At 35.5% G+C, this 461,373-nt stretch carries 326 protein-coding genes, 1 CRISPR repeat array and 3 riboswitches (2 of these 330 only partly in view); of the genes, 158 read left to right on the top strand and 168 right to left on the bottom strand.

The genetic code is table 11. The features are described from left to right. Both K5X82_03025 and K5X82_03020 read right to left on the bottom strand, forming a co-directional pair. Nucleotides 1-562, bottom strand: the 5' portion of a protein-coding gene (locus K5X82_03025) for an ISL3 family transposase (protein ID QZT37881.1). Its footprint begins 494 nt before the window's first position; only the first 562 of its 1,056 coding nucleotides appear in the window; it begins with the start codon at nucleotides 560-562; the stop codon falls past the left edge of the window. A 514-nt stretch (nucleotides 563-1,076) separates the two neighbouring features. Further along, a complete protein-coding gene (locus tag K5X82_03020; protein ID QZT37880.1) occupies nucleotides 1,077-2,594 on the bottom strand; it encodes a glycoside hydrolase family 97 protein in 1,518 nt (505 codons plus the stop codon). Between the two features lie 288 nt (nucleotides 2,595-2,882). Here K5X82_03020 and K5X82_03015 point away from each other — a divergent pair, with 288 nt between their 5' ends. Continuing rightward, nucleotides 2,883-4,310 (top strand): IS66 family transposase, encoded by a 1,428-nt coding sequence (locus K5X82_03015; protein ID QZT37879.1) that lies wholly within the window; start codon nucleotides 2,883-2,885, stop codon nucleotides 4,308-4,310. Nucleotides 4,311-4,360: 50 nt separating this feature from the next. Here K5X82_03015 and K5X82_03010 read toward each other — a convergent pair whose 3' ends face one another. Together K5X82_03010 and K5X82_03005 are read right to left on the bottom strand one after the other, a co-directional pair. Further along, entirely contained in the window at nucleotides 4,361-4,867 is a 507-nt protein-coding gene (locus K5X82_03010; protein QZT37878.1) for a glycoside hydrolase family 97 N-terminal domain-containing protein, read from the bottom strand. 71 nt (nucleotides 4,868-4,938) lie between these two features. Then, a complete protein-coding gene (locus K5X82_03005) occupies nucleotides 4,939-6,540 on the bottom strand; it encodes a sulfatase (protein ID QZT37877.1) in 1,602 nt (533 codons plus the stop codon). Between the two features lie 426 nt (nucleotides 6,541-6,966). Here K5X82_03005 and K5X82_03000 point away from each other — a divergent pair, with 426 nt between their 5' ends. The 4 genes from K5X82_03000 to K5X82_02985 all read left to right on the top strand — a co-directional run bounded on the left by K5X82_03000 (nucleotide 6,967) and on the right by K5X82_02985 (nucleotide 13,524). Further along, a complete protein-coding gene (locus tag K5X82_03000; GenBank protein QZT37876.1) occupies nucleotides 6,967-7,854 on the top strand; it encodes an AraC family transcriptional regulator in 888 nt (295 codons plus the stop codon). Between the two features lie 261 nt (nucleotides 7,855-8,115). Beyond that, nucleotides 8,116-10,821: a glycoside hydrolase family 78 protein gene (locus tag K5X82_02995; protein QZT37875.1), complete on the top strand. Its 2,706-nt coding sequence runs from the start codon at nucleotides 8,116-8,118 to the stop codon at nucleotides 10,819-10,821. 7 nt (nucleotides 10,822-10,828) lie between these two features. After that, entirely contained in the window at nucleotides 10,829-12,235 is a 1,407-nt protein-coding gene (locus K5X82_02990) for a sulfatase (protein QZT37874.1), read from the top strand. A gap of 398 nt (nucleotides 12,236-12,633) precedes the next feature. Continuing rightward, nucleotides 12,634-13,524, top strand: coding sequence for a DNA/RNA non-specific endonuclease (locus tag K5X82_02985; GenBank protein QZT37873.1), 891 nt, complete (start codon nucleotides 12,634-12,636; stop codon nucleotides 13,522-13,524). Nucleotides 13,525-14,992: 1,468 nt separating this feature from the next. On the opposite strand, the gene prfH is transcribed toward K5X82_02985, so the two are convergent. The 6 genes from prfH to K5X82_02955 form a co-directional block, all read right to left on the bottom strand. Further along, on the bottom strand, nucleotides 14,993-15,691 hold the full coding sequence (gene prfH / locus K5X82_02980) for a peptide chain release factor H (protein QZT37872.1): 699 nt from the start codon (nucleotides 15,689-15,691) through the stop codon (nucleotides 14,993-14,995). A 78-nt stretch (nucleotides 15,692-15,769) separates the two neighbouring features. After that, nucleotides 15,770-15,982 carry an RtcB family protein gene (locus tag K5X82_02975; protein ID QZT37871.1) on the bottom strand — a complete coding sequence of 71 codons (213 nt, stop codon included), beginning with the start codon at nucleotides 15,980-15,982 and terminating at the stop codon, nucleotides 15,770-15,772. Nucleotides 15,983-16,955: 973 nt separating this feature from the next. After that, nucleotides 16,956-17,822 (bottom strand): formylglycine-generating enzyme family protein, encoded by an 867-nt coding sequence (locus K5X82_02970; GenBank protein QZT37870.1) that lies wholly within the window; start codon nucleotides 17,820-17,822, stop codon nucleotides 16,956-16,958. 752 nt (nucleotides 17,823-18,574) lie between these two features. Then, nucleotides 18,575-19,201 carry a DUF6266 family protein gene (locus tag K5X82_02965; protein QZT37869.1) on the bottom strand — a complete coding sequence of 209 codons (627 nt, stop codon included), beginning with the start codon at nucleotides 19,199-19,201 and terminating at the stop codon, nucleotides 18,575-18,577. 1,214 nt (nucleotides 19,202-20,415) lie between these two features. After that, nucleotides 20,416-21,621 carry an McrC family protein gene (locus tag K5X82_02960; protein ID QZT37868.1) on the bottom strand — a complete coding sequence of 402 codons (1,206 nt, stop codon included), beginning with the start codon at nucleotides 21,619-21,621 and terminating at the stop codon, nucleotides 20,416-20,418. Next, a complete protein-coding gene (locus tag K5X82_02955) occupies nucleotides 21,622-23,223 on the bottom strand; it encodes an AAA family ATPase (protein ID QZT37867.1) in 1,602 nt (533 codons plus the stop codon). A gap of 464 nt (nucleotides 23,224-23,687) precedes the next feature. On the opposite strand from K5X82_02955, the gene ltrA reads away from it, so the two are divergent. After that, on the top strand, nucleotides 23,688-24,878 hold the full coding sequence (gene ltrA, locus K5X82_02950) for a group II intron reverse transcriptase/maturase (GenBank protein ID QZT37866.1): 1,191 nt from the start codon (nucleotides 23,688-23,690) through the stop codon (nucleotides 24,876-24,878). 153 nt (nucleotides 24,879-25,031) lie between these two features. On the opposite strand, the gene K5X82_02945 is transcribed toward ltrA, so the two are convergent. From K5X82_02945 to mnmE, 6 genes are all read right to left on the bottom strand, one after another. Then, entirely contained in the window at nucleotides 25,032-25,718 is a 687-nt protein-coding gene (locus K5X82_02945) for an HNH endonuclease (GenBank protein QZT37865.1), read from the bottom strand. Nucleotides 25,719-25,721: 3 nt separating this feature from the next. Further along, on the bottom strand, nucleotides 25,722-25,919 hold the full coding sequence (locus K5X82_02940) for a hypothetical protein (GenBank protein QZT37864.1): 198 nt from the start codon (nucleotides 25,917-25,919) through the stop codon (nucleotides 25,722-25,724). A 50-nt stretch (nucleotides 25,920-25,969) separates the two neighbouring features. Next, nucleotides 25,970-26,215 carry an AAA family ATPase gene (locus K5X82_02935; GenBank protein QZT37863.1) on the bottom strand — a complete coding sequence of 82 codons (246 nt, stop codon included), beginning with the start codon at nucleotides 26,213-26,215 and terminating at the stop codon, nucleotides 25,970-25,972. Beyond that, nucleotides 26,208-26,999, bottom strand: a complete 792-nt coding sequence (locus K5X82_02930) for an AAA family ATPase (GenBank protein ID QZT37862.1) — start codon at nucleotides 26,997-26,999, stop codon at nucleotides 26,208-26,210. The genes K5X82_02935 and K5X82_02930 overlap by 8 nt, the downstream gene beginning before the upstream one ends. A gap of 4 nt (nucleotides 27,000-27,003) precedes the next feature. Next, entirely contained in the window at nucleotides 27,004-27,294 is a 291-nt protein-coding gene (locus K5X82_02925) for a helix-turn-helix domain-containing protein (GenBank protein ID QZT37861.1), read from the bottom strand. Between the two features lie 540 nt (nucleotides 27,295-27,834). After that, a complete protein-coding gene (gene mnmE / locus K5X82_02920; protein QZT37860.1) occupies nucleotides 27,835-29,235 on the bottom strand; it encodes a tRNA uridine-5-carboxymethylaminomethyl(34) synthesis GTPase MnmE in 1,401 nt (466 codons plus the stop codon). Nucleotides 29,236-30,324: 1,089 nt separating this feature from the next. Here mnmE and K5X82_02915 point away from each other — a divergent pair. From K5X82_02915 to K5X82_02895, 5 genes are all read left to right on the top strand, one after another. After that, nucleotides 30,325-31,929, top strand: coding sequence for a beta-N-acetylhexosaminidase (locus tag K5X82_02915; GenBank protein QZT37859.1), 1,605 nt, complete (start codon nucleotides 30,325-30,327; stop codon nucleotides 31,927-31,929). A 208-nt stretch (nucleotides 31,930-32,137) separates the two neighbouring features. Then, on the top strand, nucleotides 32,138-33,688 hold the full coding sequence (locus K5X82_02910) for a sulfatase (protein ID QZT37858.1): 1,551 nt from the start codon (nucleotides 32,138-32,140) through the stop codon (nucleotides 33,686-33,688). A gap of 90 nt (nucleotides 33,689-33,778) precedes the next feature. Next, nucleotides 33,779-35,128 carry a sulfatase gene (locus K5X82_02905; GenBank protein ID QZT37857.1) on the top strand — a complete coding sequence of 450 codons (1,350 nt, stop codon included), beginning with the start codon at nucleotides 33,779-33,781 and terminating at the stop codon, nucleotides 35,126-35,128. Nucleotides 35,129-35,958: 830 nt separating this feature from the next. After that, nucleotides 35,959-36,206, top strand: a riboswitch (cobalamin riboswitch). A gap of 141 nt (nucleotides 36,207-36,347) precedes the next feature. Beyond that, nucleotides 36,348-38,477 (top strand): ribonucleoside triphosphate reductase, encoded by a 2,130-nt coding sequence (locus K5X82_02900; GenBank protein ID QZT37856.1) that lies wholly within the window; start codon nucleotides 36,348-36,350, stop codon nucleotides 38,475-38,477. Beyond that, nucleotides 38,477-39,169: an anaerobic ribonucleoside-triphosphate reductase activating protein gene (locus tag K5X82_02895; GenBank protein QZT37855.1), complete on the top strand. Its 693-nt coding sequence runs from the start codon at nucleotides 38,477-38,479 to the stop codon at nucleotides 39,167-39,169. The genes K5X82_02900 and K5X82_02895 overlap by 1 nt, the downstream gene beginning before the upstream one ends. Nucleotides 39,170-39,355: 186 nt before the next feature. Here the strand turns inward: K5X82_02895 and K5X82_02890 are convergent, their stop codons facing one another. The 6 genes from K5X82_02890 to K5X82_02865 form a co-directional block, all read right to left on the bottom strand. Further along, nucleotides 39,356-40,780 (bottom strand): sulfatase-like hydrolase/transferase, encoded by a 1,425-nt coding sequence (locus K5X82_02890; protein ID QZT37854.1) that lies wholly within the window; start codon nucleotides 40,778-40,780, stop codon nucleotides 39,356-39,358. Nucleotides 40,781-41,114: 334 nt separating this feature from the next. Further along, the gene (locus K5X82_02885; protein ID QZT37853.1) at nucleotides 41,115-42,113 is read right to left on the bottom strand and encodes a DoxX family membrane protein; all 999 of its coding nucleotides are present in this window, start codon (nucleotides 42,111-42,113) and stop codon (nucleotides 41,115-41,117) included. Nucleotides 42,114-42,216: 103 nt separating this feature from the next. Further along, on the bottom strand, nucleotides 42,217-42,570 hold the full coding sequence (locus K5X82_02880) for a hypothetical protein (protein QZT37852.1): 354 nt from the start codon (nucleotides 42,568-42,570) through the stop codon (nucleotides 42,217-42,219). A 236-nt stretch (nucleotides 42,571-42,806) separates the two neighbouring features. Then, on the bottom strand, nucleotides 42,807-43,715 hold the full coding sequence (gene metA, locus K5X82_02875) for a homoserine O-succinyltransferase (protein QZT37851.1): 909 nt from the start codon (nucleotides 43,713-43,715) through the stop codon (nucleotides 42,807-42,809). A gap of 119 nt (nucleotides 43,716-43,834) precedes the next feature. After that, nucleotides 43,835-45,133 (bottom strand): O-acetylhomoserine aminocarboxypropyltransferase/cysteine synthase, encoded by a 1,299-nt coding sequence (locus tag K5X82_02870; protein QZT37850.1) that lies wholly within the window; start codon nucleotides 45,131-45,133, stop codon nucleotides 43,835-43,837. A gap of 40 nt (nucleotides 45,134-45,173) precedes the next feature. Then, on the bottom strand, nucleotides 45,174-46,544 hold the full coding sequence (locus K5X82_02865) for an aspartate kinase (GenBank protein ID QZT37849.1): 1,371 nt from the start codon (nucleotides 46,542-46,544) through the stop codon (nucleotides 45,174-45,176). 163 nt (nucleotides 46,545-46,707) lie between these two features. Then, a riboswitch (SAM riboswitch) is annotated at nucleotides 46,708-46,824 on the bottom strand. Between the two features lie 244 nt (nucleotides 46,825-47,068). Here K5X82_02865 and K5X82_02860 point away from each other — a divergent pair. The 4 genes from K5X82_02860 to K5X82_02845 all read left to right on the top strand — a co-directional run bounded on the left by K5X82_02860 (nucleotide 47,069) and on the right by K5X82_02845 (nucleotide 50,772). Further along, nucleotides 47,069-47,464 carry a hypothetical protein gene (locus tag K5X82_02860; protein ID QZT37848.1) on the top strand — a complete coding sequence of 132 codons (396 nt, stop codon included), beginning with the start codon at nucleotides 47,069-47,071 and terminating at the stop codon, nucleotides 47,462-47,464. A 35-nt stretch (nucleotides 47,465-47,499) separates the two neighbouring features. Next, nucleotides 47,500-48,114 carry a trimeric intracellular cation channel family protein gene (locus K5X82_02855; GenBank protein ID QZT37847.1) on the top strand — a complete coding sequence of 205 codons (615 nt, stop codon included), beginning with the start codon at nucleotides 47,500-47,502 and terminating at the stop codon, nucleotides 48,112-48,114. 336 nt (nucleotides 48,115-48,450) lie between these two features. Further along, nucleotides 48,451-49,185: a hypothetical protein gene (locus tag K5X82_02850; protein ID QZT37846.1), complete on the top strand. Its 735-nt coding sequence runs from the start codon at nucleotides 48,451-48,453 to the stop codon at nucleotides 49,183-49,185. A gap of 231 nt (nucleotides 49,186-49,416) precedes the next feature. Beyond that, entirely contained in the window at nucleotides 49,417-50,772 is a 1,356-nt protein-coding gene (locus tag K5X82_02845; protein ID QZT37845.1) for a cation:dicarboxylase symporter family transporter, read from the top strand. A 490-nt stretch (nucleotides 50,773-51,262) separates the two neighbouring features. Here K5X82_02845 and K5X82_02840 read toward each other — a convergent pair whose 3' ends face one another. After that, nucleotides 51,263-52,255 (bottom strand): DUF2807 domain-containing protein, encoded by a 993-nt coding sequence (locus tag K5X82_02840; protein ID QZT37844.1) that lies wholly within the window; start codon nucleotides 52,253-52,255, stop codon nucleotides 51,263-51,265. 971 nt (nucleotides 52,256-53,226) lie between these two features. Here K5X82_02840 and K5X82_02835 point away from each other — a divergent pair. The 4 genes from K5X82_02835 to K5X82_02820 all read left to right on the top strand — a co-directional run bounded on the left by K5X82_02835 (nucleotide 53,227) and on the right by K5X82_02820 (nucleotide 56,270). Further along, on the top strand, nucleotides 53,227-53,637 hold the full coding sequence (locus K5X82_02835; protein ID QZT37843.1) for a DoxX family protein: 411 nt from the start codon (nucleotides 53,227-53,229) through the stop codon (nucleotides 53,635-53,637). 360 nt (nucleotides 53,638-53,997) lie between these two features. Beyond that, nucleotides 53,998-54,681: an arylamine N-acetyltransferase gene (locus tag K5X82_02830; GenBank protein QZT37842.1), complete on the top strand. Its 684-nt coding sequence runs from the start codon at nucleotides 53,998-54,000 to the stop codon at nucleotides 54,679-54,681. 450 nt (nucleotides 54,682-55,131) lie between these two features. Next, a complete protein-coding gene (locus K5X82_02825) occupies nucleotides 55,132-55,440 on the top strand; it encodes an HAD hydrolase-like protein (GenBank protein QZT37841.1) in 309 nt (102 codons plus the stop codon). 263 nt (nucleotides 55,441-55,703) lie between these two features. Then, the gene (locus K5X82_02820) at nucleotides 55,704-56,270 is read left to right on the top strand and encodes an NAD(P)H-dependent oxidoreductase (GenBank protein QZT37840.1); all 567 of its coding nucleotides are present in this window, start codon (nucleotides 55,704-55,706) and stop codon (nucleotides 56,268-56,270) included. Nucleotides 56,271-56,492: 222 nt separating this feature from the next. On the opposite strand, the gene K5X82_02815 is transcribed toward K5X82_02820, so the two are convergent. After that, nucleotides 56,493-57,176 (bottom strand): haloacid dehalogenase type II, encoded by a 684-nt coding sequence (locus K5X82_02815; GenBank protein ID QZT37839.1) that lies wholly within the window; start codon nucleotides 57,174-57,176, stop codon nucleotides 56,493-56,495. Nucleotides 57,177-57,550: 374 nt separating this feature from the next. On the opposite strand from K5X82_02815, the gene K5X82_02810 reads away from it, so the two are divergent. Together K5X82_02810 and K5X82_02805 are read left to right on the top strand one after the other, a co-directional pair. Then, nucleotides 57,551-58,147 (top strand): ABC transporter ATP-binding protein, encoded by a 597-nt coding sequence (locus K5X82_02810; protein QZT37838.1) that lies wholly within the window; start codon nucleotides 57,551-57,553, stop codon nucleotides 58,145-58,147. Next, nucleotides 58,144-58,914 (top strand): ABC transporter permease, encoded by a 771-nt coding sequence (locus K5X82_02805; GenBank protein ID QZT37837.1) that lies wholly within the window; start codon nucleotides 58,144-58,146, stop codon nucleotides 58,912-58,914. Before K5X82_02810 ends, K5X82_02805 begins: the two co-directional genes overlap by 4 nt. Before the next feature lie 118 nt (nucleotides 58,915-59,032). On the opposite strand, the gene K5X82_02800 is transcribed toward K5X82_02805, so the two are convergent. Beyond that, complete coding sequence (locus K5X82_02800; protein ID QZT37836.1) at nucleotides 59,033-61,942, bottom strand: hypothetical protein; 2,910 nt, start codon at nucleotides 61,940-61,942, stop codon at nucleotides 59,033-59,035. 198 nt (nucleotides 61,943-62,140) lie between these two features. Between K5X82_02800 and K5X82_02795 the strand changes: the two genes are divergently transcribed. The 3 genes from K5X82_02795 (at nucleotide 62,141) to argS (ending at nucleotide 66,410) form a co-directional block, all read left to right on the top strand. Further along, nucleotides 62,141-63,820 (top strand): arylsulfatase, encoded by a 1,680-nt coding sequence (locus K5X82_02795; GenBank protein QZT37835.1) that lies wholly within the window; start codon nucleotides 62,141-62,143, stop codon nucleotides 63,818-63,820. 135 nt (nucleotides 63,821-63,955) lie between these two features. Further along, entirely contained in the window at nucleotides 63,956-64,447 is a 492-nt protein-coding gene (locus K5X82_02790; GenBank protein ID QZT37834.1) for a hypothetical protein, read from the top strand. 172 nt (nucleotides 64,448-64,619) lie between these two features. Then, nucleotides 64,620-66,410, top strand: a complete 1,791-nt coding sequence (gene argS, locus K5X82_02785) for an arginine--tRNA ligase (protein QZT37833.1) — start codon at nucleotides 64,620-64,622, stop codon at nucleotides 66,408-66,410. Nucleotides 66,411-66,633: 223 nt separating this feature from the next. Here the strand turns inward: argS and K5X82_02780 are convergent, their stop codons facing one another. Next, on the bottom strand, nucleotides 66,634-69,711 hold the full coding sequence (locus tag K5X82_02780; GenBank protein ID QZT37832.1) for a T9SS type A sorting domain-containing protein: 3,078 nt from the start codon (nucleotides 69,709-69,711) through the stop codon (nucleotides 66,634-66,636). A 343-nt stretch (nucleotides 69,712-70,054) separates the two neighbouring features. On the opposite strand from K5X82_02780, the gene K5X82_02775 reads away from it, so the two are divergent. After that, a complete protein-coding gene (locus tag K5X82_02775; protein QZT37831.1) occupies nucleotides 70,055-71,890 on the top strand; it encodes an alpha-L-fucosidase in 1,836 nt (611 codons plus the stop codon). A gap of 66 nt (nucleotides 71,891-71,956) precedes the next feature. Here K5X82_02775 and K5X82_02770 read toward each other — a convergent pair whose 3' ends face one another. The 3 genes from K5X82_02770 to K5X82_02760 all read right to left on the bottom strand — a co-directional run bounded on the left by K5X82_02770 (nucleotide 71,957) and on the right by K5X82_02760 (nucleotide 76,362). Further along, nucleotides 71,957-72,865 carry an EamA family transporter gene (locus K5X82_02770; GenBank protein QZT37830.1) on the bottom strand — a complete coding sequence of 303 codons (909 nt, stop codon included), beginning with the start codon at nucleotides 72,863-72,865 and terminating at the stop codon, nucleotides 71,957-71,959. A gap of 88 nt (nucleotides 72,866-72,953) precedes the next feature. After that, complete coding sequence (locus K5X82_02765; GenBank protein ID QZT37829.1) at nucleotides 72,954-73,994, bottom strand: GMP reductase; 1,041 nt, start codon at nucleotides 73,992-73,994, stop codon at nucleotides 72,954-72,956. Between the two features lie 247 nt (nucleotides 73,995-74,241). Beyond that, complete coding sequence (locus K5X82_02760; protein ID QZT37828.1) at nucleotides 74,242-76,362, bottom strand: M3 family metallopeptidase; 2,121 nt, start codon at nucleotides 76,360-76,362, stop codon at nucleotides 74,242-74,244. 125 nt (nucleotides 76,363-76,487) lie between these two features. On the opposite strand from K5X82_02760, the gene truA reads away from it, so the two are divergent. The 4 genes from truA (at nucleotide 76,488) to K5X82_02740 (ending at nucleotide 81,484) form a co-directional block, all read left to right on the top strand. Continuing rightward, nucleotides 76,488-77,300: a tRNA pseudouridine(38-40) synthase TruA gene (gene truA / locus K5X82_02755; GenBank protein QZT37827.1), complete on the top strand. Its 813-nt coding sequence runs from the start codon at nucleotides 76,488-76,490 to the stop codon at nucleotides 77,298-77,300. 64 nt (nucleotides 77,301-77,364) lie between these two features. After that, the gene (locus tag K5X82_02750) at nucleotides 77,365-79,128 is read left to right on the top strand and encodes a DNA2/NAM7 family helicase (protein QZT37826.1); all 1,764 of its coding nucleotides are present in this window, start codon (nucleotides 77,365-77,367) and stop codon (nucleotides 79,126-79,128) included. A 163-nt stretch (nucleotides 79,129-79,291) separates the two neighbouring features. Further along, entirely contained in the window at nucleotides 79,292-80,845 is a 1,554-nt protein-coding gene (locus K5X82_02745) for a beta-N-acetylhexosaminidase (protein ID QZT37825.1), read from the top strand. 492 nt (nucleotides 80,846-81,337) lie between these two features. Beyond that, nucleotides 81,338-81,484 carry a hypothetical protein gene (locus K5X82_02740; protein QZT37824.1) on the top strand — a complete coding sequence of 49 codons (147 nt, stop codon included), beginning with the start codon at nucleotides 81,338-81,340 and terminating at the stop codon, nucleotides 81,482-81,484. A gap of 742 nt (nucleotides 81,485-82,226) precedes the next feature. Here the strand turns inward: K5X82_02740 and K5X82_02735 are convergent. Then, nucleotides 82,227-82,400: a hypothetical protein gene (locus tag K5X82_02735; protein QZT37823.1), complete on the bottom strand. Its 174-nt coding sequence runs from the start codon at nucleotides 82,398-82,400 to the stop codon at nucleotides 82,227-82,229. Between the two features lie 446 nt (nucleotides 82,401-82,846). Here K5X82_02735 and K5X82_02730 point away from each other — a divergent pair, with 446 nt between their 5' ends. The 8 genes from K5X82_02730 to K5X82_02695 all read left to right on the top strand — a co-directional run bounded on the left by K5X82_02730 (nucleotide 82,847) and on the right by K5X82_02695 (nucleotide 97,171). After that, nucleotides 82,847-86,035, top strand: coding sequence for a TonB-dependent receptor (locus K5X82_02730; protein ID QZT37822.1), 3,189 nt, complete (start codon nucleotides 82,847-82,849; stop codon nucleotides 86,033-86,035). A 13-nt stretch (nucleotides 86,036-86,048) separates the two neighbouring features. Further along, nucleotides 86,049-87,791, top strand: coding sequence for a RagB/SusD family nutrient uptake outer membrane protein (locus K5X82_02725; protein QZT37821.1), 1,743 nt, complete (start codon nucleotides 86,049-86,051; stop codon nucleotides 87,789-87,791). Nucleotides 87,792-88,161: 370 nt separating this feature from the next. Further along, nucleotides 88,162-88,419 (top strand): T9SS type A sorting domain-containing protein, encoded by a 258-nt coding sequence (locus K5X82_02720; protein ID QZT37820.1) that lies wholly within the window; start codon nucleotides 88,162-88,164, stop codon nucleotides 88,417-88,419. Nucleotides 88,420-88,899: 480 nt separating this feature from the next. Then, complete coding sequence (locus K5X82_02715) at nucleotides 88,900-91,122, top strand: right-handed parallel beta-helix repeat-containing protein (protein ID QZT37819.1); 2,223 nt, start codon at nucleotides 88,900-88,902, stop codon at nucleotides 91,120-91,122. 5 nt (nucleotides 91,123-91,127) lie between these two features. Further along, nucleotides 91,128-92,708 carry an arylsulfatase gene (locus K5X82_02710; protein QZT37818.1) on the top strand — a complete coding sequence of 527 codons (1,581 nt, stop codon included), beginning with the start codon at nucleotides 91,128-91,130 and terminating at the stop codon, nucleotides 92,706-92,708. A 62-nt stretch (nucleotides 92,709-92,770) separates the two neighbouring features. Then, on the top strand, nucleotides 92,771-94,210 hold the full coding sequence (locus tag K5X82_02705) for a sulfatase-like hydrolase/transferase (protein ID QZT37817.1): 1,440 nt from the start codon (nucleotides 92,771-92,773) through the stop codon (nucleotides 94,208-94,210). A 6-nt stretch (nucleotides 94,211-94,216) separates the two neighbouring features. Then, complete coding sequence (locus tag K5X82_02700) at nucleotides 94,217-95,815, top strand: alpha-L-fucosidase (GenBank protein ID QZT37816.1); 1,599 nt, start codon at nucleotides 94,217-94,219, stop codon at nucleotides 95,813-95,815. 660 nt (nucleotides 95,816-96,475) lie between these two features. Then, the gene (locus K5X82_02695) at nucleotides 96,476-97,171 is read left to right on the top strand and encodes a hypothetical protein (protein QZT37815.1); all 696 of its coding nucleotides are present in this window, start codon (nucleotides 96,476-96,478) and stop codon (nucleotides 97,169-97,171) included. Between the two features lie 14 nt (nucleotides 97,172-97,185). Here K5X82_02695 and K5X82_02690 read toward each other — a convergent pair whose 3' ends face one another. Beyond that, nucleotides 97,186-98,634 carry a transposase gene (locus K5X82_02690; protein ID QZT37814.1) on the bottom strand — a complete coding sequence of 483 codons (1,449 nt, stop codon included), beginning with the start codon at nucleotides 98,632-98,634 and terminating at the stop codon, nucleotides 97,186-97,188. Between the two features lie 189 nt (nucleotides 98,635-98,823). Here K5X82_02690 and K5X82_02685 point away from each other — a divergent pair, with 189 nt between their 5' ends. Then, nucleotides 98,824-99,726, top strand: a complete 903-nt coding sequence (locus K5X82_02685) for a hypothetical protein (GenBank protein QZT37813.1) — start codon at nucleotides 98,824-98,826, stop codon at nucleotides 99,724-99,726. 93 nt (nucleotides 99,727-99,819) lie between these two features. Here the strand turns inward: K5X82_02685 and K5X82_02680 are convergent, their stop codons facing one another. Continuing rightward, nucleotides 99,820-100,473: a PorT family protein gene (locus K5X82_02680; GenBank protein QZT37812.1), complete on the bottom strand. Its 654-nt coding sequence runs from the start codon at nucleotides 100,471-100,473 to the stop codon at nucleotides 99,820-99,822. A 233-nt stretch (nucleotides 100,474-100,706) separates the two neighbouring features. Here K5X82_02680 and K5X82_02675 point away from each other — a divergent pair, with 233 nt between their 5' ends. Further along, a complete protein-coding gene (locus K5X82_02675) occupies nucleotides 100,707-102,155 on the top strand; it encodes an aminoacyl-histidine dipeptidase (GenBank protein ID QZT37811.1) in 1,449 nt (482 codons plus the stop codon). 755 nt (nucleotides 102,156-102,910) lie between these two features. Here K5X82_02675 and K5X82_02670 read toward each other — a convergent pair. After that, the gene (locus tag K5X82_02670; GenBank protein ID QZT37810.1) at nucleotides 102,911-103,231 is read right to left on the bottom strand and encodes a hypothetical protein; all 321 of its coding nucleotides are present in this window, start codon (nucleotides 103,229-103,231) and stop codon (nucleotides 102,911-102,913) included. Nucleotides 103,232-103,762: 531 nt separating this feature from the next. Between K5X82_02670 and K5X82_02665 the strand changes: the two genes are divergently transcribed. Further along, nucleotides 103,763-105,211: a transposase gene (locus tag K5X82_02665; protein QZT37809.1), complete on the top strand. Its 1,449-nt coding sequence runs from the start codon at nucleotides 103,763-103,765 to the stop codon at nucleotides 105,209-105,211. 14 nt (nucleotides 105,212-105,225) lie between these two features. On the opposite strand, the gene K5X82_02660 is transcribed toward K5X82_02665, so the two are convergent. Next, a complete protein-coding gene (locus tag K5X82_02660) occupies nucleotides 105,226-107,016 on the bottom strand; it encodes a KAP family NTPase (GenBank protein ID QZT37808.1) in 1,791 nt (596 codons plus the stop codon). 492 nt (nucleotides 107,017-107,508) lie between these two features. Here K5X82_02660 and K5X82_02655 point away from each other — a divergent pair, with 492 nt between their 5' ends. Next, on the top strand, nucleotides 107,509-108,018 hold the full coding sequence (locus tag K5X82_02655) for a hypothetical protein (protein ID QZT37807.1): 510 nt from the start codon (nucleotides 107,509-107,511) through the stop codon (nucleotides 108,016-108,018). 177 nt (nucleotides 108,019-108,195) lie between these two features. Here the strand turns inward: K5X82_02655 and K5X82_02650 are convergent, their stop codons facing one another. From K5X82_02650 to K5X82_02640, 3 genes are all read right to left on the bottom strand, one after another. Further along, nucleotides 108,196-109,653, bottom strand: a complete 1,458-nt coding sequence (locus tag K5X82_02650; GenBank protein QZT37806.1) for a RagB/SusD family nutrient uptake outer membrane protein — start codon at nucleotides 109,651-109,653, stop codon at nucleotides 108,196-108,198. A gap of 11 nt (nucleotides 109,654-109,664) precedes the next feature. Continuing rightward, nucleotides 109,665-112,637, bottom strand: a complete 2,973-nt coding sequence (locus tag K5X82_02645) for a TonB-dependent receptor (GenBank protein ID QZT37805.1) — start codon at nucleotides 112,635-112,637, stop codon at nucleotides 109,665-109,667. Between the two features lie 90 nt (nucleotides 112,638-112,727). Then, complete coding sequence (locus tag K5X82_02640; GenBank protein QZT37804.1) at nucleotides 112,728-115,448, bottom strand: hypothetical protein; 2,721 nt, start codon at nucleotides 115,446-115,448, stop codon at nucleotides 112,728-112,730. 1,332 nt (nucleotides 115,449-116,780) lie between these two features. Between K5X82_02640 and K5X82_02635 the strand changes: the two genes are divergently transcribed. Then, nucleotides 116,781-117,794: a WYL domain-containing protein gene (locus K5X82_02635; GenBank protein ID QZT37803.1), complete on the top strand. Its 1,014-nt coding sequence runs from the start codon at nucleotides 116,781-116,783 to the stop codon at nucleotides 117,792-117,794. A 240-nt stretch (nucleotides 117,795-118,034) separates the two neighbouring features. Here the strand turns inward: K5X82_02635 and K5X82_02630 are convergent, their stop codons facing one another. After that, on the bottom strand, nucleotides 118,035-118,874 hold the full coding sequence (locus tag K5X82_02630; GenBank protein QZT37802.1) for a mechanosensitive ion channel family protein: 840 nt from the start codon (nucleotides 118,872-118,874) through the stop codon (nucleotides 118,035-118,037). A 213-nt stretch (nucleotides 118,875-119,087) separates the two neighbouring features. Here K5X82_02630 and K5X82_02625 point away from each other — a divergent pair, with 213 nt between their 5' ends. Then, entirely contained in the window at nucleotides 119,088-120,623 is a 1,536-nt protein-coding gene (locus tag K5X82_02625; GenBank protein ID QZT37801.1) for a PepSY domain-containing protein, read from the top strand. Between the two features lie 516 nt (nucleotides 120,624-121,139). Continuing rightward, the gene (locus tag K5X82_02620) at nucleotides 121,140-122,045 is read left to right on the top strand and encodes a helix-turn-helix transcriptional regulator (GenBank protein ID QZT37800.1); all 906 of its coding nucleotides are present in this window, start codon (nucleotides 121,140-121,142) and stop codon (nucleotides 122,043-122,045) included. Between the two features lie 33 nt (nucleotides 122,046-122,078). On the opposite strand, the gene K5X82_02615 is transcribed toward K5X82_02620, so the two are convergent. After that, nucleotides 122,079-122,273: a hypothetical protein gene (locus K5X82_02615; protein QZT37799.1), complete on the bottom strand. Its 195-nt coding sequence runs from the start codon at nucleotides 122,271-122,273 to the stop codon at nucleotides 122,079-122,081. A 230-nt stretch (nucleotides 122,274-122,503) separates the two neighbouring features. Between K5X82_02615 and K5X82_02610 the strand changes: the two genes are divergently transcribed. The 5 genes from K5X82_02610 to yaaA all read left to right on the top strand — a co-directional run bounded on the left by K5X82_02610 (nucleotide 122,504) and on the right by yaaA (nucleotide 128,829). After that, on the top strand, nucleotides 122,504-123,127 hold the full coding sequence (locus K5X82_02610; protein ID QZT37798.1) for a PorT family protein: 624 nt from the start codon (nucleotides 122,504-122,506) through the stop codon (nucleotides 123,125-123,127). Between the two features lie 142 nt (nucleotides 123,128-123,269). Then, nucleotides 123,270-125,048, top strand: coding sequence for an SLC13 family permease (locus K5X82_02605; protein ID QZT37797.1), 1,779 nt, complete (start codon nucleotides 123,270-123,272; stop codon nucleotides 125,046-125,048). A gap of 36 nt (nucleotides 125,049-125,084) precedes the next feature. Beyond that, on the top strand, nucleotides 125,085-125,663 hold the full coding sequence (locus K5X82_02600; GenBank protein ID QZT37796.1) for a DUF308 domain-containing protein: 579 nt from the start codon (nucleotides 125,085-125,087) through the stop codon (nucleotides 125,661-125,663). 21 nt (nucleotides 125,664-125,684) lie between these two features. Beyond that, the gene (locus K5X82_02595) at nucleotides 125,685-128,042 is read left to right on the top strand and encodes a DNA topoisomerase 3 (protein QZT37795.1); all 2,358 of its coding nucleotides are present in this window, start codon (nucleotides 125,685-125,687) and stop codon (nucleotides 128,040-128,042) included. A gap of 13 nt (nucleotides 128,043-128,055) precedes the next feature. Beyond that, a complete protein-coding gene (yaaA, locus tag K5X82_02590) occupies nucleotides 128,056-128,829 on the top strand; it encodes a peroxide stress protein YaaA (GenBank protein ID QZT37794.1) in 774 nt (257 codons plus the stop codon). 52 nt (nucleotides 128,830-128,881) lie between these two features. On the opposite strand, the gene K5X82_02585 is transcribed toward yaaA, so the two are convergent. Genes K5X82_02585 through K5X82_02575 form a run of 3 tightly spaced genes read right to left on the bottom strand, consistent with a single transcriptional unit; the run spans nucleotide 128,882 to nucleotide 131,300 of the window. Beyond that, nucleotides 128,882-129,490 carry a short chain dehydrogenase gene (locus K5X82_02585; protein ID QZT37793.1) on the bottom strand — a complete coding sequence of 203 codons (609 nt, stop codon included), beginning with the start codon at nucleotides 129,488-129,490 and terminating at the stop codon, nucleotides 128,882-128,884. 49 nt (nucleotides 129,491-129,539) lie between these two features. Next, entirely contained in the window at nucleotides 129,540-130,250 is a 711-nt protein-coding gene (locus tag K5X82_02580) for a LytTR family DNA-binding domain-containing protein (GenBank protein QZT37792.1), read from the bottom strand. A 6-nt stretch (nucleotides 130,251-130,256) separates the two neighbouring features. Continuing rightward, nucleotides 130,257-131,300: a histidine kinase gene (locus tag K5X82_02575; protein QZT37791.1), complete on the bottom strand. Its 1,044-nt coding sequence runs from the start codon at nucleotides 131,298-131,300 to the stop codon at nucleotides 130,257-130,259. Between the two features lie 320 nt (nucleotides 131,301-131,620). Here K5X82_02575 and K5X82_02570 point away from each other — a divergent pair, with 320 nt between their 5' ends. From K5X82_02570 to K5X82_02535, 8 genes are all read left to right on the top strand, one after another. Further along, a complete protein-coding gene (locus tag K5X82_02570; protein ID QZT37790.1) occupies nucleotides 131,621-132,733 on the top strand; it encodes an HlyD family efflux transporter periplasmic adaptor subunit in 1,113 nt (370 codons plus the stop codon). Nucleotides 132,734-132,755: 22 nt separating this feature from the next. Beyond that, nucleotides 132,756-135,983 (top strand): efflux RND transporter permease subunit, encoded by a 3,228-nt coding sequence (locus K5X82_02565; protein QZT37789.1) that lies wholly within the window; start codon nucleotides 132,756-132,758, stop codon nucleotides 135,981-135,983. A 12-nt stretch (nucleotides 135,984-135,995) separates the two neighbouring features. Continuing rightward, nucleotides 135,996-137,312, top strand: a complete 1,317-nt coding sequence (locus K5X82_02560; GenBank protein ID QZT37788.1) for a TolC family protein — start codon at nucleotides 135,996-135,998, stop codon at nucleotides 137,310-137,312. 251 nt (nucleotides 137,313-137,563) lie between these two features. Continuing rightward, entirely contained in the window at nucleotides 137,564-138,478 is a 915-nt protein-coding gene (locus tag K5X82_02555; GenBank protein QZT37787.1) for a hypothetical protein, read from the top strand. A 314-nt stretch (nucleotides 138,479-138,792) separates the two neighbouring features. Then, nucleotides 138,793-139,155 carry a PUR family DNA/RNA-binding protein gene (locus K5X82_02550; protein QZT37786.1) on the top strand — a complete coding sequence of 121 codons (363 nt, stop codon included), beginning with the start codon at nucleotides 138,793-138,795 and terminating at the stop codon, nucleotides 139,153-139,155. Nucleotides 139,156-139,311: 156 nt separating this feature from the next. Beyond that, nucleotides 139,312-139,584, top strand: a complete 273-nt coding sequence (locus tag K5X82_02545; GenBank protein ID QZT37785.1) for a hypothetical protein — start codon at nucleotides 139,312-139,314, stop codon at nucleotides 139,582-139,584. Nucleotides 139,585-139,590: 6 nt separating this feature from the next. Then, on the top strand, nucleotides 139,591-139,983 hold the full coding sequence (locus K5X82_02540; protein ID QZT37784.1) for a transposase: 393 nt from the start codon (nucleotides 139,591-139,593) through the stop codon (nucleotides 139,981-139,983). 674 nt (nucleotides 139,984-140,657) lie between these two features. Further along, complete coding sequence (locus K5X82_02535; GenBank protein QZT39074.1) at nucleotides 140,658-140,984, top strand: transposase; 327 nt, start codon at nucleotides 140,658-140,660, stop codon at nucleotides 140,982-140,984. A gap of 285 nt (nucleotides 140,985-141,269) precedes the next feature. Here the strand turns inward: K5X82_02535 and K5X82_02530 are convergent, their stop codons facing one another. The 7 genes from K5X82_02530 to K5X82_02500 all read right to left on the bottom strand — a co-directional run bounded on the left by K5X82_02530 (nucleotide 141,270) and on the right by K5X82_02500 (nucleotide 146,932). Next, complete coding sequence (locus K5X82_02530; protein ID QZT37783.1) at nucleotides 141,270-141,986, bottom strand: TerB family tellurite resistance protein; 717 nt, start codon at nucleotides 141,984-141,986, stop codon at nucleotides 141,270-141,272. Beyond that, nucleotides 141,983-142,555 (bottom strand): dephospho-CoA kinase, encoded by a 573-nt coding sequence (gene coaE, locus K5X82_02525; protein QZT37782.1) that lies wholly within the window; start codon nucleotides 142,553-142,555, stop codon nucleotides 141,983-141,985. The genes K5X82_02530 and coaE overlap by 4 nt, the downstream gene beginning before the upstream one ends. After that, nucleotides 142,552-143,553, bottom strand: coding sequence for a hypothetical protein (locus tag K5X82_02520; protein QZT37781.1), 1,002 nt, complete (start codon nucleotides 143,551-143,553; stop codon nucleotides 142,552-142,554). Before K5X82_02520 ends, coaE begins: the two co-directional genes overlap by 4 nt. A gap of 81 nt (nucleotides 143,554-143,634) precedes the next feature. After that, on the bottom strand, nucleotides 143,635-143,940 hold the full coding sequence (gene yajC, locus K5X82_02515) for a preprotein translocase subunit YajC (GenBank protein ID QZT37780.1): 306 nt from the start codon (nucleotides 143,938-143,940) through the stop codon (nucleotides 143,635-143,637). Nucleotides 143,941-143,946: 6 nt separating this feature from the next. Continuing rightward, the gene (locus tag K5X82_02510; GenBank protein ID QZT37779.1) at nucleotides 143,947-144,441 is read right to left on the bottom strand and encodes a DUF1573 domain-containing protein; all 495 of its coding nucleotides are present in this window, start codon (nucleotides 144,439-144,441) and stop codon (nucleotides 143,947-143,949) included. After that, nucleotides 144,401-145,345, bottom strand: coding sequence for a transcription antitermination factor NusB (gene nusB / locus K5X82_02505; GenBank protein ID QZT37778.1), 945 nt, complete (start codon nucleotides 145,343-145,345; stop codon nucleotides 144,401-144,403). Before nusB ends, K5X82_02510 begins: the two co-directional genes overlap by 41 nt. 537 nt (nucleotides 145,346-145,882) lie before the next feature. After that, nucleotides 145,883-146,932: an aminotransferase class V-fold PLP-dependent enzyme gene (locus K5X82_02500; GenBank protein QZT37777.1), complete on the bottom strand. Its 1,050-nt coding sequence runs from the start codon at nucleotides 146,930-146,932 to the stop codon at nucleotides 145,883-145,885. A gap of 193 nt (nucleotides 146,933-147,125) precedes the next feature. Between K5X82_02500 and K5X82_02495 the strand changes: the two genes are divergently transcribed. The 3 genes from K5X82_02495 to K5X82_02485 all read left to right on the top strand — a co-directional run bounded on the left by K5X82_02495 (nucleotide 147,126) and on the right by K5X82_02485 (nucleotide 150,322). Further along, nucleotides 147,126-148,025 (top strand): nucleotidyltransferase, encoded by a 900-nt coding sequence (locus K5X82_02495; protein QZT37776.1) that lies wholly within the window; start codon nucleotides 147,126-147,128, stop codon nucleotides 148,023-148,025. Between the two features lie 102 nt (nucleotides 148,026-148,127). Further along, nucleotides 148,128-149,222: an aminoglycoside phosphotransferase family protein gene (locus K5X82_02490; protein ID QZT37775.1), complete on the top strand. Its 1,095-nt coding sequence runs from the start codon at nucleotides 148,128-148,130 to the stop codon at nucleotides 149,220-149,222. Between the two features lie 158 nt (nucleotides 149,223-149,380). Next, a complete protein-coding gene (locus tag K5X82_02485; GenBank protein QZT37774.1) occupies nucleotides 149,381-150,322 on the top strand; it encodes a hypothetical protein in 942 nt (313 codons plus the stop codon). A 182-nt stretch (nucleotides 150,323-150,504) separates the two neighbouring features. On the opposite strand, the gene K5X82_02480 is transcribed toward K5X82_02485, so the two are convergent. Beyond that, nucleotides 150,505-151,914, bottom strand: a complete 1,410-nt coding sequence (locus tag K5X82_02480; GenBank protein QZT37773.1) for a sialate O-acetylesterase — start codon at nucleotides 151,912-151,914, stop codon at nucleotides 150,505-150,507. A gap of 232 nt (nucleotides 151,915-152,146) precedes the next feature. Here K5X82_02480 and K5X82_02475 point away from each other — a divergent pair, with 232 nt between their 5' ends. From K5X82_02475 to K5X82_02445, 7 genes are all read left to right on the top strand, one after another. Further along, nucleotides 152,147-152,740: a hypothetical protein gene (locus tag K5X82_02475; GenBank protein ID QZT37772.1), complete on the top strand. Its 594-nt coding sequence runs from the start codon at nucleotides 152,147-152,149 to the stop codon at nucleotides 152,738-152,740. 453 nt (nucleotides 152,741-153,193) lie between these two features. Beyond that, a complete protein-coding gene (locus tag K5X82_02470; GenBank protein ID QZT37771.1) occupies nucleotides 153,194-153,676 on the top strand; it encodes a hypothetical protein in 483 nt (160 codons plus the stop codon). A gap of 210 nt (nucleotides 153,677-153,886) precedes the next feature. Continuing rightward, nucleotides 153,887-155,935, top strand: a complete 2,049-nt coding sequence (locus K5X82_02465) for a M13 family metallopeptidase (protein ID QZT37770.1) — start codon at nucleotides 153,887-153,889, stop codon at nucleotides 155,933-155,935. A 153-nt stretch (nucleotides 155,936-156,088) separates the two neighbouring features. Beyond that, nucleotides 156,089-158,452: a TonB-dependent receptor gene (locus tag K5X82_02460; GenBank protein QZT37769.1), complete on the top strand. Its 2,364-nt coding sequence runs from the start codon at nucleotides 156,089-156,091 to the stop codon at nucleotides 158,450-158,452. 273 nt (nucleotides 158,453-158,725) lie between these two features. Further along, nucleotides 158,726-160,741, top strand: coding sequence for a glycoside hydrolase family 97 protein (locus K5X82_02455; GenBank protein ID QZT37768.1), 2,016 nt, complete (start codon nucleotides 158,726-158,728; stop codon nucleotides 160,739-160,741). Between the two features lie 148 nt (nucleotides 160,742-160,889). Beyond that, nucleotides 160,890-162,209 (top strand): Na+/H+ antiporter NhaA, encoded by a 1,320-nt coding sequence (gene nhaA / locus K5X82_02450; protein ID QZT37767.1) that lies wholly within the window; start codon nucleotides 160,890-160,892, stop codon nucleotides 162,207-162,209. A 241-nt stretch (nucleotides 162,210-162,450) separates the two neighbouring features. Then, entirely contained in the window at nucleotides 162,451-163,353 is a 903-nt protein-coding gene (locus K5X82_02445) for a DMT family transporter (protein ID QZT37766.1), read from the top strand. A gap of 98 nt (nucleotides 163,354-163,451) precedes the next feature. On the opposite strand, the gene K5X82_02440 is transcribed toward K5X82_02445, so the two are convergent. The 4 genes from K5X82_02440 to K5X82_02425 form a co-directional block, all read right to left on the bottom strand. After that, nucleotides 163,452-164,828, bottom strand: a complete 1,377-nt coding sequence (locus K5X82_02440; GenBank protein ID QZT37765.1) for an MATE family efflux transporter — start codon at nucleotides 164,826-164,828, stop codon at nucleotides 163,452-163,454. Nucleotides 164,829-165,002: 174 nt separating this feature from the next. Then, complete coding sequence (locus K5X82_02435; protein QZT37764.1) at nucleotides 165,003-167,072, bottom strand: S9 family peptidase; 2,070 nt, start codon at nucleotides 167,070-167,072, stop codon at nucleotides 165,003-165,005. Between the two features lie 132 nt (nucleotides 167,073-167,204). Further along, nucleotides 167,205-168,365, bottom strand: coding sequence for a hypothetical protein (locus K5X82_02430; protein ID QZT37763.1), 1,161 nt, complete (start codon nucleotides 168,363-168,365; stop codon nucleotides 167,205-167,207). 124 nt (nucleotides 168,366-168,489) lie between these two features. Next, nucleotides 168,490-168,948 carry a DUF4494 domain-containing protein gene (locus K5X82_02425; GenBank protein ID QZT37762.1) on the bottom strand — a complete coding sequence of 153 codons (459 nt, stop codon included), beginning with the start codon at nucleotides 168,946-168,948 and terminating at the stop codon, nucleotides 168,490-168,492. A gap of 318 nt (nucleotides 168,949-169,266) precedes the next feature. On the opposite strand from K5X82_02425, the gene K5X82_02420 reads away from it, so the two are divergent. Next, entirely contained in the window at nucleotides 169,267-170,067 is an 801-nt protein-coding gene (locus tag K5X82_02420; GenBank protein QZT37761.1) for a 5'-nucleotidase C-terminal domain-containing protein, read from the top strand. After that, the gene (locus K5X82_02415; GenBank protein QZT37760.1) at nucleotides 170,057-170,971 is read left to right on the top strand and encodes a metallophosphatase; all 915 of its coding nucleotides are present in this window, start codon (nucleotides 170,057-170,059) and stop codon (nucleotides 170,969-170,971) included. Before K5X82_02420 ends, K5X82_02415 begins: the two co-directional genes overlap by 11 nt. Nucleotides 170,972-171,186: 215 nt before the next feature. Here the strand turns inward: K5X82_02415 and K5X82_02410 are convergent, their stop codons facing one another. The 3 genes from K5X82_02410 to K5X82_02400 form a co-directional block, all read right to left on the bottom strand. Further along, a complete protein-coding gene (locus K5X82_02410; protein QZT37759.1) occupies nucleotides 171,187-172,341 on the bottom strand; it encodes a hypothetical protein in 1,155 nt (384 codons plus the stop codon). A gap of 791 nt (nucleotides 172,342-173,132) precedes the next feature. Then, complete coding sequence (locus tag K5X82_02405; protein QZT37758.1) at nucleotides 173,133-174,308, bottom strand: hypothetical protein; 1,176 nt, start codon at nucleotides 174,306-174,308, stop codon at nucleotides 173,133-173,135. Between the two features lie 16 nt (nucleotides 174,309-174,324). Then, a complete protein-coding gene (locus K5X82_02400) occupies nucleotides 174,325-174,513 on the bottom strand; it encodes a cysteine-rich CWC family protein (GenBank protein ID QZT37757.1) in 189 nt (62 codons plus the stop codon). A 456-nt stretch (nucleotides 174,514-174,969) separates the two neighbouring features. Here K5X82_02400 and K5X82_02395 point away from each other — a divergent pair, with 456 nt between their 5' ends. Further along, nucleotides 174,970-175,908: a 6-bladed beta-propeller gene (locus tag K5X82_02395; protein QZT39073.1), complete on the top strand. Its 939-nt coding sequence runs from the start codon at nucleotides 174,970-174,972 to the stop codon at nucleotides 175,906-175,908. A 79-nt stretch (nucleotides 175,909-175,987) separates the two neighbouring features. On the opposite strand, the gene ndk is transcribed toward K5X82_02395, so the two are convergent. Continuing rightward, nucleotides 175,988-176,410 carry a nucleoside-diphosphate kinase gene (gene ndk, locus K5X82_02390; protein QZT37756.1) on the bottom strand — a complete coding sequence of 141 codons (423 nt, stop codon included), beginning with the start codon at nucleotides 176,408-176,410 and terminating at the stop codon, nucleotides 175,988-175,990. 114 nt (nucleotides 176,411-176,524) lie between these two features. Here ndk and K5X82_02385 point away from each other — a divergent pair, with 114 nt between their 5' ends. The 9 genes from K5X82_02385 (at nucleotide 176,525) to K5X82_02345 (ending at nucleotide 186,173) form a co-directional block, all read left to right on the top strand. Next, nucleotides 176,525-177,565, top strand: a complete 1,041-nt coding sequence (locus K5X82_02385) for a bifunctional oligoribonuclease/PAP phosphatase NrnA (protein QZT37755.1) — start codon at nucleotides 176,525-176,527, stop codon at nucleotides 177,563-177,565. After that, nucleotides 177,566-178,165: an FKBP-type peptidyl-prolyl cis-trans isomerase gene (locus K5X82_02380; GenBank protein ID QZT37754.1), complete on the top strand. Its 600-nt coding sequence runs from the start codon at nucleotides 177,566-177,568 to the stop codon at nucleotides 178,163-178,165. Nucleotides 178,166-178,286: 121 nt separating this feature from the next. Continuing rightward, nucleotides 178,287-178,868, top strand: a complete 582-nt coding sequence (locus tag K5X82_02375; protein ID QZT37753.1) for an FKBP-type peptidyl-prolyl cis-trans isomerase — start codon at nucleotides 178,287-178,289, stop codon at nucleotides 178,866-178,868. Nucleotides 178,869-178,936: 68 nt separating this feature from the next. After that, nucleotides 178,937-179,917: a septation protein IspZ gene (locus tag K5X82_02370; protein ID QZT37752.1), complete on the top strand. Its 981-nt coding sequence runs from the start codon at nucleotides 178,937-178,939 to the stop codon at nucleotides 179,915-179,917. 971 nt (nucleotides 179,918-180,888) lie between these two features. After that, nucleotides 180,889-181,254, top strand: a complete 366-nt coding sequence (locus K5X82_02365; GenBank protein ID QZT37751.1) for a helix-turn-helix domain-containing protein — start codon at nucleotides 180,889-180,891, stop codon at nucleotides 181,252-181,254. 89 nt (nucleotides 181,255-181,343) lie between these two features. Beyond that, a complete protein-coding gene (locus tag K5X82_02360) occupies nucleotides 181,344-182,117 on the top strand; it encodes a dihydroorotate dehydrogenase electron transfer subunit (GenBank protein ID QZT37750.1) in 774 nt (257 codons plus the stop codon). After that, nucleotides 182,111-183,025, top strand: coding sequence for a dihydroorotate dehydrogenase (locus tag K5X82_02355; protein QZT37749.1), 915 nt, complete (start codon nucleotides 182,111-182,113; stop codon nucleotides 183,023-183,025). Before K5X82_02360 ends, K5X82_02355 begins: the two co-directional genes overlap by 7 nt. A 61-nt stretch (nucleotides 183,026-183,086) precedes the next feature. Beyond that, nucleotides 183,087-184,433, top strand: coding sequence for a beta-lactamase family protein (locus K5X82_02350; protein ID QZT37748.1), 1,347 nt, complete (start codon nucleotides 183,087-183,089; stop codon nucleotides 184,431-184,433). A 513-nt stretch (nucleotides 184,434-184,946) separates the two neighbouring features. Next, nucleotides 184,947-186,173: a dicarboxylate/amino acid:cation symporter gene (locus tag K5X82_02345; protein ID QZT37747.1), complete on the top strand. Its 1,227-nt coding sequence runs from the start codon at nucleotides 184,947-184,949 to the stop codon at nucleotides 186,171-186,173. Between the two features lie 52 nt (nucleotides 186,174-186,225). On the opposite strand, the gene K5X82_02340 is transcribed toward K5X82_02345, so the two are convergent. After that, nucleotides 186,226-187,185: a VirK/YbjX family protein gene (locus K5X82_02340; GenBank protein ID QZT37746.1), complete on the bottom strand. Its 960-nt coding sequence runs from the start codon at nucleotides 187,183-187,185 to the stop codon at nucleotides 186,226-186,228. A 289-nt stretch (nucleotides 187,186-187,474) separates the two neighbouring features. On the opposite strand from K5X82_02340, the gene K5X82_02335 reads away from it, so the two are divergent. The 9 genes from K5X82_02335 (at nucleotide 187,475) to K5X82_02295 (ending at nucleotide 199,462) form a co-directional block, all read left to right on the top strand. Then, nucleotides 187,475-188,089, top strand: a complete 615-nt coding sequence (locus tag K5X82_02335) for a TetR/AcrR family transcriptional regulator (GenBank protein ID QZT37745.1) — start codon at nucleotides 187,475-187,477, stop codon at nucleotides 188,087-188,089. Nucleotides 188,090-188,098: 9 nt separating this feature from the next. Next, nucleotides 188,099-189,364, top strand: coding sequence for a TolC family protein (locus K5X82_02330; protein ID QZT37744.1), 1,266 nt, complete (start codon nucleotides 188,099-188,101; stop codon nucleotides 189,362-189,364). A gap of 3 nt (nucleotides 189,365-189,367) precedes the next feature. Then, the gene (locus tag K5X82_02325; protein ID QZT37743.1) at nucleotides 189,368-190,249 is read left to right on the top strand and encodes an HlyD family efflux transporter periplasmic adaptor subunit; all 882 of its coding nucleotides are present in this window, start codon (nucleotides 189,368-189,370) and stop codon (nucleotides 190,247-190,249) included. Continuing rightward, nucleotides 190,230-191,180 (top strand): ABC transporter ATP-binding protein, encoded by a 951-nt coding sequence (locus tag K5X82_02320; protein ID QZT37742.1) that lies wholly within the window; start codon nucleotides 190,230-190,232, stop codon nucleotides 191,178-191,180. The genes K5X82_02325 and K5X82_02320 overlap by 20 nt, the downstream gene beginning before the upstream one ends. After that, nucleotides 191,158-191,904, top strand: coding sequence for an ABC transporter ATP-binding protein (locus K5X82_02315; GenBank protein ID QZT37741.1), 747 nt, complete (start codon nucleotides 191,158-191,160; stop codon nucleotides 191,902-191,904). The genes K5X82_02320 and K5X82_02315 overlap by 23 nt, the downstream gene beginning before the upstream one ends. Nucleotides 191,905-191,936: 32 nt before the next feature. Then, nucleotides 191,937-193,034 carry an ABC transporter permease gene (locus K5X82_02310; protein ID QZT37740.1) on the top strand — a complete coding sequence of 366 codons (1,098 nt, stop codon included), beginning with the start codon at nucleotides 191,937-191,939 and terminating at the stop codon, nucleotides 193,032-193,034. 4 nt (nucleotides 193,035-193,038) lie between these two features. Then, entirely contained in the window at nucleotides 193,039-194,136 is a 1,098-nt protein-coding gene (locus K5X82_02305) for an ABC transporter permease (GenBank protein QZT37739.1), read from the top strand. A gap of 219 nt (nucleotides 194,137-194,355) precedes the next feature. Further along, the gene (locus tag K5X82_02300) at nucleotides 194,356-194,916 is read left to right on the top strand and encodes an outer membrane beta-barrel protein (protein QZT37738.1); all 561 of its coding nucleotides are present in this window, start codon (nucleotides 194,356-194,358) and stop codon (nucleotides 194,914-194,916) included. Between the two features lie 421 nt (nucleotides 194,917-195,337). Beyond that, complete coding sequence (locus tag K5X82_02295; protein QZT37737.1) at nucleotides 195,338-199,462, top strand: hypothetical protein; 4,125 nt, start codon at nucleotides 195,338-195,340, stop codon at nucleotides 199,460-199,462. 95 nt (nucleotides 199,463-199,557) lie between these two features. Here the strand turns inward: K5X82_02295 and K5X82_02290 are convergent, their stop codons facing one another. Together K5X82_02290 and asnA are read right to left on the bottom strand one after the other, a co-directional pair. Then, nucleotides 199,558-200,604 (bottom strand): hypothetical protein, encoded by a 1,047-nt coding sequence (locus tag K5X82_02290; protein QZT37736.1) that lies wholly within the window; start codon nucleotides 200,602-200,604, stop codon nucleotides 199,558-199,560. A 461-nt stretch (nucleotides 200,605-201,065) separates the two neighbouring features. Next, entirely contained in the window at nucleotides 201,066-202,103 is a 1,038-nt protein-coding gene (asnA, locus tag K5X82_02285) for an aspartate--ammonia ligase (GenBank protein QZT37735.1), read from the bottom strand. A 387-nt stretch (nucleotides 202,104-202,490) separates the two neighbouring features. Between asnA and K5X82_02280 the strand changes: the two genes are divergently transcribed. Continuing rightward, on the top strand, nucleotides 202,491-203,714 hold the full coding sequence (locus tag K5X82_02280; GenBank protein ID QZT37734.1) for a hypothetical protein: 1,224 nt from the start codon (nucleotides 202,491-202,493) through the stop codon (nucleotides 203,712-203,714). Between the two features lie 73 nt (nucleotides 203,715-203,787). Here K5X82_02280 and K5X82_02275 read toward each other — a convergent pair whose 3' ends face one another. After that, nucleotides 203,788-204,177 (bottom strand): hypothetical protein, encoded by a 390-nt coding sequence (locus K5X82_02275; protein QZT37733.1) that lies wholly within the window; start codon nucleotides 204,175-204,177, stop codon nucleotides 203,788-203,790. 390 nt (nucleotides 204,178-204,567) lie between these two features. On the opposite strand from K5X82_02275, the gene K5X82_02270 reads away from it, so the two are divergent. Together K5X82_02270 and K5X82_02265 are read left to right on the top strand one after the other, a co-directional pair. Further along, entirely contained in the window at nucleotides 204,568-204,861 is a 294-nt protein-coding gene (locus tag K5X82_02270; GenBank protein ID QZT37732.1) for a hypothetical protein, read from the top strand. 488 nt (nucleotides 204,862-205,349) lie between these two features. Continuing rightward, on the top strand, nucleotides 205,350-206,054 hold the full coding sequence (locus K5X82_02265) for a DUF2461 domain-containing protein (protein ID QZT37731.1): 705 nt from the start codon (nucleotides 205,350-205,352) through the stop codon (nucleotides 206,052-206,054). A gap of 170 nt (nucleotides 206,055-206,224) precedes the next feature. Here K5X82_02265 and K5X82_02260 read toward each other — a convergent pair whose 3' ends face one another. The 4 genes from K5X82_02260 to K5X82_02245 form a co-directional block, all read right to left on the bottom strand. Next, complete coding sequence (locus K5X82_02260; GenBank protein QZT37730.1) at nucleotides 206,225-207,751, bottom strand: efflux RND transporter periplasmic adaptor subunit; 1,527 nt, start codon at nucleotides 207,749-207,751, stop codon at nucleotides 206,225-206,227. Between the two features lie 7 nt (nucleotides 207,752-207,758). Continuing rightward, a complete protein-coding gene (locus K5X82_02255; GenBank protein QZT37729.1) occupies nucleotides 207,759-208,970 on the bottom strand; it encodes a TolC family protein in 1,212 nt (403 codons plus the stop codon). Nucleotides 208,971-208,973: 3 nt separating this feature from the next. Next, entirely contained in the window at nucleotides 208,974-212,768 is a 3,795-nt protein-coding gene (locus K5X82_02250; GenBank protein QZT37728.1) for an efflux RND transporter permease subunit, read from the bottom strand. Nucleotides 212,769-213,122: 354 nt separating this feature from the next. Beyond that, the gene (locus K5X82_02245; GenBank protein ID QZT37727.1) at nucleotides 213,123-213,548 is read right to left on the bottom strand and encodes a hypothetical protein; all 426 of its coding nucleotides are present in this window, start codon (nucleotides 213,546-213,548) and stop codon (nucleotides 213,123-213,125) included. A 306-nt stretch (nucleotides 213,549-213,854) separates the two neighbouring features. Here K5X82_02245 and K5X82_02240 point away from each other — a divergent pair, with 306 nt between their 5' ends. From K5X82_02240 to K5X82_02220, 5 genes are all read left to right on the top strand, one after another. After that, nucleotides 213,855-214,379 (top strand): hypothetical protein, encoded by a 525-nt coding sequence (locus tag K5X82_02240; protein ID QZT37726.1) that lies wholly within the window; start codon nucleotides 213,855-213,857, stop codon nucleotides 214,377-214,379. Nucleotides 214,380-214,386: 7 nt separating this feature from the next. Next, nucleotides 214,387-214,962: a DJ-1/PfpI family protein gene (locus tag K5X82_02235; GenBank protein QZT37725.1), complete on the top strand. Its 576-nt coding sequence runs from the start codon at nucleotides 214,387-214,389 to the stop codon at nucleotides 214,960-214,962. A gap of 19 nt (nucleotides 214,963-214,981) precedes the next feature. Next, complete coding sequence (locus K5X82_02230; GenBank protein QZT37724.1) at nucleotides 214,982-216,217, top strand: competence/damage-inducible protein A; 1,236 nt, start codon at nucleotides 214,982-214,984, stop codon at nucleotides 216,215-216,217. 4 nt (nucleotides 216,218-216,221) lie between these two features. Next, nucleotides 216,222-218,732, top strand: coding sequence for a hypothetical protein (locus K5X82_02225; GenBank protein QZT37723.1), 2,511 nt, complete (start codon nucleotides 216,222-216,224; stop codon nucleotides 218,730-218,732). A gap of 630 nt (nucleotides 218,733-219,362) precedes the next feature. Beyond that, nucleotides 219,363-220,448 carry a ketoacyl-ACP synthase III gene (locus K5X82_02220; protein QZT37722.1) on the top strand — a complete coding sequence of 362 codons (1,086 nt, stop codon included), beginning with the start codon at nucleotides 219,363-219,365 and terminating at the stop codon, nucleotides 220,446-220,448. Nucleotides 220,449-220,511: 63 nt separating this feature from the next. Here K5X82_02220 and K5X82_02215 read toward each other — a convergent pair whose 3' ends face one another. Further along, nucleotides 220,512-221,714, bottom strand: coding sequence for a cation:proton antiporter (locus K5X82_02215; GenBank protein QZT37721.1), 1,203 nt, complete (start codon nucleotides 221,712-221,714; stop codon nucleotides 220,512-220,514). A gap of 111 nt (nucleotides 221,715-221,825) precedes the next feature. Here K5X82_02215 and K5X82_02210 point away from each other — a divergent pair, with 111 nt between their 5' ends. From K5X82_02210 to K5X82_02195, 4 genes are all read left to right on the top strand, one after another. Then, nucleotides 221,826-223,106: a 2-oxo acid dehydrogenase subunit E2 gene (locus tag K5X82_02210; protein ID QZT37720.1), complete on the top strand. Its 1,281-nt coding sequence runs from the start codon at nucleotides 221,826-221,828 to the stop codon at nucleotides 223,104-223,106. 2 nt (nucleotides 223,107-223,108) lie between these two features. Then, entirely contained in the window at nucleotides 223,109-225,178 is a 2,070-nt protein-coding gene (locus K5X82_02205; protein QZT37719.1) for a 2-oxoisovalerate dehydrogenase, read from the top strand. Nucleotides 225,179-225,182: 4 nt separating this feature from the next. Beyond that, nucleotides 225,183-225,698, top strand: coding sequence for a flavodoxin domain-containing protein (locus tag K5X82_02200; GenBank protein QZT37718.1), 516 nt, complete (start codon nucleotides 225,183-225,185; stop codon nucleotides 225,696-225,698). Between the two features lie 68 nt (nucleotides 225,699-225,766). After that, nucleotides 225,767-226,243, top strand: a complete 477-nt coding sequence (locus K5X82_02195) for a methylglyoxal synthase (GenBank protein QZT37717.1) — start codon at nucleotides 225,767-225,769, stop codon at nucleotides 226,241-226,243. 311 nt (nucleotides 226,244-226,554) lie between these two features. Here the strand turns inward: K5X82_02195 and K5X82_02190 are convergent, their stop codons facing one another. Both K5X82_02190 and gyrA read right to left on the bottom strand, forming a co-directional pair. Continuing rightward, complete coding sequence (locus K5X82_02190; protein ID QZT37716.1) at nucleotides 226,555-227,745, bottom strand: tetratricopeptide repeat protein; 1,191 nt, start codon at nucleotides 227,743-227,745, stop codon at nucleotides 226,555-226,557. A gap of 42 nt (nucleotides 227,746-227,787) precedes the next feature. Further along, nucleotides 227,788-230,487, bottom strand: coding sequence for a DNA gyrase subunit A (gyrA, locus tag K5X82_02185; GenBank protein ID QZT37715.1), 2,700 nt, complete (start codon nucleotides 230,485-230,487; stop codon nucleotides 227,788-227,790). A 415-nt stretch (nucleotides 230,488-230,902) separates the two neighbouring features. On the opposite strand from gyrA, the gene K5X82_02180 reads away from it, so the two are divergent. Further along, complete coding sequence (locus K5X82_02180) at nucleotides 230,903-233,449, top strand: ATP-dependent Clp protease ATP-binding subunit (GenBank protein QZT37714.1); 2,547 nt, start codon at nucleotides 230,903-230,905, stop codon at nucleotides 233,447-233,449. 223 nt (nucleotides 233,450-233,672) lie between these two features. Here the strand turns inward: K5X82_02180 and mazG are convergent, their stop codons facing one another. Then, nucleotides 233,673-234,452, bottom strand: a complete 780-nt coding sequence (gene mazG, locus K5X82_02175; GenBank protein ID QZT37713.1) for a nucleoside triphosphate pyrophosphohydrolase — start codon at nucleotides 234,450-234,452, stop codon at nucleotides 233,673-233,675. Between the two features lie 113 nt (nucleotides 234,453-234,565). Here mazG and K5X82_02170 point away from each other — a divergent pair, with 113 nt between their 5' ends. The 10 genes from K5X82_02170 (at nucleotide 234,566) to thiD (ending at nucleotide 243,461) form a co-directional block, all read left to right on the top strand. Then, nucleotides 234,566-235,516: a PhoH family protein gene (locus tag K5X82_02170; GenBank protein ID QZT37712.1), complete on the top strand. Its 951-nt coding sequence runs from the start codon at nucleotides 234,566-234,568 to the stop codon at nucleotides 235,514-235,516. 20 nt (nucleotides 235,517-235,536) lie between these two features. Beyond that, nucleotides 235,537-236,487 carry a phosphoribosylaminoimidazolesuccinocarboxamide synthase gene (locus K5X82_02165; protein QZT37711.1) on the top strand — a complete coding sequence of 317 codons (951 nt, stop codon included), beginning with the start codon at nucleotides 235,537-235,539 and terminating at the stop codon, nucleotides 236,485-236,487. 86 nt (nucleotides 236,488-236,573) lie between these two features. Then, nucleotides 236,574-236,668: riboswitch (TPP riboswitch) on the top strand. A gap of 45 nt (nucleotides 236,669-236,713) precedes the next feature. Next, the gene (gene thiS, locus K5X82_02160) at nucleotides 236,714-236,914 is read left to right on the top strand and encodes a sulfur carrier protein ThiS (GenBank protein QZT37710.1); all 201 of its coding nucleotides are present in this window, start codon (nucleotides 236,714-236,716) and stop codon (nucleotides 236,912-236,914) included. Nucleotides 236,915-237,009: 95 nt separating this feature from the next. Next, complete coding sequence (thiC, locus tag K5X82_02155; GenBank protein ID QZT37709.1) at nucleotides 237,010-238,782, top strand: phosphomethylpyrimidine synthase ThiC; 1,773 nt, start codon at nucleotides 237,010-237,012, stop codon at nucleotides 238,780-238,782. 18 nt (nucleotides 238,783-238,800) lie between these two features. Next, nucleotides 238,801-239,403, top strand: a complete 603-nt coding sequence (locus K5X82_02150) for a thiamine phosphate synthase (protein ID QZT37708.1) — start codon at nucleotides 238,801-238,803, stop codon at nucleotides 239,401-239,403. After that, on the top strand, nucleotides 239,393-240,046 hold the full coding sequence (gene thiE, locus K5X82_02145; GenBank protein ID QZT37707.1) for a thiamine phosphate synthase: 654 nt from the start codon (nucleotides 239,393-239,395) through the stop codon (nucleotides 240,044-240,046). Before K5X82_02150 ends, thiE begins: the two co-directional genes overlap by 11 nt. After that, on the top strand, nucleotides 240,031-240,810 hold the full coding sequence (locus tag K5X82_02140) for a thiazole synthase (protein QZT37706.1): 780 nt from the start codon (nucleotides 240,031-240,033) through the stop codon (nucleotides 240,808-240,810). Before thiE ends, K5X82_02140 begins: the two co-directional genes overlap by 16 nt. 2 nt (nucleotides 240,811-240,812) lie before the next feature. Beyond that, nucleotides 240,813-241,931 carry a 2-iminoacetate synthase ThiH gene (gene thiH / locus K5X82_02135; GenBank protein QZT37705.1) on the top strand — a complete coding sequence of 373 codons (1,119 nt, stop codon included), beginning with the start codon at nucleotides 240,813-240,815 and terminating at the stop codon, nucleotides 241,929-241,931. Between the two features lie 46 nt (nucleotides 241,932-241,977). Next, nucleotides 241,978-242,655, top strand: coding sequence for a ThiF family adenylyltransferase (locus tag K5X82_02130; protein QZT37704.1), 678 nt, complete (start codon nucleotides 241,978-241,980; stop codon nucleotides 242,653-242,655). Further along, nucleotides 242,652-243,461 (top strand): bifunctional hydroxymethylpyrimidine kinase/phosphomethylpyrimidine kinase, encoded by an 810-nt coding sequence (gene thiD, locus K5X82_02125; protein QZT37703.1) that lies wholly within the window; start codon nucleotides 242,652-242,654, stop codon nucleotides 243,459-243,461. Before K5X82_02130 ends, thiD begins: the two co-directional genes overlap by 4 nt. Before the next feature lie 646 nt (nucleotides 243,462-244,107). Here thiD and K5X82_02120 read toward each other — a convergent pair. From K5X82_02120 to pta, 9 genes are all read right to left on the bottom strand, one after another. Beyond that, nucleotides 244,108-245,202: a glycoside hydrolase family 18 protein gene (locus K5X82_02120; protein ID QZT37702.1), complete on the bottom strand. Its 1,095-nt coding sequence runs from the start codon at nucleotides 245,200-245,202 to the stop codon at nucleotides 244,108-244,110. Nucleotides 245,203-245,797: 595 nt separating this feature from the next. Beyond that, entirely contained in the window at nucleotides 245,798-247,003 is a 1,206-nt protein-coding gene (locus K5X82_02115) for a hypothetical protein (GenBank protein QZT37701.1), read from the bottom strand. Nucleotides 247,004-247,624: 621 nt separating this feature from the next. Continuing rightward, nucleotides 247,625-249,256, bottom strand: coding sequence for an ATP-binding cassette domain-containing protein (locus K5X82_02110; protein QZT37700.1), 1,632 nt, complete (start codon nucleotides 249,254-249,256; stop codon nucleotides 247,625-247,627). A 940-nt stretch (nucleotides 249,257-250,196) separates the two neighbouring features. Beyond that, nucleotides 250,197-251,582 carry an IS1380 family transposase gene (locus K5X82_02105; protein QZT37699.1) on the bottom strand — a complete coding sequence of 462 codons (1,386 nt, stop codon included), beginning with the start codon at nucleotides 251,580-251,582 and terminating at the stop codon, nucleotides 250,197-250,199. Between the two features lie 583 nt (nucleotides 251,583-252,165). Beyond that, entirely contained in the window at nucleotides 252,166-253,242 is a 1,077-nt protein-coding gene (buk, locus tag K5X82_02100; GenBank protein QZT37698.1) for a butyrate kinase, read from the bottom strand. Between the two features lie 13 nt (nucleotides 253,243-253,255). Beyond that, a complete protein-coding gene (locus K5X82_02095) occupies nucleotides 253,256-254,155 on the bottom strand; it encodes a hypothetical protein (GenBank protein ID QZT37697.1) in 900 nt (299 codons plus the stop codon). Between the two features lie 371 nt (nucleotides 254,156-254,526). Continuing rightward, a complete protein-coding gene (locus K5X82_02090) occupies nucleotides 254,527-255,726 on the bottom strand; it encodes an acetate kinase (protein QZT37696.1) in 1,200 nt (399 codons plus the stop codon). A gap of 35 nt (nucleotides 255,727-255,761) precedes the next feature. Next, nucleotides 255,762-256,727 (bottom strand): 3-hydroxyacyl-CoA dehydrogenase family protein, encoded by a 966-nt coding sequence (locus tag K5X82_02085; GenBank protein ID QZT37695.1) that lies wholly within the window; start codon nucleotides 256,725-256,727, stop codon nucleotides 255,762-255,764. Nucleotides 256,728-256,800: 73 nt separating this feature from the next. Further along, nucleotides 256,801-257,799 (bottom strand): phosphate acetyltransferase, encoded by a 999-nt coding sequence (gene pta, locus K5X82_02080; protein QZT37694.1) that lies wholly within the window; start codon nucleotides 257,797-257,799, stop codon nucleotides 256,801-256,803. A 302-nt stretch (nucleotides 257,800-258,101) separates the two neighbouring features. On the opposite strand from pta, the gene K5X82_02075 reads away from it, so the two are divergent. Beyond that, the gene (locus K5X82_02075; GenBank protein QZT37693.1) at nucleotides 258,102-260,996 is read left to right on the top strand and encodes an FAD-binding protein; all 2,895 of its coding nucleotides are present in this window, start codon (nucleotides 258,102-258,104) and stop codon (nucleotides 260,994-260,996) included. A gap of 93 nt (nucleotides 260,997-261,089) precedes the next feature. On the opposite strand, the gene K5X82_02070 is transcribed toward K5X82_02075, so the two are convergent. The 3 genes from K5X82_02070 to K5X82_02060 form a co-directional block, all read right to left on the bottom strand. Further along, complete coding sequence (locus tag K5X82_02070) at nucleotides 261,090-261,716, bottom strand: LysE family translocator (GenBank protein ID QZT37692.1); 627 nt, start codon at nucleotides 261,714-261,716, stop codon at nucleotides 261,090-261,092. A 188-nt stretch (nucleotides 261,717-261,904) separates the two neighbouring features. Next, on the bottom strand, nucleotides 261,905-262,327 hold the full coding sequence (locus K5X82_02065; GenBank protein QZT37691.1) for an acyl-CoA thioesterase: 423 nt from the start codon (nucleotides 262,325-262,327) through the stop codon (nucleotides 261,905-261,907). Between the two features lie 21 nt (nucleotides 262,328-262,348). Next, complete coding sequence (locus K5X82_02060) at nucleotides 262,349-263,152, bottom strand: SDR family oxidoreductase (protein ID QZT37690.1); 804 nt, start codon at nucleotides 263,150-263,152, stop codon at nucleotides 262,349-262,351. Between the two features lie 375 nt (nucleotides 263,153-263,527). On the opposite strand from K5X82_02060, the gene K5X82_02055 reads away from it, so the two are divergent. The 3 genes from K5X82_02055 to K5X82_02045 all read left to right on the top strand — a co-directional run bounded on the left by K5X82_02055 (nucleotide 263,528) and on the right by K5X82_02045 (nucleotide 265,733). Next, a complete protein-coding gene (locus tag K5X82_02055; protein ID QZT37689.1) occupies nucleotides 263,528-264,025 on the top strand; it encodes a sigma-70 family RNA polymerase sigma factor in 498 nt (165 codons plus the stop codon). A 644-nt stretch (nucleotides 264,026-264,669) separates the two neighbouring features. Further along, a complete protein-coding gene (locus K5X82_02050) occupies nucleotides 264,670-265,176 on the top strand; it encodes an RNA polymerase sigma factor (GenBank protein ID QZT37688.1) in 507 nt (168 codons plus the stop codon). Between the two features lie 47 nt (nucleotides 265,177-265,223). Beyond that, entirely contained in the window at nucleotides 265,224-265,733 is a 510-nt protein-coding gene (locus tag K5X82_02045; protein ID QZT37687.1) for a sigma-70 family RNA polymerase sigma factor, read from the top strand. Here K5X82_02045 and K5X82_02040 read toward each other — a convergent pair. Then, nucleotides 265,730-267,475 (bottom strand): aminopeptidase P family protein, encoded by a 1,746-nt coding sequence (locus K5X82_02040; GenBank protein QZT37686.1) that lies wholly within the window; start codon nucleotides 267,473-267,475, stop codon nucleotides 265,730-265,732. The genes K5X82_02045 and K5X82_02040 overlap by 4 nt on opposite strands. Nucleotides 267,476-267,766: 291 nt before the next feature. On the opposite strand from K5X82_02040, the gene K5X82_02035 reads away from it, so the two are divergent. Next, nucleotides 267,767-270,286 (top strand): prolyl oligopeptidase family serine peptidase, encoded by a 2,520-nt coding sequence (locus tag K5X82_02035; protein QZT37685.1) that lies wholly within the window; start codon nucleotides 267,767-267,769, stop codon nucleotides 270,284-270,286. 105 nt (nucleotides 270,287-270,391) lie between these two features. On the opposite strand, the gene K5X82_02030 is transcribed toward K5X82_02035, so the two are convergent. Genes K5X82_02030 through K5X82_02015 form a run of 4 tightly spaced genes read right to left on the bottom strand, consistent with a single transcriptional unit; the run spans nucleotide 270,392 to nucleotide 274,081 of the window. Further along, complete coding sequence (locus tag K5X82_02030; GenBank protein QZT37684.1) at nucleotides 270,392-271,072, bottom strand: hypothetical protein; 681 nt, start codon at nucleotides 271,070-271,072, stop codon at nucleotides 270,392-270,394. Further along, nucleotides 271,030-271,875 (bottom strand): deoxyribonuclease IV, encoded by an 846-nt coding sequence (gene nfo / locus K5X82_02025; protein ID QZT37683.1) that lies wholly within the window; start codon nucleotides 271,873-271,875, stop codon nucleotides 271,030-271,032. The genes K5X82_02030 and nfo overlap by 43 nt, the downstream gene beginning before the upstream one ends. A 5-nt stretch (nucleotides 271,876-271,880) precedes the next feature. Then, nucleotides 271,881-273,203 (bottom strand): DEAD/DEAH box helicase, encoded by a 1,323-nt coding sequence (locus tag K5X82_02020; GenBank protein QZT37682.1) that lies wholly within the window; start codon nucleotides 273,201-273,203, stop codon nucleotides 271,881-271,883. 14 nt (nucleotides 273,204-273,217) lie between these two features. Next, a complete protein-coding gene (locus K5X82_02015) occupies nucleotides 273,218-274,081 on the bottom strand; it encodes a hypothetical protein (GenBank protein ID QZT37681.1) in 864 nt (287 codons plus the stop codon). A 274-nt stretch (nucleotides 274,082-274,355) separates the two neighbouring features. On the opposite strand from K5X82_02015, the gene K5X82_02010 reads away from it, so the two are divergent. Next, the gene (locus tag K5X82_02010) at nucleotides 274,356-274,694 is read left to right on the top strand and encodes a hypothetical protein (GenBank protein QZT37680.1); all 339 of its coding nucleotides are present in this window, start codon (nucleotides 274,356-274,358) and stop codon (nucleotides 274,692-274,694) included. 555 nt (nucleotides 274,695-275,249) lie between these two features. Beyond that, nucleotides 275,250-279,982: direct repeats of the CRISPR family, unit length 30 nt; unit sequence GTTTCAATTCCAATAAGGTACGATTAAAAG. Between the two features lie 230 nt (nucleotides 279,983-280,212). Here the strand turns inward: K5X82_02010 and cas2 are convergent. The 8 genes from cas2 to cas6 form a co-directional block, all read right to left on the bottom strand. Next, complete coding sequence (gene cas2 / locus K5X82_02005; GenBank protein ID QZT37679.1) at nucleotides 280,213-280,473, bottom strand: CRISPR-associated endonuclease Cas2; 261 nt, start codon at nucleotides 280,471-280,473, stop codon at nucleotides 280,213-280,215. 36 nt (nucleotides 280,474-280,509) lie between these two features. After that, nucleotides 280,510-281,514: a type I-B CRISPR-associated endonuclease Cas1b gene (gene cas1b / locus K5X82_02000; GenBank protein ID QZT37678.1), complete on the bottom strand. Its 1,005-nt coding sequence runs from the start codon at nucleotides 281,512-281,514 to the stop codon at nucleotides 280,510-280,512. A 27-nt stretch (nucleotides 281,515-281,541) separates the two neighbouring features. Beyond that, the gene (gene cas4, locus K5X82_01995) at nucleotides 281,542-282,042 is read right to left on the bottom strand and encodes a CRISPR-associated protein Cas4 (GenBank protein ID QZT37677.1); all 501 of its coding nucleotides are present in this window, start codon (nucleotides 282,040-282,042) and stop codon (nucleotides 281,542-281,544) included. A 658-nt stretch (nucleotides 282,043-282,700) separates the two neighbouring features. Continuing rightward, nucleotides 282,701-283,756, bottom strand: coding sequence for a hypothetical protein (locus tag K5X82_01990; protein QZT37676.1), 1,056 nt, complete (start codon nucleotides 283,754-283,756; stop codon nucleotides 282,701-282,703). 33 nt (nucleotides 283,757-283,789) lie between these two features. Beyond that, entirely contained in the window at nucleotides 283,790-285,175 is a 1,386-nt protein-coding gene (locus K5X82_01985) for a hypothetical protein (GenBank protein ID QZT37675.1), read from the bottom strand. Next, nucleotides 285,172-287,334: a CRISPR-associated helicase Cas3' gene (gene cas3 / locus K5X82_01980; GenBank protein ID QZT37674.1), complete on the bottom strand. Its 2,163-nt coding sequence runs from the start codon at nucleotides 287,332-287,334 to the stop codon at nucleotides 285,172-285,174. Before cas3 ends, K5X82_01985 begins: the two co-directional genes overlap by 4 nt. Further along, entirely contained in the window at nucleotides 287,324-287,932 is a 609-nt protein-coding gene (locus K5X82_01975; protein QZT37673.1) for a hypothetical protein, read from the bottom strand. Before K5X82_01975 ends, cas3 begins: the two co-directional genes overlap by 11 nt. A 10-nt stretch (nucleotides 287,933-287,942) precedes the next feature. Next, complete coding sequence (gene cas6, locus K5X82_01970; protein QZT37672.1) at nucleotides 287,943-288,602, bottom strand: CRISPR-associated endoribonuclease Cas6; 660 nt, start codon at nucleotides 288,600-288,602, stop codon at nucleotides 287,943-287,945. Between the two features lie 843 nt (nucleotides 288,603-289,445). On the opposite strand from cas6, the gene K5X82_01965 reads away from it, so the two are divergent. The 3 genes from K5X82_01965 (at nucleotide 289,446) to K5X82_01955 (ending at nucleotide 293,107) form a co-directional block, all read left to right on the top strand. Beyond that, entirely contained in the window at nucleotides 289,446-290,078 is a 633-nt protein-coding gene (locus K5X82_01965; protein QZT37671.1) for a phosphohydrolase, read from the top strand. 13 nt (nucleotides 290,079-290,091) lie between these two features. Then, nucleotides 290,092-291,360: a M48 family metallopeptidase gene (locus tag K5X82_01960; protein ID QZT37670.1), complete on the top strand. Its 1,269-nt coding sequence runs from the start codon at nucleotides 290,092-290,094 to the stop codon at nucleotides 291,358-291,360. Between the two features lie 388 nt (nucleotides 291,361-291,748). Beyond that, a complete protein-coding gene (locus tag K5X82_01955; protein QZT37669.1) occupies nucleotides 291,749-293,107 on the top strand; it encodes a YjiH family protein in 1,359 nt (452 codons plus the stop codon). A gap of 54 nt (nucleotides 293,108-293,161) precedes the next feature. Here the strand turns inward: K5X82_01955 and K5X82_01950 are convergent, their stop codons facing one another. Then, entirely contained in the window at nucleotides 293,162-293,989 is an 828-nt protein-coding gene (locus K5X82_01950; protein ID QZT37668.1) for a hypothetical protein, read from the bottom strand. 405 nt (nucleotides 293,990-294,394) lie between these two features. On the opposite strand from K5X82_01950, the gene K5X82_01945 reads away from it, so the two are divergent. Together K5X82_01945 and K5X82_01940 are read left to right on the top strand one after the other, a co-directional pair. After that, nucleotides 294,395-296,692: a family 20 glycosylhydrolase gene (locus K5X82_01945; protein ID QZT37667.1), complete on the top strand. Its 2,298-nt coding sequence runs from the start codon at nucleotides 294,395-294,397 to the stop codon at nucleotides 296,690-296,692. Nucleotides 296,693-296,931: 239 nt separating this feature from the next. Then, on the top strand, nucleotides 296,932-297,921 hold the full coding sequence (locus K5X82_01940) for a leucine-rich repeat domain-containing protein (GenBank protein ID QZT37666.1): 990 nt from the start codon (nucleotides 296,932-296,934) through the stop codon (nucleotides 297,919-297,921). Between the two features lie 67 nt (nucleotides 297,922-297,988). Here K5X82_01940 and K5X82_01935 read toward each other — a convergent pair whose 3' ends face one another. Beyond that, nucleotides 297,989-299,161 (bottom strand): DUF418 domain-containing protein, encoded by a 1,173-nt coding sequence (locus tag K5X82_01935; GenBank protein QZT37665.1) that lies wholly within the window; start codon nucleotides 299,159-299,161, stop codon nucleotides 297,989-297,991. A gap of 630 nt (nucleotides 299,162-299,791) precedes the next feature. On the opposite strand from K5X82_01935, the gene K5X82_01930 reads away from it, so the two are divergent. The 4 genes from K5X82_01930 to K5X82_01915 all read left to right on the top strand — a co-directional run bounded on the left by K5X82_01930 (nucleotide 299,792) and on the right by K5X82_01915 (nucleotide 302,897). Next, nucleotides 299,792-300,088, top strand: coding sequence for a metalloregulator ArsR/SmtB family transcription factor (locus tag K5X82_01930; protein QZT37664.1), 297 nt, complete (start codon nucleotides 299,792-299,794; stop codon nucleotides 300,086-300,088). Nucleotides 300,089-300,130: 42 nt separating this feature from the next. Beyond that, nucleotides 300,131-300,526, top strand: a complete 396-nt coding sequence (locus tag K5X82_01925) for a nitrophenyl compound nitroreductase subunit ArsF family protein (GenBank protein ID QZT37663.1) — start codon at nucleotides 300,131-300,133, stop codon at nucleotides 300,524-300,526. Nucleotides 300,527-301,130: 604 nt separating this feature from the next. Then, a complete protein-coding gene (locus K5X82_01920) occupies nucleotides 301,131-301,487 on the top strand; it encodes a P-II family nitrogen regulator (protein QZT37662.1) in 357 nt (118 codons plus the stop codon). A gap of 174 nt (nucleotides 301,488-301,661) precedes the next feature. Then, a complete protein-coding gene (locus K5X82_01915; protein QZT37661.1) occupies nucleotides 301,662-302,897 on the top strand; it encodes an ammonium transporter in 1,236 nt (411 codons plus the stop codon). A gap of 157 nt (nucleotides 302,898-303,054) precedes the next feature. Here K5X82_01915 and K5X82_01910 read toward each other — a convergent pair whose 3' ends face one another. Then, the gene (locus K5X82_01910) at nucleotides 303,055-303,579 is read right to left on the bottom strand and encodes a gamma carbonic anhydrase family protein (protein QZT37660.1); all 525 of its coding nucleotides are present in this window, start codon (nucleotides 303,577-303,579) and stop codon (nucleotides 303,055-303,057) included. Nucleotides 303,580-303,799: 220 nt separating this feature from the next. On the opposite strand from K5X82_01910, the gene K5X82_01905 reads away from it, so the two are divergent. Together K5X82_01905 and K5X82_01900 are read left to right on the top strand one after the other, a co-directional pair. Then, a complete protein-coding gene (locus tag K5X82_01905) occupies nucleotides 303,800-305,656 on the top strand; it encodes a 2-oxoacid:acceptor oxidoreductase subunit alpha (GenBank protein ID QZT37659.1) in 1,857 nt (618 codons plus the stop codon). After that, nucleotides 305,650-306,672 carry a 2-oxoacid:ferredoxin oxidoreductase subunit beta gene (locus K5X82_01900; protein ID QZT37658.1) on the top strand — a complete coding sequence of 341 codons (1,023 nt, stop codon included), beginning with the start codon at nucleotides 305,650-305,652 and terminating at the stop codon, nucleotides 306,670-306,672. The genes K5X82_01905 and K5X82_01900 overlap by 7 nt, the downstream gene beginning before the upstream one ends. A 57-nt stretch (nucleotides 306,673-306,729) precedes the next feature. Here K5X82_01900 and cydB read toward each other — a convergent pair whose 3' ends face one another. Together cydB and K5X82_01890 are read right to left on the bottom strand one after the other, a co-directional pair. After that, complete coding sequence (gene cydB / locus K5X82_01895) at nucleotides 306,730-307,764, bottom strand: cytochrome d ubiquinol oxidase subunit II (GenBank protein QZT37657.1); 1,035 nt, start codon at nucleotides 307,762-307,764, stop codon at nucleotides 306,730-306,732. An 8-nt stretch (nucleotides 307,765-307,772) separates the two neighbouring features. Next, nucleotides 307,773-309,098 carry a cytochrome ubiquinol oxidase subunit I gene (locus K5X82_01890; protein ID QZT37656.1) on the bottom strand — a complete coding sequence of 442 codons (1,326 nt, stop codon included), beginning with the start codon at nucleotides 309,096-309,098 and terminating at the stop codon, nucleotides 307,773-307,775. A gap of 99 nt (nucleotides 309,099-309,197) precedes the next feature. Here K5X82_01890 and K5X82_01885 point away from each other — a divergent pair, with 99 nt between their 5' ends. After that, a complete protein-coding gene (locus K5X82_01885; GenBank protein QZT37655.1) occupies nucleotides 309,198-309,620 on the top strand; it encodes a DUF2147 domain-containing protein in 423 nt (140 codons plus the stop codon). Nucleotides 309,621-309,802: 182 nt separating this feature from the next. Further along, nucleotides 309,803-311,173 (top strand): protoporphyrinogen oxidase, encoded by a 1,371-nt coding sequence (hemG, locus tag K5X82_01880; GenBank protein ID QZT37654.1) that lies wholly within the window; start codon nucleotides 309,803-309,805, stop codon nucleotides 311,171-311,173. A gap of 86 nt (nucleotides 311,174-311,259) precedes the next feature. Here hemG and zupT read toward each other — a convergent pair whose 3' ends face one another. Further along, nucleotides 311,260-312,084, bottom strand: a complete 825-nt coding sequence (gene zupT / locus K5X82_01875; GenBank protein QZT37653.1) for a zinc transporter ZupT — start codon at nucleotides 312,082-312,084, stop codon at nucleotides 311,260-311,262. Nucleotides 312,085-312,660: 576 nt separating this feature from the next. Between zupT and K5X82_01870 the strand changes: the two genes are divergently transcribed. Both K5X82_01870 and K5X82_01865 read left to right on the top strand, forming a co-directional pair. Then, nucleotides 312,661-313,323 carry a SatD family protein gene (locus tag K5X82_01870; protein ID QZT37652.1) on the top strand — a complete coding sequence of 221 codons (663 nt, stop codon included), beginning with the start codon at nucleotides 312,661-312,663 and terminating at the stop codon, nucleotides 313,321-313,323. Between the two features lie 3 nt (nucleotides 313,324-313,326). Then, nucleotides 313,327-314,058, top strand: a complete 732-nt coding sequence (locus K5X82_01865; GenBank protein QZT37651.1) for a DUF3307 domain-containing protein — start codon at nucleotides 313,327-313,329, stop codon at nucleotides 314,056-314,058. Nucleotides 314,059-314,110: 52 nt separating this feature from the next. Here K5X82_01865 and K5X82_01860 read toward each other — a convergent pair whose 3' ends face one another. From K5X82_01860 to K5X82_01850, 3 genes are read right to left on the bottom strand one after another with little or no spacing between them, the layout of a single operon-like run. After that, nucleotides 314,111-315,124 carry an HAD family hydrolase gene (locus K5X82_01860; GenBank protein QZT37650.1) on the bottom strand — a complete coding sequence of 338 codons (1,014 nt, stop codon included), beginning with the start codon at nucleotides 315,122-315,124 and terminating at the stop codon, nucleotides 314,111-314,113. A gap of 11 nt (nucleotides 315,125-315,135) precedes the next feature. Beyond that, nucleotides 315,136-317,823, bottom strand: coding sequence for a pyruvate formate lyase family protein (locus K5X82_01855; protein QZT37649.1), 2,688 nt, complete (start codon nucleotides 317,821-317,823; stop codon nucleotides 315,136-315,138). Beyond that, nucleotides 317,813-318,763, bottom strand: a complete 951-nt coding sequence (locus K5X82_01850) for a glycyl-radical enzyme activating protein (protein QZT37648.1) — start codon at nucleotides 318,761-318,763, stop codon at nucleotides 317,813-317,815. Before K5X82_01850 ends, K5X82_01855 begins: the two co-directional genes overlap by 11 nt. Nucleotides 318,764-319,047: 284 nt before the next feature. On the opposite strand from K5X82_01850, the gene K5X82_01845 reads away from it, so the two are divergent. Continuing rightward, nucleotides 319,048-319,689 (top strand): class I SAM-dependent methyltransferase, encoded by a 642-nt coding sequence (locus K5X82_01845; GenBank protein ID QZT37647.1) that lies wholly within the window; start codon nucleotides 319,048-319,050, stop codon nucleotides 319,687-319,689. A 222-nt stretch (nucleotides 319,690-319,911) separates the two neighbouring features. On the opposite strand, the gene K5X82_01840 is transcribed toward K5X82_01845, so the two are convergent. The 3 genes from K5X82_01840 to K5X82_01830 form a co-directional block, all read right to left on the bottom strand. Beyond that, the gene (locus tag K5X82_01840) at nucleotides 319,912-322,740 is read right to left on the bottom strand and encodes an FAD-binding oxidoreductase (protein ID QZT37646.1); all 2,829 of its coding nucleotides are present in this window, start codon (nucleotides 322,738-322,740) and stop codon (nucleotides 319,912-319,914) included. 366 nt (nucleotides 322,741-323,106) lie between these two features. Further along, nucleotides 323,107-325,440, bottom strand: coding sequence for an arylsulfatase (locus K5X82_01835; protein ID QZT37645.1), 2,334 nt, complete (start codon nucleotides 325,438-325,440; stop codon nucleotides 323,107-323,109). Between the two features lie 400 nt (nucleotides 325,441-325,840). Then, a complete protein-coding gene (locus K5X82_01830; GenBank protein ID QZT37644.1) occupies nucleotides 325,841-326,563 on the bottom strand; it encodes a type 1 glutamine amidotransferase in 723 nt (240 codons plus the stop codon). Nucleotides 326,564-326,690: 127 nt separating this feature from the next. Between K5X82_01830 and K5X82_01825 the strand changes: the two genes are divergently transcribed. From K5X82_01825 to K5X82_01810, 4 genes are all read left to right on the top strand, one after another. Then, entirely contained in the window at nucleotides 326,691-328,076 is a 1,386-nt protein-coding gene (locus K5X82_01825) for a PLP-dependent aminotransferase family protein (protein QZT37643.1), read from the top strand. 206 nt (nucleotides 328,077-328,282) lie between these two features. Beyond that, nucleotides 328,283-328,531, top strand: a complete 249-nt coding sequence (locus K5X82_01820) for a hypothetical protein (GenBank protein QZT37642.1) — start codon at nucleotides 328,283-328,285, stop codon at nucleotides 328,529-328,531. Between the two features lie 367 nt (nucleotides 328,532-328,898). Further along, nucleotides 328,899-329,558 carry a hypothetical protein gene (locus K5X82_01815; protein QZT37641.1) on the top strand — a complete coding sequence of 220 codons (660 nt, stop codon included), beginning with the start codon at nucleotides 328,899-328,901 and terminating at the stop codon, nucleotides 329,556-329,558. 68 nt (nucleotides 329,559-329,626) lie between these two features. Further along, nucleotides 329,627-330,916 carry a hypothetical protein gene (locus K5X82_01810; GenBank protein QZT37640.1) on the top strand — a complete coding sequence of 430 codons (1,290 nt, stop codon included), beginning with the start codon at nucleotides 329,627-329,629 and terminating at the stop codon, nucleotides 330,914-330,916. 485 nt (nucleotides 330,917-331,401) lie between these two features. Here K5X82_01810 and K5X82_01805 read toward each other — a convergent pair whose 3' ends face one another. Then, complete coding sequence (locus K5X82_01805) at nucleotides 331,402-333,348, bottom strand: hypothetical protein (protein QZT37639.1); 1,947 nt, start codon at nucleotides 333,346-333,348, stop codon at nucleotides 331,402-331,404. Between the two features lie 752 nt (nucleotides 333,349-334,100). Here K5X82_01805 and K5X82_01800 point away from each other — a divergent pair. Both K5X82_01800 and K5X82_01795 read left to right on the top strand, forming a co-directional pair. Further along, nucleotides 334,101-334,979: a hypothetical protein gene (locus tag K5X82_01800; GenBank protein ID QZT37638.1), complete on the top strand. Its 879-nt coding sequence runs from the start codon at nucleotides 334,101-334,103 to the stop codon at nucleotides 334,977-334,979. A gap of 1,577 nt (nucleotides 334,980-336,556) precedes the next feature. Beyond that, entirely contained in the window at nucleotides 336,557-340,090 is a 3,534-nt protein-coding gene (locus tag K5X82_01795) for a DEAD/DEAH box helicase (protein QZT37637.1), read from the top strand. Between the two features lie 77 nt (nucleotides 340,091-340,167). Here the strand turns inward: K5X82_01795 and K5X82_01790 are convergent, their stop codons facing one another. The 9 genes from K5X82_01790 to K5X82_01750 form a co-directional block, all read right to left on the bottom strand. Beyond that, complete coding sequence (locus K5X82_01790) at nucleotides 340,168-341,346, bottom strand: hypothetical protein (protein QZT37636.1); 1,179 nt, start codon at nucleotides 341,344-341,346, stop codon at nucleotides 340,168-340,170. Next, entirely contained in the window at nucleotides 341,339-343,564 is a 2,226-nt protein-coding gene (locus K5X82_01785) for a hypothetical protein (GenBank protein ID QZT37635.1), read from the bottom strand. Before K5X82_01785 ends, K5X82_01790 begins: the two co-directional genes overlap by 8 nt. Nucleotides 343,565-344,458: 894 nt before the next feature. Continuing rightward, complete coding sequence (locus K5X82_01780; GenBank protein QZT37634.1) at nucleotides 344,459-345,250, bottom strand: Mrp/NBP35 family ATP-binding protein; 792 nt, start codon at nucleotides 345,248-345,250, stop codon at nucleotides 344,459-344,461. A gap of 6 nt (nucleotides 345,251-345,256) precedes the next feature. Beyond that, nucleotides 345,257-346,120, bottom strand: coding sequence for an ATP-binding protein (locus K5X82_01775; GenBank protein ID QZT37633.1), 864 nt, complete (start codon nucleotides 346,118-346,120; stop codon nucleotides 345,257-345,259). After that, the gene (locus tag K5X82_01770; protein QZT37632.1) at nucleotides 346,117-346,989 is read right to left on the bottom strand and encodes an ATP-binding protein; all 873 of its coding nucleotides are present in this window, start codon (nucleotides 346,987-346,989) and stop codon (nucleotides 346,117-346,119) included. The genes K5X82_01775 and K5X82_01770 overlap by 4 nt, the downstream gene beginning before the upstream one ends. Continuing rightward, on the bottom strand, nucleotides 346,976-347,833 hold the full coding sequence (locus K5X82_01765; GenBank protein ID QZT37631.1) for an ARMT1-like domain-containing protein: 858 nt from the start codon (nucleotides 347,831-347,833) through the stop codon (nucleotides 346,976-346,978). Before K5X82_01765 ends, K5X82_01770 begins: the two co-directional genes overlap by 14 nt. 139 nt (nucleotides 347,834-347,972) lie before the next feature. Then, a complete protein-coding gene (locus tag K5X82_01760; protein QZT37630.1) occupies nucleotides 347,973-348,341 on the bottom strand; it encodes a hypothetical protein in 369 nt (122 codons plus the stop codon). Between the two features lie 278 nt (nucleotides 348,342-348,619). Further along, on the bottom strand, nucleotides 348,620-348,940 hold the full coding sequence (locus K5X82_01755) for a dinitrogenase iron-molybdenum cofactor biosynthesis protein (GenBank protein ID QZT37629.1): 321 nt from the start codon (nucleotides 348,938-348,940) through the stop codon (nucleotides 348,620-348,622). 12 nt (nucleotides 348,941-348,952) lie between these two features. Continuing rightward, nucleotides 348,953-349,360 carry a DUF134 domain-containing protein gene (locus K5X82_01750; protein QZT37628.1) on the bottom strand — a complete coding sequence of 136 codons (408 nt, stop codon included), beginning with the start codon at nucleotides 349,358-349,360 and terminating at the stop codon, nucleotides 348,953-348,955. Between the two features lie 372 nt (nucleotides 349,361-349,732). On the opposite strand from K5X82_01750, the gene K5X82_01745 reads away from it, so the two are divergent. Then, a complete protein-coding gene (locus tag K5X82_01745; protein QZT37627.1) occupies nucleotides 349,733-351,172 on the top strand; it encodes a sulfatase-like hydrolase/transferase in 1,440 nt (479 codons plus the stop codon). 311 nt (nucleotides 351,173-351,483) lie between these two features. Here K5X82_01745 and K5X82_01740 read toward each other — a convergent pair whose 3' ends face one another. The 4 genes from K5X82_01740 to K5X82_01725 form a co-directional block, all read right to left on the bottom strand. Next, nucleotides 351,484-352,665 (bottom strand): DUF285 domain-containing protein, encoded by a 1,182-nt coding sequence (locus tag K5X82_01740; GenBank protein QZT37626.1) that lies wholly within the window; start codon nucleotides 352,663-352,665, stop codon nucleotides 351,484-351,486. A gap of 224 nt (nucleotides 352,666-352,889) precedes the next feature. After that, nucleotides 352,890-354,410, bottom strand: a complete 1,521-nt coding sequence (locus tag K5X82_01735) for an IS66 family transposase (GenBank protein QZT37625.1) — start codon at nucleotides 354,408-354,410, stop codon at nucleotides 352,890-352,892. Between the two features lie 23 nt (nucleotides 354,411-354,433). Beyond that, a complete protein-coding gene (gene tnpB, locus K5X82_01730) occupies nucleotides 354,434-354,778 on the bottom strand; it encodes an IS66 family insertion sequence element accessory protein TnpB (GenBank protein ID QZT37624.1) in 345 nt (114 codons plus the stop codon). Then, nucleotides 354,778-355,077: a hypothetical protein gene (locus tag K5X82_01725; protein QZT37623.1), complete on the bottom strand. Its 300-nt coding sequence runs from the start codon at nucleotides 355,075-355,077 to the stop codon at nucleotides 354,778-354,780. The genes tnpB and K5X82_01725 overlap by 1 nt, the downstream gene beginning before the upstream one ends. 330 nt (nucleotides 355,078-355,407) lie before the next feature. Here K5X82_01725 and K5X82_01720 point away from each other — a divergent pair, with 330 nt between their 5' ends. After that, complete coding sequence (locus tag K5X82_01720) at nucleotides 355,408-356,418, top strand: WYL domain-containing protein (protein ID QZT37622.1); 1,011 nt, start codon at nucleotides 355,408-355,410, stop codon at nucleotides 356,416-356,418. Nucleotides 356,419-356,497: 79 nt separating this feature from the next. Here K5X82_01720 and K5X82_01715 read toward each other — a convergent pair whose 3' ends face one another. Beyond that, a complete protein-coding gene (locus K5X82_01715) occupies nucleotides 356,498-358,348 on the bottom strand; it encodes a glycoside hydrolase family 13 protein (GenBank protein ID QZT37621.1) in 1,851 nt (616 codons plus the stop codon). A gap of 366 nt (nucleotides 358,349-358,714) precedes the next feature. Between K5X82_01715 and K5X82_01710 the strand changes: the two genes are divergently transcribed. Both K5X82_01710 and K5X82_01705 read left to right on the top strand, forming a co-directional pair. Further along, complete coding sequence (locus tag K5X82_01710; GenBank protein ID QZT37620.1) at nucleotides 358,715-359,776, top strand: histidine kinase; 1,062 nt, start codon at nucleotides 358,715-358,717, stop codon at nucleotides 359,774-359,776. Continuing rightward, nucleotides 359,773-360,501 carry a LytTR family DNA-binding domain-containing protein gene (locus K5X82_01705; protein QZT37619.1) on the top strand — a complete coding sequence of 243 codons (729 nt, stop codon included), beginning with the start codon at nucleotides 359,773-359,775 and terminating at the stop codon, nucleotides 360,499-360,501. Before K5X82_01710 ends, K5X82_01705 begins: the two co-directional genes overlap by 4 nt. Before the next feature lie 257 nt (nucleotides 360,502-360,758). On the opposite strand, the gene K5X82_01700 is transcribed toward K5X82_01705, so the two are convergent. From K5X82_01700 to K5X82_01685, 4 genes are all read right to left on the bottom strand, one after another. Then, nucleotides 360,759-361,670: a hypothetical protein gene (locus K5X82_01700; protein QZT37618.1), complete on the bottom strand. Its 912-nt coding sequence runs from the start codon at nucleotides 361,668-361,670 to the stop codon at nucleotides 360,759-360,761. 528 nt (nucleotides 361,671-362,198) lie between these two features. Further along, nucleotides 362,199-363,647, bottom strand: a complete 1,449-nt coding sequence (locus K5X82_01695) for a transposase (protein ID QZT37617.1) — start codon at nucleotides 363,645-363,647, stop codon at nucleotides 362,199-362,201. 378 nt (nucleotides 363,648-364,025) lie between these two features. After that, the gene (locus tag K5X82_01690) at nucleotides 364,026-364,649 is read right to left on the bottom strand and encodes a hypothetical protein (protein ID QZT37616.1); all 624 of its coding nucleotides are present in this window, start codon (nucleotides 364,647-364,649) and stop codon (nucleotides 364,026-364,028) included. A 232-nt stretch (nucleotides 364,650-364,881) separates the two neighbouring features. Then, on the bottom strand, nucleotides 364,882-365,487 hold the full coding sequence (locus tag K5X82_01685; protein ID QZT37615.1) for a hypothetical protein: 606 nt from the start codon (nucleotides 365,485-365,487) through the stop codon (nucleotides 364,882-364,884). A gap of 553 nt (nucleotides 365,488-366,040) precedes the next feature. Here K5X82_01685 and K5X82_01680 point away from each other — a divergent pair. The 4 genes from K5X82_01680 to K5X82_01665 all read left to right on the top strand — a co-directional run bounded on the left by K5X82_01680 (nucleotide 366,041) and on the right by K5X82_01665 (nucleotide 376,368). Further along, the gene (locus K5X82_01680; protein ID QZT37614.1) at nucleotides 366,041-369,826 is read left to right on the top strand and encodes a zinc-dependent metalloprotease; all 3,786 of its coding nucleotides are present in this window, start codon (nucleotides 366,041-366,043) and stop codon (nucleotides 369,824-369,826) included. A 1,247-nt stretch (nucleotides 369,827-371,073) separates the two neighbouring features. Beyond that, nucleotides 371,074-372,975 (top strand): DUF3857 and transglutaminase domain-containing protein, encoded by a 1,902-nt coding sequence (locus K5X82_01675; GenBank protein ID QZT37613.1) that lies wholly within the window; start codon nucleotides 371,074-371,076, stop codon nucleotides 372,973-372,975. 52 nt (nucleotides 372,976-373,027) lie between these two features. Continuing rightward, on the top strand, nucleotides 373,028-375,019 hold the full coding sequence (locus K5X82_01670; protein QZT37612.1) for a DUF3857 and transglutaminase domain-containing protein: 1,992 nt from the start codon (nucleotides 373,028-373,030) through the stop codon (nucleotides 375,017-375,019). 266 nt (nucleotides 375,020-375,285) lie between these two features. Next, nucleotides 375,286-376,368 (top strand): polysaccharide lyase, encoded by a 1,083-nt coding sequence (locus K5X82_01665; GenBank protein QZT37611.1) that lies wholly within the window; start codon nucleotides 375,286-375,288, stop codon nucleotides 376,366-376,368. A gap of 158 nt (nucleotides 376,369-376,526) precedes the next feature. On the opposite strand, the gene K5X82_01660 is transcribed toward K5X82_01665, so the two are convergent. The 4 genes from K5X82_01660 to K5X82_01645 form a co-directional block, all read right to left on the bottom strand. Beyond that, nucleotides 376,527-378,176: a RagB/SusD family nutrient uptake outer membrane protein gene (locus tag K5X82_01660; GenBank protein ID QZT37610.1), complete on the bottom strand. Its 1,650-nt coding sequence runs from the start codon at nucleotides 378,174-378,176 to the stop codon at nucleotides 376,527-376,529. 25 nt (nucleotides 378,177-378,201) lie between these two features. Beyond that, nucleotides 378,202-381,360: a TonB-dependent receptor gene (locus K5X82_01655; protein ID QZT37609.1), complete on the bottom strand. Its 3,159-nt coding sequence runs from the start codon at nucleotides 381,358-381,360 to the stop codon at nucleotides 378,202-378,204. Between the two features lie 643 nt (nucleotides 381,361-382,003). Further along, nucleotides 382,004-383,134 (bottom strand): YibE/F family protein, encoded by a 1,131-nt coding sequence (locus K5X82_01650; GenBank protein QZT37608.1) that lies wholly within the window; start codon nucleotides 383,132-383,134, stop codon nucleotides 382,004-382,006. A 63-nt stretch (nucleotides 383,135-383,197) separates the two neighbouring features. Next, nucleotides 383,198-384,712, bottom strand: coding sequence for an alkaline phosphatase (locus K5X82_01645; GenBank protein QZT37607.1), 1,515 nt, complete (start codon nucleotides 384,710-384,712; stop codon nucleotides 383,198-383,200). A gap of 729 nt (nucleotides 384,713-385,441) precedes the next feature. Here K5X82_01645 and K5X82_01640 point away from each other — a divergent pair. Together K5X82_01640 and K5X82_01635 are read left to right on the top strand one after the other, a co-directional pair. Continuing rightward, nucleotides 385,442-386,137 (top strand): hypothetical protein, encoded by a 696-nt coding sequence (locus tag K5X82_01640; protein QZT37606.1) that lies wholly within the window; start codon nucleotides 385,442-385,444, stop codon nucleotides 386,135-386,137. Between the two features lie 735 nt (nucleotides 386,138-386,872). Then, a complete protein-coding gene (locus K5X82_01635; protein QZT37605.1) occupies nucleotides 386,873-387,070 on the top strand; it encodes a hypothetical protein in 198 nt (65 codons plus the stop codon). A 405-nt stretch (nucleotides 387,071-387,475) separates the two neighbouring features. On the opposite strand, the gene K5X82_01630 is transcribed toward K5X82_01635, so the two are convergent. Beyond that, nucleotides 387,476-388,477, bottom strand: a complete 1,002-nt coding sequence (locus K5X82_01630; GenBank protein ID QZT37604.1) for a hypothetical protein — start codon at nucleotides 388,475-388,477, stop codon at nucleotides 387,476-387,478. A gap of 343 nt (nucleotides 388,478-388,820) precedes the next feature. Here K5X82_01630 and serB point away from each other — a divergent pair, with 343 nt between their 5' ends. Beyond that, entirely contained in the window at nucleotides 388,821-390,050 is a 1,230-nt protein-coding gene (gene serB, locus K5X82_01625) for a phosphoserine phosphatase SerB (GenBank protein QZT37603.1), read from the top strand. A 66-nt stretch (nucleotides 390,051-390,116) separates the two neighbouring features. Here serB and K5X82_01620 read toward each other — a convergent pair whose 3' ends face one another. The 6 genes from K5X82_01620 to K5X82_01595 all read right to left on the bottom strand — a co-directional run bounded on the left by K5X82_01620 (nucleotide 390,117) and on the right by K5X82_01595 (nucleotide 400,976). Continuing rightward, nucleotides 390,117-391,523 (bottom strand): sulfatase-like hydrolase/transferase, encoded by a 1,407-nt coding sequence (locus tag K5X82_01620; protein ID QZT37602.1) that lies wholly within the window; start codon nucleotides 391,521-391,523, stop codon nucleotides 390,117-390,119. After that, complete coding sequence (locus K5X82_01615) at nucleotides 391,516-394,512, bottom strand: hypothetical protein (GenBank protein QZT37601.1); 2,997 nt, start codon at nucleotides 394,510-394,512, stop codon at nucleotides 391,516-391,518. Before K5X82_01615 ends, K5X82_01620 begins: the two co-directional genes overlap by 8 nt. A 14-nt stretch (nucleotides 394,513-394,526) precedes the next feature. Further along, nucleotides 394,527-397,145, bottom strand: coding sequence for a DUF4962 domain-containing protein (locus K5X82_01610; GenBank protein ID QZT37600.1), 2,619 nt, complete (start codon nucleotides 397,143-397,145; stop codon nucleotides 394,527-394,529). An 88-nt stretch (nucleotides 397,146-397,233) separates the two neighbouring features. Further along, a complete protein-coding gene (locus tag K5X82_01605) occupies nucleotides 397,234-398,763 on the bottom strand; it encodes a sulfatase (protein QZT37599.1) in 1,530 nt (509 codons plus the stop codon). A gap of 23 nt (nucleotides 398,764-398,786) precedes the next feature. Continuing rightward, nucleotides 398,787-400,034 (bottom strand): MFS transporter, encoded by a 1,248-nt coding sequence (locus K5X82_01600; GenBank protein ID QZT37598.1) that lies wholly within the window; start codon nucleotides 400,032-400,034, stop codon nucleotides 398,787-398,789. A gap of 6 nt (nucleotides 400,035-400,040) precedes the next feature. After that, nucleotides 400,041-400,976 (bottom strand): ROK family protein, encoded by a 936-nt coding sequence (locus K5X82_01595; protein QZT37597.1) that lies wholly within the window; start codon nucleotides 400,974-400,976, stop codon nucleotides 400,041-400,043. Nucleotides 400,977-401,468: 492 nt separating this feature from the next. Here K5X82_01595 and K5X82_01590 point away from each other — a divergent pair, with 492 nt between their 5' ends. Beyond that, the gene (locus K5X82_01590) at nucleotides 401,469-403,802 is read left to right on the top strand and encodes a family 20 glycosylhydrolase (GenBank protein QZT37596.1); all 2,334 of its coding nucleotides are present in this window, start codon (nucleotides 401,469-401,471) and stop codon (nucleotides 403,800-403,802) included. Nucleotides 403,803-403,947: 145 nt separating this feature from the next. On the opposite strand, the gene K5X82_01585 is transcribed toward K5X82_01590, so the two are convergent. The 3 genes from K5X82_01585 to K5X82_01575 form a co-directional block, all read right to left on the bottom strand. Further along, nucleotides 403,948-406,728, bottom strand: a complete 2,781-nt coding sequence (locus K5X82_01585) for a prolyl oligopeptidase family serine peptidase (protein QZT37595.1) — start codon at nucleotides 406,726-406,728, stop codon at nucleotides 403,948-403,950. 321 nt (nucleotides 406,729-407,049) lie between these two features. Then, nucleotides 407,050-408,684: an arylsulfatase gene (locus K5X82_01580; protein ID QZT37594.1), complete on the bottom strand. Its 1,635-nt coding sequence runs from the start codon at nucleotides 408,682-408,684 to the stop codon at nucleotides 407,050-407,052. Between the two features lie 130 nt (nucleotides 408,685-408,814). Further along, nucleotides 408,815-409,522 (bottom strand): pirin family protein, encoded by a 708-nt coding sequence (locus K5X82_01575; GenBank protein ID QZT37593.1) that lies wholly within the window; start codon nucleotides 409,520-409,522, stop codon nucleotides 408,815-408,817. A 517-nt stretch (nucleotides 409,523-410,039) separates the two neighbouring features. Between K5X82_01575 and K5X82_01570 the strand changes: the two genes are divergently transcribed. After that, on the top strand, nucleotides 410,040-411,794 hold the full coding sequence (locus K5X82_01570; protein ID QZT37592.1) for a tetratricopeptide repeat protein: 1,755 nt from the start codon (nucleotides 410,040-410,042) through the stop codon (nucleotides 411,792-411,794). 52 nt (nucleotides 411,795-411,846) lie between these two features. Further along, nucleotides 411,847-412,350, top strand: coding sequence for a metallophosphatase family protein (locus tag K5X82_01565; protein ID QZT37591.1), 504 nt, complete (start codon nucleotides 411,847-411,849; stop codon nucleotides 412,348-412,350). Nucleotides 412,351-412,441: 91 nt separating this feature from the next. On the opposite strand, the gene K5X82_01560 is transcribed toward K5X82_01565, so the two are convergent. The 3 genes from K5X82_01560 to mltG all read right to left on the bottom strand — a co-directional run bounded on the left by K5X82_01560 (nucleotide 412,442) and on the right by mltG (nucleotide 415,152). Next, the gene (locus K5X82_01560; GenBank protein QZT37590.1) at nucleotides 412,442-413,065 is read right to left on the bottom strand and encodes a hypothetical protein; all 624 of its coding nucleotides are present in this window, start codon (nucleotides 413,063-413,065) and stop codon (nucleotides 412,442-412,444) included. Nucleotides 413,066-413,220: 155 nt separating this feature from the next. Next, nucleotides 413,221-414,066 (bottom strand): 50S ribosomal protein L11 methyltransferase, encoded by an 846-nt coding sequence (gene prmA, locus K5X82_01555; GenBank protein QZT37589.1) that lies wholly within the window; start codon nucleotides 414,064-414,066, stop codon nucleotides 413,221-413,223. A 9-nt stretch (nucleotides 414,067-414,075) separates the two neighbouring features. Beyond that, the gene (mltG, locus tag K5X82_01550; protein QZT37588.1) at nucleotides 414,076-415,152 is read right to left on the bottom strand and encodes an endolytic transglycosylase MltG; all 1,077 of its coding nucleotides are present in this window, start codon (nucleotides 415,150-415,152) and stop codon (nucleotides 414,076-414,078) included. 212 nt (nucleotides 415,153-415,364) lie between these two features. Between mltG and K5X82_01545 the strand changes: the two genes are divergently transcribed. Beyond that, a complete protein-coding gene (locus tag K5X82_01545) occupies nucleotides 415,365-416,552 on the top strand; it encodes an FprA family A-type flavoprotein (protein ID QZT37587.1) in 1,188 nt (395 codons plus the stop codon). Between the two features lie 160 nt (nucleotides 416,553-416,712). On the opposite strand, the gene K5X82_01540 is transcribed toward K5X82_01545, so the two are convergent. The 3 genes from K5X82_01540 to K5X82_01530 all read right to left on the bottom strand — a co-directional run bounded on the left by K5X82_01540 (nucleotide 416,713) and on the right by K5X82_01530 (nucleotide 422,057). Beyond that, a complete protein-coding gene (locus K5X82_01540) occupies nucleotides 416,713-420,243 on the bottom strand; it encodes a zinc-dependent metalloprotease (GenBank protein ID QZT37586.1) in 3,531 nt (1,176 codons plus the stop codon). Between the two features lie 127 nt (nucleotides 420,244-420,370). After that, nucleotides 420,371-421,396, bottom strand: a complete 1,026-nt coding sequence (locus K5X82_01535) for a hypothetical protein (protein ID QZT37585.1) — start codon at nucleotides 421,394-421,396, stop codon at nucleotides 420,371-420,373. A gap of 523 nt (nucleotides 421,397-421,919) precedes the next feature. After that, nucleotides 421,920-422,057: an IS3 family transposase gene (locus tag K5X82_01530; GenBank protein ID QZT37584.1), complete on the bottom strand. Its 138-nt coding sequence runs from the start codon at nucleotides 422,055-422,057 to the stop codon at nucleotides 421,920-421,922. A 120-nt stretch (nucleotides 422,058-422,177) separates the two neighbouring features. Here K5X82_01530 and K5X82_01525 point away from each other — a divergent pair, with 120 nt between their 5' ends. Beyond that, on the top strand, nucleotides 422,178-423,461 hold the full coding sequence (locus tag K5X82_01525; protein ID QZT37583.1) for an IS1380 family transposase: 1,284 nt from the start codon (nucleotides 422,178-422,180) through the stop codon (nucleotides 423,459-423,461). A gap of 187 nt (nucleotides 423,462-423,648) precedes the next feature. Here K5X82_01525 and K5X82_01520 read toward each other — a convergent pair whose 3' ends face one another. From K5X82_01520 to K5X82_01500, 5 genes are all read right to left on the bottom strand, one after another. Further along, nucleotides 423,649-424,398, bottom strand: coding sequence for an IS3 family transposase (locus tag K5X82_01520; GenBank protein ID QZT39072.1), 750 nt, complete (start codon nucleotides 424,396-424,398; stop codon nucleotides 423,649-423,651). After that, nucleotides 424,395-424,664, bottom strand: a complete 270-nt coding sequence (locus K5X82_01515; protein QZT37582.1) for a transposase — start codon at nucleotides 424,662-424,664, stop codon at nucleotides 424,395-424,397. Before K5X82_01515 ends, K5X82_01520 begins: the two co-directional genes overlap by 4 nt. A 285-nt stretch (nucleotides 424,665-424,949) precedes the next feature. Then, nucleotides 424,950-427,424, bottom strand: coding sequence for an AMP-binding protein (locus tag K5X82_01510; GenBank protein QZT37581.1), 2,475 nt, complete (start codon nucleotides 427,422-427,424; stop codon nucleotides 424,950-424,952). A 108-nt stretch (nucleotides 427,425-427,532) separates the two neighbouring features. Continuing rightward, a complete protein-coding gene (locus K5X82_01505; GenBank protein QZT37580.1) occupies nucleotides 427,533-428,177 on the bottom strand; it encodes a lysine exporter LysO family protein in 645 nt (214 codons plus the stop codon). A gap of 112 nt (nucleotides 428,178-428,289) precedes the next feature. Next, entirely contained in the window at nucleotides 428,290-428,556 is a 267-nt protein-coding gene (locus tag K5X82_01500) for a lysine exporter LysO family protein (protein QZT37579.1), read from the bottom strand. 204 nt (nucleotides 428,557-428,760) lie between these two features. Here K5X82_01500 and K5X82_01495 point away from each other — a divergent pair, with 204 nt between their 5' ends. From K5X82_01495 to eno, 3 genes are all read left to right on the top strand, one after another. Next, nucleotides 428,761-429,885, top strand: a complete 1,125-nt coding sequence (locus tag K5X82_01495; GenBank protein ID QZT37578.1) for a DNA polymerase III subunit gamma/tau — start codon at nucleotides 428,761-428,763, stop codon at nucleotides 429,883-429,885. A 29-nt stretch (nucleotides 429,886-429,914) separates the two neighbouring features. Beyond that, nucleotides 429,915-430,424, top strand: coding sequence for a hypothetical protein (locus K5X82_01490; protein ID QZT37577.1), 510 nt, complete (start codon nucleotides 429,915-429,917; stop codon nucleotides 430,422-430,424). Nucleotides 430,425-431,132: 708 nt separating this feature from the next. Then, nucleotides 431,133-432,437 (top strand): phosphopyruvate hydratase, encoded by a 1,305-nt coding sequence (eno, locus tag K5X82_01485; GenBank protein QZT37576.1) that lies wholly within the window; start codon nucleotides 431,133-431,135, stop codon nucleotides 432,435-432,437. A gap of 386 nt (nucleotides 432,438-432,823) precedes the next feature. On the opposite strand, the gene K5X82_01480 is transcribed toward eno, so the two are convergent. The 17 genes from K5X82_01480 to K5X82_01400 all read right to left on the bottom strand — a co-directional run. Beyond that, entirely contained in the window at nucleotides 432,824-434,356 is a 1,533-nt protein-coding gene (locus K5X82_01480; protein ID QZT37575.1) for an arylsulfatase, read from the bottom strand. Nucleotides 434,357-434,392: 36 nt separating this feature from the next. Next, nucleotides 434,393-435,931: an arylsulfatase gene (locus tag K5X82_01475; protein QZT37574.1), complete on the bottom strand. Its 1,539-nt coding sequence runs from the start codon at nucleotides 435,929-435,931 to the stop codon at nucleotides 434,393-434,395. A gap of 46 nt (nucleotides 435,932-435,977) precedes the next feature. Continuing rightward, on the bottom strand, nucleotides 435,978-437,417 hold the full coding sequence (locus K5X82_01470; GenBank protein ID QZT37573.1) for a sulfatase: 1,440 nt from the start codon (nucleotides 437,415-437,417) through the stop codon (nucleotides 435,978-435,980). A gap of 2 nt (nucleotides 437,418-437,419) precedes the next feature. Beyond that, a complete protein-coding gene (locus K5X82_01465; protein QZT37572.1) occupies nucleotides 437,420-439,012 on the bottom strand; it encodes a beta-N-acetylhexosaminidase in 1,593 nt (530 codons plus the stop codon). Continuing rightward, complete coding sequence (locus K5X82_01460) at nucleotides 439,009-441,039, bottom strand: alpha/beta hydrolase fold domain-containing protein (GenBank protein QZT37571.1); 2,031 nt, start codon at nucleotides 441,037-441,039, stop codon at nucleotides 439,009-439,011. The genes K5X82_01465 and K5X82_01460 overlap by 4 nt, the downstream gene beginning before the upstream one ends. A 131-nt stretch (nucleotides 441,040-441,170) precedes the next feature. After that, nucleotides 441,171-442,061, bottom strand: coding sequence for an alpha/beta hydrolase (locus K5X82_01455; protein QZT37570.1), 891 nt, complete (start codon nucleotides 442,059-442,061; stop codon nucleotides 441,171-441,173). Further along, nucleotides 442,058-443,446: a sialate O-acetylesterase gene (locus K5X82_01450; protein ID QZT37569.1), complete on the bottom strand. Its 1,389-nt coding sequence runs from the start codon at nucleotides 443,444-443,446 to the stop codon at nucleotides 442,058-442,060. Before K5X82_01450 ends, K5X82_01455 begins: the two co-directional genes overlap by 4 nt. Before the next feature lie 56 nt (nucleotides 443,447-443,502). Further along, nucleotides 443,503-444,858, bottom strand: a complete 1,356-nt coding sequence (locus tag K5X82_01445; protein QZT37568.1) for a sialate O-acetylesterase — start codon at nucleotides 444,856-444,858, stop codon at nucleotides 443,503-443,505. Between the two features lie 10 nt (nucleotides 444,859-444,868). Then, on the bottom strand, nucleotides 444,869-447,418 hold the full coding sequence (locus K5X82_01440; GenBank protein ID QZT37567.1) for a PDZ domain-containing protein: 2,550 nt from the start codon (nucleotides 447,416-447,418) through the stop codon (nucleotides 444,869-444,871). A 14-nt stretch (nucleotides 447,419-447,432) separates the two neighbouring features. Further along, nucleotides 447,433-448,725 (bottom strand): sulfatase, encoded by a 1,293-nt coding sequence (locus K5X82_01435; GenBank protein ID QZT37566.1) that lies wholly within the window; start codon nucleotides 448,723-448,725, stop codon nucleotides 447,433-447,435. Then, on the bottom strand, nucleotides 448,722-450,491 hold the full coding sequence (locus K5X82_01430) for an arylsulfatase (protein ID QZT37565.1): 1,770 nt from the start codon (nucleotides 450,489-450,491) through the stop codon (nucleotides 448,722-448,724). The genes K5X82_01435 and K5X82_01430 overlap by 4 nt, the downstream gene beginning before the upstream one ends. Next, nucleotides 450,488-452,056 (bottom strand): alpha-L-fucosidase, encoded by a 1,569-nt coding sequence (locus tag K5X82_01425; protein ID QZT37564.1) that lies wholly within the window; start codon nucleotides 452,054-452,056, stop codon nucleotides 450,488-450,490. Before K5X82_01425 ends, K5X82_01430 begins: the two co-directional genes overlap by 4 nt. A 142-nt stretch (nucleotides 452,057-452,198) precedes the next feature. After that, entirely contained in the window at nucleotides 452,199-453,860 is a 1,662-nt protein-coding gene (locus tag K5X82_01420) for a sulfatase (GenBank protein QZT37563.1), read from the bottom strand. After that, the gene (locus K5X82_01415; GenBank protein QZT37562.1) at nucleotides 453,857-456,376 is read right to left on the bottom strand and encodes a glycoside hydrolase family 3 C-terminal domain-containing protein; all 2,520 of its coding nucleotides are present in this window, start codon (nucleotides 456,374-456,376) and stop codon (nucleotides 453,857-453,859) included. Before K5X82_01415 ends, K5X82_01420 begins: the two co-directional genes overlap by 4 nt. Continuing rightward, a complete protein-coding gene (locus tag K5X82_01410) occupies nucleotides 456,363-457,865 on the bottom strand; it encodes an arylsulfatase (GenBank protein QZT37561.1) in 1,503 nt (500 codons plus the stop codon). The genes K5X82_01415 and K5X82_01410 overlap by 14 nt, the downstream gene beginning before the upstream one ends. Before the next feature lie 9 nt (nucleotides 457,866-457,874). Beyond that, the gene (locus tag K5X82_01405; protein ID QZT37560.1) at nucleotides 457,875-459,953 is read right to left on the bottom strand and encodes an alpha-L-fucosidase; all 2,079 of its coding nucleotides are present in this window, start codon (nucleotides 459,951-459,953) and stop codon (nucleotides 457,875-457,877) included. 84 nt (nucleotides 459,954-460,037) lie between these two features. Further along, nucleotides 460,038-461,373, bottom strand: partial view of a sulfatase gene (locus tag K5X82_01400; protein ID QZT37559.1) — the 3' portion only. 293 nt of this gene lie beyond the right edge of the window; only the last 1,336 of its 1,629 coding nucleotides appear in the window; the start codon falls outside the window, past its right edge; its stop codon occupies nucleotides 460,038-460,040.

Raw genomic sequence — 461,373 nt, 5'->3', positions numbered from 1 at the left:
CATTGACCTTTTTTACCACATGGAAGTGGTCAAATACTATTGTGGCTTTAGGTGCATTAGTACTCACAGAAAGGATATAAGCTGCCGACATATCTATAGCAACAGACTCTATCTTAACTCCATTTATTTTTATTCTTTTCCAAAATGAATCTAATGAATCGGAACCCTTACCATGTCCAACATGTAGCACTCGACCGCTATCTAGGTCATATACACATGTCATGTATACGTGACCCTTTGGAACGGCAAATTCATCAATAGCAATATGCTTTACACCCTTAAGTTTAGGGAATTGATACTTAATTTTTAAATGAGACTTTATGATATCTTTGACAATGTTCCAGTTAATGTCAAGATAATGACTAATTGATTGAATAGTCAGGCCATCAGATAAAAACAACACTAATTGTTCCAACGATCGGATGTAAGACTTCTGTTCTCTAGCAAAAGTGAGATGCTCCTGTCTTATTATATCACATTTCTTGCAATAAAGACGCTGGACATCCATTTTAATTACACACTTCTTCTTTCCTATTCTAGGGGCTTTAAAGCTACGAGTCACAACTCCACAACATGTAATCTTTTACAAAGACAACATCGCAACTTATCTTTTTTTGTTTTAACTTTAAGGTAAACAGTATCTCCAATATAAGAAGACGATAATAATTTCTGGTCTCGTAAGCCTAAACAATAAAATATACTACTGGTATTCATAATCTATAGATTTAAGATGTGAACTTATTTTTCTTATAGAATATGTTTCCAGTGTTTTTGTCCATATACGCAATTCATGGATGAACCAATTTCCAATTTAGTCCCTAAAACATGGAATACAGAAATTGATGTTTACATTATGCTATTTATATGCAGTGGGTTAATGAAAATAAATGAAGAAAAGAACTTGTCTATAGTCCAGAGAAAATAAACAAGTTCTTTGCCACCTGAATTTTATGAACGGCCCTGTATATGGATCCAACATCACCAATAGTTGTATTTATACCAAATTGATCTCTATTAACAGATGGATGTTCTCCTCTATATGTGTATTTGTTGTATCTGTTTATTTCCGAATTCGACTAAAGGATTGCTTTAAATTCGATGACTTGACCTCCCCCTGCTGCAAGAAATAGTTCTAAACTTCCATTGTTGTTTACCTTCACCTCTTTAATTATGAAAGTGGATGGGTTATCTCTCCAATGGGTCTTTGGAGTATCAGAATATACCTTTGCATTATATTCAATACCATTCTTAAGAAATGATAGATCAATTGAGAAAGAACGAGGATTTTCGTCAGTAATGCTTCCTAGGTACCAATTTTCAGTGTCTCTCTCACGACGAACAACGGTGTAGTAATCTCCAATCTTTGCATTTAGTACTTTGGTTTCAGCCCAATTAGTTGGAACGGACTTTATGAAATCAAATGCTCTATTTCCTATATAGTTATCGGGTAAGTCAGCAGCCATCTGAACTGGACTATACATTGTGAGGTAATAGGCTAATTGTTTACATAGAGTGGATCTAACTCTTCGTTTATTAGAATCTCTTTTAGGATATGTCATCTTAAAGATACCTGGGGTATAATCAATCGGTCCTGAGAGAATTCTAGTAAATGGTAATACTGTTCCATGTTCAGGGCTATTCCCTTTGCTCCATGCATTGTACTCTTGACCACGAGCTCCCTCTCTCGCCATAATGTTTGGATAGGTTCTTTGTTCCCCAGTGTATTTTATGGGTTCATGATGAATGATCATTAGTTTGTGTCTTGCCGCAGTTTGAATCATCTTTCGATAGTGACGAACCATATATTGCCCATGGTGATGTTGTTCGTATGAATTTCTTTTTTTATTCCAATTGACATCTCCAGTATATCCTACTTTAACACTTTTAATACCAAGGTTATGGCACATCTGATAGAGACTATCCATTGCAGGTTCATAGTGGTCAATATCAGAAATGGTTTCGTGGTACATCATCATGCGAACTCCTTTCTCCTTCGCATATTGGCACACCTCTCCAATATTGAAGTCTCCTGCAGATGTCTTCCAATCAAAAATACCATATCCCGTCCATGTACCAGACATATCATCCCACCCTTTATCCCATCCTTCAATAAGAACTTCTGGAAATTGATGTTCTGCCGCAAAATCAATATATCTTTTCGAATTTTCAGTGGTAGCTCCATGTGGTTTCTTTATGGGTTTTCCATGCTGATTTTTTTCTGCCCAAGCTGAATTTCCAATATGCATTTCCCACCAAATACCGATATATTTAAATGGTTTGATCCAATTAGTCTCTTTAATTTCACAAGGAGGATTCAAATTTAATATCAGAGAGGATTCGACAAGATCTCCGGCATTCTCGCCTATTTGGATAGTTCTCCATGGAGATGTAAAAGGTGTTGATGTTCTAACTAGATCTCCATTTTTCCATGGTGTTAGGTGGGCTTTTAATACATCGTCTAGGCGAGTGTTTTTCAAACTCATATCAGCATAGTCAACAAGATTTGCTTCATGAATACTTACCATTAAATTATCATGAACCTTAAATGTTGCAGGAGTGGCACACATAAATGGCAACTCTTCTTTGTTTTTCATCCGAGCAAATTGTGTGGTATCCCCTATTTGATGGATAGGAGATTGGTAGTACTTTTTTTCATAATTATCGTAATCTGCAAAACACCACCATGAATCACAATTATTAATAAAATTAAACTCGGTTAACTCATCTGTAGTAACTACTCAGGTTCTTCAGATAGGTTTTAACCGACAAAAACTTCAAACACGTTGATTTGGTGTACAATGTTGATAAATAACAATGTATTTGTTGATTACTTTTAGTTGTTATCTTTTCTATTTTGACCATAAGAATAGATCTTTGCAGGCATGAATAAAGTTGATCGTTTAGAAAAAGAAAACAAGGCATTAAAAGAGCAAGTACAATCTTTACTGGCAAAATTAGACATTGTTATGTCGGAGGTAAGAGCTTTGTCAGAAGAAAATGCGATGCTTCATGCTAAGATTAAGACTCTTGAAGATCAACTATCACGTAGCAAGAAAAATAGTGGTAATAGCAGTTTTCCTCCATCTAGAGATTTATCAACAGTAAAGAAGAACCAATCTCTTCGCAAGAAATCTAATAAAAAATCAGGAGGTCAACTTGGTCATAAAGGCATGACTTTATTTCAAGATGCCACACCGACCGATATCGAATCTCATCATCCTTTAGCTAAGTGTAGTTGTGGAAATAGACTGAATCCTGAGGATGCTAGGTTGCTATGCAAGCGTCAAGTTTTTGATATCCCCCCTGTTATTGAACCTATATGTATTGAGCATCGTCTTTATGAGAATAGATGCAGTTGTGGACAAATCCATAAAGGAGCTATGCCATCCAATGTTAATGCACCAGTTCAATATGGTCCCAACATACGTTCGCTAATTCTTAGTCTGCATATAGAGCACTATATCCCTTTAAATCGGATTAGTTCGCTAGTAGAAGAGCTGACTTCCTATAAAATAGGAGATGGAACTATTGACAATATTTTAAAACATGCAGAAAAGGTATTCACTCCCCTATATGAATCTCTACGTCAATCTATTGAAGATGCCAATATAGTTGGATCTGATGAAACAGGTTGTAAAATAGATGGCAGTAAAGGATGGATGTGGGTTTGGCAAAATTATGAACTAACTTTTATCACAGCACATAGATCTAGAGGGTATAAAGTTGTGGAAGAAAATTTCAAAGATGGATTTACTAATGCTACTTTAGTAAGTGACTGCTATGCTTCTCAACTAAAGACCCCTGCCAAACATTATCAACTATGTCTAGCTCATTTACAACGCGAATTAATCTACATAAAGCAACAGACCAATAATAGATGGGCACAAGATATATTAGATCTCTTTTCAGAAGCCATGAAATTAAAACGGGAAGCTGAAGAAAAAGATTTCCCACTAGATAAGGAAGCATCATTTAAGACCAAATTATTAGAACTTCTGAATATCGACATAAATGACGATCAGCTCGATGAAATCAGAACATTACGACAACGATTAATAAAGAAAATCGATAGTGTGTTTACTTTCTTAAATCATTATGAAGTACCGTTTGATAATAATGCTTCGGAAAGAGCAATGCGTAACATCAAGGTAAAACAGAATGTGTCTAAGGGATATCGCACAGAAGAAGGGGCGCAGAGGTATGCCATGTTGCGATCTATAACCGACACATTAAAGAAACAAGGAAAGAGTGTTCTGAACATGATCGCATATTGGCTATCATGCAATAATGTTAACTTAAGCTGGGAATAGATAATTTTGAAAGTTATCTTCTTGAAGCTCTATTTAAAATCTAATAGAGGCTAAACTATAATACTACCTGAGTAGTTACCATCTGTAATTATAAAATCCTTTATATTAGCCTGAGTAGGAATCACATATTTAAAAGCAACCCCATCATTATATGCCCTGAAAATCATATCAAGCTTAATATTGCTCTGTTTGTGGATTAATTCCACTTTAAGCATATTGTATTTATTTTGAATAATCTCTTGTTGACCCCATACAGTCTTCCATTGATGATTTTCATGAAGTGAATCGATACTGTTGATCACAAAATTATCTTTCAGATCCATGCATTTGAACTTGAACCCTAATTTTGATGCTTCAATAAATCCTACATTATTATGGTATACCCGGTAATAAATAGCTCCCTCTTTAGTTATATTAAAGCTTATTTTATTTTTTCCATTTGGGGAGATTAATGCGATACTATCATGTTGGCAAGATGTTAAGAAGAGTGTATATCCCAATACAATAAATATCATTACATTAAAGAATCGTTTTGTTTTAAATAGCTGTCTATCCATTTTACTCTTTTTAGTATCCTAAAAATACATTGCTTAAAATATTAACTTCTCTATAATGGTTTCAAGCTACCTTAGTTCCAGTTTTCTTCTATTATCTTATCTATCTTAGGGTAGTTTTCATCTGTTTCATTTAAATCAACTCTTAGTTGGTGTAATCGCGATTTTAGATCTTTTACTACCTTCGAATATCGAGGATCATTGTAACAGTTATTCATCTCTTGAGGGTCTTTTTTAAGATCATAAAGTTCCCATCCAGGTGTCGTTTGCCAGACCCTTTTAGACTTCATTGCTGCGTCTTTGAAATGTAGCCCATAGAAGAAAATGAGTTTGTATTCTTTGGTTCTGATGCCAAAATGTCCTGGGTTCTGATGGTGCATCATATGAGCCCAATAACGATAGTAAGTTTCTTGTTTCCAGTTTTTAGGCTCTTTCCCTTTAGTGATAATCTCTGCAAAACTCTCTCCTTGCATCTGTTTCGGTTTCTTTCCGCCTGCAAGTTCTATAATGGTAGGAGCAAAGTCCGTATTGTTAATGATAGCATCGCTACGTGAACCAGCTCTGATTGTCTTTGGATATCGGACCAAGAAAGGCATACGCATTGACTCTTCATACATCCATCGTTTATCTATATAATCATGTTCTCCTAGCCAAAATCCCTGATCTCCAGTGTATATGATGATAGTGTTATCCATCAGGTTATTTTGTTCTAGATAGTCAAAGAGGCGCTTTACATTATCATCTACTCCTTTGACACAGCGCAAATATCTTTTGAGATACTCCTGATAGGCAGCATGTTTGTACTCCATATCACTTAGGTTGGGATCAATTTTCATATGCTTACCCATATTACGGATGGAGTTACGTTTGCCGACACTCGAACCAATAGAGTCTTTCATCTGATCGTTCAACCCTCGTGTTGCAATGGAGCCATGATTGCCATCATAATACATACTGGCCGGTTCTGGAATATAGGTGTCCTCCAGGTAGTTTTCATACTTCCGATTAAAAACAAACATATCATGAGGAGCCTTGAAGTGGTGCATTAAGAAAAAAGGTTTGCTCTTATCTCTTTTATTCTTCAACCAATCTAATGTAATATCAGTTACTACATCCGAAGAGTGCCCTTTATATCGTTTACCCGGAACCTCTTTGCCTTTTTCCTTATGTGCCCCTGCTGCTTTTCTTGGAACCATTGATGTCATTCCTTTCTCCACAAGAATAGGGTCATAGTACTTCCCTTGCCCGTAAAACACATTGTAATAATCGAAAGTCTCAGGTCTTTTGTGTAGGTGCCATTTACCTACGATAGCTGTTTGATATCCTAATGTTTTCATCTCCGTTGCAAGGTAAAGTTTTTCAGGAGCGAGAGGTTGAGATAGGTCGAGGACACCATTGGTTTGACTATATTGCCCTGTCATAATACATGCCCTTGAAGGGGTACATATTGAATTGGTGCAAAAAGCATTTTCGAAAATAACACCTTCATTCCCAATTCGATCAATAGTAGGGGTCGGGTTTAGAGGTGCCAAACGACTATTATATGCTCCAATCGCTTGAGAAGTATGGTCGTCCGACATGATGAATATTATGTTGGGACGCTTACTCTTTTTTTTAGCATATAGAATGCTCTGTGGTAGCATACAGCTTAATAATAAAATGGTTATTTTTCTCATAGATTTTATATTTTGTATGTTTCAGTTTTATGCAATTTTAGTTGTACGTTTCAGAAGTAACATCAAAATAGGAATGAATATCAGATGTCCGTTATATAAAGTTGTGTATTTGGGCTAATTAGTATGTCCTTAATTGTCCATGAAATGTAATTAAACATCTATAATGCCATCTGCTTAGTCTAAAATTGTCTCATTTGTTAGATAGAGTCCAAGAGTATTGTTCTATTTAATAGAAGATTATGGAGGAGTTATGTGATATTGTCATATGTGTGACCTCTATAGGTCGATCGATCTTTGATCTTTAATATTAAAATTAAGATTTTCATCTTTGGGATTAAATACTCATATTAGACGTTTCTCAGAGGTCGTTTCAAGAGAGTTTGACCTTATTGGAGTATTACCATATTTTAAATTTATAGCTAATTGATGGACCAAACATTTAAGTATTTAACCCAGAATGATAAAGATATAGCATGGGGTATCTATGCTAATGTCTCGGGATATGCTGTGATTAAAAGCGATGAACTATACCCTCCAATAGGTCATCCTGATGATTATAGTTTTGGATGGGAGCAGGGACGAGTTTTGAATGAATATCAATTGCTGTATATAACCAAAGGAGCAGGTGTTTATGAAACTCCCCACACCACCTTTCGTGTAAATGAGGGAGATGTTATTTTGGTCTTTCCTTATGAATGGCATCGATATCGACCAGAAAAGAGTAGAGGATGGACAGAGTATTATGTGGGATTTAATGGAGATATTGCCGATCGCATAATCTCTTTTTTTGATTCGAAGAATCCTGTATTATATATCGGATTTAATGACGATATATATGGCGCATTTAAAACTATAATTCAACTGTCTATAGAAGAGAAAGTCGGATATCAGTATGCTGTGGGAGGGCAAATTATTTATCTACTTGGCCTATTAAAACATATACTACTAAACAAAAACTATGGCAATACAGAGATTGAAAAAGTGATCAACCAATCTCGTATCTATATGCGGACACATTTGACAGATGATTTTCGTATGGAAGACTTAGCGAAGGATTTACATGTTGGTTATTCTCTTTTTAGAATTGAGTTTAAGAAGTATACAGGGGTCTCTCCGCGACAATATCTGTTGCAATTAAAGATTCAAAGAGCCAAAAATCTTCTTGCCAATGCCATCTTCCCTATTAAAGAGGTCGCATATAGGTCTGGATTCGAATCTTCTTACTACTTCTCTAGAGCTTTTCGCAAATATGTGGGGCAATCCCCATCGGACTATCGCAAAGGAATAACGTTGAAAGCAACAATAGGTTTGTGATATATCATTTTGTGCAAAAGAATGATCATTTTATCTATTTATATAGACGTGAGAATGGGGCATATTTGCACTATCGAAATGTTAAATCATGATCCTCGATATTTGATAATTGTAAACAAATGAAACGAAATTGTTTCTGCTTATGCAGGTGGGCGTGTGTGTTTAAATGAATGAGTAAAGTATCGTTTATTGATATGTTTGTTTGTGATAGATTCGAGGATATGATTTTTGCAAATGTGAAACTAACTAAAGGTACGATATATGAATGTAGGTATAATAAAGAGATATACTCTCTTTTTCTTGCTGATTCCATTGTTGTCATTTTCGACATGCTTTGCTAAAGGGCTTAAGATATATGATGCAAAAACGAATGGACAGTACTCGCCATTGGGCATGGGTACTACAAACCCTATCTTTTCGTGGAAACTGAAGTCTAAGCATCGCAATAAGAGTCAGCAGAGTTATCAGATAGTAGTCCTCTCGGATTGTGGAGATCTATTGTGGGATAGTAACCGAGTGAAATCCGATAATAATATACTTGTTAAATATGATGGGAAAAGATTAAGTTCAAATCAAGATTGTAAGTGGAAAGTTAAAGTTTGGGATAATCATGGTGTCGAGAGTGCATGGAGTACATATTCTCATTTTCACACCGGATTGATGAATGAAAAGGAGTGGAAGGCAAAGTGGATTACGACAACAAAGCCTATTTACTCTCCTCTCTACTTGAATGAGTTTGAAATCTCTTCAACTCTTAAGTCTGCCTACTGCTATGTGAACTGCCAAGGATTCTTTGAACTGTATGTCAATGGACAAAAGGTTGGTAAAGATATTTTGTCCCCTGCAGTGAGTGATTATCGTTATGAAAACTATTATTTGACTTATGATATACGTAAATATCTAAAGAAAGGAAAGAATAGAATTGGAATATGGACAGGTAAGGGGTGGTACTCAAAAGGGTTACCTGGTGTAGACCAACCCTCTGCTGTCTTTCGACTACAAGCCCATTTAAGTTACTCCAATAATGAACAGTTGGTTGTTAGTGACACTCATTGGAAGAGTGCCGAGAGTAACCTACAACGTGTTGGTCGATGGAGATGGAATCGAATGGGGGGAGAGCTCTTTGATGACCGTATATCTATGAAACAATGGACTGAGAATAGAGCGGCTTTTCGATGGACTGACGTCTCTGTTGTAGACTCATGTCCAGCTACCACTTCAGCCCAAATCTGTCCTGTAAATATCTTGAGTGAGAGAATTAAAGTAAAAGAGATTACGGCATTGAACAAAGGGGAGTGGCTTATCGATTTTGGTAAAAATTTTACGGGATGGATGAAGATGAGAGTGCAAAATCGCTTTGCTCATGATACAATTAATTTTATATATTCCGATTTTTGTGACCAAACTCCAGAGCAGATTTCAAAATATGAATGGAACTTCGGAACACGAATCATTAGACAGTGGGATGCGTATATTCCTTCAGATCGTAAAGAGGGAGTATTCTGTCCCAAATTTAACTACCATGCGTTTAGATATGTAATCGTACAAGGGGTTAATTATAAGCCAAAGCCTGAAGATTTTGAAGGGATAATGATTGAGTCTGATTTGGAGACCGTCGGTGGATTTACTAGTTCTGATAGTGATTTAAATGCAATATATACATTGAACCGTTTTACATATCGTTGTTTGGATAATGGTGGTTATTTTGTAGACTGTCCTCATCGAGAACGATTAGGATATGGAGCAGATGGCCAAGTTGCGATAGAAACAGGAATCTACAGTTTTAATACCTATAACTTCTATAAGAAGTGGGCTAGAAACTGGATGGTGAATCAAGAACAAGACGGTAATTTTAAACATACAGCTCCTTCTCCATATGGCGCTGGTGGTGGTCCTGCATGGGGCGCGATGGGAGTTATTCTTCCTTGGAAACTATACAAGTACTATGGAGATATTGATTTCCTTCGAAAGTCGTTCCAACACATGAAACGATATGTCGCATTCTTAGATTCGAAATTTGTTGATGGTGTATTAAAACCATACGGTAAAAATACGAAGTGGGGATTTATTGGAGATTGGCTTCCTCCAGGGAGGGGAATGAACTCAAAGAATCGCCTGAACAATGAAGAACGTGAATTATTCAACAACTGTTATATGGTGTATCTATATGAGATGTTGTCAAAATCGGCTCAAGTACTCGAATATAAAGAGGATCAGCAGAAATATAAGAATCTGGCCACCTCGCTGAAAGGTCGTATCAATGAGTGTTACTACCATAGTAAGGATACCATCTATGCTGATGGAGGACAAACGTATCTATCTTTTCCTCTATTAATGAAGGTGCCTGAGAGTGATGATTACCAAAAAGTACTTGAAAAACTCGAACATGAGATTAAAGTTGCAAAGAATGGACACCTAGATACAGGTATGCTTGGTACCTATTTTATGCTTCAACTATTAACCGATATTGGAAGGTCTGATCTAACGTACCTGATGATGAAACAGACCACTTATCCTGGTTGGGGATATATGGTGGCTCAAGGAGCAAACACTTGTTGGGAGCAATGGGACGGCTTTTGGTCGAATATTCATGCCTGTTTTACTTCAGGTGGCGGATGGTTCTACCGTGGCGTGGGAGGGATTCTGCAGAAAGAAAACTCCTCCGCGTTTAAGAGTATATTAATCAAACCTCAGTTGATTGATTCAATCCAAAGTCAAAGTACATATTTTAATTCTCCTTATGGTCGCATTGAAGTCGCGTGGAAAAGAGATAAGAAGGGTAACCTTCAATATGATATTGAGATCCCTGTAAACACAAAAGCGGAGATCCACCTACCTGTGGCGATGAATAAGAAAGTGTACGAATCAGGGAAGATTATTGGTAGAGATATTACCATCGTAGATCGAAATAAGCATACTACGACATTAGAAGTCTCTTCAGGGAAATATGTGTTCACAATCAAATAAGATAGCGGTGTTGAAAAGTAATATTATTCTAAGTTGTTTATTGTTGGGACTATCTAGCGTTACTCCAGCTAAAACTATTGCAAAGGGGAAAAGGCGACCTAATATCCTATTCATTCTTGCAGACGACCAAAGAAATGATCTGTTATCGTGTGCTGGACATCCTGTGGTGAAGACACCTACAATTGATAGGTTGGCTAAAAAAGGTGTTCGATTTACAAACGCTTTTGTGACCACTTCGATCTGTGCCGCAAGTAGAGCTACGATACTTACGGGGCTTTATGAGTATAAACATGGGTATACCTTTGGTAAAGAGCCAATAAAGCAAGAGGATATGAAGATCAGCTACCCATATATGTTGAAGAGGTCGGGCTATAAAACAGGTTTTGTTGGTAAATTGGGGATTCGTTTTAAAGATCAACAGACACTTATAGACTCATTGTTCGATTACAATAAAGTGACTGATAAGAATGCTCCCTATTTCGAGTACGCCAAAGATGGTACAAGAAGGCATAGTGCCGAGGTTAAGGGCGATCAGGCAATCGAATTTATTAATCAACAGCATGCAGAACAACCATTTTGTTTGTCCGTTAGTTTTAATGCGGTACATGCAGTGGATTCAAACAGAAAGCCAGGTAATGAAGGGCATTATCCTTATCCTGAATCTACCAAAGATATGTATCGAAATGTGGTGATGCCTACACCTAAATTATTAAGCCAAGAAATAATTAATAGTCATCCGAATTTCTTAAAGACATCAATAAATAGAGAGAGATATTTTTGGCGATGGGATACTCCAGAAAAGTATCAGGTAAATATGCGAGCATACTTTAGAATGATCACGGGTTATGACCAGGTGATATCTAAAATGATAAAGGCATTAAAAAGAAAAGGACTGGCAAAGAATACAGTTATTATTTACATGTCAGATAACGGCTATTATATGGGCGAGAGAGGTTTTGCGGGCAAGTGGAGCCATTATGAAGAATCGCTTCGTATACCAATGATAATTTACGATCCTAGGATGCGTAAAAAGGATGTGGGTAGGACTGTCGATCATATGGCACTCAACTTGGATATTGCAGCTACTATCATGGATTATGCTGGAGTTCCAAATCCTACCCGAAACCAAGGGATTAGCCTTATGGATGCAGTGGAACAGAAGGATTTTATTTCCAAACGAAGTTGCTTCTTTATAGAGCATCGGATGGATCATCGTAAGATACCGAAATATTATGGGGTAAGAAGCTCAAGATATGTCTATGTTAACTATTATGACCAAAATCCAAATTACGAGTTCTTACATGATCTAGATGTGGATCCTAGCCAGCGGATCAACTATGCAAAAGATCCCGCATATAAAGAAATTATTAGGAAATTAAGTGTAGAATGTCGATCAATAAATGGTACAAGGTGAAAGATGTACACATAATTACGTTATAAAAATCAGATCGATGTTTTACCTTAATTCCATCTTCATAATAATTTGATTAAGTGCCTCTAATTTAACTATCCCCACAGTACATGAAGTTTTGTATTGTGGGGTTTGTGTTATCTGTCGCGTTGTAGATTGTCAATAGGGTGAGATGTAAAATATAAGTAAGTTGATATAACCGTGATATCCACAAGAAACAGGTGTTTGGGTTTATGCAACCATTTGATTATTAGTTGTATGTGTTTTTGGTGCAGTGAACTAAAATGATGTGAGATTGTTGCAATGAATGTAATATGCTCATCCATTGTATGATATGAATGGGTTAAAATCACATACGTTCGTATAACAGAAATAAATATTTATCTCTAATTGATATCACGATGAAAAAACGAATCACATTACTTTTGATTACACTGATGTCTGTATCTGTGTTGGCCCAGTCTCCGGTAGGAAAAAGATACAAGCCTATTGTTTTAGATAATGGTCACAACCATACCAAATACACCACCGAACCTACCGACATTATCTTTAAGTTTGCGGCTTATACCACTTCGTTTGATTCCGATGACAACGGGATTGCATGGGGTATTCCTGAATGGGTCTCATACGAGGTGAAGAAGAAAACAAAAGAGATAGAGAAATATACTCGTCCAAAATGGATGACGGATGACAACTTACATAAAGAAGGTATTGCACCCAATGATGCGACCTATGCTGTTTCTGGAACAAAACTGCTCAAGGAGGTGAAAGGCGACTATCGTTTTGTTCGTGGGCATATGTGTAATAAAGATGCTGCCGATAGAATATCGATGGAAGCGGGATATAATACCCACACCGTACTTAACGCCGTCCCTCAGCTTCAATGGCAGAATAACGGGATATGGAAAAGTCTAGAAGAAGAGGTGAACCATTGGGCTGATAAATATGAACGTGTATGGGTGGTCTGTGGTCCCGTATTTTTTAATCAATCTCCATCCATGAGACTAGGACAGGAGAGTGAGGTAAAGGCTGCCATACCTGATGCATTATATAAAATCGTTATCAAGGAAACGGATTCTGGAATTGAAACTTTAACATTCCTATTTCCCAATATTATTCCTAAGAAAGAGAAAGATTTTAGACTCTATTTGACAAGTATGGGACGCATAGAGGAGCTAACAGGTTTAACATTCTTAACCAACCTTAGTGATAGCCAACAAAAGGAGATCAAGGCCGAATATCGCGATCTAACGGATGGGGCAAAAAAATCGGTTGTAAATAAATGGAAATAATTAACAAATACACTCTTTTCCGAAGGAAAGATAAGACCCCCTAGATCTTATCTCCATTGCAGCTCTTATTCATTAAACATGCAATAGATCTCAGTGATAATAATTCGTTGAAAGTGCAAAGCGTCCAATCTTAAAGGGATGGGGGTGTTACATGTGGCTGGATATCGGGTTAAAACTCTCGGATATCATACGATACGCTCTTCAAGAGATATGGCGCAATCATGTGTTCTATTTTAAAATACTATTATAACAGCTTAAATAGACCAACGTGCAAAGAACTTCTTTACTATCTTAGTATCACAAACAAGTTCTTTGTACCTTTATTTCTATGAACAAATCCAGTTCTATTTGGAGTCGGTGAAATTCAACGAAATAAGTTGATTGTTAGCTGTGTATATTGGTTGTTTTCCGATGTTTACCTCTGTCATGATCAATGAAGAGCTATTTATGATACCATTATCAGATCTTACTCCTTCAATACCATTTGCCCCTGACAAACAAGCTACTGTCTCCTGAGATAGTTCGAAGTTGCGTCAATGTTCATTCGAAGTTCATTCATCGATTTTCCATTTTGGGTGAGGGTAATTCGAATGTACTTGCAATGATATTCAAAAGAAAGCATGGGATCGTCACATGCTAATCAGGGGATAGAGGCTTTAGATCGTTATTATCTTTGGTATGCTGATATTTTATGATCATCTCCTGCATACCATAGGTCTTTTGATGTTAATCCTATTTATATCTTCAATACTTTCTCTCCTTATCCTTCGCACCTTTCAATTAGCATATCTATCTTATGGAGGCCATTAGTTTACCATCTCTTCACAGAGGGATCACTACTATCAAACCCTGTTTTAATACGGTTCGGAAACGGTTCGAATACGGTGATTTTTCGAATATACTCCAGAGTTCTTTTGAAGTTCGTTCAATAAAAAGGGTAGAACTATGACCCAACTATGAACGAAGTATGACGCAACTATGAACAAGCACCGTATTCGAACCGTATTGAAACCGTTTTCGAACTGTATGCAAGTCGGGTAGATTTAGAGTTGAGGTGTCGTTTACTTGGGGAGATACTTTCTGATAGATGGGGTAGTTATACTCCTGGTAATTTGGGAAATTCGAAGTGAATGGGATCGTTGTTTGGATTAAGGTCGTGTAAATGAAAGCTGTCTGACGATGTAAAATTAACTCTGTCTAAACCTACTTGAATTAGTAGATGCGTAAGGAGTTAGCTTAAAGTGGATAGTGGAGTGGTCGATTGTAAGGTGTTGTGTGTTGATTTTTGTGCCATCTATATCTTTTATGTGGATGACAGAAAGTCTAAAGTGCCTTTCTTTCCTTTGACCTTCTGTCATAGTCATATTTATATTCCCAACTTCGTTCATCGTTCGCCTCTACTTGTGTTTCGTATGGTCGTTCAATGTGCATTGAATGGATATAAGATAGACTCTTGCCTGAGATTAAATTATTCGAGTAACTCTTTTCTGAGGCTTTGTTTTAGTGAACATCTTTTCTGCTTGTATTTGGTCTCCACATGGCGAGCTTTAAAATCACCTCCATGAAAAGTCTTAATAGGACTACCTTTCTGTATCTCTGCTTGGTTTTTCCCCTCGGCTTGAATTGCTCTTTTTTGTTTGTTTACCTGTTCAAACTTAATCAATGCAATAAGTCTCTGCTTTGCCAGCTTCTTATTTTGGAGTTGTGAACGACTCTCAGAAACCATCACTTGTAGACCCGAAGGATGATGTTTTGCTCGTATTGCCGTACTAACCTTGTTGACATGCTGTCCACCAGGGCCTCCAGCTCGTATGGCCTGATAACTGATATCGTGATCATGTACGACAAATGAACTGTTGGATAGATTGATTTTGTTAATGGCAACAAACCAATTCTTTTGTTTATGGTCTTTTCGAAATTGACTATGCCCAATCCATAAGATCGTTCCAATCCATTGCTTTGAGAAGCTTTCGACATTTTTTCCTTCTAGCTGAATGGTCGCAGAGAGTAGCGTCCCATTCTCTACCCCTTTTTCTCTGTGCAATATATGGTGTTGACAATTTGCCTTTTGTGCATCTTCAATAAGAAATTTTAGTATTTGTGCTACAACCCAGCAACACTCTGCAGGGCCTCTTCCTGATGTTATTTGTAATATAATAGTTTCCATTTTTCTACTGTTTGTTCATTCTTACAATTTGAGGATAAAACTCACCCTCGATGTTAATTAAACCTTGTTGTGAATTCATCATCTCTTCACGCATTTTGTATGCCATTGGTGCCTCTTCTGTTTCGCCTCAATAAGTGTAACATGTTGTTGGTTAAAGAGTTCTTTTAGATCGCTATGGGTAAAGATCTCTTTGGCTTGTTTTCTACTGAAAGCCTTATCTGCTCCATAAGAGGCGGAGTGGAGTGACTCTGCATTTTCTTTTTCTGAAACCATATAACCGTGATCCAGCATATTTATAGCCAAACTTTTCGCCCTACACGCTGTGTAGTTTATCTTCTTAAGGTCTTTGCTTTTTATTTAGTACTTGCTCATCTGTCAAAATATTACCGACTGTTTGAAAAATAGCAGAGCTACACCACAGATGTTATCTGTAGGTCGCACAAGCGTAGAGAATGTCGTTAAAATGACAGAGATGTCAAAGCATAACCTCTCACTTCTGTATTATTCGACAGTCAAATAAAAAAATAATGAAAATTGAGAATAAGATAAATGTCTTATTCCAGCGACCAAAAACAAGAAGTACGATTAGTTCTCAACTAATCCCTCTGATCTATTTGCGGATATATAATCTAAACTTTAACATAATAAATACCCTCTCTTTAAGTGTAAAACATGAGATGAAGTGTGATGCAAAAGTATAATATAATATGTCAATATCCTAAATCAAGATGAAATAAATATCCGTTCCCATGCAACACGATAGATACATTGACCGATCTCTACTATGCTCATCATAAAAAAGCTATGTATAAATTTTTACTATATATTTTAGTGTCTTTGCACCCTTGTGGTTCTATTTTTAACCATATCATCCCTATTTTCTATATCTCCGCGTTCCCCTTGATCCATATAGATCATCGTCTATTCCAATTTATAGGCATGCCTTTTACCTACGGATATAAATTTCGTCTTCCTGAATCAAATGTAGAGGTCGTAAATATATTTGTGACAATACAGTGTGTATTGGTGTGAATCGAGATAGTGGTCTTTCCGAATATGTTTCTGTCCCTGTTGAAAATGTAATGAAAATTGACGTACGTATTCCTGACGAAATCGTTATCACTTTGTGATACTGTAGAAAAATAAAATATTAAAATACCTTTGAATTAGATCTTGTATATATTCATAAAAAGTCAAAAATAGTGGACTTCTAGAGATAGAGTGACATCGAATATGTCACTCTACTTTATTAGCTATCCATCGCTTACTTTTTATTCAAAACTCTTACAATGCGAAAACCAAGGTCATAATCCTTTGCATTGGTATGGTCATAGTCTCTATTGGTCACTTTGCTATATATAGATGGGCTTTCCCATCCTCCACCTCTTGTAACATTCACAATAGCAGTATTTTGTATTTTAACCTGTAGCTCAGTCGAACCAGCACCTTCTTTCTTAGGGTTCTTTAATGGACTCTTTTTATAAAAATCTTTATCATAAGAGTCATAACACCACTCCCATACATTTCCACTCATATCATATATGCCAAGCTCGTTCGACTTTTTCGATCCAACTACCTGGGATTTCATATACTTTAGACTATCCTCGTGGTTGTAATTATCATGGTAAACCCAGGCCACTTCGTCTACACGTTCTGAACCAGAATAGGTTCTTCCTTTGCTCTTTTTACCTCCAGAGGCAGCATACTCCCATTCTGCCTCTGTGGGAAGTCGGTACGTTTCTCCTGTAATAGAGGAGAGCCATGTACAGAAATCGTTGGCATCATACCAACTGACTAAAACGACAGGACGACTCTTTCTACTTGATTCAAGGTCATACACCTTTTCTCTTTCAGTAGCCAAACAAAATTTATCGTATTGATCAAAGGTGACTTCAAATCGAGAAATATGGAAATCATCTAATATAATTTCATGTCTAGGAAACTCATCTTTGTACCCCTCGTCATCTTGGCATCCCATCATAAATTTATCTCCTTTAACTTTGACCATCTTAATGTTCAGATGTTTTGCTCTCTCGGTATAATTGCGATCCTGACGAGAAAGAAGTGCACACGATGAACTTATGAGTGCCAAAGAAAGGGGTAGAAGAACTGCTCGAATATATGCTTTCATTTCATAAAAGTTTTAGTTGTCTCAAATCAATATCTGATAGGAGAGAAATCTATAGTTTTGGTTATTTTCTTTGAATAAAATAATCTTTTGGAAGTCATTTTATTCTAAAGAAGTGGTTAAGATTAACGCTAATCTAATTTATGAAAATATTCCCATTCCCCAAAGTGTTAAATCCACTAACTCCCTGTTATCTAACTTACATTCTTACGCTTCAACCTTTATACCTTGTATCACAACAAAAAATTGTATAAACTGGTGCGTCACGAGGTGTGCGTCTAATATAAATTAATAAAAACCAAGTAGAATGAAAGAGTCTACCAACCCAATTTGCCGTTCAGGTTGAAGATCTTATGATATGGTAATTTGTAAACAAATATTATGAAGCTCATATGAATCGGACTTGTAGTCTGCATCAGTCAGGCTTCGTTAAACGAATTTAGCAATTCCATACCTGTACCCAGCGCTTCGCAATGGGATAGAAAATTCAGCACCTTGAGTGCAAATTGATTTAAAAACAAAATCTGCGTTCATCTGTGTAATCTGCAGATATATTTCCCCGTGTGCCACAACTCTTAGTGTCTTTGCGCCTTCGGGGTTCCCATCCCTTGTGTGCCACTTACAATAAAATATATGTGTTACATTTAGTCTCATCAGATCCATATTTACCGAAGTCGATCTCCTGTATCCAATCCAAATGTATGACATTTTTATCCGTTAGCTTTTGTCTCAGCTGAAGATTCTTCAAAGACAATCTATTTTACCTCACACTTAAAATAGTGACTGCCATAGAAATGAGTACCCAAAGGTTGAAATAGCATGGCCCAACAATGATAAGATCTATTCTCTTTTTCTAGACTATCCCATGAGATATCTATGCTTTCTGGATTGGAGCAAGTGTGAGGACCCAAGATATGATGTTGATTTTTATCTTCATTATAACACACGACATAAAGAGTGGCACCATGTTTAGGCCAGAAGTCCTTCCATGTAATATCTAAATGTATCTGCTCAGTGGTAGCAAGTGCATCAATATGCTGTATACCACTTTCTGGATCAATACTCATCTTGACTTTACTAAAATCGATTTTTAAGTCAGGGTATTCACCGTCAATAGCATGCAATAGCATGTCTGACCGAGCCGCATTATATCCTGATACTTTAGGATTCTCTGTTTTGAATGATATTCGAATCACTTCTAACCATTTCTTCAGAAAAGGACTCACTAAAGACATCTTCATCTGTTGGACTTTTTGCTTCAACGTGCTCTTTCGTCTGGATCCTCTTTTGGGCTTTGAACGAACATAATTCTCTCCCCACATCTCATAATAAACAGTATTTCCAACTGTTCCTAACAGATTACCTCTTTTTTGTTTTCCCATGATTAATTTGTTTTTATTATTATACAAATGATTATTTATTTAAAAAGCTTTCATTCATAGTGGCTTGTCGTTTAAAGTCTTATTCATTATAAGCCATTTTTTCATGAATGCATGTTGGAAAGACAATCGTTAAAACTGCTCGATTTCAATGTCAGGGGCAAGATTCATTGATGAATCTCAGAATATAAGATTCATTGATGAATCTCAGAATATAAGATTCCTTCTTATAAAGGAATCTATTTCTTTCGACTAATATAAACAATTATTTTCTTTTAATCAAAATAGGCTAAATGGTTGTAGTGGATAGATCTCAAACTATGTAAATATTTACAGATTATTTCTATACTTGATTCAAATAGACCATGATAAACCGATCAATACGGTCAATCGAAATATATCTTATCCTGAAAGAAAATTGGTTGTGAATAGTTTTATATTCAAAAAAGGTTAGCGAATTGTATTCAGATAGTTCATTCATCTATTTAACAATTTTGATGAATGAACTATCAACAAAGTATCCTTGAAGTATCAATAAACTACGGAGAAAACCTATAGGAGATAACTGTTTTTAATAAAGAAGAGAAGAGTTAATAAAATTGGATGTGTAATATCTACAGCCAACTAGTTTCAATTTGCTTTTGAGATAATCAGTACGAGTTCATTTACTTTGCACTTCTGACTTACTTTTTAAGCATATTAACAATTAATAATGAGCAAACGTATATTGGGACAGAGTTGAATTAGTGCATCAATATCAGAAGGTATATAATTTAACCCATAAATTGAGAATGATCTTCTCTCATACAGAAGTAAAATAAGCTGCCTCTACGAAACTTGAAAGGTGGTTTAACGAAGTTGAAGTATCATGTTTAGATCCTTTTAGTAAAATATCAAACATCATCCTCAGCCACTACTCAGATATCTTAAACCTCTTTGAAAATAGAAGTAGTGAATTAAAAAAATGAAGATGATTTTAAGTCCCTAAATCATAGAATACAAAAATAGGTATCTGCCGTTACACTGTTTATATGTAGTGGCTTAATGAAAATAAATAAAGAAGATAACTTTAATAAATTAAGAGAAGAACTTGTCTATAATCCAGAGAAAATAAACAAGTTCTTTGCCTCTTAAATTTTATGAAATGGCCCTGTTTATAATTGTATTATTGATATATCTAAAGGAATACAAAGTTTATTTATCGATAGAGAATACTTCTAATGTATTGGGAGTTGAATACCTATTTTCCAAAACTTCTCAAATTGACCAATCTTTTCTTCTAACAGAGGTCTATCAATGAAGTTCTCTTGCCTATCGAAATTTGGATAGATGATGCAGCAATTCAGCAATTCATCTGATTCCGCATCTAGCTTCTTACGAATATTTATATCTCTTGCATAGGCTGATATTTGTCGAATGTTATCGATATCATACTTGCTTTTATTATATATCATTTTGTATTTGGTGTCTATCACGATTTTTTCATCCTTTTTTGTAAAATCGACCGATCCATATTTACCACTTACTTGATATTGGATTTGATTACCAAATGCCTCTTTTAATTTTCCTAATACATATAATTCGAATAGCAAAGACATATCAATCCAAAATGGTGGCGTTTTTTTCTTCGCATGTTTGTTTGTTTCCGATATTGAATAGGCAAATCTTTTTAAAATGAGCTTTGCCAATTTCAAAGCTTCAGCATATTCCTTGTAAACAGGGTTGATTCTAATGCGTTTGATCATGATGGCATCTATATCATCAGAAACACCATCGAAAGCCGACATACAGAAATTATATATAGTTTGAGTTTTGTAATTCAGCTTGCATTTGTTGATATAAGAACCTGTAAACAAAAGTGTTTTTTTTAGTATTTGATTTTCGAGACAGTCTACTGAATACTCCTGATAATTGCAATAATTATTATCAAAGCGCCCGTTTGAGATATTGCTTTTAAAATGATTTGAGAATTTAATTTTACCCTTTACTTTTGATTGAAGATTCTCCTCCACTCTTATATAATCTCTCTTTAATCCTTTTCTTGCTAAATTTCTAACTGAGCCCAAAAAGTGAACAATCAACATAGGTGTTATATCAAGAGGTGCAGAATCTGTTTCGATTTGCGGATTATCAACATCGATGTAATATATTTTATCCAAATATTTATTTAAATGTGGCCCATTTAAACAGTCCATAAACATGGATAAAAAATCCAAATTCTCAATCTTAGGATTCACTTGAATTGCTGCCTCATTCACATCTAACCAATCAATACCTACAAAATAAGACGTATTCATGTTGGGATTTAAACCAAGAAATTTTACTTGGTCCTCAGAGTATGAGAAATCAAGTTTTAGGCCTTTTATTTGCTCGATTTCTTTCTGTGAAAAAGAGTGATGCTCTTTTGTGTTAAAAACAATCATTTACAGAGATAAAGTGTCTATTTCAGTTTTGATATCATTCAAGGAAAGTACTAGCAATCCATCTTTTATATATTCACATAACAATGGCTTTATTTCGTAATCCAGCTTCAATAGCAATTCATCATCATTTTTAGCCATAAAGTAAGAGTGCCCTACCATAATATCTTTGGGCTGAAACTCAGGAGATGTGTTTTGTTCAACAAGTTTCCAAACTTTATCAAATAAAGTAACCGCTTTGGCTTTTAGAATTTCATTGCTTGAATAATATCCTTCTATTTTCTGCTTATTTGATTCCAAAGTAACAAAACCAAAACGCCTGCGAACCGCATAATCAACATGCCCCAAGCTGCGATCTGTTGTATTCATTGTCCCAATAATGTATAGATTATCGGGAACTCCAAATTCGTTGCCAGAATAAGGTAATCGGCAAGTAATCTGATTCATTTGCCCCAACCGTTTATCAGCTTCTAAAAGGGTGATTAATTCGCCAAATATTTTAGAAATATTACCTCTGTTTATTTCATCGATTATGAGTACATAATTTTTACCTGCATCATCATCTTCTTTATAGCCATCAATACTATTCTCGTCTTTAGGATGATTATGGGAATCTTTTTGAATCGCTTTTTCACACATTCTCTTAAAAATACCTGAGGCTATTTCATAAGATATTTTACCATTCTCGTTACTAGGTTTAATACCTTCGATAAATTCCTCATAGTCTAAGGATTGATGAAAAGTTGTAAAGACAATTTGATCATTATTAACAGCATCCTGATAGGCATTCATCACTATTTTTCGATTAGAAAAATCAATATCAGTTTTACCGATAACCCTTAAAGCAATTTCAGCAGTAGTATAGGTTTTACCAGTTCCTGGTGCTCCCTGGAGTATTATTTGTTTTTTTGCATTAAGTAGCTTTACCGATTCCAAAACTTTTTTTTTCTTATCAATTTCCATAAAAGCTTCTCTAAGGTTCTCTTTAAGTTTAGTAATAATCGAACGATTACAGCGATATGCCTGATCAGTCAAGGTTGATCTTTCTCTTTCTGTGTTCTTATCTCCATCCCATTTAAATACCAAACGAGAAAAATATTTCTTGTCAACATCTTCACCTCTCTTAGCAATAAACGCTTTTACTAATAGTACTAGATCATGCCAATGATTATTGTTCTCTAAATTATGATGGTATTGATTAGATCTTCCTTCCTCAGTTATTCTCTGAATAGCCCCTGTTTTGTCATTATTGGCAAGAGATATTAGAATATCTCTAAACGAATCATCAGATTTTTCAATTATATCCTCAATTACTAGATTATTTAAATCACTTTCATCACTCTCTTTGGGCCATGAATGTCTTTCAATATCAAGCCAGTATAGTGGAGATTTAAAATATTCCAATAATTGATCTCTATTTCTAACTCCATTTATGTTTCTTACATCTCTATAATAAAGTTTATTGGTAGTATACTCACGGCCTTGAAACTTATATTTAACTATTAATACGAGTTGACCATTATCTCGTTCCTCTTCAGTAGTAACATCATTTTCAATGATATCTATTGAATTAAACAATTCAATTAAATCTATAAATATTTGCATACTAAATCTTCTACCAATTAGCTAATCCCCCTGTTTATGATTGCTAACAGGGCTTGTTCCTAAAATTCAGACATAATTAAAAGGTCGATAATTCATATTATATTTGGATTACTAAAAACATATATAAACATCGACCATTCAAACAACAAAATTAGACTATTTTATAATGACCTGCAAATTAAACTTAATAATAGAAGTGCTTTTGGGGAAAGGGCGTTGGGAGAGATGCATGAGTGAAAAATCGTGTTGATCTATTGAATGGATTGGTTATTTGAATTGAGAATTGTCGCATCAAACCTTCAGTTAAGCTAAGTTTTTTACCGTTGGGTTATGTTCGAATTTCCTTTCAGGGAATGTTGCAATATAGAAGAAAAATCAGTGATTACTTTACAACGGAATCTATATCGAAGAGCCAAACAAAGTCGAAAGAATAAGTTTTACGTACTATACGACAAAGTTTTCTATTGTATATCCTGCGAGAATCATGGGTTCGAGTACGAAGGAATAATGGTAGTGTAGGCATTGATGGGATGCGTATAGAAGATGTTGAGCTTTACGGTGTCGACCGATACTTAGAAGAACTAAGAGAAGATTTACGCCAACAAACCTATCGACCAGAAGAGGTAAAGCGCAAGCTGATCGAAAAGGCAAATGGCAAGACACGTCCTTTAGGTATTCCTACAGTCCGAGATAGAATTGCACAGACCGCGTGTCTTTTGGTTCTTGAACCGATTTTCGAGGCGGACTTTGATGAAAGCTCTTATGGGTTTCGCCCAGAACGGAGCACCAAAGGAGCGATCAGAGAGATAAAGGAACAATTACAAAAAGGAAACACCACAACCTATGATGCAGATTTAAGCCAATACTTTGATACTATCCCACATTCAAAATTGATGATTGCTTTAAAGGAGCGGATCACGGATCCAAGGATTTTACGACTAATCAAGAAATGGCTAAAAGCCCCCGTAAAAGACGGCAACAAAATGACAGGCGGTAAAAGTAATCATTTAGGCACCCCACAAGGTGGCGTAATATCCCCATTGTTGGCCAATATCTATATGAATTTACTTGATCGCATAGTCAACAATACACAAAGTCTTTTTGGAGTTTCAGGCGTAAAAATGATAAGGTATGCGGATGACTTTGTTCTGATGGGCAAGATCATAACAACAGATGTTAAGGATCAACTTCATCATCTTTTGACAAGAATGGACTTGGTCTTAAATATTGAAAAGACCGAGCATATTGATGCGAAAGAGGCTAGTTTTACGTTTTTAGGTTTTACGTTTCGTAATGATAAAGATCTTTATGGGCGAGATCTACGGTATATAAATATTGTACCGAACTCGGATTCAGAAAAAAAGCTACGATGGAAAATATCAGATTATTTAAAAAGGCGTGGACATAAAAACCCCACGGATTTAGTACGAGGACTTAATAGCTTAGTAAGAGGCTGGATTAACTACTATGAAATAAGAGGAGTTACGAATACCTCGGTAAGTAAGCGCAAGTTGCGATACTACTTAAGTCACAAACTGTTTCGTTATTATCGACGCAAAAGCCAGCGAAGATGTAGGCATTATGGACCCAATACCTTTGAGACATTAGTTCGTTATTACGGATTAATCGATCCTACCCAATACCATCCTTGTTGACCTTATTTGTGAATGCTTTAGACAAAATATACAGGAAAGCCGTATGCGGGAAAACAGCACGTACGGATTGATGAGGGGGCTGGAGTGCATCTATTATTGCACTCACAGCTCTACTCTACTGGCTAGATTTTCCTTGCCTATCTAGTTATTCTACTATCTTAAATTGGCACCTCCATATCGGATGATTCTGTTTCCTTGTCGATTGAGCTGTTTGTATAAAGCAATCTGCTTGTATTGATTATCGATTTCAGTTATTACCATTGCTTCGTTTTTGAATACTTCTATCCAGATGGAGTAGTGACCAGTACTTTTTGCATTTGAAGCAATTTGTTCCGCCATTACCTGGATTTTTGCCTGATTCCATCTATTAAGGGCATCTGATGCTTGATTCCAAGCAACTTGTCTTGATATCCATCTCGTATCAGCTTCTGTGGGTTCATTCACACCGCCAGGAATTCTGTCTAATCCCATTAGATCAATTGTAGAATTTGCCAAGGATTGAATATTTGCAGGTAAATTGCTTTTCGCTTGAATTACATTTGCTTGTGAGTATTCAAAAGCCAGATCTGTATTGTCAATATCTGGCCATAGATAACCAGTACGATTGGCATTGCGATTGCTTTTAACTGTATTGCAATATTTACATGATAGTAGAAAATTACTCCAGCTTAACGGAGCACCTCCATTTTTTCTTGGAATAATATGTTCCACTTCAATCATATTCCAAGTTGGCATTTCACAATATGAACAATAATAACCAACTACCTTCGCAAGATCGTGACGAGCTTGTCCGTGATCTGTATATGTTTTTGGGGCATTTCCTTTATCAACAGGTCTCATGAATTATTTTTTGAGATTATTAATAATTCGTTCTTGTTCAATGATGGCATAATAAGCTGAATCTTGAGCAAAAGGTTTCATTGCATCATCAAACTCCTGTTTTAATTCAGGCGTTTCATTACCATCTTTAACTGCCTGATAGTATTTTTTAGCCACTTCGAACATGAGCAGTCTTTTTTTACTCCATTGTGGGTTGACCATATCTTGATATTCTTCAGCAATATCTTCGATACTAAGGTTATTGGCTGAGCCTATTTTTCAATCTTGCTATTTTTTAACTTGATTAATTGATTCACTTCTGTTTCTTGTATGAGGAAAGGAGAGTGGGTTGTGCAAACAAACTGAACTTTAGGAAATGTAGATTTCAGTCCTATAATAATTTGTTTTTGCCAATCAGGATGCAGGTGTAGATCTAATTCATCGATTAACACAATCCCTGTCGTTTGAATTAATGCGTCTTCTTTTATCTGTGGATTTAAGGTGACACATTTATGCAATATCGGCAATAAGAGCTAAGAAGTTACGAGTACCGTCGCTTAGGTATGAAAATGGAAGTGTACGACCATCTTGTAGTATAACTTTAAGACCTTGTGGTTTGTCGGGGTCAAACTCGTAATAGATATTCTTACAATCAGGTATATTACTGATAATTGCTTCTTTTACGATTTTATAATTGGTGTCAGTAACTCCTTTTTGAATTTTGGACAACTCTTTCCCTTTGTACCATTTTATGAATTGTTTAAATGTAGATTTGGCTTTTAAACATTGCTTATAAGCTCTTAGTCGTGATGCAATTTCAGGAGTTTTACTTTCTTTGTCTTTGGTTTGTCTAGCCTCATCAAAAAGTCGTCCTGTCGCATAATAAGCTAAGATTGGAAGGGTTATATCTTCTCCAGATCTAATCATTTTATCGTAATCAACACCTGTTTCTTTTATTCTTTTTGCGCCGACAATTAGAGTGCGTCCATTTAATTTGTTTAATTGTCGTGTCCAATTAATTTCTTTATGATTAATAGTGCCATTTGCCGTAACAATAACTGGAAAACCAAACTCTTCGGAATCCTCAAATGTTTTAATCATCACATCTTGTGATAAGATATGTCTTGAATCCGTATTGCGAATTCCTAGAAATAATGAGCCCATTGAAATAGTTAATGCTTCAAGAATTGAAGTCTTTCCACTACCGTTATCGCCAATAATTAGGTTAAAACCAGAGTGCAAGGGGATTTCAATTTCCTCATAACCTCTGAAATTTTTTATGTGAAGTTTATTAATTATCATGACTTTAATTGTTTTTCTTGTTTAGGTTCATCGTAACTAACTCAATAGCTCTTGCTGCTTGTGATTCATTTTCAATAATCTGGAACACTTGACTTGCAAGCCAAAGAGCTATAAACTCGTTTTGATCCGCTCCTAGTAGGTGAGCTAATTTTATCACCTGCTCTCTCTTTGGTCGTCGTTCGCCACGTTCAATTTTACTGTACATTGGCGTGTCGATTTCTAATTCGGCAGCTAATTGTCGTTGCAACAATTTCTTCTCGTCTCTTAATTCTTTTATGCGTTTCCCAAAAAACATGACTGTTTTTGTTTAGACTTGTCAAATATTGGCTAATGTAATAAAGAAAAGTCAAACAAAAGAAAGGTCGAGGGAAATATTTTAGGATAGGTTATCCTTCTATGATTTGTCTAATCCATTGAATCTGCGACCATACTGCTTCGTGTCTTCTTTTCCAAGACTCCAGCCGATATCCAGACCTTCCGTTCAAGCTATGTTTATTACCTTTGGACTAGGTTCGAATTCCCTTTCATGGAATGTTGCAGCATAGAATCGCGATCTGTGACAATCCACTTCATGTCTTAGTAGTGAATTTAAAGAACCCGTGTTAATCCGTCTAATCCGTGGCTCTTCCTCTTTAGTTATATGCATTTTATGACAAAAGTGTGCCGATTTTAGGAACTTTTGGTTGGATGACCGAGGTATTGTATTTTCTAAGGAATGATAAGCTTAGGATTGTCCTTTGACATGGGGGAAATGGGGGAGGCGGATGGGGGTGTGGGAATAAAAAAAGGGACTACGCTTGTTGCAGTCCCTTGGTATATGTTTTTTTGTGTCGTATTATTTTCCGATACAGAAGTTCTTGAAGATGTTTCCTAGTACTTCGTCGGTGTTGATGGCACCAGTGATTTCGCCAAGGTAGTGCATACATTCGCGTATGTCTTGGGATACGAAGTCGTTAGAGATACCTGATTCGATACCTTGGATAACACGGTCGATGGCTTCGCCTGCTTTGGTTAGTGCTTCGAAGTGTCTTGCGTTAGAAACAATGACATCTTGTGTGTTAAAGTTTGCAACTTCGGATACTTCTAGTAGCAGAGAACGGAGTTGCCCGATATTTTTCTGCTCTTTGGCAGAGATAAAACATAGCTCTTCGTTGTGTGCCAAAGGTAGTTCAGAGAGAAGGGTGTCGATGGCTTGCTTTCCAGCCACATCGGCTTTGTTTCCTACAATGATGACTTGTTGTTCGTCAGAGATTTTTTCACGAACTTCATCTAATCGTTCTATATTCTCTTTGATCGGGCGAGATAGGTCCATCATATAAAGAACAACTTGTGCTTGTTGTAGCTTCTGGAAGGTGCGCTCGATACCAAGACTTTCAATCTTATCTTTGGTGGTTCGTATACCTGCAGTGTCAATAAAACGGAAGGCTACCCCTTCAATGTTAATGACATCTTCGATGACATCGCGAGTGGTCCCTTCGATCTCAGAAACGATTGCTTTCTCTTCGTTAAGAAGGGCATTTAATAGTGTTGACTTTCCAACATTAGTTTCTCCTACAATGGCTACAGGAACTCCATTTTTGATGGCATTACCTAATGAGAAAGAGTCTGCTAGACTATGAATCATTTCAGAGATGTTGTTTGCTAGATTCGTCAGTTGTGTACGATCTGCAAATTCTACTTCTTCTTCACTGAAGTCCAGCTCCAGCTCAATTAATGATACGATTTGTAGAAGTTCGTTGCGAAGAGACATTAACTCTTTAGAGAACCCTCCCTTCATCTGATTCATTGCCATTTTGTGTGATGCTGCTGAGTTGGATGCAATCAAATCGGCTACTGCTTCTGCTTGACTTAGATCCATCTTTCCATTGAGAAATGCTCTTTGGGTGAATTCACCTGGATTAGCTAATCGTGCACCGCTTTTCATTAACAGTTGAAGTAGTTGCTGTTGGATATATTGTGATCCATGACAAGAGATCTCTACTACGTCTTCTCCTGTAAAAGAGTGAGGTGACTTAAAAATAGAGGTGACTACTTCATCAATTACTTTTTCCCCCTCTTGTATTGTTCCAAAGTGAAGCGTATTGGCTTTTTGATCCACCAGTCGTTTCCCCTCTTTTGGTGAGACAAAAACTTTATCGGCAATGGTTATTGCTTCATTACCAGATAGACGAAGGACTGCTATTCCTCCTACTCCAGGAGCCGTACTAATAGCACATATGGTAGATTGATCAATCATATTTTTTGTAATTACATTCAACTGTTATCGTGTTCCTGCCAAATATTTTTTGCTGTTTATTGGACAGAATGGCAAAGGTAGTGATTTATCTGTTTATAATGATGAGTTATGCTATACTTTGAATGGTGGATGTGTTGTGACGAATGAATGGAATAAGTATGACACAGATTAAATTCATCACGAAGATACGAAGAGTTTTGGTCGTGTTGCAAGGGGAAACAATAGCACACAGATTGAAACTGATCGGACAGATAGACACAGGATTTTTATTCCATACAGCAACATTCTCTGAAAGGGAAACCAAATTTAGCCCAATGGTGGAGACCATAGTTTGACCGTAAGGTCAAGGTGTCGGTTGGAGCCTTGGGAAATCATGTAATCATCAACTGAAGGCTGTAAGTCTGCCCCAAGACGATCTTGGGTTGTGGTATTCTTCTTGGTATGTCATGTCGAAGAGTTGATTTGGGCCAGGCTTTCAGCCCTTGATTTTTGATGGATGGTGTACCCAATGCTCATTTCTATGTTGCGCTTGGGTGCAATATATTTATTTCACCATTGGGCTATGTTCGGCCACCCTTTTCGGGGCTTGGTTGAAATTGTTTGGATGTACAAAATCTGTGACTGCCGCTGCGAGTGCAGCGCTTTAGCTCGACATCATGTGTCAAGAGATTGAAAACTTAGTATTGCTATTGGGTGGTGTTGTGGTACGATGCCGAGCAGGAGCTCGGCGTTCCCAGTAGTTGTTACGTACGGAATGGCACACAGATGAAACTTAGCGTGTTCTTTTCAAATCGGTAACATAGGGCGGTAGTCTTATGTTTGTTTATGTCCAACAGAAATGAACAGGATTAGTTGTTTTGATAAGTATTAAGGTTTTAAAGGCCTTTTTGATTATAAAACAGGTGTTTGAGCTTGATTTCTCTACTATAATTTGACTATATTTAATGGGTGATAATTAAACATGGTGGTTTATTGACTTTTGATATTAAGATGGAGTGAAAGAAGTGGTTAAATCGTAACTCTTTGCTTTAATATTCTTGTTTGATTATCTCACAAAACTGATTATAAACTTACAAAATTTAAACACGTATGAAGAGATTCATTATTCTTCTTGCTCTAGTCCTAGGGTATGGTTCATTATTTGCAATTGATATTATTCCTGAGCCAACTAAAGTGGTGGAAAAGCAAGGTTCATTCCGTTTTCTTCCTAGTATGAAAGTCTATGCCCCAAAAGTGTTTGGTGCAGAAGCGGAAATGCTTTCTTCTATCATGGAGACCAGTCACGGTTATACACTAGATGTGATTTCTAAAGCGAAAAAGGCTTCGATTGTTTTTGAAAAGGTTAAGTCTTGGCCAGAAAAACTTGGGGATGAGGGGTATCGTTTAACAATTACTCCTGATCAAATTACAATCCAAGCGAAAGATGCCAAAGGGGCTTTCTATGCGGTGCAAAGTATTCGTCAGTTACTTCCTGTTGTAGTGGATGGCTATTATTCGACTCCTTCTGTTTCGTTGGATATTCCATGTTGTGAGGTAGAGGATAGTCCGATGTTGTCATGGAGAGGTTATATGTTAGATTGTTCTCGATACTTTGTTTCGGTAGATCGAATTAAGAAGCATTTGGATCTGATGGCATTGTATAAGATGAATGTTTTTCAATGGCATTTGACAGATTACCAAGGGTGGCGTTTGCAAATTATGAAGTATCCAGAACTTACTAAAGTAGGATCTACTCGTAATAATACAATCGATCAAGTAAGAGGAGAAACATTTTACAATAACCAAACACCTGATAATGGATTCTATTCACAAGAGCAAGTGAAAGAGTTGGTGAAATATGCAGAGAAGCTACATATTACCATTGTTCCCGAGATTGATGTTCCTGCACACTCTATTGCTGCAATTGCTGCTTATCCAGAGATCTCTTGTTCAGGTAATCCTGCCGAGGTTCGTTCTTTAAAAATTGGTGGGATGAGCAATGTGCTTTGTCCAGGTAAGGAGGTGTCCTTCCAATTTGTTGAAGATGTGTTGGATGAGGTCTTTGCGCTATTCCCATCTAAGATTGTGCATATTGGAGGCGACGAGGTGAAGAAAGACGGTTGGAAAAAGTGTCCTCATTGTCGTGCACGAATGGAGAAAGAGGGTTTGAAAGATTATGATGAGCTTCAGTGTTATTTCATCTCTCGTGTGGCCCAATATGCAAAGAAGAGAGGGCATGTCGCTATCGGCTGGGACGAAATCTTAGAGGGTGGTATTGATCCAAATGCTATGGTGATGAGTTGGCGAGGTGAAAAAGGTGGTATTAAAGCTGCGAAGATGCACCACAAAGTGGTGATGAGCCCTAATAGCTATTTGTATTTTGATTACTTACAATCTACAGATAAGGAGAATGAGCCCTACGTACGATTTAAAAAAGTATTAACGCTTGAAACAGTGTATGGTTACAATCCTATCCCAGCTTCATTGAATGCGGAAGAACGTAAATTCATCGTAGGGGCACAAGCAAATATGTGGGGTAATTTTACTACAACCCCTGCTCATTATGAATATATGACATATCCTCGTTTATGTGCACTAGCTGAAGCAACATGGACTCCTAAGAAAAACTATAAGCATTTTGAGTCTAAGTTAGAGAAGCAGTATAAGCGTTTTGATGAGATGCATGTGGCTTATCGCCGTCATGATAAACAGTAGGGAGTAGGTTGTACTGATTATATCTATAAATGAGCTATATCCTTGCGTTCTATTTTGTTTGTTCTTCACTCTGTAGGGTAAGGTTATGCTTCTATTTTTAACCTTGTCTATGCAAAATGTTTTCACAAGTCTTTATAGCTCATCTATTAATCCAATTGGTATGAGATGAGATTCAATTGGTTGGCAAAAATCTAAACTTAATCATGTTATGAATAAAAATCTAAAATCATTGTGTGTGATCGCTTCAACAATATTGTTGGGCGCATGCCATCATCAGGAGTCTAAACGTCCGAATATTCTTTTTGTTATGGCGGATGATCACACGTCGCAAGCTTGGGGAATTTATGGTGGTGTATTGAAAGATTACGTTCATAATCCCAATATAGAACGGTTGGCAAATCAAGGTATGGTATTTGATAACTGTATGTGTACCAACTCTATTTGTGTGCCGAGTAGGGCTTCTATTATGACAGGAACCTATAGTCATGTAAACCAGGTTTATATGTTAAGAGATCGCCTCGATCCTGAAAGACAGAATGTTGCTAAGTTATTGCGAGCCAATGGATATCAAACAGCTTTAATTGGTAAGTGGCACTTAAAATCTAAACCTTCAGGGTTTGATTATTTTAATGTATTGCATGATCAAGGAAGGTATTGGGATCCGATCCTTAAAACAACATCTAATTGGGAAGAAGGAGCTAAGGGTGGTGCAGTATACTCTGGCTTCTCCACCGATGTTATCACAGATTTGACCATTAATTGGTTGAAGCATAGGGATCAAACGAAACCTTTTATGATGATGTGCCATTTTAAGGCTACGCATGAACCGTTTGACTATCCTGAACGGTTTAAAGATTTGTACAAGGATCAAGAGATACCTTATCCATCGACTTTATTAGATTTTGATAAAGACAAGAGTGGTCGAACTTATGATGGCCAGCAGTTGGAGAATCTTGCATGGAGGTGGGAAAAGGCAAGTGAAGCTCCAGATAAATGGTGGTGTAAATATCCCGGTTTGCCATTTACAACTGAAGGCTTGGATTCCATCGAGGCTAGAAAGAAAGTCTATCAGAAGTTGGTGAAAGATTTTATGCGTTGTGGTGCTGCTATTGATGACAATATTGGACGACTGCTCGATTATCTAGAGGATGCAGGGTTGGCTGAGAATACTATTGTGGTTTATACTGCCGATCAAGGTTACTTCCTCGGGGAGCATGGTTTCTTTGATAAGAGAATGATTGCTGAAGAGTCGCTTCATATGCCTATGGTCGTGCGCTATCCAAAAGAGATTAAGGGAGGGACGCGAAATAAAGAATTGGTTTTGAATATCGATTTCCCTGCAATGTTTGCTGATTATGCAGGTGTGGTTAAGCCAGATTGGATGCAAGGGAATAGTTTTAGACCCTTGCTACGTGGAGAACATCCTAAGAGTTGGCGTACATCGATGTATTATAGATATTGGGAACATGCTCCCATACGACCAGGGCATTTCGGTGTGCGTAATGATCGTTATAAGTTGGCGTTTTATTACGGAGTGCCGATGGATGCAGATTCAGACGTTGCAAGAAGTGCTCCTCAATGGGAGTTTTATGATTTAGAAAAAGATCCTAAGGAACTTCACAACGTTTATCATACCCCTGCTTATCAAACACAAATATCCATAATGAAAAAGGAGTTGATTAGATTGAGAAAAGAGGTTGGTGATACAGATCATTCGCGTCCATGGATCAAAGAGGTAGTACAAGAAGCAGCGATATAGATCATATATTAATGGAATTGGTATTATTGATTTTTAGATATTCTCAGTAAGTTTAAGAGGTGTATTGCAAAATACTAAAGTGTCATAAATATGGAACTGATTAAAAATAGTCGAACTTGGTTGGGAGTGGTCTGTGCTCTTACTCTTGGCTTTACCTCGTGTAATGAGCACGAGACAAGAAAACCTAATATTGTTGTTATTTTTGCAGATGATATGGGGTATGGAGATTTAAGTTGTTACGGAAGTCCCAATAATAGAACTCGACATATTGATAAAATGGCTGAAGAGGGCGTTCGTATGAGATCGTTTTATGCAGCAGCTTCACTGTGTACTCCTTCGAGAGCATCTCTACTTACAGGTAGAAGTTCAGTGAGAAATTGTCCGATGAACTTTGATCCCCAATCAAAGGGTGGTTTGCCTGTCTCTGAAGTGACTTTTGCAAATTTGCTCCAAGAGCAAGGGTATCATACGATGGCTATTGGAAAATGGCATCTTGGACATCAGCCCCAGTATCTTCCAACACGAAGAGGATTTGATCATTTTTATGGATTGCCATATAGTAATGATATGCTGTTGCCATGGTGTCCATGGTTGAATGAAGAAGAGAGTCGCCTGTATATTTATGAAGATGAGACGAAAGCAAAAGAGATCAATCGGGATCAAGATAATTTAACTGTTGATTATACAAACAGGGCCATCTCTTTTATCAAAAAAAATAGGTCAGAACCATTTATGCTTTATCTTGCTCACAGTATGCCACATGTCCCAATTAGTACTACTGATGAGTTTAGAGGAAAATCGAAGGGTGGACTATATGGAGATGTTATTGAGACCATTGATTGGAGTGTAGGCCAGATTCTGAAGACTTTAAAAGATCAAGGCCTCGAAGATAATACATTGGTGGTCTTTACTAGTGATAATGGTCCGTGGCAAGACCTTCCTTCAAGAATTACAAAGAATGGTATTCGTATTACGGATGTAGGTAGTACTGGAGGATTGAGAGGTTGCAAAGCATCGACTTATGAAGGTGGATTTCGAGTTCCAGCCATCATTCGTTGGCCTGAAGTGGTTCAGAAGGGAGTTGTGGTTGATGATGTGACTTCGACATTAGATATTTATCCAACTGTACTACATCTTGCAGGGATCTCTGTTCCCAAAGGCCTCACTATTGATGGTCATAATATTTGGGAACGGCTGACCGGAGAGAAGTCGGATGTCTCGAAACCATTCTTTTATGTAAAAGCAGACTCATTACAGGCTGTACGTCATGGTATGTGGAAATGCCGTATTACTGATGTTGATGGAGTGCAGCTGTTCAATCTAAATGATGATCCTGCAGAAAAGTTTAATGTTGCCGCTCATTATCCACAACAAGTGGATCGATTGAGAATATTGATGAAATATTTTGCAAAGGATAGTGGTTCTAAGACTGCATTTTAAAGTTGAGATCTGATAGGAATTAGGTTGATGTGCAAGAGAAATTGTAGCACACAGATCAAACAGATGGAGACTGATTTTTATTCTATACAGCAACATTCCCTGAAAGGGAAACCAAATTTAGCCCAATGGTGGAGACCATAGTTTGACCGTAAGGTCAAGGTGTCGGTTGGAGCCTTGGGAAATTATGTAATCACCAACTGAAGGCTGGAAGTCTGCCCCAAGACGATCTTGGGTTGTGGTATCCTTCTTGGTATGTCATGTCGAAGAGTTGATTTGGGCCAGGTTTTCAGCCTTTGATTTTTGATGGGTGGTTTACCCAAGGCTTATTCCTATGTTGCGCATAGGCACAACATAGGAATAAGCCTTGGGCTATGTACGGTCACCCCTTTTGGGGCTTGGTTGAAATTGTTTGGATGTACAAAATCTGTGACTGCTGCTGAGAACGCAGCACTCTATCTCGGTATTATGTGTCAGGAGAGTGAAAGATTAGTATTGCTATTTGGTGGTGTTCTGGTACGATGCCAAGTTGAACTCAGCGTTCCAAGGGGTTGTAGTATCTCTCTCGTGCCAGGCATTGGCATAAACATGGTCGTATGGAATGTAGAATGTGTGGAGCAAGTGAACCCCTAATGTCGCAAAGGGGTGAAGTGGGTTTTCACGGACTTTTTTCTCTACTATTTGCACTGAAAGGATATAAGGGAGTGGGATGGTTGTTTAAGGAATGGTTCTTAATTTTTTTAATGCTCTAAAGTGTTGAGATCAGATAAGTTACTTTGAAATTAGTAGATCTACAAGTGAAAAAATCTTTTTAATATTAAAAAGTGTATCTATATTTGTGTTGACTTTATGGTACATGATGCTATGATTGGATAGTATATGTTTAAAAGGGAATCCTGTGATAGTCTTTCGTTTGACTCGATTCAGGAGCTGTTCCCGCAGCTGTAATCTCTTGACTCCTCTCTAAAATGAGAAGGAGTACATTATGAATGTTTGCCCACTGTCTTTAATATTAAAGATGGGAAGGGGTTTGTAATGATAAGAGTGAGCCAGAAGACCTGCCATATTGATCGTATCTGTAGCTTTCGGGAGAAAAGCAAAGGTGCAAAGGGCAAAATATGATTGTTCCCTCATGATATGGAACAGTATATTCGAACTTCTGTATTCCCTCTCCGAGAGCTGTGTTTTTATTTTTTATTAAAATGAATAAATACAGCAAATCATGACATTAGAGATTATTAAGCGTGATGGTAGTCGGACTACTTTTCATTCAGACAAAATTGTAAAAGCAATCTATTCGTGTTTTCACTCTTCTCTTCACGACCATAATGCAAAGACTAAGTCTCAAGCCTATGGTATGCCAGTTGTCGATCATTTTTTAGATAGGGATGAGGTGACTGTGGAAGAGGTCCAAGATATTGTCGAGAAGACTTTAATGGAAAATCAAGAGTATGATGCCGTGAAATCATTTATGATTTATCGTTACCAGCATCAGAGATCCGTAAAAGATCTGTTTTCTAATATTGAAATGGTTGATAGTTATCTTGAGGTCAAGGATTGGCGAGTAAAAGAGAGTGCGAACTCATCTTATTCACTCCAAGGGTTAAATCAACATATCTCTACATTGATTAGTTCTCAATATTGGTTGAATGAGCTTTATCCAAAAGAGATAGCTCAAGCTCATGAGCAGGGTGCATTACATATTCATGATCTCGGTTTTCTAAGTGTTTATTGTGTTGGCTGGGATTTAGAGGATCTTATTTTAACAGGGTTTAAGGGGGTAGAGGGAAAGATCGAAAGTGATCCTGCAAAGCACCTCAGAACCATGTTGGGGCAAATAGTAAATTTCTTTTATACCATGCAAGGGGAAGCTGCTGGAGCTCAGGCATTCTCTAATTTTGACACTTTGATGGCTCCATTTATCCACTATGATCAGTTGACATTTGAAGAGGTTAAACAAGCAATACAAGAGTTTCTTTTTAATGTGAATGTACCTACCAGGGTCGGTTTTCAGACCCCTTTTACTAATATAACAATGGACTTAGTTATTCCTGAGAATTTTAGAGACCGTCATGTGGTTATAGGAGGTGTCGTACAAGAGGATTGCTATGGTGCATTTCAAGACGAGGTCGACCTATTTAATAGAGCTTTTGCCGAAGTTATGGTTGAAGGGGATGCTAATGGAAGTGTGTTCTCTTTTCCTATTCCAACTTATAATATTACAAAAGATTTTGACTGGAACAACACCAATTATGATGCGATTTGGGAGATGACATATAAATATGGGATACCATATTTTTCTAATTTCGTGAATTCTGATTTAAACCCTGATGATGTACGGAGTATGTGTTGTCGTCTACGTTTAGATAAGCGTGAGTTGCAACGAAGAGGTGGAGGTCTCTTTGGTGCTAATCCTTTGACTGGATCCATCGGTGTTGTGACAGTCAATCTTCCACAGTTGGGATATTTGTATAAGAGTAAAGAAGACTTTTTTGCTGCTTTGTTCAAGAATATGGTTTTGGCTAAAGAGAGTCTAGAGATTAAAAGAAAAGTGATTGAACGATTTACGGAGCAGGGATTGTACCCATATTCTAAATTCTATTTAAGGCATCTACATAAAAGAGATAAAGCCTTTTGGAATAATCACTTTTCTACTATCGGTATTATTGGCATGAATGAATGTTTGATGAATATGATCGGTGAACCGTTGGTCTCTCGTAATGGACATGCATTAGCTGTTGAAATTATGGATTTTATGAGAGAATGTTTGTCAGTATTTCAAGAGGAGACAGGACATATTTATAACTTAGAAGCCACCCCTGGTGAAGGCACGTGTTATCGTTTGGCCAAGATCGATACAGAGCAATTTGATGGGGTGTATGTCTCAAATCATCGAGCATTTAAAGAAGATGGAGCTGCTCCATATTATACGAATTCAACACATGTTCCAGTGGATTATAGTAATGATTTACTAGAAGTGCTTTCACTTCAGGAACCTCTACAGACACGTTATACCGGTGGAACTGTTTTTCATACGTTTGTTGGTGAAAGACAGCTCAATGGAGAAGCTGTCAAGAGGTGGCTACAAAAGGTGACCTCTAATTATAAACTCCCATATATTACGTTGTCTCCAACTTTCTCTATTTGTCCTGAACATGGGTACTTATACGGTGAACATTATTATTGTCCTAAATGTGAGAAACGAAATAGAAAGAGGGTTTGTACAGTCTATTCACGTATTGTTGGATATCTTCGCCCTGTTAACCAATGGAATAGTGGAAAACAGTCTGAGTTTAGAGATCGAGCTCTTTTTGACAAGAGCTCTAAAACATTCCTTGTTTCTGAAGTATAATGAATGATCCCGATTTAAATATTCCTATGGGAGGTTTTATCCCTTGTAGTATGACTGATTATCCTTCTCATATTTCATGTATTGTTTTTACTACAGGATGTAATATGCGTTGTCATTATTGCCATAATACTAATTTGTTGAGAGAACGAAATTGTGATAGTAATGATGTCTTTTATATGAATCAAGTGAAAGATCATGTTAAGAAACATCGTATGATGTTGGATGGAGTTGTGATTATTGGAGGAGAGCCTACTATACATGAAGATTTGATTTCTTTGATCTCGTGGATTAAAACCATTGGGCTTAACGTGAAACTAGATACTAATGGGACCAATTTTAATATGGTTAATACATTGGTGACGGATGGTTTAGTGGATTATGTTGCCATGGACCTAAAAGCATCTTTGTCTTATGAGTCTTACTGCTTGGTAGTTGGAAGAACATTTCGAAAAGAGCTGTTTGATAACGTGCTTAGGACGAAAGGGTTGCTCGAGAAAGGGGCTGTTGATTATGAGTTTAGAACAACATTATCTGACCGGTTACATAAAGATGACCTATTGAGGCTGGCAGGACAAAAAGAAGGACGTTGGTTTTTGCAACAAGTTGAGGGGCAGAGTTCCTGTTGGTCATTCACTCAAGAAGAGTTAAATGTGTTGAATGAAAAGTATAAAGGTTATATTTCCTATCGTTAGGGGATTGTTATGTGTATGAGGGTCTAAAGACCTAATTTTTTTCGAAAGATTGAAGGGGTGTTCAAGTCGTGAACACTCCTTCTTTGGCCTATTATTTAAACAAAAAAGGTAGCTTACTTTTGAAACAGAAGTAAGCTGCCTTTATGTAAGAATATTAAATATTTCGATTCATGTGCATCGAAATAATTATATTGAAAGCTCTGGGAAAATGGTTGCAATATCCTCAGGGTCATCTAAATTCTTCTGTTGAACCAATAACTCTTTAAATAGTGATTTTACTTTCGATTGGTATTTCTCTTGTAATGAAAGATCGTATAGCTCTTTTGGATCTTCTTTCAGGTTGTAAAGTAGAACCTTCTTTGCTGCAGGATATACAATTAGTTTATAGTCTCCTACACGCACCATTCTTTGTGCATTAAGATAAGAACCATAGATTGCATCATAGTTATTTGGCGCCTCTTTATCTTTACATATAGATAATAAGCTATTAAATTCTACATATGCTGGTTTCTTAACCTTTGCTAAATCCAAAGTGGTTGCCATTACATCTTGAAGGTATACAAGCTGCTCTCTTTTTTCGTTTTGAGGAATAGATGGACCAATAACGATTAATGGTGGTTTCATGCTATGCTCATACATACTTTGTTTTCCTACCAAACCATGTTTTCCTACAGCTAAACCGTGGTCTGCACTGTATATGATATAGGTGTTTTTATCCTGACCTGTACGTTTTAACTCTTTGATGATACGTCCGATTTGAGCATCTAAATGGGTAATTAATGCATAGTACTCAAGACGGTTTACTTTTATTGAGTAACGTGTACGTGGAAATGGAGCTAGTTTCTCATCTCTTAATTTCTTTCCACATTTCATAGCATCTTTCCATGGATATTCAGGTAAAAAGCTTGTCGGGATCTTGATCTTTTCTACATCATACATGTCGATATACTCTTTGGGAGCTTGACGAGGATCATGAGGTGCATTAAATGCAATATACATGAAAAATGGCTTTTTACTTTTCTTGCTTTGATCTAGGAAACCGATTGCATCATCTGCAACAACTTCTGACCAGTGTTTACCACCTTTCCAGTAACCACCATTCTTAGTGTCCCAAGGTTTCCAGTTGTCATCATCCTTGCTAAGAGGTCTGTTGTAGCCAGCAGGAGTTTGGTTTGGCATTCCTGGACGCTCGTGTGCAGTCGTTTTAAAGATATTTTCGACTGGGGCTTTGACATGCCATTTACCAGTCATATACGTATCATAACCTTTAGACTCTAGTAATTGTGCCCACATCATCTTCTGTTCGGCTCTCTGAGGAAAGCTCTTTTCATTGTTCTTTGCATGCCATACAGTCATTCCTGAGTTCATCATAGCTCTACTTGCTACACACACAGCTCCGTTCCAAGCCCCCATATTATAGGTGTTTGTGAAAGTTACACCTTGGCTTGCTAATTGGTCTAAATTCGGCGTGATGATCTGATCATTTCCAAAAGCATGAACCTCTTCGTTACAATGATCATCTGCAAATAGAAATAGAATGTTTGGGCGCTTTTTTGCATAGCTACTTAATGTGATTAGTAGCATTACCCCTAATGTGATTAGTTGTTTCATGTTAATTTTTAAAGATTTTAGTCGATTAAGAAATCTCATATAAAAATAGTGAAAAAGTAAGGGGATTGAAAAGACCACACGGTAAATGGGATAATTTTGTTATGATTTGATCTATCTGTAATGATTATTAGAACAATTTATGTCTTTAATGAAACATAATGGGACATTTTTATGTCCTTATTATTTATAGCTAAGATCAGGATAAGTATTTAATGTCGATTATTTATGTTGATGTCAACCTTGTTTTGTATCCTTGACTATGGGCATTTATTGGAAGAAGAGTCTTATGGCAAGATCCGTTATGAATAACTTGCCATAAGAGTATAACTAAAGTTTAATTATGGAAGTTTAGTATCCATGTTTTTCCATTGATATCCTCGATTATTATTTGATCGAAATCATCTTCAATGTTTTCAATACCAATGGTTGCTTTAGCTCCGAGAGGTAAGATTAATCCATGTGGTCCCGTTTTAATTTTTGCAATATAGTGGTTTTTAATTTTCACTGCATTTGCGAGCTTTTTATCTTCCCATGTTCTAATTTTTTTACCCTCTTTGTAAAGTGTTATACTAAAGATATAGCTGCCATAAGTGTCAATACCTTGATCTCTCATGATATCAAAACTTATCTCATTATTGTTTCGAGAGGCATTTTGAATAATATAATTCGGGTTTTTACTTAAATTATGCAAGTCACCCCACACACCACCATGGAAATGTTGGTTGGTCCCAAGCATAACTATACCCATAAAAACTGCAGACCATAGTATTATCCTTTTTGAAAGTTTTGTAGACATAGAAGAGGGAAAATCATAGCCCATAATAAAAGGAGCCAAAGGTAATTTGCATAGTGGAGAATTCGTCTTTGATAGATAATGATCTAAAGAGTAGTTTCCTGCTCCGGTGAACAAAAGAACAAATCCCGTAGTCATACACAAAACGCCAATTTGCCATTCGTCAAGACATGTTGTTCCTATCCATCCTGATCCTAATAATATTCCTGCTGCCAAACCGATAGATCCGAGGGCTGCAAGTCTAGTAAAAATTCCTAAGAAGAAAGCAATCCCTATTAAAGCTTCAGTAATCGTAAAGATAATCATCGCGAGGTAAAGCATATCTGGATTTTCGACCATCCATTGTATTATCGGTTTTATGAAAAGAGCATTAGGTAAAAAAGCATTGAATTTCTCTCCTACATATCCTGGTAGATCAGGATTTAATTTGTTCATAAGAATGACTCTTCTCCAGAATGCAGAGAAGTAGATCCAACCCATAACAACTCTTAATATTAGAGGAATGGATTGATATATTGATGTATTACGATTGTTCTCCATGATAATCGAAGATTGTTTTTTAGTGAATTTTAAAAAGTATGTGATGATATACAATGAGAATATTTATCCTCTTGTTAAATCAACAACATCATTAGATAATAGTTTAAACAATCTTCTTTGGAGGAGGAGGGCATATCCCAATAAAAACTTCTTTTATGAATCTATTTTTTAAGATATTATATTGGAACACACCTGTATATATTATGTTAGGTTTTTCAGTGATATCTACAATGTCAATGATAATATTTGTTGATTGACAGAATGCATGACTTGTTGATGTGGGTGCATCTTTGTCTGCCTTCTTTCCAATAATCCAAGAAGCTCTTTTTTTGCAGAAAAAGCTCTTTTCAACAGGAGTTGTGTATGGTTTAGATGCAAACACAATCAGTCCAATGATAACAGAGAGTATCATTGTTGTCAGCCTATTAGATATCTTATGTGTTGATCTGATTTCCATCCTTACAATGATATCTAAACCAGCTATTAGTTGCAAATGATTAAATACAAAATAGCTTTATTCTTGTTAAGCATCGTGAAATATCTAATCAACTAGAACGATATATTGATCAATATATAGCCTTCATCACCCAAAATAACTCGGGTTATAAGTGTGTATTCAATTTATGGCAAAACTAAATGATCTAATTATAAACATCTAAATCAATATGTTAATCCATTACAGTCGCTCTTTTATTAGCTCCATATATATGGTGTGAGCTGATAAACATGATAGTTTAGCCAATTCGAGAAGAGAAGATGTGCATGAGAGGCCCATATCTTTTGAGGTGTTTCTGAAGGGTCGTTGTTTGGAAAATAGTTGGCTGGAATCTTCGGTTCAAGACCTTTCAATTGATCTCTATCGAACTCTTGTTTTAATGTCTTTCGAGCATATTCGGCATGTCCCGATACAAAGAGTTGACGGCTATCTCTAGACATCACCATATAGACACCAGCCTCAGGGGACGTCGAGATTATCTCTAGCTCTGAACATGCCTTAATGTCTTCTGCTTTCACCTCACTGTTTCTCGAATGGGGGATATAGAATAGGTCGTCAAAACCTCTTAAAATAGGATGAGTTGGACATGTTAATGTATGTGGGTATACTCCAGATAGCTTTTTTCTAAGAGGGTGTTTCTCTAGTCCATAAAAATGATAAAGTGCAGCCTGTGAAGCCCAACAAATAAACATACTACTTGTAACATGGTCTTTTGACCAATCTAAAACCTCTTTCATCTCTTCCCAATAACTTACCGACTCAAAAGGAAGGTGTTCTATCGGTGCACCTGTGACAATAAGTCCATCATATTTCTGATCTTTAACAGAACTAAATGGTCGATAGAAATTGTCTAAATGGTTAATATTCGTGTTCTTAGAATGGTGGGTTTCGAGGCGAATGAAATCGATCTCTACCTGTAATGGTGTATTTGAGAGAAGTCGCAATAGGTCCGTTTCTGTCGTTTCTTTTACTGGCATAAGGTTGACTACAGCGATTCGCATCGTTCGAATATCCTGACTTTCAGCTCTCTGGGCATTCATCACGAAAATGTTCTCATGTTCAAGCTGTGATATTGCAGGTAGTCCGTTGGGTATTTTAATTGGCATCTCTATTTGATTTTTAGTGGTATGACGTGGATTGAATCTAAGGCCAAGAATGAGTCTGTTTTAGAAACCAAAGATACGATTGGTCTCGAAAGGGAGACCAATCGTATTATAATAAGTGACTAAGCATTTAATGCTTGTTCAAAATCAGCAATAATATCTTCAATATGTTCTAGACCTACTGAAATACGTAGCATTGCAGGATGTACCCCTGCCTTTAATTGTGCAGCTTCATCCATTTGGTGATGGGTTGTTGTTGCAGGTTGTATAATTAGAGTTTTAGTATCTCCGACATTGGCTAAATGTTGAGCCAACTCTACATTTTCGACTACTCTCTTTGCAGCATCACGACCTCCTCTAACATTAACAGTGAGAACACCACCTGCACCGTTTGGTAAATATTTCTTTGCTAAATCATAGTCAGGACTACTTTTTAGTCCAGGATAATTTACTGATTCGATCGCAGGGTGCTTATCAAACCATTCTGCTAGAGCAAGAGTGTTACCTACATGACGTTCCATTCTTAGTGATAATGTTTCAAGACCTTGTGCTAGTAAGAAACTATTAAAAGGTGAAATTGATGTTCCATAATCACGAAGACCTTCTACTCGTGCTTTGATGATATATGCGATATTACCAAAATTACTTCCTACACCAAATGTCTCTGCAAAATTCATTGCATGATCATCATTAGGATCTCCTTGGAAATCTGGGAATTTCCCATTTCCCCAATTGTAGTTTCCTCCATCAATAATCACACCACCAATAGAGGTTCCATGTCCGCCAATCCATTTTGTTGCAGATTCAACGACTACATTTGCACCCCATTCAATAGGGCGACATAAATAGCCTCCTCCTGCAAAAGTATTATCAACAATTACAGGTAAGTCATGTTTCTTCGCAAGGGCTACCAAGGCCTCGAAATCTGGAATTTTAAATCCAGGATTGCCGATTGTCTCAAAATAAATTGCTTTGGTGTTTTCATCAATTAGTTTCTCAAACTGATCAGGTTCTAAGGAGTCTGCAAAGCGACAATCGATACCAATTCTTTTAAATGTTGTGTTGAATTGGTTATACGAACCTCCATATAGGTAAGGAGAGGAGATGAAATTATCACCTACTGATAGAATATTGGTCAATGCAATGAACTGAGCCGCATGCCCTGAAGAGACAGCCAACGCTGCAACACCACCTTCTAACGCAGCAATACGTTGTTCGAACACATCAGATGTTGGGTTCATAATACGGGTGTATATGTTGCCAAATTCCTTCAGTTCAAAAAGATTCACAGCATGTTGGTCGCTATCAAAACCATAGGCTGCCGTTTGATAGATTGGTGTTGCACAGGCTTTTGTGGTTGGGTCAGTCTGTCTTCCTGCATGTATCTGCAGCGTCTCAAAGTTTTTCTGTTGTTTTGTCATAACTAAACGTGGTTTTGGTTTTTATTTTTAATGGGGTCTTCTATTCAAAAAGTGATTTATGCATGGCTTGAATTGCTTTAGATTTGTCGCGTTCATCCACAATATAATAGCTCACTACGGGTGATGCGCATGAGCAGCTCATGCGAACGTTGATTTTTTGATCTGCTAATGCTGTAAATATTCGTGCTGCGATACCATAATTGTCGACAAGACCTTCGCCGATAGCGGCAATAGTTGCAACATTATCAATGTCTTCAACATCCATTACACTTGGGAGACGAGAAAGATCAATTAAACTTTTAGCTCTTGAAAGGTCTCTCTTATTCAATAAGAAATTGATCGAAATTTGTGATGTGATCACTGAATTGATATTTATACCTGCATCACTAAATGCCGTTGTGACAACTGAGAGAATCCCTGGTTTACTCCCTACACCTGGACCTTTTAACTTCAAAATGCCAAATTCATTGGTATGGGTGATGCTTTTTACAACAGTCTCACTAACAGTTGATTCTCCGCCAATAACCGTTAGTGGGTTTGAATCATTACATGCTCCATGAATATGAAATAGTCTTAATGGAATTGATGGCTCAATTAGAGGTTCAACACATCTTGGGTGAAGAATTTTTGCTCCAAAATATGCCAGTTCAGCTGCTTCAACATAAGTTAAGCTCTGAATGTTCTGTGTTTGATTAACTACCCTTGGGTCTGATGTTAAGAATCCTTCTACATCTTTCCATACATCCAATGATTTGGCTTCAACACACTTCGCAATAGCTGCTGCCGAATAGTCGCTACCTCCACGACCTAATAAGGTTATTTTCCCTTTTGTGCTTACTCCAAAGAAGCCTGGAACAACATATATCTTGGCTTCACTAAAATAGCTCATTAAGGCCTCTTTGCTTTTTGAAAAATCAACCGATGCATTGGAGTAAACGCCATCGGTAATCAATCCAAATTTCTCTGGATAAGCGATGTCTGCATTTAATTTGTTCTGTTTCAATACATGGGCTAAGAATATCGCTGATAGCCTCTCTCCATAAGACAAAACGAAATCGCATAGTGCCAATGATGCATCTGCCGTAAGAAAAATACCTTTTAAAAGATTAGTAAGTTCTTCAAGACAGACATCAATCTCTTCCCAGCATTTCTCTCGCAAGGCCTCGTCCGTAATATGGTAGTCAACTGCATCTTTTTTTAACGTTTGAAGATACAGATATACTGCACTGGACACATCTTCTCCTTTCTTTAAAGTTGCTAATGAAGATTCAAGGTAGTTGGTTACACCATAAAATGCGGATACAACAATGATAAGACGTTCGCCGTAATTCTCAACCACTTTAATGATTCGAGACACGTCTTCTTTGTCTTTCAAATTAGATCCGCCGAACTTTACTACGATATTCGGCATAATAAATAAAAATGAAATTGTAAAAATGAAATTATTCTATCGAATGGGGGAATGTATTGCCTTCGAACCTGTTCCTTGAGAGGAGGGCTGAAGGCTATAGCATGGAGGTATTCGTTCGTATTGTATTATTATTCGTGATCATAAAGTTGGGTATTTGTTACATTAATTATGATCTAGGTATTGGCACCTTATTTTGTCATTGATTTTCATCATGTGATAAGAACAAAATAGGTTGTCAGAGATTCATTGAGCCTAGTCTCTCCTCTCTTCTACATAATCATCTGATCTACCTTAGATCTCCGATTTATGTTTCAAACATATTATTTTCGTGTTATTATTCCAAATAATCGATGCAAATAAAAGTAAAAGTCTATTTCTGTTAACAATTTGATAACATCATTTTTTAAAGACAATAAACTCTATTTTTATTCTAAGATAAAGAAAAAAAAGTAACTTTGGTCCCTGGAAAAGCAAGAAGAATGAATCAAGAGTTAGGATCTTAATGTTCTTATTTAAAGAGTTTTATGGAAAGAAAAGAAACGACATCTGTCATTAAGCAAATTGCTGGAAAATGGAGCTTTAATGAGGATTTTGGTATAGGAAATGATACCGGATTTGCTGTGTTTAAAGTAATCGAAGACAAAATCTATGGGAAAATTAAAGTGACAGAACAAATTGAAGGAGATGCCGCATTTGTAGTTGAACATCAAATTGAAGGTCATGTTGAGGAGAACCAATTCTCCTTTTGTAGTGTTCGTTCTGAAGTGCTTTATTCTATTGAGCATATCGATTATGAATTAGATGAATGGGAAGGAACTTTGACCCAAGAAGGAAGAATTGTGGGATCCAGTATGGATGACCAAGGGACTTGTGGCGTCTTTGTAATGGAAAAGATTAGTGACGATATCTCTGAACTTTAGAGTGGCGTTAAACTGATTTAGATGTATCTGCTAGAATGGATTTGATTTATATCTTAGATTTAATAGGAACCATGGCCTTTGCCATATCAGGAACCTTATCTGCAATGGAAAAGCGGTTTGACTTGTTTGGCGCTCTTTTTATTGCATTTCTTACTGCCGTAGGAGGAGGAACCGTGAGAGATTGTCTCATCGGAAGTACTCCTGTCACATGGATGCAAACACCAAATTATATACTAGCGATTGTGCTAGGGGTTTTGGTTACGATTATTTTTAAACGTGATGTGTTGCGGTTAAAGAAAACCTTGTTCTTATTTGATACTATTGGTATCGCTATATTTACTGTGATTGGTATTGAGAAAGGTCTAGATTTTGGTCTTCCTGCCTATAGTGCTATTATGATGGGAGTTTCAACCGCAGTCGTTGGTGGCGCATTACGTGATGTGTTTTGTAATGATATACCTTTAATATTTCATCGTGAAGTATATGCTACCGCATGTCTTATTGGAGGTATCCTTTATGCCGTACTACACTACTGGGGTTGTAATGAGAATCTAATAATCCCTCTTACAACAGCAACCATTATTATAATTCGTTTATTGAGTGTTAAATATAATTGGTCTCTTCCTAAAACCACCCTCAATGATGATTAAATTTTTCGACATTTAATATGAATACTTTTTAGTTTATAATTTATTTTTATATCATTACACTCATATTGTCCCATCCGTAAGGGGACAATGATAATCGATGATATAGTAAACCTCCTCATACCTTAACATTTAAGGTGCTTAGTGGAGTCGTTGAGGACAATAGTAACGTTGGTTTACTACTGCTTTCTGTCTTATCGATCAACTCTCGACCAGAAAGTAGATACTTATAATAATTATAGTTTATGGTGTTATCATTAACATATAATTGTTGCCTAGGTCGGGAGTTTTTATTTATTTTACATTCAGTCTATATAAACAGAGTAATCTCATTATCGTATGAAAAATTCTCAAATGCATATCTTTTCGGCAACAGGCAATACCCAGCGTATTGCTCAATTTGTGATGTCGAAAATAGATGATGCAGGAGGAGATGTTTTAAATGATCTTGTGCTTATTGGCTGTCCTATTTATAAAGGGAGAGTGCCTGTGGATTATATGCAATGGCTTGAAGAACATCCTTTTTCAAATAGAAAAGTGATCCTTGTTTTGAGTTATGGTAATGGACATATTGATGATGCTGTACTTGAACTTTACGATTGGGCAAGGTTACATCAAAACCATGTGATTGGTGCTGTTGCGATGGTATCACCTCACTCTTATTCGACAGTCAGTCACCCTATTGCTGAAGAACGTCCTACAAAAGATGAATGGAACCAATTGGAGAAGTTTGCGGCTGTGATGATCGATAAACTTCAAAAAGGAGATTTGAACGATATTAAGGTTGATGGAAATCATCCCTATAAAGAGTTGATATCTCATGCGGCAATACAACCCCAGAAAGACACCACCCGATGTTGTGAATGTGGTCAATGTGAAGAAGTCTGTGCAATGATCCATCCTGAAAAATTAGGGTTAAAAGATATTCAGGTCTCACAGTGTTTAATGTGTGGTGCATGTATTAAATGTTGTCCCACGGAAGCGATTAGCTTTGAAGGGACAGACATGATGCTAGTATTAGAGAGGGTTAGAGGGTTCTGTGCAACGCCTAAACCATCCCTGTTTATACAATAGCCACATATTATTTCATTTTTGAAGGCCTTCTGTAGGCTTTTATCCTTGTACATTTAATTCCAAACAAAACATTTCATTGATATTAGATGTTACTCTGATGTTTAAAACGATACTATCGTATTAACATTAGTATACATCTGTTAGCAAAAGAACATCTGCTATACCATATGGTTTTTGTACTTTCAGCACATTCCGAAACGAGTATTTTCATCTATTTAAACTGAAGAATATATGACATCAATTCTTATTTGCCTTGTAATTTTTATTGGTCTACTAGGACTTCTTAAATACCTATCTCATCGAAGAGTGAAATTCCATTTTCGTAATCTCATTGCCATATCCTTAGGAGTACTCTTTGGTTGGGCTATATTTAAATGGGTACCAGAAAACAGTTATCGTGAGTTGGTATACTATTTCAAAACTATCTCAAACCTCTATATTAGAGGTTTAAAGTTGATGATTGTTCCTATTGTCTTTATATCTATAAGCTATACTTTGGTTAGAATCAAGGGAGAAGAGAATATTGGCAAACGGTTTCGTCAGATTATTACATACTTTGTTTTGTCTGTACTTGGAGCGGGGGCTATTGCATTAATTATGGCCAAAAGCTTTCATTTCGAGAAGCTAATTACTATTGATCCTTCTATTACCTCGAATATAGCGAAAGGGTATAGTCAACGAATTGATGCCCTTAGTGATGCATCTATAGGAAAAGTTGTGTACGGATTAACACAAAAAATTCCGACATCTATCTTTGAAGGGTTTTCTGATAATAATATTGTTGGAACTCTTGTCATTGCTCTGCTTGTTGGTTTGGCTATTCGTAAGATGCGAAAAAGAAAGCCAGAAGAGATGACTCGGGCTATTAATGGTCTAAGTTCTTTACAGGTTATTATCAATAGCATGACAACTTATATCATAAAATGGACCCCATATGGTGTGTTGGCTTTAATGACAATGGCAGTAGCTGAAAATGGACCTACTCTATTTGGATATCTATTACAATTTGTTGGTATTGCTTACTTGACTATGATGTTGATATTTGTAATGCATTTGGTTATACTCTCTTTTCGAGGTGTAAAACCTTGGGAACAACTGAAAGGAATGTTTCCTGCTTTGATTACTGGCTTCTCTACGCAATCTAGCGGTGCGACACTACCTGTAACTATTAAATCTCTAGAAGAGAATTGTGATGTAGATGCGGAAACTGCTAGTTTAACCTCTTCTCTAGGGACTACTATGGGAATGAATGCCTGTGGTGCAATGTGGCCAGTATTTATGATTGTTCTGGCTGTAGGTGTAAATAATCAGATGGGACTAGTATCTATTGATCTAACTTCTGCTGCAACGATTATATCAATGTTGCTAGCTGTTGTGATCTCATCGTTTGGTATTGCTGGTTTGCCTGGAACAGCTTCTTTTGCTGCAATTACTGCCATGACAATTATGGGTGTATCCCCACAGGTAATGGGTGTCGTACTCACTTTTGTATTGTCTATTGACTCTTTGATTGATATGGGGCGTACTGCAACAAATATATTTGGTGTTTCCAGTGCTGCTACATTTATTTCGAGATCGAAGAAGTAGTGTCCATATCATTGGTTACTTGTATTATGATGTAATATAGCTACACCTAAAAACAAACTCTCTCCAGCCTCACTATTTGGAGGTGGAGAGAAAAAGGTTACTTCATTCCTGTTAAGAATTGATATTGACATGAAGTAGACCTATCAATTTTTAGTGTTTTATCTCTTTTTTATCTATCGTAGCAAAACGATATGAAAAAGATAAAATACAAGGTTGTTTACTTGGACTTATACTAATTGAAAGAGAGTAGTTGTATCAATTTACTCATTAAGAGTAGGAAATAGTTATGAATACATCTTGTATATACAAGGCGAAAAATGAAAATATAGCCTCTAATACATTGATATCATTGAACGAATTATATCCTTCATTATCTATTGTATGGTATAAGTGATTGATTCCTAAACAACTCTTTGTGTCATCCGTAATTATATAAGCCAATATATTGTGTTACGTTTCTATTTCATATTTGTGTCTTTATTCTAATGTTTTAGAGCCTTTTTATCATGCCTTTACTTGAGCAAACATGCTCTATTATAGGATCTCCAAGATAGTATAATGAACCATATGAAGAGAGAATAGCATTTAATTTAATGGATGCATTTACATACACATCTCCAGTACCAGTAACTTTAACAAAACTTACGTCAGAGGTTAGCTCTTTGGCCTTTACATTTCCCATTGAAGATGTGATATAACTCTTTTTTGTCTTTCCTGTAAGATGAGCATCACATGTGCCAGACTGTTTTAATTCAAATTTATCAGATGTAATGTTTAAACTTAGATTTCCTGTACCACTGTTTTTGCAGAACAGATCTTTTACATCCATTACACCATCTACATCACCCGTACCATTGTTTTTAATGCTACCCTTAACAGCTTCTTCAATTTTTAAAACGTGGTCACCTGTCCCATTAAATTGAAAATCATATGTAGAACATTTTAACTTCATATCAACATCTCCCGTCCCATTCTGTTTTAATTGAAGGTCACCACAAAAAATTGCCATGTCACAATCACCAGTACCTGAGATGGATGCGGTGAAGTTGTTTGCTTTAACATTCCCTTGAATATCACCCGTGCCATTCGACTTTATGGTAAAATTATCTCCAAAATCAAATGGCCCTGGAATGTTTACATTGCCGATGCCATCAGTCTTAATACTTTTAAATGATGGAGTATAGATGATGACCAAGCTTTTTCCATAGCTCTCATTACGACGTAATTTTTTCTTTGTTGTCGACAATATTAATCGATCACCTGATTGATCTACTTTAAGATACTCTTTGAATAGATCACTTCCCACTACTTCAATTTTCAACTCTTGAGATTCACGAATCTCTACATTCACATAGTCTCTTGCTTCTAAGTATTTAAAAGAAGTAATTGTCCAATTCTTTACCGCTAACGTTTGAAAAGAGGATAAACATAACCCCAAAAAGATAAGCGATATACACCATATTTTCTTTGTATTGGTCAACATAGATTATTCAATTTTAATTAATGTTCTTCACTTAGTAGACGAATGATGTTATAGAATGTTACAGTAAGTATTGAAAAAAATAATAAAAACGAACTGTTTACAAACTTTTTATTCGGGTTTAACCATAGCTAAAGAGTTGTTTTTTTCTGTGTTAATACCGTATTGTTATCCTGTTTTGTGGTTTTTATGTGATTGATTAGTAGTTGATTGATGGTTTGGGGTGAGTGGTTTTTTTTATGATTGATAATCTCGATAGAAAGGATTGAATTAACTCGTTATATTTTGACTCATTTTCTGTATTTGTGATTCATCTTTTATCTACTGTTAGAAGCGTATCAAAGTATTGTTTGTTATAAGAAATGAATTTCAATGCCTAGTTTGACGAAATAGAACTGTAAGCATGAACATTCTTTTCTTGGGGCTTGGTAGACTGTTTAAGTATATTTGATTGATAATTGAGATATAAGAGTTAATATTCAATCAATATATAATGACTGTCCTTCCCCAATGATAGCTTTTATAAAGTACATCTAGAAGCACTTTGTTTTCATTAATTAGGTTTGCTTACAAATAGGTGGGGTTTTTCGATCATCCTTAATTTTGAGATATTGTATATATAATGTTATCGCACATCCTTCAAGGTTGAAAAGAGCCTAAAAGTTTGGTCATTTTTGTAGAAAGAATAGATCAGAAGTGACGATTGTCACAATATCAGTTTAATCAGTTTTTACTTATATCAATATTTATTGACTCCATTAAAGGTTTTTAGTAATTATTATTCATTGAAAAATATATTTTATTTTAACTAATGATGAGATATGATTTGTTGTAGTAATAGATTGATTTTAAGAGTTATTGTTGGTTGTGATGAGAGGGTAATATACTTTGGGATGAATAGATCTTTAGATGTTAATAAAAACAAATATGAAATAATGTTGTTGATAAACTAAAACCCATTAACACGAATGTATATGATTAAAACAATCTTATTCTCAAGTGAAAAAGGAGGAAGTAACTTAGCACTACTTATCTTGCGTCTCACTTTCGGTCTGTTAATGCTATCACATGGCTGGGCTAAGTGGGAAGCATTCGATACACTTGTTGCCAAAGAGGAATTTCCAAGTATAATTATCTCTGTGAAAGTTTCCCTAATATTGGCAATTCTCGCCGAACTTTGCTGTTCATTGTTAGTTGTGGTTGGAGCTTTTACACGAATTGCGACTATCCCAATTATCTTCACCATGTTGGTGGCAATTTTTGTTATACATCTAGGAGATCCTTTAGCTCAAAAAGAGTTAGCATTACTTTATCTCGCAGGTTATACGACTATTCTTATCATGGGACCTGGAAAAATATCCATTGATGCTATGATAAAAAAATAAGATAAAGATCCTATCCTCATAAGGCTCCCATTATAGGAGCCTTTTTTATAATAGACACAGACTGTCTGTTTGCTGAAAAGTATAACGATGAGTATTGGGTTTTATCGATCAATCGATTAATAGGTTGACCAATAAAATCCCTATCAGTTGTTTACTCTCCCCCCCCTTAAATTATACTTCTCTCAATTGTCTCAGTCTTTGCTTTTTTATTTTTATGTGATGTAAATCTATTTTTCTTTTATGAGCTTTCTTAATTTGATCTTGTGTTGTAATCGAAGAGTATTGTATTATCTTGAGCTTTAGTTTCGAGTAATGAAGAGATTATCTAGCTTGAAGTCAATTTGGAAAAGAATAAATCGTATGATGAATAAAGAGCAGGTTGAGCAGTTGATATTAAATGAGTTTATGGCGGTGCCATTTCATAGTTTATATTTTTATTTGAGACGTAGGCCTGTTTCATTGGCATATGGAGGAACATGTTCTGATAAGGTGTTGCATTTGTATTCTAAGTTGTTAGAATTGGGAGTGAAGGTGCAACTTCAGACCTCATATATGAACGATGTTGAGAGTCATCGGTTGCTGTTGATAAAAATTGGTGGCATCGATTATATTGCTGATATCGGAAATGGATGGCCGTCGATAAAGATGTTTCCTACAAATGAAGATTATACATATTGTGCTTTTGGTGTAGGATTCCATTCTAGGATCTTTGATGATCATGTGAAAATATATAGAGAGATAGATGGATTTAAGAAGCTTGTTGTAGATGTGCCAACAGTAGTGAAGGATGAAGCATTAATAATGAGAGATATTGAGTGTCGTTTTAATAAGGATAATAATGGTCCTTTTTTGGATACCGTACGTTTTGGACAGGTTGTAGGAGATCGATATCTATATTTAAAAGATAAGACTTTGTTTGTCTATGCTGAAGAACAAGGTTTAGAGGTGATCTCGATGGATGGACTCTCTTTGTTTGAGATCATTGATCAATATTTTTACTTCGACACAAAAGGGTTTATGGAAAAATCGATCGCTTTACTATAATCTTTTTTTGTTTTAAGTGTTAGATACATAGATTTGTATTCGATACAACTGAGAATCCTAAAAAGTGAAAACTTCTATTTTAATAGGCTTCGTTATCAATGACTTCATATGGTGGTCGAAGGTCGTTATTTCTGATGTATCTAAGTGTTCCTCCTACTTGCTCCAATGTTTGCTTTAGAAATGAGATTTGTGTTTTGGTAGGTGTTTTGATCTGAGTACAAAAATAGAAAAATATTAAGTAATGATTAACAAAGTGAGAGCAGTTATTTTTGAAATGGTTGGTGTGTTGATTCCGAACTATATTGGCAAATTGCAGAGAAAGAGGTCTTTTCTTCTTTAGGTGTTCAAGTAACATCATAATTATGTGAGAAGACTAAATCTATGACTACAACTGAAGTGACTAAATTCTAGTTTTGCCAGTATCCATGGAGAGGTAAAACATTGTTGGAAGTGGAGCATGCGGAGGTAGAGAATGTGAAATTTTTGATTGAGAGAAATGGTCATGAAAGTGAAGGTATAGAGGATCTACTGATGCATTTAAAGTCTCGGGGTTTGAAGATAGGTCTTGCTACTAACTCTCTGTATGAATTAATCCCTATAATATTAAAAAAAATATACATTTCTGATTATTTCGACTTTTGTACGTCTGCTGAATATGAGCAAGAAGGTAAACCTAACCTTGCGGTATATCTGACTGTTGCAACACAATTTAATGTTGACCCTTCAATTTGTGTTGTATTTGAGTATTCTTATTCTTGAATATTGGCTGCTAAAAGAGTAGGAATGAGAGCTGTAGCATATTTGCCAGATAATAAGAGGTTCGAATTGAAAGAAAATATTGATGATTTTAGAATTAAATCATTTAGAGACATGCAGTCGATTAATGAAATTTTGAATTAAATATAGTGTTAAGGTACTACTTTTTTGTTCAGGGTGAAATATAGATAGGTTTGTGGGGATTCATCGAACTAAGTTGCTTTTTCTCTGTTTAAGTAAGTATGTTGAATTAAACGAGTTTAAAGATGAAAATTCTGTTGATTGTTGGTCATCCAAAATTTAAAGATTCCATCGCGAATAAAAGAATTGTAGAGAGGTTAAGAGCTAGTGATTTCGAAATTGACGTGAGGGTATTGGTTGATCTTTATCCTGATTTTAAAATTGATGTGGAGGCTGAACAGATCGCTTTGACCAAAGTTGATACTGTGATTTTTCAATATCCATTTTGGTGGTATAATATGCCCGGATTAATGAAGATTTGGTTTGATGAAGTGTTTGCACACGATTTTGCTTATGGTTCAAAGGGGAATAAGTTGAAAGGGAAGAATTTTCTATTGAGTTTTACTGTTGGAGGGCCACCATCTGCATATCAACCAATAGGACAGAATCATTTTCGAATTGGGGATTTTGTTAAACCAATGGAACAAACAGCATACTTGTCTCAGATGCATTTTATTGATCCAATTTATGAACATGAAATGATCTATATTCCTGGGGTTTATCATACAAGAGAAGAGGTTGAAGCACGAGCAGATCGACAAGCAGAACGTATTTTGTTGGCTTTAGATAAGATGATTAGGAATTCATTTTGATTTTGTGTTGAATAGAGAGATAAATCGTTGTTGATATCATTTGTTTGGATAGAATAATCTTTTATATTTTAATGCTCTTTACTCGATATAAACTAAATAGAAGTATTTCGCTCTTCTAATTGTAGATTGATTTAACTCAAAAAGAATCAGCCTCTTCTCATATATGGTTAGATGTCCAAGTTGAGGGGGAGGCTGACGGTGGATTCGGTACGATATTTTTACTTAGAGTTTGTTGGCGATGTCTATGAGCGTTTTTTCGTTGTAATTAGGTTTGGGACTAAGTGGGAATAATTCTTTGCCTTCTCGAGCAATAAATGCTGTCTTTAAACCTGCTTTTTGAGCTCCAGCAATATCCCACCCATGCGCTGCGATAAGTATTGCCTCTTGTGGTTTTATTCCAGCTTGCTTGATGGCCCATTGATAACTTTTTAGTGAAGGTTTGAATTTTTGAACTGAATCAACACTGTACATTTCATCAATATATGGAGATAATTGTGCATTATTCATCTGTAATTTAACGCCTTCATAGGAAGAGTTTGTAAGCGTAATAATTCGATAGCCTTTATTTTTTAATATTTGAAGTCCCTTTATTACATCATCATGTGCTGGCAGTGAACGCAAAGGGGTTACAATTGCAGTCTTTGCTTCTTGCTGAGTTAAAGGTATTTCTTTGGATTTTGCCACCATTAGAAGAGTTGCTATTCCTATATCACTGAACTTTTCATATTGATTTATCTCATTTGAAACAAGAGAGTAGTGGAGCATCTTTGAGAACCACAGTTCTGTAAGTTGTGGGTTGTTTCCTAGGGCTTTACCTACTGATGACCTCATTGAAGTTAAGTCTAGTAAAGTTTCGTTAACATCAAGAAAAATAACTTTAATATCATTGGATGTATTATTTGCCATACCAAATGAGTCGTTTGTGAATTGTACCATTATAAGGAGTAAAAAAAGTTTTAGATATCTCATGTTTTTGAGGTTTATGTACATCTACAAGATTTGCTGATAGACGTAGGTGAATTTTAATGTAGCTTGTTTGGTTGTCTACTTTGGTATTAACCGAATAATGACATCTTTGTTTTTTGAGTTAGTATTTTTAAACTATTTTGTTCATTCGATAAGAAATCATGATTTTAAAGGAGTCTTTCAAATTTCATTGTTAAGGGAGTTTTAACGAAACTTTAGTTGAATGTTATTCTGGTTTGGAAGGCTGATTTTTGGTAAAGAAAAGGTTTGAGGGTAGAGGTGGATAGTGTATCTTGTCGATCAAAAATGTTGAAATGGATATATTAGGGCATAATATTTCTTTGTCTTTTGGTGATAAATTGGTTTTAGATCGCTTTTCGTTTCATGTACCCTCTTCGGCACGTGCTGTTTTGAAGGCGCCATCAGGAAAGGGAAAGTCATCTTTACTTCGTATAATTGCAGGCTTACAGTTAATGGATGAAGGTGATTTGTACTTTAATGGAGAGTTGTCTCTTCATGCCAACCGTAAAGTTTTGCAGAAGTCAATGCTTTGGGTTCCTCAAAATTGTATAATGCCTTTGGAGAGAGGTATTGACCTTGTAACACTAATGGGATATGATCGGAATATAGATACCATTCATCGTTATCTTGACTATTTAGGGTTAAATTCAAGTATTTTGAGTTTGCATTTGTCTGAATTAAGTGGAGGTGAAAAGCAACGATTATTGTTGTCTATCTCTTTGTCTGAATATAAACCACTATTGTTATTAGATGAACCTACAACGGGTTTGGACATGGAGAGTGCCCAGCGTTTAATTTCATTAGTCGACTCGTTAGATCAATCTACGGTTATCTCCACTTCACATGATCCTGTTTGGATTGAATCCTGTTCTCAAACTATTATGTTATGAAGCCAATTGTTGAAATAGATCTACTAACCTTAGGGGTGTCTTTGCTATTGCTGCTGTTTCCACTTTATATATTTTATCGATATAAAATATCACTTATCAAAGAGATGGGAGTTAGTGTGGTTCGAATGTTTGTTCAGTTGTTGTTGGTTGGCTTTTACCTCCAGTGGATTTTTGATCTGAATAATCCACTAGTTAATATTGTATGGATTACGATGATGTTATTGGTCGGAGCAGGTACAACTGTGCAGAGAACTGGGCTCTCTTTTGGTCGTTTTTTTCTTCCATTATTTGTTGCAAATACATTAACTGTAATTGTAATATTTGTTTTTTTGCGTCTGTTTGTTTTTGATCGACAGACTGCGTGGGATGCTCGTTATATGATTCCTATTATTGGGATGTTATTAGGTAATGCTTTAAATAGTAGTATTATTGGTATTGAGAAGTATCTTAAAGCACGAAAAGCTTATCGGGATTTCTTTGATTTTGTTCGTATACAGACGGGACGTCCTAATTTGGCCAGCCGACCATTTATCCGTGAAGCTATTCAACAGACCATCTCTCCATTATTGGCAGGGATCTCTGTCACAGGGTTAATTTCGTTACCAGGTATGATGACTGGGCAAATATTAGGGGGATCTGCTCCTACAGTGGCTATTCGATATCAGATCTTGATTTTGGTCACTATTTTTGCAGGAACCACATTGATTCTCTATTTGTCACTTTTGGCTATTCAATACACCCTAAACCGAAGACTATATAAAGAGTGAAGAAGATTAAATTAGTAATGTTATAAATGGCATCAGTTCATAAAAAAGCATCATACAGTCTTAAGTATGATGCTTTTTTATGAACATAATATTGCATTCAACCATTTTTTCGTTACATCTAAAGGTTGAGTAACTTATAACTGATCATTATAGGTGAATCATCTCCATTATATGCACTATAAATAGGATTGGATAAAAATCCTTTTGAGATACCGATATGAACTGGATAGTCATTGAATATCTTTAAGTCAAAATTTAGGCCAAAACCATATGAGTATAAGTGCTCCTTAAATGGTTTAGAACGGATCTGTTGAATATCAAAAAATGCATTGGCATATATGCGTTGGAAGAAAAGAATTCCACCTAATCCAAAATCTGGATAGCATATAGGTATTTGATAGTTGTAAGAACCGATGTAAGTATAGTTCTTATCAAATAGATTGTCAGCAGTTATATTCATCATATTGTTGGGTATCATCATCATCATATCAAGTCTGTTAATCCGATAGTAACCTCTTGCATCATTGAATATTTTATCGAAGCGATCAAATATGTCATAATGGGCCTGTTGATAGCTAAATGTTGCATTAAATCCATCGTTTGCAAAAAAACCAGGGATATATAGTTTTGCTTGAAGGTTCAGCTGTTGCATATTCCTTCGATTCAGGTTTATTTGGAACTGTGCTAATGCTTCTATTCCCCATTTGGGCTGCAGATTCATTCGTTTTTTCTCACGTGTTTTTTTGAAGTTAGATGAAATTGTTAAGGCGTTGAAATCTGCATTTTTCAATACTTCTTCATTCGTGAACGGATCATTTACTCCTTCATATGTGAAATTGTGATGATGGATGGATGCGCGAAGATCGAAATCGTTTTCAGTTAGTCGTCCTTTCCATTTTAAGGGAATAAATACCTCTGCATAAGTGTTGACGTGTTTTATGCTGTCTTTGTAGATAGACAAACCTTCTCCTGAAATAATTGAAGATCCAACTCGACCTTTGATTGGATATTTCCCATAAGTTAGAGATCCATAAAATCGACCTTGGTTGTTCTTATTGTCAAAAGAGTAACCAACTTCACCTGAGATATTGGAAAGAATGTCATCTGCTTTTATTCCAAATCCATATCCATTTTGTAGGTATAAAAATCCCCATGAGTGGATCTTAATTCCATCCCAAAATTCACGATATTTAGATTTGTGGTTCTTTTGGTTAAAGTCGAAACAAGTGATGTCTTTTTCTTGCTTGTTAACAGTGAATTGATTCAGTAGGTTGTTCTTGAGTGGTTTAATATTCACTTCTTTGTTGAAAAAGTTCTCTTTTGAAATGGCTGTTACCTTTGCTCCAAGATGCGTGTAGTCACAATAGTATATGCTATTATTATTTTGATCAAATACAGGATCGTAAGCACCAACTTTAGAAGAGGTCACTTGTGTAATTTTATCATGATGATATAGATTCGTTTTATAGATGTTATCGATGCCTGAATATGAAGCAGAGAAGACAATTGTGTTGTTTGGGGAAATACTAAAATTCGATATCATTTGATTGCTTAATGGTGTAATCTCAATGATCTTCTTTTTGACTATATCCTGTGCAACTAGTTGAATCTTACTGTCTACTTGAAGAATATAGATAATGTATTTACTGTCGTTAGACCATTGTGGATTAAAAGCTTCACCCCCTCTGTAAATAGGGAAGGATTCAAGTTTATCTCCTGTTTTTCTGTCGAGAATTGTTAATGATCGGTTGAAATTAGCCATCTTTTCAATGGTAGCAATGTTGAATCCATCTTTTGAAAGGCTAGGAGAAAAGTATTTCGAATTGTGGGTTAATTGCCTTGTTTGTTTTGTATAGAGATTGTAAGTGAAGATTACACTGTAGTCAAGATGCTTATGCATTGGGTTGTCTCTTCTTTCATTCCACACTATCCATCCATTTTTAATGGAGAAAAAATCACAGTGATCTGTTGGGATTAAAACAACTGATTTCTCTTTCCCATTAGGGGCTATCTGGACAATACGATTAAGTTTTTGTATTGGCTTTTTTAGTGCATATAGTTGTCCCTTTTCATCAAGTTGAAGGCTGCTATAATGTTCGTAGAACCTTTTGTTTGTTTTTGTGAAACCTATTTTGTTCGTGAGAGTTATCCTACTCTGTTGATTTGCGATACGTTGTGAAAGGCTATCGTAAGTCAATTTGTATAACTTTGATGTCCCACACCCGATGTTTGTTCGAACACTATTCGAAAAACTATAGACAACACCATGAAGTCGTGCGGCTGATTTAACCACATCTTTCCACACATCAGGACCTGTCATCTCTCTTGCATGCTCAATCATCGAGAGTCCATAGACTGTTGGTGTTTCCATTACATTGAGGTAGGAGCCATTTCTAATTTGTAAGTATGAGTAATTTTTACCTGCAAGTATTCTTGCTCGTTGTTGTCTGTAAAAAGACGGAGTGTATCCAATACCACCATTAGTAAGAACGGTTTGTGTATATGCAGCATCTCCTAAGAAGAACCAAGCTGGAGTGGTGGTATGAGATAGTATATCGACACCATTGTCCCCATTTAGCCAGTAAAAAATACGAAAAATTCCAGAATTGAAATTTGAGTATTGTAATGCTCTTCTATATGCAAAGATTGAGGATTGGGTAACCCAATCTACTCCTCCTGTGTTTAATATATTTTGCGGTCCAGTGGTCGGAATTAATCCCATATATGGGCCTAATTGAACATTGCTAGAGTTTGATAGGTCGTTTGGAGCTAATAGAATTTGGAGTTTTCGGTTTGAGTTCTTTGATCCTATTGATTGAAGTTTGTAGTCGTGCATGAAATTGGTCAGATTGACCACTCTATTTGCTACGCTATCATACCCTGCAGGGTAAATCACATTTATAGATCTAGTATTGATCTTTTCCCAATCTGTTTTGGGAGAAAATCCCCCTAATCCTTGTTTTTGTCCAAAAGATAGGAGGGTAGAGGTTATAAACAGAGATAATAGAATTGATAGTCTTTTTTGCATTCGTCGTTTACTTAAATTTTAATCGTTATTTCATTCTTGTTTGTCCATTTAAAATCGGAATAATTACAGTGTCTAATATAGTTTTTTATGTTTTATTGAAAATTGGTGATGATAAAGAAATATTATTTAGAATAGAAGAATGAACAAATCGTGAAATGGCTTTGTTTATTGGAATAGTTAACATTAAATACTATAACTATGAAGAAACCTGTTTTATTATTTTTTGCATTTCTGATGATCAGTGTGTTTATGGCACCTGATGCTCATTCACAAAGAAGAAAAAAAGATCAAAAACCTAATATCATAGTGATCTGGGGAGATGATATTGGGCTTTACAATATCAGTTATTGGAATAGAGGTCTAATGGGGTATCGGACTCCAAATATTGACCGTATCGCAAATGAAGGAATTGCATTTACTGATTATTATGGAGAACAGTCATGTACGGCAGGTCGCTCTTCATTTATTACAGGACAGTGTGGTTTGAGAACTGGGATGACTAAAGTTGGTTTGCCTCATGCTCCGTCAGGACAAAAGGCCGATGATTTGACTATTGCAGAGGCCTTAAAGAATCACGGTTATATTACAGGACAGTTCGGTAAGAATCACCTAGGGGATAAAGATGCCGATCTACCAACTAATCATGGTTTTGATGAGTTTTATGGATTTTTGTATCACTTAGATGCAATGCAAGAACCAGAAAATCAAGATTATCCGCAAGATCCAAGCTTCATGAAGAAGTATGGACCTAGAGGAGTGTTAGATTGTACCTCAGATGGTCCTGTTAAAGATACAGGTCCTTTGACAATCGATAGGATGAAAGTTGTAGATCAGGAGGTTACTGATCGAGCTATAAAGTTTATGGACAAAGCAGTGGCGCAAGGGAAACCATTTTTCTGTTGGTGGAATTCATCTCGCATGCACTTCGTAACACATATTGCGGAGAAGTATAGGGGGATAAGTGGACAAGGATTCTATAATGATGGAATGATGGAACATGATATGCATGTCGGTCAATTGTTGGATTATCTAGATAAAAAAGGTCTGACCGAGAATACTATTGTGGTATATGGTACAGATAATGGTCCTCATTACAACGCATGGCCTGATGGTGCGATTACTCATTTTAGATCTGAGAAAGAGACAAATTGGGAAGGTGCTTATAGAGTTCCTACATTTGTACGTTGGCCTAAGGAATTTAAGTCAGGTCAAGTGAAGAATGGTTTGATTTCTCACCTAGATTGGTTGCCTACTTTCGTTGCAGCAGCAGGGGATACTGATATTAAGAAAAAGTTGATGGATGGTGAATATGAAGCAAATGATAAGAAGTTTAAAGTTTATTTAGATGGATATAATATGTTGCCTTATCTTAAAGGAGAAACAAATATTTCACCAAGAGATTACTTTGTCTATTATAATGCTGATGCACAGATTGTTGCGCTTAGATATGAACAGCGAAACTATACAGTTGGTACATCGACATTTGCAGCGGGTGGTGGAACTTTAGGAAATACTCCAGCGGCATCTAAGCCTGATCAAGTGACCTCATGGAAGATGGTGTATGCCGAACAACGAGCACAAAGCATGGCTTTATGGGCTGAACCATTTACTTGGTTGCGTTTACCAAAGATGTTCAATTTGAAACGAGATCCTTTTGAAAGAGCAGATCATAACTCTAATAACTATTGGACATGGTTTATCAATCATGCACCAATCATGTATAAAGCTAATGATATTGTTTTTCAACACCTAGCAACATTTAATGAGTATCCACCTAGTCAAAGACCATCAAGCTTTACTATTGGTGATGCATCAGAACAGATTTATGAGAAAGTTGGAATAGGTCCAGGAGGATCAACAGGGAAAGGAATAAAATAGTTAAAGTGATAGATTGTGAAAAGGGGAGGTCAAAAGGTTGACTTCCTTTTTTCTATTTCTAATCTTTAAACATCTCGATGAAGGTCTTAAATATCCTTCATATCGTAAACTTTAAATAACTAAATCAGTCTTGTGATGATAAAACAAAATGTATTATTTATACTAATGATTTTTTTCTCTTTTACTTTAATGGCTCAAAATCAGAGAGCAGAAGCTGATAATAAATCAACGAGTCCTGCTTTTCTTCAGCATGGATTAAAAACTGTTGAAGGCGTACCTTCTCAATATGGTGATTTTTTTGTAGACTTAACAAAAGCTATTGAGCGTCATGACGAGAAGATGATGATTAAGATGATGTGCCAAAATTCGACTATCATTGAAGATAAAAAACAGTGGGAGCCTTACCTCGATCATTTTTGGGTTGGGAAAGAAGAGCATCGAGAGTATGATGGGTTAGTAACAGTCAATACCAAAGACATAAAGCATTTTGATGTGGTAAGTCATCAAGTAATGAAAGGGGCTATGTTTGTTAATTGCCGATTAACAACAAAAAAGAAGAAGTACGTGATTGTTCAATTGCTCGTTAAAGAGACCGCTTACGGCCCAATTATAAGCGATATTCAATAATATTCATCTTTTATTCATTATTCATCTCTTTTTTTTGAAAAAAGTGAATTTGTAAAACGAACCTTAAGTGATGTTCTGTAACTATTGTTTATCTTTGTGAGCAGACTGTTTTTAGTTTTTACGGCAAAAAACAGTAACAATTGATCAAACCGTATATTTATTAAATAGAGAAATGGATATAGAAGTTATAATTAAGAGTAAAGTAAAGGAAGCTATTGCCGCTTTATATCAAAGTGATATTGATGAATCACAAGTTCAAATACAGCAAACTCGAAAAGAATTTGATGGTGATAAGACTGTTGTTGTGTTTCCTTTTTTGCGAGTATCGAAGAAATCTCCTGAAGTAACTGCTCAGGAGATTGGTGATTATCTAAAGGAAAACCTTGAAGAGATCTCTGATTATAACATAGTAAAGGGCTTTCTAAATCTTTCTATTTCTACTGCATATTGGGTTGGAGTTTTGAATGAGATTTCTGGAAATCCTCAATATGGTTTTAAGCCAGTAACAGAAGATTCGGAATTAGTAATGATTGAGTATTCATCTCCGAATACAAATAAACCTCTTCACTTAGGACATATTCGTAATAACTTGTTGGGCTTCTCTATTAGTGAAATAATGGAAGCCAATGGAAACAAAGTGGTGAAAACGAATATTGTTAATGATAGAGGTATTCATATCTGTAAATCTATGTATGCATGGATTAAAGAAGGAAATGGAGAAACGCCCGAATCATCAAACAAAAAAGGGGATCACTTAGTTGGTGAGTATTATGTGAAGTTTGACAAGATGTATAAGCAACAGGTCAATGAACTAGTTGCAGAAGGCATGTCGGAAGATGAAGCAAAAGAGAAGGCTCCTTGTATGATTGATACTCGTGATCTTTTAAGAAAGTGGGAAAATAAGGATGAAGAGACTATTGCTCTTTGGCGAAAAATGAATGGTTGGGTATACAAAGGGTTTGATGAGACTTACAAGCGTTTAGGGGTAAGTTTTGATAAAATCTATTATGAGTCAGATACATATCTAACAGGTCGAGATGAAGTCCTTAGAGGTCTTAAAGAAGGTGAATTTATACAGGAAGATGATGGGTCCGTTTGGGCTGATCTAGAATCTGATGGATTAGATAAGAAAATTTTGTTGCGTTCGGATGGAACTTCTGTCTATATGACTCAGGATATCGGAACAGCACAAATGCGTTATGAGGATTATCCTATTGATCACATGATTTATGTGGTAGGAAATGAGCAGATTTATCACTTTCAGGTATTGTCTATTTTGTTAGATAAACTTGGATATAAGTGGGGTAAAGATCTTTATCACTTTTCTTATGGTATGGTCGAGTTACCACAAGGAAAGATGAAATCGAGAGAAGGTACGGTCGTAGATGCGGATGATTTGATGGATGAGATGATCTCTGTTGCGCGCAAGGTGTCGGAAGATCTTGGTAAATTAGATGGTTATACTGATGCCGAGAAAGAGAATATCTATCGTATTGTTGCTCTTGGCGCACTTAAATATTTCATGCTTAAGGTTGATCCTAAAAAAGGGATGATGTTTAATCCAGAAGAATCAATTGATTTTAATGGAAATACTGGTCCTTTTATTCAATATACTTATGCTCGAATCCAGAGTGTATTGAGAAAAGCAAATGAAGCTGGAATTAATGTGCCGTCAGTTGTTCCTAATATTGCTCCTAATGCGAAAGAGATTGAGCTGATTAAGGTGTTGTCTCTTTACGGTTCATGTGTTGCTGATGCAGGAAAGAACCATAGTCCTGCTTTGATTGCAAACTATGTATATGATTTGGTGAAATGCTTTAATCAATTTTACCATGAATATAGTATTAACAAAGAGGAAAATAAAGACATTCAATCATTCCGTTTGGCTTTAGCTGCTCAGGTTGGAAAGGTAATTAAATCAGGTTTTTCTTTACTTGGTATCGAAGTTCCAGAAAGAATGTAGTCATCTCTTTCAAACATATTAAAAAAGGCTGTCTTTGATTAAGAGACAGCCTTTTGTTTGTTATGTAATAAGTTATTGTCAATTCTATATTCTTATGTTTTATCTTTGTTGTATAGCTTAGAATAAGCTATCGAGGCAAGGCTTCATTAATTTTTTTGCCTAAACTAGTTTATTGATATTCCATTTGAAATAGACTTGATATAGTACCTCTTTCGATTTACTCCTATTGTAGTATGATTTTCTGAGAGTCTATTGTTCCATCTTTATACATAAGTTCTAAAACATAGATGCCTCTTGCTAATGTAGCTACGTTTAGTGTTTGAGAAGATGAGTTTATTACTTTTTTTGTTAGTCGTAATTTACCATCTAGATTAATTATTTTGATTTTAGTTAGGTTGTTGAATGTTGAGAATATATTAATTAAATCCTTTGCAGGAGAAGGGTATATTGTTGTTCTATACTTTGTGCTTAAGGAACGACTTGAGGTTTTTAAACTGTTGTTGCCAATCTCGATATCTCCAGTGATTTTAGATCTGAAATTATCCAACTGAGAGGTTCCTTTTAGTTTTCCTAGTTCTAGAACTAAATTAAGTTTAAATGGTTCGCTCTGTGGATCTAATTGGAATTTGTAGCTATATTGATTCCAATCGTTATTACTTATGATTTGGTTTTTTATATGCTTGTTGTTCAAAGGTCCATTGTTATATAGTATTACCCGAAATGATTCTCCAATTTTTGTTGATGTTTTTAGTGAGAATTTTACTTCTACATCTATTCCTGAGCTTCCTTTTGTAAATAATGTATCAATACGAGATTCTAATTTTACAAAGTTATCTCTAAGGTCATCAATAATGTCAATAGATAGCTGTTTTTTATCTGTAAAGGGTGATCCTATCGTGGCATCATTTAAAATACAAACTGTATTTTTCGCTTTGTTGTTAAGTTTAATATTCCAATATGAGGTGTAATTATTCAAAAGGTCAAAGTCGGGATTCCATATAAAGCCTGATTTGGTTTTTGTGTTATCGTATTTCGTTCCTCTAATTGTTACCACTCCTTCTTTTGTGATAAATGCTTTCGCTAGTGAATTCGATTTTACTTTGATTTCAAATACTTCATCTCTTTCATTTTCTTTGTCGATATGGGTGGCTATATTAACTTTGGCTATTCTAGAGTAAGGAGGGAATGTAATTTCAATCTCATTGTGATTGAAGTCGGATTCAGTTGTAGTAATATCCGTTATTCCTAGCTTCACTTTCATCGTTGAGGAAATAGCTTGATTTACTTTCACTGTGATATTCGCTACTTGTCCCTCTAAAATTGTGTTATTGCTAATACTGAAAGTTAATTTGTCTTGATTCCATGGAAAGAAATCAGGTTTCCACCTAGCACCAGCAGTCCAAGGGGTTGCTCCAAATTCGTAGGCTCCAATGTCAGGCTTGTTGACTGATCCTGCCGTTAATGTAAATGGACTTGTTTTGTCTTCCACTCCTTTGTTGATAACTTGAGTCGCAGACGCTTTGGGTGTGAAGTCGTAATCTCTAGGGTTGGAGATCAGAGATGAAGGATCGACATGTGATTCATTCTCTTTATTAAAAATATTAGACTCAAATGTTTTTACTAATACATGACTTGGTTTTATTGGATCATCTACATATCGATTTCTACGATGACCTGAAATAGTATAAGCTAGGTTGTTACAGACTGAACTATTTCTGTTGCTGTAGATTGTCTTTTTTGTTTTTGGATCGATCATGGATTCGTTTATAATAATCATCCCCATCCCTTTGGTGTTGAGAACAGTGTTATTAAATACATGGTGAAAATCGCCTTTTACCATTAGACCAACACCACAATTCCATAGCATGTTATGATCGATTGTACCATGTTTTCCACCCATTGGAGACATGTTCATTGGTGCATCAAAGCGTATACCACCTTTTCGCGTGTCATGAAGCCAGTTATGGTGTATCCGACTATTAGTTGGAGCTCCTCTTCCAAATGCCATAATTGCACCATCATTTTGACATAACCCTGTATTCCAGACTTCATTGAATGCAATTAAGGAATTGGGCACCATTACAAGCATCTCTGATGCACCTGTTGTGTGTACTGTGTTGTGTGTGAATGTTAAATGACTGCCTTTTGTGTTAATTGTTGCTCCTGGCCCAGGAATAGCAGCACAAGTGTAATCAATATATTGAAAGTAACAACTGTCGACTGTATTGTGTGTTCCATTAAGAATAAGTCCTGTTCCATCTGTATGTTCGATAAGACATTTTCGCAAGGTGTTTTTCGCATATCCTCTTACCCCTTTTCCTTGTAGTTTTGTACTTAGCTGTGCTCCCTCATCTCTAAGCATTCTTTTGCTGCAGCTAGGGTAGGAGAAAGTGCAAGATTCTACTGTGAAATCTGTACACCCTATAGCTTGAATTGTGGTGGCAAAGAATTTTATTCCTTTAATTTTTATATTCGTTGATTTATTGAAATCAAAAGAATAAGAGATGGTTTTTGCCTTAATCTCTCTACCCGAAGGGTCTCCGTATACATATAGCTTTTTCTCTTTTTGATTGTAGCACCACTCATTTGGAGCATCAATTAGTTCCTTCAATCCTTCGATAAATAGGTATTGATGTTTTTTCTTATTATACCCTGTTTTATTATAGAAGAATTTGTTTTCGCCTATAGTGTGTGCTGTCACCAAACGACAGGTGGATGTGTAAGATCCAATATTTCCTACCATCATTGCTCCTTTAATACTGAATGGTAATGCTGATAGGTTATGTGTTGTTGGATTGATATTCATCTCACCATCAGCTAGGGTCATATTATCGTCTCCTTTTGCCCATTTGTGGTGATCAAATATTGATTGATCTTCAAATTTTGCATTAGGCCAACGTGCATTTATCTGCTGTTGATTGTCAATGAAAAGTTGCCAAGTCTTGAATGGTATTTTAGTACTATAGATGTTTGTGAGCATTGTCTCTTTTTTCCATTCCTGATCAATAGCTGTTGTTCCATCTATAATAACTTCTGCATCATCTTGTGCTTCGATGGTGATGTCTTTGTAGCCGCTTAAGATGAGTTCTGGTTTGTATCTGCCCTCTTTGATGATTAACACCCCACCACCTTCATTATTAAGTCTTTGTAGTGCATGTTCTATGGTTGCCAATGGCTTGGCTTCAGTTCCTGTATTTGCATCAGATGCATTGGCTCCCTTTGAAACATATAAATGTTTTTGAGCCATAATTGATGTAGTGATAAATGTCCACATCATTAGAAATGTAAATATTCGTGTCATTGGTTGTAGAAATATTAATTGTGGTAATATTTCTCAAAAATATGGTTTTATATCTTTTTGTAATAACATGAAATTGAGTGTTTTGTAATATATATGTACCTCTTGTGTTAAGGTGTGAAATAAATGTGTTAGTCCTGTTGTTTTGTATAATGTGTAGTTCTTATATCCTAGTTTTTCTATGCTGTTTCTGATCGTTCATTTGATCTCTTCTTGACGATATTGGATTATTGTTTTGTTAATGCTTCTAATGAAATGTTATATCTCATGTAAAGACTCTAGACTATTTGACAATTTCAGCTGAATTCGTGATATTTATAGGATGAGAATATAACACGGTATTTATATGAAAAAGAAAGTACAATTATTATTATTTTTTTGTCTTGTAGTTTTTAGTTCTGTGACTGCTCAAGAGACGCAACAATTTTCAGAAAATCCTAGTTGGGATGAATTGAAATCTCGACCTTATCCACAATGGTTTAAAGATGCAAAGCTGGGTATTTTTATTCACTGGGGACTCTATTCCGTTCCTTCAATGGCAAGTAAAGAGGGGTATGCTGAATGGTATTTGAGAGGAGTGCAACTTCAAGATTCTGCGAGATTGGATTTTCAGCACCGTATCTACGGAGATGATTTTACATATAGAGATTTTAAAACCCTATTTAAGGCAGAACTTTGGGATCCCAATCAGTGGGCTCATCTATTTAAGGCTTCTGGTGCTAAGTATGTTCTTTTTGTAGCAAAGCATCATGATGGCTATTGTTTATGGGATAGTGAATATGCTCCAGGATGGAATAGTGTAGAGACTGGGCCACATCGTGATTTAGTGGGAGATCTAACAAAAGCTGTTCGTAAGGAGGGGCTCGAAATGGGGCTCTATTACAGTCTTCCAGAGTGGAATAATGAGTTGCATAAATGGGACACTGATGATCCTCGAAAGATTGGACCATATGTGGATCAACATATGATTCCTCAATTTAAGGAGTTGATCTCAAGATATAAGCCTACAGTTCTGTTTACTGATGGAGAGTGGTGGAATTCTGCAGAAGAGTGGCATGCTAGGCAATTAATTGGGTGGTATTATAATACTGTAGGTAATAAGGCAATTACAAATAATAGATGGGGGAGTGGCTCGGATATTGGGTTTCTAACTCCAGAGTATAGTTCGGGTATTGTTTCAAAAGATCGTCCTTGGAGTGAGTGTCGAGGTTTAGGACGATCTTTTGGTTTAAATAGAAATGAGACCTTAGATGCTTATATGACACCTGAAGAGTTGATTCATTTCTTTGTGAAGGCTGTAGCTAATGGAGGTGGAATAACTTTAAATGTCGGTCCAAAGGCTGATGGGCAGATTCCTCTTCTTCAACAAGAACGTCTAATTCAATTGGGGGATTGGATTGGAGTGAATCAAGAAGCTATTTATAGTTCATATGCATGGAATCAGAAAACACATGAAGAGAGACCTGTGATTGAAGAATTAGTGGATTCCGTTGTGAGTTTTAATTGGGTAAGAAATAGGCCTATTGAAAATATCAAGGAAGATGATTTTACAGTTACATGGGAAGGATATATTTCGCCAAATCAGAATGGTGAATATCTTTTTGATTTAAAGGCGGATGATGGGGCTAAATTATGGATTGATGATCGTTTGATTGTTGATAATTCGGAAGAGTCAAAGCAAACTGCTGATGGAAATGTTATGACTAATAATGAGGCTACCAATAAATTCAATCGGATATTTTTGAATGAAGGTACAAGGTATAAGATTAAGATTGATTATTTTGAGAAAAAAAGGAATGCTTCTGTTTCATTAAAATGGAAGGATGTCACTGAAGTTTCATCAGAACTAATTGTTGTTCCAAATGATGTGCTATTTGTTGATGAAACAACGAATCAACATGGTTTAAGGGCTAAGTATCAGTCTATGGAGGATTATATGGTTTATACAGTGAATAATAATTCATTATATGCAATTTTGCTTGAATGGCCAGGAGATGTTGTTCGTATTCCAATAGATAAGCCTTTAAGAAATACTAAGATAACACTATTGGGTGAGGATAGACCATTGAAATGGAGATATCGAAAAGGGGCAGTTGAGGTTGATTTGTCATCATTTGGTCCAGATGATCTGCCTTGTCGTTATGGTTGGACTTTAAAAATTGAAAACTATTTAGAGAAGTAGCTCACATATATAAATGTGTTGAAAAGGAGGCTATTTATAGTGCCTCCTTTTTGTTCGAACTGTATTTTATATTGTTGTCGCAAAAAGAATCATTAGTACACCGATAAAGACTCCTAGTAAAGGTATCAGCTTCTTCTTTTTATTTTTCTCTTTGAAGATCCACCCTCCAATGAATACAGCAATAAAAATCTGACATCTTTTTACTGCAGAGAGAAGCATGATCATTGCCTCTTTGTTTTGAAGTCCATGAAAGTAACTGAAGTCTGCAAGGACAAGAAGTACTCCTACAAATGGAATAGACCACCTCCATTGAATACCTTTTACCTGTATTGGTTGTTTGAAATTCATCCATAATAAGACAATCCCAACTAATGTTACAACATAGAAGAAAAACCAGAATTGCACGGTTTGTGGTTCGTATGATTGATATTGGATGAGAAATTTGTCATATAATCCACTCGAGGCACCAAACAGAGTAGCTAGAATGATAGCAATGATCCAACGATTACGCCTAAAGTCTATTCCTTCTAGCTTTCCTATTTTAGAGTAGAGCCACATAGATATTAATATCATAGTGAATCCAGCCCATTGAATTATAGATGGGCTCTCCCCGTAGATAAACAGTGCTCCTAATAGGGTGAAGAATGGCCCTGCAGCTCGTATCGGTGATACTATGCTAATAGGTAGGTGTTTAAGTGCGCTGTAGCCTAATATCCATGAGAAGGTCATTAACAGAGATTTGAAAAAGATCAAAAGATGGTCTTTTGCTTCAATTGGGTTAATATATAATCCCCAATTTTGTGCTAATTCAGGCTGTAATCTTGAAATGAAATAGATAGGACTAATAAAAATGAGTCCTGATAAAGAAGTTAAAAATAGAACAGGAATAACCTTGTTATCCTTTACACTAATTTTCTTGCATATTCCATGAAAGCCAAGGAATAATGCGGCCAATAAACCATAATAAATCCACATGGCCGCAAAAGTAATAGCTTATGGTGTAAATGGTATAAAATAAGGGAGTTTTTCTACTCCCTTATTGTTTCCTTAATATAGAATGATATTATTTTGTGTAGACACGATTTTCCTGTTCCGAAACACGAATAAATGTTGTACGTTTTGAGAGCTCTTTTAATTTTGCAGCTCCGACGTAGGTACATGTACTTCTGATACCACCTAGGATATCAAGAACAGTTGTTTTTATGGCACCACGATAAGGAACTTCAACTGTTTTACCTTCACTAGCACGATATTCAGCAACACCTCCAGCATGTTTTTCCATTGCTGTTGAAGAACTCATACCGTAGAATTTCTTAAACTTCTTCCCATTGACTTCTACTGTTTCTCCGCCACTTTCATCATGACCAGCTAGCATTCCACCAAGCATAACAAAATCAGCACCAGCACCAAATGCTTTTGCAACATCTCCAGGAATAGCACATCCTCCGTCAGCAATGATTAATCCACCAAGACCGTGTGCTGCATCAGAACATTCAATAATTGCTGAAAGTTGAGGGTAACCTACACCTGTTTTAACTCTTGTTGTACATACGGATCCTGGGCCAATACCGACTTTAATCATATCCGCTCCAGCAAGTAGTAGCTCTTCAACCATCTCGCCAGTGACAACATTTCCTGCGATAATAACTTTGTCAGGATGTTGTAGTCTCATATTTTTAACAAAAGAGACAAAATGTTCTGAGTAGCCATTGGCCACATCAATACATATGAATTTTAATTGAGGATTTGCAGTAAGGATATCTTTAACCTTAAGTGCATCCTGAGCTCCAGTTCCAGTACTGACTGCAATATGATTCTCAATACCTTTAGGAGCATTTTTAAGAAATTCGTTCCACTGTTCAATTGTATAGTGCTTGTGGATTGCAACAAAAAGTTGATGTTCAAATAATGCAAGGGCAGTTTCAAAAGTCCCGACAGTATCCATATTGGCAGCCATTACAGGAACTCCTTTGATTTCAACACCTGCATGCATTGATTTGAACGTTCGCTCGAGAGACACTTGAGATCTACTCTTTAGAGTCGATCGTTTGGGTCTAAACATTACATCTTTGAAACCTAACTTAAGTTCGTTCTCGATTCTCATAACTTGAAAATATATTTATTTTAAAAAACATCTAAAGATAGGTATTCTCTTTAAAGATGTCGAAGAAGAGAGTCTATTTTAATCCTTTTTTAACACAAGAGGTAATAGTCTTAATATTTATGATTTATCAATAGGGTGTAGACTTGCTGTTTTGTGATTGTACGAATTTATTTTAGTGTATAGGAAGTATAAATAAAGAGGCAAATACTTAATGCATTTGCCTCTACTTCGAATTATGATCTACTGTTTATAGTAATCCTCTGTTTTTTAGAAGAGGATCGATGCTTGGCTCTTTTCCTCTAAAACCTTTATACATATCCATAGCTTTTCGTTTTCCACCTTGCTCAAGAATATTTTGACGGAATTTTAAAGCTGTAGTTTGATCGAAAATGTTTCCAGTTTCTTTATATGCTTCGAATGCATCACTATCTAATACTTCCGCCCATAAATAACTATAGTATCCGGAAGAATATCCTCCTGAAAAGATGTGTGCAAAGTATGTTGAACGGTAACGAGGAATAATCTCTTCAATCAATCCAAGTTCTCTCATTTGATCAACCTCGAATTTGTTTACGTCCTCGATATTTGCATCCTTTAATGTATGATATTTCATATCTAGATATGACGCCGCTAGATACTCCACTGTCGCAAAACCTTGATTGAAAGTACTACTCTTAACAAGTTTGTTAATAAGCTCCTTTGGCATTGGTTTTCCCGTTTTATAGTGCTTTGCATACATTGCTAAAACTTCCGCTTCTGCGGGCCAGTGTTCCATTACCTGTGATGGAAGTTCAACAAAATCTCTTTCGACAGAAGTTCCAGAGATGGAATAGTACTTGCATTGAGATAGAAGTCCATGTAGTGCATGTCCAAACTCATGGAAAAGTGTAGTTACTTCATCATATGAAAGAAGGGCAGGCTTGTCACCAACGGGTTTAGAGAAATTACATACAATAGAGATGATTGGTGCAACTCTTTCTCCTTTGTCATTTTTATATTCTTTACGGTAGCTTGTCATCCATGCTCCCGCACGTTTGCTTGCTCTTGGGAAGAAGTCTGTGTAAAGCACTCCAACTAAAGAACCATCCTTTTCACTTACTTTGTATGCTTTTACTTCAGGGTGGTATACTGGAATGTCTTTGATCTCAGTGATCTTTAAACCATATAGTTTATTGGCTACCATAAATGCACCTTCACGTACATTGTTAAGTTCAAAATAAGGACGAATTTGCTCCTCATCAAGATCGTATTTTGCTTTTCGTACTTTTCCTGAGTAGTACCACCAATCCCAACTTTGAAGTTTGAAGTTTTTCTTTTCCGATTTAATCATCTTTTGCATGTCTGCTGTTTCTTCTTTTGCACGAACAATAGCAGGTTCCCATACTTTTGTGAGTAGATCAAATACACGGTTAGGAGTTCCTGCCATACGATCATCGAGACAAAGTTCTGACCAGTTGCTGTATCCCATAATTTTTGCTTTTTGAGCACGTAATGCAACGATTTTTTTGATTACCTCTTTGTTGTCGTTTGCATTATCATTATTGCCACGGTTATACATTGCTTTGTATAACTTCTCTCTTAAAGCACGATTGTCAGCATATGTTAAGAAAGGAATCCAGCTAGGCTTTTGAAGTGTAAATGCCCATTTTCCCTCTTTATCCATTCCTTTTGCTGTTTCAGCAGCTCCTTGTCGAATTGATTCAGGTAGACCAGAAAGATCTTTTTCATTTTCAATTACTAGAGTGAAAGAATTGGTTTCTGTTAGAAGATTTTTTCCAAATTTAATGGAAAGAAGAGATAGTTCCGCATTGATTTTAGAAACTTTTTCTTTGTCTTCTTTAGAAAGGTTTGCACCACTTTTAACAAAACCTTTGTAGGTTTTTTCTAGCAAACGAGTATCTTCTTCATCTAGATTGAATGAAGTCTTGTTATCGTAGACTGTCTTTACTTTGGCAAAAAGTTTGTCATTGAAAGAGATTTGATCGCTATGTTTAGACATCAGAGGCGATATCTCTGTTGCTGTAGCATCGATTTGATCATTTGTATTTGCAGAACGAAGGTTCCCAAAGATTTGAGCAACCGTTTCCAATTCAGTTCCACTCTCTTCTAAAGCAACAATAGTGTTTAGAAAGGTCGGTTTTGTTGTATTGGAAACGATCTTCTCGATTCTTTCATTTTGTAATGCCATACCTTTCTTGATGGCCGGAAGAAAATCTTCGTCTTTGATTTTGCCAAAAGGTGGTACTCCATATGGGGTCTCAAACTTTGAAAGAAGAGGATTCGCCTCGTCTTGTGTTTTACATTCTTTATTACAACATGAGGTCATTAACGTCCCTGCTGTAATTAGTGTTAAAATAGTTTTTTTCATAACATTGTTTAATCTCATCTATTAATCATGTAAAAATATAAAATAGATTCTGTTTTTAAAATTTGTGCATTCTCTTAGTGTACGTAAACAGTTCTGCTTAAATTTGCAGAAATAAGAAGATAATAATGGAAACAAAAGTCAGTATTCAACAAAGATATTTTATTCAATTAGCATATAATGGGGAATTCTTTCACGGATGGCAGATTCAACCTAATGCTATAACGGTTCAAGAAGAGCTACAAAAGGCTCTGACTACGATATCGAGAGAGAAAATCGAGGTCACAGGAGCAGGACGAACTGATACCAGCGTTCATGCCTCTCTTTATGTCGCACATTTTGATGCCGATAATGATAGATTGGATAACCCGAATTTTGCTTATAAATTGAATAAGTTTCTTGGCAAAGGGATTTCAGTGCAGAAAATATTTAAAGTGGATCATGATGATCATGCTCGGTTTGATGCTACACATAGAACATATAAGTACTTCTTGTCTCTTGAAAAAGATCCTTTTATGTTTCGTTATGCATTTAAGCCATTTAAGAAAGTTGACTTTACATATATGAATGAGGCAGCTTCTTTCTTACTTAAGCATCATGACTTTGAAAGTTTCGAGAGAAGTGGGGCAGATAATAAAACAAGTGTTTGTGATGTTTCTCACGCATATTGGGAAGTGAATGGAAATTTTGCTGTTTTTACTATTACAGCGGATCGTTTTCTACGTAATATGGTAAGAGCTATTGTGGGAACACTATTAGACGTTGGTTATGGTAAATTAAGTCCAAAACAATTTAATTCTATTATTGAGAAACGAGATCGTAAATATGCAGGCGCATCAGCTCCCGGAGAAGCTCTTTTTTTGGTAGATATTGGTTATAGGGAGGAGATTGAAGAACTGTTAGAGTACCAATCTCAAGGATTGTATTTTAATCCTCGCTAGAATTGTAGTTCAGTAGATTTATTTTATTTAAAAAGAATGTTATAGTCACAAAGAGTATGGTTTCATGGAGAGTTATATAGATCAGTTAAAAGATTTTATTGATGCTGAATGTGATGCACAAAATAAGCAAGTTGAGGATATTTGGGCCTTAACAATAGACGAACGCATAGAACTAGGCCATGCAATTGACAATATTACTGTGTGGACTGTGTTAGATGGTATTGATTGGTCTAGAAGAGGTCGTGCATTTTTGAAGCTATCATATAATAATTCAAATCTACGTGCAGGAAGCCGTATTCGACTTCATAAAGGTGACCCTGAAATAAACTATTTTTGCTGTGAAGTAACAAAAGAGCATCCAGGGTATTATGAGATAAAAGCAAGTTATGGTTGTAATCTAGTTAATATTACTCATAATAGTTCTGGATGGATTTTAGATCCTGATCGAATTGATTTAAGGCACATGCTCAAAAATACTGTTGAATCTGTATTACATACTCCCTTTGGCAATGATATATTTGGTCAATTAAAAGGAATGATTGCTCCTGTAGTTACAACTTATAACAGTGACTTGGTGGAAACGAACATGAAGCAATATGGATTTAATCAAAGTCAATCTATTGCTTTTACTAATGCATTACATACTTCTAATTACTATACGATTCAGGGGCCTCCGGGTACTGGGAAAACAATGGTGTTGGCTTATTTAGCTCTCTATTTGGCTAAACAAGGAAAGAATGTTTTAATTACAGCTTTTACACATAGAGCCATAAATAATGCACTACGCAAAGTGCGATCATTAGAGAGCTATCGTAAAATGTTTAAAATTGGTCCAATAGAACAGGCCGAAGATCTAATTACGGAATCCTTTACAATTGATAATTTTGAATATTTTATTCAATCACCTTATAATTCTTTGAATACAGGTATTATCGTTGGGGCTTCGCCTATGAGTTTAAGGAGTAAGAGAGTTGGTTCTCTCCGTTTTGATGTTGCTATAATTGATGAAGCGGGACAGCTAACCCAACCTTTAGCCATTTCTGTTATGTTATCGTGTGTGCAAACAGTATGGATAGGCGATCATAAACAAATGCCTCCAGTACTAGTTGCTTCGCATACTGAGAAAGAGGTGATCCGGTCTGCTTTTGAATGTTTAACAGAGAAGTATAATGGCACGATGCTGAGAACAACCTATCGAATGAATGAAATTATCAATTCTATACCGAGTCGATATTTCTATAATGATGGACTCAAGAGTGCTGATGTAATTGCTAAAAATAGAATTAGACTTAGGGATGTAGAGCCTCGGTTTTCCTTCTTGTCAGATCCAGATTTAGCTTCAGTTTTTATTGAGACAAACCATTCACGTTGTAAAGTTCAATCTAAGAAAGAAGCATTGGTGATACGACAACTTTCAGAAGTCCTTATTAATGCAGGAATGCCACCTGAAAACATTGGTGTGGTCACACCTTATAGAGCTCATGCGCGTTTGGTATCCCAACATCTTTCTGAGATCAATTGTAAAGAAAAACAAGTTGATCTATCATCAATTGTAGTTGATACCGTTGAACGCATGCAAGGACAAGAACGTGAGGTTATCTTTTTTTCTTTAGTAATAAGTAGTCTTGATCATATATCTCATGGTATAGATTTCTATTTTAACCTTAATAGATGGAATGTGGCAATGACTAGAGCAAAGACTAAGATGATTTGGGTTGGTAATCCCAATGTCTTTACGCAATTGAAACAACGGTTTCCGAATGATAATAAAATGATGACTTTTTGTGATATAGTTGAATCATTACCTAAAGTTCATACTTCTAAATAGTATTGTGTGTAAGCTGTTTAGTAATGTTTGTAGATACAATGTATATATGTATTATCTTGTATTTTACACTAATTTATATTATTTTACTTCTAGGAGTGGAGCCTTTCATGATAGTTTTGTGATATAATCATTTATTCGGAATTAAATCATAAAACATAGTTCAATGCATTATATTAAGAAAACACTATTATTATTGGGGATCACCTCTACAGCTTTAATGAGTTGTAAAGAAAGAGTCCCGATGGATTTAAATAACGCAAGTTTAATTCCTATCCCTAATGAGATCAATGCAGATGGATTTTCATTTCAATTGAATAAAAATACCCAGATCGTTGTTTCAGAACCTTCATTAAAGAATACAGCTAAAGTACTGCAAGGAATATTACAACCCGCGACAGGTTTTGATATTCAGATTGTAGAGGGTAAAAATGCAGAATCGAATCAAATCTTGTTGAGTTTATCGAATGAATTATCAAAAAATGATAGCTATCAATTGAAGATCACTGAGGATAAAATTATTATTCAAGGAAAAGATATTGGAGGTGTATTCTACGGTGCTCAGACTTTAAGGCAACTGCTTCCTGCATCCATTGAAAAGAAACAAGTGCAAAATATTGATTGGAGAGTTGCGAGTGGTACGATTAAAGATGCTCCGAGATATGAATATAGGGGAGCGATGTTAGATGTTGCGAGACATTTCTTTTCTGTTGAAGAGGTGAAACAGTTTATTGATTACTTGGCGATGTATAAGATGAATTATTTTCATATTCACTTAACAGATGATCAAGGTTGGCGATTAGAAATAAAATCATGGCCAAATCTTACTAAAATTGGAGCTGAGACTGAAGTTGGAGGAGGAGAAGGAGGTTTCTATACTCAAGAAGAATATAAGGATATCGTCAAATATGCTTTAGATCGTAATATAACAGTTGTTCCTGAATTTGATATGCCAGGACATACAAATGCAGCATTGGCATCATATGGCGAATTAAATCCAGATAATAAACCTAAAAAAATATATACTGGTACTAAAGTAGGCTTTAGTACATTTACTGTAGATAAAGATCTTACATATAAGTTTATTGATGATGTAGTGCGCGAAATGGTTGCGCTTACTCCTGGAGAGTATTTCCATATTGGAGGAGATGAAACTCATGTTACAGGAAAAGAAGACTATATAAAATTCATCAATAGAGCACAAAAGATTATTACTTCTCATGGCAAAAGAGTTGTGGGTTGGGCAGATATCGCAGAAGCTAATTTAGAACCAAATACTGTTGCTCAATTTTGGAAAGTTAAAACACATAGCGCAAAGTTGGCATTAGATCAGAAAGCCAAATTGCTAATGTCGCCTGCTGCAAAAGCTTATATGGATATTCAGTATGATTCGATTAGTCCATTAGGATTGCATTGGGCTGGATACACTGAAGTTGATGATGCTTATCAGTGGGACCCTGATACTTTCTTGCCAAATACATCTCCATCAGATATTTTAGGTATTGAGGCTCCTTTATGGTCAGAGACAGTAAAAGATATTAAAGATATTCAATACTTGACCTTCCCTCGTCTTCCAGGTTATGCTGAGATTGGATGGTCAAAAAAATCACAGCAAGATTGGAATACATATAAAATACGACTTGCGAATCAAAAAGCACGCTTTGAAGCCATGGGGTTGAACTATTATCAGTCACCAAAAGTACCATGGAATAAGGAATAAGCACCCTTAATAAACAAAATACACACACACCTTTGAAGAGTTGTACTAATATTAGTACAACTCTTTTTTGGTGTGCCATGCATGTAAATTAACTAATCGGTGCAAGTCCGTAGTGGAGGTTTGTAGAGCCAACCACCTAGCAGAAGGCAAGGGTGCTTATCGTGAGGTATAACCTGAAGGAAGCCGTATGCAAAACTCTGATCCGAGGTATACGAATCTCATTAGGCGGTATATAACTGGATAAGCTTGCCAAACAAAGTAAAGTCCGAATTCTACACAGAGTTAATACCGTAGATGTGGCGGATAGATGGAGTGAAAGTTAATTTCCTTACCATGGGAGATCTCGCAGATGGATACAGTGTATTTTTCCTGTCCATTCAAAAAAAGTTAACTGTGAGAAGTCAGCCGAGGTCATAGTACTGTACCCACTTTACAGGAAGGACTGAATCTTAAATCATTCATAATACAGACTGTTACCTAATGAAGGGATCAATGCAGAAAATATCGGAAGATAGCTACTTAAGTGAAGGTAGAGCGGAACTCGAGAATAACTCAAGAGCGCACACTTTCAAAGGGATAACTGAAGCCATTATGGAAACGAACATTACAACAGATAATTTATTAGAACATGTCCTATAATCAGATAACCTAAATAAGGCTTATTTACAGGTTTATCGTAATAAAGGAGTCATGGAGTTGATAAGATGAAAGTGGAATCATTAAAAGATTATCTCAGATTTCATCGAAAAGTTTTAATAACAGAACTACGAGAAGGTAAGTATTAGCCCGATGGCGAATTATCATTATTTGATGCGGCATATTTGATCGGAGTTTTGAAGAGCAAAGCGTATGAATATGCTAATACGAGGAAAAAGTATTGGCGCATTTCAAAGAGTCCAATTCAACAAACGACTATAACGAATAAGAATTTGGAGAAGGCAGGCTATATTACGCTAAGTGATTATTATCAGAGAGTAAAGTCGTGATTTAGGGAGTCGCCGTATACGAGACCCGTACGTACGGTGGTGTGGGAGGTGTACTGGAAGATAAAATATCTTCCAGCCATCTACCCGATTATATAGGATATCCCAATAAGTAGAGAGTAAGTCTCTGTATTTGCTCAGTCAATAGGAAATATTCATGATTGTAAAGGGAGTTACAGGAGACTCCAAAATCAAGGACGTTATTCGTAAATTTGAAGTGATGATACTTATAGGAATATGATATAATGTCAACTAAGGCTTGGAAGGCGAGTCATAGGTTGAGAATCCCCAAATACAAATGTCCCCTTTATGGTAAATCATGTCCAGTGGTTTGATAGAACTATGAAAGGCGAATTTACCTTCTACATGATTGTTCAATTTTCTCAAATTGATTTCTTCTATTTAATCTCTCTTACATAATTATCTAATCCAATACCTTGAGAAGGTTTTGAATATGTTACCTTGAAGTTGTCTTTATTAGTCGATTCCATATGACAACTTATAATATAGATTGCAATGATGTCTGATGATTGATATGATTCAGAATATATATGTTTATCAATGTTATTCATAACAGAATAGTTCTTTATGTGCATGCATGATTGTCATTTTCACTAAATAAGTGCCAAAATAAAGTTAGTTATTAATATGATAATGATACTTATTGTACAAATAAATAAGATAGATATCTCAAAGTGTAGTTTTTATTGATGAAAAAAATAAGTTAATGACTTGATTCAGTAATCTGATATATAGTTGTTTAGTGAGTGATTTGTTGTTGTGTCTATATTACATGTAATGTTGTTAATGTTTGTAATGTTTGTACCAATACTTTCTTTTTAAAGTAATCATATTTGTTACATGGAAATTTACGATTGTAGATCACGAAAATTAATGTGATTCAGTTTGTAGGTTTCTATTAATGATTAATGACAATGTGGCGATAATTATGTTGCATGGATTTGAATATTAATTATATTTAACAAAGTATGCCAAAACTTACTAAAAACTAAATTTTATGAAATTAAAGAGTTTGTTGTTTATGCTTGTACTATTACTTAGTTTTCCTTCTTTTGCACAGAAGTTTAAGGTTACTGGGGTAGTAAAGGATATCAATAGCGGAGAAACACTCCCAGGTGTAAACGTGATGATTAAGGGCGTAAAAAGAGGTGTAATAACTGATATCGAGGGGCGATTTGTTATAAAGACTCCTAACCCATCATCTACTTTAGTTTTTTCTTTTATCGGATATAAAAGAAAAAGTGTCGCAGTAAAAGGTCGTTCCGTGTTAGATGTTGCCTTAGAAACGATGACGACAGAACTTGACGAAACAGTTGTTATTGGTTACGGTTCAATAAAAAAGAGTGACCTGTCTGGATCTGTTTCTTCTGTAAAATCTGAAGAACTTAATAATACTCCTAACCCTGATGTCGTTTCTGCATTACAAGGGAAAGTTGCAGGTGTTTTTATTGAGACATCAGAAGGAGGTCCAGGTGCTAGTTTGAACGTAAATATTCGTAGTGGGAATTCCATTGGAGCAAGTAGCGCACCTCTTTATGTTGTTGATGGTTTCCCAATTGATGATTCTCCTGTTGGTATGAAAACAGGTATTCCCGGAAATGATAACCAAAATCCATTAGGGAATATTGATCCTGCAACTATTGAATCCGTTGAAGTCTTGAAAGATGCTTCATCAACTGCAATTTATGGTGCTAGAGGAGCTAATGGTGTTATTCTTATTACAACTAAGAGTGGTAAAGCAGGTAAGAATGAGATAACTGTGAATGCGAAGTATGGTGTACGTCGTATTGACCGTCGATTAGATTTGATGAATTCACTAGAGCATGCTGAATATAATCGATATTGGAAAGAGTTTAATAAAACAAATACAGCTCCAGACTCATTGTTAAATACAGATCCGACTTTTCATGGTTTCTGGAAAGGAATTCGGGAAAATCCAAATTTCCCTAATGCAGAAGCATACAGAGATACAATAAATCCAAACCGAATTGATACGGATTGGCAAGATGAACTTTATGGTATCGGAAAAACTCAGAACTACGGTGTTGGTTTTAGTGGTGGTGTAAAGAAGTTCAAATACAATGCCTATACGTCATATTTTGAGAATACTGGTATTATCCCCAATAATGATCTTAAAAGATATCTTGCTGATGTTAAATTAAAGTTAGAATTTGGAAAACTTGCAGTTGACTTTCTTGAGAAGACTAGTTATACAGAAACTAATGGAGTGGATACAAAACATAATGGCTCAGAAGTGAGTGCTGGTGTTGTCAAGCAAGTTGTCAATGCATCACCATCTCGTAAGGTTGATTATCTTCCAGGGGAACTGGTTAATGAGGATACAGGGGAAGAATTAAGTGATTTGAGAAACCCTTATCGATTTGCAGTTGATGTAACGAATAAGAGTAAAGTATTGCAATCGATAAGTAGTGTGGGGCTAAAGTATTCTTTTACTAAGCATTTCTATTATAAGTTGAGTTTAGGTGGATCGATTAATTCTGTGAAGAGTGAAGCGTTCTATCCCACAACAACTGCTATGGGGAAAAGCCGAAAAGGATTGGCAAAACTTCAAACAAAATTAAATGTAAAAGGGGTTCATACAAGCCAATTGAACTATGCAAATACATTTGCTAAGAAACATAGTCTTAATTTGATGGGAGCCTTCTCTACGGAGAAATATTATTCAGAGAATTTTGGTGTGGAAAGTAAGGTGTTTGGTATTAATGAACTAAATACAGCCAATATTAGTGTTGGTCTTCTTCCTGGAACACCTTATTCTGGAAAGGTCGATGGTGGATTGGTATCGTATATCGGACGTATGAATTATGTCTATAATGACAAGTATATTATTACAGGGTCTATAAGAGCAGATGGGGCATCTCGATTTGGAGCTGGCAATAAGTGGGGATATTTTCCATCAGGTGCTTTTGCATGGAGAATCAATCAAGAGAATTTCTTAAAAAATGCTAAGTTTCTTTCTAATTGGAAGTTGAGAGTTAGTTATGGACAGACAGGTAACCAGAGAGTCAGTAATTATGAGTCTCTAACAAATACCGGTTTTGATAATTATAGTTTTAATGGGAGAATTGTAACAGGTTTATACGTTAAGAACCTTGCAAATCCAGAATTAAAATGGCAGACATCAGAACAGACCAACTTAGGAATGGATTTGGGATTTAATGATGGAAAGATATCAATTGTTATGGATGTTTATCGTAAGATGGATAGAGATATTTTGCAATATGTATCTTTGCCAACACATATCGGTTTTGAAAGAATGCGTCAGAATTTTGGTTGTGTAGAAAACCGAGGTGTCGAATTTTCACTATCTACTGTTAATGTTCAAACCAAGAATTTTCAATGGACTACCGATTTCAATATCTCACGTAATGAGAATATTATTCGTGAATTGGGTTATGGTCAAAATAGTTTAATCAATGGCAATTCAATAAAATTAGTTGATAAAATGTCAGGTACTTTTTATGGGTTTAAACAGGTTGGTATAATCGAAAATGAAGAAGAATTAAAGGCATATAGAAACGGAAAGTTTCGTGGTGTAATGAAAGTTGGTCAACGTAAGCTTGCAGATGTTGATAAAAGAGGAAGTGTTTATGCTGAAGATGGAACACCAATAAAAGTAGTCATCGATGATCGAGACCGTGTTGTGCTTGGAAATAATCAAGCAGATTTTCATGGAGGATTAATTAACACCTTTCGAGTTGGAAACTTTTCATTAGGAGTTCGTTTCCGATTCAAATATGGTGGTGAGATATACAACGAAATGAAAACCAAATTGGAAGGATATGATAAACCTACTGACAATCGTTTAAATTCAGCATTAGATTTTTGGAGACCAGAAGTAAAAGCAGCTGATGGTACAATCATAGATGCTGGTAATCCTGATTCCTTTCAACCAGTACCTGGAGTCCGAAATATGAGAGGGTTGATTGATACTTATGTTGAAGATGGATCATATATTCGTTTATCATCTGTGAATATTGGATATAATTTTCCTCGTAAATTAGTAAAATCAATGAGTCTTAGTGGGTTAAGTGTCTATTTTAAAGGTGAGAATCTATATACTTGGACTAATTATAGTGGTTATGATCCAGAAGTTCGAAATATTGATAAAGGAAACTATCCTAAAACGATGAACTTCACTGCAGGTATTAACATTAAATTCTAAGGAGAGACATATCATGAAATTTATATATATCGCAATCATTACATTGTTCCTTTCTTCTTGTAACTCACTTTTAGAAGAACATCCAGAATCATTCATTAATCCAGATACTTATTTTAACAATGCAGATCAAGCATTGACTGCTGTAAATGGAGTATATGGAAAAATGTTACACCGTATCAATACTCCTTATATGGATCTTCATCTTTACAAAGATCTTGGTACAAGTGTCAGTGGTTCGAAACGGTCGAATGAAAATCTTAATCTCTATACTTTTACCTCTAATACAGGACAGTTCAAGAATATCTATTCTGGTTACTTTATAACTATTGAGAGAGCAAATTTTGCTATTGATCGAATTTCAAAGATGGGAGATGAAGTGCTTAATTTTACAGAAGAGGAGAAAAATAGATTTATAGCTGAAGCGAAATTTTTAAGAGCATACAGTTATTTTGGTTTGGTGCGCCTGTTTGGAGCAGTACCTTTGAATTTTAAAGAATCAACTTCATCTGATGACTTTTTTATTGGACGTTCTTCAGTTCGTGAAGTATATAATGAAATCATCAAAGATCTTGAATTTGGATGTGAATGGTTATATTTTAAAAATGGATCCAGTTTAACCCCCACATACAAATCGGCTGATTTAGGGAGAGTGACTAAAGGAGCAGCGTATGGATTGTTAGCAAAAGTTTATTTAACTGCAGCTTCTTGTAAACGCCATTCTGAATTGAATGACTCATGGAACTTAGATATTAATAAGTATGATTGGGTTAATGAGGATGAGTATTATACAAAAGCTAAGGAATATGCAGAGAAACTTGTTGAATTTTCCAATACCGGAGCCAATGTTGGTCTAGAGGATGATTATGAAGCTCCATTCTTTTATGACAATGAAAATGGAAAAGAATCCCTTTTTGAGTTGCAGTTAACGGATGATAATTCACAAAGAGGATTTTCATGTTCAACAATGTCAGGTATATTTGGTGCAAGTAATATGCCAACATCTGGTAAGCAGAAAGTGAACACTGCAAATGGTTTTGTTGAATCGTTTATTCAGTCATATACTGCAGATGATCTTGATTATGCCAACTCAGATCCTCGTATGCTTATCAGCATAAATGTCAATAAATGGGCGAAAAGTGGTCAAAAACTTGAGAACATTGTTGCTCCGAAGGATTTTTCTTTTGTGAAATTTAAGTCCGCATCACCTTGTTACTTTGAGCATGGACAAAATCAAGTACTATTACGTTATGGTGATATTTTGCTTGTTTTAGCTGAAGCCTATAATGAATTAGGTGATCAAGTAAATGCAGCAAAATATGTGAATATAATTAGATCTAGAGCAAGAAATGGTTCTACTATTTCTGCTGATATGGCTGCACCAATTGGGGTGAGATATCCTGTTTCATTACAACCTGCAGATGTTTCTGAGACATTAACGCAAGCAGAAATGGTAGACATTATTTACCAAGAGCGTAAGTGGGAGTTATGTTATGAGGGACAAACTCGATTTGATGCTGTAAGAATGGGCCGTTTAGTGAGTGAGGTTCAGGAATTAAAAATGTATGGAAAATCTGGAGAAGATGCAAAGAACTATACTTATTTCCAGCAGTGTGCTTTAGGGATTCAAGCAAAGCTTGATGACACAAAGAAATCTCCAGCAGCTGAAAACATTGTCATACATCATAATCTATTCCCAATACCATATGCGGAAATGAATAGAAATCCAGGGTTTAAATTTCAAAATCCAAATTACTAATAATAGATTACTTATTGCCTTCCATTCTCTTTCAACTTAATAGTTAAGAATAAGGACTTTAATGGTAGCTTCGGAGTAATCAGGCATGATTGCTCCGAAGAATTGAGAGTGTGACTGCCTTTAAATGTTTTCTCAAATCTATTTCAAGTGTTGGAGAAGGAAGGCATTCATATATATACTCCCATAATTTTACGTTCTCTTGGTATAAGAGGAAATAAAATTATGGGAGTATATATATGAATAGTTTAAGGTTAGTTGTTTGGTATTAAGGAGGTTATTTAATCTTGATTGTTTTATACTATGACGATGTTTATATGCTTTTATGGAACGGTGGTTAAACAAAATTAGATGATTAAATTAGCAGTACATCATGGAAGAGGGGAATTACTTTAAATATAATGATGAAATTGGATTTATGGTCCATCCTAATCCAGTAATAAATGAGTTTGAGATTGGACAGAATAACTCTCAGTCTCATATTTACTACATAATTAACCTTTGTGGAAAAATAGTTGCCACTTTTCGGTATGTTGATCGATCAAAACCGATTATACTGTCTGTGAGAGCGGGTGTGTATATTATCCGAAACCAATCATCAGGTAAATCGCAGAAAATAGTCTTCACATAGTGAGTTAACTCCTTCACTTGGATAAATTACAATACGGTAGGTGTTTAATTGAAGCTCTAAAAAGTGTGTTCTAGTATTTCATTTAAATGAAATACTAGAACACACTTTTCTCTTATATGTATTAAACCATAGAGAAATAGACTTGTGTCAAGTCTGAATGTTAGTAGATTAAATAATACATATCTTTCAATGTTACTTTTTGAGTAAGTATATTGTTAAATTGATCTAATCTTTTATTGAGATATGTAACGTGGGTCATAGAAAAATGTAACAGTTTGCATGCTTATTTCATCGATTGTCTAGTGTGAAATCTATGAATGTAGAGGTTTATATATTTTGGGACTTAATCTATAATTATAATAATATTCATGTGCTATTTGTGATACTTATTTAACTTACTTGATGCTACATTGTCCATATATAATTTATGATGATAAGGACTATCGTTAAACTATCAAAAAGGACCAATAAAAAAGTATTATGAAGAAATGTTTTATTCTACTCATTGCATTAATGGGAATTTTGTCAACCAGAGCAGAGAATCAAATCTATGTCTCTCCAAATGGAAATGATAAAGCAAAGGGGACTCTTGAGGCTCCATATAAAAGTCTTCAGAAAGTATCTCAACGAGTTAAATATCTTGTTCGAAAGCAACCTAATGAAGATATCACCGTATATCTAAGAGGAGGAAGATATCAGCTTAACCATACATTAGTTTTAGGCTTACCTCATACTTTGAAGAGTGGCAAAAAATTGACTTTTGCAGCTTATCAAGATGAAGAGCCTATATTGTCTTCTGGTAAGAATATAGCCAAATGGACAAAAGTGAAAAGATATCCTAAAGGAACTCCTAAAGCTGCAAAAGGGAAATTGTGGGTAGCCAATATGCCTACAGGACTTAAAAGTTTCCGTACTCTTTTTGATGGAGATCATCGGTTGTCTCGTGCAAAAAGTGATAAATTTCAAATGCCACGAAATGAAGAGGTCCGTCGTGCAGATAGTCAGAATACTTATTATAATCGTGATCGTATTCATCTTCGTATGTTTCCTTTTACAAACCAAATCAAAGATTGGAGTAATTTGTCAGATGTAGAAGTATTCTTTAATCCAGTACCATGGAATATTAATATGATTCAGTTAGAATCTGTGGATATGGAGAAGAAAATAGCATATCTAGCTTATGAAGCTAATGCATTACCTTTCTCAAGTGGAAAACATCGTTATGCATGGGTTGAAAATGTGGTAGACTATTTAGATGAACCTGGTGAATGGTGTGTAAATACCCAATCGAGAAAGATTTACTATTGGCCAAAATCTGGAACACCATCTAAGACGATCTTTGCACCACAATTAATGGAGTTAGTGAAAGTTGAAGGTGAAGTAAATTATGATCTACCTAAAGACACACCTGCTAAGAATATCTATTTTAAAGGATTGACTTTCACTCATGGTGATCGTACCGTTTGGTATAAAAATAGAAAAGGTTGGGGGATCCAGCATGATTGGGATACTTTCGATTATGGAAATGCACTATTAAGATTTCGTGGAGCTGAAAGTTGTGGCGTAGAAGCATGTCATTTTACCAATAGTGGAGGTAGTGCGATGCGACTAGATCTTCATGCACAAAACATCAAGATAGAGAGAAACCTGATTGATTATGTTGGGCATATGGGAATCCTGCTTGCTGGATATGGACCTGGAACGAAGGACGTGAACAAAGACAATACCATTACAAATAACATTATTCATCATTGTGGTCAGATTGTATATCATGGTCATGCCATCTTCGCTTGGCAGAGTGGAGGGAATGTAATCTCTCATAATTATATCCATGATGTTCCAAGAAAAGCTGTTGGGATTTGTGGAGTCAGATGTCAGATCCTTTTAAAGGATGAATGTAATTTTGATGAAGCCTCGCGTACTATTCGTTGGGGAGAAGTTATGCCTAATATTGACAGTACTAAAACGATCATTCAGCGATATGCTCCTTTCTTACATGCTCGTAACAATATCATAGAATACAATCGTGTAGAACGTACTCTATTGAAGCTTAGCGATGGCTCAAGTCTAAATGTATCAGGAGCTGGGTTAGGTAATGTTGTTAGAAACAACTATCTGTATGATATCCCTTATGTTGGTATTCGTACTGATGATTGGCAAGATGGTACATTGATCTGCAACAATCTTTTGGTAAATGTAAAGAATATTGGGATTATCCATAAAGGTATTAATACAATAGAAAACAATATACTGATCAACTGTGGTAAAGGCATCCACTTTAGGGCATATCCGCAACAATATTTTGAACCTACCTCTTCGATATCACACAATATATTCTACAATACATCAGACAAGTATGTTCCGAATACGACATTTAAGTGGGGACGAATGTTTGTCCATAAGGAAGGAAAGAAATCAATTCCTTATGAGTATCAGATGGACTATAATTGCTATTACTGGCCTAATGCGAAAGAAGATGTTGCTTTGAAACAGAAGAATGGTATAGAGGAACACGCTGTGATTATGGATCCTAAATTTACAGATCTTAAGCATTTTGATTACCGTATGAAAAACAAGAAATTAATCAAAAAAATAGGATTCAAACCATTTGATGTTTCTATTTCTAATTATGGTGTCTCTAAAGACTATCCTCAGAAATATTTGTTAGAAGATAATAAAGCTTTAGCAGAGATAAAAAAATAATATATATGAAGAGTATAAAGTTGTATGCCTCTTTAGGTTTACTAATGACGGGACTTGCAATGCCAAAAATGGCTGAAGCAAAGAAGAATAAGAAAAAACCTAATATAGTCTACATTCTTGCAGATGACATGGGGTATGGTGATGTAAAAGCTTTCAATCCAAAATGTCAATTCCCAACACCCAATCTAGATCAGATGGCTAAAGGTGGAATGATGTTTACTGATGTACATACCAACTCATCGGTATGTACACCAACTCGATATGGAATTCTTACTGGTCGTTATTGTTGGCGAACTCGATTGAAGAGTGGAGTTCTTCAGGGACATAGTGATCACTTGATTGATCCAAATAGAACAACTGTAGCATCTTATCTAAAGAAAAAAGGTTATCAAACCGCTTGTGTCGGTAAGTGGCACCTAGGTATGGATTGGACATCAGTAGATGGAAAGAAAGTACAACAGACATTTGGTGAAAATGTTGATGTAAAGAAACCAATTAAAAATGGGCCTTTAAGTGTTGGGTTCGATTACTATTTTGGAATTGCAGCTTCTTTAAATATGGCACCTCATGCTTATATCGAAGGTGATAAGATGAAGGGCGATTTTGAGCTCATTATGGATAGGAAAGAATTCAAAAAATATGGGTTTATTGGGGCACGTAATGGTTGGATTGACAAGAACTTTGTTCAAAATCAAGTCTTAACTAATTTTACAGATAAAACGATCTCTTGGATAGAGCAAACTCAAAAGAAAGATAAGGACAAGCCATTCTTTGTTTATATGCCATTAAATGCCCCTCACTCTCCAATTGTTCCGAATAAGCAATTCAAAGGAAAAAGTGGTGTTGCTCCACATGGAGATTTTTGTATGGAAGTTGATTATGCCGTTGGGCGTGTAATGAAAGCACTCGACAAAATAGGAATTCTTGATAACACTCTTGTGATTTTTACTGCTGATAATGGCGTGTCACCACAAGCGAACCTAAAACTTCTCGAAAAAAACAATCACTTCTCTAGTTATTTCTTCCGTGGAACCAAAGGGACACTTTATGAGGGTGGACATCATGTTCCATTTATTGCACATTGGCCAAACAAAGTAAAATCAAATAAAAGGAGTGACTACCTAATGTGTACTACTGACCTTCTGGCTACTGTCTCAGATTTAATGGGGGACCAACTTGGAAACAATGAAGGAGAGGATAGTTATAGTTTTCTACCAGCTCTTTATGGCAAGAACGTAGATGACACTAAGCGTCAAGGGGTAATTCATCATTCTGATGGAGGATATTACTCTATTCGTCAAGGAGATTGGAAATTAGTTCTACATGAAGGAGCTGGTTCACGTCGTAAAGACCCTAAAGATAAGCCAGTAAAAAATCCAGGAAAGATTCAACTGTTTAACATGCAGGAAGATCCTTACGAATCAAATAATCTTCTTAAGATGTATCCTGATAAGGTTAAAGAGCTAGAATTGCTTATGGCAGAATATATCAATAATGGTCGAAGTACTCCAGGTGAACCTGTGGCGAATTATGGTGATATGACCAAAAGACGTCAACTTCGTGAAATTAAAGATTTAATTCAATAAACTAACACAACATAAAGAAGGCAAGGTCATCTGTGTCTTGCCTTTGAACTAAACTATCTTTAATGAAACAACTTTGTACAGTCCTTGGACTCTCCTCATTGATGCTGTTTTCGTGCAAAAGTTCTGAAAACAGCGTATCTAAGAGTGAGAGAACACACTCGAAAAAAAGCCCGAATGTAATTCTCATCATGGCTGATGATCTTGGTTATGGAGATGTTGGGTTTAATGGCAATAAAATTATTCAAACCCCCAACCTTGATGCTTTATCTAAAAAGGGGGTAACCTTCACCAACTTTTATGCTGGAGGACCTGTATGTTCTCCCACTAGAGGAACTTGTCTTACGGGTAGGCATTATAGCCGATATGGAATATATACTGCCAATGTGGGACATTTACCAAAAGAAGAAATAACGTTGATTGATTTGTTGAAAGACAAAGGCTATGAAACAGGCCATTTTGGAAAGTGGCATTTAGGAACAGTTGTTAAGGGAGTGTCATCAAAGGGAAAAAAACGAAAGCCAGTCTTAAATTTTAGTCCACCATGGCACCATGGGTATGATGATGCCTTTGTCACTGAATCTGCTGTGGCGACTTGGAATCCTACAGTAGGTAAGCGATACAAGAAGAATGAGTATTATCATAACGGAAAACGTGTTACAGATAATCTTGATGGCGATGATTCGCGTGTAATTATGGATCGTGTTCTTCCTTTCGTAGATAATGCAAAAAAAGAAAATAAACCTTTCTTTAGTGTTGTTTGGTTTCATGCTCCTCATGAGCCTGTTGTTGCGGGACCTGAATACAAAGCACGATATTCCCAGTATAGTTTGGGAGAACAAAACTATTATGGCTGTGTCACTGCACTTGATGATCAAGTCGGCCGATTAATAAAACACCTTGAGAAAATAGGGGAATTGGAGAATACGATCATATGTTTTTGTAGTGATAATGGTCCAGAAGGTAGAAAACGTGCAGGTACACGACAAGGTTCTACTGCTGGATTAAGAGGTCGTAAACGTAGTTTATATTGTGGAGGAGTTGGTGTTCCTGCATTTATGGTATGGCCAGGAACAATAAAAGCCAATACTCGTTCAGAATACATCTCGTCAACACTTGATTACTTACCTACATTAGTCGATGGATTAGCTCTGAATAATATTGAAGATCGTCCAGTCGATGGTGTTTCATTGATGTCTATGTTCAATGGATCTTCTAAAACACGTCCCAAACCTCTTCCGTTTATGTATAAAGGGAAAGGTGCTATCATTGACAACGACTTAAAGTTTGTTGTATTAGATGGCAAGTTAAAAGAGGTATACAATCTTCGTGAAGATCGTTCTGAGGGGAATAATATTGCAAGTCAGTATCCAGAAAAAGTTTCTGAAATGAAAGCCTATCTAAAAGATTGGAATGCTTCATGTCAAAATAGCCAAAAAGGGAATGACTACAATAATACAAACTACCAACCTGTTGATCGCTGGCAGGGATTAAAAATAAAATAATAATCAATGATGAAAAACATTATTCTAACAGGATGTTTGCTTCTATCTGTTTCATTACTCGGGGCGAAGAATACTCCTAAGACAGAGCATTACCAAGACAACTGGAAATCTCTTCGTAAGCATGAAGTCCCGCAATGGGCTAAGGATGCAAAATTTGGAATCTATGCACATTGGGGGGTCTATTCCGTAACGGGAAACTGGGATTATACTCGTCCAAATTGGGCTAATTACTACATTACGGGCTATTTAGGTTACTATCAGACCAACCAACGTGGCGAACAGGCAAAGTTATTTCGCAAAAATGTTGGAGATATACGCAATGGTGTCGGATATAAGGATCTTGCGAAACAATTTAAAGCTGAAAAATTCGATCCTAAATATTGGGCAAAATTAATAAAAAGATCAGGTGCACAGTATGCTGGTATCTGCGCTGTACACCACGATGGCTACTGTATGTGGGACAGTGAAATTACGGATCTATGTGCTGGAAAAACAGGGCCAAAACGAGATCTCATTGCAGATATATATAAGGAGTTACGTGCTGAGGATCTAAAGATTATTGCAACATTCCATCATGGACGTACATATAAGCATTTTGAGAATGTAACCAAACGTTTTGAAGGAAAGAAAGAGTTTGCAAATGTCGATCTGTTAAACGAAAAGAACTGGAACTACTACTGGTATATGGGTACGAAAGATCGTTTTGCTAAAAATCGTTATGATTTAACCGTAGAGTTTATTGACAAATACAAACCAGACATTTTATGGTTTGATGGTGGCGGTGGTAAGTTTGGAACCGAAAAAATTCTTTCACATTTCTTCAATATGGGAATCGATCAAAAAAAAGAGGTCTGTGTTCATAACAAGGGGAATTTTGGTAAAAACTTTGGGATCTATAGTTACGAAAATGGTGCCCATCGTCCCTCTTTTGTCGACTGGCCATGGGAAGACGATACACCGAGTGCTGTCGGTTGGTGTGATTGGCAATGGAACAAAGGAATTAAATATAAAAAGTCGAGAGACGTGATTGTTCGTCTTTGTGATCTTGTTGCTCGTAATGGAGGCTTACTATTGTCAATGAATCCACGTCCTGATGGAACTTTTGATAAGGCCCAAGAAGATTTGCTTCTAGGTATTGGTAAGTGGTTAGATCAAAATGGTGAAGCTATTTACGGAACAAAACCTTGGGTTGTCTATGGTGAAGGTCACCTAGAGGATCTGTTTTTTTCAGAGACACAGCCTAAGACCGGTAAGAAATCTCGTGAGATTCAACCAAACACTGCATTATTTAATGAGAGAGATGTACGATTCACTGCAAAGAATAATACTTTATATGCAACATTCTTAGGAACAGATCTTGGACGTGAGTGTCGCATCAAGACTTTAAAAGAAGGAGTGAAGATCTCAGATAAAAACCAGATTGAATCCATTCATCTTTTAGGTCATGGCAAGGTGAAATACAAAAGAGAAAAAGATGGATTACATATCTATCTGCCTAAAAAATTGCCAAATAATGTAGCACTCTCTTTTAGAATAGAGGTGAAAGGTGAACTTTTAGAAAATCAATTGAATGGAACTAATGGTGTTCTACCTCTACAAACTTGATTTTAAGTGATAAAGCTATATAATTTGATGATTCAGTAATGAGTGGAGTGTCTTGTTCTCAAATAGATGCTTTCCCTCTTTCGATTCAATTATTTATGATGACGGGCTCTGAATTTTAGATCTGATAGTCATCTTACTACCGATGCTTTTTTGAAATGATAGTTGAGATACTATCGATTATATTTTGCTTGAACAGTGTGAAATTAAGGGGGCATAGTTTTTCCAATAATCATGTTTCTATGCAAAGTATATATGTGACATAGATCAGTCGTTAATCGATCATTTCTGTATTGGTATTGTTGTTAATATCCCGATGCTTTCTTAAAGTAAGCATGTGATATATTTTCCATTCTATCGACTACTTTCAATGTCAGGGAGATATGTATATCTTGATCTTTCATTGTCTGTAACGAATGTAATTCTTTTTTGTTTAGTTAAACTGTAGGGGGTCTTCTAATTTAAAATAGAAGGCCCCTATTGGTTTTTACTACTATATAATTTTCTGACGATGAAATGTGAAACAATAGAAAAGCTATTTATCAGGCATTAAGATCTGTAGGGGGCAAAATTATTACTATTTTTAATACATAAAACTATGAATGATTATATTGGTTACATACGGTGACCATAAACAAAAACTAATGATTAACTAATAAAACGATGAAACAGAATTGTAAACTATTACAAGAAACCTTCGTGCTTTTACTCTGTAGTATGGCATTAATTACACATGTTGGCTGTGTGGATAAAAATAGGAATTTAGTGCCAACAGCTCCTAGTAAAAATCCGAACTATTGGTGTACTTGGTATTGGCAGAACTACTTGATCAAAAAAGGGCAAAAAGTAGAAAAAGTTGACCCAAAAAATATCTATACCAATCAGGCTGCTAGAGATCAACTTACCGAAGAGACCGTTTTTGGTCCTAATGGTATGGCTGTTGTAATGTTACCTAAAACCAGAAGTGATTTCTATTTTCTTATCGACCATGGTTGGCAGGACAAAAATATAAAAGAGAATACATTTTTCACATCAATACTTGATAAGAAAGATTTCCCAAGATATACGAATTTATCTGCAAAAGATCGTATTAAACAGATGAATGAAGATATTGAACAGCTTGGATGGAGGGGTTTAGGCCTTTGGTTTCGAGGAAATAAAACAGAGCAGGAGATGCGCCAAATGATTGAATGGAGCAAATATGCAGGAATAAGATATTGGAAAATCGACGGTGGAGATATCACACATTACTATGCAACGAAGATAAAAGATGTAATCTATCCAGAATTGATCATTGAACATATTACAGGTACTGGTCCTCTTAATTCGAAATGGGATACTCCAAATCTTAATTACTGATGTTTCCCATGTCTTTATTCAGGTTCATAAACCATTGATTCAATGAGCCTAAAGAATTTATTATTTTCGGGTTTATTTTTAAGTACACTGATTATCAATTCATTAAAATCACTATCGATGATTTCTGCGAGAGTTCTCATCAATTCGAGGATAAAACCCCAAATTCGTTGTACTATTACAAGTTCCATTCCTTGATCTTTTACATGAGCAAAGATTCCACCTAGCGTCTCATATGCCTCGAACCTTTTTGCTAAACTAAAAACGTTAAACTCAATAATAGCTACAGATAGATCTGCTATTTGAGCATCAAAATCACTCGATTGAGATTTTCCTAAACCAAAATAGTTCTTTGATTCCTTAAAAAAGACCTCAATACTCCATCTAATACTATATATCTGATAAGCTTTCTCTATGCTCAGCTTTGTATTTGAAGATACCAATAAATGCCATTTCCCTCGCTTACTGTTCTTGCAAAAGAATAGTTTTACATCTGTACCTTTATATTTCACTGTGACTTCTGCACAATATAGACTAAGTGACTTTACCCATTTTACTCTCTTTCGCTGTTTAAGTAAGAGAGCAAGTTCTTTGGTGCTATATTCTTTGTCTTTGAAAGAATATTTAGCACTAGACATCTTAGCCATTGCAACAAGATGCATACCATTAGAGATCACAGTTTTTAATATTGAATCACAGAAGAACCAACTGTCCATAAGTATGTAGTCTACTGTAATTCCTTGTTTAATAGCATTTACCATCATCTCTTTTGCCATCGTTATTTTATCAATAACGAGTTCTTTCTCTCGGTTAAACCCATTACTCTTTGTTGATCGTTTCTTTGAGAACTGTTTTTTACGTTGTTTGGCAGTGAGTCCAAATGGAGTCTTTTTATTCTTCCCTCTTTCTTTATGTAGAGAGAAGTCCAATGTAAAATAGCTTTTGCCATCCCATAAACCTAGAAATAATCCTTTAAAACCAAATATATAACGATGGGTTACATGCGACCATATTTTACTAACATGTTCAGTTTTGTAGGTAGACTTCTCAAAATCAGTATCGTCAATAATTAAGCATCTTTCTGCTTGATTACAGTCATCAGAGTGAGAGTTTTTGGCTATTTGACCAAAGAGTTTATTATTACATGATGAAACTATAGTACGCCAATCTATCTGGCTGTTATTTTTAAATCGATAGAATGTATTCTTTTGTGCTTCTAACATCTCTGATAGATAATGCTTACTGTAGCTATAAATATTAGGGATAGAGAAAATTGGGAAAAGTAGTAAGCCTAATAGTATGTCACCTTTGAAGTAAGTAGACTGAGGCAACTCTTTATTTCCTAATTTCAGTTGTCTTAAGTTGAGTAACTTGTAAAGGCTAATAATTCGATTAATTCCTTTTTCACTTGAACTGAAAAAACTCTGTGTCTCTGAAAAAACTTTTGTACTTTTATTCTGAAGCATGATTTATTTGGTTATTGGAACAACATTAATTTACTGATAATTAATGAATTATCAAAATAAACATGCTTCTTTTTATGCTGTAAATCAAGATGTTAGCCTACATGGGAAACATCAGTTAATTACTACCCCTCGGTATATAGCCAACGAAATGAAACCACCCAGAAATTAAATGCAGTAGCTGGAACCACAATGAACAGTACATCTCTAAAAGCAAAAAAATCATTAGATGTAATCCAACATACCGATGTATTTAGGACTTACGATGCTGCACCTCTTTTAGTAACCACTACTACACTACAAAGAGTTGATGATATACTTCGTCAAACAGCAGGGAATCCAGAATATAGAGCATTTCTTAATGTGCAAGACGATTGTAATGTTGCTGCCGCACTTGGACTTACCGTAGCGGTTAAAAGACATCCAATGAAGACTCCTCGGCATTATAAAGGGATAGATTATCATGCCCAAATTGCAGGAGATCGTCATGTGGACAAGAGATTAAATGAAATGGATCGTTTTGCTATGTGGCAACGTATTGCACCACCAATGAATGCTGGATACGGTACGTATAGATATTCTACACACTACCTTGTCGATAGTATTGTGTTTCGAAATCATCACACATGGTATGCAGCTACTTTTGATCAAATGGTTCGACAAAGTGCACCTTCTATTATGACAAGAAACATTGCATTACCTGAAGTTAAAGCAAATGGTATGGTTCCATACGTTTTGGCTTCTAAATTTCCTAATGGCACGGTTGCTATTGCAACTGAAGGACGAGTACATCCGAGTCATAGCTGGATGACACCTCGAGCGGATATAATCTTAAAGGAAGCTCCAATGTCTAAACATATTGGTGTTTTTGGTTACTTCAAGACTTTAACACTTGAGTTTGAGAATAAACTGCCAGTTAATCCCACCGTATTAGGACAAGATCTATTATCCAAAGAGGCATTAGATATTAGTGACAAAGTAATTGTCAATGGAAGAGTGATTACTATTCCAGGGGATCTTATTGATAAGGTTGGTACAATGAAAAATGATAAAGAAGATATATCATGCCCAGGGATGGTACTCTGGGTTGAATAGGTAAATGAAAAAAGCGCCATACTTAAGAAGAAGTTATGGCGCTTTATATTTTACACACTTCGCTGATAAAAACGTAGTGACACTAAGTTCTTTTTACAAGAATCTCCATCCAACTGAAAGAGTAAACATATTTGACTTCTGATTAAACTTAACGTTAGTCAAACCGTTTTCAAGATTTGAAAGTCCCCACTCATAACGAGCATCAATTGTAAGTAAAGCAACATCAAATCCAAGTCCTAATTGGTATGCCCAATCAACACCAGAAGGATCTTTAAGTCCATTTAGCATTTTATCTTTAACATTCTTTGGAGTATCACCAAAATCAATTTCACTTCCTGTGTTGATTGACATCACAGGGCCTGTAAAAACATTCATTGATAACAGTTTAGCATCGAAAATACGATACCCTAAAAGCACAGGGATATCTACGGTTTTAAGGTCAATCGTCTGATTAACAGTAATCGGATCTTCAAGATTTCCTGTATAATCAAAGCTTGTTTCCCCTTTCTTAACTGCATAATAGAACTCTGGTTGAATATACCAACTCTTCAAGTTTACACGAGCAAAGGCTCCAATCAGATAACCATTGTTATTGGTTGGACTATAATCTTTAAGATTTGTTGAAAGATTAGACGTTGATACCGTCGATGAGTTCCATCCAAACTTTAAACCTAAATTCACTGGCAACTGGGCAAAGGCTCCTGTGGACACTAGCGATAGAATCGCAACAATAAATAGTTTTTTCATTATAATTCAGTATTAGTTATCATATTCGCATAATATGTACAATAACAAAGATAGAGAAGATACGCTCTTTTGCAATAAATTTTACTGCTCCCACTCCTTTTTTTGTTTTGCATAATTAAAATTGTTACTCAGATTATTAGCAAAAAAGAAGAAGGATTATGAGTTTTATATGTAATTACCCTCCAAAAAAATGATAACTTTACGTTTTATAGAAACAAATAAAAATAACAAAGATGACAACAATAAAAGACCTTAACCCTAAGGTAGTTTGGGATCACTTTGATGCAATATGTCAGGTGCCTCGACCATCAAAACGTGAAGAGAAGATTATCGCATTCCTTTTGGACTTTGCTGAGAAAAATGGAATAGAAGCCAAGCGTGATACAATTGGTAACGTGGTGATGCGTAAACCTGCGACTCCTGGAATGGAATCGAAACCAACTGTAATCCTTCAGTCTCATATGGATATGGTTTGTGAAAAAAATAATGATAAAGTACACGATTTCGACAAGGATCCTATTATTCCTGTAGTTGATGGAGAGTGGGTTCGTGCTGATAATACTACTCTTGGTGCCGATTGTGGTATTGGAATGGCAGCACAAATGGCTGTACTTACAGACAAAGATATACAACATGGACCTGTAGAGTGTCTATTCACTGTAGACGAAGAGACAGGGTTAACGGGTGCAATGGAGTTAGAAGATGATATGTTAACAGGTAAAATCCTTCTTAACCTTGATTCTGAAGACGATGGCGAGATCTTTATTGGTTGTGCTGGTGGTATAGATACCCTAGCTGATTTTAATTACGATAAAGAAGCTGTCGATCCAAATATGTTCCCTCTGTCTATTGAGATTAAAGGTCTTTTAGGAGGCCACTCAGGTGACGAAATTAATAAAGGTAGAGCCAATGCTAACCAACTATTAGTACGCTTTTTATGGGCTATTGCACAAGACTATGATCTCCGCATTGCTCATATTGATGGTGGAAACCTTCGTAATGCAATTGCTCGTGAAGCTTCTGCATCCATCATGGTTCCTAAAGCAGACAAGGAAGATATTATCGTACGTTTTAATATTTTTCGTAGTGAAATGGAGCACGAATGGGAGATGACTGAACCAAACTTAAGAATGGATATTGGATCAGCAGAAGCTCCTGCATATCTCATCGACAAAGACACTCAGTTTCGTCTATTAAATGCATTGATGTGTTGTCCACATGGTGTTTTGGCTATGAGCTATCGTATGCCAGGTATGGTTGAAACATCTACGAACCTCGCTTCTGTGAAATTTAGAGACGATAAAATCCATATCACTACAAGTCAACGAAGTGATATTAACAGTGGAAAGATATTTGCAGCAAGTAAAGTTGAATCCGTATTCCGTCTTGCTGGTGCCAATGTAAAACATAGCGATGGATATCCAGGGTGGGCTCCAAACCCAGAGTCACCAATTATGAAAGTCGTTCGTGATTCTTATACCGCTTTATTTGGTCAAGAACCTGAAGTGAAATCAATTCATGCAGGTTTAGAGTGTGGACTATTCCTAACAAAATACCCGCAACTAGATATGGTCTCTTTCGGACCAACTATCCGTTTGGCTCACTCTCCAATGGAGAAAATTGAAATTAAAACAGTGGAGAAATTTTGGGCTCATCTTCTTGATGTACTGCAAAAACTATAATCCATTATATCGATTCAACAAGAACAAGGAGTTGTCATCACACAGCTCCTTGTTTGGTTTACAAAACAGTGGTGTTGCTTTAATCCATCAAAATTTCAACCACAAAATAAAATTGTATCAGAACAAATTCTAGTATTCAATATCCAAACTTTCAGACCTATGAGAACAGGACTCAGATAGTGGCATGGATTTAAGAGTAGTTGTCTTTTATAGAGTCTTCTTTTTTAAATATACAACTGATTTAAAATCTGAACATTATGATGTCAGATCAGTTCTATTTTGATGTATAGATCTAGATGGCCCACTTTCCTTATGCCCCTTACTTCCCCCTGCCTTACGTCCTACCTTCCCCTGCCTTAATCCATCCCTAATCTATCCTTAATCCGTCCTTTGTCCATGGTTTAGCCATGCTTCGTCCATGGTTTGTCCATCGATTTCGGGGTTTTCGATGACTGAACCATGGATCAATGATGGACGAATCATGGGCAAAGGACGGATTAAGGATAGATTAGGGATGGGTTAAGGACTTATTAAGTAGCTTGTATTCCCCTGTTAATTACGGGGGAACTATAATGGGTAGGGGTAGTGCAATTTTATCTTGTTGTATGGGGCATATTGGACTTTTCAGAGAACGGTGTCAAATTAACTCTGTCTAGATTCTCTTAAATTAGTAGGCATGGATAGAGTTGATTCATATGTTGTTATTGGTTGCTTTGTGAGGGGTTTGATGTCTGTCCAATTAGGTTTGTCCATAGTTAATTTGTAGGAGTTGATTGGTTGAGTTTGTGTCTTTTCATATTGGTAAAATGTTTGTCGTGATATTTTTCCCACTCTTCATCTGTAAGTGTGAAATACTTGATACCCGGCCTGTTTGCAGTATAGTATTTATTGGTGAGAACGTTGAGTTTGGCCTTGATCTCAGTATCTTCCTCTTTTTCAATTAGTGCATCTATTTCGGACTTATTTTGGTTGAAGAGATGATAGATTGTCCAGTGTATTTGATAATAATAGTATTGGTCAGAATTCTCGAATGATGTTATTAAATTGTCAATAAGAAATTTTATATGGCTGGACATCAGATACTCTTTGGCAATGTCTATGCAATCAGTACGTAGTGTGAAATTACCTTTATTGTAACTGTCTTTGCAGTTGTATAAGATCGTGATGATTGTCTGAGGGGCTGCTTTTTCTTTGATCGCTTTATCAAATATCTCTTTTTGAATCTCTTGGAGTTCACTTTTTGTGTATGGAAAATCGGTATTTAATATATGTCCAGAGGCTTGATTCTCTTCGTTGCTCTGAGATTCGAGTATAATAAAATATTCATAAATAATTGTACCAATAATGATAGAAGCGGTTGATCGATTACTATCGGTTATGATCGTGTTTATCTCTCTCTTGTCGAATTTTATTTGATTAAGATAACCTTTGGTTAAACAACGATAAATAATTTCTGAGTATAAAGATAGGTTTGGGTCAATTGAATTATATACTGATGTTTCCCATGTAGGCTAACATCTTGATTTACAGCATAAAAAGAAGCATGTTTATTTTGATAATTCATTAATTATCAGTAAATTAATGTTGTTCCAATAACCAAATAAATCATGCTTCAGAATAAAAGTACAAAAGTTTTTTCAGAGACACAGAGTTTTTTCAGTTCAAGTGAAAAAGGAATTAATCGAATTATTAGCCTTTACAAGTTACTCAACTTAAGACAACTGAAATTAGGAAATAAAGAGTTGCCTCAGTCTACTTACTTCAAAGGTGACATACTATTAGGCTTACTACTTTTCCCAATTTTCTCTATCCCTAATATTTATAGCTACAGTAAGCATTATCTATCAGAGATGTTAGAAGCACAAAAGAATACATTCTATCGATTTAAAAATAACAGCCAGATAGATTGGCGTACTATAGTTTCATCATGTAATAATAAACTCTTTGGTCAAATAGCCAAAAACTCTCACTCTGATGACTGTAATCAAGCAGAAAGATGCTTAATTATTGACGATACTGATTTTGAGAAGTCTACCTACAAAACTGAACATGTTAGTAAAATATGGTCGCATGTAACCCATCGTTATATATTTGGTTTTAAAGGATTATTTCTAGGTTTATGGGATGGCAAAAGCTATTTTACATTGGACTTCTCTCTACATAAAGAAAGAGGGAAGAATAAAAAGACTCCATTTGGACTCACTGCCAAACAACGTAAAAAACAGTTCTCAAAGAAACGATCAACAAAGAGTAATGGGTTTAACCGAGAGAAAGAACTCGTTATTGATAAAATAACGATGGCAAAAGAGATGATGGTAAATGCTATTAAACAAGGAATTACAGTAGACTACATACTTATGGACAGTTGGTTCTTCTGTGATTCAATATTAAAAACTGTGATCTCTAATGGTATGCATCTTGTTGCAATGGCTAAGATGTCTAGTGCTAAATATTCTTTCAAAGACAAAGAATATAGCACCAAAGAACTTGCTCTCTTACTTAAACAGCGAAAGAGAGTAAAATGGGTAAAGTCACTTAGTCTATATTGTGCAGAAGTCACAGTGAAATATAAAGGTACAGATGTAAAACTATTCTTTTGCAAGAACAGTAAGCGAGGGAAATGGCATTTATTGGTATCTTCAAATACAAAGCTGAGCATAGAGAAAGCTTATCAGATATATAGTATTAGATGGAGTATTGAGGTCTTTTTTAAGGAATCAAAGAACTATTTTGGTTTAGGAAAATCTCAATCGAGTGATTTTGATGCTCAAATAGCAGATCTATCTGTAGCTATTATTGAGTTTAACGTTTTTAGTTTAGCAAAAAGGTTCGAGGCATATGAGACGCTAGGTGGAATCTTTGCTCATGTAAAAGATCAAGGAATGGAACTTGTAATAGTACAACGAATTTGGGGTTTTATCCTCGAATTGATGAGAACTCTCGCAGAAATCATCGATAGTGATTTTAATGAATTGATAATCAGTGTACTTAAAAATAAACCCGAAAATAATAAATTCTTTAGGCTCATTGAATCAATGGTTTATGAACCTGAATAAAGACATGGGAAACATCAGTTATATAGAAAGAAATATAAACAGTTTTGAAGAAGATATTTTGCAGTATGGTCTCGAGATAATAGTTCCTCTTTAAGGTCTATCGAAAAGAATGAAACATTATAATTATCGAACAGGCTCTTGCTTAAGGTTGTGTATTCTTCTGTGAATTTTTTATCCTGAGGCAAAAAAATGGGCTCTGTTTTGAATAATGATAAGAGTTTTTGCTTATCATTTGAAAATTCAATCAATGGTTTAAAGTACTCTTTAAAGCAATATGAGTCTTGAGTTGAAAGCAGTGTCGAAATATTATATTCTTTACGACAGAGAAGTAATTTAAGTATTTTAGATGTCGTCTCATGCTTGAATAAGGAGGTTGGAATATCTTTCAGCTTAACGATTCTAGGGCTCATATGGTCGTTCTCATTCGCAACTACTTCAAATAGAATTGATTTGTTGAGTTCAAGATGATCTCGCTTAATCATTAAATAGTCATCAAATAGAAAGTGCTGAAATATTGAGAAGAGAAATAAATCGAGTGGCTTAAAATATGGTTTCGTGTAATATTTGTAAAAAGAGAATGTATTGTGAAAACGTTTCACATCTCTATAACTCTTAAATAAGCTGCTTAGGATCTCATCTAATGGTGGTGGGGGAGCTGTTTCATTGGCGAGATACATGATCTTTGGTTGTTCGATATCTTTTAGGTCTTCTTTGATGGCATTTTTAAACTCTTTAAAGTCGTTGTCGTTTAGTATTCCATCAAGTTGATTGAAGTTTGTGTTGTCGTCAATAGCGATAGATAGGTCGAATATCTTGTCTTGGTATGATTCAGGACGTTCTATTTTCCCTTCGAGACTCTGGGTGATATAGTCCTTATCAATGGCAGTGACATAGAATGTGTTTTTGAATTTGCCAATGGCTCTGATCAGTTGGAATAGACTGAAAATCTCGTCTTGATGTAGACGGTCGGTATCGTCGATAAAGACAATTAAACGTAGGTTATTTTTGATCAATGCTTGGTTGATCTGTTCAAACTTACTCTTCGGGTCTCTACTCTGAAGCAGATGAAAGTAGTTAGATATTTTGGTGTTATAGTCGGTCAGTATGGCTTTAAGGTAGCTTTGGAACTTCTCTTTGAAACTTTCGTCGTACTTAGCGAGGGCTTTGATAAACGCATCGATTAATGCTTTTTGGTACCCTTCTTTTTTATCTACTGCCCATGGATTAAAGTGAACCGTTACATTTGTTGTCTCTTTAGGTGGTTTATGTTTATTGATATGATGGAGTCCATTTTCTATATGGTTTAAGACTGTTGATTTTCCCGATCCCCATTTTCCCGTGATGGCGATAGAGAATTCAAATGACTCGTTGTGTTGATGGATGGCATTTGAAACGGAAATAATCAGATTCTTCCTTTCTTGAGACAATGAATTAAATTCAGCAATGGATGATGTCTCTCCAAATACTTGGTCTTTTTGTGGGCTTTGCTCCATCGTTTTATTAGGCGCGAAAGTGTTCAGTTCAATCACTTGTTTATTATCTAGTTTATGAGAGTCTTTGTATGATGGAAATTGTTCTTTAATATAAAAAATGAGGTTGATGACCAATAGGCTTCCAACGATAGGGTCAAGGTATTTAATGGGTGTATTAGGAAAAAACTGAATATGATGTGGGTGTATACGCTCAATAAAATATATCGTAGCAGATGTGAATACGACAGTGTATTGGTTTTTGTGCAGGTGTCTAATATTCCACTTTTTACCGTATTGGTGAATAATAGAGAGAATCCCTATAAAGATAAGCATGCATAGTATAAGAGATTGGAGGGGAGAGAGGTTCTCTGTTAGGGTGAAAGGGTAGTGGAGAGGTGAGATGAAGAGTAGCTTTATAAGGCTTTCCTTGTAAATAGAGTATATAGAAACTGTAAGTATCGGAACTATTAAACATTGTATGTTATCTCTTTTTAAAAAGAGGCAGATCTTATGATAGTAGTCTATTGCTATTTGACGTTTGTCGGTCATATTTAGAGTTGATTGTATTGAGCTTAAAGATATGTAAAATGTATTATGATAATATATTCATTAGATGAAATTATTGATCAGAAGTGAACTGTAATTTCTTCTGTAAATATGATTGAGGCGTAGATGTTTGAGGAGGATTCTATTAAATTGGGTTTTTCTCTTCTTCATGGATTGGGATGGAATAAAATGTTATGTGATTGTTTGGGTTGGTGCTTTTATTATAAACAGTATATTTATGATTGGCAAACTAAATTATAGATCACGTTATCTGTGTATATGGAGAAGAGCATGTTGGACAAGGAGTATTTAACTTGTTATGAAGTATTGAGAAGGAAGAATAAAAGTGTCAATTTTCGTGTGATGATAGATGCTCTTTTGTTGGTTATTGGTGTTATTTACTTTGGCGTTGTAGAGCAAATACATTGGGTCTGGTTTTTAGTTCCTTTTTTTGGACTTGTGTTGGTGGTGATCTACCAAGATTTAAAGATTAAGTGGCTGTTATGGGCCGTGGAGAATGTCCATAGTGTTACTCGCCTTTTTTACTTTCTAGAGAAAACAGAGCCTCATCTTATTAATTATGAGACGATCTTATCTTATAGGGAGAGACATGCTGCATTGAATTCAGTGATCAAGAGTCGAATGTCATCAAATAAGATGAATGTAGATTTAAAGAGTCTCTCTTTTTCTGTGTTCGTGGATGTAAAAAAACAATGGATAGCGGATATCTTCTCTGGAATAATGGCCTTATCAGCTTTGTTACATGTGTTAATGAATTGGACATGGTAAAAAGCATAGTTGGGAATCCTTGAGATTTTTCTAAACAAGATGTATTTACTTATTCTTTTGCTTGCAAATAGAGTTGGTGTGAATCGTTTAAATATGGTCTAAATTAAGAGTTGAAACCTATCAACTTTAGTTTCTTATTGGGAGTGTCTATTATAAACACTCCCAATAAGTTTTATTTTAATATCCAGGGTTTTGTCCTAGCTGAGGATTTCTGTCAAGTTCTTGTGATGGAATAGGGAAAAGGTATTTTTGTTTTGTAATTGTAGTAATAATGTCAGGGTTTCCCTCATTATATTTTTCTACCAATTCTTTTCTTACCAAATCGAACCATCGTTTTTGTTCTGCCGCAAATTCCCATCCTTTTTCATCAAATACTAGTTGATCAAATTGTAGTTCATTTAGACCTATAGGAGCATCATCAGCAATGTTTTTATTGGCACGACGTCTAATTTTGTTAATTGCGTCATAGCATGATGCACTTGGACCTCCTGAAATTTTGTTTTGTGCTTCTGCATAAATAAGTAGTACTTCTGCATATCTGTATACAGGGAACAAATGACTTCCGCTTGCCTGTTTCTTATCTCTAGCTTCATTTGTGTCCCAATATTTTGAAAAATAAGGTTTGCCAACGATTCCATCTTGCCATTTTACTGGTTTTCCTTTGACTGTAAAAACTGTATAGTAAGTAACTTCTTTACGATAATTGTCAGGCATATTATTAAAGAATTTAATTTCTGCCACATAATCACTCCATCCATGTTCGTCAGGTGGTAGGAATGTTATTCCAAATTTTGAATCGTATCCAAGTTCTCTATTGGCTTGTATATTCCATATGTGTTCTTTATTGTTCTTAGTTCCTAAATTATAAAGGTCTTTATAATCATCTACAAGATTATATAGTCCTAAGTCGATAACTTCTTTTGCTTTATTTGCAGCATCAGCGTACTTTTCTGTCTGCTTTAATGGCCATCCAGCCATGGTAAGATAAACATCTGCGAGGAGTGTCTTTGCTGCCCCTTTGGTTGCTGCCCCTGGTTGCTCTTTCCATATTAATGGCAAGTTGGTTTCTGCAAATTTGGCATCTGCTATAATTTGTTCATATACCTTCTCTTTCGAATTTCGTCGAACACCATACAGGTCCGTTGTTAATGGTTTAGTGATAAGAGGGATGTCGCCCCAAAATTTTACCGCACAGAAGTATGCATACGATCTCAAGAAGAAAGCTTGTGCAATCAATTGATTACGTTTCGTCTTATCCATCGATACTTTTTCATAGTTTGCAATGACCATGTTACAGTTCGCAATAATTTTGTAGAGAACTGTCCAATATTTGTAATTATCAATATTGTCAGGGGAATTGACGAATCGGTCAGGATCTAAAAGCCTTGTTTTATTTGCTCCATTTCTAGAGGTCATATCATCTGCTCCCATATGCATGGACCAAGATCGTACATCTACTCCTTCATATTTATTTAAAAAAGGATTGTAGCAAGCAACAATGGCCGCTTGTAGATCCGATTCTGTATTGTAGAAAGATTCGGGACTTAAAATGGATTCAGGCGTTTCTGTTAAATCAATACAACTAGTCCACATCAGACAAGTCAAGAGGGTGATTGAAAATAATATATTCTTCATAATTTTGATTGTTAGAAGTTAAGGCTTAATCCAAAAGTGTAAATTCGTGATAGTGGATATGAACTAGAGTCTCTTCCTGGTTTTGTGTCGGAATTCCCCGATGATGTAATTTCAGGGTCTTGTCCTGAATAATTAGTGATGGTAAACAGGTTTTGTCCGGAGAAATAAATACGAGTTCCATTGATGCCGAATTTCTTAAGGAATGTAGGATTGAATGAATAGCCTAGTGTTAGATTTTTTAACCTGAGATAGGATGCATCTTCTAACCATCTTGAGTTTGCATTGCCAATGTCTTTCTCTGTTTTAGAGAAACCAGGTACATTGGTGTCAGTATTGGTTGAGGTGTAATAGTCTCCTGATTCTTGTAATCTAAATTCTTTATTAAGCCAATAACGAGTTTCGTTTAGTATCTGCCCTCCATAGACTCCATTGAAATTTAATGTTAAGTCGAATCCTTTGTATGACATATTACTATTGATTCCGAAAAGAAAATCAGGTTGTGCACAACCGATAATTTTTCTATCAGAACTGTTAATCAGGTTGTCATTATTTAGATCTGTATATTTTGAATCTCCTGGAACGGCATTAAATACTCTTGCTGATTCACGTTCATTTTCTTGCCATACACCGAGATATTCATAGCCGTAAAATGTTCCGAATGCTTCTCCTTCTTTTAGTACATATTCACCGATGATCTCTTTTTCTCCAAAATCGATAATCTCGTTTTTATTTACGGAAAGATTTAATGAGATATCCCATTTAAAGTCGTTTGTAAAAGGAGAAGCTGTGAGCATTAATTCAATTCCTTTGTTTGTAACCCCACCTATATTTTCTTTTCTGCTTTTTTGTCCTGAATAAACAGGCAGAGGTCTGTTTAGTAAGAGATCATTGGTTTTTTTGTAGTAAACATCAGCATTTAGTGTTATTTTATTGCCTAAAAACCCAAGATCTAAACCTGCATTATATTGCATCGTTTTTTCCCATCTTAGATCGTTGTTTGCTGAAGAGGATGGCGCAATTCCAATAGATAATACATCGTTTCGCATTGGATAATTTGCACCAATTTTTAGTTTAGCAAGGGATGAATAAGGTCCAGTAGATTGACTTCCAGTTACTCCATATGAGGTGCGGAATTTTAATGAAGAGAAAAGGTCTAAATCTTTAATGAAAGGTTCTTCTGATGCTCTCCATGCTAATGATGTGGACGGGAAATAATCCCACTTATGTCCATCTGCTAATACGGAAGAGCCATCTGCACGAAAAGTTGTTGTAAGTAGGTACTTATCTTTAAATGCATAGTTTATACGCCCCATATACGATAGTATTTGTCTTCCATTGGTTGTCGATGAGATGGATTGTTTTGTTTGTGCCATGCCCATATAGTTGAAACCTAGGGCTTCTGTGGGAAAGTCTTTTGCAAGATTACTGTGAGATCTGTATTCTTCTTTTTGTTGTTCGAAAACTGCGGTGATTCCAATACGATGATTTTGAGCAAATGTATTATTATAAGTAAGTGTATTGGTGTTTTGCCAACTCAAATTGTAGCTTGCTCCAACAGACCCCGAATTGGTTCCACTAGTATAGCCATTTAGCGTGTTGACTGTGTTGAAGTTGTTGTTGTCAGAAATATTTCCTTTCCCTCCGAAGCTTGATCGCAAAGAAAGATGCTCATTAAATGTAAAAAGTGCATAACTATTGATAAGTGTTTGGTATTTATTCTGAAGCCTTCTCGGCTCCATTACAGTTGCCAGTGGATTATATAATCCAACGGTTGGGAGCGGAGTGTGGATGGTATAGTCTCCATCTTCATTGTAAACAGGTGCTGTTCCTGGAAAACGTAATGACATCGAAATAGGATTATTGTAATATCCATTGAAGTTCATTCCATGTTTTTTCGATTTGATTCCAGAAATATTTGCACCGATAGTTAACCATTTTTTTAATTTAATATCAATGTTAGATCTTATACTTATACGGTTGTAGTCATTGTTTTTTACTATACCATCTTGTGAAAGGTGGTTGACACTAAGAAAGTAATTTACTTTTTCAGTTCCTCCTGAAATAGAGAGTTGATTGTTGAAAAGAAGCGCATTGTCCCTGTATATCTGGTCTTGCCAATCTGTACCTCCGTTGGTGCGATAATTTTTAATTTGGTCATCAGTGAAAAGTAATTTTTCGCCGAGCGCATTTTGTCTGACATTTAAAAGAGTGGCATAGTCTGCAGCGTCTAATAATTCCACTTTGTCGATTCTCTTTTGTGTAGAAACAAAAGAGTCAATACTAATTTTTGTACTCCCTTTTTTTCCTTTTTTAGTTGTAATTAAAACTACTCCGTTAGCCCCCCTTGATCCAAATACAGCTGTAGCAGAAGCATCTTTGAGAATTTCAATAGATTTAATGTCATTAGGGTTGATATTATTAATATCACCGCCAAGAAATCCATCTACAACATATAAAGGACTATTGTTACCACTAATAGAATTTGCACCTCGAATTCGGATTTTAACATTTCCTCCCGGTGATCCATCGGTAGTACTAATATTGACACCAGCGACTCTTCCTTGAAGTGCTTGATCTACCCTGGTCAGAGGTATTTCTTCCATGGTTTTTGCATCTACTGAGCTGATGGCTCCTGTAAGATCACTTTTCCTTTGAATACCATATCCAACTACTACAACGTCATCAATGATTTTCGAATCCATTTTGAGAGTAACTATTAAGTTATTGTTGTCTTTAATGTTAATTTTTTGTGTAGCAAATCCCACAAAAGATACTTGGATAATATCATTTGGGGAAGCTTTAATCGTAAAATTACCATCAAAATCGGCCACAGTCCCTTTCTTGGTCATCAGATTGATTATTGTAGCATTGGGAACAGGCTCCTTTTTTATGTCAATAATGGAGCCCTTTATCTGGGATTCTTGGGCAGATATTGATAACCATTGAAGCGCTATCAGTACAATTAAAATAATTTTTTTAGTCATTAGAGTTTAGTTTGTGACAAGAGGCGAATAAAAACTATATTGTTTTATGTTGCCTCTTATCGTTTTATTAGTTAATATTTATTGGTCATGCTATAGTGTGAATTTCTCTGTTTTAGTTGATCCGTCCTTAAATGTTACAGTGATGATATGAAGACCATTTAAGGAAGTTGGTAAGACGTATGAATTACTGTTTGGCGTAAACTGGTTGATAAGGTTACCCATGATACTAAATACCTCTATTTTAGTCATACTTCCATTGCTCTTTATCGTGTTTGAACCTGTGGATGTCTCTATATAAAATGAACTGCTTTTTTTCGTTTGTTTCTTCAAGTTGTTAGAAGCTCCTACGGTAAATGGAAGAGTAATCGTTGTCGGTTTTCCAGCATGATGTCCTACTGTAAGATTGATTTTTATGGTTTGAGTTTTAAAAGTGTGGCCCCATAAAGGTCCATTTACAGTAAGTGTGATTTCTTTACAATCAGGATTCATTTCTGGGTCATTGGCTGTAAAGGTTAACATCCCATTGGTCTCTTCTATAAGTAATACGGCAGGATGACTAGATTCCACTGTAAATCCTTTGTGTTTGAATATTTTGGTTTTATCATGAAAGACTATCCCCATGATATGGTTCTTCTTTGATTCCGCAGCTTGTATTTGTTTGCTGTTTTCTATTACATCGATTGGCTTGGCTTGAAAAGCTTTTACTGCTGGTTCCTTTCCTGCATAAACGATATAAGCATAAGTGGCATCCGTTACTTCTTGTCCATGATTAATATACATATGAAAAATGTTGGCACTTGAAGGAAGGTCTTTACGATTTTTGTTTCTATAGTTTCGCTCTTTCCATTGTGTTGCTTTACTTCCTGCTTCAAGTACGATCTCTCCAGAGGTTAGTTCTGGTATCACTGCATATGCAAATTTGTCTTTTTGAGATGCACCAATTAGTTTGCCATCTTGTTTGTTGAAAATTATACTTTGAGGAACAGAAGACTCTTTTACTTTTCCAGGTTCTTCCCATGTACTATAGCTCGCTTCGAGTTTGGTCTGGTCAATGGTAGTCCAAATTTCACCTGGTTTAGATTTCTCTAAATTTTGGATGTTAGAACCTAATGCTAAAAGATAGTCTCCGAAAATGAAGTAGGATTTGTACGCTTTTACACCATAAAGAAATTGATTCTTGTCTTTTGGATCAAAAATGATGTTTTTAGATTTTTTTGAGGCATCTCTAATGATTAACTCATATCCTAGAACTCCATTTGCTCCACCATGGGTTGCTGCACCAGAGAAGTTGATGTCGCTACAGAAACCACTCCAATTGGTTACTTTATTTAATGGAGATACATTTTGTCTTGTTGTGGTTCCTGGTACAGATGTAAGGTTCCATGCTCCTATAGATTGCACATATTCGTTACCGCTTTTTTGAAATAGAGTCATTCCAAGATCCGTGTAGAAGTTGTAGCTGTCAGCTTGAGCAGGTGCCGATTCTGTTCCATCAGTTCTTCTGGATGCTGTGTTTATATAGATATAATAGTCGTCATTTTTCTTTATCAGGTCATCATTATTGTAAAACCAACGTGTGCCGTCATAGATTCCGTCATTATATCCATCCATCTGTATCTTCTTTTGAGATGCTGATTTTTGGAATGCTTGTAACTCTGCAATCTCAGAAGGAGTAAAACTTGCTTGCCATTTTTGAAGAAGTATGTCTACGATTTTTTTAGATTTAATAATATTTGCGTTGGTACTATTATAATCCATTGTAGAACGGCTTAGTCCAAAAGGAAGATATCCTTTATAATAATACCATGAGCTTCCTCTTAAATAATTAAGAAGTACTTCTTTGTTTTGATCTGACATCTTACTGCTCCAAGCTGTTCCATTGAAGTGTTGAAGAAGATTTAGAGCTGCAATACCTCCATCAATAGGGTATCCCCATACAATACTCTGTTTGCCATGTCCCCATCCCGCTCCATCGGCTGTAAAACCTTCAGACCAGAAATCTGTGTCATAGGTTTGTTGTGCTACGGTAGAGATCGCATTTTGTGTTACAGTGCAAAGCACGTCCATCATTGGAATTGATTTCATTGCAGCAGCTGCTGGAAGTAATGAACGATATGCCAAAGCATTTCCTCCTACCCACCAAACGTGTTTTCTAAATCTCTCGACACTTACTACATTTTTATCAGTTGCATCATTCCTATATGGTTGTGTCCATGATTGATAGCTTAATTCTAGAAGTGTTTTATTCGCTTTTATCGCTTCTGGATCAGTATTTATACCATTTTCAACATCTTCCATTAGACTGAAAAGTGCAAAATAACTATTGACAGCTGCCGTTGGAACAATAAAACAACTGGTGTGAAATCGTCCATTATTTAATGCTCCTCTCATGATTTCGATATTTCCATATCGATTGATTGATTTTAATAATTTGGTGAGAATTGCTTCTCTCTGTTCAGGGCTAATTTGATTTCTTTTAATAGCATCGGATATCCTCCAAATACGTGGAATAACATCTCCCATGAGCTTGTTGACTTTTACCTGTGGAGAGTACCATTTGCTACTATACATCTTTTTGTCCATGATTTCATCTTCTAATGCTTTCACATCAGAAAAGCTTCCATTGTCTTGTAGTTTGTCTAAACAATAGTCTAGCTTTTTAGTATTCCGAAGACTATAACCATTATAACTGTGTTTAGAAAAGTAATCTCTAAAGTTATTAATCCCTTCTTCTTTTGTCTGTCCGAATAATGTCTGTCCACTTATCATTATGATATAGAACAGAATGGATCTGAATGATCGTTTTGTCATGTAATTAGTCGTTTTAATATGGTTTAGTTTCGTAAATATCTAAAAATAAATAATATGTTGTATATCAATATGATGTGAGTCATTTTTTTGTCTGTTTCTAGGAGTTTTGTTTTGGTGTTGATTATTAGATGTTTAGGTCGTTTTGTTCGTTTGTTTGATGTGTTTATAAACATATTCCTGCACTAGTATATTTATAGTCACAGAACGGAACATGATAGTGGTGATGTGTTTTGTGGTTAATGATTGATCAATATTTAAAATGTTATTGTGTCGAATGAATCGTGGTGACGTTTGTTGTACTATTATTTATTAAATTTGTATGAAGTTAAAACTAAACACTAATAAGTCTGGGAGGTTTTCTGTGAAAAGTTTAGATGTGATAAGTTTTTTTCATTCTTTGAACTAAATCAGGGACACTATATTGTTTTATTGTGATAAAGTCTTGTTCTATAATCACAGAATAGTAAGAGAGGGATCGTGTGTTTTTAATAATAAGATGTGGGAAATAAGAAACCATTTGTTTATTGACTTCTGCGTGTGTTAAGTTTGATTCCAATTATACTTTGGCCTTTGGGGGTATTTTGTTCTTGTCTCACTTGTTTACTTAATTATATGGTTGTATCCAGTTATTTTGATTGGAAACCTGATTTTAAGTAGAAATATTTATGAAAGGTGTAGGTGGCTTTCATATGTATTGCTAATATGGCCAATTGTTTTATTTGCTTATCCAATGTGTCTCGTTGTCTTAGTGTTGTCAAAATAAGAAAAATAATAATCTAAAATAGATGATAGATATATGAATGCGGAAAGAGTAGATAAACCCTTCTTTTATTGGATAATGAGTTTACTGGGAGGAATTCCTTTTGTTCGATGGGTTGTTTTTGTTTTTACATCAAGTAACATTTTTGATTACCCTGGAGATCGAGTAGGTGTTTTGTTGACTTTATACAGTACTGTTCTTATAGGTTACATGGTGTTGTTTTTGTGGAATCTTAGATATAGTTATGGAATATATGAGACCAACAGGGTTTTATCGTATAGTATGCTTTGTTTGCCTCTTATTATTGGAATGGCCCCTCTTAATTATAGCTTATTCTTTTTATTAGATGTATTTTTTAATTGATGTGATTATTGACATCGTTTTACATATGCTACAGGTGGGGAATACGAAAAGAAATTTAGCTTGTGCTACTTTATATGTACTAAGGTGATTTCTTACTATGATAAATAAACTCCATGTCATCTAATAGAATAAGTAATGATTATTGGGGTGTTAATTAAGTATGTCTGTTTAGATTAATAATCGTTTTATAAGGAGGTGAATTAATAATTATGGCAAATCATAAGAATGCGAATATACGATACCAAGCATTAGATAAATGTTTTCGAAATACGGGTAAGGCCTTTACTATTGATGATCTCTTGGATGCTTGTAATGATGCATTGGCAGAAGAGAATCCTGCAAGTGACGGAATACAGTTGCGTACGTTAAGAAGTGATATTCGGTTTATGCGCAGTCCTCAGGGATATGATGCTCCGGTGATTACTAGTCCTTCAGAAAAAGGAAAAAAAGAGAGGTATTACTATTCTGACAATAATTTCACTATTTGTAATAAACCTTTGACTACGCAAGAAGCATATCTGTTAAAAGAGGCGGTTTCTACTTTGTCTCGTTTTAGTGGACTTCCTCAGTTTGATTGGTTGGAACCTATTTCGATGAGATTGAGTGATGAATTTGGGTTGTGTAATAAGGGTCATGTGGTTAGTTTTGAGCAAAATGAATTTCTGACAGGAAAAGAGCATATCCGGACATTATATTCTGCGGTTGTTAAGTATCGAGTGGTTGAACTTCTTTACCACCCTTTTTCTTATGATAATCCATACCACGCTGTAGTTTCTCCTTATTTTATCAAAGAATACAATAATCGGTGGTTTCTTTTTGGTTTAAATCATGAGAAGATGGAGTTGTGTACTTTTGCTTTTGATAGAATAAAAGAGGTCCAATTTATAAGAGATGAATTCGTGGAAAATGATCAAATTAATTTTGCTGATTATTTTTCAAAGATCGTAGGGGTGACAGTAAATAAAGAAACATCTTTAGAGAAGGTTGTGTTGCAAGTAAATATGGATTTGATGCCATATATTGTCACAAAACCCTTACACCCATCGCAGAATAGTGATCAATCAGACAAGGGAATTATTACATTGGACGTAATACCTAATTATGAGTTAGAAGCGATGCTATTATCTTTTGCCGATAGAATCGAGGTCCTTGAGCCTAAAAGTTTACGTCAGAAGTTAAAAAATAGAGCAAAGACAATGCTAGAACGTTATATGATTGATTAATGAATGTATGTGAATAGGTGACTTTGGTTTATATACTTTTGTCTTAATGTATGTTGGATGTCTATTGCTTTATTCTAATAATAAGAATGCCATAATTAAAGTGGAGCTGATTCGTTGTCTTAGATGTTAATTATGGCATTGCTATTTTTGAGAGAAGAGGATAGTAGTGTCAATTTTAGGTTTAAAATATCACGATATCGAAAGCTATCCTCGAAATGATTTATTCATGATATCTATGTTTTATTTGTATACAATTGTTCTGTGTGGGAATGGGATTTCTATTCCTTCGTTGTCAAAACGTTTTTTTACAGATTCATTGAGATCGCAAGATAAAACAAATGCATCCCCGTTCGTACGAGTCCATACAGATGCTCTAAGGTTGACAGAAGAGTCAGCTAATTCGACTACGCGAACAATTACTTTGGGGATATTTTCTTCTTTCTGTTCAATGGATCTGTTATCAATAAATAATGGGTGTTTGATTGCCTCATCATAAATTATTTTTTTTGCCAAATCAATATCAGAATCATAGCTTATTCCAAATGCGATGAATTTATTAATTTTTTGATCTATAAGATCACTATTAATTATTGTCTCTTCACTTATAATGGAATTTGGGATAACAATTCTTCGGTTTTCAAAGTTTCGAATGATTGTATGACGAAGTGTTATTTCTTCTACCATTCCTTTTTGAGTGTTTCCAATTTCGATGATGTCGTCAACTCTAAAAGGACGGAATATGAGGATGAAAATTCCACTAATAATATTACTAAATGCTTTTTGAGATGCAAAACCAATTACTGCAGCTAAAACTCCTGCACCAGCAAATAATGCTTTCCCAAATCCTTGTAGTGATGGTGTAATAAGGAAAATGACAATAATTCCTATTGTATAAATAACAAAAGTGATTGAGTTCTTTATAAACGAAAAATTCGTTGGGTCAACATTTGCTTTGAGTGACTTCTTTTTGATAAAAAGATTTAAAATTTTACGGATGATAAAAGAAGTAAGGTAAACTGTAACTATTACAATTGCAACCTTCACCCAATAATTGTAATTAAGGTCTGTAAGGTAGTTCATCTTAGATATTTTAAGCTGTTCAATTATTTAATCATTTAAAGTTAACAAATACTCTATGATATTGTTTTATGATAGGAGAATATTATGTTCTAAGTTTTGATGAGAATTGTCATGAATCTAATTTAGAATAAGATCGATTGATGTTTATTTTGAAATAGTCCTCATAAAGGTGATTTTTGTTTGATAATTGAAAGAATAAATAATTTTTGAGATATGGGTAAGAAGATTTCGAAGAGTAAAAGATTACATCACTGGCCTGGATTTATTTTAGCATTTTTCTTTTTGTATTATGGTCTGTCGGGTATTTTACTTAACCATAGGGGATTGATTTCACATATGGATGTTTCAAGATCATTATTGCCTAGTTCTTTTGAATATGATGGTTGGAATAATGCTGCACTGAAAGGGGATTTGAAAATAACAGATGATAGTATTCTTATTTATGGTTCTGTTGGAGTGTGGGCTACCAATAAAGACCGGGATGACTTTCAATCGTTAAATGGTGGATTTCCCAATGGTGTGGATCATCGAAAGGTTAATGATGTTTGTCGAATGCCTGATGGGACAACATATGCCGCGACACAGTTTGGGTTGTATCGCTGGAACCAAGATCAACTGAAATGGATTCTTGTTAAGATTGAAACTGATTATCCTCGATTTGTAGGACTAACGAATTTTGGTGATACGATATATGTGATTAATCGTAATGCTGTGTTTTATGGTGTGACAAAATCAGAAGGTAATGTTGCTTTTGAGAAAGTTGTGCTTAAAGCTCCAAGTAATTATGAAAAGGTGGTGTCTCTGTTTACTACAGTGTGGGAATTGCATTCTGGAGCATTATTTGGTATTGGTGGAGTTCTTTTTGTTGATTTTTTAGGGATACTATTAATCATTATTTCTGTGACGGGAATTGTCTTTTTTATGTTTCCAGATTGGATTAAACGACGGAAGAGAGCAAAGCTTGGGACAAAGAAGCTTAGCTATTGGAATCGTGTCTCAATTCAATGGCATAATAAGATTGGTGTTTGGTGTTTTGTATTGTTTATTTTATTGACTTTTACCGGAATGTTTCTTCGACCTCCGTTGATTATTACCATTGCGAGTAGTAAGGTTGCTCCTATCCCTGGGTCTCATTTAGATCAGGATAATCCTTGGTTTGATAATTTAAGGGATATTCACTATTCGTCATTGAGGAATGAATTTGTTTTGGCTTCATCAAAAGGAATTTATCGTTTGAGTTCTTTAGATCATCAGCCAATTCGATATAAGGTTCAGCCTCCTGTTAGTGTGATGGGAATAAATGTATTAGAAGAACAAGCCAACGGGTCATTTTTAATAGGTTCATTCAGTGGGTTATTTGTTTGGAGTCCGGAGAGCTCAACTGTGATGAACTATGTAACCAGAAAAGTGTACATCCCTAAAAAATCGGGTAGGCCTGTAGGTGACCAAGTTGTAACAGGTCTGCTGCATGGCGAGATGGGCGAAAGGTTTATTGTTGACTATTTTAAAGGTGTAGTACCCTCTAATTTAGGTCGCGAATATTCTGAGATGCCAGAGTCTGTTGTGAGATCCTCTCCGATTTCATTATGGAGTCTATGTTTAGAAATACATACAGGGCGTATCTTTAGAGATTTGCTTGGTGATTTTTATATATTAATTGTTCCATTGTCTGGAATGATTGGGATTTCTGTTTTTATTAGTGGATTTATCCTGTGGTGGCGGAAGTATAGGAAAAAGAAGCATCAATAATTTATTGTATTGGATTAGTCGTTATGTGGTTTGTTTGTAACTGGTCGGATTGAAAATTATCCTCGTGTTTAAGGATGAATTCTAAAGTTGTTATATGTCGTACGTGTTGTTTTACGTTGAATATTGGTCTTGTCAAGTTATTCGCTAGATTATAGCCTTATACTAAGAAAATCGAAGATGTCGTTACATTAAAAATAGCTGTATTTTGTTCAAATATCTGATTTGTTTTACATCTTATTGATTATTTTTTTTGTTGTGAGTCTTTTTCAAGGTGTTGTAATGCAGTTTGTTATGTTATTAGGTGATGTTGTCATAGAAATGTTGTGTTATTCATTCTATTTTTTAGAGTGTCAGTGGTAGATATTATTACACCAAGTGATGTTGAGTTCTTTGTGGTCTTGAAATTGAGTAGTATGAAATTATTAGGAATTGAACATTCTTTTCGATGTTTTTTTAGAATTTACCCAGTATAATGGATAATTACTATACTTTTATATTAGAAACTTATTTGAAATAATGATGAATTGCGTTCAAGATATACAAGAATATTTAGAAAAATCAGATATAAATGCCTATTGTTTGACCTCAGATTTTTTTATTGTGGATTTAAAGGACTTAGCTGCTGGGAAACTAGCTGCGGTTCCATTTTTGCATGATATATTTGAAATATCAATAAGTAAAATTTATCGAGGACAAGTGAATATTGGTGCAGAAAGGTATACTAATTTAGACTCTACTATTGGTTTTTATTCCCCAAGTCAAATGTTTAGTTGTGAGAATGCTTCAGGTGATCAGCTAGGTCGTGTTGAGGTTGAAGGTGTCGCAATAATGTTTAGATCCTCCTTTTTAACACGGTATGATAAAGACTATTTGGTTCAGAATAGTTTTCCATTTTTTCGTGTTTATACCCCTTCTGTTTATGAATTATCATCATCAGATATTGATGAATTGGTCCATGTTATAGATCACATGAAAGATGAAGTGAAGATTCGTGACACTAGTAGTTTGGAAATGGTTCGGTCGATGTTTTCAATCTTGATGCATCGTATAAAACGTATTCTTCGTGCTGATGTTCATGAGGTAAAGATGCATCGATTTCAAGAGATTGCCTGTCAATTTGAAGAGATGGTAAGCATGAATATTGTTAAGGAAAAGGATGTGTGTTCGTATGCTAAACGTTTGTTTGTGAGTAAAGTGTACCTTTCGGAGTGCGTTCGTAAGGCTACTGGTAAAAGTCCGAAACAAATTATAATGGATTATTTGATCTTACAATCAAAATCATTACTTGTTCAGACTTCTTTCCCAATTAATGAAGTTGCTTATAAGATGGGTTTCGTTGAAGTTACAAATTTTACAAAGTTCTTTAAGAAGCAGGTTGGTATTACTCCAAGAGAATTTCGTAAGTTAACAGAAGAAGAATAAGTGATATTCTTCTTCTGTTGATTATAAGTTATTCTATATTGAAGGATCGTGTTTAAGATTATACCTCTGTTCTAATTCTCTTCTTTCTGTGTCATTTAAGGATGCAGTATAAGCTTTCCATCCAGGACAAAAGTTTGTGTGCCATTTCCAAATTCTTCCAAGGATGGATTTGGGTGATTTGTCATACGTTTTACGAAATTTGTAATTAGGGCAATGGTGATTTTTCATAATGGAATTGATTTAGTTTTAATAATTGTCTTGCTTTAAATATACTTTTTTTGTTTGTCATCTGCGTGATGTTAAATAACTTAATTTATATATGTGATGAAGTGAACAAAATGATAACACTATTAGTTTTATTGTAAATGAGATTGTAGTAAATGATCTGATCGTATTTAGGAAGGTATTACAGAAGTAAGAGGGTCACTTCATTTCGTTTAACGATAAAAAAAAGAGTTATGAAAAGAGTCTTCTTAATTGTATTATTATTGAGTGTTTCATTGGGAGCCTTTGCACAGGTGTTGCCTTTTGATATTGGTTTAAAAGCTGGATGGAATTCATCTAAAGTGACTACGGATAACTTTTCAACTGATATTTCTGATTATAGTCCGTCGAATAATTCAGGTTATTTGATTGGCTTTTATTCACGTATTCATATGAAAAAGTTCTTCATTCAGCCAGAGTTGTATTTTCAAAGTAAGAAAGGTGAAACAACGTTAGATCTCTCAGATGGATCAAAAGTTGATTATGAAGTAGATTTTAAAACTATTAACGTGCCAATTCTTATTGGTTATAGGTTTTTGAAATTTCCAATGTTTAAAGTGCAAGCTTTTACAGGTCCTGTAATGATTTTTAATACCAATAGTAATGTAAAAGTGTCAGACCCTTCTCTTGGAAGTGCCACTGATCCTTCAGGGATGGATTGGGGATACCAATTAGGTGTTGGTGTTGATATTGCTCTGTTTACAATTGATGCTCGTTATGAGTGGGGTTTGTCAAATGTCGATGGTGGAATAGGGGATATCTCGTTTGATCAAAAATCAAATATGATAACTTTCTCAGTCGGGTGGAAATTCCTGTAAGCTGTTGAGATCGTTGTATATGTGACTAGAGACTGCATAGATGTGAAGAGTTTATGTGGTCTTCTTTGTTTGATTTAATTTCTTAAGAGGAATAAAAAGTATTATCTTCGTTATTACTAGTGTTTATTAAAAAGGTGTTTTATTGATTACTCAAGTTGTCATAGTTTTTATCGTACTGCTGTTTATAGTTCTCTCACTGTATTTTGAGTGGACTGGGCCATCATTTACCTTCTTAATTGGGGTCAGTGTACTTGCTATAAGTGGGATTTTGACTCCCAAGGAGATTATGGCTGGTTTTGCAAATGAGCAGATTGCAGTTATTCTTCTTTTATTATTAATAGGAGATGTGATCCGTAAAAGTTCAGCCATAGAGAAGTTTTTTGATTGGGTCTTTCGATCATGTCATAGCTATAAAAGCTTTGTGTTTCGTATGACTTTAGTTGTCTCAACGATGTCTGCTTTTTTTAATAATACACCTTTGGTTGCTATAATGATGCCATATGTAGATAGTTGGAGTCGCCGAAATAATGTTTCGTCGTCAAAATTACTTATCCCATTATCTTATGCAGCAATACTTGGTGGATGTGCTACACTTATTGGGACTTCTACTAATTTGATTGTTAATGGACTCTTGTCGGAACAGACAATTCTTCCTGGATTGGCTCCATTGGAAATGTTTGATTTTAGCCTAGTTGGTGTACCTATGATTGTCGTAGGTATAATATATTTAGTCTTCTTCTCTCGAAGATTGTTGCCTGATAAAAAGGATGCAATGGCCGATTTTAATCACTCTAATAGGGATTACTTATTACAGGCAGTTGTAAACGAGGGATCACCATTGGTTGGAAAGCGTTTAGAGGATGATCGATTACAAAACTTGCGAGGTCTGTATATGGTAGAGATTGTTCGTGGTGATAAACATTTGTCAGCGATATCACCTCAGACTCAGATAATGACAGATGATCAATTGACTTTTGCTGGAGATACAGAGACGATTGCAAGTTTGATAACACAATCCGATTCTGGTTTAACTTTTCCAGGTGCCGAAGGATTGTTGGCAAGGAAATATACGCAAGTTATAGAGATTGTAATTTCTCATAACTCTACATTAATTGGAAAGACCGTTTTAGAGGCAAACTTTAGAATGAAATTTGATGCGGCAGTTATTGCTGTTCATCGTAATGGAGAGAGGATTACAGGGCAAATCACTTATGAGAAGTTAAAAGCTGGAGATGCTTTGCTTCTTTATGCTGGACAGAATTTTGTTCGTTTATCAAGAAATACTCAAGATTTTTTCTTGATAACTCAAGTAATTGAGAACCGTAAAATTTCATCTTTTAAGAGTGTGATAATGTTTGTAGGATTAATCGCATCGATACTGTTGTCTGTATTTCGTATTGTACCACTCTTTACCTCATTATTGTTCTTACTTGTTGGTATGAATATAATGGGGATATGTTCGCCAAAGGATATTTACAAGAGCCTTGATTTAAATCTAGCAATGATTATATCTTTAGCATTAGCATTAGGAGTTGCGATGACCAAAACAGGAGTTGCAACCATGATTGCTCAATCTATCATTACTTTGTTTATGCCCTTAGGAGTTCTAGGCTTGCTTTTTGGAATATATTTGGTGACATCATTAATGGCTAATTTAATTACAAATAAGGCTGCTGTGGCACTTGTCTTTCCGATTGTTTTAACCATATCAAAGAATTTACATATACCACCTGAACCATTAGTATTATTGGTAGCATTTGCATCCGCAGCTAATTTTATGACTCCAATTGGATATCAAACGAACCTAATGGTTTATGGGCCTGGAGGATATTCATTTAAGGATTTTACAAAAATCGGTTTTCCATTAACATTTTTATATCTTATTGTGACCGTTATTGTGCTCTATTTTACCTATTTTTAGATTACTTAATCGTTGAATTTGAAAAGTTTATATACTATGAAACATTTTCACTTAGTACAACATCGTCGAAACTTGTTGAGAGGAATATTGGGCCTTGTTTTTGGAGGTGTTATGTTGTTCGTTCCAGGAATAACAGCCAAATTGATATTGATTTGTTTGGGGGCAATCTTTCTACTTATAGGGTTGTCTGGTTTAGTTATTACCTCTAAAAAGATGAGTACGCCATTTCGTAGTTTCCTACATACAGAATCTTTTATCAGTATGCTTATAGGTTTATTATTAGTATTATTTCCTGTTCAGCTTACAGAGCTTTTTTCTATCATTGTTGGAATTGGATTTTTGCTTATGGGAATACGACAAATGGTTAGTTATTTTCAGACAGCCAAGTATATGGCTCCATCAAAGATTTATCTTGTGACAGCTATATTAGTTTTTGGAATTGGCTTATATTTGCTGCTTATTCCAACGGCTTTAATGCGTGGGGTTGTTTTTATTGTAGGATTGGTATTAATGGTGTATGGCATTAATGAATTGTTGTTGTACTTTCAAGTTAATCGTACCTACAAGAAAAGAGCTAATCGGAATATTGATGATGTAGATTTTGAAGAACTTTAGAATATAAAACAGACTAATATAGTGAAGATTTGTATTGCCGAGAAACCTAGTGTAGCAAAAGAAATTGCTATTATTTTGGGTGCGAATTCGAGACGTGATGGTTATTTTGAAGGAAATGGTTATCAAGTAACGTGGACTTTTGGTCATTTGTGTACTCTAAAAGAACCGCATGATTATGATATTACTTGGAAACGGTGGCACTTAGCAACTCTGCCAATGATGCCTTTAAAGTTTGGTATTAAAGTGATTGATAACTCCGGGGTTCAGAAACAGTTTAATGTGATTGAGTCGTTGGTTAAAAATGCTGAAGAGGTTATTAATTGTGGTGATGCAGGACAGGAGGGGGAGTTGATTCAACGTTGGGTGCTGCATAAAGCAAAGTCTAAAGCACCTTTAAAAAGATTGTGGATTTCCTCATTGACAGAAGAGGCCATAAGAGAAGGTTTTTCAAATCTTAAAGATGGTAATGATTTTGATCCATTGTACAAGGCAGGAATGGCAAGGGCTGTTGGTGATTGGCTTTTAGGAATGAATGCCACACGTGCTTATACATTAAAGTTTGGGCAAGGTCAAGGTGTTTTGTCTATTGGTCGTGTTCAGACACCAACACTTGCTTTGGTTGTCTCTAGACATAAGGAGATCACGGAATTTGAACCTAGTCCGTTTTGGGAGTTGAAGACTACTTATAGAGATGCGGTATTTAATGTTAAGAGTGGACGTTTTGAAAAAAAAGAAGATGCAATACAAAAGTTAGATGAGATAAAGGGTTTTCCTTTTGAAGTAACTAATATTGAAACAAAGAAAGGGAAGGAGCATCCTCCAAAGTTGTTTGATCTAACTTTGTTACAGGTGGAGTGTAACAAGAAATATGGATTTACTGCAGAAGAAACTTTAAGGTACATTCAGTCTCTTTATGAGAAAAAGCTTACAACCTATCCACGTGTTGATACTACTTTTTTATCTAATGATATATATAAGAAGATACCTTCGATAATGGGTAATATGGAGAAAGTGTATGCTTCACAGATTGCACCATTGGTAGGTAAACCTTATCGTAAGTCAAAGAAGGTCTTTGATGATAAAAAGATTACAGATCACCATGCAATTATTCCAACTGGAGTATATCCATCAGCACTAACAAAGGAGGAAAAGCTAGTATATCATATGGTTTCATTACGATTTATATCAGTTTTTTATCCTGATTGTGAGATTTCGAATACTACTGTCGAAGGTGTTGTGAATAAGGTGGAGTTTAAAACTACTGGTAAGCAGATATTGAAACCTGGATGGCGAGTTCTTTTTCCAAAGGGGACGAGTAAAGATGATAAAGCTTTGCCTGTCTTTGAGAAAGGGGAAAAAGGATCACATGTCCCTGATTTATTAGAAAAGGAGACACAGCCGCCAAAATATTTCACCGAAGCCTCCCTGTTAAGAGCGATGGAGACAGCAGGAAAGAGTGTTGATGACGAGGAGTTAAGGGATTTAATGAAAGAGAATGGAATTGGTCGTCCTTCTACAAGAGCTAATATTATTGAGACGTTATTTCGTAGAAAATATATTTATCGAGATAAAAAAAGAGTCATGGCAAGTCAAACTGGTGTTGATCTGATTAATACGATTGAGAACCAATTGTTAAAATCCGCCGAATTGACAGGAGCTTGGGAGAAGAAACTTCGGGATATTGAGTTGGGAAATTATGATCCTTCTATTTTTTTGATGGAAATGAGAAAAATGGTTTGGGATACAATCCAAGCAGTGAAGTTTGGTGAATCAAAGGTTATTCATATTGTCGATGAGAAAGAGTTGAAGTCTGAGTCTAAAAAGGAAAAAAAGAGTGTAAGTCCATCTAAATATTTATGTCCAATATGTAAGAAAGGAGATATCCTAAAGGGGAAAAGCGCATGGGGATGCTCTTGTCATAAAGATGGATGTCATTTTATTTTACCTTTTGTTATGGATAGTGCTAAGATTACCCAGAAACAGATGGAGACTTTTATTTTGAAAAAGAGAAGTGGTTTAATCTCCTCTTTTAAAGGTGAAAGTGGTAGTAAATATTCGGGCTATTTAGTATTAAACAATCAAAATAAGGTTGTTATCGAAAGGAAAGAGGAAGATGTTTGGGTATGTCCTAAGTGTAAAACCCGTAAAATGATTAAAGGCAAGAGTGCATATGGGTGTGAAGGATATAATGAAGGATGTCGTTTTATCGTTCCTTTTGAAATAAGTGGAAAAAAGTTGACCGATACACAGTTTAGTACCTTGATAAAGAAGGGGAAGAGTCCTTTGATTAAGGGATTTGTTGATGTCAATCAGAATAAGTTTGATGGTTACTTGTTGTTAGATAGTGACTATCGTGTGATGGTACAGCGAAAAGATTAAAAAACATGCATTTATGAAAGTATTACTATCTCCTGCGAAGAAGATTGATTTTGATCAATCAGTTCCATCTTTTGTAAAGCAGCAATGTCCTGTTTTTGAAAAAGATGCAAATGCAATTGTTCATAAACTACAAGGGTTGTCTATAGAAAAATTGAAATTGTTAATGTCAATAAGTACGGATTTAGCGACACTCAATTATGAGCGATTTCAAACTTGGGATGAAGGAGATGATCGAAACAAACTTCATTGTGCTCTATGGGCATTTAGAGGAGAGGTTTATACGAATTTAGATGTCTCTTCTCTGTCGAATGATGCTGTTTGTAGAGCTGTAGACACCATTCGTATTCTTTCAGGGCTATACGGATATCTTCATCCGTCTGATCTTATTCATGCTTATAGATTAGAGATGGGGACTAAATTTTCTTTTGATCAGTATAAGAACCTATATGCTTATTGGAAGCTGAAGAATACAAATATTCTAAATCAGGAGCTTTCTAGCGATAAGGATGGTATTTTGATTAATTTAGCAAGTGCTGAATATGCAAAGTCAATAGATTTTAAGAAGGTTGATGCGAAGGTTATAACCCCTGAATTTAAAGATCTTAAAGGAGATAAATATAAAGTAGTTGCATTTTGGGCAAAAAAAGCTAGGGGTTTGATGGCAAGATATATCGTGGAGAACAATATTTGTGATGAAGAGGGGCTAACTTGTTTTAATGCAGCTGGATATTATTACAACAAGGAGATGTCTACACTTGATAGGCCTATATTTGTGAGAGATCATTAGTCTAGAAATAATAAAAGAGCTGCACCTTTCTGATGCAGCTCTTTCATATTGTTTATATATATTTTCTTACATCATATACTTTACCTGTGTGATTGTCTTCTAAACATTTTTTATAGATCAAAGCCACATCTTTAGCAGGTGTTCCTTTACTACTATCCATGTTAAGAATTTCCATAGTTTCTTTGACAAATGGAGGGGAAACGACATTAACTTTATGCCCTTTTATTGTTTCTAATGCGACTGCTTTTACAAAACCATTGATTGCAGCATTGGCCATTGAAACAGAGCTAGTGCCATACATTGGTTCTTTGGCAAGTACTCCACTAGACAATATGATCATTCCTTCTGGATTTAGGAATTGATAGCCATATCTTATTAGATTGACTTGTCCCATAAGTTTGTTGTGAATTGATAACCAAAAATCTTCTTCACTAAGTAGTTCGAAGGTTCCTAAGTGAGCTCTTCCTGCTGTCGAGATAATTGCATCTACATTTCCGATGTGCTCAAAAAGACCCGCGATACTATTCGGGCTTGTTATATCTACTTTTAAATGTCCTTTAGAGTGTCCTACTTCGATAACTTCGTATTTAGGAGTCTTGGACAATAATGCTACTACTTCACGTCCAATAAGTCCGTGTGCTCCAATAACTAAAACTTTCATACGCTTATTGTTTTTTATAAAAACAATAAGCACGGATAAAAAGTTTAATTTATTGGAAGATATCCATTACTGATGATTTATAACTTTTTCCAATGGGAAGTTTCTGACCACCTACTTCAAGCATGTTCCCCTCAAGAGTTTCAATAGAGGGGATGGATACAATATAAGATTTGTGGATTCTAATAAACTGATCTGCTGGGAGTGTCTCAATGAGAGATTTTAAAGAGTAGTATGCTGTTACTTTCCTTTTTTTTGTGTGAAAAGTAACATATTCACGTTGACCTTCAATAAAAATTATATCGTTAAAATTTATCTTGTACAATCTATGGTCTGCTTTTATTGTAAGGTAATCTTTTTGTGTCTTCTGAATAATATTCTCTTCAATCGGTTTTCCTTCAGGATTGGCTTCAATAAATTCTAAAGCTTTGGTAGTTGCTTTTAGGAATCTAGGAAATGCGATTGGCTTTAATAAATAATCAAATACATCATGATCAAATCCATCTATGGCATATTCAGAGAAGGCTGAAGTGATGATAATCAAAGCATCAACTTGTATGGTCTTGATAAATTCAAGTCCAGTAATATTAGGCATGTGAATATCAAGAAATATAAGATCAACAGTGTTGCTTTGTAGGTATGTGATGGCATCAATTGCATTATCAAAAGTCTCTTTTACTTCTAGATTGGGGGTTTTTGAAACATATCCTTGTATAAGTCTTCTTGCAAGATGTTCGTCATCAATAATAATACAGCTTTTCATAGTTTTCTAGGATTTTAAATAGATTATCATTTCAACAATAAATTTATTGTCTTCCTTTTTAAAGTTTAAGATATGGTTCTTGGTGTAAACTAGTTCAAGTCTTTTGCGTAGGTTATTTATTCCAATACCTTCACGTCCCGAATTTTCATGGTTATTTGATGTGATACTATTTACCGTTTTAAATTCTATTTTATCACCAACTTGATGAAGATCAATCGTCACAAAACTATCAGGATCAGAACTAATTTTTCCATGCTTAAAACAGTTCTCTACAATAGGAATGAATAAAAGAGGTGACAGTTCAATATTTGGATTCTCGGCATTAATTTTAAAAGAAATATTTAAAGGTGTTTCCGATTTTAAATTTTGAAAATCAATAAAATTGTGTAAATAATCGATCTCTTTTTGTAGTGGGACCGTATTTTCAGCACAATCATCGATGATATAACGTAACATGTCAGAGAGCTTAAGAATATTGTCCGCTGCACCCTCTTCTTTCATGTATACTTGGCTGTAAACGTTGTTCAATGTATTGAAAAGAAAGTGTGGATTAATTTGTCCTCTAAGGTATTTGAGCTCAATGTCTTTTTTTTCTAATAAAACTTTTTCCCACTTTATTTTTGCTTCTTTACCTTTAAATGAAATAAATATAGAAGTGCTTAGGAATAGTGAAATTAAAAAGATTGCCATGTATTTAAACACTGGAAACATTGGTCTAAATTCAGCACCATGAAAAAATTCATCTTTAATTAATGGATATAGGTAGATTTCATAAATATGACAAAATAGAATTACAAATACGATAACCATGAATATGGTAAGGAGAGAATATAAGATGGAAAAAACACCTCCTGGTTTAAGAAAACGAGGCAGTAATACATAGATGTTTGTATATACAATAGTCATGATACCAATAGTATTGACTAATCCATTTTTAAGAATGTATTCCCAACCAAAATTACTGCCAATTAATAAGTTCAGAAATAATATGATGCCCCAAGTAATGAAATGCCATCTGTTTTTCTTGAATATGTCTACGATTGGAAACATAATGATAGATATAATTTAATATTTTAAAATTTTCTTCGATTTCGCAAATATAGTTTATTTGGATCTCTAATCCATTTTATCATCTCTGTTTTCAATCAGTGGCAGGTTTTGTTCAATGAAGGGCAAAAAGTAGGAGTATAACCCAATTCGTGGGAAAAAAAGCCGCTTTTTGAAGAAAGTAGATCATTTATTGAATTCTTTTTGGACTTGATAAAAGAAATCGAATATTTGACATGATTTCTTAGATAAGTTATAATCTAAGTAGATCGTTAAAGTATGATTGTTGATGATGTAATTATATTAATTGTGTATTAATTGTTATGAAGAGAAAAGTTGTTGGTGTATTAATTGCTTTGGGTATAGTCCTAGGTGGTATGGGATTATTTATGCTGCTCAATTCTACAAAAGAGAGCCCAAAAAAGAAGACAAAGTCCGAAACGATTTACGGTGTGAAATGTAAGAGAGCTATTTTTGAAGATCAAGAGGTTCCTTTTTTATATTCAGGTCGTGTAAACTCGAATGCTGTAGTGCAACTTGGTGCAGAAGTTCAAGGTCGTTTGATTGCTGGAAATGCACCATTAAAAGAAGGGAATAGTTTTCGCAAAGGAACAATCCTTTTTAAAGTGTTTAATGATGATTATAGGGCCTCTATAAGGGCTTCTAAAAGTCGATTCTTAAAATCACTTTCAGTCGTTTTAGCTGATATTTATATTGATTTTCCTGATGAGTTTCAAAAGTGGAATGAATTTTTTGAGCAAATTGAAGTTGATAAATCCTTGCCTAGTTTGCCAAAAACGAACTCTTTGAAAGAAAAAGTTTACATGGCTTCTAAGAATATATTAGGGGATTACTATGATATTAGAAAGATGGAAATTACTCTTACTAAATATATTGTTCGAGCTCCATTTAATGGTGCATATGTCACTGTAAATAAAGAGGTCGGCAGTATAACATCCCCAGGGTCAGCAGTGGCAAATATCATTAGAACTGATAATTATGAGATTATTGTACCAGTGTTGACAAAAGATGCTGCGAAAGTTCATGTGAAAGATAATGTGACAATTTTTGAGGATAATGGTCACAGTTTTCAAGCAAGCGTGCTTCGTAAAGCATCATTTGTGGATAGTAATACACAGAGTCAAAATATTTATTTATCGTACCAAGGACATAATTTATTCTCTGGGGAATATGTTGACGTGAAGTTTGGTAACAATTTACTTCAAGATGTGATGGCAGTTCCGAGGGAGTCTGTATTTAAAGGAAATCACATGTATATCGTTAAAGGAGATAAGATTCAGAAAAAAACGGTAAATGTCGTTTATAAGAACGAAGACTATATGTACGTTAATGGTCTTGCCAATAACGACATTGTAATAATCGAATCTTTGATCAAAGCTTACGATGGAATGAAAGTCAACCCACTAATCCAATAAGACAAAAGATTGAATTCATAATATGAAAAAAATATTATCACTTTTTGTAAAATATCCATTTTATGGAAAGGTCATCATTATGTCCTTGCTCTTGTTGGGCGGAATATCGATGTCCTTAATGAAGAAAGCATCTTTCCCACTGATTGAATCTCATACGATCACTGTATCCGTGACTTATCAAGGTGCAACTCCAAAGGAGATGGATGAAGGAGTTACTTCAGTTATTGAAGATGCTCTGCGAGGAACAGTAGGAATGAAAGAATTTTCATCTGTTTCAAGAGAGAATAGTGCCGTAGTTACAGTTATTGTTGAGAATGATTATAATGTAGATGAAGTTCTTACGGATGTAAAGAATACGGTTGACGGGATTAGTAATTTTCCAGCGAATGCCGAGAAGCCTGTAGTGGCGAAACAGAAGACGAAGACTATTGCTTTGTTTATGAAGTTGAGCTCAAAGGAAAATGATTTGATGAAGCTCAAAGAGCGAGCACAAAAAGTAGAAGATGATTTACGTGCTTCTGGTTTAGTATCACAGATTACTATTTATGGTTATCCATCTAGAATGGAGATGTCTGTAGAAGTGGATGAATCAATGTTGCGTAGGTATCAAATGACCTTTCAAGATGTTCAGAATGCTATTTCAAACAATAATGTTGATATGTATGCTGGACTGATAAAGAACCATCGTGAAGAGATAAAAATTAATGCTCGTGAACGATCGACACGTATCGATGATATAGAGAATATTGTAGTTAGGTCCAATATTAATGGCGACCTAGTTAGAATTAAAGATGTTGCAGAAGTTCATTATCAATTTGAAGATATTCCACGTAAATCATTTGTTGATGGAGATCGTTCAGCTTTTTTTGTAATCGAGAAATTAAGAACAGAAGATTTACAAAAAATATCTGACTATATTTTAAACTATTGTGACGAATATAATGAGGCGAACAAAGATATGAATATTAAGATTGTTCGTGACTTTCGAGACTCTCTTGATGCTCAATTAGGAATTTTATATAGTAATGGATTAATGGGAATGATCCTTGTAGTCATTGCTTTGAGTGTGTTCCTTAGTTTTCGTTTATCCTTATGGGTTGCATGGGGAATCCCTTCGTCCTTTTTGGGAATGTTTATCGTAGCAAATATGTTAGGTGTTACCATTAACTTTATTTCGGTGTTTGGTATGATCTTAATTGTCGGGATTCTTGTAGATGATGGTATTGTGATAGGAGAGAATATATTTACTCACTTTGAGATGGGTAAAAGTCCTCGAAGAGCTGCTATTGATGGTACTTTAGAGGTAATTCCAGCGGTATTAACATCTGTAAGTACTACTATTATTGCATTTTGTCCACTATTCTTCATTCAAGGTAGTTTAGAGATGATGTATGAGATGGCTGCTATTGTTGTCTTGTGTTTAATTTTCTCTTTATTTGAAGGAATGTTTGTTTTGCCAGGACACCTTGCTTCAGAAACAGTCTTAAAGCCATTAAAAAAGGATAGTTGGTATGGAAAAGTTCGAAACTTTTTTGATAAACTAATTTTTGGTCTTAGAGATCGATTATATTTGCCTTTATTACAACTACTATTAAAATATAAGGCTATATCGATTAGTGTTTTTACTGCCATTATAATTATTACCGTAGGGCTATTGACAAGTGGTCGAATTGCAACAACTATTTTTCCTGCAGTCTCTGAAGATAACTTTGTTATTGATTTATGTTTAAAACCTGGGGTTAATGAGGGAGTTACTCTTGAACGTTTAAGAATGATCTCAACGAAGGTCGAAGAGGTTAATCAAGAGCTGGCTAATGATTATAAGGAAGAGTTACCTATAGAGAGTATTGCATTAAATACGGGTTGGGCTTTTAACGGAACAGAGTCTGGTTCAAATACGGGTAACATGCGAGTTTTCCTTCGAAAACTAGACGATTCGAAGATGAGTTCACATATGATTAAGCTAGCTATCTCAAAAAAGGTAGGAAAGATTAAGGATGCATATAAATTTACGGTTGGTGCAAGTAATCGCTTTGGAGCCCCTGTCTCAATAAGTTTGATGGGGAGTGATAAAGACGAATTAGAAAATGCTACTGAAGACTTCAAGAGTGAGCTGGCAAAGTTCTCTTCTTTGTACAATATTATGGATAATAACCAGATTGGTACACAGGAGGTCATTGTAAAATTAAAACCTGCGGCTTATGCTTTAGGTCTTAATGAAGTTTCTCTGATGAATCAAGTTCGTAAATCATTCTATGGAGGGCTATCACAACGGATTCAAAAAGGTCGTGACGAAATATGGTTTTATGTTCGTTACCCTATAGAAAACAGAAGAACTGTCGGTCAACTAGAAAAGATGATGATTAATACTTCTAAAGGAATGTATCCTTTGGTTGAGTTAGCTGATTTAAGTATACAACGAGGATTGACATCAATAAATCACTTTAATGGAAAGGTTGAAATACGTGTAGATGCTTATATGGTTGATGAGAGTGAATCAGTGCCACCTGTTTTAGAGAAAATTGAGAATGAAGTTCTTCCAAAAATAATGGCAGCACATCAAGGCGTTACATACATGCACCAAGGTCAGGTTAAGGATACGACAGATGAGGCTAGTAACATCGTTATTTCCTTTGGTGTCGCTTTCTTCTTAATCCTGATAATTCTAATTATATTTTTTAGATCATTCACTCAAGGAATGATGATTGTTGCCATGATTCCATTTGGAATTATTGCAGCTTTATGGGGCCACTTTATTGAAGGGATCGCATTTTCATCAATGAGCTTATGGGGAATGGTTGCTTTATCTGGTACTATCATAAATGATGCGGTTGTTCTTTTAGATCGATATAATCAAAATTTAAAACGAGGTTTTCATATGACGCCGTCTATCATTGAAGCTGCAAAATCTCGATTCAGACCAATTATGTTGACTACCATTACAACAACTGCTGGTCTATTTCCTCTTATTCGTGAAACGAGTAGTGATACGGTGTTTATTAAGCCAATGGCTATCTCTTTAGCTTATGGTATTTTGATTGGAACATTCTTTATTTTAACCGTTCTTCCTGTATACGTTACTGTTGCAAATAAATTTAGACTTGTGTACGCACATCTGAAAGGTGATACTGATGCTACTCCTGAAAGTGTAGAAACAGCTGTTAGAGATCAAAAAGTGTCAGAAGCATTGGAGGTTTCTATGGCTAAAGAGATCGAAGATGATCGTAATGAAAATGATTTTGAATTATAATTAAAAAGGATCATGTTAAAGAAAATAATATATTGTTTTTCAGGTATCTATCTATTGTTGCTTTCCTCATTTGTGGGGAAAGCACAAGATGCTCTTTCTTTAGAACAGGCAATTGAAATAGGACTAAAAAATAATTTCGATATTCAGATAGCAAATAAGAATAGAGATATCGCAGGGATCAATAACCATTGGGGAAATGCAGGACGATTTCCTACCATCTCTTTTAATGCTTCAGGTTCTGCATCCCCGACATACAGGTCTTCTAGCGATGACATGACAAACTACAATGCGAGTAGTTCTGTTAATCTTGAATGGGTTTTGTTTGATGGTTTTCGGGTAAATATAACAAAACAAAAATTGCAAGATCTTGATAATTTATCCGGAGGTCAAGCTGCAGTTGTTGTTGAAGATGCAATTAGGAAAATTATTTCAGCATGGTATCTGGCTCTTATTGAACAAGAGAAGACAGATGTTCAACAAGATATGATGAAACTGTCAAAAGATCGATATGATCAATCTCAAAGGCTCACAGAAATAGGTTCATCAACTAAGTATGATCTACTTCAAGCACAAAATGCATGGTTAGAAGATCAAGGAAACTATCTTTCACAAAAAGTCAATGCTAAAAATGCTCGTAGAAATCTCTACTACGTGATGGGATCAGATGCAAGTAAGGTGTCATGGCAAATTGTTGGAGACTTAAAAGCAAAAGATAAAGACTTTGTAATGTCTGATCTCGTAGACAAGATGTATCGTGATAACAATAACTTGAAAAATCAATATATTAATCAAAAGTTAATGGTTGATGAGCAAGGCCTGGCCAAAGCAAACATGTTCCCAAAAATTTCGTTTAATGCTGCAGTGACAGAAGCATATAGCAAGGTGGATCCGCCAATTCCTACTGGATCACAAGGATGGAGTACTTCTCCTTCTGTTTCATTGAAATTAAGCTATAATCTTTTTAATGGTGGAAATCGTAAAAGAGCCATTCAAATTGCAAACATTAATAAAGATATTTCCGATCTAAAAATTGATGATATGAAGATCTCTTTATCTAATCAGCTAAGTCAATACTATGATCTGTATGAGGTGAATAAGGAGTTACTAAAACTTGCATCGGAGCAGGTTAAAGCATCAAAATTGAATCTTGATATCTCAAAGCAAAAATTTCGCTCTGGCGCGATCAATTCATTCAATTTTAGAGATGTTCAGGTGATGTACTTAAATGCTCAGACAGCTCACTTAAATGCTTTATATAAATTGCAACTATCTTACGTTGATCTTGTAACTATTACAGGAGGCGTAATCGCAGAATATTCTTCAAAATAGATTTTGCTCAGTCTATTTGTGTTTTGCCTCATCCTCTATTTTTTAGTGGATGAGGTTTTTTATGGTTTAATGTAAAGTTGTGATATTAAATACCATAACTTAAAACAGTTAGTATGCTATCCTCTTATATGATTTTAAAAGTAATATGGGAGTGTAATTTTCCCATCTGTTTTGGTACTAATTAAAAAGGAATTAGTGCCATTAAATCGTAAAGAAATAATATTGCAAATAAAATGACAAAAACAAAAAAGATGAGAAGTCCGAGAATTTTACTATTCTTGACGATTATGCAATTAATTGGTATGAATGTTAGCTTTGCTCAAACCAAATCAATATCCGATCGTTATTTAGAGATCGGAAATACTAAAAAAGCTATTGAAGGTTATAAGAAAGATTATAATGCTCAAATTTCTAGATCTGCTAAAGAGTTAAGAGCTTATTTAGTGGCAAGGGCATATGCATTAGATGGTAAAAAGGATTCTACTTTTCGTTATTTAAGTATTGCGTATGCTTCAAATAACTCCGTAAAAGTGCTTAGAGACCCAGCTTTTTATTATTTCTGGGAAGGTGATACCTGGAATGCTTTTGCTAATAACGTGATTCTGAAATCTGAAAATAATCATGGTAAATATAAGGATTTAGATACATCTAGAAAGTTATGGCGAATGCGTGCTGAGTGGGAGGTTCTAAGTTACAACAGTAATGTGGCAAAACTTTCTGGTCTTGGCGAATCCTCAATTTCGAGATTCTTTGATCGAATTAAAGATCGATTACAGAGGGAACAGTATGTGTTCTTAGAGCATTATGTTACTGAAAATGGCTGGCCTAAAAACAGTCAGTTAGGAAAGAATGCTACTTTAACAGCAGCAATGATTGTTTATCAAGGATCAAAGGAACAAATTGAAAAGTATTTACCTTATATCAAGGAGTCTTGTATTCATAATGAGACTTCATGGTACCTTTATGCTTATATTTATGATCGTCTGTGTGTCTATAACGACCAACCTCAAAAATATGGTACCCAACTAGTAGATATCGATGGAGTTCATAAAGGATTATATCGTGTGGAAAATCGTGATAAAATTAATGATTATAGAGCGGATATGGGACTGACAACTGTTGAGAAGTATCTTCTTTATGGAGATGATATCTGGGCTGCCTATTAATTAGTGACAACTCTTTAGTTTAAATACGGCTGTCTAACTTTAGATGGCCTTTTTTATCCCTTAAATGTTACTTTAGTATTGTTTGTTGTGATGTAATATAATTGTGAGTGTAAATAAATGTGTGATGAATTAATGTTGATGTTAATCCGAATTGTGTTGTTCATCAGGTGAGTTAGGTGTTATTGTTCTTATTCCAGTTCTCTATAAATAAATTAAGTGACAAAAATCTTTATAATATTTACTGTCAATAAAAGTTAAATAGAAAAAATATTTTTATATTTGAAATACTAATCTATTTCTTAAATGGAGGAATTATGAAGGATGAACGAAAAATAGACTCAAAAATGGAAGCAGATAGAGACAGTGTTAGACACGAAGATCTCTACTCTCAGGTTGTAAAGGCAGGTAATCGTACATATTTTCTAGATGTGAAAAAGACACGCTATGATGACCCTTATGTTGTACTAACAGAGAGTAAGAAGAAAGTAGATCAAGATGGTAAGTTTTACTATGATAAATATAAGGTTTATTTATATCAAGAAGATATGGAGGAATTTCGTGAAAAAATTGATAATGTTGCAAATTTCATGGAATCTTATTTAGAGAAAAACCCTCGTAGTGAAAAGAGTCGTGTAAGAGTACATCGAAAAGGAGAGGTGACTTCTATTGTGGAATAGATGCTATTTCCCAAAAATGTTAATAAAAGAGGAGATGCTATAGGTGTAGTATCTCCTCTTTTTTGAGTGATGTCTCGGCCTTAAATAGCGTCTACAAAAAGTAATATCACTACTTGCAGAGTTAATTCTTCCTAAGGAAATATTTAAGTATTTGATATGGTCAATATTGTTGATCATTCGTCACAAGTTGACATTTATCTAGATGAAAAGAATATTATTTCTGAGGAATACATTGATGAAAAACTAACCTCTAAAGGATTTCTACCAGAGATAACCATTGAAGATTTTCCATTAAGAAACAAGACTGTATATTTGCATATTAGACGTCGAAAATGGACTAAGGAGACATCTGGTAAAGTCATCACAAGAAATTGGGATAATTTAGTAGAGGGAACACGAATGACTAAAGAGTTTGCTTCTTTTTTTTAGGATTACTTGGACTCATACCCGATCAGTAGCAATAGTCTTGAAAAGTTCTATTATATTGATGGAACATATCTAGGTGAACAGTACAACAAACATTTAAGTGATTATCATGATTGGGATCAAAAAGACCAGGCAGATAAATGGCTTCTATTTCCAGCCAATTGTGGAGAGTATTTGAGTCTTGATGAAACAAGCCTTTGCAATGGTGAGTTATATACAATCCTTACCAACAAAAAAGGAAGTATTGTAGCCATAATTGAAGGAACCAACGCTGAAGATATTATAAAGGTTATCAAACAGATCCCCTCAAACACAAGAGACTATGTAAAGGGAGTTACCTTAGATATGGTTGGAGCAATGGGGAAAAATCGTAAAGAACTCTATTTATCTAAAATGTCTTAATCTAGTAGGTCGTATCCTTTAGGATACTATTTCAATGCTTCGTTATCTTCTTCAATCTTGAATGTGTTGTCCAATAATTGCACTGCTTTAATAGGGATCTAAACTCTTCTATGTTACTAGATTTGGTGAAGGTGATATGTGGCATTAAGAATACAGTAGTGTGATTGCAATCGATTCTGTTTCCAAGCTCGAGCTGCGTGTTCCTAAGAAGGTACATAAAGGTCATGAATTACCTCATTAAGGTGGTTCATGGTTCTTATGATAACTTGGATAGAAAAAGTGCTTCTACTTTAGAAAATAACCAACATCTTAGATAGGGTTTCCTTCGTAGTTTATTGATACTTCAAGGATACTTCATTGATAGTTGCTTCATCAAAAATGTTTAATAGATCAATATTCTATTGTCATGATATAAGTTTGGTGATGCAAAAGAGTTAACAAACCATAACGATATATGTTCGTGATATTTTTGATGAGAATATTATAGCTGCGGGTTCAAAAAGCTTAAACCTACACTAAACGATGGTCTGTTTATCGTAATTTAATTGGAGAATATAGCGTTGCATTGATGATTTGGTTACAACGCTAAATGGTTACCCACCAAATCTCGGAAATAGCCCCTTTTATTTAAATCAAGGGATAAATGGAAAGAGAAGCAGACGTAAAGAGCTTCCATCCTGTTTGAATTATATCCTAATCTGGAAAAGTCAAATAACTTAACCCATAAATTGAGAATGATCTTTTCTCATACAGAAGAAAAGAAAGTTGCCTACACGAAACGAGCAAGATGGTTTAATGATGTAGCATGTTTTGATACTTTTAATAGAATATCAAACATTATTTTTAGTCACTACTCAGATATATTAAACTTTTTTGAAAATAGAAGTGCAAATGCTTCTGCAGAAGCATTTAATGCCAAAACAAAGGCTTTTAGAGCCACACAAAGAGGCGTTACGGATATACCATTTTTCCTGTATCGCCTAACTAAGATATATGCATAGTCCCCTTAATATATTGCCTGATCCTGGATTAAGCATACATAGAAAGATTATTCTAAGACTTTCAATATTCAAATTATTTCTGATATAGAAAAAGGTATCCTAATATAACGTGAAGCAAAATAATGATGGATGTAAAATAAGTAGCCAACAAGAAAGAACTTGAAGGCTACTAATGTTTTGGGTGTTTCATCCTAAATAATCTGTTACACTTAATTTAGAACGAAAAAAATCATGATGTGGAATGGATCAATGAGTGGTATCCTTATAAGATAATTCGTTGCTACTTTACAAATTTCGTTCTTTTTTTATTGCTTGATATGCTTCGTTGAGTTTCTGAAATTTTTCATTTGCAGCTTTTACAATGTCATCACCTTGATCAGCAACCTTATCTGGATGGTATTTGATCGCCATCTTTTTAAATGCTTTATGAACTTCTTTATCCGAAACACTCTCTGAAACTTCAAGTACTTTATATGCCCATTGTGCATCTTGGATGAACATCGACTTAATAGACTGAAATTCTTGTGTATTTAGATCAAATTCATATGCTATCTGAGAAATGAGTCTTTCCTCTTCAGGAGATATTTCTCCATCAGATAAAGCTAAGCCAAATAAAAAATGAATCATTTGAATACGCCCTTCTCTGTTTACATAGAGATTAATTTGATGACAAACATCATTAACAGGTATGTCTTTGTCTAGTATGTCTTTCAAAAGAACTAATAATTCCTTTGCTTTTGCAGGACCAAATGATTGATTTAAAAATGTTTTGACATAATCTAGTTCCGAACGTAAGATGCGATTATCTGCTTTCATAACAGCAGCAATCAGTACCAACAAGCTTACTTCATAATTGTTTGGTCTATCAGTGTTTATGTTTTCGTCTTTATTTTCAGTTAAAGATGAAAGATATGAGGAGGCTGCTAGGCCTATAATCGCTCCTATAGGACCACCTAAGGCCCATCCTAATCCTCCTGCTAGTAATGACTTAAATATACTCATATTTGATTGATAAGGTTTATTATTTGTGGAATAACTAATCTGTTATGGTTGTATATAATGTAATCTGCTTTATTCTCTTTTATTTTGTCATCCAATTGATTCTTAATGCGATCCATAACTTTCTCCCTAGATATGTGGTCTCTAAGCATTACACGTTTGATACGGATCTCTAATGGAGCTTTAATGTAAATAACTTTGTCTACTATTTCATTTGAATTTGATTCAAAAAGAAGAGCTGATTCGTATGCTACGATTGAAGATGTTTGTTGCTGTTTCCATTTAATAAAAGCATCTTTAGTCGCTTGATGAACGACTTTGTTGACAAGTTCTAGGGTCTTTGGGTTGTTGAAAATAAGATTTGAAATATATGGTTTATTTAATTGCCCAGTAGGAAAGTAACTTTTGTCTCCTAAAATCGTAGTTAATTTCGTCTTAATTTGATGGTTTTCAACCATGAGTTTTTTTGCTTCAATATCGGAGATGAAAAGCGGGATGTCAAGTAACGAAAGAATTTTACATATTGTAGTTTTGCCACATCCGATCCCTCCCGTAATACCTAGTGTAATCATTTTGTGTTTTTTTCAATAATATAATCTACCTCTTTTGTTTGGTAGTGATAGTTATGAATGTAAGGATTTGTCTGTTTCACATTAAGAGTCGCTTTCTTATCTACAGATAAACTATCCCAATCGATATAAGTTTCGAATGATGTTTCATTTATATACTTAAACTGGCTGATGGGAACAGTATAAGTAATAATGATTGATTTTGGGAATGTGAATATAGATATTGAGTCTGGGAGATTAAAAGTCTCAATTGTTTTTGAAATACGACCTTCTGTAAATTGCTCAATGTTTGCTTCTATTTTAACATGATGAGGTGTTATTTCAACTTCTTCTGTATTCTCTATGGAAACAAGACGTTTTATCGGTTTTGAAACTTCCGTGTATTTCTGGACTTCTGTATTAACCGATTGAATCTTGTTTATGATGCTTTGTGGACCGGAGATCGTAACCCATTTGGGTTCTGTTTTTATCCCATCAACAAGAAGGTATTGTTGTTTAGGGCTGATTGTTATTTTTGGATTTACTTCTACCTTTTTTTGTATAATATTTTCAAATTTGATGTATATAGACCCTGGTTCAATATCTTCAATATTAACTTCTGAGCTTATTATATTTGATAATTGTTTTTTCAGTTGAATGGATGAGATAGCAAAGGTCGTATCGCTTGATGCAACAATATTTTTGTTGGTAAATTTCGATACGTTGAATATAATTGGTGTAGGGTTGAGTTGCATCTTTAGTCTTAGAAGTGCAAATCCAAACCCATTTACTCTTAATTGGATCTTGGCGGGTAATTCCGAGATAATTACTCTGTCTTTAGGAAGATCTTTATATTGTACAGGGTAGGTTACGTTCGTGGAGTAGGTTTTTGATAGTGCATTAAGTAACCAAAAGCTAAACGAAATAATAAAGCATATCATAAAAATACGCAAGTCTTTCTCTGTAGTATTACTTTTGGGATTAAAGCGTTTGATTACTTTTATAAATTTCTCTTTTATCACGGAAAAGTGGATGTAAAACAAAGCGTCATCGTCCTATTGTTTTGTAACTAAGAACGAATGACGCTTTGATGGGTTAATTAATTATTTCTGATTGTCAGCATCAGTAATATCTTTTATGATAGAAGATTTGTCAACTTTGATTCGAGTATCAGTATCAACCTGTAGAAGAATATGGGTCTCTTTGATTCCCGCAATCTTACCATAAATACCACCCGCAGTTACAACACGATCACCCACTTTTAGACTATTACGAAAATTTGCAAGTTCTTTTTGCTTTTTAGATTGTGGACGAATCATAAAAAAGTAAATAACTACAAATATTAATGCAAAAGGTAAAATCTGCGTAAGAATACCATTAATCGACTGTGCTAGAATAGTGTTAAGCATAAAATATTAATTTGATAAATTTTGAAATAATTCGTTATTAACTATAGCTGTAATCATTAGTGAATAACTAAAGTTCTCTGATGTATAAACGTTTAAAGTTTTCATTTGTTTACCCCATTCTCCAGTAGTATCAAAAGTGACAACAATCCGATCTTCTTTTCCAGGAAGAATTGGTTCTACTGGTCCTTTAATTGTTATACATCCACAGCTCTTTTTGAACCCTTGTATTGTGATTGGTTTATTACCTCGATTTTTAAAATAAAAGGAGGTGTAAACGATCTCGCCATCTTTCACTTTCCCAAAATTATGGATTTCTTTTTTAAAGACCAATCTAGTTGTAGGTGATTTTTCGCTTGAAGGAGGATATTTTTTGATGTCTTTATCCTTAGGATGGCATTCATAGAAGCAAAATAAGGCAATCAAAAAGATGATTGCCTTATAGTTATTGTTATAAAAACGTTTAGTTTTGAAGTCCACGTCCTGCTTTTTTAATTCTTTCATCTGATTGGAAATCTTGAAGCATTTTATCCAAAATTCCATTAACAAATGTACTACTTTTTTTCGTACTGTAGTATTTTGCAAGATCTATATATTCGTTCAATGTAACTTTTACTGGTATAGACGGAAAAGAAATGAATTCTGTTAATGCCATTTCCATGATGATATTGTCCAACATAGCAATACGCTCGATATCCCAATTTTTAGTATACTTAACCAAAACATTTTGATGTTCGGTGTGATTTACCAATGTCTTTCGTAAAAGATTTTTAGTGAATTGGAGGTCTTCATCATCCTTGTATAAATTCATTAGGCGATAATTTTCTCCTGATTCTTCTTTTACTTTTTTGATGGTTTTAATCACCATTGAACAAACGAAGTTAAAGTCATCATGCCAGTAAATGCTTAATTCTCCAAGTTCGTCTTCTAGCTCTTCAGAAGGAATGATAATTCCATAATAAAGATTTTCAATAAATTTTTTGTGATCATTATATGAAACGGTCTCTTTGTTCATGTATTCTTGAAAGAAATCGGTTTCTGAAAGCTCTTGGTATAATTTCTTTAGGATTTCATAATGATTGATCCAATTCAACTTGTGCTCTTCGATGTAATCGTTTAGAGCATTGTTTTCTCTTAACAGACCAACCACTGGATTTTGAACGAACCGCATGTTTGGATTCAAGTCCTCATGGGTAGGCATTTTCTTTTGTTTGGCACGGTCAATTCTTTCTTCAGCGATTTTCGCTATTTCAACTGGAAGTGCTAAAAGAAGATGATAAAGATCGTATGCTTTATTCACACTGTAAAGCAATTCTTGTTCGGATTGTTGGATTGACTTACCCGAATTGCTTAAATTTGCATAGATAATATGCATCACCTTGGTTCTAATGATTCTACGGCTGATCATAATATTCAGAGAACTTTTTTACTTTAAACTAATTGAATTAAATGTAACTTCGTTTCGTAAAAACGGAGTGCAAATCTACGTAAATTATTCTATCCCCCAAACCCTATAATGAAAGTTTTAGATAAAAATATCATATGTTGGTTCAGATTGTTATTTTGAGCTATAGTTTTCCATTTTCTTAAGATGCAAAAGAAAGGAGTAAATAGGGCCTTAAATTCTTGTTTAATTGGTCGTTAATATGGCTCTTTCTGAAATTTGGTGATTAAATATATTATTAGGCAGTTATCTACCTTTCAAGAATCTATCTTAGCTACTGAATATGTGTATCATTGTGATGAGATTCTCTACTCTTAAATCCTTGCGCTCGTCTCTTGATTACTCGTCTCTTGATTATTTGTAGAGAGGAGATGTTCTCATTGGAAAGATACAATTGCAATTGTATCAATAATTTGTATGGAAGATCAAAAATTAGCAGTGCTTTCGCTGGCGACATAGAAAATATTTTTAAGCGAGGTATAAGGGCCTCGCTTATAGTGTTTATTGAATAGACAATGATTGTGCTATTATCTTTAATTCAGAAACGAAATTGTCAATTTCAGCAGTTGTAGTGTCAAATGTTGTCATCCACCTAACAACTGTGTCTCTGGGGTCTCTTGCATAAAAGAAATTGACTTTTTGAAGTGGTTTGATCATTTCTTTTGGTATTCTAACAAATAGAGCGTTTGTGTCAACAGGGTAAAGTACTTGTATGTAAGGGATGTTTTTTACTTGGTTGTAAAAGTATGTTGCCGTAAAGTTTGCTTTTTCAGCATTGATTTTCCAAATGTTTTGTTGGAAATAGGGTATGAATTGCCCTGACAGATAACGCATTTTTGACAAAAGCTGATTGTTTTGTTTTCTTAAGAATGGTATCGCTTTATTAGCTTGGTCAAGAAAACTGATAATTACTTCTCCTATCATCATTCCGTTTTTTGTGCCACCAAAGCTTATAATATCAACACCCAAATCATAAGTGGCCTCTTTGAATGATATATCCATTTTGGCTACAGCATTAGATAGTCTTGCTCCATCCATATGAAGGATCATATTGTTTTGATGGGCTAAAGTTGCTAATGATTGGATCTCTTCTTTTGAATAGATCGTGCCAACCTCTGTTGGTTGCGTGATCGAAATTACCTTTGGTTGTACACTATGTTCATCTCCAATTTGGGCGAGAAAGGGTGTGATTTGTTCTGGTGTAATCTTACCATTGCTAGGTTTAATTGGCAGTATTTTATTACCAGTTACCTTCTCCAATGCACCACATTCGTCCGTATTAATGTGTGCAGTTTCTGCACAGACAATCGCTTCATATGGTCGTGTTAGTGCATTGATAGCAGTGATATTTGTTCCTGTTCCATTTAATGTAAAGAAACATTCTGCTTTGTTGCCAAATTCGGATTTGATTATCGTAATGGCTTCATTCGTAATCGGATCGTCGCCATACCCATGGCAGTGTCCAAAATTTATGGTTTGGATAAATTCTAATATTTCTGGTGAAACACTAGAGTAGTTGTCACTTCCAAACTCTTTCTTAAGATCGTACATTACTTTTTTCTTTGAATATTTATTGTTGGTTTAAAAGTAGTAAAAATCCCACAAATCATGTCCCATTGTTTAAATTGAACCTAAAAATTCAAATTAAGTGTACTATCTGTTTATTATCATATTTATGTTTTTCTATTTCGTTGTTTTTTTTGTTAATTTACCTACTTAAAATAAAAAATAACACATAGTAAGGATGAAACCTACATTATTAATCTTAGCTGCAGGAATGGGCAGCCGATACGGAGGATTGAAGCAGCTAGATGCATTCGGTCCATCGGGAGAAACAATTTTAGAGTATTCTATTTATGATGCGATTCGTGCTGGCTTTGGTAAAGTCGTATTTGTAATCAGAAAAAGTTTTGCTGAAGAGTTTAAATCGAAGTTTGCTTCAAAACTTGAAGGTAAAATCGAAGTTGATTATGTTTTTCAGGAGTTAGATAATTTACCAGAGGGTTATTCGCTTCCAGAAGGACGTGAAAAGCCTTGGGGGACAGGTCATGCAGTGTTGGTCGCAAAGGATGCAATTAAAGAACCTTTTGCGATTATTAATGCTGATGATTTTTATGGCAAGGATGCATTTGTTGCACTGAGCCAATACCTTTCTTCTTGTACAAAGCAGAGTGAATATTGTATGGTTGGTTATCACCTACATAAAACTCTTTCTGATTTTGGATCTGTTTCTCGTGGAGTGTGTAAAACTGATGAGAACGATATGTTGGTTGAGATCACTGAAAGAACAAAGATTGTTGGAGAAGAAGATGGTATTTATTACTACGAAGGTGAGGAGAAGAACTTGCTGGATCCAAAAACTGCTGTTTCTATGAATTGCTGGGCATTTATGCCAGGATTCTTTGATTATCTTCAAAAGGGTTTTGTGTCTTTCTTAGGTAGAGCTGGAGAAGAGATGAAATCAGAGTATTTCTTTCCATTTGAAGTTTCTGATCAGTTGAAAAGTGATAATATTACTGTGAAAGTATTGGATAGTGATGCTGATTGGTTTGGTGTGACATATCCAGAAGATAAGCCTGAGGTTCAATCGAAACTAAACAAGCTTATTAAGCGTGGAGATTACCCTGAAGATCTTTGGGTGTAATTTCATAATAGTTTAGATAATTACGTGATAGAGAAGTGTTGTCGTTCTGAGCTAAATTATGGCGATAACATTTCTCTTAAATTCAACTGAAAATACTAGACCATGAACAATGATTTATTAATGGAATTGACAAGTCAATTCCAACTAAAAGGAGTTGTATGTTGTGTGAAACCTTTAGGTGAAGGTTTTATCAATGATACTTTTATCGTCAAGACAGAGAGTCAAGATACTCCTAATTATATTTTACAAAGAAAAAATAAGAATATCTTTACGGATGTGCCTGCAATGATGAATAACATCCTAAAGGTAACGTCACATTTGAAAAATAAAGTGATTGCTCAAGGTGGAAACCCTGATCGTGAAGCAATGACTATCATTCCAGCTCAAGATGGAAAATATTACTTTCAAGATGTAGATGGAGAATTTTGGGCTGTTTGTGAATTTATCAATGATAATATTACTTACCAAAGTGCAGAAACTCCAGAGTTAGCTTATGCTGGAGGTAAGGGTATCGGAAAATTTCAAAATATGCTTTCTGATATGAAAGAGCCTTTAGTGGATATCTTACCAGGGTTTCATAATATCAAAGTTCGTTATGAGCAGTGGGATGCTGTGATCGCAAAAGATCCTGTTGGTAGAGCAAAAGAGGTGAAGGAAGAAATCGAATGGATTGAGAGTCGTCGTGCTAAAATGATGGAATTCTGGTCATTGGTTGAAGATGGAACCATTCCTTCTCGTGTTACACATAATGATACTAAAATCAACAATATATTGTTTGATGAAAAAGGGGATGTATTATGTGTTATTGATTTAGACACAGTTTTGAATAGCCCTGTATTGAATGATTATGGTGATGCTTTGCGTTCATATACAAATACAGGTCTAGAGGATGATGAAAATTTAGGTAATGTAACCATGGATTGGGATATCTTTAAAGCTTACACTGAAGGGTATCTTTCTGAATCTAAAGCATTCTTGACTGAGAGTGAAATTGATTGGTTGGCTTTTGGTGGTCTGTATATCACATATGAGCAGGTGTTACGATTCTTAATGGATTATATTGATGGTGATAACTATTATAAGACAAAGTCTGAAAAACATAATTTAGTTCGTACGAGAGCTCAATATGCACTATTAAAGAGCATGGAAGGTCAGTATGAGCAAATGAAAGAGTGTGTTTTGTCATTGGCAAAATAACCATACTATTAATAACTTCAGCCATCAAGATAAAATATCTTGATGGCTGAATGATTTTTCTATCTAAAAAATTACTTTTGTTAAATATGTCAAATAGCTACATTTTCTGTTAATTGAGATAATGTAATTAAAGGTTTTATTTACAAATAGCGATAGCCATGAAAAATGCCCTTTCCTTCTTGTTGATATCATGCTTGAGTTGCTTGGTGTCTTATGGCCAAAAAAAAGATGTTTTTACTGTGACAGGTAAAGTCATCTTGGAGAGTGGTGTGGATCGTGATGTGATTATTTCTGCTTTTGGTAAAGGCAATAGAGATCTTATTTTTAAGAAGTATTTAAAGTCAAATGAGCCTTTTGCAATTAAATTTGAGTTCAATAAAGAGTATCAGGTAGAGTTCTCCTCTGAAAACTTCTATTCTAAGTCAATTAATGTAGATACACATATTGATGATGTGATATTAAAGCATAGTGAAGATATTCCTCCTTTTCCAATGGTCGTTTCTCTTTTTCAGAAAGTGAATGGAGTAAGTGATGGTTTTACAAATAAACCTGTAGGTAGAGTGTTCTTTGATGAATATATTTCTGGGTTTATTGCTGATGTATATACTCGGGATTTTGATATTAAAAATTTCATCAACTCAGAAAAGTATAAAATTGAAAGAAAATCAGTAAATAATTTAAAGAAGAACGGTTCTAGCTCTTTATCTGAAGAATCATATGATGTTCTTGAGATCAAATCTTTGTGGATGGAGCGCAAAGAAGAAATGAGTTACCGAGATTATGTTTTAATGGGAGATAGTCTTTATAGAAAAAAGATGTATAATTTGGCTCGTTTCTTCTATGTTCATGCGGTTCGACGAACTTCAGATGATGAATACTGCAATAGACAGATCTTGCGATGTCAAGATAAGATGGAAAAGCAAATGCGTAATATAAAGAAGCAGGAGTTATTAGCTCTTAAAAAAATTGGCGACTCTTTATATGAATGTAAGAACTACTGTAAGGCTCGTTTTATTTACCAAAAAGCACAACTAAAGGCCCCTTTAGATAAGAGTTTAGACGAACGAATTTTAAATTGTAATAAGATGATATCTCCATGATAATCAATATCGGATGTCGATAAGTTCGTGTTTTTGATTATAAGAGTCTGTTAGGGTCTTTGGATTTACTTGTGAACCTAGTATTGGTTCTTTGTGTTTTCGCTTGTAGTTCATTTAGCATTTAAAAGAACACCTCTTGTTATTTTTGTAATATTTAGAAGGTGCTCTTTTTACTATATTAATTATTTCCAATTATCCGTTCGGAAACTAGATGCAGGGATACCTCCAGAGTTATATAGTGTTGAAGGAATGTAGTTTCGGAACCCATAACGAACAGATGAAATACTTATTACCTTGTTGCATTCAACAGTGATAGTTTTGTCTTTTCGGTTGATCATTGCTATTGCGTGATGAAACTTCTTATCTGGACCTGCAACTTCAAATCCTAATAGACGTTTGTCGAAACCTGTTAATCCATTACCTATATTCTTTAAATATAACTTTACGGAACTAGTTCCAAGCCCATCCGCTTTTTCTAACATAGGAGCATCGCATATGATAGAAGAGTAGCCATATGTCTTTTTTAATGCAATATAAGCCAGTCGTTTTCCTACCGTTTCTTTGTCTTGAGGATGTATGCAGTCGTGACTTCCAATGTCCATGGTTACTGCCATTCCAGTGTTTGGAACGATGTCTAATATTTTTGCTTGTTGTTCTCTTAATACAGCTGCTTTTCGTCCTTTGTAACTATAGGGTGCTATTTGTACATAGTAAAAGGGCATATCTTGATCTTCCCATAATTGTCTCCACCTTCCAATCATTGAACGAGACAATCTTGCATAATTATCAGGTTCAAATGTGTTTGCCTCCCCTTGATACCAAAGAAACCCTTTTGCTTTGAATTTCACGATAGGGTGAATCATCGTGTTAAAAAGTAGTGTAGGTGCCTTATGACCATTCTTTTTAGGTATAGTTTGTGGAATTGAAATATTACTAAATTCTTTAAGAGCAGTAGGGTCCATCCAAGCTTCTATTTTTGATGCTCCTTTGGATGTAGCAATAATTCCAATAGGAATTCCAGTGTTACGTTGGATCTCTCGTGCAAAAGTGTAAGCAATAGCACTGAATTCAGGAGCTTCTTGTGATGACGATACAACCCATTTCCCTTGTATATTATCTTGTGGGATTGTATTTAATGAGACAGGAATATGATAGTATCTTATCTTGTTATTATTGGCAGAAAGAATCAGTTCGTTACTGTTTTCTACTGGTTGACAAGAATACCCTTTGATTGGCATGTACATGTTCGATTGTCCCGAACATATCCATACATCTCCTAAAAGTACATCATCTATGTGGTGATTACTACTTCCCTTGACTTCTATTTGGTATGGACCTCCAGCTGTTGTTGTAGGTATTTGGATTGTCCATTTACCATCATTATCCGTTGAAGTCTGTTTTTCTTCTCCCCAGCTAGTAATTACTTTAACTTTTTGCCCAGGATTGTCCCAGCCCCATAAATTAATTGTTGCCTCTCGTTGAAGTACCATGTGATCTTTAATAAGGCTGCCTAATTTGTTTTCGGCTCTAGTGATGTTGCATAGTAGTAGTAAAACTACAAACGTGCATGTTTTCAGCGTCTGTCGATTCATTTTGTTTTTTATAAATTATTTATTGGGAAGTAAATGTCTTACTTTTTTTCTGATAATCAAGGTCAATAAATATTTTTATCGTTAAATAAAATGAAAACATTTTTTTTATGTTATTGACTGTTAGGTGTGACGATATGAATGGGCTAATCCGTCTTTTAAAAATACATGTCATAAGTTTATATTTGACACTACAACTATTGAATAGGTAACAACAAACTAAAAATGTCTAAATATGAAAAGAATAGAAACGATTCTTTCCATCTTATTTGTGGTGATTCTTGTAATCAGAGTTGCGATGGTACATCATATGACTTCTACGAAATATTTCGTTTTAGTTGCTTTTGCAATTTTTTATACTGTATGGGGGATATTAGGATTTAAAGATATATCTCCTTTGGAATTATTTACAAAAAGAGCGTATCGTCACTATGGGAGATATCATCGGATATATCCTATTCTTAATGGTGTTTCATTGTCACTAATTGCAATTGGGATTGTGTTCAAAATACGTATACAAATGGATTATTATATTGTTTTATGGATAGGTGTTCTTATGACATTATTGATTCTTTTTATGGATTCATATGGCTATTTTAAAAGTCATAAAATAAAAATTCCTCGTCCAATATATCGATCCATAGGTTGGGTTATTTTAGGCCTTTTCTTTCTTAATTCGACAGGTGTGGGAATGGTTAAACTTCGTTATCGTCACTATCCAGAAGTAATACGTGCGTATGAGTTACATCTCAAGAATCCAGAGGATATTCGTTATATTCAGGCCTTTAGAAGGTATGTGAAGCGTGTTGAAGATGCTGATATAGATTGATTTTATTTTTGACGTATATCATAAAAGAGAGATAAAGTGACCTAAGAAAGTTTTGTTTCTCTTTTTTATGCACAACAATGAGGTGATTCACTGTAAATATCTAATAGATTATCGTTTTAATTTACCTGTATAATAATATGGGAAGGTCCCATTTGATATTATCTGAAAGAGATTAAATGTGAAATTATGATTAGATAAACTATGGCTGGTTAAGTTTACTAAACGAAACATGTCTTGATTTTATGGACAAACCCTGTCAGTAATTCTAAATTAAGAGAATTTTAAGAGTTAAACATGTGTGTGATTCTTCCGTGGAAGATGTCAAATTGCATTATTCAACGAGCCTAAATACCTAGATTAGCCCCCATTTTGCAGTGGTCTAACTTCTGAGATAATTTTAATATTTTTTTATATATTTGAGTTCAATAATAAAATTTAAACTTAATCTATTTTATGAAGAAAATTGAATCTATTCTGTGTCTACTTATTGGTATTGTTGTACTAATGACTTTGTTTGGAACTCATTCTGCTGCATTGGGAATTTCGAGAACTTTTTTGTTCGCGACAGTTGTACTTTTCTATATTGGGACTTCATTGAAAATATTGGTTTCAATATTTGAGACTTCTTCTGATAATGAAAATAAGCCGATTATAGAAAAGATATGTGAGTCTTTGGTGTGTTTTTTATTGGCAATAATATGTTTGTCTGTATTGTTCAGAATTCAAAAATGGCCATTTATTACATCAGGCTTACCTGTGTTAATTATATTTGGATTATTACTAGTCTTAAAGATACCGATTCTATTCCGACTTAAAGATAAAAAGAGTATAGTTATGCAGTTTTTTTTCCCACTATTTTGGATCTGCATTAGTATTATTGTAATCTACAACACTGAACCATGTGTTATGTTAATGTCTAATGTGGTACAGCCATAAGTTCTTAAATGTGACTTTTAACTATTCTTGTAATATATCCTATATAAATAGTTTGATTGTATAAAGTGTTAAATCTTCAATAATCAATCGAATGAGAAATAACTAATTTGAAATGGGTAAAACCAAATATAAATCATTCATTTGATGCTGTTAATTATATCTAAAAGCTGTTATCTTTGATCATTGTAAGAATATTAAAATACAATAAAGATGAATAGACGAATAAATTTTGGTATTACTTGTTTGGGATTATCTTTGACTTTAACTATGGGGGCCTGTAGTATGGGGACTTCAAAGAAAGAAAATAAGATTACACCAGCAATTAATGTTGCGGACCTTGACTTGAAAGCGAACCCTAGAGATGATTTTAATGCATATTCCAATGGTGGATGGAAGGCTTCTCATCCTATTCCATCAGACCGTAGTCGTTATGGGGCTTTTGATGCTTTAGGTGATCTTGCACAGGAACAAGTAAAAAGTCTTTTTGATGAAATAGCCAAAGGTCAGTATGAGGATGGAACAGATGGGTCTAAGATTGCTACATTCTATAATTTAGGAATGGATGTTACGAAAATAGATATGGATGGGATTCAACCTATTGAATCATATCTTAATGCAATCGATGTGGTATCGAATAAAAGTGAGTTGTTAGATCAGTTCGCATTGTTCCATCGGCATTTTATAAATCCTGGTTTTGCTTTCTATGCATCTTCAGATATGAAGAATAGTAACTACGTAATCGGTCATTTGTGTCAATCTGGTTTAGGGCTTCCTGATAGAGATTACTATACTGATGAAGGCGAGCAAGCAGAAAAAATAAGATCTGAATATAAAGTGCACCTAATTAAGATGTTCCAGCTTTTGGGTCAAAGTGCTAATGAGGCAGAAAAGACGGCGGAATCAGTTTATGGAGTTGAAGATATGTTAGCTCGTCAAATGATGACTCGCCTTGAACAACGTTCTCCAGAGAATGTATATAACATGTTTGATTTGCCTGGATTGAAAAAGTTAGCTCCACAAATTGACTGGGATGCATATTTTAAAAGTTTAGGCATTGATGACGTAAAAGAGTTGAATATTGATCAACCTGAGTATTTAGCTTTCTTTGCTGAAAAGTTTGATACATTAGAGCTTGATGCTTGGAAAAACTACTTGAAATGGAATTTAATTAATGATTTAGCTTCAAGTCTATCCACACAATTTGATCAACAGAATTTTGCTTTTTATGGTAAGGTGTTGAGTGGAAAAGAGCAGCAGTTGCCGAGATGGAAGCGAGTTCAACGCATGGTTGATGGTTCATTGAGTGAAGCTATCGGCCAAATGTATGTAGCAAAATATTTCCCACCTGAAGCGAAGCAACGTATGGTTGACCTTGTTGGTAACCTTCGTCTTTCTTTGAAAGAGCGTATTAAGGGACTAGAGTGGATGGGAGCTGAAACGAAAGATAAGGCTCTTGCAAAACTAGCAGCGATCAATGTGAAGGTCGGATATCCAGACCAATGGAAGGATTATACTGATTTAGTTATTAAGAATGATAGCTATGTTCAGAATGTTATTCGTTCAAGTGAATTTGGTTTTATGGAGAATAAAAAGAAACTATATAAGCCTGTAGACAAAAAAGAGTGGGGAATGTCCCCTCAAACAGTGAATGCATATTATTCTCCTAACATGAATGAGATTGTATTTCCTGCAGCAATTCTTCAACCTCCATTTTTCAATATGAGTGCAGATGATGCTGTTAATTATGGTGCTATTGGTGTCGTTATCGGTCATGAAATGACTCATGGTTTTGATGATGAAGGTCGTAAGTATGATAAAGATGGTAACTTTAATGATTGGTGGACAGTCGAAGATGCCAAACGTTTCACTAAGCGTGCAAATATCTTAGTTGAGCAGTATAATAGCTTTATTGTCGCTGATTCTGTACATGCTAATGGTCGTTTAACTCTTGGAGAGAATATTGCTGATTTAGGTGGTGTTAATATCTCGTATCAAGCATTTCAAAAGGTGAAGAAGAATGACAATAAGATTGATGGATTTACTCCAAATCAAAGATTCTTTTTAGCTTATGCACATGTTTGGGCAAGCAATACACGTAAAGCTGAAAAGTTAAGACGTACTAAAACTGACCCTCACTCATTAGGAAAATATAGAACGAATGGAATTTTACGTAATGTTCCTGAGTTTTATATCGCTTTTGAAGTGAAGGATGGAGATAAAATGTATTTGCCGGAAGATCAAAGAGCAATTATCTGGTAGTATAGGGCTAGGTATAATAAAGGAAAAGAGAGGTTCTATCGCAAGAATCTCTCTTTTTTTGTGCTTTTTAGAATACTATTGATGTAAAAAAAGAGTTATCATAAGAGGAGGCATTTCTTTTACATTTACAAAATCTTGCATCATTTATATAGTATGATTAGACGTATCATTATTTTTGTCTTTATTATTCAGTTTGGATCAACTGTATTAGGACAAGAGAAGACATTGTTAATTAGAGGTATTGTGGAAACTATTAGTGGGAATCCAATTGATGGAGCTTCGATAATAGTCCCGAATTCAAAAATAGCCACTATTTCTCATTCTGACGGATCCTTTGAGTTATCTGTATCTTCGCACATAAAAGAGATTATTATACGTCATATCTCTTTTCAAATATATCATCTAAGAGTAGATGACAACATGAGAATGCCTTTGCGGATTGTGATGAAATCTTTTCAACAGGAGATAAGTCAAGTTGAAGTTGAGAGTATGCGATCTAAAAGTTCGATGAATAGTATTGGTATTGAGAATGTGCAGATGGCACAAGGAGCTTCAGGTGGATTAGAAAGAGTCTTAAAGACACAGCCTGGAGTTCAAAGTCGTAATGAATTGAGTAATCAATATACTGTAAGAGGTGGAAATTATGATGAGAATTTAATGTATATCAACGGTATTGAGATTCATAAGTCTTTACTCTATCGATCGGGAAAGCAAGAAGGTTTAAGCTCAGTTAACCCTCAAATGGTAGATCAAGTACAGTTCTCAACCGGAGGTTTCTCTTCACAATATGGAGATAAACTCTCTTCTGTATTAGATGTGAAATATAAGAAAGCAAAGACTTTTAATACACAGGTAGATGCAAGTTTATTAGGTGCTGGATTACATACGGAAGGACGAGTAGGTCGCTTGTCATATAATGTGGGCTTACGTTATAAGACGACCAATTATATGTTGTCGGGAATGGATGAGAAAGGAGACTATTCTCCTGTTTTTTATGATGTTCAAAGTATGGTCACTTATGATCTATCAAAGAGTTTATCATTGGACTATTTGTTTTTCCTTTCAAAGAATGAGTACGCATTTCAACCTACTTCTAGAGAGACCAAGTTTGGGACAATTAATAATCCAATCCACTTTATGATTTATTATGAAGGGGAGGAGAAAGATCATTTTCTAAATTACACTAATGCATTAAAATTAAATTGGAAACCTAATCAACACTCGGAATTATCTTTAGTTGGATCCAGATGGGATAACAAAGAGAGAATTCGCTATGATATCATGGGACAATATTATCTGCATAAAGCAGGATATGATAGTTCTAATCCAACTCAGGATACTGATAATCATGCAGGGGTTGGAACAGATATGAAACATGCTAATGAGAAAGTAAATATCACGATAAACACGATTCAATTAGATTATAAATTGTTTAATGACTTTCATCGATTTCAGATTGGAGCTAAGATCGAAAAAGAAGATATTTATGAAGATAGTAAGCGTTGGTCTGTATATGATTCTTCTGGTTACTTCTTGCCGAATACCAATGATTTAATTCAAGTTACATCACACTATAAGATGCAACAATCAATGGTTTCTAATCGTTATCAAGCATATGTGTCTGATAACTTGTTTTTTCCAATTGGTGGATCCGAGATGGGTTTGAATTTGGGTTTACGGTATCAGTATTGGGATTATTTGGACGAGCAAATTTGGAGTCCTAGAGCTTCGATAAACTTAAAGTTTAATAATGATAAAACATTTCGATTTGCATGGGGTGTATATCAGCAGATGCCTTTCTATAAGGAGTTTAAGGGGATCGACGGGACATTTTTTAATGATTTGAAACCTCAGAAGTCGATTCATTATATTCTAGGGTATAGCCAGCCATTGTCATTTGGCAACAGGCAATTAAAATTTTCGGTAGAGGCTTACTATAAAAAGTTGTCTAATATGATTCCATATTTGGTCGATAATGTATACATTCAATACTTACCTCAAAATATAAGTAATGGTTATAGTAAAGGGATTGATATGAAGCTGGCAGGGGAGTTTGTTCCAGGTGTAGACTCCTGGATAAGCTTGTCTTTTATGAAAACAGAGGAGGATATTGAAGGAGATGCTTATGGATCTCTCCCTCGTCCGTCAGATCAAAGAGTTAATTTTAATCTGTTTTATCAAGACTATTTACCTGGGAATAAAAATTTCAAGATGAAGCTACTTTTTTATCTCTCTTCGGGGCTTCCATTTACTGCTCCTCAAGCAACAAAAACAGATCAGTACTTCAAAATGCCTATGTATAAGAGAGTGGATGTTGGTTTTTCACGAACGTTACTAGGCAAGGGCAAAAGTAAGTGGTTTAAGGAAGCATGGATTGCTTTTGATATATTCAACATGTTTGATATGTCTAATACAATATCTTATTATTGGATTACAGATATAAATAACAACCAATATGGAGTACCAAACTACCTAACTGGGCGTCTATACAATGTAAGTCTTATGTTCTCGTTTTAGTCTATTTAGACTTAATTGATAGTATTTAAGAATTTTATGTTGTTAAAGATTTGATTTCCTGCTTTATAACATGTGGATAGCTGATGTTGTAAGTTTTATTCTTTTTTTGAATGAATGAAAGGGAATGATCATTGGAAAGTTCTGTAAAATGATTTATTATTATCTCACGGTAGAGAATATGGGGAGATTGTCATATATTTGTGTGTATTGACGACAACTTTCTACTAAATGAATTGATAGTATATTAAATATAAGTTTCAAAAACAAATCAACATGAACAGGCTAATAACAGTTGTTTCGTTATTCCTAGGAGTTCTTATGATCTCTTGTAATTCTGCACGTCGAAGTGAAATCTACTCCCCAGATGCTGACGTAAAGGTGAGGTTAAACCTAGATGAAGGTGTGCCTTTCTATCGCGTTTATTATAAAGACCAATTGGTTATCGGAAAGTCGCGGTTAGGATTACAATTTAAAAATCTTGATAATCTAGATCGTGAAATAATAGCAGTAGATTGTGATACAATAATGCATAGAGAGCAATGGAAACCTGTTTGGGGACAGACATCATCCATTCGTAACGACTACAATGAAGTCGTGTGGACATTACGCAATGAAGCTCGTTTGGAGATGAAAGTACATTTTAGAGTCTTTGACGATGGTATTGCATTTCGTTATGTAATGCCGAATAATAGTCTTGTAGATAGTGTCTTAGTTTCAAAAGAATTGAGTCAATTTAATATTAAAGGAAATCCAGATTCATGGTCTATTCCTGCAAATTTCGATACGTATGAGATGTTGTATCGTCATAAGCGACTGTCTCAAGTGAAGAATGCAAATACTCCAATTACAATGAAGAGAGAAGATGGGGTTTATCTTAGTATTCATGAGGCGAACTTAACGAACTATGCAGGGATGACACTTGATAACCTCGGAGGTAATAATATATTGGAATCAAATCTTGTTCCTTGGCCAGATGGTGTTAAAGTGAGGCTAAAAGCTGGTTTAGTTTCACCTTGGCGTACAGTGCAAATCGCATCTAAAGCTGGTGATCTAATCACCTCGAATATGATTTTAAACCTTAATGAACCTTCTAGAATAAATACTACGGATTGGATTAAACCAATGAAATATGTAGGTGTGTGGTGGGGAATGCATATCGGGACTGAGGTTTGGACCGAAGGTGAACGTCACGGTGCAACTACTGAAAATTCGAAGAGATATATCGATTTTGCACATGAACATGGCTTTAAAGGATTTTTACCTGAAGGTTGGAATAAAGGTTGGGATAAATGGGGACAAAGAGGAGCCTTTGATCAAATTACTCCAGCAAAGGATTTTAATCTATTAGAAGTTGCTCAATATGCGAAAGAGAAAGGTGTAGGCTTTATTGGCCATCATGAAACGGGAGGAGATATTCCTACTTATGAGAAAAATATGGATGCCGCATTTAAACTCCTTGGTGATGTTGGTGCTGTGGGAGTGAAGACAGGATATGCTGGTGGTATTTATCCTCGTGGTCAACATCATCATGGACAGTTTATGGTTAACCATTATCGTCGAGTAGTCAAAACTGCTGCGAAATATCATTTAATGGTTGATGCGCACGAACCTATCAAAGCGACAGGAATTGCGCGTACATGGCCCAATATGATGACCCGAGAAGGGGTGAGAGGACAAGAATGGAATGGTTGGAGTAAAGGTAACCCACCAAGCCATTATGCTACAATCCCTTTTACTCGTATGTTAGGAGGTCCTATTGATTATACTCCTGGAATTTTTGACTTATTAATTAAAAATAAAAAAGATCAACGTGTCAAGTGGAATTGTGATGATCTATCAATAACTCGTGTTCATACGACTTTAGCAAAACAGTTGGCAAACTATGTTGTATTATTCTCGCCATGGCAGATGGTGGCTGATCTTCCTGAAAATATGGAAGGGAATCCAGCTCTTAAGTTTATAGAGGATGTGCCAACAACGTGGGATGAAACATTAGTGCCTATTGCTGAAATTGGGGAGCATGTTGTGATTGCGCGTCGTCGTGGTAATAATTGGTTTGTTGGGGGACTAACCGATGAGAAGCCACGTGATAGCAAATTAGCATTGAATTTCTTGGATGGTAACAGAAAGTATTATGCAACGATCTATAAGGATAGTAAGGATACTGATTTTGATACTGCACCTGAAAGAATTGCTATTGAGACAAAAGAAGTGAGTACTCACGATGTCTTAAATATTCACATGGTTAAAGGTGGTGGATTTGCGATTAAAATTGTTCCGTTGAACTAATTGTTAAACCATTAAAGAGAACTAAGTATGAAAATTGCACAATTATTTAAAAAGAAGAAAGCGGTTTTTTGCCCCTTACTATATTTAAATCCTTATTAACAATAACGAGAGAAATAGAGAAATCGCAAAACGAATTTATTTTTGAAACATGAACATAGAATCTAAAAAAACAGGGCGTATAAGAGCCCGTTTTCACCAGTTTCTTGAGGCAGATGCTTCTGGTGGTGTGTTGCTTATTATTTGTACTTTTGCTGCATTATTATGGGCAAACTCACCATTCCAAGATGCCTATGAGCACCTACTACATTCTGAAATTGCTATTCATATTGGATCCTTTCATTTTGAAATGCATCTATTGCATTGGGTTAATGATGTCCTAATGGCAATCTTCTTTTTTGTTGTAGGATTAGAGATCAAAAGAGAAATTATTGCAGGAGAGTTATCTTCATTTAAGAAAGCAGTATTTCCCGCATTAGGCGCTGTTGGAGGAATGTTATTTCCCGCAGTGTTATTTGTTCTTTTAGCAGGAGGTCGAGCAGGATCTCAAGGTTGGGGAATTCCAATGGCAACAGATATAGCCTTTTCGTTAGGTATATTGAGTTTACTTGGAAAAAGAGTTCCACTCCCTTTAAAGGTCTTCTTGGTGGCATTGGCGATTGTGGATGACTTAGGTGCCATAGTCGTAATAGCCTTGTTTTACACATCTAATTTAGCTGTGGGATACCTGTATTACGCTTTAGCTATATTAGCCGTAATGTTTGTTTTGAATAGAAAAGGAGTATATAAAATTTATCCATATGTTATTTTAGGTATTGTAGTATGGTATTTTTTCTATCTATCTGGAATTCATGCTACGATCGCTGGAGTTTTGGTGGCTTTTACCATCCCTATCCGTAGAGAGTTGGATGAGAAGGTGTTTAATAAAACTTTGACTAAGATTAGTATTGATCCCTCTTTGGCTACTCCGTATACTATTAGTGATTCGGATATTCATAAGATTGATCACCTACGTAAAAATGCGAAACGTGTTTTAAGTCCAGTTCAATATTTAGAACACAAGTTGCATAAGTTAGTTAACTTCTTTATTATGCCTGTATTTGCAATTGCGAATGCAGGAGTACATCTTTCGTCTGGTAATACTGGAGGCGAAGATTATAGTTACATCTCAATGTGTGTAGGGCTTTCATTACTTCTTGGTAAAACTTTAGGTATTGTTGGTATTGCATGGATAGGAGTTAAACTAAAAATAGCAGAATTACCAAGCGGGATTAAATGGAAACAGATGTTTGGTGTTGCAATGTTAGGTGGACTAGGATTTACCATGTCTCTTTTCATTAGTAATTTAGCATATATGGATGTCGCGATGTTAAGTGCGGCAAAAATAGGTGTTTTAATCGGATCGACCATTGCAGGAGTCCTTGGATATTGTTATTTGAAAATAACGCTTCCTGAAGGAAAATGTGCATAGTCTTTAAGGAATAAAATAGAATGAGGCCATCGTGTTATACACGGTGGCCTTTTTTATGAATATCTAAAGCATCAAATGATTTGCACTGATTTCTTTAAACTTAATTAAATGTAATGGGTTTTAATAATGATCTTCTTCGAAGAAATCAAATAATATGATTTTTGATCTATTCCGAATATCAATGAATAAGATATCTTTGCGGGGGTTAAAGTATAGATACAATAGAAGAAATAATATGAATATGGTGAATACAGATAAGAAGAGTTTATTACTTCTTCACTTGGTCGTTCTTATTTATGGATTTACAGGGGTATTGGGTAAACTAATCGATATGGATGCTGTTGTTTTAGTTTGGTATCGAATCTTTTTTGCTTTTATCAGTCTTGGTGGCTATATGATCTTTACTCAGAGATCTTTTAGAGTGAGATGGAAAGATTTATTGCAGATATCAGGTATTGGATTAATTGTAGCCATTCATTGGATAACTTTCTTCTATTCGATAAAGATTTCAAATATATCAGTAGCTTTAGGGACTTTCTCTGTAGGTACACTATTTGCAAGTATTCTTGAACCTCTTTTTTTTCGTAAGAAGGTCAAGAAGTTAGAGGTGATCACAGGGCTATTAATTATTATAGGACTCTACATTATCTTTAATTTTGAGTTCAAATATTTTGCGGGGATAATGATGGCAATCTTCTCTGCATTTCTAGCTACACTCTTTACTGTATTAAATCGATTCTTTGCTAACGAGAGATTCTCACCCATTACAGTCACTTTCTATGAAATGGTAGCAGGTTTTATCGGTATTACTATATGGCTTGGTCTTAAAGGCCGACTAAATAGTGGTATTTTAGATGTATCGCAAATAGATCTTTTTTATTTAATCATATTGGGAGTAGTATGCACTGCTTTTGCATTCGTTTTAAGCGTCCTTGTGATGAGAAAACTTTCTGCCTATACTGTTGTACTGACTGTAAACCTAGAGCCGGTGTATAGTATTATTCTTGCTCAATTGCTGTTTTCAGAATCAGAACGAATGTCATTTGGATTCTTTATCGGAACATTTATCCTTCTACTAGCAGTGTTTTTATTTCCAATTGTCGATAAATATACTCGTAAGAAGAGTCCATCTCATGGAATATAGTGTGTTGTGTAAAGATGAAATATATCTTATATTGGATAAAAAAGGGGGAAGTTTATTTATAAACAAACTTTCCCCTTTTTATCCAATTAATGTAATTATTAACCACATTGGGTATTGTTGCTATCAATACATTTATTTAATTTCTTCATCTCTCTTGTAAAAAGTATAAGAACAAATAGGAATGATAGGGTATCACTTATAGGACCACTAATCCATACTCCGAATAGTCCATAATGTCGAGGTATTACCATCAGTAATGGAATAAGTAAGATCACTTGTCTCATTAATGACATGATTGTTGCAGTCAGAGCCTTTCCGATGGATTGAAAATAGTTAGATACTACTACTTGGAATCCAACAATAGGCAGCATCATTAATAGAATACGTAGTCCCTGCGTTGCAATCTTCATCAACTCAGGGCTATCATTATTAAAGGCTTTGACTATTGTTTGTGGTGAAACTTGCACAAGAATCCAGCATATAATCGAGATAATGGTTGCGAAACGAATGCCAAGAAAGAGAACCTCTTTTACCTTATCATATCTTTTTGCTCCTACATTATATCCGATAATTGGTTGGGAGGCCATATTAATAGCAATAATGGTCATGATAATTAGGTTGATAACACTATTGATAATCCCCATAGCTCCAACAGCTAGATCCCCTCCATATTGGATAAGTTGTGTATTCAAGATGCCTTGAACCATACTTGCTGCAACTTGCATCGAAAAAGGAGCAAAACCAATAGTAAATATATACCATACTATATCCCATTGTAACGATAGATCCCCTTTTTTTAGATGAATAATCGCTTTAGGACTCTTTGTAAAGTGTAATAGCACCCAAACACATAAAACAGCCATTGAAATAATCGTAGCATATGCTGCTCCTTCAACTCCCATACCAAACCCAAAGATAAAGATTGGATCCAAGATGATATTGGTTCCAGCACTAATCAAAATCGAATACATGGCAATTTTGGCATTTCCTTCAGATCTAATTAAGTTATTCATTCCAAATCCGACCATATTAAATACGGACCCAAAAAGAATAATATTCAAATAATCATTTGCAAAATCAATGGTTTGATCACTAGCCCCAAATAATTCTAACACAGGTTGTTTGATGCAAAAACCAATGATGGTAACAAAGGCAGCCAAAATTATTAGTAGTGTTAATGCATTACCTAACACTTTAGATGCTCTCGGAAGGTCTCCCTTCCCTAGATTAATCGATATTCTGACTCCAGCCCCCATTCCGACAAGCATACCGAAGGCCATCATTATTATCATGATGGGGAACACCGCACTAAGTCCTGAAAGAGCATAAGCTCCAACTCCATGACCGATAAAGACTCTGTCGACAATATTATATAGAGCATTAACCACAACACTCGTAAAGGATGGAATAAAATATTTCCAGAATAATTTCTTAATAGGAGTATCTTTTAGCTCCAGGTGGTTGTTTTGATTCATTTACTTCTTGTTTATGTATTACAAAACTAACAAAAACAATCGTGATAATGTTGACTCATTTTTCGATTAGATCATATAATTATGTTATGAATTGTGAAAGTCCTCTTTTAAGAACAAAAAAAGAGAGAAGGTTCTAGACCTTCTCTCTTACTTTCAAATAAACTTTATATGGAGTTATTTCTTTAGATTTTTATCAAGAAAGTTAAAGAATACTCTTTGCCATAGAATACCATTTTGTGGGCGTAGAACCCAATGATTCTCTTCAGGGAAATATAAGAACTCCGCAGGAACCCCTTTCATTATTGCAGTATTAAAGGCTCCCATTCCTTGAGTATAAGGAATACGGAAATCTTTTGCACCATGAACAACTAGGATAGGAGTGTTCCAGTTATCGACGAATTTATGAGGAGAAAAATCTTTGTAACTTTTCTGTGCAGCAGCATTGTTTTTGTCCCAGTAAGCACCGCCGATGTCCCAATTGACAAAGAACATCTCTTCCGTTGTACTGTACATTTGGTCAAAATTGAAAATTCCACAATGTGAAATAAATGCATTGAAGCGTTTGTTTTGATTGTGTCCAGCAAGATAATATACTGAGTATCCACCAAAACTTGCACCAACAGCACCAATATTATTCTCATCTACAAAAGGGAGCTTTGCAATAGAATCAATTGCAGAGATGTAATCATCCATACATTGTCCACCATAATCTTTAGAGATCTCTTCACACCACTCTTGTCCAAATCCAGGAAGTCCGCGACGGTTTGGTGCAACTACAATATAATCGTTAGCTGCCATCATTTGAAAATTCCATCTGTATGACCAAAATTGACTCACAGTACCCTGTGGTCCTCCTTGACAATAAAGCAATGCAGGATATTTTTTGTTCGGATCAAAATGAGGTGGATAAATCACCCATACCAACTCTTTTTTTCCATCGGTCGTATTAACCCAACGCTTTTCAACTTTACCCATTTTGATTTTATCCATCACTGGTTTCGTCACATGAGTGACAGCGACATCTTGACCAGACTCCATATCCACACGATACAACTCAGCTGGAGAAGACATCGAAACTTTCTGAGCAATCAAAGCATCTTTTGCAACCTGTACTGATTGATAGTTATGAACTCCATTCGTTACTCGACGGATGTTATTTCTTTTAATGCTTACTTCGTAGATCTCATCGGTTGCCTGTACATCTGAAATACCGTATAGAGATTTGCTGTTTGAAGCCCAAACTAATCCATGAATAGATTGATCCCAAAGACCTGTTAGGTCTTTCTTCTTTCCATTCTTAAGGTTCATGATAAAAAGACGGTTCTTGTCAGCTTCGTACCCATCTCTTTCCATGCTGCTCCATGCAATATATTTACCATCAGGGGAGAAGATTGGACATTTATCATATCCCATCATTCCTTCCGTTAGATTCTTTGTCGTTTTATCATTAATATTGTAAAGATAGATGTCTGAATTGGTAGACATGGCATACTCTTTTCCGACACTCTTTTTACTAGTATAAGCAATGGCATCACTGGTTGTATTCCAATTGATCTCCTCTAGGCCTCCAAAAGGTTTTAAAGGAGCATCATATCTCTGATCTGGCATAATATCTTTTGCTGCTCCAATAGTACCTGTCGTATAAGGTGCAACAAAAATATGATTGTAAGTAAAATCATGCCATTGATCCCAGTGGCGATACATGATATCGGTTTCAAGTCGTGCATTAGCTAGAGGTAGATCAGGATATAGATCTTGCACTGTGGCATCTAACTTTACTGCCTTGATAAAAAGAATATTCTTCATGTCAGGGCTATATTTAAAGCCTTGAATGCCACCATCAATTTTTGTTACTTGGGTATTTCCAGAGCCATTTGGGTCCATTTCCCACATCTGTAATGACCCAGATTTAGATGAAAGATACCCTATCTTCTTGCCATCAGGACGCCATTGAATACCAAACTCATTCTCTGGTGTATGGGTAATTTGCTTTACATCACCTGATAAGTTTTTCACATATATATCACGTGATGACTTATTCTCCTTTACGCTGTAGTAGCTAACACCATAAGCAACATGTTCACCATTAGGTGATACTTGCATATCCCCAATTCGACCAAAAGACCATAGAATTTCTGGTGTCATTATATCATTGGCTTTCTCATCTTGTGCCTTCACTGGACCCAAAGTGAAAAGTCCACAAGCCAATAATATGCATAACATACGATAGTTAATACGTCTCATTATATTTTCTTTTTAATTAAGTAACATGACAACGAAAATACATGTTTATAATGAGACGTATTATGAAATAACCTCTTTTTGATAAAAAAAATCAAAAAATCATACCCTTCACGTATTCTTACGACAATCTGGTTATAGATTTACCACCTTTGCTCTTTCAAAAATAAAGTCTTCTGCAAGTGGAAGGCGATAAGTAGTATGTTTTTTATGTTCGGTTCCTCCAATCATTTTAGATACTTTCATCATCGGTGGATTAAAATCACCAATCCAATTCAGTTCTAAAGTCTTATATGGAAAATTTGGTTCGGCAATAACCTTTTCAAAATGGACTACCATGGCAGCTTCCATTCCTTTGCCTTGGAACTCTGGTACAACACCAAAAATTCGTCCAATCACACGATCAATAGTCTTTTCGCGCTTCAACAGGAAGAAGAATTTTAGTTTTTCCCACCATCCGAATTTTCCTTTAAACGTCTTGAATATTTGCCCAACATCAGGCATCATAATAAAGAATGAGATAGGGCGCTCTTTGTGAAATCCAAACACGATCAAACGTTTGTCGATAATTGGTTCGATCATCTTCATCTGCTTGGTCGCTTCTTCAAGTGAAATAGGAGGGACTCCCTCAAAGGCTGCCCATGCATTATTGTAGATTTCCATAAAATAAGAAGGAAGATTTGGATTGTCTTTCCCTATATTTCTTACAGTAAAATCACTATTACGCAATACTCTCTGTCCTGCTCTTGTTACAAGAGGGTGAAGCACTCCTGCCTCCATTTTTCGGAAATAGGTGATCTGGTTGAAGTAATTCTTAAAACCATAAGCTTCAAAATATGTAGCATAATAGGATGGATTATAAGGCATATTATATACCGGAGTATATTCTCCTTCGATCAGACACCCCCAAAACTCATCGCGCATTCCAAAATTTACAGGCCCATCTAATGCACGTTTCCCTTTTGAAATCATCCATGCGCTTGCAGTATCAAATAAAAGAGTTGATACTTCTTGGTCTTCAATGCATTCAAAGAATCCGAGCTGTCCGATTTCATCATCATGAAGAGCTAAACCGGCAATTCTACCTACTGCTTGATTGTTATTGTCTCGAACAAGCCAAAGTGCAAAGTCTCCTTTTCTTAGCATTGGATTCTGAGATGGTGTAACTCTATTTTCCACATCTAAATCTAGAGGATTGCCCCAAAGTGGTTTGTCCTCATAAATCTTATATGCAAGTTGAATAAACTCTTTTATATGTTGTGGATTATTAGGACTTAAGGACTCAATCTTAAACATCTGTTTCATGGTCAAGGAAACGGAAAAAAGTTAATAAAAAAGTTTGATGTAATATAAGAAAAGACCTTACATTCTAGATGTAAAGTCTTTAATCCCTTTCATTGAGGAGTATAACTTGAAAAGTCTAAGCTTCTTCTGTTCTCTCTTCAGATCCATTAGAGAAATAAGGGAATACATCCATGATTGGGCTTTCTGCGATGTTCGGAATCTCGAAATCAACAGTCATTCCTTCCATTCCTGATTCAACACGCTCATATGCTTGTTTCACATCGTTTGCAAGAACCAATACATGTTGAGAAACTTTCTTCTCTTTTCCGCTATCCTCGTCTACAGAGATAAAAGTAACTTTTGCTTTGAACCAACGATCACCGTCTTCAGTAGGAATAATTTCTACGATATTAGTTTTAGCGATCTTTGTTACAGTGAATTCTCCACTGATCATTTGCTCAAGCTCTTTGTAAATACGACTTTCAGCTTCTGTAAAAGAAACAGCATCAATTAAATATGCTTCATTTACTTTCTTTTCACGACCTGCTTCGTCGATCTTTACGTATTTAGCTCTACATTCAAACCACGTATTCATCTGATATTGTTTTATTATTAATTGGACTTAATATTCTTTTTTAGTATTTAGATCTAGTTGCTTAGTAACCAAATTATTCGTTATGTATCTAAACATCTTTGTTCTAATCAAAGTTACAAATATAAGATAAAAAACGAAGAACTAAACCTAAGAATATCTTTTAGAGAAAGGATTTTTTTGTACTTATATTTGATCATTAAAGGCTTACAAAATAAATAAAAAAGATGACATTTAATATAATTTTTTATAGTTTATGAAAAACATTTCTGTTTTATATTTGTACACTTTTTATGTAAAAAAACATTAAAATAAAGATATATGAAAAACAGACTATTTGGGATAATGGGAATCTTCTTGTTTGTCATCGCTGTTATTTTTAGCAGCTGTAAAAGCAATGTAGGTAATGGTGATGATCGTAAAACCGTGGCTATCGGTAATGTCGCATATCGTTACATTACTTTAGATGATAAAACTTCTTCGGATCCAACTATTGCTTCGATTATATCCCCTTTTAGAGACAAATTAAGTAAGGATATGGAGAGAGTGATTGGATTTGCTCCGAAGAGTATGTTTAAAGGTCGACCAGAGGGTGCTCTCTCTAACTTCTGTGCAGATCTCCTATTAGAAGAATCTGCAAAATTTGCAAAAGAACGATTGGGAGACCAAAAAGTTGACTTTGCAATGTTAAATAATGGAGGCTTACGTGTGCCAATAAACCAAGGAAATATTACGGTAGAAAATATTTTTCAGTTGATGCCTTTTGAAAATGAAGTTGTGATGTTACAATTGAATGGAAAACAGGTCAAAACATTTTTGAATCACATTGCTTCTCGTGGTGGAGAATCAATGGCTGGGGTTCATCTAGTTATTAAAGATCGCAAGGCTTCTAAGGTAACAATCAACGGAGAAAAATTACTTCCTGAGAAGAACTATTGGTTGATTACAAGTGATTATATCGCAGATGGAGGGGACGGTTCTGGAGTGCTAAAAGATGCAATAAAGAGAGAGAACCTGTCAGTAAAACTTCGTGACTTATTTATCAATTATATTGAAGAACAAACCAAAGCAGGAAAAGAGATTACTGCAACACTAGATGGGAGGATCAAAAATGGAAAATAGAAGATCATTTTTAAAAAAACTAGGTGCTGTTTCTGTTGGAACAGGAGTTGTCGGTACTGCTTTTGCAGAAAGTGGTAAAAAAACAAAGAAATTAACTCTTCTTCATACCAATGATTTTCATTCGCATGTTGATCCTTTTCCAACAGATGCTGCTAGACATGCAGGCGAAGGGGGATTAGAACGACGTGCAACCATGGTTAATAAGATACGTGATGAGGAAGGCGAAGTATTACTTGTAGATGCCGGGGATATTTTTCAGGGAACACCATATTTCAACTATTTTAAAGGTGAAGTAGAGTTGAAATGTATGAGTGCTATGGGATATGATGCTGCAACAATAGGTAATCATGAATTCGATAATGGATTAGAAGGCATAAAAAGCCAATTACCTCATGCAAAATTCCCTTTTATTTGTTCCAACTACGATTTTTCCAAAACTATTTTAGATGGAGAAACCAAAGAGTTCTTGGTGTTAGAGAAGAAGGGGATAAAAGTTGGAATTTATGGTCTTGGTGTGGCTTTTGATGGGCTTGTATTAGAGCGTAATTACGGTGAAACAGTATATTTAGATCCTTTAAATACCGCATGGGAACTAGAAGAGAAGCTTAAGAAAGAGCACAAATGTGATCTTATCGTTTGTCTTTCTCACATGGGGTATAGATATCGATCGGAAAGAGTTTCGGATGTTAAATTGGCCGCTGCAACCAAACATACGAATGTGATTATTGGAGGACATACCCATACTTTTCTCTCGGAACCAACCATCATTCAGAATATCAATGGAAAAGAGGTCGTTGTTTCACAAGCAGGATGGGCTGGAGTTCAACTTGGACGATTAGATATCGAGATATCAGATTCCAAAGATCCCGAATATTCATTCTCCGTTGTTAAACTTAATGGGTGATTATCGAAAATCAAATGCCCTTTATCTCTCCATCTTGCATTGAGTTTGTTAAGGGCTAAATTGGGTTTATCGTAAATTATTAGATGCAAAAGAGAGGGTAACCTCTCTTTTTTGCATCTATCCTTACGTATTGTGAGAGTTTATTTAACGGCTTACGTTTTATATTTGTCAAAACTTCTCTCATTTACTCATTGAAAGATATGTTCAATACAGAATTAATTCAGTTCATATTTTTCCCATAACAGTTGTGTAAATTCAATGATATCGCGACGATATCTTTCACTGTCACTACTCGTCGAACTACGACGATAATCACGGTTTATATCTCCAGGTGCATCCATTCTCATCTCTGTCCATGTCCATACATCGCTATTATCCCAATCTTTTCCACTACTCTTTCGTGCAGCTGGGTAGGGGGGGAATATATCATAGTGTACTCTTGTGTTTTTTAGTAGATCAGATAATTCATATACAATTTTTGCTTTAGCTGTGTTTCTATCACCATCATGGCTAAATCCAATTGAGTGAAGCAGTTCATGTGTCATCACGTAAAAGAGATTTGTAGGAGCAAGTGCAACATTTCCCAACGTAATGTTTAATGGATAATAATATTCATATGGATAAGCATAATCTCCTTCCGTTTGTCCAGTAAAAAGATCAGAGGTTGGCATTGAATTATCTAATACTCCTTTGGAATTTATCATTTTTAGTCTTGCATATAGATACTGTTTATGGTATTTTGAAGGTCCCAATGTCGCAGCCCATTTGCCCCCTTCATTAGTATATACACGTGCATCGTCTGAGAAAATATAGAAACTACTCTTCTTTCCTAGCTCAAGGTCATAAGAGACATCAAGGTCGGGTTTTAAATATCCTGAGTCGAAATCAATAGGTACCGTTTTTAATATAGTCACATCTGCATTTCGATTTGTTAAAGCATGTATGATATCTGTAGAAGTCATAGAATGGACTTTCTGGCTTGAAAACCCCTCCCAATTGTAGGAGTAGTCTAAATAGTTCGTTTTTTTCTCTAATTGGGTTTTAAAGTACTCACTGTTGTACATAATTCGGATAGCCGAATACATAAAGAGATAATATTTCTTCTCTTCATCAGACCATTTGCTCAACTTTATAGGGTTGCCATGAAGTAGTGGAATCGTATTATAATGGGGGTCTCCTGTTGTCTCTCCAACTACTTCAAAACCTGAAATATTGAGCCCTTTCAGTAATGGGTAATCCTTGTTGAAATCATCTAAAGTCCGATCAGAATGAGTTGTGTTAGAAGAATTGTTTTCATTTGGATCATCTAGTGATTTCTCGGAACAAGAGAGTAGTAGTAGAAAAATCAGTGGGTATAAAAATTTGCTCATAAAATTATGTTTTATAGAATTGATGTCCCAAATCTATAATTTATTTGATGATAAACATAATTTATTGTTTGAAATATTTACAAAGGGAAGAATTTCTGTAGTGATATAATAATGCCTGTTGAGAAATTTTAATTCGGGGAATAGTTAATGAATTAAGTAGTGTAATAAAGCCTCTATATTGACCAACTCGATATTGTAAAAATATTTAGTCAGTACCCTACTGGTCATAGACCTATCTTAAAAAGAGACAGAGTCAAGATAGTAGTGGAAAACAGTCGATTGAGAGAGGGGGTGTTGATTATAAATAATTTGTCTTTTTAAAGTCTCTGAATATAACGCTAGCAGTAAAGGTGTTGTCTTTGATGTGGGTTTACAGTAGTTATCATATGGAATTCCAGCTATTAAAGACGGGGATAGAACGGACTAAACACGGTTCGACAACGGTCGTCATTTAAGATTGATACAAACTTTCTTCGAAGTTCACTCATTAAATTCGGCAAATCGATGAGTGAACTTCGAACGAACTATGAGCCAAGTATGAACCATCACCGTTGTCGAACCGTGTTTAGTCCGTTTTATTCCCGTCTTTAACAGGAGTGAAGTAGCTGTATTTTAATATTGAGGGCATATTAAAATAACCTGTGTATTAGTGTAAGTTTAGAAAGATTAAAAAAGCCCCAAATAATGGGGCTTTGGGTTGGGTATTTTATTTGTTTATGAATTTAGATGATAGTGTAACTTTTTTATACCGTATTTGTTGATGGAGGTCGGGCACTGGACTGAAATAAGTGTTATTTGAATTGCTTGGGGATGTTACGATCTACCCATTGGTAGAATGTTTTCCACTCGTTTTCGCTATCCGTTTGTGGTATGTGTTGGTTGATCATTTCTTGCATATGATCAATCTTAGATTTGATCCCACTATCTTTACATACGTAGGCCTTTAGGTTCATGTATTTATATCCCGAAGATCTTTTAATCGGATAGATTAACTTCTTCCATTCCATTCCTAAGATTGAAAGAGTTGGCTTTTTCCCTTTGGGTGCTACCATACACTTTGGAAGTGTATTGTCTTTGGTTAAACGAATAGGAATAGCTGGAGTGGACAAGGGGAATGCGATAGTACTCCACATGGTGGTTTGAGAAGCTGTCTCAATACTTTTTGCACCTTCGATTGTAATGGCAGAAGCCGTTTCATGGCGACAAATGAGGTCCCCATTGTTTACGAATGGCGAAGCTGAAAAATCACGATAGTTGTCGTAATCAATTTTTAAAAGACTTTGGTATAAGGAGCGAGATGTTTTTGTTGCTATATGTGTTGCATTTATTTGATCTCGACTGTCCATTTGAAAGAAAAGTTCTGTCGCTGTTTCAAAACGAATAAAGCCATATCCTACATCTTTTTTTCCAATAAAAGAGTAGTTTGTACGAACGAGATAACCATTAGGGGCTGTTCGAGGATCGTTAGCATCAAACTTTACAAACTGATTATTATCTGTTTCATAGTAGGCTGCACCACCTTGTGCATCAATTACTCCAAAATTAGCATTTAGTCCCATGGGTTTTGGAAGCTTCTTTAGCATTCGTTCAAAATCTTTCAGAGATTTACATGTTTGGAGTGCTTTTTTCATCACGATACCTTCCTGATCGCAGAAATCAGTTGGGTTATCAAGATTTGTATTAAAAGAGGCATTATTCATGATGGCGAAACCATATTCATTATATCCCCCCCAAACCATTGTACTATCATCTTTTATGGCATTTGTTAAAGCCACATACTTATATTTGCCATCTTCAAATATCTGGATTTTATTGTAATGGCTTTGAGTGTCCCGTACTTTCCAAAGCAGTGGACGGCCATTTTTTGTATACTTACCAGATACTACTGCAGTAGTACATGCTAAAGATTGGATTGATGTTAAACAAACCATTGTGATTAGTAAAAGGATCGTTGTTCTATTTCTCATATGTTAAGGGGTTTATTTATTCGTAATTCGATTGTTTCTTTTTCTGGATCTCTTCCGTGCAAGCTTTACACAGGCAGTCACTAAAGTGGGTGCTGATAAATTCGTAGACTTTGGGAGTGATTTTTATTTTGCTACACCAACATGTTTCAATTTTATCGTGGCAACATTCAAATGGCTTATGACATCTAGGACAAATTTTATGCATCTCTCTTGATTTTAATTCGAAACTATAAATATTTTTTGTAAAAAAATATGATCAACTAAAGGATTTTTGAAAATATGGCCCTTACTATTGATTGTTAAAAGAAAAGAGGTGACTCTATTCAGTCTTTATCTGTGATGGTGTATTTAAATATAACCTGTTTTTATTAGCTAAATCGTATGCCGAGCTATTTAGATTATGAAAACTTGTATAATTTCCCATTCAATATTGATACTTGTAGAGATGTGTTATTTTAATTATGAAAATCCAATGATTGAAAATCCTGATGAATTCAATCAAGTTTAGAAGAGATTTGATCTGAAGAAATGGATTAATACGACTTCTAATTTTAGAAATAAGGATGTTTTGTAAGATCGTAAGATGATTATGTAAATTCGACATTTTTATGTAGCATTGTCTCTCTAAATAACATTATACCTATAAAATTGAATCAATAAGATGGTGAAGAGAAGAGATTTTTTGAAGACCTCTGTTGTGGCAGGGATTGGATCTGCATTGTTGGCTTCTTGTGGCGGTGCAGCAAAGAAGGATATTGCAACATTGGATTACAAAGTAGTGGATGCATGGCCAAAATCGGGGGATGGTATTACTGAGGTGGGAGTGACAGGCGTTACTCAGCTTCCTAATGGTCATGTGTTGTATTGTGGAGGGGATGTAGCAAATCCTATTATTGAGTTAGATGCAGAAGGAAACCTGGTACGTAAATGGGGTGGTGATGTGATTACGCTAAAGCATGAAGTGAGGTGTTTGAACAACAAGATATTTATTACAGATATAGGTTCTCATCAGATTCATCAGTTTGATCTAGATGGTAATCTACTTACTTCTTGGGGGATAAAAGATGAACCTGGTACAGATCACCAAAGGTTTAATAAACCAACGGATATCGCATTAGCTCCTAATGGTGATTACTATGTGAGTGATGGATATAAAAATAACCGTGTGGTCTGTTTGGATACGAATGGGAAATTCAAATTCGAATGGGGTGAGAAAGGTTCTGCTCATGGGCAATTTCATATTCCACACAATATTGGTGTAGATAAAGATGGTCGTGTTTATGTCGCAGATCGCAAAAATGGTCGTGTTCAGGTGTTTGAATATGATGGTAAGTTTGTGACATCATGGGATTGGTTTAGTCGTCCATTCGGAATCTTTATTGCTAATAATGGCAATATCTATGTTTCTGATGGAGGTGCAGACCAACCACAATGCGTTCATGTTGTGACTCCTGAAGGAAAAGTGGTGAAGAAAATTGGAAAGACAGGAAAAGCGAAAGGTGAATTTGATATTCCACACTCATTGTTTGTTGCAAAAGATGGTATGATGATTGTTGCAGAAGGGACAAATAAAAGAGTGCAGAAATTTGTCAAGCAATAGTATGTAATAATATTTATCTTGATAGCATAAAACAAAAGATAGGCGATAGTTTCATTTCTATCGCCTATCTTATTATGGATTAAAATTGTTCTAATTGGCTGAAAAAGAAGGATGATTCAATTTCTGCATTTTCATTTGAGTCTGAACCATGGATCGCATTTTTAGAAAGAGATTCAGCAAATAGTTTTCGTATCGTGCCGTCCTTTGCATTATCGGGATCCGTTGCCCCAATTAGATCTCGAAACTCTTTTACTGCATTCTCTTTTTGAAGTACTGCAGCAACGATTGGCCCTGAAGACATAAATGTAATCAGATCGTTAAAAAAAGGTTTCCCTTGATGAACAGCATAAAACTTCTTTGCTTGTTCTACAGTCAATTGAGTTAGTTTCATGGCTTTGATAATAAAACCATTCTCATTGATAATCCCAAGAATAGGTCCGATATGGTTTTTCTTTACTGCTCCTGGCTTAATCATTGTCAATGTAATGTTTTCTTTCTGCATATTCATTCTGGGTTTTTTATTATAGCCTCATAAAAATAAAAAAATAGAGCCGAAAAATCGTTACTACAAGGGAACTTTTTTATATTTGTTGGTATAATGTTTTGAAAATAGAATATGGAGAGATTCGATTGCTTATCGTTGGAACAGGCTAAAGGTTTAATATTAGAAAGTAATAATATTGTGGTAATTCCTCATACCAATGCAGATGGTGACGCAATGGGGGCATCTATCGGGTTATATTATGTCTTGAAAGAGTTAGGAAAAACAACAACTATTGTTTCTCCAACGGATTTCCCTGAATATTTGAAATGGACCGATGCAAGTAAGCAGGTGGTAATTGCAGAATGGGAAAATGCTAAAGCGAAACGAATTGTTCGTCAAGCAGATTTGTTGATATACTTAGATTATAATGATCTTAAACGTGCCGGAAATTTAGAAGAGGTGTTGACTTCTTTAAATACACCATCGATTATGATCGATCATCATCCATTTCCAAAAGAGATTGCAACTGTTCCGTTTAGTGATATAACGTCGAGTTCTACTTGTGAGTTGGTTGTGGATTTCGTGTATGCATGTGGATGGAGTGAAAAGATGTCGAAAATCAGTGCTTCGTCTCTATTCATGGGAATTCTTACAGATACAGGAGGTTTTGCACACAACTCATCGAATTCGGATTTATATCGTGTTGTTGGACTTTTGATGTCGAAGAATGTGGATAAGGATTATATCTACTCGAAAGTTTTTCATCAATTTAGTGAAAATAGATTGCGATTGATGGGATATGCATTATCTGAAAAGATGGTTGTTTTAGATGGAATGCATGCGTCGCATATTGCATTAACTAAAGAGGAGTTGGAACGTTATAAGTTTCAGTCAGGAGATACTGAAGGTATAGTAAATGAGCCTTTACAGATTGTAGGGATGGTTTGTTCCGTTTTGTTTATGGAGAAGGATGGATTTGTTAAAATTTCCTTCCGCTCTAAAGGTGATTTTCCTGTGAATGAAATTGCTGAAAAATATTTCAAAGGAGGAGGTCATTTAAATGCAGCAGGTGGAAGAAGTAACCTGTCATTGCAAGAGACTGTTCTCAAATTTGAAACCGTTTTAGAGGATTATAAAGAATTATTGATTGAAGAAATGCAAAAGCTAAAATAGATGAATAGAACAATAAAATTGAATAGAACCTTTGGCTTTCTGATGATAGCTATGTTGGCGACGTTTTTTTCGTGTAAGAAGACTACCAATCAGGAATTACGTGATGACGAGTTGGCTTTAAGAACAGGATATATTGATCGTTTTCATAAAGGAGCAAGTGCTGTGTTTCGTGGAGTATATATATTCCCTGATAAAGATCAGCCTAAGGATCAGTTAAAAGAAGAGATCAAAGATAAAGATGTCGTTCGAGTATATTATGAAGGATATCTTCTAGAAAATTCTGCCAATGGCGTTCAGTTGAAAGAGACGCGTTTTGATGGGAACTTCAACTATAAGCTCGGAACTGAAAAATATGATCCATTTGAGTTGACCGTTTCTGACAAGGAGCTTTATCCATCTTCTTATACTAAAGAGATTTCTGGATGGCATATTGCATTATCGAATATGAAAGTTGGTGAACGAGCAGAAGTGGTAATTCCTTCTTCTCAGGGTTACAGTTATAGAGGCTCAGGGTCTATTGGTGCTTATCAAACACTTGTATTCTTTATAGAGGTGAAAGAAAAAGTGGGAGATTCAGGTAAAGAGCCAGTGATAGAGTAAGAAAATATTTTAATAGATAAGATGAGAAGAGAGAGGCGTTAATTTGCTTCTCTTTTTTTTGATTAGAATATTATTAATTGGCATCAATAAAGAGCTGTTGGTGTTGTTAACGAAAATAGATATGTATAGAAAAATTAAAGGTTCAACTTTTGTTGTTACCTGTTTGGTGATCCTTTTAGGTCTGTTTGTGTCATGTGAGAGCGATGATAATGCTTTTGAAGAGCTTGAGAAGTTAAGAAAACAAGAAGTGGCTTTAAGAACAGAATATATTGATAGTAATCATAAAGGTGCGAAACCTGTATATGGTGGAGTATATGTTCTTCCAGACCCGAATCAACCTCAAGAGGATGTGAAAGAAGCGATTCAACATGGGGATGTGGTGTCTGTTTATTACGAAGGATATCTTTTGGAAAAGGGTGCTGATGGTGTTAAGTTGAAAGAGAAGCGATTTGATGGAAATTTCGACTATGATACTGGAAGTGGAAAAGTAACACCATTTTCTCTTGATGTGGTTGATCTTGAGAAATATCCCAATGCAGCTAGTCGAGTAATTTCGGGTTGGCAGATTGCTTTGTGTCATATGCATGTTGGAGAGAGGGCTGAGGTCGTGATTCCCTCTCATCATGGTTATGGAAGTTATCCATCTCCAATTGGTTCATTTCAGACCTTAGTGTTTTTTCTTGAAGTAGAATCAAAAGATTAGGTTGAAACAGACTTAAGTAAAACGATAATATTGGTTAGTCTTTCAGTGGATAAATAAAGATGTAGTTGATGAAAGAAGTCATTAGAAAAATATTACCAGGACTTATACCTCTAATGGTATTTATTATTGCAGATGCAATATGGGGACCTCAAGTAGGAGTTGTTGTCGCATTAGTTGTAGGGGTAATTGAGTTATTGGTTGTATATATAAGGGATCGAGTATTGGATCGATTTATTTTGCTAGATACTGCTATTTTGATCATGTTCTCTTCATTGTCTTTGATAACACATGATGAAGTATTTTTTAAGCTCAAGCCTGCGTTTATGGAGAGTTTTTTGCTGGTTGTGTTGGGAATCTCAATCTTTACTTCAAGAAACTTGCTCTTGATGATGTCAAGGCGCTTTATGCCTAAAAATATTGGAGTAGAACAAGAGGTAAGTATGATTCAAATGATTCGACCTCTATTTTGGTTGATGGTTATTCATGTAGTGCTGATTGTTTATTCTGCATATTTCATGTCTAATGAATGGTGGGGCTTTATAAGTGGGGTGCTGTTTTATGTGATTATTCTAGCATATTTTGCGTTTGTGTTATTGAAGAATAACTGGATGGCAAAAAGGGCATTAAGAGATGTCGAATTTTATGATGCGAATAATCAGATGAAGCTTATTAAAGGGAAGTTTAATACAGGTGTTATCGAAGTAAGGCTGTATTTAGTGGACGAGGAAAAATCTATTTATTATTTGCAGCAGAAAGATGCTACTTGTACGAGTTTTAGAGGTGAGGTGAATAGTGCATCAGACATCAAAACAATAATTCCGAATTGGATTGGAGGAGATTTGCAGTTAGAGTCTATGGACGTGCAATCCATTAGGAGATATAATAAAAGGTCTGATAATGATAAGTTGATTTTTGTGTTCTTAGGGAGGATAACCGAGGTTCAACTTAGAAAAACAAGAATCTGGAAAGGCTATACATTGGATGAATTATCTCCAGAAGTTCTATTTGATCTAACTAAGGATGATAGAAAAGCAGAAAGCGATTCGTGATATATTAATTCTCCTTGTGAATCGATTCGTTGTAAGTTTGAAAAGTTTTAAATAATTACTGCTATCTCTGCATGATGGAGAAGAGTAAGACTTCTTTATAATTAATTCAAGAGAGAGTAGCTTCCTAACTGGGTAGTTACTCTCTTTTTTTATTTCCGCATTACTACTTTTAAGAATGATAAAGTAAAACAAGGTTATATCGTAGATACAAGGAGCCTTATCTCAATTGGATTGATCTATTTGGAGAAGCAGGAGAGAGGTTTTTTTCATTCGTAAATATCCTTTAAAGATTGGTATACAGTGTCTTATATTTAGGGTTGCTGCTTTTTAAACACCGTATAGTTCACGTATTTGAGATTAAGTGTGGTTATGTACATGAATACGTGTAATATTTGAAGTCTTAAGTATGATTTTAATGTTTAACTGTTTTCGATGTACATAAAAATATGTTGGGTGAGGAGTTGTGTTATCAGTTTACGTATGTGAATAATAATTCACTGTATGAAAAGATTATGTAGATTACATTTGTAGTCATTTGCAATTGCATACCGACGTGTTTACAAGTGTAAGGTGCCCGCAATTTATATCTTGAAAAACAACTTAGATGTAGATTACACTTGTAGTTTAGAGTTTATAATTACTTGTAAACCATGATTTTGTGTTGTGTTATGTGATGTAAAACTGTAGTTTTAAACTTATTGTATTTTACAATTGTGTAAATTGACTAAGTATTTAAAACAAGTATAACTATAACACTTTGTTTATTAATGTATTACAGTCTTTATCTATACTAATGCTTTATTCTAATAAGAGTTAATACAAAAAGCCAATAGAGATGCTGATACTAAGAGAGGAATATTAATTAGCATCTAGTTTACTTGTAGTTTAGAGATGTAAACTGTAGTTTTGTGTAAAACTTGGATATTGAAGGTCCAGTAAACAAAAAAAAGTATACATATGTAATTATGGAGATGAAAGAGAGAATACAAGAAATTTTAGAGCAATATGGGCTATCCATATCGGAGTTTGCTGAACGTTTAGGTGTCCAAAAATCAAGTATTTCACATCTTGTTAGTGGTCGTAATATGCCTAGTTTTGCTTTTTGTCAGAAGCTTATATACTCCTTTCCTGAAATAAATATCAAATGGTTTATCTCAGGAGAGGGAGATATGGGAGGAATAGAATTAAAACAAGAAGAGGAGGCTCTTCCATTTGATCTATTTGGGAGTTTAGAAGTGGTTGAGAATAACCCTAAAACAAAGACAAAGAGACAAAGAGTGGAGCGAATTATAGTTTTTTATGATGATAATACTTTCAAAGAGTATACTCCAAGTTAAAAAAAGTGTATATTCGCATTTCGAAAAGAAGAATTCTGTGGTGATTAATCCCAGAATTGGAATTATACTTATATTTCAAAAGTTTTCGAATGAATAAAACCGTTCAACGCCTTGTTGTAGAAAGAAAAGAGATTGTAAACAGTGACAATTTCATTTTGTCTTTAAAATCTCCAATTCCTCTTGTTGATGTGCAAGCAGGACAATTCCTCTCTATTAATGTAGAAAAATCTAAAGACGTATTTCTACGTCGTCCATTTTCAATTCACGATGTTCATTATGACAATAATACATTGGATGTGCTGATTAAAACAGTAGGTCCTGGTAGTGCTGCATTAAAGGATGTGGAAGTTGGTGATGAGATTGATACTATTTTTCCTCTTGGGAATAGTTTCTCAAAGCCTAAGAAGGGTGAAAAGGTTCTTCTTATAGGGGGAGGTGTTGGAATAGCTCCAATGCTTTATTTGGCAAAAATATTGGGTCCAATAACGTCTAATATCAACATTCTATTGGGATCAAGAAAGGGAGAGGATCAAATTCTTTTAGATCGTTATTCTGAGGTTGGAAATGTATTGACTACAACAGAAGATGGAACGGTTGGAGAAAAAGGATATGTTACGGATCACTCATTCATGAAAAATGAATTAGAGAATGTGGATCGAATCTATTGTTGTGGACCTGAACCAATGATGAAAAGTATTGCAAAATTGGCAAAAGAGAAGCAAGTAGCATGCGAAGTGTCGTTAGAGAACATGATGGGATGTGGCTTCGGCGTATGTTTGTGTTGCGTAACAGATACGCAAGAAGGTCATAAGTGTGTATGTTCTGATGGTCCAATCTTTAATATTGAGGATTTAAAATGGTAGATTTAAGTGTTGATTTAGGTAATAATCTTATATTAGATAATCCAGTTCTTACTGCTTCAGGAACTTTTGGATACGGTACGGAGTTTGATGATTTTATTGATTTAAATCGTCTAGGTGGCTTTGTTGTTAAAGGGACTACATTACATCATAGAGAAGGGAATGCTTATCCTAGAATGGCTGAAACGCCTTCAGGAATGTTAAATGCTGTAGGTCTACAGAACAAAGGTGTTAAATATTTTGTTGACCATATATATCCAAACCTTTTAAAGTATCAATCTAAGGTGATTGTGAATGTATCAGGTTCGACTATCGAAGATTATGTGGCTTGTACTGAATATTTAGAAGGATTAGAAGGTATTTCTGCCATTGAGTTGAATATTTCATGTCCGAATGTGAAAGAGGGAGGAATGGCCTTTGGGACTAGTTGTGCATCAGCTGAAAAGGTGGTTGAGGCAGTTCGCAAAGTCTATTCAAAGCATTTGATGGTGAAATTATCACCAAATGTGACAGATATTACAGAGATAGCAAAAAGTGCTGAAGCTGGTGGTGCCGATTCGGTATCATTAATTAATACGATGCTAGGAATGGCGATTGATGCAAAAAGCCGTAAGCCTCTTCTCTCAACAGTCACAGGAGGTCTTTCAGGACCAGCAGTAAAACCAATCGCTTTAAGAATGGTTTGGCAAGTGGCCAATAGTATTAAAATCCCTGTCGTTGGTTTAGGTGGTATTATGAATGCCGAAGATGCTGTGGAGTTTATGTTGGCAGGTGCCTCTGCTGTTCAGCTAGGAACGGCAAACTTTATTGATCCTCAGGTAACAGTAAAGGTTGTTGAGGGGATAGCATCTTATTTGAAAGAACAAAACATAGGCTCTTCAAAAGAGCTTATTGGAGGGCTTATTCTTTAAATATTATGAAATAGGGGAATAAATTGTATATTTGTTCCCTTGTTTCAATGAGATATAATTAATGAAAAAGAAACGATCTAGAAATAAAGTGCTGATTTGTACGTTTTTGTCTGTTTTCCTATTGTACCCATATCTGTTTTTTACAGGGTCGGAGGGAAGTGTTCATGATCGTGCTGGTGCTTTATATTCTACAGCTTCATATATCTCATCTCCCATTGAAGTAACAGAAAATGCTCAAGGACGAATTGATCGTATGGTTTCACGTTTTATGGAACGAGAAGAGATGCATGGATTATCATTAGCTTTTGCTAAAGATGGGAAAGTAGTCTATTCTCGTGCATTTGGTGTTGTGGATACTATAAGTAATGATTCTGTTAATACTTCTACTTTATTTCGAATAGCGAGTGTATCCAAATTAGTTACAGCTGTTGGGGTTGGACGTTTGTGTGATGAAAAGAAGATATCATTAGATCAAAAAGTTTTCGGAGATAAAGGTATTATCAATGATACCACTTATATGCCGTATAAGGATAAGCTCTTGGATAAAGTTACAGTTCGAAACTTATTAGAACATTCTGGTGGTTGGACACAGAGGTATGGTGATCCGATGTTTAATACGATGTCTGTTGCAAAGAAAGTCGGAGCTTCTTCTCCATGTGATGCTGATGCGATGCTTAAATATATTACTTCCAGAAGACTTCATTTTACACCAGGTTCAAGATGTTGCTATTCAAATCTTGGATATTTTATTTTAGGGCAAGTTATCGAAAAGGTATCAGGCATGTCTTACGAAGAGTATATAAATAAATATATTCTATATCCTTCGGGGATTTTGGACATGAAAATAGGGAATAGTTTTGCTGATCTGAGATTTGAAAATGAAACAAATTATTATGAACCTGAAGGATCCTTTGAGGTCATGGCTTATGATGGAAGTAATAAATTAGTGTATAAATCGAATGGTGGTAATAATATACCACTGCTGAGTTCAGCAGGAGGGTGGGTAAGTTCTCCAACAGATTTATTGTTGCTGTCTCTTTCAATTGATGGGGATGATAATTATCCTGATATTATATCAAATTCCTTTATCAAAAAGATGGCTTCTCCTCGTCGAGGTTTTGACCCATTGGGCTGGCGAGGAATCGATTATAGTGGGAATTTGTTTCGAACAGGAAGTATGCCAGGTACTCAAGCTTTATTGAAACAGCAAAAAAATGGCATTTCATATGCTATTGTTACGAATACAAACAGTTGGAAGGGGCCTCGTTTTTCTCAATCTCTGGGTTCATTAATGACAAGTTTGGAACGAAAGCTTAATCTATCTGATGGGCCTACTACACCTCATGTTGAAAAAACTAAAAAGAGGAAGGTTAAGAAAAAGAGTAAACCACAAACATTCTATTTTTAGGCATAGTCTCTTTAAAAAGAGGAGAGGAAGCAGTTATTCTCATTTGGTAGAATAGCTGCTTTTTTTATCTCTAATTTTCTTGTCGCTGAAAACTTCTTTAATTCTATACAATTTATTGCCACTCCTCTTTTAATGTTTTGTTGAGGAGGTATTTTACTAATGGTTATGCCTTGTTAAGTGAATTCATTCTTTTCTTTGAAGGAGATGTTGTTTTAGATAATTGGTGGAAAATGTAGATGAGTTGTAATTGCTTCTTTGTGACTGATAATTCCTATATCGTAAATAATAGTTGACGTAAGTCGATGAGATTATTTATTCATATTGAGTAGGGGTTAACCCTTACGCTTATAACCTAAGGTTATGCAAGGCATAAATAAGTGTAAAAAACTATCTGTGACAATATGACATACTTAATTCTTGTTGAAATATCAGATTGATATTAAATTTTGATCAAAAGCTTCAAAACTATTGGAAGAATGGGGTAATTTGTGTTATATTTAACGGAAAAAGTAAATGATAAAAGTAAAGATTTCGATTCATTGGCAAATTTTAATTGCGTTATGCCTATCCGTTCTATTTGGTTACTATCTTAAAGAATATGTCCAATATGTTAGTTGGATGGGAGATATATTCCTACGGTCTCTGAAAATGATTGTTATTCCTCTAGTTTTGACTTCAGTTGCTTCAGGTATAGCAAAACTTGGAGAAACAGAAGGGTTTAAACGTTTGGGGTTTAAAACATTGTTGTATTACATAACAACAAGTGTATTTGCGATTTTAGGTGGATTGATTTTTACAAATTTATTAAAGCCTGGTGTGGGGGTTTCATCGGCTGAAGCAAAGAACGAGTTCGCTGAAAAAATTACTAGTGCAAATAGTGGAAGCATTGGTGAAACTTTATTGCATATTGTTCCGGATAATATTTTCTCTTCTTTTTATCATAGCGAACTTCTTTCGATTATTTTCTTCGCGATTGTAATTGGTATTTTTATTCCAAAATTGAGAAAGAAAGATTCTGATCTTTTGGTTGGAATATTGGATGCTTCATTTGAGTTATTTATGAAGATTACAATGTTTATAATTAAGCTGGCTCCATTTGGTATATTTGGCTTGATTTCGAAAGTTGTAGCAGATCAAAACGATTTAATGGGCATGTTCTCTAGCTTAGGGATATTTATGGTTACTGTTTTATCTGCTTTGTTCGTCCACTTTGTGATTGTTATACCATTAATGGTGAAATTTATAGGGAAAGCGAATCCTGTAAAGCATTTTGATAATATGAGTACTGCACTTTTAACGGCTTTTTCTACGGCGTCTAGTGCTGCAGCTCTTCCTTTAACGATGGAAGCAACGCATGAAGAGTCAGGTGTTTCATCCAAAATTACAAACTTTACACTTCCTGTTGGAGCAACTGTAAATATGGATGGAACAGCAATTTATATCTGTGCAGTTGTTATGTTTGTTGCTCAAATGAGAGGATTAGATTTAACTTTTTATCAACAGTTTATAATTCTTATTTCGGCTTTATTGACAAGTATTGGAACTGCTGCAATTCCGATGGGAAGTTTGGTTGTTATTACAATAATCTTAGATTTATTACACCTTCCAATTGAACTTGTCGCTGTAGTTTTGCCGGTAGACCGTCTTTTAGATATGTTTAGAACAGCAACCAATGTATGGAGTGATTCTTGTGGTGCTGTGATTGTTGCTAAAACGGAGGGTGAAGAGCTTAATGTATAGGTAAAAGAAATAAAAAAAGTGTAAGTCAGTTTTCATGACTTACACTTCTATATTATTCTCCGAGATTTTTAAAGACTTTTGTAATATCTTCTCTCATCGTATCCAACATTTCAAAACGCCTGCGATACATCGCTCTTTTTTTCGACTTGATTTCACTCATGTCTTTATGAGGGGTAGGTGTAGTCTCTAATTGATACCACCAGTCATTTTCTTTTACTCCTCCTACTTCTTTCCAAAATTGATTGTAATCGAAGTTAATAGTATGGATATAAGGAAGGTGAATAGCATGTTTTTTCTTGTAGGAATGATGTTTGTCACTAACACACCTGATTGATTTACAATTGGTGTTACTTATGAATGCTTGAAGAGCATACATTATGACAGAGTTAGGTCTCATTCCATGCATCATTTTTTGAGTCTTCTTAAATGCTGCAGGATCTTCTATTGTACTGTGTCCTTGCACACAACCAACAATAGCTCCCCACTTATCATTTTCATCTTTAGTTATTGAGAAACATGTTGATATAACTTTCCCTCCTAGATCATCACAATATAATGTAAGTGTTAGATCCCCTTCTTTTCGAAATTGATCATCATAACAAAAACGAATTTCTGCGGATGATTCTCCTAATTGTAAATTAGATAATGTAATTCCGTTTTCTTGTTCTAAGTAGTTCTTCTTAATCAAAGGATATTGATCGAGAAAACGGTAAGTATCTAGGATTACCTCCAAAGCTTTCTTTCGATTCCACTTTGTTGAAATATAAACTCTATATGGTTTCATATAGAGAAGAGGTCTATGTTTAAACACCTCAGAAAGTTCACTATTTGTTAAAAAGTTAAACCACCATTGGGTAAACCTTGGTTTAATAAAAACGTGGTATGCAATCTTTTTAATTTGATTTTTTCGGTAATGATCACCATAGTTTCTGTAACCATAGTCTGCCATCTGCATCCCTTTTTTTATATTACTTCCTTTTTGAGTTAAATCTGGTCTTACAACTTTCTTCATGTGTCTGTACTAATAATAAATGGCGTTTGTCTACTTTATAATCTACTGTTATTAGTACTTGTTTTGAGATTATAATTACAGTTCATAAACATTTTAATGAAAATATTCACGTTTTTATTGTTGCCTTATTCGAGTTGTTTTGACAGTGAGCTAAAAGTGTAGTTTGGTTATTTATTTATAATGAGGTGGTTAGTGGGGGGTGTCTTAGATTGCTGTATAACTAAATAATTAGTTTGTTGTTTTATATCTACAGTATGAAATTTTGAGAAATGAGGATATATTTATATGTTTGCCAAAAGGTTTAACTAAATGGTTAAAGTGTATGGTTAATGATGTGGAAAGTAAAATAATTGAAGTAGCAAGAGCTATTTTTATTGAGGAAGGATATTCTGGAGCAAGAATGCAACGTATCGCAGATGTGGCTGAAATAAACAAAGCCTTGTTACATTATTATTTTAGAAGCAAAGAGAAATTGTATGATGAAGTGGTAAAAGACTTGATGGGACAAATTGCATCGAAAGTAATTGGAATTATTGAGTCCGAAGACACGAATACGATAAAAATAGAAACTGTGGTTAGAATGTATACGGAGATGATCGAGAAACATCCTAAGCTACCTCTATTTATTATGAATGAAATTCATGATAATCCAGAACGATTGACACTCGCGATAGATCAATTGAGTAAAAAAATACAAAAGGTTCGCTATTTACTCAGTACCGAAGTGGAGGGAGGAACTTTTGATGGGCTTCATCTGTTTGTTAATTTAATAGGGATGTCTGTATTTCCATTCTTAGCTAAACCTTTATTAAGTCATCTGTTTTTTGATGAGAATGATAACTTGTTTAGTGAGTTTATTAAGAGTAGACCAAGTGTCATTTCAAAAACATTAAATATTAAATAACAAATTCGGATGAAAGCAAAGTTATTAAAAATATTGATGATGTGTATATTGTTCAGCGGTTATGCTAATGCTGAAACAATTACATTAGAAGCATGTCGGAGCTGGTCTCATGAGGTATTCCCAATCTTTAAATCACAAAGTATCTATTCATCTATTCTTAATAAAGAGATGTCTTTGGTGAAATATGATAAATATCCATCTGTAATATTGCGTGGACAGGCTTCGTATCAATCGGATGTTGTGTCTATGAGTGAACCATCTCCTTTTTTTTCTTTTCCTGATCTTTCGAAGGACCAATATCAACTATTTGTTGAGCTAAATCAAAGTATTTACGATGGAGGAGTTAGACGATTGCAAACAGAAATAAATACGCTCAATGATTCGATTCGTCATTTAGATTTTGAAATGGAATTACATCGTCTAGACCAAAAAGTGGAGCAGATATATTGCCAGATCCTGTTTTTTAAGCAACAATATTTTCTTCATCAACAGCAGGTGAGATCAATGGATATTGTATTAAGAGACATTTCAGCTCAAGTAAAACAGGGAAAGGCGATTCGGTTACAAGAGAATGAAATAAAAGTACAGAGATTGGTGAGTGTGCAACAACAAGATCAAGCGTTTGAAGAGTATCGCACCTCTTGTAATGTTTTATCTGTACTGTGTGGTAAAGTGTTTGATTCAAAACATGATGAATTTTCATTTCCTTTAATCACCTTAAACAGTACCAATAACACTCCTAATGATATTTTAATGATGTCTCTTCAACAGTCTCAATATCAAAGGCAATTAGAGATTATTGGAAAGAGCTTAATGCCAAGAATTAATGCATTTGGTAAAGGGGGCTATGGTCGTCCAGGTTTAAATTTCTTAGACAATAGTTTTAGTCCATACTACTATGTGGGAATTGGCATTACTTGGAAACCTTTCGATTGGAAAAATACCCAAAGGAAAAGATCCCTTCAATTAGATCAAATCGAACTAATTGAAGTAAAGAAGAGCCAAAAAGAGTTACTTCGAGAAGCACGAATAAAAGAGATGAAAGGTAAATTGTTTATGATCGAAGATCAAATAGAAAAAGATCATGAGATAATTGAACTTCGTAAAGAGATCACTGAAGATTTACAAAAGCAGTGGAAGCTAAGAACAATTCCATTTTCGATATATGTTGATGGAATGAATAACACATTAGAAGCCGAAATAAGTAAAGAGCTTCATCGTATCCAGAAATTAAAAACAATACTTAGTTATAATCGCTTTCTAAAACAGTCATAAATAATGAAATATACATATATCACATTTTTTTGCACTCTATTTTTTATTGCTTGCAAACCATCAGATAAAAGTGCCGATGCATTTGGAAATTTCGAAGCAAATGATATTGTATTATCAAGCCAAGCACAAGGTAATATTATCTTTATCTCTTCAGACGAAGGAGCTAAAGTGTCTATGGGGGATACATTAGCCATCGTAGATACCACTGATGTAGTCATTAGGATATCAGAGATGAACCTTCAATTAAAAGTGACTGATACAAAGATCGAAAAGGCTTATTTATCCATGTCTAAGACAGAAGATGCTATTGAGACGGCCAAAAATGAGCAGCGAAGAGTCCATCAGTTATATAAAGACGATGTGGTGACAGATAGCCAAAAAGATCAAATTGATTTAGATGTATTATTACAACAGAAAAGTCTCAGACAGCAAGAATTAGAGGTTAAGTCTTTGCGTCAACATAAACAGACGATCAATAATCAGATAGATTTACTGTTGAATCAAAAGAGAAAATGTACAATTACTGCCCCCATTAATGCAACTGTACTCAATAGATATAAAGAAGTTGCAGAATTTGTAATGAATAGCACCCCAATATACAAAGTAGCTTCACTTAATCCTTTGACTCTAAGAGTATACATCTCAGGAGACCAATTGTCCGAAGTGACGTTAGGTCAAACGGTATCTGTAGCATATGATAAAGGCGATGTTTTGAAAAAAGTGGATGGTACAATATCGTGGATTTCAGACAAAGCTGAATTTACTCCTAAGACTATTCAAACGAAGGCAGAGCGTGTAGCGCAAGTTTATGCCGTAAAAATACGTGTAGTCAATCCAGCTGGGGAGATGAAAATAGGTATGCCTGGTGAGTTACATATCCAATAAATTAGAGATGCTACAGGTAAAGAATTTTAAGAGACATTATGGAGATCTTCTTGCAGTAAATCGTTTCTCTATGGAAGCATCTCCAAAAGAGATTGTAGGTCTTATTGGACCTGATGGTGCAGGAAAAACGACAATCTTACGATCCATCGCAACCCTTCAAACGATGGAAGAAGGAGAGATACTTATTGATGGTGATAATGTAAGAACAGATTTCTTATCTATTCGCAAGAAGTTAGGATATATGCCAGGACAATTCTCTCTCTATCCAGATCTGAGTGTCGGTGAGAATTTATCATTCTTTATGGATATCCATGGAGTAACTTTTGATCAATGTAAAGATGCAATTGATCCAATATATCGTCAGATTGCTCCATTCAAAGATCGGAAGGCTGGAAAACTATCTGGAGGAATGAAACAGAAGCTTGCACTTTGTTGTGCTCTTGTTAATCAGCCTTCTCTTCTATTGCTTGATGAACCAACTACTGGAGTAGATCCTGTTTCGCGAAAAGAGTTTTGGAATATTCTTGAGAATTATCGTAATCAGGGAACCTCTATTGTTGTCTCAACTCCATATATGGATGAAGCAAGTCTTTGTGATCGAATATTGCTAATACATAAAGGACAAGTTCTCGAGCAGGGGACTCCATCAGAATTAGTTCTTAAAGATAGAGGAGTCATTTTTTTAGAACTACAAGGGATACGCTCTACAGCGATATATCAATCTAAAGAGGAGCTACTAAAAAAATTTCCTGATCTTTATGCTTATCTCTCTGGGAAGAAAATAAGAGTAATATGTTCTAGGAGTGCGATAAAACATGTAGAACAATATCAAAAAGAACATTTTCCTATGACCACGATCTCTCAGGTTACTCCCGATATTGAAGATATATTTATGTTCCACTTAATAGATGAAAAAGAAGGTGCAGAATAATTATGTAATAGAAGTGTCCAACCTTTGTAAGAAGTTTGGGGCATTTTATGCGAATAAGAATCTATCTTTTGATGTGAAGAGAGGAGAGATATTTGGGTTTCTTGGTGCCAATGGAGCAGGGAAGACTACTGCGATGAAAATCATATCAGGACTTCAATCTCCAACTTCAGGAGAAGTTCATGTATTGGACTATGATGTGTATCATGAAGCAGAGAAGATCAAAAAAGAGATTGGATATATGTCTCAGAAGTTCTCTCTGTATGAAGATTTGTCGGTTTGGGAGAATCTTCGATTCTTTGCTGGGATATATGGTCTATCTCGGAAAACGATTAAAGAAAAAGGAGAGAAGATACTTCATCATCTTGACTTATGGGAGCATCGTAAAGAGTTGGTTAGGGATATCCCATTAGGGTGGAAGCAAAAGTTAGCCTTCTCTCTTGCCACCATACATGATCCCAAAATTGTGTTTCTAGATGAGCCTACCGGAGGAGTTGATCCTTATGTACGTAGAGTATTTTGGGATCAGATATATCAAGCACAAGCCAAGGGGATCACCATATTTGTCACTACACATTACATGGACGAAGCCGAATACTGTGATAGAATATGTATTCTTAGCCAAGGAGAAGTCGTTGCTTATGGGGCGCCAGAGAAACTTAAAAAAGAACATCAGGTAGATTCGATAGATCAACTTTTTGTCCTTTTAGCTCGTAATGTAGAATAACCCTTATTAAATGGGTATGAAAATGAAAATATATGAATAGAAGAGTTTGGGGACTTATTAAAAAAGAGTTCACACATATATTCAGAGATAAGCGGACCTTATTTATGATCTTTGGTATACCATTAGTAGAGATTCTTCTTTTTGGATTTGTTATACGAACGGATATTTCAAATATAAAGGTTGGTGTGGTAGATATGACACAAGATCAAGTGAGTCATGATATTTGTAATAAACTATTAGGGTCCACTTATTTCTCAGAGATCATATCTGTAGATCAGATTAGTGATGCAGATCTTTTGTTTCGAGAAAATCGAATTCATGAACTTATTATCTTTGGTAAAGAGCTTGAAAAGGAAACTACCAATCGATTAGGTGGAGAGATTTCTATCATCCTTGATGGATCGAATCCCACAGTTTCACAATTGATATTAAATTATACCAATGCGGTCATTTCAGATTATTTCTCTTTAGCTGATTATAAAGATATTGTACCGCAATATCGTATGGTGTATAACGAAGAGTTGAATAGTACTTATATGTTTGTTCCTGGTGTGATGGCATTGGTACTACTACTGATCTCTGCCATGATGACGGCCATCACGTTAACTAAAGAGAAAGAGAATCACTCCTTCGAAATGCTTTTAATCTCTCCAATACGCCCTTTAGAGGTAATCATAGGAAAGGTAACGCCTTATCTTGTTCTTTCTTTGGCCAATGGTGTTCTCATACTGTTTTTGAGTAAAGTACTATTTGGGTTACCTTTCTTAGGAAATAATCTTCTGTTATTTGCAATCATACTACTATATGTCTTACTCTCGTTGAGTATTGGGATATTTATATCTGTAGTCGCTGATACACAAATTGTAGCAATGCTATTTTCATTAGTTGTGCTTTTAATGCCAACAATGCTACTATCTGGGTTTATCTTTCCGATAGCAAATATGCCATGGCCATTACAATGGATAAGTAGTATAATGCCCGCACGATGGTTTATAATTTGTTTCAAGGGAGTCGTCATCCAAGGCTTAGGAATCGTAGGAGTATTAAAACCGTTTTTGATACTATTGGGGATGACCTTATTCTTTATGATATTAAGTGTGAAAAAATATAATACGCATTTAGACGATTAAGAAAATGAAAATAATTCTATATCTCATACAAAAAGAGTTTCTTCAGATTAAAAGAAATAAGGCGATACTCCCGATAATATTTGCAATGCCCATAGTCCAAATGCTTGTACTGGTATGGGCTACTACATCTGAGCTTAAAGAAGTGCATGTTGATTATATAGATCAAGACCATTCGGAAATGTCTCGAAAGTTTTATAACAAAATAGATGGGCTTGACTGTTTTTATTTACAATCACTCGATGCCTCTGCAGATGCGATAGAACAACTGCATAATCATCATTTAGATGCAGTCGTTGAAATTCCATTACATTTTGCACGTGATCTTGAAAAAGGAGCGAAGGTCTATCCTCAAGTGGCTATTAATGCTGTGAATAGTAACAATGCAGAGATGATTAAGGGCTATTTTGAAAACGAATGGCAAAGGTTTTTAACAGAGGAGCAAGATCAAGGAGTATCGTTTCATCGCTTAGAGTTGTCCTTCCGATATTGGTACAATCCTGAGATGGATTTCAAATTCTACATGGCACCTGGTATCTTAGCAATACTAATTTCTTTAGTCGGAATGATGCTCTCTGGAATGAACTTTGTAAGAGAAAAAGAGATGGGAACTATTGAGCAGATCAACGTGACTCCGATCAAGAAATATCAATTTATCTCTGGAAAATTAATCCCCTTTTTAATTATCGGTATTGTAGACCTTTTGTTGGGATTGTTTATTGCAAGAATCGCTTTTGGACAACCAATCATTGGAAACTTAGGAACATTGATTCTAGGAACAGCCATTTATTTGGTTCCTCTATTAGGAATCAGTTTATGGATATCTGCCATTAGTGACAAACAACAGCAGGTCATGTTCATCTGTTTCTTCTTTTTGTTGATCTTTATTCTGATGAGTGGGATGTTTACACCAGTCGAAAGTATGCCTCTATGGGCTCAGCAACTAAATTATCTTAATCCTCAGTTTTATTACATAAAGATTATTCGTGGAATACTTTTAAAAGGAGCTACAATTATGGATATATCTCGAGAATTAATATGTCTGACATGCTATGGTGTTATCGTTTTTCTTATTGCTACTTATAAGTATAAGAAAGTATCATAGAATGAATGTAGAGCTGATTTTTATGTAAATATTATATATTGAATACATTATTGTTAAAAAATGTATTGTAATTAATGTCTATTTTGTAGTTTTGCTGCATAATATTATTATCCACCATAGAGGTCGCTTTTGTCAAAGAACATATCATGGTGGTTATTAGATTAATTATCCTTATTTAGAGAAGGATACAATATTAATATCAACATAATTATCTATTAAATGAAATTAAGATCACTATTAATTCTGTTAGTATTATTATGCTCGAACTCGATTATGGCACAAAGGTATGCTATAAGTAAAGGGGCTGTTATGATTGGTGGAGCCGCAGGATATACTTCAATTAGTCATAAAGGTTCTGAAATAAGTACAAGCCAATTAACTCTTTCGCCAGAATTAAATTGTTTTGTTGCAAACAAATTTTTTATTGGCGGAGGTATTGATTTTAAATATCAATCACAAGGAGAAGCAAGTAGTTCTGGTATGGGGATTGGTCCTCAAATTGGAGCAGTCTTTGGTAATGAGTATAGCCAAGCGTTTCCTTTCTTGAAAATGGGCGTTCGTTACTATAACGAAACATTGGATGTGTCTAATACCAATACAAAGATTTCAGGAAGTGATTTCTTCTTTGGTGGCGGTGTGATTATTTCAGCTAGAGATCATTTGGGTATAACTATAGAAGCAGGTTATCATATGATGAATCTTTCTGAAGAGAATTATGAATCATCTGTTGGAGTAAATCAATTTGAAATAAAAATAGGTTTTGCAGGATTGCTATTTTAAAAAGAATCAGTTTTAAAAGCTAGCATAGTTAAAGAATAACAAAAGAGTCTACATAATGTGTAGGCTCTTTTTTATTGCCTATTATTTCAAGTGAGACTACAATTTTTGTGATCCAAAATCATAATGAATTGCACGTATGTTATGTTAATAAACGATAAAAATAGCACAATAGAACAATACAGAACATATAGGTGTGTAATATTTAGATATATTTATTACGACTAAAAACTAAAAAACACATTGGTGCATTTGCAACTCGGGTTAATAGTATATGACTTGATCGCAATTAGGACTAAAAAACATGTAAATAGACTAATCCACACAATGAATCTAGCTACATAAATTAAATCTTTCTGACTCTAACTTTCTTAATAAATTGCGACTCCCTCATGGAATAATTAACTAACTAATATTACTATTTATGAGGAGAACATTACTCGTTATGGTTGTGCTATGTATAATACCCATTATTTCATTTGGGCAATATATAGGACTCGAAGGAAGCGTTCCATCGAATTGGACAACAACAAATGGAACTCTAGGAATTACCAACAGGCACTACAAGTTGGGATCGCAGTCTGTTGAATGGTCATGGAATAGTGGTGCAGAGATTGTAATTGACAATCCAGACAACATGAATACTGCTTTAAACACCTATAAAGGAGGTATCATGTTATGGATCTACAATGAGACGCCTATTGATGATGAAATTGTAGTAGAGTTTAGTAATGGATCTACTGTTCCCTATTGGTTTAATTTTAAGATTAACTACACAGGGTGGCGTGCATGTTGGTTGAGGTTTAAATATGACATGAAGGGTCCTAAAGGAGTCAATTCATTGACAACAATGAAGATCAAAGCTCCAACATCTCATAGCTCTGGAAAGCTCTATTTTGACCGAATGCTTTTTCCGAGTGACCGTATCAACGATCGTGTAACGCCAGATGCCCAATTACCATATATTAATCCAGGGATGAATACCAATCACTGGGGAGCGCTATATCATTGGGAAACGGCCTTTGTTTCAGACCTACCATTAAAAACATCATTGACTACTGAGGATATTGATCAACTAGATACTTTTACTAATAATTTGGTATCTTCATTAAGTACTTGGATAAGTACTGCAGATGTAGCTGCTGCTAAAAATTATTACAACTCTCTTAATATTGAAAGAATAGATGGTCAAATTAAAGGGAATCCCTTCGTTTCATTAGATGAGCAGAAAATTAATAAGTCTGATGGTGATGAAGTGATGGGGACTGTAAATAAAAACTTGTATAAATTAGCCAAGGCATACATCAAATACAAAGATTCTGAGGCTTTGGATATGTATATCAATATGATGGATTGGGTCATTGACCAAGGCTTTGACTATACAAGTGGTATGGGAACAAATCATCACTATGGTTACTCCTTTGGTGGATTTTGTGAATCCATACTATTACTAAAAGATGTCTTGTCAACAAGAGGTTTATTAAATCGTTACTCTAAAGTAGCTACTTATTGGGCCGGAAATCAAGAGTATCGAGAGAATCCTGATGTTAACACTTTTCAGGGAGTTGTGGATAGTTGGTTAACGGTCATCACTTCTCGGCTATTAAGTGTTGCAACTCTTCCAAATACACCAGAAAAATATCGTACACTTCAAGAGATGAAGCGTTGGGTGGATGAGTCACTAGTCCATGCAAATGGAACCATTGGAGGAATTAAACCTGATGGCACAGTATTTCACCACTTTGGGCACTATCCAGCTTATGGAACAGGCGGATTTGATGGGTTAGGTAAATATATTCATTTGACTCGTAATACCACTTTTGGACTTTCGAATACATCGAAACAGAATATGTGGAAAGGATTAAAGGGCATGATTACTTATTGCCAAAAACGTAAATGGGGATTAGGTATTTCTGGACGTCATCCTCTTGGAGGAGGACAGATGTCTAATGGTGCGATTGCTGCTATTGGTCATCTCTCTGTGAGTGGTGATCCTAAAAGTGGTGATAATGTATGGAGAGAGGTAGGAGAGCAGTATCTTCGCTTAGAAACAGGTTCGTCAACCAATAAACAAACCCTTTTAGATGCTGGTGTGATAGCGAAAGATTCTTATCAGGGAGCATATACTTTCAACTATGCTGCTTTAGGGATCTATCGTAAAGACAACTGGATGGTTACCATGAAAGGATATAACATGTTCCTTTGGGGAGTTGAAATATATTCTGGAGACAATCGTTATGGTCGTTATCAGAGTTATGGAACTGTTCAAGTAATAAATAATGGTGCCACAGATCAAGATAAGGATAATGGTTTTCATGAAGAAGGATGGGATTGGAATAGAGCTCCTGGCGCAACATCAATTCATCTACCTTTAGATAAATTAGAAGCGCCAGGTTCGATGATGCAGAGAGTTGGTGACGAGAGATTTACTGGGTATGGAAACTTAAACAATCAATATGGTCTTTTTGCAATGAAGTTGAGAGAGGAAGATCGAACGAATTACACCCCATCTCATCAAGCAGATAAATCGGTATTTAATTTCAGACGTTATGTTGTTTGTGCTGGAACCAATATCTCAAATGACAATACTACATATAGAACAGAGACGACAATATTTCAACATCAGTTGGCTTCACAGAGTCAAACAGTCGTAGTAGATGGAACTACGATCACCTCTTTCCCTTATAGTCAAGATTTCAATGATGATAAGTCTCATTGGTTCATTGATGGCAACAACAATGGGTATTGGGTCCCGGCAGGGCAATCCATAGAGATTCGTAAGCAAACACAGAACTCTAAATCAAATAAAAAGAAGTTGGATACCACAGGTGATTTTGCAGTAGCGATACTAAATCATGGTAATGCACCAACCAATAAAACATACCAATATGTAATACTCCCGAATACCACCGTTGAGGAGATGCAGCAATTTGCAACTACCATGTCTAATTCTAATCCGAGCTACTCATTAGAACAAGCAACGACAAACCAACATATATACAATGCCATTCAAGAAGGGGTAAAAGGATATAGTTTCTTTAATGCATCCACCTTAACAGACAGTTATGTTACGGAAGTGAGTCGTGCTTGTATATTAATTATCAAAAGCATAAATGAGAATCAAATAAAGGTAAGTTATACTGACCCTGACCTTCGTATAGATCCAATGACAAATACCCAATCATCGACATTAAGTCAAATGGGAGAGGGTCTCGTTACATTAAAAGGACAGTATGCTTTTGTGGGTACGCATACAAACTGTGAGATTCAGTCCAAATCATCTACCCATACAGTACTTCGATTCACTACTAATCATGGAATGAAGAGCGAAGTGACACTTAAGAAAATGGGAGATCATATCCTTATCGATGAAAGTTTTGAAACAGCTCCATCTGCGTCTACTTACCAATTAAGTACAACGTACGACACTTCGAATAAGTCATATTTTAATAGATATGAGTTGGCCACCATGAATAAATACTATGCCAATGCTGGAAAGATATTTGGAACGGACCTACAGTACGTTATTGCAGGAGCTGAAATTTCTGAAGAGGGAATTAATCCTGTCGATATAACTTTTTCTCCAAAAACTACAACATCAAAGATTGAGTCTTTACACTGCTCTTTTCTTTTAGGAACACTTTACTCTCCAGCGAATAAATTTGAAGAGACAGACTTTGTACGTATCGAGTATCGTGATAAAGAAGGAGTGTACCAACCTATTGGGCAACTAGTCGGTTCAAAATGGAGTGCTGATGCTGCTGCAACTAACCCAAACTTTGGGAAGCTTGGAACAGATAGAGATGCCAATGCGATAATAGATGCAGATATCAATACACAGTATTCAGATAACACTGTGGCCAAGCAATTTGACTTTGAAATTCATAATCTTGATATTAACACATTGGATTTAAGAATTCGAATTAAATCAGATCACACTTATGAAGGAATACATCTTGATAGAGTGAAAGTTTACAATATGCAATATGGTATAAATATTTCAAATGTAACCCGACAAGAAGATCTATTCTCTGTGGATGTAGAAGCTGTAACACAAGGGACATTGCACTATATATTTACTGATACACCCGTGAATAAGATCACCACCAAACATATTAAGAATAGTGAGGATGGAGTTACAAAAGGATCAGTGGTATTGACAGAGGGAGAGACTACTTCTATTTCACAGTTTAAAGATGCAACTACGAATCTATACCTATATATGTATATAGAAGATAACAATGGTTACTGTTCAAAGGTAGAAAGAGTAGACTCTTCTATTACAGCAGCTACAACTTTTTCAGTTGCTGTAGATAGTGAGGAGCTCAACACTTTTTATCGTAATGATATCCTTTGTCTTGAAGGACTAAATAATATGAAATCATATATAGTCCAACTTTTTGATCTACAAGGTCGGGTGATTGAGCAACAGTCCATATCAAATAATACTGCTGCTTATTTCTATGATACTATCGGATACCCACAAGTTGTATTATTAAAAGTCGTAGATGGTAATCATACGAATACATTCAAAGTGATGAAACACTAAAAATGTCAATTGCAGTTCTTGATACACTTCTCATAATGGCATTCAAGAAGAATATATCAAGAACTTGCAATTGTTTTACCGGGAGAGAGGTATCCCTATAATAGGTCTAGCCCAAATTTTACTCCAACACGAACGTCATATAATCGATGACTTGCTGTAAACGTATGATTCTGATATACTCCATACTCAGTACATCCACCAATGGTGAATAAATGGAAATTTTTATTCTTCCATGGGTAGATATCAAGAAATAAAAGAAGCTGTTGCTTATAACTAGTCTTACCAGGATCGACGAAACGGAATTTACTTTCCGTGTTGTTCTCAATTAAATTGGGCAAATATTTAAATCCAGGGCGAATTAGCCCATATCTCCATATGCATTGAATGGGAGCCGCGATAACCTTTACTTTATCAGGAGCAAAACCAGGAAGCCCATGATCTACACCAAAATCAGTATCCAATAGTATATGTGAAAGAGTCCAATGTAAGCCAATTTTACTGGAAAATCGAGAGAAGTGATCACTTGCATACCCTGCAAAATTTAATCGTGACAGAATTAATCCATTCCCAATATTTCCACACCAGTAGACATTGAACATTAGTGGGGTTGACTGTTGTTTCGCTTCTTTGGGGGTAAGATCACCATTCAATACCTGGATGCCAAATTCTTGTTTTCCAAACATCCGAGATATACACGTCCCTGTTTTCCATACTGGAAAGCCGCAGGAAAGCTCACTATATGCATATACATCCCCTGGTAGATAATAGCCCTCATAGGTTCCATTTATCAATGGTTGTCTCCCTAGGGTGAATTTCCACCTATTAAGTCTATACTTTAATAAAAGCATGTTAATATGGGTGTTCATTTGACCTTCTCGTGCTAGATATCCAGCAAACTCCTGCCTGTAAAAAATAGATAGGTTATTTGTTAGCTTTATATCACTATATAGAATCAAGCCTTGTGAAGAAAAACTACTACTTCTGATGTCATTCTCTACTGTTCCCGCAGGAACATTATCATACTCAATTCGCCCATCAACACTTAGTGTAAACTTCTCTGCAATTATGTTTTTCTGAGCGTAACAATTACCTGAGACCAATGCAATGATGCAAAGCCATTTGCAAATTTCTTCAACTTTCATCCCCTTAAAATTTTAGATTAGTATTCTATAATATTTACTACTTATACTTATCCTTCCCCCGGTAATATGAATAAGCCAGTATATATATGTAAATAATTGTCAAAATTAAATATTTAATACTAAATAAGGGTTGTTTTTATCTATTTATATTATGCTAATTTAAACTTAAAGTTAAATTTCACATATCTTTGTGGAATAATTTAATAATCTTTTAGATTTTATTAGTGATTGAGGAAACTTGTTTATTTTAGTTTTTACTGACAATAAGTATCTGTTTTTGAATTCAAATATTAATTTGTGTTAAGTAAGAGTATATACAATAAAAGCCCTACAATCTAAAATAATAGATTGTAGGGCTTTACATTAAGAATATTTCAATATTATTTAAAGAAGTAGGCTTAGTTTACTTTTTATCTCCTCATATTTCATTAAAAATAGTCTTTTACAGACAAGGATAAGTATTAGATTAGCGTAATACCATTAGCAGTACACTCCTCAATCATCTTATCTGGCCATATCGAAGCTTGTACCTCTCCAATATGTGCTTTTTGAAGAAAGAACATACAGATACGTGATTGTCCAATACCACCACCTATAGAAAGAGGCATTTGATCGTTTAATAACATCTGGTGCCACATTAACGACTCACGCTCTTCTTGACCTGCTTCAACCAACTGACGTTTTAGTGCTGCTTTATCAACTCGAACCCCCATCGAAGAAACTTCAAATGCACGCTCTAATATTGGGTTCCATAGAATAATATCTCCATTCAACCCTTTTTTACCATCTATAGTATCTGTTGTCCAATCATCATAATCAGGAGCCCTTCCGTCATGACGCTCTCCTGATAGAGGTAATTTCCCCCCGATACCGATAATAAATACTGCGCCGAATTTCTTTGCCACCTCTGATTCTCTCTCAAAAGGAGTCAATTCTGGATACATTTTCTCTAAATCTTCTGTATGAATAAATGTGATCTCCTCAGGAAGTACTGGCTTAATAGCAGGGTAGTGCTCATATACCATAAACTCCGTTCTGAGCAAAACGTTATAGATCTTTTTCACCATCTTCACTAAAAAATCAAGGGAACGTTGCTCTTTAGTGATAGAAGCTTCCCAATCCCATTGGTCTACATACATCGAGTGAAGGTTTGTAAGCTCTTCATCTGCACGAATGGCATTCATATCTGTATAAAGGCCATAACCTGCTGGAATATCATATTTACCAAGCATCATACGTTTCCACTTGGCAAGAGAATGAACCACCTCTGCTTTAGCATCACCAAACTCTTTTACTGGAAAAGATACAGCACGCTCTATTCCATTCAAATCATCATTGATTCCAGTTCCTTGCATAACAAAAAGTGGAGCTGTCACTCTACGTAAACGCAGCTCTGACGACAAATTCTGTTGAAAGAAGTCTTTAACAAATTTAATAGCCTTCTCTGTCTCTTTTAGTTTTAGGGCTGATTGGTACCCTTTAGGAATAGTTAAAATCATACTGTCTTATTGTTTGAGATATGGTTAATATTTTATTATAATGTCATTCGTTATACGATATATTTATCGTTTTGTTATTACAAACATAGTATCATTATGACATATATCCAACTAAAAAATAATAAAAATGACACTTTGTTATAAAATACCATGTAATAATATCAAAATGACAAAAGTAAACTCCCTTTCATAAAAAACGATGATATGAAATCTAAATATCATATTATTAGAGATTTACCTTAGTTTTAGGCTGGCTCAACGACAAAAAATATAGAGTAAAGTGCGACGAAAATAAAAAAGGAAAAAAACTTTTATACTAAAGAATCTCTTCATCTCCTTGATGGTTGTATCTTTGGGGTCTGTCGAATAACAAAGAACAACTCTAATATGATATATATATTCTCTGCAACCAATGAACTGGAAATAGCCAATGGTTTGCATAGCTATACCCCAGCAAAACATCTTAGGGATTTTGAACGAGATCTCTCTTTCCTACCATATTATTTTGGTGAAGAAGGGGATATATTATTAATGGAGCAGAAACCCTCTGATAAATTCATTGAGTCCTTAAAAGTGCTTCACCTTCCCAATATTAGAATACACTCCATGCAAGAGACCCAGCAAATGCTCGCTTCTAAAACGATCAATTCAAAACAAAAACTTGCACCGTGGGGATGGAGCCCTAGAATGCACCATAAATTAGACTCTCTGAAGAGACATATCTCTCTACACCCATTCGAACAAAAATGGGAAACATCATATAAAGAGGTCTATTCACGAGTATTTGCCCGGGATATACTAAAGACACTACTATCGAATAGCACGCAAAAAAAGATCTATATCGATAAAAATGATATTCCTATGGTCATCACCAAAAGGGACGAGGTACACCAGCATTTTCAGCAACATGGCAATATTGTCGTGAAAACGCCATTAAGCTCTTCTGGACGTGGAATGATTTTTCTACACGACGATAAAATTCATGACACATATAACCAATGGATAGATGGTGCGTTGAAAACACATGGCTACTTAATGGTCGAAAAGAAAGTGAATAAGCTATATGACCTATCTCTTCATTTTGAAGTAAAAAACAATCAAATAGATTATTTAGGTCAGGCATCTTTTTTTACCCTAGAGAATGGACAATACGAAGGGAATAATCTGCAACCTTTCCCCGAAGAGATGGAAGACCAACAGAAAGAGTTTGTTCAGAACCATATCAAACAATGTGTGGAGGACCTTCTTTCTGCTTTTTATATCCATAACCTAACCAATATATATCAAGGGATTATTGGAGTAGATCTACTCTTATTAAAAGATGCAAAAGGAAATATGAGACTACAGCCATGTCTCGAAATGAATATGCGGTATAATATGGGGACGGTGACATTGGCATTGAGAAAACGACTTCCCAATAATGTGAACGGTTTTTGGAAAGTAGAACGTTTAGGAAGACAAGATCCTATGGAATTTGATCGTATCATGAAACAAAAATATCCATTAGAGATCGATAATGAAGGCAAAATAAGGAAGGGGTATAAAGCCCTAATTGAGCCTACCCCTTCAACCCTTTTTGCATGCTACATGATCTGTAGCCCCATCAAATAAAACAATCGGTACAATGCTATTACTTAATGCATCCTACTTATCTTCTATGGAACAAATAGGTGGGTGCTTCTCATTATTTCTGCCATTTAATACAGAAACGTAAATACTTCTTCTTTAATTCATTAAAAAGACAATAAAAACGTTCCATCTTGTCATTCAAGTCCAAATGGTTATTAAAATAACGGATTTTGTCTTTCATCGCTGCATCAGGAGATATATACTTTAAGCTCTTCTCATCTCTATCAATAAAGTGATGTAGATCACTGAGTTGTGATTCTTCAATAATTAATTCATTTTGTAGCACCTCAAGCTGTTTCTTAAATTCTTTATCTTCAATATTCAGTCCAGATAATCGCATAAGATGGGCACTATACAATTCTACCAAGTCACGATAAAATTTTACATTCTCTAGCCACTTTTTATGCTCAAGGTGCAATGCCTCGATATTTGATAATATATCCATAACCTTAAAGCTTTGTTTGATTAAAATCTCTTTACTATTATAACATCCTCCATAAAACAATGTTCATCTATGATCTTCATTTTTATAAAAAAAATAGAGATCATTATTTTATGGATTGTTTTAAGTTATAAGATATATAATCACATAGAACTAAATAGTTAGTTAGTATATTGCAATCCGATACATACGAGAATTAAAAATTGGAACCAGCTGAAGAAGAAATAGAATACTCTTTACAATTTATCCCATTGTTGAGGGGAAAAGGACTACAGTTTTAATCCACTACATAATCATCTCTATACTGAGTTTCAATAGCAGGTTCACAAATGTGGATCAGGGAAACTTTTGGCTGTAATAGTGGGGTTTTACTTTTACGAAAAATTGATGATAATGAATTTGCTATTTGCAATTTCATCATACGCTAAGCAATCAAGCTATCTTTTTATGCCTTCTTCAGTATCTGCTAGTGGGTTGACAGGTACTTCCTCCTACCTTTGTCCATGGTTCATCCATGATTCGTCCATGGTTTGTCCATCGATTTCGGGGGTTTCGATGCCTGAACCATGGACGAATCATGGTCAAAACATGGACAAAGGTGGGAGTAGATACTTAGCAGGTATATGGTTCGGGTTATGCAAAACATTGCAGTTTTACCCTGCATTACGGTTATTATGTATAACGTGATGAATTCATCCGATTGCTAAATTTCTGATATATTCAAATTTAAAAAATAACCATCTCATTTCAAAAACAACTTGAATTTTTATGCAATTACTGTATGTTGAATGGATGAGGAGTTTTATGGAAAATGGAGCTTAGTTTGTGCCAATTCATTGGCACGCCATGTGGTTACCATTTGATGCAACAGCTATTGACAGGTAAGCGTCGTCTGCCGATAACTCTGAGGGAATAACGTTTTCCTTACGTGCCAAGGCATTGGCACAAACTACGCATTACTGTATATTTAATGGATAAGGGGGCGTTAATCTAGCAGCGTTCCCCGCTATTTTTGTTTTTTACGTGTTAGTGTATTTGGTTTGATGTTGTAAAATGAATGTTGTCTGAATTAGCAACTATGTTATTAGTTGAATATTTGCTATCTACATGATGGGATTTTTATATCTGCATGCTTTTTTATATTTTGTATTGATTTTAAATAAAGCCTAGATTATATGGACACGAAATTTATTTATGAATTCTTAGTTGATTTACAACAAAATAATAGTAGAGAGTGGATGACGGCCAATAAGAGTCGTTATGAAAGAGCGAAAGCTGAATTCATGCGTTTAACGGATGAAGTTATTGTTCGAACGAATCAATTTGACTCTACCATTGGATCGCTTGAAGCCAAAGATTGTATTTTTCGTATTCATCGAGATGTACGTTTTAGCCATGATAAGACACCCTATAAGAGATCTATGGGGGCATATGTTGTTTGTGGTGGCAAGAAATCAATGAAAGCGGGGTATTATTTTCAAATTGAACCAGGAGGGCAAACACTTGTTGCGGGCGGCTTACATTGTCCTCCAAGTGATGCATTGAAGTTAGTGCGAAAGCATATCTCTGAATTTGGGGATGAACTGATCAATATTATTGAAGCTCCAACATTTAAAGAGATATTTCCACGAGGTCTTGAAGGGGAGAGTTTGAAGCGTTTCCCCAAAGGTTATAGTGCTGATAATCCTTATGTTGAGATATTAAAAAAGAAGGAGTTTGATGTAATATATTACTGTGACGAAGATATGGTCAATGATACAGAAATGTTCTTGAATAAGATCGTTTCTGTTTTTAAAGAGGTCGTACCTTTAAATCGTTTTATTAATGAGGCATTAGAAGAGTACGTTTTTATTCCTCCACAAATAAAGAAACGCAACTAATAGGTTTAATGCTTGTCTATAACGATATAATTAACATCTATATAACTACATTGTTAGTTGTTTTTTTTGTATCTATAACCTAGAAAATTGATTATTTACAGGGCATATTGCTTTAAAGGAGAGTAGGTTTGGGAAAAGGATTCTCTTTGGAACACTTTTCCCAAACCGTATTAATTTCTATAATGGCAACAAGCGGGGAGTGCATCGTATATATTTTTATCCGCTATATGATTTGGAGTATCATAGCCTTTTGTAGCAATGGCTTTTTCAATTTGATCTAGAGTTACCATCTTTGGCATATAGTGAAGCGTAAGTTCTTTGGTCTCTTTGCTCCACTCTGCGTGATGTACCCCTTTTAAAGAGTTGGCTGCAGTTTCAATAGTTGTTTTACACATGCCACAATTACCACTAACTTTCATGGTGATAGTTTTCATTTTCATCTTGTGAGATTGATGGTTATTGTTTGTCATTTGATGTGTTCCTTTAGGTGGGTTTAACATACTATGTTTGTGGGACAGTTCGGCACTCGCATCAATCGTAAATGTACCTTTCATTACAACATTTTCCCCCATGTTCAGGCCATTTAGAACTTGATAATAGTGGTCGTACTTATTACCTATAGTGATGGTTCGAGGTATATAATTACCGATAGATTTTTCTACATATATTACCGAATGTTTTCCCGTCCAAAGAACTGCTGTTTCGGGAATAGATAGTACTGGTTGTTTGGCTTTACTTTTTATTTGCCCTTCGATAAACATATTGGGTTTCCATCTATTATCTCTATTTTTTAGCTTGATTCTAACATAAGAGGTGTGGCTCATATGGTCCGCTTCAGGTGAGATAAATGATATTTTTGCTGTTTGGGATTCTCCCAAATATGCATTGCTATGAAATTCAACAGTATCTCCAATGTGCAACCATTTTTGATCTTGATTATATGTGTCGAATAGTGCCCATACGGTACTGTAGTCGTTTAATTCAAAGAGTTTTTGGCCCTCTTTTAAATAGTCCCCGTCTTTAACTGCTATTCGAGTAATATACCCAGCATATTCTGATTGTATTGGGAAATTTTCGATGATTGTTCTGTTTTGAATGATCTTGTTGATGATGCGATTAGATATTTTCCACTGTTTAAGCTTAGCCATCGCAGCTTTTTTTAGCAGAGGTTGATTTTCGGATTCTATTAATTCTCTTTGTGCCGTTATCAACTCAGGGGCATAAAATAGGGCAATCGTTTGTCCTTTCTTTATATATTGCCCAGGATAAGTGACATGAAGTTTTTCAACTCTACCCGAGACATGTATGCTCTGTGTTTTATCGATTTCAGGGTTTGAAACGATTCGACCAGATAACGAAAGTGTTTTTATCGGTTTCATCATACTCACCTTAAATGTTTCCACCTGAGCTTGTTTTAGAGATGCAGGAGATAAGCTTATTTGATCTTCATTGACAGAATCACTTTGGTTGTCCTCGACCAATTTAATTAGATCCATGCCACAGATAGGGCAATCACCTGGATGATCTTGACGTATTTGTGGATGCATTGAGCAAGTCCAAATATCTTTGGATTGTTTTTTCTCAATATGTGTTGTGTCGTGTTTGTGATTATGAATCACTTCACTACTTTTAAATTGACGACCTATTAGTATACCTAGTACTAATGTAGTAATGATGATGATATATATATTTTTCATTGGTTCTTTATTTTAAATATTCAAGTTTTGCATTTAACTGATGTGCCTCTTCTTGGTTTTTGGAAAGAGAAATACGATAGGTTAGAAGTTGTTGTTCTAATCGTAAAAGTTCAATATAGGGAGTGCTATTGGTCAGATACTCTGTTCGTATAAGCTTTAATGCACTCTTAGTAATATGGATCTGCTTTTGGTTTAAAGCGATCTGTTTCTTTTTGTTTGATAACATTTTAACACCTTTAATCCATTGTGCCTTTAAGGTGTTATACTGGTTTAATTTTTGTGAACTAATACTCTTTTGAATAGAGGAGACACTTTTGTGTTGTGCTTTGGCTTTTTTTGATGAAAAATAGGGGAGTGTTATACCCATTTTTATCATCAAGGCATCATCACCGTTGCCTGAAATATTCGTTCCAGAATATGGGTTGATAAAGGTGTAGTTTAGACCTAAATTAATCATTGGCATCTGTCTCTTAGATATTAATTTCTGTTGAATAACTAAGGACTGCTCTTGGGCTTCCAGTGTCTCAATGATAGGATGATTTTCGATAGTTTGATTATAAAAATTTAATTCATCCCAATGATCAAGCGTTAAGACTAGTGCTTCCGGTGTGCGGTTCAATAGTGCATTGAAGTTTGCAACAGATGCACTCTTTTGGTTTTGTATCACTTCAATTTTTGTTCTCTGTTCTTCGATTTGAAGTTGCAATCGAAGAAGGTCGACATTAGAAGCCTCACCATTAGCCACCTGTTGAGAAAGCCATTGCTGTTGCTCTTGATAGATTTTAAGGTTTTGTTTGTATAGACCTAGATCAATCTGTAGGCGCATCACTTCATAATAAGTGGATTTTGTTTGATATATAATATTGCGAATGACCTCATCGAGACTACGTTGTTCCATTGTAATTTTGCTTTTGGATAGTTGCCTCTCTGTTTTTAATGTACCTACCCAAGGGAGTTGTTGTTCTAGTCCAATTTGCCCTTGCATATTACCAACCTTCGTAGAAACAGGATTAATGTAGTATCCTCCCGTGATCATCGGATCGTTTAGTAAACCTGTGGCATCAACATCATTTCTCTTTTGATCGACCATATTTTGTTTGGCTTGCAGCTGTTGATTCTGCTTAAGAGCTATATCGATATACTCATTTAAGCTTTGTGCTTTGGTCGACATGCAGAATATTGAGATCGTGATAGCCAATATGTATTTAAGTCTTTCCATAACTTATTTCTTTTTAAGTGATATTTCAGCTCTCCAACTATAAAGGACCGGAACAATAAAAACAGCAATCAGTGCGATAATCATTCCTCCGATAGATGGAATAGACATCGGGAGCATTATGTCAGCACCACGTCCTGTCGAGGTGATCACAGGTAGTAATGCAAGTATAGTTGTGGCCGTTGTCATTAAGGCTGGACGAATACGTTTTTTCCCAGCCATTAAAACTGCCTGGTGTATTTCGTCCTTTGTTTTTGGTTTGTTTTTCTTAAACGATTGATCAAGATAGGTTGCCAATAGTACACCGTCATCAGTAGAAATTCCGAATAAGGCAATAAAACCGACCCAAACAGCGACACTTAAATTGATAGGGTGAATTCGAAATATTTCGTTGAGTTGAACCCCAAATATATTGATATCTAAGAAGTTTGTAGATCCATAGAGACCAATGAGAATAAATGCACCAGAAAAGGCTACAGTTATGCTTGTGAATACCATCAAGGCAGTATCAACAGATTTAAATTGAAGGTATAGGATAATGAATATTAAAGCCAAACAAAGAGGAACTGCAATTGCTAATCGACGGGAGGCACGTATTTGATTTTCGTAGTTTCCCGAGAACTTATAATGTACTCCATAAGGAACGTGGAGTACCCCCATATCTATTTTCTTTTTGATATAGTCCTGAGCAGCTTCGACAGCTTCTACTTCTGAAATATTATTTTGTTTGTCAAAAATTACATAGCTAATTAAGAACCCATCCTCACTCTTTATCATCTGTGGACCTGCCTCATATTCAATGGTTGCAATTTGTCCAATAGGGTACATCTTCCCTTTGGTATTTGCTATCAAGAGACGTTTTAGGGCTTCGGGGTCTTTTCTATCGTCTCTACTATAACGTACACGGATATCGTAACGTTCGCGTCCTTCAATACTCTTTTCTAATGGTATACCACCGATTGCGATTTCGAGTTGTTTTTGGGCCTCACCGATAGAGATACCATAGTGTGCTAGTTGTTGGCGATTCCAATTAATCAACATGTATGGTTTGCCCACGATACGGTCGGCAAATATAGAGGTTGAGACGATTTGCGGGACCTCCTTCAATGTCTGCTCTAGTGCTAATCCAAATGCCTGTATACTGTCGAGTTGATTCCCTAATACTTTTATACCAATAGATGCTCTCATCCCTGTTTGCAACATGATTAGTCGGGTCTCGATGGGTTGTAACTTAGGAGCTGAAGTTACTCCTGGTAATTTGGTTGCTTTAGTTATTTCGGCCCATATATCTTCTTTGCTATTTATATTGGAGCGCCATTGTCGTAATGGTTTTCCGTGTTTATTGTCTGGAATAAATGATGAAATGGGGTAGTTAAAGGCGCTATCTGCTGCAATATGTTGATGCTCTCTTGTTATAAATCGATTGTCTTGATCTATTTTGAACCGGAGTACTTCACCATGTTGATTTTTCGCAAATTTACTCTTATAGTGAATGATGTTTTCATACATGGATAGTGGCGCAGGATCTAAAGCAGAATTTACACGTCCTGCTTTCCCAAGTACCCCGTCAACTTCAGGTATATTATTTGTTCTCAAATCTAACTCTTGTAGAACACGTCTATTCTCAGCAACACCTGCATGAGGCATTGAGGTTGGCATTAATAAAAAGTCTCCTTCATCAAGTGCTGGCATAAATTCGTTTCCAATGCCTGGAAAGTGTTCTGTCATTGATTGATATAAGGACGATTGGGTTATGGTTTGATTTTTTGAAAAAGGATATCCAATAGATCTCTCGAAGCCTACCCATGTCATCCATGCAGTGGCAATAAGCGTAAGAGGAATAGCTAGAAATTTTTTCTTATTCTTGAGACACCAATTTAATATTGAAGGATAATAGTGTTCAAAGAGTTTGAATGCCCCCATAATAGTCCCTATAAGAATGGTTACGAATAGAATATTTTGAAATGAAGACCTTTCGTATCCTAAAGGGTTCCATTCGATGCCTAACATGATGGTGATCCCAATTATCACTGCTATTTGAAGCACAATATTAATCTTTTTCTCTTTGCTTGGATACTTGGCTTTAGCAAGAGTTATGACTGCAAAAAAGAAGGCCACAGCAGACCATATCCAAGATATCGATAGGTAAAGAGTGAATAGTCCAAGACCAAACAGTATTCCAGCAAAAAGCATCTGCTGCTTTTGTTGTATCTGTTTTTTTTCAAAATCTCTTCTAAAGAAATAGTAGCTAAGGGTAGGTAAAATGAATAGTGCGACCAATAATGCACCTATCAATGCAAAAGTTTTAGTAAAGGCTAACGGATGAAAGAGTTTGCCTTCGGCGGCTTGAAGAGAGAATACTGGAATAAAACTCACAATAGTCGTTGCAATAGATGTCAGTATAGCACTACCTACTTCATGAGTAGATTGTAATACCACATCAAACCACTTTTTCCCTTTGTTTTCTGGATAAGAGATATGTTTTATTAGATTCTCAATTAAAACAATACCAATATCAACAAGTGTTCCAATTGCAATAGCGATACCCGAGAGAGAAACGATATTGGCGGTAATATTGAAATAACGCATCGCAATAAATACCAATAGAATAGATAAGGGAAGTAGTGTAGAGATAATTAACGATGTTTTTAAATTTTGAAGCATAATAACGACTACAAGAATCGTGATAATTATCTCTAGATAGAGCGCATCTTTTAGAGTGAATAGTGTCTCTTGTATTAACTTGCTACGGTCGTAAAATGGTACAATCTTTATTTGAGACATCGTTCCATCAGACAGCTCTTTAGATGGGAGAGAAGGAGATATCTCAGAAATCTTTTCTTTAATATTTTTCAATACCTGCATGGGATTTGCACCATATCGAGCCACAACGACACCTCCCACAGCTTCAACGCCATTCTTATCAAGTATTCCCCTACGATTGGCTGGTCCGAGGGATATATTTGCAATTTGATTTAGAAATATAGGAGTTCCTAATTGATCCGTTTTAATTACTGTTTTCTTTAGATCATCAACATTTTGTATATATCCCAATCCACGAATAAAGTATTCTACTTTATTAATCTCCATCGTTTGGGCTCCAACATCTATATTGCTCTCTTTTACTGCTTTTACAATATCTTTTATGCCAATTCGATAAGCTTGCATCGCTTCAACATTGAGATCTATCTGATACTCTTTAACAAAGCCCCCAATGGATGCTACCTCGGAGACTCCTGTTGTTCCCATAAGTCCATATTTTACAATATAGTCTTGAATAGAGCGTAATTCTGATAGATCCCAACCTCCTGTATTTGCACCTTTGGGATCTTGTCCTTCTAATGTATACCAAAACACTTGACCTAAGCCTGTTGCATCAGGGCCAAGATTCGGTTTTACTCCTAAAGGAAGGGTATTGGGTGGTAAAGAGTTCAATTTTTCAATGATTCTTGATCTACTCCAATAGTAGTCTACATCATCTGTGAAAATGATATTAATTGTAGAGAATCCAAATGCCGAGGCACTACGAATTGTTTTTACACCAGGAATACCTAAAAGTGTTGTCGTTAATGGATAAGAGATTTGATCTTCGATATCTCGTGGAGAACGTCCAGACCACTTTGTATATATGATTTGTTGATTGTCTCCAATATCAGGGATTGCATCTACGGCGACTTTGGCTGATGAGGTGTGGCTGTCATCTGTAAATGGGGAGACAGCGAGACCAATAGCTATTATAATTCCAATTAGCAACCATACAAATAGGCGATTGCTAAGGAAGAAGTTTATTACTCTCTTCATTTTTTGAATTTTAAAAATGATCGTATATATTATTGTTGGAACATATGTTTTTATCTCATTGTTTATTAGATCAATAAGATGAAAAATATGAGTAGCTCACTCCTCCATTAAAAAATGAAGAAGTGTGTAGGTGTATTCTACCAATAACATGTTTAAATAAGCTATATCCACGTGTTCTACTCTACTTATGCATCGATAAGAAAACACTGAGGAAAAAGACCATGCTTCAATTTATTGCTTTGTGCAAAACATATTCACAAGTTTTTATCGCTCATTTTAAAATGTAATTGATATTACACAAATAATGTCACATGGTTGTTTGTGTAATATCAAACAACGTTATACGATCAATATTTAATGAAGAAATGTCTGGAATAGGACCTGCCTACTCTTTTTAAGAAGAGGGGGGAGTACAAGAAATTGAGACCATCGATATTCATCTCCTTCAAGTGATGTCTCATATATCCATTGAGCCAATAAGAATAGTGTTATCTGTTGTACTGGCGTAAGATGAATACTTTCTTGTATATGCTTTTTATCGGTCTGAACTTTCTTGATATGATTTTCACAACATGGGGTGGTTGTAACTTGTTTTTTTTCTGTGCTTATTGATGTTTCCCCAGTATGCTTGACCGAATTCATGTTGCAAAAGGAAATAGGAGCATGAAAAGACATCACTGTATTCACATTTCTGCCTTGACAAAAATGTGATACGATGGAGATACTCATCTGAGAAAGCATCATCGTAATGGATAATATCGTGACTAAAAAATATTTCATTTTTCTATTTCTGAACGCAATATCTAAATAATCCAACTGATTTGCAATTTTATGTTGTTCGTTTTTTTGTTAAATAACAAGAAACACTCTTTAATTGATAATGATATTTATTGAAACTAAATTGTTAGTTGAATATTTACAATCAAAAGAATGGCTTTTTTCCATGTTACTATATTCAAAAACATTAGTCTTATAATGAAGCACCTGTGTTTTTATCGTTAAATAGAATACAAAAAAGTAAGTGTGAGTCGCCATTTTTTCTCTTTTTTTGGTACATTCACAAAACAAGAAAAAGTTTTGTGAATCATGAAGAGAAAAGAGCTACTAGTAGGATTTTTATTAACATTTGGAGTGCTTGCATGTAAGCAAGCTAATAAGAAGAAAAACGAACATCCTCAGAAAATAAATGTCGAATTATTATCTAAGAAAATTGCATCATTTGCAGGAGATAATTACACAAAAAAAGAGGATCGTCGTTTTAGATATGCTCCCGTTGATTTAAATGGAGACGGAAAAGAAGAAGTGTTTGTTGGGATTCCCAATATGAACTATTGTGGTTCGGGAGGATGCACATTCTTTTTATTAGATGATCAGTTAAATGTTAAACAAAAATTTACCGTTAGCGATGTCCCCTTCAAAATATTAAAAAGCAAACATCAAGGATGGAATGATTTGGTCATAAATAGTAAAGGGAAATCCTATTTAATGGAATTTAATAATGGCAAATATCCTAGTAACCCGACGGTATCACCATTATGGAATAATAAAGGGGAGATAGAAAAGACTGTATTTGATAATTATTACAAAGGACTAGAGACTTACTATTATTAAAGGTGATATGAAGAGAGTTATTGTCTTATTATTTGATGGCTATTCCGATTGGGAAATCTCATTTTTGACGCCTGAATTGCAGAAAAATAGAGATGTTACACTCCAATATGTTTCAATTCATGGAGATTCTGTAACTTCCATGGGTGGCTTATTAGTTAAGGGTTTATTTCCATTTTCTGAATTGAATATGGAGACTGTCTCTATGTTGATACTTCCTGGAGGTCCTATTTGGGAATCGGGTGTAGATGAAATAATATTGAATTTAATTCGAAGAGTATTGGATCAAGGGGGTAGAGTCGCAGCTATTTGTGGTGCAACAATAGGATTGGCCCAAATAGGACTTCTTAACGATATTAATCATACAAGTAATGCTCTTGCTTATCTAAAACAATCGGTGCCTTGTTACAATGGCGATAAACTGTATCAAGAATTATTATCTGTCTCTTCTGATCGTATTATTACTGCTAGTGGGATTGCTCCAATTGAGTTTGCGAAGCAAATATTCCAATCTCTAGACATAATGGATGAGGAAGCCCGAGAGAAATGGTACCAACTTTTTAAGTATGGAGTTTGGCAAGCATAAATAGTTTTATTCAAAAAATATGATTCAAACAAAAGTTATCACGATTGGTGATGAATTATTAATAGGTCAAGTGATAGATACCAATTCCGCTTGGATTGGTAAAAAACTGAATGAGATTGGGGTAGCAGTAAATAGGATCACCTCTATTCGTGACACAGAATCGGATATTCTTAAAGAATTAGATGATGCTGAGATGGATATTATTTTAGTAACAGGAGGGCTTGGTCCTACTAACGATGATATCACAAAAGATACTGTGGCAAAATATTTTAACACAGAACTCTACTTAGATGAAGAGTATTATCTTGCATTAGAAGCATTGCTTAAATCGTTAAACTTAGATATGAATCCGTTGAATCGTGCACAAGCATTGGTTCCAAGAGGTTGTCGTATCATTGCAAATAGTAAGGGAACAGCTCCTGGAATGCATATGGTAAAAGGAAATCAACATTTCTTTTTTATGCCTGGTGTTCCCTTGGAAATGAAACAGATGATGCAGGATGATGTTATTCCTTTTCTGAAGAGAACCTTTCAATTAAAGAGTGTTTATCATCGAACCGTATTGACTACGGGTGTTCCAGAATCGGAATTGGCAATAATATTAGAAGATTGGGAGAAGAACCTTTATGATCAAATTTCATTGGCTTATCTACCTAGCCTAAATGGAGTTCGACTACGTTTAAGCTGTTACGATGGAGATGATACACTTAAACAAGAGATAGCGAGTCAAGTTGAATATCTTAAGAATCAATATAGCAAATTTGTATATGGTGAAGAAGATCAAAGTTTGGCTGAGGTAATTGCTCAGATGTTAACAGAGCAAAATCTAACACTCGCAACTGCTGAGAGCTGTACAGGTGGCCATATAGCACACAGTTTCACTCAAATAGCTGGTGCTTCTGCGTATTTTAGAGGAGGTTTAGTGGCCTATGATAATGAGATAAAGATGGAGGAGTTATCTGTTGCAGCAGAACATATTTATGAATTTGGAGCAGTATCTAAACCTGTAGTAGTGCAGATGGTCAGAGGTGCTGTAGATAAATTCGATACCGATTTGGTTATTGCTACTTCTGGAATCGCTGGACCAACAGGAGGGACCGAAGATAAACCCGTAGGAACGGTTTGGATTGCAGTAGGGAATCGTCGTAAAATTGTCTCTAAATGTTTTCATTTTGGACAGAACCGTGAGCGTGTCATTCGTAGAACAACCATGACAGCTTTAAATATATTAAGAAACGAATTTTTGAAGAAGTAGATTTATGAAAAAGGCCTTAAAAGTTGGTGGGATCATCCTTATCAGTATTATATCATTGATGATTATTTTACCTTTCTTTTTTAAAGATCGTATTAAAGAAGAGGTGATTACACTGGTGGAGAATAATGTGGATGCAAAACTGTATACTGAAGATTTTTCGCTATCACTATTTAAAAGTTTTCCTCATTTGAATGTGAGTATTGATGACTTTAAATTAGTACATAATAATACAGAGAGTTTTAAGCAACCTATTGTATCTTTAAAGCGCTTAGAATTAGATGTCAATGTGTCAAGCTTATGGAAAGCAAAATCATTCGATATTCTAAAGTTTGAATTGGTCGAACCAAATGTTGCATTAGAGGTAACCAAAGATGGTAAAGCCAATTGGGATATTGTTAAAAGTAGTAGCGAGAAAGAAGAGGCCACTACTGAAACGACCAGTAGTACCAGTAGTTTCGGTGTGAATATGGAGGAAGTTATTCTTGATCAAGCAACATTATCATATGTAGATCATAGCGGAGATATTCAATTCGTGATGAATAACTTCAATTTGAAGTTGAAAGGAAAGATGACTGGAGTGGATACAAAGTTGTCTCTAGAGAGCAACTCTAATGTCACCTGTCAATATGAGAATGTTGCTTATCTATCTCATGTTCCTGTTTCGTTGTCCACTACCGTAAAAGCAAATTTTGAAAAGATGCTTTTTGAGATTGTAGAGAGCGATATGAAGATCCAGTCTTTTCCTTTGGTAGCTCAAGGAACATTCCAAATGGATGGTGATAACTATGTGCCAAATATAAAAGTACGTTGTCCACACTCTTCTTTTGGAGAGTTATTAGGTTTAGTTCCAGATGCGTATAAATCTTATTTAGAAGGGCTGGATATGACGGGTAAATTGGCTTTTAGCAGTAGTGTTGAAGGCGTTTACAATGCATCTACATTTCCCAAGTTTGGAGTAAATTTAGAGGTTAAAGATGGTCGTATAAAATATAAAGATCTTCCAGAATCCGTGGAAAATATTGAAGTACGTCTCCATATTGATAAACCTCAAGGAGGGCTTGATCTTACTAAAGTGGATGTTCCTTCTGTTGCAATGGTTATCGGAAAGCAACCAATCAAAGCTTCATTCTCGGTAACACAACCAATGAGCAACCCTAATTTTGTAGCGTCCTTAGTTGGAGATATCAATCTTACCACATTAAAGAAGTCGATTCCAGTAAAGATAGAGGTTCTTGAAGGAAAGATATCGGCAAATATGAAGCTTCAAGGGACGATGGATCTAATTGAGAAAGAGGCGTATGATCAACTTTATATGGCTGGATCTTTAAGAGTTAATGGTTTGAAATACAAAGATGCATCACTTCGTTATCCTGTTGAAATTCCGAAAGCAGGAATGGATATGACAGCAAAAAAGATTACGTTACAAGAGACAAAACTGAAAGTACAAAAAGATGTAATCACATTTACAGGGAATATACAAAATTACTTTCCTTATTTATTCAAGAATAAGACTTTAAAGGGTAATTTATCTGTAAATAGTCGTCAGATCGATGCTAAAACGTGGATGAATATCATGGTCTCAAACGAGAATAGTGAGACAGAAAACAAGGAAGTAGTGAAAGAGGTGGCACAAAAAGATACCGTTGTAGTTGAAGCGGTTCAAATACCCAAAGGATTACATTTTGATGGATTCTTAAATATTGCTGCTTTAAAATATGATGATATTCTAGTTTCAAATATTGTTGGAAAAGCAACGATTGTTGATCAAAAGGCTATTTTGAGTAACCTAACCATGAAACTATGGAATGGTTCTATGGTTAGTAGTGGTACTTTTAATACACAAATCGCTGAAAAACCTACTTTTGACTTCTCTTTTAAGGCTGATAAGATTCAGATTACGGAGGCATATAGAGCTTCTCAGACAGTTCAAAAATATGCTCCTATTGCAAAAGAAAGTAGTGGAGACATCTCTGCTAATATGAAAATTAGTGGAGCTCTTGGAAAAGATTTCTCACCTAAATTCAAAACATTCAATGGAAAGGGTGTTATTAGTTCTTCTGAAATTACATTAAAGGCTGATAAAACAACAAAAGAGATTGCAAAACTAATTCAAGGTGAAGGATCTTCGGATCATTTGACTGTAAGTAAATTCTCTGCCAATTTTGATTTGGTTAATGGTAATCTTAAACTACATCCATTTAATACTAAAGTTGCTGGACAGAAAGTTACTTTCTATGGTACACAAAACTTAGAAGGAGAGATGGATTATCAATGTGACTTCTTAATTGAAAGAGATAAACTATCTGGAGATGTGAAGTCTGTTGTGGATATCATTCCTGGAGCTAGTTCCATTAAAGAGTATAATATAGGGGTGAAAATTACTGGTACGACTAATGATCCTAAAGTAAAAGTGGACTTGTCAAAGGCAAAAAAACAGATACAAAAAGAGTTAGAGAAAAAAGCGGGTAATAAAGTGAAAAATGAAATCGGAAATCTTTTAAAAGGTTTATTTTAATACCATTATTCGTATATAATTTAAGAAAAAGGCGTTGCAACTTGTTGTGATGCCTTTTTCTATGTCGTTTCTTTAATACTCAATTCCCAATTGGGGGTACATAGATGATACAAACGTGTATTATAATGGGGGCTTTATGGTATTAAATCCCGTATGTCATTAAGATCTGCAAAGGACAGTGGATCTCCATATAATATCTTAAGGCTATTGTTTATTCCAATATACACATTCACAATTACCACCATATTGACTCTCTAAAATTATTTGGGAGAGTGATACCCCATATTACTTGATTCAATCGTTATTTTAATACAAACTTTTGGTTGTCTGAGAGGAGCTGATAATATTAAAAAGTATCTAGGAATTATTTTTTTGAATATTATTCTGAATCATTCTAAAAAAGGATAATCAACGATTGGATGGACTAGTTTTACTAAAGAATGCTATTTTTTTGCATTCTCTTCTTTTTTCTCTGTATGTTTTTTATCTATTTTGTATCTTCGTAAATGGAAATAGCGATTACCGTGTTTTGTTTAATTTCGAGACCTTGTTATGAGATTAATCACAAAAAACGGTTCTAGTTGTATTTATAGGTAAAAAGGATTATACATTTAAACGTGTCCAGCGGTTATGGAAAATAAAATATATACAGTTATTACTGGATCTGGATCTTCAATTCCTCCTAGGGTTGTTAAGAATGAAGAATTTGTAAATCATAAATTTTATCAGCCAGGGAAGCAAGTTCCTTTTGATACTCCAGGTGAAGAGATTACATCTAAATTTGAGGCAATCACTTGTATTGCAGAGCGTCGTTATGTAGATGAGAAACAGACGGCATCAGATTTAGCTGTGGAGAGCGCGATTCTTGCATTGGACGATGCAGGATTAGACAAGGAAAACCTTGACTTTATTATTGTTGCACACAATTTTGGAGATGTAAAGAGTGGAAGTACTCGTATTGACAACATGCCTTCATTAGCAAATAAAGTAAAGGACAAGCTAGCAATAAAGAATCCTTCGACTTTTTGTCATGATAATATTTCAGGATGTCCAGGATGGACACAAGCTATGATTATCGCAGATGCTTATATTAGGGCTGGTTTCTACCAAAAAGGTCTAGTTATTGGTGCAGATGTATTATCAAGAGTTTCTGATCCTCATGATCGTGATACAATGATCTTTGCTGATGGTGCAGGAGCTGTGGTTGTTGAAGCAAAAGAGAGTGATGTACCAGTAGGTATCTTAGCTCATGAAAGTCGTTCAGATGGGGGCAAATATTGTAATGCTCTTCAAATGGGATCTTCTTGGAATCCAGACTATGATCAATCAGAAGAAGTGATCAAAATGGAAGGAAATAAGATCTATGTTTATGCCCTGTCAACTGTACCTGGTGTAGTTAAGAAAAGTATCGACAAAGCAGGTTTAGATCTTTCTGATATCAACAAAGTTTTTATTCATCAAGCCAATGAGAAGATGGACCTTGCGATATTGGAAAGAGTATATAAACTATATAAAGTGAAGGAAGTAGATTACTCAATTATGCCTATGTCTATACGCGAATTGGGTAACTCGTCAACAGCAACTGTGCCTACGCTATTTGATTTGGTTAAGAAAAATAAAATAGAAGGACAATCTATAGAGAGTGGTCAGAATATTATTTTCACCTCTGTTGGTGCTGGAATGAATGTCAATTCTATAATTTATCGAATTCCATAAGGAGTTATGATGTTACATATTAAAATGGGGCTGCTCAATGTGAGTAGCCCCATTTTAGTTTAGTTAAGACTCAAGCTTTGGTTTGTTCTTTGATTGTATCATTAACCCAAATCCCATAACTACAGAAGTGACCACGATAACTATGAATAATAGACTACTTTCAATTTCAGCGATCAGATAGTTCTTTGGTATGGCGAAGAAAAGAAGAATCGAAATCAATCCTCTAGGTGCAATATAAACTTCGGGAGTAATATTTTTCTTGAAGAAAATCTTCAAGAGTATATAGTGAATGATATATATACCTGCAATAAATAACCCTGAAATAAGCATATTCTGTAGAGAGAAGATATCGTCAAAGGATAAGTACATTCCAAATATTACAAAGAATAGTGTTCGAATAATAAAGGAGCCTTCATCGGTTATCAATTTAAAATGGGAGAGAAGTTCATCTGAAAGGTGGGGATCAACCCAATCACTAGGAAGATGAAACTTATTTAAAAGCGTTTTGTGATTACTTAATAAAACACCATAAATCAGGATTAATAATAGTGATGAAAGATGAAATAATTTCCCTAATGCATAAAGTAATACTAGTACTGCTATAAACACCGAAAAGCGAATATGTCGATGTACCATCTTATGAAACACATAGAATAGAACTAAGCTACTTACAATAGACACGACAACCGTTAACACTGTACTTGAAAGGATGTTGACTGTAACCTTTAATACACTAGTTTCATCAAGATTATTTACCAAGAAATAAAATGCCATAATCCCTAGTATATCGGAGAAAGTACTCTCATAAATTAGAAAGTCTTTTTTCTCTTCAGACATATGATGAACACTTGGAATGACAATGGCACTACTTACTAATGATAAAGGTAAGGCATATAATAAACACTGTACCCAACCTAGGTTTTGTAGAAACACTTTAAATAAGGTAGATAGAACGAGCATACACCCAATAAGTGATATTAGTGCTAGCCAGAAAGATTTTGATATTAATGTTCTCTTTTTTGATGAAATCTTTAAATCTAATGCTGCCTCAAGAACGATGAAAATAATACCAACATTACCTAAGAACTCAAGTAATTGTTGTTTCTCAAAATGCAAATCATATCGATTAAATACATGTTGCATCACAACGCCTAATACAAGTAAACTTAATACGGTAGGAAAGTTGGTTTTTTTATTTAAAGCACCAAATAGAGCAGATAATATTATCACTAAGCATAATATTATCAACATAGCGAATGTGTTCATTGATAATAGTTTAAGGATTGTTGTTTTTATTTTGTCTAAAAAAACTCTATATAGATAGAACAAAAATAGTCTGCTGTTGTTTATGTGGTGTCTATATTAAAATTATAGTTTATGTCAATTTATCAGATATTAATGCCTAAACTAGGCGAAAGTGTAGTAGAAGGAACAATTTCAAAGATCTTAGTATCCGAGGGTGATGAGATTCAAGAAGATGATCTATTGGTAGAAATCACTACTGCTAAGGTGGATTCAGAAATACCTTCTCCAGTAGCTGGAGTTGTTACAAAAATTTATTGTGACGAAGATGAGTTACTGTCTGCTGGCACCTTATTGATGGATATCCGTCTCGAAGGAGAAGAGGATGATGAAGGTAGCGCTGCTGATAAGGAAACGAACACTGCAATTGAAGATAACACCACTATTTCTGATGATGCAAATGAGAAGCAATTCTTATCTCCATTGGTAAAGAAAATGATGAAAGATCACGGCCTTTCTAAAGAAGATCTGCGTTCAGTTAAAGGAAGTGGTGTAGGGGGGCGCATTCGAAAAGAAGACCTTCTGGCTTACCTAGAGACAACGTCGAATACCCAAACTACAACTGCACCAGTTGAAGCTCCTAAGGTAGCAGCACCGAAAAAAGAGGTGTCAACACCTGTTTCAAATAGTGTAACAGACTCTACAGCTTTGGATGGCAATGTAATCGAGATGGGAAATACTCGTAAAATTATTGCTCAACGCATGGTAGATTCTTTAAGCACTTCTGCTCACGTGACTACGGTTGTTCAAGCAGATGTTACTCCATTAGTTGAGTGGCGAAAGAGAATGAATCCTGGTATTAAAGAGAAACATCAGGTATCAGTTTCATATCTTTCTATTTTTGTTGAGATTGTATCGAAGGCTTTGAGGAGTTATCCTAAGCTAAATAGTTCAATTGTTGGAGACAAGGTTGTTCTTAAAGATGAAGTGAATGTAGGATTTGCTGCAGCAACGGAAGATGATGATCTATTTGTTCCTGTAGTTAAGAATAGTGATCAACTTAATACTGTCGGAATCTCAAAACAAGTAAACAAACTTATTGATAAAGTTCGTTCAAAGAATCTTGGTATTGATGAAATGACTGGTGGTACGTTTACTCTTACTAATTTTGGCTCTTTCAAAGGTCTATTTGGAACACCGATCATTAATCAACCTGAAGTCGCAATTCTTGCATTGGGAAATATTGAAAAGGTTCCTGCTGTAATTGAGACAGAGTATGGGGATGTAATTGGTATTCGTCATAAAATGTACTTGTCATTATCTCATGATCATAGAATCATTGATGGAATGCTAGCAGGTAAGTTTCTACAAGAAATTGTAAAAGAGATTGAGTCCTTTAATCCTAATGTAATCTAAATATGAAAGATATTAATAAACTTCATGATCTTGAGGTGCCTCAAGAGTTTAGTGTTAGAAAAACACCAAAGAAGCAACTAGAACATTGGTACCGATTGATGACAATTGGTCGTATTATTGATGAGAAAGCACCTAATTATCTGAAGCAAGCACTCGGATGGTCCTATCATGCACCATATGCTGGACATGATGGTATTCAATTGGCCATTGGTCAAGTGTTTAAGAAAGAGCAAGATTATTATTTCCCGTACTATAGAGATATGCTTGCATGCCTCTCAGCGGGGATGTCTGCAGAGGAGCTATTGTTGAATGGATTATCTAAAGCTGCCGATCCATCGAGTGGCGGAAGGCATATGTCTAACCATTTTGCTAAGCCTGAAATTAATATTGAGAATGTTTCATCGAACACAGGAAATCATACCCTTCATGCTGTTGGTGTTGCCAGGTCATTAAAATACTATAAAGATGACGGGGTTGCGATGAGTTCTCAAGGAGAGAGTTCTGTTTCTGAAGGATATGTTTACGAAGCAATTAATGGCGCATCCAAAGAGAAGCTTCCTGTAATCTTTGTCTTCCAAGATAACGGTTATGGTATATCTGTACCAAAAAGAGATCAAACGGCACGTCGTAAAGTTGCTGACAATTTCCGTGGCTTTAAGAACCTTCGTATTATACATTGTAATGGTAAAGATGTTTTTGATTCAATGAATGCGATGTCTGAAGCACATAGATGGGCTAAGGAGAATCAAATGCCTTGTATTGTTCATGCAAACTGTGTCCGTATTCATTCGCATTCAAATAGTGATCGTCATGACCTTTATCGCGATGAGGATGAGCTAGTTTATACTAAAGCATATGATCCATTAGCAAAGTTTGAAAGAATGCTGATACGTTATGGTCATTTTACAGAAGAGGAACTAACTCAAATAAAACAAGAGTCAAAAGATGTTGTAAACAAGGCACATAGAAAAGTGATTACTGAGAAAGGACCTTCATCTGAAAGTATCTTTGACTTTGTTACTCCAGAACCTTATGTGTCAACAAAATACCCTGATGGTACTCATCAATATGATGGTCCTAAAAAGAAGCTTATAGAGGCTCTAAATGAGACCTTAAAGGCTGAATTTAGACATAATCCTGAGACTTTTTTATATGGCCAAGATATGGCAAATAAAAAGAAGGGGGGAGTCTTTAATGTTGCTAAAGGTATGCAACCAGAATTTGGAAAAGGACGAGTCTTTAATGGGCCTATTGCAGAAGACTACATTGTTGGTACGGCAAACGGAATGTCTCGATATAAAAAACAGAATATTCGTGTGGTAATAGAAGGAGCGGAGTTTGCTGATTACTTCTGGCCTGCGATGGAACAATTTGTTGATTCATCACACGACTATTGGAGATCTAATGGTAAATTTTCACCAAATATGACTATCAGACTTGCTTCTGGAGGTTATATCGGTGGTGGTATATATCATAGTCAAAACATTGAAGGTAGCTTAACTACTTTCCCTGGGGTACGTGTGGTTTATCCATCCTATGCAGACGATGCGGCAGGACTATTAAGAACATCGATTAGATCGAAAGGAATGACCATGTTCCTTGAGCCTAAGGCATTATATAATTCAGATAAAACAGCCACCTCTATACCTGATGATTTTGAAGTTCCTTTCGGAAAACTTAGAGTAAGAAAAGAAGGTAAAGATCTTTCAGTTATTACATATGGGAATACAGTCCCTATGTGTATGGAAGTTGCCAATGAACTGGAAAAAGAAGGGTACAATATTGAGATTATTGATCTAAGGAGCTTAGTCCCACTTGATATTGAAGGGATAAAAGCATCTGTAAAGAAGACAAATAAGGCTATTGTTATTCATGAAGATAAAGTATTTTCAGGTTTTGGAGCTGAGATTGTATCTGAAGTTATGGAGACATGTTTCGAGGATTTAGATGGTCCAATAAAACGAGTAGGGGCAAAATTCACACCTGTTGGTTTTAATCCGGCACTTGAAAAAGCTACACTTCCTAATAATCAATTGATTAAAGATGCTATTATTGACACCCTAAAGTATTAACTCTATGAAAGCGAAAATCGCAATATTAACAAGTAGTCAAGGGAAAAATACCCAAAAAGTGGCTGAGATACTACAAGAGATGATGCCTGATGGCATTTCTCTTGAATCTATTGATATAGACAAATCAGATGGATCAGAATTAAAGGATTATAAACATCTGATAATGGGGCTTTCGACTTGGTTCGATGGGGAAATACCATTTTATTGGGATGAATTTCTCCCATCTATAGAAGATCAATCATTTAAGGGTAAAAAAGTAGCTATCTATAGCCTTGGAGACGCTAAGAACTATCCAGATAATTTCTGTGATGCAATTGGTGTTCTGTCAGAATGGTTGGAGAAAAGAGATGCTAAAATTATTGGTTGTGTCTCAACCAAAGGATACCATTTTGACACCTCTTATTATATTGATAATGACGAGTTCAAAGGTCTACCAGTAGAGTTCAATGTCGAAGATTCTGATTGGGAACGTAAACTATCTGATTGGAGTAAGCAGATTCTAAAAGAATTTACTCTTTAAATGCTCTTCAGTATGTGATATTTTGCTTATGTTTGTGAATATAGGACACTAATTAAGTAAGTAAGCTTATGATCAGAAAAAAGAAGAATGTAGCAATCGTTGCTCATGATAATAGAAAAGCTGACATTGTTGAGTGGGTTGATTGGAATTGGAAGGCTCTTGCTCAGCATTCATTAGTTTGTACAGGAACAACAGGTCGTTTAGTTGAAGAGACAATCACAAAGAAATGTCAAGAGAACGATTTCTTTGCACCTACAGTTAAAAGACTAAAATCAGGACCTCTAGGTGGAGATCAACAGCTAGGAGCTCTTATCTGCGAAGGAAAGATCGATATGGTGATCTTCTTTTGGGATCCAATGGAGCCACAGCCTCATGACGTGGATGTGAAAGCTTTGCTACGTATCTCGGTTCTTTATAATGTGCCTACAGCTTCTAATAGAGCAACGGCTGATTTTATGATATCTTCAGCACTATTCGATCAAGACTATAAGCCAGAAGTAAAAGATTATACATCTTATATTACAAGAGACATTGAATCAAAATAGAACAAAGCATTGATTACATATAAAAAAGCTAGGATAATATCCTAGCTTTTCTTATTTACATAATTGTCATGTAATATGTGTTATGTTAAGTAGTGTGATACTCCAAATATTGAGTAAAGCATATATACTAGAACAAATGCTATCTATGAATATGGTTTAATTACTAACGTTCATAGACAGAACACAATGTCATAAACATTAAATAATTAAATATTGGTGATATCCAGACTCTCCGCCTTCTTACTTCTTAGAATATAAAAAAAGCTGATCCTAAATGAGATCAGCTTTTTTTTATTTTGATAATGAACTTATTATTCAAGCTCTTTCATCTTCTTCATAACAACATCATACTTGTCATTCATTCCTAAACGATAGTATAAGTTCTTTAGATTCTCAAAGGTTGCTTTCTCTTTTGGATTGATCTCTGCAGCTTTTTCAAAATAAGGTACTGCTTTTTCAAACTCAACATTAGCTAACTCTTTTTGAGCCTCATACTTCTTTACCTCACTTGTTGGTAGACTATTTGCAACTTCAAGAAGCTTCACCCCTTTGTTATAGAAAACAGCACCTAAGTTGTAATAAGCATCTGCAAAATCAGACTTTGCTTCGATAGCTTTATTATAAGCCTCTATTGCTTTAGTTGGGTCTCCAAGATTATCATATACAGATCCTTTAGCGAAATAATATGATGGATTCTTTGGATCTGAAGCAATTGCTTTATCTAAATAAGTAAGTGCACCTTCTACATTCTTTGATTGGATATAGTAGTTAATCAATTCAACTAAGATACCTTGATCTGTTGGATACTTGTGAAATGCATCTTGCATAGCCTCTAGAGCTTTCACACTATCATTTTGCGCTTTATAAGCATTAATGATGCCTAGAGCACATTTTTCGCCATTATATCCAACCTCTTGAGTTTTATTGTAATACTCAATAGCACGATCATACATTTTTGCAGCTGAAGATGCTACAGCAATATTGTACATGATAACTGTATCAATTACCGCTTTATCACTACCAATATAAACAGGATTTTCTTCAATTCTAAGAACATTTACAAATGCATCAGATGCACCTTTATAATCTTGAACTTCGTACGCTTTTGCACCAGCATTAGTAAAGTCTGTGATTAAGAACATCATCGCAGCTTTGATCTCTTTAGAGTAACGATTACCTTCATCTATAGAAGCAGCTTTAATATAAGCTGTTAGAGATGAATCAAGTGGATTGACCAGTTGTTTCTTAAGCCCATCATAGCTTTTATTCTTTGTGGTAGCAATAGAACGCATCACCTGCCCTTTAGCAATAAATGTTTTAGGCCAAGCAAGAATCTTATCTGCTTTTTTGTAATTTGGATCAAGAGCACCATTAATTGCTTCATAAGCTTTATCCAATTTTCCTTCCTTAGCATAATTTTGTGCACTATACACTTTGCTTTTTTGTGCAGATGCATTCAATGCAAAAGCAGAAAGTGCAGTAAAGACCAGTAACTTCTTCATGTTCGTGTAAATTTGATTCTTTTATTATTATCTGTTTTTTAACTAAAAACCAAAATCTAATGTTTGTTGTCCGTTGATTGAATTGTCTTCATCATTATTATCCGAAGAGTCATCCTCTTCTTCTGGTGTTTCAACAACATTTGTTTCTTCTATCACTTCTGCATCATCAACAATTTCAATGTTATTATCAGATGAGATATCCTCTACTTCTGATGTTTCAATAACAGTTTCTTCGATTAATGCAGCGCCAGCAATTGAAGTCGCTTCATCGTTATTCTCTTTTAGCTCCTCCTCTACTTCAGACGATGGAACCACGTCTACAGAAGCAATACTATCCTCATTTCTAAGATTAATAAGCTTCACGCCTTGTGCATTACGACCAGTAATACGGATATCCGAAATTGGAAGACGAATAGCAACACCAGCAGAAGTCAAGATCATTAAATCATCACTATCAATAGTTGATTTAATTGCAACTAGAACTCCTGTTTTATCTGTCACATTTAGAGTTTTCACTCCTTTACCTCCTCGGTTTGTGATTCTATAATCTTCAAGTTTAGAGACTTTTCCATAACCTGATTCAGAAACAACCAGAATATTTTCATTGCTGTCAGGAGAAACACAGATCATTCCGACAACCTGATCGTTGTTCTCACCTAGAGTAATACCACGGACACCTGAAGCTGTACGCCCCATTGATCTCAACTTCGTTTCATTGAATCGGATAGCCTTACCTGTACGAACAGCCATCATAATATCATCACTACCATTAGTAAGTCTTGCCTCTAGTAGTTCATCATTTTCACGAATACTGATTGCATTCACCCCATTTTGACGTGGACGTGAATAAGCTTCTAAAGATGTTTTTTTAATTACACCTTGTTTAGTACACATCACAATGAAATGATTATTGATATAATCCTCATCTTTCAATGTTTTCACATTGATGTAAGCCTTAATCGGATCATTGGATTCAATATTAATTACATTCTGGATTGCTCGTCCTTTAGATGCTTTGGTTCCTTCAGGGATTTCGTACACTTTCAACCAGTGACAACGTCCCCCTTGAGTGAATAACAAAATCGTATTATGCATCGTACAAACAAACATATGCTCGATATGATCTTCATCTCTTGTAGATGAACCTTTAGAGCCGACACCACCACGCGATTGAGTTCTAAAATCAACGAGTGGAGTACGCTTGATATATCCCATCTTAGAAATAGTAATTACCATTTCATCATCAGCATAAAAATCTTCAGGATTAAACTCGCTAGAGCTCAATACAATCTCTGATTTTCTCTCATCACCAAATGTCGTATTCGCCTCATCTAATTCATCACAGATAATCCCCATACGGATCTCTTTAGATGCAAGAATCTCTTTTAAGGAATCGATCAACTTGCTAATCTCTTCATAAGAAGCAAACAGCTTATCTCTTTCAAGACCTGTTAGCTTTTGCAATCTCATATCAAGAATTGCTTTTGCTTGAAGTTCATCTAATTCGAAATTCGAAATCAAACCATCTTTCGCTTCTTGCGGTGTTTTAGAGCCACGAATAAGCTTAATTACTTGATCAAGATGATCAATCGCAACAATTAACCCTTTCAAAATATGAGCCTTCTTCTCCGCTTGCTCTAATTCAAATTGAGTTCTACGAGTAACAACCTCATGTCTATGATCTACAAAATTAGAAATCAGTTCGTGTAGATTAAGCAACTTTGGTCGACCTTTTACTAAGGCAATATTATTGATACTAAAAGATGATTGAAGTGGAGTAAACTTATATAGTTTATTCAGCACTACATTACTAATAGCATCTTTCTTAACATCAATAACAATTCGCATACCATTTCTATCCGACTCATCATTGATATTTGAAATTCCATCAACTTTCTTCTCATTAACAAGCTCAGCAACTTTCATAATAAGTTCTGCTTTGTTAACTAGATAAGGAATTTCTGTTATGATAATCTTTTCTCTCCCATTTGACGAAAGCTCGATATGAGATTTACTTCTCATGACCACTTTCCCTCGTCCGGTTCGAAAAGCTTCCTTGGCTCCTTCTGTTCCGTAAATAATTCCACCTGTTGGAAAATCGGGTGCTTTTACAATATCGATTAACTCTTCAATGGAGATGTCGTTATTGCTGATATAGGCCTTTGTTGCCTTTATAACATCAGTAAGGTTGTGAGGTGGCATATTCGTTGCCATACCAACAGCAATACCCGAAGCTCCATTGATAAGAAGTGTTGGAATACGTGTTGGTAAAACTGTAGGCTCACCTAACGACTCATCAAAATTAGGTTGAAAATCAACTGTATTCTTATCCAAATCGGATAGCGTCACTTCCGCAATTTTAGCAAGCCTTGCTTCAGTATACCTCATTGCTGCAGGGCTATCCCCATCGACAGAACCGTAGTTTCCTTGTCCATCAATTAATGGATAACGCAATGACCAATTTTGAGCCATACGTACCATTGCATAATAGACAGAAGAGTCACCATGAGGGTGATACTTACCCAGCACCTCTCCTACAATTCTTGCAGACTTTTTATAGGCCCTATTAGAGAAAACCCCTAGTTCGTTCATTCCATAAAGAACGCGTCTATGTACGGGTTTTAAACCATCACGAACATCTGGAAGCGCACGCGAAACAATCACAGACATCGAATAATCGATGTAAGCAGACTTCATTTGCTCCTCAATGTTGATCTGAATTATTTTTTCACCTACCGACATATATATAATATATTTATTAATATTCGTTACCTATTGCACTACCCATTGTCGACTACTCAACATATAATATTTTGTGACGACTTTATAAGGTAATTCAAGATAGACAAAAATAATAAAAAAGGTTAGTTTTACTCCATATTTTATGGAAAAAGCACCATAAAAACGAGGTCTCAAATAACTTTTTTCACGATCTGTTTTTTTATAAACGAAAACATAAACCGCAAAGAACTAAAAATAAAGTTAATAATAAAGTGGGCTCATGTAAAACAAGATGATCCTTTCATTTGTTCTTCTGAAAAAAGCACGATAAAATGGACTTGAAAGTGTTTTTTTGAATAAAAATGATTATTATTGAAATATGGTAAGGTGTTGAACTGTGTTTACACCTAAAGCATTCACAAGAAAAACTTATTATATGAATTCAGATTTTTCACAAGAGATCCAAGATGTCCTCTCCTTTAGCAGAGAAGAAGCTATACGTCTAGGCAATGACTTTATAGGTACAGAACATCTCTTCTTAGGAATTCTTAGAGAGGGTGCATTATCTCCAATTCTATTAGAGATGGGAGTTGACATTGAGCAGATAAAGAGCAACATCGAAGCTAACATAAAGAGAGAAACTCTTTTAGAAAGCGATACACGCATACAACTTTTAAAAGAGACTGATAAAGTTCTTAAGATCACGCACCTTGAGTCCAAAATATTATCCTCAAAGGTTATCAAGACAGGACATTTATTACTTGCTATATTAAAAAATAACGACTTCTTAGTAACAAAACTTCTACGCCAATATAGTGTAACATATCATAACTTCAAGTCTCGCTATGAGATGACCAAAATTGAAGATCAACAATTAGGAGAAGTAGATCATGAGCTACAAGCCTCATTTGATGATGACGATGATGATGATGATCTTTTTGGAGGTAATCCAGAAAAACAACAATCCTCTTCTTCATTCTCCTCAAGTAAAGGGTCTTCTTCGACAAAATCGGACACTCCTGTTCTAGACAATTTCGGTGTTGACATCACCAAAGCGGCTGAAGAAGGAAGCTTAGACCCTATTGTTGGACGAAAGGATGAGATTGAACGAATAGCTCAAGTTTTAAGTAGAAGAAAGAAAAACAATCCAATTCTAATTGGAGAACCTGGTGTGGGTAAATCCGCAATTGTAGAAGGGTTGGCACTTCGTATAGTCGAAAAAAAAGTATCTCGAATCTTATTTGACAAGCGTGTCATCAGTTTAGACCTTGCTTCGATCGTAGCTGGAACTAAATATAGAGGGCAATTCGAAGAGAGAATGAAAGCCATAATTTCAGAGTTGGCCAAAGTAGATAATGTGATCTTATTTATCGATGAGATACACACCCTTGTGGGTGCTGGAGGCGCAACTGGCTCACTAGATGCTGCAAACATACTAAAGCCTGCTTTAGCTAGAGGTGCTATTCAATGTATTGGTGCCACAACACTTGATGAGTATCGTACCAATATCGAAAAAGATGGTGCTTTAGAGAGACGTTTCCAAAAAGTATTAGTAGAACCGACGTCTATTGAAGAGACAATTGAGATTCTTAATAACATAAAGGAGCGATATGAAGATCATCACAACGTAACGTACACGAAAGAGGCAATTGAAGCTTGTGTTAACCTCACAACTCGTTACATCTCTGACAGACATCTTCCTGACAAAGCTATTGATGCATTAGACGAAACAGGATCAAGGGTTCACATCAATAATATTGTTGTTCCCGATGCGATCATTGAAATGGAGAATAAGATTGAAGATATCCATAAAGATAAAGTCGGAGCAGTACACAACCAAGATTTTGAACTTGCAGCACGTTTCCGTGACAAAGAGAAGCAACTTCAAATCGAGCTAGAAGAGATGAAGGTGAACTGGGAAAAAGAGCTAGAGCAACATCGTGAAATCGTTACTGATGAAAATGTTGCTGACGTAGTGGCTATGATGTCAGGAATACCAGTACAACGAATTGCTCAAGCCGAAGGCAAGCGTCTTGTCAACATGTCTAAAGATCTTCAATCTTCGATTATTGGTCAAGATGATGCTATTATTAAGATAACCAAAGCCATTCAGCGAAATAGAGCAGGATTAAAAGACCCGAATAAACCTATTGGATCTTTTATCTTTCTAGGTCCTACTGGTGTTGGTAAAACCCGTCTTGCAAAAGTATTGGCTGAACATCTTTTTGACAGTACAGATGCCCTTGTTCGTATCGACATGAGTGAATACATGGAGAAGTTTGCCGTCTCAAGACTCGTAGGAGCTCCTCCAGGATATGTTGGATATGAAGAAGGAGGTCAACTGACCGAAAAAATAAGACGTAAACCCTATGCTGTTATTCTACTTGATGAGATAGAAAAAGCTCATCCTGATGTCTTTAACTTATTACTGCAAGTTCTTGATGAAGGCCGTCTTACTGATAGTCTCGGACGTAAAGTAGACTTCCGAAACACAATCATCATCATGACTTCAAATATTGGGTCAAGACAACTAAAAGACTTTGGTCAGGGAGTTGGGTTCAATATCAGAAGATCCAAAGAAGAGGAGAATGAGCATGCAAAACATATTATCCAAAAAGCATTAAAACGTGCCTTTGCTCCTGAATTCTTAAATCGTGTTGATGATGCTGTCCTATTTAACTCTCTTGGAGAAGAAGATATCTACCAGATCATTGACATTGAAATGAAAGGACTTCTACAAAGAGTTAGTGCTCTAGGCTATGAACTTCAAGTTTCAGAAGACGCAAAAAGATATATTGCAAAGAAAGGTTACGATCCTCAATTTGGTGCAAGACCTCTAAAAAGAGCCATTCAAAAATATATCGAAGACGAGTTGGCAGAGGTTATTATTAAAACAGAAATTAAAGATGGAGATAAGATCAACTTATCTTTCAATGACAAAGAGCAAAAACTTGAATTTGCGATTAACTCAGATCTCAAATAGATTTTTAATATATATGCTCAAAGATAAAGATGGGATAGAACTCTTAGTTAGTTCTATCCCATCTTCTTTTTGAATCCGAAACGTTCATTCAAGTAGTTGTAAACCTCAAGGAATAACAAATCATCACGATTTGCTTAACTCTCTTCGACTTAATTCGTATAACCTCAATATCATCAAACAGGTAACATGACCCACCAACGATATATTCCAGAGATGTAATGTTTTACAAATTCTTTGCTTCATTCCACAACACATCCATCTCCTCTAAAGTCATTGTATCCAAAGGCTTACTGTTTGCAATAGACTTTTCTTCTATATAGTTAAATCTTTTCGTGAACTTCATATTGGTTCTCTCCAATGCAGAGTTAGGATCAACACCATAAAGACGCGCTGCATTTACAACGGAAAAGAGTAAATCTCCAAATTCACCTTCTAGATCCACCGCAGTGCCATCGATCATCTCTTGTTCCACCTCATTAAGTTCTTCTTTAACTTTAGTCCAAACATCCTCTTTCTTATCCCAATCAAAACCAACATTACGTGCTTTCTCTTGTATCCTAGAGGCTTTAATCAATGGTGGAAGAGATTTAGGTACACCCTCTAACACTCTTTTATTTCCGCCTTTTTCTTTAAGCTTTAACTTCTCCCAATTTTGGAGAACCTGCTCCTCTCCTTCAACTTTAGTATCCGAGAATATATGTGGATGTCTAAATATCAATTTATCCACCAAGCTATCCATAACATCACTTACATCAAACCAGCCTTTCTCTTCAGCCATTTTTGCATAGAATACAACGTGAAGAAGCACGTCTCCCAACTCTTTCTTAATCTCATCAGATTTTTGTTCCCCTATTGCATCAACAAGTTCATACACTTCCTCCACAGTAAGGCTCTTCATTGATTCGAAAGTCTGTTTTCTATCCCAAGGACACTCTAACCTTAAACGATCAAGAACATCTAAAAGCTTCGCCAATGAAGCCGATTCTTTTTCTCTTGCCACCATAATGTTGCTTTAATGTTACTTTTTACCAAAGGTAACCTATTCTTCTTCCATCGAAAGGAATATTTCACAAAAATAATTCACTAAATTTGTCAAAGATCTTTTGAGAATAATATATGACAGAGATTGTACAAAAAACAATAGAAATTGATGATCCTTCAACACTGTGGGGGATCAATAATGTGCACTTAGAATTATTCAGAGCACATTTTCATTCACTTCGACTAACATCTCGAGGAAATGAACTTAAGATAAAAGGAAAAGATTCAGATGTCGAACGATGCGCAGAATCTTTAAATAAATTAATCAAGCTACTCCACAACAAAGGGAGTATAACAAAGCATGATCTACTAGACCTTCTTGAAGAAAAACATACCGAAAAGGATTTTCAATTCAAAAAAAATATCGTTGGTTACACCCATTTAGGAAAACCCATAGTGCCACAAAGTCGTAACCAACAACTACTAATTGAATCCGTTCTATCTAAAGATCTGACTTTTGCTATTGGTCCAGCAGGTAGTGGTAAGACCTACCTCTCCATCGCAATGGCGATTCAACTACTCAAGGCAAATCAAGTACGAAAGATCATACTTTGTAGACCTGCAGTAGAAGCGGGTGAGAGTCTCGGATTCCTCCCCGGAGATATGAAAGAGAAAATTGATCCATTTCTACAGCCTCTTTACGATGCACTTCAAGAGATGTTGTCTGCAAAGAAACTAAATGATATGATGCAAGATGGAATAATACAGATATCACCACTTGCCTATATGAGGGGACGAACATTAAAAGATGCTTGTGTCATCCTTGATGAAGCTCAAAATGCAACCCACTCCCAACTAAAAATGTTTTTAACCCGTATGGGACCAACCTCTAAATATATTGTTACAGGAGACATCACACAGATTGATCTACCCAGAAACCTTAAGTCTGGTCTTCGAGCAACAATAGATGCCTTAAAACCCATTCCTGAAATTGGCATCATGAATTTAGCTCTGGTTGATATCGTAAGACATCCACTAGTAAAGAAAATTGTGGATGCCCTTGAAGATCCCGAATCCAATATTTAATAACCCAAAATAATTCACAAATGAAAAACCAATTAGTTAAATCGGCATTTCAATTCCCAAATCAAAAATCTGTTTACCATGGTAAAGTAAGAGATGTTTATGATTTAGGCGAAGACCACCTATTAATGATTGTTTCTGACAGAATCTCTGCGTTTGATGTTGTTTTACCTACTGGAATTCCTTATAAGGGAGAAGTTCTAAATCAAATAGCATCTAAATTCTTAGATGCTACTGCCGATATCGTTCCGAATTGGAAAATAGATACTCCCGATCCTGCAGTAACTTTTGGATATCGCTGTGAGCCATTTAAAGTAGAGATGGTTATTAGAGGCTATCTAACAGGGCACGCTTGGAGAGAGTATAAAGCGGGAAAACGTAGCTTATGTGGCATTCCTCTTCCTGAGGGGATGAAAGAGAATCAGAAATTTGACACCCCTATCATTACACCTACAACGAAAGCTGATGTAGGACATGATGAGGATATCTCAAAAGAGGAGATCATTTCACAAGGACTTGTATCTAAAGAGGATTATGAAGCTCTTGAGAAGTACACCTATGCCCTATTTGAAAGAGGAACAGATATTGCTGCTAAAAATGGACTTATTTTAGTAGATACGAAGTATGAATTTGGGAAAAAAGACGGTAAGATCTATCTTATTGATGAGATCCACACTCCCGATTCTTCACGTTATTTTTATGCTGACACCTACGAGGAGAACGTTGAAAAAGGAGTTTCACAGAAGCAGTTGTCGAAAGAGTTTGTTCGTCAATGGTTAATAGAGAACGACTTTCAAGGACGTGAAGGGGATGTGATGCCAGAGTTCACAGAAGAGTTTGTAAATCTGGTTTCTCAACGATATATTGAGCTTTATGAGTATATCACAGGCGAAACATTTGTAAAAACGGATATATCAGATGTTGCAGCCCGCATCGAAAATAATGTAAATGACTATTTGAAGAAAAATGCTTAATGGCATTCTTTAAAATCAATATAAAGAAGGGGCTCTTTTAAGAGCTCCTTCTTTCGTTTCATCAAAAATCACTACATTTACGTGTAATATTAACAGGGGGGTGCCTTAAATTTCAGGCTGAGATCATACCCATAACCTGATCCGGATAATGCCGGCGTAGGTAAATGTTAAGCACGATTCTTCTCAACACCGTATCGTTGAAGTGCTCCCTATAATAATTTATTTAATGGAAGTAATGTTTAATGACCAGAATATATTTCTGGATCAACCTCTAACGCTGTATCAGTTCATAAAAAAAATGAATATTGACAGCATCGGTATTGCTATCGCAATCAATAAAAGTATCTGCACAAAAGATCAATGGGATAAAACCCTCCTTCATCATGGTGATGATATCCTAGTTATTAAAGCGACTCAGGGGGGATAAATCCAACCATCCTCGAATACCAATTAAATTATTTTTTAATCAGCAACTTGATTAGGGTAGAATTGAACACCCTAAACTGAAGTAATTTTTAGATTATGACTAAAGATCGAACAAACGTTACCAGAAAGCCTTTTCCTCAAAGCCAAAAAATTTATGTCCAAGGAGAGAAGTTTAACCTGAAAGTACCAATGAGACAAATAATTCTTTCAGATACACTTACAGAAGAGGATATTGTGATCAAAAACCACCCTATTACTGTATATGACACCTCGGGACCATATACAGATCCTGAGATCGATATCGACTTATTAAAAGGATTAGATTTAGTCAAAGAAGGTTGGAGGTATCAACAACCACATCTTATTTCAGAAGCAATACCAACGGAACTACAATCGCAAATTTTTAAAAGAGAACAAGCTCTGAAGGCAAAACAAGGCCATCAAATCACCCAACGATATTACGCCTCAAAAGGAGTTATCACTCCTGAAATGGAGTATGTAGCGATTCGAGAAAACTGTCTGATGGAAAAAGACACCCAGAACCAAGGACAACACAAGGGAGATGATATGGGGGCGAATATCCCAACAGTCGTTACCCCTGAATTTGTTAGAGATCAGATTGCTGCAGGAAAAGCGATCATCCCTTCGAACATCAACCATCCAGAGATGGAACCAATGATTATCGGTCGTAATTTTAGAGTTAAGATCAATGCCAATATCGGAAACTCAGCCATCAGTTCATCAATTGACGAAGAGGTAGAAAAGGCAGTATGGGCTTTTCGTTGGGGAGCTGACACCATCATGGACCTATCTACAGGTAAGAATATCCATGAAACAAGAGAGTGGATACTTAGGAATTCTCCTGTTCCTGTAGGAACGGTTCCTCTATATCAAGCTTTAGAGAAAGTTGAAGGTGACGTGTCAAAATTATCTTGGGAGGTCTTCAAAGAGACACTTATTGAACAAGCACAACAAGGAGTCAGTTACTTTACGATACATGCAGGATTACGATGGGGACATATTCCTTATACCGTAAAACGAAAAACAGGAATCGTTTCTAGAGGAGGTGCCATCATGGCCAAATGGTGTATGATTCACCACAAGGAGAGTTTCTTGTACACTCACTTCGATGAAATCTGCGAGATCATGGCAGCATATGATGTTGCAATATCACTAGGCGATGGTTTACGTCCTGGGTCTATATATGATGCAAATGACAAAGCACAGTTTAAAGAGTTAGAGACCCTCGGGAAATTAACCAAAGTAGCAGAGAAACATTTTCTTCAAGTGATCATTGAGGGACCAGGTCATGTCCCATTGCATATGGTCAAAGAAAATATGGACAAGCAATTAGACAACTGTTTTGAAGCTCCTTTTTATACTTTAGGCCCTATCACAACAGATATCTCTCCTGGATACGATCATATTACTTCTGCTATAGGTGCAGCCAACATCGGATGGTATGGCACAGCAATGCTATGTTATGTCACCCCTAAAGAGCATCTAGGATTACCAAACAAAGAGGATGTGAAAGAGGGAGTTATCACCTACAAGATTGCTGCACATGTTGCAGATTTAGCAAAAGGAATACCAGGAGTACAGATACGTGATAATGCTATGTCTGCCGCGCGTTTTGAATTCAGATGGAAAGATCAATTCGCTTTGGCTCTTGATCCAGAAAAAGCCATGGAATTTCACGACGCAAGTCTTCCAGACGAAGGGCACAAAACGGCACACTTCTGCTCCATGTGTGGCGAGCATTTCTGTTCGATGAAAGCGAGTAAAGAGCTAAAGAATAAACACAAAGAGATGGAGGAGCTTAAAGAACGTTTTAAAGAGCAAGGAAACGAAATCTATGTAAATGTTTAACTCCATTAGATCTCCTAGATGAAAATCACAGTAATCACACCTCCTTACTGGATAAAAGACGAACTGCTTTTATATGGCATATTACTTGATCGGGGAATAGATTTTATACGAATTCGGAAGCCGACCCATACGGCTTCCGAAATGAATTCATTCTTAAAATCCATTCCAAAGTCATGGTACCCGAAAGTTATCGTTCATCAGCCTAAACTTGATATTTCGAGCTATCCTTCCATGGGAGTACACAGAACAGATACTCATCCTGTAATTAAGGAATCGTGTGGTATACGGTCGACAACAATGCATCACCTTGAAGAGCTTCCCCACACCTCTGAATACGATCAAGTCTTAGTTAGTCCGATCTTTGATAGTATTAGTAAAGAGGGGTATAAATCTAAGTGGAAGAGAGACATGCTAAGTTTTACAAATGAGAAAAAAGAGACCGACTGGATTGCGTTAGGAGGCATCTCTCCTACTCGACTTGATCAAGTAAGTGAGATGGGGTTCAACCATGCAGCTATAATGGGATATCTATGGCAAGATGCAATCCACAATGGAAACATCCATTATGATCTTCTGAATCCTCGCTTAGACACACTTAATCAATCAAAGAATGAAATTTAAATATTTAGAATTCCAACTTCAATTTATCACACATGGTACAGATGATCAAGAGATTATACACCAAGTGAAAGAAGTACTAGAAGGAGGTGGCCGATGGATACAGTTAAGAGCGAAACACTACTCTAAAACTGACTTCTTAAATCTAGCACAAAAAATCAAGAGTCTTACAGATGCCTATAAAGCTGTTTTTATTATTAATGATCACATTAATATTGCAAAACAGGTTGAAGCTTCAGGAGTACATATTGGTACAAACGATATAACACCCAATGAAGCAAGAGAGATTCTTGGTCCCCAGTTTATTATAGGTGGTACAGCCAACGACATCGAGACGATAGATAGAATCAGACCAAATGTGGATTATATTGGTCTTGGACCTTTCCGATTCACATCTACCAAAAAGAAGTTAAGTCCATGTTTAGGTATAGATGGTTATAAAAGAGTCGTAGATAAAACAAGGAAAGAGAGTAACATCCCTATCGTCACCATTGGGGGAATAGTTAAGAGTGATATTCAAGAACTATTACAACTAGATGTCCAAGGTATCGCAACATCTAGCGGATTGACAAAAAAAAGTAACAATACAATCTCCAAGGAGACAGCACTTTGGATAAAAGAGATCAAATTATGTCAGAAAAACTAATCATAGCAGATAAAGAATTTTCATCACGTCTTTTTGTAGGAACAGGAAAGTATAGCTCCAATAGCATTATGGAGAAATCCATCATCGCTTCCAAAACAGAGATGGTCACCATGGCTTTGAGAAGAGTGGATCTAAATGATGGAATTGGTGATGATCTTCTTTCACATCTCAACCACGACCATCTTCATCTACTGCCAAATACATCTGGGGTAAGAAATGCAAAAGAAGCAGTCTTTGCAGCATGTATGGCCAGAGAGGCGTTGGGTACTAATTGGATAAAGCTGGAAGTACATCCAGAACCACGTCACCTTCTTCCCGATGCTATCGAAACCATTAAGGCTGCCAAAGAGTTGGTAGAAAAGGGGTTTGTCGTACTCCCCTACACTATTGCCGACCCTTTGACATGCAAACACCTTGAAGATGTAGGATGTCAAGCCGTGATGCCACTTGGAGCATGTATTGGTAGTAATGAAGGGATCACAAACATCGAAATGATAAAACTTATTATTGACCAGAGTAATGTCCCAGTAGTTATCGATGCAGGTTTGGGAGCCCCTTCTCATGCTGCACTTGCAATGGAGCTAGGAGCAGATGCATGCCTTGTCAATACCGCAATAGCCAATAGTAGTGATCCAATAAAGATGGGAGAAGCATTCCATTGGGCCATAGTATCAGGAAGAATGGCTTGGAAAGCACGACTAGCACAAAAGCCTCAAGAAGTAACCAAGGCAACATCACCTTTAACCTCATTTCTAAACCAATAAAGATGAAAAATCAAAGTTTCAACGACCTATTAGAACCATACGACTGGGATCAAGTGACCCAACAGATCTATGACAAGGGTGAAAGGGATGTAATCCAAGCGCTGAGCAAAGATAGAGCTGATTTAGAAGATCTAAAGGCATTGGTCTCTCCTGCTGCCACACCCTACCTTGAACAGATGGCACAAAAAAGTCAGACGATAACACAACAACGTTTTGGTAAAACGATACGTATGTATGTCCCACTCTACCTGTCGAACTACTGTTCTAATGGTTGTGTCTACTGTGGTTTTAATGCAAAAAATAAAATTCCACGGAAAAAACTTACGACAGAAGAGGTCTTGGCGGAAGCAAACCAAATTATCAAACTGGGGTTTAAAAGTATTTTACTTGTAACAGGAGAAGATCAAAGACGCTGTAACACAGAGTATTTAAAAGAGATCATCACCCTTCTAAACCCGATGTTTGATACCATCTCTATTGAAGTACAACCCATGGATACAGAAGATTATTCCATTCTGAAAGAAGTAGGACTTCATGCCGTCTATGTCTATCAAGAGACATATCACCAAAAGAGCTATCCAGACTATCACGCCTTTGGGAGAAAACGAGATTTTAAATATCGACTTACCACACCAGAGAGAATTGCAGAGGCAGGGGTTCACAAACTGGGGTTTGGAGCACTACTAGGATTGGAAGAGTGGCGTACAGAAGCTTTCTTTATTGCACTCCACTTGTCCTATATGGAAAAAAAACATTGGCAAACACAATATAGCATCTCATTTCCGAGACTCCGACCCCATGCAGGTAATTTCCCTCCTCAATTCCCTATCAATGACACAGAATTATTGAAACTAATCTGTGCTTTTAGAATATTCAATCCTTATGTCGAGCTAACCCTTTCGACCAGAGAATCTGCCTTTTATCGTGACAACCTACTCTCTCTTGGGGTTACCTCAATGAGTGCAGGATCAAAAACGGAACCTGGTGGATATGTCAAAGAGAATAAAGAGCTGAAACAGTTTGAAATAGAAGATGCTAGATCAGTAGAAGAGGTCGTGTCTGCAATCAATGAGAGAGGATACGAGGTAGTTTGGAAAGATTGGGATACTGTTTTAGCATAATCTCATAAGGTTATTTCACGATTTAATTGGTATAACTTCATAATTTATGGAACGTTACGATAGACACTTTCAAATAAGTGATTTTAAACAGAAAGATCAAGATGCACTAGTCAAAGCATCTGTACTTGTTATTGGTGCAGGAGGTCTAGGAAGCCCTATCTTACAGTACTTATTTGGTGCAGGCATAGGTCAAATAACAATTTTTGATGCTGATATTATCACAAAGAGTAATCTTCCAAGACAAATACTATATCATGAGGCAGATATTGGACAGTTGAAAGTAGATAAGGTGCTTGAGAAAGCAATATTGATGAACGCAGAAATTGATGTGGTAGCTAGAGCTGAAACCTTTGATTCCAACACCATCATCGATCAAGATATAGATCTTATCATTGCCTCTCCCGATAATTATACCTGCCGATTAGATGCTGATCTTTTTGCTGAAAGAAATAATATCCCCATTATTCATGGAGCAGTACAAGAGTATAGTGGATATTGGTTACGCTTAGATTCAGATAGTCGTTTACGATATAAAGATATTTTTCCAGAACAGATCAAAACTTCGGAAAAAAGTAAAGGGATACTAGGACCTGTAGCAGGAATCGTTGGTTCTTCAATGGCTATGGAAGCCATTCAATATCTTCGAAATAAAAGTGTATCAAAGGCATATATGTGTACCATAGACACCAGAACATATCGACAAGAAAAAATAGAGATATCATGATAGAAAAACAACCAACCACTCCAGTCGTTCTCTCTATTGCAGGTAGCGATGCTTTTGGAGGAGCAGGGATACAAGCCGACATCAAAACCATCACCACATGTGGCGCTTATGCTGCGACTGCCATTACCTGTGTTACTGCTCAAAGTAGTCATGGTGTTTTTGACATACACCCGGTACCTCCTTCAACCGTAAGGTCTCAAATAGATCACATAATTAATGATCTACCAATCCATGCCGTAAAGTTAGGTATGTTATATGATTTAGAGATTATTGAGGTCGTTGCAAAAGCCTTGGAACAAATCGATTGTCCTATCGTTATAGACCCTGTAATGGTAGCCTCTTCTTCCGACAGTTTGATAGCTGAAAATGCTTTTCACGCCATGGAAGAACTTCTTTTTCCTAAAGCAACGTTATTGACCCCCAATATTCCAGAAGCAAAAGAGATGGGACATAAACATAATGATGACCAAGATTGGCAAGAAGTAGCCATCGATATCGGGAAGAAATATGGATGTGCTGTATTATTAAAAGGAGGACACACAACCTCCAGCATATTGACTGATATTTTATATGATCCCAAGGAAGAGGAAATATTCTGCATTAAAAACCCTCGAATAGATACAGCCAATACACATGGTACGGGTTGTACCCTTTCCTCTGCGATTGCAACTTATTTAGCCAAAGGATATACTTTAAAAAATGCCGTAATAAATGGAATAAACTATGTCCATAAATTGCTTGATAAATCCAAAGAAGTAAAGATGCACTCTAAAAATGGACCTATGTATCATTATTTGCAAAAATAATAGAAGTACGTATTTATCCTCCCTTTGATGTAATTTAGGCGAGGATATCAGGTTGCGTAGTTTGTGCCAATGAATTGGCACAAACTAATGTCGTATTGAATCTGGAATGGATAAGATATAAAACAAAATGGGTCAGGCTTTTAGCCTTTGGAAGTTAATGGTGTGTTGTATCCAAGGCTCATGTCTATGCAGTGCGGTGGCGCAACATAAACATTTCATCCTAGTGCTAACTTCAGTCACCCCCTTTCGGGGCTTGGTTGAAGTTATGTGGATATACAGGGAGAAATATAGCCATGGATTCAGATGAGATGCAATACCGATGACACAAGTTAAACTGAGAAACACGGATTTTTATGTATTCTGCAACAATCCCTGAAAGGGAAACCGAATATAGCCGGTGGAAACCATCATTGGACCGCAAGGTCAAGGAATCGGTTGGAGCCTTGTAAAAATACACCATGATCCACCGAAGGGCTGTAAGTCTGACCCCATTATTTTATCGACGTACAAGGAGAAATATAACTCTTAATTCGGAGGATGTTACTACTCTTCTTTTTATGTATTCAGAAAAAAGAAAAATTGGTCAGTTTTATATTGACTTTACTCAACTAATAACATAGTTGAGTAAAGTCATTTATATAATATCTTATTTTGAAATGGTATTTAACAGCTCGTTTTTGTAATCATCGGAATATTCCCAAAACATCACACCACCAAGCTTCTGTCTCTTCACATATTTCAATTTTATCCTCATCGATTTAGGATTCTCATAGGAGATAAAGACATTTTCTTGTTCATTATACAGATATGGTACCTTTGCCTTCTTATCCCAATATTGGGTATAACCCTTTTCTTTGGTACACTCTGTTCTAATGGTTTTATATGCAATAATATAACCAACCTCTTCGGCGGATGCCCATAGACCATCTTCAGTGTCTTTGCTCACCTTCTTCCATCTTCTACCATAAAATGGAATACCTAGAACTAATTTGTCCGCAGGAACTCCTTCTTTAAGATGTCGTTCAATGGCTCCATCCCCACTAATTTCTTTGGCACCATTTTTCACTTCAGCTTTAAATAAGTTAGCATGATGCCCTGTTGTATGATCGAAACCTCCATACATATCATAGGTCATAATATTAATGAAATCCAAATATTTCTGTGCTTCTCCAAGGTCGGTATTATCCGTATAAGCTTTATCAGCACCTGTTGCAATGGTCAATAAATAATGTTTCTCTTCCTTATCTAACTCTTCTCTAATAGTTTTCAGTAGAAGATTAAAATTCGCACTATCTTCTGCACGATATGTATTGTCTTCGCCCAACTGTCCTGGATACTCCCAATCTAAGTCGATGCCATCAAACTTATACTCCTTCATTACAGAAACAGCACCTTTGGCAAATTTCACTCTAGATGCATTGGTTAGCGCAGCATCAGAGAAGTGATTACTCCACACCCATCCTCCAATAGAGAAAAGCAGTTTTGTACTCGGACTTTCCAAATCACGTTTCTTGACCAATGCTTTAATCAATGCAGGATCTTCCTTCAACATAAACTGAGGCTGTCCATCCACAATATTCGCAAATGCATAGTTTATATGTGTTAATTTAGACACTTGTACTTCTGACACAGGTAATCCAGTCCATCCAGCATAATACCCTATTACGCGCTTACTCTTGGCTACCAATGAGGTAGTAATAAGCATTGCAATTAAAAATAAAAAAGTCTGTTTCTTCATCATTAAATATTCAATTGTTTCTACAAACTAAATTTAATGAAAAAAAAACAGACCCTCTAATGCGTTACAATAACACCCCTAATTATTATAGATATTTGACTTTATTTGATTTTCAGTCTCATCGTTAAAAACTTCAAAAGCAACATTCCAACTTCTATCTTTTCCAATAGAAAAAAGTTTCATTTACTTAAACTCTTGCATCCCTTTTTTAAAATCAAAGTTTAATTTTAAGTCTATCAGCTCTATTGTCTCTTTTCCCCTATCTGAAAGATATCAAAAAAAAGCGGAGACATATCTGTTACCTTCGTTGTAACAAAAAATAAGATCTTATCACTGGTCGCATTTTAATATAACATTTCTCAATCCACTACAGTGTACTCTTTCCTTTTTAATATAGCTCTATCTCCAACTTTAGCCCCGTGGTATATTATGATTGTCACGCCATTTTCAACCAAATATCGAGGACATATAGACAATTGCTCTTCTATTAAAAACAACTCAGAAGAAGTAGTTTAGTCTTTAAGTAAGAAGCAATTTTTCCTTAGCTGTTATATTTGAGTAGTCCTCTCATTACTTTATTTTTTTTGGATGTGGTGACTTATTTAAAATAAATATACACCTCTCCCTTTTTCTTCTTTATCTCTTCTTGCACTTTAGTAGGGAAATTATCTTTATCGAGATATAGGTATTGTAAATTTAACATCTCGAATAGTGTTGCTGGTAATTTATCAATATTTGTTTCTGAAAGGTTAAGTATTCTTAGACTCTTCATCTGGTCAATATCAGATGGTATTTTTGAAATCTTATTTTCCTTAAGATCCAGTGACTTTAAATCTGAAAGCCGTAAAAGTACTTTAGGGAAATATTTCAACTTATTTTCAGATAAATCCAAAAAATCAAGGTAGTTCAATTGAGTTAAAGCATCAGGGATGGTAGAGATCTTATTCTTAGACAGGTTTAATGTATTAAGATACTCCATTGCCCCTATTTCATTCGGGATGTATGATATGTTATTATGAAAAAATGTCACTTCTCTTAACCTATTCAATTTTGTTACAGTTACAGGAAATAGCTCAAATTTATTTTCATGTAACAACAACTTACTTAAAGACAATAATTCACCAAAGGATTCTGGTAGCTGAGTCAATTGATTCCCCCATGCCTCACAAACCTCCAATGAATAAGCATTACCAATGTTTTTAGGTAATGTAGATAATCTATTTTTCGAAACATCTAAATAGACAAGATTTGACAACCTTGAGAAATCAATCTTTAATTTATTTAACCTATTGCTCTTTAGGCTCAATTTCGTTAAGTTTTCAAGATTCGAAAGACTGCTCGGTAATCTTCTTATGTTATTATTTGAAAGTTCAAAAGTACCAAGTTGATCCAAAAGATCAATATTTGACGATATTGATCGTATTCTGTTTTTATTCGCACAAAACATAAATAGTGAATCTAGTTTGGTTACTCCACATGAAATTCGTTTTAACTTATTCTGACTAACAAATAGTATTTTAAGTCGCTCTAACTTTTTTATTCGATTCGGAATTCTCCTCAAACAATTTCCTGAAAGGTCTAGGTACTGGAGATTCTTCAACTTATAAACCTCTTTCGGCACTCTTTTTATATTCATGTTTTTGATACTAAGAATCACAACACTGTCATAATTAGCTTCTTTTAAATCCTCGAGTTGATAGCTCTTGTATTTATTCTGAAAACGTATCATCTTTCTGAGATCATCGTTTTGAGCAAAGGATTGTAGAGTTAAGAACAATAATAAAACTGATATTATTAATTTCATAAATTATTTTATTTGGTTGTTAGTATTATGAAACTAAATTATAACACTTTTTCGTTTTCCAAATTGTTATAATTGAATAACGTCAACAATAATAATTATAACACCCAATCTTTTATTTAAAATCGAGGCTTCATCATTCAATTTTTAAATGTGATATATCTAAACTTAATATCCCCACCTAGAAATATAATGCTTTGCAAGGAATTGAATGACAGCTTATTTAAGCATTTTATTGAAGGTATTAATCAAAAACTATACACAAAAAAGAGCGAACCTCTCCTCTCTTTTTTTATTTTATCAAGAACCTTATTTTCAACACTATCACACACCATAAAGCAATACATTTGTCGTAAATATTTGCGACAAATATAAACAATGAATTATCAACTAACTAAAATCATTTATTCAGAAATTCAACACCTAGCACCTTATATTTATCCTCTTTACTTAATAGACTCAAAATCTTTCCCTAGAGACCAAGGAGTAATATCCAGTCTCTTTTTTTGCAGTATTCCGTAAAAGAAATATTTTGTAAATTCCCATATCCTTTTAATGCATCAAGGAGAGTTCAAACTAATGAACTCTCCTTGATGCATTAAAAGGATGATAAAGATATATCGTCTACTTTTCGTATTCTTGGATAGAGTTGGCTTTAATACGCTCTAAGAATTCGGAAATACCTTCAAGGTGTTCTTTGACTTTCTTATTTTTAAACTCAAAGACTTTTTCGACAAGGCCATCTAAGAAGTCTCTATCGTGAGAAACAAGGATAATGGTCCCATCAAAATCTATTAATGCCTGTTTAAGGATATCTTTGGTACGTAGATCTAAGTGGTTGGTAGGCTCATCGAGAATTAGCACATTGGTTGGTTCCAAAAGGAGCTTCACCATGGCCAAACGTGTTCTCTCTCCACCAGATAACACTTTCACTTTCTTATCCCAATCTTCCTTACTAAACATGAAAGCTCCAAGATAGTCCTTGATTTTTGTACGGATATCCCCTTTGGCCACGTCATCGATAGTATCAAAAACAGATTGTGTCTCATCCAATTGTGAAGCCTCATCTTGGGCAAAATAAGCGATCTGGGCATTATGACCAATTTGAAGTGTTCCTTCATGCTCCAACTGTTTCATGATACACTTAATCATGGTCGATTTTCCTTCACCATTCTTTCCAAGAAAAGCGACCTTATCCCCTCTTTCAATAGTCATTGAAACATCTTCAAAGACATTTAATTCTCCATAGCTTTTATAGATTCCATCAGCAATTACAGGATAATCACCAGAACGAGGTGCAGGGGGGAATTTCACACGAAGACGTGAGGTGTCCTCTTGATCTACTTCAATTCGCACCAATTTCTCTAACATTCGTACACGAGATTGAACCTGATTGGTTTTAGAATAGGTTCCTTTAAATCGTTCGATGAAATCTTGATTTGCATCAATCATCTTCTGCTGTTCATCGTAAGCTTTTAGCTGTTTCTCACGACGTTCAGCTCTCAATTGAAGATAGTTCGAGTAGTTCACCTTATAGTCATAGATACGCCCCATTGTCACCTCAATGGTACGTGTAGTAATACTATCTACAAATGCTCTATCATGAGAAATAATCATCACTGCTTTTGATGATTCAATCAAATAATTCTCTAACCATTGAACGGACTCAATGTCTAGGTGGTTGGTAGGCTCATCGAGAAGAATCAGATCAGGATTCTTTAATAGCAATTTTGCCAATTCAATTCGCATTCTCCATCCCCCACTAAACTCTTTCGTAGGACGATTAAAATCATTACGAGAGAAGCCTAATCCTATAAGCACCTTCTCGATCTCCGCATCGAAATTAATCTCCCCCTCACTGTATAATTTCTCGCTAAGGGTAGAAACTTCTTCAATAATCAGAGAGTAGTCATCCGACTCATAATCTGTACGAGTTGTCAATTCACCATTTAAGAACTCCAGTCGATGCTGCATCTCCAGCACTTCGGCATAAGCTTGAGATGTCTCTTCAAAAACGGTTCTTTCGTCATTTAATAATAGATGCTGTGGAAGATAACCTATCACTGCATCTTTGGGTGCAGATACTTTTCCATTCGAAGGTGTTTGAGCACCTGCAATAATTTTTAAAAGAGTAGATTTACCTGCTCCATTTTTCCCCATTAGAGCAACCCTGTCACTAGGATTGATAACAAAGGATATATTACTAAAAAGCGTTGTTCCGCTAAATTCAACGCCTAAATTGTCTACCGATATCATGTAGTATGTCTTATTAAATCAAAATTCGAGCCGTAAAGATAAATAAAGAACCTTTGTCACGAAATCATCTTAATATTAAAATCAACGGTATTTTCAATTGATTAAAGCATTTTCCAATGAAAAACGGTAACAACCGGTGACTACTCTACCTTGAAGTCGTATAGACACACACGATGACACCAGACTTACCTTCTTTATATTTACAATCAATCTCCACCTAAGTCTAAAAGAGTTTCCGGGTGATCTTCACTTCCCAGAAGAATAAAGATCAATAATTCTCATCTAAATTGAACTAAGGTCAATATCGGATTACCTCGAGAATAGACAATAATTGACTATAATTAAACAGCACCTAAAGACGGTTCAGAAACGGACATGTTACGGTTTGAATACGGTGATAAGTTATTTTTAAGTCAATAATGATTCGAAGTTGATTCGATAAAAACACCAAATTGATGAGTGAACTTCGAATGAACTATGACCCAACTATGAACCATCACCGTATTCATACCGTAGGAAGTCCGTTTTTATCCCCTATTAGGCCAAAGGGAAATAACTGTAATACAGCAGTAAAGTCATATTCAACCTCGGAATATAGAGTCCTTTCTCAAATAATGATAAGGTGTTGTAAATTAAATTCTGACTGGCTTATATTTTAGACATAAACATCGCGTACATACTTCACGAATACATCAATTCCCACTGGGGCAAGCCTCCTATTCTTCCTTTAACCTAAATTTGGCGATTATAGATTATCAGCATAAATCAATGTCGCCATCTCATTTTTTTTTGAATCAAGAGTGTTTTCTGGTAAGTTTTTGGTCTTATTCTAGTCATATTTTAGATTTCTATTACGATACTAACTCTACCTTTTTATTTTAGGGTATACCTTTCCCATTACCGTTCGGTTTAATTTTTCTTTCAATACAAGATTCAAATACTAAGCTGCTGTAAATAATATAACTGGAGGTTTTAAACATCTTTCCCATAATTCTTTAATATCAAATTCTTCTTGTACCTCTTTTGCGATTCTTAAAGTTGTATTTCTTCCTCCTTCAACAATTTCACCAGCAAAATCGATTAATTTTCTTCTAAATGTATTTGGATATGCTTTGTCCGATATTTTATCGTAGGAAATGTCATTCTTATAGGCCTCAAAAAGTGAATGGCTCATTGCCAGAATATAGTAATAGACCTTATTCTGATTAAATTTCTTAAATGGCAATGATTCAGTAGTAGCCAACTCTTTTAGGCTACGATGAATTAATTCGTCTGCACCTCTATGGTGAGATAACTGAACTATACCTTTCGCAGTTAAAACATCACTCATATCTGCTTTTTTTAATCGTTCGTCTGAGATTTTATTTTTTCCAATATTGGTGTAAATCAAATTGTCAGGACCTGACAGATCTAATACTCTCTGACCATCTTCTTCTCGAGACAATGAAGTTGCGATGCAGCGCCAAAACTTACTCCAGCTCTTTAATTTATTGCCAAAATCATAGAGATCCCATTGTAACGTTCCATTAGTATATTTCTCACAATCACCTCGTTTAATGTGTTCTAGTTCAGAGGTTATGTCTTTATACATTTTTCCTGTTGTAATGAAAGAGATATTCAACTGATCAAAAAAGTTGAATGCTTTTTCATCTAGAAAGCCACTATCTGAACAAACGATTATAGGGACAGATTCGCTATAACGAGATCTAATCAAATCTACAATATGTTTTACTCTCTCGGTATAATCATTGCCATGATTAGAGTGGTGATTACCAGGACGAAATAGGACATCTATAAGGGAGTTCTCCCATGATATATGAAGAGGTTGAAAACCTTTTACTTTTTTATACGTCGGTTTATTGTCTTCTTTCTTCTCTGAATAATTGTTGTCCATTACCATTGTGTCTACCCCAAGAACAATAACCTTAGGCTTTTCATGTAGTAATCGCCAAATAAAGAGCTCATTTAGAATCTCAGACAGTTCACTGTTTGATAGTTGTGACAGTTTTACTATGAATCGTTTTATTTGAAAACTAGAGGCTAATTCATTCTTCTCAATACCAATAACGGGTGCGTATGATGCACTGAGTTTTTTTCTATCAAAGGAACAGATTGAACTGTGAGTTCCATCAATAAAATGTGCGACCATTTGACAAAAAAATGATTCCAATGTTAAACCATACCCACTGTAGGGGATCTTTGATAGAAACTTGTTTGATACTAGGGAATAGAATCCAATATTTTTAATAAAATTCATAATCAGTGATAGTCCAGCTCGATCTGATAATTTGGAGCGTGAAATACCTATTTTTGTTATCGTTGACATGATCAAGAGTATTTCTTAAAAGTGAATCAAATAATTTTGTTTTCAACAGTTTAAGATAATGATAATCACCAACATAAATAAATATTTCTTCGTTTTTTTTTGTTAAGTCGCCAAATCTTCCTTTAAGAAAGATCGCATGATGTAACTGGAATTGCTACATTTGACTGAAGATAATGTTTAGCACTTTCATTGTATTGGTATTACAGAGGGAAATGAATTATTTTATGAACAGCCCCTGTATTTAAACACAAGAAGGAATCGCTTGTTTGTATTGAAACATCTACTGAATTAGGTAGTATGAAGAGATCTCACCTAAATAACCTCAGATAATAGATTGACGGTAGAATAAAAAATAAATTTAAGATCTTATCGCTATAGAATATTTATCTATTTAACATTTTTGATGAATCAAGTATCAACGAAGTATCCTTGAAGTATCTACAAACTACGGAGGAAACCTATGGAGATCCACTATATTTTGGCCCCATATCACTAATTGTGATCCATTACTTATACCAATAGAGTTGACACAAAATAGGCTAACAGAAAGAGCTGCTAGCCTATCTCTTTTATGGAAATGGATCTACTTATACTCTTTCAAAGCTTCTTGCCCATCTAAATGACGTTGGGCATTTGAGAACATCGCTTCCATCTCATCCTCACCTGGATGAACACTAATAGGTGCTAGGAATGAAACACGACGTGAAATTTCAGCAACCATCTTTTTATCGTATGCTAATCCTCCAGTAATCAAAATAGCATCCACCTTACCAGCAACGACTGTTGCCATCTCTCCAATAGTTTTAGCCACTTGGTATGCCATCACATCTAGCAAATGCTTACACTTCTCATCTCCTGCTTCTGCTCTATTTTGGATTTCAAGACCATCAGAAGTTCCAAGGTGTGCAACAAAACCACCATTACCACATATCATCTTTCTGATCTCAGATTGTGTATAATCACCAGTAAAACAAAGATCAACCAATTGACCATTAGGTAGTGAACCACTACGTTCTGGTGATATCGGACCTTCGCCATCCAAAGCATTGTTTACATCTACCACAGAACCATGATCATGGATACCAACAGAGACACCTCCTCCAAGATGTGCTACAATTAGATTCAACGACTCATAAGGTTTGGAGATACTGTTTGCATAAGCTCTGGCTACCGCCTTTTGATTCAAGGCATGAAAAATAGAACGTCTCTCAAAAAGTGGATGACCAGCTGTTCTTGCCAACGCGTCGAGTTCATCTGTAACTACAGGATCTGAAATGAAAGCTTTTGTATTTGGAATTTTTGATGCCAAGTCAAATGCCAATAGTGGAGCCAGATTACTTGCATGCATTCCATATTCACGACTATTTAAGTCATCCACCATCGCTTGGTTTATCTCATAAACCCCTGATTCAAGAGGTTTAGTAACTCCACCACGAGCAATAATAACATTCACAGCACCAGGACCAATATTTTCAGTTCCGAGCTCCTTTAATATCATTTTCTTACGGAAATGAAATTGATCATATATGGTTTCATACTGAGATAACTCCTCTGCCGAATGTCTAATAGTTTTCAAGAAAATACATTTCTTGTTCTGAAATACTGCAATTTTAGTCGATGTAGACCCTGGGTTGATTGCTAAAATTTTAGTCTCTTTCATTAGGTATATTTTATTAGTTTGAGAGGATTGCTCCCATTGCTATTGAATTTATCTTACACTGAACACTATCACCTCTAGAGGTTAATACAATCGGAATATGTGCCCCCATTACGATGGCAGCTGTTTCGGCATGCATCAATTTGGTGGCACTCTTATAGAACACATTTCCTGCCTCTAGGTTTGCAAAAATCAAGCCATTACACTCACCTGCTGCAGGACTCTTGTATCCTTTCTCTAAAACAGCCTCTTTATCTAAAGCCAAATCCAATGATATTGGTCCTTCCACAATGACAGCGTTGTCATCTTTAAAATGCTCTTTCACTTCAACAGCATCTGTGGATGATACGACCTTTTTAGATACCACTTCTGAAGGGGTGATAATACCGATCTTTGGATCTTTGATCCCAATTCGTTCAAATATCTGCTTTTGATAGTTCACCATTTGGATCTTATTCTCAATCGTAGGTAGTGGTATGATAGCAACATCAGATACGATAAGAAGTCTATCAAAAGATGGTATTGAGATCGCACTGACATGCGACAAAATTGATCCGCGATCAAATAGGCAAGCATCTTTGGCAAGGATAGCTCTCATATATTGATCTGTCGTTAAGCTTCCTTTCATTACAAAATCAGCCTCTTTGTTCTTAAGTAGACCAACGGTCGTCACGATAGACTCCTCTAGAGAATTCGTAGAAAATATTTTGAATACCGATGAGTCATATCCATGCTTACTACATATATCCTCGATCACACTCTTATCTCCTGTTAGAAGAATATCACAAACACTTTTTTGTTTTGCAATGTAAGCTGCTTCTAAGGTATGATGATCCATAGCATGCATTATTACAAGGCGACGAACTTCTCCTTGTTGTGCTACTTCTATCAAAGTATCTAACGATGTGTTTTTCATATCAAAATTTTTACCCTAATATAAAGAATTTGTTGGTTCGGAAAGCTGCCATTTCTCTCCCTTTGGTCTTTTGTCAGTTTCTTAGCTAGATCCATTCTAAGAAATAAATATATAATATAATAATTCTCCTATTTTTAAATGTAATCTTTTACAGTCTGAAACTGTTTTAAACTATCAAAATGAAATAAGTCTAAAGAATGGCCTGATTCAACTTTTTACCATAAAAATCGTCATTTTTCTCATATGTCACGATCAACTATGTCTTTAGTTCTAATGAGTATCTATAAAGGGAATAAAAAAGTTCAAAGCAAAAAAAGAGGAATACTTAATTAAATAAGTATTCCCCCTTTAGGATATATAGTGAAATGAAATTATCTGTTTTTAATAATTTCAATAGTATCACGCGCAATAACTAACTCCTCATTTGTTGGAACAACAATAAGTTTAACACGACTATCATCTGTAGAGAAGACAGCCTCTTTACCACGAACTTTATTCTTCTCAGTGTCCATTTGACAACCCAAGAACTCTAAATCAGAACAGATACTCTCTCTATGATCCATGGCGTTTTCACCGATACCTCCAGTAAAGATAATCGCGTCCACCCCACCCATAGCAGCAGCATAAGCACCAATATATTTTTTCACTCTGTAGTCAAACATATCAACGGCTAGTTTACAACGAGCATTTCCTTCGTCAACACCTTTACGAACATCTCTACCATCAGAAGAGACACCCGAAACCCCTAATAATCCACTATGTTTGTTCGCAAGGGTATTGAATGATTTAATACCGATTTGCTCTTTTTCCATAATGTATGTCACAGCACCAACATCAAGGTCACCACAACGAGTACCCATCATAAGTCCTTCAACAGGAGTGAATCCCATACTTGTGTCCATTGATTCACCATTCTTAATTGCAGCTAGTGAACCACCGTTACCAAGGTGACAAGTAATCAACTTACTATTTTTGTAATCCAAACCAAGGATCTCACAAGCACGCTCTGAGACATAGCGGTGGCTTGTTCCGTGGAAACCATAACGACGAATACCATACTTCTCATATAGTTTATATGGGATCGCATACATATAAGAGTGCTCTGGCATGGTTTGATGGAATGCTGTGTCAAAAACACCACATTGTGGTACATCAGGAATTAAAGAAGAGATCGCTTCAATACCACTTAAGTTTGGTGGATTGTGTAGCGGTGCTAAATCGATACACTTCTGCATCTCTTTAACCACCTCTTCGGTAATAAATACAGAAGAGTTGAATCTTTCTCCACCATGAACAACACGGTGACCTACAGCATCGATCTCATTAAGATCTTTCAAACAACCATGTTTTTCGCTTGTAAGTACTCCTAATACATACTCGATACCTGCAGAGTGATCAAGGATCTCTCCTTCGAAAATTACCTCTTCACCAGACTCTTTTTCATGCTTTAAGTAAGAACCAGTCATTCCTACTTTGTCTACTAGACCGATTGCAAGAACGGCCTCAGTATTCATATTTATTAATTGATATTTTATTGAGGAGCTACCACAATTTAATACTAGAACCTTCATAATAATTTCTTTATCTTAAAAATCAAAAGCTTAAATTATGACTTAAAGTAGTCATCTTTAATAATTACTCCTTGCTCATCGTAACGATAGAAACCATGTAAAGTATCTTTACCATATCGTTTCGCACGAGAAAGCTTCTTAATTAATGGAGATGGTTTATATTTTACCTTACCAAATTCACCATAAAGGTTCTCCATATATCTTTCGATTTTATCGATACCCAAAATGTCGGCTAACTCAAATGGACCAAAGCGCATACCGAAACCAACTTTCATTGTTTTATCGATACCTGCAATATCAGAAACCCCTTCCATCAAAGTTTCACAAGCCTCATTCAATAGAGTACAGAATAGTCTAATAGAGACAAGTCCAGCTGATTCTGAAGCGCTAACCACACTACGGTTAAGCATATGAACAAAAGTCACCACACTTTGGAATACCTCTTCTGTAGTATAAAGACTCTTCACCACTTCACAAACTTTTGCTTCTGCTGATTGGATAAAGAAATGAAGACTTACACAACGCTCTTTATGATTAAGTTCCGAAGCAAGTTCTGTAATTGCAATCGTAGTTGAGTTTGTTGCAATAATACATTCTTTACTAACGTTGGCTTCAATATCTTTGAAAACGTCCTTTCTTGTTTCAATACGTAATCCTTCTGATTGCTCACGAATTGCCTCAATAACAAAATCGCAATCTGCTAGATCTGCGTAATCCGTTGAGCCAATAATACGAGTAAGGATCGCTTTTTTCTCTCCTGGTGTTAAGCCCCAAGTATCGATACGCTTGTCTAATTCACTATCAATACGTGCTTTAGCTTCCGCAATTTTCTCTATTGAGACTTCAATAAACACCACCTCAATGCCATTGACTGCAGCAATACGTGCAATATTCTGGCCAACCTTTCCACATCCGACAATACCGATCCTAGAAAACAACGTCTTTGAGCGGTGTTTTTTACTTAGACCAAAGTCCTCTATTTGTTCTACTATCTTTGTCATTTTAGCGATTCTTTATTTCTTATATAGTTTTATCTACATATGAAAAGGGAGAAAAATCTCCCTTTTTGTATTTTTATTCTCCAGCAGCTTGATTTGCAGTAATCGCCACCAAGTTAACAATATCACTTACGGAACAACCACGTGATAAATCATTAATTGGAGCAGCCATTCCTTGAAGGATTGGACCTACTGCCTCAGCACCTGCCAAACGTTGAACAAGTTTGTATCCAATGTTTCCAGCCTCTAAACTTGGGAAAATTAAGATATTTGCCTGTCCTGCTACAGGACTCTCAGGAGCCTTAAGCGTAGCAACTTCTTTAACAATAGCAGCATCAAGTTGTAACTCACCATCGATCTTAAATTCAGGAGCCATCTCTTGTGCAAGTTTCGTTGCATTAGCTACTTTATCTACCACATCATGGCTTGCACTACCTTTTGTCGAGAAGCTAAGCATCGCAACTTTAGGATCCATACCAACAATAGCCTTCGCTGTCTTAGCTGTAGCCACTGCGATCTCTGCCAACTGCTTATCATTTGTTTCAGGCATCACAGCACAATCAGAAAAGACCATTACTCCTTCGTGTCCAAATGACTTGTCCTTTAAGAACATCAAGAATGCTCCAGAAACACAACTCATTCCAGGAAGTGTCTTGACAAATTGGAAAGCTGGACGAAGTACGTCTCCTGTTGAGTTAATTGCACCTGCAACCTCACCATCAGCATCACCTGCTTTAATCATGATCGGGCCAAAACAAAGAGGATCATTCAACATACCCAATGCTTTCTCTTTAGAGAGACCTTTTTTCTTGCGAATTTCAACCATAATGTCTGCATATGCATCTCTACGATCATCCGTTGTAGGATCTACGATCGTTGCACCATCAATACAAACACCTAATTTATCCGCATTGGCCTTAATCTCTTCTGCATTACCTAGCAAAATGATTTGGGCAATACCCTCTTTCAACAAAATTTCTGTTGCTTTTATTGTGCGCTCTTCAGCACCTTCAGGAAGAACAATTTTCTTATTCGCTTTCTTAGCGTTCTCCTTAATTTGGTTTAATAGTTCCATCTTTTATCGAAGATATTAAAGTTGAATGCTTTCGTTTTTGTAAGGACAAAACTATATAAAAATGTCCCATTTACTCGATAGATTGATTATTTTTATCAATGAAAAAACACTTTTTTTACAACAGTCTGTTTTACAACATAAAAATTGACATTATGCGTGGTATTTTTCATACTTTTGCAATAAACATTTTCCATTAATTGAATACAATTGTTACCTAGAGATTGCAAAGTTAATAAATAACTGCATTGTCTATATATCTTTTTGGCAATAAAATAGAAATTCTACTTTTCAATTTTTAATATATGACAAAGAAGAACATGATTCACTGGAACAAATTAAATGCATCTATAGATGGTGATCTTTTAATTGATGACACAACAAGAACAATGTATGCCACCGATGCCTCGTTGTATTACATGAATCCAAGTGCAATAGTTTTTCCAAAAAATAGAGATGACATAGTGCAAACGATCCATTTTGCAAATGAACATAACCTCTCAATTACTGCTCGAACAGCAGGTACATCATTGGCAGGTCAAGCAATTGGTCATGGTATTATTGTAGATATGTCAAAATATATGAACCAGATTATTCAAATCCACCCTCAGGAGAGATGGGTAGATGTTGAACCTGGGGTTAATTTATCTTATCTGAATAGTGTCCTAAAAGAACACGACCTCCAATTTGGGCCAGAAACCTCGACCTCCAATCGATGTTGTATCGGAGGCATGGTTGGAAATAACTCTTGTGGATTACACTCTTTGATTATGGGAAGTGTAAGAGACCATCTAATCAAAGCTGAATGGCTTTTGTATAATGGTGAGACCATTCTCTTGGAAGAGCTTACCCAAGAGCAGGTAAAAACGAAAACGGAGGGGGATCAATCTATTGAGTCAAATATCTACAAAAAGATAGACCAGATTGTTGATTCACCAAATTTTGCTTTTGAAATACAACACCACTTCCCTGCCCCAGAACTTAAAAGACGAAATATGGGCTATGCAATGGATCAGATATCTTATCTTAAGGATGGTCAAAAAAAGATTAATTTATGTAAGGTCATTGCTGGATCAGAAGGAACTTTAGGTATAGGAACATCATTTAGATTAAACCTCGTCCCTCTTTATCCTCCATACAACGAAGTGATTACAATTGGTTTTGACGGATTGGAGCAAGCACTACATGCAAACATTGATATATTGACCATAGAACCTATCGCCATAGAGTTGATGGATCACCATATCATTAAGGCGGTATCGAAGCTGAATAGGTATGATCTAAAGATCTATTTTGATGATCAGGCCCAAGCTGTTCTTATTGTTGAAATTGCAGAAAAGAGCCAAGGTCAGTTAGATTTAAAAGTGGATGCACTGCATAAACTTATTCGTTCAAAATATAATCCAACATCTATTTCACGATTTAATACCCGCAGTGACATCTCTACCATTTGGCAAATTCGTAAAGATGGACTAGGTGTATTAGCTAACCTAAAATCAAAAAAGAGAAGTGTCACTGTTATAGAGGACACTGCTGTGTTACCGTCTGTTTTGCCACACTACATCAAGGAATTTAATGATATACTTGATCAAAATGGATTAGAATGTGTTCATTATGCACACATTGCGACAGGAGAACTTCACCTACGACCAATGCTTGACCTAGAAGCCCCTTCGGATCTTGAGAAATTTAAGATTCTCTCTAAAGAGATTGCACTTCTGGTAAAGAAATATAGAGGTTCGCTATCAGGAGAGCATGGGGATGGACGCCTCAGGTCTCCATTTTTAAAGTTAATGTACAGTGATCAGATCTTAGATTGGTTTAATCAGATCAAACATACTTTTGATCCCAACAATATATTTAACCCCAATGTCATCCTTAATAACAATCTGATAACCGACCATTTAAAGTATGATTTACAACCTCCTATTCCTGAGCTGAACACCATCTACCGCTTCAATAATTCAGTCCATCTTCATGATGAAATTGATAAATGTACAGGGTCAGGGATCTGTATCAGAAAAGATCACAACTATTCTGGAATGTGTCCTACCTATCATGCAACAAATGATGAAGCATTCAGTACAAGAGGGAGAGCAAACTTGTTGCGTAAAGTTATTCGTACAGAGAGTAACGAATGGGATACCACCAATCCGGATCTAAAAAGAGTGCTTGAAGAGTGTTTAGGCTGTAAGGCTTGTAAATTGGAGTGTCCTTCATCAGTCGATATTGCCAAATTAAAGTCGGAATATCTAACCCACTATTACAACTCTCATACCCCATCTCTTCGAACACTAATGGTTGCTTATCTGCCTCTATTAAGTCAATGGGGAGGAAAAATGCCTCGACTAACAAATCTTATTATTAAGGCAGATATTTTCAAACGTTTGGTAGGTATTGCTAAAGATAGCAATGTACCAGCATACAGTTACAGAACAACAAGATCTTTAATACCACGAGGCCACGAAGATTCATATGATGTGTATCTCTATATCGATGAATTTACCAACTATTTCGACAGCGCTATTGGCTATAAGACCTTTCTTCTACTTCAGCATCTTGACATTAAAGTATATCCATTATTTTTAAAACAGAGTGGTAGAACCTACATCTCTAAAGGGTTATTAAATCAAGCCAAAAGAGTTGCAAACACGAATGCGAAGATGATATGCAATCTTCCATCAACAGATATACCAATTTTGGGGATTGAACCCTCATGCATTGCAGCAATGGTAGATGAATATATGGATCTCGTGGATCAACCATGCGATTATCAGAAACAGACACAACGGTTGATGCTTGTAGATAAATTTATCCTGGAACAGTTAAAAAACAATCCTGCTCTTAAACAGAAGATAAGAAGTAAACACGAACATATTTTCTATCATGGTCACTGTCATCAAAAAGCATCTTTTGGCATAAATGACACCATAAAGATGCTTCAGGTAGCAACACATGCAGAGGTCTCTACATCAAATTCAGGGTGCTGTGGGATGGCTGGTTCATTTGGCTACGAGAAGGAACACTATCAATTGGCCGTTGATGTTGGTGAAAAAGCACTCTTTCCAGCTATTCGATCCCAACAAAAGAACACTGTGTTTGTGGCCTCTGGTACTAGTTGTAGACACCATATATGCAAACAAACATCGAAAGTGGTACTTCACCCATTAGAATATCTCTATTCGGCTCTTATTTTGTAATCTCACTCTTGAAATCATAGACTGATAGGGTATAAAAAAAGGATCTATGAAGTAGTTTCATAGATCCTTTCTTATACCTAAGGCTAATTTAAATTAGCCAAACCAATAGAACAGTAATGTTGTCACTGCAAATACAATAATAACTGAACCTGCGATTCTATTCCCTAACCTTAGGTTTTGCATATTAAACTTATGACGAAACATATTTACAAGCGATGTCAGTGAGAACCACCATAATGTCGCACCAATAAAGATACCCCCTATCAACATGGCTGCTGGAAGTGGATCACTAGTATTGATGACCAACTTGAATCTTGCAAAGATTGAAAAGAAAATCAGTATCGCCAATGGATTTGAGAAAGTAAGCAAAAATGTAAAAAAATAGTCTTGCCAATATGATGCCGTCTTTCGTTTAAACTTCTGCACATCTGCAGATGGGTCTGACTTAAAAATATGCCAACCTAAAATAATTAAGATTCCTGCCCCAAAAAAACGAAACATCACTTCATGGGTACGAATAACCTCAATAATATAATTCAAACTAAAGCCAGCAATAATTGCATAAATTGTATCGGAAGAGGCGGCACCCAATCCAGCATAAAAGCCTGCGCGTCGATTTTTATTTATTGTTTTTTGTACACATAATACACCAATAGGTCCTAGAGGAATCGAAGCACAAAGTCCAATAATCACTCCCTTTACAAATAATTCTAAAAACATCTAATTACGTTAAATTAATTCTTTCTCTTCTACTAGACATAAGCCAAGGTATATGCTCTTTATTCTCTCCTTCATTGTGTTATAATCATCACGCCTAATTCTTGATTAAAACAAATGATACTTGTTTGGAAACAGATCAAATCTCATACATCGCTAAACTTCTATCCTTTCATCTACTTAATACACCGCTAAACCAATTCTGGTTCACTCAAATATTCATTTAATGCTAACATCATGTCTTTAGGAACTCTTCTCGGGCGATGAGTAACTTTATCCAAAAATGCTAGAACTGTTGTTCCTGAACACAATAAAATATTCTCTTGGTTATACACTTCTGTATATACACTCATCTTCACTTGAGATAGGGATTTCACGGAAGTCCGCACCTCTAATAGCTCATCATACTGAGCTGGTCTTCGATATTTCACTTCAACTGAAGCAACAGGCATCTGAACTCCTGACTCTTCAATCTCTTTATACGACTTAAACACATCTCGAATAAAAGCATTGCGCCCCATTTCAAAGAAGTGTAGATAATTGGCATAGTAAACTATCCCCATCGCATCGGTATCTGCAAAGCAAACTCTGTAATTAACTGATCGGTACTTCATAAGGTAGGTTGGTTTTTAATGTTATTTTGAAAATGGTGAATTTGGCTCCTTAGCCATATGGTTAAAGGTCAATCGATCAAGTAAACTTGGAAAGACTTTTGAAAGAAAAACTGTGAATTTCCCCTCAACAAAAGTCAGTATAATTGACCTCTTTCTTTTTACTACTGCTTTTAAAATATGATTTGCACAAGTCTCTGATGACATCATTTTTGATTCATTACGTGGAGTTTCCCCCTGTGTTGAACCATCCTCAACCAAAGCCTTAGTACGAATCTCTGAAGAGGTAAACCCTGGAGCTGCCACAAGAACATGAACACCATGATGCATGTTCTCTATTCTCACACTATCCAAGAACCCTCTTACTGCAAATTTAGATGCCGCATAACCTGTTCTACCAGGCAATCCTACATAACCAGCGATAGATATCACGCCCACAATGGACCCTTTCGTTTTAACGATATAAGGCAATGCATATTTTGTACAATATACTGTTCCCCAAAAGTTAACATCCATTACATTCTTTAGCACATCTAACTCTAGATCATTAAATAGTGCTCTCATCGATATTCCTGCGTTGTTGATTAGCACATCTATCTGCCCAAATCTCTCAACAGCAGTATCAATTAAATGCTTGCAATCCTCTTCTATTGAGACATCCGTCGAGACACAAACAACCTCCGTTGCTAACTCCGATGCCAACTCTTCTAACCGTTCTTTTCTTCGTGCACCAATAACTAGTCTCGCACCTTTACTTGAAAAAACACGTGCCAAAGCTTCTCCTATTCCTGAGGATGCTCCAGTAATAACTACAACTTTATTTTTCATTATATCCAATGTAAAGCCTATTCAATTTCTTGGGCATTAAAAATAGTGCGAAAGATACACTTATTTTTCATAACTATTTACAATTACAATAATAAAAAAACACTTCCGACAATGAAAAAAATACAATACCAAATCATGCCATCAACCCGAATGAGTATATGATTCTATGCATCAATGGAAAACTATTGATATTCAATTAAAGCTTCTCTATAATAGGTTAAAATAGACTGATTACTACTCTTTTTTACTACATACATAATTGCCATTAACAATTATGTGTTTATTTTAACCCTATTACAGTAAACATAAATTACATAACTGTGTATTAAATTGTATAAAACTTGTGATTAGATATAAACTAAAACCACATCTATTATGGAATTTACTGATTTCGGAAAACAGCTAATTTCTTTAGAACCCCATCTATTTAATTTTGCATTAAAACTGACAAGATCACATCAAAAATCCCAGGACCTTGTCCAAGAGACCTTTTTAAAAGCATGGAGGTATAAAGATCAATTTCGTCGGGATACGAATTTCAAAGCTTGGGTCTTTACAATTATGAGAAACTCTTATATTAACAATTACAGGAAAAATTACACACAAAAAGTAATATTCGATACTAGAGAGTATAGCTATCTCAATAATTATCGATCGAGTAATTCCAATATGCAAGAGAGTATTCTGAGACATAAAGAGATCATGGGGAAAATAATGACTCTTAAAGAGGGAATTAGATCCGCATTCTTAATGTATATTGAAGGGTATAAATACAAAGAAATTTCTCATGAACTTAACTTGCCAATAGGCACGGTTAAAAGCAGAATATTTTTTGCAAGAAAACAACTCACTTGGTGGCTAGAAAAGAGATAATGTCAATTAGATCTTGGAAAAATCAAAAGCTTACTTGAATATATCATGATGTAGTCAAAACATAAGTTGTTACAAAACAACGACGGTATAGTTGCCACGAGGGAGTATAAGTAAAGAATTGCACTATTTAATTACACATCCTGCCTCCTTTCAAATATAATCAGCTTTATTAAACCATAAAGAGATCTATAAACACGGACAATATATCCATTAAGGCTATTGAATAGATACTGATACCTCCTATCGAAATTTCCTCAACATTATGCTTACGACAATCAATCGTGATCGTAATCGCTTTTTAAGAGCCTAAACATAATTACTCGAGTTCGTCAAGATCAAATGTTTTGATAATCAGATAAAAATTAATGGTATCAGAAAAGATAGAAAAACATCTCTGACAACCTTCAAAAACATTCCTTCACAAATCATCATATAAGAGCTATACACATTCCTTAATTAACAATTTTTAAATAGCCCAATACAACACAATGACTATTTTAACAGCCACGTTAATAATTTAACTAAAAAAAACAACAAAACCTTCCTTTTTTTAATCAAAAAAGCTTGTTTTTAGCATTATTTGTTAATAAATTTGGTATAGTTCAATTAGTTAAGTAGATATACTAATTTAAATGATCCCCCTTATGAACCTAATACAGTTTCAAAAATCGCTTCTTCAATTAGAAGATAAACTCTATTATTTTGCTCTCAGCTTGACAGCTGATCCCGAAAGGGCACAAGACCTTCTTCAAGAAACTTACCTAAAAGCTTTAACTTACAGAGAAAAATTTAAGGACAATACCAACTTCAAAGCATGGATCTATACCATCATGAAGAACACCTTCATTAACGACTATCGCAGAAGTATCAAAACTAAGACTACTTTCGACTTTAGCAATAATGACTACCTCTTAAATGTATCTAAGGACATTCACTTTCCTAGTCCAGAATCATCTCAATCAGAAAAAGAGATCTTAAACAATATTTATCGTCTAGATAAAGAGTTTAGAGAACCATTCCTTATGTTTTTGAATGGATTTAAGTACAAAGAGATCGCCTCCAAACTAGGGCTCCCCCTCGGCACAGTTAAAAGCAGGATATTCTTTACTCGAAAGAAACTCGAGAAATGGCTTAAAGAGTACGCCAAATAGATCCGACCCTTGCTTTCCCTTATAACTAATATACATACCTAAATATTATGACAACCTTAGAATTCAAAGAGAATCTTTTAGAACTAAAAGAGAATCTCTACTACTTTGCAATGAAACTAACCTCCGACCCCGCAAGAGCTGAAGATCTCTTACAGGACACTTTCTTAAAAGCATTGACATATAGAACGAAATTCAAACCCGATACAAACTTCAAGGCTTGGATCTTTACTATCATGAAAAACAGTTATATCAATGACTTTAGAAGACAAACAAAGAGAAATAATGCATTTGATCAATCTAACTGCCTTCACATTCAGATTCAGGAGGACTTTATCTATCCAAGCCCTGAATCTATCGAAGCAGAGAAAGAGATCTTAAAAGCAATAGGAAGCCTTGATAAGGTGAATAGCGAACCATTAATGCTGTTTATTAATGGATATCACTACCATGAGATATCTGATATTTTAGAACTCCCAATTGGGACTATAAAAAGCAGAATACATTTTTCACGCAAGAAGCTAGAGAAGCTTCTTGCGGATTATAAATATAGAGACTAAATAGGTTTCACTTTACTCTTAAGGAACGAAACTTCTTGTTCACTTAACAAACCTTTCAATCTATAATACACCTCTTGATGATAACTATTAACCCATTGAATCTCATCATGGGTTAGTAGTTTTGAATCGATCAACTTCTGCTCAAAAGGAAATACTGTGAGTGTATTAAAACGATTAAAATGACCAAATTCATTCTTACGATCCTCCGCAACCGATGCGAGATTCTCTATCCTAATACCATACTCCACCTCTTTATACACTCCAGGCTCAATGGAAAGCACTTGCCCAACACGTAAAGGTTCATTATTAAAATCAGGACGTATTGACATCGGGCCTTCATGAACATTCAAATAACTCCCCACACCATGTCCAGTACCATGTCCATAGTTATTTCCCTCTTTAAGTAGCGCTGTTCGAGCTAGGATATCCAAATGACACCCAGCATAACCTTCAGGAAAAATAGCACTAGAGAGCGCGATAACCCCCTTTAACACATTGGTGTAATCGCGTTTCATATCCTCTGTAACCTCCCCAATCGCGAATGTTCGAGTAATATCTGTTGTACCCATAAGGTATTGTCCTCCTGAATCAATCAAAAGTAATCCATCACCTTGAATTTTTGTACTCTCTTTTTCTGTTGCTGAATAGTGCACTATCGCACCATTGGCATTATAACCGACAATAGGAGAAAAGCTATCTTGTACAAATGTTGGGTATACACTACGAAAATCATTCAAACGACGTCCTATTTGATACTCACTCACACCATCCTGACTATGTTGCTCTAACCAAATCCAAAAACGTAGTAAAGAACTTCCATCGAGATCATGTGCCTTCATCGCTCCCGCCAACTCAATAGGGTTCTTTTTTGACTTAGAGGCAGTGATAGGGGATGTTACAAATCGACATTCTGTAGAGATTACATCCAAAACCTTTTGCGTGGTCTTAGAAGCATCCAAACCGACAGTTTCTCGCAATGCACCTACAGCTTGATAGAACAGATCATAAGCGTGTACCACAACTCCATCTAACGCTTTAACATCTAAAGGAGGCGTATTTCCAACAAACAGATTAATTTTTGTCCTTGATACAATCACAAATGAGTAGAATACAGGATTAAAAGAGATATCAGAACCTCTTAGATTCAATAGCCATGCAATTTCATCAAGAGAGGTAACCAGATAATGATCTAAACCATGTTCCTTCATAAAGTGTCTAAGGTCTTCTATTTTACGTTCTCTTGACACGCCTGCAAACTCAATTGTATGATCCTTGATTTCATTAAAAATAAGTGGAGATAAATCGGATGCAATGGAATCAAATAGATCGCCACAATCGACCCATTCAATCATATCATATTTCACATTGTTTGAATACTCGTGTATAGATACCAGCCGAGCATCAAAACCGACCCTTGCCCCATTAGGAAACCTATCTAAAATCCACTCTACATAGGACTTTGCTCCAGCAACCCGATCTTGAATAAGCTCAATGTCATTTTGACCTAATTCCATCTTTGCTTGCAACATATATCTTGAATCGGTCCACAACGCAGTGTCCGCCTTCGTTACGACAACAAAACCATAAGATCCTGAAAATCCACTTAACCACTCTCTACATTTAAAATGATCATGTAGATACTCACTTAAATGAGGATCGGAATGATAAATTACATACGCATCTAATTGTTGTCTCTGCATCTCTGCTCGCAACAAAGCCACTCTTGAAGCAAATTGAGTCATATTATTTTTCTATTTAATTTTAAATCAACCGATAGCAGTGAAAACATCAAAAGAATGCATCACATCAAGCACAAGATACAAAGAAAGCATTGAATTGTAAATGAAAATCCACCCATTCTATTAGAATGAATATGGATGTCGTAAACCGTTATATCTAAGAACAATTGTCGTTTATAAATAAGCTTTATGGTTAAAAATCATCATTAAGAATAATATTTTTCTCAAAATTTAGACCAATACACAAAACATATTATTTACTTTCGAATGAAAGAACAAATAACAAAAAAGATCATGAACAAACTTTTTACATGTATTGTAGCATATCTGATATGCATACCTATTGGATTGGCACATAAAGGCCATGATGGGATAAAAGAGTGGAATATCGTAAATATAGGGCAACTCCACTTACCTGCGTTCAGCAAACAGGGAGACGTTGACTATAAAAAAACGACCTACAAACAGGTATTATCATCCTACCATACAGAATTTGATAAGATGGCTTTGAACCCTAGTTTAAAATGGGAACAAGTCGTTGAAACAGAAATCACAAAACATCTAACCCTGCAGAAGAATCTATTTCTTCTAGAAACCAATATAGAGACTGGTGAATGGGTGAAAACATCTTTTGATATAAAAATAAATAACCCAACTAAAATATATCTTGACCATAAACTGATAAAAGAGTATAAAGACACCGCTTCAACAACACTTAAAATCCCGATGAAGTTGACTCTTGGCTCTCACCATTTGACCATCGCAATGGCACAGATTCAAGAAAAAAGTATCTTCGAGTCCTCTCTCAAAAAAGATGATCATCAGATAAGCTATACGCCAACAAGCTCTCAATACAAAAGAGTATTGTCATTGGAAGATCTTTTGGATGGCACAAAGATATCTAGCGCGAAGCTCTCTCCTTCTGGAAACTACTACGCTATTATTCTAAAAGATCTAGTAAAAGGGAAAGGGCACTATCGCTATCAAGTGAGAAACTTCAAGACAAAACGCATTATCAAAGAGTGGAGATACGAATCCCTCATCAGCTTTAGATGGGAAAAGTATAATGATATTCTTGTTTATGGTAAAGAAGGTGATGTAGACTATGACATTGTATCTTACAATCCCGTTAATGCTGAAACGAAGATCATATATACAGGTATTAAGAAACTAAACTACTTTTACCTTAGTCCTCATGCCGATAAAATATTTTACACTCAAAATATCTATAAAGAAAAGAAGGAAGATCTAAAACGCATTTATACTCCAGACGATCGCATTGCGAAATACCGAAACCGTTATGGGTTACGTATGGTTGACTTGAACACCATGCAGGACATGCAACTCACCGCAGGATATCTAACAGCATCTCTACAAGATATTAACCCGAATGGCGACAAGATCATCTTCTCAACCAAACAACAGGATTGTAGCGATTTTCCATTCTACAGAATGAAGATGTATGAAATGGATCTAAACACCTTCAAGATAGACACACTATTTAATAAGCAAGATGACGATTTTGGTGTGACCTACAGCCCCGATGGAAAGAAACTAGTATATCAGGCCAACCCAACATCTTTTGATGGCATCGGGATAAATATACAAACCGATCACAAAGCAAACACTTTCGATGCCCAGCTTTTTATCTACGATCGAGAGACAGAGACTACAACAGCTATTACTAAAGATTTCAACCCTTCAGTTAGCAGCTTTGAGTGGGCCGGAGATAATACATTATATATCCTATGTAGCGACAGAGACAAGAAGTCAATCTACAAATACCAATTAGATAAAAAAGAGTTTACACTATTGGAGACCCCAGTTGATGTAATCTATAGCTTTAGCATAGACAATAAATCTCGTAATATTCTATACTATGGAACAAGTATAACCAAAGATGTAGAGGTGTATGCTTATAACATAAAGAAAAAAAGCAACAGACTTATTGCACAAAGCACTAACGTAACTGACAAACAGATTCAGTTGGGGCAGACAGAAGAGTATGACTTCAAGAATCATAATGACGATACTATTTATGGACGCATCTACTATCCACCTCACTATGATCAGAACAAGAAATACCCTGTAATCGTTTATTACTATGGCGGAACCTCACCAACAGTAAGATCATTTGGGGGGCGATATCCAAAGAACCTATGGGCAGCAAGAGGATATATTGTATATGTACTACAACCAAGTGGTGCAACAGGTTTTGGACAAAACTTCTCATCTTACCATGTCAATGGATGGGGTAAAGATGCCATTGATGATATCATCCAAGGAACCAAGTCATTCTTAAAGTCACATCCTAGTGCAGATGCTAAGAATGTGGGGTGTATCGGTGCTAGCTATGGTGGCTTCACTACAATGATGCTACAGACGCGCACCGATCTCTTTAAGACGGCCATCTCTCATGCAGGAATTAGTGATATCACAAGCTACTGGGGCGAAGGTTATTGGGGATATAGCTATAACACTATTGCAGCCACAGGAAGTTATCCTTGGAACAATCAAAATCTATTTATAGCGCAGAGCCCCCTATTCAGAGCTGATAAATTCCAAAACTCCATCCTTCTTCTTCACGGTACCGCAGACACCAACGTACCAGTAGGGGAAAGCAAACAGTTCTATTTGGCATTAAAACTACTTAAGAAAGATGCTGAGATGGTATTAGTAGATGGCGAGAACCACTGGATAATCGACTATACCAAGCGTAAACAGTGGCACCAAACGATTGTTTCTTGGTTTGACTTTAAACTCAAAGATCAACCTCAACAATGGGAATCATTATATCCTAAGAAGCAACTATAGAAAAAAGAAAAAGAGGAGTCGTTTAGGCTCCTCTTTTTCTATTTTTACAATAAGCTACGATCCTATTCCATCGTAATTCAAATGTATCTCTAAGTGATCATACCACTAACGTATATCATTCTTGATTAAATCAACATCCTTCTCATACACAGAAAAGTAATAGCCGATATATGGATGTTTAGACATCTTATTAGGATTACACCCTAACTTCCCTTCGGGGATATCTATTCCCATTTTTTTATAATACTGAACCCAATCCTCATCAAATTGGTTCGTCTCAGGATCTTTAAAGGTCATCGGCTCCAACTGAAAAAAAGAGGAGTCCTTTTTAAAGATATCATATATAAACTCAGAACAGTAATACCCCTCATCCTCTAAAATATAGGTGAAATTATACGGAGCTCCAATCAGTGAATCTGCCATGCTTAAAGCACTATTAATATCCACCTCTAATGGGTTATCTATACGGAAAACATCTACACGATGCGCCACCCCATCTTCCTCCAAGAATTCCTTCAATGTAGATCGTTGCACACCACCATGAGGAGACGAGTGTAACACAACAATCTCTCCATTTAAAGTATCGGACACCCCTATATGAGAGTATCCAACCCCTCCAGTCACTTTGTTTATCGAAGAAGATAAAGAACTTTCCACAGAAGAACGAAAAAGCAAATCCCCACGATGAATGTGGGGGCTACACGAAAACAATCCGAATAATGATATCACTATCAAAAGCCATCTCATCGCACCATCTCCTTTAACAATAGAATCTCTTCTTGCCATATATCTGAATTAGGTGTCTCCAACACCATAGGGATACCATTGAAACGATCATCTTTCATAATAAAATCAAACGCAGCCATTCCAATAAATCCCTTACCTAATGATTCGTGTCGATCCACTCGTGTACCTAAATCTTTTTTTGAATCATTAAGATGCATCCCCTTCAAGTATTCAAACCCAACAATCTCTTCAAAAAGATCGAAAGTCTCTTGGGTAGCCTCTCTACTCGACAGGTCATAACCAGAGGTGAATGCATGACAGGTATCAATACATACTCCAACCCTACTCTTATCTTCTACTTTGGATATAATATGTGCCAAATGTTCAAATCGAAAGCCCATATTCGACCCCTGACCTGCCGTATTCTCTATGACAGCAATCACACCCTTAGTCTGCTCTAAAGCCCAATTAATGGATGCTGCAATACGATCTAGGCAATCTTCTTCTGTAATCTTCTTCAGATGACTTCCAGGGTGGAAGTTTAAACGATCTAATCCTAGCTGTTCGCAACGCTTCATCTCATCAAGAAAGGCATTACGAGATTTCTCTAATGCTTCCTCTTCCGGATGTCCTAGATTAATTAGATAACTATCATGAGGAAGAATCTGAGATGCACTAAAGCCACCTTTCTCACAATTGGCTTTAAATACAGCGATCTGTTCCTCAGTAAGCGCTTTTCCAACCCACTGCCTTTGGTTTTTGGTAAATAACGCAAAAGCAGTTGCTCCTAACTTCTGTGCATTCAAAGGAGCATTTTCAACCCCTCCAGCAGCACTCACATGGGCTCCAATATATTTATTCATACGCACTACCTTTTTTGACCTCTAGTCTTTGGTTTCTTATATTTCTCCTTCATCTTCTCTGCACGGGTCTTCTTCATATTCACCTTCTGGTTCTTCAACTTCTTTTCATGAAAAGCAGGGCCTACATCACGTTTCTTAGTCTTCACCAGAATATTTTTCATCTTAATGACAGGCTTCTCTGCATCCACCAAGACATCAGAGTAAACCAAATCTTCTGGGTTTGGCAAACGATCTACTTTCATCGACATCAACTCCTCAATCATCGCCATACTCTCTCTCTCTCTATCCCCTACAAAAGCAATAGACTGTCCAGTACGATCGGCACGACCCGTACGACCTATGCGGTGCATATAGTTCTCAGGAACTTCTGGAATATCAAAGTTAATAACATGCGTTACTCCTTCTATATCAATACCACGTGCCACGACATCTGTCGCAATTAAATACTGCAAACGATCTTCTTTAAAATCCTTCACCGTATTAAAACGATTATTCTGCGCTTTATTAGAGTGAATCACGCCTACCTGTTCGCCATACTCCACAACCAACTCATCATACAATGAATCTGCCATACGTTTATTAGACGCAAAGATAAGCACCTTCTTCATCTCTTCATCTTGCAATAGGATATGTAAGAGATTACGTTTGGTGTTGAAATTAGGCACCTCATACACGCTCTGGTTAATGTTAGCCAAAGGAGTACCTACTGGAGCTGCTTCCACACGATCAACTGCACCAAAGAAGTCTGCAATAAATGTCTCCACTTCCTCAGTCATGGTAGCTGAAAACATCACATTTTGACGTTGCTCAGGAAGCATATCCATCAAACGAACCAGCTGCTGACGAAAACCAAGATCTAACATCTCATCCACTTCATCAATAATCAACTTCTTGATGTTCTTCGGATTCAAGATACCGTTCAATAACAGATCTAACAGACGTCCTGGAGTAGCTACTAAGAAATCTAACCCCTGCATTATTGTTTGCGCTTGGGTATTGATATTAGCACCACCATACACCCCTACAGGATGTGTATTCATATATGGAGTTAACTTCTCAATCTCTTCGACCACCTGTATAACCAACTCACGTGTAGGAACCACGATCAAAACTTGTGGTAATGGACTCTTGGTAAATTTCCACAACCTTAATGCAGGCAATAGGTAAGCGAGAGTTTTACCAGTACCGGTTTGGGCAATACCCATAAAGTCCACCCCCGACATAAATTTAGAGAATACTCTCTCCTGTATCGGCGTAGGCGTTGTAAAACCTCTATCATTTAACGCATTAAGTATTGGATTACTTAAGTTAAGATCTTCAAATCTCATATCTATCTTCTGTATCAATTTTTGCTCAATTCTATTAACCAATCTCGGGTACCAAAACACTTACAACTCGACGTTGCAACCGTGGCAGCTTTTTGTAACGCCTCAACAAAAGGATACTTTGTGATATAAAAAACAAAAGCCCCATGAAAGAAATCTCCCGCTCCTAGCGTATCCTTCACATCTACGTTCTCAATACACATCTGGCCTTCCTCTTCTCCATCATACCAAACCAACGGATTATCACCTCTCGTAATAACCACCTTCTGGATATTGGAGAACTGAAAAAGATAACGTCTGACATCCTCTATATTAGAGCATCCTGGTGGCAGAAAATCCTCAGAACAGATCGCGATATTAATATATGGCAATAACTGATCCATTCCCTCTTTCCAACTCCCGCCATCCAAAACAACAGGAGTACTATCGGCATAGCTTCCACGCAACAACCTCTCGCTATGCGACATATAAAAACCATCCACCAAAATAGCATCCCATTTAGCATCACTTAAATTCAGATTATGAAAGTTCTCATTACTACACGAAGGTAAGGATGAGACAATCGATCGATCCCCATTATCTCTATAAGTAAAAATTGAAGCAAGAATAGGCATAAACTCTTTTCCAGACATCCAGTCATGAACACGAACACCAAACTGATTCATCTCACGATCAAAAGAATCACAAAAACCATTGTGCCCAAATGCTGTAACCAACTCGACAGTATCCCCCAAATGGGAACACAGTAAGGCGGCATTTGTCGCAGGACCCCCCATCGCAACCAATGGAGCCTCCGTTTTGATCTTCTTATTCCTTATTGGCAAATCATCCACCAAATATTGAACATCTACAGTAGCCAAGCCTACACACAAAACTCTCATAAATAACTGACGCTAATTATATCCAAAAAACCACCTCAATAATGGTCCCAATAAATTCAACGTACAAAGTTAGACAAAAACTCGCGAGTATCATACCTACGACATAACAAATCCCTCTCAGAACAACATCTAATAGCAATTGTTTTTCAATTCGAATAACACACTGAATCAATTCAATCTAGTTTTTAAAACTTAAATCACCTATTCTTTGTTAGAATGATAATCAAACACAAGATTATTACGAAATGTATTACTCTATTAAAAGCTCATTATCATGAATAAACTTAATGAAATCGAATTAATTCAACAAACGATTAAAGGAATGAATAAAAATCTTATTAAAAGTATACACCTTGAAATTGACAAGCTTTCAACCCTTGAGATTGACAAAAAAATTAATAAAAAGATTGTTCTGAAAGAAGATCTAAACTCACAAAAACTAGAAACGTTTCTAGATTGTTTAAAAAAAGAATACTCTTACAAAACTCAGATTAAAACCTTTTTAGATTATCTTCTATCTCTTAGAGAGGATAAGAAGGAAGAATTAATAGACCTTTTATGTTTCTGCGTTCTTTATCAACATTTTCAAAATGAAAAACAAATTCTAGAGTAGTAGATTTTGTATTATTTTATCGTAAAACTCCCTAAAAATAAAAATTGCAAGTCTGACACCATCACAACTTTAATCAATAAATCTTTATTTAATCTACCATACCTGGTAGAGACGCGATGTTCGCGTCTAAAAATATGTCTACAAAGATAGAAAAAAGAAACCCCAAAAGACAAAAAGAGTTGACACACAGCTCATCTTCACCACACCACAACTTTCCCTGAAAGGGAAACCGAATCTAGCCCAACGGTGAAATGAATATGTGGCGCGGTAGCGCTGCATAAATAATGAGCCTTGGGTAAAACACACCACCAACAGCCAAGGGCTGAAAGCCTGACCCTATAGGTTAAATGATGTATTTATAGCCACAAATCCCCATGAAATCCTGTTCAAGAACACGCCTCATATCGGCTACAACTATGCGCTGAAGGCGCTAAATTTCATTGTCTAGGGTGAAACCATAGGTATAGATAACCCACAAACAATAAAGACTTCAAGTCCGAATCTTTTCATTTTAACCCTATGATAAATGGATAGTTAGTCATCAATCACTTGCTTGTTTCAATTCCAATAAGGTACGATTAAAAGAAAAAATGCGCTCAAAAGGTGTCAAAAGCCATCTATGTTTCAATTCCAATAAGGTACGATTAAAAGTCTTGATCCTTTTGGGTGTATACAACATTTGTTATTCGTTTCAATTCCAATAAGGTACGATTAAAAGTAATTAAGCCCGTGTAGGACCTTATTTTTGAAAAGTTTCAATTCCAATAAGGTACGATTAAAAGGTTGCCGTATTTCGACTCTACCAAGTATGATCTTGTGTTTCAATTCCAATAAGGTACGATTAAAAGTCTTTGGCAAGTTCTTTTTTACATCCTATACACAAGTTTCAATTCCAATAAGGTACGATTAAAAGTCAATATGATCACGACGGGTGCCGTGTATGGTTTATGTTTCAATTCCAATAAGGTACGATTAAAAGTGAATGTCTTTGTTACGAGCGTCTTTAGCTCTTGTTGTTTCAATTCCAATAAGGTACGATTAAAAGAAAATTCATTGATATGAATGAAGCATTCGACCTATGTTTCAATTCCAATAAGGTACGATTAAAAGCATTGAATGAAACAATAGACTTTCTGTCAAATGCGTTTCAATTCCAATAAGGTACGATTAAAAGCTTTGTTTTTAAGGCGTACACTATGCGTGACTTTCGTTTCAATTCCAATAAGGTACGATTAAAAGACTCAACCCCTCACATGTTGGTTTGTGGTGCTACGTTTCAATTCCAATAAGGTACGATTAAAAGTATCAAAAGAATGGGGCAAAGTTGGAAACTGCAATGTTTCAATTCCAATAAGGTACGATTAAAAGTTGAAGGGGATAGATATTTACATGTGCCTGGAATTAGTTTCAATTCCAATAAGGTACGATTAAAAGATAATATGTTTTACCGTGTCAGTGATTTCAACTAGTTTCAATTCCAATAAGGTACGATTAAAAGTTATATACTAAGCGAAGTGGCAGAAAACAACAATGGTTTCAATTCCAATAAGGTACGATTAAAAGGTTGTAATACTAAAAGAAAGCTATTCTGATTCATGTTTCAATTCCAATAAGGTACGATTAAAAGCATCTTCGCTGTAGTTTCATCAATAGTTATAATGAGTTTCAATTCCAATAAGGTACGATTAAAAGTGAAGAGGGTATACGTGATCAGGAATATAGACTTAGTTTCAATTCCAATAAGGTACGATTAAAAGAGCGTGGCAATAGAACTAATAAAAGATACTATCTAGTTTCAATTCCAATAAGGTACGATTAAAAGGCATAAGGATATGATTTTAGCAGCCGCAAAGCTAAGTTTCAATTCCAATAAGGTACGATTAAAAGATCTTCGCTGTAGTTTCATCAATAGTCATAATGATGTTTCAATTCCAATAAGGTACGATTAAAAGACAAAATTAGAACAAGAGTTCGAGCGTATAAGAAAGTTTCAATTCCAATAAGGTACGATTAAAAGTCATTAAATAAAACAATAGATTTTTTGTCAAATGCGTTTCAATTCCAATAAGGTACGATTAAAAGGGAGATATAACAAAATGGAAAGAGTGGGATATCGACGTTTCAATTCCAATAAGGTACGATTAAAAGTTTCATCTATTCAACAAAAACAACATAGAGCTATTTGTTTCAATTCCAATAAGGTACGATTAAAAGGGAGGTTACGGACACACTAATAACAAATAAAGTAGTTTCAATTCCAATAAGGTACGATTAAAAGAAAAACACTATTAAAAGTAGTTGGGGGTGAAGACAAGTTTCAATTCCAATAAGGTACGATTAAAAGCGTTGTGACCTTGATCTTCCAGCCGAGTACAGAAAGTTTCAATTCCAATAAGGTACGATTAAAAGGGGGTAATTATATCCGACAACGAGAGAATCAAACTTGTTTCAATTCCAATAAGGTACGATTAAAAGCAATCGGAGAAGAGATTATAGAGTGGAGGAAAAATGTTTCAATTCCAATAAGGTACGATTAAAAGTATGAAATCAGCACCACCATTCCTGTACGAATATCCTTCGTTTCAATTCCAATAAGGTACGATTAAAAGACAAGAGTTATTAACGATAAAACAGGGGACAACAGTTTCAATTCCAATAAGGTACGATTAAAAGACAGCATTGACACTTAAGGTTTATATCTCTCTAAAGTTTCAATTCCAATAAGGTACGATTAAAAGAACTTTAAACATACCGCATACCCATTTCATCAGACGTTTCAATTCCAATAAGGTACGATTAAAAGAAGAGGTGTCCGACCTATCTGTAAGCCTTACTGCTGAGTTTCAATTCCAATAAGGTACGATTAAAAGTGAATAGCAAAATTATAGTAGTGCCACCATTTGCGTTTCAATTCCAATAAGGTACGATTAAAAGGCTCAATGGAACACGAGGCAGCTAGTCATCAATAGTTTCAATTCCAATAAGGTACGATTAAAAGGACGTGGAAGTGTCAGCATACTTGTATGGCTTAAGTTTCAATTCCAATAAGGTACGATTAAAAGTTGATAAGGGGGAGTTTCTTTTAGCTCTTGCAAAAGTTTCAATTCCAATAAGGTACGATTAAAAGTTGTGGGCTATATAGATGTTGACTCAAAAGATCTGTTTCAATTCCAATAAGGTACGATTAAAAGGGACGGCAAAGTCGATAAAATCAACGTTTACACTTGTTTCAATTCCAATAAGGTACGATTAAAAGGTTCTGTTTACTACGAGAATCGTTTTAATGGATTGGTTTCAATTCCAATAAGGTACGATTAAAAGCATTGCTTAATCCTGACGTACTCCAGAATTTCTCTAAGTTTCAATTCCAATAAGGTACGATTAAAAGTGGAGGGAGAAAACAATGGCTAAACAGTTTATATATGTTTCAATTCCAATAAGGTACGATTAAAAGATTGACCACGAGGGCAGAGAGCGTATGGACACTGAAGTTTCAATTCCAATAAGGTACGATTAAAAGCATGTGAGAGTCAATGACCTTGAAAGCTTTGGATGTTTCAATTCCAATAAGGTACGATTAAAAGAACGGATACTTAAATGTAAAACAATGGCAATTTAAACGTTTCAATTCCAATAAGGTACGATTAAAAGCAGGAGGAGCAGGCAGCGCGCCAATGTCTTCATAGTTTCAATTCCAATAAGGTACGATTAAAAGACAGATGAAGTGATTGCAAAAACAACGCTTGGATCATGTTTCAATTCCAATAAGGTACGATTAAAAGCTAAAACGTATTCAGGATTCTGCAGATCATAAACGTTTCAATTCCAATAAGGTACGATTAAAAGATTGTCAATTATCTCATATACACCTGTCAAAGCATGTTTCAATTCCAATAAGGTACGATTAAAAGGCTTTTCAATCGTCCTAAGCGCATGCTTTAATTTAAAGTTTCAATTCCAATAAGGTACGATTAAAAGATATTAGGACAGTTTGGATCTTTCTTAATGCAGTGTTTCAATTCCAATAAGGTACGATTAAAAGTTCCACAACAAACAAATGCAAATGACTATGATTGTCGTTTCAATTCCAATAAGGTACGATTAAAAGGAGGGGGGAAAGAAGTGCAGGGGACCACTGTAGAGTTTCAATTCCAATAAGGTACGATTAAAAGCGCTGCCTCGATCGTATAACCCCCACGCGAAATGTTGTTTCAATTCCAATAAGGTACGATTAAAAGGAGACACCTGCGGGCATGTTTAAAGCCCTAGAAAGTTTCAATTCCAATAAGGTACGATTAAAAGGATGAGATCTTAGACGGCACCGAAGGTATTTACTCGGTTTCAATTCCAATAAGGTACGATTAAAAGCTAAAGTATCAGAGGACCACACAGTATCTACGTATGTTTCAATTCCAATAAGGTACGATTAAAAGATTGTAGAGCGTTAACGCGCGAAATAGAAACCTTTTAGTTTCAATTCCAATAAGGTACGATTAAAAGAAAGCATTACCTTCGCACTGTGGGGGTGTATTATTGTTTCAATTCCAATAAGGTACGATTAAAAGCCATCGTCTCCGATCGCACTTAGCGGCATTTCGTTCAGTTTCAATTCCAATAAGGTACGATTAAAAGCGTTCGACATTAAGATGTTCTTAAACTATTTTACGGAAGTTTCAATTCCAATAAGGTACGATTAAAAGCAAAAAAAGCTTTAGAAGAACAGCTGGGATTGATGTTTCAATTCCAATAAGGTACGATTAAAAGTACAGCACAAGGGAGTAGGCCTATTATTGATTTGGTTTCAATTCCAATAAGGTACGATTAAAAGCTGGGTATGGAAATCAAGACGACTTTAAGTTGGAGATGTTTCAATTCCAATAAGGTACGATTAAAAGTGAGAATTGGCACAGATGGGGATCTTTATTTGAGGTTTCAATTCCAATAAGGTACGATTAAAAGGCGGGAAACGTGTTGTAATGCCAAGTGACATCCTGTTTCAATTCCAATAAGGTACGATTAAAAGAACTGTATCGGATGTATTAAAGGAGGTATGGGGTATGTTTCAATTCCAATAAGGTACGATTAAAAGACACCTGTTTCCAATAGCTAAACACCTCTAATTTTACGTTTCAATTCCAATAAGGTACGATTAAAAGGCCACACTCGCAATGATACAAGAGATGACAACAAATCGGTTTCAATTCCAATAAGGTACGATTAAAAGCTGTGTACTTTCTTTACCTTTAATCGCATACCAAGTTTCAATTCCAATAAGGTACGATTAAAAGGCGTCAAAAATGACATACAAATATACGATAAAATGGGAGTTTACTCCTATTTCTGCCATGATTTTTTACTAAACTAATTGTCGACCTTCAATAGTACAAAAACCTACTGGGTACGACAACACGCCACCAATCAATTGATTATCAAGACATCAAAGAACTGATCCTCCTATCTTTGAAGACTACACAAGAGGATAAAGGACAGAGAGAGAGGGGATCGACAACACAAAGCACTATAAAAACTGATCAATAGTCTGTCGTTCACACCCTATCACCTCCTTATGCAGACCATGATTCACCTTAGAGGTAAATATAATCAAACTATCTTTGTCCTCCATTATCTCATCTGCTTCAAATTTCAGTTTCTTTAGTCTACCTTCAGAAATCTCGCCCTCAAAGACGGAATTTTGAATCCAATTCAAATAGCGTCGACAAAGCTTAAGCATCTTAGCCACACGCTTTTCACCCATATCATACACAAGAATAACATACATATGTCCAAATTTTAAGTTAGAAGAACAACAACCATCTTACCACCACATCTTAAAAGGTTCGTAAGTTTGAATTCCTAAAATATGCTTCTGTAACTTATAACACTCTAACTTAATCAGATGTTTATAGCTCACACTTCTTTGCAATTGTCGATGCTTAATGGTCTCGGTCATTCGTTTTTCAATAGCAGCGACAAATTTCTTCTTTCCCGCATCCTTCATCACCACACGATTCATATACAGATCAAAATCACGCTCTTGTAACACCCGTTTATTCAACATCTTAAAAATTACTCTATCCACCAATAAAGGTTTAAATATTTCAGATAGATCTAAAGAAAGGCTATAACGACGGTCTCCAGGTTCATGAAGAAAACTAATGGTAGGTTCCAATTGTGTTTTCATTATACTCCTTAAACATTCGCTATAACACATCATATTACCAAATGAGATCAAACTATTGACAATATTTAAAGGAGGCTGTTTGGTACGGATTCCCATCACATGGTCATTAATAATCAAATTAAAAGCATCATAGTAATGTTTTCGAATATTCCCTTCAACTCCCATCAATGACTTTATATTTTTACTATGCCATATCTCCTCCTGCAAAGCCTTCATTGGGGTGATGAATGGTTCCATGTCTTTGTCTCTACGATCATAATACTGTAGATTCTTAAGCATATTATGAGCTGCGCCATCCAAACAGCGTTGAGCCAAATCCAAACGTTTGGTATCATTTAAATAGAGTTGCGTTTGTGCTACAAGCATTTTCCCAGAAAGTAAAACTTTTTTAGGAGCAAAACTTCCCGTATAATTTTCGTAGTAATCGAAAAAGTGGACAGCAACATCATGTTTCCCAAGAAAATTATATAACGATGAATTGGCATCCAACGCTCCATAAACATACAACGAATCGACTTCCTCTACAGGAAGATATCTAGGAGACACCTCTTGTCCATCCACAGGTGAAGGGCTAAACTTCAGTGTATTATCTTTCCGGGAAAGACGTCCTGGGTTAAATAAGTAGTAATTCTTTTTCATATTCATCAAAGGTTTAGTAAAGTGATGCTATGCATCACAATAACAGAAATCATAATAGGCACACTTCTTACAGTAAGGCAATCCTATGGTATCTGGACATCTGTCTTGCTCACATATTCGAACAATATCCTCTTTCTTCTGCTCTATCTCCTCTCTGTCGTTGTCACTTAACATGATCTCTTTGGTTTCGCGCAACTTTGGATACTCCAAGAGCCCATATTTAGCATCGATACCAACACTTTGGAAAACATAGAGATAATATTTCAACTGCCATACATGAGCCTCTTCCATCTTCTTAGATCGTTTCAGCTCATGAATCACACCCTTCTTCCGATCATAATAATCGACTTTAATACCCTCTATCGACACCTCTTGATAACGACTACTTCTTTGCAAATAGCTCTGTTCATGCAACAGTTTACCATCATAAACAATCTCACTATTCTGTTCTAAATGGATATCATGGGAAAAGAGCCATAATTTACGATGGCACACATAATAATATTGAAAATGAGTTCCTGTAATCATAACGATAAAGTTTTTAACAACCCTCTCCTAGTGCTTATGAAGATGGATTGAGTAGAAGAACCAATATATATCTTTCTAAATCCTAAATCGACACCTAGGATCAGTTCATCAATTTGTACAGCAATAGCACTGCATAGAAATGAGCCTTGGGTACAATAACCGATCAAAAAAGAACGGATGAAAGTCTGGGCCAACCCATTTAACTCTCTATGATAAATTGGATATATTATCAACGGACTCAGCCCTCGTGTCTCTCTTTTACCTATACCCAACAATTCGCACTGGGCTAATAACTGTAGCACTTTCAGTGCATACTGTAATAATATGAGCTCGAAACAAATAAGTTAGTTCTTTTGACCAATAACCTGGTCTATTTATGATGATAAATACTGATATAAACTAAAAGGTTGTTCACTAGTCCTATAACACTATAAACACTAAAGTGATAAGAAAAAACACAATAATGATGATTAAAGATTAAAGTGCCCTCCTTTTCATGGTGCAGTATGTCACCTCTTATTTTAACACAGAAAAATGATCATACTAAAATTCTAAAAAAAGAACACAGTACATTATCATCTACTGTTCATGAACATACCCTGAGTCGGTGAATAGACAGCAAAAGAAGAGAATCACCTCTTCCTTTGCTATTAGAGATCTATGATAAAGGAGATTCGTAATCAAAAGCTCTCATCCTTTCGATAATCGACGCCACCGCTTTATCCACTGCATCAAACTGCTCGGTAGTAGTACGAACCACCCCATCAGCAGACAACGAGATAAAAGTGTCTACACCAGGCATTGCCTCTTCAACAATAGGCTCAGCCCTTGGAGTCTCATCCTCCTTTAATTTCGCCCGAATAGATCCTGCAATACGATTGGCATTATCGGAAACAGCAATAGCCAAAGTGTCCATCAAACTAAAAGTACGAGACTGATTGGATGTGATAGACCAATTAACCAAAGCTTCAGCCAATGCTGGAATCCATGCCTCTCTAACTTCTTTTGGCGCAGTTAAGCTCTTCCCAAAAGCCGTTTCTACTTCAAGCCATCCTTCTTCTCTCAACTTACCCTCTGTCGCTTCCGAAATCTCAGGTTCTAACTTATCCAAAGAGACCGAAAACAGACGACGTAGATCGACTGCCACATCCATCACAAAAAGTCCTGTAGCCCTTTTGTTATCGGCCAACCATTTACGGCTTAAGCTACGATCCTTTCCCGCTAACAATTCAGAGATTTCCGCTTCGCTCAACGTTTTATCCCCTTCATTTACCACAATACGTGTCTCCTTAGCACCACTACGGTCAAATGTTCCATTCTCCTTAGCAATACCTGCCAACAAAGGGTGTAGCCCCCTCATCGCTGAGATAGAAAGAGGGCTACGTCGTTTCAACGTACGCTCTTTGCCTCCCTTAGAAGCTCGCATCCATCCTCCAAAAAGCTGATCGACATAGGTGGGATCACAAGTACCATAGACCTCCCCTTCACTGATCTCTTTCTTCTTATTGACTTCCGAAATAAACGTCACTGGAGACATCGGCACATTCAAAACATCCGACACTTTGGTCATCATAGAACGTTTCACCTGCTGACCACTCGAATAGGGCACCGCACGTTGAAACTGAGGGTCCCAATAGCTTTTTTGTCCATCGGCAACACAAAACACGGTATAGTCCGCTTTCTTTAACGTTCGAATATAAAATACACTTTCCATCTTTATATATAGTCTTTTAATACAACACTCTGTTTAACAATTCTCTCTTTCTGCGTAAGCATAATCAAACTTCAACAACACTTGAAAATAGCCAAAATCTTCGCTACCCATCAAATGCACACGATCTCTTAACCCTTTAATAAGCGTTTGATCCTCTTCGTTTATCTCCTTTAAGATATCGGTCAAAGCCATTATAAACCCTTTTTTACTTTTTGTACCCAACAGATCTAATTCTATTTGGTTTGGTCGCTTTTTCGAACCTTTGGCTCCACCATCACGATAAGCCATCAAACATTTTGCGATACTAGATGTGTAATCCAACATCTCTTCTTTGTTTTTTGTAATCATAGCCAATATCCAAGTTTTATATGCTCTATATGTTATTATATTCTCTCTATCTTTTGCCAATGCTTTTTGATTCTTCTCTTCATCACTACCTAATTTAGGGCGAGACAATCGCACCTTCTTGGTTCTATCTTTCATATATTTATCCAGATCCTTAGGTTGAAGACTAACCAGACCTACAGCCCCTTTTTCACATGCTCGCTTGATATGAAGGCCATAAAGAGTTTCATAAAAGGCGGCATCTTCTATGGCATGATTCTCTCCAAACAACGTTTGGTAGAATTTACGCAACCCCCGACAAGCAGAGATCTGAAAAGGATAAAACCCCATAGTGGTATTAGTTTGCCCCAAGCTATAGACATAGCCCATCATCATTGGTGTAGCCCACTTTTTGGACATCGAAAACAGCAGCTGATTCCACTGAATCGTACTCACTTCCAAGACTCCCGACTTCTCTACAATTCGACAATGACCTGAAAACTGATGGAAATCGACCTCCTTAATCTCCTTATATTGCCTACAGTAGTATGAGAGCCATTGCCCATTCCATGTATTGATCTGATTGCCTCGCAAAGAGGATATACTCGAATGATTAAGAAACTGTCGATACACTTGCCAACCCTCGAATAAAGCCATTAACAAATCCGAATGATCAAAGAATATAGACAATCCACCAGCCACTCCAACACCAAAACCACCACCTATCCATGACAAATAAAGCTCCTCGCTATCCATCTCCATGGACAAATCTGTTACTTGTCCTGATGTTGAAGCAAACTCTTTTGATTCTGAGGCAGAACCGCCAATAACCATCGAAGCATCTCGAACACCATCCTGAACTTTCACATGAAAATCCTCTAACTTCTCCAGACGATCATCTGAAGTTAACTTGTCGACCTTCTGCCCTTTTTTCATCTGAACAAAGGGAGAGTTGGTCACCCATTGCATATACTTAGGATGATCAAAGAATAGCGGAAAGAAGACTTGATCAAAAAATGTCTTTGCATCATAATCTTTCCTATAATGCGTATTGTAGGCCTGTAAAAAAGTGCGACCAATCACTGCTGCTATCATAATATCTGACTCTTTTCGTTAAACTCACTGGATGCTTTTCGTTCTTGCTTGATTTGATCCACCAGCAATCCATACCTATCATCATACCACGAAGAGGGAATCACAAAAGGACCACTACCCTCTTCAATAGAGATACAATCTCTCACATAGTGGTATGAAACAGGGATCTCCATTTTCATACGATCCATCAATCCAGATATTTTATACATTTCCACATCTGTTTCAACAATGGCCACCACACTCTGAATATCCAATTGACTCAGGAAATAAGATTTCGGATAATCACACAGCTTCTCCAATCCCCATCGACCATCACTTTTCAATACAGAATGGGTTTCAATATCTATTTTATGACATTTAGGGTAGACTGTATCAATCATCGTTTGCAATGCACCACTCTCCAAGACAGCGCCATCTTCAGGTAAGATTTCAAAACTCCGATCCAATACATCCTTGTCATATGGCAGACAGGCCTTTTTATCTTCTGGTGGCGACACCACATAGACCAGTTTATATGTACCTATTGTCTCTTCACTTCTCTTTCGATGCACACGACCAAAACGCTGTACCATGCTGTCTAATGGAGCACATGAGGTGATCATCAAATCAAAACTTATATCCAAACTCACCTCCACCACTTGGGTCGAAACCACCAACACTCCCCTGCTTTGAGGAGCTAAAGCATTCAAATCATACAACTCCGATTCACGACAATTTCGATCGCCACGTTTTAATCGACTATGAAGCAACAGTGTAGCAGCATTAGGAAATTGATCCAAAAATGTTTCAAACAAAGCCTGACTTTGTGCCACCGTATTACAAACCAACAACACTTTTTGTCTCTCTTCAAGAGCTCTTGACACAATTTCGTTGGCCTGCTGCCATTGATCTAAACGAAAAACACGATGACGATTATAACTTGTCAACACATCCGAAGACAATGCCACCTCTAAAGTCTCTTCTTTACCTAATATAGATAAGAGCTCTTTATACAGAGCGGTGGGCATCGTAGCTGTGCCGATATGTATTCGACAAGACAACTGCCTCAACATCTGTACTATTTTCAAAACCATCGCCCTTGAAAAATCACTATACACATGCACCTCATCTAACACCACGTCTTGCCCCATCACATCCACCATCATCGCTTCAAAACCTTTAATCGCAAACACCATAGAAGCCAGCTGATGAGGAGTTAACACTTTCAACGAAGCTCCTGCTTTACTCTGCAGCATCTCTTGATAAACCGATCCTCCTGAAATCGTCACTTTCGAAGCCCCATGAAGCAAACGGACATCTGCATCTTCTCCCAACACCTCCTTCATTCGCTCATACATCGCATTAATGGAAGCCTGAAAAGGCAAAGTATAAAAAACACGCTCTTTACAACGACGCATGAGATAGTCGGTCTTCCCAGCACCTGTCGGCGCCACAACCAATGTGTGGGGTCGATCGCTATCGCTAGAGGCTAGAGAAAGTGGAAACAGAGAACTTCTACGCTGAAAAAAGCTAAGATCAGGCTTACGAAATAGACGGTCCAACCAATCACTTGTGTCGCCAGACAAACCCGAAGCCAAATGATCGGCTGCAACCAACAATCCACGCCATAAAGAGTAGCCTTCACCATGCATACACGTCTCGGCATAATCAATGGCCTTCTCTAAATTTGCCATCGCATCCTCTTTAGAAATAGAGACAGAAGCAATACCTAAGCCTGAAAGTATCGCCAAGGCATCCAAGCTCCACTCTTCCCACCCTTCGAGATAAGAGATCATCAATTCGTCATCATGTTCCTCTAGAAGATCTAAAAGACCACAACCTCTTGGATCATTCTCTATAGGCTTATGATGAGCAACGACCATCTCAATCAATGCCTCATGCTCTTTTTCATCAAAAAGAGACAAGAAAAACAACGACACCAATTCGTGACGCAGAGGAACCGTTCCTTTACGATATCCCGTTAGCGATTTCTGAAAACGAGGATGCACCTTACCAATATCATGCAACAAAGCACCATGACGACACACTTCGACATCGTATCCTACGGCTTTCCCTAGACGTTCAGCCACCCACATGACTTGCTCTAAATGATCATGTAAGGTAGTGTGATCAGGAGCACCCTTAGCCAATATATGTGACAAACACTGATTATGCTCCATCCGATGCTAGCATTACAGGATTACCTACCATTCGTAACCATCCATACATTGGCGTTTTGTTTAAGCCCCGATGATACCCGACCATAAAAGAGCTCTCATTTTTTTCAAACACCAATTCATAACCATTAAACATCGGATCATGATTGAACAATTCAATGGTCGTTTCAATGATCTCCGCTTCTGGCAACAACACATCTTCATTACGTGCCAAACAGAGATGTTGACAACAAGCATCCTCCGCATCTTCCCTGCTCGCAAAAGCCAGACGAAGAACAGGATTGATCAATACACCTCGAACCAAGATAGAATTCGGTCGTAGATAACTACGCTCTTTTTTTGACCCTTTGCCATTCCACCCTCTGGTTTGCACCTGCTCCTGTTGTTGTGAAATACCCTCATAAGCCAAGCGGTGTCCACTAATTTTATATAACTTACCTGAAGATTCTTTTAACAAGTTAGGAAACAATTTACGCTCTATCCCTTCGACCATCGATGGAGTAAGAAACTGTTGCGAATAAGTTTCACCATCTCTAACTGCCGTCCAAGGCTTAATAAAACCAAATGCTCCTCTGTATGTCACAATAAATAATTTATCCATAAACCATCATCTATTTTAATGCCCCAAATCCAATTCCAGTACTTGATCCAACACCAACATTCCATACAAAACGCTTCACTCGATCATCTCCTTTGATAATCACAGGACAAACATTACATCGATTATTAATCTTTTTATAGCGAATCAATTTCGTCTTTGCTCCACCATACATCTGATCAAAATAGATCTTAAAGTCACTATACTCATAACCAACCTGATCCATCTTCTTACACAAAATACGATGCATCACATCACTAGCATTAGGGTCATCAAAACGCAAATGATGTTTCTTATTCTCAGCATCACTACATTTCACCAAGATAGGGCTCCCACAATAAAAACGGTACTCCTCAGAGAAATCAGGCTCTCCCAATATCTCAACCTCTTCAACAACCAAACCATAAAACATGCTAGGATCTTTCTGTATCCCTCGAATTAGTCGATTTAACAGATCTCGATTGAAAGCACTAAACGAGAAACAAGTACCCACTGGAAAAACCAATCCATTTCGTCCTTTCTTTGCCCCATTTAACTGCGAGAATGAGTAGAGCGATAAATTTCCATGCTCCTCACTTTCGCCTAACCATTTATAAACAACCCCAGATAATAGATGTTGGTGATCAAAAGGAACCTCCTCCTGATTCGAACGTATTGTTATATTTAATCTCATAATTACTTCTTTGTTTCAGCTCTTCTAATTTAAAATAAAATTTCTAAAATTTCTACTCTAAGCCGAAAATAATATTGTCTCTCATAGAAGAGAGTACATTTTCTTTCGCAAACATAGCAACCATCTATGCAACCAGTTTACACAACAACAATTATTCTCAACAATCATACTCTTACTTGAGGCTACTTTGTAGTACAGAGTAAAACAAACACCATTTAATTGAGATAAATCGGCCATTATCTAGATACAATATTTTGAATCATTTACACTTTTTACTACATTTAAATTCAACTACTTAACAACCTTTGTCGAGACACGGATGAAAACAACAATCTCTTTATACCGTCCAGAGTTAATTTTACCCTGTCAATACACAAGGCAAAACAGATCGCTTTTGCCTATCTCTACCGTATACCTCCTAGGTACCTACTCCCACCTTCCTAGGTACCTACTCCCACCTTTGTCCATGGTCTAGCCATGGTTCGTCCATGGTTTGTCCATCGATTTCGGGGGTATCGGTGCCTGAACCATGGACGAAACATGGCTAGACCATGGACAAAGGTACTAGGAAGGTAGGTGCAGATACCTATCAATCCACTAGTAGGTGAAAAATTGGGTAGTGTAAATTAAACTCTGTCTGGGTTTTAAATATCCACAGGCACTCTTTTCCCAGACTTGATCCTAAGCTGCTGTACAATTATAGTCCAGTTTTCGAATGCATATGCAAATCATATAGCTCATTTCACAATTCAGTGGAGATGATTCTAAATTTTGTCTTCGAATAATTTTATTGTATTGAAGGAGAAACCTATGTTTGTAGTACAAACACATCAATAAATTCTTATGTCTTTAGTACTCACCGATTCTATTGAGAAGAAGGTAACCCAAGATATCAAAGCCCTGTTCGTTTCGCAGGAAGGAAGCCATGATTGGCAACACATTGTAAGGGTATGGAATACCGCTAGAAAGATCCACGCTGTTGAGAATAGAGGATCTCTTCTAACTATCTTTTTAGCTGCGATGCTACACGATGTGGCAGACGCCAAATTAAAGATACGGGACGAAGCGTGGATTCAACAATATTTGGAACAACTTAAACTCCCTACTGTCCTCATAGAGGAGGTGATGTTTATTACACAACATATCTCTTTCAAGAAACAGAAACAACAGCCTACAAGCGGTTCGATAAATTTTCAGATAGTACAAGATGCAGATAGACTAGATGCTATTGGCGCGATAGGCATTGCACGTGCGTTTGCTTATGGTGGCTCGGTTAATGCAGCCCTCTACGATGAGAATCATCTAGACGGCAATAGAGAAGAGGATAACAGCACATTGGATCACTTCTATGCCAAGTTATTTCGTATAGAAGAGAAGATCAATACGCCATATGGCAAAGTTATTGCGAGAGAGAGAACCCTCTACATGAAGCAATTTGTAGCGCAGCTAAAAGAAGAATGTCAACCGATTAATTAAACAAGATAGACCAATGCATACAGATACATTGTTAGTGATCTTAATAACGATCATCACTGGACAGTTTTTGTTCAACACCCTTTTGACCTATTTAAACAATAGAAATAGAGGTGCATCACTACCCGATAGTCTAAAAGACATTTATGAAATCCAAGAGTATGAGAAGTCGCAAGCATATGGGAAAGCCAATGCGAAACTATCGATGATTTCGAGTAGCTTAAGCTTTCTAATTACTTTCACCATTATTGCGACCAGGATGTTTGGCTCCCTTGACCTTTGGCTAGGAGAATATACAGATAATCCGATATGGCATGCCTTACTATTTTTTGGCATTTTGGGCATTGCTTCTACTATTATCGACATACCTTTCTCTTACTATAGCACATTTGTTATTGAGGAACGCTATGGTTTTAATCGCTCTACACTGAAGACTTTCGTTACTGACCTCATCAAATCTTTGGTTGTCGGAGGAGTGATTGGTGGTATTCTGTTGGCACTTATCGTAAAGTCTTATTTGGTATTAGGAAGTCACTTCTTTCTTATCGCATTTGCCATAGTTGCAGGATTCTCTCTTTTTATGCTTCTGTTCTATTCATCGATCATTGTACCGCTGTTTAATAAGCAGACACCATTAGAGGATGGAGAGCTAAAAAATAAGATTATGGGGTTTGCAGGTCAAGTTGACTTTCCTATCAAAGAGATTTATGTTATTGATGGATCTAAAAGAAGTGCCAAAGCCAATGCATACTTTACAGGATTGGGAAAGATGAAACGAATTGTGTTATATGATACGCTCATAGATCAGCTCGATAGCGATGAGATCCTTGCAGTATTAGCTCATGAAGTGGGGCATGCGAAGAAGAGACATGTAATCCAAAGTATGTTCCTTTCTCTTACACAGACATTCATCATCTTTTATCTATTATCCTTGGCTTTAGAACAACCAGCAACCTCTTATGTAATGGGATCAGACAAGCCAACTTTTGAGTTAGGGTTGCTTTTCTTCTCGTTTGTTCTTACGCCAATAACAGAAATCACCTCAATTGTTATGTCGATCTTCAGTCGTAAGAATGAATACCAAGCGGATGATTTTGCGAAACAACATGGCTTAAAAGAGGGGCTGATTGGAGGGCTTAAGAAGTTAACTAAAAATAGTCTTGCTAACCTCACCCCACATCCTTTTGTTGTTAAATGCTCCTATTCTCACCCAACTTTGTCACAGAGGATTGATCATCTTAACCAGAATAGTGCACCAAGTGGATTAAACAGTGATTCTGAATAGAGTTTAAGTTTCTCCTCTTTTAATCGCGAAGCCTTGATATTCGACAACGATCGAATATCAAGGCTTTTTTCATTCCATCAGCATCTTAAATGGAGAATGTGTCTAAATTAATATTATTTCACCAATTAATTTCACCACGATATTTATCGATATTTTAGACAGCAAGAATATCACTGAACGAATGAATAAATATTTAAACATCAGCCATATTAATGCATAAAAATACAATTAAGTAATAATTATTCACCTCATCTTTTCTCCATATAATACCACACGAAACCAACGTAGGCAAACTGCAACAAAGCTTTTTCTAATTTGTTATACTTAAAAAGCCCACTATATTTGCAGTGATCAATCGACTTATATACAACAGAAAGAAGTAAAGAAAATGCATAAAGAAAAAAACATCTATACTCTAAGAAACATTCTATGGTTTGCGATTCCATCGCTTTTAGGCGTGTTCTGTTTCATGACACCCATACCTTACAAAGAGAGTTTCTCTATTCCCATCGCTATTCTCAAAGATGAATTATTATCCATCATTGGTGATCGTATGCCTTTGCTGATTGCTGCAATAATGGTTACTGCAAGCGTTGGCTACTTGCTATCCATTATTTTCAAACCAAAAGCAATATGGAATAGTCGCTTTTTGAAAGCTCTCTTTGTCGTTGCACCCATATGGGGTATCTTAAGAATCGTTGGTACGATTTTTACGTTTATGGTGATGTTCAACAGTGGGCCCGAGATGATATTAAACGCCGACACTGGAACTTTCGTGTACAGTGACCTTCTTCCTACGCTATTCTCTGTTTTTATTTTTGCGGGATTCCTTCTTCCTCTACTAACACATTTTGGTCTTTTGGAGCTATTTGGTACTTGGCTCACTAAGATCATGCGCCCTCTGTTCAATTTGCCTGGACGATCTGCTATTGACTGTTTGGCGTCGTGGCTAGGAGATGGTAGTGTCGGTATTATTATGTCGAGCAAACAGTATGAAGAGAAATCATATACTCAAAGAGAAGCAGCAGTCATTGGTACGACATTCTCTGCAGTTTCTATTAGTTTCTGTTTGGTTGTACTCAGTCAAGTCAAATTAGACCACCTTTTTGTTCCTTTCTATGCTGTAGTATGTATTACAGGTATTATTGTTGCGATTATCGTTCCAAGAATGCCTCCTTTATCTAGAAAGACAGATAAATGGATCGATGGATCGGATAAAACAGTGGATAAAGAGGCTATTCCAAAGGGGGAGAATGTTATCAAATATGGATTTTACAAAGCAGTAAAAACGACTGATGCTATTGAAAAGCCTTGGCATATTGTTTTGGAGGGGTTAAAGAATAGCTTAGATATGTTGGTAGGTATCTTACCTGTGGTGATGGCCATTGGTACCATCGGATTAATTATCTCGACCTATACCCCTATATTCGAATGGCTAGGAATGCCTTTTGTTCCTTTGTTGAAGTTATTACAAATACCTGAGGCGGTTGATGCATCAAAATGTATGGTGGTTGGATTTGCAGATATGTTTATCCCTTCGATCTTGGCATCATCGATTGCGAATGAAATGACAAGATTTATTATCGCAGCAGTATCTGTAACGCAACTTATTTTCCTGAGCGAAGTCGGCGCACTTCTATTAGGGAGTAAAATCCCAATTAATCTCTGGGAGCTATTTATCATCTTTCTACAGAGAACTCTAGTCTCTCTTCCAATTATAGCGATTTTAGCACATCTTATATTTTAAGATACACAACCAAAGGCCCACTTACGAACAAGAGGGCCTTTGATCTTCGTTTTCTCAATCGGAAGTTCGAGGAGTATATCTCCCATTAGGTAGTTTTTGGGGAATATGAAATTTCGGATTTGTTAGGATTCGCATTAACAGTTGATCTGTCTCTTTCATCTTATGACGGGTATTAAGCTTCCATTCATGAACAATCTCTTCCCCACGATTCTCTTGGGCACCAAGCCACGATGTCAATCCCCAGTAGAGATATTCTGTAGCCATACATTCGTAGCCACAAGTTCTGTCGTCATAAGTAAACCAAGCTTTTAACGGATATTTTGATGGTACTCTTTTAAAGCACCCTCCTCTTGCCATGTCCATGGCTTCTGTCAATAAGGAGCCAGGCATTTCTCCAAAAACATCAGGATAGGCAAAAGCATAGCCCTGACTTGTAATCAGATGTAAAATCTCTTCTAAAGAAGCATCAAAACGTTCTGTTCTATCATCATGCCATAAGATCGATGTTTCGTCCTCACCTAAGTCTTGTGAGTGTTCTAAAAATGGAGAATCAAATCGGCGAATATCTTTCATCTTTGACCACATGATAAGAGAAGCATGGTTCTTTTTTAGTGACTGCCAAACAGACATATCATCTACGATCCCATCTTCATCATTATCGAGATATTGTGCCATGATATTTGCAGCATGAATCATTTTCTTATTCGAAATATGATCCGCACCGTAGATAGGGATATCAAATACATAGATCACCTTATCTACGCCCTCAACTGTTTTGGAGTGAAAAGATTTCACTTTCCCTGTAAAGAAATCTGCCTCCTTAGCCTCAAGCGTCTTGCCTATAAACAGGATTATCAAAAATAAGCAACTAGTTATTCTCATATCATTATGTTTTTACCAATATTAGTCGAAGGTGTCTATACTTTTATTACTTTTCACTCTTATGAATTTTAATATGAGTATACATTAACTCCAATTACCGGTATAGTTGTACCTTACCCTTGATCCCTATTTTTATTATAAGACATATCTAAACAATAGACTATACCTCAACATTTTCAATAGAATTATCTCGAAAAATATAAACATCATTTCAAGATAAAGCTCGTACTATTCAATCACGACTACACAAAGCAGTAAATTCCAAATACTACTCCAAAAACAGATCAATCCTATTATTGATATCTCTATATTTTTAATAAATTTAAACAAATTGTTTTATTAACTTCATCCAAATAAACTTTACTACACACAATGAGAGAAATCAAAATTTATATCGTCTTTTTCATGATAGCAATTTTCGCATCATGTAAAACGGAGACCAAATCCAACACGGATATTATTCCTAAACCTCAATTTATTGAACCCTTATCTGGTCAATTTGAAATTAGTAGCTCTACAACAATCTATGCTAAAAGCAGTGAAGCAATTGAAGCAGCACACTATTTACATCATTTCCTCAGAGATCATACAGATTTAGATCTGTCTATTGTTAACAAAAAGAGGTCAAAAGATCAGATTCAGATCGAAACGACAAAATCACATAGAGCAGCAGAGTGCTACCAGCTATATGTAAACGACAATCTTATTCAAATATCCGCCCCCTATTATGCTGGATTATTTTACGGTGTACAATCCCTACGTGCCCTACTTCCAGCTGAGATAGAATCTTTCGATCAGAGTTCAAACCAATGGGTCATATCAGGAGTTAAAATTGATGATGCTCCTCGATTCCAATGGAGAGGCATGATGCTTGATTGTTCTAGACACTTCTTTCCTGTATCCTATATCAAAAAGCACTTAGATAGAATGTCAAGACTAAAGATGAATGTTTTTCACTGGCACCTGATTGATGATCAAGGATGGAGAATAGAGATCAAGAAATATCCAAAATTAACAGAGACATCATCATGGAGAGCTGACTATGAATCGCTTCCATGGGGAGATCGTCCAACAAAAGATAGAGAAGATGGCAGGAGGTATGGTGGATTTTACACCCAAGAACAGATACAACATATTGTGCGTTATGCCCAAGAACGAAACATTACGGTAGTTCCTGAGATAGAGATGCCAGCACACGTTACTGCACTGTTCGCAGCCTACCCTGAATTTTCATGCAAAGGGAAAAGACTAAATGTACCAACAGGAAGTTTATGGCCCATTACAGATATCTACTGTGCAGGCAAAGAGGAGACTTTTCAATTTATAGAAGATGTGCTGTCTGAAGTAATGGACCTATTCCCATCTAAATATATACATATTGGTGGCGATGAAGCGAACAAGAAAGAGTGGGAGCATTGTCCAGACTGCCAAAGAAGAATTAAACAAGAGGGACTAGAGAATGTAGAAGCACTACAGAGTTATTTTATCACTCGAGTAGAGAAGTTTCTTAACAAATATGACAGAGAGCTTATCGGATGGGATGAGATCCTTGAAGGAGGACTTGCACCAAATGCAGCAGTGATGTCATGGAGAGGAATGCAAGGTGGGATTAAAGCTGCCAAGATGCACCATCCCGTGGTTATGACCCCAACCCAACATTGTTATTTTGACTACTATCAAGGAGCTAGAGATTTAGAACCTTTGGCATTTGGTGCCAATCTACCAATCGAAAAGGTATACGAGTTCAACCCAGTACCAAAAGAGTTGAATGCTACAGAAGCGAATTATATTCTGGGGGTTCAAGCCAACTTATGGACAGAACATGTCGCAACCACCTCTCATGCAGAATATATGACCTTTCCACGCCTAGCAGCCATGAGTGAGGTAGCCTGGACCAATCAAGAGAATCGAAATTGGAAGGATTTCCAGAAAAGGATGCACAAAGAGTATCTGCGATATCAAAAAGCAGGTATCCATTATGCAAAGAGTGCCTTCAATGTGAATTTTAAGACAGAATACAATGAAGAGAAGAAAGTCAATACGATCATTCTTCAATCATCATCGTTAACAGGAGATATCTATTACACATTAGATGGCACTGAGCCTAATATGCAAAGCAATAGGTATTCCTCTCCAATTACGGTAGACAAAACTACGACAGTAAAAGCGATTCAGATCAAAGATGGACAACCTGTAAGCAAAACAACTGAGACAACTGTATATGTTCATATCGCTTCTGACGGAGTACTTACTCATAACACGATACCAAGTAGCAAATACCCTGATAAAAAGAGGTCGTTACTTAACAATTGTACTATGGGAACACAAACCTTTACGGATGGACAGTGGGTTGGTTACGAAGGGACAGATATGGACGTTACTATTAATCTGGGAAAGGTTGAAACCATCAGCTCACTACAGTCAAGACACTTGTACAACCCTGGATCATGGATATTCTTACCTGCATCTGTTTCTTATGAGTACTCTATGGACAATAAAAAATATCAATCTGCAGGTGTTGTAAGAAATGAGTTTACAAAAGAGAAGACTCCTATCTACTATGATTATCCTCTGATATTAAAATCGCCTATTAAAGCAAGGTATATTCATATTACCGCCAAAAACATTGGAGCCTGTCCTGATTGGCATAGTGGCAAAGGTCAACCATCATGGTTATTCTGTGATGAAATCATTGTCAAGTAATCAAAAGGAGTTATACGAAGAAGAGATAGTATCATTACTACTACGCATAAGGTCAAAGTGCCATCGCAAGCTTGTTGATGGCACTTTTTGTCTCTTACACCAATGATAACACGACTTATTTTACTTTTTGGAAAGCACTTCATCTATCACTCTCATGTTTTCCTAAGCTTATTATTTATTGATTAAAGGAAAAAAGGATAAAATAGTTATATTTGTGTAATGGACAACAATTAATAACTATGAAACATATTATAGACAACGGTGAATGGAGCTACTCTTTTATCGACCCCTCAGATAAAAAAAAAGGAGTAAATCTAATTCAGTTCACGGGTGATCATTTTGATGGAGCTATCCCTTCTATTATTGATCAGTTTCAGGTAGTGGCAATTGGTAGTGGAGAAGAAAAACGTCCTCTTTTATCCTGTCAAGACCTTTCGAATATTTCCCATATTACATTTTCCAACGACTCTTATCTTACTGAAATAAGCCCCTACTGCTTTGAAGGAAATAAAGACCTAACAGGTATCACATTTCCCGATTCGATTATCAAGATTGGAGACATGGCATTTAAAGGGTGTGAAAAGTTACAGGAATTAATACTCCCCATGGATCTTGAATTGATTGATGGTGGAGCATTTTGGGACTGTTTTAGCTTAAGAAAGGTGCATTTTAACGATAAGCTCACCACTATAGAGTCATGGGCTTTCATGGGCTGTATAGAGCTAGTAGAGCTACATTTTGGAGAGAACTTGTTTCAAATAGGCAAATGGGCTTTTCAAGATTGCACTAAGCTTAAAACAGTTGTGTTTAATGAAAACCTTAAGGTTGTGTTGGGCGCATCGTTTAAGAACTGTACTGCTTTAAGAGAAGTGACACCAAATGCAAAGCTTAAACATTTCTGGGGCCCAGTATTTCAAGGATGTAAAAACATCGAAAAGGTGACCCTGCATGATAATTTTAAAACCATTGGACGATCTGCATTTAAAGATTGTGTAAGACTTAAAGTGATCAACCTACCTTCTTCCCTACTAAACATTGAAGGACAGGCATTTGAGAATTGCAAATTATTAAAGAAAGTAGAAGTAGAAAGAACAGCTGCTCCATTAACGGTATTAGGAGAAGATGCTTTCAAAGCTAGTGGTATTTCACTTATTATCATTCCCAAAAATACATGTTATGCCAAAGAAGAAAATTGGGCAGATCTAAAGCCTCTATTTTCCACGAAATAATTAACAACCATTAAATTGGTATACTCTCTCTTCCCCATAGATACAATACAGGGAAGAGAGATGCATACTAAATCCTTATCCAAGTAAGCTTTTTCCACACATACTCTATAGGCCCTTGCTTGTATCTTCGTAACCACCACCAACTAAAGAGACATTGCGACACAAAAACGATTAAAGCAATTACAACACTTATCGTAGCACCTACTTTATTATACAAGCCCAATCCCATAGGGTAATAGATAAACACTCCTAATATCGATTGAGAAATATAGTTGGTTAAACTCATTCGACCATATGGTACAAACCATCTTTGCCATTTCATTCCCTTAAATCGAAACCACAGAAGTGTCAATAGTGATATCCAAACTCCTGTCATAAAAAATTTCTTTAGCCCTTCGGTAATTATTCCATAAGAGTGGTGAAAATATTTTGATGTACAGAGTGCATTCGCTTCAGGTATAAATGCAATAGACAATACAGAGAGGGACAAACAGATTAAGAATAGATACTTCCAGAAATCATTATTTGTCTTATTTACCTCAAAACTATTGGCTTTACCTAGTCTCATACCAATGATATAGTATATTATCAGGTGAAAAAAACGACCATTTTCGATCTGCCACAAATTATCAAATAACAGACCATACTTCCAATTGGCAACCATATTATCCCAAATATTTGGGGTTTCAGCAACTTTGGCCCATTGATTGGCATATACAGACCAACGATTAATCGTAAAAGACTGTGTAGGGTTCAAATAAGATTCTATTGCAACATAGAGATCATATGGCTGTAAGAAACAGACAACCACGATCAGAATCAGCCATCGATCTTTTAATTTTTGCAAGAATGGCAAAAGTAATCCTACCACTGCATAAAACATAAGGATATCTCCATTATAGAAAGTTGCATGACAAAAAGCGATTACCATCAAGACAATCATTCGCCACATAAACCTTAAATCATAAGAGTGACCTCGCTGTTGTGCATTTCGATATTGAATCCAAAAGCTCAATCCAAATAGTATCGAAAATATAGAGTAAGCTTTACCCGCAAAGAGAAAAAAGATCCCTTTATAAACGCACGCATCAAGAATATTTAACCACTCATAAGTTGATTTTGGATGTCCAAAAAGATTAAAATGTTCAAGGTGATGTAATAAGATGATAGCCATCAGGGCAAATCCCCGAAGAAAGTCAACAAGTTCAATCCTATGTGTTGACGTAAGAGGTGTGTTCATAAATATTCAGTTTAAGTTCTAGTTGTTTAAATATACATCTTTTGAAGCAAGAATACAACTAGTAACTAGATGTGTAACTCACACGGTTTATTTATAACAAAACAAACCGAACCCAATAAATACAAAACACTAACACATCTAAATTTATAATACAGGTAACACCGATCTAACGGCTACTGATCAAACAGATATCAAGGTAATACAATCACATCATATCAAACTGATTATTGTGTTAATGCCCCCTTATAGATATCCCTTTAGCACAACACAAGATTTCCATTACATCTCCTCATGTAAAGTAAAATTTTAGATGCCAAATACAATAAGGATATTTAATAAAGAGAATGAAGACCATCAACCTATAGTGCATCATGATCTAGAGCTACCCCCACAACAATATGTAAATGACGAATTGTGAGTAATAAAAAACACTAAAGGATATTCGCACCAATCAAATCGCTATATAACAATATTCTGAACATAAAATACCAGGTTCTCTAAAATCATAAAGCATATAGCCATTACAGTGAGTTTTATTCAAATTTTACGCAGAGAAATACATTCTCGTGATGCTTTTTCTTTCATGTTACTCTTTTTTTATTCAATTTTGCAAAAAGGAGAAGATTCAGAATGGACATAAACAGTAATATTACCGAAGAGCAAAAACAGGTTGCTCGTTTTGCAAAAGCTTTAGGGCATCCTATTAGGATATATATATTAAAACGATTGAATGAGTTATGCTGTTGCTATAGTGGGGATCTGACAGAGGAACTTCCTATTGCTAAATCTACCCTATCACAACATCTAAAAGAACTCAAGAATGCTGGATTGATACAGGGAGAGATTCAAACGCCAAGAATTAAATATTGTATTAATAAAGAGAATTGGGAGAAAGCAAAGGTTCTATTTGGAGATCTCTTTAAATAATCCTACTTCTTTCAGATAACACGCGATCCAATTTAAATCAAAATGAAAGACCAACTTTTAATCATAGGAGTTCTGCTAACCTTTTTATTTTCATCTACACATTTAAATGCGCAAGAGAAACAGGCAGAAAGTGAGATTGAGATAATATACTTCCATTTCACTCAAAGATGTTCTACCTGCCTAGCCATTGAGCAAGAAGTAAAGAAGGATATCGAGATGGAGGTAGAGATGAATCACAAACTTTACACGTTTCAATCAATAAATATTGACAATCCCGACACAAAGGAGATTATCAATGCATTTCAAGTTGAAGGACAAACACTACTGATCATTAAAGGAGATAGAATCATTAATCTAACAGATGAAGCATTTCAGTATGCTGATTACTATCCAGACAAGCTAGCCAAGTGTTTAATTAAAACATTGGATTCGATTTAAGTATGCTTATCTTGTACCTACAGTGTTTTATCATATGGTAAAGAAACAGTTTATATATCATTAAAAACAGTTACATCAAGAGAGCAATACTTCAAGTTCTTTATCCATCTAAACAAGAGGTATTGACTACAATTTAATTGATGATTTCTAAATACTACAGAAAACAAGACTTTCTGGTTTAAAAACAAAGAAGAGTTCGCATTAAGATTCTAAAATGATCTTAATGCGAACTTTTTTATTTCCTATTCATTATAGTCTAGCATTATCACCTCTACACCCTCCTTGCAAAAGTGTTTTTTACCACACCCCCACAAAAACACCCCTTAAATATTAATTTATTGTTATTTAAATAACAACACCCCTTAAATAATACACAATAACACCCATTTTTTAACCATATTTGCATTAGACCCCTACAAAACACCAGGTGTCTATTAAAATATTGTTTTAAACAATATTCTCCGTGATTATTCATATAAGTTTCTTCTAAAAAATGATAACGTGAGCTATCATAACTATCATCTCCTTAAAATTGGACGTGGTCGTTTAATAATCACCTATCACAATTATTATAGTTACAGAAATCACAAAAACGACTATAAGTATGAAGAAAATCGAAGCGATCATTCGAAAAATTAAATTTGATGATGTAAAAGAAGCACTGCATGAAGCTGGAATTGAATTCTTTTCATTTTGGGATGTAAGAGGGATTGGAAAATCAGTTGAAGAACGCTCTTATAGGGGCATTCTCTATGACACTAGCAGTATTGAGCGTGTTAAACTTTCTATAATTGTTAGGGATCAAAATCTTCAGAAAACAATTGATGCGATTCTTAAATCTGCATGTACAGGAGAGATTGGAGATGGTAAAATCTTCATTGTTGATGTAATCGATGCCATTCGTATCCGCAATGGAGAGAATGGAGATGCATCATTATACCTAGAGTCCAGTGAAGGTTAAGATGGATACACTTATATTTTGTTTATACGGCATAAAACATCAATTATGGGAGAACGACACTCCTACCTTTTAGTCTTATCGTAACAACATATTATCATATCTATTAAACGATCTTTTCAAAACACCATTGGTATAATACCAATATGGTATCACCTACATTAAAAAACGACAAGAATGCTATATACAATTCTAAACACATCACCATCAACATTTGATTCTCTCGACACAGTATGGATTCTCATCTGTGCATGCCTTGTAATGTTTATGCAAGCAGGCTTTGCCCTAGTTGAAGTTGGATTCACAAGATCTAAAAATGCCGTTAATATCCTAATGAAGAACATGATGGACTTTAGTATCGGATCTGTTGCTTTTTGGCTCATCGGATATGGGATCATGTTTGGCCCATCAATTTCCGGATTAATTGGCACGATAGATATTGGTTTTCAAAATCACTATGGACTTGAAATTCCAGACAACGCTTTCCTCTTCTTTCAAACTGTATTTTGTGCCACTGCTGCAACAATAGTATCAGGTGCTGTTGCAGAACGTGCTAAATTCACGACATACCTTATATTTAGCCTTTTTATTGGAATTGTAATCTATCCCGTATCAGGACATTGGATATGGGGAGGTGGATGGCTTTCAGAATTAGGGTTTCATGATTTCGCAGGATCCACTGTAGTACATTCAGTTGGTGCATGGCTAGGTATTGTTGGTGCAAAGATGTTAGGACCAAGATTAGGGAAATACAACGGCAAGGCAAAAGCAATACCAGGACACAACTTAGTATTTGGAACCCTAGGTGTATTTATACTATGGTTTGGATGGTTTGGATTTAATCCAGGATCTCAACTTGCAGCTCAAGGCCTAGAGAATGCAAATGCCATCTCACACATCTTTATCACTACAAACCTTTCAGCAGCATCAGGTGCTATCGCAGCCATGTGTTTATCCTGGAAACGATATAAGTTTCCATCCCTATCAATGACATTAAACGGAGCACTGGGCGGATTGGTAGCCATCACTGCGGGCTGTGATGTTATATCTCCAAGAGATGCCATTTTTGTTGGTATCCTTGCAGGAGTCACATTAATCTTTGCTGTCGAAATTATCGATCAGAAATTGCGTATTGATGATCCTGTAGGTGCAATCTCTGTTCATGGAGTTTGTGGCGTACTTGGAACACTTCTTGTTGGAATATTAGACCCTCAAGAAGGGCTACTATATACAGGAGACACAACACTCCTTTTAACTCAGCTTGTAGGAGTAGCAGCAGTGGCTGCTTGGGCACTGAGCCTTGGATGGGTCATGTTCTACACTTTAAAGAGAACCATAGGCCTACGAGTGACCAAAAGAGAAGAAGAAGAAGGGCTTGATATTTATGAACACGGAGAGAGTGTATACAACTAACATGAACTCAACCTAACAATCAAATATATCTATTTTACTTGGTCATTCCACACAACTCTTTTAACCGTGTGGAATGACTTTTTTAGTTTATCACAGAAAACACACCCTTCACTCTGTTCTTCTCAATGTTTTACAGAATAGAAAATACAATGTTTACCTATTCAGCATCTTCAGTATACCAACTAGCATACATTGCATAACTATTAGCAATACGATTAATCTCCCCTTCTAACAATTCAGGGCTCAACTCTTTAATCTTCTTGGCTGGAGATCCAGCATAAACAGATCCTGATTTGACAACCGTACCTTTAGTTACTACAGCTCCAGCAGCAATAATAGCATTTGGTTCAACGACAGCATCGTCCAAAACAACAGCATTCATTCCAATCAACACATTATCATGAATCGTACAGCCATGAACAATTGCTCCATGTGCAATAGATACATTGTCACCAATATTAGTTGGTGATTTCTTGTATGTAGCATGAATAACAGCATTATCTTGCACATTTACGTTGTTACCCAAACGAATAGAGTGAACATCCCCACGCAATACAGCTCCATACCAAATACTACATCCATCTCCCATCTCAACATCTCCAATAATTGTTGCTGTTTCTGCCAAAAAACAGTCTTTTCCAATTTTAGGTGTTTTACCTTTGAGCGTTCTTAATAAAGTCATAATGTATAATGTTTATAAATTGATTGCAAATTTACAAAATTCTGGAAATCCTGACTTTTTTAAGAATGATTATTTAACATTTATACTTAACTTTGTATTACGCAAAAAAGAAACAATATGACATTGTTTTGGCTCGAAATCTGACGATTTAACACCAAACCTCTGTTTTTAACAGTAAACTAAAAGGCAATTAGCCAAAATTTTAAATAAATATCCAATTATGTCTACCGAAGCTAAAATTATAGAATTGGACGAAGTTGCAATCCGATTCTCTGGAGACTCTGGAGATGGAATGCAGCTAACAGGAACACTGTTTTCAGATGCATCTGCTTTACTTGGAAATGATATTTCAACATTTCCTGATTTCCCATCCGAAATTAGAGCACCACAGGGAACTGTTGGTGGAGTTTCTGGTTTCCAAGTTCATTTTGGTGCAAACCAAATTAACACACCGGGAGATTTAGCACATGTACTTGTCGCAATGAACCCTGCAGCAATTAAAGCGAATGCTAAATTCATTCGCCTTCAAGGAACTATTATTTATGATTCTGATAGCTTTACTGAAAAGAACCTTCTAAAAGCTCAGTTTAAAACAACAGATCCTTTTGAGGAACTTAATCTTCATGATTATAGAAAAATAGCTGTTCCAATCTCAAACCTAACTAAAGAGAGCTTAAAAGAATTTGGTCTAGACAACAAATCTGTACTAAGATCAAAGAACATGTTCGCTTTAGGACTAGTGTGTTGGATGTTTAACCGTCCTTTGGACTACATTGAGTCGTTCATAAAGAAGAAGTTTGCTAAAAAACCAACTGTCGTGGAAGCCAATCTTAAGGTTTTACATGATGGATTCAACTATGGAATGAACATGCAACACATGACTCCTCGTTATGTGGTGAACCCTGCTCCTATTGAGAAAGGTACTTATCGAACTGTTCATGGTAACCAAGCTACCGCTTGGGGTATTTTAGCTGCTGCTGAGAAGGCAAAAAAACCTCTATTCATTGGATCTTATCCTATTACTCCAGCCACTGATATTCTTCAAGAGTTAGCTGTTCGTAAAGATCTAGGCGTAAAATCATTCCAAGCGGAAGATGAAATTGCAGGTATCTGTACAACTATTGGAGCATCTTTTGCAGGTCATTTCGCGGTCACCTCAACATCAGGACCTGGATTGGCTCTTAAGTCAGAAGCAATGGGATTAGCTGTGATAGCTGAACTTCCAATTGTGGTGATAAATGTACAGCGTGGTGGCCCTTCAACTGGATTACCAACAAAAACTGAACAATCTGATCTTCTTCAATCATTATATGGAAGAAATGGAGAATCTCCAATGGTAGTATTGGCAGCCTCTTCTCCTTCAGATAGCTTCTACTATGCATATATGGCGAGTAAAATCGCAATGGAAAGAATGACACCTGTTATTTTATTAACTGATGGATTCCTAGGAAATGGTAGCCAACCGATGAAACTTCCTAGAATGGCTGATCTACCAGAAATTACTCCTGCACAAGCTCTTGATGCGGAAACATATCTACCATACAAGAGAGATGCGGAAACATTAGCAAGAGAATGGGCTTATCCAGGCATGAAAGGTTTTGAACACAGAATTGGTGGTCTTGAAAAAGGTCTTGACGGAAATGTAAGTCATGATCCAGCAAATCACCAAAAGATGTGTGACATTCGTGCAGAGAAAGTAGCTCGTGTTGCTGACATGATTCCTGAGCTTGAAATCTATGGCAATCAAGAAGGAGGAGAAATCCTACTTGTTGGATGGGGAGGTACTCATGGACATCTATTAAGTAGTGCTAGAGAGTTAAGATCTGAAGGAATAGATGTGTCATTGGCTCATTTCAATTACATCCAACCTTTACCTAAGAATACGGAACAGATATTCTCTAAATACAAGAAAATTATCGTTTGTGAACTAAACAATGGGCAATTTGCATTATATCTAAGAGATCAATTCCCACAATTCAGTTATGCTCAGATGAACAAGCTTCAAGGGTTGCCTTTTACAAATGATGAAATTAAATCACGTGTACAAAAAGAGATGGAAGGATCATTGTCATGCTAGAAAATTCAACTCAATATACAATTAAAGATTTAAAGTCACCAAACGAAATTCGTTGGTGTCCAGGTTGTGGTGATCATGCCATAATCAATGCAGTACAGAAAGCAATGGTAACGCTTGCTATCCCAATTGAAAAATACGCTGTTGTTTCAGGTATTGGATGCTCTTCTCGTTTTCCATATTACATGAATACTTATGGATTCCATACTATTCATGGTAGAGCTGCTGCTGTAGCCTCTGGACTTAAGAGTGCAAATCCAGAGCTTTCTGTTTGGGAGATTACAGGTGATGGTGATGCTTTAGCAATTGGTGGAAACCACTTTATCCATATGGTACGTCGTAATATCGATATCAATGTTATTTTATTCAATAACAAGATCTATGGTCTTACCAAAGGACAATACTCACCTACTTGTGACAGAGGTAAAGTAACTAAAACATCACCTTTTGGAACTGTTGAAGACCCATTTACTCCAGGTAAACTAGTTTTAGGATCAAGAGGAACTTTCTTTGCTCGTGCTATTGATAGCAATGTAAAGAAGAGTCACGATGTATTTGTTGAGGCTGCGAAACATAAAGGAACATCAGTTGTTGAGGTTCTTCAGAACTGTGTGATCTACAACCACAACATCCACACTGAGATCACTGATCCTAAACATAAAGAAGATCGTCAATTACACCTTGAGGATAATAAACCAATGTTATTCGGTAAAGAGAAGAACAAAGGAATTATTCTAAACAAAAAAGGGAAGTTAGAAGTTGCGGTTATCGGAGAGAATGGAATCACTATTGATGATATATTGGTACATGATGCATGCGATGCAGATGGTTTTCTTCACCAACAACTCATTGACATGAAACTTCCTGAATTCCCTGTTGCTTTCGGAGTCATCCGTAAAGTAAAGGATCTTGTCTATGATGAGTGTATGGAAGCACAAATCAAAGAAGTACAAGAGGATGCGAAGATTAAATGTGTAGAAGACCTACTATTTTCAGGAAATACTTGGGAAGTGAAGTAACGATTCTTCAATAAAATAACGATCCCCCTATGAAGATCATCATAGGGGGATTTTTTATCATATTGAATTATCCTCTTTTTCATAAAAGTGAGTACTTTCAATTCTACCACTAAACACCTTCTTTCTCGTAATCAAATATGCGAACACAGAAGGAATTGCCAATACGGTAATGATAAGCAATATCTTCAATGTAAATAGAGAAGAAGAGGCATTATAAATATTCAAGCTATACTCAATATCAATCGAAGAGACCACGATATTAGGGTATAGACTTGCTGCAAAAATCATCAATACAAGACATATCGTTATAGAAGAGTGAAGTAATGATATGTTATAATGAGATCGCTTTACACTATATAGCTCAAGCCAGAGGAATAGAAACAACATCAACGGCACAAGAAATAGAACCGGTGAATAGTAATAGTTTAAGAATGCACTTGGGATATATTTATAAGTAATCCCTCCCAATAGAGCAAAAAGAATAGAGAAGACAATAAGCATTCTATGATGTATCTTTTTCAATCTTGAAATCATATCCTTAGGAACCTTTATTAGGAGAAATATAATTCCATGAATTGAAAGCAATACGACAGTCAACACCCCTACAATGACTGGATAAGGTCTAAATAAAGCAAGCAATCCACCTTCAAAGTTACCATTGGATAATAGCGGAACACCTACCATTAAATTCCCCACCAACAAACCAAATATAAAAGCGATCAATATACTAGACACAGAAAAGGCAATATCCCAGAATAGGACTGAATTGGCACTGCTCGCATGACCTCTATTCTCTATTGAAATAGCCCTGAATATTAAGCAAAACAGAAGTAATATCACAGGAACATAGAACCCTGAGAAGACAGAGGCATACACATCTGGAAAACCCGCAATTAATCCGCCACCCGCAATAACAATCCATACCTCATTCCCATCCCAAAAAGGAGCTATAGCTTCGATTGCAATAGACCTCTGTTTATCATCCTTCAAAAAAGGATAAATGGCACCAACCCCTAGATCATATCCATCCAAGATGGCATATGCAGAAATTATAGCACCTATAAGCAAAAAATACACTGTTTGAATATCCATAGCATCACTTATTTATATTTCTTAATTCCAACCATCACTTGACGCCTAATTGTAAAAACAAAAAGACCTGTAAGGAATATATATATCACACCAAAACCAATGATCGAAAACCACAGATCATACGTTGTTAGGTTTGTGGAGATCCCATCTTTTGTTCTCATTAAGTGATAAACAATCCAAGGCTGCCGTCCTATTTCAGCACTAAACCAACCTAATTGGACAGCAAGTATTGGCATTAAAACACTACCACAACACACCAGTTGAAACCACCTATTCTTAAGGAGCCACCTTCTTTTAAATGAAAACACCAATAACCCTAAAACACCTAACATAGCCATCCCTAAAGCCACCATTGTATGATAGGTTTGAAACACAACATTAACAGGCGGAAGATCTTCCTCAGGATAGTCATTTAAACCTTTAACCTTCATGTTTGGGTCTGCCGAGATCATAAAAGATAGAAATTTAGGAATATACAGTCCCGTGGTTACTTTCTCATCTTGATTCACCCAACCAAGCAAGTATAAATTCCCAGGTTTATTAGAATCAAAATGACCTTCAAAAGAGGCTAATTTCTCTGGTTGGTGTTCTGCAACAATCAATGCTGAATGGTGCCCTGAGACAACCTGTAGGATAATCAAAACCAGACCACTAATAGATGCGACCTTTATTGCAAGAAGAGAGCTTTTGACAAACTTCTTCTTAAAAATATAATAGGCATGAATCGATATGACCAAGAACAGTCCACACAAAAGCGAAGAGAGGATAACATGTAAGAACCGATCCATACTAGAGGGGTTAAATATCATTTTGACATAATCTAAGACCTCTGCCCTAAAAGTACCATCAGCTCTCTGCACAATATGATATCCAGCGGGCGTTTGTTGCCATGAATTTACAATCACAATCCATAATGCAGAAAACATAGAGCCCAACCACACTAAGAAGGTTGAGAAAAGATGAAACTTCTTACTCACACGGTTCCACCCTAAAAGAACAATACTTAAGAATCCTGCTTCAACCATAAATGCCAATAATCCTTCAGCAGCTAAAACACTTCCCATCACATCACCGATATAACGGGAATATGTCGCCCAATTGGTTCCAAATTGAAACTCCATTACAACTCCTGTAGCTACTCCCATCCCGAAGATCACAGCAAATATCTTGGACCAAAAACGGGCTAGGTTGTAATACAATACCTTGTTAGTACGAACATAAATCAACTCAAAAAAGAACATCAACATCCCTAATCCTATTGATAACGGAGGAAAGACATAATGGAAAGAGATGGTCATTGCAAATTGAATACGAGAAAGCAATTCAACACTCATAGTTGTTAGATTTTTATTTATATAAATAAAACATCCCAGAAGATTTTTTGTTTATTTGAATTGAAATTGAAATATATTAATTCAAAAGAGATAATCCAGATGAAAAAACTAATGATGGCACTAATTTGCCTTCTTGTCACACTTCCGTCTATCGCACAGGAGATTACTGGTATTTGGCAAACAATTGACGACAAGACCAACAAGCCCAAATCGGACGTAGAGATTACAATAAAAGATGGAAAGCTTTTTGGACAAGTAGTTGGGTTCTACAACTCTGATCCAAATTACGATCCACTTTGCAAAGAGTGTAAAGGAGATCTTCACAACCAACCAATCAAAGGACTATTCATCGTGGATGGCCTAACAAAGAAAGATGGAGTTTGGGTTAAAGACGATGGTATCCTAGACCCAGAGAGTGGAAAAACCTATGATGTTAAACTATGGCAAGAAGACGGAGAACTACAAGTTCGTGGCTACATTGGCTTTTTCTATAGAACACAAACATGGGTTAGAAAAAAGTAATCACACAATCTATCTCCTCTCTCAACACCATTGTAGTTTTGAAAGAGGAGACAGCTCTTCGTTAACTGCGTTGCAATATCCACAAATTCGATACCTAACAGGTCTAAATAAATTCAAATAGACTCCCTTTTTCGATTCAGTTCCATTATATTTGTAACTCATCATACAAGGTAAAAAGAACAATGGATTCATATGAGATAGTGATTCTAGGAGCAGGAATATCAGGTCTATCTACAGCTGCTTTCCTAGAAGCACAAGGTAAGAATGTACTCATTTTAGAAAAAAGGGATAAAGTAGGAGGTGTTTTGTCCTCTAAAGAGATTGACGGTTACACCTTCGATTTTGCTGCCAACTCCACGGTAGAGAAGTACGAATCTTTTCAGAAACTTCTAAATTGGACTGGAATCAAAGACCAATTAATGCAAGCCAATAGAAAAGCTTCTAAGAAATACCTCTATCGAGACAACCAGATCCACGCCTTAGACGGCCCTCTTTCTTATATCTTCACCAAACTTCTTTCGTTCAAAACCAAACTTCGCGTACTTAAAGAACCATTCGTAAAAGCTAGAAGAGATCATACAGATGAAAGCATGCATGATTTCGTTATTCGTCGTTTTGGGAAGGAGTTTCTCGATTACACACTGAACCCTCTTGTTGCTGGAGTATATGCTGGCGATCCCAAAGATCTAAGCATGCAAGCTGCATATCCTGAAATGGCCGCGATGGAAACACAGCATGGCTCGGTGATCATGGGCTCTTATCACACGATGAAAAACAAGCGCAATGCCTATAAACAAGGGGCATTCAAACCTTCTCGGAATATCATGTCATTTCAAAGAGGAATGAACCAACTCCCTAAAGCTATTGCAAAAAAACTTTCTCCTCAACTCTTTTTAAAGAGTGAAGTAATTGAAATTACACCTTCTGAAAACAGGTATCATATTACCTACCTCAAAGATGGTGAAAAACATACTATTGCCACCGATAAGATCATCTCAACCCTACCAGCATACAAGCTTTCTTCTCTTGTTTCTGATCTCGATCACAAACTAAGTGAAGAACTGGACAAGATCTTCTACCCTCCAGTGGGAACATTAACCCTTGGATATCACAAAGAACAAATTGGACGCCAACTCGACAGTTTCGGCTTCTTAGTACCTGAAAAAGCAAAACTAAAATTCTTAGGAGCACTATGGAGTAGTACCATATTCGACCACAGAGCACCCAAAGACCATGCCTCCTTCACGCTATACCTTGGTGGTAGTAGAAACCACGAAGAGATGCTTCAAAGCGATCTAAATCGTTGGGTATCCGAAGCAACAAGAGAATTTGCGGAGATCATGGAGATAGAGGGCGAGCCTAAAACCAAATGTTTTAAACTCTACGAGAAAGCCATTCCCCAATATAACCTAGGTTACATGGATTTCAAAGCCCAACTGGATAATTTTCATACCCACCACCCTAATTTCATTATCTCAGGCAATTTTGTTGGAGGAAATAGCGTTTCTGACTGTATTAATAATGCAGAGAAGAATGCCAATAAAATGATCTAACATCGAAATTATACAATAGCAAAAGAGAGGTAATGAATATCAAATATGACCTTCATTACCTCTCTTCTATTATAATCAAACTATAATCAGAACAACAATAAACTTATTGCCATTACAGCCATACCAGCCACCAGACCATAAATAGACAAATGGTGTTCTCCATACTCCTCCGCTGTTGGCAAAAGTTCATCCAACGAGATAAACACCATTACTCCAGCAATAGAGCATAAAACAACTCCCATCACCACCTCTAAGTTGTCAGCATTTACAAATGGTAAAATTAAGACATATCCAATCAATGCACCAACAGGTTCGGCCAAACCAGACAAGAATGACAACCAAAAGGCTTTACTCCTACTCTTAGTAGCGTAATATATAGGGACACTCACTGCAATGCCTTCAGGAATATTATGAATCGCAATAGCTACAGCAATAGCCACACCCAATGAAGGGTCATTCAGGGCAGAGATAAAAGTAGCCAATCCTTCAGGAAAATTATGGACCCCCACAGCCAAAGCTGTCATGATACCCATTCTATATAACTTTCGGAAATCCTTTGCTTTCGATGCATCATCCATCTCCTCAATCTTCTTTATCTCATGCGGATTTTCAAAACTAGGAATCAGCTTATCAATCAAAGCTATAATCAAAATACCACCAAAGAATGCCAAAATACCATATATCTCACCCAACTTATCGGTATAATGTTCCTGTAACGAATGTACCCCTTCTGGAAGGATCTCCACAAAAGAGACATAAATCATAACCCCAGCAGAAAAACCAAGTGCCACAGACAATAACTTGGTATTTGTCTGTCTTGACACAAACGCAATTAAACTTCCAATACCTGTTGACAATCCTGCAAACAGAGTCAACCCGAAGGCCATCATAAAATTATTACTCAATTCCATATATCAATCTATCATGTTATTTACACCAAAATATATATTAAAATGACAAATAAGTTATTACGAACATATCTTGTTTAAACAAACAAAGTGGCAACATAGCCTCTTCTACATTGATATTTCAATACGTAGTATAAACAAAATAGATCCTAATAATAGTATTCATTTTAAAATAAGCGTTGGTATTACCGTAGCTTATATGATACAAAGTACGCAAAATTATCGGGACACACTAGCTTATCTAGACTAATTATAATTAAGAAACTATTAAACGGACAACATGTAACATATGCCAAAACATCTACTCAAATCGAACCTACTATATTCTAATCATTTACATAACAAATAAAAAAATATTTAGTTCATCTTTCATATTGATCCTTTTTGACAATCCACTCACAACGAAGGAAACAGAACCATTAAATCAACTCCAAATTATAAGGCTACAGCCTTATATTCGTTAATTATAAGGCCACAACCTTATATTCGTTAATTATAAGGCTAGAACCTTATAATTTGAAGATATTCCTATAGGAGGGTTCTATTCTTTTTACTATCTTTAAATAAAAATAGACGAACATGTATGTAGCATTAACAGGAGATTTAATCGATTCAAACAGATTAAACAACGTAAATAGAGCACATCTATTTTCAATACTGCAACACGACCTAGAGCATATATCTAAAGAGTACGATCTACACTTTCCTTTTGAATTTATTAGAGGAGACGGATTCCAATGCCTATTCACAGATATCGAAATGGCATTAAATATTGCACTCCAGCTTAAAACGATATTCAAGAAAATCACATTCCCTGACCAAGATAAAGACGAGCAATATAATCACATGGATGCTCGCATATCCATCGGTATAGGCAGCATTGACTTTTTGCATAGTACCTTAGCACTATCTGATGGGCAAGCACTGCAACTTTCAGGAAGAAATTTAGAGAGGATGAAACAGTTAGATCAAAAGCTTATCATCCACACAGCTGACCAGGAGATAAATAGAGAGCTAAAGGTCGAATTAAAGCTATTAGAAGCAATTATAGACAGATGGTCTAAGAATGCAGCCGAAACTGCATATTTTCTCTTACAAGGTCTCACTGAGGCTAAAACAGCCGAAAAACTAATGGTATCACAGTCGGCAGTGAATCAAAGGAAGAAAGCAGCCAACTGGGATGCCACTCAAATGATGTTAAACAATTTCAAACATTTAGCCAATAAACTCAAAACGGAATAAACCATGCTCCTATTTCTAAAACTTCTCCTAGCCCACCTCTTCACCGACTTTATTTTACAACCGGATGCATGGGTAGAAAATCGTCAAAATAAGAAATTCAGATCGCCATATCTCTACCTACATGGTCTCATTTCAGGGCTATTATCCTATCTATTTGTTGCCCAATGGGATCTACTATTAATCATTCCTGCGATAACCATAATACACACAGCGATCGATCTTTGGAAAGTGTGTCAAAAAGGGAAACCTGAAGTTCTATTTATTATAGACCAAATTCTGCACACTATATCCATCCTCATTATAACCATACTTATTCTTGACAATTGGCAGCCATTCTATCAACAACTTATTTCGCTTACCAACCAAATAAAGATTATTGGAACTGTTGTAGCATACATCATGATCTTATGGCCATCTGGTATTCTAATAAAAGTTTTAACAAGGAAATGGAGAGATGAGATCGAGACCAATCGAACAAAAAATGAGAGTCTAAACCAAGCAGGCAAATGGATTGGTTACCTCGAACGCTTCTTGACCCTTACACTAATCTTATTAAATCAATATAGTGCCATAGGCTTCATATTTGCAGCCAAATCGATACTACGACTCAATCCAATGCAACAAACTCAATCAAGAAAATACACAGAATATATACTACTAGGAACCCTACTCAGTTTTACCATCACTTTCATTATTGGAATGTTCCTAATCTATGTTATTGGAATAAAAAAATAGGAGCCTCTCCCACATTGGAAAGGCCCCTATTTTAAAAACGATCTTTCACAGACTATTTTTTCATCCAAAGATCTTTAAATTCAATAGACATATTTGCTTGCTTCCATCCATTAATCCTCATCGAATCCGCCCAAGCAGGAACCGCTGTTCCATGATATGGAGGATATTTATATTCACGGTTAGCATCATCATGATTAATCAAAATAGCCAGATGTGGATACTTACTTCCGTTAGCCATATGGAACATTCCGAAATCACCCGTTGTATTTCCAACAGCAATCACAGGGATCTTACCTATATGAGAGTAGATATTCAAACTTTTACCATTATGATTATTCTTAGGTAGATACTTACCGCTCTTCAGAACAAAAGTTGTAGGCTCATCTTTAATATACACAGGCACTTGTTCTTGTCTTGTTCCAATCAAATGAGCTCTATCCAACTTTAATGTATTAGGGCAAACACTCCACAACAATCCTTGCATCGATCCAGACACGATATAGACTTTAAATTGATTCTGTTGCAACAGACGTACAAACTCCAACATCGGTTGATAGAACATATCTCCAAAAAGTATATCATAATCCTTATTCTTATGCTCATCTAGATACTCTTGTGCATATTTCACATAAGCTTCACAGCCCACACCATCAAACGCAGTTAGAATCATCGAATCCAAATAGTTCACATTATCCACAACCCAATGGTTCGTTACAGAGGTATCCTTAGGATTCACGGTCAACTTCTTTGCATACTGATACATTATCTGATCTTCCAAAGAGGGGTTCGCTTTCAACTTATCCATTAAACCAGCCACTGCTACCTCCATCTCAAACCACAATGGGGCTTCACAAGCCAATGTGCCATCCAAGTCAAAAACAGCTACACGATCTTCAACGGGAATCTGTTTTGATGCCATCTTAACATATGATACTATCTCCTCTTTCAAAGGGGTATTATTCCATGATTCTAATGATTCAACAGAATCTTTCTTCGAGAAAGTCTCCCACATCAAGACCAAAAGAATCACAAATATCAATATACCCCATCTATTTCTTCTATTCATAATCTATGATTTTAGTTCATATTTTCAGGTCGCTTAATATAGTTCTCCATATGAGATAGAGGCAAAGTAACGAAAGGAGTTTGCCATCCACCGATACGAACATTTACCCCTGCATATGGGGCTAACATCATAGCAGCTTCCGCCTCCTTTTTCAACAGAGCATCTTTAGCTGTCTCATAAATCTCTTTATACAATTTACTTGTACCGATTGCGACAGTCATCATTCCACCATCTTTCTTCACAAAGGCACGCACAAGCTCCTCAACCATTTCAACAGTACATGCCCCCTCTTCCAAGCACACATCTGTTATTACACCTGCAGCAAAACGGGACAAATTAAAATGTGACAAAGAGTTCATTGTAGACAACGGTCCACTAGATGATGTTCCTGGAACACAAGAGAAGTTCGGTGCGATTGGTTCACTATTTGAACGATTAGCTGAAGCAGCACAACCTCTACCACTCCAATTATACTGTTCAAATGTCCCCATTCCACCAGTGACTTTCATCTTTATATCATATGTCATACCCAATGGCAAACCATAATATCCAGCCAAAGCACGAAGGTTTGCTACTTCGATCCACTTATCCTCAGGGGCAATATCTTGGAACAATCGCTTTCCAAATTTAGCCGAACGCATCAGAGCATCATGGAAAATATTTAAAACCTTTTCCGTAATAAAATCAGCCACAAGATCACCAGTTCCAAACTTAGGACTATGATTATCGAAATCACCTCTTATCTTATCATACAACTCTTTCTCCGTTGACGACAAATGTTCCACACCATCACCATAGTTATTTCTGATTGCACTACAGACCTCTTCTACACTATATTTCTGTTTATCATATACCCATTTCTTTAATGCAGCCACTTGATTTACCATATCTGGAACTCCACCAAGAATAACCCCACCAATATTATAATCTGCACCACCAGATGCTTTGTCTCGTCCTTTTCTCATACATCCTTTTAGATATGCCGAGAACAAAGGAGATGGCGCTGCATTCTCATCCATCATATAATAGACAAAGAGTGCCATTACAGCTTGATCTACCGTAAACCTCATATGATTTTGTAGGTTATCCATCAACATCTCATATGTACTTGGAATAGGGGTTTGAGGAGCCAATTTCGCACCTCTCAACAACTCATCATCTTTCTGTAGTGAAGCGCCTTGATTTAATGCTGTTTCCACAGACTTCAATCCATTTATCATTCCAAAAGTCCAATCCGAACAGCCATTTAAAATTGGCTCCCAACAACCATCCACACAATAATCGTTTGCCAACTGCTGCATCTCTGCACAAACGGACTTATCCTTTGGATCTTCATCTTGCATCAACGCCTTATACATGGCAGGAATCATTATCTCATCATTCAATACTGAAGGATTATTCTTAGTCCTATACACCGAACTTGACACTTTACGAACCAATTCACTCGGGCTATCGTTATGCAAACGAACATATATACCAGGTGTCGATAGATTCACATTCTCAAACGCTTGTAGAATCAAGAAAGTACAACTATTGGTTGCATCGGTACCGTCTGGCTTCTTTCCTCCAACAATTATATTCTGCAAGAAGTTATTTACCCCTGCTTTCTGATCAATATAATATGGATGGGTTCCTAAAACCGTAGCATAGTCTACATGATCTTGCGCCACCAAAGAGTTAGAACCTAAATTCAAACGTCCAGCCAATTTCACAATGAAACATTCAAATATTTCCAATGCTTTAGCCTTGTCTGACTCTTTCTCTAGATATGGGTTTAACACCTGATCCAATCGTCCCAAAGAGATAAAGTTCATCGAAGCATGAAGTGCAATATGGAAGAAACAGATAGACTGCATCGCCTCATGGAATGTATCCGCTCCCTCTCTAGGAACTTTTCTCGCAATACGAGCCAACTCTAGTAATTCGTCACTCTGTTCAACATATTTTATCGCTTTTTGTTCTGCCAATTGGGCAAAACGATCCGCATAACTGACAACAGAACGACATGCAATTTTTACTGACCAATAGAAATCGAATTCCTTCTTCAAATTAATCAACTCACGTTCTTCTTTTCTCAAACGATAAGCAACATAAGAATCGACTTTACCAAGATCAAGATACTTCTCTTCTAATTTAAGTTTCACTTTGATCCTTTCCACCTCCTTTTTTTGAAGCTTAATCTTAACCGAAAGCTTATCCAACTGGAAAGAACAATCATCGATCTTTACCTGAAGCCCATCTCGAAGCAACTCTTCATAATTCATCGTATTATGACCAAACAACGAAGCGGCATTACGATTGGTAATCGAACCAGCACGAAGTTCATCTTCTGTTAAGAAATTAGGAAACACCTTACCTAGCCCATTCGACCCCATAGGTAAAACACCCAACAACAAATCCCCATCAAGAATATCTGCACTATGAGTCTTCTCACTATTCTTCTCATCCGTCATCGCCTTTAACATCGCATCAATAGCCAAAGCCCTACGAACAATTACAGAACACTCTTGCCAAGGTCTCCACAAAGGATATTTGTCATCGTAAGAACGATGTCTTTTCACTAAATCTACAAACATATCTTCTGTAAACCACTCTTCAGAACGATCGCCCAATGCTTTCTGGATTAAATGGTCATATAATGCCCGCACATTATCGGTCATCTTATCCGGAAAATCTAAAAACTTAATATCACTTTTCATCGATAGTAAAATTTAAACGTTTAAAATGGTCTTTTATCTCTCTAGTAGCATCTTCTACTATATCTGTGGAAGGTTTAGTCATCTTAAGTTCCATCCCACCATGGATATAGTTCACATCGAAATGATCATTCCATGGATTAAGATCAACATGCTTTAGATGATACTTATTTAACAACCTGGTTATCACCTCTAATACGGAAGTTTGGTTTGTAAATCCAGGGATAATTGGGATACGTGGAAGTATTTTTGCTTTTGCATCATGTAACAGAGACAAACATCTATCCACCTGAGCCTCTTTACTTGGTGGCACCTCTCCTGTAGTAACACGAAATCCAATAAGCCACACATCCACCCATGGGATAAGTAGCTTATAACGATCAAGTGGCATAAGTCCAGAACTCTCCACCGCAGTATGATATCCATGCGCCTTGCATAACCATAACAATTTCATGGCAGCCTCACTCTGCAATAGAGGTTCGCCTCCAGACAACGTAATACCTCCACCACTACGCTTTGTCAAATCCAAATAGGGCCTTATCTGTTCAAACAAAGTATGCACATCACTTTGTACAGTGGGCAGAAACAAAGCACTAGCTTTCACTCCCTCTCTGCTTTGGGGACATGCTGCCACACATTGCCCACAATGAATACATTTCTCTCTATGAATTATATGCTCTTCACCAACCATCTCATGAACGCCATGAGGACATGCAGAGACACAAAACCCACAATGCGTACAAAAGATCTCATGAAATAGTAAGGGAGAAATAGTAGATTGTGAATGGGGAGAATGACACCACGCACATGAAAGAGGACACCCTTGAAAGAACACCACTGTGCGTAAACCAGGGCCGTCAAACGGAGAAAGTTCCGAAAGATCAAAAAGAGATAAGCGTTCCGACACGTCTACCTCTGTCTTAATACATGGTGAAATCTTCATAATACCTAAGGGGATAAAGTCACTAGGAAAACAATTATCCTCGATTAAAGTTCAATGACATCGTAAGTTTATTCTATTAATATTTAATCAATAAACACGAGCCAAATTATGTTCTATTACAGAACAATAGAAAACATCCTAATGACATTTTTCATCCAATGATATAGCGATTTACACCTCATAAAATCACCATTTAAAGGGATATAAAGAACCTCTTTTTCGATCTATCTTTACCCCCACAAACACAACCTTCAAATGATGTCATTAAAATAAAACCTAAAAAGATGTTAGAGGATCAAAATAACAAGGAGACATTCTGGTCTCAATTTGCTACCGATTTCGAGAAATCAAACACCTATGTCGTTGGAGAGGAGACTCAAAATGAAATCTTCAAATGGATAGGACAACTTCCAGATCTAAAAGAGACTTTAGAGCTTGGTAGCGGAGATGGAGCATATACCCAACGCCTCTATCCCAAAACGACGAAATATCATGCCACAGACCTTTCAGATCAAATGTTAGATCAACTACAATTGCGATTTAATAACCAACCCGATCTATCTATTGAAAAAATAAACTGTCTAAAAACACCATATCAAAATGAATGTTTTGATACAGTCGTTATGGCAAATCTGTACCATATTATTCCTCACCCTAACATGGCGCTGATGGAAACATATCGAATCTTAAGACCTGGAGGTAAACTGATACTTATTAGTTTTACCAAATACCAAATGAAATTTATTAATAAAGTGGGGATGATTCACCGTTATATGAAAACATATAAAAAACAGGCACCAAATGCAAGGGTTCTAGTTCCTCAAGAAGTACACCGCGATCTTAACAATGCAAACTTTGAGATCGAGCAATCAAAACTTATCGGTAATGACACACACGCCATATGTATTATTGCAACAAAAAAATAATACCTATTGAATGGTAAAATGAGCTGCATATTGGGGGAATACACTCTGTTTTAACCCAAGATAACAGAGTCTAAAACCAAGATATAACAGATTTCATGATTTAATTAGAATCAAACTCTAATCAAAAAACACTTCTCATAAAAAAGCACAGCCAAATCCATAGCTGTGCTTTTTTACAACATTTAATCCCAATCTAAATGGTGAAATGAGCGATATCCATCTCTACTTAGAAGATGTTACTCGATCCACTAAATAGATAATCGAAGCATATGGAATACCACTATTTTCAGACAAACCGATCTCACATGTTCTACTGTTTGAATATCCTGCAATGGCTTTCTCCTTCTCCACAACAGGACGTAATTTTCTTAATGCATAAGCATTTACTTCAGGGAAATTAAACCCTCTATCTCCAGCAAAACCACAACATCCAACTTCATCAGGCAACACAACTTTACAAGCGCAAGCCTCTGCTACTCGCTGTAGCGTTCCCGTTAACCCCATCTTTGTTGTACTACATGTAGAATGAATCGTAACCACTTCATCTACTTTCTCAAACTGTAGCTTATCCATTAAAAAAGTATCAATAAACTCTACTGGCTCATACAACTTCAATTTTGGTTCCATCACTTTTCTCATTCTATACAAACAAGGAGATGTGTCACACAAAATAGGATACTCTCCACGGTTAGAAGCTTTAAACAGCGCCGCCTCCAACTCAGACGACTTTTGATTGGCATGCTCTTCAAACCCTTTACTCTCCCACGGTGTCCCACAACAAAGAGAGCTCATATTTTCTGGATAAATAACCTCATACCCCGCTTTCATCAATAGCTCTTGTGTCACGATATGCAACGGACGTCTATCCTTATCTCTCTTTGCAGCACCCATCGTTTGTGCGATACAAGAAGGGAAATAAACCACCTTTAATGGATTGTTCGGGTTCACAGACAATGGTTTAGGACCAGAGACTCCTGTAGGCATCCATGGCGTCCACTGTGGCAGTTTATTGCCACTAATCTTACGAAAAGTACTCGCGATACCCCCTAAAAGAGAAGCCCCCATCACATAGTGTACACCATTCACCATCTTCAATCCACCTCGGATAAGTGTTCCTACCGTATAAAAGTGATCGGCCACCCACTGTGACTGCTTTTGCAGTTTTGGATCAACAACTTGTTTCGCTCTTAATACCTTAATAAACTTTCCAGTATCAATCTTTACAGGGCAAGAAGTCGCACATAGTCCATCCCCCGCACACGTATCCATGCCATAATATTGAAAATCTTGCTCTAACACATGTTGTCTAGCAGGGTCCTGATTGGTATCGATCAAACGAGTGATCTCCCTCATTGTAACCGTACGTTGTCTTGCTGAAAGGGAGAAACCTGCCGTCAAACAATTAATCTCACAGAAACCACACTCAATACATTTATCGACAATCGGATGTACTGGTGTAAGGTGTTTGAAATTCTTGATATAACAATTGGGATCTGCATTAATAATCACACCAGGATTAAGTAAACAGTTGGGATCAAATAGATCTTTCACATCAACCATTAACTGATATGCTGCTTCACCCCACTCATGTTTAACAAAAGGGGCCATATTTCGTCCTGTTCCATGCTCCGCCTTTAATGATCCATCATATTTATCGACCACAAGCTTATCCACCTCATGCATAAACTTCTGATAGATATCTAACTCTTCAGGCTTATTGAAATTCTGGTTAATGATAAAATGAAAATTACCCTCTAAAGCATGACCATAAATCACCCCATCTTTATATCCAAAACGAGAAATCAACTCTTGTAACTCCTTAGTTGCAGCAGGAAGATCCTCAATATGAAAAGCCACATCTTCAATGATACATGTAGATCCAGTCTCTCTTAATCCTCCAACAGCTGGAAAAACCCCTTTACGGATGTTCCAGTATTGCTGATACAGCTCTGGATCACTAGTAAACTCAACAGGTTTCACCATACTATAACGATCTGTTACCGATATGATTTTTCGAATATTTTCACCTATCTCTTTTGGCGAATCCCCAAAAGTCTCAATAAGAATAGCAGTAACATCAGGGCCAAAATTTTTTATAAATGGAGGAATACCTTTTTCATTCTCAACGGATTTCAGTGCAACCCGATCTAACATCTCCGCGCTAAACACGGGTTCCTTCTTCATCTCCACCACAGCCTCACAAGCGGTTCTAATATCTGTAAAATACATCATCGATGTAGACTTACAGTTAGGCTCTTTAATAGTCTTAAGTGTAATCTCTGATAAAAACCCAAGAGTTCCCTCGGAACCGACCATCAGGTGTAGAATAATATCAAAGGGATCGGTAAAATCAACAAAAGGATTAATCGATAAACCTGTTGTATTCTTAATGCTATACTTTTTAATAATACGCTGCTTAAGCTCTTTATTATTTTGCACTCGATCTCTTAACTGAATAACCTTATCTATAAAGACCTTATGACTCACCATAAAAGCCTCGCGACTCTCATCTTTAGAAGTATCCAACAGTGTTCCATCCGCAAAAATAATCCTTGCTGAATGTATCGTTTGGTAAGAGTTTTCGTGGGTTCCACAATTCATTCCCGAAGCATTATTCATCACAATACCTCCTATCATTGCAGAGTTTATCGAGGCAGGATCAGGACCAAGCTTACGTCCATATGGTTTAAGCAACTGATTAACTCTTGCACCAGTCAGTCCAGGCTGAACAGAGATAAGTTCCCCTTGACCATGAATAGTATACTTCTCCCAGTTCTTTCCCGCAATAATTAATACTGAATCTGTAATCGATTGACCTGCCAAAGAAGTACCTGCAGCCCTAAAAGTAACAGGCATTCCATATTTGGAAGCCGACAGAAGAACCTGTTGAACCTCTTCCTCACTATTTGATCGAACAACTATTTGAGGGTTTAACCGATAGAAACCGGCATCAGTTCCATAAGTTAATCGTCTAAGTTCATCAACATACAATCGTGAAGTATCGACATAGCCTTTCACCTCTTGATAAAACGAATCAAAATTCCTTTCCATATTGCAATTTTCTTTTTGTGTTGATTAATCAGTTATCCTAAGACCTCGTTCCCCTAAACGATAATCCTATAACCTTAAAAATCGAATTCATGTTAATTCTAATCCCCCAAGAACTCTTCAATAAATATATATAAAATCCATGCCAATTAATTATGTTGCACAACAGTGACTCTTTCAATAGCATCCATTCAATGGACATAAAACACCTTTAATCAACACGAAGTGACACATACTATTTATAGATAGATCAAACTAAACCACACAACAAAACCATTAACGTACGACTCCATTATATAACAAAAAAAGTAAGACCGTTTTCCACAATCTCACCCTACAATCTCAATTCAAAGACGATGAATTATATCTCTATTTCAATGTCGTAGTCACATAATTGACCCTTCCATTAAACACACTACTCTCTCTTGTATATTTTGGTGTAACCATCGTCTCTTTATCACAGCCTACATTCACAGACTCATCTCCAGAAAAAGCAATACCTTGAGTCTCATCAACCTTCACACTTCCTACCTTCTTTCCATTGATATAAATGGTTGCAACACCACTTTTGCCATAACCTGGGCCATTATATTTAAACTCCATCTTCACCTCAACCTTACCTTTCGGAATTTTCTTTTTCGATACTACGGTAAAATCCTTCACCCCCAAGAAATTATAGGTATAGGCCAATTTCCCTTTAAGCGTATAGAAAGCCCATCCACCAAAACGACCAGCCTGCTGTAAAATAACACCATTGGCAGCTTTATTTGTTTCAATCTCGGCAATAATCTCATGAGAGCGATTCTTTATATTTAAAAAATTATTTCCTGAAATACCTGTCATTCCATCTCCTAGAGTTAAGGACTTACGCCCTAACATAAGAGAAGGACGACCAGCAATAGCAGGATTGAGTCGCTCCACTTTTCGATCATCTAGAGGATAGACATTATATCTCACCGCTTCATTGGCAAACAGCTCCTTCATCCTTTCTAATCTTTCAGGATATTGGGTAGATAAATCCTTTGCCATAGCAAAGTCCTCTTCAACATGATACAAGAACCACTTATCCTCTTCAAAAGAATTTTCAGGCTTTGCTGCCCATGGCACAGAATGTACAGTTCCGGCCATCCAGCCATCATAATAGAGGCCACGATTACCCATCATCTCAAAATATTGGATCGTGCGTCTACTATCTGCATCTCTATCTTTAAATGAATATATCATACTTGTTCCTGCCATTGGTATTTGAGGAATACCATTCACAGTTGTCGGTTCAGGTAAGTTACAAGCCTCAAGTATCGTTGGAGCTATATCTACGATATGATGCCATTGGGAACGCAATTCATGCTTTGGCTGCATCTTTTTTGGCCATCTTATCATCAACCCATTTCTCGTTCCGCCGTAATCAGAAGCAATCTGCTTTGTCCATTTAAACGGAGCATCAAAAGCTACAGCCCAACCAGCCGCCATATGAGGATATGTAGATGGACTACCCCATTGGTCATAGTATCTCATCATAAAATCAACCGTATTCATTTTCTGTTGATTATTGAAAAAGATAAACTCGTTATACAGACCATTCATTCCACCTTCCGCACTGGTTCCATTATCTCCAGTCAAATAAAAGATCAATGTATTATCGGGATTGGGTAAATTATCAATCAATCGCCCTATTTCATGATCTGCCATATCTAAAAAAGCAGCAAAGACCTCTGCTTGACGAGCAAACAACTTCTTCTCTTTATCAGAAAGAGCACCCCAATCTTTAATATCCTTTGGTTTGGGTGGCATTACAGTATTCTGAGGAATAACTCCTAATCGCTTCTGATTTTCAAAAATCTCTTCTCTAATCGCATCCCATCCCTTATCAAATCGTCCTTTTTGTTTATCGATATAGGATTGTGGTACGTGGTGTGGAGCATGAACAGCACCTGGAGTAAAATAGATAAAATATGGTTTACTAGGAGTAATAGCATATTGCTTCTTCACCCATTTAATTGCTTGATTGGTCATATCATTCATCAAGTGATAACCAGGCTCATTGGGAGGATCAACCTGATTAAAATTATGATGTAATGCAGGACTCCATTGATTGGTCTCCCCTCCAATAAAACCATAAAACTCATCAAACCCTTGCCTATTAGGCCAACGGTCATATGGACCAGAAACCGAAGTTTCCCATACAGCCAATTCATGCCACTTTCCAAAAGCAGCAGTACTATATCCATTATAATTAAGAATCGTTGCAATAGAACTTACGTTATTTGGCAACTGTCCTGTATAACCAGGAAAAGAAGTTGCCATCTCTGTAATAGCCCCTTGATTACAGGTATGATGATTTCTTCCCGTCTTCAAAGCTTGTCTTGATGGAGAACAAAGCGAAGTGGTATGAAACTGATTATACAATAATGCATTCGATGCAAATTTATCCATCTCAGGTGTCGGCACCACACCACCAAAGGGGGAAGCTGTTCCAAAACCAGCATCATCAATCATAATGATAACCACATTCGGTGCCCCTTCGGGAGCATTCACATTAAAAGCATCTGGACGTTTCGCATTACGAGCATCCTGCACCGTTATATGCTTATGATATGGACTCTTGATAGGTAAAATAGTTCGATCTAATGGAATCATCTGTTGTTGTCCCAATAAAGGAAATTGGAAACAAACCAATAGTAATAAAGCTAATCTTCTCATCATAACATGCGTCTTATATTACACTTACGACACTACAACAAACCACCACATTAACTTGCTCAATTTCACAAGAATACACACTCAAAATATCCTCACATTAAATAAAAACAGGATAAAAACAGGATAAAAACAGACCTTTCCCTTGAAATATTGATATGATGACATGAATCATTGTGATTTCCAACAATGCCATGCCACAACACTTGGGAACACCGAGTTCCACTCGGCATCATGCCACAACACTCTGTTACAATTCCCTTTTTTGTTTACACACAGTACTGACGACCATTAAAACCAATTCATTTATCACACCTCATATTACTGCAACAATACTCTGAAAGTTTCCTATTCATATCTAAAAGATAATGGAACGACATGTCACTGTACATAATAACCAATTCTTTCACAGACCGTCACAATTGATATTAGAAGATAAAAAACGATCAAATATCTTATCAAGAAGGATATTGGTCTCAATACTCAAATGAGAATTACTACGAAGCTCTCTCTCACGCTGTATATTTCTCTCCGAAACAAGCTCATCTTTACAGTTGTATATCATCTCTTTTAAGGTCTCTGGTGTGCTTTCTAAATGGAACTGCAACCCCAAAACATTCGTTTTATAAAGAAATGCTTGATTCTTACATACCTCAGACTCAAAAAGATGAATGGCTTCTTGTGGTAAATCAAAAGTATCACCATGCCAATGTAGTACAGCGCAGTTTTCAAAAAGATCTTTGTCCTTATCACACTTTAGCACCCCTTTCACCAATTGAATTGGAAACCAGCCGATCTCTTTTGAATGGTTTGAATATACTTTTGCACCTAAAACTTCCGCAATTAATTGCGCACCCAAACAGATACCAATCACTTTTTTATTGGCACTAATACTTGATTGTATAAACCTTTTTTCTTCTTTCAACCAAGGATAGTCCTTCTCTTGGGACACTCCCATTGGCCCACCCATAACGATCAAAACATCGAACTCACTCTGTTCAGGTAATGTCTCTTCATTAAATAGTTTGGTCCCCTTAAGTTGATGACGATTTTTATTGGCCCAATCTTCTATATACCCGATCCCCTCAAAAGGTACATGTTGTAAATAATGGATTTTCAAGCTATTCATAGTACACAATTTATCTGTATCGTATCTAATGATAATCATCATTGATAACTACGTTATTTAATAATGTAAAATTAGACTATATTTGGCTTACTAAAGTCGTACAGTTTTATTAAAAATAGATAGACCAATGAGACGATTATGGAATTTTGATTTGGATATAAATTTCAACTCAAAAAAAGCAATTTACATTCAAATAGCAGATGCCATCATCGAAGCAATTAAAGACGAGCGCTTAAAGGCAAATGATATACTACCAAGCACCAGAAAATTAGCAGAGCATATTGGTGTAAATAGAAATACTTTAATTAAATCCATTGATATATTAATCGCAGAAGGATGGCTTAATTCGAAAGATAGGGTAGGTATCTTTGTTGCTAATGTTAATATCAAGAGTACTAAGAAGCAGACGATACCGAAGAGATCGACTCAATCCACACCCCAACACCATATCATACTTGATGATGGAACCCCAAACACTAAGATCTCTCCCATAAAAGAACTAGCAAGTGCCTATCGAAGAGTTTTTGCATTAAAATCAAAGCATAATATCATGGGATACAGTGATCCTTTGGGGACTTTGGAGCTTCGAGAACTCATCTCTCAAATGCTTAATCATAAACTTAATATACAAACAAGTGTCGATGAAATTTGTATCACTAGAGGAAGTCAAATGGCTTTATACTTAACGGCTCATGTATTACTTACGGCAGGTGACGTTGTGCTGGTGGAAAACCCTGGTTATAAACCTGCATGGAGAGCATTTGAAAGCACCCAAGCAAAACTCATACCTATTGATGTGGACCTAGATGGAATTGTTATCGAGGATATAGAAAAACAGTTGGCAAATCATGATAATATTAAAGCGATTTACCTTACCCCCCATCATCAATACCCCACTACAGTGACATTGAGTTTAAAGAGAAGGATTCGTTTGATAGAATTGGCGAATCAATATGATCTCACGATCATTGAAGACGATTATGATCACGACTTTCACTTTGGCAAACGCCCTATCCTGCCCATCTCTAGCCATTCCAATTTAAAGAAATATGTATATGTCAGCTCTTTTAGTAAGATTATTGCCCCTGCATTAAGAATAGGATATATGACATCCTCATTTGATCTTATCGATAAAGTTTCATCGTTACGAGAAATTATCGATGTTCAAAATGATACAATTATGGAACTTTCTTTGTCCGAACTAATTAAAACGGGAGAACTTAAACGTCATATTAAACGAGCAACCAAATACTATCAAGATAAAAGACTCTATCTGGATGAACTTCTGCAAACCTATTTAAAAAGTAAGGTCAAGTACAATATTCCTATTGGAGGCATGGCATTTTGGATACGTCCTATCAAAGATCTTCACATGCCAGATCTAATTCACAAACTCCGAGAATCATCAAATTACGAATTCGAGAAATTGAATGTTGGTTTTCGATTAGGATATGGAAGTATTGAGAAAGAAGATTTAAAGACTACAATAATTAAATTGGATGAAATACTGTAGACTTTAAATAAATACAGGGCCTACCCATAAAAAAAGCCTAACAGATCTCATTCTCAAAACCTTATTATTCCTTAACTTTTTATGTAAAAAGAGAAGGTGACTTACTATACCCTAAAGGGGTATCACATTCAGTGCATTGGTATTACAGAGGAAAATGATTTTTTTACGAGCTACACCTGATAAACTATACACAATACCACAATATAATGACAAAAATTACAGACAATATGATTCAAAGCTGTCTTTTATTCTTACATAAGCATAAAGGGGAAGTATCTAGATACTCATTTGATAAGTTTATAACATTGAAAATCAACATCAATGAAAGCTTCAATCTAATACCTATAAAATTATTAGAAGATGGATTAATCTCAATAAATCATGATGATGAAGAAACTAAAATTAGAATAAGCACTCTGGGGATCAAAAAACTTAAAAATATAAAGAGAGAATAATAATTTCATATAATCAGTAAGCTATGGATTACCTCTGTATAGGAATGACCAAGTATACCAAACGGAAATTATCCATGTTGCTATTAGATGAATATCTTCATTTAAGACACCAATTAACCAGAGTATATTGACATGCTATGATCAAGACCTATAACATAAACTAAATAGGTTGATATACTTTGCAATTTCAATAGCATATGTACTTTCTTGTCTAAACCTTCACTGAGAAGATGAGTATCTGAAAGTGAAAGCATATAATATACAGTGACAACTTTACATTTGACTGTAGCACTCTATTCTATTTTGTTATATTTGCGCTATGTTAAATAAATTGCATTATATCTAACCGACATATAGTCCATTATACATGAAATATTCCTTACTGTTATTGCTTTTGATCACACTAATTTCATGTGATCCAACATCCGAATCTATCCAAATTCGTCGAGAAAATATTGAACCCCCACTAAGAGTAACTTGCAAAAGCTCACAAGAGAATTCCATCACTTTTGATCGTCACTTGAGATACAAAGTTGAAAACACCTCTTCTACACCTCGCATCATGGCAGGTAAAGCACAATTCGTTTATTATTCTGATTCACGCCGCACAAAAGAGATAGAACTCAAACCAGAGAAAGAAGACTCGTTACACTACTACACCACGACATTATCTAAAATTAAAGCGAAAGACTCGCAGTATTTCCAAGCTAGATTTAGAGAATGGATAGAATTTGATCTTTCGGAAGGGATCATGGCAGAAGAGAAGCCCGACAATATTAAAGTAGATGAACATGGAGATACCATTAAGACGTATCTATACTCAAGTTACGAAGACCTACCCTTCATTTTAAGAACATGCGTAGCAAATAGTTACGCTAACAGTCATCTAAACATCATCTTTCTTGATGAGGAACTTCCTTTTTATATTAAAAAAGAAGAAAATAATCTCACTATAATAACAGCACCGGCTACAATTGTAGATAGATCATACATTGACCCAGCACAATTAATGCGTCCCACCTTCTGATACGAACTCAAAAAAGGACACACCAACAATCAAATTGTAATAATTTCAAAAAACATCCTATTTAAACAATGAAAAATTTAACCATCCTATTTCTGCTTCTAATCATCGTGGCAGGTTGCGACGAGAAGTCTGATGAAGAGTTGTTAGCAAAAGATAAAAAACAGCTACTTATCGAGTTAAACTCATCTAAGATTAACCACTATAAATTTGCTAAACTTCTCATCAAATCAACCATTGCAGATAGCGCAAATAAGAAGGTTGCCTCTTTTAATTCTAGAATTGGCGACATCTCCAACAAAGTGAATCATCATGATTTAGACAGTCTTTCCATAATGGACTATATTAAATTATATCGGTCCTATATGAAGATGGAGAGTATTATAGCAGAAACAGATGAAGATGACTTCCCTACACTATTTGATCTACTGAAAGTAACGAAATCCGACTCAAGCCAGTCAAACTCACCTCTTAGCAAAGGCACAGTAAAAGAATCGGAGATGGTGTTAGAGCACTCTCTACTTAGTGTCTTAGCAATAGCAAGCAGAGATCTTGGAAGAGAAATCTCTTTATACGAATGTTCAAAAAGTCGAATTGAATTACTTCCTGATGATGGGTTCAAAGCACTCCTTCAATTCTTTAGAGGAATAATTTTCTTCGAGAAAGGCTTGTATTACCTTTCAGAAGACGAGTTTTCGAAGAATATAAACTGGCAGAACAAGGCCCAAAACTTATCCTTTCAGAAGATTAACTTTCACGAATTCGAAACGGATAATGAAACTATTATTATCTACATCCATGCATTAAACCATCTCTTCAGAGGATGTGACCGACTGATGATGGAAAGAGAGATTGATGAAAAACGTGCTTTAAAAGACTTTGAAATATTTATCGATGACACCCATAAAATAGGTTTAGATGACGAACTTACTTGGTCTATAGAGACCTACTTATATTTAAAGAACGAAGAACATGATCTTGCTATAGCTTCCTTATCGAAATTAAAGTCAAGTAAACTGCTCTCCTCAAAAGAGAAAGATAGAATTAACGAAGCCATTGCATATCTTGAGGACAGAGAAACTGGACAAGTTCTCAATGGTGTATACGACAAATATTTCTTGTGTCAAATCGCTAGCAGTTACATCATCAATTTATTAGCAGAAGTAGATTGGAAAGCAGTACTAAAAGCAAACAATGTACCACACACCGATGAGCTCTTTATCTATATCGACCAACTAAACGGTCTACTTGAGAACCTCAACAAATACTCTAGTGTGAAATATCTAAATGAGAAGAAAGACCAATTAAAGCAGAAAAGCAAGGATCTATTCAATGATGCAATGAGTCTAATGAAGGAATAATTACGATCAGAATCATGAAATGAGATTTAAATTACAACATATTCACCTTTGTATACAGAATTCCATAAGATGGAAACATAAACAACTAGGAATGCAGCGCTCCGCTCGGCATCATACCGTAACACTCTATTGCAATTCCCATTTTGTTTACCAACAGTATTTACCACCATTGAAACCATTTCATTCATCGCAACCTTGATTATTGCAACAATGCACTGAAAGTGCTACAGTTAATAGCCCAGTGCGAAGCGCTAGGTATAGGTAAAAAATCAACCCAAAAGCTGTAAGTCTTATGACATTGGGAAAGATATGCTGATCAACAACCAATATGCATTTCTAATGATTATCATTATCACAGAGTCTTTGCAGAAACGTTACGCTCTATTTCTTGTATAAGTCATAGAACACCTTGCACAATTTAATTCATAAAAATTCATATGGGAGTCTATTCAAATATAATTTGGATAATTATTGTTCTATATCTTTTAACGGTTTGGGTTGTTATTCATTATTTGCTTCTTTATAGACTGATCATCATCAATCTTCAGAATTGTTAGTACAATAATTCTTAAAAGCACATAATACAGATTTATTAATTCACTATCAGATGTTGGGTTAGTACCATGCATAAAACTATTACGAAGGTCTATTCCATTTGTAAACTCTTTCTTATTTAGGTAATAATTAAAGTAACTCTGTTCAAATTTATTGAATAGTGTATCCTCAAATTCTAATAACCCATTATCGACCATTTTATCAATAATGACTTTGTATTCTTCTGGATAAAGCCAATAGTTTAAGGTTTCTTCTTTATATAATTGCTTTAGGACAAATAACTCGTTTTTATCGCGAATTCTTATATAGCCATTATGGTCTACAAACAAAAAACGACACTCAAATAAGTGGTAAAGCATGTCTCTCTGATATGATTCATAATTTCCATAAAGCACTTCCTCTTTAATGATTAAATCATACAAACAATGGTAGTGACAATCTTTAAATGGCTCCACATAGCTTAATGTAGTTCGGTCTGAAAAGAGTAATTGAATAGGAAACGTCAGCTTATCTTTTTTAAGGTAACAATACTTCTTTGAAACAAAACTTGGAATTTGACTAATATTTATAGCACTTGAACTAATAGAAAGTAGTTCTGGATCGATCTCTCCATCTTCTTTGAATAATTTGTATTGTCTTAACAGAGCATCGTATTCAGCTAATAGGGTTCTAATCCTTTCAGAATAGTTTGTTCCTTCAGAGGGAATATTAAAACGAAAATCTTTTAATCCAAAACAACTATTGAGGTGATCTGATATATAAAAGTGAATAAGTTGTTCTATATTTTGCTTTTGATTTTGTTGCAATATCCTATCATACAGAAATATTTGATAAAAAGATAGTGCTTCCTTTCTGAGAAATACATTTCCTACAGGATACTCGCTTCTAGATTTCATAGAGATCTTCTCAAACGGACCTAGTTCTAAATCTTTACTCACCATTGAAATACACATCTGTCTATCAAGATATCCAAATAATCCGATGAAATGTCTTAGGTATAGAATTGGAATGTCTTTTTCAAAAATGTACTTGGCACTATAGGTGTAAATATTTTTGTTTCCATCTTTTTTAGCTTTGAATGGTTCTGTCTGGTCTTCACGAAAACCTATTTGGATACCAAATAATGTACCTCCATTTTTATCGAGAATTTCCTGATTTAATTTCCTTTCGAGACGTTTAGCTTTTAAACGAGTTCTGTCAGAAATAGCCAAATTATCAGACTTCTTTATATTTAAAGCTAAGCATACATAGTTCAGGTTAGCATCACTCTTCTCTAAATATTTAGAAATAATATCTTCTCTATCTGTCAAACTTAAACTCTTAGGAAAAAAGTAATTATTTCTGTCCCTATCATGTCTCTGAACGAACTGAGATAGTAAAAATCCTGCCGATTTATCATAGCTTATCAGAAAGTCTCGAATTACAGTACCATAATGTTTTACAATCTTTTCTTGATGCAGAATTGAGCTTATATTGCAATTTTCCTGTTGAATAAGATTAGAGAAGGAGTCCTTACTAATACGTTTAAAGGCAGATAGGTTTGAAGTTAATCTCCAAAACGAATCTTGTAAAGTCCAACATTCCAACTGATCAAATAACTCTATAAGATTATTACTAGTAATTTTGTTCCAGAACTTTACAATAATAGAGCAAATCGTTTTAACCTTATCTTTAATTTCTTGTATATCTTGCTCAGTCCATTTTTTTAAGAAGACTTCATTATCGATATATTGTTTAACTTGATACAACTCAATAATATCGTTAATGTTATACTCATTGTCCTCGGAGAAATTATTTAATACCTTTTCTGCTAATTCAATATTTTTATAACAGGCTCCATCATGTACTGAATAAAAATAAACTCGATCTGTTTTCATAAGCTTTAATTTTCTGCATTGTAGTACAAATTTGTCCGATAATATTTAATAATATTGGCATGCCTTATTGGCTATATCTAGGTCTACTTTTAGATAGCCGTATGCATCGTGAATGCAATCATTATATCTGTGGTAGGAATGGAATGCCAAGTAAAATTAATAAATATCCAATTAAAATTTATAAACAGCCATAATTAATTATCTGACCTTCATGTTTACGATAAACATTCAATACATTCAGGGGATAAGGAGTCAAAATTACGGCACCCAACTTTTCAAATAACCTTATACTAAGGCTTCCAAACTTGACGAATATGCTTAGCACTTTTAGCAAATCGTTGACTGCATTATAAACAAGATTTAAAGATAAATCATTAAATGTTCCCAATTCGGTTTAAACAGACCAGTTGTATTACCCCATTGATAATTACAACGAAAGTAAACCTGCTAAAGTTATAAGCATTAGTAGGCATATAGATTAGGTGTAAAACGATGTATATAAAGTTCCTGATATTAATTTTCGCCAGCCATAAAGGCCAATACCCCCTAGAGGTAAATCGAAGGGATGACATTGTCGACAATACTGATAATGAGAGTTTGTTTTGAACATTAATGAGACCAATTCTGTTCCTATTACGTCATTTCATAAACTATATCACATATGTGAGAATAGTTTAAGTAGGAGTATGATTTGTATTCCATTCTTGGAAAGAAACAAATATACCAATAGTGTAACTATTAAAATATTTCTCATGATTAAACCATTTTATTTTATCGTACTTAGCATCTTTTTGTGGTCATGTAATGATCCGGTTATTAATGAAGCCCAAACCATTGAAGCGAAGGTTGACAATGCACACTTTTTAGTTGAGAAGAATAGTATCCAATACAGAGAAATTGTTCAATTAGACCATCATAGAATGGCAAAGAAATGTGGTATTTATACACCTCCAGCAATTGTGAATATTTTCACAGATGACAGTCCAATAGTTTCCAAACTTTTGACTATAAACCAAGAAGTTGCTATGGACATGCCATTTAAAATCTTAGCATACTCAGAGGCAGATACAGTTAAAGCTTCAATAAGATATACTTCTGCAAAGTTTCTACAGAAGAGGCACAGACTGAAAGATGCTGATCTAAAAAACTATAATGACATCATAGAAAAGATCATCTCAAATTTACCAGAAGAATTAATTGTTATTCCCAATATAGATAATCTAACAAGAGGATATGGAATCATAAAAATTGAGTCTAAATACAACTTTCAAGAAACGATGACTCGTATTCAAACGGTATTAAACCTCCCCCAAAATATTGATACTAGGATCTTTACTCAAATCGATTTCCAAAAAGATGCCAAAGCCTTCGGTATTGATATAAGACCTACATTTCTATGGTTATTTGGCGCTACCAAACCGGGAGGTATGGCTATGCATGATGCACCCCAGATCGGATTAGATGCCTTCTGCCAAAAACTCCTTGTTTATGTGGACGTTAATAATAATGTACAAGTTTGTTTTAGTGACATGGCTGCATTTAGCAAACTATATTATCGGCATCATAATAAAGCACAACAGGTTGTTACCAAGAGAATGGCATCTGCATTCAAAAAGGTCTTAACTAATTAAAATACCAAGAAGCTGACTTAGATTGAGGTTATAGGCTCTGATTGACACAATAGGGAAACATAAACAACTAGGAATGCAGCGCTCAGCTCTGCATCATATCGTAACACTCTATTGCAATTCCCATCTTGTTTACCAACAGTATTTACCACCATTGAAACCATTTCATTCATCGCATCTCATATTATTGCAACAATGCACTGAAAGTGCTAAACATTCTTCATTTTTATGAGGAGTAATTATTTTCATCGTTTTCTTTTTATTCGTTTAACTATTCAAGAAGCTTCTTATATCGGCAATTAGATCAAAAAAACTGGCTCTTTCCGAAACTTAGTGAGTAACTATATAGCGCTGCAACCAAATCATCAATGCAACGCTATATTCTCCAATCACATTACGACAAACAGACCATCTTTTATTGTAGGTTTAAGCTTTTTGAACCCATTACGATAATAATTTCATCAAAAAGATCACGAACACATATCGATATGGTTTGTTAACCCTTTTACATCTCCAAAACTACAGCATCACGATAGTATATTCATCTATTTAACATTTTTGATGAATGAAGTATCAATGAAGTATCCTTGAAGTATCAATAAACTACGAAGGAAACCCTATCTAAAATATAGGTTATTTCCTAAAGTAGAAGCACTTTCCCGATCCAAGTTATCATAAAAACCATGAACGACCTTAATGGGGCAATTCATGGTCTTTATGCACCCCTTAGGAACACGCAGCTCCAGCTCGGAAACAGAATCTATTGCAATCACACTCCTGTATTCTCCATGCCATATATCGCCTTCACCAAGGTTAGTAACATAGAAGAGCTTAGATGCCTATTAAAACAATGCAATTATAGAACAACACATTCAAGATTGAAGAAGATCACGAATCATTGAAATAGTATCCTAAAGGATACAACCTGCGAGATTACGGCGTTTTAAATAAATAGAGATTCATAAAGAACTTTTAAAGCCCCTATCACCTGACTAACATGCTGCTATCACCTGCTTTTTCTTGGATATCATTCCAAGTTCACTCGAAATTCCCTCACCCAAAATGGGAAATCGATGAATGAACTTCGAGTGAACTTTGAATCAATTTCGAGCCATCTCAGGGGAAAGGCAGGAGCAAGTAGCTTGTTGGTCAGCGTAAGGTGATATTGATGTGGTCGGATGTGATAATGGTATATAAGCATTGCTCTATTTAAAATGGTCACCCTCCAACTTTCATAAAGAGCCTTTAATACTGTCGTTTGTAATGATCAGGATAGTATATGGGCACCCATTTGATGTGTCGAAAACTATTAAATGTGGAGATGATCAATTGTCTATTTCTTGAGTAACAAACGGTTAGACAACATATAGGGTTTAAGGAGAGATATTTTCTTGATGGCAAGCAAATGAGGAGATGGTCATATCAGAAGGGAGAGGTCTACAGAATATCAAGACAGACCCACTTTATAGACAGTGTCTAACTGGGATGTATTCAGTAATATACCACAACGAATTACATCGTAAAAGAGGGTCTATTATATGATTGTTTTTTATCTTTGGAATGAAACAATGATAAGTGATATGGCTAAAAAATTTGGACTAACATGGTGGGGCGAGAAATTTCTTAACTCTTTAACCCATATAGATAACAACAACCGTCTACCTAGGGGAAGAACTTATGCTCGAAATAGTTATGTGAAGAGTATTGATTTTAAGGACAATCGAATCGAGGCGAAGGTAAAAGGATCGATGCGCACACCTTATCGTGTTGAGATCGTCGTTCCTAAACTCATACAAGCAGAGAAAGATGCTTTGTTAAAAGTGATCTATCAAGAGCCTTTGATTTTAGCCAGTCTACTAAATAGAGAACTTCCTGAAGAGATATATGTAATTGCCAATGAACTGAATATCGATCTCTTTCCTCTTCGATGGAATGATTTTTCAATGGATTGTTCTTGTCCCGATTATGCTGTTCCTTGTAAACATTTGGCAGCGGTGATCTACCTGATTTCAGAAGAGATTGACCGTGACCCTTTTCGTCTGTTTTCACTGAAAGGTTTAGATATCCAGAAGGAGTTGAAAAGAGAGGGATTGAACCTAACAAAAGAGCGTTCTATTCCCTGTATGTCTAACATCTACTCATCGAAACAATATAAATACAAAGTACAGGAGAAGGAGGATCGTAATGCATTGGATATGGACCTATCGTCTCTTACCAAGCAGTCGAAGAATATCTTGTCTTTACTAGATAATCAAACCGTATTCTTTGAAAAGAAGTTTCTCTCTTTAATGCAGAAGCAGTATCGTTCGGTAGAGAAGTATGCCACCACTATCCTGAATAAAGAGGTGACTATGTTTGAACCCATGGAGTTCGAGGATATCTATAGCACATTGGTTTGGATCAACGACAATAGTCTATTTCACAGTGCAATGATGCAGTCGGATCGAGGTGTCGTTGAATTCAATGTATTGGATGATGGCATCTATGGGATGATGAATTTCTTGGATCGTATTCCTAGAAAATATCTATCTCGTTTGTCCACTAGTCTACAAACTCTTTACCAATGTTATCATTTGAGTTTGAAACTAGCAGCAAGTGGCGCGTATATTCCTCAGATTCTTGATATGCGTGGCATTAAACATGTGGTTCGATGGATTCCTGCAACCATTAATCCAGAGGTACATGCTTTTATTGAAATATTGGCATCGAACCTAACGGAAGATCTTGTTCGAGTTTTGGAAGAGGGTACGAAGGTGCATTATCTCTCTGCTTATGATCAGGTGATGGCTATGGCATCACAGTTTCTGACCTATTTTGTTTCGGAGAACCGGCCTATAGAGGTGAAGAGTCTAAAAAGTACCGATGCCAAAGTCGTTAATATGTTCTTTTATGGAGAACCGCAATCTTTCGATGCACTCCATGAGAAGCAGATACCTGAGAGTATCCATCAATATCTACACCTGTTATTTCTCAGTTCCAATCAGTTTGTGCCTATTGTGAAGGTACAAGATAATCCTAATAAGCATCAGTTTGAGTTCGAATTGTGGGTAGAAGATCAGAAGAATGGAATTGGAAAGCCTCTCCCTCTGTCTACATTTCTTGAGGACAAACAGTATGAAACCTTCAAGCCTTCCCTATTAAAGACACTATCTAGCTTAACCAATGAGTTTAAGGATCTAAAGACATTGGTTACGAGCAAGAAAGATCAAAAGCTGATTTACAAAGCAGATGGGTTTATGGATTTTATGACTTATGTCCTGCCTTGGGTTCGATTGTTAAACATTCGTGTGATGCTTCCCGCTTCTTTGAAAGATCTGGCTAGACCACAGTTGTCCATGAAGATTACATCTCAACTGGAGTCATCAAATACAAAGAGCTACCTCAGCTTAGATAGTGTATTAGATTTCGAATGGCAGATCGCCATTGGTGACACCACTGTTTCCATTTCGGAGTTCAGAAAGATGGTTCAGAATATGTCTGGTATTATCAAGTTGAGAGAGAACTATATCATGGTGGACCCCAAAGAGATCGCGAAGTTGTTGGATAACATCAACACAGAGAAGAAGGTCTCGAAAGCAGATATACTCCAGTCCGCCCTATCGGAGAGTTATGATGGTGCAACGGTTACATTGACCGATGAAGTGCGTATGTTGATTAAAGAGACTACGACACCTAAGGATGTTGAGATACCAAACACTTTGGATGCCACTCTACGTCCATATCAAGAGAGAGGATTTCAATGGTTATATAACAATACGAAAATCGGCTTTGGAAGTATTATTGCTGATGATATGGGACTGGGGAAGACCATTCAGATCATTACACTTCTTCTGAAGTTAAAAGAAGAGAAACAGTTAGATAAACATAAGGCCATCATTGTTGTGCCTACGACTTTGATCACCAACTGGAGCAAAGAGTTAGAACGTTTTGCTCCTTCTTTGAGCTATCAGATATATCACGGAACCAAGCGTGAATTGGATGTTTCGGCCGCAGATATAACGATCACCTCTTATGGGGTGATGCGTAGTGACATAGAGAAGCTCTCTAAGGTTAAGTGGGCGATTGCTGCTATTGATGAAGCGCAAAACATAAAGAATGCTGGGACACATCAAACCAAAGCCATTAAGAAGCTTAAAGCAAATAGTAAGATTGCGATGAGTGGTACCCCAGTGGAGAACCGATTGAAGGAGTATTGGAGTATTTTTGATTTTGTAAACAAAGGATATCTAGGTAGTGCGACGGCTTTTCAAAAGAATTTCTCTAAGCCGATAGAGTTAGAGAATAACCATCAACAGCTTGAGGTCTTTAAGATGGTGACCAAGCCATTTATTCTTAGACGTACGAAGATGGATAAATCTATTATCTCGGATCTTCCAGATAAGGTGGAGCACAACTGTTACACACAATTAACGGCAGATCAAACAGCGCTGTATGAAGGGGTTATCAAGGAGGCAAAAGATTCGAGAGATGATACGGACTCCGCGTTTAAGAGAGCTGGTTTGATCTTAAAGATGATGACGGCGTTAAAGCAGATATGTAACCATCCATCTCAATTTTTAAAGAAGGGGGATAGTAATATTGCTCTTTCAGGTAAAGCAGCACACCTTATCTCTCTGCTTACATCGATCATGGAGAGCAATGAGAAGGTGCTGATCTTTACGCAATATAAAGAGATGGGAGATCTTTTGACTCAGATGATTGAACAAGAGTTGCGCCAAACACCTCTATTCTTGCATGGGGGTACGCCACGAAAGAGTAGAGACCAGATGGTCGAAGATTTTCAGAATAAGCCGCATGTTAAGATCTTTATCTTATCTATCAAAGCAGGTGGTACTGGACTTAACCTTACGGCTGCGAATCATGTGGTTCATTATGACCTCTGGTGGAACCCAGCAGTGGAAGCACAAGCGACAGATAGGGCCTTCCGTATTGGGCAGAAGAAGAATGTGATGGTACATCGTATGATTACCAAAGACACCTTCGAAGAGAAGATAGATAAGATGATTCAAAGTAAGAAAGCCCTAGCAGACTTAACGGTGACACAAGGAGAGAAATGGATTGGTGAGTTAACCAACCAAGAGTTAGATGAGCTTGTTCGTATTTCAAAAGAGTAGATAAAATTTAGGTAGGAGTTCTCTCCTACCTAAATTTTATCTAAGCGGTAGTAAACCATCTTAACACAACATGACTTTTAAATAATATCAATTTGTTTTGCGATATCTTTACGAAGTTTTGATAGCGGCTTTTGGCATTTCTCATCATATAGATCTGCCCCGTATATATCTTTCTCTAATTCGTTTGTAGAGACCTTTAACAAACGTGATATCTGATCGAGGTTGGAGTCACTATATTTCATTGATTTATCAACCATTTCATTGGCCTCTTCTTCGAAATGCTTATAACGTCCTTCCAAAGCAAACAAGTCAAATACGGCCTCAACAGCTTTAGTATTACTCAGTATTTCATTACTTAATATGAATTCCTTTTGTTTTTTTTCTGAAGGATATAAGAGGTGAAATCTAAAATCTCGATCTAAAGTAAAATCTTCAGATGATGGTGAAATACTTGATATATTATCTTCAATTACTTTATCAAACTTATCAACTTTCAATGTACAGTTACAGGTATGGCAGGAAGGAACAAAATTATATAACGACAATGAAAAACAAGGATATTTTGCCTTTGGCATAAAATGATCTAATGTGAAATACTGAGAGTATTCTTCTTGAGTATCATTTAATTTCTGCTCAATATCTTTAATGATAATTTCCAGATCTTTATTATTAATTTTATTAATACCAATCAATTCTTCCTGTTCCTTAAAATCTTTCTCAAAAATACTTTCAGCTCTTGCCTTTCCGATATCATTGATTTGTTTTAATTCTTTTTTTGATGCCTTATTTAAGAAATCTATAACATCTTTATATTTTTGAATAGGCAAAGCAAAAGGATTAATGTGACTAATATTGCAGTAAAAACATGATTCCAATTTAACTCCTAAATTAGTTACGTTTTGAAAAAAATCACGAATATCTGGTTGAAAGGTAGTATAATGATAATCGATCTTCTCCGAATTCGTTTCTTTTTTAAATATTTGGTTCAATTCCTCTAAATATGAAGGATATTTTTCAAGAGTATCTTTTATTAGTAGCATCTTAGAAATACTAATAATGAATATCTTACTAAGATATTTTTGAATACAATTAGCATCTATTCTTTTAACAAGTGAATCTGAAGAAATTTTTTCTTCTAGATCACTTAACTTTTTCTTAATTTCGTCGTATTTAGCTTTATTACTTAAGGCGTTGAGATAATCAACTTCCATCTTTATTTTATCGTCCTCCTCAATGGGATATGGTATTTTAAGCATTAGGCTTTTTGTTTAGTTGATCTATTCTTTCTTTTAGTAACTCTATTTCAGCTGCAGGGTCATCTGCATACAGTATTCTCTCCAATGAATTAATCTGTGATTTAAGTATATTCTTAACGGCACGCTCTCCGATCAAACCTACAGTCTGTACGAAGTCAGTTCTTTTAGTTTTATAATCCTGTTTTAATTCATCTAAATCTTTTTTATCTTGCTTATCTCTCTTCACCTTATAGTAGAACTCCACAATTTCATCTATTTTATTTCTAGCAAATTCCCCTATGCTATCACTCATAAAAAAATCTTGAGCTAACATATTATGAATATTCCCTGCAAAAGAATTACTTGAATTAATTACATCATCTTGAATTATTCCATTTTTCAATTTCAGTATAAATTGAGACGGAATATCTGATAAGATATATGGTGAGTGAGTAATAAATGTAATATTGAAATTCTTTATATTCTTAAAGTTATGACCACTTAATGTTTTAATTAGATCATCAATATAGGTTCTTTGCATTTCTGGATGGAAGTACAGCTCAATCTCATCGAGGATAAATGTAACAGAGTCATAGGTTTTTAATATCTCCTCCTCACCTTTCTCTGTTCTAGATACAGAATCGATATTTCGTGCATGATATAGCAGATTGTTTATAGAGTATATTTTTTGCTTCTCCCCTGAGCTTAGGGTATTAAACCAAAAAGGACTTTTATTCTTTTCCTTTTTGAGATCTTTATTCTTTTTCTCTTTGAGGTTTTTATTCTCTTCCTCTTTGGGTTCTTTATCGACAAGTTCAAAATCGACATCAAGGAAAGATGGATAGAAGAACTCACTGTAGCTTTCTTCTGTAATATCTACACCCTTGTCTTCAATTAATAATTTAAAGTTTTTTCGAAATTTCTCAATAGGAAAAGAATAGACAGGACTTATAAAATCACCATATTGATCAATGGAAGAGGCTATTTCATTGATATCTCGATAATAGTCTTTATCATGATATTTAACAAAATTGATTGCACGATGTAATTTGGTCGTTATATGGCTATGGTCAGATTTTAAAGCTTCTCCTAGTTTTGCAACATCAACGTCACATAAATAATGGAAATCACCTAATTTTCTTTCATCATAATTTAATTCATACTGAATAAGATGTTTACTCATTACTACAGATATATCTTCATCTTGATCTCTTTTTATTTGCCTATAACAACAGACAAAAGATCCATATTGCTTATATGTTGCACATATCTTTATTACTTTCTGAAAGATATAGGATTTAATTTTATTTAGGGCATTACCTAAAGAATGCCCATCTAAAAGACCTTTGTCTAAACCTAGCAATTCTAATAAAGCACCTCCAATAACATCCTCAGTATCATAATAATCACCGACACCCTCTAGCTGCTCAAACATCATTACTTTAAATACAGGGTAGTTATTCTTATAATCCCCATAGCTAGTGAATTTCTTATCATTAACTGTATATCTGATATTCTTGACAACTTTATCAGAAACAATTTGAAAGTTCGACTTATCTGTCCCTAATGAAAGTCCATTTAACAACATACGATCCTTTGTTAGTTCACTCTCTTTGTTTACATCAATATTACCATCTTCTCGATGTGGAGTCAAAACACAAGGCACCTGATAGCCATCGTTTTTATGAAACATTTTATCAATCCATTCGCCTATTTCCGATGAATTTAGCCCATATAAAGAATAATTTGTAACCACATGGTAGGGAAAATCATCGATTTTAACATATCCCTTAACTTTCTTAAAGCTAAGTTCAGTTTCGTCTAGATCACATTCGTATCTTGATACATTAAAACCTTTACCAACGAGCTTAATAAGCTTATTATCCTTCACATATATAACTTCAAGATGAAAGTCTTTAAAAGATTGATCTCCATCTAATATGTCTTTTTGAACCGATATCGAATAGAGAAATGCAATAACAAGTTCGACAATTGTACTCTTACCAGATCCATTTCCTCCAACAATAGCACTGATATTTATCGTTATCTCTCTACCATCTGGTTGGCTATAGTCATACAATCTAGGCAAATCCGAAATAATCTTCATTGTTTTTAGATCAACGACCTTATTGAGATAGTAATATTCCCCTTCCTTTAAATTTTTCTTTAGAGAAGGATCACAACCGTTTAATACTTTAATTGCAACGATTTGATCTTGTAATTTGGGTGGTGTACTCATACATTTTGTTTTATTAGTTCAGTTTATAATCCACGATCTAAGCTGTTTCTTAAACATCGCATATAAAGAGATATCTATCTGTTTTTTTAGATAGAGGATGACTTCTTAGATAGATGAATTATGAGTTATGTAAAACTACACATTAATTAACAAAGAAAGACAATACTTTAAGTACATATGAATCTAAATTAAGGGCACAATCAAAAACACCATCTGTATATTTCACAGATGGTGTCAAACGGATTTGAGTCAGATTTTATCGAGTATAGCAAATCCCATAATATGAAGAAAATCCATTACGTTTATATCATTAGACATAAGTTGGTTTAGGTATTTATGTCTAATTAAAGCAATTAGGGGTCAGACTTTCAGCCCTTTTGTTGTTTTTTACTTGGTACCCCAAGGCTCCAACCGATACTTTGACCTTGCGGTCAAAATATGGTTTTCACCGTTGGGCTAGATTCGGTTTCCCTTTCAGGGAAAGTTGCAACATAGACATTTGAAATACCTTCAAGAACCTTGTTATCCAATACATCATAGTTTGTGCCAATTTATTGGCACGAGAGGGATGCCACAGCCCAACGTTTATACTGGTCGGAATGGGTTCAGACTTTCAGCCCTTTTGTTGTTGTTTAATTGGTACCCCAAGGCTGCAACCAATACTTTGACCTTGCGGTCGAACTATGGTTTTCACCATTGGGCTAGGTTCGGTTTCCCTTTCAGGGAAAGTTGCAACATAGACATTCAAAATGTATAAGATCCGTGAGAATCCGTGACTTTTATTCCATTGCACATGAAACTTCGTGTCTTTGTGCCTTAGTGGTTCTATTTCCATTGCACATCAAGCTTCACATATTCGTGGCAATATCTTGATTTATAAGCCTATGAATATGATCATGCAACAGTTACTAGCGTTTCATCTAAGATCTTTTCAATAAGTTGATCAAAAGCATCCAAAATAGGCTTTTGATCTGTTGCGTAGATGGGTTTTCCTTGATCTGCACATGTTCCGACTTCCGCCACCAACGGTATTTGTGCTAATAGTGACGTAGAGATTTCGTGTGCTAGTTGTGCACCTCCTCCTTTACCGAACAAGAAGTATTTCTCTTCTGGATGTTCTTGGGGTGTGAACCACGACATGTTTTCTACGACGCCAAGGACTTTGATATCCATCCCTTGCGAAAGGAACATATTGGCTGCTTTACGCGCATCGGCCACTGCCATCTCTTGTGGTGTGGTCACCACGATAGCATTTGCATTTGGTAGTTGCTGAACAATAGAGATTGCGATATCTCCCGTTCCAGGAGGCATATCTAGTACGAGAAAGTCAAGCTCTTCCCATATCGTATCATGTAGTAGTTGGTTCAAAGCGGAAGATGCCAAAGGACCTCGCCATATTACAGGGTCTTCAGGGTTCATCATAAAACCCAATGAGTTAACTTTTATTCCATGTTTGATGATAGGATAGAATAGCTCTTTACCGCCTTCTTTCTTGGAAGTAAGGCGTTGGTCCCTAATTCCCATGGCTAAAGGGACACTAGGCCCATAGAAGTCGGCATCTAATATTCCTGTTTTATATCCATTTTGGGATAATGCATAGGCGGTATTTACCGCTACCATTGATTTCCCAACACCTCCTTTACCAGAGGAGACCAATAGGATGTTCTTTATATTTGTTATTGACATAAGTAGTTATTTAATGGCATCCCACACATGGTGTAATGATGCTTTTAGCTCCTCGTTTTGGCTGTATTCGATTATATTCTGCTGCTGCTCTATCGCCTCAACAAACTCTCTAGACCAAGGAATTGAAGCGAGAAGAGGGATCTTTTTCTCTTTCAGGTAGATCTTAATTTTATCGGAAAGAGATTCGTTTAAGTCGTATTTGTTGATCACCGCATAGGTTGGGACATCCCATTTCTTTGCAAGATCTAACACACGAATGGCATCGTGCCATCCCGATTCAGATGTTTCTATTACCACCAACACAGCATGGGTTCCTGTTATCGAAGCAATAGTAGAACACCCGATACCTGGAGGTCCATCATTGATCACATACTCTATATTCAACTGCTTGGCAAGGTCACGACTCTCTTTTCGTATTAAGGAGACAAGTTTCCCCGAATTCTCTTCTCCCACACCCATCTCTGCGTGAACTAATGCTCCGAACCGAGAGGAGGAGATGAACCAATGGTTATTTTTATTTATTTGTGATGTGATCGCATTTTGAGGACAACTCCTCTCGCATAGACGACAACCTTCACATTGAAATGGTTTCATTTCGGCTTTGCCATCTTTGTTCATCTGTATTGCATGAAAACGACACAATGATTCGCATAGTTGGCATCCATTGCATTTTTGAGGGTCTATGGTCATCTCCCACCCATATTCAAAAGGGTGGCATTGTTGTTTTTGAGGAGAAAAGATCAGATGAAGGTCTGATGCGTCTACGTCGTTATCACAAAATACTGCTTTTGAACAAAGAGATGCTAGTGCCGCTGTGATTGAAGTTTTTCCAGCACCACCCTTTCCACTTAATACCGTAATCTCTCTCATACTTCTACCCTTTTATGTTTTATTTTTTGTGCCACCGTCTCAATGGCACCTTGTATGACTGAAGGCATTGAGTCAAAAATATCCGCTTTTGCCGAAGCTTTGGCAAATGGGATACTATGTGGGATCTCACCTAGAAGTTCCACCTGCTGTTGTTGCAGGTATGTTTTCAAAGGTGTCGATCCTAATCCAGCTTTATTGATCACAACACCAAAAGGTATTTGCAGTGCTTTCACCAAACGAATGATTAATTTGAGATCATGAAGCCCAAAAGAGGTCTCTTCGGCTACTAGAACGACATAATCCATTTCGTCTAAGGTCTCGACCACGGAGCAACTCGTTCCTGGAGGAGCATCGTAGATGGCAATATGACCTGATGGTCCCCACTCTTTAAGCATACCTATAAGTCGGGTTTGCATTACAGATCCCACCTCTAGCCGACCTTCGTAAAGAGAACCTAAAGGAGTTTGGTGTTGGGTCATTAGGCCAATAGCCACACGCTTAGTACCCAATGCATGTTGGTCGCATACATATTCACATGCGCCACATGAGTGGCATAAGCTTTCATTGACTTCTGCGTGCTTTAATGCTCCAACCATCATGATGGCATTGAACTCACACACATCCACACATTTACGACAAAAGGTACACCTCTCGGTGTCTATTGCTGGGATCTCTTGGATTGCAACCTCTTGTTTGGTTTGTGTACTTGATGGGAAAAATATTCGACTATTTGGCTCTTCCACATCACAATCAACCAAAGATATTGTTTCATTCATCGCTTTTTGAAGCTGATGATATAGTAGTACGGATAGTGTTGTTTTACCTACTCCCCCTTTACCACTTGCGATAGCTATTTTAAACGAACTCATGTTTTTCATATTTTTTCAGCACCATATCATCGACATGTACATTTAACATATCTGCTATTGGAATGCATTTCGCAATCAATAAAAAGAAGGTGTTGGTATGTTTCTCATTCATTAATCCCTCAAAGTTTCCTTGCCCTTTGGAGATGATCATATCCGAAGCATAATAGTGTTCTAAAAAAGCATCACTACAATCTGATAGTACAGTAGATGGGGCATCCGATCCGTTGTCAAGTGTTTTACACAATGAAGTTATACCAATAGTCTCCGCATCTTCTTTTGTCACATCATTAATTACTGGTTCCCCTCGAGTCACATAGGTCACTTTCTCGGGACCAATCAATTCAATCAATAACTTATCGAAGAATATCTCGCCAGCATTATCTCCGAGGTATAGAATATCTTTTGCTCTATCTATCGACTTGACAAAAGAGTCAATTTGATTGGTAACCACTTTTCTACTCAAAAAAGGCTCTATCAGTGCGATAATATCATCTTGTGCACGGTGGGCACCATAGTCAATGATATTGCCAATAATGGCAAGTTTTGAGGCTGTAAACAGAGGTTCTTCAGACTGACGGATATAATTGAACCAATGATCGTATTGGGCCATTAAAAGTTCATTTGCAGATCTTTTTACATGATCGAATGGATCTCTATTCTGCAATATCTCGCGAGATAAACGATGGATATATTGTGCCCTTATTGGGTTCGGTATATCTGTAGTAATATCGAGGTATGCTTTCGCTTGTTGTCTTAATCGAGCTGCTCGAGCTGGTTCTAAAGAGAACTTTTGAATTAACTTCTCCACTGATCGTATATGACATTTCTGACACGATTTTTCCATTATTTTTAAAGGAGGCATATTTTCATTAATATTAATACCTACTAAATCATGAAGTAAGTTGTTTGAACTCGCCTTATCCGTGAAATGCAACTGCTAAACAGAGAAAATGTATTACAACTGATCTCCAGCATGTTATAGACTAATGGTTACATGTATGATCGGCGTCATGGGTACATCCATTTACCCCCACTATCAGTTCGTGTTCAACAAATTGATCTACAATATGATCTGCATTGCCTTTTGTTACACCGGTATAAACTGCTATATTCTTTTCACGGAATAGAGCCAATGCTTTGTTTCCCATTCCAGATGTGACAACATCTGTGACTTTATGTGAGGCCATCCATTCGGGAAGTAATCCTGGTTTATGAGGAGGGGCAAGAAGTTGTATCTTATTGATGACCTTCTTACCTTCCACTTCATAGAAAGTAAAATATGAGGTATGCCCAAAATGTTGTTCTAATTGTCCGTCATGGTTTGTTGGTAATGCAATCTTTTTTTTCATCATGTTGTAATTTATGGGAGTTTGAAATACCTCCTTTCAAATTATATTTTATCTAACACAATAAGAAAGGAGGTGGGTTTGAAGAACGAAATTCAACTTAATATATGCATTGGTACTCTATCGCGGTGCAAGAAGGACGTGATAGCATTTTTCTATAGGATAATCAATGCTCTTTGAGTACAAAAGATGATCCTCTCCTTCTTATATCAATTAAATCATAACTTATATAAAAATGCAATGGGTATCAAAAGATCAATCGAGTCGATATTGGAACTTCTTATTTAATTGTGATTCAATCTTTCGATGATCTCTTCAATAAGAATATCAGCTTCATCCATCATCACCATTTGAATTCCAAACTTGTCTAATAACTGCTTGGCTTTGGGTCCAAAATCACCTGATATAACCTTGGTTACTTTTAGCTCACCCATGGTTTCCGCTGCTTTTAACCCAGCACCATTTGATGCATTTACATGTTCGTTAGGAATAAATCGAATTGCTTCATCTTCTGTATCAAGGATACAGAACCATGCTGCTCTTCCAAATCGTCGGTCAAAAGTCGAAGTTAAACTATCCGACATCGATGTTATTACTATTTTCATTTTATGAATATTTTATGATTTTACGGATACTATATTTTCTGCATTGCATAGAGGACAACGATCATTCGGCACTTGTTCTGGAATAGTGAATCGGGCGTAACAATTATTACAGATATACCAATCTTGATCCATCTCTGCATTACCATATGCCATTCGAATCTCTTTTGTCTCAACAAAGGCACGAGCAAGTTTACGTCTTGCACTCTCGTATATACGGGCAAAGGTCGCACGACTAACTCCCATCAATGTGGCAGCCTCGGCGTGATTCATCAAGTCATAATCAGCAAGTTTGAGAGCTTCATACTCTTCGTATAACAGCTCCTCCTCTTGTGGCGATTTTTGTTCTCTTGCTCCATAAGGCTTATAACCTTTGAATTTAGGAGGAGAAACCACTTTTCTTAATCGTCTTTGTCTTGGCATTAGTACGAATATTGAGATATTGTATTGAGAATATTCTCAATACAAATATAGTGAGAATATTCTCATATAAACAAACTAATTGTACATAAAAGATTCAACCATCCACAAAAGAGACTATATATCAATACAATTAATCACAAAACACTATTAACATAAAACAGCCAATTCTTATATCACCATGTAATTTTAGAACCTAAGGAGTCTTTACATATACTTTTTTTAACTATATTTAGAGCTGAATAAGAGATAAAGACCTTTACTCATGTTATTGGATTGTTAAATTGTTTGAACGCATGCATTCAAACAATTTAACAAACTCTTCCATATTAAAAACATTAATTTCTCGAACACATAATTAAATCATAAATCTAAATGAAACAACTACTCACCATGTTGGGTGCATCATGCCTGTTAGCATCCTCTTGTTCGACGTTGAAACCGACCACTTCTTCCAATAAGAAGTCTTCCCCTAATGTTATCTTGATCATGGCTGATGATCTTGGGTATGGTGATGTTGGCTTTAATGGGAATAAGATTATCGAAACTCCAAACTTAGATGCTCTTTCCCAAAAGGGGGTGACTTTTACCAATTTCTATGCAGGTGGACCAGTCTGCTCTCCCACACGTGGAACTTGTTTGACAGGAAGACACTATGCTAGATATGGTATCTTTCATGCAAATGCAGGACACCTTCCGAAAGAAGAACTAACGATTGTTGATATTCTTAAGGACAATGGTTATACAACAGGACACTTTGGAAAGTGGCATTTAGGTACCATTGTAAAAGGGGTCTCTTCAAAAGGGCAGAAACGAAAACCAACACTTAATTTTAATCCGCCATGGGAACAAGGGTATGATGATGCTTTTGTCACGGAATCTGCAGTTTCGACATGGAATCCAACAGAGCATAAAGAACGATATCACTTAAATGAATACTATCATAATGGTGTATTGGAGACAGAGAATCTTCAGGGAGATGATTCACGTATTATTATGGATCGTGTGCTACCATTTGTAGATAAAGCTAAGAAAGATAAGAAACCATTCTTGAGTGTTATTTGGTTTCATGCACCACACGACCCAGCTATGGCAGGGCCTGAATACAAGAAGAAATATGCCCAATATTCTGAAGGAGAACAGAACTATTATGGATGTGTTACGGCATTAGATGATCAAGTAGGACGATTGGTGGACCACTTAAAGAAAAATGGTCAATTAGATAACACCATTATTTTCTTCTGTAGTGATAATGGACCAGAAGGAAGAAAAATCACCTCTAAATTCCCTGGACAAACAGGAGGTCTAAGAGGGCGTAAACGTAGTCTCTATTGTGGTGGTGTAGGCGTTCCAGCCTTCGTTGTATGGCCAGGAGTTGCTAAAGCTGGAGAAAGAACAGGTTATATCTCCTCTACCTTAGACTACCTTCCGACCCTAGTTAATGGATTGAAATTGAAATTAAAATTAGCAGAAGGAGAGACACGTCCTCTAGATGGGATCTCTTTAATTTCCATGCTAAAAGGAACCTCTACAGAGAGACCTTCTCCTCTTCCATTTATGTTTACACAAAAAGGCGCAGTTATCTATAAAGGATTAAAATTCTTGACTGCAGACGGGGAGATAAAGGAGGTATACGATCTAAGAAAAGATCGTTTTGAAACAACAAATATATACAATCAACATCCCAAGGAAGTTGAAAAGATGAACACTTATCTTAAAGCGTGGGATGCATCATGTCATCGCAGCCAACAGGGTGGTGATTACATAGGAGACTTTAAGCCTGTAGATCCATGGAAAGGTCTTATTCTTAAATAACAGAACTAAGTTACTATTACACTGATTTTAGATAGAGCTATCTTGAGACGTAAATCTAGATAGCTCTATTTTTGTTTTAACACTTTTAGTCGAAGGATAACTATTCTACCCTTCAATGATCTATTGTAAAGTTTACATTTCACCTTTCAAATAAACACCAGTAGACAAGTAGTACTAATCTTTACTGCTTATTTATCCTCGATGGTTACTATACTTTGTATAAGATGCTCCTTCGGTTCATCGGAATATAGACACTTCAGATTAGAGGAAAGAATAACCATTAATTAACTTCTCACCCATCGTTATATTAATTACTGTTTCCCAACGATTATTGGTTTTATTTCTTTAAACATACTTGTAGTATCCACATTCGAATTGAGGTTCCAATGACTCCTATTTGGTTCGTATGATCTTGCACCTTCAAACATATGTGACATATCTTCTACATTATGAATATTCCAACTACTTAGATCTTGGTCGAAAGAGATTGCCCTCCAAAACATGTAAGGCATTTTTATGACATTTGAGACATTCCATTTTTTTAAAGGCTGATTAAATGATTTCGCTCTAGAGAACATGCCGTCTAATCTTGTTACTTTTGGGAAATGCCAATTTTCTAAAGGTTGATTAAATTTCATTGCTCTCATAAACATACAGGTTATACTTTCTACATTAGAGACATCCCATTGCCCTAAGGGCTGATTGAAACTTTGAGCATTATCAAACATATACATCATATCTTGAACATGAGATACATTCCATTTATCGAGCGGTTGATTAAAAGTCCTTGCCCCTTGAAACATATGATTCATATCCTCTACGTTAGAGACATTCCAATCGTTTATTGGCTGATTAAATAATTCTGTACCATTAAACATGTCTGACATATTTTTGACTTGAGAGACATTCCAACTACCCAGGCTTTGATTAAAGGCATAAGCGCCATAAAACATAGAAGACATAGTTTCTACATGAGAGACATCCCAAGCTCCGATATCTTGATTAAAAAAGTATGCAGAGCAGAACATAAATGACATATCTTTTACATTAGATACATCCCACTTACTGATGTCCTGATTGAAACCTCCGGTGTTATAGAACATTTGGCTCATATCCGTTACATTGGAAACATCCCAATGAGCAATACTATATTTGATCTCCTTGGAAAAAGAGAATAGTTTCGACATATTGGTTACTTTAGATGTAACGAGTTTTGACAAATTTGCATGCCCAATAAACTTCCGCAGATATTTCTCATCCACCACCTTGTATCGTTTTCCATCTATGATGCCTTCATCTCCCACTTTTGCCCACTCATGCGCTTTTATTGTCACACCATTGCTATCCAGAAACACTGGTTGTGGTTTGGTTGTATCAATTCTTGTTTGCAACCCTAACACCTGTGGCCTATCCGTTGGTCGAAAACAGGAGAAGAATAGTTGACACATGATTGCTAGAAGTGTGGCTCCTAATAAAACGCGTTTTATTTTCATTTGATCCATGATTATTACGAGTATTTCGGTTAATAGTTTGAAAACTGTGATTTTAAAAAGGTTACTTTATCCATCTAAGAAAGAACATCTTATGATACTTTCATCATGAATTAGACATGTTACATCTACATAGGTGAAATTTCATTCTATCTAGTCGAAGAGGATGTAAGTGTAACCAAAAAGGAGTAAGCGTTCGGCTATACCCGTATTGTGTAGTGTGATTTTTATTGTACTATTTTCTTCTTCCATTGTTCAGGAAGAAGATCATCATATTGAGAAGGCTTTGTATCTATTATCCGATTAAGAACATCAGTGAACCAAGCATGTGGATCTACTTCTGCCACTTTGCACATAGCAGATAGAGTATAAAACAGTGCAGATCTTTGTGCTCCATCTTCAGATCCTGCAAACAGATAGTTTTTTCGTCCAATAGCTACAGGTCTAATCTTATTCTCTACAAAATTATTGTCAATAATGTAACTACCATGCTCCACATATCTACTTAAACTATTCCATAGATTCCATGTGTAATGAACAGCTTTTCCAATAAGACTTTGGGGTAACACTTGAGATGCCTGCGTTTCTAGCCATTTACCTATATCGGTCAATATAGGCACAGCTTTTTCTTGACGAAGTTGAAATATCTCTTCGTGTGACAGGTTATTCTCGACACATTCTCGTTCTATTTGGTAAAGTTTTTGGATTCTTATTAATGCATATTCGGACCGTTCTTTATCGTTTTTTTGTGCATCGAAGAACTTCCGTCGTGCATGGGCCATACATGCTAGCCTTATAATCGGCTTATCTCTTGACAGCTTATTGTAGCCTTGATATCCATCCGTCTGTAACACCCCCTTGAAGTCTTTTAGTATCGCGTCAGGGACATCTGAGTTTCTTGATTTGTTGTAGTCAAACAGACAACATTTTAGGTGTGGAGCATAATAGACCCAGAAGTATCCTAAATGCGTAGCCCCTGGTTTTTTATCGGTAAGCACTTTAATGGTTGTTTCATCCGCTTGAATATAATCGGATGAGACAACCTTATGCTTTACATGCTCATATAATGGAGTTAATAGCTCTGCTGCTTTACTCATCCATCCATTAATGGTGGATTTAGGGAATTCAATTCCCGATCTTTTAAATATTCCTTGGGCTCGATATAGAGGAATATGGTCAAAATATTTTCCTACAATAAATTGACTTATCAAAGAGGTTCCAGCCATACACCTTGGAATAATATCCGAAGGAAGTTCTGCAACAATTACCCCCGACTCCTTAGGTAAGCTATACTTTGGTCGTACGATTCTACGCACGTATAATTTTCCTGGTTCAAATTCAATTCTCTCCGACACCTCTTCTCCTATACGTATCGCCCCATCAGGGATCTCATCAGGTTCAATAACTTCCTCTTGACGTGGAAGATGTTTTGGGATATGCTTTCTTTTGGCACGTTTCTTTTTCTTCACCTCTACAACCACTTCCTCTTCTACTACAGGATCAGAGTTGTCGGAACTATTTTCTTCTATAGGAAGATCTAACTCTAATTGATTTGGATCAATAAAAGGCTCTGTAGTCATTCCGAAGATACGTCTATTAAGATAAGCAATATGAGCCTTCAGTTCCTCAATCTCTTGTTTGAGACTTACATTTTCAGAGTCAATAGATGCATAGGCTTTCGTGACCTGTTGGAGTTTTTTCAACAGGTCATTTATACTTAAGTTATCTATGTTATCGCTCTGATTCATAGTATAAATATACACATTTTTATCTACATAACATAACGTTTTTGCATCTTATATTGTTTAATTACAACCCCTTCTACCATAAGAACAAGATCAGTCCATTCGATACTCTTGTCCATATCACTATCAATTGTTGGAATCTTAAAAGTACCCTGTTCAAGTCTTTTAATAAAAAGGACAAAACCACCTTTTTCCCATCTCAATAGTTTCATCATATTGCGACTCTTGTTGATGAAAATAAAGACATCACCAGAAACTACATTTTGTTTCATTTTATTCAGAACCAATCCTGACAATCCGTTAAAACTCTTTCTCATATCTGTAGGTTCTGAATAGAGACGAAAACGATCATTAGATGATAATGTAAACATTAGCTTTGCAATTGAATTAAAGATTGGATAGTTGAGATGGCGGCACTAGTCGAAGGAATATTAATGGTCACCCCATTAGGGTAAGTGATGACAATATCCGTATCTATTCGTGGATCTGGATTGTCTATCGATACAAAGAAACCTTTATCTACATGGCTATCCAATTCCTTCTTCTGTTTCGATTTCCAATAATTAAATACAGACATCTTTACTGCATGTTGTTTGCAAAAATCAGCAATAGTAATACCACTTTCCTCTTGCTGAAACACCAACTGAAACATTCTTTCCTTCTTAGTCATTTCTTATTGTTTTGATTCGAAATCAAAAATATAGACTATAAAATCAGGTTACAAGATGGTCTTAACCGAACGTTTACAAAAAGGAAAGAGATATTTATTCAAATACGACTCAATAATTCACATGATCTTATATTTAGAAACTAGATTTCATACAACATAAGAGTGATATAATACAAATATAATAAATCACAGCAATTTGCTTTAACATATATAAAGTCGAACCAATAGGACACATATCGATATAACAGACATGTTAACATATAACAATTTCTATTATATTTGTATTGCATATCTATATTAGAAGTCAATATTATCAAACACAATTAAACTATGTCCATCAACAAACAAGCATTGATCCGTTATTACGCATTAGATAAATGTTTTCGCAATGGATCAAAGAAATTCTTCAAACAAGATCTTCTAGATGCATGTCAAGAGGCAATATATAACGCTACAGGCAATAAAGAAGGAATTAAAGAGCGACAGTTTTTTAATGACATTAAATTCATGCAGGAAGAGGGTCCTTGGGACATCAGTCTATTAAAACTGAAAGAGGGTAAAAGAACATATTACAGATATGAAGATTTAAATTATTCGATACAGAACACACCACTTAGTGAGAAAGAAGCACTCCTTCTCAAAGAGGCATTGACTACCTTAACCCAATTTAAAGGAATGCCTCAACTCGATTGGGTGGAAGATATTTTAGAGAGATTACAATCGAACTATGATCTTCCTACAGATCTAAAAACAGTGATTGACTTTGAGAGCAACCCATACCTAAAAGGATTAGAACATATCTCTCCTCTATATCATGCCATCAGAGAAGAGCGACCAGTGGAAATTAGCTATCAGGGTTTCACAATGGATACGCCTCAAGTTAGTCTGTTTCATCCACACTACCTCAAACAGTATAACAATAGATGGTTCGTTTTTGGAAACATAGACAAACAGCCTGATTTCACGAACTATGCCTTAGATAGAATTCATGAGATAAAAGAGAATGATACTCCCTATACCCCTTCTAGCCATGATTATCATGAACTATTTGAGGATACGATTGGGGTTTCTATTCCAAGAAATAGTGAACCAGAGAAGGTGGTTCTTTTTATTGATAGATCACAGTGGCCGTATATCAAGAACAAACCATTACATGGTTCTCAGAAAATCGTTGAGAAGGGTGATTTGGGAGTGACCATATCATTAGAGCTATATTTGAATTTTGAACTAGAGGCTTTGCTCCTCTCACAAAGTCATAGCATCACAGTCTTGTCACCCATCTCTCTTAAAGAGAATATTAAAACTAAGATTGAGAAGGCAATATCTAATTATTGTCAGTAGATAAAGAGATCATGTAATAAAAAATGCCCCCTGAGCCATATTACAGGGGGCATATATAAAAGTCAAAGTGAGGGTAGTTCTATTTCACTTCAAGAATTAAAACAGATCTCGCAGGGATTAATAACTCCTCTCCGACAGATTGAGTTTTACCTGTAATCACATCTTTCGCATCAGAAACGCCGTCTAACATTTCATGAAAACGAGCTGTTTTTAACGAAACATCTTCTGTATTCTTATTGAATACCACCATTACTTTTTGTTTTTTATCATATCTAAAATATGCGTAGACACCATCTTGTGGTGCATAATGCATAAGTTGCCCATCGTGTATTACAGGTGTATTCTTTCTCCAATTAAGAAGTTTTTTCATATATTGCTGTGCATCTAACTCTTTTTTGCTCAACCCTTTTCCTGTAAATGCATTCACTTTATCATCTTTCCATCCTCCAGGAAAATCAATTCTAAGATAACCATGATCACCACCATGTTCAGACTTAGCTAAGATTTCAGTACCATAGAAAATTTGAGGGATACCTCTCATGGTTAAGGTGTAAGCCATAGTCATCTTAAAGAGGTCATCATCTCGATCTAGTTGATCATAAATTCTAGCCATATCATGATTATCTGGAAATATAACTAGATTTCTAGCATCAGGATAGACAAAATCATTGGCTAACATTTCATACATCTTGACAAAACCGCCATTCCAGCTCTCGTCTTCTTTGAAACCGTCTATCATAGCTGTGTTAAGAGGAAAATCCATCATGCTTGGCATACTTGAGATATAACCATCACTATTTACTTTTCCTTTCTGCCAATAAGATACAATCAATGGATTTGTACTCCACTCCTCACCTACAATATTAAGGTTTGGATATTCATCCATTAAAGATTTTGACCAATGAGATAAAAAGGTTTTATCAGAGTAAGGATAGGTATCCACCCTTAATCCCATTAGATCAGCATATTCAATCCACCAAATGGCATTCTGTGTTAAATAATTTGCCATATAAGGATTACGCTGATTGAGATCAGGCATGCTCTCCACAAACCAACCATCCGAGAATTGTTTCTTATCGTCTTGAGAAGCATAAGCATCCTCCACAGTGGTTCTTTTATGAGAACATGGTGTGAATTTACCATTAAAGTTAATCCAATCTTTTGAAGGCATATCTTTCATCCACCAGTGTGCAGAACCACAGTGGTTAAGGACAACATCCATAATTACTCCAATGCCTCTTTTCTTCGCTTCCTTAGATAGACGTACATAATCTTCATTGGTTCCATAACGCTTATCAATTTGATAGTAATCAGTAATAGCATAACCGTGATAAGTAACCTCAGGTTGATTGTCTTCTAAAAGAGGGTTCACCCATACGGCAGTAAATCCCATATCCTTTAGATAATCTAGACTATTGATGATACCTTGAATGTCTCCTCCATGACGACCATCTTTGTCTGTTCGATCACTTTGTTCGATCATTCCTGGTTGATTATCATTAGAGTAATCACCGTTAGCAAAACGATCAGGTGTGATCAAGTACATAACATCTTTGGAAGAATAACCCATTCGATCAGCAGAAGCATCTCTACGTTTATTAAGCTTATAATTATACGTCAAAATACTTTTCTTGCCTTTTTTAAACTCAATATTTATACTTCCTGGCACTGTCTTCTTGTCAATATGCAAGTTGACAAATAGATAGTTAGGATTCTCCACTAGACTTACACTTTCTATGGTTACTCCAGCATAGTCTATTTCAGGTTTAAGCTCTGAGATATTCTTTCCATGAATAAGTAACTGTAGTTTTGGATTTTTCATTCCAACCCACCAAGATATAGGTTCTAGATGATCCACTTTATATTTAGATGCAATAGCAGAAGTGCTTATTAGCATGATTGCAACTAAACCCAATAATAGACGTCTCATATTAATTATTTTTGATGTTTATATCTTTATTTTATTCATATCTATTTTATGTCTTTCATCGACATTACACTCGAAACTATCAATCATTACTTCCAATACCAAACAAATAGGATAAACAACAGGTTTAACCCTTCCAACGACAACAACAATCTATTTTATTGAGGAAGACATCCATTTTTAGCCCCATTTAAGTTGTTTATCCTAAGAATTGAGCTATTCAACATCAATGGTTTGCTTTTTCAAACAAACCCCCTTACTTTAGCTATATACCTTCACCTCTAATCAAAAACTATTATAGTGGATTAAATGTTCTAATAATATCACGAAGATGGATACATTCATTCCGATTAATTATTAAATACCCATATGCAGATTATAGCTCTTGACAATAAGTGGATCACAAAAGTGATTAATAATAGATGGGTACAACATACGACCTATTGGATAATATATGTGGCATTTTTTGCTTATGCATGGGGAACATATGATGCTGATTATATTAAAACAATTAGTGTCGAGTTGATTAATTTACCTGCGAAGATTGCATTGGTCTATACAGTAGTGTATATTCTCTACCCGAAATACCTTTATAAAGGGAGAATATGGAGGTTTCTTTTCTATTTCTCTTCTATCGTAATAGCTGCTGCAATGCTACAGCGCATCACTGACAACCTTATCATTGTAGACTACTTCTTTCCTGAATGGAAGAAAGTAGACACTTTCACTTTTTCTGTTTTGATACAAACGGCCATTAATCTTGGAGCAGTATTGGCACTACCGATGACAATCAAACTAATGGAATATATCGCGAGTGTGCAACACAATGAACAAGTTCTTGCCAAAGAGAAATTAGAGGCAGAGCTCGCTTTTCTTAGGAATCAAGTACAACCACATTTCTTATTTAACACGCTAAATAGTCTATATGCCTTAATACTAAAACAATCTAATCAATCATTAGATGTGGTATTGAAACTCTCTGAACTGCTTCGCTACATGCTTTATGAGACCAACGCAACGAAAGTGGATTTAAGGAAAGAGATTCAGAGTGTACAAAATTATTTAGATCTGGAGAAGATTCGTTATGGTAATCGTGTTGAGATCAGTCTTAATATGTGGGGTAATATTGATCAAAACTCTATTGCTCCTATGCTTATTCTTCCCTTTATCGAAAATAGTTTTAAGCATGGTACCCAAGGATTAGATGAGTCAGCATGGATAACGATCGAAATTGGAGTCAAAGAACACCGTTTCACACTAAAGATTGAAAACAGCATTCCACAAGAAAGTGCAGATATCCATGCCATGGTTGGAGGTATTGGACTTCAAAATGTAAAGAGAAGGCTCTCTTTAATATATCCAGAACAACATACACTAAAAATTGAGGCTGACACTTTATCCTATAGTGTATTTTTAAATATCGAATTATGAAAAAAACGAGATGCCTTATTGTAGATGATGAAATATTAGCTTTAGAGGTTATCGAGGCTTATATTAATAGACTCAATAACCTTGAGCTAGTGGACAAATGCCACAGTGCTATTGAAGCTCTGTCCATATTAAACAGCACGAAAATCGACCTTCTCTTTTTAGATATTCAAATGCCTGGACTTACAGGAATACAACTACTTCGAAACTTATCGAATCCCCCCAAGGTAATCTTCACCACTGCATATTCAGAATACGCAGTAGAGAGTTATGATCTTGAAGCTTTAGATTATTTAATTAAACCAATTCCTTTTGATCGTTTTATAAAGGCTGTCAATCGCTTTTTCAAGCAAAATAACTCTTCATTTAATATTCCAGAGACAGCACCTTCTCTGGATACAGAGAATCCATTCATTTTTGTTAAATCTGATAAAAGGATGGTAAAGATTACCTTGAATCAAATTGAATATATCGAGAGTATTCGTAATAATGTTTCTATTTTTCTTGAAAATGGAGAAGAGGTTGTTACCCCTAATACAATTTCAAATATTGAGGAGAAGCTACCTGAAATGAACTTTATTAGAGTACATCGCTCTTTTATTGTATCTATCTCGAAGATAGAAAGCTATACTGCTGCCAACATCAGAATCAAAAATCATGTTATCCCTATTGGGAGAAACTACAAAGTATCAGTACTTAAAATACTGGACCATAATGCGATTGAATAAACAATCACTTTACGATGTAATGATTTCCATGCAGATCTCGTTCATCTTATTAAGCACCAGTTGATCCTAAATAGTCACGATAACAATTGATGAGCTACAACGAAGATCTCCACAAACAGTGTTTAATTTACATCCTTATTAATAATCTTGTCTTCCAATCATATTCCTTCACCCAGTGTTTCACACTGAGTGAAGAAAATCAAATGCCCCACCACCTAATTACTAGAGAAATGGAGTCTATGTGATTTTAACTATTACTAGAATTTTATTGGATCATGTACATATAATAATGTTCGATCATATTCTTCTGTTTTTAATTGGATTCCATAATTATCAGACAAATACGATTTCAACTCATTGAGGTTATTCTTAGGGATCACATAATCATTCACATTACTCATGACATTTAATGTTACACAGTCCAAATCATAGATTATCTCAATTTTGTTGGCAAGTTTCTCTAATGATGCATTCTTAATCACCATGTAATTCTTGGTATCATTTACTTTTGTAGGGTCTAAAACAACATTTTGATTAAACTTATCTATATTTTCAATGAACAATATCTCTGAAGGTCCTTTAATTTTATAATATGTCGCTTTCTGGTCTATCTTTTTTAATATTTGACGAATTATTGTCGCATGAATAATCTTATATTGCGGTCTATTCTTAGGTAAAACAACTTTAATATCGAAATAGATTGATTTAGTTTGTGGATTATCGTAAACAATTAATGTCCTGGATGCACCACTCAGGTCACGAAACAGTTTTTCAAAGCTTACATTCTTACAACTATAAACGCGTCCCTTTTTCCACATCTTTGTTTTCTTCGAATTGTCAGAGAAGCTTAAGTCCATCTTGTAGCCTTTCATATCAGGGTAACGACTCATAAAGGTCACATAACGATGTGGAAGATTGGACATCAGTTCAGCAGTCTTTTGAATCTGATCAGATCTCAAATATCTATTTGAGTTTTTTGCAAAAACAGGAGTATTATACACTAATGCAAAAATCATTACATTATAGACCAATGAACTTAATAAACTTAGTAAAAACCCATACTTTACTCGAATAAGACTACAAGATAAACTTAATAACAATTGAACGGGAATTATAGTCAATGCCCACCATTTTAAAGATACTCCTTCAATAATAAGTGGAAATTTCAATATTGCATAGAGTAATACAGAAGAGTAAAATATAAGGTTGTAATTACATGTCCAGAATTCCACTAGTTCTTCTTTGATTTCCCAAAACAAAAAAGCAGAAAGCAAAATCACAATATACACCACATACAAATGAAATAAATTCTCGCCTACTGTTTGCAAAAATGAGAAATAGATGAAGCTCGATAATACAAACAAGAATATTAAAATCGAAGTGATTATATTAACAGCTGATAGTTTTAAATGCAGGCGATATATTATCTCTTCAACAACAGCTATTACAATTGGGTAAAGTAGAAACACGAGCCATTTTAAATCACCAGATAGATTACAGGCTTCTGTAAAGTATGAGCTAACTCTTGCATGGTTCAAATTACAATAAATACCCCATGTACAAACTGCTATTAATACGATGAAAGGAATGACAAACATCCATTTATAGTTACAAATACCATCTGCACAGTAGTCTATCTCAATACTCCTTTTCTTCCAATGATTAGAGGGATTACATAACTGATGTTTCCCATGTCTTTATTCAGGTTCATAAACCATTGATTCAATGAGCCTAAAGAATTTATTATTTTCGGGTTTATTTTTAAGTACACTGATTATCAATTCATTAAAATCACTATCGATGATTTCTGCGAGAGTTCTCATCAATTCGAGGATAAAACCCCAAATTCGTTGTACTATTACAAGTTCCATTCCTTGATCTTTTACATGAGCAAAGATTCCACCTAGCGTCTCATATGCCTCGAACCTTTTTGCTAAACTAAAAACGTTAAACTCAATAATAGCTACAGATAGATCTGCTATTTGAGCATCAAAATCACTCGATTGAGATTTTCCTAAACCAAAATAGTTCTTTGATTCCTTAAAAAAGACCTCAATACTCCATCTAATACTATATATCTGATAAGCTTTCTCTATGCTCAGCTTTGTATTTGAAGATACCAATAAATGCCATTTCCCTCGCTTACTGTTCTTGCAAAAGAATAGTTTTACATCTGTACCTTTATATTTCACTGTGACTTCTGCACAATATAGACTAAGTGACTTTACCCATTTTACTCTCTTTCGCTGTTTAAGTAAGAGAGCAAGTTCTTTGGTGCTATATTCTTTGTCTTTGAAAGAATATTTAGCACTAGACATCTTAGCCATTGCAACAAGATGCATACCATTAGAGATCACAGTTTTTAATATTGAATCACAGAAGAACCAACTGTCCATAAGTATGTAGTCTACTGTAATTCCTTGTTTAATAGCATTTACCATCATCTCTTTTGCCATCGTTATTTTATCAATAACGAGTTCTTTCTCTCGGTTAAACCCATTACTCTTTGTTGATCGTTTCTTTGAGAACTGTTTTTTACGTTGTTTGGCAGTGAGTCCAAATGGAGTCTTTTTATTCTTCCCTCTTTCTTTATGTAGAGAGAAGTCCAATGTAAAATAGCTTTTGCCATCCCATAAACCTAGAAATAATCCTTTAAAACCAAATATATAACGATGGGTTACATGCGACCATATTTTACTAACATGTTCAGTTTTGTAGGTAGACTTCTCAAAATCAGTATCGTCAATAATTAAGCATCTTTCTGCTTGATTACAGTCATCAGAGTGAGAGTTTTTGGCTATTTGACCAAAGAGTTTATTATTACATGATGAAACTATAGTACGCCAATCTATCTGGCTGTTATTTTTAAATCGATAGAATGTATTCTTTTGTGCTTCTAACATCTCTGATAGATAATGCTTACTGTAGCTATAAATATTAGGGATAGAGAAAATTGGGAAAAGTAGTAAGCCTAATAGTATGTCACCTTTGAAGTAAGTAGACTGAGGCAACTCTTTATTTCCTAATTTCAGTTGTCTTAAGTTGAGTAACTTGTAAAGGCTAATAATTCGATTAATTCCTTTTTCACTTGAACTGAAAAAACTCTGTGTCTCTGAAAAAACTTTTGTACTTTTATTCTGAAGCATGATTTATTTGGTTATTGGAACAACATTAATTTACTGATAATTAATGAATTATCAAAATAAACATGCTTCTTTTTATGCTGTAAATCAAGATGTTAGCCTACATGGGAAACATCAGTTACATAATAAACTCCAGCATTCTTTTAATTCTCTCATATATTTACCTTGAGATTTGGATAGACACGATATTTACAACTAAAATCTATCTTCATTATTAAATATCTTTATTTTCCAACGATTTATATTGCTTCATATGAACTATAAACTTAGGTACACTAAGGGTTAGACAAAAGACAAACATTCTAAGCAATAAAAAGCCGTTATAATAATGTGGTAGGAATATCGTTTATGTGCATAAGAAAACGATGCAAGAATGGACTTTTACATTCCTACTGAATCTTCTAGTTCTAATATTAACTTTTGAAAAGCTATCACCAATTTATTTAATTGATTACGATTGAAATGATATTTTGATTTGAGTTTATTTTGGGAAATGGTTAATTCGAGATCCCATGAAGGAGAGGATAAAAATCCACTACTTTGATCATCATCAACTTTTATTGAAAAATGATCATCAATATTATAACAATAAGTTGTATAAATACCATCACTTGTCATTGATAAAATTTGGCGAAATATCTGGGTCATTCTTTCAAATTTTGTTTTACTTAAATAACATTCATATTTTTTGCGATTTTGCTTTATCTTAAAACTTAATGATCTATCTTCACGACCTTCAGGAATCTCATACTTTCCCGTTGATTTGTACTCTACACCACTGTCATAACAAGTAAATTGAATTGCATCAACGCTTAAACTCTTTTCAAGAGATGCTGTTGTCACTTTTGAAAAAATAAGATCGTTTAATCGATGTTTTTTCCCTCGCTGTTGGATTACTAAAACATCTTGAAGTAACAGTAGCTCTTCTGTAGTGACAACCTCACTTTGTGCTTTTGCTTCAATAGTACAAATCGCGAATAAAATTGTTAAAACTAATATTCTCATATATGCTATTTTAAATATACTTTCATGATACAATGATTCATTTTTAAATCCTAAATATCATCATATAACTACGTCAGATAAGTTTTATGCCCATTTGTATAATTTTTTATGGGTATAAAATCTATCGGATCATAATGTATCAATTTGTTTAGGTTATGACTCTTATCCTCTAGCTATATCACACATGAACCCCAGCTTGACACTAATTATATTGACTAAAATGACAGATCGTCTATTTTTTAAAAGGAAACTGTCGTGCAAGACCTTTTGAGAGCTGTTGTATTATGGAGCGGTAATATAACAACTCTTCATTGCCTAATGAAGAACTTCTATATTTATCAGATACAATAACTGCAATAGGCTTCTTAAAATCGTCTTTAGAGGTGTAGATATCTAATTTTAAAGCTAAATACTTTATTTCTTCTCCAGCATTAACTTTAGCATATGAATCACTATTGATAGAACCATTTGAGCCATCCATATACTTCCCATTTTGACCAACCCAACCATACTTATAACCAAATTCTCTTTTATAAACACTAACATTGAGAACGGTTTTAATATCCTTCTCCTTTAAAAGATCCTTATATTGACTATCTCCACAGACCTCTCCAGGAAAAACGAGTTGATTAAGAGTAAAAATATTATTCATTTTTGAGCGAAAGCTTTGCTTCATAATATATTCTGATTTCGCATCTTTATTATCCAATACAATCAAAACATTATGTTCTAATTTATTTTTTATTGAACCATATAAATATGTATTCCTTGATAATTCTTTCTGAGAAAAACCTTTAAACGAGAGTAGAATACAAACAATTAGAATAATTCTTTTCATAATATTTAATTTTATTGATTTATTAACATGATATACTTATCTATTTTACAGACACGCACTTATTCACATAAAGATACTTTATCAATTGAAAATTAACCATTTTTTACAAATACACAATAAAATGTTCTACGAATTATTAATACAACTCAAATAATAAACTATTGACATAAATTGCACATAGAAGAAAGGAGACGTAAACAAGAAAGATATCAGCTTATTCGAGAGAGCATTACAATTAAAATCGATATCCTTTATTAGGAGTAAATTACTGAGTCGTCTTATAATTGTCCACAATCACTATAATCTCTCCGACGATGACCTGCTAGCCTTTGCAATTCTATAGACAAATCACTAAACCGAAGAACACACGAGACTTTAATCATATTAAAACAAACCATCTATTTAAGACATATTTAATATCAAATACTATTTTTAAGGCATCTCGATACAATTAACAATCAAAATTGTTGTGAAATAGTGGGTGATTTTGATCACCAAAACAGATTATGACATTTAGTAAATTCAAATGTCTAATTATTTATTTTACAAGCATATGAAAGTTTTTACCCTTACCATGGTATTTACCATGCTGTTTAGTTTTTTGGGATTTACCCAAAAACAGAACCAACACAAATGCTCTAATTCTGAGCAGTACCAATCTTATATGAAGGATTTGAAACAGAATCCCCAATTGGCTAAAGAGGTTGAAAATTCACTGGAAAGATCTAAGAGGCATAAAAAACACTCTTTTGCTACGGACCAAAATTACATCATCCCAATTGTATTCCATATTATTCATGATCATGGCGTTGAAAATATTACAGATGAAAAAGTACATGAAGCTCTTGATATTATCAATGAAGACTACGCTAGTATAAACAGTGATCTAAATCAGCTAGAGCCATCTTTCAAATCGAGAATAGGAGTTCCCAATATTGAATTTAGGCTTGCTAAAGTTGACCCTAGTGGTAACTACACAACTGGTATTACTAGAGATGTGTCTCCTCTCACAATTAATGGAAGTTGGGATCACCCCGAAGTGAAAAGAATAAATTCATGGCCACATGACAAGTATTTAAATATATGGATTGTTAGAAGCTCAAATGGAAGCAATGGTTCCGCTTGGGCTTACCTACCCTATCAAGTAGACAATGATGATTATGCGGACCTCGATGGTATTATTATTTCATCATGGGCTTTTGGAGCAACAACACAAGGATACCATCGTATCTTAACACATGAAATTGGGCACTTCTTAAACTTATATCATACATGGAGCCCATGGCTTGAATGTGGAGCCAAAGATGCTTGTGGTGAAGATGATGAAGTCACAGACACTCCGAATTGTACAGGATATTATGGTGGATGTGACACAAGTCATAGTAGTTGTGGTTCTCTCGATATGATACAGAATTATATGGATTATGCACAATGTCCAGTAGCATTTACCAAAGGACAAGTTGAGAGGATGCATACAGCACTGAATTCTAATGTAGCCAAACGTAATAATCTTTGGAGTGCTGAGAATTTAAAAGCTACCCTATATCCAGAAACCGCTCTTATAGATATCCAAGGAAAGAAACTGATTGAGAGTAGAACGAATGATGGTACATTCGAGAATGTGATAACAGGGAAAATTGTAGATTATGAATTTCTTCAAGAATCTTGGGATCCAACAAAAGTATCATTCGATAACGTTCCTTTAGGATTAACTCCTGAAATAGAGATTGTCGACAATACTCATTTTGAGCTAAGATTTAGAGGAAAAGCAAATCTACATGAAGCAGCTCAAAATATAAGTCTCAAAGTCAATATCGATGGATCATTATTATCTACAGGTTCCTCAAAACCAACAAGCTTTGGTGTTCCTGTTCAATTCAGGAATAAGTATGAAATCGTATATGAGAATACAAATTATCATGTGGACAGTCAAAATACTTGGAAATATTTCACCATTAAGAATACATCATTTGCATATGGTTTTTGGTATGATGCAGGAAAACTTAGACTTGAAACATATAAGAAATCGATTTTATGCGAAGATAATAGTGAAAACATTTCTCCTATAGAGTACGGTCAGCCAATTAACAAGTCAGGAAACTGGAATCCAGGAGGTGACTACCCTAAAGAGCATGATTTTACATCACCGAACTACAAAAAATGGAGTAATAAAACGGCATATCTTGGATTTCAAGTAATCAATGAAATGAATGAACCCATATATGGGTGGATGAAAGTTTCGGTCAACAGCAGTTCTGATGCAATGGATTTAATTGAATATGCTCTTAATACAAACCCAAATGAAGGTATTCTAGCTGGACAAGAACAACAACAGATTGCAGCATTCAGTGTTACTCGTAAAGTATTCGAAGAGGAGAAAGATACAAACGATGGAAGCTTGCTCCAACATAGTTTACTTTCATTTCTTAACCATTACCAATTAGATAGTGATAGAGATCTTAGAGCAAATATCGATTATACAATCACAGGGCTACCTGTAGGATTAACTCCTACTTTTAGATTAATAGATGGGAAAATTGATTTGGCTTTCTCTAGTAGAGCAAAAACACATGGTCTTTCAAACAGTTCATCCTTCACAATTCAATTGAAAGATCATCTATTTACAAGTACGCAAAAATATAGAAATGAAATCAAGTTTGATATCACATTTATTGATCCATATAAAATAATCACAGGTGAACTACCCTCTGTAAGTGTTGACTCTTCAAACAAGTGGAAATGGTTCGCATTATTTGATGAAGGACCGACCTATGGAAATTGGTATTTTGAAGATGGACATATAAAATTAGAGACCTATAATAAAGAGTGCATTACACATATTGGCACTCGTAACATTATGAAATTACGAAAAGGATCAATAATATCTAGTGATCAAAACTGGAAGGCCCCTGAAGCCTACCCTAATCAATTAGATATTTATCATGCAGGATATACTGATTGGTATCATACCGAAGGATATATAGGCATTGTTTTCAATGTTAATGGAACAACTCATTATGGTTGGCTTAAAGGAAAGATGACAGGACCAGGTACACATTTCGAAATCACCCAATACGGATATAATGAGAAACCAAATGCTCCAATATTAGCAGGTGAGTCAGAAGCTCCAGTAATATATGACATTGATATTACTAGTAGTATCCAAACAATTGAAGTAGATGAAAAAGTACAGTATCAATTACATACAACTGAATCAATCGAGAAGTGTACATGGACCTTTGATGGTGGATATCCTAATCAATATATTGGGAATACACCTCCACCAGTTACATATAAGAATAATGGCACCTTCCATGTACAAATTGAAGTATTAATTGATGGACAAACTATAACATTCACAAAAGAGAATATAGTAACAGTTGTCAAACCAACAGCCATAACAGCTGAATTGTTATCTGACAGAAAAGTCATCTATAAAGAAGAAAGTATACAATTTAGTATAAAAGGAAGTCATGAAATCGAAGATTGCCAATGGACCTTTGAAGGAGGAAGCCCCAATAGCTATCAAGGTATAATTCCACCTAAAGTTATATATAATCAAGAAGGGGTCTATAATGTTTCAGCTATCGTAACATTAAATGGACACCAAATGAACATCTTAAAGGACAGCTTTATTACAGTGAAAGAACCTGTTGTTAGCAACTACTGTATCCCTGAAGTTAATCCGACTTATTTAGGATTAAAGATCACTGAAGTTGGAATCAACTATAGACCTGTTACAGTCCACCAAGAAGGATATATCAATTCGAATCATATTCTTTCTTTTAATCAGTCTGGATATAACGTTGTTTCCGCAAAAGTAACTCCAGAGTGGGAAGAAACATATGTAAGAGTCTGGATAGACTGGAATGGGAACAATGATTTTGAAGAATCAGAAAGAGTAGCAGAAATGGTTGGCCCTTCATCACAATATGGAACAGCAGTATACGTACCAGAAGGTGCTGTCACTGACACCAAGATGAGATTTATGCTTTACTATGGGGATATGCAAAAGAGTGCATGTGATCCAATTACATATCAAGGTATGGTTATAGATTATCCAGTTAGAATCTTAAAGACTAAGGTCTCAACTGAAAATAGTATCATACCGAAATCTGAAATTAAAATATACCCTAATCCAGTTAGTGATATTTTACATTTACAGCTAGAGTATAGATCTAACATTGATATTATAAATGTATTAGGAAATAAAATAAAAACAATAAACTTATCTCCTGGACCACACCAAATTATGGTTACAGATCTAAAACCAGGAGTCTATATTTTAAATATTACATCAAAAGAGAGTAACTATCAAAAAAGAATAATGGTTAAATAATCAATCAAAGTTACGGCAATTCTTTTATAAAGCCTGCTACGAAATGTAGTAGGCTTTTTTATGCTTCATTACAATAGACGGAGCCTGATCATAAAATAGAAGAATATCAAAAAGAAGAACTCTTTAAAGCCATCTTCACCGAACTAACATACTAAAAACCCTAGACTTGTTTTGAATATCAATCGTAATACATTCGAAATATCCTCACCCAAAATGAAAAATCGATGAATGAACTTCGAATGGACTTTGAATCAACTTCGAGCCATCATAGGAGAAAGTCAGGGGATAGCAACATGTTAGTCCGAGAAAAGTGATCTAGAAATTGTAAGATATGATTATGGTATAATTAATATCTCTTCATTTATCACGACATAAGTGAGCATAACACAAGAATCATTAAATTCATTTGATTTACAGCTTATCTAAATAAATTTAATTTTCTCTAGAGAAGACATCGTTTACTCCAATAGATCAAACAGCAAAAAACGTGTTTATTTTTTTAGTATCATAATCAAGTTTTTTACTTGTTTCATTTAAATTATTATTTCATCAATTTTCATTAGACCACTATCTATGATAAATTGATGAATTATTTCAAATTTCTGTTCTTGTATATAAAAATGTAATCAATAACCCGATATCGCTTTTACTAAAGGGCTTTCTATTGTAGTATAAATAAATTGAAGAGGTAATTTTTCAATATCAACTGACGTAAATATCATATGATATCTAAGTGACTAAATCAGATCTATGGTCAAACAAAAACACTCCAACACACTAACTCTAAAAGCCTTACATTTTCAATAAATTATCATCACAGGGATATATTGACTATTTTATGTACATCCACCTTATCTACGATATAACCATTCTAATTTTACGTCAAGGAACGAATCAAAAAATAAAATAAGGTCTAAACATTATACTTCAAATTAAATAAAATGATTTTAAATTAATGAAAAATCGATTAATCTCAAAAAACCAGAGACCTATTATACATAACAAAATCGAAGATCTTTCACAAACAACGACTGACTTAACACCATAATAAACAAGTCATTAAAATACACTTTAATTAAAGATTAATATGATAGCATCAATTGGGTTAAATCTATTAAATAGTTTAAACTAATTTACATTCCACATCACACCAATAGTGTCTATTTTTCAATCCTTAATTTTATTAAAAAAATTATATTTGCATCAGTAAAATAAACTTTTTTTTGAAAATATTAGCTAATAAACACATGAACAAAACAAACTCAATCTTTCTACTTCTCTTCATTTGGTGTTGTAGTTCCGCATATGCAAAAGATCATTCTGAATACAACACAAACCTAATAACACAAGAGATGAAGGTTGATGCACATGCTGTTGTAAGACTCAGCTCGACTCATATTGAAATCTCATCTCAAAAAGAACTAAATGTAAAGACCCATAATGTTATTACACTACTTGATTCTGATGGTCATAAATTAATCGACCTTAGTGCCTTTTATAGCAATAGTAGAAGACTCAAGAATATTAAAGCGACCACTTATGATGCATACGGTAAAGAGATAAAGAAATATAGTAAAGGTAAGTTTCTTGATCACAGCCTCTCTAATGGATATATTTTTGCCACAGATAGTCGTTTAAAGGTTCTCGACTTACATCCCCACTCCTATCCAATAACAATCTCTTTTGAGTTGGAGTATGTAGATGAAACAACTGCTTTTATCCCAAGTTGGCTTCCAATTAGATATTATGGATGTAGTATTGAGAAAAGCTATTATTCAATCTCTAAGCCAAGTTTTTCTAAATATATACTAAACGAAAAGAATCTTTCGGAACACAAAATATCTAAAAAGGTACAAGACAATAGAATTGAATATACCTTAAAGAATCAACCCGCTTTAAATTATGAAACGAAGATGCCTCCACAGAACACACTGTTCCCAGAAGTATCAATCACGTTGAATAATTTCTCATACAAAGGCGTTCAAGGTGAGGCTATGAACTATAAAGAACTCGGGAAATGGTATTACAATTCATTTATCCAAAACCACTTCAGTCTATCTACTGAAATACAAGCAAGAGTAAAAGAACTTGTTAAAGGGGAAGAAGACCCTATAAAAAAAGCAAGGATTTTATATCATTATCTCCAAAATAACACTAGATATGTATGTGTAACTATAGATAAAGGTGGAATAGAACCAGAAAAGGCAGAGAAAGTAGCACAACAAGGATATGGAGATTGTAAAGGGCTATCTAATTATATGAAAGCGATGTTAGACGTGGTTGGTGTGCCGTCATATCATACCTTAATTTCATCAGGTGAGAATAATGATATCGACACCTCTAAGGTTCAACTGGGGGGAAATCATATGATTTTAAACATTCCCAATCAAGGAAAAGATATATGGCTTGAGTGTACCTCCTCTGATGGAGCCTTTGGATTTGTACAACGAAGTATCCGAAACAAGAATGTTATTATTATTAAACCCGAAGGAGGAGTTCTAAGTAAGACACCACAATTTCCAGACTCAACCAATATTCTAAAAACAGTTGCAGATGTAATTATAGACAAATCAGGAACAGCAAGTGTCGATTACAAACGTACCTCTACAGATCTATTTTATGGATACTATTACGACCTTCCAAGCTATAAGAAAAAAAATCAAACTAAATTCTATATGAAAAATTGGAAGAATATTCCGAATTTAAGTATAGAGAATATCTCTTATAACCATGATAGTATTCACTTTAACTTTTCAGAGAATTTAAAGTTGAAAATACCGGACTTCTTTACTCATATTGGGGAAACAAATGGAATCCATATTTCCAAGCTTAGTTCCTTTGATCATTACACCCCTAAGTATCGACATAGAAAGTATCCAATAGAAGTATCTAATGGTGTTGTCTACAATATGAAAATGACTTTCCATCTTCCAAAAGAAAATGAGTTTAAATCGTCTCCAAAAGATGTTGACTTCAAAACAAAATATGGAAGTTATCATAGACATATTAAAATAAAAGATCCTAACACAATTATTATTGAGAGAGTGATAGAACTATACAGAGAAACATATTCTGCAGACGAGTATAGTTCATACCGTAGTTTTATAGAAAAGATAGAATCTAAAGAAAATATAATTCTTGCTATTTAACCACATACAATATCACAATCAATTATCCTAAAATAATCAACTAAATTACGTTATGGTACGAAAACTAAACATCATTGCAACTCTAACCTTACTCTTACTAGTATTAAGTGGAACAGAAACTTATGCTAAAAAAATTAAATTTGGAAAGGTTTCAAAAGAAGAACTCTCGTCTTCAATAAGCAATATCGACAGCACAGCCAATGCCGAATTTATTTACAAATATAAGTACGTATATTTCAGCTACGTACCACAAAGAGGAGTCGTTGTAAATGAAGTTACTCACGAACGTATTAAGATATACAATAAAGAAGGATTTGATTATGCGAATAAGGTTATCACCTATTATAGTCCAGAAGCATCAAGATCAAAAAAAGATGTTGGGGTTATAAAAGGTTACACTTATAATCTAGTAGATGGGAAAATTCAGAGAGAGAAATTAAAAGATAGTTCTATTTTCAAAGAACGTAAGAACAAATACTATAACACTAAAAAGATCTCTTTTCCTAAAGTGAAAGAAGGATCTATCGTTGAATATAAATATCAAATACAATCCGATTTTATTTCAATTAGTGATATTGTCTTCGAAGAAGAAATTCCTATCAAAGAATTTATAGCAACTGTACAAATTCCAGAATACTATAAGTTTCATCTTAGAAATAAAGGTTATCATCAAATTAGTCCTATTAAAGAATCCGCAAATGGTCAGTTTCAATCATTAACACAAAATAATGGGCAACCATTATCTTTTCAACAAGATGTATTCGAATTTAAAGCGAATAATATTAAAGGTTATGATCAGAACGAACCATATTCAGGGAATGTTAACCCTTATATTGGGAAAGGTATTTTTGAACTATCAGGTATAGACTTTCCAGGAGCAATATATGAAGATTTTTCAAACTCATGGGATGCAGTATGCAAGCAGGTTAGCAAGGATTATAATTTCACAAACGAATTAGAGAAAAAAGATTATTACAAGAAAGAGTTAGCAACAATCATAGCGTCAGAAAAAGATGATACGCAAAAATTGATATCTATATTCAACTATGTAAAAAACAATGTAAGTTGGAACAATTTTTATGGAGTGTTCACAAATAGAGGTGTGAGACATGCTTTTAAAAACCACCAAGGAAACTGTTCTGAAATCAACTTGATGTTAACTTCCATGCTTAGAAGCGCAGGTTTAAAAGCGAATCCAGTACTCTTAAGTACGAAATCACATGGAAGTCCTTTGTTTCCAACACTTGATGGCTATAACTATGTTATCTCTGTAGTACACCTTGGCAATAATAACATTTTATTAGATGCAACAGATAAGTACGCCCAGCCAAATCTTTTACCTGAAAGATGTATCAATTGGAAAGGATTTGAAATACTTCCAAATAAAACATTCAACTGGATTAATCTTGTTCCGAACACCTATGCATCATCAAATTTCAACTTATTCCTTAATTTAGATGATAAAGGTGGTATAAAGGGGAAATTGCGTAGAAGTTTCATCAACCATAAAGCAATCGATCATATTAAAGAGAATGAGAACAAGAGTGAGGATAAAATTATCACATCAATAGAGAATAAATACAATGTTGATATAAAAGATTATAGTAAAAAACCATCTTCTGTTTTTAATACAACAATAGATGTATTATCATTCTCTACGTCTAATTTTTGTTCGAGGAAAAATAATGAAATAGCTATTTCACCTCTTTGTTTCCTAAAACAAAGATCCAATCCTTTTAAAGCAGAGACTCGTCATTTTCCTATTGATTTTGTTCTACCTCAAAGTCAGAAATCAGTTATTAGTATTACAATCCCTGAGGGATATAAGGTGAAATATATACCAAAATCAAAGATAATCCGTTTGCCAGAAAATCTTGGCTCGTATAATTACAAGATTAAAAATACAGGATTTGCAATATCCTTAATTGCAGAGATAAAGATCAACACAAATATATTTGGTCCTAATTATTACAATGACCTAAAGGCTTTTTTCGATAATATTGCAAAACAGGAAATAGAAAGAATCGTATTTACCAAAGCATAAATATCAAATAACTATTTATTAAGAAGAGAAGATTCATTTTGAGTCTTCTCTTTTTTTGCAAGAGCTTTAGCATCCAAAATCATATAGATAATACAAAAGTGATCAAATTAAACATACCTTAATGTTTGTTCAACTATATTAAAACAAATCCTCCTTATATCAATTTAGAAATCAACTTTCTCGTCTAATGTGTTCGTTTAATAATACATACCTTGATATTAATTTACTAAACTATATTTTTAAAAAGAACGAAAACATTCTTAGGTATGAATAAATCTATAATAATGGCTATTGCCTCTATCGTAATTGCAGGCTGTTCTAAAAACAATGACGAGGGCACCATGTCCATTAGTCCAAAAAAACCTATTCTTGCAGATACAGCTCCTGTTTTTATAGATACGCGTCAAACATCACAAACAGATATCGCATTAAAAACTGATGTTATTGATAATATGTTTATGGTTATAGGTAGTGGTCCATCCAAAGCCACAGTGTCGAGAGAAGTGATGAAAGGAACGCCTATTTATCATTTTAATGCTACAGGGGCTGCGAATAGAATTGAATTCACAACTTGTTATGGTACACCTGAAAATCTAAAAGGGATTAGCACGAAAGAAATTGAAAATCTCAAAAAGATAAAAGACCTTTATCGTTATAGTGAATTAGGTGATTTCGGACAGACCATCTCCTATCGGTGGAGTGCAAAATTTCCAGAAAATATGGGCCCTGATAAAGGCGGTATTTTTGCACAATGGCATGGACGACCTGATAGATGTTTATTTAAAGACCCCAAAGGTAATCTTCATCGTTATAGTATAGATAAAGCTGCATCTATTGTTGATACTGTTGATTTCGTTAAAAATATTGGATATAGCAAAAAAACAGGCAAACCCAATGGATGGGGAATAGAACAATCCGCTGGAGGTCCAATTGGGGCATTTCATTTTAGAGAAGATTACATGTATCTTATTATTAGAACAGATGCCAACAGGATGTCTAATCCACAGTTTAAGATTAAGCCGAGACCTGGAACGAATTATAGTGATGTTTTAGGTCGTGATGGGAAATTCGCAACGATCGTTTATCAAAAAGAGGCCTCTAAAGTGCCTATTAATAAATGGATCGATTTTCGTGTTGACATCAGCTATTCAAAATATGATCCAATCTCAGATAACGTAATTAAAAGTGGTGGTGTTAAAGTATGGATAGATGGAAAACTCGAATCAGATTGGAAAGGTGATGTAGGCAAAAATGATAAGTTCGGCCCTTTCTTCAAATTCGGCATATATAAGCCTAAACCAAAAGGGTTTAAAGTCGACTGTAAGTCATATGAACAGATTATACTTTAAAATTGAATACTTGTATTGTGGGTATCCTTTTTCTATGTGACTTCATAAATGAAGGGGTGCTTCTTAAATCTCGTGAATAGCTGATTCCATGGTTATTTAACTAAAAAAGCGGTTGCCTCAAAGAAGACAACCGCTTTTAATCATTATCCAATTACAAATTATTTATCGTAATTAGGGTTTTGTTTTAACGCATTATTTTCATTTATTTCTCTTTGAGGAATTGGCAACAACTCATGCTTTCCTGTAGTAAAATTCTTTCCTGCAACATAACCAACAGCATTTGGATACTTTGGTTTCTTAGAAGGATATTTTGCATCCATTGAAGCTTGAGTATCCTTCATCGTTTTATCCATAATATTCCAACGGATTAAATCAAACTTCCTCCACCCTTCTCCAACAAATTCAAGTTTGCGTTCTTTGCGAATAGCCATTCGGAGCTCTTCATAAGACAAACTGTTATCTAAGTCAGCTAGTCCAGCACGTTTACGCACACGATTAATCGCTTCAAAAGCATCAGCTAAAGTAACCCCAGTAGGCAATTCATCTCTTGTCTCATTAATTGCTTCTGCCATCATCAATAAAACATCTGAGTAACGCAAAGTACACCAGTCTACATTTGTATTATTGTGATTCTGTGACTTCTCTCCAATCCAGTTTCTACGCCATTTACCTGGATACTTTACGGCCTTTGCTTTCAATGGCTTTTGTTTACCCGTTTTATCTATCTGAAAATCTGCAACAGAAACACTTTTACGTATATCAGTATCCTCATATTCATCCATAAAATCAGGTCGAACAAATACATATGCATTCGCTCTTCCACATGGTGCTGCTTTATGTGCAGGAGGACTATTCCAAGTCCCAATATTACCTGCATCTGTTGTTGCATGTGAAACGTTATAGAAAGCGATTACAAACAAGTTCTCTTTTGGATCAGGATTAAAATTAAGCTCATTCTTAAATACTTGCTCAAAGGAATCAAGTAAAGTATACTGTCCTAGTTTATCTAATTCTTTTGCTTCGACAGCTGCTTCTTTAAGAGTATTCTTATATTCAGCATTTTGGGTAATATTACCATCTTGTGCTAAAAAGTAGGATGCTTTATATAGAAGAGCTCTAACAAGGTAACCTCTAATTGCCCCTTGATTTGCTCTATCATGTGATGTCAGAATAGACTCAGGCATAAGGTCCTTTGCCTCTTTAAGATCCTTAATAATCTGATCATAGACTAGGTTACGATCTGATCTGGAGATATTTGGATCATCAGCTAATGACATTGGCTTCAAAACCAATGGAACATCACCCCAGCAACGAACTAAATCAAAGTATAAAAAAGCACGCATAAATTTAGCTTCCCCAAGAAGCTTATTCAAAGCTTTCACCTCTTTCTCTGAACCATTCTTGAATTGGTTCATTTGCTGAATACGATCAATAGCTAAATTGGCTCGACCAATTCCTTGATATAAATACTTCCATGCAGACTCAATATAACTTGTATAAGGAGATAATCCGTAATGACCAATCAAACGAAAGTCATTATTCATATCTGGACCTTTAACATATGTAATATCGTTATCTAATGGCAAAGCCAAAGATAAAAACTGACTATAGGTCTCTTTACGTGATAATACATCATAAATTCCTATTACAGACTGTTCTGCCTGATCTACACTATTAAAATATGAATCTGTTGAAAAAACAGATTTAGGTGTTACTTCTAATACTCTTTCACAAGAAGAAGTCAAACACAAAGATGCTATGGCCCAAGCGGCAAAAACACCTCTTTTTGCTATATTCTTATAATTCATAATAATTTACCGATCTTTTATTACATTAAAATGCAAGGTTGACTCCTAAAATAAATGTCATACTTCTAGGATAAGCACCCCAATCTACTCCTGGAGTTAGGCCAGATGAATTTCGTGTACTTACTTCTGGATCAAACCCTGAATAAGTCGTCCATGTGTACAAATTATTAGCCGTTCCATAAACACGTAGTGACTTAATCCCAACACTCTTCAATGATTGCTTTGGTAAAGTATAACCAATAGTAATATTATTAAGTCTCAAATATGATCCATCTTCAATATTATCATCGGCAGAACGATACACAACATTTCCATCATAGACAGGTTGTGTTGCATTTGCATTTAATGCCTTTAATTCATCTGGAGTTGAAACAAAATCTCCACTCGCATTAAAAGTCTTCCAACGATCATTTGTAACCGCTAAAACATTCTTATTACGATCAAATCCGTGCGTGTAGTAAATTTTATTTGCATTATAAATGTCATTGCCATAAGACCAATTGAAGAAAATACTTAAATCAAAGTTTTTATATTGAAAAGTATTTGTGAAACCACCAAAGTGAATAGGGTTTGCATCTCCAATAACTTTACGATCCTTCGAATTGATTACACCATCTTCATTTAAGTCTTTATACTTTCTAAATCCAGGTTGAACATTATCATCACCTACAGTATTTGGCACACCCTTTTTTAACGCATACTTCTTTGTTGTCGCATCATAATTAAAGTCATCAACCTGCATTAGCCCATCCGAAACATAACCATACATCTGACCAATAGGACTTCCTACCTCTACAACATAGTCATTCTCAGTAAACTTCTTTCCAGCCCAACCTGAATTAACATACATCGCCTTTTGTCCATCAGCTAGTGCAACAACTTTATTCTTATTGAATGAGATATTAAAGTTTGAAGTCCACTCAAAGTTCTTTGTCTTAACATTAACCGTATTGATAGCAAACTCCATTCCTCTATTCTCTGTCTCTCCAATATTCTTTATAACTGAAGAATGTCCCATGGTGTAAGGAACCAATGAATTAAGTAGTAGATCCTTAGTTCTTGCAACATAGAAATCAGCAGTAAAACTAACCCTCTGATCCCAAAAACCTAAGTCAACCCCAGCATTCAATGAGTGTGTAGCTTCCCATTTCAAATCAGGATTAGCTAATCGCTGCTGAGCCATAGCGCTAGTATATACATTACCCATACCATAACTCACCGCTCCCATCGTTGGCATATAAGCATAATTAGGAATTCGATTATTTCCTGAAACACCATAACTTACACGAAGCTTTCCATTAGATAATGTAGAAACACCGTTCATAAAATCCTCTTCACTGAATCTCCATGCAAATGAACCAGAAGGAAAGTATCCAAATCTATTGTTCGGACCAAACTTAGAAGATCCATCAGCTCTCAATGTCGCATTAAATAGGTATTTATCATTTAAACTATAATTGACACGAGTAAAAAAAGAAAGAAGTCGATCTTCTTCTGCATTACTACTCATATAGTTTGGTACTGCTATTGAGAAGTTATTTAGATTAATCTCATCATTTGTAAAGCCTGTTGCAAAAGATCTCGTAGAAATAGAGCTGTTATACAACTGCTCATTTCCAAGCAACACAGAGAATGATGAACGTTCAAAATCCTTATTATAGTTCAAAATCATTGAGTAATTCCATGAGTCTTTCTCAGAATAATCTCGATATCCTTCAGCACTATTATTTCTTTTTGCTTTAATTGAACGAAGCGCATCATATGAATCCTTTCTTCTTACATTCGATTTAATTCCTCCTGCAACTTTAAAATATAGATCCTTTGTAATTTTAAATTTAAAGCTTCCGTTCAATGTCGTATTCTTAGTTCTAGTCTCCCTGGTTTCGGCCTCAGAAGAGACGATTGGATTTTGCTGAACATTCCCACTATCATCTAAAGCAGGATCATCATCCATCGTAATCAAATCACTATCCTGACCATTTTTCCCAATAGTTGGACGATATCGTGCAATATGTGTCATCTTATTAAAGTGAGCTGATTCACCAGATGTAGACATACCGAAGTACTTTTGATCTATATAACCGAAGATAAAACTTGCCTCAACAAATTTCCCAATCTTTTGATCAAGTTTCATTCGAGCTGAGTTACGACCAAATCCACTATTAATCATAATCCCATCATTGTTATTATGATTTAAAGAGATATTATATTTTGTTTTACTATTACCTCCATTTACTCCTAGATTGTAATTCTGTATTATAGCATTGCGACCAAACATCTCTTCTTGCCAGTCCACACCTTTTCGGTTTGCATATAATCCATCTAACTCACTCCACTCACCGTATAAATTCTTGAAAGACTGCATGCTTTCTGGTGATTTCTGATGATTCTCATATTGTAATAGAACAAAGTCATAAGGATTCATCATATCCATACTATTTGAAACTTTCTTTACTCCATAATAAGCATCAAACTTAATTGAGGTTTTCCCCTTCTTACCACTTTTTGTTGTTACGATGACAACACCATTTGCACCACGAGCACCATATATCGCTGCAGAAGAAGCATCTTTTAGAATATCAATAGTTTCAATATCTGAAGGATCAAGAAAAGCAAGACCTTCCTCAGAAGGAAAACCATCAATAATATACAAAGGAGAATTGTCTTGTGTAATAGAACCACCACCTCTTACTCGAATAGAGATTGATGAACCTGGAGCACCTTCATTTGAAGAAATTTTAACCCCAGTTACTTTTCCAGCAATAGCAGTAGCGACATCAGGAGTTGGCGTCTTTGTTAATTGCTCATTTGAAATAGAACCAACAGAACCGAGTAGATCTCTTTTCTTCATTGTTCCATAACCCACTGCTACAACTTCATTTAATTCTGTGAACGCAGACTCAAGAACAACATTGATATTAGTTCTTCCATTCACTTCTTCAATTTTAGACTTATAGCCTATAAAGGAGTAAACCAATTTCGCTTTTGATGCATCTTTTAAGTTGAGTGTATACTCTCCATCAAAGTTTGTAATTGTTCCACTTGTTGTCCCCTCTACTAAGATATTAACCCCGGGAACAGGTTGTTTGGTGTCATCTATTACCTTACCAGTAATAGTAGTCTTTTGCGCATATAAACTGACACTGAAGATACATCCAGTGAGCAGCAGCAATAATTTATACATATTAATTATGGTATTAGTTTCATTTTATCACCTCCACTAATTATCAATAGAGAGTGACATGACAAAAATAAACTTGTTAGAATGTATTGATTACGTCAGAAGTACATCAAAAGCATAATATCATTCAACACTAATTAACACACATAAATAGTATACAACATATATTAAAACTAAACCAAAATGAAAGTATTAGAATCTATATTTCAGCTCAATCTAATGAAGAAACGGATCAAAATTTGCAAACATATTTAAATAGACATTAACAATAGCCCCAATCCAAATCAATATAGATTATATTATTATAAAAACACTACAACCATCTATAAAACAAACACAATGGAGAAAATTCCAATTTTATCTCAATGCATAAAAACACAAAACGACACACCACTTCTAGTTTAATACATAAATTAACATTTACCTCTATTACGACTACATTTCCTTCGTAGGTCTTTAAACACAATTATAAAATTATATAGTCCCATCAATGGTTAATTCAAAAATGGGACCTTCTTTAACAAGACATGAGTATGTCACACCAACAAAAAGAACCCACCATCACATAAAACACACAAGATCAAAAAACTACACCTAATCTCAATTATAAAAGACGAAGAATGTCATATCCTATTACACACAAAAACTATTGTCTCCCATATATAACTCCACCAAGTACCGCAGTAATCGGAGCTACGAGAACAAGGCCAAAACTCCCTATCATAGTATGAAGTATTTCACCTGCAACATAATTTAGATTCAGAATATTTACAGTAGGAGTACCTTGAGCAATAAAAACCATTAATAGCGCACTAAAGCCTCCAGAATAAGCTAAAAGTAATGTCGTTGTCATTGTTCCAATTACACCACGGCCAATATTAAAACCTGAACCTATCAACTCTTTAGTACTAATGGTCGGCTTAATAGTTTTAATCTCATGTTGAGACACTGCAATATCCATTGCAATATCCATCATTGCACCAGAAGAAGATATAAAGATACTTGCTAAAAATATTTGTGTAAGATCTAAGTGATTATATCCAGAATATAACAGTGTCTCAGAAAAAGGTTTAATGGCACCATGAACGTTAAAAAGCATTCCAAAAACCATAGATAGGATAGCCGTAACGATTACTCCAACAATGGAGCCTGATAGGGCTACGAAACCTTTTTTATTTACCCCTGCAACCAGTAAAATGATTACAGATGTAATTAGTGCAACCAATGCTAATGATAAAGGAACAGGCGGATATCCTAACAAAAATCCTGGAAGTAATAACTTCCAAATAACGATCCCTGTAAATGCAAAAGAGAGGATTGCTTTAACCCCCACAAATCCAGCAAAAGAGATCAAGAATGCAAAGAAAAGAAGTAATAACCAGAACTCCACTCCTAACCGATAATGATCAATCACATTGACGTTTACAATCTTATTCATATCTTCATCAAGGTTCAAAACCACTAAAGCTTTTTCCCCTAGATTAAATATCTTATCAAACTCCATCCGTCCAATCAGTTGGTTCGAGGCAATAAGAGTGTCACCTTTAAATTCACCACCTTGAACTACCACCTCGAGACTCTGACTTCCAGTTTTAATAATTCCAGTCTCGACAATTCCACAATTATCCACCTTAACGATCTTTGCTTTTACCCTCCTAGAATAAATATCATCGTCTTGGTCAAAGGGAGAAGGCAAAAAATATATTAATAATGTAAGTATCCCTATTACAAGTGGAAAGAAATACACTTTCCTCTTCTCTTTGAACACACTTCCCATAGTTATCATATAATAAAACGATCCTTTCAAAACTTATGAAAGGATCGTTAATCATTAGCATTATTATAATTTCATAAGAACTTCAATATTTTTTGGAAGGTCGGTATTGTCAAAATAACCTTCAAATAACGACGATCCTGGACCGATTGCTCTAACAGGAATAGGTGTTGCAGTATGTGAGAAAGTAGTCCACCCAATACCAGCTTTTTGTGCTAGAATATGACCTGCAGTTACTGATATTGGTTCGTAGCTACCATAAAGCTGATAATACTGATCCTTGTTTTTTATCTTTTCTCCGGTTTTGAAACTTTGATTATAAGCCTGTTTCAACTGCTTCATCTCAAACTCTGAAAGCCTCATCTTCTTCTCCCCTGAGTCAAAGCCATAATTATCTCTAACGATCTCCATAACCTCTTCAAAAGAGGCTTTCGTCTTCTTCATTGCTTTAATCTTCGAAGTAAAGATTCCATTCGAACTCTTTTGATAATCAAGAAGTTTAAAATCCGATGCATAATGTGATCCAGAGAAACCTAATGCCAAACCACCCGTTTCATGATCACCACAAACAACAATCAGTGTCTCTTTAGGATGTTTCTTATAGAAATCAATTGCTTTTTGAACAGCTAAATCAAACTGTACAACCTCTTTAATTGCAGTTGCAGCATCATTAGCATGACAAGCCCAATCGATCTTGCCACCTTCTACCATCAAAAAGAATCCTTCTTTATTTTCTAATACTTCAATAGCCTTTTGGGTGTAATCACCTAAAGACAAATCACCTTCTTTTTGGTCAATAGAGTATGGTAATGATTTTCCACCAGCCAGTTGGTAATTTATTGCAACAATTTTGTCATCACCTTTCTTTATGGCTCTAAATGCCTCATTACTCTTCACAAATGTATAACCACTCTTTTCGGCCAATTTAATTGAGTTTTCTTGATGATCATCAATTTTTGCGCCATCATCAAGACCCATATTTGCTTTCGAGTTCTTCTTATTTGATTTCCCATCTCCTTCCGGATGCTTGATACCACCACCGCCAAAGAAATTAAATTGACTCTTACTTAAATCTACACTGATATTATAATAGTCATTTCTTGATGGCTGGTGAGCATAAAACGAAGCAGGAGTTGCATGATCAAGAGAAACAGATGTAACAATTCCAACCTTATAACCTTTATCTCTTGCTTTCTCTGCAATAGACTTAAATGGCTTCTGCTTGGCAGCATCCATTCCAATAGTACCAATAGAGGTTTTGTTCCCAGTAGACAGAGCTGTACCAGCTGCTGCCGAACCTGTAATAAACCTATTTTGTGCATACGTAGTGTAGAAACCCTGCTTAGGGAAAGTATTCATCGCTAGACGACTTACCCCTTCTTCACCATTAACTGCGGCTAAATAAGCCTCCGCAGCATTAGATTGAGACAAACCAAAACCATCACCAATAAAATAAAAGACATATTTAGGCTTCTTTCCCTTAAAAAGGTTACGTTTCTCATCGAACGTATTTGGTTGTGATGCAAAAAGCATTTGTATTGATAAAATACAAATGCACACTAGAGAAAATCTCCTTTTCATAATTCATTTATTTAGTTAATTAAGTAATCTTCATTTAAATAAAATAACTAGCTTATGATAGGCAAACTTAACAAATTAAGACCTATAAGTCTAAATATATTTCAATTTAATTCTATTAAAATATTATGACTTTATTCTTCTTTAATTAATAAAGAAGATGAGTTGATAGGTGAAACAAAAATATATAACCTACACAGAAGAGACTAACAATCTAAGAACAATTATTGCAATATTTCTCTAATACTAACAGTCATCCCCCTTTTCTATAATGTAAAAATCACATAACCCCACTTTGCAATTTCAAATATTCCCATTAACACAATTTCAAAGGCATGATATCATCATTTGTTTAAATTCAACAATCCATGATCTCCTCTAATCAACCCATGACTCTATTTCAACATCAACGACACGATTACCGTAGGTGTAAATCAAACCCCTTCGATATAATTCGAATATCTCAAATCAAATAATGGTTCTTAAAAATCAAACAATATCCGAATCAATCCAATATTATAAGCATGTTCTTACCTGTCACTTTCACAAACCTTGAAAACAGACAAATAAACACAATGAAGATATAATAGGTCGCGATTTTATATTTTTTTAATTAATTTAGATATAAGATTACAAGATCACTACAACCAACTCATAAAATAAGAATCAAAAGATTATATAATAATACCAACCCAATTCTTTATATGTTGAATTAATAATATCGATCACATTATGAAAAAGCTAATTGTATTCTTTATTTTAAGTATCTCAACTTCTATCTGTATAAAAGCACAAGAACAGGAATCCTTCTGGTACAAAGATTCAAAGTACATACATTACTTAGACGATGAACTTGAGATTATCTTCTATGCAAATAAGATGATTGACCCGAATCGTGGGCAGATAATTGGCACTAATCGAGGACAGATAATTTTTCACTTTAATATTTACAACAGAACCAACAGACCTCTTTTAATTAAACCCACAGATATCTGGATCTATGAAGGTATTGGAAAACGAGTTGAAACATATGAGAATAGAAAGTGGCAACTTATTGAACTCATATCACCAAATTATTTTTATCGCCACTATTATGGGCCACAATCAAATTATCAATACACCAATGAGGATTTATCGATGAATCATAATCTTCATAGCCACTACGAAACGGAACAGGTTAATGATTCAACAAAACGACAAGTTCTTGTAACTGAATATATCGCACAAAATAAACCGAATAAATACGAGGTTCATAATCACTTATATATGTCTACACGTTATATAGGAAAAACAACTTTAACTAAATCTAGACACGCAAGTGGTTTATTGATAAGTCTTCAAAATCATAGAGAAGTACCAGAACAAATCAAAATGGTGATTAAGATGAGCGGCACTGCCCAACGGGTAATATACTATAACCAAGATTAATCTTGGTTATTACATATAAAACTCATGTAAACAAATAGTCTTACGAAAACAGGCTGTAGTGAACGCATTCATGTTTGAGATAAACAAAACACCAATCTGACTCTACCGTCTGTTTTTGATAGACATTACCATATGATTACAGCCTTTAAACAGCTATCAAACAGCCACCAAACAGGGGCTTAAAACGGGTTACAAACGGTTCGAATACGGTGATAATACAAAAATAGCCCAAAGTTCATTCGTAGCTACTTCATAAAAAAGACCAAATCTTCGAAGCAACTTCGAACGAAGTATGAACGAAGCATGAACCATCACCGTATTCGAACCGTTTAGAAACCGATCTAAAACTGTATTAAATCAGGGGAAAACAACTGTTTAGTTATGGTTAAATACCTGTAATGATCGAAAAAACATGGTTCATCCATAAATACAGTTCCTTCCAAGATTTGGTGAGTAACCATATTGAATATATTTTTGCTCCTTACTAAAAGTGCCCTATGCAAAATTTCACTCCTCCCTAAAAATAGACAAGGGGATTGCACAAAATGATGTCATCTAACACCAGCTACAACCACTCTCTTTAGAAGCTCACTCTACTCTCCTTCGGGGCTCCTTCGACTCTCCTCCTACTATTGCTCACATATTAGTAATCCATTAGTCACATATTGGGTATGCCTTCTCCACATAATATGTGAAGGATGGATGAAGAGTATGTGAGCAATATGTGACTAAAATGTGAACAATAGTAGAAGGAGAGTCGAAGGAGCTTCGAAGGAGAGTGGAATGAAGGTGGTTTCAATACATTTACACTCCACTGATGCAAAGCCTCCATTCATTTCACACAAACAAGATTTCCAGAAAGGGGGATGGATTGCTACAATGATAAGTTGGTTAAACAAGTCAAAGAATAGGAAGGTGACTTTTTCTTTGTAGATATATTCAAAAAGAAAGAGATACACGGAGATGAGAAGATATTATTGGCCACAATATCATATTACACCAATAAAGTTATCACATTATCCTCACTTTTTCGGCAACAGCCTACCGTTATATCTGATGGCAGAACAACGAGAAGATTGTAATCATTAATAGCAAATGAGCTAGGGGCTATTTTTGTTTGCACACAAATAATCGTTCGTGTAACAAATCGTTAATAGGAATAGTGACAAATCGTATTGGTCTTATGTACCCTTTCGATAAATGACAAATCTTGGATCAAGCAATATATTGCCTGTTCCCAGATCATTACAAAAGGTATCATCATAAAAACAGAAAGGACTGTCACAAAGACAGCCCTTTCATTCTTTGGCATTTTTGGTTTTATATGCACTGCATCTATTACAGCTTCAACTCTAAATTAAGATAAAAATAGTTTTCATCTTTAAATTCTGGATTATTGTCATGATGCACCCATCTATAGTTGGGAGCAATCTTAATTCCTTTACACGGGATGTATTCGAAACCTGTTAGAAACACATTTTCATTTTCTTCTTTATATTCCTCGGCACTATTGGTATATACGTCATATCTCGCAAAAGCTTTGCATCGAGAGTTAACGTTTAGAGTACTGTATATTGAATATATACTCTTGTTATTACCTTCGTTAAATTTGAGGTTTTGCCCATAGTCATACTCTAATCCTAAAGACCATTTCTTATCTTTATATCCAGCGAAAAAAGCAATACTACTTTGATCGTATTTTGTTATAGCATCTTCAACCTCTGGTGCAATATAATAATCTACATATGCCCTAACCGTAAAGTGCTCTTTGGGATACAATGAGAATCCAAGACCATAACGATATTTTCCTTCTATATCTTGAGACTTCTTAGCTCCTTCGCCATTAGAGATCGTTAGATCGGCAGCGAACCATGAGTTAAATTGATTACGGACGTAGAAACCGGCATCTACACTATTATTGAACTTATACTCATCCATTGCAGATTTGTATATATATCGATATCCCCAATTGTTTTCCTGCTCTTTAAACTGCTTCATTCCTATAATTCCAAGGCTGGCAAGAAAAGTACTATATCTATACGATATAAATGCTTTACGCAGATATGCAGTCTCTTCAAATGAGCCATTCTTCGGGTTTCCTGTATCAAATACGACTTGCCCTGACCATTCAGGAGCAAATTGATAAGAGTAGCCTAATAATGCTCTTTGAATCTCGAAACCAGACACATTACTAACTTTCCCCATTCCTGTATGCCAATCTGCAAAGATCCGAACAATCGGCTTCCCCTTTGGCTTGAATTCAGAATCTTTCTCTACTGATTTTGCATACGTACTCAAAGTAATGGCCAACAACAGCATTACTACTCCGATATGTTTCATTGCTCTACTCTTAATATTATTCCTCGTGATGTTTTCAATTACACTGCATAAATACAACAGAGATGTTACAATTTTGTTACAAAAAATCACGTGTCTCACAACAGAGCAGTAACCTCCTCATTATCAGAAATAATTAAATTTGTTTTTTTTCTTATCTTTTTCAATTCTTTACAAAAACATTTTCACCTTAACCTTCAAGCCTGCTTTTCCATGTGGTAATTGTCAAGGCAAAGAATATTATATGTATTTAAACAATTATGCTTTTGTTGGGTATTTATGAATAAATATCAATAGATAATCTATAATTTTAACTTTGTATTCGAATTAATGAAGATCAAACTCTATGAAGAACGAAAGAGAAATAATACTACTAAATATTTCGGGAGAAGATAAACCGGGGCTTACCTCTTCTTTAACACATATTTTAGGAAGATATAATGCTACCATTCTAGATATTGGACAAGCTGTAATTCACAACACACTATCACTAGGTATACTTTTTGAGACTCCAAAGGGTAAAGAGTCGGGACCGATATTAAAGGATCTTCTATTTAAAGCATATGAGCTTGATATACAAGCAAAGTTTACTCCTGTTCCACCTAAGGATTACATGAACTGGGTAGGATTGCAAGGAAAAGATCGTTATATCATCACCCTATTAGGAAGAATGATCTCTGCCGAGCAGATATCATCTGTTACAGATATTATTACAGAACAAGGACTAAATATTGAATCCATCAATCGATTAACAGGTCGTATTCCTTTAAATGAGATTGGGGCTAAAGCAACAAACACAAAATCTTGTATTGTACTAAGTGTAAGGGGAACACCACCCAACAAAGAGACGATGAATCTTCGTTTTCTAGAATTGGCCAGTAGCCTTGGTATAGACATCTCTTTTCAAGAAGATAATTTGTATCGAAGAAATCGTCGTTTGGTTTGTTTTGATATGGATTCAACGCTGATACAGACAGAGGTAATCGATGAGTTAGCTGAGAAAGCAGGAGTTGGTGAAAGAGTTAAGGCAATTACCGAAAGCGCTATGCGAGGTGAAATTGATTTCAATGAAAGTTTTAAGCAAAGAATGTCATTGTTGAAAGGGCTACCTGAAAGCCAATTGAAAGAAATTGCCCAGAACCTACCTATTACAGAGGGAGCAGAACGTCTGTTTAAAGCGTTAAGACGCTTTGGTTTTAAAACAGCAATATTATCAGGTGGCTTTACTTACTTTGGAAACTACCTAAAAGACAAATTAGGCATTGACTACGTCTATGCTAATGAGTTAGAGATTAAAGATGGGGTACTTACAGGTAACTACATTGGTGATATTGTTAACGGAAACAAGAAAGCTGAGCTAATGAAGTTAATTGCCCAGTTTGAACATTTGGACTTAAATCAAGTGATTGCTGTTGGTGATGGTGCGAATGATCTTCCGATGCTTAATCTTGCTGGACTTGGAATTGCTTATCATGCGAAACCTAAAGTCCGTAAAAATGCATCTCAGGCTATCGACACGATTGGATTAGACGGAATCCTATATCTTCTAGGGTTTAATGATGCTTTTATCGATTAATACGATTATTCGTTAAGATAAAATAATCCCCTATTAAACTGAGTTTAATAGGGGATTTTGCTATTGTTACGCTAAGTCAGTAAATACAAAATCAAAATCGTCTTTTGTTTGCACTTTCCACTCTTTCAAATACTCCAAATACTCATCAACAACAGCTCTATTTTCTGGCAAATAGGCTAAATTAGTCATCTCACCTGGATCTTTTGACATATCAAAGAGTTGAAGACGAACTTTACCTACATCATAGATGATTAGCTTATAATTACCACTAATTACAGCACGACCTCTTACTCCAAACCGTTTGGTCATATTACAAAAGTCTGTCTCGACCACAGTATACTTTCTGAAATCAGAGCTTTTATCTTCTACAAGTGCTCTAACAGAAGATCCTTTCATATAGTTTGGCTGATCAATCTGTGCATAATCTAAAATTGTAGGGATTAGATCTATCCCTGAAGATACAGCGGTAGTTTCAATCGTTCCAGGCGTAATATTTCCTTTCCATGTGACAGAGAACGGCACTCTAGCCACCTCATCATATAATACCTGTTTCTGATTCCATTTATGACAACCATTGCCATCACCATGATCACTAGTAAAGAAAATTACGGTATCGTCCCATAAAGATAGTTGGTCTAAGGCATCTACTATTTTCTGTATATGTTGATCTACTTTCTCAACAAGTTGAGCATATGCCCAACGATACTGTCTCCATCTATCATCGTCCCAACTTACCGTTGGATAAGTTCTGGATGAGAGAAGCTGCTGTGTACGAATCATTTCAGGCTCTAATGCCGGAATCTCAAAGTTAGATGGTAGTTCCGGACAATCCTTGGGAGATGGAACATTTGGGATTTCGTCATTTCTCATCGCATCACCTCTTGCCCATTGACAAATATCGTGAGGATTAACAAAAGATGAAACTAACATAAATGGCTTATCACGCTCCTTTTCCAAGAAGGATATTGTAGATGCAGGAACATCTGGATCTAAATCGTTATTTCTTGCATGCTTGATATAATCAAACCCATGTTTTGAGATATCTTTAGGATCCGTTGTTAAATGCCATTTTCCAACATATCCAGTATCATAACCACCTGCTTTCATTATACGCCCTAGATAGGGAAATTTATCTTTGTCCCATTGGGCTCCAGGGTCATTGATTGCAACATTAATCTCATGGGGGTAGAGCCCAGTAAACATACTACTCCTCGAAGGAATACATAAAGGTGTAGAACAGTATGCTTTTTTAATCAGCTTTCCTGCCTCGACGATTCTATCCATTGCTGGAGTTTTGAATAGTTTACTATCTACACAACTCATGGCATCAGCAGTTTGCTGATCGGTCATTATAACTAGTATATTAGGACGCTTTTGTTGCCTCTTTTTACAAGACACAAGACCTCCTGTCGTTGCAACAGTAGTAACCCCTGCTACAACTCCTGCTTGCTTTAAAAAGTTTCTTCTATTCATAATATAGATCTGTTTTATAGCTTATTCCATTAATACAATTCACTCGAACAGTAGTTGTATTCGACGTTTGTTTTACTACCGTGAATGGGGAATTATTCTCTTTTATTCTCAATTTACCCTTAAGAACAATATCTACATCCTGTGCCTTTGCAGGAGCAATCACTTTTTCATGATCAAGATCGCCTATATACGCCACTTTAGGTCTTCTCATATCAGGGTCAGTAACAGATAATGATAACTTCTCTCCTTCTTTATCTATAACTAGTGATACGGGTGAAGAGACATGTTCAACATACCTATTACCTCTCCATTTATGGGTGTCCCATATATTTGAATAGATAGTCCCTTTAGATATCACGACCTCATGTGAGCTTGATGTCATTAATGTTTGACAATCATCTTTCAGCATATTATCGTCCCATACTATCTCATATTTGTAAGTACCCTCTTTAGGAGACTTACCATGAGAAATCCAAACAGTGTAGTTCGGGACCACTCTTGATCTCTTCTTATTCTTCGTCGAAGATAGTTCCTTTCTTAAACGTATGTTTAGTTTCTGGTTTGGAAATATTCGATAAGTTAACCCTTTATTGAATGAAAGTGTGACAATATTCTTTGAAAATATCACGGTATCTGAAGCAGTGAATGGATTCCCATCAATCTTCAGTGGCACACTTTCATCAAACATGGTTTGAAGAACTGTTGTATGGCATTCGTGGCTTTTATCTTTGGATCTAATCATATTCCCCATACACAAAACACTTCTATTTAAAAACAGATATGATTTATTTGCATAAAAAGAGGTATCATAAGCAGTGTCATGGAGTCTGATTCCCATCCAACCGGTCTTATTATAAGATATTCCAGATAAGAAAGTCTGATCACTAAAGTTTCGGTGTTTTTTACTCTTATTACCATATTTAAGTTCATCATCTCTTAAATATAATGCAGTAGTACCAGGAATATGAGACCAATCAAATCCATTGGAAAGAGAAAAACCAGTGGTGGTATTATTCGGTTCAAAAGATTGTAATGCCCCATAACTTAAATAACGTCCATATAGATTCTCGCCTTTTTTACCTGACTCGAAATCCCAGATGTATGCACTCCATCCTTTGACACTAAACATACGATTGTTGCTATTATAAATACCTAACCCTGCATATGGTTTAAACATAAAAGAACTATCCATATTCAACGCATCCGCTATACCTTGAACCTTCGTTTCTGCAGAAACCATTATATTAACAGCTCCCAGAGAGTGTACATACTCTAAATGAGAATCACATTTAGACATTAAACTTTCAAATGCATCACTTCTCTTTTCAGGAAACATCGATTTATAGATACGTCTTAATTCATTTGAATTATCAGTATCTACATGAAGGAGATACGCAATGGCAGGAACAATATTTATATAATTGGAATCCTTATGAGGAAAACGGCCGCAGACCCCCATAGGGATGTGGCGGTTGTAGTTAATCTCACCAGCTGTTTGTACACACTTAGCGAGGTTTTGCTTTGACTCTTTAGATATCTCAAATGCAGTACCTTCTAATAACCATGTAATAATAGATGCCATATGATAGGCATTAGGGCCGTATGCATTCATATATGGACCACGATGATGATAGCCAATATGGTCAGGTTTAAATGTATCAGCAAAACCTGGTGATATTGATAGTGATCTTTCAATCCATCTTTTATAGAAATGCATATCTTGAACTTGTTGATCTCCATCTTCCATCAACACAATCAAAAGCCTATACATAAAGACACTTCTCATAAAATCAGCAGTACATCCGACAAAGTCTGGGAGATGATAGATTTCGTTCCAATTTAAATACCATTTGGCTGTTGCCATCTCACGCTCATAAATACCTTCTTCTTTGAGATATTTTTTCATCAAATATATAGAGTGGAAATAACCAGCATGTCTTAACATTTCATGATCAACGGTCCCAAGAGATGAACCTTCCCTCCATCCTTGATCATTCATATAATTCAACACATTGATATATTTATCTAAACTTGATCTATTTTTATTGTACAGAAAGTCTAAAGATAGCGGCAACAGAACATTCATTGATAAGTCGGCAAAGAAAGGGGTATTACGTCCTCTGATAGAGTAAAGAGGGAGACCATGAATAACACTATCTTTTATCTCAATTTTAAATTCATCATAAGAAGATACACCTTCTTTGATAAATTTCTGAAGGGCCCGATTTCTAATCTTAAAGGCTTCTGTAGTCTTTGTTTTAGAAGGAATAACCCACTCATGGTACTTGTCTGCAATAAGTTCTATTTGTTTTAACGACTCTTTATCGTTAATATACTCAGCACTTATGTTTGGAACAGATAAATTATGCCAATAGTTAGTATATGTCCAAGGATGTGAAGTTCCAAATTTATTAACCAATAGCTTAGATACATATCTATTATCATCCGATTGTTGCCAAAAGACAGTCTTTACAAACTCAAAGTTGTCGAAATAGATTTTACGAGAATTCTTACATGTAAGCACTAACTTGTAATCACTGTTGGAATCTATATTGTTTCGAACGAAAGCCTGTTTCTTGAAATTAATCCATACGGCCTGCCACCCTTTAAAGTTTAGTTTTATTCCCCAATGAAGATATATATTATTTTTATTGTCAACAACATTCCATTGCAGTGTATCATTGCTCTCTGTATCGTTATAAATCCAGCATTGTAAACCACCACTAGGGCTCTTTAATGCTTTTTCTATTGAAGAAGAATCAATAATCAACCTCTCTCCTTCTTTGGCACTCCAACACATCGAATATTTTCCATTTTTTGCATGTGTGTCTACACGAGAAACACGTCCTATCCACTGTTTATATAGATTCGGATTAGCCTTTTCAAATGATTCATAACTTCTTTCTTCGAATTTACGTTGATATGCTTTCACAGAAGTGAAAGCATATGTTAGTATAACGCAAAAAATGATTCTTATAGTTAGTTTCATTGGTTATAGTTTGTTTAGTAATACTTATAAGCATCAGGGTATTGATCCACCATGTGAATAAGCTTTTCTTCTTTTTCAGGATCAATGATATATGTATCGCTTTTGATTAAGTTATATTTTACGCCTTGATAAGTTACTTTATCGTATCCATAAACCAACATGCCTTTTTTAGGATGTTTTGCAATAAATTTAGGAGTCTCACCTTGATCTAAAGAAACTTCGACACTCCATCTTCCAACTTTATAACTACCATCTTTACCCCTTTTCAAGGTGAGTGGTTCACCATTTTGAGAAATTGAAATTAATGTAAAGAACTTAGCTGATTTAGTCTTATTAGTTGCAACACTAGCATGCCAATGTGGAATGTATTTGATCCCTCTTTTAGCGCCATTACCTAACCAGTCTATTGCGGGAGATGCGAACTCATTCGTTACAGAGAAATTTATCTTATGGTCTGAGAAAATATAAGCTTTTCCTGATGCAGAAGCACTTTCGGTTGAAATACATTGATCACGATATTTTAGCTCGGCTCTACTCTGAAGCAGAAATTTCCACGAAACTGGTCGATCGGCTTTTAATTCATCATAGATTAATATCAAATTATCTCCGAGTAGTGAAATATGTCGATCAAACTGTTCCATTTCAGCATCACTGGTTCCTAATACTTCTTCAGGTGTTATTTTATACTCTTTCATTTTGGATAAAAACAGATCCCTGAAAGCTTTACCATTATAAGCATTAGAAGCATCACCTTTAGCATAAGAGATAGCCCCACTAGTACCAAAACGAAGCATCATTCCATATGAACTAGGTGTCATGGGTTGTCCTTTACTATCCATTAAAATACTATTGTGAGCTTGTGTGTGTCTATAGCTCATCATCGAATGAGGATCAGTAAAACTTGAGTAATAACCTGTTCTAAAAAACAGAGGTTCTCCATCTACTTGAATATTGAATGCATTCTGACATGCATGAGAATGTCCTGTTGCACCAAATGGGCTAGACCTAAAAGTTAATAATGTACTATGAGAAGTCGCAGTTTTACTTCGCATGGACACTACACCAATATCACTAAAAGCAGCAGCTCTGGCTGGCTTAAACTTAGCTTTTGATTTACCGTTATGTTTGAAAGGATATAAAGAACAGTACCAATACAACTCTTGTTGGTTCTTCAAATTAAATTTCTTTCGAGAAACCTTCTTCTTTATTCCTCTCTCTTTCTCCTCTTTTCTTAATGATCTTTGATTTTGAAGATAATGTTTTGCAAAGGGATCATTTGTTAATTTTGCAATAGATGCAACGAAACTTGCACAGTTCTCTCTCTTAACATCAGCATTGTCACCAAAACTCCCAGAAATAAAACCAACAGGAGAAGTGTAATAAAAATATTTTGCGGTATTCTTAAACCATGGTTGTTCAAGATAATCAACTTCGGTTAATCGACTAAACAGAACAGACATTGCAATCAAAGAGGTTTTATTTGCATCAAAATATCCATTACCAGGAGCCCATCCTCCATCGGACATACTACCAACAGGTGCTCGCATTGTCCAAAGTTCATAAACATAAGACACCCATTCCTTTGCTTCAGGAACATGATAATACAAAGTGAGGGAAGTTGTAAAAAACGTTCTCAAATGGTGCTGCCAAAGATGGCTATCTAGGTTATTTAAATGCCCTTTCTCTTTTATATGCACAAACGTCTCTTCTTGTTCTTTTTTTAATAGTTGGATTATCTCATTTTTTTCATCATCCGATAATCGGTCATACGCAATATCAAAGATAGTTGCAGAAGCATTAAGATAGAATCCACGAGTGAAATCATTGATATATCCTGAAGCTACAATATTTTCATATTGCTTCTTTAAATATCTAAAATGACACAATGCTACATCTTGATATTTTTTCTTTCCTGTCAATAAATATCCTTTTGAAATCTTATCAAAAGTCTCCAATGCAACTTTATAGATCTCCTTTGTTCTTTTACCAACAAAACGCTTGTATTGCTTTGGTGTCAACACTACTTTTTTCTTATCTAAAACACTTTTCTTTGTGTAAATAAGGCTCTTTGTTGGCTCTGAGGTAGATAGATCAATGGGTCTCAGAAAATCTACAATTGCGCTAGAAGGAATATTTAGTTTTCCTAGTTCATTTGGAAAACACAATACTCTTGGATGAGATTTTGGAATATTTTTCATCCAAGTACTATATTCTGGAGTTACAAAAGTACTCTCATTACCTGTAACTTTGAACTCATATTGCTCTTTCCAAGCGACCTTATCATCATCTAGCCATCCATACTGCCAATACCATGTACCTTTCGTTAATAACTTGTGAGGAGAGTAGAACATTCGATCTAAAACAACACTAGTTGTATTTTCAGATTTAAATGTAGAATCCTGTGACAAACGGAACGCATAACGCATATTGACCTCAGGAAATTTATTGTTTTTATCCATTTTAGGAGTCCAATAAAACCAAGGCTGATTTCGCGTTATCAAACCTGAAATAGGATAGCATTCAGATCGTTTTAATGGCATCAGCTCTTCTCTACTATCTTCTCCAACAACTTCAGCTCTTGTTACTCCACACAGGCCTAAACAGATGAGCAATCCGATGATATATCTTTTCATGAGCATTTCTAAATAAAACAAAAAGAGCACGAAAAAGAACTGGTTTCTCCATTTCATTTTTTCGTGCTCTTCATAGGATTAATACTTTTTATTCTTCAACATAACTATACTCTTCTTCTAGACCTAACTTCTCAATAGAAGAACGACTAGGACGAGGATGTTTGTCTTTTTCAGCATAATATGGTGCATTCTCCCACTTAAGGTCTCCACCATTCACGCGAGGATCACCTGTTTTTGCAAGATAATCATTCATCTGCTTCTTCAAAGAGTCAAATTGAATTTTATAAGCTGAATCATTCGCAACATTGTTCATTTGCTCAGGATCTTTATTTAGATCATACAACTCATACTCAGGTCTCTTCGCGAATGCTAGATTAAACAACGGCTTTACATCAGCTTCATCTTTATGCTCCAATAGATACATTTTAGCTCCACATGGATACTGTAGCATATGTGCATCAACATCTCCATATAATGGAGGGTCGCCTGCTGGCCAATTATTATAATCATAGTTTCGAATTAAAAGAAAGTCATTGGTTTGCAATGCACGCCCTCCATAACCTTTACCATTTTTTCGAACAAAAGCATGACGTTCACGACCAGTAATGATAAAATTACGTTCTTTCTCGATAATACCACTTTTCTTAGAAGATAGAATATTATTCAAACTCTTAGCATTCATATAACCAGGAATCTGAATATCAGCAAGCTCTAAAAATGTTGGTGCTAAGTCATTAAGACTCACAAAGTCATCGACAGTTCTATTACCTTGAAACCTTTTAGGCATGTGTATAATCAAAGGTACACGAGTTCCAAAATCATATAAGTTAGCTAAACCACGAGGCATCTGCCATCCATTGTCACTACACACAATAAGCAGTGTATTATCCCACTGTCCCATCTCTTTTAGAAGCTCAACAAAACTAGCTACTTCACCATCAAAGTGTTCAATTTCTGCATAATAATCTGCAATATCTTTACGAACCTCTTTGCTATCTGGCAAATATGCAGGAACTTTTATATCCTCCATCTTAATTCCCGCTTTCTTTCCTCCATTACGACGGAAAGGACGGTGTGGGTCTCTTGAACTGAACCAATAACAAAATGGTTGTCCTTTTTCTCTTTCATTATAAAACTCTTCAAACGAGTCATATTGATCTCCACCAGGATTGCGATCACGACCAGCAGCATCCACTTCTCCAGGTCCCCAACCTTTTCCCTCATAACCAACTAAGTATCCAGATTTTTCTAAAAGCTCCGGATATACCTCAAATTTATTAGGTAATGTTCCCCATAAGTTAGCTCCCTCTTCTAGTCTCCAAATATCTTGTCCAGTTAACATCGAAGCACGTGCTGGAGTACAAGAAGGTGCAGAACAAAAAGCATGAGTAAATCGGATTCCCTCAGTTGCTAGTTGATCTATATTCGGAGTCTTTACTATTGGATCACCATAACACCCAAGATGGTTGTAAGATTGGTTGTCCGACATTAAAATTACAATATTGGGACGAGACATTTCCTTCTTTTTTGTCTCATTACAGCTAGTAAGCATTGATGCCCCTATCATAGAAGCAATTGCAACTTGCTTACTTCTTTGTATCCATGATTGCTTTATCATCGCAGATTATTTTATATAATTGATTATTTATTCTTATTACTAAATATTGTCTTGTTCTTAATCTCGGGTTTTGCATAAAATGCAATAAAAAGAATATAACTAAGCGTTATAAACAAGAACATCATGGCAATTCTTAATCCAATAACATCTCCTAAAGTTCCTATTATCATTGGAACTAAAGCACCGCCAAATATTCCGGAACAAAGGATTCCAGAAAAAGCTCCAGGATTGTTAGTATAACTATTCAATGCTAAAGAGAATATAATAGAGAACATTACTGAAATTAAAAACCCAAGCACTTTAAATGATAAAACAGCAGCCTCAGCAGAGCCGAATAGTGCTACACCTAAAGCGACCATACTTGAAATCGTGAAACATTTCAATACAAGCTGAGAATCTAACAATTTTAACAACAGCAGTCCAACAAGACATCCTATCGACATATTTCCCCAAAATGTCCCCACAACATCAGCACCTACTTTTACAGGATCAACGCCATGATACTGACTAAGAAATTGACTCATCCAATTTGCCAATCCTTGTTCTGTTCCAACGTATGCCATAATTCCAAGAGTGAACATCCAAACTAACGGTTTCTTAAGAAGTGACATATACTCCTGCTTGCTACTTGTCTTCTCATCCTCTTGTAACTCTACTTTTGGAAATTTAAGTACCGCGATAAAAACAAGCATTACAATAAATAACACTGTAAATATCCAATATAATGAGATCCATGGTAAGGCATCGGGAATACGCCCCATAAAGAAGGATTTAACTGCATTCATTTTGGCAGTTGGTTCCAATTGACCAACCAAATAGGTATAAACTTTGGGGCTAACAAAAGATGCTGCGCCAAAAACTAATTGTCCCAATACAGAATAAAAAGCAAAATGTTCCTCTCCAGCTGCAGCTCTCATTAATGGATTAATAATTACTTGTAACATTGCCATACCAATCCCAAGGATAAACAATGATACTAAAGCCATAGAGTAAGTTGGAATAAAAGCAAATATTGCACTTCCACTTAATGTCAATAAGAATGCGACTAACATTGATCTCTTTTCACCAATTCTCTCGATCATTACACCTGCAGGAATAGACATAATTCCATAAGCAAGAAAGAATGAAAAAGGCAAAAAGGAGGCCATCGTTAAGCTTAATTGATAATTATCAATTATCGCAGGCATAATGGGTCCCAAGATATTTGTCACAAAAGATATTACGAACCATGTGATTAATATCATCAATACTATTATCTTATTTCTCCCCATCTTATTCTAATTTTTATTAGAGTTAAACACTAACGATACAGCTCCAAATATTCCTGCTGCATTACCTAACTCTGCAGGTACAATCTCAGTAAACTGAGAAGTCTCGCTCATCACCTTATTTGCTACTTTTTGTCTCAAAGCCTCAAAATAGAACTCACCAGCTTCAGAAATTCCTCCACCAATAACGACCTTTTGAGGTGCAAAGAGATTTATTATACCAACAATGCCATCACCAAGATAGTCCCAATGACGATTCATCACATCTTGTGCTAATGAATCATTACTCTTATATTTAGCGATGATGTATTTACCATCCACGGCTCCCTTATCCCCATGATCGCAATGACTTACATAGTCTTTTACAAGAGCCGTTGTGGATGCGTATGCCTCTAAACACCCTTTCGCACCACATTCACAATCAACTCCATCACTCTTAATAATCATGTGTCCTAATTCACCACCACGGTTTCTATATCCAGAATAGAGTTGACCATTTAAATACATAGCACCACCAATTCCTGTCCCTACAGTTAAAAAAACAATATCAGATGATGACTTTGCAGCTCCAAAACCGACTTCACCTAGTCCCATTAGATTTGCATCATTATCAATAAACACAGGTAAACTAAAACGCTTTTCTAATTTTTCAGCCAATGAAAGATCAAACCAGTTTGGCAAATTCTCAGCACCTCCAATGACCACCCCATTCTCTACTATACCTGGAGTCCCAATTCCGATCCCAATAACACTAGAGGTTATATTTGGATCAAATCTCAACATCTCATCAATAGATGCAATGATATTGTTTATTACCACTTCACATCCTTTTTCAGTCTGAGTAGCTGTTATCCCATCTGTTATTTTGTTCCCTTCTTGGTCAACCAAAGCAAACTTGATAAAAGTTCCACCAAGGTCAACACCTATCGCATAATTAACGCTCATATGCTACTGTTTAGTTATTGATCTACATTATAATATAAGACAGTTTACTTAACTATTTTTACACTTATGCCATTTACTTAGATTCAGACCCAGTGTTTTCTTATATCTCACAGAACGAAAGTAACACTTAAGGAAACGAGCGAACCTCTATAATCCATCTACACATTTCAATTGCGTTGAAAAATATTTCATTTTTGTATAATTCAACATTCGACTCAAACTAAATCCATTGACAATCAACACACAACACACCATCACAAAAATCAAGAAACCTTATATAATAATCCTATTACTCTCATAAATCAAGGCTGTAAAACAGAATATATCGTATTCCGTTATACTTCGACAAAACCTCAATCAATCATAGTCTTATTGAATTTTAACAAAGTATTATTATCTTTAATGAATTCATTTAAATAGACAATACGCACATTGCTATTTGGACGAATCAAGTTAAAACTGAAATAAACATAACAACAAAAGGTATTCACAATGAAAAAAACACAATGGTGTGTTGTTCTTGTATGCATCGTAATTTCTCTGATGTCATGTAAAAAAAACGACACGTTAACAGTTAATGAAGTAAACATTATACCAAACCCTCAATCGCTCACAATTCAAAATGGACATTTCAAACTCTCCTCTAAGACCACAATAAACATTGATCTTGATAAATTCAATCCAATTCTTCAAAACCAATTTCATAAAGAAATTGATTCATCATCTCTCTCCATCCTAGATTTAAAGGTCAATCCTAATTCAAAAAGCAATAGTATCATCCTATCATATGATGCACAAATTGAAGATGAAGCATATGAACTTTTAATTACTGAAGAGAACATAAACATTAAAGCATCATCAAATGCAGGTGCTTTCTATGCATTACAGACTATTAAGCAGATGATTCCTGCAGAGATGCTTGGATGCAAGCAAGTAAATATCCCTTGCTTAGAAATATCTGACAAGCCTGCATTTAAATGGAGAGGATATATGTTAGATGTTTCTAGGCATTTCTTCCCTATCAAGAACTTGTATGAAGTAATTGATCATATTTCGAGCATTAAGATGAATCGTTTCCATATCCACCTCGCAGATGATCAAGGATGGAGAATTGAAATTGACAGCTACCCTCAATTAAATAAAATAGGTTCATGGAGAGTCGATTATATTAACACGGATGAATCAAAGAGTAATTGGTGGGGACGTCCAGCACAGAAGGAGAAAGACAAAGCTACGTATGGAGGGTACTATACAAAGAAAGAGTTAAAGGCCTTAATTAAATATGCACAAGAAAAGCATATTGAGATAATCCCAGAAATCGATGTACCTGGACACTCTCAAGAGATTCTTGCTTCTTATCCATTCCTATCTTGCTTCCCCGACAAAAAATACCATGTTGCTACTGGAGGAGTCTTTAAAGATAATACGATTTGCCCTTCCAATCCGAAAAGTTATGAATTTCTAGATGCCATCATTACTGAAGTCGCAGAGATATTTCCTTCAAAATATTTACACATAGGTGGTGATGAGTGCAATAAAAAAAATTGGAATAGTCACACTCAGTGTAAAAACTTCATGCATCAACACCACTTAAAAGATGCACATGAACTTCAAAGTTACTTTATCAAACAAGTAGAGAAGATAGTTAATTCTAAAGGAAAAGAATTAATTGGATGGGATGAGATAATCCAAGGAGGCTTATCTCCTAATGCCACTGTAATGTCATGGAGAGGAGAAAAGGGAGGAATCAATGCAGCTAAGCAAGGTCATGACGTTATTATGGCTCCAAACTATGCAAACTATCTTGATCTAAAACAAGGACAACCAAATTATGAACCAAACCTAGGATATTCAAGCTGCCTTCTTTCGACATGTTACAACTACCATGTGATCCCTAAGAATTTAAACCCTGAGCAAGCAAAACATATACTAGGAACCGAAGGATGTTTATGGACAGAATCCATTTCTGATTGGAATAAGTGGGCATATATGACTTTCCCACGTATTTATGCGGTAGCAGAAAACGGATGGACGAATGAAGAACAACAAAATTTCGATCATTTTATTCAAAGGCTAAGAGTACAACTAAAGAAGCTTGACAAAAAAAATATTCGTTATGCAAAGAGTGTTTTTAACCCTAGAATCTATCATAAAGGTGTAGGAAATAAAATTGAAATCAAGCTAGATTCAGAACTTAATTCCCCAGAAATCCACTACACACTAGATGGAACTTCTCCAACGAAACAGAGTCCATTGTATAAAAAGCCAATAACAATAGACCAAACGAGTATCCTAAAAGCAGGGATCTTCAAAGATGGAGAGCTTCTAGGCAATATAATACAAGACCAATTCATTATCCACGATGCAAAAGATGCAAAAGTAATTAACTTAAATACAGATAATAAAAAAATAGGATTAGAAACACTAGTTGATCTATCTTATGGACTATTAGACTTTAGAGGAGACAACCACTGGTGTACATTTGATAATAATATGGATGTAGAAATTCAACTGTGCAAATCTATTAATATCAGCAAAGTTCAATTTGCGGCCTTACGTTTTACTCATCAACGTTATTATCTACCAACCAGTATTACGATTGAAGGCTCAAGTGATGGAATTAACTTTAAACAGATAGGCCATCTCAATTGCAAAGAGCAAGCAATTATTCAAGGAAGAGACATTGAGAATTTATCAATCCCGTGTAAAGCGAGTAATATAAAATACGTGAGAGTTCATGCAAAGAATATCACTAAAATACCGAAATCACATTCAAAGCAGGGACAGCATGCCAAGCTTAGAATCGATGAAATTGTTATTCTTTAACAAACATTTATAGTTTAAACTATTATATCAATTACATAGATTAAGCGCAATAGAGCTTGCATTATACACTTAATCTTACAACTGAAAAGAGCCTAGAAGTTATAAACCTCTAGGCTCTTTCTATATCGTAAAGAGATACACTAATCTAATAACCTAGATCTTCACCTTTATTGATGGCTTTAACTCCCTCATTCATCCACTTAGGTGCAGGCTCTCCTTTCAAGTAATGATTAAAGAACTGAAGCATTCTACGGCTTAAGTCAATTCGATCGCCCCATGCATCGGCACTAAGATTATGAGGCTGACCGTTATATTGCAACATCCAGACAGGCTTTTGTAAGCGACGCAATGCCATAAAATATTCAATCCCTTGATACCATGGCACAGCCCCATCTTCATCATTATGCATAATTAAGAGTGGAGTACGAACTTTAGGCGCATAAAATACTGGTGAATTTTCGATATACTGCATTGGTTTGTCCCAAAGAGTTCCTCCAATTCTACTTTGCGTCTGCTCATATTGGAATTCACGACTTAACCCAGAACCCCATCGTATTCCTCCATATGCACTAGTCATATTACTTACAGGTGCACCAGCCATCGCTGCAGCAAACATATTTGTTTGTGTAATAAGATATGCTGTTTGGTAGCCCCCCCAACTTTGACCTTGTAAGGCCATTTTAAATCTATCGATAAAATCATACCTTTCACACATAGCATATGCACCACTTACAATCGCATCATAAGCACTTTGCCCTGGATATCCCTCTCGATAATAGACATCTGGAATAAATAACACATAATCATTACTTGGGTATAGTGATTTATTTATCGTAGATCTACTCGGAGAAGGCAGCCAATATTGGTGTAAACGATCTGAATATCGTTCATAAAAATAACACATCATTGGATATTTCTTACCTTTATCCATATTTTCAGGAGTCACAAGTAACCCTTTTAAAGAATCTCCATTAAAGCTAACCCATTTGACCATCTTGATATTCCCCCATTTAAAGTCCTTTTGTTGTGGGTTAATATCAGTTTGTTTGGTTGAATTATTAAACTCTAAATTTGAAGTAAAATAATCTGGATAAATTCGATATGTCTGTTTGCTCCATTTCAAGACATCAGCACTCTTCGCTTTTACAGGGTAGCTCAACATATAGTCCCCTTTCATATATTCCTTAAGAGCATTTGTTGAACGATCCAAATAGGCATAAGCAGTTGACATCGTCTCTTTATTCGTCACATAGAACAATGGTCTCTCTGACACATAATCCTCCTCTTTATCTAGACGAATATACCTATATTTCAAATTTTCACTTCGACCACTCGTAATTCGATGAGGGGCTTTCTTTTGAGTTAAATCTATTTTCCAAACATCAAACTCATCGTACACATATACAGTACGATCAGATCCAAACCCCATCACGCCATATGGAGAAGGTGATGATGGTGTATCATGTGACACATCATAAAACGAGGTCGTAAGCTCGTCTGTAAGAGCAAAAGTATTATCTCTCTTTAGGTCTTTAGCATAATACGTACTATCACTCCACTGATAATAAATAGCAAATCTACCATCAGGCGATAAATCAACATCTTGAATATTTTTAGCAATAAGCTCTTTCTTTCCACTTTTTAAGTCAAAAGCATAATAATCACCTCCCCATAGTGCACTCCAACTATAAGATAAACGATATGGCAAATTATCAATTCCAATAGCATAATCCCCTAATCCCTTATTGGGAATATCAAACGACAAACAACTTGAATCATTCATTGCAATAACATGATCCTTTTTAATTTGATATAGTGCGACGAAAGAGCGTTTCTTATCTTTAGAAAGATTGACAAGTTGTCTTGGTTGAATATCTTTATCGTTCCATGACCATAAATCAAGTCTTGCTTTTTCATTCTTCATAAGACTATCTTTAGGAGCTTTTGTTTTAGGGTATTGTACCCCAAAGTACAATCGACCTCCATCTTCAGAAAATTCAATCGAACGATTTATGGACGGCTCCATACCTTCATGCAATTTTGAGTCATTTAAATATGATATCGTTTTATTTGCATCTTTTCTACCTTCATAAAAGTTACATACAAAATGTTTTATCTTAGTTGTATCAGAACTAAACATATATGCTAATTGAAACCCCTCTTTGTCTAATGTAAGTTTTTCAAATGAGGCATTATCACTAGAAAGAACCTTTTTTACACTTCCATCGTTCAAATTAAGATAAAACAAAGATGCATGTTTAAGAGAATCATCCTTATGTTGTACATATGCAAGGGTATGACCTCTTTCGGACAAAACAAAATTTGTTACTTTGCGAACAATCATCGTATCCAGACTCACTCCATTGACAATATATAGATTCGTCTTTGTCTCCTTGCCTTTACTTTTGTTCGTGTCATCTTTATCAACGTTAGCATCTTTTGATTGGACAGAATCCTTCTTCGTTTCGAGCTCTACTTCAGAAGTAAATGCCAACCAACTTTGCTTCTCTTTTGATATCTTAAAACTCGATACTTCATTGACTGTCAACAATGAATCTTTTAAGATAGAATACACCTTAATACTTGACTTCGGAGCTTTATCACCATCGACCAACTTCGTTCGAATAGAGTCTAATGGTGCTTTTTCGATAAATGCAATCGAATTATTATTAGGAAAGAAGACACCTTTTTCTCCTCTTTCGAAACGATGCAACACACTACCTTCAACAGACTTAAGAACTAACATCGCATCACCATGATTGGGTTTAATTTGATACATTAGCCACTCTCCGTTATTAGACAAACGACTCATTCCAATACGATTCCAATCAGCGAAATCATCTATTTCTAGAGATCTTTTCTGACCAAAACTAATGATACTATTCCCAATAATAAGAAACAATACTAAAAGTAAACTTCTACACATATCCATAGTTTTTATACATAATTTTCCGAAAATAGCTAAAAGATTTTTATTTTAATAAGGATGTTTGTCAACAAAATTTATGGAAATAATTATTGAAATATTTACAACACAAATTTTGCTTCGAAACATTAACTATAGACACCTCACACTAATCTAATTTCAAACATATTAGCAACCTGTTCCTTTTTAAGATCTAACACGAATACGTTCATTTTATTATGTGGACACTTTTACATTTCTCAGACAAGCTTTCATGTATGGGGGATATAAAAAAAGACTAACCCATATGAGCTAGCCTTTCCCATTTTAATCCTTATTAATCTAATGTGAAGTGATTTTAAATTTAAATCCTTTCTCCTTTAATTCTCCATTGATCTTCATCAATTCTCTAAATCGAGTAATCGTTAATGAGCCAGAGTAACCTTCACTCTGAACAGGTCTTGGCGGATACTTGATATATGAATTAAGAATTTTTTCTAAATGAAGAGACATCATTGGTACAGTCCAGGTACTTTCTGTAAATGAATTCATAAAGACATCATATCTCTCTTGAGGATCCTGCCATAAATCATAAACTTGAGGAACAGTTGCCACATACATCTCTGGACCTGTCCATCCTAATAATGGAGATGGCTTATCAGATCCAGGAGTAGCACCATTATCACCCCTCATATTAAATACAAATTTCCATCGACCAACCCGAATTGCTCCTGGCGCTAGTTCTCTCTCTGTAAAATAATACCAAGCATCTCTTTTAAAATCGGAAGAATGACCAGTTAACAATGGAAGCATATCATAACTATCAAAGATTGTTGGTTTACCTTCTTGGTCTTCCGTTGGTAATTCAACTCCTGCTAGACTTGCAAATGTAGCCATAAAGTCTAAACCACCAGTTACATCAAAGCACTCGGAACCGGGACTAATTACATTTTTCCACATTGCATATGCAGGAACTCTTGAACCACCCTCTCTATCTGTACCTTTAGTACCTCGGAAAGGAGTATACCCACAATCTGGATACACATCTTGCCAAGAACCATTATCAACAGTGTATATAATTAATGTATTCTCAGCGATCCCCATCTCTTCAACCTTATCAAGAATACGACCAACATTATAGTCCAACTCTTGAACCGCATCAGCATACTTTGTTTTAGCAGGAGAAGTTCCAGCAAACTGTTTCGAAGGGATATTTGGTTGATGGTTCTTTGCAAAATTAATACTCATAAAGAACGGCTTCTTACTTTTGGCATAGGTCTCAATTTGTGGCAATACATTCTCCATCATCACCATATCTAATTCCCCTATATTTTCTTTTGTCACCTTCTCTACTTCTTTCGCAGGCTCATTGGCTTTTCCTTCCAGAATACCCGTAGTTACTTTTTTAAAAAAATCTATTTGCTCTTCAGTCATTCCAGGATGAAAAGATGGCATGGTGTAAGTATATGCATTCAGGTGATATAAGACAACATTTTTCATAATATCATATCCTTGAGCATTCGGAAGGGCATAATCACTCTCACCCAAGTGCCACTTGCCACTAAAGAAAGTCTGATAACCGGCACTTTTCAACACTTCAGCAATAGTCCATTCAGCAGCAGGTAAACCTCCACCTTGACCTTGAAAAGCAACAGTCGTCATTCCACTTCGATTAGGAATACGTCCCGTTTGCATCGCAGCTCTTCCTGGCGTACAACTTGGTTGCCCATAAAAATCCCAAAACTGCATACCTTCTTTATCAAGGCGATCCATGCTAGGGCATTTTATACCACGCCCAAGACCTCCGCCATATGAAGTAAAATCCCCCCATCCCGTATCATCAGACACAATCATTATGATGTTCGGCTTAGATCCTTTTAAATTATTTTTCTTTTTACTTCTTTGCGCAAATGCATCTATAGAAAAAGTTAGACACAATGCCACAATAAAAACAAAAAATTGAAAGTTTTTTCTCATAACTCATTTTTATTACATGGTTATACTTAAAGTAATCATGCAACTTTAACAAGATTAAAGCGAGTAAGGTTCAAAAAAAAATTGCCACTGAAAAAGTAGCAACTTTAAGAATATTTAATTAAAGTCTTTATCACCTTTTGGGTGGCACTTCTATTAATAAAAACTTCGCATCAGACATCATCTTTATCTCTACGTCATCTCCATCTGGCCAGGCACCAATTGCATCACTTGCAAAAGCAACATGATCAACCATCTGAATCATACCTTCCATAGAGATCAAATAAATCCCATTGTTAGGATCATGTGTTTTGTATACAATATTCTTATCTTTTTTCATATTGCCCCAATAAACATACACATCCTGAGCAACAGAACAAGTCTGATCTGGAGTTACTAGAGCGAGCAATTCATCTCGAACTGTAACCAAATCATAATTACAGAAACTATATTTTGGATCGAACCCTTTCTCCTTGGGTAAGAAACGCAAATGGATCAATCTTAACTCTTCATCACCATCATTCATTTCTGAATGCTTTATCCCTTTACCACTTGTTAAACATTGAACAGAACCAGCAGTTAAAACCTGATGGTTGCCTAAAGAGTCCCGGTGAAGCAATTTACCATTCATCACAATAGTAACCATCTCCATATTATCTAAAGGAGTCGATGAAAAGCCTCGGTTAGGCATAATTCTCTCATCATTTAACACCCGCAATTTACCAAATTGCATACGTATAGGGTTAAAATATTGTCCGAAACTAAAAGAATGGAAGCTCTTCATCCAACTTAGATTGGAGAGGCCTCTAGTATTTGCACGATGGATAATAGATCTAGTCATAATCATAAACCTTTTAAATTAAAAACATATATGATCTTTTTTTGTTCACAACATCTACTCTTTAAAATCAAGTTCCATTTTATTTTGACAATTAATCTGCTTAAAAAAACATTATTTAATACAGTTAACCGGTGTACTAATACTGTTATTAAAGACATCAAAAAAGAACAAAATAAGAGACACAATTACACATTAACATTTATTAAACTTAAACTTTTCCTATCTTTGAATACAGAATCAAACCATATTTATAATGAATAACAGTCTAAATAATTGGGAGAGATCCATCAACGACATAAAAAATATTTACCTTCAACATTTCAGCCCAATATCCCAACAATCGACCAATCCATAAGTTATTTACGAAGAAGAATTTATGCGACTATTCTTCTTTCAAGAAACTAAAACTAAATATCTATAATAATTGTTTACAATAAAAAGATATTGCTCTACACGGCATTACATTTGTTACAATAAGTCTTATGGAGTGATGTTATATGGACTCAAAAAAACAGACATGAATCAAAGATTGAAAACCTTTATATTATCTTTTACAATCGTTGTGATATTTATATCTCTTACCCATAGAGGTTATGCACAACCAAGTGAGAATATACCAGATACTTTATCAACTTATTTTGAAAAATACCAAGCGCTAAAACGGAACAACCCCTATCAAGCTGTAGCTTTGATGAAAGAAGCTTCACAACTAGATGTCGTTCAGGACAACCCTAAAGTCAAATCTTCAATCTTCAATCGTATCGGAAATGTCTATCTTGATTTAAAGATTTACTCATTAGCCATGGATGCATATTTTGAATCACTTAAGAATATTAATCTAGCACATGACGAAAATGGTAAAGCTTATTGTCTTAATGATATTGGAAATGTATACTATGCTCTAAATAATTATGAACTTCCAAGACAATACTACCAGCAGTCTTACGAAATATTCGAAAAGACTTCAGACAATTATGGAATGGCTGTAGCGTCTAATAACCTTGGAATGGTTGCATTAAAAACTCAAAATTATGAAAAAGCACTTGCCTATTTTCAGAAAGCATACGAAATAAGAAAACGACAGAATAATCTAGGCCTCATGGCACACTCTAGACTGTTAATTGCACAAGTATTTCTAGAACAGGGATATTTTGAAAAAGCAATTAAATATATGAAAGATGCCAAACAAATGTACGCAAGAGATCGTGAACCAGATAATGTAGCACTTGTAGATTCAGAACTTGGCGAAGCTTACTTTACCTATAAGAAGTATGCTGAAGCACTACACTTTTATGAAAGTTCATTAAATCTGTACACTCTTAAACAACAACACTTAGAAGTAGGTAAAACGACATTAAAAATCGCTTCCTGCTATGAACATCTTGAAGATTTAAATCAAGCTGAGGAAAATGCACATAGAGCTTATAAGCTTTTCGAAAGCTACAAACTCGAGAGTCAAAAACTAGATGCCATTCTTTTCTTATCAAACTTATACATTAAAGAAAAGAGGTACAAAGATGCTTCAGAATACCAGAATAGCTACATTACTTTAAAACAAGGTATTGATCAAAGAAACAGCAGAAGTGAATTCTCAAAACTCCTTTATAGTATCGATGCCTTCAAAGAGTCTCAAGAGGTAAAACAACTGAAACTAATTAACGACAAACAGAAAATCAGGACGAAACTTTTACTTATCCTATTTTGTCTTTCAATGTTATTCTTATTTTTCTTAATCATTTGGTTTAAACAGAAAAGGAAACAACAACAAATGATGAATGCAAAGAAGCGTGAAATTGCAGAACTTGAGATATACAAGAAGGAGCAAGAGAATGAAAGGTTAAATAGAGAGCTTAACTTCAGGAATAATGAGTTAGCATCCAAAGCAATCTCAATGGTCAAAACAAACGAATTCATTGACGATGTAGTAAAAATGCTTCAACAGCTAATAATTCCCAAGAACGCACAACGAAGTGTCAATCAAATCATCGACAAACTACATTTCTTCAAAAAAGATGATGGATGGAAAGAATTCGAGGTAAGATTTGAAAAAGTCCATAGTGATTTTTATCGGAATATTGAAAAAAGACATCCAAACCTGACTCCAAATGAGAGAAAGATATGCGCCTTTTTAAGATTAAATATGACCACCAAAGAGATAAGTGCTCTAACATATAAAAGTGCCAAAAGTATTGATGTTGCAAGATCAAGACTACGAAAAAAAATGGACCTTCCAAGAGATGAAAACTTAATCACCTATTTATCCCAATTTTAATCGTTATATTTAAAACGTAAAAGCAACAATGTCTTTTACGTTTTTTTATTTTATGAAACATATCGCATTATTATCTGACAGTCACGGAAACCTTGATTCTGTTGCAATAAAACATCTCCAGGACGTTGATGAAATATGGCATGCGGGAGACCTTGGAGGAATTGAAGTACTGGATCAATTAGAAAATATTACAAAGACACGTGCCGTATTTGGCAATATAGATGACCATAAAGTTAGGAATGCAACTCCACAAATTCAGATATTTGAAACAGAAGGACTAAAGGTAGTAATGACCCACATTGGTGGTTATCCAGGTAGGTACTACAAAGGAATTGGCCCAATACTCACGAAAGAAAAACCAAAACTATTCATCTCTGGACACTCACATATACTAAAAGTGATACCTGACAATACAAAAAAACTTATCCATATGAATCCGGGTGCCATTGGTAAGCATGGGTTCCACAAGGTTCGAACATTAATCAAGTTCGAAATAGATGCTGGTGAAATTAAAAACCTAAGAGTAATTGAACTAGGAGCAAGAGGAGTGCTATAGACTACGTAACTTAGCTAGCCTTTGACTATTTAATCAAAGGTTAGCTTCTAACTATTCCACAATAAGCACTATTCCCATTAATCGAAATATATCAATTAATAATAGAACCAATCCCATATTGCACGATCTCTTTGGAAGACAATCTACATTCTTCACCCGCTTTTTCCTCTAAAAACCTAGTAATAAAAACATTGGATATTCCTGATTCACACATAAATCGTTCTACTTTCTCAATATTTGACTCGCCAACAATATCTACATAACCATCGAAAGATTGATCAATAATAGAAGGCCAACACACCTTTCTGTTCTTCCCTGAAAGAAATAGCAACAGAGCAACATTATCGACTTTCACCCCTCTTAAAAGAACTGTATTCATCCGACATTTTCGAACCATATAACATAGTTGTATTATTGAAAAAAAATCTATAGCACCAATATAACGATTAAAACAAATAGTTGTAATCTTTGGATACTCTTGTATAATTCTTTTAAACTCTTCAATAGATTCCCAACAAACCACTCCTTCTAAAATTAGAATCCGGGGATCAACACTCTTATTATATGTAAACTTAAGCTTCTGCTTTTTGCTAAATAGGAGCTGAATTTCATTACTGATATTAGATAACGAGAACTCTCCTTTAGTATATTTTATTCCATAAAAAAAAGGCAAAAAAAAGAGTAAACTAACGAGAGATATTTTCAAATACTTCATGACAATTACATTTTGTTTCCGATATGATTAGTCAATTATTCATCATATTTATTACATAAGATCTCTATCGAACGCAAAAAAAAGCCTCATCCCTTAATAACTATTTTCAGCTATTTAAAGGATAAGGCTAATAATTAAAATATAGATGAACGAACCTATACTCGAATAAACTCAACTACTGCCCAATCATCTTTCTCATTAACACTAAGTGATTTGTAACCTTTCTTTTTTGCGTAATCAATCATATCTGAAACATCAGACACAAAAAATCCACTCATAAATATTTTTCCACCTGGACGCTGCACAGATGCATATCTATGCATGTCTTGGATTAAAATATTTTTATGTATATTTGCGAAAATCACATCATAAATCTTTGTTTCAGGGATTGCATTTGCATCTCCTAAGATTGGATTAAGGCATAGATTTACATTGTTAATCTCGCTATTTTTAGTTGTACTGTCAAAACACCATGGATCAATATCAATCGCATCAACAATATCTGCACCTCGTTTTGCGGCCATGATTCCGAGAATCCCTGTACCACACCCCATATCAAGCACTTGTTTTCCTTGACATTCTATCTCTAATAACAACTCTAAGATCATAGCAGTTGTTTGATGATCTCCTGTACCAAAACTCATATTGGGTACAATCTCTATTTGGTAAGGATAACTTGAATCTTTTTCTGGTCCAACTGCTCTGATAAGAATTTTATTAGCAATAAGCATCTCCTTAAATGACTCCTGTTCCCATACTTCATTCCAATTCTGATCAGGAACTTCCTCACTCTGAGTTTCGACAGTATACATTGGGGCAAAATCCAAAGCACCATCTTCTATCAATTGAGTATTGTATAGCTTCGTTTGAACATAAGCATCTAAAGTATCTCCTTCTGAAACAAAACTATCATACCCTAACTCTCCCAAAGTGGCAACTAAAAGATCTCTATTAATCTCATTATCTGGAAAGATCTTGCAAATGGTCTTTGTATATTTCATTGAATGTAATTATTTACGATGGCTTTTAAAACCAATTCTTCTTTTATTTAACTCATTCTGATATGCACGAGCATTGATGAGATGTTGACGATAACTCTTAGCAAAAGCATGATAACCATCGAAAGTTTTATTGGCACAAAAATAGAGATAATTGTGATGGGTATAGTTCAGAACTGCATCAACTGCACTAATTGAAGGAAAACAGATCGGCCCAGGAGGTAATCCTTTATTTACATATGTATTATACGGAGAGTCAATTTTCAAATCTTGTATTAGAATTCGTGAAATTGTAAAATCTCCTAGTGCAAACTTAATTGTTGGGTCAGCTTGTAAAGGCCAACCTCTTTTCAGACGATTAACATACACACCTGCAACCTTAGACATCTCATCGGTATGCCTAACCTCCTCTTGTACAATTGAAGCGAGAGTAACCACTTCTACAGGCAAAAGTTTAAGCTTTTTCGCTTGCCCTAACCTCTGGGCATTCCAAAATCGCATATACTCTTTATGCATACGATCCAACCAATGTTCGGAACTTATAGTCCAATACATCTCATAACTATTAGGCACAAACATGGCAGGATAACTGTATTTATTGAATCCAAATTTTTGCATCTTGACTGAATCGTCAATCATCTTCAACACAGAAACAGAATCAATCATCAATTGACTAGCAACTTTCTTAGCAAGATCAGGAAAAAACCTCACATTATTAAAGGTAAGAACTATAGGACTTTGGTTTCCAGCAATAAATTGATTTACAAGATTATTCCCTGTTGTTCCCTTCTTCAAATGATATTTCCCTGGTTTTATCTTAGAAGATAGCATCTTCTTTTTTGCAATAAATTCAAATGCTTTCATATCCATTAAAGCATCTTTTCTTACAAGACTATCTTTTAACACCTCTATATCAGCATCTTTGCCGATAAAAACATCACACTCCGTTTTAATAATTGGATGAAAAACATATCCAAATAACTTATAAGAATATACACCTGCTCCAATTGTCAACAAAGCAATAACAACAGCAATATTTCTTCCCAATTTTGGGCGGATCAACGCATGATTAGATTTTCCAATAACCATTTTTATTTTTTTACATTATCATTTCAACTATTCAACTCCACGAAATTAACAGTAAAGCACTGTTTCACCAAATAAATATGAAATTCTAAATAAGGACCACATTATCTTATTTCGCTAATTTATAATGTAAAATTGAGCAATAATTATTACTTTTGCCGAACGAATTAAGCCCTCACAATGGCTTAGCATGTTTAATTTGAGATTATTAATTTATGCATCAAGTAAAATTATCCGATGACATCTTCTATGTAGGTGTTAATGACAGACGATCCGACAGATTTGAGAATTATTGGCCTCTAGACAAAGGTATGGCTTATAATTCATATCTTATCGTGGACGAAAAAATAGCGTTATTAGACACCTTAGAACGGGCTTTTATTGATGAATATATTGACAACATTAAGAATGTGATTGGTGATAGAGAAGTAGATTATCTTATCATTAATCATATGGAGCCTGACCACTCTGGAGCAATAAGAGCTATTGTAAAAGAATTTCCAAACATTACTTTTGTTGGTAATAAGAAGACCTTTCCTATGCTTGAAAGCTTCTACAAATTCACAGAGAACACATTAGAGATTAAAGATGGGGAAAACCTAAGTCTTGGAAAACACAATTTGCAATTCCACACAATCCCTATGGTTCACTGGCCTGAAACAATGGTAACCTATGAAACCACAACTAAAACACTTTTCTCTGCAGATGCATTTGGTAGCTTTGGAGCACTCAATGGCGGAATTTTTGACGATGAACTAGACATCTCCTACTATGAAGAGGAGCTGATAAGATACTTTACAAATATCGTAGGAAAATACTGCCCACACACACAGAAAGCTCTTCGTAAATTGGATGGTCTTGAGATCAAAACAATTGCGGCTCTCCATGGGCCCATTTGGAGATCACACATTGACATGATTCTGGAAAAGTATGAAAAATGGAGTACTTATCAATCAGAAAATGGTGTCGTTATCGTATTCGGAACAATGTACGGAAACACAGAGAAAATGGCTGACACCATTGCTAGACAACTTGCAGTGAGGGGAATAAAAAACATTCGCGTCTACGATGCTTCTAAAACACACCCTTCATATATTATTTCTGATATTTTCAAATTTAAAGGTTTTATCGTAGGTAGTTGTGCCTACAATAATGAGATGTTCCCAACCGTAGAAACTTTGATTAATAAAATCAAACACATGGGAATAAAGAAAAAATCACTTGGCGTTTTTGGCTCATTTGCATGGAACGGAGGTGGTGTTAAAAACCTTATGAAATTTGCAGAAGATATTAAATGGGAAGTTGTAGGTCCTCCGGTAGAAGAGAAAGGGGCTCTAAAAGAAGATAAATATCAACAATGTATTGATCTTGCAAATGCTATGGCAGACAAGCTCGAACAATAGTTTTTGTTATATAAACGAAACAAATAATTAAGTTATCGTTCTAAACAGACGAGGAGGCACTATAAATATAGCGTCTCCTCGTCTATTTTAAGCCTATACCATAAAACCACTCCCAAGTAAAGGAACGAAAAAACAGTATTGACGAATCACTCAAATATATCTAATGTACTACGACCTGTTTTTGAACACTTGTACCATCCAAAAAACGAATATCAAAGAAATAGATTCCTGCAGGCACTTGACGTAAATCAACTCTATTTTGTCCCTTTGTCAACTTATTTTCCAGAATGTTATTTCCTTTCAAATTGTAACAACAGAGAACTGAAGACTGGGGAACAACAAGATATACAAAATCAGTAACTGGATTAGGGAAGAGTTTTATCGAAGACAAGAAAACCTCATCAACCTTTGTAGCAAAATTCACTTGATCACTCAGACCTTCAACCTCAACTTCAAAATCCATTACGGTAGTATCATCAGATAGATTGGAACAGCTACCCACTTGAGGAGTTCGCCCTACAATCCAACGAGCTCTCGTCCTATTTACAAAAAATTCTGGCGTATCAAAATGGACAACGCTACCCAAAATACGCTCTGAATTTACGACTCGTTCTTCTTCTTCAAAAACACGATCTCCATCCCAATCAATAAAGCATGTTGTATAAAGCTCATCATCTCCAATCTGAGACAAAACTCTCAGTCTATTTTCAGTTTTATTAAGTAACCATACAATAGGACGCTTATAATCACCAAGACGAAATCTTCTACTATTGATTTCCATTGATACATCCTCCTGATCTAAAGTATGTCTATCCACAGTACAATACTTTACCCCTCTAGCAACAACAACAATATCATAATAACATTCTGTCTGTTTTCCATCATTTAACAGAACTATCGCTTTAACTCGATATTTACCTTCTTTCGCAAAAGAGATATCCTTTATTTCAAGGCTTGAACCTCTCCGACTCTTTACACCATCGACATACCATTGACACTCAACAACATTATCTACATTCTGCAAAAAGAGTTGAATTTTTTCACCAACCTCAACCGTAGAACTCATTGAAACAATTTTCACTGAAGCTTTATTTCCCACACTCTTTTCACCAACAACAATTGGTTTATATGGTTCCAACTGTATCACACAGTCTTTTACAGAAACAGAGCTCCCATTACCATAAACAGATATATTCATCCATCCATAAAATGGCTTATTATCTCTTAATATATAAAATCCTATATAGCATGGTGTTTTCTTCAAATCATCAAAACTAGGACTGCAGACATCAAAGTTCTTCGCATCTTTTTTCCAATTCAGTGATGCATCAACCAAATCTCCGGCTTCTAAAGATTGAATATTATCAGTATGAATAACCTGTGCAATATAGACACCATCTGTAGTTATAGCATAATGATCACGTCCAATTTTCTTTATTCTCATCTCTCGAACAATATCACCCAATACAACCTTAAAAGGATAGCTGTTCACTCGAATAGAGCCATACTTCTTAGTGTGAGGAAAATACTTTTCATTATTATTAAATTCAATATTTAACTTAATGGGAACAAGATATTTCTCTACTGAAGAAAACAGAGATGATTTCAACTGCATTTCTATCACCTTATTATCTTCTTGTAGATGGTTCGTCGCTTTACCGGATATTCGTACAATAAGCCCTCCATTCACCTCTACTAATTCGAGATCCATAGATTCAGGTAAATCACTCACCTCATAATCCTCACCATTGACAAATACTCTATTGGGATTCAGTGTAATTCCATCAGAGAAATAAAATTCCAAAGAATTCCCCATAATACCATTTCCATACACTCGGTCTTCATAAAAAGTATCTCCATTGGAATGTAATGATGAATGGTGGTTTGTTATTTTTTTTCCTGCAACGATTGATTGATAAGGCTTTGTATAAACAAAAATCTCAGAAGCCGTACACTCCTCCCCCTTACTATCTAGGCTCAAATTAACCCAACCATAATAAGGCTCATGGAATTCATTATAAAATTTGATTCCAACATACCCATTCTGTCCAAGCCAACTGGTAAATGGCCCCTGATACAATGTATAGTAGTCTTGATAATACCTTTCAGACACCGTTTGCCAATTTCTATCTTCTCCAATAATTGCCCCTTCAGAAATTACAGCTAGATTAAAACGGTCAGGTTCACAGATGATCTCTCTGCCATCAGTTATAAAGCTCAACCTCTTATCCATATACACTAACTCTAGATATCTGTCCGAAATATGAGTTCGTATAACACTATAAGGTTCATCTTTGTTAACCACCTCTTGTATTTTTTTCGAATAGACTTGGTATGGATCTCTAAACATAACTGACACCAACACCCCAACGTCTCCTTTATTATTGCCGACAAATAGTTCATTTGGAAAATGAAAACGAAGCATACAGTTATGCACCTTTTCATGGTTTATCGTTTTACCTATCAAATGAATTTTAAAAGTTCCATCCGAATTAGACATCACACTACACTTGACACCTTCTGGCAAACCTTCAACAATCACTCCATCCAATAAAACCGATTTGGAAATAAAAGAACCATTCTCAACAACACCATTAAGAACTTGATCAACACTACCGTCATTCGTAACATTTTCAATTACTATATGGTTATCTAAAACGCATCTTATTTGCCCATCGCCAAGAGTCTTTCGGATATTTTCATCAGTCCACAACTTATTTCGTTCTGCAACGGATGAATTTAATGCAGCATGCATTCGATCAACTTGACCTTTTGTAAATGCAACTGAATTTGTGGGATAGTCCATATAATTTTGAACCATATCAAGTGATCCACAAGATTCACGCAAAATATCGGTTTCATTAAGCCCTCCTACCGTATTTGGAGTATCATCCACAGAATCATCTTCGCCACAATTCCTTGACAACCCAACACTATTACCTGTACCCCATGTATGATACAAGTTTAGCCAATGCCCAACCTCGTGAACCAATGTGTCATCAGTACCATCATAAAGCTTTAAAAATGCCCAATAAGACATATGAATTCCATCTTGCCCTTTACTCTTCTCATCATCGACATACATGGGCAGAAGAGCAGAACCAGAAACCCTTAAACCACTTATACTCCTTACGACCCATATATTTAAATACTTACTCCTAGGCCATCTTATTAAATCTTCTACATTATTGCCATCTTTTGTTTTATAACTGACAGTACGAGTTATTCCACTAGTTGGGTAACCATCGGGATCAAAAACAGCTAACTTAAACTCAATCCTAGGATTGCCAACAATCGGCAGAAAGTCAGGAACAAGATCTTTCAAATCATGATTTCGATTTGAATATTTCATATTCAATATAGCAATAGCATCATGAACTTGCTCATCAGTTAGATTTTCTGGGCCATGATGATGAATGAGATGGACTACAACTGGAATAGTATACTTAGGTTTATTTGATTTCGAATCAAAATCAGCTCTTTTTCTTGTTCGCAAAAACCGAGTATAATCTCTTTCAGATAAAGCTTTTGATTTTTCAAAAGAACGTTTAAACTCCGGATCTTTTTCTATAATTCCCTCAATTTTTTTGACATCATGCCCATGATTACACGAACAATTAACATGTCCTTGAGACTTAACCTGTATAACAGACAAAAAAAAGAGGGCAAATAACGAAACGATTTTCAACATATTAAAATATAGATTATTTAAGCTCCTAATATAAACATAATAATACATCTATTCACATCATAATTCAACATTATGATAATAAGAGGTTTATAATACTATACAGTTAATAATGACGTTAAAATTCAACTCACTCAACACTAGTAGGAGACATCGGATATTTTTTAGGAACTGTTGCAGAATGAACCATGATATCTACATATCCTTTTCTTGTATAGAAACTACGACTATGCTTATTATCAAAAGAGAGTAATCCTTTAAAATCTTCTAGCCTGTCATAATTCTTATGAAACATCCACTCTTTTATTTCTGTTAACATTTCAGAAAGGTAATCTAATTTATGCCTATAAATAGTGCTTACAGTTTGAACAGCACTCGCACCCGATAAAATCATTTTAATGACATCATAGCCATTTCGCACCCCACCAGCCCCAATGAGATCAGCAACAGTATTAGGATAAACCTTCCCAATAAAAGGATATACTCGAGGTGATATCGCTTCTGAGGTGATGTCTAGATCACAAATTAACGATTCTGTTTGCGTATCAATATCTGGAAACATTGGATTTCCAAAAAAGATAATTGCATCAGCCCCCGATTTGTCCAAACATTTCACATGATGAAGTAGGTTTGTATAATATGGGCTCAATTTTACCGAGACAGGAATATCAAGAACACTTTTCAGACGTTCAATAACTCGATACTGCTCTTGTTCTGTGTGCCTAGAGCTATAACTCCACGAAAGGTTTGGCAAGCTATAATTTAGTTCTAATCCTTTCACCCCTTGATCCTGTAAAGCTTTGGCATAAGACTCCCATGCATTAAAGTGAACACAATTCAAGCTACCAATCACAGGAGCATTAAGTCTTTTCACCAAATCACGAACATTACTCAAATGAGCGTGTAAATCTCCATGTCTAACAAAAGGGAACATATTTCGTTTCTGATGCTGACGATCTTCAAACTTACGTTTTTGAACATCTGTGGCTTCCTCCATAAGAGCAACTTCTTCAAAAAGAGTTGGATATATTACTGCACCAACTCCATTGCATACAGCATCCATAATGATATTCGGAGAAAGAGGTAAATTAGAGGCACCTAGTACGATCGGTGTCTCAATAGGAATTCCCATATATTTAGTCGACAAATTTACCATAAGCATTAGTTAATTAAAGGCATCATAAAAGTGTACACTTAAAGCACTCTTTAAGTGATAACAAATATTCAAATCGAAAGTTCATCACCGCTATTATAAACAGACTCACTCTTTACAACCAGAGTCACTAAGACTTTCTTAGACACAAGACAAACAATCCTAGAATCATTTGACATTCAGTGACTAAAAACTTAAATATATGGTGACAAATATTGACGCATATACTTTAATAAAAAAAGATCATTTTTGGATTAAGTAATCCGGAGATACCACTCTCCCAAATAATTTTAGAGAGTAGATATGATAGTGATTATGAATAAGTATATACTCAATCATAGATTGACGGTAGAATAAAAAATAATCTTAAGATATTATCACCATAGAATATTCATCTATTTAACATTTTTGATGAATCAAGTATCTTTGAAGTAGCAACAAACTACGGAGAAAACCTATGGAGATCCTCTGCCATTGGAGTAGTGTAAATTAAACTCTGGAATAGCAACTAAAAAGGTTACAATTTTTAAGCTATACTTTTCAAGTTTATATTTCTTAATTCCATCTCCTTCTCAACTGGAGTCTTATAGTCCAAAGCTGAATGCACTCTATCATTGTTATACCAATAGATATATTGATTAACCGTTTGACGTAGCTGTCTCATATTGTCAAATTTAATATGACCTTGAATCCGCACGTGTATTGTATTAATTTTAAGTAAACATCAGTAAGACAATGCATAGTAAGGCTTTTATATATTCAGAAAAATCACCTATTTAGGTGAATGATCAAAGATTTTAATTCAAAGGTGACACCATTTGGTGGGATATATTTAATTCATGATTTGCTAATTTCAAACGGCATTATTCAATTTATTAATGAGCAATTAGTAGACCGAGACCCAAAGTGTATCTATAAGTTCTCTGATTTGTTATTACCACGCGTATACACTACTTTTTGTGGAGGTAGTGCGACGGAAGATATTAACTATCTTCGGGATAATACATTGAATAACTTGAGATCAATTTCTATCCCTTCTGCTGATACCATTCTAAGAGGAGATGTGGAGCTTTCTACTCCATGTGAGATTATCGAAGGAAAGACTACAATTAAAGGCCAAAAGATAAATGTTAACACACTAATGAATAAATTCTTGTTGGCTAGTGCTATTAAGTTTAAACAGTTAGATCCTAATGCTTCTGATCTTATCTATGATTTTGATCACCAGTTTATTCCCACTCAAAAGAGTGATGCAGAATATAGCTATAAGAAGACAGAAGGATACTTCCCAGGAGTCGCAACCATAGGTAACATTCCTGTATATATTGAAGGACGAAATGGAAATTGTCATGTTAAAACGGCTCAATTAGAGACCCATAAACGAGCATTAGAGTTGTTGGCATCCAAAGGTGTAAAATTACGATATGCAAGAATGGACTGTGGTTCATATATCAAAGAGGTTACAGACTACTTTCATCAAGAGGGTATTCTATTTTCGATTAGAGCCTCTCACTCTAACGTATTACTATCAAAAGCATCAAAAACAGATAATTGGTCTTGTTGTGAGATAAATAATCAAGCATATGAAGTCAATAGCTTCAAATATGAATTTGGTCAATATACACATAGAATCATCGCATACCGAAAACCCAATAAGTCCAATCAAATGTCATTGATAACCAATGATGCGAAGAGTTATCAGTTTATAGTAACCAATGATTGGGATATTACAGAAGAACAAGCTATTATATTCTACAATCAACGTGGAGCTAGCGAGAAGGTTTTTGATATTCAGAACAATGATTTTAATTGGAAATCAATGCCTCACAGCAACTTAGAAGAGAACACTGTTTACTTGATAATAATGGCTGTAGCACACATTCTATATCGATACATAATATCAAAGTTTGCTGATTTAGTCGACGGGTTAAAGACAACAAGTAGACTCAAAGCATTTATATTTCGCTTTGTTACGGTGGCAGCTAAGATTACCAAAAGTGGGCGAAGAGTGATTGTTCATTTAGCAACAAACAATAAGAAACTAATTAAATCTACAAAGACTGGATAGAATGATAAACGGAACTGGTATTGGCTCTCCCTCATTAGCCTTAAGACATAAGTGGGTAAGGGAAGTTGTGTCTATCAAAGGTCTAAATTCATAGATGTAGCACGTAGTATCTCCAAATGCAGGCTTAAAATCAGGATATTACCCCATAATAAAGATTTGAGGTATGCAAGAAAAACATCTGCGTATTTTAGGTATGATTTAAGCATTCATATTTGATCGTTTTAAAGAAACTTTCTGCTACAGCATTGTCCCAACAGTTACCCTTTCGACTCATGCTCTGCTTTGCATCACAGTGCTTTATGAAAATATTTCTAAATAAGTTACTTGCATATTGAGAACCACGGTCTGAATGGAAAATAAAGCCTTTTTGTATATCTCTGTTATTACGAGCATTGGTCCATGCTTTCAAAACGGTATTCTCTGTAGTCATATCTTCACTCAAAGCCCATCCAATCACTTGTCTATCTGCAAGATCAATTACAGTTGTAAGGTATGCCCATCGGTTTAAAACCTTAATATATGTGATATCTGAGACCCACTTACTTCCAAGCTTCTCTACACGAAATTCTCGATTTAGAAGATTTGGTGCAACAGGATAGTCATGCCTTGAGTCTGTTGTTGCTTTAAACTTCTTTTTTAAGATACTTTTTAATCCCATTCTATTCATAAGACGTGCGACATAACTCCTTGACAAATAGATGTCAGAACGTCTCAATGTTATGCGAATTCGACAACTTCCATACCTGCCTTTGCTTTGATCATAAATCCTTTGTATTTCTTCTTTTATGGTCAATGTCCTTTGAATAGATGGGTGCTTTGAACTATAATCTTTATTCACCCACTGATAAAAAGACTTCCTACTAATACGAAGAAGTTCACACATTTTCCCAACTGAATAGAAACTTCGATGATCCCTTATAAACAAATACTTATTCAGTCTTTCTTGGAGAAAATGCTCACCGCTTTTTTTAAGATATCACGCTCTAATTCTGCATTTTTTAATGCCTTCTTTAGACGTTTTATCTCTTGCTCTTCTGCAGTAAGCGTTTTTTTTCCTGCTAAACCTTCAATACTAGCGGCTTTCTTTAGCCAGCTTCTAAGCGTTATAGGACTTACCTTATAATCTTTCGCTACTTTGGTAACGCTTTGACCTGATTGCACTAAGGATACAACCATCTCTTTAAATTCAATATCATATTTCATAACTCTGCTAAGTTAAGAAAAGCATAGTTTTTTTTTGTTACCTCAAAAGTAGACATTCCACTTTTATACTGCAGGTTGGGTATGAATTAAGTAATATTAATAATAAATAAACACTTAGGTCATTCATTTTCTCTTTTACTATACAATCTCTGTTTCTATAATTGCATTACATGGTGTTTTATTAATCCAACTCTAATAGTAAGAATCATATTAATCACCTCGACTAAAAACAAAGAGGATAACCCGATGGATTATCCTCTACAAATATCTATTTTAAACTCTTAGTTAATATACCCTCTGACTAATCATCTCTTTCACTTCACGAGCAATAACCTTAGGCTCCTTCTCCTCAGGATAATATAGATCTAAGAATTCGACTTCAATTTTCTTAAAAGGTTTTACAAATTTTGAACCTCTAGGCATTGCATTATAAGCACCTCTAATTGCAACAGGTAAAATTGGCACATTCAGCTCTTTACTTAGAATTGCAAAGGTCGTTTTAAAAGTCCCAACACTTCCATCATAAGTACGAGTACCCTCAGGAAAAATTATCAACTTCTTACCCTGACGAAGCACTTCTGCCATCTTTTGTATTGACTCTTTAAGATCCTTCTTCAAATCCATCACAATCACATTATTACGATCTGCCACACCTCTTAACAAAGCATTATTTATATGCTCTTTTTTAGCGTAGAAGTATGTGTCATTCATTGTTCTATTGTTTATATAGGACGCAACTAAAAGCCCATCAATAAAACTTTGGTGATTTGGTGCAATAATACAAGCCCCTTCTGGCATAGCTTGTCTATTTACCCCTGTTAATCTAAAATAAAATTTAAAGAATAATTTCGAGGCCATACGAATCCAATTAGTTGTTGGCCAGGTACGAGGTAAAGTCACATTCACTCTTTCTTTGAGAGTTTGAGACCAATTAATATTCTCAACCTTATGAAATAGCTTATTTTCCCTAATGTGGTCAACCATATTCGAAATCGAAGGAAATTTTAATAGACGCTCTTCATCTATTTTAACTCCAAAATTCTTTTCTATAAAATCGATTAGATTCATCTTAGCCAAAGAATCTAAAGCAATATCGAACTCAATATGATGTTCCGGAAGAATTTCCATATCAACTTGTGCTTCAATAAAATCCTTAACTGCAGCATACTCCTTTGACAATGGAGCTTTATTATCTTTTGTCTCCTCTTGTCGTGGAGCTTCAGCAGCAGCAATAAATTCTTCCAGTTTATATCGTTGAATCTTACTTAACCGAGTTCGAGGCAACTCCATATTGATAATTGTAAACTTTACAATTCTCTTGTATGAAGAGACTGATTCATTGTATTTTGAGAATACTTCTTTTTTAAAGAATGTATCTATATCTTTAATTCCGTGAGATTCCAAAAAGCTGTATTCAGGAACCACAATTGCATGCAATTGGTCTTGATGTAAAATTACTCCTGATTCCTTAACTCCTTCAGAAATCAAATCTAATTTTGACTCCAACTCGACAGGATTGATATTCTTTCCGTTAGGAGTGACAATAATTTCTTTCTTACGACCTGTGATAAACAAGAGACCTTTCTCATCCATGTATCCCAAATCACCAGTATATAACCAACCATCTTTTAATACATCTGCAGTCTCTTCTGGACGATTATAATATCCTTTCATAATATTGCGTCCCTTCGCAAGGATCTCACCCTCTTCAAACCGAATTTGAATTCCTTGCAAGGCCTCTCCAGGACTTCCTGCGACAATTTTTCCAGGACGAGTAAATGTGATCATAGGTGATGCCTCAGTCATTCCATAACCTTCGAGTATTTCAAAACCCATAATCTTCCAAAAAGCACCAACTTCACTAGATAAAGCAGCACCTCCAGCAATCATAAACTCAAGATTGCCACCTAAGTTATCATGAACTTTTTTAAAGATCTTGCGTGAAAAAGATTTCGAATTAATTCGTTTTGCCAAACGATAAAGAAACATGGCAATCTTAGATTTCTCCATCTTGCTCATTACCCCTTTGTACATAATCTCATACAGGCGAGGTACTCCAATAATAAGATTTACCTTATTATTCTTTAAGGTCTCCATCATCTCATTAGGCTGCATAGACGCCGCAATAACAATTGTGCCTCCTGAAGCCAATGGAATTAACATAGAGCCACCTAATGGAAAAATATGATGTAGAGGTAAAAGAAGTAAGGTCTCCATATCTTCAGTGTAGATAGTAACACCTCCAGTAACTGCCCACACATTTGCTTCCAAGTTAGTGTAACTCAACATAACACCTTTTGGTGACCCAGTAGTACCAGAGGTGTAGATGATAACAGCAGTATCATCCATATTCTTTGGATCGGACCAATTATCACGTTCAGAAGCAATATGATCTAGATCTAATTCATCAAATACAACAATCTTGGGGTTATATCCACAATTAGCAATAGCTTCTATCAGAATAGATTTTTGCTCCTTACTAGTAAATACAACTTCTGGCTTACTATCTTCCAAAACATAGGCCACATCACTAGCCATGGACATAAAGTCAATTGGAACTGCCGTAGCATTATTTCTCCATGCAGCATAAAAAGCATAGATCCATTCAGGGCGATTCTCAGAAAAAATCGCAACTTTATCTACCTTTTCATCCACAAAAAGATCTGCAAATCCATGGATATTCTTTATCATCTCACGATAACTAATGACTTTCTCACGAAAAATCATTGCAGATCGTTCTAGATTATTTAGTTTAATCATATTTTTCCCTTCTTATCTCATCAGTAGCAAACGACACTGTGATTGCACTCATCTCCTTTTTAATGCAAACACCACAAAGTTAATCATTGTTCGACAAACGACTAAACACTAACCGAACAAATCAGTCGAAAGCTTGACTATTATTGGCAATATTGATAAAGAAAAATAGACCAAGACTGGAACTAACAGAGTGAGAACAATCCCATTAAACACAGAAATGACAGCAATCTCTTTACCTGAATATTTTGTAATAATAGGCAAAGTTGTATCCATTGAAGTAGCCCCACCTGAAGCAATTCCAGCAAATCGACCAAAATATCTCACATAAAAAGGGACCAAAATAAGTGTTGTTAACTCACGAATAATGTTTGAGAGTAATGCAATTGTACCCAACATCTCTCCATTAGCTTTTGTTATCAATATAGAAGACAAACTATAATATCCTAATCCTGACCCAACAGCTGCTCCATCTGCAAATGAGATGTTAGGCAAAGCAAATGAGACCAATGCTGCACCAATTATCGAACCGATAGCAATCAAAATAGGAACCATTAATATCTTATAATTCATTGATTTTATCAAGTCCCATGAAGAGCTATCAGCACCCACACCAATACCTACTACGAAAAGCAAACTCATCAAAACATATTCACTCACGTTGTCCACAGGAACATGCTCTAAAGGTAAAAGATCATACACTCCAAGAATTGCCCCTAAAGCAAAAAAACATAATATTATTACACTACCTTTCATAGTTAGCAACTTAACATTTTTAGAACTTATCTCCTTCTGTTTCCAACGTAACCTATTTCACTATAGTAAAAACAGAAGGAAGAAAACTATTTTTCACATTTCAGATCACTTCTTACGGAAAAAACTTCTTTTCTACCAAACGCACAAAGAATATACTCCCAGCAACAGCACCTGCTGTTAATAATAATGCATCTTTTCCAAGCCCAAACAAATTGGATATAATTTTTTCATCTGCACCAACCCCATAACCAAGGACAAAAAGCAATAGATAAATTATTATTGTAGTTAATTTATTATTCACAGAAATAATCTTGCGTTGGTTTCGAAGTAGGTATCCAAGCACTATCCCTGCGACCATAATGAAGATTAATAGCAACATAGATTCAAAATTGATTTAAAGTTTATTACGATATATAATTAAGTTTCTGTCACAAAGTAAACAATTTAAAAATGTCTAAACTTCTTATTCTTAGATTATGTCATTTTTAATGATGTTTTTTTCAATAGTTGGCCTTAACAGTTGGCGCAAATTTTATATCTTTGACTCCAACTTTTCAAAGGTATTAAGACTGAAATAGAATATATGGAAAACTTTATTGTTTCTGCAAGAAAATATAGACCTGGCACTTTTGCATCCGTTGTTGGACAAGAAGCCATTACCAACACGCTAAAAAATGCAATCAAAACAGATCACCTTGCTCATGCATACCTTTTTTGTGGACCAAGAGGTGTCGGTAAAACTACATGTGCACGTCTTTTTGCTAAAACAATTAATTGCCAAAATTTAAAGACAGACTTTGAACCTTGTGGCACCTGTGAAAGTTGTACCTCATTTACAGAAAATCGTTCGTACAACATCCACGAATTAGATGCTGCATCTAACAATTCAGTTGAAGACATCCGTTCTCTCAACGACCAAGTTAGGATTCCACCTCAAATAGGCAAATATAGTGTTTATATCATCGATGAGGTACATATGTTATCTCAAAGTGCTTTTAATGCATTTCTAAAAACATTAGAAGAACCACCAGCACATGCGATCTTTATTCTAGCCACCACCGAAAAACATAAGATTCTAGCCACTATTTTATCTAGATGTCAGATTTTCGATTTCAACAGAATGGAGATTTCGAACATAGAGAGTCATCTACAACACATTGCTAGTCTTGAATCTATTTCACTTGAAGAGGATGCTGCCAATATCATTGCTCAGAAAGCGGATGGTGCCATGCGTGATGCTTTATCTATTTTCGATCAAGTGGTTAGCTTTTGTGGAGACGAAGTAACTTATGTGAAAGTACTAGAGAACTTGAATGTTCTAGATTACGACTACTATTTCAAGCTAATCGATCTGTTTCTTGAAGCAGACTACTTAAAAACCATGCTTATCTTTAATGAAATTCTTTCGAAAGGATTTGAAGGTCAACATTTCCTTGGGGGATTAGCTCGACATTTCAGAGATTTAATGGTAGCAAGTGATACAGTAACCATTAAACTTCTAGAAGTAAGCAACAACACAAAGAATCAATATAAAGAACAAGCGACAAAGTGCTCTCAACCATTCCTTATTGAAGGTTTGCGTATTGTTTCCGAGTCTGATTTTCAATACAAAACATCGACAAACAAACGTCTTCATATCGAGCTTGCTCTCATTAAATTGGCACAACTCGATGCCAAACTAAAAAAAAAAACGATGATGACTCAGTAGATGAGGAAGAATTTGATTCTTTGGCTCCAATGTTCTTAAGAGAAATCTCGAAACAGGACTCTGAGCCAAAGAAAATTGACACTCCACCTGTATCAAATAAAAAGATCCGTAAAACTGTAAGAATTACAAACACACCTGACTCTTCAATTCTTAAAGAAGAAAAAGAATCAGAATACAGTCAAAGTAAAACTCCGACGCAACACACCCCTACTTCTATCGCATACATTTGGAGTGAAATCATGACAAAAATCAAAGAACCAACTGAGTTAGTTTTCTTTCAACAGCATGTCCCAAAACTTGCATCCACAAGAGATCTCCAACTAGAGGTACTTCCCAAAGACATTGACATTGCAAAAAACTTGTGTGATAGAATTGAACGATATTTTACCGCGAGAACAAAGATACAAACAAAAGTATCTATCATTGAAAAAGAAGGGTCAAAAGAAGAACAAGAAAAACAATCCACATTAAATGAAATGATTCATGAAAATGAGGCCCTACATCAACTAGTTCAGAATTTTCAATTACATTTTGAATAGAAAAATAATTATTCAAACAGCAAGTCTTAAAGAGTGATGAAACATGCTTTTCACACTCTTTTCAAAAATGATGAATGACTACATTTTCATTCATTTCTAATAAAACAATAAATCGCATCACACAAAGTCTGAACTAGAAAAAAGTTCCCTCTACAAAACAGATTCAGGAGAATCAATACATTTACAACTTTTATTTCACGGTACTCATATTAAGTTTGATTATTACAATCTTTAATCCCTCCCCCAATCAGCCACACAAAAGTGGCATTTGGCAATGAATCACATCGAGAAGACCAACAGGTGATCTAAAAACATAATTTTTTGATCTATAAAGTCACTAAATGTCATATTGAAAACTTGTGAGCGATGTTATTTTACTGCTATGAAACACATCCACTCACACTTTTATTCTTACAATAAAAATATAAGAACCAGGCAAAAAACCTCCTTTCAGTACTAGGGAAACAGAAAGTAAAAATGTATATTTGTACTGTTTTGAAAAAACAACCATTTATCCAATGACGAGCTGTATATTTTACAACATGTTTTTCGAGATGGGTGTCTAATCAAAATGAATTTAAATAAAACATTATGGGTAGGCTATCTACCCAAGAGGTCTTAAAATATATTGCTTCAGACCTATCCTTGTCTTAACTATATAGACAAGAGTAATTCTGATAACTGTTTAACATATAAACATAAGTAAAGATGTTAATTGAAAAAGTAGTCGGTAGAGAAATCTTAGATTCTCGTGGTAACCCAACAATCGAAGTAGAAGTAACTCTAGAGAGCGGATGTAAAGGTCTTGCAGGTGTACCATCAGGAGCATCTACAGGAGAAAATGAAGCACTAGAATTGCGTGATGGAGACAAGAACCGTTACCTAGGTAAAGGGGTATTGAAAGCTGTTGATAACGTAAACAACGTAATCGCTAAAGAAATCGTTGGTATGAACGCATTGGATCAAGTTTCACTTGACCACAAACTTCTTGAAATCGACGGAACAAAAACTAAGAGTAATCTTGGTGCTAACGCAATGTTGGGTGTTTCTTTGGCTGTTGCAAAAGCTGCAGCAGATTACCTAGATATGCCTCTTTACCGTTACATCGGTGGTACAAACGCAAAAACTCTTCCTGTTCCAATGATGAACATCATCAATGGTGGATCTCACTCTGATGCTCCTATCGCATTCCAAGAGTTCATGATTCGTCCTATTGGTGCTCCTTCTTTCCGTGAAGGTCTTCGTATGGGTGCAGAGATTTTCCACGCATTGAAAAAAGTTCTTTCAGCAAGAAAACTTTCTACAGCAGTAGGTGATGAAGGTGGATTCGCTCCAAAACTTGACGGAACTGAAGATGCATTGAACTGTATCATCGAAGCGATCAAGAATGCAGGTTACAAGCCAGGTTGCGCTGAAGATGGAGGAGATGTTTCTATCGCTCTTGACTGTGCTGCTTCTGAATTCTATGTAGATGGAAAATACAACTATGCTAAATTCGAAGGTGATAACGGAGCTATTCGTTCACGTGAAGAGCAAGTTGACTTCTTAGCTTCTCTTGTTGAGAACTTCCCAATCGATTCTATTGAGGATGGAATGGACGAAGGAGACTGGGATGGATGGGTATTGTTAAATGCGAAACTAGGAGATAAGATCCAGTTAGTAGGTGACGACCTTTTCGTAACTAATGTTGAGTATCTACAGAAAGGTATCGAATTGAGTGCAGCTAACTCAATTTTGATTAAAGTTAACCAAATTGGTACTTTGACTGAAACATTGAATGCAATTGAGATGGCACACCGTGCTGGTTATACTTCTGTAACATCTCACCGTTCAGGTGAAACAGAAGATTCAACTATCGCAGACATCGCAGTAGCAACTAACTCAGGACAAATCAAAACAGGTTCATTGAGCCGTTCTGACCGTATGGCGAAATACAATCAACTTCTTCGTATCGAGCAAGAGTTGGGTGCAAATGCTGTATACGGATACAAAAAAGCTAAAGTTCAGAAATAATTTTATTTCTTCTTTATAAAACAATTTTTGAAGCCATCCATTCGGATGGCTTCTCTTTTTACACACAATACTCTTATCAATAAATATTTACAACAAGCCAAGGCCTACCTAATATTTAAAACTAATACAGTGTAACATAAAAGAATATATTCTTCAATTTAGCTTAAATCAGGACACTCATCACGCTACTTATTTATCACAAAATAAGTTGATAACTGCGATGTATTTTCTGTATAATTCTTGAATCATCTATCAATAAATCTTTACAAAACAACAGGAGATATGAATAGAGAAAGCTCTATTTATCTCCCATTGTAGATCTATCTTGATAGTACAGACCTTTATTTAATAAGATCGATTCTATTAAAAATAGAGTGACATTCAAATCATCTCTTAATATTTAGAAGTAGATTTTCCATTTCTTTAGCAATAGAAGGAAATTGTTCAATGAGATTATTCTTTTCCGAAGGATCATTCTTTACATTATAAAGAGCTGCATGAGATACTCGCTTACCCCTTTTATGATTCGGTATATATTTCCATGCGCCACGCCTTAATGCAGTTTGATTTCCAGGAGCCTCTTCGACAATATAAGGAGCATTTTCTTTGGCTTCTCCCAAGAAAGTGGCTCTCATATCCCGACTATCTTTGGCTTCTCTTGATGGTATATCCACATTCAAATAAGTTGCGAAAGATTTTAAAAAATCTATTTGACTAACAAGAGCATTTGATTTTGCAGGTTTGATTTTACCAGGCCATCTAATAATAAATGGAACTCGAGTACCACCTTCTTGGATACGATACTTACCACCAGTATAGACACCTGTTGGGTCATGACCTCTATCCACCTCTTTAGTTGAAGTTTTCACAGTACACCCATCATCGTAACCATCATTGAAAACAGGCCCATTATCACTACTAAAAATTACAATTGTGTTTTCATCAAGACCATTCTCTTTTAGGGTCTTTAGTATCTCTCCAACAACCCAATCAAACTCTACCATCGAATCACCACGATAACCTAATGTTGTCGTACCTTGAAACCTTTTATGAGGTGTACGAGGAACGTGTATATTTTGGGCTGCATAATACAAAAAGAATGGTTTCTTCTTATGCTTTTTTATGTACTTCTTTGCTTTTGCAACAAAAACATCACTCATATCCTCATCATTCCATAATGCACTTTTTCCACCAGATTGATACCCTATTCTACCAATACCATTGATCACACTATTATTGTGTCCATACATACTCTTATAGTATGTCATGGCTTCAGGGTTTACCTTTCCGTCAGGATATTGTGTGTTATCATGTCCTTCTACATCACTTTTCTTACGACCAATATAAAGAGGATCATTCTTTTTCAATCCTTCAACTTTATGATTCTCCAAATAAACACAAGGAACCCTATCATTTGTTGATGGAAGAATATATGAATAGTCAAATCCTATCTCATTAGGGCCAGGAGCAACCTCTGCATTATAGTCAACCTTATGTCCTTTACTTCCAAGTCCTAAATGCCATTTACCAATGCAAGCAGTGGCATAACCAGCTTGTTGAAAAACCTTAGGCAAGGTGGTAATATTAGTAGGAATCAGAAGAGGAGCACCTGGAGGCAAAATATTCGCATTATACCGAAACCCACAAATTCCTGTTAACATTGAAAATCGACTAGGAGTACAGGTAGATGCAGTACAGTGTCCATCGGTAAACACAATCCCTTCATTAGCCATTCTATCAATATTTGGTGTAGGGATTAGTTTACTACCATAAACACCAACATCAGCATACCCCACATCGTCACCATATATGATTACGACATTAGGTTGTTGATTTTCATTTGATTTTTCTTTTTTGGCTTGGACTCCAACAGAAGCTGTAACCAAAGAGAGTAATAACAAATTCTTTTTATTGATCATTAATTTTTATGTTTTATAGGTTAACACCATTAATTCTTAATTATCCACATGAGGCATTCTAAATTTCTTCAAATTCGAACGGGTATGTTCTTTCTTCATCAAATTTTTCACATAGACAAACAGTAGTGGATATTCTTCTTTCACATTCTTCTGTTCTTTCGGATCTTTTGTTAAATCATATAAGGCCTCTTTCACTTGACCTCGACGTAAATTCTTTCGAATAAGTTTCCAATTTCCATATCTCATTGCTTGCTGACCATCTCTTTCAGGATATTCCCAATAAAGATATTCATGCATCGCTTGCCTCTTATCTACTAGGGTATTAAAGAAGCTTATACCATCTGTATCTTCTGGTATCTTATGCCCTGTAATTTGACAAAAAGTAGGTAAGACATCCCAAAATGCACTAATGTGATTGGATGTTCTTCCTTTCTTAATACGCTTAGGCCAGCAAGCAATCATCGGAACTCGAACACCACCTTCGTGTACGGAACATTTACCCCATCCCATCGATTCATTAAATTGACCTGCACTGTTAAAATGAGGACTATCCGTACCTCCATTAAAGGATGGTCCATTATCCGATGTAAAAACGATCAATGTATTGTCGTAAATACCCATACCCTTCAACTGCTTAACAAGCACCCCAACTTGTTCATCAAGATAAGATATCATTGCGGCATAAGTTGCATGAGGATATCTACATGGGTAATAACCTCTGTTTGCGAGATATGGCTTTTCATCACCAAATTTCTTTTGATAGTAATCGACCCATCTTTTAGGAGCTTGCAATGCTACATGGGGGATTGGAGAAGCCCAATAAAAGAAAAATGGTTGTTTTCCATTTCTAGAGATCCATTCTCTCATTTTAGACGTCATCACATCCGGAGAATAAGTATTCGATGTGAACTTATCGTAACTTTTCACATCCAAAGGGTCACTTCCTTTGGGAAGCTTAAGGTCTAAATCAACCGTATCATTGTCGAGATAAAATCGCTCTTCATTTAAGTATAGATGGGTTGGATAGTATGTATGTGCTACTTTTTGACAGATATAACCACAGAAGAAGTCAAATCCTTTTTTATTGGGAGTACTTACTGAAGTAGGAGATCCTAGCCCCCATTTACCTATCATTCCAGTATTATATCCCTGATCCTTTAGGTATGCTGGTAATAGTTTAACATCAGCAGGAATGGATTTTTGCCCCTCAATAGATGAATCTGATAACATTGACTCGTAATAAGTCTTCCCATTAACTCCACCTGACACAGGATAATTACCTCGGATATAAGAGTGTCCCGTATGCTTACCAGAAAGCAAGACACATCGAGATGGTGCACAAACAGGCGATCCTGAATAATGCTGAGTAAACTTAATACCTTCCTTTGCTAATTGATCAATATTTGGTGTTTCAATTAATCTCTGTCCATAACAACCAAGCTCACCATATCCTAGATCATCAGCAAGGATATAGATAATATTAGGTTTCTGTTGTTCCCTTTTCTCTGCGGCCATACTGTTGAAACTGCAAAGCATCGCTAAAGATGTAGGTATCCACCATTTGTTTACATTCATAATTTAGAAGTAGTTGTGAGTAATTTTAGTTTTATCTTTTGATTCATTAAAACTGATTGTTACGCTTTTCTAGCATTTCTTTCTCAACAATAGCATTATATTCTGGGTTAAGAGTAATAGGAACTGGTGCATGAAGATTTTCTCTCCATGTTTTAATCATCTCATAAAGTTCATGGCACTTTTCAGGATACTTATCCTTTAAGTTATTTCGTTCTCCTATATCAGAGATAAGATTATATAACTCCATTTTATTGTCTTCATAATAATAATGTAATTTCCAATTACCATATCTCACAACAGTACCAGGGCGTGTTCTAAAAAGAACATCTCTTGCTTGATCAATTTTACCTGCATATGATTCTAAGTAGATGGGAAAATGCCAAAAAAGAGGTTTCGTTGATAGTTTATCACCTTTAACAAGCAGTGGTAAGAGACTTCGTCCATCACAAACTTGACGATTATTGTCCTTAACTAAGGCTTTACATGTTGCATATATATCCATATTTACAACCGGAAGATCACTAACCCTATGTCCTCTAATTTTTCCTTTCCAATAGGCAAAAAAAGGAACACGTATTCCTCCCTCGTAATAGCTTCCTTTACCAGCTCGAAGTGGGTCCTGATATGATGTTTTGCGAACACCTCCATTGTCAGAAGTAAAAATGATTAAAGTATTTTCTAGCAAACCACGTTGTTTTAAAGCACTAATCAGTTTCCCCATATTAGTATCCACTGTCTCTATCATTCCTGCATAATTGGCATTAGACTGTCCAGGAGAATTCATTTTATGCTTATATTTTTTAACTAGACTGTCTTTTGCCATCAATGGACTATGCACTGAGTAGTAAGATAGATAGACAAAAAATGGATTATCTTGGTTTCTATCGATAAAACCGATGGCTTCATCAGTAAGTCTATCGGTTAGATATTCGTGTTCTTTCTTGGGTTCTAGCTTTGGTACGTTATATGGAGCAAAGTATCCTTTTCTACCAGGGTTACCCATTTCACATCCAGCAACATTTTCATCAAACCCCTGAGTTAATGGATTATTACTAACATGCCATTTGCCTAGACTAATAGTTTTATAACCATTAGTACTAAACAGATTCCCAAGCGTTTGTATTTTATCTTGTAAAACCAATGTGTTTGGAGTAGGAATAATCTTTCGTGTTTTAACATTACCTCTCTCAGAAGATTTAACAGTATAAATTCCATGGCGTGGAGTATTCTGTCCACTTAGTAAACAAGCTCTACTTGGAGCACAATTAGAGGCTCCAGCATAACCATTATTGAAAATAATACCCTCATTTGCGACCTTATCAATATTTGGAGTTTCATAAAATGAACTCCCTGTATATCCTAAATCTTTATATCCTAGATCATCTACTAAAAAGACGATTACGTTAGGTTTTTTCTCTGCTCTAATTTGTGTAGAAGACAGCATCAATAGAGCAATAAGTGTTTTAAGCAAACGAATATTTTTCATATTTAATCCCATTTATAGTTTTTAGGCACCTCTGATTTTAAAGCAGGCCCATAATCTATACCAAGCTGCTTTAGTAATGAATACTTTTGAATGACACATTCATAAAACTCATCAAAAGACTTTCTCTTCCCATTATGCCACATCTGCTCAGACAACGCATATATTCGAGGAAATACTCGTTGATCAATCATATATTCCTGAACATTCCAGTCGGTCCATAAACTACATCCCATTCCCATAACTAGAGGACTTGGATTAGCGATGTCACTTACATTTTGCTCATAAATAACTTTCAGATCAGATGTTCGATTTTTTTTATATTTCTTCCATGGTACGACAGGAAAATTAAGATATGAGTAACGATTGGTATTAAGAATAATAGGTATATTTTTCTCTAATGCCTTACGATATCCAACATCAGGAGTTCGTCTTGTTTTCGTCCGATTTCCTATCCACCAATTAATTGCTATATTATCAGGAAATTCCACACCATCATGCTCAGCAACTTCTTGCCAAAAAACTACCCTTCGCCCTTTTTCCTTTAAGTATAATGCCAACTGTTTTGAGAAATACTGCTGTAATTCATGACTATCTTTCAAATCGTGTTTCTTTATTTCGCTTTGACAATCTGGACATCTGTCCCACGTATCTTTCTTTGCTTCATCCCCTCCAAGATGAAGGTATTCAAATGGAAAAAGGTCACATGCTTCATCTAAGATATCTTCAAGAATATGATATGTAGTCTCTTTCCCGGCACAACAAAGATTTGATGAAATTTTAGTTTGAATTTCAATAGGCTGATTAAAGCAAGACAACTCAGGGTATGCTACGAGCATTGCATCTGCATGACCTGGCAAATCGATCTCAGGCATCACATTAATCATCCTCTTTCTTGCATATTCAACAATTTCTCTAATTTCTTTTTGAGTATAGTATCCGTGTTGACCTGGCCAATCATGAACAAAAGCTCCAACTTTTGCTAATCGTGGATATTTCTTTATCTCTATCCTCCAACCAAGGCTTTCTGATAAATGCCAATGAAATACATTCATTTTTAACATTGCCATATGATCAAGATATTTTTTAATGAAATCTACACTTTGATATTGACGACCGGAGTCTAACATAAAACTCCTCCATGCATATCTAGGTTTATCGAAAATGTATAATGTTGGAATTGTGACATCCTCAACATCATATTGTAAGTTAGCCTGAATATGGGAAGGAAACAGTTGGATCAAAGATTGAATTGCATAAAAGAGACCATTCTCTGTATAAGCCGAAATTGTGATTTTAGTCTTCTCAATATTTATGTCATACCCCTCCATACCATACTTCAAGGAATCGTCACAAAAAGAAAGGATTAAGTTTGACTTATTTCTTTTTCCTTGACGAACATCACAATAAGAATCGAATCTCTCAGTAAAATATGATACAATACTTTTTGCTTTCTTTGGGTAAGAAACATACCACACTTTCGGCAAGTGGAACAAATCATCTCGCACCTCTACTCTGGAAGGAGTAGGAAGAATGTTTTGTGCCATCCCACTAAGATGACACAAAATCACTATTATAAGGGTTACAAAAAATTTCATTGATTCACAAAGAATGAATATATTCTACAACTATAACCTTTACTATTCTTATTGTGATCCTCTGAAACACGAATACGAATGTTATGTTTCTTTTTATTTGACAAACTCGCATCCAGAACAAAATATCTTGGTAGATGTTGATAATGACTATTGCTTGTAAAAAGATCAAATGTTTGATATGGCCCTTTATCAATACTGTACTCTATTTTCCCAGCATCTGGTCCAGACATTACATTAATACCAATTGCTCTTCCTTCAAAATCTAAACTCATATATCCCTTTGAATTTGCTGCTTTAATTACTGGTATATTACTATATCCTTTACGTATACGTTCCCCTTTTTTGGGTGACCAAGATTGATCATACACCCATCCTTTTTTAAGCTTTGCACTCTCAATAGAGATAAATTCACCTTTTGAATAACACTGAGCATCTAAAGGTGTTGGAATTGTCCTAATTGTCACTTTATCATCGTCAGCAATAGAACCTGAATAACATGACTCGAGAAACTGTTTCATCGAATTAAAGTAAACCTGTTGTCCAAATGGAGATGGATGAAGATTCTTGAAATCGTTCTCCCAGGTAAATTCTTTGTGATCAATTCGATCCGTAACTTCTTTTGCTAAATTTATTGATCCTATTTTATAATGTTTTGCCACCGACTCGTGATCAACAATCTCTTGTGGAATCTTACCATTTCTGTAGTCATCCATTTTTCTCGGGTCCACCAAATGCATCATCACAATATCAATATCTGGATTCTGCTCCATGGCATGACGTACAATTCCTTCCATTCCTCGAACACGATCGTTACTTGAACGATTTAATGCTGGCGACCTGTCATTTACGGCAGCTTCCTCAAACAATAAATCGATAGATCCTTTTGATAGAATATCTCTATCTAGTCGAAAAGCGCCTGATGTAGAACCTTCACTAGGAATACCTGCTTCAATAAACGTGAATTCAGTCTGTGGAAACTTCTTCTTCAAGTAGTCACATATCATATTTCGCCACCCTTTATTGAACGTTATCGATCCTCCAAGAAAAGCAACAGTTCCTGTCTTATCTTTGATGAATTTTATTTGGCTATTCTTTAAACCTCTTCTGATCTGATGATAATCCAATGATTGCAATGGAGCATAGATAAGGTCACTGTTAAAATTGTAAGACCATTTACTTGGTTCAGAGATGTACCCTAACTTCCACAGAAAAATTTCTGATTGATACATCGTATAGTTATAATCATCATCAGTATTCTTTTTTCTAAAATAACTACTATTAAAGAATCCATGATCTTTACCAACAATTGGGATTAATGTACATCTATTTTTATTTTCAAACATCAATGAATCAAATCGGGCAGCATTCTCAAAAGGTGTAGTATGGTCATCTGTACCTTGAAAAATAATAGTCGGAGGTATCGACTTGTGGACTTGATGACATGGTGATATTTCTCTTTCACGCCCTTTCACCTTTTCTGCACCATACCCTTTAGTGGTAGTATCTAAAACTGGATTAAATAAGATCATTGCATTGGGCACTGAAGAAATTGTTAGATCTTCCCCCTTTGCTTCATGTCCTTTAATCACCCCTGTACATGCTGCAACATGTCCACCAGCAGAACCACCACCAGCAACTATCATATTAGGGTTCACACCCAGCTCAGATGCATGTTTACGAACCCAACGGATTGCAGACTTACCATCCTCAACACATTCAAATGGAGTTGTTTTATGAAACCGTTTCACTCGATACTCAGCACTAAAACAGACGAAACCTAATTTAGTGAGGTGTGTTGCTTGTTGATAAAATTGTTTAGGATTACCTCCAACCCATCCGCCTCCAAAAAAGAATACAGCAGCAGGCCTGTGATCATTTGGTGAATAGTTTTCTGGATAAAATGCATGTAAGTAAAGTTCCCCTTGCTTCGTTTGTTTGTAACATATCTTTTTATCTGGAGCATAGTTAACAGCCTTAACAGAGACAGTAATACAAAACAATATCATGAATAATGATAGATACTTCATACTTAATTGTGTTTTCAGTTTATTTAATGGTTTTTTCTTATAAGTTATAATAAGAATGTACTATAAAGATATAATTTTATGTGAATTGATCCTATTTATTAACCTAGTAGAATACCAACATTGGACAAAAGCTAACCTTTATGGAAGAAATTATACTCCCAAGTAGGTTCTTTAGATAAAAAGCCATGCATCCACAGAAATAACTCAGACTCATATAGCGTGAACTTATAATGTATATCTCCTTTCTTTGGATTTTTTCTTTTTTGGTTATTAAAAAAGCTATGCTCTTGACCAAAGAATGGTCGTAGCACAAGATCATTTTTATTTTTTCTCATTTCCTTACGAAAATCCAAAGCATTCTCCCATTTAGCACATTTATCTTTTGTTCCTGTCATAATAAGAATCGGAGGAAGATGAGAACGCACATTATGAAGAGGGGAAAGAATCGTATCATTTCCTAACATACGATCACTCCCAAAACCTTTTTCTGTTGTGTCAAGTATTGGATTATATGCAAAACATAGGTTTGGAACAGCACTTGTACGGAGATCATCATTATCGTCATTAATATTTGTTATCATAGCACAACAAATTGCTAAATGGCCTCCAGCTGATCCTCCACTTGTAGCAATAAGGTTTGGATTCACACCAAGCTCTTTGGCATTTTCACGAACATATCTTACTGCAGATTTTGCATCTTTAACACATTCGTATGGAGAAGTATTATGACTTGTTCGTGTTCGATATTCAGCACAATAGCATATTAATCCAAGGCTACTCAAATGTTCTGCTTGTCCATAAAAATGAGCAGGACCACCTTTAACCCACCCTCCCCCAAAGAAGAATATGACAGTAGGATAGCTTTTATTCTTATCATATGTTGGGGGATAAAATGCATGCAGAGACAATTTACCCTGAGGAGTATATTTAAATGCAATTTTCTTATCGGGGCCTTTCTTTTGAGCAAAGCCATTTAACATTATGAAAATAAGATAAAAAGTTAGAAGTAGTATTTTTCTCATAGGTCACTATTAATTAGATATTCAAAAGAAGATACTGGAAGTCCTGTGGAATTAAAGATTTGAGCAGTACACCAATCACTATACGCATAACGAACAATTGAAGGAACCTCCACTTCGGTACTGAATACTAATATTTTCTTTGGCCCTAATTGTTTTACCTCAGCTTGATAAAATTTATGGTTACTTCCTGATATTGTAAATTCATCATGCCCGTGTAAGAAGATATTTTCATCAAAAGTCAGTTCTATCTTTCGTCCAACTAACTTGACTTTTCTTATTTGTGGAGAGATGGCCTTTATTCCATGTTTATTATAATTTTTTTTCAAAGCAAGAAGTGCAAGTCTATTTCCAACAGGCCTTTTATTCTTAGGATGTATTGATTTTTTCTCTCCAACATCTAATGTAATTGCAATTCCTGTTTTGGTAATAGTGTTTGCAACATCTTTTTGAACTTCTCTAATTTTGTAACTTTCTCCTGTTTCATAATCATAAGGAGCAATTTGGGCATAATAAAACGATAATTCCTTATTCCAATTTTGTCTCCACTGTTTTATTAGAATGGGGAACAATTTGCTATATCGATCCGCGTCATCTCTATTAGACTCTCCCTGGTAATAGATTACACCTTTAATACCAAAACCTTGAATCGGATAAATCATCGCATTATACAATCCATATGGTTTTTTATTCAATTTTTTTGAGGTTAAAAGTTCCTTTGGAATCTCAACTAATTGATTGTTTTCTTTATTAATCCAAGCTTCTATTCTAGATCCACCTACTGCCGAAATCACTAATCCAATTGGTACTTGAAGTTCTTCACTTAACTTCTCTGCGAAGCTATAAGCAACAGCGCTACAATCAGCAGTTGTTTCGGGAGTTGCCTTTATCCACTCTCCTGTCACATCATTGCGTGGGACATCTGATGCCCCCTTACCTACGGTAAAGAAATGTATTTGATGTTTCTGCGAAGAAACTATCATATCTTTGGCATTCTTACATTCGATTTTACGATTATTTTTAAGTGGTTGAATTACTTTCCAAGCCATATTAGACTGTCCTCCACATAACCATACTTCTCCAAATAAGATATCATTCAATTCAACTTTACTTTCATTGTCAGTGATGGTTAGCGTCTGATTATTTCGATTATCAGTTGTTTTGATTACAGTCTTCCAATTACCTTCATTATCCGTTTTCAATTCAATTGTTCTTGCCCAAGAGGATGCAATAACCACTTTTGAATTTGGCAAAGCATTCCCCCATAACCTAACATGATCTTTTCTTTGCATAATCATTCCCGAAGAAAAAATTTTAGGAATCCAAACCTTTGCACTAAGGCATAAAGGCATAAAAGCCATCATCAAAATATAAAAGAGTTTCTTCATAATCGTGTGGTTTAATTTAGTTTATAAATGCAGTTGTTTATCGTTTAGTTATTGGTCTACAACTTAATTTCAAAAGATGAAACAGGTAATCCATCTGTCCCGTAAAGTTCCGCAATACACCAATTCTTGAAAGCATACCTGATGATACTAGGAATCTTTACGTTCTCACAATCAATGATCAGTTTATTATCCTCTTTCTGATATACATTGGCATTATAAAAATGCTCATTATCGCCAGAGATCATAAACTCATTGCTTCTTTTTAATATAATATTCTTATTAAATGTGATTTCCACTTTTCCACCTTTAGCTTTCACCTTTTTAATAATGGGGGACATCACATTCAATCTCTTTCCATATGTTTCATGTAAAGCAATATTAGCTAACCGATGTCCTACAGGTCTCTTTGTTTTAGGGTGGACATTATTCTCATCTCCTAAATCCATTAATATTGCTACTCCTGTATTAGATACTTTCTCAGCAACTCTCCTCTGTATATCGCGGATCATATAACTATGACCATCTTTATAATGATATGGTGCAATCTGAGCATAAAAAAAAGGGAGTTCTTTATTCCAGTCACTTCTCCACTGGTGGATTAGCATAGGAAATGACACTTCATACCTTTCTGGTCGATGTCGATTAGATTCTCCCTGATAATATATTACACCTTTAATTCCATACCCTTTTATAGGGTATATCATCGAGTTATAATGGACACTATTTGTTCGTATCTTCGGGTTAAATCCTATTTTGTTATTATTCTCCTTATTTAACCATGCTTCTATTTTAGACCCACCAACAGCTGAGATGACGATTCCTATCGGAACATTTAACTGCTCACTTAACTTTTCAGCAAAACTATAGGCGACAGCACTACAATTCTCGGTCGTTTTAGGGGTAGCTTTTATCCATTCACCATCGATTCCTTGAATAGGCTTATTCTCCGACCTTTTGGGAACAGTAAAATAACTAATCAAATGTTTTTTTGATGAAGAGGTCATTTTTGTTGCATCATTACAAGATACTTTATGACCACTTTTAAACTTGTGAACAATTTCCCATGCCATATTTGACTGTCCACTACAAAGCCATACTTCACCAAAAAGTATATTATTGATTTCTATTTTACTACTATCATCACATATACTAAGATGTTTAACATCTCTACTATTATCTGTTTTCACTCTTATATTCCAACACCCTTGATCGTCTGAATACGTATGAGTTTCGTTAGTCCATGATGGTCTTAGAACAATCAATGATCTGGGAGAACTCTTCCCCCAGATCTTAACATTTTCATTTCTTTGCAATATCATTCCTGAAGAAAAAATACTAGGGACCCACACTTTTCCTATAGAAGAGAACGGAATGAGTAAAAACCCAATAAAATAAGCAAAACATTTTGCCATAATTATACGATTATAATTTAAATTTTATGGTTCGTTCTTCTTGTCCTCTTAATACTACAGCAGTATACTCTTGACCTTCTTTTAATTTTGATATTTTTTTTTGAAGATCTTTCGCTGTTACGATATCCGTCTTATTAAGTTTTAATACGACATCATCCAATTGAAAACCTAATCTTTTAATAGCACTAGCACCACTTATTTTAGTAATAATAGCTCCAGATACCGATTTTGAACCATATGCTGTTTGTTCAGAGCCAGTATCAAGAGAATTAAACTCAGCACCTTTGTATTTTATGTTCTTATCTCCCCTTCTTACATTGTCAAAATATTGAGATGGCATAATAATATCTACATCTGGAACTAGCTCTTTTAAATGTAATGAAACGACCCCAAATCCACTCATTATAAAATTCTTATAACCAAGCATTAATGCTGGAGAATTACTCTTCACTCTAAAATCACCATCTAGAGGAGCTACAAATTGGGCATCTCCCACTTTACTATTCTTATCTTGAAATGTCCAATCTTGAATAGAAGTTGCACCAACAACCTCTTTAAAACACGGATTATGAAACAAGGTGTAGTCAAGAGAGCCACCCCATTTAGTAGGGAATGTTGACACATAAGTATCTCCGACAATAATATTTGATTTAAATTGATCATAAGTAGGAGATGGATAAGGGACATTACATGTATAATAATTAAAGATGATATTATTATGCACATTTCTATGATATCCTTCACGAGTCTTCAGACCACCTCTAAGACATAAATTGTTATAGATCTCATAATTGGTTGAACCATCATCGAGATCGACATCCCAACCATTATCACACATCCAAAAGTTGTTACGTATAATATTTGTTTGATATGCATCCCACAGAGGTGCATCGTCCCATCTTTCAATCATTTTCTTTATACGTAAAGAACCATCGTCCATTTTTTCTCTAGCCCCATTCGGAGAAGCTGAATGCCAGAATCGGTCACGTCCCCATGAATTAAATGCACCATGATCACCTGTTTCTAATACAGTTTCAAAACATTTATTCCATTCTATAAGGTGACCTCCCCAACATCCATCACATATATTAATTGCGGCCCTGGGTACTCGATATATAGTATTGTGTCGTACAGTGATTCTAGAACTCATTGCAATATTTACTCCGGCTGTTTGCTTTTCCACACGTCCACATTGTGTCATTAAACAATCTTCTACCAAACAATCCTCAGGATAATCAGGTGTTTTAGGTCCCACTGACGTATCAATGTTATCAAAAGGCACTTTCTTCTCTCCATATTGAAATAAAGGGTTTCGAACTGACTGAGTTGAACCAACAAAGTTTATATCCGTAGCACCATTATGGTGGAAATAAGAACTTTTTACAGAGACTCTTCTATTGTAACCATCTACAAATAAAGCATTTCCACCCAGCTGGAAAAATGAACAGTTCTGCAGTATTATATCCTCAGCTCCAGATATATAAAAAGCCCCACTTCTACAGATTGTCCAATCAGATCTTAACAAAGGTTCTTTGTTATCCATGAAAGTTCTAGATGTCCCCGTAAATCTAATTCCATCAAAAACAATATGATGAACGGGCTTCTTTATAGTTGGCATTTGAGCATGAAAAACAATTCCATTACCTCCTTTTATATCCATTTTTGTTAAATAAGGCTCAAATTCTCCAACAATTCTAATGAGTTCTTGAGTCTGAAGTACAGCCTCGATATTTGCCTTATATAAATCGATATCATGAAAAGGATATAGATATATCATTGAGTTCTTTTTGTCATAATACCATTCTCCAGGAGCATCGAGTTCTTCATATATATTTTCTATCATTCGATAACTTTTATGAACAGCAGAAATTGAATTAACACGATTATTTTGCCATCCACCAATAAACTCAAGCTCTCCATTGCTCTTCGTTCCTATTACTTCATAATGAATATCTCCCCATAAGGCTCGATGCATAGCATGCATATATGCTCCTGTGGGATCTTTCCATTCTTCACTTTTTTGAATACTCCAAGCATCTGAAGCTCCACCATTAAAAGGCTCAGTACGTTTTTTACCATTAACTTGACCGACACTTGATTCTATAAAATTAGGATACCTAGCCATATGGTTCATTCGACCATTTACAATCAACTGATCAATGTCCTCTTCTAGCCTTAACTTTGCTTTGTAAATATTTCCTGTACTTTTTTTCCATTTCAAGTCAAGAGCCTGGGCTGAAGTTATTGTCACCTTCTCACCGTCAACTGCTTTTACGACCAATTCTGCATTTTTAGAGCCACTATCATCTATAGATAATTCTATAGGTTGTGATATTCTATAGGTTCCTCCATGAATCCAAATATATGAGCGATTATAATTGGATTTTTCTGATATTCGATAGATTTCAATAGCACGTTGGATGCTTTGTACAGGATTAGTTAAAGATCCATCTTGCTTGTCATTACCATTCACAGATACGTGCACATCTTTAGCTTGTAAAACTGTGATTCCTAATATAAGACACAGTAATAGCCTCCATTTTAGTTTTACTTGGAACATATTTATGTATTATATTATTGATTACTCACCGATTTAAACCATTGAACTGTAGCTAACTTCATTTCTGCTACTAATTCAGGTTTTACTACTGCAATATTATTTTTCTCAGCAATATCTTCTTTTAAATTATATAGCTCTACAACATTTTTATTGGGATATAGAATTAGTTTATAATTACCTCTTCTCATAGCAAATTTACCTCTCCACTCCCAAAAAAGATCCCGTTGATTCAGTTTTTCTCCATCTGACAAAACCCCCATTATGTCTTGTCCATCAATAAAATGATCATTCTCAATTCCAGCTAAATTTGTTATCGTAGGGTATATGTCCATCGTCATTAAGGTTTGATCCAACTCAATCTGCTTAAGCTTTCCTTTCCAACTCACTATGCACGGCACACGATGACCTCCCTCGTATACAGAACTTTTACCACCTCTTAGTGGCGCATTTTTAGCATATTTAGCACCACCATTATCACTAAAGAAGAAGACAATTGTATTTTTTTCTAGATTATTCTTCTTTAAAGAAGCCATTACTTTTCCAATACCTTCATCCATTACCTCGACCATCTCTTTATAAATAAGACGAGTTGTATCATAAGAACGTTTCTTATCAGGAACTTTTTGTCCAGTCTTTCTAAAAGCCATATCTTTTCGTCCTTGAAAAGGTCCATGAGGTGCTTCATGAGGAATATAAAGAAGAAAAGGTTTATCTTTATTACTATCAATAAATCTTAATGCATACTTTGTAATGAGATCCGTAGAATATCCTTCTTCATTTTGAATTTCATCTTGGGTCCACCAATCCATAAAACCTCGGTAATCCTGATGTCCATGATAATCGATATTACCACTAACATATCCATTAAACAGATCGAAGCCTTGATTAATCGGATTATACATTGTTTTATATCCAAGATGCCATTTCCCACATATACCCGTAGTATAACCAGCCTTCTTTAGTTGTTCTGCAAAAGTTATTTCCTCTAGATCTAAGCCATGATCTCTATCCCAAACTGTTACAATTTCAGAAACAGAGGTTCTTTGCTGGTATTTCCCTGTCAATAAAGCAGACCTAGTTGGACTACAAACCGTTCCATTTGTATGGAAATCAATAAGACGTACACCATTGTTTGCTAATCGATCAATATTTGGTGTTTTAATGTCTTTACTACCATAACAACTCAAGTCGGAGTAGCCTAGATCATCAGCTACAATAATGATAATATTAGGTTTCTTCGAGTGTTTTTTTGCCCATGAAAATGACACAAAAAGCACCATTATAATTAGAAATGATATTCTTTTCATAGTTTTTCAATATAAGTGTAATAAGCAGGATAAATAACACGATTCTTATCTTCAAAAACAGAAGAGAGATCATAGTTACCTTTGGTAACATCTAGCTCAAAATAAATTAGTTTATCTTGAGATGTAATCTTCTTTTTCATGTGATATTGAGCAAAATCTAGTTTTGCAAATTCGAAATCTGATTTTGTACTAGCTTGCCATTTCTTTTCAATTCTTTTTTCTTGTACTTTCTTTGGGAAAGTCTGATTTATTCTTAAATCGCTTTCAATAGGAAATCGAGACAATGTTATTCGATATCGTCCACTTTTCTCAAATGAAACTTTAAAGATCCCAGAACCTGGCTTACACGAAACACAGTGGGTTTGATCATAAGTTCCTATTTTTCTTGGAGAGAGTAAGTCATGAGCACTTAAAGCTGTTGGGTTTTCAAATCGAGTTCCAACCTTAATATATGCAAATCTTCGATCTACACCTTCCGATTCCAGTGATTGCCACCAACGATTATAACCTTCGTTTAGTCGTCCAACAACCTCAGGGTATTTATCATATAAGTTTATCTTTTGTCCTAAATCTTCATTAATATCATAAAGTTCATTTCCATTCACTAATCTCCATCGATTATCCATTACAGCATAATCTTTGTTTTTCACCAAATTTGATTCCCTTTGTTTATCCACATAAAGAATTCGGTTCGACCAAGTCGCACTAGAGTCATATAGAAGTGTCCTAAAACTTTTCCCATCAATTTTTTTTGAAAAATTATACTTAACATCGCACATTTCCATCAAGGTTGGAAGAACATCATAGTGTGCTGTTAGATTTTCTATATCTTGTCCTCCTTTTAATTTACCTTGAGGCCATTGAATATAAAAGGGGACTCTATGACCACCTTCATATTGACTGCCTTTAGCTCCTTTCATTCCAGCAGAATAGACTTTATTTCCACCTGCAGTCCCATTATCTGTCATAAAAATAAGGATGGTATTCTCTCTTAAATTATTTTCTTCGAGATAATCTATTAAGCGTTTGAAATTGTCATCAATATTTGAAATCATTCCATAAAAACGTTTAAACTTATCTTCAAGTTTAGGCTGATCTTTATATTTATCGATATATTCTATTGGACAGTTGCGAGGACCATGAGGAGCATTTGTCGATAAGTAACATAAGAATGGTTCATCTTTATTATCATCAATAAAATTTATTGCTTCCTCAAAAAACACATCGGTACAATAACCTTTATATTGCTGCTGCTTACCATTATGATAATAAGTATCATCAAAATAATCATTCCCCCAATAATCTGGAGCTTGACTTATTCCACCACCACCATGTCTTACCACTTCTTGAAAGCCTCGATCCTCTGGCCTAAAAGGATAATTATCTCCAAGATGCCATTTTCCAAACATCCCTGTGGTATAACCATTCGAAGCAAATACTTGTCCCATTGTTATTTCATCTTCAAATAGGAGTGATCTTCCACCTATAGTATGGAACACATTAAGACGATTGGTGTGTCGACCTGTCATTAGTGCCCCTCTTGAAGGGGCACATGTCGTAGATACATGAAAATTATCTAATCGAATAGCATTGTCATAAAATCGATCTAGATTGGGAGTCTGAATGTATGAATTCCCCTCACAACCTAAATCATTTTTTCCTTGGTCATCAGTAATAACAATGATTACATTCGGTCTTTTGTTGTTCTTCTTCCCCATTGAATAAAAACAACAAAAGACTAGATATATTAATAGAAATCTTTTCATTCAATTGTTATTTTAAATGCTAAAGCATATGAATTAGGAACTTCTTTAGTATGAATTCTAAGTCCGGAAGAGGTTTGTTTCCACTTCACTTTACCATTGTATCCTAAAAGAGATATTTTTTTAATTTTTCCATCTAGATACTCGTTTGATTTTCCTAAGGATTTAATTAAATAATCCCCTTTCTCATCCACATCCATAGCAATGGCATACAAATTTTTATCGTGAGTTGTGAATCGAATATCTTCAGACAAATACCCCTTATCATTCTTTGTAAACTCCTTATAATGTCCTTCTTGAGCATTTGTTGGTCCTTCACCATAGATCTTCCATGGCCTGGTACTATAGATTGCCTCACCATTGATATCTAACCATTTACCAATCTTTATTAATTCTTGTCGCTGATTCTCATCAAGAGAACCATCACCTTTCATTGCGACATTCAATAATAAGTTTCCATTTTTACTTACAATATCTATCAACATATCGACAATAACATATGCTGGTTTCTTTATATCTGTGTTGTTTTTACTGTAATACCAAGTACTTAATGGAGTATCTGTTTGCCATGGATATGGACGTAAATCTTTCGCAACCCCCTTTTCAAAATCGTCTACAACTGCCTTTCTATCTTTAGCCCTTTTTATGGTCACAACTGCTTCACAAGAGCCATTATTCTTCTTCATACTTGTATTATAGAATTCGGCCACCACTCTTCGATAAGTTTCACCTAACTGATATCCTAACCCATCAAAATATAAAAGATCTACATTATATTTATCGTAAAGTTCAGTTGTTCGGAGATACCATTTCTTAAGAAATAGTGTATCAGGAGATTTTTGTCCAGGCTTAAGCTTTGGACAATATAAATCGGCAGGATCATATCCTTCCCACCATTTTCCTTTTCCATCTTCTTTTGTAAGGTTCCCATCATAAGGAACTCCTTTCATTGGTCCTTCTTGATCTGAAGCATAAGCTCTTTGATTATGTTTCCAACAACGTCCTGCATGAGAAGAAACTCCAAAATATAATCCTTGTGCTCTAATTGCTTTTCCCCAATCTCCAATTATATCACGCTTTGGACCCATATTTACAGAATTCCAAGGTTGAGAACTAGAATCCCAATTATCAAAATTATCATGATGATTTGCTAGTGGGACCACATATTTAGCCCCAGCTTTTTTAAATAAGGTGACCAGTTCATTCGGCTCCCATCGATCAGCTTTCCATAAAGGACATAAATCTTTAAACCCAACTTTACTGGGATGCCCATGATGCTTTAGATGGTAGTCGTAAGTTCCATCTGCCCAGTCGGGTATTTTCTTAGCCATAGATGCATCTTGCCAATACATCCACTTACTATACCAACCACAGACACCCATATGAGATGCAACTCCCCAATGAAGGAATATCCCAAATTTTGCATCACGAAACCACTCAGGACAATTGTATTGGTGTAAACTTTCATCTGAAGTATTATACACAATTTGATCTTTATTGCTTTTGTCTGATGCCCACAGTGATACACTTTGACTAATTAATACTAGTGCTATTATTATTCTTTTCATAGATTATAGTTTTTTGTAAATACATTCATTGAACTACCAATCCGACATTATCTCTGTATACTTACTAATTATGGCAGATTACATTAAAACCTGATCATTAGAAACTTAACCCTACTTTATAAGAATCAGTAACGTGAAACACTTACTCATAATCAAATTCAGTTGTCTTAGATGGCTTATATCCGATCCGAATTGCTTTCGCAATAACTTCCTGACCTTTCTTTAGAGTTAAAGGCTTATCATATAGTGTCCAATGCTGTCCTCCAATTTGATCTCCCAATTGATATGCGATACTTGCTCCATTAGTCTTACAATCCATCGATAGTTTTTTTTTGTTTAACTTGAAGATTACATTTGAGGTTTCTGGTTGAATCATATTTGGCCACATCATACGTATTAAATCTTGTTCGGCGATAAAACCTTTGTCTGAAACACGTAGTTGCCATTCTCCTAATGCTGTTCTTAATTCCTGTAACTTGTCAAAATACCCCGTTTTACCAGCAAGATTCTTGACTTCATCAGGATCGGAATGCAAGTCATATAATTCTTCTAATGGTTTTGTTGCTGAGAAAATATAATTCTTTGTCCCATCTAACTTACCTTCCATGCTTAACTGAAACAATTCTGGTGTCATTGGGATCTGTTCTCGATACTCTAAACGAGACATATATGGTTTCTCGGGATAATAATTTCTTATATAGACATATCGACCATCTATAACACTTCTCACTTGATCATATACTGCATCCATTCTATCTGCAGATCCATAAATATATCTATGTGTCTTCGATTCTTTATACTTTCCTGCAAAAGCCTTACCATGCATATACGCTGGTGGTTTTATCCCACCAAGTGACATCATAGTAGGCCCGAGGTCCATTAATGATACTAAGTCACTTACACGTGTTCCTGCCGATTGTTTATCAGGATAACGTATAATTAGAGGCACTCGCAGTCCAGAATTAGTTGCGGCTCTTTTTTGTCTTAACAAATTCCCTCCATGGTCACTCCATATAACAATAATTGTTTTATCTAACAGATTTTGCTTTTTCAATTTATCAATCCACTCTCCAACTTGCTTATCAAAAGCTTCAATATTAGAGTATTTTCTCGAAATTGCGCGTCTAACCAAAGGAGTGTCCTTATAATAATCAGGAACGATAACATTATCAGGATCAACAGTAAGAGGTAATTTATCACGCTTCCATATTTGTGATTCATGAGTTACGCCATGATTATATACAGCAAAGAATTTTTGTCCTAAAGGTCGGTTTTCATATGAAGCTTTCCGACTACATTCATCCCATGCTGTTATAGGACAAGCAAATTGATAGTCACATTTACTATTGTTCGTACAGTAATAACCAGCTTTTCTCATATATTCAGAGAAGCATTTCACAAATGGAGGAACAACAACTGAATATTGTGGAACATTATGTCCTCTTTGGTCGTAAATATTTTGAATTGTCTCTAATGTAACACTCTCGGAATAGGTAAAATGTTTCCCTGTTCTCATATTATGAGTTCCGATATTTACAGGATACATTCCTGTAATGATTGAAGACCTAGATGGAGCGCACACCCCTACTGTTGCATACGCATGATCATAAACGACTCCTTCTCTAGCAACCTGGTCAATATTAGGTGTCTGAACCACATTGTTTCCATAGCAACCTAAAACAGGGCCGATGTCTTCACAGCTTAACCAAAGAATATTATAGTCAGATGTATTTTTCTTGGCCTGCGACATATAAGAAGAAAGCAATAATACTGATAATCCTATCTTTTTAAATAATCTAATCATAACTTAATAGTTCGTTTTATGACAACCGTATTCACATTCTCTGCCAATTGGAACTCATACTTTCCTTTCTCAAACTGCCATTCATTAATGTCCTCATTCCAAAATCTCAAATCTTTTTTGGGAATGATAAGTCGAACGCATTTAGCTTCTCCAGCATTGAGATATACCTTCTTAAATCCCTTTAATTCTCGGATTGGTCTCACAACACTACTTTTCACATCTCGAACATAGATTTGAGGAACTGTTGCACCATCTATACGTCCAGTATTAGATACCTTGAACTCACATTCTATATTATCATCTTCTTTTTGGTTCACCCTAAAATGATCGTATTCAAAGCTTGTATAGCTTTCACCTTGACCAAACCAGAAATTTACTGAGTCTTTTCTATCCAAAAACCATCTATAACCAACATTTATTCCCTCTTTATACTCACAAGACATCGGATCATAATCATTCATCACGACACCTGGGTAGTCAACTAGTTTTTTTGCAATTGTAAAAGGTAATCTTCCACTAGGATTAACTTCTCCAAATAGAATACGTGCATAAGCATCACCAGCATGCATTCCTCCGTACCATCCCCACACAATGGCATTTGCCTGTTTTACCCATGGCATTTCAACAGGAGATCCCCCGATCATAAATACCACTGTATTAGGATTGACACTTAATAGCTTTTGTATTATTTGATCTTGACCATTTGGTAATGTCATATTAGGACGATCTTCACCTTCTCTATCTAAACCATGTGAAAGTCCACCAAAATAGATTACAGCATCATATTTCGTTGCTAAAGAAAGATAGTCTACATTATCCACCTCTTTAGGTAGATCCCATCCAACCTTTAATTCTTTTATTTCATTTGTTTGAATTTCAACATCATATATATCACCCTCTATAAAATCATATGGTATAGGCAAATATTCCTTTGATGACACACCATTATAAACTTCTTTATTATTGATCTTGACTTTTATATGGCCAGATGATTTTACCATAAGAGGAAAAGTTGCAGTCACAGGAGACTTCACTGATCCTTTTAAGCTACAATAATCAATCTCTTTCGATATCATTATTGTTCTACCCATTTTATTTAAATCGGAAAACTGAAAATTAGGTGTACCTACCCACACATTAGCTAATGCTCTTTTTTTTAATGAATTATAAAAACTAAATCTCCATGCAGGCACTCCAGCAGCTGTATTTTCAGAAACAACATACTCATCCCAAATAGTATGATTACCTGATGATGAAGCTGTGTTTACATACTTTACCTCAATATCATTACCACAATAACGTTTTAATCCTTCTAAAGGTGAAATCTCATACTTTGATTTAACTTTAGAGCTACCACCACTATGCCCATGTAGACGATTTGCATTTGGCCCTAAAACAAGAATACTTTTTACATCACTAGGCCATGGAAGCACATCCTTATTTTTCAAAAGTACAACTGCCTCTTCTGTAATTCGTTGTGCAATTTCCTGATGTAAAGGAGTATTTCTAACTCCTTGGACCCTTATTGAGTCCATCATTCCAATTGCAAGTTGTAATCTTAATATTCTACGAACCTTATCATTAAGAACTTCTTCATCAATTTCGCCAGATTTTACTTTGTTTAGGAACGGGGTTGCAAGAAAATAATCGTCATAGCTCTTCACATTTGTCCCCATTTCTAAATCCAATCCATTTACAGCTGCCGATTTTGTATTAATATCACAATTCCAGTCAGTCATTAACACTCCACGAAAACCCCATTCCTCTTTAAGTATCTCTTTGACAAGATGCTTACTTTGACAACAATTTGTTCCCCTGAATTCATTATAAGCTCCCATTATAGAGTACACTTCACCTTCATTTACAGCGGCTTTAAATGCAGGCAAATAAATCTCTCTTAATGTTCTTTCATTAGGAATTGCATTTACTCCATGCCTATTCAATTCTTGTGAATTCAATGCAAAATGTTTAACACAAGCTGCTGTTCCACATTTTTGTATTGCAATCACCTCTGGCACAACAATACTCGAAGCTAGAAGTGGATCCTCTCCCATATATTCAAAGTTACGACCACATGTAGGGTTACGTAATATATTTACCCCTGGGCCTAAAATGATGTCTTTTCCTCGATCTCTAGCTTCGAGTCCTAAGACCCGACCATGCAAGTCAGCCATTTTAGGATTAAATGTAGCCGCCAAAGTCGTTAATGGAGGAAGATAAGTAGAGAAGTCATTTGTCCAACCAGCAGGTTTCCAGTTATGAAAATTTATTTGCTCTCGTACTCCATGAGGTCCGTCACTAAGCCACATTTCTCTAATACCTAATCGATCTATTCCATTTACCGTAAATTTCCCGTTAGCATGACACATAGATACCTTTTCTTGTAATGTCATTTTACTTAATAATGACTCCACTCGGCTATTCAACTCTGGGTCAGATAATTTATTCGGCTGAGCATAAGACACCAGTGAAATGAATAAAAGAATAATACTAATGGTATAATTATTTTGCTTCATATCCTTTCTTTGCGTTTTGTAGTAACTCATTTAGTTCATTAACGATCTTATCATTAGACTCTGAAACATCATTAAATTCTCTTCTATCTTTATCCAAGTTATACAGATAACCACCTAGACGATCAATCGAATAGCCTAATTTTTTGTAATAGTCCATCGCTCCTCTATTTTTTGTATTATTCGAGTTGCCATTTCCTTTTTCAATAAAAACCCATGGACCTTTACGAATTGCAAAGTCTCCTCTTGCACTGTGGTGAATTGTGTACGGGCGAACTTCTTTATTCTTTCCTTGTAATAGAGGTAAGAATGAATAACTATCTTCACCTTGAGATTTGTCATGTTTCACATCCACAATTTCAGCAGCTGTTTCAAAGAAGTCTGCCAAACAAATAGTTTGATCTGTTTTTATTCCTTCTTTAATCTTATGAGGCCATTGTGCAAAAAATGGAACACGATGACCACCTTCCCACAAGTCTCGTTTTACACCTTTAAGGTATCCTGAACTATTATGATTTGTATCAAGATAGCGTCTATAACAGATTGTTTCAGGACCATTATCACTAGTCAAAATGATTAATGTATTATCTAAAATTCCTTGCTCTTTTAAAGTGCGAACGACTCTTCCTATTACATCATCTACTTCCATTACGAAGTCACCATAATCACCAATACGACTTTTACCCTTATACTTTTTCCCTGGAGCTACAGGCGTATGAGGGGCATTTAGTGGAAAGTAAATAAAGAATGGCTTCGAACTGTCTTGATACGATTGTATTTGTGAAACAACTTTATCTGTAAACGTTGGAAGAAACCATTCTGGACCTCTCCCTTTTATTGCTGGACCAGGACGTCCATAAGCACATCTTTTACGATAGATAGTATCTGGCTTCTCTAAAAAACGACTATTCTCTACAATAAGGTATGGAGCCATATCCATTGATCCAGAAATACCATAGTAATAATCAAATCCAAACATATTAGGTCCATTTTTTATCTCCTTAGTATAATCTATGTTTGTTATATTCTTAGCATTTATCTTTTTTCCATCAGTAGTGGCAAAGTCCATTCCTAAATGCCATTTCCCTATACATGCAGTTTGGTAGCCTTTTTTCTTTAATAATGCTGCCACTGTCATACGATTCTTCTTCATCAGTGACTTATCGCAACCATTTAACACACCTCTTTTTAGTCTAGTTTTCCACGCGTACCGACCAGTAAGAACACTATACCTTGAAGGTGTACATACAGATGAACTCGAATGTGCATCAGTAAAAGTAACACCTCTTTTAGCAAGCTTATCTATATTAGGGGTTTGGATCTTTGACTTCGAGTTTAAACAACTTACATCGCCATACCCAAGGTCGTCAGCTAGAATAAAGATAATATTTGGGTCTTTTGTTTGTTTCTTTTTTGCCATTGTGTTACCTGCATTAAATACTAACGCGCTAGTACCAACAGCTGAAATCATTAGTTTAGTTAAAATTCTCATTTTGTGTGTTTATTTAGTTATAATATCAAATTCAGAAACTCCAACAAAAGTATCTTCAGCCACATTGCTTTCTGCTACAAGCCGAACATACCTAGCAGTTTGTTCTTTAAATATTTTAGTTTGCCAAATGGGGCTATTTTTTATATTTGAAAACTCTCCATGCAAAACTCTCTTCCATGACTCTCCATCTTTAGATATATCAAATGAATAATCAAAAATGATTCCCTTAGCTCTTCTAGACTGATCTGGCAAATATCGGAAACCTTTAATTGCACATTGCTCACCTAAATCGAAGGTCATTTTATATGGGAATTTATTCACCTTACGAATAAATCTAGTTTGTTGATTTCCATCGAACATTAAATTAGATTTAGCTGATTGAATTGGTTCCAACATTTTCCATTTCGTCTTACATATATCAAAATAGATAGAAGAGGTGTCACTTTTTTTTCCACTATCACGATCAAATACATAAGCTTCTACACATCCTTTTTGATCGAATAAAAAAGGGTTGGTGTATTTCTTGAACGTTGAGCCATCTATTGAATACAAAACATCTATTTCTAGATCAAAAGCTTCGACCTTAACTTCACCTAATTTATTACGTGAAATCATTGGTTCAACAAGTATTTTAGGAGCCTTATATAATGCAATGTTACTTATCGTAGGACACGCACGACTATCTGTAATTGAGAAACGAACCTTCGTAGCGCGAACCGTTTTAAACCGAAGAATTCTTTTGTACCCAATCGTCGTTTCATTTGCTATTGGAATCCATTTCCCATTTTTCTCATATTCTAACTTAAAAGATTTAACTCGTTGCCCTAAGGCGATATATTCTTGAACTAGAAATCGATTAAACGATATTTCTTCTCTGAAACAAATCTCAATATGAGATTTAATCACGCTATCATCTGTAGCCCAATAACTATCTTTATTATCATCAATAACATGAGTAACATCGTACCTAGAGGCCCCTCCTCTAATATTAGAGCTAGTCACCTTCGCATCTTTTATTAAATTATTTGCAAAATCCTGATCTAAATGCTGTTGCCACTTTACTACATTTATTGAATCTATAGGATCTATTAGTCCATTCCTATTGACTGGAAAGTTTAAAAGTCCTGTCCCATTCCTTCCAACAGATTCATAATAGTAATCGATAAGTTGAGTTAATCCTTTCACTTTATGGTCTTCTGATTTATGATAAAACCATCCTGGACGCACAGAGGTATTTATTTCAGCAGGAACCCAATCAGATCCATCTTCTTCACCACGATTAAGGTCCTTTTGCTTAGCACACCCTGGATAATAATCTTTCGCAGTTATCATTGACCAATTTGTTGTTCCAGCTATTCCTTTTTCATTACCACACCAACGAATATCTGGACCAGCATCACTGAATACTAAAGCGTGTGGCTGATTTTTTCTTATTACATCACGAATTGTCGTAGGCCAATCATAATACGTTCTTCTATCTACCGATCTTTTTTCGTTGGCACCACCATACCAACCTGTCCCACCATTTGCACCATCAAACCAAACTTCTGATATCTCGCCATAGTTAGTAAGCAATTCTGTTAACTGACGTCTAAAATATTCTATATATTCAGGAGTTCCATATTCTGAACTATTTCTATCCCATGGAGATAAATAAACACCAAAAGTTAACCCATACTTCTTACATGCATCTGAAACTTCTTTTACTAAATCACCGTTTCCATTCCTCCATGGAGAATTCTTTACAGAATATTCCGTATATCTTGATGGCCATAAACAGAACCCATCATGATGTTTACAGGTCAATACAACTCCTTTTAATCCAGCTGCCTTTATTGTTTTAGCCCATTGCTCTGCATCTAATTTTATGGGATTAAATGTTGTACTTGGTGTATCACCATAACCCCACTCCATATCATTAAATGTATTCAAACCAAAATGAATGAAAGCATTTCTTTCTGATTCGTGCCATTTTAACTGCTCATCTGTCGGGATTGGCATTAATGGCCTAGGAGGTGAAACAGATTTGCAACTGATTGCAAATAATAAAACAATATAAATAGACAGTACAGTAATAATCTTTTGCATAATCATCATCTTTCAATTAGTGAGAACTCATTCAACTATGAAACCGAACTTTTTTAAACTTTATACTGCAAATATCTTCAACTATTAATTCCAGTTATTCTCAATTATCCTTTCTAATTCTGGATACTTTGCATCTTCTTCATTTAGCTCTTTACGCTTATTCCTCAAACGATCTTTCAGTTGTACAACTACCTCTTGGTATTTCGGATCATCATAACAGTTATTCATCTCCATTGGGTCTTCTTGTAAATCATAGAGTTCCCAAGCAACAGGAGTTTGAAGTCTTGTCATCAATTGATATTTATTAGGATTCATACCTCCCCTTACAGTATAGTCTTTTCCATAAAACAAGATTAACTTATAACGCTTGGTTCGGATACCCAAATGGGCTGGATTTCCATGATTATGTGCCATATGCATCCAATAACGATAATATGTTTCTTGCTGCCAATTCTGAGGTTCCTTTCCCGATTCTAAGATCTCTTTAAAACTATGGCCTTGCATCTCTTCAGGGATCTCTCCTCCAGCAATATCAATAATAGTCGGAGCAAAATCGGTGTTATTAATTATCGCATCAGTTCTAGTGTTTGGAGTAATTATTTTAGGATATCTGACTAAGAATGGCATACGCATAGATTCTTCATACATCCACCTCTTATCGATATAATCATGTTCCCCTAAATTAAATCCCTGATCTCCTGTATATATTATTATTGTATTATCCAATAAATCATTCACCTCTAAGTAATCTAAAAGACGTTTTACATTGTCGTCTACTCCTTTTACACATCTTAAATACCTCTTTAAGTATTCTTGATATGCTTGATGCTTATACTCTTGATCTGATAAAGTAGAATCAATTTCCATATGCATCCCCATATTTCTGATTATATTCCGTTTGCCAACACTTGAACCAATTGTATCTAAAAGCTTTCCTACTTCACCTTTGGTTGCAATTGACCCATGATTACTATCGTAATACATACTTGCAGGTTCTGGAATAAATTTTTCCGCTAGATAATCTTTGTACTTTGGATTAAACTCAAACAGATCATGAGGTGCTTTAAAATGATGCATTAGAATAAAAGGCCTACTCTTATCTCTTTTATTCTCCAACCAATCCAAAGACAGGTCTGTAACGATATCCGAAGAGTGTCCATAATATTTGTGCCCAGGTAAAGAATCTACTCTCATCCATATTAGACCACAATCCCTCTTTGACACTTTCTCATCACTGCCTTTCTCATAAAGTACAGGGTCGAAATAACGACCTTGACCATGAAACACATTATAGTAGTCAAAAGCTTCTGGTTTATCTCTTAAATGCCATTTACCTACAATTGCCGTTTGATAACCATTACGTTTCATCTCCTGAGGCAAATATTGATTTTCGGGACTCAAACGTCCAACTAAATCTAAC

The organism is Prolixibacteraceae bacterium (genome assembly GCA_019856515.1).
GTDB classification, from domain to species: domain Bacteria; phylum Bacteroidota; class Bacteroidia; order Bacteroidales; family Prolixibacteraceae; genus Halosquirtibacter; species Halosquirtibacter xylanolyticus.
Note: the sequence above shows the minus strand (reverse complement) of the source record. Positions and strands in the feature narration are given on the sequence as shown.

Bases quoted from the DNA above. Each gene is read 5' to 3' on its own strand.
- K5X82_01690 (QZT37616.1), bottom strand. From the start codon at position 364,649: ATGAGAATATTAGTTTTAACAATTTTATTCGCGATTTGTACTATTGAA.
- thiS (QZT37710.1), top strand. From the start codon at position 236,714: ATGGAAGTAATGTTTAATGACCAGAATATATTTCTGGATCAACCTCTA.
- K5X82_01405 (QZT37560.1), bottom strand. From the start codon at position 459,953: ATGCAAAAGATTATTACTGTACTGTCTATTTATATTGTTTTATTATTT.
- K5X82_02895 (QZT37855.1), top strand. From the start codon at position 38,477: ATGAATGATCCCGATTTAAATATTCCTATGGGAGGTTTTATCCCTTGT.
- K5X82_01530 (QZT37584.1), bottom strand. From the start codon at position 422,057: ATGAGACAGCTACGTCAAACGGTTAATCAATATATCTATTGGTATAAC.
- K5X82_01535 (QZT37585.1), bottom strand. From the start codon at position 421,396: ATGGTAAATTTGTCGACTAAATATATGGGAATTCCTATTGAGACACCG.
- K5X82_02615 (QZT37799.1), bottom strand. From the start codon at position 122,273: ATGAAAAATCACCATTGCCCTAATTACAAATTTCGTAAAACGTATGAC.
- K5X82_02775 (QZT37831.1), top strand. From the start codon at position 70,055: ATGAAAAAGAAAGTACAATTATTATTATTTTTTTGTCTTGTAGTTTTT.
- K5X82_01765 (QZT37631.1), bottom strand. From the start codon at position 347,833: ATGGAAAAATCGTGTCAGAAATGTCATATACGATCAGTGGAGAAGTTA.
- K5X82_01865 (QZT37651.1), top strand. From the start codon at position 313,327: ATGCTCCTATTTCTAAAACTTCTCCTAGCCCACCTCTTCACCGACTTT.
- pta (QZT37694.1), bottom strand. From the start codon at position 257,799: ATGGAACTATTAAACCAAATTAAGGAGAACGCTAAGAAAGCGAATAAG.
- K5X82_02735 (QZT37823.1), bottom strand. From the start codon at position 82,400: ATGAATAACATTGATAAACATATATATTCTGAATCATATCAATCATCA.
- K5X82_02995 (QZT37875.1), top strand. From the start codon at position 8,116: ATGAATGTAGGTATAATAAAGAGATATACTCTCTTTTTCTTGCTGATT.
- K5X82_02120 (QZT37702.1), bottom strand. From the start codon at position 245,202: ATGATGAAGAAACAGACTTTTTTATTTTTAATTGCAATGCTTATTACT.
- K5X82_01650 (QZT37608.1), bottom strand. From the start codon at position 383,134: ATGGGAAGTGTGTTCAAAGAGAAGAGGAAAGTGTATTTCTTTCCACTT.
- K5X82_01855 (QZT37649.1), bottom strand. From the start codon at position 317,823: ATGAAAAGTGATATTAAGTTTTTAGATTTTCCGGATAAGATGACCGAT.
- K5X82_02270 (QZT37732.1), top strand. From the start codon at position 204,568: ATGAATTTGCTATTTGCAATTTCATCATACGCTAAGCAATCAAGCTAT.
- K5X82_01955 (QZT37669.1), top strand. From the start codon at position 291,749: ATGCATAAAGAAAAAAACATCTATACTCTAAGAAACATTCTATGGTTT.
- mltG (QZT37588.1), bottom strand. From the start codon at position 415,152: ATGGTTATTGGAAAATCTAATCATGCGTTGATCCGCCCAAAATTGGGA.
- K5X82_01750 (QZT37628.1), bottom strand. From the start codon at position 349,360: ATGCCAAGACAAAGACGATTAAGAAAAGTGGTTTCTCCTCCTAAATTC.
- K5X82_02460 (QZT37769.1), top strand. From the start codon at position 156,089: ATGATTAGACGTATCATTATTTTTGTCTTTATTATTCAGTTTGGATCA.
- K5X82_02345 (QZT37747.1), top strand. From the start codon at position 184,947: ATGATAAAAGTAAAGATTTCGATTCATTGGCAAATTTTAATTGCGTTA.
- K5X82_02035 (QZT37685.1), top strand. From the start codon at position 267,767: ATGAACAAACTTTTTACATGTATTGTAGCATATCTGATATGCATACCT.
- K5X82_02395 (QZT39073.1), top strand. From the start codon at position 174,970: ATGGTGAAGAGAAGAGATTTTTTGAAGACCTCTGTTGTGGCAGGGATT.
- K5X82_01870 (QZT37652.1), top strand. From the start codon at position 312,661: ATGTATGTAGCATTAACAGGAGATTTAATCGATTCAAACAGATTAAAC.
- K5X82_02560 (QZT37788.1), top strand. From the start codon at position 135,996: ATGTTAAAGAAAATAATATATTGTTTTTCAGGTATCTATCTATTGTTG.
- K5X82_02860 (QZT37848.1), top strand. From the start codon at position 47,069: ATGGAAAGAAAAGAAACGACATCTGTCATTAAGCAAATTGCTGGAAAA.
- K5X82_03000 (QZT37876.1), top strand. From the start codon at position 6,967: ATGGACCAAACATTTAAGTATTTAACCCAGAATGATAAAGATATAGCA.
- K5X82_01490 (QZT37577.1), top strand. From the start codon at position 429,915: ATGTTCTTAAGAGAAATCTCGAAACAGGACTCTGAGCCAAAGAAAATT.
- K5X82_02660 (QZT37808.1), bottom strand. From the start codon at position 107,016: ATGCTTATCTTTATAGGGATTCTCTCTATTATTCACCAATACGGTAAA.
- K5X82_02470 (QZT37771.1), top strand. From the start codon at position 153,194: ATGAAGAAAATTGAATCTATTCTGTGTCTACTTATTGGTATTGTTGTA.
- K5X82_01710 (QZT37620.1), top strand. From the start codon at position 358,715: ATGCAGATTATAGCTCTTGACAATAAGTGGATCACAAAAGTGATTAAT.
- K5X82_01415 (QZT37562.1), bottom strand. From the start codon at position 456,376: ATGAAGCAAAATAATTATACCATTAGTATTATTCTTTTATTCATTTCA.
- K5X82_02715 (QZT37819.1), top strand. From the start codon at position 88,900: ATGAAGAAATGTTTTATTCTACTCATTGCATTAATGGGAATTTTGTCA.
- K5X82_02150 (QZT37708.1), top strand. From the start codon at position 238,801: ATGAAAATCACAGTAATCACACCTCCTTACTGGATAAAAGACGAACTG.
- K5X82_01605 (QZT37599.1), bottom strand. From the start codon at position 398,763: ATGATAAAGCAATCATGGATACAAAGAAGTAAGCAAGTTGCAATTGCT.
- K5X82_01885 (QZT37655.1), top strand. From the start codon at position 309,198: ATGAAAAAACTAATGATGGCACTAATTTGCCTTCTTGTCACACTTCCG.
- K5X82_02575 (QZT37791.1), bottom strand. From the start codon at position 131,300: ATGTTTCCAATCGTAGACATATTCAAGAAAAACAGATGGCATTTCATT.
- K5X82_01985 (QZT37675.1), bottom strand. From the start codon at position 285,175: ATGATAGCAGCAGTGATTGGTCGCACTTTTTTACAGGCCTACAATACG.
- K5X82_02405 (QZT37758.1), bottom strand. From the start codon at position 174,308: ATGAGAAATAGAACAACGATCCTTTTACTAATCACAATGGTTTGTTTA.
- K5X82_01660 (QZT37610.1), bottom strand. From the start codon at position 378,176: ATGAATTATAAGAATATAGCAAAAAGAGGTGTTTTTGCCGCTTGGGCC.
- cas1b (QZT37678.1), bottom strand. From the start codon at position 281,514: ATGAAAAAGAATTACTACTTATTTAACCCAGGACGTCTTTCCCGGAAA.
- K5X82_02570 (QZT37790.1), top strand. From the start codon at position 131,621: ATGAAGAGAAAAGTTGTTGGTGTATTAATTGCTTTGGGTATAGTCCTA.
- cas2 (QZT37679.1), bottom strand. From the start codon at position 280,473: ATGTATGTTATTCTTGTGTATGATATGGGTGAAAAGCGTGTGGCTAAG.
- K5X82_02325 (QZT37743.1), top strand. From the start codon at position 189,368: ATGAAATATACATATATCACATTTTTTTGCACTCTATTTTTTATTGCT.
- K5X82_01950 (QZT37668.1), bottom strand. From the start codon at position 293,989: ATGAGAATAACTAGTTGCTTATTTTTGATAATCCTGTTTATAGGCAAG.
- K5X82_02565 (QZT37789.1), top strand. From the start codon at position 132,756: ATGAAAAAAATATTATCACTTTTTGTAAAATATCCATTTTATGGAAAG.
- K5X82_01800 (QZT37638.1), top strand. From the start codon at position 334,101: ATGATTAAACCATTTTATTTTATCGTACTTAGCATCTTTTTGTGGTCA.
- K5X82_02230 (QZT37724.1), top strand. From the start codon at position 214,982: ATGATTCAAACAAAAGTTATCACGATTGGTGATGAATTATTAATAGGT.
- K5X82_02195 (QZT37717.1), top strand. From the start codon at position 225,767: ATGATCAGAAAAAAGAAGAATGTAGCAATCGTTGCTCATGATAATAGA.
- K5X82_02945 (QZT37865.1), bottom strand. From the start codon at position 25,718: ATGAGACCTGTTGATAAAGGAAATGCCCCAAAAACATATACAGATCAC.
- cas6 (QZT37672.1), bottom strand. From the start codon at position 288,602: ATGAGATTAAATATAACAATACGTTCGAATCAGGAGGAGGTTCCTTTT.
- nfo (QZT37683.1), bottom strand. From the start codon at position 271,875: ATGAATAAATATATTGGAGCCCATGTGAGTGCTGCTGGAGGGGTTGAA.
- K5X82_02085 (QZT37695.1), bottom strand. From the start codon at position 256,727: ATGACAAAGATAGTAGAACAAATAGAGGACTTTGGTCTAAGTAAAAAA.
- K5X82_01860 (QZT37650.1), bottom strand. From the start codon at position 315,124: ATGAATAGAAGAAATAGATGGGGTATATTGATATTTGTGATTCTTTTG.
- K5X82_02750 (QZT37826.1), top strand. From the start codon at position 77,365: ATGGAGAGTTATATAGATCAGTTAAAAGATTTTATTGATGCTGAATGT.
- K5X82_02670 (QZT37810.1), bottom strand. From the start codon at position 103,231: ATGTCCAGCCATATAAAATTTCTTATTGACAATTTAATAACATCATTC.
- K5X82_02205 (QZT37719.1), top strand. From the start codon at position 223,109: ATGAAAGATATTAATAAACTTCATGATCTTGAGGTGCCTCAAGAGTTT.
- K5X82_02960 (QZT37868.1), bottom strand. From the start codon at position 21,621: ATGATTGTTTTTAACACAAAAGAGCATCACTCTTTTTCACAGAAAGAA.
- K5X82_02940 (QZT37864.1), bottom strand. From the start codon at position 25,919: ATGGTCAACCCACAATGGAGTAAAAAAAGACTGCTCATGTTCGAAGTG.
- K5X82_02480 (QZT37773.1), bottom strand. From the start codon at position 151,914: ATGAATCGACAGACGCTGAAAACATGCACGTTTGTAGTTTTACTACTA.
- K5X82_01770 (QZT37632.1), bottom strand. From the start codon at position 346,989: ATGAGTTCGTTTAAAATAGCTATCGCAAGTGGTAAAGGGGGAGTAGGT.
- K5X82_02965 (QZT37869.1), bottom strand. From the start codon at position 19,201: ATGGGAAAACAAAAAAGAGGTAATCTGTTAGGAACAGTTGGAAATACT.
- K5X82_01585 (QZT37595.1), bottom strand. From the start codon at position 406,728: ATGTGTAGAAGTTTACTTTTAGTATTGTTTCTTATTATTGGGAATAGT.
- K5X82_02165 (QZT37711.1), top strand. From the start codon at position 235,537: ATGAAAAACCAATTAGTTAAATCGGCATTTCAATTCCCAAATCAAAAA.
- K5X82_01740 (QZT37626.1), bottom strand. From the start codon at position 352,665: ATGAAAATAAAACGCGTTTTATTAGGAGCCACACTTCTAGCAATCATG.
- K5X82_01410 (QZT37561.1), bottom strand. From the start codon at position 457,865: ATGAGAATTTTAACTAAACTAATGATTTCAGCTGTTGGTACTAGCGCG.
- K5X82_02985 (QZT37873.1), top strand. From the start codon at position 12,634: ATGAAAAAACGAATCACATTACTTTTGATTACACTGATGTCTGTATCT.
- K5X82_01445 (QZT37568.1), bottom strand. From the start codon at position 444,858: ATGGCAAAATGTTTTGCTTATTTTATTGGGTTTTTACTCATTCCGTTC.
- K5X82_02840 (QZT37844.1), bottom strand. From the start codon at position 52,255: ATGTTGACCAATACAAAGAAAATATGGTGTATATCGCTTATCTTTTTG.
- K5X82_02050 (QZT37688.1), top strand. From the start codon at position 264,670: ATGAACCTAATACAGTTTCAAAAATCGCTTCTTCAATTAGAAGATAAA.
- K5X82_01890 (QZT37656.1), bottom strand. From the start codon at position 309,098: ATGAGTGTTGAATTGCTTTCTCGTATTCAATTTGCAATGACCATCTCT.
- truA (QZT37827.1), top strand. From the start codon at position 76,488: ATGGAAACAAAAGTCAGTATTCAACAAAGATATTTTATTCAATTAGCA.
- K5X82_02090 (QZT37696.1), bottom strand. From the start codon at position 255,726: ATGAAGGTTCTAGTATTAAATTGTGGTAGCTCCTCAATAAAATATCAA.
- K5X82_02555 (QZT37787.1), top strand. From the start codon at position 137,564: ATGAGAAGTCCGAGAATTTTACTATTCTTGACGATTATGCAATTAATT.
- K5X82_02760 (QZT37828.1), bottom strand. From the start codon at position 76,362: ATGAAAAAAACTATTTTAACACTAATTACAGCAGGGACGTTAATGACC.
- K5X82_02680 (QZT37812.1), bottom strand. From the start codon at position 100,473: ATGAAAAAACTATTTATTGTTGCGATTCTATCGCTAGTGTCCACAGGA.
- mnmE (QZT37860.1), bottom strand. From the start codon at position 29,235: ATGATTGATCAATCTACCATATGTGCTATTAGTACGGCTCCTGGAGTA.
- K5X82_01720 (QZT37622.1), top strand. From the start codon at position 355,408: ATGTCCATCAACAAACAAGCATTGATCCGTTATTACGCATTAGATAAA.
- K5X82_02220 (QZT37722.1), top strand. From the start codon at position 219,363: ATGGAAAATAAAATATATACAGTTATTACTGGATCTGGATCTTCAATT.
- K5X82_02970 (QZT37870.1), bottom strand. From the start codon at position 17,822: ATGAAAGCATATATTCGAGCAGTTCTTCTACCCCTTTCTTTGGCACTC.
- K5X82_02765 (QZT37829.1), bottom strand. From the start codon at position 73,994: ATGAGAATCGAGAACGAACTTAAGTTAGGTTTCAAAGATGTAATGTTT.
- tnpB (QZT37624.1), bottom strand. From the start codon at position 354,778: ATGTTTACATTATCATCTAATGATCGTTTTCGTCTCTATTCAGAACCT.
- K5X82_01675 (QZT37613.1), top strand. From the start codon at position 371,074: ATGAACAAAACAAACTCAATCTTTCTACTTCTCTTCATTTGGTGTTGT.
- K5X82_01965 (QZT37671.1), top strand. From the start codon at position 289,446: ATGTCTTTAGTACTCACCGATTCTATTGAGAAGAAGGTAACCCAAGAT.
- K5X82_01460 (QZT37571.1), bottom strand. From the start codon at position 441,039: ATGAAGTATCTATCATTATTCATGATATTGTTTTGTATTACTGTCTCT.
- serB (QZT37603.1), top strand. From the start codon at position 388,821: ATGAAGAACGAAAGAGAAATAATACTACTAAATATTTCGGGAGAAGAT.
- K5X82_02385 (QZT37755.1), top strand. From the start codon at position 176,525: ATGGAGAGATTCGATTGCTTATCGTTGGAACAGGCTAAAGGTTTAATA.
- K5X82_02855 (QZT37847.1), top strand. From the start codon at position 47,500: ATGGATTTGATTTATATCTTAGATTTAATAGGAACCATGGCCTTTGCC.
- K5X82_03020 (QZT37880.1), bottom strand. From the start codon at position 2,594: ATGAAAAACAAAGAAGAGTTGCCATTTATGTGTGCCACTCCTGCAACA.
- K5X82_02280 (QZT37734.1), top strand. From the start codon at position 202,491: ATGATATATATATTCTCTGCAACCAATGAACTGGAAATAGCCAATGGT.
- K5X82_02705 (QZT37817.1), top strand. From the start codon at position 92,771: ATGAAACAACTTTGTACAGTCCTTGGACTCTCCTCATTGATGCTGTTT.
- gyrA (QZT37715.1), bottom strand. From the start codon at position 230,487: ATGTCGGTAGGTGAAAAAATAATTCAGATCAACATTGAGGAGCAAATG.
- K5X82_01655 (QZT37609.1), bottom strand. From the start codon at position 381,360: ATGTATAAATTATTGCTGCTGCTCACTGGATGTATCTTCAGTGTCAGT.
- K5X82_01610 (QZT37600.1), bottom strand. From the start codon at position 397,145: ATGAAAAGATATATCATCGGATTGCTCATCTGTTTAGGCCTGTGTGGA.
- K5X82_01685 (QZT37615.1), bottom strand. From the start codon at position 365,487: ATGAAAAGAATTATTCTAATTGTTTGTATTCTACTCTCGTTTAAAGGT.
- K5X82_01815 (QZT37641.1), top strand. From the start codon at position 328,899: ATGAAATATTCCTTACTGTTATTGCTTTTGATCACACTAATTTCATGT.
- K5X82_02435 (QZT37764.1), bottom strand. From the start codon at position 167,072: ATGAGACGTATTAACTATCGTATGTTATGCATATTATTGGCTTGTGGA.
- K5X82_02700 (QZT37816.1), top strand. From the start codon at position 94,217: ATGATGAAAAACATTATTCTAACAGGATGTTTGCTTCTATCTGTTTCA.
- nusB (QZT37778.1), bottom strand. From the start codon at position 145,345: ATGATCAGCCGTAGAATCATTAGAACCAAGGTGATGCATATTATCTAT.
- K5X82_02045 (QZT37687.1), top strand. From the start codon at position 265,224: ATGACAACCTTAGAATTCAAAGAGAATCTTTTAGAACTAAAAGAGAAT.
- K5X82_02580 (QZT37792.1), bottom strand. From the start codon at position 130,250: ATGAAAAGCTGTATTATTATTGATGACGAACATCTTGCAAGAAGACTT.
- K5X82_02800 (QZT37836.1), bottom strand. From the start codon at position 61,942: ATGCAAAAAAGACTATCAATTCTATTATCTCTGTTTATAACCTCTACC.
- K5X82_02915 (QZT37859.1), top strand. From the start codon at position 30,325: ATGAAGAGATTCATTATTCTTCTTGCTCTAGTCCTAGGGTATGGTTCA.
- K5X82_02870 (QZT37850.1), bottom strand. From the start codon at position 45,133: ATGACAAAACAACAGAAAAACTTTGAGACGCTGCAGATACATGCAGGA.
- K5X82_01760 (QZT37630.1), bottom strand. From the start codon at position 348,341: ATGATGAAAAAAAAGATTGCATTACCAACAAACCATGACGGACAATTA.
- K5X82_02065 (QZT37691.1), bottom strand. From the start codon at position 262,327: ATGAAGTACCGATCAGTTAATTACAGAGTTTGCTTTGCAGATACCGAT.
- K5X82_01945 (QZT37667.1), top strand. From the start codon at position 294,395: ATGATAGCAATTTTCGCATCATGTAAAACGGAGACCAAATCCAACACG.
- K5X82_01680 (QZT37614.1), top strand. From the start codon at position 366,041: ATGAAAGTTTTTACCCTTACCATGGTATTTACCATGCTGTTTAGTTTT.
- K5X82_02410 (QZT37759.1), bottom strand. From the start codon at position 172,341: ATGAGCAAATTTTTATACCCACTGATTTTTCTACTACTACTCTCTTGT.
- K5X82_02530 (QZT37783.1), bottom strand. From the start codon at position 141,986: ATGAGTATATTTAAGTCATTACTAGCAGGAGGATTAGGATGGGCCTTA.
- K5X82_01565 (QZT37591.1), top strand. From the start codon at position 411,847: ATGAAACATATCGCATTATTATCTGACAGTCACGGAAACCTTGATTCT.
- K5X82_02900 (QZT37856.1), top strand. From the start codon at position 36,348: ATGACATTAGAGATTATTAAGCGTGATGGTAGTCGGACTACTTTTCAT.
- K5X82_02740 (QZT37824.1), top strand. From the start codon at position 81,338: ATGCAGAAAATATCGGAAGATAGCTACTTAAGTGAAGGTAGAGCGGAA.
- thiD (QZT37703.1), top strand. From the start codon at position 242,652: ATGATAGAAAAACAACCAACCACTCCAGTCGTTCTCTCTATTGCAGGT.
- K5X82_01820 (QZT37642.1), top strand. From the start codon at position 328,283: ATGACAAAAATTACAGACAATATGATTCAAAGCTGTCTTTTATTCTTA.
- K5X82_01790 (QZT37636.1), bottom strand. From the start codon at position 341,346: ATGCTTAAAATACCATATCCCATTGAGGAGGACGATAAAATAAAGATG.
- K5X82_02925 (QZT37861.1), bottom strand. From the start codon at position 27,294: ATGTTTTTTGGGAAACGCATAAAAGAATTAAGAGACGAGAAGAAATTG.
- K5X82_01525 (QZT37583.1), top strand. From the start codon at position 422,178: ATGATCAAAGATTTTAATTCAAAGGTGACACCATTTGGTGGGATATAT.
- K5X82_01615 (QZT37601.1), bottom strand. From the start codon at position 394,512: ATGAAACTAACTATAAGAATCATTTTTTGCGTTATACTAACATATGCT.
- nhaA (QZT37767.1), top strand. From the start codon at position 160,890: ATGAACATAGAATCTAAAAAAACAGGGCGTATAAGAGCCCGTTTTCAC.
- K5X82_01900 (QZT37658.1), top strand. From the start codon at position 305,650: ATGCTAGAAAATTCAACTCAATATACAATTAAAGATTTAAAGTCACCA.
- K5X82_02350 (QZT37748.1), top strand. From the start codon at position 183,087: ATGAAAAAGAAACGATCTAGAAATAAAGTGCTGATTTGTACGTTTTTG.
- K5X82_02110 (QZT37700.1), bottom strand. From the start codon at position 249,256: ATGATATCGGTAGACAATTTAGGCGTTGAATTTAGCGGAACAACGCTT.
- K5X82_01905 (QZT37659.1), top strand. From the start codon at position 303,800: ATGTCTACCGAAGCTAAAATTATAGAATTGGACGAAGTTGCAATCCGA.
- K5X82_02545 (QZT37785.1), top strand. From the start codon at position 139,312: ATGGTCAATATTGTTGATCATTCGTCACAAGTTGACATTTATCTAGAT.
- K5X82_02190 (QZT37716.1), bottom strand. From the start codon at position 227,745: ATGAAGAAGTTACTGGTCTTTACTGCACTTTCTGCTTTTGCATTGAAT.
- K5X82_02890 (QZT37854.1), bottom strand. From the start codon at position 40,780: ATGAAACAACTAATCACATTAGGGGTAATGCTACTAATCACATTAAGT.
- K5X82_02820 (QZT37840.1), top strand. From the start codon at position 55,704: ATGAAAATTCTGTTGATTGTTGGTCATCCAAAATTTAAAGATTCCATC.
- K5X82_01515 (QZT37582.1), bottom strand. From the start codon at position 424,664: ATGAAATATGATATTGAATTTAAAGAGATGGTTGTATCCTTAGTGCAA.
- K5X82_02850 (QZT37846.1), top strand. From the start codon at position 48,451: ATGAAAAATTCTCAAATGCATATCTTTTCGGCAACAGGCAATACCCAG.
- K5X82_02070 (QZT37692.1), bottom strand. From the start codon at position 261,716: ATGTTTTTAGAATTATTTGTAAAGGGAGTGATTATTGGACTTTGTGCT.
- K5X82_02905 (QZT37857.1), top strand. From the start codon at position 33,779: ATGGAACTGATTAAAAATAGTCGAACTTGGTTGGGAGTGGTCTGTGCT.
- K5X82_02425 (QZT37762.1), bottom strand. From the start codon at position 168,948: ATGAATACGTGGTTTGAATGTAGAGCTAAATACGTAAAGATCGACGAA.
- K5X82_01505 (QZT37580.1), bottom strand. From the start codon at position 428,177: ATGAAAGGTAGTGTAATAATATTATGTTTTTTTGCTTTAGGGGCAATT.
- K5X82_01600 (QZT37598.1), bottom strand. From the start codon at position 400,034: ATGGGGAGAAATAAGATAATAGTATTGATGATATTAATCACATGGTTC.
- K5X82_01785 (QZT37635.1), bottom strand. From the start codon at position 343,564: ATGAGTACACCACCCAAATTACAAGATCAAATCGTTGCAATTAAAGTA.
- K5X82_01845 (QZT37647.1), top strand. From the start codon at position 319,048: ATGTTAGAGGATCAAAATAACAAGGAGACATTCTGGTCTCAATTTGCT.
- K5X82_01575 (QZT37593.1), bottom strand. From the start codon at position 409,522: ATGACTAGATCTATTATCCATCGTGCAAATACTAGAGGCCTCTCCAAT.
- K5X82_02455 (QZT37768.1), top strand. From the start codon at position 158,726: ATGAACAGGCTAATAACAGTTGTTTCGTTATTCCTAGGAGTTCTTATG.
- K5X82_02305 (QZT37739.1), top strand. From the start codon at position 193,039: ATGAAAATAATTCTATATCTCATACAAAAAGAGTTTCTTCAGATTAAA.
- K5X82_02265 (QZT37731.1), top strand. From the start codon at position 205,350: ATGGACACGAAATTTATTTATGAATTCTTAGTTGATTTACAACAAAAT.
- K5X82_02845 (QZT37845.1), top strand. From the start codon at position 49,417: ATGACATCAATTCTTATTTGCCTTGTAATTTTTATTGGTCTACTAGGA.
- K5X82_01695 (QZT37617.1), bottom strand. From the start codon at position 363,647: ATGCTTCAGAATAAAAGTACAAAAGTTTTTTCAGAGACACAGAGTTTT.
- K5X82_02245 (QZT37727.1), bottom strand. From the start codon at position 213,548: ATGAAATATTTTTTAGTCACGATATTATCCATTACGATGATGCTTTCT.
- K5X82_02020 (QZT37682.1), bottom strand. From the start codon at position 273,203: ATGAGATTTGAAGATCTTAACTTAAGTAATCCAATACTTAATGCGTTA.
- K5X82_02975 (QZT37871.1), bottom strand. From the start codon at position 15,982: ATGCTGGATCACGGTTATATGGTTTCAGAAAAAGAAAATGCAGAGTCA.
- K5X82_02375 (QZT37753.1), top strand. From the start codon at position 178,287: ATGTATAGAAAAATTAAAGGTTCAACTTTTGTTGTTACCTGTTTGGTG.
- K5X82_01830 (QZT37644.1), bottom strand. From the start codon at position 326,563: ATGAATAGCTTGAAAATCCATTATTTACAACATGTACCTTTTGAGGGG.
- K5X82_02790 (QZT37834.1), top strand. From the start codon at position 63,956: ATGATAAAACAAAATGTATTATTTATACTAATGATTTTTTTCTCTTTT.
- prfH (QZT37872.1), bottom strand. From the start codon at position 15,691: ATGGAAACTATTATATTACAAATAACATCAGGAAGAGGCCCTGCAGAG.
- K5X82_02770 (QZT37830.1), bottom strand. From the start codon at position 72,865: ATGTGGATTTATTATGGTTTATTGGCCGCATTATTCCTTGGCTTTCAT.
- eno (QZT37576.1), top strand. From the start codon at position 431,133: ATGTTAATTGAAAAAGTAGTCGGTAGAGAAATCTTAGATTCTCGTGGT.
- K5X82_02440 (QZT37765.1), bottom strand. From the start codon at position 164,828: ATGAATCAAAACAACCACCTGGAGCTAAAAGATACTCCTATTAAGAAA.
- K5X82_01990 (QZT37676.1), bottom strand. From the start codon at position 283,756: ATGGAAAGTGTATTTTATATTCGAACGTTAAAGAAAGCGGACTATACC.
- K5X82_02640 (QZT37804.1), bottom strand. From the start codon at position 115,448: ATGACAAAACGATCATTCAGATCCATTCTGTTCTATATCATAATGATA.
- K5X82_02095 (QZT37697.1), bottom strand. From the start codon at position 254,155: ATGAAAAACACATCGTTAGATACTTTGATAGAAGTAGCACAACAAGGA.
- K5X82_02330 (QZT37744.1), top strand. From the start codon at position 188,099: ATGAAAGCAAAGTTATTAAAAATATTGATGATGTGTATATTGTTCAGC.
- K5X82_02010 (QZT37680.1), top strand. From the start codon at position 274,356: ATGAATAAACTTAATGAAATCGAATTAATTCAACAAACGATTAAAGGA.
- K5X82_02380 (QZT37754.1), top strand. From the start codon at position 177,566: ATGAATAGAACAATAAAATTGAATAGAACCTTTGGCTTTCTGATGATA.
- K5X82_02015 (QZT37681.1), bottom strand. From the start codon at position 274,081: ATGAGAGTTTTGTGTGTAGGCTTGGCTACTGTAGATGTTCAATATTTG.
- cydB (QZT37657.1), bottom strand. From the start codon at position 307,764: ATGGATATTCAAACAGTGTATTTTTTGCTTATAGGTGCTATAATTTCT.
- K5X82_01715 (QZT37621.1), bottom strand. From the start codon at position 358,348: ATGAGACGTCTATTATTGGGTTTAGTTGCAATCATGCTAATAAGCACT.
- K5X82_02060 (QZT37690.1), bottom strand. From the start codon at position 263,152: ATGAAAAATAAAGTTGTAGTTATTACTGGAGCATCCTCAGGAATAGGA.
- K5X82_02295 (QZT37737.1), top strand. From the start codon at position 195,338: ATGAGGAGAACATTACTCGTTATGGTTGTGCTATGTATAATACCCATT.
- K5X82_02235 (QZT37725.1), top strand. From the start codon at position 214,387: ATGAAGAGAGTTATTGTCTTATTATTTGATGGCTATTCCGATTGGGAA.
- K5X82_02365 (QZT37751.1), top strand. From the start codon at position 180,889: ATGAAAGAGAGAATACAAGAAATTTTAGAGCAATATGGGCTATCCATA.
- K5X82_02420 (QZT37761.1), top strand. From the start codon at position 169,267: ATGAAAAACAGACTATTTGGGATAATGGGAATCTTCTTGTTTGTCATC.
- K5X82_02675 (QZT37811.1), top strand. From the start codon at position 100,707: ATGACAACAATAAAAGACCTTAACCCTAAGGTAGTTTGGGATCACTTT.
- K5X82_02430 (QZT37763.1), bottom strand. From the start codon at position 168,365: ATGTTTAAGATTGAGTCCTTAAGTCCTAATAATCCACAACATATAAAA.
- K5X82_01420 (QZT37563.1), bottom strand. From the start codon at position 453,860: ATGATTAGATTATTTAAAAAGATAGGATTATCAGTATTATTGCTTTCT.
- K5X82_01745 (QZT37627.1), top strand. From the start codon at position 349,733: ATGAAACAACTACTCACCATGTTGGGTGCATCATGCCTGTTAGCATCC.
- K5X82_02665 (QZT37809.1), top strand. From the start codon at position 103,763: ATGCTTCAGAATAAAAGTACAAAAGTTTTTTCAGAGACACAGAGTTTT.
- K5X82_02600 (QZT37796.1), top strand. From the start codon at position 125,085: ATGAAACATTTTCACTTAGTACAACATCGTCGAAACTTGTTGAGAGGA.
- K5X82_02315 (QZT37741.1), top strand. From the start codon at position 191,158: ATGAAAAAGAAGGTGCAGAATAATTATGTAATAGAAGTGTCCAACCTT.
- K5X82_01510 (QZT37581.1), bottom strand. From the start codon at position 427,424: ATGATTAAACTAAATAATCTAGAACGATCTGCAATGATTTTTCGTGAG.
- K5X82_02500 (QZT37777.1), bottom strand. From the start codon at position 146,932: ATGTACGATCTTAAGAAAGAGTTTGGAAGTGACAACTACTCTAGTGTT.
- K5X82_01665 (QZT37611.1), top strand. From the start codon at position 375,286: ATGAATAAATCTATAATAATGGCTATTGCCTCTATCGTAATTGCAGGC.
- K5X82_02885 (QZT37853.1), bottom strand. From the start codon at position 42,113: ATGGAGAACAATCGTAATACATCAATATATCAATCCATTCCTCTAATA.
- K5X82_01780 (QZT37634.1), bottom strand. From the start codon at position 345,250: ATGTCAATAACAAATATAAAGAACATCCTATTGGTCTCCTCTGGTAAA.
- yaaA (QZT37794.1), top strand. From the start codon at position 128,056: ATGAAAGTATTACTATCTCCTGCGAAGAAGATTGATTTTGATCAATCA.
- K5X82_02415 (QZT37760.1), top strand. From the start codon at position 170,057: ATGGAAAATAGAAGATCATTTTTAAAAAAACTAGGTGCTGTTTCTGTT.
- K5X82_02650 (QZT37806.1), bottom strand. From the start codon at position 109,653: ATGAAGAATATATTATTTTCAATCACCCTCTTGACTTGTCTGATGTGG.
- K5X82_01910 (QZT37660.1), bottom strand. From the start codon at position 303,579: ATGACTTTATTAAGAACGCTCAAAGGTAAAACACCTAAAATTGGAAAA.
- coaE (QZT37782.1), bottom strand. From the start codon at position 142,555: ATGATTACACTAGGTATTACGGGAGGGATCGGATGTGGCAAAACTACA.
- K5X82_02725 (QZT37821.1), top strand. From the start codon at position 86,049: ATGAAATTTATATATATCGCAATCATTACATTGTTCCTTTCTTCTTGT.
- K5X82_01960 (QZT37670.1), top strand. From the start codon at position 290,092: ATGCATACAGATACATTGTTAGTGATCTTAATAACGATCATCACTGGA.
- K5X82_02865 (QZT37849.1), bottom strand. From the start codon at position 46,544: ATGCCGAATATCGTAGTAAAGTTCGGCGGATCTAATTTGAAAGACAAA.
- K5X82_02115 (QZT37701.1), bottom strand. From the start codon at position 247,003: ATGAAATTAATAATATCAGTTTTATTATTGTTCTTAACTCTACAATCC.
- K5X82_02140 (QZT37706.1), top strand. From the start codon at position 240,031: ATGTCAGAAAAACTAATCATAGCAGATAAAGAATTTTCATCACGTCTT.
- K5X82_01545 (QZT37587.1), top strand. From the start codon at position 415,365: ATGCATCAAGTAAAATTATCCGATGACATCTTCTATGTAGGTGTTAAT.
- K5X82_01620 (QZT37602.1), bottom strand. From the start codon at position 391,523: ATGAATAGAAGAAACTTTTTAAAGCAAGCAGGAGTTGTAGCAGGGGTT.
- K5X82_02910 (QZT37858.1), top strand. From the start codon at position 32,138: ATGAATAAAAATCTAAAATCATTGTGTGTGATCGCTTCAACAATATTG.
- K5X82_02260 (QZT37730.1), bottom strand. From the start codon at position 207,751: ATGAAAAATATATATATCATCATCATTACTACATTAGTACTAGGTATA.
- K5X82_01455 (QZT37570.1), bottom strand. From the start codon at position 442,061: ATGAGAAAAATACTACTTCTAACTTTTTATCTTATTTTCATAATGTTA.
- K5X82_03010 (QZT37878.1), bottom strand. From the start codon at position 4,867: ATGGATAGACAGCTATTTAAAACAAAACGATTCTTTAATGTAATGATA.
- K5X82_01925 (QZT37663.1), top strand. From the start codon at position 300,131: ATGAAAGACCAACTTTTAATCATAGGAGTTCTGCTAACCTTTTTATTT.
- K5X82_02495 (QZT37776.1), top strand. From the start codon at position 147,126: ATGAAACCTACATTATTAATCTTAGCTGCAGGAATGGGCAGCCGATAC.
- K5X82_02610 (QZT37798.1), top strand. From the start codon at position 122,504: ATGAAAAGAGTCTTCTTAATTGTATTATTATTGAGTGTTTCATTGGGA.
- K5X82_02180 (QZT37714.1), top strand. From the start codon at position 230,903: ATGAATTCAGATTTTTCACAAGAGATCCAAGATGTCCTCTCCTTTAGC.
- K5X82_01630 (QZT37604.1), bottom strand. From the start codon at position 388,477: ATGAAACATATCGGAGTAGTAATGCTGTTGTTGGCCATTACTTTGAGT.
- argS (QZT37833.1), top strand. From the start codon at position 64,620: ATGGATATAGAAGTTATAATTAAGAGTAAAGTAAAGGAAGCTATTGCC.
- K5X82_01570 (QZT37592.1), top strand. From the start codon at position 410,040: ATGAATCAAAGATTGAAAACCTTTATATTATCTTTTACAATCGTTGTG.
- thiC (QZT37709.1), top strand. From the start codon at position 237,010: ATGACTAAAGATCGAACAAACGTTACCAGAAAGCCTTTTCCTCAAAGC.
- K5X82_02075 (QZT37693.1), top strand. From the start codon at position 258,102: ATGACAAAGAAGAACATGATTCACTGGAACAAATTAAATGCATCTATA.
- K5X82_02830 (QZT37842.1), top strand. From the start codon at position 53,998: ATGATGAATAAAGAGCAGGTTGAGCAGTTGATATTAAATGAGTTTATG.
- K5X82_01850 (QZT37648.1), bottom strand. From the start codon at position 318,763: ATGAAGATTTCACCATGTATTAAGACAGAGGTAGACGTGTCGGAACGC.
- K5X82_02400 (QZT37757.1), bottom strand. From the start codon at position 174,513: ATGCATAAAATTTGTCCTAGATGTCATAAGCCATTTGAATGTTGCCAC.
- K5X82_01475 (QZT37574.1), bottom strand. From the start codon at position 435,931: ATGAATGTAAACAAATGGTGGATACCTACATCTTTAGCGATGCTTTGC.
- cas4 (QZT37677.1), bottom strand. From the start codon at position 282,042: ATGATTACAGGAACTCATTTTCAATATTATTATGTGTGCCATCGTAAA.
- K5X82_02690 (QZT37814.1), bottom strand. From the start codon at position 98,634: ATGCTTCAGAATAAAAGTACAAAAGTTTTTTCAGAGACACAGAGTTTT.
- ndk (QZT37756.1), bottom strand. From the start codon at position 176,410: ATGCAGAAAGAAAACATTACATTGACAATGATTAAGCCAGGAGCAGTA.
- K5X82_02745 (QZT37825.1), top strand. From the start codon at position 79,292: ATGCATTATATTAAGAAAACACTATTATTATTGGGGATCACCTCTACA.
- K5X82_01500 (QZT37579.1), bottom strand. From the start codon at position 428,556: ATGTTGCTATTAATCTTCATTATGGTCGCAGGGATAGTGCTTGGATAC.
- K5X82_02300 (QZT37738.1), top strand. From the start codon at position 194,356: ATGAAATTAAGATCACTATTAATTCTGTTAGTATTATTATGCTCGAAC.
- K5X82_02955 (QZT37867.1), bottom strand. From the start codon at position 23,223: ATGCAAATATTTATAGATTTAATTGAATTGTTTAATTCAATAGATATC.
- K5X82_01670 (QZT37612.1), top strand. From the start codon at position 373,028: ATGGTACGAAAACTAAACATCATTGCAACTCTAACCTTACTCTTACTA.
- K5X82_01735 (QZT37625.1), bottom strand. From the start codon at position 354,410: ATGAATCAGAGCGATAACATAGATAACTTAAGTATAAATGACCTGTTG.
- K5X82_02795 (QZT37835.1), top strand. From the start codon at position 62,141: ATGAAGAAACCTGTTTTATTATTTTTTGCATTTCTGATGATCAGTGTG.
- asnA (QZT37735.1), bottom strand. From the start codon at position 202,103: ATGATTTTAACTATTCCTAAAGGGTACCAATCAGCCCTAAAACTAAAA.
- K5X82_02215 (QZT37721.1), bottom strand. From the start codon at position 221,714: ATGAACACATTCGCTATGTTGATAATATTATGCTTAGTGATAATATTA.
- K5X82_01775 (QZT37633.1), bottom strand. From the start codon at position 346,120: ATGAGAGAGATTACGGTATTAAGTGGAAAGGGTGGTGCTGGAAAAACT.
- K5X82_01915 (QZT37661.1), top strand. From the start codon at position 301,662: ATGCTATATACAATTCTAAACACATCACCATCAACATTTGATTCTCTC.
- K5X82_01975 (QZT37673.1), bottom strand. From the start codon at position 287,932: ATGGATAAATTATTTATTGTGACATACAGAGGAGCATTTGGTTTTATT.
- K5X82_02805 (QZT37837.1), top strand. From the start codon at position 58,144: ATGAAGCCAATTGTTGAAATAGATCTACTAACCTTAGGGGTGTCTTTG.
- hemG (QZT37654.1), top strand. From the start codon at position 309,803: ATGGATTCATATGAGATAGTGATTCTAGGAGCAGGAATATCAGGTCTA.
- K5X82_02550 (QZT37786.1), top strand. From the start codon at position 138,793: ATGAAGGATGAACGAAAAATAGACTCAAAAATGGAAGCAGATAGAGAC.
- K5X82_02255 (QZT37729.1), bottom strand. From the start codon at position 208,970: ATGGAAAGACTTAAATACATATTGGCTATCACGATCTCAATATTCTGC.
- K5X82_01920 (QZT37662.1), top strand. From the start codon at position 301,131: ATGAAGAAAATCGAAGCGATCATTCGAAAAATTAAATTTGATGATGTA.
- K5X82_01450 (QZT37569.1), bottom strand. From the start codon at position 443,446: ATGAAGAAACTCTTTTATATTTTGATGATGGCTTTTATGCCTTTATGC.
- mazG (QZT37713.1), bottom strand. From the start codon at position 234,452: ATGGTGGCAAGAGAAAAAGAATCGGCTTCATTGGCGAAGCTTTTAGAT.
- K5X82_02310 (QZT37740.1), top strand. From the start codon at position 191,937: ATGAATAGAAGAGTTTGGGGACTTATTAAAAAAGAGTTCACACATATA.
- K5X82_01795 (QZT37637.1), top strand. From the start codon at position 336,557: ATGGCTAAAAAATTTGGACTAACATGGTGGGGCGAGAAATTTCTTAAC.
- K5X82_02730 (QZT37822.1), top strand. From the start codon at position 82,847: ATGAAATTAAAGAGTTTGTTGTTTATGCTTGTACTATTACTTAGTTTT.
- K5X82_02630 (QZT37802.1), bottom strand. From the start codon at position 118,874: ATGAACTACCTTACAGACCTTAATTACAATTATTGGGTGAAGGTTGCA.
- K5X82_02105 (QZT37699.1), bottom strand. From the start codon at position 251,582: ATGTCAACGATAACAAAAATAGGTATTTCACGCTCCAAATTATCAGAT.
- K5X82_02475 (QZT37772.1), top strand. From the start codon at position 152,147: ATGAAAAGAATAGAAACGATTCTTTCCATCTTATTTGTGGTGATTCTT.
- K5X82_01595 (QZT37597.1), bottom strand. From the start codon at position 400,976: ATGAGCGTTAATTATGCGATAGGTGTTGACCTTGGTGGAACTTTTATC.
- K5X82_02290 (QZT37736.1), bottom strand. From the start codon at position 200,604: ATGAAAGTTGAAGAAATTTGCAAATGGCTTTGCATCATTGCATTGGTC.
- K5X82_02655 (QZT37807.1), top strand. From the start codon at position 107,509: ATGGAGAAGAGCATGTTGGACAAGGAGTATTTAACTTGTTATGAAGTA.
- K5X82_01495 (QZT37578.1), top strand. From the start codon at position 428,761: ATGGAAAACTTTATTGTTTCTGCAAGAAAATATAGACCTGGCACTTTT.
- K5X82_02930 (QZT37862.1), bottom strand. From the start codon at position 26,999: ATGATAATTAATAAACTTCACATAAAAAATTTCAGAGGTTATGAGGAA.
- K5X82_02645 (QZT37805.1), bottom strand. From the start codon at position 112,637: ATGACTAAAAAAATTATTTTAATTGTACTGATAGCGCTTCAATGGTTA.
- K5X82_01580 (QZT37594.1), bottom strand. From the start codon at position 408,684: ATGAGAAAAAACTTTCAATTTTTTGTTTTTATTGTGGCATTGTGTCTA.
- K5X82_01480 (QZT37575.1), bottom strand. From the start codon at position 434,356: ATGATCAATAAAAAGAATTTGTTATTACTCTCTTTGGTTACAGCTTCT.
- K5X82_02880 (QZT37852.1), bottom strand. From the start codon at position 42,570: ATGGAAATCAGATCAACACATAAGATATCTAATAGGCTGACAACAATG.
- thiE (QZT37707.1), top strand. From the start codon at position 239,393: ATGAAATTTAAATATTTAGAATTCCAACTTCAATTTATCACACATGGT.
- K5X82_01835 (QZT37645.1), bottom strand. From the start codon at position 325,440: ATGATGAGAAGATTAGCTTTATTACTATTGGTTTGTTTCCAATTTCCT.
- K5X82_02030 (QZT37684.1), bottom strand. From the start codon at position 271,072: ATGGCAAGAAGAGATTCTATTGTTAAAGGAGATGGTGCGATGAGATGG.
- cas3 (QZT37674.1), bottom strand. From the start codon at position 287,334: ATGGAGCATAATCAGTGTTTGTCACATATATTGGCTAAGGGTGCTCCT.
- K5X82_01940 (QZT37666.1), top strand. From the start codon at position 296,932: ATGAAACATATTATAGACAACGGTGAATGGAGCTACTCTTTTATCGAC.
- K5X82_01645 (QZT37607.1), bottom strand. From the start codon at position 384,712: ATGAAAAGGAGATTTTCTCTAGTGTGCATTTGTATTTTATCAATACAA.
- K5X82_01425 (QZT37564.1), bottom strand. From the start codon at position 452,056: ATGAAAAGAATAATAATAGCACTAGTATTAATTAGTCAAAGTGTATCA.
- K5X82_01810 (QZT37640.1), top strand. From the start codon at position 329,627: ATGAAAAATTTAACCATCCTATTTCTGCTTCTAATCATCGTGGCAGGT.
- metA (QZT37851.1), bottom strand. From the start codon at position 43,715: ATGCCAATTAAAATACCCAACGGACTACCTGCAATATCACAGCTTGAA.
- K5X82_01805 (QZT37639.1), bottom strand. From the start codon at position 333,348: ATGAAAACAGATCGAGTTTATTTTTATTCAGTACATGATGGAGCCTGT.
- K5X82_02360 (QZT37750.1), top strand. From the start codon at position 181,344: ATGAATAAAACCGTTCAACGCCTTGTTGTAGAAAGAAAAGAGATTGTA.
- K5X82_03005 (QZT37877.1), bottom strand. From the start codon at position 6,540: ATGAGAAAAATAACCATTTTATTATTAAGCTGTATGCTACCACAGAGC.
- K5X82_01640 (QZT37606.1), top strand. From the start codon at position 385,442: ATGAAAAAGCTAATTGTATTCTTTATTTTAAGTATCTCAACTTCTATC.
- K5X82_02620 (QZT37800.1), top strand. From the start codon at position 121,140: ATGATGAATTGCGTTCAAGATATACAAGAATATTTAGAAAAATCAGAT.
- K5X82_02465 (QZT37770.1), top strand. From the start codon at position 153,887: ATGAATAGACGAATAAATTTTGGTATTACTTGTTTGGGATTATCTTTG.
- K5X82_02835 (QZT37843.1), top strand. From the start codon at position 53,227: ATGATTAAAACAATCTTATTCTCAAGTGAAAAAGGAGGAAGTAACTTA.
- K5X82_02170 (QZT37712.1), top strand. From the start codon at position 234,566: ATGACAGAGATTGTACAAAAAACAATAGAAATTGATGATCCTTCAACA.
- K5X82_02510 (QZT37779.1), bottom strand. From the start codon at position 144,441: ATGAAAGAATTAAAAAAGCAGGACGTGGACTTCAAAACTAAACGTTTT.
- K5X82_01840 (QZT37646.1), bottom strand. From the start codon at position 322,740: ATGGAAAGGAATTTTGATTCGTTTTATCAAGAGGTGAAAGGCTATGTC.
- K5X82_01430 (QZT37565.1), bottom strand. From the start codon at position 450,491: ATGAAAAGATTTCTATTAATATATCTAGTCTTTTGTTGTTTTTATTCA.
- K5X82_01560 (QZT37590.1), bottom strand. From the start codon at position 413,065: ATGAAGTATTTGAAAATATCTCTCGTTAGTTTACTCTTTTTTTTGCCT.
- K5X82_02210 (QZT37720.1), top strand. From the start codon at position 221,826: ATGTCAATTTATCAGATATTAATGCCTAAACTAGGCGAAAGTGTAGTA.
- K5X82_02355 (QZT37749.1), top strand. From the start codon at position 182,111: ATGGTAGATTTAAGTGTTGATTTAGGTAATAATCTTATATTAGATAAT.
- K5X82_02625 (QZT37801.1), top strand. From the start codon at position 119,088: ATGGGTAAGAAGATTTCGAAGAGTAAAAGATTACATCACTGGCCTGGA.
- K5X82_01540 (QZT37586.1), bottom strand. From the start codon at position 420,243: ATGTTGAAAATCGTTTCGTTATTTGCCCTCTTTTTTTTGTCTGTTATA.
- K5X82_01470 (QZT37573.1), bottom strand. From the start codon at position 437,417: ATGAAAAATATTCGTTTGCTTAAAACACTTATTGCTCTATTGATGCTG.
- K5X82_01825 (QZT37643.1), top strand. From the start codon at position 326,691: ATGAGACGATTATGGAATTTTGATTTGGATATAAATTTCAACTCAAAA.
- K5X82_02240 (QZT37726.1), top strand. From the start codon at position 213,855: ATGAAGAGAAAAGAGCTACTAGTAGGATTTTTATTAACATTTGGAGTG.
- K5X82_01435 (QZT37566.1), bottom strand. From the start codon at position 448,725: ATGAAAAGAATATCATTTCTAATTATAATGGTGCTTTTTGTGTCATTT.
- buk (QZT37698.1), bottom strand. From the start codon at position 253,242: ATGAAAGAGACTAAAATTTTAGCAATCAACCCAGGGTCTACATCGACT.
- zupT (QZT37653.1), bottom strand. From the start codon at position 312,084: ATGGAATTGAGTAATAATTTTATGATGGCCTTCGGGTTGACTCTGTTT.
- K5X82_02490 (QZT37775.1), top strand. From the start codon at position 148,128: ATGAACAATGATTTATTAATGGAATTGACAAGTCAATTCCAACTAAAA.
- K5X82_01935 (QZT37665.1), bottom strand. From the start codon at position 299,161: ATGAACACACCTCTTACGTCAACACATAGGATTGAACTTGTTGACTTT.
- K5X82_02275 (QZT37733.1), bottom strand. From the start codon at position 204,177: ATGGATATATTATCAAATATCGAGGCATTGCACCTTGAGCATAAAAAG.
- K5X82_01705 (QZT37619.1), top strand. From the start codon at position 359,773: ATGAAAAAAACGAGATGCCTTATTGTAGATGATGAAATATTAGCTTTA.
- K5X82_01440 (QZT37567.1), bottom strand. From the start codon at position 447,418: ATGTTCCAAGTAAAACTAAAATGGAGGCTATTACTGTGTCTTATATTA.
- K5X82_02250 (QZT37728.1), bottom strand. From the start codon at position 212,768: ATGAAGAGAGTAATAAACTTCTTCCTTAGCAATCGCCTATTTGTATGG.
- K5X82_01725 (QZT37623.1), bottom strand. From the start codon at position 355,077: ATGACTAAGAAGGAAAGAATGTTTCAGTTGGTGTTTCAGCAAGAGGAA.
- K5X82_02780 (QZT37832.1), bottom strand. From the start codon at position 69,711: ATGACACGAATATTTACATTTCTAATGATGTGGACATTTATCACTACA.
- K5X82_03015 (QZT37879.1), top strand. From the start codon at position 2,883: ATGAATAAAGTTGATCGTTTAGAAAAAGAAAACAAGGCATTAAAAGAG.
- K5X82_02810 (QZT37838.1), top strand. From the start codon at position 57,551: ATGGATATATTAGGGCATAATATTTCTTTGTCTTTTGGTGATAAATTG.
- K5X82_02815 (QZT37839.1), bottom strand. From the start codon at position 57,176: ATGGCAAATAATACATCCAATGATATTAAAGTTATTTTTCTTGATGTT.
- K5X82_02040 (QZT37686.1), bottom strand. From the start codon at position 267,475: ATGACTCAATTTGCTTCAAGAGTGGCTTTGTTGCGAGCAGAGATGCAG.
- K5X82_02710 (QZT37818.1), top strand. From the start codon at position 91,128: ATGAAGAGTATAAAGTTGTATGCCTCTTTAGGTTTACTAATGACGGGA.
- yajC (QZT37780.1), bottom strand. From the start codon at position 143,940: ATGCTTAACACTATTCTAGCACAGTCGATTAATGGTATTCTTACGCAG.
- K5X82_01590 (QZT37596.1), top strand. From the start codon at position 401,469: ATGAAAAAAACACAATGGTGTGTTGTTCTTGTATGCATCGTAATTTCT.
- K5X82_02635 (QZT37803.1), top strand. From the start codon at position 116,781: ATGGCAAATCATAAGAATGCGAATATACGATACCAAGCATTAGATAAA.
- K5X82_02130 (QZT37704.1), top strand. From the start codon at position 241,978: ATGGAACGTTACGATAGACACTTTCAAATAAGTGATTTTAAACAGAAA.
- K5X82_02720 (QZT37820.1), top strand. From the start codon at position 88,162: ATGGAAGAGGGGAATTACTTTAAATATAATGATGAAATTGGATTTATG.
- K5X82_02685 (QZT37813.1), top strand. From the start codon at position 98,824: ATGAACAGTACATCTCTAAAAGCAAAAAAATCATTAGATGTAATCCAA.
- K5X82_02200 (QZT37718.1), top strand. From the start codon at position 225,183: ATGAAAGCGAAAATCGCAATATTAACAAGTAGTCAAGGGAAAAATACC.
- prmA (QZT37589.1), bottom strand. From the start codon at position 414,066: ATGAAATATACAAAGACCATTTGCAAGATCTTTCCAGATAATGAGATT.
- K5X82_02445 (QZT37766.1), top strand. From the start codon at position 162,451: ATGGTGAATACAGATAAGAAGAGTTTATTACTTCTTCACTTGGTCGTT.
- K5X82_02225 (QZT37723.1), top strand. From the start codon at position 216,222: ATGAAAAAGGCCTTAAAAGTTGGTGGGATCATCCTTATCAGTATTATA.
- K5X82_01465 (QZT37572.1), bottom strand. From the start codon at position 439,012: ATGAAATTTTTTGTAACCCTTATAATAGTGATTTTGTGTCATCTTAGT.
- K5X82_02340 (QZT37746.1), bottom strand. From the start codon at position 187,185: ATGAAGAAAGTTGTAAGACCAGATTTAACTCAAAAAGGAAGTAATATA.
- K5X82_02055 (QZT37689.1), top strand. From the start codon at position 263,528: ATGGAATTTACTGATTTCGGAAAACAGCTAATTTCTTTAGAACCCCAT.
- K5X82_01930 (QZT37664.1), top strand. From the start codon at position 299,792: ATGGACATAAACAGTAATATTACCGAAGAGCAAAAACAGGTTGCTCGT.
- thiH (QZT37705.1), top strand. From the start codon at position 240,813: ATGAAAAATCAAAGTTTCAACGACCTATTAGAACCATACGACTGGGAT.
- K5X82_02695 (QZT37815.1), top strand. From the start codon at position 96,476: ATGAAACAGAATTGTAAACTATTACAAGAAACCTTCGTGCTTTTACTC.
- K5X82_02485 (QZT37774.1), top strand. From the start codon at position 149,381: ATGAAAAATGCCCTTTCCTTCTTGTTGATATCATGCTTGAGTTGCTTG.
- K5X82_02585 (QZT37793.1), bottom strand. From the start codon at position 129,490: ATGAAAGTTTTAGTTATTGGAGCACACGGACTTATTGGACGTGAAGTA.
- K5X82_01755 (QZT37629.1), bottom strand. From the start codon at position 348,940: ATGAAAATAGTAATAACATCGATGTCGGATAGTTTAACTTCGACTTTT.
- K5X82_02370 (QZT37752.1), top strand. From the start codon at position 178,937: ATGAAAGAAGTCATTAGAAAAATATTACCAGGACTTATACCTCTAATG.